Source organism: Marinomonas algicola (genome assembly GCF_014805825.1).
Classification (GTDB): Bacteria; Pseudomonadota; Gammaproteobacteria; order Pseudomonadales; family Marinomonadaceae; genus Marinomonas; species Marinomonas algicola.
Map to the genome: position 1 here is coordinate 807,402 of NZ_CP061941.1, position 461,373 is coordinate 1,268,774.

The 461,373-nt window shown below is 41.3% G+C and carries 414 protein-coding genes, 5 tRNA genes, 4 rRNA genes, 1 other RNA gene and 2 pseudogenes (1 of these 426 cut by a window edge); 273 read left to right on the forward strand and 153 right to left on the reverse strand.

What is annotated here, in order from left to right; all coding sequences use genetic code 11:
- Positions 1-2: 2 nt before the first annotated feature.
- The 7 genes from IEZ33_RS03560 to IEZ33_RS03590 all read left to right on the forward strand — a co-directional run bounded on the left by IEZ33_RS03560 (position 3) and on the right by IEZ33_RS03590 (position 7,014).
- On the forward strand, positions 3-986 hold the full coding sequence (locus IEZ33_RS03560; RefSeq protein ID WP_191602349.1) for a tripartite tricarboxylate transporter substrate binding protein: 984 nt from the start codon (positions 3-5) through the stop codon (positions 984-986).
- A gap of 109 nt (positions 987-1,095) precedes the next feature.
- A complete protein-coding gene (locus tag IEZ33_RS03565; protein WP_191602350.1) occupies positions 1,096-1,569 on the forward strand; it encodes a tripartite tricarboxylate transporter TctB family protein in 474 nt (157 codons plus the stop codon).
- Positions 1,570-1,573: 4 nt separating this feature from the next.
- On the forward strand, positions 1,574-3,115 hold the full coding sequence (locus IEZ33_RS03570) for a tripartite tricarboxylate transporter permease (RefSeq protein WP_191602351.1): 1,542 nt from the start codon (positions 1,574-1,576) through the stop codon (positions 3,113-3,115).
- 312 nt (positions 3,116-3,427) lie between these two features.
- Positions 3,428-4,330 (forward strand): siderophore ABC transporter substrate-binding protein, encoded by a 903-nt coding sequence (locus tag IEZ33_RS03575; protein ID WP_191602352.1) that lies wholly within the window; start codon positions 3,428-3,430, stop codon positions 4,328-4,330.
- Between the two features lie 11 nt (positions 4,331-4,341).
- Positions 4,342-5,271, forward strand: a complete 930-nt coding sequence (locus tag IEZ33_RS03580) for an ABC transporter permease (RefSeq protein WP_191602353.1) — start codon at positions 4,342-4,344, stop codon at positions 5,269-5,271.
- Position 5,272: 1 nt separating this feature from the next.
- The gene (locus IEZ33_RS03585) at positions 5,273-6,259 is read left to right on the forward strand and encodes an iron chelate uptake ABC transporter family permease subunit (RefSeq protein WP_191602354.1); all 987 of its coding nucleotides are present in this window, start codon (positions 5,273-5,275) and stop codon (positions 6,257-6,259) included.
- Positions 6,256-7,014: an iron ABC transporter ATP-binding protein gene (locus IEZ33_RS03590; protein WP_191602355.1), complete on the forward strand. Its 759-nt coding sequence runs from the start codon at positions 6,256-6,258 to the stop codon at positions 7,012-7,014. Before IEZ33_RS03585 ends, IEZ33_RS03590 begins: the two co-directional genes overlap by 4 nt.
- A gap of 218 nt (positions 7,015-7,232) precedes the next feature.
- Here the strand turns inward: IEZ33_RS03590 and IEZ33_RS03595 are convergent, their stop codons facing one another.
- On the reverse strand, positions 7,233-8,621 hold the full coding sequence (locus IEZ33_RS03595) for an aminotransferase-like domain-containing protein (RefSeq protein ID WP_191602356.1): 1,389 nt from the start codon (positions 8,619-8,621) through the stop codon (positions 7,233-7,235).
- Between the two features lie 129 nt (positions 8,622-8,750).
- Between IEZ33_RS03595 and IEZ33_RS03600 the strand changes: the two genes are divergently transcribed.
- Positions 8,751-9,611, forward strand: coding sequence for a DMT family transporter (locus IEZ33_RS03600; protein WP_191602357.1), 861 nt, complete (start codon positions 8,751-8,753; stop codon positions 9,609-9,611).
- A gap of 124 nt (positions 9,612-9,735) precedes the next feature.
- Here IEZ33_RS03600 and IEZ33_RS03605 read toward each other — a convergent pair.
- A tRNA-Arg gene (locus tag IEZ33_RS03605) sits at positions 9,736-9,812 on the reverse strand.
- 343 nt (positions 9,813-10,155) lie between these two features.
- Here IEZ33_RS03605 and IEZ33_RS03610 point away from each other — a divergent pair.
- On the forward strand, positions 10,156-12,639 hold the full coding sequence (locus IEZ33_RS03610; RefSeq protein ID WP_191602358.1) for a response regulator: 2,484 nt from the start codon (positions 10,156-10,158) through the stop codon (positions 12,637-12,639).
- The gene (locus IEZ33_RS03615) at positions 12,630-13,559 is read left to right on the forward strand and encodes a diguanylate cyclase (RefSeq protein WP_191602359.1); all 930 of its coding nucleotides are present in this window, start codon (positions 12,630-12,632) and stop codon (positions 13,557-13,559) included. The genes IEZ33_RS03610 and IEZ33_RS03615 overlap by 10 nt, the downstream gene beginning before the upstream one ends.
- Positions 13,560-13,644: 85 nt before the next feature.
- On the opposite strand, the gene pepQ is transcribed toward IEZ33_RS03615, so the two are convergent.
- The 4 genes from pepQ to IEZ33_RS03635 all read right to left on the reverse strand — a co-directional run bounded on the left by pepQ (position 13,645) and on the right by IEZ33_RS03635 (position 18,271).
- Complete coding sequence (pepQ, locus tag IEZ33_RS03620; RefSeq protein WP_191602360.1) at positions 13,645-14,928, reverse strand: Xaa-Pro dipeptidase; 1,284 nt, start codon at positions 14,926-14,928, stop codon at positions 13,645-13,647.
- Between the two features lie 127 nt (positions 14,929-15,055).
- Positions 15,056-16,990, reverse strand: a complete 1,935-nt coding sequence (locus tag IEZ33_RS03625; protein ID WP_191602361.1) for a putative bifunctional diguanylate cyclase/phosphodiesterase — start codon at positions 16,988-16,990, stop codon at positions 15,056-15,058.
- Positions 16,991-17,033: 43 nt separating this feature from the next.
- Positions 17,034-17,258 carry a YgaP family membrane protein gene (locus IEZ33_RS03630; protein ID WP_191602362.1) on the reverse strand — a complete coding sequence of 75 codons (225 nt, stop codon included), beginning with the start codon at positions 17,256-17,258 and terminating at the stop codon, positions 17,034-17,036.
- Between the two features lie 125 nt (positions 17,259-17,383).
- On the reverse strand, positions 17,384-18,271 hold the full coding sequence (locus tag IEZ33_RS03635; RefSeq protein ID WP_191602363.1) for a DMT family transporter: 888 nt from the start codon (positions 18,269-18,271) through the stop codon (positions 17,384-17,386).
- Positions 18,272-18,437: 166 nt separating this feature from the next.
- On the opposite strand from IEZ33_RS03635, the gene IEZ33_RS03640 reads away from it, so the two are divergent.
- Entirely contained in the window at positions 18,438-19,124 is a 687-nt protein-coding gene (locus IEZ33_RS03640; protein ID WP_191602364.1) for a cytochrome b/b6 domain-containing protein, read from the forward strand.
- A 35-nt stretch (positions 19,125-19,159) separates the two neighbouring features.
- Here the strand turns inward: IEZ33_RS03640 and IEZ33_RS03645 are convergent, their stop codons facing one another.
- Positions 19,160-19,576, reverse strand: coding sequence for a YebG family protein (locus IEZ33_RS03645; protein WP_191602365.1), 417 nt, complete (start codon positions 19,574-19,576; stop codon positions 19,160-19,162).
- A 145-nt stretch (positions 19,577-19,721) separates the two neighbouring features.
- Here IEZ33_RS03645 and IEZ33_RS03650 point away from each other — a divergent pair, with 145 nt between their 5' ends.
- Entirely contained in the window at positions 19,722-20,606 is an 885-nt protein-coding gene (locus IEZ33_RS03650) for a mechanosensitive ion channel family protein (RefSeq protein WP_191602366.1), read from the forward strand.
- Positions 20,607-20,658: 52 nt separating this feature from the next.
- Complete coding sequence (locus IEZ33_RS03655) at positions 20,659-21,237, forward strand: DUF1439 domain-containing protein (protein ID WP_191602367.1); 579 nt, start codon at positions 20,659-20,661, stop codon at positions 21,235-21,237.
- Between the two features lie 100 nt (positions 21,238-21,337).
- On the opposite strand, the gene IEZ33_RS03660 is transcribed toward IEZ33_RS03655, so the two are convergent.
- A complete protein-coding gene (locus IEZ33_RS03660) occupies positions 21,338-21,931 on the reverse strand; it encodes a hypothetical protein (RefSeq protein WP_191602368.1) in 594 nt (197 codons plus the stop codon).
- 181 nt (positions 21,932-22,112) lie between these two features.
- The gene (locus IEZ33_RS20815) at positions 22,113-23,402 is read right to left on the reverse strand and encodes a methyl-accepting chemotaxis protein (RefSeq protein ID WP_191602369.1); all 1,290 of its coding nucleotides are present in this window, start codon (positions 23,400-23,402) and stop codon (positions 22,113-22,115) included.
- Between the two features lie 242 nt (positions 23,403-23,644).
- On the opposite strand from IEZ33_RS20815, the gene IEZ33_RS03670 reads away from it, so the two are divergent.
- Both IEZ33_RS03670 and IEZ33_RS03675 read left to right on the forward strand, forming a co-directional pair.
- Positions 23,645-24,124, forward strand: coding sequence for an FKBP-type peptidyl-prolyl cis-trans isomerase (locus tag IEZ33_RS03670; RefSeq protein WP_191602370.1), 480 nt, complete (start codon positions 23,645-23,647; stop codon positions 24,122-24,124).
- A 154-nt stretch (positions 24,125-24,278) separates the two neighbouring features.
- Positions 24,279-24,539 (forward strand): GNAT family N-acetyltransferase, encoded by a 261-nt coding sequence (locus IEZ33_RS03675; RefSeq protein WP_191602371.1) that lies wholly within the window; start codon positions 24,279-24,281, stop codon positions 24,537-24,539.
- Positions 24,540-24,574: 35 nt separating this feature from the next.
- On the opposite strand, the gene IEZ33_RS03680 is transcribed toward IEZ33_RS03675, so the two are convergent.
- Both IEZ33_RS03680 and IEZ33_RS03685 read right to left on the reverse strand, forming a co-directional pair.
- Complete coding sequence (locus IEZ33_RS03680) at positions 24,575-24,835, reverse strand: DUF3820 family protein (protein ID WP_191602372.1); 261 nt, start codon at positions 24,833-24,835, stop codon at positions 24,575-24,577.
- A 49-nt stretch (positions 24,836-24,884) separates the two neighbouring features.
- Positions 24,885-25,772 carry a LysR family transcriptional regulator gene (locus tag IEZ33_RS03685; protein ID WP_191602373.1) on the reverse strand — a complete coding sequence of 296 codons (888 nt, stop codon included), beginning with the start codon at positions 25,770-25,772 and terminating at the stop codon, positions 24,885-24,887.
- A 269-nt stretch (positions 25,773-26,041) separates the two neighbouring features.
- On the opposite strand from IEZ33_RS03685, the gene IEZ33_RS03690 reads away from it, so the two are divergent.
- Positions 26,042-27,157: an S-(hydroxymethyl)glutathione dehydrogenase/class III alcohol dehydrogenase gene (locus tag IEZ33_RS03690; protein WP_191602374.1), complete on the forward strand. Its 1,116-nt coding sequence runs from the start codon at positions 26,042-26,044 to the stop codon at positions 27,155-27,157.
- 118 nt (positions 27,158-27,275) lie between these two features.
- Entirely contained in the window at positions 27,276-28,118 is an 843-nt protein-coding gene (gene fghA / locus IEZ33_RS03695; protein ID WP_191602375.1) for an S-formylglutathione hydrolase, read from the forward strand.
- Positions 28,119-28,231: 113 nt separating this feature from the next.
- Here fghA and IEZ33_RS03700 read toward each other — a convergent pair whose 3' ends face one another.
- Complete coding sequence (locus IEZ33_RS03700; RefSeq protein ID WP_191602376.1) at positions 28,232-29,254, reverse strand: alpha/beta hydrolase; 1,023 nt, start codon at positions 29,252-29,254, stop codon at positions 28,232-28,234.
- A 29-nt stretch (positions 29,255-29,283) separates the two neighbouring features.
- Positions 29,284-29,571, reverse strand: coding sequence for an HlyU family transcriptional regulator (locus tag IEZ33_RS03705; protein ID WP_191602377.1), 288 nt, complete (start codon positions 29,569-29,571; stop codon positions 29,284-29,286).
- A gap of 300 nt (positions 29,572-29,871) precedes the next feature.
- Between IEZ33_RS03705 and IEZ33_RS03710 the strand changes: the two genes are divergently transcribed.
- The gene (locus IEZ33_RS03710) at positions 29,872-30,471 is read left to right on the forward strand and encodes a YitT family protein (RefSeq protein ID WP_191602378.1); all 600 of its coding nucleotides are present in this window, start codon (positions 29,872-29,874) and stop codon (positions 30,469-30,471) included.
- Between the two features lie 80 nt (positions 30,472-30,551).
- Here the strand turns inward: IEZ33_RS03710 and IEZ33_RS03715 are convergent, their stop codons facing one another.
- A complete protein-coding gene (locus tag IEZ33_RS03715) occupies positions 30,552-31,766 on the reverse strand; it encodes an aspartate aminotransferase family protein (protein WP_191602379.1) in 1,215 nt (404 codons plus the stop codon).
- Between the two features lie 53 nt (positions 31,767-31,819).
- Positions 31,820-36,637: an NAD-glutamate dehydrogenase gene (locus IEZ33_RS03720; protein WP_191602380.1), complete on the reverse strand. Its 4,818-nt coding sequence runs from the start codon at positions 36,635-36,637 to the stop codon at positions 31,820-31,822.
- A gap of 291 nt (positions 36,638-36,928) precedes the next feature.
- Between IEZ33_RS03720 and IEZ33_RS03725 the strand changes: the two genes are divergently transcribed.
- The 5 genes from IEZ33_RS03725 (at position 36,929) to IEZ33_RS03745 (ending at position 41,309) form a co-directional block, all read left to right on the forward strand.
- The gene (locus tag IEZ33_RS03725) at positions 36,929-37,948 is read left to right on the forward strand and encodes a GlxA family transcriptional regulator (RefSeq protein ID WP_191603523.1); all 1,020 of its coding nucleotides are present in this window, start codon (positions 36,929-36,931) and stop codon (positions 37,946-37,948) included.
- Positions 37,949-38,093: 145 nt separating this feature from the next.
- Complete coding sequence (locus IEZ33_RS03730; RefSeq protein ID WP_191602381.1) at positions 38,094-38,861, forward strand: ABC transporter ATP-binding protein; 768 nt, start codon at positions 38,094-38,096, stop codon at positions 38,859-38,861.
- 163 nt (positions 38,862-39,024) lie between these two features.
- Positions 39,025-39,780 (forward strand): transporter substrate-binding domain-containing protein, encoded by a 756-nt coding sequence (locus IEZ33_RS03735; RefSeq protein ID WP_191602382.1) that lies wholly within the window; start codon positions 39,025-39,027, stop codon positions 39,778-39,780.
- Positions 39,781-39,906: 126 nt separating this feature from the next.
- Complete coding sequence (locus IEZ33_RS03740; protein ID WP_206696901.1) at positions 39,907-40,596, forward strand: ABC transporter permease; 690 nt, start codon at positions 39,907-39,909, stop codon at positions 40,594-40,596.
- 2 nt (positions 40,597-40,598) lie between these two features.
- Positions 40,599-41,309: an ABC transporter permease gene (locus IEZ33_RS03745; RefSeq protein ID WP_191602383.1), complete on the forward strand. Its 711-nt coding sequence runs from the start codon at positions 40,599-40,601 to the stop codon at positions 41,307-41,309.
- Positions 41,310-41,387: 78 nt separating this feature from the next.
- Here IEZ33_RS03745 and glnK read toward each other — a convergent pair whose 3' ends face one another.
- From glnK to IEZ33_RS03765, 4 genes are all read right to left on the reverse strand, one after another.
- Positions 41,388-41,726, reverse strand: a complete 339-nt coding sequence (gene glnK / locus IEZ33_RS03750; RefSeq protein WP_191602384.1) for a P-II family nitrogen regulator — start codon at positions 41,724-41,726, stop codon at positions 41,388-41,390.
- An 89-nt stretch (positions 41,727-41,815) separates the two neighbouring features.
- Positions 41,816-42,913: a uroporphyrinogen decarboxylase gene (gene hemE / locus IEZ33_RS03755; protein ID WP_191602385.1), complete on the reverse strand. Its 1,098-nt coding sequence runs from the start codon at positions 42,911-42,913 to the stop codon at positions 41,816-41,818.
- A gap of 147 nt (positions 42,914-43,060) precedes the next feature.
- Entirely contained in the window at positions 43,061-43,864 is an 804-nt protein-coding gene (locus tag IEZ33_RS03760; RefSeq protein WP_191602386.1) for a DUF2927 domain-containing protein, read from the reverse strand.
- Positions 43,821-44,351: an NUDIX hydrolase gene (locus tag IEZ33_RS03765; protein ID WP_191602387.1), complete on the reverse strand. Its 531-nt coding sequence runs from the start codon at positions 44,349-44,351 to the stop codon at positions 43,821-43,823. The genes IEZ33_RS03760 and IEZ33_RS03765 overlap by 44 nt, the downstream gene beginning before the upstream one ends.
- Before the next feature lie 277 nt (positions 44,352-44,628).
- Between IEZ33_RS03765 and astE the strand changes: the two genes are divergently transcribed.
- The 18 genes from astE (at position 44,629) to IEZ33_RS03855 (ending at position 62,287) form a co-directional block, all read left to right on the forward strand.
- Positions 44,629-45,663 (forward strand): succinylglutamate desuccinylase, encoded by a 1,035-nt coding sequence (astE, locus tag IEZ33_RS03770; RefSeq protein WP_191602388.1) that lies wholly within the window; start codon positions 44,629-44,631, stop codon positions 45,661-45,663.
- 136 nt (positions 45,664-45,799) lie between these two features.
- Positions 45,800-46,912: a zinc ABC transporter substrate-binding protein gene (locus tag IEZ33_RS03775; RefSeq protein WP_191602389.1), complete on the forward strand. Its 1,113-nt coding sequence runs from the start codon at positions 45,800-45,802 to the stop codon at positions 46,910-46,912.
- A 136-nt stretch (positions 46,913-47,048) separates the two neighbouring features.
- Positions 47,049-48,038 (forward strand): KpsF/GutQ family sugar-phosphate isomerase, encoded by a 990-nt coding sequence (locus tag IEZ33_RS03780; protein ID WP_191602390.1) that lies wholly within the window; start codon positions 47,049-47,051, stop codon positions 48,036-48,038.
- 96 nt (positions 48,039-48,134) lie between these two features.
- The gene (gene kdsA, locus IEZ33_RS03785; protein ID WP_191602391.1) at positions 48,135-48,992 is read left to right on the forward strand and encodes a 3-deoxy-8-phosphooctulonate synthase; all 858 of its coding nucleotides are present in this window, start codon (positions 48,135-48,137) and stop codon (positions 48,990-48,992) included.
- 60 nt (positions 48,993-49,052) lie between these two features.
- Positions 49,053-49,649, forward strand: coding sequence for a KdsC family phosphatase (locus IEZ33_RS03790; RefSeq protein ID WP_240009622.1), 597 nt, complete (start codon positions 49,053-49,055; stop codon positions 49,647-49,649).
- Positions 49,649-50,476 (forward strand): 3-deoxy-manno-octulosonate cytidylyltransferase, encoded by an 828-nt coding sequence (kdsB, locus tag IEZ33_RS03795; protein ID WP_191602392.1) that lies wholly within the window; start codon positions 49,649-49,651, stop codon positions 50,474-50,476. Before IEZ33_RS03790 ends, kdsB begins: the two co-directional genes overlap by 1 nt.
- Before the next feature lie 56 nt (positions 50,477-50,532).
- Positions 50,533-51,258 (forward strand): hypothetical protein, encoded by a 726-nt coding sequence (locus IEZ33_RS03800; protein ID WP_191602393.1) that lies wholly within the window; start codon positions 50,533-50,535, stop codon positions 51,256-51,258.
- Positions 51,259-51,391: 133 nt separating this feature from the next.
- Complete coding sequence (locus tag IEZ33_RS03805) at positions 51,392-52,327, forward strand: type II secretion system protein N (RefSeq protein WP_191602394.1); 936 nt, start codon at positions 51,392-51,394, stop codon at positions 52,325-52,327.
- Positions 52,328-52,353: 26 nt separating this feature from the next.
- On the forward strand, positions 52,354-54,273 hold the full coding sequence (gene gspD, locus IEZ33_RS03810) for a type II secretion system secretin GspD (protein WP_191602395.1): 1,920 nt from the start codon (positions 52,354-52,356) through the stop codon (positions 54,271-54,273).
- A 66-nt stretch (positions 54,274-54,339) separates the two neighbouring features.
- Entirely contained in the window at positions 54,340-55,809 is a 1,470-nt protein-coding gene (gspE, locus tag IEZ33_RS03815) for a type II secretion system ATPase GspE (RefSeq protein WP_191602396.1), read from the forward strand.
- A gap of 52 nt (positions 55,810-55,861) precedes the next feature.
- A complete protein-coding gene (gspF, locus tag IEZ33_RS03820) occupies positions 55,862-57,064 on the forward strand; it encodes a type II secretion system inner membrane protein GspF (protein ID WP_191602397.1) in 1,203 nt (400 codons plus the stop codon).
- Positions 57,065-57,103: 39 nt separating this feature from the next.
- Entirely contained in the window at positions 57,104-57,565 is a 462-nt protein-coding gene (gene gspG / locus IEZ33_RS03825; protein WP_420844869.1) for a type II secretion system major pseudopilin GspG, read from the forward strand.
- Between the two features lie 87 nt (positions 57,566-57,652).
- Complete coding sequence (locus IEZ33_RS03830) at positions 57,653-58,177, forward strand: prepilin-type N-terminal cleavage/methylation domain-containing protein (protein ID WP_191602398.1); 525 nt, start codon at positions 57,653-57,655, stop codon at positions 58,175-58,177.
- On the forward strand, positions 58,152-58,676 hold the full coding sequence (gspI, locus tag IEZ33_RS03835) for a type II secretion system minor pseudopilin GspI (RefSeq protein WP_191602399.1): 525 nt from the start codon (positions 58,152-58,154) through the stop codon (positions 58,674-58,676). The genes IEZ33_RS03830 and gspI overlap by 26 nt, the downstream gene beginning before the upstream one ends.
- A complete protein-coding gene (gene gspJ / locus IEZ33_RS03840) occupies positions 58,673-59,332 on the forward strand; it encodes a type II secretion system minor pseudopilin GspJ (RefSeq protein WP_191602400.1) in 660 nt (219 codons plus the stop codon). Before gspI ends, gspJ begins: the two co-directional genes overlap by 4 nt.
- Positions 59,329-60,339 carry a type II secretion system minor pseudopilin GspK gene (gspK, locus tag IEZ33_RS03845; protein WP_191602401.1) on the forward strand — a complete coding sequence of 337 codons (1,011 nt, stop codon included), beginning with the start codon at positions 59,329-59,331 and terminating at the stop codon, positions 60,337-60,339. Before gspJ ends, gspK begins: the two co-directional genes overlap by 4 nt.
- Positions 60,340-60,427: 88 nt before the next feature.
- Complete coding sequence (gspL, locus tag IEZ33_RS03850) at positions 60,428-61,732, forward strand: type II secretion system protein GspL (protein WP_191602402.1); 1,305 nt, start codon at positions 60,428-60,430, stop codon at positions 61,730-61,732.
- A gap of 36 nt (positions 61,733-61,768) precedes the next feature.
- Positions 61,769-62,287, forward strand: coding sequence for a type II secretion system protein M (locus IEZ33_RS03855; protein ID WP_191602403.1), 519 nt, complete (start codon positions 61,769-61,771; stop codon positions 62,285-62,287).
- 49 nt (positions 62,288-62,336) lie between these two features.
- On the opposite strand, the gene IEZ33_RS03860 is transcribed toward IEZ33_RS03855, so the two are convergent.
- The 3 genes from IEZ33_RS03860 to IEZ33_RS03870 form a co-directional block, all read right to left on the reverse strand.
- Positions 62,337-62,966: a 5-formyltetrahydrofolate cyclo-ligase gene (locus tag IEZ33_RS03860; RefSeq protein WP_191602404.1), complete on the reverse strand. Its 630-nt coding sequence runs from the start codon at positions 62,964-62,966 to the stop codon at positions 62,337-62,339.
- Between the two features lie 3 nt (positions 62,967-62,969).
- A non-coding RNA gene (ssrS, locus tag IEZ33_RS03865) (6S RNA) lies at positions 62,970-63,147 on the reverse strand.
- A gap of 134 nt (positions 63,148-63,281) precedes the next feature.
- Complete coding sequence (locus IEZ33_RS03870) at positions 63,282-63,575, reverse strand: cell division protein ZapA (RefSeq protein WP_191602405.1); 294 nt, start codon at positions 63,573-63,575, stop codon at positions 63,282-63,284.
- Positions 63,576-63,718: 143 nt separating this feature from the next.
- On the opposite strand from IEZ33_RS03870, the gene prfB reads away from it, so the two are divergent.
- From prfB to IEZ33_RS03925, 11 genes and pseudogenes are all read left to right on the forward strand, one after another.
- Positions 63,719-64,814 (forward strand): peptide chain release factor 2 gene (gene prfB / locus IEZ33_RS03875; protein ID WP_191602406.1). Its coding sequence is split into 2 segments (ribosomal slippage): positions 63,719-63,790 and positions 63,792-64,814, totalling 1,095 coding nucleotides; the frame shifts between segments, so codons are not numbered across the junction.
- A gap of 69 nt (positions 64,815-64,883) precedes the next feature.
- Positions 64,884-66,386: a lysine--tRNA ligase gene (gene lysS / locus IEZ33_RS03880; RefSeq protein WP_191602407.1), complete on the forward strand. Its 1,503-nt coding sequence runs from the start codon at positions 64,884-64,886 to the stop codon at positions 66,384-66,386.
- A gap of 108 nt (positions 66,387-66,494) precedes the next feature.
- A complete protein-coding gene (hisC, locus tag IEZ33_RS03885) occupies positions 66,495-67,556 on the forward strand; it encodes a histidinol-phosphate transaminase (RefSeq protein WP_191602408.1) in 1,062 nt (353 codons plus the stop codon).
- Between the two features lie 263 nt (positions 67,557-67,819).
- Positions 67,820-68,382: pseudogene (locus IEZ33_RS03890) on the forward strand (IS91 family transposase); the annotation flags it as partial.
- 520 nt (positions 68,383-68,902) lie between these two features.
- Positions 68,903-69,109, forward strand: coding sequence for a GNAT family N-acetyltransferase (locus tag IEZ33_RS20590; RefSeq protein WP_275672804.1), 207 nt, complete (start codon positions 68,903-68,905; stop codon positions 69,107-69,109).
- 113 nt (positions 69,110-69,222) lie between these two features.
- Entirely contained in the window at positions 69,223-69,954 is a 732-nt protein-coding gene (locus IEZ33_RS03900) for a hypothetical protein (RefSeq protein WP_191602410.1), read from the forward strand.
- A 164-nt stretch (positions 69,955-70,118) separates the two neighbouring features.
- Positions 70,119-70,313 carry a hypothetical protein gene (locus IEZ33_RS03905; protein ID WP_191602411.1) on the forward strand — a complete coding sequence of 65 codons (195 nt, stop codon included), beginning with the start codon at positions 70,119-70,121 and terminating at the stop codon, positions 70,311-70,313.
- A 49-nt stretch (positions 70,314-70,362) separates the two neighbouring features.
- Positions 70,363-71,331, forward strand: a complete 969-nt coding sequence (locus IEZ33_RS03910) for a transposase (protein ID WP_191602412.1) — start codon at positions 70,363-70,365, stop codon at positions 71,329-71,331.
- Between the two features lie 252 nt (positions 71,332-71,583).
- Positions 71,584-71,844 carry a hypothetical protein gene (locus IEZ33_RS03915; protein ID WP_191602413.1) on the forward strand — a complete coding sequence of 87 codons (261 nt, stop codon included), beginning with the start codon at positions 71,584-71,586 and terminating at the stop codon, positions 71,842-71,844.
- Positions 71,845-71,894: 50 nt separating this feature from the next.
- The gene (locus tag IEZ33_RS03920; RefSeq protein ID WP_191602414.1) at positions 71,895-72,365 is read left to right on the forward strand and encodes a cytochrome b/b6 domain-containing protein; all 471 of its coding nucleotides are present in this window, start codon (positions 71,895-71,897) and stop codon (positions 72,363-72,365) included.
- Positions 72,362-72,646 carry a hypothetical protein gene (locus IEZ33_RS03925; protein ID WP_191602415.1) on the forward strand — a complete coding sequence of 95 codons (285 nt, stop codon included), beginning with the start codon at positions 72,362-72,364 and terminating at the stop codon, positions 72,644-72,646. Before IEZ33_RS03920 ends, IEZ33_RS03925 begins: the two co-directional genes overlap by 4 nt.
- A gap of 231 nt (positions 72,647-72,877) precedes the next feature.
- On the opposite strand, the gene IEZ33_RS03930 is transcribed toward IEZ33_RS03925, so the two are convergent.
- The 4 genes from IEZ33_RS03930 to IEZ33_RS03945 all read right to left on the reverse strand — a co-directional run bounded on the left by IEZ33_RS03930 (position 72,878) and on the right by IEZ33_RS03945 (position 76,097).
- Entirely contained in the window at positions 72,878-73,450 is a 573-nt protein-coding gene (locus IEZ33_RS03930; RefSeq protein WP_191602416.1) for an outer membrane beta-barrel protein, read from the reverse strand.
- Between the two features lie 257 nt (positions 73,451-73,707).
- Complete coding sequence (locus IEZ33_RS03935; protein ID WP_191602417.1) at positions 73,708-74,427, reverse strand: helix-turn-helix domain-containing protein; 720 nt, start codon at positions 74,425-74,427, stop codon at positions 73,708-73,710.
- A gap of 93 nt (positions 74,428-74,520) precedes the next feature.
- Positions 74,521-75,468 carry an IS30 family transposase gene (locus IEZ33_RS03940; RefSeq protein WP_191602418.1) on the reverse strand — a complete coding sequence of 316 codons (948 nt, stop codon included), beginning with the start codon at positions 75,466-75,468 and terminating at the stop codon, positions 74,521-74,523.
- 98 nt (positions 75,469-75,566) lie between these two features.
- Positions 75,567-76,097 carry a hypothetical protein gene (locus tag IEZ33_RS03945; protein WP_191602419.1) on the reverse strand — a complete coding sequence of 177 codons (531 nt, stop codon included), beginning with the start codon at positions 76,095-76,097 and terminating at the stop codon, positions 75,567-75,569.
- Positions 76,098-76,477: 380 nt separating this feature from the next.
- On the opposite strand from IEZ33_RS03945, the gene IEZ33_RS20820 reads away from it, so the two are divergent.
- From IEZ33_RS20820 to IEZ33_RS03955, 3 genes are all read left to right on the forward strand, one after another.
- Positions 76,478-76,600, forward strand: a complete 123-nt coding sequence (locus IEZ33_RS20820) for a hypothetical protein (protein ID WP_275672795.1) — start codon at positions 76,478-76,480, stop codon at positions 76,598-76,600.
- Entirely contained in the window at positions 76,597-77,304 is a 708-nt protein-coding gene (locus tag IEZ33_RS03950) for an HAD family hydrolase (RefSeq protein WP_206696902.1), read from the forward strand. Before IEZ33_RS20820 ends, IEZ33_RS03950 begins: the two co-directional genes overlap by 4 nt.
- A gap of 194 nt (positions 77,305-77,498) precedes the next feature.
- Complete coding sequence (locus IEZ33_RS03955; protein WP_191602420.1) at positions 77,499-78,713, forward strand: winged helix-turn-helix domain-containing protein; 1,215 nt, start codon at positions 77,499-77,501, stop codon at positions 78,711-78,713.
- Positions 78,714-78,738: 25 nt separating this feature from the next.
- Here the strand turns inward: IEZ33_RS03955 and IEZ33_RS03960 are convergent, their stop codons facing one another.
- A complete protein-coding gene (locus IEZ33_RS03960; protein WP_191602421.1) occupies positions 78,739-79,197 on the reverse strand; it encodes an Lrp/AsnC family transcriptional regulator in 459 nt (152 codons plus the stop codon).
- A 146-nt stretch (positions 79,198-79,343) separates the two neighbouring features.
- On the opposite strand from IEZ33_RS03960, the gene IEZ33_RS03965 reads away from it, so the two are divergent.
- On the forward strand, positions 79,344-80,309 hold the full coding sequence (locus IEZ33_RS03965) for a hypothetical protein (protein ID WP_191602422.1): 966 nt from the start codon (positions 79,344-79,346) through the stop codon (positions 80,307-80,309).
- Between the two features lie 21 nt (positions 80,310-80,330).
- On the opposite strand, the gene IEZ33_RS03970 is transcribed toward IEZ33_RS03965, so the two are convergent.
- Complete coding sequence (locus tag IEZ33_RS03970; protein WP_191602423.1) at positions 80,331-81,473, reverse strand: DNA alkylation repair protein; 1,143 nt, start codon at positions 81,471-81,473, stop codon at positions 80,331-80,333.
- Between the two features lie 51 nt (positions 81,474-81,524).
- On the opposite strand from IEZ33_RS03970, the gene IEZ33_RS03975 reads away from it, so the two are divergent.
- The 3 genes from IEZ33_RS03975 (at position 81,525) to IEZ33_RS03985 (ending at position 83,973) form a co-directional block, all read left to right on the forward strand.
- Complete coding sequence (locus IEZ33_RS03975) at positions 81,525-81,788, forward strand: helix-turn-helix transcriptional regulator (RefSeq protein ID WP_191602424.1); 264 nt, start codon at positions 81,525-81,527, stop codon at positions 81,786-81,788.
- A 239-nt stretch (positions 81,789-82,027) separates the two neighbouring features.
- Positions 82,028-83,014: a porin gene (locus tag IEZ33_RS03980; RefSeq protein ID WP_191602425.1), complete on the forward strand. Its 987-nt coding sequence runs from the start codon at positions 82,028-82,030 to the stop codon at positions 83,012-83,014.
- Positions 83,015-83,193: 179 nt separating this feature from the next.
- Positions 83,194-83,973, forward strand: a complete 780-nt coding sequence (locus IEZ33_RS03985) for an IclR family transcriptional regulator domain-containing protein (protein WP_191602426.1) — start codon at positions 83,194-83,196, stop codon at positions 83,971-83,973.
- A gap of 14 nt (positions 83,974-83,987) precedes the next feature.
- Here the strand turns inward: IEZ33_RS03985 and IEZ33_RS03990 are convergent, their stop codons facing one another.
- Positions 83,988-85,169 carry an MFS transporter gene (locus IEZ33_RS03990; protein WP_191602427.1) on the reverse strand — a complete coding sequence of 394 codons (1,182 nt, stop codon included), beginning with the start codon at positions 85,167-85,169 and terminating at the stop codon, positions 83,988-83,990.
- A gap of 115 nt (positions 85,170-85,284) precedes the next feature.
- Here IEZ33_RS03990 and IEZ33_RS03995 point away from each other — a divergent pair, with 115 nt between their 5' ends.
- Positions 85,285-86,166 carry a LysR family transcriptional regulator gene (locus tag IEZ33_RS03995; RefSeq protein ID WP_191602428.1) on the forward strand — a complete coding sequence of 294 codons (882 nt, stop codon included), beginning with the start codon at positions 85,285-85,287 and terminating at the stop codon, positions 86,164-86,166.
- Positions 86,167-86,219: 53 nt separating this feature from the next.
- On the opposite strand, the gene IEZ33_RS04000 is transcribed toward IEZ33_RS03995, so the two are convergent.
- Positions 86,220-87,287: an FUSC family protein gene (locus tag IEZ33_RS04000; RefSeq protein WP_420844870.1), complete on the reverse strand. Its 1,068-nt coding sequence runs from the start codon at positions 87,285-87,287 to the stop codon at positions 86,220-86,222.
- Positions 87,288-87,473: 186 nt separating this feature from the next.
- On the opposite strand from IEZ33_RS04000, the gene IEZ33_RS04005 reads away from it, so the two are divergent.
- Positions 87,474-87,686, forward strand: coding sequence for a hypothetical protein (locus IEZ33_RS04005; RefSeq protein WP_191602430.1), 213 nt, complete (start codon positions 87,474-87,476; stop codon positions 87,684-87,686).
- Between the two features lie 99 nt (positions 87,687-87,785).
- On the opposite strand, the gene IEZ33_RS04010 is transcribed toward IEZ33_RS04005, so the two are convergent.
- The 3 genes from IEZ33_RS04010 to IEZ33_RS04020 form a co-directional block, all read right to left on the reverse strand.
- On the reverse strand, positions 87,786-90,908 hold the full coding sequence (locus tag IEZ33_RS04010) for an efflux RND transporter permease subunit (RefSeq protein ID WP_191602431.1): 3,123 nt from the start codon (positions 90,906-90,908) through the stop codon (positions 87,786-87,788).
- A 3-nt stretch (positions 90,909-90,911) separates the two neighbouring features.
- Positions 90,912-92,102 (reverse strand): efflux RND transporter periplasmic adaptor subunit, encoded by a 1,191-nt coding sequence (locus IEZ33_RS04015; protein ID WP_191602432.1) that lies wholly within the window; start codon positions 92,100-92,102, stop codon positions 90,912-90,914.
- Between the two features lie 381 nt (positions 92,103-92,483).
- Complete coding sequence (locus IEZ33_RS04020; RefSeq protein ID WP_191602433.1) at positions 92,484-92,942, reverse strand: MarR family winged helix-turn-helix transcriptional regulator; 459 nt, start codon at positions 92,940-92,942, stop codon at positions 92,484-92,486.
- A gap of 95 nt (positions 92,943-93,037) precedes the next feature.
- Between IEZ33_RS04020 and IEZ33_RS04025 the strand changes: the two genes are divergently transcribed.
- Entirely contained in the window at positions 93,038-93,232 is a 195-nt protein-coding gene (locus tag IEZ33_RS04025) for a hypothetical protein (protein WP_191602434.1), read from the forward strand.
- Here IEZ33_RS04025 and IEZ33_RS04030 read toward each other — a convergent pair.
- Genes IEZ33_RS04030 through IEZ33_RS04040 form a run of 3 tightly spaced genes read right to left on the reverse strand, consistent with a single transcriptional unit; the run spans position 93,221 to position 96,094 of the window.
- Complete coding sequence (locus IEZ33_RS04030; protein WP_191602435.1) at positions 93,221-94,540, reverse strand: TRAP transporter large permease; 1,320 nt, start codon at positions 94,538-94,540, stop codon at positions 93,221-93,223. The two genes, IEZ33_RS04025 and IEZ33_RS04030, sit on opposite strands and share 12 nt — an antisense overlap.
- On the reverse strand, positions 94,533-95,036 hold the full coding sequence (locus IEZ33_RS04035) for a TRAP transporter small permease (RefSeq protein ID WP_191602436.1): 504 nt from the start codon (positions 95,034-95,036) through the stop codon (positions 94,533-94,535). The genes IEZ33_RS04030 and IEZ33_RS04035 overlap by 8 nt, the downstream gene beginning before the upstream one ends.
- Before the next feature lie 23 nt (positions 95,037-95,059).
- Complete coding sequence (locus tag IEZ33_RS04040) at positions 95,060-96,094, reverse strand: TRAP transporter substrate-binding protein (protein ID WP_191602437.1); 1,035 nt, start codon at positions 96,092-96,094, stop codon at positions 95,060-95,062.
- A gap of 295 nt (positions 96,095-96,389) precedes the next feature.
- Here IEZ33_RS04040 and IEZ33_RS04045 point away from each other — a divergent pair, with 295 nt between their 5' ends.
- The 7 genes from IEZ33_RS04045 (at position 96,390) to IEZ33_RS04075 (ending at position 105,005) form a co-directional block, all read left to right on the forward strand.
- Positions 96,390-97,955 (forward strand): acyl CoA:acetate/3-ketoacid CoA transferase, encoded by a 1,566-nt coding sequence (locus IEZ33_RS04045; protein ID WP_191602438.1) that lies wholly within the window; start codon positions 96,390-96,392, stop codon positions 97,953-97,955.
- 26 nt (positions 97,956-97,981) lie between these two features.
- Entirely contained in the window at positions 97,982-99,184 is a 1,203-nt protein-coding gene (locus tag IEZ33_RS04050; protein WP_191602439.1) for a thiolase family protein, read from the forward strand.
- Between the two features lie 51 nt (positions 99,185-99,235).
- Complete coding sequence (locus tag IEZ33_RS04055) at positions 99,236-99,997, forward strand: crotonase/enoyl-CoA hydratase family protein (RefSeq protein WP_191602440.1); 762 nt, start codon at positions 99,236-99,238, stop codon at positions 99,995-99,997.
- Positions 99,998-100,020: 23 nt separating this feature from the next.
- A complete protein-coding gene (locus tag IEZ33_RS04060; RefSeq protein WP_191602441.1) occupies positions 100,021-100,788 on the forward strand; it encodes an SDR family NAD(P)-dependent oxidoreductase in 768 nt (255 codons plus the stop codon).
- A 9-nt stretch (positions 100,789-100,797) separates the two neighbouring features.
- On the forward strand, positions 100,798-102,552 hold the full coding sequence (locus IEZ33_RS04065) for an acyl-CoA dehydrogenase family protein (RefSeq protein ID WP_191602442.1): 1,755 nt from the start codon (positions 100,798-100,800) through the stop codon (positions 102,550-102,552).
- A gap of 173 nt (positions 102,553-102,725) precedes the next feature.
- Positions 102,726-104,579 (forward strand): feruloyl-CoA synthase, encoded by a 1,854-nt coding sequence (locus IEZ33_RS04070; protein ID WP_191602443.1) that lies wholly within the window; start codon positions 102,726-102,728, stop codon positions 104,577-104,579.
- A gap of 12 nt (positions 104,580-104,591) precedes the next feature.
- A complete protein-coding gene (locus IEZ33_RS04075; RefSeq protein ID WP_191602444.1) occupies positions 104,592-105,005 on the forward strand; it encodes an acyl-CoA thioesterase in 414 nt (137 codons plus the stop codon).
- Between the two features lie 123 nt (positions 105,006-105,128).
- Here IEZ33_RS04075 and IEZ33_RS04080 read toward each other — a convergent pair whose 3' ends face one another.
- Positions 105,129-107,126, reverse strand: a complete 1,998-nt coding sequence (locus IEZ33_RS04080) for a methyl-accepting chemotaxis protein (RefSeq protein WP_191602445.1) — start codon at positions 107,124-107,126, stop codon at positions 105,129-105,131.
- Positions 107,127-107,418: 292 nt separating this feature from the next.
- On the opposite strand from IEZ33_RS04080, the gene IEZ33_RS04085 reads away from it, so the two are divergent.
- The 6 genes from IEZ33_RS04085 to IEZ33_RS04110 all read left to right on the forward strand — a co-directional run bounded on the left by IEZ33_RS04085 (position 107,419) and on the right by IEZ33_RS04110 (position 113,602).
- Positions 107,419-108,306 (forward strand): LysR family transcriptional regulator, encoded by an 888-nt coding sequence (locus IEZ33_RS04085; RefSeq protein ID WP_191602446.1) that lies wholly within the window; start codon positions 107,419-107,421, stop codon positions 108,304-108,306.
- 120 nt (positions 108,307-108,426) lie between these two features.
- Entirely contained in the window at positions 108,427-109,662 is a 1,236-nt protein-coding gene (locus IEZ33_RS04090; protein ID WP_191602447.1) for a CaiB/BaiF CoA transferase family protein, read from the forward strand.
- A 10-nt stretch (positions 109,663-109,672) separates the two neighbouring features.
- Positions 109,673-110,638, forward strand: a complete 966-nt coding sequence (locus tag IEZ33_RS04095) for a hydroxymethylglutaryl-CoA lyase (protein WP_206696903.1) — start codon at positions 109,673-109,675, stop codon at positions 110,636-110,638.
- 71 nt (positions 110,639-110,709) lie between these two features.
- Entirely contained in the window at positions 110,710-111,699 is a 990-nt protein-coding gene (locus IEZ33_RS04100) for a TRAP transporter substrate-binding protein (protein ID WP_191602448.1), read from the forward strand.
- Between the two features lie 68 nt (positions 111,700-111,767).
- The gene (locus IEZ33_RS04105) at positions 111,768-112,331 is read left to right on the forward strand and encodes a TRAP transporter small permease (protein ID WP_191602449.1); all 564 of its coding nucleotides are present in this window, start codon (positions 111,768-111,770) and stop codon (positions 112,329-112,331) included.
- Positions 112,331-113,602 (forward strand): TRAP transporter large permease, encoded by a 1,272-nt coding sequence (locus IEZ33_RS04110; protein ID WP_191602450.1) that lies wholly within the window; start codon positions 112,331-112,333, stop codon positions 113,600-113,602. Before IEZ33_RS04105 ends, IEZ33_RS04110 begins: the two co-directional genes overlap by 1 nt.
- Before the next feature lie 168 nt (positions 113,603-113,770).
- Here the strand turns inward: IEZ33_RS04110 and IEZ33_RS04115 are convergent, their stop codons facing one another.
- Together IEZ33_RS04115 and IEZ33_RS20690 are read right to left on the reverse strand one after the other, a co-directional pair.
- Positions 113,771-115,063 carry an O-acetylhomoserine aminocarboxypropyltransferase/cysteine synthase family protein gene (locus IEZ33_RS04115; RefSeq protein WP_191602451.1) on the reverse strand — a complete coding sequence of 431 codons (1,293 nt, stop codon included), beginning with the start codon at positions 115,061-115,063 and terminating at the stop codon, positions 113,771-113,773.
- 73 nt (positions 115,064-115,136) lie between these two features.
- Positions 115,137-115,565 carry a thermonuclease family protein gene (locus IEZ33_RS20690; RefSeq protein ID WP_191602452.1) on the reverse strand — a complete coding sequence of 143 codons (429 nt, stop codon included), beginning with the start codon at positions 115,563-115,565 and terminating at the stop codon, positions 115,137-115,139.
- Positions 115,566-115,788: 223 nt separating this feature from the next.
- Here IEZ33_RS20690 and IEZ33_RS04125 point away from each other — a divergent pair, with 223 nt between their 5' ends.
- Positions 115,789-116,418, forward strand: a complete 630-nt coding sequence (locus IEZ33_RS04125) for a LysE family translocator (RefSeq protein ID WP_191602453.1) — start codon at positions 115,789-115,791, stop codon at positions 116,416-116,418.
- A gap of 103 nt (positions 116,419-116,521) precedes the next feature.
- Here IEZ33_RS04125 and IEZ33_RS04130 read toward each other — a convergent pair whose 3' ends face one another.
- The gene (locus tag IEZ33_RS04130; protein ID WP_191602454.1) at positions 116,522-117,469 is read right to left on the reverse strand and encodes a DMT family transporter; all 948 of its coding nucleotides are present in this window, start codon (positions 117,467-117,469) and stop codon (positions 116,522-116,524) included.
- Positions 117,470-117,599: 130 nt separating this feature from the next.
- Here IEZ33_RS04130 and IEZ33_RS04135 point away from each other — a divergent pair, with 130 nt between their 5' ends.
- From IEZ33_RS04135 to IEZ33_RS04175, 9 genes are all read left to right on the forward strand, one after another.
- A complete protein-coding gene (locus IEZ33_RS04135) occupies positions 117,600-118,118 on the forward strand; it encodes an Lrp/AsnC family transcriptional regulator (protein ID WP_240009625.1) in 519 nt (172 codons plus the stop codon).
- Positions 118,119-118,964: a helix-turn-helix domain-containing protein gene (locus IEZ33_RS04140; protein ID WP_191602455.1), complete on the forward strand. Its 846-nt coding sequence runs from the start codon at positions 118,119-118,121 to the stop codon at positions 118,962-118,964.
- An 82-nt stretch (positions 118,965-119,046) separates the two neighbouring features.
- Positions 119,047-119,487 carry a GNAT family N-acetyltransferase gene (locus IEZ33_RS04145; RefSeq protein WP_191602456.1) on the forward strand — a complete coding sequence of 147 codons (441 nt, stop codon included), beginning with the start codon at positions 119,047-119,049 and terminating at the stop codon, positions 119,485-119,487.
- A gap of 183 nt (positions 119,488-119,670) precedes the next feature.
- On the forward strand, positions 119,671-120,603 hold the full coding sequence (locus tag IEZ33_RS04150) for a sugar ABC transporter substrate-binding protein (RefSeq protein WP_191602457.1): 933 nt from the start codon (positions 119,671-119,673) through the stop codon (positions 120,601-120,603).
- A gap of 145 nt (positions 120,604-120,748) precedes the next feature.
- Complete coding sequence (locus tag IEZ33_RS04155) at positions 120,749-122,293, forward strand: sugar ABC transporter ATP-binding protein (RefSeq protein WP_191602458.1); 1,545 nt, start codon at positions 120,749-120,751, stop codon at positions 122,291-122,293.
- A 92-nt stretch (positions 122,294-122,385) separates the two neighbouring features.
- Positions 122,386-123,384, forward strand: coding sequence for an ABC transporter permease (locus IEZ33_RS04160; RefSeq protein ID WP_191602459.1), 999 nt, complete (start codon positions 122,386-122,388; stop codon positions 123,382-123,384).
- A 53-nt stretch (positions 123,385-123,437) separates the two neighbouring features.
- Entirely contained in the window at positions 123,438-123,878 is a 441-nt protein-coding gene (locus tag IEZ33_RS04165; RefSeq protein WP_191602460.1) for an RbsD/FucU family protein, read from the forward strand.
- Positions 123,879-124,168: 290 nt separating this feature from the next.
- On the forward strand, positions 124,169-125,182 hold the full coding sequence (locus IEZ33_RS04170) for a substrate-binding domain-containing protein (protein ID WP_240009626.1): 1,014 nt from the start codon (positions 124,169-124,171) through the stop codon (positions 125,180-125,182).
- Positions 125,183-125,308: 126 nt separating this feature from the next.
- Positions 125,309-125,590, forward strand: coding sequence for a hypothetical protein (locus tag IEZ33_RS04175; protein WP_191602462.1), 282 nt, complete (start codon positions 125,309-125,311; stop codon positions 125,588-125,590).
- A gap of 64 nt (positions 125,591-125,654) precedes the next feature.
- Here IEZ33_RS04175 and IEZ33_RS04180 read toward each other — a convergent pair whose 3' ends face one another.
- Complete coding sequence (locus IEZ33_RS04180; RefSeq protein WP_191602463.1) at positions 125,655-126,500, reverse strand: LysR family transcriptional regulator; 846 nt, start codon at positions 126,498-126,500, stop codon at positions 125,655-125,657.
- 144 nt (positions 126,501-126,644) lie between these two features.
- Here IEZ33_RS04180 and IEZ33_RS04185 point away from each other — a divergent pair, with 144 nt between their 5' ends.
- Positions 126,645-127,334, forward strand: coding sequence for an HPP family protein (locus tag IEZ33_RS04185; RefSeq protein ID WP_191602464.1), 690 nt, complete (start codon positions 126,645-126,647; stop codon positions 127,332-127,334).
- An 84-nt stretch (positions 127,335-127,418) separates the two neighbouring features.
- Here IEZ33_RS04185 and IEZ33_RS04190 read toward each other — a convergent pair whose 3' ends face one another.
- The 6 genes from IEZ33_RS04190 to aldA form a co-directional block, all read right to left on the reverse strand.
- Positions 127,419-129,062: a methyl-accepting chemotaxis protein gene (locus IEZ33_RS04190; RefSeq protein ID WP_191602465.1), complete on the reverse strand. Its 1,644-nt coding sequence runs from the start codon at positions 129,060-129,062 to the stop codon at positions 127,419-127,421.
- Positions 129,063-129,321: 259 nt separating this feature from the next.
- On the reverse strand, positions 129,322-130,197 hold the full coding sequence (locus IEZ33_RS04195) for a LysR family transcriptional regulator (RefSeq protein ID WP_191602466.1): 876 nt from the start codon (positions 130,195-130,197) through the stop codon (positions 129,322-129,324).
- A 125-nt stretch (positions 130,198-130,322) separates the two neighbouring features.
- The gene (locus IEZ33_RS04200; RefSeq protein WP_191602467.1) at positions 130,323-131,915 is read right to left on the reverse strand and encodes a BCCT family transporter; all 1,593 of its coding nucleotides are present in this window, start codon (positions 131,913-131,915) and stop codon (positions 130,323-130,325) included.
- A 44-nt stretch (positions 131,916-131,959) separates the two neighbouring features.
- Positions 131,960-133,579 (reverse strand): GMC family oxidoreductase, encoded by a 1,620-nt coding sequence (locus tag IEZ33_RS04205; RefSeq protein WP_191602468.1) that lies wholly within the window; start codon positions 133,577-133,579, stop codon positions 131,960-131,962.
- A gap of 53 nt (positions 133,580-133,632) precedes the next feature.
- Positions 133,633-134,880: a mandelate racemase/muconate lactonizing enzyme family protein gene (locus IEZ33_RS04210; protein ID WP_191602469.1), complete on the reverse strand. Its 1,248-nt coding sequence runs from the start codon at positions 134,878-134,880 to the stop codon at positions 133,633-133,635.
- A gap of 99 nt (positions 134,881-134,979) precedes the next feature.
- Positions 134,980-136,404: an aldehyde dehydrogenase gene (aldA, locus tag IEZ33_RS04215; protein WP_191602470.1), complete on the reverse strand. Its 1,425-nt coding sequence runs from the start codon at positions 136,402-136,404 to the stop codon at positions 134,980-134,982.
- A gap of 444 nt (positions 136,405-136,848) precedes the next feature.
- Here aldA and IEZ33_RS04220 point away from each other — a divergent pair, with 444 nt between their 5' ends.
- The 4 genes from IEZ33_RS04220 to IEZ33_RS04235 all read left to right on the forward strand — a co-directional run bounded on the left by IEZ33_RS04220 (position 136,849) and on the right by IEZ33_RS04235 (position 141,982).
- A complete protein-coding gene (locus tag IEZ33_RS04220) occupies positions 136,849-138,198 on the forward strand; it encodes a lyase family protein (RefSeq protein WP_191602471.1) in 1,350 nt (449 codons plus the stop codon).
- Positions 138,199-138,380: 182 nt separating this feature from the next.
- Positions 138,381-139,886, forward strand: a complete 1,506-nt coding sequence (locus tag IEZ33_RS04225) for an aldehyde dehydrogenase family protein (RefSeq protein ID WP_191602472.1) — start codon at positions 138,381-138,383, stop codon at positions 139,884-139,886.
- A 62-nt stretch (positions 139,887-139,948) separates the two neighbouring features.
- A complete protein-coding gene (locus IEZ33_RS04230) occupies positions 139,949-140,980 on the forward strand; it encodes an aldo/keto reductase (protein ID WP_191602473.1) in 1,032 nt (343 codons plus the stop codon).
- 237 nt (positions 140,981-141,217) lie between these two features.
- Entirely contained in the window at positions 141,218-141,982 is a 765-nt protein-coding gene (locus IEZ33_RS04235; RefSeq protein WP_191602474.1) for an IclR family transcriptional regulator, read from the forward strand.
- 119 nt (positions 141,983-142,101) lie between these two features.
- Here IEZ33_RS04235 and IEZ33_RS04240 read toward each other — a convergent pair whose 3' ends face one another.
- Complete coding sequence (locus IEZ33_RS04240; protein WP_191602475.1) at positions 142,102-143,622, reverse strand: DUF3612 domain-containing protein; 1,521 nt, start codon at positions 143,620-143,622, stop codon at positions 142,102-142,104.
- Between the two features lie 132 nt (positions 143,623-143,754).
- Between IEZ33_RS04240 and IEZ33_RS04245 the strand changes: the two genes are divergently transcribed.
- The 4 genes from IEZ33_RS04245 (at position 143,755) to IEZ33_RS04260 (ending at position 149,836) form a co-directional block, all read left to right on the forward strand.
- Positions 143,755-145,932: a malate synthase G gene (locus IEZ33_RS04245; RefSeq protein WP_191602476.1), complete on the forward strand. Its 2,178-nt coding sequence runs from the start codon at positions 143,755-143,757 to the stop codon at positions 145,930-145,932.
- Between the two features lie 52 nt (positions 145,933-145,984).
- Entirely contained in the window at positions 145,985-147,592 is a 1,608-nt protein-coding gene (locus IEZ33_RS04250; protein WP_191602477.1) for an isocitrate lyase, read from the forward strand.
- Positions 147,593-147,740: 148 nt separating this feature from the next.
- Entirely contained in the window at positions 147,741-147,869 is a 129-nt protein-coding gene (locus IEZ33_RS21095; RefSeq protein WP_275672796.1) for a hypothetical protein, read from the forward strand.
- Positions 147,870-148,201: 332 nt separating this feature from the next.
- Positions 148,202-149,836 (forward strand): Na/Pi cotransporter family protein, encoded by a 1,635-nt coding sequence (locus tag IEZ33_RS04260; RefSeq protein WP_191602479.1) that lies wholly within the window; start codon positions 148,202-148,204, stop codon positions 149,834-149,836.
- A 135-nt stretch (positions 149,837-149,971) separates the two neighbouring features.
- Here IEZ33_RS04260 and dxs read toward each other — a convergent pair whose 3' ends face one another.
- From dxs to IEZ33_RS04275, 3 genes are read right to left on the reverse strand one after another with little or no spacing between them, the layout of a single operon-like run.
- Entirely contained in the window at positions 149,972-151,864 is a 1,893-nt protein-coding gene (gene dxs / locus IEZ33_RS04265; RefSeq protein WP_191603530.1) for a 1-deoxy-D-xylulose-5-phosphate synthase, read from the reverse strand.
- A 48-nt stretch (positions 151,865-151,912) separates the two neighbouring features.
- Positions 151,913-152,794, reverse strand: coding sequence for a polyprenyl synthetase family protein (locus tag IEZ33_RS04270; RefSeq protein ID WP_206696904.1), 882 nt, complete (start codon positions 152,792-152,794; stop codon positions 151,913-151,915).
- Positions 152,794-153,033, reverse strand: a complete 240-nt coding sequence (locus IEZ33_RS04275) for an exodeoxyribonuclease VII small subunit (RefSeq protein ID WP_191602480.1) — start codon at positions 153,031-153,033, stop codon at positions 152,794-152,796. Before IEZ33_RS04275 ends, IEZ33_RS04270 begins: the two co-directional genes overlap by 1 nt.
- A 169-nt stretch (positions 153,034-153,202) precedes the next feature.
- Between IEZ33_RS04275 and pomA the strand changes: the two genes are divergently transcribed.
- The 3 genes from pomA to dapB all read left to right on the forward strand — a co-directional run bounded on the left by pomA (position 153,203) and on the right by dapB (position 155,951).
- Positions 153,203-153,958 (forward strand): flagellar motor protein PomA, encoded by a 756-nt coding sequence (pomA, locus tag IEZ33_RS04280; protein ID WP_191602481.1) that lies wholly within the window; start codon positions 153,203-153,205, stop codon positions 153,956-153,958.
- A gap of 59 nt (positions 153,959-154,017) precedes the next feature.
- Positions 154,018-155,034 carry a flagellar motor protein MotB gene (locus IEZ33_RS04285; RefSeq protein ID WP_191602482.1) on the forward strand — a complete coding sequence of 339 codons (1,017 nt, stop codon included), beginning with the start codon at positions 154,018-154,020 and terminating at the stop codon, positions 155,032-155,034.
- Positions 155,035-155,150: 116 nt separating this feature from the next.
- Positions 155,151-155,951, forward strand: coding sequence for a 4-hydroxy-tetrahydrodipicolinate reductase (gene dapB / locus IEZ33_RS04290; RefSeq protein WP_191602483.1), 801 nt, complete (start codon positions 155,151-155,153; stop codon positions 155,949-155,951).
- Positions 155,952-156,174: 223 nt separating this feature from the next.
- On the opposite strand, the gene IEZ33_RS04295 is transcribed toward dapB, so the two are convergent.
- Positions 156,175-156,705, reverse strand: a complete 531-nt coding sequence (locus tag IEZ33_RS04295) for a response regulator transcription factor (RefSeq protein ID WP_191602484.1) — start codon at positions 156,703-156,705, stop codon at positions 156,175-156,177.
- A gap of 15 nt (positions 156,706-156,720) precedes the next feature.
- Positions 156,721-157,956, reverse strand: coding sequence for an ATP-binding protein (locus IEZ33_RS04300; RefSeq protein WP_191602485.1), 1,236 nt, complete (start codon positions 157,954-157,956; stop codon positions 156,721-156,723).
- A gap of 282 nt (positions 157,957-158,238) precedes the next feature.
- Between IEZ33_RS04300 and IEZ33_RS04305 the strand changes: the two genes are divergently transcribed.
- The 9 genes from IEZ33_RS04305 to IEZ33_RS04345 all read left to right on the forward strand — a co-directional run bounded on the left by IEZ33_RS04305 (position 158,239) and on the right by IEZ33_RS04345 (position 165,342).
- Positions 158,239-158,315 (forward strand) — tRNA-Ile (locus tag IEZ33_RS04305).
- Between the two features lie 558 nt (positions 158,316-158,873).
- Entirely contained in the window at positions 158,874-161,243 is a 2,370-nt protein-coding gene (locus IEZ33_RS04310; protein ID WP_191602486.1) for a hypothetical protein, read from the forward strand.
- 147 nt (positions 161,244-161,390) lie between these two features.
- Positions 161,391-161,549, forward strand: a complete 159-nt coding sequence (locus tag IEZ33_RS04315) for a hypothetical protein (RefSeq protein ID WP_191603723.1) — start codon at positions 161,391-161,393, stop codon at positions 161,547-161,549.
- Between the two features lie 66 nt (positions 161,550-161,615).
- The gene (locus IEZ33_RS04320) at positions 161,616-162,236 is read left to right on the forward strand and encodes a hypothetical protein (RefSeq protein ID WP_191602487.1); all 621 of its coding nucleotides are present in this window, start codon (positions 161,616-161,618) and stop codon (positions 162,234-162,236) included.
- 12 nt (positions 162,237-162,248) lie between these two features.
- Positions 162,249-162,626, forward strand: coding sequence for a hypothetical protein (locus IEZ33_RS04325; protein WP_191602488.1), 378 nt, complete (start codon positions 162,249-162,251; stop codon positions 162,624-162,626).
- A 106-nt stretch (positions 162,627-162,732) separates the two neighbouring features.
- Entirely contained in the window at positions 162,733-163,284 is a 552-nt protein-coding gene (locus tag IEZ33_RS04330; protein ID WP_191602489.1) for a hypothetical protein, read from the forward strand.
- A gap of 105 nt (positions 163,285-163,389) precedes the next feature.
- Entirely contained in the window at positions 163,390-163,950 is a 561-nt protein-coding gene (locus IEZ33_RS04335) for a glycine-rich domain-containing protein (RefSeq protein ID WP_206696905.1), read from the forward strand.
- A gap of 167 nt (positions 163,951-164,117) precedes the next feature.
- Entirely contained in the window at positions 164,118-165,086 is a 969-nt protein-coding gene (locus tag IEZ33_RS04340; RefSeq protein WP_191602490.1) for a viperin family antiviral radical SAM protein, read from the forward strand.
- Between the two features lie 10 nt (positions 165,087-165,096).
- On the forward strand, positions 165,097-165,342 hold the full coding sequence (locus tag IEZ33_RS04345; RefSeq protein ID WP_191602491.1) for a ParE family toxin-like protein: 246 nt from the start codon (positions 165,097-165,099) through the stop codon (positions 165,340-165,342).
- A 10-nt stretch (positions 165,343-165,352) separates the two neighbouring features.
- Here the strand turns inward: IEZ33_RS04345 and IEZ33_RS20830 are convergent, their stop codons facing one another.
- From IEZ33_RS20830 to IEZ33_RS04365, 5 genes are all read right to left on the reverse strand, one after another.
- Positions 165,353-165,484 (reverse strand): hypothetical protein, encoded by a 132-nt coding sequence (locus IEZ33_RS20830; RefSeq protein ID WP_275672797.1) that lies wholly within the window; start codon positions 165,482-165,484, stop codon positions 165,353-165,355.
- A 56-nt stretch (positions 165,485-165,540) separates the two neighbouring features.
- Complete coding sequence (locus tag IEZ33_RS20600) at positions 165,541-165,750, reverse strand: hypothetical protein (protein ID WP_206696906.1); 210 nt, start codon at positions 165,748-165,750, stop codon at positions 165,541-165,543.
- A 27-nt stretch (positions 165,751-165,777) separates the two neighbouring features.
- Positions 165,778-165,999 carry a metallophosphoesterase family protein gene (locus IEZ33_RS20605; RefSeq protein ID WP_206696907.1) on the reverse strand — a complete coding sequence of 74 codons (222 nt, stop codon included), beginning with the start codon at positions 165,997-165,999 and terminating at the stop codon, positions 165,778-165,780.
- 352 nt (positions 166,000-166,351) lie between these two features.
- On the reverse strand, positions 166,352-167,149 hold the full coding sequence (locus IEZ33_RS04360; protein WP_191602492.1) for a DODA-type extradiol aromatic ring-opening family dioxygenase: 798 nt from the start codon (positions 167,147-167,149) through the stop codon (positions 166,352-166,354).
- A 99-nt stretch (positions 167,150-167,248) separates the two neighbouring features.
- The gene (locus tag IEZ33_RS04365) at positions 167,249-167,674 is read right to left on the reverse strand and encodes a DoxX family protein (protein ID WP_191602493.1); all 426 of its coding nucleotides are present in this window, start codon (positions 167,672-167,674) and stop codon (positions 167,249-167,251) included.
- A gap of 129 nt (positions 167,675-167,803) precedes the next feature.
- Here IEZ33_RS04365 and IEZ33_RS04370 point away from each other — a divergent pair, with 129 nt between their 5' ends.
- Positions 167,804-168,724, forward strand: a complete 921-nt coding sequence (locus tag IEZ33_RS04370) for a LysR family transcriptional regulator (RefSeq protein WP_191602494.1) — start codon at positions 167,804-167,806, stop codon at positions 168,722-168,724.
- A gap of 41 nt (positions 168,725-168,765) precedes the next feature.
- Positions 168,766-169,296 carry an RNA methyltransferase gene (locus IEZ33_RS04375; RefSeq protein WP_191602495.1) on the forward strand — a complete coding sequence of 177 codons (531 nt, stop codon included), beginning with the start codon at positions 168,766-168,768 and terminating at the stop codon, positions 169,294-169,296.
- A gap of 191 nt (positions 169,297-169,487) precedes the next feature.
- Here the strand turns inward: IEZ33_RS04375 and IEZ33_RS04380 are convergent, their stop codons facing one another.
- The 4 genes from IEZ33_RS04380 to IEZ33_RS04395 all read right to left on the reverse strand — a co-directional run bounded on the left by IEZ33_RS04380 (position 169,488) and on the right by IEZ33_RS04395 (position 173,298).
- Positions 169,488-170,405: a c-type cytochrome gene (locus IEZ33_RS04380; RefSeq protein WP_240009627.1), complete on the reverse strand. Its 918-nt coding sequence runs from the start codon at positions 170,403-170,405 to the stop codon at positions 169,488-169,490.
- A gap of 85 nt (positions 170,406-170,490) precedes the next feature.
- Positions 170,491-170,955, reverse strand: a complete 465-nt coding sequence (locus IEZ33_RS04385; protein ID WP_191602496.1) for a c-type cytochrome — start codon at positions 170,953-170,955, stop codon at positions 170,491-170,493.
- A 386-nt stretch (positions 170,956-171,341) separates the two neighbouring features.
- Positions 171,342-172,331: a TauD/TfdA family dioxygenase gene (locus IEZ33_RS04390; RefSeq protein ID WP_191602497.1), complete on the reverse strand. Its 990-nt coding sequence runs from the start codon at positions 172,329-172,331 to the stop codon at positions 171,342-171,344.
- A gap of 10 nt (positions 172,332-172,341) precedes the next feature.
- A complete protein-coding gene (locus IEZ33_RS04395) occupies positions 172,342-173,298 on the reverse strand; it encodes an aldo/keto reductase (RefSeq protein ID WP_191602498.1) in 957 nt (318 codons plus the stop codon).
- Positions 173,299-173,505: 207 nt separating this feature from the next.
- On the opposite strand from IEZ33_RS04395, the gene rarD reads away from it, so the two are divergent.
- Entirely contained in the window at positions 173,506-174,411 is a 906-nt protein-coding gene (rarD, locus tag IEZ33_RS04400; RefSeq protein ID WP_191602499.1) for an EamA family transporter RarD, read from the forward strand.
- Between the two features lie 44 nt (positions 174,412-174,455).
- Here rarD and IEZ33_RS04405 read toward each other — a convergent pair whose 3' ends face one another.
- From IEZ33_RS04405 to IEZ33_RS04435, 7 genes are all read right to left on the reverse strand, one after another.
- Positions 174,456-175,364 carry a response regulator transcription factor gene (locus tag IEZ33_RS04405; RefSeq protein ID WP_191602500.1) on the reverse strand — a complete coding sequence of 303 codons (909 nt, stop codon included), beginning with the start codon at positions 175,362-175,364 and terminating at the stop codon, positions 174,456-174,458.
- Positions 175,361-178,858, reverse strand: coding sequence for a hybrid sensor histidine kinase/response regulator (locus tag IEZ33_RS04410; protein ID WP_191602501.1), 3,498 nt, complete (start codon positions 178,856-178,858; stop codon positions 175,361-175,363). The genes IEZ33_RS04405 and IEZ33_RS04410 overlap by 4 nt, the downstream gene beginning before the upstream one ends.
- A 310-nt stretch (positions 178,859-179,168) precedes the next feature.
- Complete coding sequence (locus tag IEZ33_RS04415) at positions 179,169-180,146, reverse strand: nucleoside recognition domain-containing protein (protein WP_191602502.1); 978 nt, start codon at positions 180,144-180,146, stop codon at positions 179,169-179,171.
- A 9-nt stretch (positions 180,147-180,155) separates the two neighbouring features.
- Entirely contained in the window at positions 180,156-181,280 is a 1,125-nt protein-coding gene (gene modC / locus IEZ33_RS04420; protein WP_240009628.1) for a molybdenum ABC transporter ATP-binding protein, read from the reverse strand.
- A complete protein-coding gene (gene modB / locus IEZ33_RS04425; protein ID WP_191602503.1) occupies positions 181,281-181,970 on the reverse strand; it encodes a molybdate ABC transporter permease subunit in 690 nt (229 codons plus the stop codon).
- On the reverse strand, positions 181,951-182,781 hold the full coding sequence (modA, locus tag IEZ33_RS04430; RefSeq protein ID WP_240009629.1) for a molybdate ABC transporter substrate-binding protein: 831 nt from the start codon (positions 182,779-182,781) through the stop codon (positions 181,951-181,953). Before modA ends, modB begins: the two co-directional genes overlap by 20 nt.
- A complete protein-coding gene (locus IEZ33_RS04435) occupies positions 182,768-183,127 on the reverse strand; it encodes a Rieske (2Fe-2S) protein (RefSeq protein WP_191602504.1) in 360 nt (119 codons plus the stop codon). Before IEZ33_RS04435 ends, modA begins: the two co-directional genes overlap by 14 nt.
- Positions 183,128-183,264: 137 nt before the next feature.
- Here IEZ33_RS04435 and IEZ33_RS04440 point away from each other — a divergent pair, with 137 nt between their 5' ends.
- Complete coding sequence (locus tag IEZ33_RS04440; RefSeq protein ID WP_240009630.1) at positions 183,265-185,682, forward strand: transglycosylase domain-containing protein; 2,418 nt, start codon at positions 183,265-183,267, stop codon at positions 185,680-185,682.
- A gap of 8 nt (positions 185,683-185,690) precedes the next feature.
- On the opposite strand, the gene IEZ33_RS04445 is transcribed toward IEZ33_RS04440, so the two are convergent.
- Positions 185,691-186,173, reverse strand: coding sequence for a YHS domain-containing (seleno)protein (locus IEZ33_RS04445; RefSeq protein WP_191602505.1), 483 nt, complete (start codon positions 186,171-186,173; stop codon positions 185,691-185,693).
- Between the two features lie 150 nt (positions 186,174-186,323).
- On the opposite strand from IEZ33_RS04445, the gene IEZ33_RS04450 reads away from it, so the two are divergent.
- Positions 186,324-187,145 (forward strand): substrate-binding periplasmic protein, encoded by an 822-nt coding sequence (locus tag IEZ33_RS04450; RefSeq protein WP_191602506.1) that lies wholly within the window; start codon positions 186,324-186,326, stop codon positions 187,143-187,145.
- A 97-nt stretch (positions 187,146-187,242) separates the two neighbouring features.
- On the opposite strand, the gene IEZ33_RS04455 is transcribed toward IEZ33_RS04450, so the two are convergent.
- Positions 187,243-188,070 (reverse strand): HDOD domain-containing protein, encoded by an 828-nt coding sequence (locus IEZ33_RS04455; protein ID WP_191602507.1) that lies wholly within the window; start codon positions 188,068-188,070, stop codon positions 187,243-187,245.
- Between the two features lie 151 nt (positions 188,071-188,221).
- Positions 188,222-189,658: a glycogen synthase GlgA gene (glgA, locus tag IEZ33_RS04460; RefSeq protein ID WP_240009631.1), complete on the reverse strand. Its 1,437-nt coding sequence runs from the start codon at positions 189,656-189,658 to the stop codon at positions 188,222-188,224.
- Positions 189,659-189,780: 122 nt separating this feature from the next.
- Between glgA and glgC the strand changes: the two genes are divergently transcribed.
- Complete coding sequence (gene glgC / locus IEZ33_RS04465) at positions 189,781-191,040, forward strand: glucose-1-phosphate adenylyltransferase (protein WP_191602508.1); 1,260 nt, start codon at positions 189,781-189,783, stop codon at positions 191,038-191,040.
- A gap of 71 nt (positions 191,041-191,111) precedes the next feature.
- Here glgC and IEZ33_RS04470 read toward each other — a convergent pair whose 3' ends face one another.
- The gene (locus IEZ33_RS04470) at positions 191,112-192,035 is read right to left on the reverse strand and encodes a TraB/GumN family protein (RefSeq protein WP_191602509.1); all 924 of its coding nucleotides are present in this window, start codon (positions 192,033-192,035) and stop codon (positions 191,112-191,114) included.
- A 210-nt stretch (positions 192,036-192,245) separates the two neighbouring features.
- Between IEZ33_RS04470 and IEZ33_RS04475 the strand changes: the two genes are divergently transcribed.
- The 6 genes from IEZ33_RS04475 to IEZ33_RS04495 all read left to right on the forward strand — a co-directional run bounded on the left by IEZ33_RS04475 (position 192,246) and on the right by IEZ33_RS04495 (position 196,611).
- Positions 192,246-192,884 (forward strand): riboflavin synthase subunit alpha, encoded by a 639-nt coding sequence (locus IEZ33_RS04475; protein WP_191602510.1) that lies wholly within the window; start codon positions 192,246-192,248, stop codon positions 192,882-192,884.
- A gap of 251 nt (positions 192,885-193,135) precedes the next feature.
- Positions 193,136-193,585 carry a hypothetical protein gene (locus IEZ33_RS04480; protein ID WP_191602511.1) on the forward strand — a complete coding sequence of 150 codons (450 nt, stop codon included), beginning with the start codon at positions 193,136-193,138 and terminating at the stop codon, positions 193,583-193,585.
- A 492-nt stretch (positions 193,586-194,077) separates the two neighbouring features.
- Positions 194,078-195,250 carry a hypothetical protein gene (locus IEZ33_RS04485; RefSeq protein WP_191602512.1) on the forward strand — a complete coding sequence of 391 codons (1,173 nt, stop codon included), beginning with the start codon at positions 194,078-194,080 and terminating at the stop codon, positions 195,248-195,250.
- A gap of 226 nt (positions 195,251-195,476) precedes the next feature.
- Positions 195,477-195,680, forward strand: coding sequence for an alpha-amylase (locus IEZ33_RS04490; protein WP_206696908.1), 204 nt, complete (start codon positions 195,477-195,479; stop codon positions 195,678-195,680).
- The gene (locus tag IEZ33_RS20835) at positions 195,681-195,815 is read left to right on the forward strand and encodes a hypothetical protein (RefSeq protein WP_275672798.1); all 135 of its coding nucleotides are present in this window, start codon (positions 195,681-195,683) and stop codon (positions 195,813-195,815) included. It abuts the gene before it with no gap.
- A gap of 52 nt (positions 195,816-195,867) precedes the next feature.
- The gene (locus tag IEZ33_RS04495) at positions 195,868-196,611 is read left to right on the forward strand and encodes a hypothetical protein (RefSeq protein WP_191602513.1); all 744 of its coding nucleotides are present in this window, start codon (positions 195,868-195,870) and stop codon (positions 196,609-196,611) included.
- Between the two features lie 2 nt (positions 196,612-196,613).
- Here IEZ33_RS04495 and IEZ33_RS20840 read toward each other — a convergent pair whose 3' ends face one another.
- From IEZ33_RS20840 to IEZ33_RS04500, 3 genes are all read right to left on the reverse strand, one after another.
- Complete coding sequence (locus tag IEZ33_RS20840) at positions 196,614-196,745, reverse strand: hypothetical protein (protein ID WP_275672799.1); 132 nt, start codon at positions 196,743-196,745, stop codon at positions 196,614-196,616.
- A gap of 494 nt (positions 196,746-197,239) precedes the next feature.
- Positions 197,240-197,368, reverse strand: a complete 129-nt coding sequence (locus tag IEZ33_RS20845) for a hypothetical protein (RefSeq protein WP_261599308.1) — start codon at positions 197,366-197,368, stop codon at positions 197,240-197,242.
- Positions 197,349-198,392 (reverse strand): SIR2 family protein, encoded by a 1,044-nt coding sequence (locus tag IEZ33_RS04500; RefSeq protein ID WP_191602514.1) that lies wholly within the window; start codon positions 198,390-198,392, stop codon positions 197,349-197,351. The genes IEZ33_RS20845 and IEZ33_RS04500 overlap by 20 nt, the downstream gene beginning before the upstream one ends.
- Positions 198,393-198,668: 276 nt before the next feature.
- Between IEZ33_RS04500 and IEZ33_RS04505 the strand changes: the two genes are divergently transcribed.
- The 9 genes from IEZ33_RS04505 to acpS all read left to right on the forward strand — a co-directional run bounded on the left by IEZ33_RS04505 (position 198,669) and on the right by acpS (position 205,747).
- On the forward strand, positions 198,669-199,496 hold the full coding sequence (locus IEZ33_RS04505; RefSeq protein ID WP_191602515.1) for an abortive infection family protein: 828 nt from the start codon (positions 198,669-198,671) through the stop codon (positions 199,494-199,496).
- Between the two features lie 33 nt (positions 199,497-199,529).
- Positions 199,530-199,724 carry a restriction endonuclease gene (locus IEZ33_RS04510; protein WP_191602516.1) on the forward strand — a complete coding sequence of 65 codons (195 nt, stop codon included), beginning with the start codon at positions 199,530-199,532 and terminating at the stop codon, positions 199,722-199,724.
- 21 nt (positions 199,725-199,745) lie between these two features.
- Positions 199,746-199,973 carry a hypothetical protein gene (locus IEZ33_RS04515; protein ID WP_191602517.1) on the forward strand — a complete coding sequence of 76 codons (228 nt, stop codon included), beginning with the start codon at positions 199,746-199,748 and terminating at the stop codon, positions 199,971-199,973.
- Between the two features lie 280 nt (positions 199,974-200,253).
- Complete coding sequence (gene lepA / locus IEZ33_RS04520; protein ID WP_191602518.1) at positions 200,254-202,056, forward strand: translation elongation factor 4; 1,803 nt, start codon at positions 200,254-200,256, stop codon at positions 202,054-202,056.
- Positions 202,057-202,118: 62 nt separating this feature from the next.
- Positions 202,119-202,943: a signal peptidase I gene (gene lepB / locus IEZ33_RS04525; RefSeq protein WP_191602519.1), complete on the forward strand. Its 825-nt coding sequence runs from the start codon at positions 202,119-202,121 to the stop codon at positions 202,941-202,943.
- 15 nt (positions 202,944-202,958) lie between these two features.
- The gene (gene rnc, locus IEZ33_RS04530) at positions 202,959-203,645 is read left to right on the forward strand and encodes a ribonuclease III (RefSeq protein ID WP_191602520.1); all 687 of its coding nucleotides are present in this window, start codon (positions 202,959-202,961) and stop codon (positions 203,643-203,645) included.
- 79 nt (positions 203,646-203,724) lie between these two features.
- Positions 203,725-204,612: a GTPase Era gene (gene era / locus IEZ33_RS04535; protein WP_191603539.1), complete on the forward strand. Its 888-nt coding sequence runs from the start codon at positions 203,725-203,727 to the stop codon at positions 204,610-204,612.
- Positions 204,613-204,617: 5 nt separating this feature from the next.
- Positions 204,618-205,367 (forward strand): DNA repair protein RecO, encoded by a 750-nt coding sequence (gene recO / locus IEZ33_RS04540; protein WP_191602521.1) that lies wholly within the window; start codon positions 204,618-204,620, stop codon positions 205,365-205,367.
- Positions 205,364-205,747, forward strand: coding sequence for a holo-ACP synthase (acpS, locus tag IEZ33_RS04545; RefSeq protein WP_191602522.1), 384 nt, complete (start codon positions 205,364-205,366; stop codon positions 205,745-205,747). Before recO ends, acpS begins: the two co-directional genes overlap by 4 nt.
- Here acpS and IEZ33_RS04550 read toward each other — a convergent pair.
- Together IEZ33_RS04550 and IEZ33_RS04555 are read right to left on the reverse strand one after the other, a co-directional pair.
- The gene (locus tag IEZ33_RS04550; RefSeq protein ID WP_191602523.1) at positions 205,728-208,487 is read right to left on the reverse strand and encodes a response regulator; all 2,760 of its coding nucleotides are present in this window, start codon (positions 208,485-208,487) and stop codon (positions 205,728-205,730) included. The two genes, acpS and IEZ33_RS04550, sit on opposite strands and share 20 nt — an antisense overlap.
- 14 nt (positions 208,488-208,501) lie before the next feature.
- Positions 208,502-208,729 carry a hypothetical protein gene (locus IEZ33_RS04555; protein WP_191602524.1) on the reverse strand — a complete coding sequence of 76 codons (228 nt, stop codon included), beginning with the start codon at positions 208,727-208,729 and terminating at the stop codon, positions 208,502-208,504.
- Between the two features lie 138 nt (positions 208,730-208,867).
- Between IEZ33_RS04555 and cysM the strand changes: the two genes are divergently transcribed.
- The 10 genes from cysM to IEZ33_RS04605 all read left to right on the forward strand — a co-directional run bounded on the left by cysM (position 208,868) and on the right by IEZ33_RS04605 (position 220,507).
- Complete coding sequence (gene cysM, locus IEZ33_RS04560) at positions 208,868-209,761, forward strand: cysteine synthase CysM (RefSeq protein WP_191602525.1); 894 nt, start codon at positions 208,868-208,870, stop codon at positions 209,759-209,761.
- An 89-nt stretch (positions 209,762-209,850) separates the two neighbouring features.
- Complete coding sequence (gene rlmD / locus IEZ33_RS04565) at positions 209,851-211,179, forward strand: 23S rRNA (uracil(1939)-C(5))-methyltransferase RlmD (RefSeq protein ID WP_191602526.1); 1,329 nt, start codon at positions 209,851-209,853, stop codon at positions 211,177-211,179.
- Between the two features lie 4 nt (positions 211,180-211,183).
- Positions 211,184-213,430, forward strand: coding sequence for a GTP diphosphokinase (gene relA / locus IEZ33_RS04570; RefSeq protein WP_191602527.1), 2,247 nt, complete (start codon positions 211,184-211,186; stop codon positions 213,428-213,430).
- A complete protein-coding gene (gene mazG, locus IEZ33_RS04575; RefSeq protein ID WP_191602528.1) occupies positions 213,427-214,242 on the forward strand; it encodes a nucleoside triphosphate pyrophosphohydrolase in 816 nt (271 codons plus the stop codon). Before relA ends, mazG begins: the two co-directional genes overlap by 4 nt.
- Before the next feature lie 149 nt (positions 214,243-214,391).
- Positions 214,392-217,022: a phosphoenolpyruvate carboxylase gene (ppc, locus tag IEZ33_RS04580; RefSeq protein ID WP_191602529.1), complete on the forward strand. Its 2,631-nt coding sequence runs from the start codon at positions 214,392-214,394 to the stop codon at positions 217,020-217,022.
- 228 nt (positions 217,023-217,250) lie between these two features.
- The gene (adk, locus tag IEZ33_RS04585; protein WP_191602530.1) at positions 217,251-217,910 is read left to right on the forward strand and encodes an adenylate kinase; all 660 of its coding nucleotides are present in this window, start codon (positions 217,251-217,253) and stop codon (positions 217,908-217,910) included.
- A 4-nt stretch (positions 217,911-217,914) separates the two neighbouring features.
- Positions 217,915-218,622 carry a tRNA (adenosine(37)-N6)-threonylcarbamoyltransferase complex dimerization subunit type 1 TsaB gene (tsaB, locus tag IEZ33_RS04590; protein WP_191602531.1) on the forward strand — a complete coding sequence of 236 codons (708 nt, stop codon included), beginning with the start codon at positions 217,915-217,917 and terminating at the stop codon, positions 218,620-218,622.
- Between the two features lie 3 nt (positions 218,623-218,625).
- Positions 218,626-219,432 (forward strand): undecaprenyl-diphosphate phosphatase, encoded by an 807-nt coding sequence (locus IEZ33_RS04595; RefSeq protein WP_191602532.1) that lies wholly within the window; start codon positions 218,626-218,628, stop codon positions 219,430-219,432.
- A gap of 9 nt (positions 219,433-219,441) precedes the next feature.
- Positions 219,442-219,729 carry a hypothetical protein gene (locus tag IEZ33_RS04600; protein WP_191602533.1) on the forward strand — a complete coding sequence of 96 codons (288 nt, stop codon included), beginning with the start codon at positions 219,442-219,444 and terminating at the stop codon, positions 219,727-219,729.
- Positions 219,716-220,507, forward strand: a complete 792-nt coding sequence (locus tag IEZ33_RS04605; protein WP_191602534.1) for a class I SAM-dependent methyltransferase — start codon at positions 219,716-219,718, stop codon at positions 220,505-220,507. Before IEZ33_RS04600 ends, IEZ33_RS04605 begins: the two co-directional genes overlap by 14 nt.
- A gap of 17 nt (positions 220,508-220,524) precedes the next feature.
- On the opposite strand, the gene IEZ33_RS04610 is transcribed toward IEZ33_RS04605, so the two are convergent.
- Positions 220,525-220,737: a SlyX family protein gene (locus IEZ33_RS04610; protein WP_191602535.1), complete on the reverse strand. Its 213-nt coding sequence runs from the start codon at positions 220,735-220,737 to the stop codon at positions 220,525-220,527.
- A gap of 256 nt (positions 220,738-220,993) precedes the next feature.
- On the opposite strand from IEZ33_RS04610, the gene IEZ33_RS20850 reads away from it, so the two are divergent.
- The 3 genes from IEZ33_RS20850 to IEZ33_RS04625 all read left to right on the forward strand — a co-directional run bounded on the left by IEZ33_RS20850 (position 220,994) and on the right by IEZ33_RS04625 (position 224,541).
- Positions 220,994-221,485, forward strand: coding sequence for a cold-shock protein (locus IEZ33_RS20850; protein ID WP_275672800.1), 492 nt, complete (start codon positions 220,994-220,996; stop codon positions 221,483-221,485).
- A 25-nt stretch (positions 221,486-221,510) separates the two neighbouring features.
- Positions 221,511-222,008, forward strand: a complete 498-nt coding sequence (tpx, locus tag IEZ33_RS04620) for a thiol peroxidase (protein ID WP_191602536.1) — start codon at positions 221,511-221,513, stop codon at positions 222,006-222,008.
- Between the two features lie 187 nt (positions 222,009-222,195).
- The gene (locus tag IEZ33_RS04625; RefSeq protein ID WP_191602537.1) at positions 222,196-224,541 is read left to right on the forward strand and encodes an EAL domain-containing protein; all 2,346 of its coding nucleotides are present in this window, start codon (positions 222,196-222,198) and stop codon (positions 224,539-224,541) included.
- Positions 224,542-224,594: 53 nt separating this feature from the next.
- On the opposite strand, the gene panD is transcribed toward IEZ33_RS04625, so the two are convergent.
- From panD to dapE, 4 genes are read right to left on the reverse strand one after another with little or no spacing between them, the layout of a single operon-like run.
- Positions 224,595-224,975: an aspartate 1-decarboxylase gene (panD, locus tag IEZ33_RS04630; protein WP_191602538.1), complete on the reverse strand. Its 381-nt coding sequence runs from the start codon at positions 224,973-224,975 to the stop codon at positions 224,595-224,597.
- Between the two features lie 52 nt (positions 224,976-225,027).
- Positions 225,028-225,402: a hypothetical protein gene (locus IEZ33_RS04635; protein WP_191602539.1), complete on the reverse strand. Its 375-nt coding sequence runs from the start codon at positions 225,400-225,402 to the stop codon at positions 225,028-225,030.
- Positions 225,403-225,405: 3 nt separating this feature from the next.
- Positions 225,406-225,684, reverse strand: a complete 279-nt coding sequence (locus IEZ33_RS04640; protein ID WP_191602540.1) for a hypothetical protein — start codon at positions 225,682-225,684, stop codon at positions 225,406-225,408.
- Between the two features lie 4 nt (positions 225,685-225,688).
- The gene (gene dapE, locus IEZ33_RS04645) at positions 225,689-226,831 is read right to left on the reverse strand and encodes a succinyl-diaminopimelate desuccinylase (RefSeq protein ID WP_191602541.1); all 1,143 of its coding nucleotides are present in this window, start codon (positions 226,829-226,831) and stop codon (positions 225,689-225,691) included.
- Positions 226,832-226,896: 65 nt separating this feature from the next.
- Here dapE and IEZ33_RS04650 point away from each other — a divergent pair, with 65 nt between their 5' ends.
- Positions 226,897-227,133 carry a hypothetical protein gene (locus tag IEZ33_RS04650; RefSeq protein WP_191602542.1) on the forward strand — a complete coding sequence of 79 codons (237 nt, stop codon included), beginning with the start codon at positions 226,897-226,899 and terminating at the stop codon, positions 227,131-227,133.
- Between the two features lie 6 nt (positions 227,134-227,139).
- On the opposite strand, the gene IEZ33_RS04655 is transcribed toward IEZ33_RS04650, so the two are convergent.
- The 5 genes from IEZ33_RS04655 to map form a co-directional block, all read right to left on the reverse strand.
- Positions 227,140-227,484, reverse strand: coding sequence for an ArsC family reductase (locus tag IEZ33_RS04655; RefSeq protein ID WP_191602543.1), 345 nt, complete (start codon positions 227,482-227,484; stop codon positions 227,140-227,142).
- Between the two features lie 102 nt (positions 227,485-227,586).
- On the reverse strand, positions 227,587-228,621 hold the full coding sequence (gene dapD / locus IEZ33_RS04660) for a 2,3,4,5-tetrahydropyridine-2,6-dicarboxylate N-succinyltransferase (protein ID WP_191602544.1): 1,035 nt from the start codon (positions 228,619-228,621) through the stop codon (positions 227,587-227,589).
- A 28-nt stretch (positions 228,622-228,649) separates the two neighbouring features.
- Positions 228,650-229,852, reverse strand: a complete 1,203-nt coding sequence (gene dapC, locus IEZ33_RS04665) for a succinyldiaminopimelate transaminase (RefSeq protein WP_191602545.1) — start codon at positions 229,850-229,852, stop codon at positions 228,650-228,652.
- 11 nt (positions 229,853-229,863) lie between these two features.
- On the reverse strand, positions 229,864-232,554 hold the full coding sequence (gene glnD, locus IEZ33_RS04670; protein WP_191602546.1) for a [protein-PII] uridylyltransferase: 2,691 nt from the start codon (positions 232,552-232,554) through the stop codon (positions 229,864-229,866).
- A 96-nt stretch (positions 232,555-232,650) separates the two neighbouring features.
- Positions 232,651-233,502 (reverse strand): type I methionyl aminopeptidase, encoded by an 852-nt coding sequence (map, locus tag IEZ33_RS04675; protein ID WP_191602547.1) that lies wholly within the window; start codon positions 233,500-233,502, stop codon positions 232,651-232,653.
- Between the two features lie 319 nt (positions 233,503-233,821).
- Between map and rpsB the strand changes: the two genes are divergently transcribed.
- The 18 genes from rpsB (at position 233,822) to tilS (ending at position 253,896) form a co-directional block, all read left to right on the forward strand.
- On the forward strand, positions 233,822-234,565 hold the full coding sequence (gene rpsB, locus IEZ33_RS04680) for a 30S ribosomal protein S2 (RefSeq protein WP_191602548.1): 744 nt from the start codon (positions 233,822-233,824) through the stop codon (positions 234,563-234,565).
- A gap of 76 nt (positions 234,566-234,641) precedes the next feature.
- The gene (gene tsf, locus IEZ33_RS04685; RefSeq protein WP_191602549.1) at positions 234,642-235,502 is read left to right on the forward strand and encodes a translation elongation factor Ts; all 861 of its coding nucleotides are present in this window, start codon (positions 234,642-234,644) and stop codon (positions 235,500-235,502) included.
- A 119-nt stretch (positions 235,503-235,621) separates the two neighbouring features.
- Entirely contained in the window at positions 235,622-236,344 is a 723-nt protein-coding gene (gene pyrH, locus IEZ33_RS04690) for a UMP kinase (RefSeq protein ID WP_191602550.1), read from the forward strand.
- A 7-nt stretch (positions 236,345-236,351) separates the two neighbouring features.
- Positions 236,352-236,909, forward strand: a complete 558-nt coding sequence (gene frr, locus IEZ33_RS04695) for a ribosome recycling factor (RefSeq protein WP_191602551.1) — start codon at positions 236,352-236,354, stop codon at positions 236,907-236,909.
- Between the two features lie 58 nt (positions 236,910-236,967).
- Positions 236,968-237,699 (forward strand): isoprenyl transferase, encoded by a 732-nt coding sequence (locus IEZ33_RS04700; RefSeq protein ID WP_191602552.1) that lies wholly within the window; start codon positions 236,968-236,970, stop codon positions 237,697-237,699.
- A gap of 2 nt (positions 237,700-237,701) precedes the next feature.
- Positions 237,702-238,505: a phosphatidate cytidylyltransferase gene (locus tag IEZ33_RS04705; RefSeq protein WP_191602553.1), complete on the forward strand. Its 804-nt coding sequence runs from the start codon at positions 237,702-237,704 to the stop codon at positions 238,503-238,505.
- Entirely contained in the window at positions 238,502-239,680 is a 1,179-nt protein-coding gene (gene ispC / locus IEZ33_RS04710) for a 1-deoxy-D-xylulose-5-phosphate reductoisomerase (protein WP_240009632.1), read from the forward strand. The genes IEZ33_RS04705 and ispC overlap by 4 nt, the downstream gene beginning before the upstream one ends.
- Positions 239,677-241,023, forward strand: a complete 1,347-nt coding sequence (rseP, locus tag IEZ33_RS04715; RefSeq protein ID WP_191602555.1) for an RIP metalloprotease RseP — start codon at positions 239,677-239,679, stop codon at positions 241,021-241,023. Before ispC ends, rseP begins: the two co-directional genes overlap by 4 nt.
- Before the next feature lie 11 nt (positions 241,024-241,034).
- On the forward strand, positions 241,035-243,350 hold the full coding sequence (gene bamA, locus IEZ33_RS04720) for an outer membrane protein assembly factor BamA (RefSeq protein WP_191602556.1): 2,316 nt from the start codon (positions 241,035-241,037) through the stop codon (positions 243,348-243,350).
- Between the two features lie 9 nt (positions 243,351-243,359).
- A complete protein-coding gene (locus IEZ33_RS04725) occupies positions 243,360-243,854 on the forward strand; it encodes an OmpH/Skp family outer membrane protein (protein ID WP_240009633.1) in 495 nt (164 codons plus the stop codon).
- A 2-nt stretch (positions 243,855-243,856) separates the two neighbouring features.
- Positions 243,857-244,879: a UDP-3-O-(3-hydroxymyristoyl)glucosamine N-acyltransferase gene (gene lpxD / locus IEZ33_RS04730; RefSeq protein WP_191602557.1), complete on the forward strand. Its 1,023-nt coding sequence runs from the start codon at positions 243,857-243,859 to the stop codon at positions 244,877-244,879.
- Positions 244,880-244,893: 14 nt separating this feature from the next.
- Positions 244,894-245,331 (forward strand): 3-hydroxyacyl-ACP dehydratase FabZ, encoded by a 438-nt coding sequence (gene fabZ, locus IEZ33_RS04735; RefSeq protein WP_191602558.1) that lies wholly within the window; start codon positions 244,894-244,896, stop codon positions 245,329-245,331.
- Positions 245,331-246,119, forward strand: coding sequence for an acyl-ACP--UDP-N-acetylglucosamine O-acyltransferase (gene lpxA / locus IEZ33_RS04740; RefSeq protein ID WP_191602559.1), 789 nt, complete (start codon positions 245,331-245,333; stop codon positions 246,117-246,119). The genes fabZ and lpxA overlap by 1 nt, the downstream gene beginning before the upstream one ends.
- 82 nt (positions 246,120-246,201) lie before the next feature.
- Positions 246,202-247,374: a lipid-A-disaccharide synthase gene (gene lpxB, locus IEZ33_RS04745; RefSeq protein WP_191602560.1), complete on the forward strand. Its 1,173-nt coding sequence runs from the start codon at positions 246,202-246,204 to the stop codon at positions 247,372-247,374.
- On the forward strand, positions 247,374-247,973 hold the full coding sequence (rnhB, locus tag IEZ33_RS04750; RefSeq protein WP_191602561.1) for a ribonuclease HII: 600 nt from the start codon (positions 247,374-247,376) through the stop codon (positions 247,971-247,973). Before lpxB ends, rnhB begins: the two co-directional genes overlap by 1 nt.
- Positions 247,974-247,977: 4 nt before the next feature.
- Positions 247,978-251,451 (forward strand): DNA polymerase III subunit alpha, encoded by a 3,474-nt coding sequence (dnaE, locus tag IEZ33_RS04755; RefSeq protein WP_191602562.1) that lies wholly within the window; start codon positions 247,978-247,980, stop codon positions 251,449-251,451.
- A 115-nt stretch (positions 251,452-251,566) separates the two neighbouring features.
- Complete coding sequence (gene accA, locus IEZ33_RS04760; protein WP_191602563.1) at positions 251,567-252,514, forward strand: acetyl-CoA carboxylase carboxyl transferase subunit alpha; 948 nt, start codon at positions 251,567-251,569, stop codon at positions 252,512-252,514.
- Positions 252,515-252,594: 80 nt separating this feature from the next.
- Positions 252,595-253,896: a tRNA lysidine(34) synthetase TilS gene (gene tilS, locus IEZ33_RS04765; RefSeq protein WP_191602564.1), complete on the forward strand. Its 1,302-nt coding sequence runs from the start codon at positions 252,595-252,597 to the stop codon at positions 253,894-253,896.
- A gap of 70 nt (positions 253,897-253,966) precedes the next feature.
- Here tilS and IEZ33_RS04770 read toward each other — a convergent pair whose 3' ends face one another.
- From IEZ33_RS04770 to IEZ33_RS04785, 5 genes are all read right to left on the reverse strand, one after another.
- Positions 253,967-254,194, reverse strand: a complete 228-nt coding sequence (locus IEZ33_RS04770) for a hypothetical protein (protein ID WP_191602565.1) — start codon at positions 254,192-254,194, stop codon at positions 253,967-253,969.
- A gap of 71 nt (positions 254,195-254,265) precedes the next feature.
- Positions 254,266-254,670: an MFS transporter gene (locus tag IEZ33_RS20700; RefSeq protein WP_240009634.1), complete on the reverse strand. Its 405-nt coding sequence runs from the start codon at positions 254,668-254,670 to the stop codon at positions 254,266-254,268.
- Complete coding sequence (locus IEZ33_RS04775; protein ID WP_240009635.1) at positions 254,615-255,391, reverse strand: MFS transporter; 777 nt, start codon at positions 255,389-255,391, stop codon at positions 254,615-254,617. The genes IEZ33_RS20700 and IEZ33_RS04775 overlap by 56 nt, the downstream gene beginning before the upstream one ends.
- A 243-nt stretch (positions 255,392-255,634) precedes the next feature.
- Positions 255,635-256,507 carry a 4-hydroxy-tetrahydrodipicolinate synthase gene (gene dapA, locus IEZ33_RS04780; protein WP_191602566.1) on the reverse strand — a complete coding sequence of 291 codons (873 nt, stop codon included), beginning with the start codon at positions 256,505-256,507 and terminating at the stop codon, positions 255,635-255,637.
- Between the two features lie 342 nt (positions 256,508-256,849).
- The gene (locus IEZ33_RS04785; RefSeq protein ID WP_191602567.1) at positions 256,850-257,047 is read right to left on the reverse strand and encodes a hypothetical protein; all 198 of its coding nucleotides are present in this window, start codon (positions 257,045-257,047) and stop codon (positions 256,850-256,852) included.
- Positions 257,048-257,323: 276 nt separating this feature from the next.
- On the opposite strand from IEZ33_RS04785, the gene IEZ33_RS04790 reads away from it, so the two are divergent.
- From IEZ33_RS04790 to IEZ33_RS04805, 4 genes are all read left to right on the forward strand, one after another.
- The gene (locus tag IEZ33_RS04790; protein WP_191602568.1) at positions 257,324-257,500 is read left to right on the forward strand and encodes a hypothetical protein; all 177 of its coding nucleotides are present in this window, start codon (positions 257,324-257,326) and stop codon (positions 257,498-257,500) included.
- Between the two features lie 9 nt (positions 257,501-257,509).
- On the forward strand, positions 257,510-257,644 hold the full coding sequence (locus tag IEZ33_RS04795) for a transposase (RefSeq protein ID WP_191602569.1): 135 nt from the start codon (positions 257,510-257,512) through the stop codon (positions 257,642-257,644).
- Between the two features lie 213 nt (positions 257,645-257,857).
- A complete protein-coding gene (locus tag IEZ33_RS04800) occupies positions 257,858-258,826 on the forward strand; it encodes a transposase (protein WP_191602570.1) in 969 nt (322 codons plus the stop codon).
- Positions 258,827-259,146: 320 nt separating this feature from the next.
- Positions 259,147-259,821, forward strand: a complete 675-nt coding sequence (locus IEZ33_RS04805; RefSeq protein ID WP_191602571.1) for an HAD family hydrolase — start codon at positions 259,147-259,149, stop codon at positions 259,819-259,821.
- Between the two features lie 128 nt (positions 259,822-259,949).
- On the opposite strand, the gene IEZ33_RS04810 is transcribed toward IEZ33_RS04805, so the two are convergent.
- Entirely contained in the window at positions 259,950-260,588 is a 639-nt protein-coding gene (locus IEZ33_RS04810) for a TetR/AcrR family transcriptional regulator (RefSeq protein ID WP_191602572.1), read from the reverse strand.
- Between the two features lie 137 nt (positions 260,589-260,725).
- On the opposite strand from IEZ33_RS04810, the gene fabF reads away from it, so the two are divergent.
- The 7 genes from fabF (at position 260,726) to IEZ33_RS04845 (ending at position 268,436) form a co-directional block, all read left to right on the forward strand.
- Positions 260,726-261,994: a beta-ketoacyl-ACP synthase II gene (gene fabF / locus IEZ33_RS04815; protein WP_191602573.1), complete on the forward strand. Its 1,269-nt coding sequence runs from the start codon at positions 260,726-260,728 to the stop codon at positions 261,992-261,994.
- Between the two features lie 220 nt (positions 261,995-262,214).
- Positions 262,215-262,565 carry a hypothetical protein gene (locus tag IEZ33_RS04820; RefSeq protein ID WP_191602574.1) on the forward strand — a complete coding sequence of 117 codons (351 nt, stop codon included), beginning with the start codon at positions 262,215-262,217 and terminating at the stop codon, positions 262,563-262,565.
- A gap of 80 nt (positions 262,566-262,645) precedes the next feature.
- Entirely contained in the window at positions 262,646-263,107 is a 462-nt protein-coding gene (locus tag IEZ33_RS04825) for a GNAT family N-acetyltransferase (RefSeq protein WP_191602575.1), read from the forward strand.
- Between the two features lie 540 nt (positions 263,108-263,647).
- On the forward strand, positions 263,648-264,961 hold the full coding sequence (gene fucP, locus IEZ33_RS04830) for an L-fucose:H+ symporter permease (RefSeq protein WP_191602576.1): 1,314 nt from the start codon (positions 263,648-263,650) through the stop codon (positions 264,959-264,961).
- A gap of 250 nt (positions 264,962-265,211) precedes the next feature.
- On the forward strand, positions 265,212-266,600 hold the full coding sequence (locus tag IEZ33_RS04835; RefSeq protein ID WP_191602577.1) for an FAD-binding oxidoreductase: 1,389 nt from the start codon (positions 265,212-265,214) through the stop codon (positions 266,598-266,600).
- A 108-nt stretch (positions 266,601-266,708) separates the two neighbouring features.
- Entirely contained in the window at positions 266,709-267,059 is a 351-nt protein-coding gene (locus IEZ33_RS04840) for a hypothetical protein (RefSeq protein WP_191602578.1), read from the forward strand.
- Between the two features lie 135 nt (positions 267,060-267,194).
- Positions 267,195-268,436 (forward strand): DEAD/DEAH box helicase, encoded by a 1,242-nt coding sequence (locus IEZ33_RS04845; protein ID WP_191602579.1) that lies wholly within the window; start codon positions 267,195-267,197, stop codon positions 268,434-268,436.
- Positions 268,437-268,523: 87 nt separating this feature from the next.
- Here the strand turns inward: IEZ33_RS04845 and proB are convergent, their stop codons facing one another.
- Positions 268,524-269,639, reverse strand: a complete 1,116-nt coding sequence (proB, locus tag IEZ33_RS04850) for a glutamate 5-kinase (RefSeq protein WP_191602580.1) — start codon at positions 269,637-269,639, stop codon at positions 268,524-268,526.
- A gap of 513 nt (positions 269,640-270,152) precedes the next feature.
- On the opposite strand from proB, the gene IEZ33_RS04855 reads away from it, so the two are divergent.
- The 11 genes from IEZ33_RS04855 (at position 270,153) to rpoS (ending at position 280,189) form a co-directional block, all read left to right on the forward strand.
- Positions 270,153-271,787 carry a CTP synthase gene (locus IEZ33_RS04855; protein WP_191602581.1) on the forward strand — a complete coding sequence of 545 codons (1,635 nt, stop codon included), beginning with the start codon at positions 270,153-270,155 and terminating at the stop codon, positions 271,785-271,787.
- Positions 271,788-271,849: 62 nt separating this feature from the next.
- Positions 271,850-273,145 carry a phosphopyruvate hydratase gene (gene eno, locus IEZ33_RS04860; protein ID WP_191602582.1) on the forward strand — a complete coding sequence of 432 codons (1,296 nt, stop codon included), beginning with the start codon at positions 271,850-271,852 and terminating at the stop codon, positions 273,143-273,145.
- A 115-nt stretch (positions 273,146-273,260) separates the two neighbouring features.
- Positions 273,261-273,536, forward strand: coding sequence for a septum formation initiator family protein (locus IEZ33_RS04865; protein ID WP_191602583.1), 276 nt, complete (start codon positions 273,261-273,263; stop codon positions 273,534-273,536).
- Positions 273,533-274,243, forward strand: coding sequence for a 2-C-methyl-D-erythritol 4-phosphate cytidylyltransferase (gene ispD / locus IEZ33_RS04870; RefSeq protein WP_191602584.1), 711 nt, complete (start codon positions 273,533-273,535; stop codon positions 274,241-274,243). Before IEZ33_RS04865 ends, ispD begins: the two co-directional genes overlap by 4 nt.
- A gap of 85 nt (positions 274,244-274,328) precedes the next feature.
- Positions 274,329-274,811, forward strand: a complete 483-nt coding sequence (gene ispF / locus IEZ33_RS04875; protein WP_191602585.1) for a 2-C-methyl-D-erythritol 2,4-cyclodiphosphate synthase — start codon at positions 274,329-274,331, stop codon at positions 274,809-274,811.
- A 76-nt stretch (positions 274,812-274,887) separates the two neighbouring features.
- Positions 274,888-275,982 (forward strand): tRNA pseudouridine(13) synthase TruD, encoded by a 1,095-nt coding sequence (gene truD / locus IEZ33_RS04880; protein ID WP_191602586.1) that lies wholly within the window; start codon positions 274,888-274,890, stop codon positions 275,980-275,982.
- The gene (gene surE, locus IEZ33_RS04885; protein WP_191603542.1) at positions 275,960-276,706 is read left to right on the forward strand and encodes a 5'/3'-nucleotidase SurE; all 747 of its coding nucleotides are present in this window, start codon (positions 275,960-275,962) and stop codon (positions 276,704-276,706) included. The genes truD and surE overlap by 23 nt, the downstream gene beginning before the upstream one ends.
- Entirely contained in the window at positions 276,703-277,365 is a 663-nt protein-coding gene (locus IEZ33_RS04890) for a protein-L-isoaspartate(D-aspartate) O-methyltransferase (RefSeq protein ID WP_191602587.1), read from the forward strand. The genes surE and IEZ33_RS04890 overlap by 4 nt, the downstream gene beginning before the upstream one ends.
- A complete protein-coding gene (locus tag IEZ33_RS04895) occupies positions 277,358-278,275 on the forward strand; it encodes a DUF368 domain-containing protein (protein ID WP_191602588.1) in 918 nt (305 codons plus the stop codon). The genes IEZ33_RS04890 and IEZ33_RS04895 overlap by 8 nt, the downstream gene beginning before the upstream one ends.
- 43 nt (positions 278,276-278,318) lie before the next feature.
- A complete protein-coding gene (locus IEZ33_RS04900) occupies positions 278,319-279,164 on the forward strand; it encodes a peptidoglycan DD-metalloendopeptidase family protein (RefSeq protein ID WP_240009636.1) in 846 nt (281 codons plus the stop codon).
- A 32-nt stretch (positions 279,165-279,196) separates the two neighbouring features.
- Entirely contained in the window at positions 279,197-280,189 is a 993-nt protein-coding gene (gene rpoS / locus IEZ33_RS04905; RefSeq protein WP_191602589.1) for an RNA polymerase sigma factor RpoS, read from the forward strand.
- A 39-nt stretch (positions 280,190-280,228) separates the two neighbouring features.
- On the opposite strand, the gene IEZ33_RS04910 is transcribed toward rpoS, so the two are convergent.
- Positions 280,229-281,698: a hypothetical protein gene (locus tag IEZ33_RS04910; RefSeq protein ID WP_191602590.1), complete on the reverse strand. Its 1,470-nt coding sequence runs from the start codon at positions 281,696-281,698 to the stop codon at positions 280,229-280,231.
- Positions 281,699-281,842: 144 nt separating this feature from the next.
- On the opposite strand from IEZ33_RS04910, the gene serB reads away from it, so the two are divergent.
- A complete protein-coding gene (gene serB, locus IEZ33_RS04915; protein WP_191602591.1) occupies positions 281,843-282,763 on the forward strand; it encodes a phosphoserine phosphatase SerB in 921 nt (306 codons plus the stop codon).
- Positions 282,764-282,788: 25 nt separating this feature from the next.
- A complete protein-coding gene (locus tag IEZ33_RS04920; RefSeq protein ID WP_191602592.1) occupies positions 282,789-283,697 on the forward strand; it encodes a LysR family transcriptional regulator in 909 nt (302 codons plus the stop codon).
- Between the two features lie 47 nt (positions 283,698-283,744).
- Here the strand turns inward: IEZ33_RS04920 and IEZ33_RS04925 are convergent, their stop codons facing one another.
- Genes IEZ33_RS04925 through moaA form a run of 4 tightly spaced genes read right to left on the reverse strand, consistent with a single transcriptional unit; the run spans position 283,745 to position 287,000 of the window.
- Positions 283,745-284,170, reverse strand: a complete 426-nt coding sequence (locus tag IEZ33_RS04925; RefSeq protein WP_191602593.1) for a hypothetical protein — start codon at positions 284,168-284,170, stop codon at positions 283,745-283,747.
- Positions 284,171-284,220: 50 nt separating this feature from the next.
- Positions 284,221-285,426, reverse strand: coding sequence for a molybdopterin molybdotransferase MoeA (locus IEZ33_RS04930; protein ID WP_191602594.1), 1,206 nt, complete (start codon positions 285,424-285,426; stop codon positions 284,221-284,223).
- A 39-nt stretch (positions 285,427-285,465) separates the two neighbouring features.
- A complete protein-coding gene (gene moaB / locus IEZ33_RS04935; protein ID WP_191602595.1) occupies positions 285,466-285,990 on the reverse strand; it encodes a molybdenum cofactor biosynthesis protein B in 525 nt (174 codons plus the stop codon).
- 14 nt (positions 285,991-286,004) lie between these two features.
- The gene (gene moaA, locus IEZ33_RS04940; RefSeq protein ID WP_240009637.1) at positions 286,005-287,000 is read right to left on the reverse strand and encodes a GTP 3',8-cyclase MoaA; all 996 of its coding nucleotides are present in this window, start codon (positions 286,998-287,000) and stop codon (positions 286,005-286,007) included.
- A gap of 180 nt (positions 287,001-287,180) precedes the next feature.
- On the opposite strand from moaA, the gene IEZ33_RS04945 reads away from it, so the two are divergent.
- Positions 287,181-288,041 carry an acyl-CoA thioesterase gene (locus tag IEZ33_RS04945; RefSeq protein ID WP_191602596.1) on the forward strand — a complete coding sequence of 287 codons (861 nt, stop codon included), beginning with the start codon at positions 287,181-287,183 and terminating at the stop codon, positions 288,039-288,041.
- A 20-nt stretch (positions 288,042-288,061) separates the two neighbouring features.
- On the opposite strand, the gene queG is transcribed toward IEZ33_RS04945, so the two are convergent.
- Positions 288,062-289,153: a tRNA epoxyqueuosine(34) reductase QueG gene (gene queG / locus IEZ33_RS04950; protein WP_191602597.1), complete on the reverse strand. Its 1,092-nt coding sequence runs from the start codon at positions 289,151-289,153 to the stop codon at positions 288,062-288,064.
- 91 nt (positions 289,154-289,244) lie between these two features.
- The gene (locus IEZ33_RS04955; protein WP_191602598.1) at positions 289,245-289,505 is read right to left on the reverse strand and encodes a hypothetical protein; all 261 of its coding nucleotides are present in this window, start codon (positions 289,503-289,505) and stop codon (positions 289,245-289,247) included.
- Between the two features lie 423 nt (positions 289,506-289,928).
- Between IEZ33_RS04955 and IEZ33_RS04960 the strand changes: the two genes are divergently transcribed.
- Together IEZ33_RS04960 and ilvN are read left to right on the forward strand one after the other, a co-directional pair.
- On the forward strand, positions 289,929-291,647 hold the full coding sequence (locus tag IEZ33_RS04960) for an acetolactate synthase 3 large subunit (RefSeq protein ID WP_191602599.1): 1,719 nt from the start codon (positions 289,929-289,931) through the stop codon (positions 291,645-291,647).
- A gap of 1 nt (position 291,648) precedes the next feature.
- Positions 291,649-292,140 (forward strand): acetolactate synthase small subunit, encoded by a 492-nt coding sequence (gene ilvN / locus IEZ33_RS04965; RefSeq protein WP_191602600.1) that lies wholly within the window; start codon positions 291,649-291,651, stop codon positions 292,138-292,140.
- A 128-nt stretch (positions 292,141-292,268) separates the two neighbouring features.
- Here ilvN and ilvY read toward each other — a convergent pair whose 3' ends face one another.
- Both ilvY and IEZ33_RS04975 read right to left on the reverse strand, forming a co-directional pair.
- Positions 292,269-293,156, reverse strand: coding sequence for an HTH-type transcriptional activator IlvY (ilvY, locus tag IEZ33_RS04970; protein ID WP_191602601.1), 888 nt, complete (start codon positions 293,154-293,156; stop codon positions 292,269-292,271).
- Between the two features lie 159 nt (positions 293,157-293,315).
- Positions 293,316-294,512, reverse strand: a complete 1,197-nt coding sequence (locus IEZ33_RS04975) for an amino acid aminotransferase (protein WP_191602602.1) — start codon at positions 294,510-294,512, stop codon at positions 293,316-293,318.
- 358 nt (positions 294,513-294,870) lie between these two features.
- On the opposite strand from IEZ33_RS04975, the gene IEZ33_RS04980 reads away from it, so the two are divergent.
- Entirely contained in the window at positions 294,871-296,820 is a 1,950-nt protein-coding gene (locus tag IEZ33_RS04980) for a putative bifunctional diguanylate cyclase/phosphodiesterase (RefSeq protein ID WP_191602603.1), read from the forward strand.
- A gap of 147 nt (positions 296,821-296,967) precedes the next feature.
- Here the strand turns inward: IEZ33_RS04980 and IEZ33_RS04985 are convergent, their stop codons facing one another.
- Entirely contained in the window at positions 296,968-298,062 is a 1,095-nt protein-coding gene (locus IEZ33_RS04985) for a GGDEF domain-containing protein (RefSeq protein WP_191602604.1), read from the reverse strand.
- A 556-nt stretch (positions 298,063-298,618) separates the two neighbouring features.
- On the opposite strand from IEZ33_RS04985, the gene IEZ33_RS04990 reads away from it, so the two are divergent.
- Positions 298,619-300,556: an EAL domain-containing protein gene (locus IEZ33_RS04990; protein ID WP_191602605.1), complete on the forward strand. Its 1,938-nt coding sequence runs from the start codon at positions 298,619-298,621 to the stop codon at positions 300,554-300,556.
- A gap of 45 nt (positions 300,557-300,601) precedes the next feature.
- Here the strand turns inward: IEZ33_RS04990 and hrpB are convergent, their stop codons facing one another.
- Positions 300,602-303,130: an ATP-dependent helicase HrpB gene (gene hrpB, locus IEZ33_RS04995; RefSeq protein ID WP_191602606.1), complete on the reverse strand. Its 2,529-nt coding sequence runs from the start codon at positions 303,128-303,130 to the stop codon at positions 300,602-300,604.
- Between the two features lie 96 nt (positions 303,131-303,226).
- Positions 303,227-303,511 (reverse strand): 2Fe-2S iron-sulfur cluster-binding protein, encoded by a 285-nt coding sequence (locus IEZ33_RS05000; protein WP_191602607.1) that lies wholly within the window; start codon positions 303,509-303,511, stop codon positions 303,227-303,229.
- Positions 303,512-303,717: 206 nt separating this feature from the next.
- On the opposite strand from IEZ33_RS05000, the gene IEZ33_RS05005 reads away from it, so the two are divergent.
- The 4 genes from IEZ33_RS05005 (at position 303,718) to glsB (ending at position 306,632) form a co-directional block, all read left to right on the forward strand.
- A complete protein-coding gene (locus IEZ33_RS05005; RefSeq protein WP_191602608.1) occupies positions 303,718-304,608 on the forward strand; it encodes an AEC family transporter in 891 nt (296 codons plus the stop codon).
- 24 nt (positions 304,609-304,632) lie between these two features.
- The gene (locus IEZ33_RS05010; protein WP_191602609.1) at positions 304,633-305,184 is read left to right on the forward strand and encodes a mechanosensitive ion channel domain-containing protein; all 552 of its coding nucleotides are present in this window, start codon (positions 304,633-304,635) and stop codon (positions 305,182-305,184) included.
- A gap of 84 nt (positions 305,185-305,268) precedes the next feature.
- Positions 305,269-305,544 (forward strand): hypothetical protein, encoded by a 276-nt coding sequence (locus IEZ33_RS05015; protein ID WP_191602610.1) that lies wholly within the window; start codon positions 305,269-305,271, stop codon positions 305,542-305,544.
- A gap of 179 nt (positions 305,545-305,723) precedes the next feature.
- Entirely contained in the window at positions 305,724-306,632 is a 909-nt protein-coding gene (glsB, locus tag IEZ33_RS05020) for a glutaminase B (RefSeq protein ID WP_191602611.1), read from the forward strand.
- Positions 306,633-306,719: 87 nt separating this feature from the next.
- On the opposite strand, the gene IEZ33_RS05025 is transcribed toward glsB, so the two are convergent.
- From IEZ33_RS05025 to IEZ33_RS05035, 3 genes are read right to left on the reverse strand one after another with little or no spacing between them, the layout of a single operon-like run.
- Positions 306,720-306,878 carry a hypothetical protein gene (locus IEZ33_RS05025; RefSeq protein WP_191602612.1) on the reverse strand — a complete coding sequence of 53 codons (159 nt, stop codon included), beginning with the start codon at positions 306,876-306,878 and terminating at the stop codon, positions 306,720-306,722.
- Positions 306,878-307,873 carry a cytochrome d ubiquinol oxidase subunit II gene (gene cydB, locus IEZ33_RS05030; RefSeq protein WP_191602613.1) on the reverse strand — a complete coding sequence of 332 codons (996 nt, stop codon included), beginning with the start codon at positions 307,871-307,873 and terminating at the stop codon, positions 306,878-306,880. Before cydB ends, IEZ33_RS05025 begins: the two co-directional genes overlap by 1 nt.
- Entirely contained in the window at positions 307,873-309,282 is a 1,410-nt protein-coding gene (locus tag IEZ33_RS05035; RefSeq protein WP_191602614.1) for a cytochrome ubiquinol oxidase subunit I, read from the reverse strand. Before IEZ33_RS05035 ends, cydB begins: the two co-directional genes overlap by 1 nt.
- Positions 309,283-309,636: 354 nt before the next feature.
- Here IEZ33_RS05035 and IEZ33_RS05040 point away from each other — a divergent pair, with 354 nt between their 5' ends.
- A complete protein-coding gene (locus tag IEZ33_RS05040; protein WP_240009638.1) occupies positions 309,637-311,577 on the forward strand; it encodes a sensor histidine kinase in 1,941 nt (646 codons plus the stop codon).
- A gap of 23 nt (positions 311,578-311,600) precedes the next feature.
- Positions 311,601-313,004 carry a sigma-54-dependent transcriptional regulator gene (locus tag IEZ33_RS05045; RefSeq protein ID WP_191602615.1) on the forward strand — a complete coding sequence of 468 codons (1,404 nt, stop codon included), beginning with the start codon at positions 311,601-311,603 and terminating at the stop codon, positions 313,002-313,004.
- Positions 313,005-313,025: 21 nt separating this feature from the next.
- Here IEZ33_RS05045 and xseA read toward each other — a convergent pair whose 3' ends face one another.
- The gene (gene xseA, locus IEZ33_RS05050; RefSeq protein WP_191602616.1) at positions 313,026-314,363 is read right to left on the reverse strand and encodes an exodeoxyribonuclease VII large subunit; all 1,338 of its coding nucleotides are present in this window, start codon (positions 314,361-314,363) and stop codon (positions 313,026-313,028) included.
- Positions 314,364-314,457: 94 nt separating this feature from the next.
- Here xseA and guaB point away from each other — a divergent pair, with 94 nt between their 5' ends.
- The 7 genes from guaB to rrf (IEZ33_RS05085) all read left to right on the forward strand — a co-directional run bounded on the left by guaB (position 314,458) and on the right by rrf (IEZ33_RS05085) (position 324,502).
- Entirely contained in the window at positions 314,458-315,927 is a 1,470-nt protein-coding gene (gene guaB, locus IEZ33_RS05055) for an IMP dehydrogenase (protein WP_191602617.1), read from the forward strand.
- Between the two features lie 92 nt (positions 315,928-316,019).
- On the forward strand, positions 316,020-317,597 hold the full coding sequence (gene guaA / locus IEZ33_RS05060; protein ID WP_191602618.1) for a glutamine-hydrolyzing GMP synthase: 1,578 nt from the start codon (positions 316,020-316,022) through the stop codon (positions 317,595-317,597).
- Between the two features lie 331 nt (positions 317,598-317,928).
- Entirely contained in the window at positions 317,929-318,642 is a 714-nt protein-coding gene (gene sfsA, locus IEZ33_RS05065) for a DNA/RNA nuclease SfsA (RefSeq protein WP_191602619.1), read from the forward strand.
- 369 nt (positions 318,643-319,011) lie between these two features.
- Positions 319,012-320,549, forward strand: a 16S ribosomal RNA gene (locus tag IEZ33_RS05070).
- Positions 320,550-320,941: 392 nt separating this feature from the next.
- A 23S ribosomal RNA gene (locus IEZ33_RS05075) occupies positions 320,942-323,828 on the forward strand.
- 258 nt (positions 323,829-324,086) lie between these two features.
- Positions 324,087-324,201: ribosomal RNA gene (gene rrf / locus IEZ33_RS05080) — 5S ribosomal RNA — on the forward strand.
- A gap of 186 nt (positions 324,202-324,387) precedes the next feature.
- Positions 324,388-324,502: ribosomal RNA gene (gene rrf, locus IEZ33_RS05085) — 5S ribosomal RNA — on the forward strand.
- Together the 16S, 23S and 5S rRNA genes form the textbook arrangement of a ribosomal RNA operon.
- A 182-nt stretch (positions 324,503-324,684) precedes the next feature.
- Here rrf (IEZ33_RS05085) and IEZ33_RS05090 read toward each other — a convergent pair.
- Positions 324,685-325,329 (reverse strand): GntR family transcriptional regulator, encoded by a 645-nt coding sequence (locus IEZ33_RS05090; protein WP_191602620.1) that lies wholly within the window; start codon positions 325,327-325,329, stop codon positions 324,685-324,687.
- Positions 325,330-325,510: 181 nt separating this feature from the next.
- Between IEZ33_RS05090 and dctP the strand changes: the two genes are divergently transcribed.
- The 6 genes from dctP (at position 325,511) to IEZ33_RS05120 (ending at position 332,437) form a co-directional block, all read left to right on the forward strand.
- The gene (dctP, locus tag IEZ33_RS05095) at positions 325,511-326,497 is read left to right on the forward strand and encodes a TRAP transporter substrate-binding protein DctP (protein ID WP_191602621.1); all 987 of its coding nucleotides are present in this window, start codon (positions 325,511-325,513) and stop codon (positions 326,495-326,497) included.
- A 10-nt stretch (positions 326,498-326,507) separates the two neighbouring features.
- Positions 326,508-327,059, forward strand: a complete 552-nt coding sequence (locus IEZ33_RS05100) for a TRAP transporter small permease (protein WP_191602622.1) — start codon at positions 326,508-326,510, stop codon at positions 327,057-327,059.
- Positions 327,059-328,375 (forward strand): TRAP transporter large permease, encoded by a 1,317-nt coding sequence (locus IEZ33_RS05105; protein ID WP_191602623.1) that lies wholly within the window; start codon positions 327,059-327,061, stop codon positions 328,373-328,375. Before IEZ33_RS05100 ends, IEZ33_RS05105 begins: the two co-directional genes overlap by 1 nt.
- On the forward strand, positions 328,372-329,637 hold the full coding sequence (locus IEZ33_RS05110; protein ID WP_191602624.1) for a malonyl-CoA decarboxylase domain-containing protein: 1,266 nt from the start codon (positions 328,372-328,374) through the stop codon (positions 329,635-329,637). Before IEZ33_RS05105 ends, IEZ33_RS05110 begins: the two co-directional genes overlap by 4 nt.
- The gene (locus IEZ33_RS05115; RefSeq protein WP_191602625.1) at positions 329,630-331,147 is read left to right on the forward strand and encodes a malonate--CoA ligase; all 1,518 of its coding nucleotides are present in this window, start codon (positions 329,630-329,632) and stop codon (positions 331,145-331,147) included. The genes IEZ33_RS05110 and IEZ33_RS05115 overlap by 8 nt, the downstream gene beginning before the upstream one ends.
- A 357-nt stretch (positions 331,148-331,504) precedes the next feature.
- Entirely contained in the window at positions 331,505-332,437 is a 933-nt protein-coding gene (locus IEZ33_RS05120) for an AEC family transporter (RefSeq protein WP_191602626.1), read from the forward strand.
- Here IEZ33_RS05120 and IEZ33_RS05125 read toward each other — a convergent pair.
- From IEZ33_RS05125 to IEZ33_RS05140, 4 genes are all read right to left on the reverse strand, one after another.
- Positions 332,434-333,477 carry a Gfo/Idh/MocA family protein gene (locus IEZ33_RS05125; protein WP_191602627.1) on the reverse strand — a complete coding sequence of 348 codons (1,044 nt, stop codon included), beginning with the start codon at positions 333,475-333,477 and terminating at the stop codon, positions 332,434-332,436. The genes IEZ33_RS05120 and IEZ33_RS05125 overlap by 4 nt on opposite strands.
- A gap of 55 nt (positions 333,478-333,532) precedes the next feature.
- Entirely contained in the window at positions 333,533-334,165 is a 633-nt protein-coding gene (locus tag IEZ33_RS05130) for a YceH family protein (RefSeq protein WP_191602628.1), read from the reverse strand.
- 35 nt (positions 334,166-334,200) lie between these two features.
- Positions 334,201-335,007, reverse strand: coding sequence for a sterol desaturase family protein (locus IEZ33_RS05135; protein ID WP_191602629.1), 807 nt, complete (start codon positions 335,005-335,007; stop codon positions 334,201-334,203).
- Positions 335,008-335,181: 174 nt separating this feature from the next.
- Entirely contained in the window at positions 335,182-336,342 is a 1,161-nt protein-coding gene (locus tag IEZ33_RS05140; protein WP_240009639.1) for a MalY/PatB family protein, read from the reverse strand.
- Positions 336,343-336,638: 296 nt separating this feature from the next.
- On the opposite strand from IEZ33_RS05140, the gene betI reads away from it, so the two are divergent.
- The 4 genes from betI (at position 336,639) to choV (ending at position 340,358) form a co-directional block, all read left to right on the forward strand.
- Positions 336,639-337,217, forward strand: a complete 579-nt coding sequence (gene betI, locus IEZ33_RS05145) for a transcriptional regulator BetI (RefSeq protein ID WP_191602630.1) — start codon at positions 336,639-336,641, stop codon at positions 337,215-337,217.
- A 92-nt stretch (positions 337,218-337,309) separates the two neighbouring features.
- The gene (locus IEZ33_RS05150; RefSeq protein ID WP_420844877.1) at positions 337,310-338,239 is read left to right on the forward strand and encodes a choline ABC transporter substrate-binding protein; all 930 of its coding nucleotides are present in this window, start codon (positions 337,310-337,312) and stop codon (positions 338,237-338,239) included.
- Between the two features lie 80 nt (positions 338,240-338,319).
- The gene (choW, locus tag IEZ33_RS05155) at positions 338,320-339,168 is read left to right on the forward strand and encodes a choline ABC transporter permease subunit (RefSeq protein WP_191602632.1); all 849 of its coding nucleotides are present in this window, start codon (positions 338,320-338,322) and stop codon (positions 339,166-339,168) included.
- Complete coding sequence (gene choV / locus IEZ33_RS05160) at positions 339,168-340,358, forward strand: choline ABC transporter ATP-binding protein (protein WP_191602633.1); 1,191 nt, start codon at positions 339,168-339,170, stop codon at positions 340,356-340,358. The genes choW and choV overlap by 1 nt, the downstream gene beginning before the upstream one ends.
- Before the next feature lie 94 nt (positions 340,359-340,452).
- On the opposite strand, the gene IEZ33_RS05165 is transcribed toward choV, so the two are convergent.
- Positions 340,453-341,373, reverse strand: coding sequence for a LysR substrate-binding domain-containing protein (locus IEZ33_RS05165; RefSeq protein ID WP_191602634.1), 921 nt, complete (start codon positions 341,371-341,373; stop codon positions 340,453-340,455).
- Positions 341,374-341,763: 390 nt separating this feature from the next.
- On the opposite strand from IEZ33_RS05165, the gene IEZ33_RS05170 reads away from it, so the two are divergent.
- From IEZ33_RS05170 to IEZ33_RS05185, 4 genes are all read left to right on the forward strand, one after another.
- On the forward strand, positions 341,764-343,047 hold the full coding sequence (locus tag IEZ33_RS05170) for an MFS transporter (RefSeq protein ID WP_191602635.1): 1,284 nt from the start codon (positions 341,764-341,766) through the stop codon (positions 343,045-343,047).
- Between the two features lie 79 nt (positions 343,048-343,126).
- Entirely contained in the window at positions 343,127-343,963 is an 837-nt protein-coding gene (gene galU / locus IEZ33_RS05175) for a UTP--glucose-1-phosphate uridylyltransferase GalU (protein ID WP_191602636.1), read from the forward strand.
- A gap of 523 nt (positions 343,964-344,486) precedes the next feature.
- Positions 344,487-346,007, forward strand: a complete 1,521-nt coding sequence (gene betC, locus IEZ33_RS05180) for a choline-sulfatase (protein WP_191602637.1) — start codon at positions 344,487-344,489, stop codon at positions 346,005-346,007.
- Between the two features lie 28 nt (positions 346,008-346,035).
- Positions 346,036-346,986, forward strand: coding sequence for a choline ABC transporter substrate-binding protein (locus tag IEZ33_RS05185; RefSeq protein ID WP_191602638.1), 951 nt, complete (start codon positions 346,036-346,038; stop codon positions 346,984-346,986).
- Positions 346,987-347,087: 101 nt separating this feature from the next.
- Here IEZ33_RS05185 and IEZ33_RS05190 read toward each other — a convergent pair.
- Positions 347,088-347,173 (reverse strand) — tRNA-Leu (locus IEZ33_RS05190).
- A 169-nt stretch (positions 347,174-347,342) separates the two neighbouring features.
- On the opposite strand from IEZ33_RS05190, the gene IEZ33_RS05195 reads away from it, so the two are divergent.
- Positions 347,343-348,605 carry a TIGR03862 family flavoprotein gene (locus IEZ33_RS05195; RefSeq protein WP_191602639.1) on the forward strand — a complete coding sequence of 421 codons (1,263 nt, stop codon included), beginning with the start codon at positions 347,343-347,345 and terminating at the stop codon, positions 348,603-348,605.
- 13 nt (positions 348,606-348,618) lie between these two features.
- Here the strand turns inward: IEZ33_RS05195 and IEZ33_RS05200 are convergent, their stop codons facing one another.
- Positions 348,619-349,845, reverse strand: coding sequence for an EAL and HDOD domain-containing protein (locus tag IEZ33_RS05200; RefSeq protein WP_240009640.1), 1,227 nt, complete (start codon positions 349,843-349,845; stop codon positions 348,619-348,621).
- A gap of 188 nt (positions 349,846-350,033) precedes the next feature.
- On the opposite strand from IEZ33_RS05200, the gene IEZ33_RS05205 reads away from it, so the two are divergent.
- From IEZ33_RS05205 to IEZ33_RS05235, 7 genes are all read left to right on the forward strand, one after another.
- Positions 350,034-350,109, forward strand: a tRNA-Ala gene (locus IEZ33_RS05205).
- A 143-nt stretch (positions 350,110-350,252) separates the two neighbouring features.
- Positions 350,253-353,657, forward strand: coding sequence for an exodeoxyribonuclease V subunit gamma (recC, locus tag IEZ33_RS05210; RefSeq protein ID WP_191602640.1), 3,405 nt, complete (start codon positions 350,253-350,255; stop codon positions 353,655-353,657).
- Entirely contained in the window at positions 353,654-357,523 is a 3,870-nt protein-coding gene (gene recB / locus IEZ33_RS05215) for an exodeoxyribonuclease V subunit beta (RefSeq protein ID WP_191602641.1), read from the forward strand. Before recC ends, recB begins: the two co-directional genes overlap by 4 nt.
- On the forward strand, positions 357,510-359,528 hold the full coding sequence (gene recD, locus IEZ33_RS05220) for an exodeoxyribonuclease V subunit alpha (RefSeq protein WP_191602642.1): 2,019 nt from the start codon (positions 357,510-357,512) through the stop codon (positions 359,526-359,528). The genes recB and recD overlap by 14 nt, the downstream gene beginning before the upstream one ends.
- Before the next feature lie 133 nt (positions 359,529-359,661).
- Entirely contained in the window at positions 359,662-360,669 is a 1,008-nt protein-coding gene (locus IEZ33_RS05225; protein WP_191602643.1) for a tryptophan--tRNA ligase, read from the forward strand.
- A 12-nt stretch (positions 360,670-360,681) separates the two neighbouring features.
- Complete coding sequence (locus IEZ33_RS05230; RefSeq protein WP_191602644.1) at positions 360,682-361,551, forward strand: Tim44 domain-containing protein; 870 nt, start codon at positions 360,682-360,684, stop codon at positions 361,549-361,551.
- A gap of 115 nt (positions 361,552-361,666) precedes the next feature.
- A complete protein-coding gene (locus tag IEZ33_RS05235; protein ID WP_240009641.1) occupies positions 361,667-362,173 on the forward strand; it encodes a chemotaxis protein CheW in 507 nt (168 codons plus the stop codon).
- Positions 362,174-362,326: 153 nt separating this feature from the next.
- Here the strand turns inward: IEZ33_RS05235 and IEZ33_RS05240 are convergent, their stop codons facing one another.
- On the reverse strand, positions 362,327-363,625 hold the full coding sequence (locus IEZ33_RS05240) for an inosine/guanosine kinase (RefSeq protein ID WP_191602645.1): 1,299 nt from the start codon (positions 363,623-363,625) through the stop codon (positions 362,327-362,329).
- Between the two features lie 92 nt (positions 363,626-363,717).
- On the opposite strand from IEZ33_RS05240, the gene IEZ33_RS05245 reads away from it, so the two are divergent.
- On the forward strand, positions 363,718-364,464 hold the full coding sequence (locus IEZ33_RS05245) for a HesA/MoeB/ThiF family protein (RefSeq protein WP_191602646.1): 747 nt from the start codon (positions 363,718-363,720) through the stop codon (positions 364,462-364,464).
- A gap of 137 nt (positions 364,465-364,601) precedes the next feature.
- Entirely contained in the window at positions 364,602-365,555 is a 954-nt protein-coding gene (trxB, locus tag IEZ33_RS05250) for a thioredoxin-disulfide reductase (RefSeq protein WP_191602647.1), read from the forward strand.
- 103 nt (positions 365,556-365,658) lie between these two features.
- On the opposite strand, the gene ppa is transcribed toward trxB, so the two are convergent.
- On the reverse strand, positions 365,659-366,189 hold the full coding sequence (gene ppa / locus IEZ33_RS05255) for an inorganic diphosphatase (RefSeq protein WP_191602648.1): 531 nt from the start codon (positions 366,187-366,189) through the stop codon (positions 365,659-365,661).
- 210 nt (positions 366,190-366,399) lie between these two features.
- Between ppa and ihfB the strand changes: the two genes are divergently transcribed.
- The 5 genes from ihfB (at position 366,400) to IEZ33_RS05280 (ending at position 369,554) form a co-directional block, all read left to right on the forward strand.
- Complete coding sequence (gene ihfB, locus IEZ33_RS05260; protein WP_191602649.1) at positions 366,400-366,705, forward strand: integration host factor subunit beta; 306 nt, start codon at positions 366,400-366,402, stop codon at positions 366,703-366,705.
- Positions 366,706-366,778: 73 nt separating this feature from the next.
- A complete protein-coding gene (locus IEZ33_RS05265; RefSeq protein ID WP_191602650.1) occupies positions 366,779-367,102 on the forward strand; it encodes a LapA family protein in 324 nt (107 codons plus the stop codon).
- Between the two features lie 5 nt (positions 367,103-367,107).
- Positions 367,108-368,280 carry a lipopolysaccharide assembly protein LapB gene (lapB, locus tag IEZ33_RS05270; protein ID WP_191602651.1) on the forward strand — a complete coding sequence of 391 codons (1,173 nt, stop codon included), beginning with the start codon at positions 367,108-367,110 and terminating at the stop codon, positions 368,278-368,280.
- Between the two features lie 58 nt (positions 368,281-368,338).
- Positions 368,339-369,046, forward strand: coding sequence for an orotidine-5'-phosphate decarboxylase (gene pyrF, locus IEZ33_RS05275; protein ID WP_191602652.1), 708 nt, complete (start codon positions 368,339-368,341; stop codon positions 369,044-369,046).
- 157 nt (positions 369,047-369,203) lie between these two features.
- Complete coding sequence (locus tag IEZ33_RS05280; RefSeq protein ID WP_240009642.1) at positions 369,204-369,554, forward strand: ComEA family DNA-binding protein; 351 nt, start codon at positions 369,204-369,206, stop codon at positions 369,552-369,554.
- Positions 369,555-369,637: 83 nt separating this feature from the next.
- Here the strand turns inward: IEZ33_RS05280 and IEZ33_RS05285 are convergent, their stop codons facing one another.
- Both IEZ33_RS05285 and IEZ33_RS05290 read right to left on the reverse strand, forming a co-directional pair.
- A complete protein-coding gene (locus tag IEZ33_RS05285; protein WP_191602654.1) occupies positions 369,638-371,362 on the reverse strand; it encodes a SulP family inorganic anion transporter in 1,725 nt (574 codons plus the stop codon).
- A gap of 47 nt (positions 371,363-371,409) precedes the next feature.
- A complete protein-coding gene (locus tag IEZ33_RS05290; protein ID WP_420844878.1) occupies positions 371,410-372,276 on the reverse strand; it encodes an MBL fold metallo-hydrolase in 867 nt (288 codons plus the stop codon).
- Positions 372,277-372,528: 252 nt separating this feature from the next.
- Here IEZ33_RS05290 and uvrB point away from each other — a divergent pair, with 252 nt between their 5' ends.
- The 7 genes from uvrB (at position 372,529) to IEZ33_RS05325 (ending at position 381,378) form a co-directional block, all read left to right on the forward strand.
- A complete protein-coding gene (uvrB, locus tag IEZ33_RS05295) occupies positions 372,529-374,559 on the forward strand; it encodes an excinuclease ABC subunit UvrB (protein WP_191602656.1) in 2,031 nt (676 codons plus the stop codon).
- A 64-nt stretch (positions 374,560-374,623) separates the two neighbouring features.
- Complete coding sequence (locus tag IEZ33_RS05300) at positions 374,624-375,052, forward strand: acyl-CoA thioesterase (protein ID WP_191602657.1); 429 nt, start codon at positions 374,624-374,626, stop codon at positions 375,050-375,052.
- A gap of 113 nt (positions 375,053-375,165) precedes the next feature.
- A tRNA-Val gene (locus IEZ33_RS05305) sits at positions 375,166-375,242 on the forward strand.
- A gap of 830 nt (positions 375,243-376,072) precedes the next feature.
- On the forward strand, positions 376,073-377,041 hold the full coding sequence (locus tag IEZ33_RS05310) for a TAXI family TRAP transporter solute-binding subunit (RefSeq protein ID WP_191602658.1): 969 nt from the start codon (positions 376,073-376,075) through the stop codon (positions 377,039-377,041).
- 25 nt (positions 377,042-377,066) lie between these two features.
- The gene (locus tag IEZ33_RS05315; protein WP_191602659.1) at positions 377,067-377,534 is read left to right on the forward strand and encodes a DUF1850 domain-containing protein; all 468 of its coding nucleotides are present in this window, start codon (positions 377,067-377,069) and stop codon (positions 377,532-377,534) included.
- Positions 377,527-379,761, forward strand: coding sequence for a TRAP transporter permease (locus tag IEZ33_RS05320; protein WP_191602660.1), 2,235 nt, complete (start codon positions 377,527-377,529; stop codon positions 379,759-379,761). Before IEZ33_RS05315 ends, IEZ33_RS05320 begins: the two co-directional genes overlap by 8 nt.
- A 234-nt stretch (positions 379,762-379,995) precedes the next feature.
- A complete protein-coding gene (locus IEZ33_RS05325) occupies positions 379,996-381,378 on the forward strand; it encodes a formimidoylglutamate deiminase (protein ID WP_240009643.1) in 1,383 nt (460 codons plus the stop codon).
- A 22-nt stretch (positions 381,379-381,400) separates the two neighbouring features.
- On the opposite strand, the gene IEZ33_RS05330 is transcribed toward IEZ33_RS05325, so the two are convergent.
- Positions 381,401-383,170 carry a sensor domain-containing diguanylate cyclase gene (locus IEZ33_RS05330; RefSeq protein ID WP_191602662.1) on the reverse strand — a complete coding sequence of 590 codons (1,770 nt, stop codon included), beginning with the start codon at positions 383,168-383,170 and terminating at the stop codon, positions 381,401-381,403.
- Between the two features lie 829 nt (positions 383,171-383,999).
- Between IEZ33_RS05330 and IEZ33_RS05335 the strand changes: the two genes are divergently transcribed.
- Positions 384,000-385,946 carry a methyl-accepting chemotaxis protein gene (locus IEZ33_RS05335; RefSeq protein ID WP_191602663.1) on the forward strand — a complete coding sequence of 649 codons (1,947 nt, stop codon included), beginning with the start codon at positions 384,000-384,002 and terminating at the stop codon, positions 385,944-385,946.
- Between the two features lie 211 nt (positions 385,947-386,157).
- Here the strand turns inward: IEZ33_RS05335 and IEZ33_RS05340 are convergent, their stop codons facing one another.
- Complete coding sequence (locus tag IEZ33_RS05340) at positions 386,158-386,913, reverse strand: IclR family transcriptional regulator (protein ID WP_191602664.1); 756 nt, start codon at positions 386,911-386,913, stop codon at positions 386,158-386,160.
- Positions 386,914-387,101: 188 nt separating this feature from the next.
- On the opposite strand from IEZ33_RS05340, the gene purU reads away from it, so the two are divergent.
- The 8 genes from purU to umuC all read left to right on the forward strand — a co-directional run bounded on the left by purU (position 387,102) and on the right by umuC (position 396,154).
- Positions 387,102-387,956, forward strand: a complete 855-nt coding sequence (gene purU, locus IEZ33_RS05345; RefSeq protein ID WP_191602665.1) for a formyltetrahydrofolate deformylase — start codon at positions 387,102-387,104, stop codon at positions 387,954-387,956.
- Between the two features lie 17 nt (positions 387,957-387,973).
- A complete protein-coding gene (gene folD, locus IEZ33_RS05350) occupies positions 387,974-388,834 on the forward strand; it encodes a bifunctional methylenetetrahydrofolate dehydrogenase/methenyltetrahydrofolate cyclohydrolase FolD (RefSeq protein ID WP_191602666.1) in 861 nt (286 codons plus the stop codon).
- Positions 388,835-388,878: 44 nt separating this feature from the next.
- Complete coding sequence (locus tag IEZ33_RS05355; RefSeq protein ID WP_191602667.1) at positions 388,879-390,126, forward strand: FAD-dependent oxidoreductase; 1,248 nt, start codon at positions 388,879-388,881, stop codon at positions 390,124-390,126.
- Positions 390,127-390,135: 9 nt separating this feature from the next.
- Positions 390,136-390,447: a sarcosine oxidase subunit delta gene (locus IEZ33_RS05360; protein ID WP_191602668.1), complete on the forward strand. Its 312-nt coding sequence runs from the start codon at positions 390,136-390,138 to the stop codon at positions 390,445-390,447.
- On the forward strand, positions 390,444-393,362 hold the full coding sequence (locus IEZ33_RS05365) for a 2Fe-2S iron-sulfur cluster-binding protein (RefSeq protein WP_206696909.1): 2,919 nt from the start codon (positions 390,444-390,446) through the stop codon (positions 393,360-393,362). Before IEZ33_RS05360 ends, IEZ33_RS05365 begins: the two co-directional genes overlap by 4 nt.
- On the forward strand, positions 393,362-393,952 hold the full coding sequence (locus tag IEZ33_RS05370) for an aminomethyltransferase family protein (RefSeq protein WP_191602669.1): 591 nt from the start codon (positions 393,362-393,364) through the stop codon (positions 393,950-393,952). Before IEZ33_RS05365 ends, IEZ33_RS05370 begins: the two co-directional genes overlap by 1 nt.
- Positions 393,953-394,424: 472 nt before the next feature.
- Complete coding sequence (umuD, locus tag IEZ33_RS05375; RefSeq protein ID WP_191602670.1) at positions 394,425-394,871, forward strand: translesion error-prone DNA polymerase V autoproteolytic subunit; 447 nt, start codon at positions 394,425-394,427, stop codon at positions 394,869-394,871.
- An 11-nt stretch (positions 394,872-394,882) separates the two neighbouring features.
- Entirely contained in the window at positions 394,883-396,154 is a 1,272-nt protein-coding gene (umuC, locus tag IEZ33_RS05380; RefSeq protein WP_275672801.1) for a translesion error-prone DNA polymerase V subunit UmuC, read from the forward strand.
- A gap of 122 nt (positions 396,155-396,276) precedes the next feature.
- Here the strand turns inward: umuC and IEZ33_RS05385 are convergent, their stop codons facing one another.
- Positions 396,277-397,161 carry a LysR family transcriptional regulator gene (locus tag IEZ33_RS05385; protein ID WP_191602671.1) on the reverse strand — a complete coding sequence of 295 codons (885 nt, stop codon included), beginning with the start codon at positions 397,159-397,161 and terminating at the stop codon, positions 396,277-396,279.
- 105 nt (positions 397,162-397,266) lie between these two features.
- Here IEZ33_RS05385 and IEZ33_RS05390 point away from each other — a divergent pair, with 105 nt between their 5' ends.
- Positions 397,267-397,767 carry a nuclear transport factor 2 family protein gene (locus IEZ33_RS05390; protein ID WP_191602672.1) on the forward strand — a complete coding sequence of 167 codons (501 nt, stop codon included), beginning with the start codon at positions 397,267-397,269 and terminating at the stop codon, positions 397,765-397,767.
- A 258-nt stretch (positions 397,768-398,025) separates the two neighbouring features.
- Here the strand turns inward: IEZ33_RS05390 and IEZ33_RS05395 are convergent, their stop codons facing one another.
- From IEZ33_RS05395 to IEZ33_RS05405, 3 genes are read right to left on the reverse strand one after another with little or no spacing between them, the layout of a single operon-like run.
- Positions 398,026-399,996, reverse strand: coding sequence for a tripartite tricarboxylate transporter permease (locus tag IEZ33_RS05395; RefSeq protein WP_191602673.1), 1,971 nt, complete (start codon positions 399,994-399,996; stop codon positions 398,026-398,028).
- Between the two features lie 23 nt (positions 399,997-400,019).
- Positions 400,020-401,102, reverse strand: coding sequence for a Bug family tripartite tricarboxylate transporter substrate binding protein (locus tag IEZ33_RS05400; RefSeq protein ID WP_191602674.1), 1,083 nt, complete (start codon positions 401,100-401,102; stop codon positions 400,020-400,022).
- A gap of 60 nt (positions 401,103-401,162) precedes the next feature.
- On the reverse strand, positions 401,163-402,224 hold the full coding sequence (locus tag IEZ33_RS05405; RefSeq protein ID WP_191602675.1) for a 4-oxalomesaconate tautomerase: 1,062 nt from the start codon (positions 402,222-402,224) through the stop codon (positions 401,163-401,165).
- A 117-nt stretch (positions 402,225-402,341) separates the two neighbouring features.
- Here IEZ33_RS05405 and IEZ33_RS05410 point away from each other — a divergent pair, with 117 nt between their 5' ends.
- Both IEZ33_RS05410 and rnk read left to right on the forward strand, forming a co-directional pair.
- Positions 402,342-403,238, forward strand: a complete 897-nt coding sequence (locus tag IEZ33_RS05410) for a LysR family transcriptional regulator (RefSeq protein WP_191602676.1) — start codon at positions 402,342-402,344, stop codon at positions 403,236-403,238.
- Positions 403,239-403,570: 332 nt separating this feature from the next.
- A complete protein-coding gene (rnk, locus tag IEZ33_RS05415) occupies positions 403,571-403,984 on the forward strand; it encodes a nucleoside diphosphate kinase regulator (protein ID WP_191602677.1) in 414 nt (137 codons plus the stop codon).
- Positions 403,985-404,251: 267 nt separating this feature from the next.
- On the opposite strand, the gene IEZ33_RS05420 is transcribed toward rnk, so the two are convergent.
- Entirely contained in the window at positions 404,252-406,396 is a 2,145-nt protein-coding gene (locus tag IEZ33_RS05420) for a transporter substrate-binding domain-containing diguanylate cyclase (RefSeq protein ID WP_191602678.1), read from the reverse strand.
- A gap of 196 nt (positions 406,397-406,592) precedes the next feature.
- Entirely contained in the window at positions 406,593-406,766 is a 174-nt protein-coding gene (locus tag IEZ33_RS20980; RefSeq protein WP_191603551.1) for an FCD domain-containing protein, read from the reverse strand.
- Between IEZ33_RS20980 and IEZ33_RS05430 the strand changes: the two are divergent.
- Positions 406,759-407,010: pseudogene (locus IEZ33_RS05430) on the forward strand (aldehyde dehydrogenase (NADP(+))); the annotation flags it as partial. The gene IEZ33_RS20980 and the pseudogene IEZ33_RS05430 overlap by 8 nt on opposite strands.
- Before the next feature lie 132 nt (positions 407,011-407,142).
- Here IEZ33_RS05430 and IEZ33_RS05435 read toward each other — a convergent pair.
- Positions 407,143-407,460, reverse strand: coding sequence for a DMT family transporter (locus IEZ33_RS05435; protein WP_191602679.1), 318 nt, complete (start codon positions 407,458-407,460; stop codon positions 407,143-407,145).
- Positions 407,461-407,565: 105 nt separating this feature from the next.
- Between IEZ33_RS05435 and IEZ33_RS05440 the strand changes: the two genes are divergently transcribed.
- Together IEZ33_RS05440 and IEZ33_RS05445 are read left to right on the forward strand one after the other, a co-directional pair.
- Positions 407,566-408,447, forward strand: a complete 882-nt coding sequence (locus tag IEZ33_RS05440) for a LysR family transcriptional regulator (RefSeq protein WP_191602680.1) — start codon at positions 407,566-407,568, stop codon at positions 408,445-408,447.
- A gap of 85 nt (positions 408,448-408,532) precedes the next feature.
- Entirely contained in the window at positions 408,533-409,465 is a 933-nt protein-coding gene (locus IEZ33_RS05445) for a LysR substrate-binding domain-containing protein (protein ID WP_191602681.1), read from the forward strand.
- 80 nt (positions 409,466-409,545) lie between these two features.
- Here IEZ33_RS05445 and IEZ33_RS05450 read toward each other — a convergent pair whose 3' ends face one another.
- Complete coding sequence (locus IEZ33_RS05450; RefSeq protein ID WP_191602682.1) at positions 409,546-410,148, reverse strand: short chain dehydrogenase; 603 nt, start codon at positions 410,146-410,148, stop codon at positions 409,546-409,548.
- A 285-nt stretch (positions 410,149-410,433) separates the two neighbouring features.
- Between IEZ33_RS05450 and IEZ33_RS05455 the strand changes: the two genes are divergently transcribed.
- The 5 genes from IEZ33_RS05455 (at position 410,434) to xylA (ending at position 417,206) form a co-directional block, all read left to right on the forward strand.
- On the forward strand, positions 410,434-411,345 hold the full coding sequence (locus IEZ33_RS05455) for a LysR family transcriptional regulator (protein WP_191602683.1): 912 nt from the start codon (positions 410,434-410,436) through the stop codon (positions 411,343-411,345).
- Positions 411,346-411,605: 260 nt separating this feature from the next.
- Positions 411,606-412,943: an omega-aminotransferase AptA gene (aptA, locus tag IEZ33_RS05460; RefSeq protein WP_191602684.1), complete on the forward strand. Its 1,338-nt coding sequence runs from the start codon at positions 411,606-411,608 to the stop codon at positions 412,941-412,943.
- 57 nt (positions 412,944-413,000) lie between these two features.
- The gene (locus tag IEZ33_RS05465) at positions 413,001-414,491 is read left to right on the forward strand and encodes a CoA-acylating methylmalonate-semialdehyde dehydrogenase (protein ID WP_191602685.1); all 1,491 of its coding nucleotides are present in this window, start codon (positions 413,001-413,003) and stop codon (positions 414,489-414,491) included.
- Between the two features lie 352 nt (positions 414,492-414,843).
- Positions 414,844-415,716 carry an urea carboxylase-associated family protein gene (locus tag IEZ33_RS05470; RefSeq protein ID WP_191602686.1) on the forward strand — a complete coding sequence of 291 codons (873 nt, stop codon included), beginning with the start codon at positions 414,844-414,846 and terminating at the stop codon, positions 415,714-415,716.
- Between the two features lie 170 nt (positions 415,717-415,886).
- Positions 415,887-417,206, forward strand: a complete 1,320-nt coding sequence (gene xylA / locus IEZ33_RS05475) for a xylose isomerase (RefSeq protein WP_191602687.1) — start codon at positions 415,887-415,889, stop codon at positions 417,204-417,206.
- 61 nt (positions 417,207-417,267) lie between these two features.
- Here the strand turns inward: xylA and IEZ33_RS05480 are convergent, their stop codons facing one another.
- From IEZ33_RS05480 to IEZ33_RS05490, 3 genes are all read right to left on the reverse strand, one after another.
- A complete protein-coding gene (locus tag IEZ33_RS05480; protein WP_191602688.1) occupies positions 417,268-418,461 on the reverse strand; it encodes a XylR family transcriptional regulator in 1,194 nt (397 codons plus the stop codon).
- A gap of 208 nt (positions 418,462-418,669) precedes the next feature.
- Complete coding sequence (gene xylB / locus IEZ33_RS05485; RefSeq protein ID WP_191602689.1) at positions 418,670-420,118, reverse strand: xylulokinase; 1,449 nt, start codon at positions 420,116-420,118, stop codon at positions 418,670-418,672.
- Positions 420,119-420,377: 259 nt separating this feature from the next.
- Positions 420,378-420,752, reverse strand: coding sequence for a hypothetical protein (locus IEZ33_RS05490; RefSeq protein ID WP_191602690.1), 375 nt, complete (start codon positions 420,750-420,752; stop codon positions 420,378-420,380).
- Positions 420,753-420,885: 133 nt separating this feature from the next.
- On the opposite strand from IEZ33_RS05490, the gene IEZ33_RS05495 reads away from it, so the two are divergent.
- The 3 genes from IEZ33_RS05495 to IEZ33_RS05505 all read left to right on the forward strand — a co-directional run bounded on the left by IEZ33_RS05495 (position 420,886) and on the right by IEZ33_RS05505 (position 424,972).
- Positions 420,886-422,292, forward strand: a complete 1,407-nt coding sequence (locus IEZ33_RS05495) for an amidase (protein WP_191602691.1) — start codon at positions 420,886-420,888, stop codon at positions 422,290-422,292.
- Between the two features lie 62 nt (positions 422,293-422,354).
- A complete protein-coding gene (locus IEZ33_RS05500) occupies positions 422,355-423,338 on the forward strand; it encodes a C45 family autoproteolytic acyltransferase/hydrolase (protein WP_191602692.1) in 984 nt (327 codons plus the stop codon).
- A gap of 62 nt (positions 423,339-423,400) precedes the next feature.
- A complete protein-coding gene (locus tag IEZ33_RS05505) occupies positions 423,401-424,972 on the forward strand; it encodes an ATP-binding protein (RefSeq protein WP_240009644.1) in 1,572 nt (523 codons plus the stop codon).
- Between the two features lie 233 nt (positions 424,973-425,205).
- Here the strand turns inward: IEZ33_RS05505 and IEZ33_RS05510 are convergent, their stop codons facing one another.
- The 6 genes from IEZ33_RS05510 to IEZ33_RS05535 form a co-directional block, all read right to left on the reverse strand.
- Entirely contained in the window at positions 425,206-426,234 is a 1,029-nt protein-coding gene (locus tag IEZ33_RS05510; RefSeq protein WP_191602693.1) for a LacI family DNA-binding transcriptional regulator, read from the reverse strand.
- A gap of 234 nt (positions 426,235-426,468) precedes the next feature.
- Positions 426,469-427,437: a substrate-binding domain-containing protein gene (locus IEZ33_RS05515; protein ID WP_191602694.1), complete on the reverse strand. Its 969-nt coding sequence runs from the start codon at positions 427,435-427,437 to the stop codon at positions 426,469-426,471.
- A 149-nt stretch (positions 427,438-427,586) separates the two neighbouring features.
- Positions 427,587-428,525, reverse strand: coding sequence for an ABC transporter permease (locus IEZ33_RS05520; RefSeq protein ID WP_240009645.1), 939 nt, complete (start codon positions 428,523-428,525; stop codon positions 427,587-427,589).
- 93 nt (positions 428,526-428,618) lie between these two features.
- Complete coding sequence (locus IEZ33_RS05525) at positions 428,619-430,118, reverse strand: sugar ABC transporter ATP-binding protein (RefSeq protein WP_191602696.1); 1,500 nt, start codon at positions 430,116-430,118, stop codon at positions 428,619-428,621.
- A gap of 30 nt (positions 430,119-430,148) precedes the next feature.
- Complete coding sequence (locus tag IEZ33_RS05530; protein ID WP_191602697.1) at positions 430,149-431,330, reverse strand: Gfo/Idh/MocA family protein; 1,182 nt, start codon at positions 431,328-431,330, stop codon at positions 430,149-430,151.
- Between the two features lie 32 nt (positions 431,331-431,362).
- Positions 431,363-432,418: a sugar phosphate isomerase/epimerase family protein gene (locus tag IEZ33_RS05535; RefSeq protein ID WP_191602698.1), complete on the reverse strand. Its 1,056-nt coding sequence runs from the start codon at positions 432,416-432,418 to the stop codon at positions 431,363-431,365.
- A 398-nt stretch (positions 432,419-432,816) separates the two neighbouring features.
- Here IEZ33_RS05535 and xylF point away from each other — a divergent pair, with 398 nt between their 5' ends.
- The 4 genes from xylF (at position 432,817) to IEZ33_RS05555 (ending at position 438,012) form a co-directional block, all read left to right on the forward strand.
- Positions 432,817-433,812, forward strand: a complete 996-nt coding sequence (xylF, locus tag IEZ33_RS05540) for a D-xylose ABC transporter substrate-binding protein (protein ID WP_191602699.1) — start codon at positions 432,817-432,819, stop codon at positions 433,810-433,812.
- 57 nt (positions 433,813-433,869) lie between these two features.
- The gene (locus IEZ33_RS05545) at positions 433,870-435,393 is read left to right on the forward strand and encodes a xylose ABC transporter ATP-binding protein (RefSeq protein ID WP_191602700.1); all 1,524 of its coding nucleotides are present in this window, start codon (positions 433,870-433,872) and stop codon (positions 435,391-435,393) included.
- A gap of 1 nt (position 435,394) precedes the next feature.
- The gene (locus tag IEZ33_RS05550; RefSeq protein ID WP_191602701.1) at positions 435,395-436,525 is read left to right on the forward strand and encodes a sugar ABC transporter permease; all 1,131 of its coding nucleotides are present in this window, start codon (positions 435,395-435,397) and stop codon (positions 436,523-436,525) included.
- A 215-nt stretch (positions 436,526-436,740) separates the two neighbouring features.
- Positions 436,741-438,012, forward strand: a complete 1,272-nt coding sequence (locus IEZ33_RS05555) for a hypothetical protein (RefSeq protein ID WP_191602702.1) — start codon at positions 436,741-436,743, stop codon at positions 438,010-438,012.
- Between the two features lie 95 nt (positions 438,013-438,107).
- Here IEZ33_RS05555 and IEZ33_RS05560 read toward each other — a convergent pair whose 3' ends face one another.
- Positions 438,108-438,470 (reverse strand): DoxX family protein, encoded by a 363-nt coding sequence (locus tag IEZ33_RS05560; RefSeq protein WP_191602703.1) that lies wholly within the window; start codon positions 438,468-438,470, stop codon positions 438,108-438,110.
- Between the two features lie 129 nt (positions 438,471-438,599).
- Between IEZ33_RS05560 and IEZ33_RS05565 the strand changes: the two genes are divergently transcribed.
- Positions 438,600-439,511 (forward strand): LysR family transcriptional regulator, encoded by a 912-nt coding sequence (locus tag IEZ33_RS05565; protein ID WP_191602704.1) that lies wholly within the window; start codon positions 438,600-438,602, stop codon positions 439,509-439,511.
- Positions 439,512-439,616: 105 nt separating this feature from the next.
- Here IEZ33_RS05565 and IEZ33_RS05570 read toward each other — a convergent pair whose 3' ends face one another.
- Positions 439,617-440,267 (reverse strand): bifunctional 4-hydroxy-2-oxoglutarate aldolase/2-dehydro-3-deoxy-phosphogluconate aldolase, encoded by a 651-nt coding sequence (locus tag IEZ33_RS05570; protein WP_191602705.1) that lies wholly within the window; start codon positions 440,265-440,267, stop codon positions 439,617-439,619.
- A gap of 35 nt (positions 440,268-440,302) precedes the next feature.
- Positions 440,303-441,091: an IclR family transcriptional regulator gene (locus IEZ33_RS05575; RefSeq protein WP_191602706.1), complete on the reverse strand. Its 789-nt coding sequence runs from the start codon at positions 441,089-441,091 to the stop codon at positions 440,303-440,305.
- Positions 441,092-441,291: 200 nt separating this feature from the next.
- On the opposite strand from IEZ33_RS05575, the gene IEZ33_RS05580 reads away from it, so the two are divergent.
- The 5 genes from IEZ33_RS05580 to IEZ33_RS05600 all read left to right on the forward strand — a co-directional run bounded on the left by IEZ33_RS05580 (position 441,292) and on the right by IEZ33_RS05600 (position 447,249).
- Entirely contained in the window at positions 441,292-441,888 is a 597-nt protein-coding gene (locus IEZ33_RS05580) for a P-loop nucleotide/nucleoside kinase family protein (protein WP_191602707.1), read from the forward strand.
- 15 nt (positions 441,889-441,903) lie between these two features.
- A complete protein-coding gene (locus IEZ33_RS05585) occupies positions 441,904-442,914 on the forward strand; it encodes a sialic acid TRAP transporter substrate-binding protein SiaP (RefSeq protein WP_191602708.1) in 1,011 nt (336 codons plus the stop codon).
- Between the two features lie 12 nt (positions 442,915-442,926).
- Positions 442,927-443,424 carry a TRAP transporter small permease gene (locus IEZ33_RS05590; RefSeq protein ID WP_191602709.1) on the forward strand — a complete coding sequence of 166 codons (498 nt, stop codon included), beginning with the start codon at positions 442,927-442,929 and terminating at the stop codon, positions 443,422-443,424.
- Positions 443,421-444,716, forward strand: a complete 1,296-nt coding sequence (locus IEZ33_RS05595; protein ID WP_191602710.1) for a TRAP transporter large permease — start codon at positions 443,421-443,423, stop codon at positions 444,714-444,716. The genes IEZ33_RS05590 and IEZ33_RS05595 overlap by 4 nt, the downstream gene beginning before the upstream one ends.
- A 391-nt stretch (positions 444,717-445,107) precedes the next feature.
- Positions 445,108-447,249, forward strand: coding sequence for a methyl-accepting chemotaxis protein (locus IEZ33_RS05600; RefSeq protein ID WP_191602711.1), 2,142 nt, complete (start codon positions 445,108-445,110; stop codon positions 447,247-447,249).
- A gap of 36 nt (positions 447,250-447,285) precedes the next feature.
- Here IEZ33_RS05600 and IEZ33_RS05605 read toward each other — a convergent pair whose 3' ends face one another.
- Together IEZ33_RS05605 and lysA are read right to left on the reverse strand one after the other, a co-directional pair.
- On the reverse strand, positions 447,286-448,218 hold the full coding sequence (locus IEZ33_RS05605; protein ID WP_191602712.1) for an AEC family transporter: 933 nt from the start codon (positions 448,216-448,218) through the stop codon (positions 447,286-447,288).
- Positions 448,219-448,671: 453 nt separating this feature from the next.
- A complete protein-coding gene (lysA, locus tag IEZ33_RS05610) occupies positions 448,672-449,958 on the reverse strand; it encodes a diaminopimelate decarboxylase (RefSeq protein WP_191602713.1) in 1,287 nt (428 codons plus the stop codon).
- A 205-nt stretch (positions 449,959-450,163) separates the two neighbouring features.
- Between lysA and IEZ33_RS05615 the strand changes: the two genes are divergently transcribed.
- Complete coding sequence (locus IEZ33_RS05615) at positions 450,164-450,583, forward strand: Lrp/AsnC family transcriptional regulator (protein WP_191602714.1); 420 nt, start codon at positions 450,164-450,166, stop codon at positions 450,581-450,583.
- Positions 450,584-450,637: 54 nt separating this feature from the next.
- Here IEZ33_RS05615 and IEZ33_RS05620 read toward each other — a convergent pair whose 3' ends face one another.
- Positions 450,638-451,843, reverse strand: coding sequence for a hypothetical protein (locus tag IEZ33_RS05620; RefSeq protein WP_191602715.1), 1,206 nt, complete (start codon positions 451,841-451,843; stop codon positions 450,638-450,640).
- A gap of 409 nt (positions 451,844-452,252) precedes the next feature.
- On the opposite strand from IEZ33_RS05620, the gene IEZ33_RS05625 reads away from it, so the two are divergent.
- Entirely contained in the window at positions 452,253-454,244 is a 1,992-nt protein-coding gene (locus IEZ33_RS05625) for a LodA/GoxA family CTQ-dependent oxidase (protein WP_191602716.1), read from the forward strand.
- Between the two features lies 1 nt (position 454,245).
- Positions 454,246-455,370 (forward strand): tryptophan 7-halogenase, encoded by a 1,125-nt coding sequence (locus tag IEZ33_RS05630; RefSeq protein WP_191602717.1) that lies wholly within the window; start codon positions 454,246-454,248, stop codon positions 455,368-455,370.
- 58 nt (positions 455,371-455,428) lie between these two features.
- Here the strand turns inward: IEZ33_RS05630 and IEZ33_RS05635 are convergent, their stop codons facing one another.
- The 5 genes from IEZ33_RS05635 to IEZ33_RS05655 all read right to left on the reverse strand — a co-directional run.
- The gene (locus IEZ33_RS05635) at positions 455,429-456,556 is read right to left on the reverse strand and encodes a TfuA-like protein (protein WP_191602718.1); all 1,128 of its coding nucleotides are present in this window, start codon (positions 456,554-456,556) and stop codon (positions 455,429-455,431) included.
- Positions 456,553-457,833 (reverse strand): YcaO-like family protein, encoded by a 1,281-nt coding sequence (locus tag IEZ33_RS05640; protein WP_191602719.1) that lies wholly within the window; start codon positions 457,831-457,833, stop codon positions 456,553-456,555. The genes IEZ33_RS05635 and IEZ33_RS05640 overlap by 4 nt, the downstream gene beginning before the upstream one ends.
- A gap of 160 nt (positions 457,834-457,993) precedes the next feature.
- Positions 457,994-458,263: a hypothetical protein gene (locus tag IEZ33_RS05645; protein WP_191602720.1), complete on the reverse strand. Its 270-nt coding sequence runs from the start codon at positions 458,261-458,263 to the stop codon at positions 457,994-457,996.
- 432 nt (positions 458,264-458,695) lie between these two features.
- Positions 458,696-459,481, reverse strand: a complete 786-nt coding sequence (locus tag IEZ33_RS05650) for a hypothetical protein (RefSeq protein ID WP_191602721.1) — start codon at positions 459,479-459,481, stop codon at positions 458,696-458,698.
- Positions 459,482-459,500: 19 nt separating this feature from the next.
- Positions 459,501-461,373: the 3' portion of a protein kinase domain-containing protein gene (locus IEZ33_RS05655; RefSeq protein ID WP_191602722.1), read on the reverse strand. It continues 2,342 nt past the right edge of the window; only the last 1,873 of its 4,215 coding nucleotides appear in the window; its start codon lies off the right edge, out of view — the gene reads right to left on this strand; it ends in the stop codon at positions 459,501-459,503.

The window sequence follows — 461,373 nt, forward strand, 5'->3', positions numbered from 1 at the left end:
GCATGTTATCTAAGTTTATCTCTCGTAATAAATCTACGCTATTAGCCGCCGCATTGGTGTCAAGCCTAAGTGCAGGAGTCGCTCATGCTGCCGTGGATGAGATTCATTTTCTAATCCCTGGTGGTGCTGGCGGTGGCTGGGATGGTACCGCTCGTGGCGTCGGTGAAGCATTAACCAAGTCTGGTTTGGTAGGCAGTGCGTCTTACGAAAACCTATCTGGTGGTGGTGGCGGTAAAGCCATTGCAAGTTTGATCGAAAAAGCCGATCAAAGTCATGATACATTAATGGTTAACTCTACTCCTATTGTTATCCGTTCATTAACGAAGGTATTCCCTCAATCTTTCCGTGATTTAACACCTATTGCCGCTGTTATTGGTGATTTCGGTGCTTTTGTTGTTCCAACTGATTCGAAATATCAAACGTTTCAAGAAGTCGTAAGTGATTTTAATGACAATCCTCGCTCAGTAGCAATTGCTGGTGGATCAGCTCGTGGCAGCATGGACCATTTAGTTGCAGCAATGGCGTTTAAAGCAGCTGGTGGTGATGCACGTAAACTAAAATATGTGGCTTATGATGCTGGTGGTAAAGCCATGGCAGGTATTCTATCTGGTGATGCCCATGTACTTTCAACAGGGTTCAGTGAAGCCATTGCTCTAGCGAATGCTGGTGAAGTACGCATTTTGGCGATTACGGGTGAATCACGTTCTGCAACCGCACCGGATGTACCAACACTAAAAGAACTGGGTTATGACGCGACGTTTGTTAACTGGCGTGGATTCTTTGGCGCTCCTGGTTTGCCAGAAGCTGAAGCCGATGAATACGCGGCAACAATTGGTGAAATGTACAAAAAAGATGAGTGGGCAACGGTTCGTGACCGCAACGGCTGGACTGAAATTTTCATCCCTCGCGCTGATTTTGTAACATTCCTAGAGCAACAAGAAGTTGAAGTTGGCAACCTTATGCGCGAGCTTGGTTTCTTAAAATAGTCGCTCCTTCGTAGCGGTATTTCCAAAGCTTCAAACCGACCGTTTGAAGCTTTGTCTTAATTATGCATTTCAAGATAGGCGGGCAGTTGATCCGTCAAAGGTGAACCCTATGATTATTACGAAAGATCATATTGGCGGTTTGGTATTTCTGTGCCTGTCTGCCGCCTATGGTTATTATACAGGCGATATTTCTATGCTGCCGGGAGATGAATATGAGCCCTTTAATGCACAAACTCTACCGAGCATATTGTCTTACATGGGTGGAATTCTTTCGATTGCTTTGCTCTTGACGGCAAGCCGAGATGCGAGCGATCGTTTATCTTTTAAAGGTTACGACTTTCCTCTTGTTATTAAGTTGTTGGTTCTAGTTGTCTTATTTGGTATTGCGCTAGAATGGGTTGGTTTCTTAGTTTCAACGGTGTTCTTTTTGATTTGTGGCTATTGGTTGTTAGGTGAACGTAAGTGGAAAACGCTACTCATCGCCTCTGTTCCTTTTGCGTTATTTATTTGGTTCTCACTATCCCAGCTACTGGATATTTATCTTGCCCCAGGGCGTTTAATCACTATGTTGTTTGGAGGTTAAGACCATGTTAGAAGGTATTTTTACTGGATTAGGCACGGCCCTTATGCCATTCAATATTATGATGGTTGTGGTGGGTTGTTTTGCTGGTACTTTCATTGGAATGTTGCCGGGCCTTGGACCCATTTCGGCGGTTGCACTGATGATTCCAATTACCTATGGGCTTGATCCGGCTTCGGGTATTATCTTGATGGCGGGTGTTTACTACGGTGCCGTATTTGGTGGTTCAACGTCATCTATTTTGATTAATGCTCCAGGTTGTGCAAGTACAGTGGTGACATCATTTGATGGCTATCCGTTGGCTCAACAGGGGCAAGCGGGTAAGGCGCTTGCCTTGGCGGCCTACTGCTCATTTACTGGCGGCACAGTGGGGGCCATTATCCTGTTATTTGCGGCGCCCGCACTTGCCAAGGTGTCTTTAAGTTTTCAATCTGGAGATTATTTCGCGCTGATGGTGTTAGGTCTAACGGCTGTAGCGGCTTTCTCTGGAAAAGGGCAAGTTATTAAAGCCATGATCATGACGGTGTTTGGCTTGATGATTTCCACTGTCGGTATGGATACCATGACTGGTGCGCCACGATTTACTTTTGGGAGTGTGGATTTACTGGATGGCGTTAGCTTTTTGTTATTAGCCATGGCAACTTTTGCCTTAACAGAAGTGGTTATGTCATTAATGAAGCGACAACACCTTGAGGAAGATCAGCCTATTGATATGGCGGCCTTAGGCAGTATGAAGTTAAGCAAAGAAGAAGTGAAAGAAGTGGCTCCAACGGTGGCTCGTTCTTCTGTCTTTGGATTTATCATTGGTGTATTGCCTGGTGCAGGTGCCACTATCGCCTCTTTCTTGGCATATGGTATGGAGCGCAACTTCGCTTCAGCGAAAGAAAAGTTGAAATTTGGCCGCGGTGCCTTACGCGGTTTAGCGGCTCCTGAAACGGCGAATAATGCCGCTTCTACCGGTTCTTTTGTACCACTTTTAACGTTAGGTATTCCTGGGTCAGGTACAACGGCGATCATGTTGGGGGCTTTGATTGCCGCAGGCGTTCAGCCTGGTCCACGTTTGTTTGTTGATAACCCTGATGTGTTCTGGTCAGTCATCATTTCTATGTATTTTGGTAATCTAGTGCTCTTGATACTTAACTTACCATTGATACCCTATATTTCACGTTTGCTGGCTATCCCACGTCAAATATTGATTCCTTTGATTTTGTTCTTCTCTATCACAGGTGTCTATTTGGTGAGCTTTAATACCTTTGATATCCAAATGATGGTATTTATTACTGTTATTGCTCTATTTCTTAAAATGTTGGAATTTCCAATGGCCCCGATGCTACTTGGTTATATTTTAGGCGGTATCATGGAGCAAAACTTGAGCCGATCTTTGGTAATGTCAGACGGAAGTTTGGACTTTATCTGGGAGCGTCCTTTGACACTGACGATAATCACGATTGCTGTTATTCTGCTATTTATGCCGCTTATTAGTAAGTTTTTTGAATCAAGAGCGAAGAAAGGCATTGAATCGTCTGTAAATACAGGTGAGGGCGGTTAGCTTTTTCTAATTTTTTTGTATTGGTCTGATGAGGTGCTTGTGACTGTGAAGGCATCCATCAGACCTGTTTTTATGGCCCCTTCAACCTTCTTTTCTCCTCCTCTTTTAACATCACCTTGCCGTTTTTACTCTTTTCTTTTTTTGATCAATGACAATGACAACTAAGGTAACCTTGTTACATGCTGAGTTTAATTGAGTATCGTGAGAATAAAGTTGTAATCTAAGTAAAAATCGTTATCATTTCTTTTTATTTTTTTGTGTCTCTAAAAGTCACATTTATACGCAAGCTATTCACTGCATAAAAGGTTGATAATGAAAAAACGTACTTTACTTTCCAGCTTCTTGAGCCTCTCTCTCTTTTCAATCAATGTTTTGGCGACAACTCAAATTGAACACCATCAAGGAACGCAGAGTTTTGATGCGGTACCAAAAAAAGTCATCACTTTTGATTTATCAAGTTTGGATACGATGGATTCTCTTGGTTTGGATGTTTTTGGCTTGCCTAAAGAGTTTGCTAATGGCCATTTAGAGAAATTTAAAGATGAAAGGTATACGAATGTTGGTTCTTTGTTTGAACCGGATTACGAAGTTGTTGCGGCAAGTCAGCCAGATTTGGTCATTATTTCAGGTCGTGCATCCAATGCGTACGATGGGCTGTCTGATATTGCGCCTACAATTGATTTAACCATTACGGGTGAGGATTTTTTAAATCAATTTAAAGAATCTAGTCGCAAAGTTGCGGCGATCTTTGATAAAGAATCTGAACTTGAAAGTCAGCTTGATCAGTTGGATCTGAAGGTTAATGAGATTAAATCCTTGGCAAAAACCTCAGGTAATGCGTTATTTATTTTAACGAATGGCGGAAAAATATCGGCATATGGCTCTGGGTCTCGTTTTGGTTGGTTGCATGACGACCTCGGTATAGAGCCTGTTATTAAAGATATTAAAGCGGCAACCCATGGCGATCCAGTCTCTTTTGAGTTTATTTTGGAAACGAACCCTGATTGGATTTTTGTTCTTGATCGAGACTCTGCAATTGGTCGATCTCAAGATGCCGCAAAAACGCTGCTAGATAATGAGTTGATCCATAAGACAAAAGCATCGAAAAACAATCAAATTGTGTATTTAAACGGCTTTAACTGGTACATCCTTGCGGGTGGCATGACGGCGACGATGGAAAGTGTTGAGGAAGTGCTGACGGCTTTAAGAAAATAGATGATTAATACATGAAAAAGATATCTTTTTCCATCGTAATGCTGGTGATAATGCTGTCTATCATCAGCATTTTTGTTGGTGTTCAGCATTTGCATTTTTCAGCTGAATCGTTTGACCTTGTTCTTCTGTCTCGTCTTCCTAGAACGTTAGCGTTGATTCTTGCGGGAGTCTCCTTGTCCGTTGCTGGCGTTATTATGCAGCAGTTAGCTCGTAATAAATTTGTAGAGCCAACCACGACGGGAACGGTTGAATCAGCCACGTTGGGCATGCTTTTAATGCTGATTTTTTACCCTGACGCGAGTGTGATTTATAAGTTAATCGTCGCGTGCATAACGTCTATTATTGGTACGGGTTTTTTTCTGCTATTACTGCGTAAAGTGCCGCTTCGTTCCGATGTTATTGTGCCGTTAATTGGCATTATGTATGCCGGAGTAATTGGAGCCGTTATTACTTTTATTGCCTATAGAATGGATCTATTGCAATCGATATGGGTTTGGACACAAGGCGACTTCTCTATGATTCTAAAAGGTCGCTACGAGCTTTTATGGTTTGCAGGTATCTTGAGTGTCGTGGCTTATTTTACGGCAGATAAGTTCACTTTAGCAGGTCTTGGGAAGCAAGTTAGTACTAACTTAGGGTTGAATTATAATGGTATATTCATTTGGGGTTTGGTGATTGTGTCATTAATTACAGGCGTGACTGTGGTGAACTCCGGCATCATTCCTTTTCTAGGGTTAGTTGTGCCAAACATTGTGAGTATTGTTATGGGTGACAACTTGCGTAGGTCGTTACCTTTTGTGGCGCTTGTCGGTGCGGCTTTAGTTCTTTTTTGTGACATCCTCGCACGTTTGATTAATTTTCCTTATGAAATTCCAATTGGCACTGTCATGGGGGTGATTGGAAGCGGCCTCTTTCTCTATCTATTATTAAGGAGGCAGTAGTATGCGTATTCAATCGGTTACACATTTTTTGCAAACGTGGCTAACACCTCAATATCGACTAATGATTGCGGCTTTGGTTACCTTGGTTACTATCGGGTTATTTATGAGTTATGGCGTAAAAGCCAGTTGGGAATTTACAATTATGTTTCGTGGCAAAAAATTGCTCACGTTTCTAATCGTGGCATTTTGTATTGCTTGCTCCACATTATTTTTTCAAACATTGAGCCATAATCGTATTATTACACCGGCGATTATGGGATTTGATTCGCTGTATATTTTGATTCAGACCTTGTTGGTTTTTTCAATTGGCTCCTTACAATACGCCCAAATGAATGAGTATGTTAAATGGGGATTGGAGGTGTTTGTTTTAGTGTTTGCTTCCAGCTTCTTATTTCAATGGTTGTTTATAAAAAAACAACTGAATTTGTATATTCTTATTCTCATTGGGGTCGTGCTTGGGGTGTTTTTTCAGAGTATTTCTGGCGTGTTTATGCGTATGATCAGCCCAACAGATTTTGCTGTGTTACAAGATTCTGCTTTTGCTAGCTTTGGTGCTGTTGATTTTCATTTATTAATGATTTCAGCTTTAGTGGTGCTGTTTATTTTGATCTTTATTGTGCGTAATCACCATAAGCTTGATGTGTTGGCTCTAGGTAAGTTTACCGCGATTAACCTTGGTGTTGATCAGGCTCAATTAACCCGCCTACTTATTATCGTGATCTCTGTGCTGGTCGGGTTGTCTACTTCCTTAGTCGGTCCGGTAACTTTTTTTGGATTACTGGTGGTGAACCTAGCGTATTTTTTAACCGGTAGTCATTTACATCGTTTTTTGATTCCTATGACAGTGTTCATTGCCATGATTACTTTAATTAGTGGCGAATTCGTGTTGCAGCATGTTTTGCATTACAACACGAGACTCAGCATTATTATTGAATTTGTCGGTGGCCTCTTCTTTTTAAGCTTGGTGATTAGGAAAAAAATTGCATGATAAAAACCCATCAATTATCGCTTAGTTATGGTGATACATCGGTATTAAAGAATATTAATGTCCAATTTCGCACTTCTGGTATGACGAGTATTATTGGACCAAATGGTGCGGGTAAGTCGAGCTTGTTGTCTTTGGTGTGTCGATTGCAACAAGCAAGTAGTGGTTCTGTCACCTTTGATGAACAAGACATCCATGCGATTAAAAGTGCTCAACTCGCGACTAAAATGGCCATTTTGAGGCAAGAAAATCATCTGATGACACGCTTAAGTATTGAAGATTTAGTGTGTTTTGGTCGTTTTCCATACCATCAAGGCCGTCCAACTAAAGACGATTTCGAAAAAATAAATCGAGCTATATCCTTAATGGAATTAGACAATCTTAAAGCCCGCTACATTAATGAGCTGTCTGGCGGGCAACGACAAAGAGCGTATATCGCCATGGTGTTGGCGCAAGATACAGATTATATTTTTTTAGATGAGCCGCTTAACAATCTAGATATGAAGCACAGTGCGAATATCATGAAGGTACTGAGGAAAGTCACTGATGAAATGAATAAAAGCGTCATTTTGGTCATTCACGATATTAATATTGCCGCTTGTTACAGTGATGAAATCATTGCGATGAAAGAAGGCGAAGTCGTTTGCCAAGATACGCCTGAAGTGATCATGAAAAATGAAAGATTAAGTGCGCTTTATGACATGCCACTGACGGTGGAAACCCTTCATGGCAAACCTGTGTGTTTGTATTACCTTTGAAGACATTGTGTGGCTAAACGGTGTTGCTAGGCTGTTCTCTAGGGAGACTGTGTTTCTAAACTAAAGGGAGTCTGCCATTTTTATAGTTAAACGTGGGACGTTCATTTACGGCTACTTGAGTTGGGAGAGGGGGCTGTTAGTTATCTGTGTGCGTTTCATTTTTATTTCATAAAATTCCCATGAGGCGCTTCAGCGTTAGAAGTTTAAATATGAATCCTCTATTCTTGTTGCTTTAAAGCCCATAGTAGTACATCAAAAATCTTTTGTTCGGTGCATTGAGCGACATTAAAACGTAAATAATCATGAGCCTTTTGAGATTGGCTAAAAACATTGCCAGGTGCCAAAATAACGCCTTGAGTTAAGCTGTCTCGAGCTAATTGCGTCGCGTTTTTGCCATTTGGAAGCTGACACCATAGAAACATCCCGTCTTTAGGTTGAACCCAAGGTTGAATGCCCAGTTCACTAAGTTTTTCTGACGTTTGTATACGTTGCTGAATAAGCCAGTTATGAAGCTTTTCCATGTGTTTTCGATAGCCGCTGTCTGTAATGGTTTGCAGTATGATTTCGCTATCTAAGCGATTACCACTAAAGGATGTGGCAATTTTTAAATCGACCAGCGGTTCAATCCATTCTTGTTTAGCCGCAATATAACCACAGCGCACCGAGGCCGATACTGTCTTTGAAAAACTACCGATTTCGATTACCTGCGCCAAACCATCATAGGAGGCTAATCGAGGTGCACGAGTGGTTTCTAAATCCGCAAAAATGTCATCTTCAACAATGATTAGATTTGAAGCCTGTGCCAGAACCAGTAGTTTATGTGCTGTACTGGGTGAAAGGTGCGCACCTGTTGGGTTGTGAATACCTGAATTAGTGATATAGAGCCTTGGTCTGTGTTCACTTAATGACTCGGCAAAAAGTTTAAGGTCAGGGCCATTGGGTGTGAAAGGAACCCCGATTATATTCACTCTGTGCGCTTTTAGTAATGCATGAAAGTTAAAATAACATGGATCATCCACTAAAACAGTATCACCGGGAGATAGGATAAAACGACCGATAAGATCGATCGCTTGGGTTCCCGACTCGGTTAGCATAATCTGCTCACTACTGGCTTCAATATTATGATTCAGTAAGCGGCGTTGTAAAAATTGGCGAAAGGCCAGAGAGCCTTTTGGTGGTGCATATTCGGTAAGGTCGATTGAGTTTTTACGTGCAAGGCGGCGCAGAGCTCGTTTGATGCCGTCTTGATAGAGCCATTCAGAAGGCAGCCAGCCACAACCTGGCATTAGCGTATTTTCTTTGGGTTCAAGAGATTCACGTGATACCCAAAAAGGGTTGATTTCCCGTTCTAATTTTGGCTCAAAATGAGTCAAGTTGAGTGGGGCAACGGGGCCTGCAACAAAAAAACCAGATCCTGGACGAGATACGATGAGGCCTTCCGCAACCAAACGATCGTAAGCTTCGACGACGGTTGAGATAGACACTCCCATCGCTTTCGATTGAGCTCGTACCGATGGTAATCGTGTATTGGGTAAGAAAGCGCGTGACGCAATTTTTGTTTCAATGTTAACCATAACGGATTCAATTAATGTGCCTAACTGAGCCATTGCTAAACCTCAATTTTAAAATTGTATTGCTCATAAAGCCGATACAGTTTTGATAAACTGTATCGGTCTGTATCTCGTTTTAGTATCGGCTTTTTGGTTTTATATTGCTACACATCTAGGGAGATCGATATGAAACATTCAACAAAAGGTTGGCTAAGTGGTTTAGTCGGGGTTATTACATTTTCAGGCTCATTACCCGCAACAAGAGTGGCTTTAGAAGGGTTTGATCCTACCTTTCTGACGGTAGCACGAGCTTCTATTGCAGGATTATTAGGTCTGGTATTTTTAGTGTTATTGCAACAGCCTCGACCAACCTCATCTCAGGTGCCATCTTTATTGTTAAGCGCCTTAGGTGTGGTGGTGGGGTTTCCTTTGCTAACCGCTTTATCTTTGCAATATGTCACGGCGGCTCACTGTGTCGTGTTTGTTGGGCTATTGCCGATTTGCACGGCAATGTTTGCCGTGTTAAGAGGGGGTGAGCGTCCGCGTTGGCCTTTTTGGGTATTCTCTATGATTGGCGCCATGTTCGTTGCTGGATACGCGGCCCTAGGATCTGGAGAGGCTTCTCTATTAGGTGATGGCTTGATGTTAGCTGCCATTCTTGTCTGCGGTATGGGGTACGCTGAAGGTGCTAGCTTGTCACGGGTGTTAGGAGGGTGGCAGGTGATTTGTTGGTCGTTAGTGGTGTCTTTGCCCGTTATGTTACCAATGGTGTTTGTCTTTTGGCCTGAATCGTTTGCGGGAGTGAGTGTCTCTGCTTGGCTTGGATTAGCTTATATCTCACTCTTCAGCATGTTATTTGGTTTTATTTTTTGGTACAGAGGTCTTGCATTAGGAGGGATTGCCGCCGTGGGACAACTGCAATTAATTCAGCCGTTTTTTGGTTTTATGCTTGCAGCATGGTTGTTACAAGAAAGTGTGAGTTTGACCATGGTGTGGGTCACAATAGTGGCTGTGTTATGTGTGGCAGGCGCGAAGAAATTTGCTTAGTGGTTGAGGGGGGATATTAACCTTTTACGACAAGAGAGGTTCGAGACTCCGTTCATTAATAACGCATTATATACCTTAAGTGCGTTGAACATAGTTTGATAAGTCGTTGAAACTTATTGAAGAATGGTACACCCGAGAGGATTTGAACCTCCGGCCTCGCCCTCCGGAGGGGCGCGCTCTATCCAGCTGAGCTACGGGTGCATTATTCGTCTCTTATTCTTACGAAGAGCCTACCTAGCCTAATCACATCCCAGTTAATGGGCAAGGACTAAGAAGCGCGAAGTATACAGAAGACAGCCGCGTCTCTCAATATGATAAAGCAATTTAAGGTGACTAAAATGATGGCGTGTGGTCTACATTGTCCTCTATTTTTTATTAAAGTACCCATATGTTTTTTTATGTAGCTATTTACCTGCAAAGCTGGTTGTTTAAGAAATATTGGACGATACTTAAGCTTCAAATGAAATAACTTGTTATTGGTATCAGATACCCTTTCCAAGTTACTTATTTAGGTGACGGCTATTTATGTTATGGAGTACAAAAAGTGCCGAAAATACGATTCATTATTCCGCTTACTGTTATGGCTCTTGGGATTTGTTTGATGGCCATGGTCTGGCCTTTCTTGTGGCAAAGTTCTGATTCAGTGTTAGTCTACATTGGTGTTTTTATTGTTCTTACCGCGTGTCTTTGTTTTCTTTCTCTTCAACAATTACGAGTCAGCTTAATGACGTTTTATGAGGCTAAGGTACGGGCCTTAGAAGAAAAAAACGCGTCTCTATTGGAAAAATTGAATGATAAAAGTGATATCAATACAAAGAAAACGCTTTTTCTCGCTAAAATGAGTCAGGACTTGTTGATTCCTGTGTCTGCCGTTAGCCGCTTTATGGACTTATTGGAAGTGAGTGAGCTGAATGATACCCAGAAGCGGTATGCTCATGATGCTACTTTTTCTTTAAATCTTATTAAGCGGACATTGGATGATATTGTTGATATAACAGACATTGAGTTGCAAACATTATCGATGACGTCTAGAGATTTTTTCTTGCAAGAGGCAATTAAAAACGTAGGGATGACATGTACGTTAGCGAATCGTGATGCGGCTACCGAAATTTATTATGACTTGAGTTCAAATATACCTTTATATGTTAGAGGTGACGAGGTTCGTTTTAAGCAAATATTAGCTAATTTATTGTCAAATGCCATTAAGTTTACTGATAAAGGCGTTGTAGTCGTAGGCTTCAAATGCATTAATATCGATGAAGATTCTGTTCATTTACGTGTTTCAGTTAAGGATACTGGGTGTGGTATTGATCCGAATCAACTCGATGAAATACAGCAACTTTTTTCTCAAAAAATAGATTCACTGGATAGGATCTATTCAAGTTCCCGCCTTGGTTTAGTTTTGGTCTCTCAGCTGGTAAAAAATATGAGAGGAGAAGTGAGTGTTATTAGTGAAGTGGGTCAAGGTAGTGAGTTTATTTTCGATGTCGTCCTAGAGGCCGCTGAGAAACAAGAGTCTTTGATTGACATGGCGGAGGATATTTCGTCTTTTTCAATTCTTCTAGTGGATGACAACCAAACTTCTTTAAGTATTATAGGTGGGTATATAGAAGAGTTTGGCTGGAACTATGTATCTACAAGTAGCCCGATAGAGGCCGTTTCCTTATTGTCAAACCGACCAGAAGATAAACAGTTTGATTTGGCCATTATTGATTGGAATATGCCTGAAATGAATGGTAAACAGCTGGCGGAAGAAATTAGAGCGCTGTCTTTTTTTAAAAAAATGCCTTTAGTAATGATGATTACGGCCTATTCCAAATCTATGTTAAATACTCTCTATAGCAATCATGAGCCGCTAGTGAATGGCTTTTTAATGAAGCCTATTACGCCACATGAGTTATATGACTCCGTTAGAGATACCTTATTAGTCGTTAAAAATACAATTAAAGAGCCAATTATTGGTAATTTACCTCGTTTTAATAAACGAATTTTATTGGTGGATGATAATCCAACGCATCAGAATATCGCGAAAGGTCTGTTAGAAAGCTTAGGCTGTCAAGTCGTTTCGGCTTACGGCGGCAGAGAAGCATTGACTGTACTTGAGGAGAATCTATTCAGCTTTGATCTGGTCTTTATGGACATTCAAATGCCTGATTTGGATGGATTAGAAACCACTATAGAGATCCGAAAACTGAAAAAATTTGAGACTTTGCCTATCGTTGCGTTAACCGCGAGAACCTTAAGGGTCGATATAGACAAATGTTTTGATGTTGGTATGAATAGCTATATAGCGAAGCCTTATGATGTAAAAGATTTAATTAAAGTACTGATTGCCGTGACGAAAAAAGCCAACCCGGACTCTAATTTTGATACAGAAATTACCATTAAAATGTCTGATCCTGACCGCAAGGCGTTGACGTTATTTGAGCAATATGGAGTCGATTGGGAAGGGGTAATGAATCGATTCAGTCATAATAAGCTGATATACCAGCGTTCCTTAGTTTCTTTTATGGATGAAATTAAGCGCTATCATGATGTGTTAACGGCACATAAGTATGTCGATAATATGGATGAGTTTAAGTCAATAATGCACATGCTTAAGGGTACGTCAGCGTCGTTAGGTTTTAATTCTATGGCTGAAAATGCCAAAATAATAGATGAATTGTTAGTAAGTGATCATCATAAAGAGATTGATAAACATTTAATTATGCTTATTCAAAATATCGCTGAGGCTGAACACGCCATTCCTGAGCTGATTAATTTATTAGATGACAAGCTGGATTCAGGAACGGATGAAAATTGCTCTGTTAAGCCGAATCTTGGGCTTCGTAAGTCATTGCTTTTATTGCAAGAAGAAGTCGCGTCAAATAACATGCATTCGATTGAAACATTTCAGCATATAATGAGTGACTTAGGCATGTTATTCCCTAATGAGACGATCAGTTTATCGGAATCATTAAACAAACTGCGCTTCAAAGAGTCGAATAGTATAATCACAGTATTGTTAGAGGAAGACAAATGCCTTTAAGGTCGTGGCTAAAAAATAGAGAAGTGGATCTATCTAATGCAAAAATCCTTGTAGTAGATGACCAGCCCGTCAACATTCAAGCCGTGTATTCTTTATTAAGTAACGATTATATTGTTTTGGCGGCCACCTCTGGTGAAGAGGCTCTTGATCTTGTTGCGACGTCTTATCCCGATCTGATTTTAATGGATGTTGTCATGCCCGGCCTTTCTGGATTAGAAACTTGCCAGAAACTAAAGGCAATTGAAGAGACCTCGGATATCCCTGTGATTTTTATCACCGCGAATGAAAGCCCTGATGAGGAAAATAAATGTTGGTCTAGTGGAGGAATTGACTTTATTAGTAAGCCGGTTAACCCAACGACACTCAAGAATCGCGTTAAGTCACACTTAATGTTGAAATACCAGAAAGACATGCTTTTAAAGATGGTTTATATCGATGGACTAACGGGTGTGTTTAATAGACGATATTTAGATGAGCATCTTATTAGGCAGATTCATTTAGCGAGGCGTTCAGCAAAAGACAGCAGTGTCTTGCTTATCGACATCGATTTATTTAAGCAATTTAATGACCGATATGGGCATGTAGAAGGTGATGCAATTCTCAAAAAAGTGGCAGAGTCTATCCAGAGTCATGGATTAAAAAGAATGTCCGATTTTGTGGTTCGTTATGGGGGGGAAGAGTTTGTTATTGTGCTACCTGAAACGAACACGGCAGGAGCTGAAAAGGTAGCTGAAAGAATTCGTGAGGAAATTCAGTCACTTAATATAGTTCACTTAGATTCAGAACTTGGTGTGTTAACCATTAGTATTGGTATCTCTGGGTGTTTATTTGAAGGCGCTGATACGGTTAGCGTGCTCGAAGCAGCGGATAAAAAACTGTATGAGGCAAAAATATCGGGTCGTAATAAGGTCTGTGTTTAATACAAACTACAGCTGCAGACTAGCCAAACTCATTAAGTTGAAACATCGTAATGAATTTGGCTAGGTCTTTCTACAGTAAGTAAGCTTAACTGTGTCTTGTTAAGTTCACGCTCATGTTGTCTTTGACTAAGACATTATCTTCAATACGAATTCCTCCAAACGGCAACAAGGATTTAATTAAACTCATGTCACAGCCATGTTGCGGCACAGTAGACAGCATTTTTTCTAAAAGCATAGGGATAAAGTATAAGCCTGGCTCAATAGTAATGACCATATTGGACTCTAATGTTCTGGTTAGCCTTAAATAAGGTGCATTAGATTGTGGTTTAAGTATGTCTCCTTCAGGCGAAACCTGATGTCCTCCAACGTCATGAACTTGCAATCCTAAAAGGTGCCCTAACCCATGAGGGAAAAAGGTTTGAGTGATGCCTTTTGCTATTTGTTCGTCTGCAGGTAATGAACAAATTTGTGACTCTTGTAATAAATTGGCTATTTCAGTTAAACAAGTGAGGTGAAGGTCTCTATAGTCGACTCCATGAATGGCTTTGTTTGCAAGAGTTTGTTGTATTGAATCCATACTAATCAGTAGGTCATTAAAGACATTCTCATCTGTTGTAAAGGTACGAGTGATATCGCTTCCGTAGCCATTTATTTTCGCGCCAGCATCGATTAATAAGGTGTTAAAATGGTCTGGCACCTGGGGACGTTTATGCTCATAATGCAACACGGCCGCATTTTTATTTAGAGCAACAATGCCTGAATAAGGCTCCTGATAACTCGTTTGTTGGCTCGCCTGTAGATAATCTAGGTAAATTTCCAACTCACTTTTGCCATTTAAAAACGCCTGATGTGCTGCGTTGTGGCCGGCTAATGCTCTAATATTGGCTTGTTTGAGTAGGTCAATTTCGTAGTCTGTCTTATACGCTCTATGGTAGTTAAGCCAGTGTAGTATGTCTTCATTCTGGCTACATTTATTGGAGAGCCCCTTTACTTCTTGTCCGATCCAAACACACTTCCCGGTTATCTTTTGCATCCAATCTGTTTGTGCACTGGTCTGTTTAATTGTCCATAAATCAGACCACTCGCCCTGAGGAAGGGTGTGTGGAGCATGCCAAAAATCCTCTTTTAAGGGCCAAATTAAAGTTGGTTTCGATTCATTTGAAATAATGATGAAAGTATCAGGGTCTAGATCAAAAGGAAGCCATTGTTGAGCATAAGCATTTGGCTTAAATGGAAGCGCGTTATCATCTTGGAAATAATAGCTTTTTTTGCCGCTTGCGATAATAATATAATCGAGTTGAAAACGTTCTAATGTTCTTTGGTAAAAAGCGATGAGTGATGTTAAATGTGATGCATATAATGAGTTCATTTTTGTACCTAATAAACGTAAAAGTAGACAGAACTATAGGTAACTAACGTGAACGGCTCAAGAGCATAAGCATTTAATTTTAAGTTCGCTGTCAATTAATTATGACAGAGAACTACGTTTTGTCTTTTTAGATGGAATAGTTTTTCTTCGCTTGCAGTAGAGAGGTTAAGTCATTCACCGATAAAGGGCGGTCAAAGTAATAACCCTGTCCGTGTTGGCATCCCAAATCAGCTAATGTTTTAAGTTGACCCTGTGTTTCTATCCCTTCAGCAACAACCTCCCAGTTTAATCGATGACTTAAACTAATGACGGCTTCGACGATCGCAAGATTATGTGGGTTGGTATTTATATCCATAATAAATGATCGGTCAATTTTAATGACAGATGCATCTAATTGGCTGATGTAGGATAAGGAGCTAAGTCCTGTTCCAAAATCATCAATGGCAATACGAATGCCTAATTTTCTGAGTTTTAATAAACTGCGCTTTGTGGAGGATATATCATTCATCATAGCTGTTTCAGTTAGCTCAATTTCAATAGATGTCACAGGAACATTATAGCTCTGTAAAAGCTGTTCTAGATCTTTTCCAAAATGATCATCTAATAAATTATAAGGGGATATATTGACGGCGATCGTTGTATCTATGCCATTTTCTCGCCATTGACTAACTTGTTTAATGGATTTTTCTAGGATGTAACGAGTAAATTTATGGATATGGACACTTTTTTCAATTAAAGGAATAAAGTGGACCGGAGACACGATTCCTTCAATAGGGTGATCCCACCTTGCTAGTACTTCAACACCTATTAACCTACCTGTGTTAAGTTCAATTTTGGGTTGGTAAAGTAGAAATATTTGCTCTTTTAGAATGGCTTCTGAAACATCGCCTCGAAGTTTTGCATCGTATAAATAGGACTCTCCTAGAGTGTTGTTGTAAACCACTGGTCCTAAGTGGTTTGATTTAGATTGGTACATAGCAAGATCGGCATTGGTGATTAAACTGTCTAAATCTAAACCGTGTTGAAATAAAAGAGAGATACCGATACTGGGATTAATTTCTATACTTATGTCATTAATAACAAGTGCATTGATGCAGGCTAGTCGTAGTTGCTCGGATACCTCTAATGCGCTCGATTCAGTTAAGTTTTTGCCCCATATAATGAATTCGTCGCCGCCCATGCGAACGAGTGTTTCTTCTTTCGTTAAAGTGTTTTGAATTCTTTGGCAAAAGCCATTTAACACCATATCCCCTATATCGTGTCCATAGGCATCATTTATTTCTTTAAAATCGTTTAAATCAATTAATAATATGGCACCGCTTTTTTGATCACTATAGAGGCTTTGTTTTGAGATTAACTCTTGAATTTCTGTATTGCATTTTGAAAAAAGGTACAGCCTATTTGGTAGGCCAGTTAAGGTATCGTGCGTCGCGATATGAGTAAGAGCATCATTTTTTGACTGTACCTTTTTATTCATCCAAGTCGCTAAAAATAAAGCCAGCCACACAGCAATCCAAAAAGTGATAAAAGAGGTAATAATTAAACGTTGTGTTATGTAGTCTAGCGCTAAAGAGAGAGAGCGGGCCTGCTTGATAAAGAGAATGTCATGGCCATGCTTTGTGGTTAAACGAACCCAAGCATAACGGTCATTGTTTATATCAAAAATGCCATGATCATTCTTCTCCATAGCTTTTTTCATTATGTCAGTGGCTTGATGAAAAATGTCTTCGGGTAGGTTGGATGTTGAAAAAATTATGGATGAGTTAAATAATATAAACCCATAGGTTGTGGTTTCTTTTGATGGAGTGGGTAAGTAGTTTTTATTCAGAATTGTTCGTATCCTGAATTTCGCTTCTCCTAAGGCGTGTGTGTTGAGAACATATTCTAAATGCGTGCCTTCTGTTCTTATGGAATCAAATTCCGTTGTTTCACCAATATCAACAGCTATTTTATAAACAACTGTTATGTATATTATGGATACGGCGATAGCAACGCCTAGGCAAACAAGAATCAATCTGAGTTTAAAATAAGGATCTTTTTTAAGAGCCGTTATGGATTGCATTAAGCGTCCTTTTTCGACCTATCGATAAGGTTAATTATGGAAATTAATCTTTTTCTTTATAAGTACTTAGGTTTACTAAATGATAAACAGGGCACCATGAGGAAATAAAGGAGATTAGGTTCAAGACACCAAAGACGAAGAGTAACCCTCGAATTAATGAATCTCCGATAAACTCACCATAAAAAAACGTAAAAAGACAAACGGATAGGCCTATGAATCCACGAACCACTCGATCAATTGAATTTAAATTTCTAGATGGAAACGGCATAGTATGAACCTCATAGAGAACGTGAAAAATAGTTTTAATACACGGATATTATAGTTTATTTTAAGATTGAGGGTCGGTTTTGGATAGGAAAAAAAGGCTTACTTTGTAGCTTATTGTAATGGTCATTAAAAATAGCTTGATAAGGCGACAATCATAACGCTGGATAATATAAATCCTCCGCCGACCCATTCTCTAAAGCTGATTTGTTCAGAGAAGCGATATTTTGAATAGTAGAGTGTGCCTATTACTTCAATTTGCCCTAACGTTTTGACTAAAGCCGGGTTTGCCAATGCAAATGCCGTAAACCAACCGATCGATCCTATGGCGCTAAAAAAACCGACTTTAGTGCTTACGTTTAGATTTTTAGTGAATGGGCTAAAGAGTTTTTTTTCAATATAAGACTGAATAGACCACAGTAAAATAGATTGAATCGCTAAAACTAAAATAAGAGTTAAAGCGGCTCTCGTTGCTAAATGCCCATCTAATTGATGGCTGGCGAAAGTAACCGACAGCGACGTTATTGCAAAACACAGCCCACTGGCTAACCCAAGTAATGCGCCTTTTTGAAAAAATCCAGCAAGACTGATTGAGGTTTTTAGGCTTAATATGACAATGCCAATGACGCCTAAAACGATTCCGACCCAAGCGGAAAAAGATAACGCAGACGCAAAGATGAATAAGCCTAATAGCGCCGTCATTATAGCTTCTGTTTTAGCAAACAAGGTGCCACTCGTATAGCTTTGAGTCTTAAAAAGAGTCAGCATTAAATAGGTTGCTGCAACTTGGGCTATCGCACCAATAAGCGCTGAAAAATAAAATGATAGGGTTGGGGGAAGCGTAATTTCGCCTAAAATTACCCAACAAAAAACACCATAAAGAAACACAAAAGGAAGGCCAAACAGTGATCGTGCTAGCGTTGCATGTAATGTTCCAGACTCTTTAGAGAGAGAGTTCTGATGCGCTGTTCTCATGGATTGAAACCAAGCCGCCATTAACGTTGAGAGAATCCACATAGTAGGAGAGCCTTTTTGAATGTGTATTGAGTTCGTATATGGTTATTATTTTGTAAGCATGGGGTTATATTATTCGGAAGTAAAAGGAATAAAAATTATGTTTTGGATTACTATTTGGAATCTGAAACAATAAGGTGATTTACTGTCGCCCTCTTATAGATTGTGAATGAATACAAACACGGAGAAAGTAATGAAAAGTGAGTTGGTTTGGGATTGGCCGATTAGGGTGTTCCATTGGATAATGGTCATTGTGTTTTCGGCATTAGTAATAACAGGCAAATCTGAAGGAGACTATTTAGAGTTACATGTAGATCTTGGTTATGTACTTTCTGGCGTGCTGGTAGCTCGTATTCTATATGGTTTTTTAGGATCTCATTATGGCCGCTTCTACCAAGCATGTTCCAGTATAAAAAACGTGTTTCATTATACCTCTTCCATGTTTAACAAAAAGACAGTTCCTGAAGTGGGGCATAATCCATTAGGTTGGTTAATGGTAATGGCTTTGATTTTGTTACTCGTACTGCAAGTGGTGAGTGGCCTGTTTTCAACAGATGATATTTTTTGGTATGGCCCGTTTTATGATTATGCGACTGACGAATGGCTCTCTATTTTTTCTTATGTACACCATTATTTACCGAATGCCTTAATTGGACTTTCGGTATTGCATATAGGTGCGGTCATCGTTCATGAAGTTTGTTTTAAAGAAAGGTTAGTAAAAGCCATGATTTTCGGAAAAAAGCAGGTGTTAAAAACGGATGCTTTGCCTACAGTTAAGACTCCTAGAGTAGGAGTAACAATCAGTTTGGGTGTCAGCTTATGCTGGTTGCTTTGGTTATTCAGTTTACCAAGTTAACCAGCATAATGTGTGTTGCAGGTATAGAGCAAATGTTAGGCCGCTTCATCGCTATCATTTAATTCGATAATACCTTCATCGAGGTCACGGTCCATATCGATCATATCATCGGTATTGAGCATGGCCTCTTCATCGGTTTCGATAACAATGTCTTTCAAATTCTTTGTTTCGTTTAAGGCATTGGCTTTTGGCTTATCCTTACTTATTTTCTTAGGCGCTGGCTTTTTTTTGGCTCCTAATGCAATGAGTAAGCTGTCTTTATTTTCAGCTAAATGCATAGACAGCTTTTCGAGCATCTGGACATTATCAATTATCTGACTTTCTTCTAATAGCTGGTAGAGTTCATCAGACACATCCAGCAGTTTGTCATAAGCGTCTGCTTCTGCTTTTGAAGAAAAAGTCATTTTCTCTACCCCATTGCGTTCAACAACATATTTTGTAATAACAGGCATGATCCACCCCTAATAAATTATACTGTATAAATATACAGCTTTATTTCTTTTCTTGTCCAGTTTTTTATAATACTTTGCTGATTTGAATTGTTGATTAGCCTAATGGTTGTTAAAGTGACTCGCTTGAAAATAGGATATAGGTAATATGGTTTTTGATTTAAATCAGATTGATCTCACTTTTTTTAAAGAGCATTCACAAGTTGTATTAACGCTTATTTGGGTTGTTCTTTCATTGGCTATTCGCTCTTATGTAAAGCGTGCAGTTCGTGATGCAAAAAAATTAGAGCACGATTCAAAACGTCAGAAAATTAATACCATTGATAATATTTTTAATATGGTATTAGTTGTTGGATTGATTTTCATTTGGCTTTCAGAGCTGCAAAACTTAGCCTTGTCTATTGCTGCTTTTATGGTGGCTTTGGTCATAGCGACAAAAGAGTTTATTCAATGCATTGTAGGAGCTTTTTATAAAGCCAGTACACGTCCTTTTCGAGTGGGCGACTGGGTAAAAATAGGCCATTTTGAAGGTGAGGTGACAGACAGCGATTGGCTAACAACCACTCTTTTTGAAGTCGATATGTCAGGAGGTAGTTACCAATATACGGGTCGGACTTCTGTAATACCGAATGGTTTACTTATGACTCATACCGTGCAAAATTTAAACTATACTCGGCGTTACGTGACTCATGTGTTTTCAATTACGCGCCAATCTGACGAGGTCAATTTATTTAAGGCGAAAGGTCAAATACTAAAACGCATTAAAGAGTACAGCGAACATTTTAAAGAGGTTGCAATACGTTATAACAGTTTAATTGAAAAACGTTTAGATATTACAATCTCAGGTCCTGAGCCAAGTGTCCGAATTACAACAACAGCCGAAGGCTACAATGTGTTTACCGTGTCCTTATTTTGCCCAACAGAAGAAGCGCTAGAAATAGAGCAGAAAGTGACAGAAGATTTTATGATGTATTGGTTTCAAGAGGCACGTGGACAGCAAGGTGTTTCAGAACCCCAATCAATAGAATCGTAGTGAGCAGAGTCCGAATAAAACCGATTGTGGTGGCTTATTTTGAGAGAAAAGTATGAAGAAAATCTACTGTTTATTTGTGATCGTATTAGCGGTGCTTTTAAGTGGATGTAATAGCTACCGTTTAAGTGAAGTCAAACTAAATGACGAGATAGCTCAGCGTATAAAGGATGAGCCTAAACAGAGTATTCTCGTTGCCATGGGCGAGCAAACAGTCACCCTTGATATGGTTATCGTAGGCGCGACGGTGGATCTGACAGCGCAAGAGGGCGGGATTGCAAAAATTCGTTTGTCGACAGATATGACGGGTACATTAACCATGTTAGGAAGAGACATTTCCATAAACACCGATTTGACGCCCTTCATTCAAGCGGGCGTGAGAATTGACGAGGGAAAAATTTATTTGGTCAATCCTAAGGTATTAGAGATTGCGGTTAATGGCTCAAGCTTTAATGATCAGTTATTGCGTTCCGCTTTAGGGCCCTTACATGATGATTTTGAAGTGGCATTATCCGGTTATTTTTCTGAAAACCCCGTTTACGTGATGAACCATTCGGCTTTAGAGGAATCGGCGGCTTTAGTCGTAAAAAAAATCACTATTAATGAAGATGAGATAGTGATGTCTATGTTCTGAGATCGAGAACAGAGGTTGATCACAAATTAAGTATCAAAGAGTAAAACGCCGTTATCTAGGCTTAGATAACGGCGTTTATTTATGTTTGGAAGAGAACTGTCTACGGTGTTTGAAGTGCATGGATTGCTTTAAATTTGGCAATCAAAGCAACAGGTTTTTTCTTCTTGTTGTCGCTGTTAAGTGCGTAAACGACAGTTTCACCTTTTGGTCCTGAACCAATGTCTGTGTAACGTAAAGGTACTTCGCCGACTAAGCGTGCTTGAGTCATTTCTTCCAAAGAGGAAAAGACGTAAATGCGGCCTTCTTCGGTGTACATTTCACCGTAAAATTCACTGGCTCCTTTCAGCTTTCCATCGTACATGTCGATAGACGCAATGCCGGATGTTTTCTTTTTATCTTCATTGGTTAAGCCAAATACAATGGTTTCGCCTTTTGGACCTTCTCCGATACGTACTTTACGATAAGAGGTTTCACCAAGAGCCAGAAAGTCTTGATAAACAGCAAAGTTATCGAAAATATAGAGGCGACCATCATGATGAGCCTCAAATAAAACTGTATTTTTTAATTCTTGTTTTACCGTCTCTGTTACTTGAGCTTTTGCCTGATTGACTTCGTTGTTCACATTAGTATTGCAAGCCGTTAATAAGACGGCCGCTGAAAGAGTGAAAGCGAGAGTGGCGCGTTGTTTTTTCATAAGAGAGTCTCCTTTAATAGTGCGTAAGACTCTATAAGCGGCTGGTTACCATTTTATTACAATTTAAACCCATGTTTAAAAATAGCGTTATAATTGGAGGTAACTTGTGTGGAAAGGGGATTGATGAGTTTGGAAGTGATTAACAATAAAACCACTTCCTAATCAAGGTGTGACTTCTGGACTAGAGCAGGTCGGATACCGATTTAGAGACGTCTTCGGCTCCTTTACGTATTTCATCAATGATGCCGAACGCTTCATTTACCAACTCTGTGCTTTGATCTGACTGGTTTTTTACCTGCACCATACTTTCTTTTGCTTCACGAGTTAATAGACTATTCTGTTTGACCATATTCTCTATTTCCACTGTTGAAGTACTTGTCCTAGCGGCTAAAGACCTTACTTCATCGGCAACAACAGCAAAGCCTCGACCTTGTTCTCCTGCACGTGCCGCTTCTATAGCGGCATTTAATGCAAGTAAATTAGTTTGATCTGCGATACTGCTAATGGTGGTAACTATTTTTGAAATTTCATCAGACTGTTCGTTTAATTTATCAATTAAAATCGATGAGTTATCGATATCGGTTGAAATTTTCGTGGCGATATCGACGGTTTTTTGTAAAACAAGTGAACCTTTTTCTGAAACTTGAGCCGTTTCTACTGACGTAGAATGAGCGATTTCAGTAACATGTCGAGTGGCGAGCTCTTTATTTACTCTTTCAGTGACGTCGCTGGCAAACTTAATGATTTTGATGACATTATTTTTATTATCAAGGATTGGGTTATAGGTGGCTTCTAGCCATAATGTATTACCGTTTTTGTCCTTGCGTTTGAATTGACCGGATCTGAAAGCGCCTTTTGCTAAGTCTTGCCAAAAGGTTGGGTTTTCGTCATAGAAATCTTGGTAGCAAAACAGTTTATGATGTTTGCCTATTATATCGCTCAATGAATAGCCAATAGTGGCGGTAAAGTTCTCATTGGCATGAAGTATGTCGCCTTCTGGCGTAAATTCAATAACCGCTAAAGATCGGTCAATTGCATTTAAAACAGATTGCTGATTATCTAGATCCGTTTTTGTTTTCGTGACATCGCTGGCTATCTTAAATACGCGAGTGACTTTACCTTCTGCTTCGACAGGGAAGTAAGTGGCTTCTAGCCAGATGGGATTGCCTGCTTTCGTATATTGTTTAAAAGTACCTGATACTTTTTTGCCTTGATTCAGCTCATGCCAAAATGCGTTATATTCGGAATTCTGTGTGTGCTCTTTACTGCAAAAAATTCTATGATGCTGTCCCTGTATGTCTGTTAATGTGTAGCCTATCGCTTCTAGAAAAAGTGCGCTTGCATCGATTACCTTACCATCAGGTGAAAATGAAATTGTCATCATGTTTTTTTGAATAGAATCGATTAAGGCTGTATTTTCTGTAAGATTACTCTCCACAGCGTTAGCCTTCTTTGTTTTGCTGAAAAACATAAAGTACCTCTTTTCAGTATCTGTATTGATGCGATATACAATGTCTTATAAAGCATTATTATAGAAAAGCGTGAAAAAAGTAAGGGATATGGTGTGTTTCTTTGTAAGTGATTTCCTACAAAATTTGCTTTGGAAGGCGTAAGTTCATGATATTTGCTTTTTTACTAAGAAAAATAACAGACATTTTCTGTTTAAAAAAACATAATATCACTACAACATACATTCATAAAATAAGGTATTAAATGTCTATTTCAAAAAATAAAGTGGTGCAGTTCCACTACACATTGCGTAGCGAAGGCGAATTGATTGAAACATCGGCGGGTAAAGACCCTGCGGCTTTTTTGTTTGGTCATGGAAGTGTTATTCCTGGTTTAGAAAAAGCGATGGAAGGCAAAACAACTGGGGACGAGTTTGACGTTGATGTTGACGCAGTTGATGCGTATGGTGAACGTTTTGATGACCGTCAACAGCAGGTGCCAGTAAAACACTTACAAGGTGCTAAGCGTTGGAAACCAGGCATGGTTGCCATGGTGCAAACGGATAAAGGCGCGCGCCAAGTAACGGTTGTAAAGGTTGGTCTAAAACATGCGACAGTAGATTTAAACCATCCACTATCAGGCAAAGCTTTAAGTTTTTCGATTCAAATCGTTGACGTTCGTGATGCCACAGAAGAAGAAATTTCTCATGGCCATGCTCACGGCGTTGGTGGACATAACCATTGATCAATTGATCGCTTTTATACCGAAAGGCTCTATAAATTGAGTAGAGCCTTTTATATGGTTGAGGCCTTTGTGCAAAGGAGGCATTCATTATCTCGAGCAATGGTCTTGATCTGAGCACAGTCGTTACTCAGACTTGGTATTAGAAAGGTCGATTATGTTGAAACATTCTCCAGAGCAACAACTTTTTCAATTTGAACAAGATAATGATATGGCGATACTGAAATATAAGCTCATTGTTGATAATGACCTAGGGCCATCATACGTTGATTTTTACAGCACGTTTGTCCCTGAAACACTCCGAAGCCAGGGTATTGCTGAGAGGTTGGTAAGAGCAGGGTTAAAATGGGCCAACGACAATAATTTTCAAATAACAGCAAGTTGCTGGTATGTGAAAAAATTTCTTAGAAAAAAGTAGACCGTCTCTTATCTATGCAAACAACTTAATACCTTCTAATCAAAGGTAATTCTTTTCTTCACTTTTGTACTCGAGCTAGCAATCGGTTTTTTTAAAGGTTCAACTAAACTTTCTAAACCATTTATTTTGATTTCTAAGACAAGTTGAAGCCAATTTCCCAGTCTACCTTCAGGCCATCCTTTGTGCTGAAACCAAATCAAATAGGGTTCAGGCAAATCAATTAACAATGTTCCTTGGTATTTACCAAACGGCATAGATTGACGTGCAATTTGAATGAGATCTTCTTGTGAAAACATAGGCTCGCTTACTGATTCGTTTTGCCAGTATTTAAACACATGAGTGAGTTTAAGCAAATGTTGAGTTTTTTTGAAAGCGCTGAATAAGGTAATCACAAATGGCTTGTAATTTTGGCGAGGGTTGTCGGGCTTTTGGATACACCAACCAGACGCCGCTATAAGGGTATTGATACTGTGGGAGTAAGGCGATCAACTTTCCATTCGCAATATCTTCGTTTACATAATAGTCCGGTAGTTGAGCGATCCCCAATCCTTTTCGAACCGCATCTAACAAGGCAGGACCTGAATTACTGCGCCATTGACTTGAGACTTTCACCTCTTTACGTTGACCATTTTGTTGGAATAACCAATGATTTTTGGAGCCTATCAAGCAGCGGTGTTTCGTCAACTCGGTTAAGGTATGAGGCATGCCGTATTGGTCAATATAGTGCCGAGAAGCGCACAGATATTCGACTCGATCGCATAAGCGGCGTGATAAATGACTTGAATCCTTCATAGAGCCCATACGAATGGCTAGGTCAAACCCTTCTTCGATTAAATCTACTGCTCGGTTGGTAAGGTGGAAATCTAAATCGATCTTAGGGTGATCTAATAAGAAGTCATTCATTAAAGGCGCAATATAGCGTTCCCCAAAAGTGGTGGCGCAGGTCATTTTAAACGCACCAATTGGTGCTTGGTTCAGAGTTGAAATCATTTCTTCTGCACTGCTGAGTGCTTCGGGTAAATCGCGGCAATGCTGATAATACAGCTCACCAGCTTCACTTAATCGAATGCGTCGAGTGGTTCTAAATAAAAGAGTGGTGCCCAGATCCGCTTCTAATTGAGAGATCAAGCGGCTGATATGAGAAGCGGAAACATCAAGTTTAATGGCGGCGGCTGAAAAGCTACCCTGTCGAACGACTTCTATGAATGCTTCCATAGATTCCCAGTTTTTCATACTTTTCTCTCTAAGCTAATTAAGCCAGCACTCTGCTAGGTTGAGATGTATCTCAACAAGCCGCTATGCAGCATGGAATGTGGTCAGGTAATAGTATGGTTCTAAATATTAATCAAAACGATTTTGTTACATTGTAACTTAAAGATCTCTATTTTAAATAATTGTTGTTATATGGCAACAATCATTTTCTGAAATGGCTATTATCGTTGGAAATATTTAGGTCTACACTTAATGACACTGTTTATTAGACACATAATTTGGAGAACACGATGAAATGTAAAGCTGCTGTTGCTTGGGGCCCAGGTCAACCACTTAAAATAGAAGAAATTGATGTACAAGATCCGCAAGCGGGAGAAGTCCTAGTTCGCATGGTTGCAACGGGAGTGTGTCATACGGATGCGTTTACGTTATCTGGTGAAGATCCAGAAGGTATTTTTCCTGCGATTTTAGGGCATGAAGGTGCGGGCGTTGTAGAGTCTGTTGGCGAAGGTGTAACAACGCTTAAACCAGGCGATCATGTGATTCCTCTTTACACGGCAGAATGTGGTGAGTGTAAATTCTGTAGATCTGGTAAAACTAACTTGTGTCAAGCGGTTCGTGAAACGCAAGGTAAAGGCTTAATGCCCGATGGCACCAGTCGTTTCAGTATAAATGGCGAGCCAATTTTCCATTATATGGGCACTTCTACTTTCTCAGAATACAGTGTGGTTCCTGAGATTGCATTGGCAAAAGTGCATGTTGATGCGCCGTTGGAAAAAGTATGTCTATTGGGTTGCGGTATCACCACAGGCATTGGTGCGGTATTGAATACGGCAAAGGTAGAAGAGGGTGAAACGGTTGCTGTCTTTGGTTTAGGAGGCATTGGTTTGTCTGTTATCCAAGGTGCTCGCATGGCGGGTGCAGGTCGTATTATTGCCATAGACATCAATGAATCTAAATTCGAAATGGCGAAGCAATTTGGCGCGACAGACTGTATTAATCCGAAAAACTTCGATGCACCGATTCAACAAGTGATCGTTGATATGACAGAGGGTGGCGTAGATTATTCGTTTGAATGTATCGGTAACGTACAAATTATGCGTCAAGCGCTGGAGTGCTGCCATAAAGGTTGGGGCGAGTCCATTATCATTGGCGTAGCGGGCGCTGGGCAAGAAATTTCTACCCGTCCATTCCAGCTAGTGACGGGTCGAGTCTGGAAAGGTTCTGCTTTTGGTGGTGTAAAAGGCCGCAGCCAATTACCAGGCTACGTAGAAGATTATATGAATGGAAAAATCGAAATTGATCCATTTGTGACTCACACCATGGGCTTGGAACAAATTAACGACGCCTTTGATCTTATGCACGAAGGTAAGAGTATTCGAACTGTTATTCTTTTTGATCAATAAGCTTTTCGACAAAAAGGTTGAGGCTTGTGCATGACAATGTGGCATTCACAGCATCGTTTACAAGTCTCATCTTCAAAAATAAGTAACGTATTTACCCGATAAAAAAAGGAGTAACAAGATGGAATTACTTTCTAGTACGAAAAGCTTCGGCGGCTGGTTAAAGCGTTATAGTCACGATAGCTTATCGGTAAAAGGCTCGATGACTTTCGCCATTTACCTTCCTCCACAGGCCGAAACGCAAAAAGTACCTGTGTTATATTGGTTATCCGGTCTCACTTGTAATGATGAAAACTTCACGCAAAAAGCGGGGGCGTTTCGCAAAGCCGCTGAATTGGGTTTGGCTATTGTGTGCCCAGATACCAGCCCTCGCGGTACGGATTACCCAAATGAGCATGAAAATTACGATTTTGGCTCCGCGGCCGGTTTTTATTTGAACGCGACGGTTTCGCCTTACTCGAATACTTACCACATGTACGATTATGTTGTGCAGGAACTACCGCATTTGATCGAGGCAAACTTTCCTGTGAACGAGAAGTGTTCGATCTCAGGTCATTCAATGGGCGGCCATGGTGCGTTAATTTGCGCGTTGAAAAATCCAGGTAAATATCAATCTGTTTCAGCTTTTGCGCCGATTGTTAATCCGACGAATTGTCCTTGGGGTGAAAAAGCCTTTACAGGGTATTTAGGGGAAGACAAAACGACATGGGAGGAATGGGATTCCACTTGTTTAGTAGAAAAGCAAGCTGAAAGCGCGAGTGAGCGCTTAACGCTGTTGATTGATCAGGGGGAAGCTGATAATTTCTTAGTAGAGCAGCTTAAACCTGAGGCACTTGAAGCGGCTTGTAATAAAGCAGGACACCCTCTGATACTTCGCCGTCAGCCAGGTTATGATCACAGTTATTTCTTTATTTCCAGTTTTATAGATGATCACTTAGAGCATCATGCGAACGCATTAAAGTAGTCACTTAATTGGCAATCAAAAAGCGAGCTCTGGCTCGTTTTTTTTGTTCTGTAGGACCGATATTTTATAGATATAAGAAAGACTCATTGAAGCGGTTTTTTACTTATTTTTTATTACACTTGCTTTAATGCATTTAACCAGTTTGAAATAGCCGATAAGTAGTCTTGACGTGCTTTTAGAGGAGACAGATAAAGGTCGTGAAAGCCATGAGGGATGGCGTGTGTGGTTAAGTTTTGATAGATCGATTTTGCCGCTAATGTCATGCTGTCCACATCGAGCGCACCATCTCCTTGAGACATCTCAGCTACGGTGGTCGCGTTATAAGTGCTTTTTTGAGAATGGCACAATAAAGTGGGTAAGTTGATAGCGTGTTTGGTTAACTGATCTTGATTTCGAATGATTTCTTGCAACCATTTAAAGGATAAATAAAACCCGCCTGATGGTTTAAAATCGAGACGATAATCCCATTCTCCACCAAATTTCTTATGCAGTGTTTTAGCGTAGAGCTTGTCTTCGTATGTCTGTTTTTTATAAAAGGGAAAAAGACGAGTTAGTAACGATATTAGCCCCGTCATTTGCTTAATTTTATGAGGTGGAAAAGGGAGGCAAAGAAAGGGGCTGTTTAAAATAAGCCCTATTATTTTGGGTGATTTATGAGTCTGCGTATTTGACTTATCTCTCTGTCTATTTGACTTAGATGTGCATTCTTGAAGGAAACGAGATGCAATAAGGCCTCCGGTTGAATGAGCAAGAATGACAACGTCTTCAATGCCATCTTGTTGCATAATGTCTAATGCGATGGCCAGATCATTAAAATACTGATCTAAGGATTCACAGTCGTTTGGTGGGCTATAAGAGCGAATAGAACGGCCATATCCTTGTAAATCTAAAGCATAAAAGCCGTAGCCATTAGATTGCATATCTTTTGCTAAATCCGCTTGGAAAAAATAATCCGTATACCCATGAAGGTATAAAATAGCCTTTGATGTGCTTGGTTTTGGTTTGTGATTGATCAAATGACAGACCACGTCTGTTTTTGGTCCAGAAAATCGAAAACCTCGTGTTCTAAATGTTTCCCCCAAAAAATCGTCTGCATCAGAAAATTGCTGCCATTGAAAAGAAAAATCTATTTTCATGCGCATTCCTTAGGGGAATAAAGAGAGCGTTAGTTAAAGAGTCGGTCACCAAGTTGGTCTATTGTCATTTTTGCTTTATTAATGGTGACGGTAATGCATTCATCTCGGCCTGCAATAAGGTCAGAGCGGATAAATTTATGAATTTGCTGTGAGTCGCCTTCGCCCTTTGTGATCGTGGCGGCCACACGATGTTGTCCGCCTTCATTTATCGGCGCGGGAATAATAATGAAGCCTTTATAATCAATGGGGTCTTCTTCTTTTTCGGGTGCTGCAGGGCCCGCTGTAAATAGCGATTTAAGACCAGATAAAAAGCTCATTTTTCTATTTCCTATGTTATCAATTAATTCTCCACAGGATACACAGTAATGGCGTTCCAAAGAAAGAGTCAAAGCTCTTCTTTTAAAAAAAAATTATTCGTTTAGAATGTCTCAGTCAATTTTCAATGAATGCCCGCATAATAAAAATTCGAATTGGTATGAATCGTGCTGACAATTTACCCATTGTCTCAACGATCTATTAAAATATAGGTTTTGACACCATAAGCGCTTTCAAAAGAAGCATTTTGTTCATTACTCGGTTAATCACAAATTAACTTGGTGCACTGGAATTAATTAACTATGAAAACGACACACATTTGGCTTTCGATTCTGGAAGGGTGCCTTTTGGCCGCTTTAGGTCTGCATATACTGAATTCGGCGGGTTTATTGATAAGTGGCACGGCGGGCGTGAGTTTTCTCCTCTTGCAATTTGTTGACCTCACATTCGGACAACTCTTTTTTCTATTAAACATCCCTTTTTATATTTTAGCTTGGCAGTCCTTAGGTTGGCGTTTTACGTTAAGAACCTTTTTGAGTGTTAGTTTACTGTCTGCCATTTCTGAACTATTGAGGTTGTATGTTCATATTGACATGAATCCAATCTTATCGGCTACATTTGGCGGTATGCTTGTTGGCTTTGGTCTTATTATTTTGTTTAGACACAATGCTTCATTAGGCGGTTTAAATATCTTAGCGGTTTATTTAGAACGAAAGTTCAATATACACGCCAGTAAAACAACATTAGTTGCCGACCTTATGGTTATTGCCGGTGCTTTTTCTGTTTTGGATGGCCGTGGTTTAGCGTTTTCTTTTTTAGCGTTTTTGGTGTTGAGCTCTATTATCGGTCGTTATCACAAACCTGTGGAAAGGGTAGTGAATACAATCCCTCAGGAAGTATAGTCGATAGCACTATTTTCAGGCATAAAAAAACCCAGTGAATACTGGGTTTTTTGGCTCGATAGTCTAAATATTTTTAGTCATTAAGCGTTAGCGACTACTTTGGCCACAGCTCGTTCTAAACGCACTAGACCTTCAGCTATATCGGCTTCAGGAATGATCAATGATGGTGCCATACGCAATACATCAGGACCGGCAACCAACATTAACAACCCTTCTTCAAGTGCCGCATTTATGAACGCCTTAGCATTACCTTTATACGCCTCGGTAACTTCTGCTCCGATAAGTAAGCCCATGCCGCGAATGTCTGAAAATATTGAGTACTTATCATTAATGGCTTTTAAACCGTCAACAAAAAGCGTATGACGCGCTTTAACGCCATCTAACACTTCAGGTGTGTCGATAATATCAACTACGGCCTCGGCAATGATACAGGCCATTGGGTTGCCGCCATAAGTACTGCCATGCGTACCAAAACCTAAACTTTGAGCCGCTGATTCTGTCGCTAACATAGCGCCAACAGGGAAGCCATTGCCCAATGCTTTTGCAGAGGTTAACACATCAGGCGTAACGCCTAATTGCTCATAAGCAAATAAAGTTCCAGTGCGGCCAACGCCGGATTGAACTTCATCGTATACAAGTAAAGCGTTGTATTGATCACACAGTTCACGAACTTTTTTTGCAAACTCGATGTCAGCCGGAATAATGCCGCCTTCACCTTGAATAGGCTCCATTACAACGGCGCAAGTACGATCTGAAATCAACGCTTTTAGTTGTTCGATGTCGTTATAGTCACAGTGACTGATGCCTTGAGGTGTTGGCTCAAAGCCTTCTTTGTATTTTGGTTGTCCACCAACAGAAACGGTAAAAAGTGTGCGTCCGTGGAACGATTTGTTAAAAGCAATAATTTCGTGTTTTTCAGGACCATAGTGTAAATAGGCGTGACGACGAACAAGTTTGAAAGCCGCTTCATTCGCTTCACCACCACTGTTACAAAAGAAAACTTTATCCGCGAACGTTTTCTCTGTTAATTTCTTAGCCAAACGTAACGCAGGTTCATTTGTCATGACATTGGCCACGTGCCAAAACTTACCGGCTTGATCGCGCATTGCTTCAACTAATTTTGGGTGTGAATGGCCTACAGCGGTCACGGCAATACCACCAGCAAAATCAATGTATTCTTTACCATTACTATCCCACATGCGAGAGCCTTCACCACGCACAGGGATAATGTCAGCGGGTGCATAATTTGGAACCATTACTTCATTGAAAGTTGCTCTCGTTACTTGTTCAGTCACTTCTTATCTCCTTAGAGGAAAGTGGGGCTACCAGATATAGGTAGCCCCGCAGGTTAAATTAGATTTCTTAACTCACGAATCGCAACAGAAATCATCGCTAATGTAAGCTCGCTTTCAGCTTTGATTTCGCCAAAAGTGGTTTGATAATGATGAATACTGTCCGCATTTAATTCATTCCAATGGCTCAGTCTCTGACCTACATTATTGATGTCGGTATTCGATTGAATCACTTCTTGAGTTAAAGTACGTAGACTGTTATCAACTTCATCTCCTAAGCCTGCTTTTGCTTTACGTTGCCACATGTCATTTGCGGTAAGCTCGCTGACTGAATGACGTAACCAATGCAGGTCTAGATCCATTTCTAATGCGAAGTAAGTTTGAGAGACGTCCATTACGTCTTTTTCTGTATTGCTTGCCACGCGGATAATATCCAGCCCATAGAACAAGTAATGCAATGCCGCTATTTTATCGGATAACTCACTTGGGATACCGGTATCCGACAATTTTGAAGACAATGCCGATAGATGTTCTTGGCTTGGCGCCGTAAGAATAGATTGAATGTTTTGACCAATTACTTCAACACCAGGCTTGTAGGTTTCAATTAATTTTTGGATCGACAAGACTTCACGGGTATTACGTAATAACCATAAAGTGGCTCTTTCAAGCAGAGACTGTATGCGAATCAATACTTTATTAAGGACGCTATTTTCTACTGTGAAGTCCAGTTCGTTGATCGCGCTCCATAATGAAGGAATACTGAATATCTCTTCTGCAGCCGAATAAGCGCGAACTAGGTTCAAGGCCGAGGCACTGGTTTCTTCTTGTACGTAAGTACTAAAAGTGGGCCCCATGCGGTTACCAATATTATTGGTAACATGACCCGCTACAATTTCTGGAGCAAGGGCGTGCGTTGCCATGTCCTTGGTAAATTTCTTCGCTAATTGAGTCGGGAAGTAATCTTGAATCTGCTTCATTAAATCCGCATCTTCACCAATGCCATCAGCGACAAGTTGTTCTGACAATTTGATTTTTGAATAGGCTAATAGCACTGAAATTTCAGGGCGAGTTAGGCCATTGCCTTTATTCATGCGTTTCTTGATTTGAGCGTCAGTTGGCAAAAATTCAATGTCACGATTTAAGCGACCGTCTCTTACCAATGACAAGATCAAACGCCAATGATCCGCAAGGCGATCGGCCGCTTGAGAGTTAACCAGTGACAGTGCATGGCTTTGGCCAAGGTTATGGTTTAAGACCAACTTACCGACTTCATCTGTCATATCTGCAAGCAATTTGTTGCGTTGTTTTTCTGTCATGTCGCCACTTTCGACCACACTGTTTAGTAGGATCTTAATGTTTACTTCATGGTCAGAGCTGTCGACTCCCGCCGAGTTATCAATGGCATCGGTACTGACTAAACCGCCAGCTTGAGCAAATTCAATACGACCTTTTTGAGTTAAACCAAGATTACCGCCTTCCCCTACCATTTTGCAGCGAAGTTCGTTGCCATTAACTCGCAATGAATTGTTGCCGCTGTCACCAACATCCGCGTGACTTTCAGATTCTGCTTTAACGTAGGTGCCTATGCCACCATTCCATAATAAATCAACCGGCGCTTTAAGAATGGCTGAAATTAAGTCTGTTGGCGCAAGCGACTTGACGTTACCTTCGATTCCTAATGCTTTACGAATATCGGCATTAATCGGAATGGATTTTGCCGAGCGATTAAAGATGCCGCCGCCTTTGGAGATCAGCTCTTTATTGTAATCTTCCCAAGATGAGCGAGGTAGATTAAACATTCTTTGACGCTCTTCGAAAGAGGTCGCTGAATCAGGCGTCGGATCGATAAAGATGTGCATATGGTTAAATGCGGCCACCAGTCGAATGTGTTTCGATAGCAACATACCGTTACCGAACACATCGCCAGCCATATCACCGACACCTACAGCCGTGAAGTCAGTGGTTTGACAGTTGATACCAACTTCTTTGAATTGACGTTTAACAGATTCCCATGCACCACGTGCGGTAATCCCCATTTTTTTATGGTCATAACCATTAGAGCCACCAGAGGCAAAGGCGTCACCCAGCCAGAAACTGTATTTTTCAGAAATGCTGTTCGCAAGGTCTGAGAAGGTTGCGGTTCCTTTATCGGCGGCAACGACTAGATATGGATCATCTTCATCATAACGTTGTACACTGATAGGAGGCACAACTTCGTTTTGTACTAAGTTGTCGGTAATGTCTAATAGGCCGCTGATAAAGGTAGTGTAGCAACGTACGACTTCCGCTTGCACTTCATCACGTGATGCATTTTTCTTCAGTTGCTTAGCAACAAAGCCGCCTTTCGCACCAGCCGGTACAATGACCGCATTTTTGACCATTTGAGCTTTGACAAGACCTAATACTTCAGTACGGAAATCTTCCATACGATCTGACCAACGTAACCCACCACGGGCGACTTTGCCACCACGCATGTGAACGCCTTCTACCCAAGGCGCATAAACGAATATTTCGAATTTAGGGCGAGGTAAAGGAACGGCTGGAATTTGGTTCGGGTCAAGTTTAAAAGAAACGTAGTATTTGATTTGACCATCAGCGTCCGCTTGGTAGAAGTTCGTACGCAACATCGCCTGAATAACAGACAAGTAATGTTTTAAAATACGGTCTTCGTCTAGGTTAGCGACTAGGTCCAATTCTTCTTCTAGTTTGGCTAAAATTTTCGTCACTTTATCATCACGTTTTGTTGACAATGCTGGGTCAAAACGTTGTTCAAAAAGTTGGACTAATAAACGTGCAATTGTCGCATTTTTTTCCAGTGTCTGTTGCATGTAAGACAAAGAGAATGGCACTTGTAATTGCGTTAAGTATTTAGTGACAGCGCGTAGCATAGTCACTTGACGCCAGGTTAAAGAGGCATCTAATACCAAGGCATTGAAGCGATCGTTTTCTACACGACGATTAAATACTTGGTTAAATGCATCTTGGAAGGCTTCACGCTGTGCCTTTTGATCAAGGTTAACACCTTGATCAACCGAGATAGCGAATTCAACGACCCATGTGTTTTGATCTGAATGACTATCCAGTTCATACGGACGAGCTTCAAGAACGCGTAGTCCCATGCATTCCAAGATAGGCAGAACATCCGAGAGAACTAGCGTCGTACCAGAACCGTATACTTTGAAAAAGTAATTGCCTTTTTCTTGGCCTACTTGATGATAAAGGTGGGTGGTAATCTCACCATTGTCCGCTAAGTTATTTAATCTTTCGATATCCAGAACGGCCGTGTTTGGAGAGAAATCTTCACGGTAAGCCGCAGGCAAGAAAGGCGCGAACTTGTTATACAGCGCATTACTCTTTTCTTCACCCATTGATGTATGCAATGCGTTAAGGAGTTTGTCGTCCCAAGAGTTCATGGCTTCTTGCATTTTGCGTTGAATGTCTTCTACGTCGACATGATCTAAACCGTTCTTAGACGATGTTTGAATAGTAAAGTTGACACGCGCTAAAACAAGCTGTGAGAATTGAACGTTAAATTCTGAGCTGGTGCCATCACAAGCATCAATTAGAATTTGCTGCATTTTAATACGTAGTTCGGTGTTGTAACGATCACGAGGTACGTATACCAACGCATTGATGAAACGACCATAAATGTCTTTACGTAGAAATACTCGCAATTGACGGCGTTCTTGGATCGCAAGAATGCTTTGTATGGTATTCAATAATTCATCAACTGGCGCCTGCAGCATTTCATCACGCGGGTAGCTGTTGAGAATGTGTTTAAGGTTTTTACCTTTGTGGCTGTTTGGATCTACTTCACAGCGATCAACAATATGATCAAGCTTTTTACGTAATAATGGAATGTCTTGTAGTCGAGCAACATAAGCGGCTGAAGAATACAAACCAAAGAAGCGCCATTCACCAATGACTTTACCCGTTTTATCGAAACGTTTAATGCCTAAATAATCCAGATGCACAGGGCGGTGCACGCTCGAAATAGCCGTTGATTTTGTTAAGATAATGGCATTGCTGTTGTCTATTGCCAGTTTTGCTAAACGATCACTTAAAATAATGTCGCGCTTAACAGAATTCGCACCTTTGTCTCTAAAGGTTCCTAGCCCAGAATTTTCAACCAGTTTTAAGTGCGCTTCATCACCTTCTTTAATTAGGTCGTAAGCTCTAAAGCCAATAAAGGTAAAGTGGTCATTTGCTACCCAACGGAGAAAGTCTAGGTTTTCTTTATGTTCAGCGTCTTTGTCTAGATGCTTTACTTGCTCTGACTCTTTGATTATGTTGAGCAAGTTTTTTTGCATAGCAGGCCAGTCTTTTACCGTCTGCTTAACATCCTCTAGGGTTTTCACAATTTCCGCTTTAATTTCGTCAAATTTTGATAAATCAGACAAACGGTCAATTTCAAAACGAATAAGCGCTTCGTTGTTACCTGCATTACTATAAGGTTGTAATGTTTCAAGGTCGCCGTTTTTGTGACGGCCAACATGTAGCATAGGGTGGGATGTTAAATGGATTGTTAGTCCTAGGCGCACCAATGCCATATTAAAGGATGACACAAGGAAAGGCATGTCATCCGTAAGGATTTCTATAACGGTATGTGTTGATTGCCAGCTGTGTTCTTCGTAGTTAGGGTTATAAACACGTATTTTGGGTGTGTTAGGTTTACGGTTCTGTACAAAATCCCATAGGCAAAGAATGGTACCATATAAGTTTTCAATGGGTTCATTCACCATGTCTTCCGTTAAGGAGTCTTGGAAGTACAGACGCGTTAGCTGAATTAGGCTCTCAGTGTTTGTTGGAGAGAAGTTGTCTTTTAACTCAACTTCAATGCGTTCAATTAACTCGATTTTTTTGTTGTTAATCATTTAATACCCATCCTCATGAGTGGTGTTCTTGTAAAACCTATTTTAGTTATAAGATCGCGAATACTGTATTTCAGAGCTATTGTATGATTATTATGAAAAACTCCTTCTTGTGATAGGTGATAAGTTTAGTCAATGCGACATTTTCTTTCGCTTTGGGTGTTTTATCTATAATAACGCTTGATCAAAAGGGAAAAACCCTTTGTTATCCATTTTATAGAAAATAATATTCTTTTTTTAAGTTAATTGTAGGATGAAAACTTGTACAAACGCGAATTTGCATCAAGAGAAATTATGAAAGCCAGTGGAAAGCCGCAAAAATACGGTTTTTTATTGCTTCCGCATTATTCTATGTTGGGTTTTTCATCAGCGATTGAAACCTTGCATCTTGCAAATTGGGTGAGTGGAAAAGAACTGTATCGATTCTGTACGATTAGTTACGAAAGTAAAGAGGTACTTTCAAATACTGGGGTAAAAACCATTGTGGATTACCTAACATACGATTCGCCCAATGACCTTGATGCCGTTTTTATTTGTGGAGCATCACCTGTGACACAAAATGATAATCCCGCATTAGAAAGTTGGTTGAAAAGTTTGTCTAATAGACGGATTGCGCTTGGAGGACTTTGTACTGGAAGTTATCTGTTAGCAAAAGCGGGTTTGCTAAATGGTTATAGAGCCACTATTCATTGGTGGAGTATTGCCAACTTACGAGATGAGTTTCCAACCACTATTGTATCGAATCATTTATTCGAGGTGGATAAAGACAGGTTTACTTGTAGCGGTGGTACAGCGGCCATGGACATGATGATGTTTATGATAGGTAAACAACATGGTATGAATCTAGCAAGCAGTATTTCAGAACAGTTTGTTTGTGAGCGGATTCGGTCTCATGAAGATCCTCAGAGAATCCCTCTGCAAGCTCGAATTGGTATTGGCCAGCCGAAATTAATTGAAGCGGTTCAGTTAATGGAGGCTAACATCAATGAACCATTAAGCCCTGATGACATTGCCTATCATGTTGGCTTGTCTCGCCGTCATCTTGAAAGGTTATTTAAGAAAAACTTAGACTCAATGCCATCAAGATATTATTTAGAGTTAAGGTTAAATCATGCTAAGCAATTGCTAACTCAATCAGATAAGGCCATTGTGCAAGTGGGATTTGAGTGCGGTTTTAGTTCAGCGCCCCATTTTAGTACAACGTATAAAAGCTTTTTTGGGGTGACACCAAGAGAAGATAGAAAACTATCGACTCCACGAAATACGATTCCTGAACAAATAGACAGGAAAAAGCGTCAGCTTTGGATAAAATAGTTTAAAATATTGAACAGTTTATCACTTGGCCTGTTTTTTTGTATTTGATCATAGTTCATTTATCAATAAAATAGCGTTCTACAAAACTGGGAAATATGCAGTTAATTACAATAACAAATGTTTAAAATAAAAAGGGTAGCTCGATATGTCAAAAGTCCCAGCTTTAGAGCTGAATGATATTCACAAGACCTTTGGTGATGTAGAAGTCTTAAAGGGCATTTCTTTAAAAGCGTACGATGGTGATGTAATTTCGATTTTGGGCTCTAGTGGTTCGGGGAAAAGTACTTTTTTACGTTGTATTAACTTGCTAGAGAACCCAACTAAAGGGGAGATTATATTTAATGGTGATCCTCTTGCGCTGAAGCCTGGTGACACCGATCTGGTTGCTGCTAATATGAAGCAGCTAACAAAGATGCGTCAGCAAATTGGTTTTGTTTTTCAGAGCTTTAATCTGTGGCCTCACATGACGATTTTAGAAAATGTGATGGAAGGCCCTGCCAATGTTCTAAAACGTCCTAAAAATGAAGTAAGAGAGTATGCGACACACCTTCTTAATAAGGTTGGCATCGCAGAGAAAAAAGATATGTATCCAAGCCAGTTATCTGGTGGACAACAACAGCGTGTTGCGATTGCCAGAACGCTTGCTATGGACCCTCAAGTTATTCTATTTGATGAGCCAACATCGGCACTTGATCCTGAATTAGTGGGTGAAGTACTTGGTGTAATGCGCAATTTAGCGGAGGAAGGCAGGACGATGTTGATCGTAACTCATGAAATGAATTTTGCTAGAGAGGTTTCTAGTGAGGTTGTTTTCTTACATCAAGGTTTGGTTGAAGAAAAAGGAACACCTACTCAAGTGTTCGGAAACCCTCAATCAGAGCGATGTAAGAACTTTTTGTCGAGCACATTTTAGTTAGGCCTTTGCTCGTGACTACGATTAAAGGTGTCTATTTGGATGGAGTGGGTAACACCATATGATGTCCTGAAATTTAATGTATGATGTTATCGACATCATTATTAATACAATAAAACAATGTAATTATAATAAAACTAGCAAAACCATAAAAGGTCCTATTATGAAACTAAAAACGTTAGCCGTTAACTCTCTACTTGTAGCAAGTGCTGCGATGATCTCTGTCTCTGCTCAAGCCGCGGATAAAATCAAAATAGCAACGGAAGGAGCTTGGGCTCCATTCAACTTTATTGATGATGCTGGTGTACCTCAAGGTTTTGATGTTGATATCGCTTGGGCACTTTGTGAGAAAATGAAGGCTGAATGTGATGTTGTGACTCAAGATTGGGATGGTTTAATTCCTGGTCTTAAAGTACGTAAGTTTGATGCCATTATTGCTTCCATGTCCGTTACTGAAGAGCGTTTACGCGTCGTTGATTTCTCCGATAAATATTATTCTGGTGGTTTACGTTTCCTTGGTAAAAAAGGAACGGCGTTTGATCTAGCCAACTTAGAAGGTAAAGTAATTGGTGCTCAACGTGCAACATTAGGCGCTCAATTCTTAGAAGATAACTTTACTGGTAAAGCCGACCTTAAATTCTATGATAACCAAGATAACGTTTATTTAGACTTGCTTGCTGGTCGTTTAGACATCGTATTGTCTGATGAGTTACCCACTTATAACTGGCTGAAATCATCTGAAGACGGTGACAAGTTTGAATTTAAAGGTGATGCGTTCCAGAAAAATGATGAAATTGGGATCGCGGTCCGTAAAGGCGATAAGCTAAAAGCTAAGTTCAATAAAGCGCTTGAAGAAATTCTAGCGGACGGAACCTACGCAGAAATCAATGCTAAGTATTTCCCATTCTCTATTTACTAATCACACCCTTAAAAATAGATTGACGAATTTGTTGATCTCTTTTTAATAAGTGATTGATCTGAGATCCAAATAGGCGGCCGTCTAGCCGCCTATTTTTTCTAGTCCAATCTATTCTGAGAAATTATTATGATTGATCTGCATGGATTCGGTAATCAGCTCCTACAGGGTGCTGTTATTACTGTTGAATTAGCCTTCGCCTCTCTTATTGTTGGTTTAATATTAGGCTTATTAGGTGCATCAGCAAAGCTATCGTCTATAAAGGTTTTGCAATGGATAGCAAATACCTACACAACAATTATTCGAGGTATTCCAGAGTTACTTACCGTACTGATTATTTACTTTGGCGCCACCTCCGTTCTGATGGGTATAGCCAGTTGGTTTGGTTACGAAGAATACATTGAAATTGGTCCATTTGTGGCTGGTGTAACGGCATTAGGGCTTACCTTTGGTGCCTATGCGACAGAAGTGTTTCGTGGTGCTTTACAATCAATCCCTAAAGGTCAGCATGAAGCGGCTACAGCACTAGGTATGGGGAATGTACGTAAATTTTACCGAGTTATTTTGCCGCAAGTATGGCGTGTCGCTTTACCAGGGTTAGGTAACTTGTTCCTTGTTCTTTTGAAAGATACGGCCTTAGTTTCTGTTGTTGGTTTGGATGATATTATGCGAAAAGCCAATATTGCGGTCAGTAGTACAAAAGAACCCTTTCTTTTCTACAGTGCCGCCGCCTGCATGTATTTAGTGCTCACTATTGTTTCAATGGTGGTCGTTCATTACATGGAAAAGAAAGCCAGTCGTGGCATTAAGAGGACGTAATTATGGAACTTTCGGTTGTTATTAGCTATTTTCCTCGACTTCTCGATGGTGCGTGGGTCACTATGCAATTGGTGGTGCTGTCAATTGTGTTAGGTGCTATTTTTGCCTTACCAATTGCGTTAGCGCGTATATCCGCGTCGCCATTTGTTCGTGTTTTTCCTTTTCTGTACATCTTCTTTTTTCGAGGTACGCCTTTATTAGTGCAAATATTCTTAGTGTACTATGGTGCCTCACAGTTTGATGTTGTAAAAGAAAGTATTTTTTGGCCTATTTTAAGAGAGCCTTTTTGGTGTGCCATTATTGCTTTTACTCTTAATACTTCGGCATACACAGCTGAGATTTTCCGTGGCGCGATACAAGCTATCCCCGTTGGAGAAGTAGAGGCTTGTAAAGTGGTTGGTATGACAAGAGTGCAGATGTATCGTCGAGTCTTGTTGCCAAGAGCATTTGGAATAGTGTTACCTGCTTACGGTAATGAAATCATCTTAATGTTAAAGGGCAGTGCATTAGCCAGCACGATAACGCTTCTAGACCTGACGGGAATGGCGCGAACCATTATTGCCAGAACCTATACTCCTATTGAGATATTTATGGCGGCTGGGGTGATATATCTTGCCATCAGCATGATAGTGATTGCTATTTTTAAGCAAGTTGAAAAGCGTCAGAATCGCTATTTAGGGCCTATTAGTATTAAGATACCGGATAAAGGTTAGGTGTGGGTAAACCCAACGCAATAAAAAAGAGGCGATTAAAGCCTCTTTTTTATTGCGTTGGGTTTACCGCTTAATACATTAAATGGCGTCTGCACCCGTTTCACCAGTACGGATACGGATTATCTGTTCTAATGAAGTGACAAAGATTTTGCCGTCACCGATTTTTCCTGTATTAGCGCTAGTTTGAATGGTTTCAATCGCTCGCTCTACTTGGTCATCATCAATTGCGAGCTCCAGTTTTACTTTAGGCAAGAAGTCGACGACGTATTCCGCTCCACGGTAAAGTTCAGTATGACCTCGCTGACGGCCAAAGCCTTTAACTTCTGTAACAGTGATACCGTTAACGCCTATTTCGGATAAAGCTTCACGCACTTCATCCAGCTTAAAAGGTTTTACAATGGCAGTAACAAGTTTCATATAAATGTGCTCCGTTTAAAACAATAACAGTACGATACCCTTAAAAATACCACTCTGTACGATATCCTGCTACAGATATTAACGATGTTTTATTCATTAAGTGCGTCTAAATCGTCGTATCGCGCTTCGTGGTATTTGGCTCCAAGCTCATGAACCGCATCGATTAAAAATTTTGGATGGGCAGGATCGACAAATTGATGGATGCCATGACCTAAGTTAAAGACATGCCCTGTGCCGTGGCCAAATCCAGATAATACGTTTTCTACTTCATGGCGAATAACGTCTTCACCAGCGTATAAAACACAAGGGTCAATGTTGCCCTGTAGTGCGACTCGGTCGCCAACGCGAGCACGCGCTTCGCCTATATCTGTCGTCCAATCAAGACCTAGTGCATCCGGACCGGTTGCGGCCATGTTCTCTAGCCATTGGCCGCCGTTTTTAGTAAACATAATTACTGGGATTTTACGACCTTCGTGCTCTCGAATAAGGCCATCAAGGATTTGTTTCATGTACATTAATGAGAAACGTTGGTACATAGGACCACTTAACGCGCCACCCCAGGTATCGAAAATTTGTACGGCTTGAGCACCGGCTTTGATTTGACCATTCAGATAATCAATCACGGAGAGCGCTAATTTATCAAGTAGCTTGTGTAAGACTTCAGGTGATTTGTACATCATACCTTTAATATGGCGAAAATCTTTACTTGAACCGCCTTCAACCATATAAGTGGCTAAGGTCCATGGACTCCCTGAGAAACCGATCAAAGGCACACGTCCGTTTAGTGCATTACGAATCACAGTAACGGCATTCATTACGTAATCAAGGTCATTTGCTGTGGCAATAGGAAGGGCGTCTACGTCCGCTTCTGTGCGTACTGTTTTTTTGAATTTAGGGCCTTCACCGGTTTCGAAATAAAGTCCTAATCCCATCGCATCTGGGATGGTTAGAATGTCAGAGAAAAGAATGGCCGCATCTAGGTCATAGCGCTCTAATGGCTGTAATGTGACTTCACAGGCAAAATCGGCATTTTTACATAAGCTAAGAAAGTCACCTGCGGTTGCGCGGCTTGCTCGATATTCTGGTAGATAGCGTCCCGCTTGGCGCATCATCCATACGGGTGTGGTATCAACAGGCTGTTTAAGTAAAGCGCGTAGGAAACGGTCATTTTTTAACTCAGGAAACATGTATTTACTCCGATTAAAAAGAAATTCCCTGCATTTTACCTAAGTTCTTTTATAAAAGCAGAGTGAAACCTGAGTATTTACTTAGATCTGGTGAAAAAAATGACTGGTGTTAATAAAAGCTCGACTTTTTCATGGCTTAGCTGCGATTTAATCCCCTATGTATTCTTGCAAGCTGCCCTTTCTCACTCTTCGCGCAGCGTCTCTAAGGTCGCCTGTGTTTAACAGTTCACGGATGGCCAGGGGTAAGGCTCTTTTTGTGTCTTGTACTGTCATCCCTGGCGTAAGGTAGTTTGAGTAGAGCAGTTTTAAGAGAAGGTAATCCAGAGGGCTTAAATAGGAGTCGATACTTTTATCATTAAAAATAGAAGGAAAAACATCGTCTGAATCGTTTGGTAGTCCCATCAATTGAGTAATTTCTTCAATAATGCAATCTAAAAAGCGCGCTTTTTGTCTAGCGTAGTCAACCGGAATAATAATAGTGCCTTTAGTAATTTCTGATCTTTGATTGTAGGAAAAGTTTCCTAAACAGATGGCTTCTCTAATGGCCGCTCTAATTTTTTCTGGATTACCAATGTATTCTTTTACCTTTGGTTCAAGTTGTTTATAAGAGGTAAATATTATAAATATGTTGGCGTCTTGTTTGCTGTTTACATAGCTAATAGGAACACCAGTGATGGAAGAAAGGTGATCTAAGTGAACGGACAGTAATTCTTTTTGTAATCTTGTATCACCATAGTCGCTTTCCAAAAAGACATAAATGGGTCGTTCCCAGCGAACGAGTTTGGTATCGGTTTTTTTGTCGTATTCCCTTTCAAGGGCAATGGTTATAAAGCTCTTTTGTAAGTAACGCGCATCTTGCCATCGTTCAATAGCAAGAGTATTGAGTGAGGCAACAAGAAGGCAAAAACTAAAGAGGGTCTGTAACACGATCGTGTGTGAGTTTGTTAGCATAGTTTATGAGTGCATCCATTGAATCTTTGGTAAAAAGTTGCTTTTCAGTGTTCTCTAAAATGTCGTCAATAGACATTAAGTGTAATGAAGCGACCTCACTGGGTTGGGGGACGAGAGGTCCATGTATGGCTTCATTGTATTGGCAAGAATAGAGTTTCCCCCAGATTTTAAAACCTTCTCCTTCAGTATAAAATACTCCGTGGCAGGTCAGTTCTGCGGAAATTCCAAGTTCTTCAGATAACTCGCGTTGTGCGCATAAAAGGTATGATTCGCCGCTGGCCACCACTCCGCCTGTCGTAATCCCATACCAGCCAGGGCAAAAAGGTTTATTAAGTGCTCTTTTCTGAACGACAAGCTGGCCAGAAGTCGTAAAAACTAAAATATAAGTGGCTCGGTGGAAGTCCTGCCCGAACCGCATAACGTCTCTTTTAACGTCCCCAATCACCCGATTGCGTTCATCGACTACGGTTATGATTTCATCTGGCATACATCACTTCTTATTGTCTGGGCGGGTGAATAAAGCACTGATCAGAAAGTGTTTTGCTTTGTTGAATGCACTCATCTGCTCAATCGCCTGTATTATGTCTTGATTTGTAACATATTCTGTTAGATTTTCCAAAAAACGCAGGGGGTAAAAAAATAAAATTAATAATGAGCGACATTTAGTTTAATTTTACCGATATTTTGTGAAAAAAATCATACATTTTAATACAATACCGATAATATTTACGGTTTGTTTTGTTTGAAAATGGATACTGAACAGTATGTCTTCTCGTTTTGCTTTTCCAAATAATGATTTTCTGGCTTATACATTGGCGAATCCTGTTGAGTGTGCGCCACAAACCTTTAGCATCAAAGAGGGACATGTCTATTTAGAAGATACAGGTATTTTAAGGATTGAGCCGAACGTTAGCTCCGCAACAAGTTTAGTTGTGTCTGTGGGAGTGCATGGTAATGAGACTGGCCCCATCGAATTAATAAACGCTATGTTAAAGGATATTCTATCTAACGAATTGGCGCTAAAGGTGCGTTTATTGGTGCTTATTGGCAATCCTGTGTCTGCGAATGCGGGTAGGCGATTTATGGATGTTAATATGAACCGATTATTTTCAAAGGCATGGGAAAGTTTTGATTGCCCTGAGGCGATTAGAGCACAGCGTTTAGAAAACGCCGTGCAACGCTTTTATGAGCTAGGCGGAAAAAGTGGCTTGCGTTTACATTATGATTTGCATACAGCCATTCGTGAATCAGAATATGAAAAGTTTGCTGTTTATCCATTTGATCACGGCGCTGGTTACAGTCAGGCTCAATTACGCTTTTTAGCCGCATCGGGATTGGATGCTGTGTTGTTATCTCATCAACCGACAACCACTTTTTCATACTACACAAACCGTGTTTTTGGAGCCCATTCTTTTACTGTTGAATTAGGTAAAGTTTACCCATTTGGGGAAAATGACTTAAGCCGTTTCACTGATATCGATTTTAGTTTAAGGAAATTGATATCCACTGCAGGGTTACTTAATGGGGACCTAAATCGAATCAAAATTTTCTCTGTTGAGGCCGCATTAATTAAAGACTCTGAAGATTATGAATTAAACATTGGGGTCAATGTGAAGAACTTTACGGGTTTTGCTAAGGGGTATTGTCTAGCGAGTTCGGCCTTGTCTAGTTACCTTATCAAGGTAGATGGGGACGCCATTATTTTTCCCAATGCAAATGTGCCTATAGGTCAGCGAACGGGTCTTGTTGTTCGACCAACTTTACTGGAAAATTTGTTGTTGCTTGATGAGTTAGGTTAAGTTATTCAGCCATAAAGTGACGTTCTTTGTTGATGTATCTTTAATACTGTTTTTGTAGCTTATGGAACTTGCTCTTGTGAATTCTTCTGTTATGTTATAACATTTTTTGACTTTCTACTAATTGAGAATAAAGTTAATGGATAAATGCGCATTTTTAAATAAAGCTGGCATCGGTTTAAGTCTAGGGTTAACCGTTAGTTGGGGCGTTTTTGCGGAATCAAATACTCAACCTGTGATTGCAACCAGCATTAAGCCAGTTACTATGATTGTTGAGGCGATTGCAGGAGAGCACGCTAAAGTGAATCAAATTGTGTCCAATAATGCATCACCGCACGATTTTGCACTAAGGCCGTCTGATATTCGTAAAATACACCAAGCGGATACGGTCGTTTGGGTTGGTGAATCGTTAGAAACCTTTATGGAAAAAGTATTGGTTAATGGCAATAAATTTGATTCGTCGATTGAATGGTTAACACTTTCAAACATGACATTGAGAGATTTTGCTGAGCACAATCATGGAGAAGAGCACGATCATGAAGAGCACGACCATGAAGAACACGATCATGAAGAACACGATCATGAAGAACACGATCATGAAGAACACGATCATGAAGAGCACGATCATGATGAACATGAACATGAACATGAACATGAACATGAACATGAACATGAAGAACATGAAGAACATGAAGAACAGGACGAGCACGACCAGCATGCCGAAGGAGGTCATCATCATGAAGGTGTAGATCCACACGTTTGGCTGGATCCTGATAACGCCATCGTTTTGGCCAAAGCGGTTACTGAAAAATTATCCGCTCTAAGCCCAGACAATAAAACACATTATGAGCAAAACTTAACCGTTTTTATCGAGTCTGTAGAGTCGGCCGAGTTGAAAATAAATGGTGTTCTAAAACAAAAAGAAGCGCTTAATTATATGGTCTTCCATGATGCTTATGGCTATTTTGAAGATCATTTCAATGTGCATCCTGTAGACGTGATAACCGTTAATCCTGACAGAAAACCTGGGGCGAAAAAAATCACTGAAATTAAAACAATGATTCAGCAAGGTAAAGTAGAGTGTGTGTTTACTGAGCCGCAGTTTAATCCCGCGATTGTGTCGGTACTATTAGAAGGTAGCCAAGCGAAAACGGCCGAACTTGACCCTCTCGCAACTAGCATTAACTTGGGCCCATTGGCCTATCATAATTTTTTACTGAGTTTGGGTGAAAAAATTCAATCCTGCGATTAACTGGGTACTTCGTTAGCGAATCGCTAACAGGGTTTTCAGAACTCCTTCTTTTGCGAGTTGTTTTATCTATTTAAGGTAGGCGCTTAAGAAGGGGATCTGTATAATCACTTGATCTTTTTACGTGTCGAGACAGATCATGGTTAGCCCCACGCAGAACCTTACCTTATTAACACCGCCATCAAATGATCAACTTATAGAGAGTGCTCGCAAGACGCTGTCTACTCAAGCTCAAGCATTACAAAGCCTTTCATCACGTGTCGGGATGGAATTTTCCACCGCTGTAAATTTAATTTTAGCCGGGCAAGGTCGCACTATTATTTGTGGCATGGGAAAGTCGGGTTTAATCGGTAAAAAAATGGCGGCCACCTTGGCTTCAACAGGCACCCCAAGCTTTTTTCTGCATCCTGGAGAAGCGTTCCATGGCGACCTTGGTATGGTGCAGGCAAACGATATCTTGATATTAATTAGCTACTCTGGCGAAACAGAAGAACTTATCCGTTTACTGCCTTCCCTACAAAATTTCGGTAACACCTGTATTGCCATGGTAGGAAATACGGCGTCCACGTTAGCTAAAAACTGTCAGTGTGTATTGGATATTGGTGTTGATAGAGAAGTCTGCCCAAACAATTTAGCACCCACAACATCAACAACTATGACAACAGCGATGGGGGATGCGCTTGCTGTGGCCCTTATGGAAAGTCGCAATTTTCAACCTCAGGACTTTGCTCGTTTTCACCCTGGTGGTAGCCTTGGTCGTAAATTACTGACTCGCGTTAAGGATTTGATGCATAAAGATAATTTACCGATTTGTTCACCATCAACTCCGTTAACGGATGCGATCACCTTAATGACCCAAGGCCGTATGGGAGTGGTGCTCATTAAACAAGATCAGCAGGTTGTGGGTATTTTCACTGATGGTGACTTACGTCGTGCTATGTTAAGTTCTGGTGCCAGTATGATGTCACAGACGATGTCTGAGCTGATGACAAAAAATCCCAAAACTATTAATGAAAATACCCTGATCGTTAACGCAGAAGAGCAAATGCTGCGAGATAAGATCACCTTACTTGTGGTGACGGATGACGCGCAAGATGTCGTGGGTGTATTGGAAATTTATGATCGTTAAGAGTGAGTTTTAAGAGCGAAACGTATTTTATAACTGGAATCCAACTAAAATCACAGCGTGCGCTTTTAGTTGAACTAAATGTAAGTAGGAATGACTATGTCTCAGACCAGTAAAGTAATTAAAATCAATGATAACGTGAGTGTTGCAAACCATTTACCTTTTGTTTTATTTAGTGGTGTCAATGTGTTGGAGTCTCGTGATTTGGTCATGAAAGTGGCTGAAGAGCACGTTAAAGTGACCGATGCACTAGGTATTCCTTATGTTTTTAAAGGCTCGTTTGATAAGGCAAATCGTTCTTCTATTAATTCATTCCGTGGCCCTGGTATGGATGAAGGCCTAAAAATTTTGCAGGAAGTAAAAGAGATGTTTGGCGTGCCAGTCATTACGGATGTGCATGAAATAGAGCAGTGTGCCCCAACGGCTGAAGTAGCGGATGTTATTCAATTACCGGCATTTTTATCTCGTCAGACAGACTTGGTTGTAGCGATGGCGCAAACTGGCGCCGTCATTAATATTAAAAAAGCGCAATTTTTAGCGCCACATGAAATGAAGCACATACTGACGAAATGCGAAGAAGCAGGCAATGACCGGTTAATGTTGTGCGAACGCGGTACTATGTTTGGTTACAATAACTTGGTTGTGGATATGCTCGGCTTTGGCTTAATGAAGCAATACGACTACCCTGTTATGTTTGATGTTACTCATGCTTTGCAACGTCCTGGTGGGCGAGAAAGTTCGGCTGATGGTCGTCGAGCTCAAGTGGCGGAGTTGGCGAAAGCGGGCATGTCTCTTGGTTTGTCTAGTATGTTTTTAGAAACCCACCCAGATCCAAATTCAGCAAAATGCGATGGTCCTTGCGCCTTACCACTGAATAAATTAGCCCCTTTCTTAAAGCAAATTAAACAGCTTGATGACTTGGCTAAATCATTTGAAGAGCTAGACACTGGCGCTTAACCGATTTTCTATGGTTTTCTTGAAAAATTGTTAACAGGGCACTTTGCTGGAGAGTAAGCTGTGGATCAAGATTTTTTAAACGCTTATGTGTTTGCGCATAAGCAGGCTGGATCAAATTACTTAATTGAAAAATTGCAGTCCCTTAAACTGGTTGTGTTTGATGTCGATGGTGTGTTGACGGATGGGAGCTTGCTGTACAGTGAGCAAGGTGAGCAGTTAAAGCGATTTAATGTGAAAGATGGCGTTGCGATAAAGTTGTTGCCAAAGTGGGGTGTTGAGGTGGCCATTATCACCGCTAAAGACTCCCCACCTTTGCGAAAACGCATGCAAGATTTAGGTGTGAAGCATTTCTATCCTGGTTGTCATAATAAAGCTGAAGCATTTAAAGAACTCGCTGAAACCTTAGCGATTGATTTAAAAGACACGGCCTATGTCGGTGATGATGTTATCGATTTGCAGGTTATGCCGTTAGCGGGCGTTTCTTTTTGTCCAGCCGATGCGCATGTCTTACTGACTCGATTTTGTGATATTTCATTAAGCAAATTCGGTGGTAAAGGCGTTGCAAGAGAGGTTGCAGATATTGTATTGGCAAGTCGTATGCCTCTTGAGAGCGCCTATGATGTGGCCATTAAACCCGAATTTGAAAAGGCAAATTAATGACAGTCATCAATACCGAGTTAAGCATAGATTCTTTAAGTGACGACAAAAAAGTAGCGTTACCGAATTTTCATATTGTAATTCCGGCACGCTTCGCTTCTCAGCGTTTCCCCAAAAAACTGTTGGCGATGTTGGGCGATAAACCGGTTATTCAATGGGTATATGAGTTAGCCCTAAAAGCAGGCGCTGAATCGGTTGTAATAGCAACCGATCATGAAGAAATTAAGCGGTTAGCGGCTCGTTTTGGGGCCGATGTCGTGATGACTAGAGACGACCATGAAAATGGCACCGAAAGACTGGCCGAAGTGGCGACGCAAAAAGGATGGTCAGCTAACGAGATCGTGGTCAATGTTCAAGGTGATGAACCTTTCTTGCCAGTGACGTTGATTCATGATGCCGTGCTGGCGCTGCATAACGACCATGCCGCTGATATGGCTACCGCGGCTTGCGGTATTAAAAATAGTGACGATTTTTTCAATCCGAATGTGGTTAAGGTTGTTTGTGATCAAGAGCAAAGAGCACTGTATTTCAGTCGCGCTCCGATACCATGGGATCGCGACGGTTTTGCTAAAGCAAAGCAAACACATCCGGATATGCCTGTTTTTCGTCATATAGGTTTATACGTCTATCGAGCTCGATTATTAGCTCAATATGCCACTATGCCAGTGTCTCCGTTAGAAAAATGGGAAAAATTGGAGCAGTTAAGGCTTTTACATCAAGGTGTGAAGATTCAAGTGGCTTTGGTTTCTGGCCTACCTCCTCATGGCGTCGACACACCGGAAGATTTAGAAAAGTTAAATCGAACCTTATCGGCCGGTTTTTTATAAATCATGAACGGTTCTTGTTATAGCAAGCGTATGTTAGAGGATGTTGATACCGTTTTATGAAAAAGAGTCGTACTGTTTATATTGTCTGGTTTATTGTATTACTTGCCTTGTCTGCGATGGTAAATGCGCCACTGCATTATTGGAAAGGCACCATTCAATCGAAAGTAGCCGAAGGGGTGACCTTACATCAACTTAATGGTCGATTGTGGGCGGGCAACATAAGCGTTTCAGTTCCCAGATTGGAGAAACCAATAGCGGTTCAATGGCGGTTTGCTTTCCCTAATATGCATGTGCAAATGACTCACCCTGCTTTTCAAGGCTGGGGCATGGCTTCTTTCTCCATTGACGGTATCGACATGTGGGTGGATGAAGCACGGTTAGATATGGGGCTGTTTCAGCCAATGGCTAAGTCCAATGGTATTCAATTAAATGGCTCTTCGTTTATAATTGATAGGTTGTTTATTCAGTTAGGTTATGACACATTTGTACCTAGATTGTGGCGTGGGGAAGGGCGGTTGGCATCAATAACGGCGGATTATGCTTTTGGCAATGAACGGAAAAAAATGCAAATGAATGGGCTTACGGCTGAATGGTTAACCCAAGAACAAGCATCAAGTATCTTGATCCGTTCACAAGAAGGGCATCACTTATTAAGCCTTGAACCAACAAGGAAACAAGAATTGGAGATATCGATTATGCCGTCTTTGTTAAATGAAGTTGGACTGTCCTGGAGTGGAAGAGCGGACTACCCGGTGGCTGTATTGGTGGAACCCTTGTTTTAAAGCCAATGAATGAGGGCATAAATTCATTGTTACTCCTGTAATCTGTTAATGGGCGCATCGTTACTAATAACAGTGGCCTTTTAATATCTACTTTTTAACGTGTTGTCTTTAAAGAAATAGGTTGAGTAAAAGTATGACGTTCAGTGTTTATAAGCTAGAAAGTGCGATTCGCAACCTCCTCTTTTTTATCCTAATTAGCTGGGTGTCCATTACAATGGGTTATTTTGTCTGGACTTGGGAGGACCCTGAGACCAAGATTACCTTGCCTCAAGTGACGATGACGTCTACCGCTCATATAAAATCTCGGCCTACCGTATCTGAAAACTTGTTTGGCTTTGCGGCTATTGCTGAGGTGGAAACAGATCAAGCCTTAACGGAAACCCGTCTAAAGCTCTTGTTACGCGGCGTGTTGCCCTCTAATCAACAAGATCAATCCATTGCGTTTATTTCTTCACAAGGTCAACCGGATAAACCCTATAGAGTGGGCGACACCGTATCGTCAGGTGTGACTTTGCACACGGTTTTTGCGGACCGTGTGATTCTAAGTCGAGGTGGGATTAAAGAAGTTTTGTTTTTTTCTAAAAATAAAGAGACGTTGTTAATTCTGCAGGATGATCGCCTGATATCTTCGAATGGTGTCACGTCTCTCAACGAAGGCAATATGATGTCAGAAAATGCCGATCAATTCTCCCGTTCAGGTCGTCTCGTTGAAAATAAAAGCGCGATTCGTCGAATGGCTTCATCGTCTGCTTTCATGCAAGACATGATCAGTTTGACACCTGCTGCTCTTCTGGATCGATATGACGCGGCGTTTCAAAATAACCCTGAAAGCCTGCTTGTTTCTGCAGGATTAATTGCAACCGGGCGCTCTTACAAAGTGGTCAGTGGAAGTCCATTAAATCGCGTTGGCCTTAGAACGGGTGATGAAATCGTTTCTGTTAATGGGCAGGCCGTAGGTAACGTCTCAAATGATAAAGGTTTAGGTGGTTTAATTCGCTCTCAAGCCGTAGCGCGTATTGAAATACGTCGTAATGAGAAGCGTTTTTATGTAAATTATGCCGTGAAATAATGATTTTAATTGAACAAGGATTATTAATGTTACAGCGAGCCATTTCAAAGTGGGTAATGTTTTTGGTATTGACATTGGCCACCCTATCTTTTGCATCAGCAAAAAGTTGGCAGGTCAATCTTCAGCAAGCTGATATTGGGGTTTTTGTTCATCAAGTGGCTGAAATGACAGGGAAAAGCTTTATTGTTGACCCTCGAGTCAAAGGTAAAGTAACGGTCATATCCAGTGCTGAACTTAATGAAGAGGCTATTTTTCGCTTATTCCTATCTGTCTTGACTGTCCATGGCTATGCGGTGATTGATTCTCCTGAAGGTTACAAAGTCTTGCCGCAAAATGTGGCGAAACAAGGCGGGTTGGATTTTGATGTGAGTGGTAACGCTTCCGGAGAGCTTTTAGTTACTCGAGTCATTGCTATAAAAAATGCAGTAGCCGCTGAGTTGGTCCCTATTTTACGTCCACTCATTCCTCAATATGGACACCTTGCGTCAGTCAATGAAGTCAATGCCTTAATTGTCAGTGATCACGCCGATAATATTCGTCAGTTAGAAAATTTAATTTCCCGTTTAGACAGCACGGTTGAAGGTGAAATTTCGGTTGTGTCTTTGCAATATGCCTGGGCAGGGGACATTCTGGATGTATTGCAAAATATCAGTGGTTTGTCATCCAGTGTTGGCAGTGCACCAGGACGGGCTGTCGTGAGCACGCGTATCCTTGCGGATGAAAGAACCAATCGTATTGTGATTAAAGGTAAAGAAGGTGAACTCGCGCAAATTCGAGATTTGATTAAGCAGCTCGATGTACCCGCTCGAAAATCCAGCCGATTGCAGGTGATTCCATTACGTTATGCAGACGCCAAGAAAACCGCTGATTTGATCAAAGGGGTCTTAGGAAATACGCCAACAGACGGTGTTAGTGAAAAACCAACCACTTTTAATATCCAAGCAGATGAAGACTTAAATGCCTTGCTTATTAATGCTGAGCCAGATGTGATGGCCGACATTCAATCGGTATTAGTTGAGCTGGACAGTCCAAGAGCACAAGTGCTGGTTGAAGCCATTATTGTTGAAGTGAAAATGGAAGGTTCAGAAGCATTAGGTTTTCAGTGGTTGTTTGGCGATACTTCGGATGGAACCACCCCACTGGTTGGGACAAACTTTACGAATGCGGGTAACAGTTTAACCAGTTTAGCCACGGGAATAGCAACAGGAACACCAAGCTTATCGAATGGTATTACCGCTGGTGTGGCGTCGTTTAACAGTAAAGGGGACTTGAATTTAGCGGGTATTTTGCAAGCAATAGAGTCTAATACCAACGCGAATTTACTTTCTACACCAAAGATTCTGACTTTAGATAATCAAAAGTCAAAAATTATTGTTGGTGAAACTCGACCTTTTCAGACAGGGGGGTATTCTGACAATGGGGAAAACCCTTTTGTAACCATAAACCGTGAAGACGTTGGTTTAACACTAGAAGTCACACCACATATTAATGCGGGTGATGAAGTTCGTATGGAAGTGCTGCAAATCGTGGAAGCGGCGTCAAAAGAATCCAGTTCATTAGGCACCATTACCACCAAACGAGAAATTCAAACCACGGTCATTGCTGGCAATCGACAAACCATTGTTTTGGGGGGATTGATTGAAGACAATGTTACTGAGGTGACGCAGAAGGTTCCCGGATTAGGGGATATTCCTTATTTAGGTGCACTATTCAGAAGTACCTCTTTTGAAAACATTAAAAAGAATTTATTGGTCTTTATTCGTCCAACCATTTTAAGAAGTAAGCAAGATTTGGATGAGCTGTCTAGAAGTAAGTATCAAACGTTTAAATCCATTGAATTAACTATGCCGATGAATGAGCTAAGAACAAAGACCGTTGATGGGCTATTTGATTCAACTCGATATGTTCCTGAGCTGACGCCTACTGTGTCATCGGAGGCAAACTAGATGCCGTCTTTCTATAAACGTCTTTTGCTGACTTATCGTATACATTAATCCGGTGGAATTCACTCTATGCCCTCACTTCTCTATTCTTTTGTAAAACACTCCGGGGTGCTGTTGCGGCAGGATGGAGATCGTTGGGTTGTGTCTCATAAACTATCGGCCACTGTAAACGCATTATGTGAAGCGGCAAGAGTGTCTCCTACGCCACCACTTTACCAAGCCTTACCTGATGATGAATTTGACGATGTCGTTGTGCGCTTTTATCAACAAGAAGGGGGACAGACACTTGCTCTTGCCCAAGGGCTTGGAGACGAACTGGATTTAGCCAGTGCAGCAGAAGCCGTTCCTGACAGTGAAGACTTATTAGAAAGAGAAGGCGACGCGCCCATTATTCGCTTGATCAATGCGATTATGAGTGAAGCGGTAAAAGAAGATGCTTCTGATATTCATATTGAAACCTTTGATAAACGTTTGGTCGTCCGGTTTCGAGTTGATGGGGTATTAAGAGAGGTGATTCAACCTAAACGTGCCTTGGCTCCTATGTTGGTGTCCCGTATAAAAGTGATGGCCAAATTAGACATTGCTGAAAAACGTATCCCTCAAGATGGGCGGATTGTACTCCGTATTTCTGGTCAAGAAATTGATGTTCGGGTGTCAACAATGCCTTCTTCCCATGGAGAGCGCATTGTGATGCGTTTGTTGAGCAAACACGCTGGACGTATGAATTTACAGCATTTGGGAATGAACCACGTTGACCGAGAAAGAATCACCGCGCTAATCAATCAACCCCACGGTATTTTATTGGTTACTGGGCCTACTGGTTCAGGCAAAACAACCTCCCTTTACGCCGCACTCAGTACCTTGAATAACGGTCGTCGCAACATTATGACGGTGGAAGATCCTGTCGAATATCATATTGAAGGCATTGGTCAAACTCAGGTGAATTTAAAAGCCGACATGACGTTTGCTCGGGGGCTAAGAGCCATTCTACGACAAGATCCCGATGTGGTGATGATAGGGGAAATTCGCGATAAAGAAACCGCCGAAATTGCCGTGCAAGCGTCCTTAACCGGTCACCTCGTACTTTCGACTCTGCATACTAATAGCGCTGTTGGTGCTATTTCTCGCTTGGAAGACATGGGCGTTGAGCCTTTTCTATTGTCGTCTTCTTTGATTGGTGTTTTATCTCAGCGCTTAGTAAGGAAGCTTTGTGATCACTGTAAAACACCTATTGTGGCGGACGATGCGACTAAACGTTTATTAGGTGTGGCTTTTACGTCAGAGGATACCATTCTCTATCAGGCAAAAGGCTGTTCCAAGTGTTTTGATCAAGGTTATAAAGGGCGATTAGGTTTATATGAGTTGGTGATGGTGACGGAATCGGTAAAAAACTTGATTCACAGTAAAGCCAGCGAGCAAGAAATGGCGGCATTAGTTCGGCAAGAAACCCCCAGCTTATTTCAAGATGGCGTACAAAAAGTATTGCAAGGCATCACCACCATTGAAGAAGTGTTGCGGGTATCGAATGAAGGTTCATAGAAAACGATCCATGAATCACTACTGGCCTTTGTTTCTTGAGGAAAAGACCTAGATGGCGGCTTTCGAATATTTAGCATTAGATAGAAAAGGTCGCAAGCGAAAAGGAGTGCTAGAGGCCGATAATGAACGTCATTTACGTCAGTTATTACGTGATAAAGGCATGACGCCTTTAGAGATTAAACAAGGTAAGGAACGTACACGACATACCTTTTTTTCTCCCAGTATTAATGTCAAAGATCGGGCTTTACTTACCCGCCAATTAGCCACCCTAATTGATGCCGGTTTGCCCATTGAAGAGGCGATCACGGGAGTCGCTCAGCAGGCCAGTAAGCAAAAGCTGCGCAGTATGTTGTTAAGTATTCGTTCTAAGGTACTAGAAGGTCACAGTTTAGCTAAGGCGTTAGAATCCTATCCAAAAGCCTTTCCTGTTTTGTTTCGAGCCAGTGTAGAAGCGGGAGAACAATCAGGTCATTTACAGCAAGTGCTAACACGCCTGGCGGATTATACTGAACGTCAAAGAGCGACAGCACAAAAGATTCAAATGGCGATGATGTACCCTATTATACTGACATTAGTCGCCATAGGTATTGTGAGTTTTCTGTTGGGCAGCGTGATGCCGGATATTGTGTCTGTGTTTGATAAACAAGGGGCGGCCTTGCCTCCAATTACAGAATTTATGTTATCACTCAGTTATGGGGTTACCCATTATGGTCAACTTATTTTAGTTGTATTCGTCCTAACGGCCATAGTTTATAAATGGCTGATGACTAAGCAAACGGCCAGTAATCTAAAAGATCGTTTAGTATTAAGAATACTTGGCTTAAGAAAGTGGGTTGTTGTGGCGCAAATTACTCGCTATATCAGCACATTAGCCATGCTTTCAAGCAGCGGTGTCGCTTTAGTCGATGCGATGAAAATCGCCGCTCAAGTGGTTGATAACAGCAAAATGCAACAACAGCTAACAGCGGCTATGATGAAAGTGCAAGAAGGTGGGTCACTTGGAAACGCGCTGGATGAGACGACCTTATTGCCGCCTATGATGCTGCAATTAATCAAAAGTGGTGAACGCAGCGGTGAGTTAGATTCCATGCTTGCACGAGCCGCTCATCAACAAGAAGAAGAAAGCCATGCTTGGATGACTACGCTGGTCGGTTTATTCGAGCCACTTATGCTCTTGGTAATGGGAGGCGTTGTCATGATGATCGTGATGGCGATTTTGTTACCGATTATGAATATGAATCAGTTGCTAAACTGAACACCCTATTAACCCCGTTAAAAAGAGAGTTTTCGAGTTATGTCTATGTTTAAGAATCGCAAACCAACGCCTTCTTTTAAAAAAAATAAAGCGGCCTTTACCCTTTTAGAACTCATGGTTGTATTGGTTATTTTAGGGGCGTTAATAGGTCTTGTTGCGCCTAATATTCTAAGCCGTTCAGATGACGCAAAAGTGTCCGTGGCAAAAACTCAAATTCGTAATCTTATGGCCGCATTGGATCTTTATAAACTGGATAACGGCCAATACCCTTCTACAGCTCAAGGGTTAGAGTCGTTAGTCACTAAGCCGTCAGGATTCCCTGAAGCGAAAAACTGGAAATCAGGGGGGTACATGCAAAAATTACCTCAAGATCCCTGGGGCAATGAATTTTTGTATGTCAGTCCTGGTTCTGATGGCGCTTATGATCTTATTTCTTTAGGTGCCGATGGGCGTGAAGGAGGCGAGGACGATTCTACTGATATCAATAAAGCCGACCTTTAGGTATTTCGTTTTTACAGAGACTTTTTGTAAATCCGTTTTTATCAATAACATCGCAACTAAGAAAGGTTGAAAAGCAAGGCAGGTCGAATGATAAGGAAGAGTACGAATACAAAATTTTCAGCCTTTACTTTGCTTGAATTATTAGTCGTGCTCGCCGTGCTTGGTGGAATGTTAAGTTTGGTGAGTTTTCATTATCAGACGGATGACCTTGAACGAAAAGTAACCGAAGAGTCACAACAAGTACGGTTGTTTCTGCAAAACACCTTAGATAAAGCCTGGCTTGATGGTGTGACCTATGGGGCGAATATCTCATCAAAGGAAATGGCTTTGTTTGAGCTGAAAGACGGTGAATGGGTGTCTTTATCCAAGCGTTATTTGGCGTCGAGCGAAAACATTGAATGGTATTTATTGGAGAAATCAGGGTTCACTAATTTATCGTCTGAAGGCCGAGCTTTGGTAGAAAAAATCGATCTAGTCTTTGCTTCCAGTGGTGAGTATAGCCCGTTTGAATTGCACATTATGATAACAGAGTCCTCGACTCAGCAAACCGTCAAAAAAACACGAGTTTTAACTGGAGATGGCGCCAATGCCTTTGTTTTTGTCGCCGAATAAAGTGCATTCTCATCACGTTGTTCCCATTAGGATGGGTTTAACGCATCGAGCTAGACTGGGCGGTTTTACCTTGATTGAAGTGCTGATCGCATTAGTTATTATTGCTCTTGTTGGTGTGGTGTTGGCGCAAACCAGTTATCAGTCAGTCGATCAAACGGATTATTTAAAACGTAAATTAATGGCTTCTTGGGTCGCTGAGAACCGTATGACCGAACTGCGTTTACAGACTCAGCAAGGTCAAGAGGTGTCTTTAACTGAATCCGAGGTTGAGCAAGCAAGCTGGCGCTTTCGTACAGTAGCCAATTTAGATACCCAAGCGGCCGGTGTGATGAGAATTGAAATACAGGTTTTTCAGCCACCTCAAGCCGACTCGCCCTTATTTACCTTAACTGGGTATTTACCTGCCAGTATTCGAGCCCTTAATAGTAAGGGTGATCTTTCTGTGGGTGACCTTTCTGTGAGTGACCTTTCTGTGAGTGATAACGGAGGTGCTCCATGAAACGCCTTGGTCATCCTGCTCAGAATGGCTTTACTCTGCTTGAACTATTAATTGTCCTAGGTATTTTGTCTTTTCTTGGTGTAGCCAGCTTTAATATGGCGGGCTCAGGCATACGCTTACAAAAAAGCATTGCGGCTCAAAGTGATGCTTTAGAGGGCGCCGTTAGGGTATGGCAATGGCTTGAGAGGGATTTGGAGCAAATGGTAAACCGCCCCGTTCGTGATCATTTAGGCGACGTTCAAGCCGCGCTTGTGTTAGGCAACAAGCAACTGTTATTTAGTAAGTCTGGTTGGCAAAACCCATTAATGTATCTTCGCTCCGATGTGCAACGCGTGGAATATCAGTGGCAAGATGAGCAGCTGATTCGGCGTTTTTGGCCCGTTATGGACAGAGATCAGGACACCAAGGCGGTGGAACAGGTATTTGAAAACATTACCCGTGTCCAGATAGCCTTGCTGGGCGAGCAAGGTTGGACTTCAGTTTGGCCAAAAGTGGAATCGTCTCTGCGTCAAGGTAATGCCAACCAAGACAGTGAGGCAGTCCCTTTACCTCATGCTGTGAAAGTCCGTTTGCATTTGGCTGGAATAGGAGAGGTTGAGCGCTTGTTTATTGTGCCATCAACCCCCGTCCATGATGGTGAAAGTGGGACAATATGAAGCGGATTAACTTAGGCTCATTTCAGTCGCATACGTCATCTCAACGAGGGGTCGCTTTGATTATGGCTTTAATGGTGTTTGCCTTGGTCAGTGCCATGGCCGCTAGCGTAATGAGTTATCTTGCTAAAGAAAGGGAGGTAATCTCGCAGGTTCAAGAGACGATTCAATTAAAGCAACAATTGTTGGGTGGGGAGTCGTGGAGTATCAATGCCTTCGCTCAATTGAAGGAATCCTCTTTGCCGCCTTTTAGTAACCGTAAATGGTTGATTCAACAAAAAACCTTTCCATTAGAAAAGGAAGGGGATGCAATGAAGATCATTTTGCTTGATCGACAGACCTGCTTTAACGTCAATCAATTGGCTAATCCAGAAAAATCTGAACAAGGCTACCAACAGCTTCAACGTTTATTTTCCAGCGTAAATAAAAAGCCAGAATTGGCCGATCAGATAAAGGACTGGGTGGATGCTGACCAAGACATTACGGGGGCAGCCGGCCATGAGGATGCGTTTTATCAAGGCTTTTCACCTAGCTTTCGTACCGCTGATCATAAGATCGCAAGTGAAACCGTCATGCTCTTATGGCAGTGGGAAGCGGCAGACTTAGCCGCTCTCTTACCTTGGTTGTGTATCTGGCCTACTGAAATGGGGGCCAACGTCAATCGTTTACCAGAAAATTTACAAACGGCCTTTTTTGTTGATATGACCGCTGAACAAAAACAAAAATTCAACGCGCGTCTTGATAGTGCTGGTTTTACGAGTGTAGCGGACTTTTTAAAGGAAGGTAGCCTGTCGGATCAAACTCTAAAAGAAGACGACTGGCGTACAAATATGGCTTATGTTGATGCCTTTATAACGGTAACATTAGGAGAGAGAAAAATGTCTCTTCATTCTCGTTTAATAAAATCCAACACAGGTGATGTTACTGTATACGGTCGATCTTATGGCTCTCATAAATGGCTATTGTCGTATTTTGATCTACCTGAAATGGAGTGGCCTGATGAAAAATAGTTTAATGAACAATCGCCTGTTGCTCACTTATCTGATGTTAACTATTCCGATGTTAACTAACCCAATGTTAAATAGAGGACTGGATTAAATGAATCGCCTTATCATACGTTGCTATGAATTATCGACGCTAGGAAATGGCAATGAAAACAATTATTCAAGTGAGAGTGAATCTTTACTTCAGTTTGGCTCTTTGGCTTCTTATGGCGATTGGGCTTTAGTCGATGATAAAGGTGCCTTTCTGGAATATCAAACCAATGCGGACCTGTCTGCATTGGCTGAGTATCTGTCTGAAAAATGGGTTAGTAAAGGCATGAAGTACACGGATGTAATTGTTTGTCCTCCAACCGAACGATTGCATACTCGTTGTTTATCATTGGAAGTAGGGCAACGTAAGCATTTAGAGAAAGTCGCCCCCTTCTTAATGGAAGAAGCGTTGGCTCAATCAATGGATGAGTTGCATTTTACTCTATTCGATAAAAGCCAACAGGATTCAGCTTGGGTGGTAGCGGTTGATAAGTCGTTACTCTCTCTTTGGATAGAGCAACTCGCCAGTTGGCAGTTTCCGACACCGGCTATCTTATCGATGGCTTGCGGCTTTATGGAGCAAGCGAAGCAGAATGAAACCAACACATTATTAGTGAAAACACACCAAACAGGTGATAAAGAAGGTCATACTAATGACCGTTCGGTATCGGCTCCTAACTGGCTTTGGATTAATGAAAGCTCGGTGATCATGCTGCCGGATTCTATCTTACCGCATTTGCCAGAAAACGCCATGGAGTCGGCTATTGTTGACACCGAAGCCGAAAAGACCGTGTTAGAGTGCCTTGCTCAATTTGTTATAAATACTCGAAACTGGCAAGAAAAGAACCTCTGTCATGGTGCGTTTCGCCTAGGAGGTTTATGGTTAGAAAAATTAACGGCTTGGCGTTGGGTGGCAGCCTTTGCCATTGTTGCTTTTTGTTTGGAACTGTTTCTTATGCAGGCATCAACAAAAGCCTTGGCTCTACAAGAGCAAGAGATTAAACAGCAGGCAAACTCACTTTTTTTGGAATTGGCTCCCAATGAAGGACGAGTGGTGAACTTATCTCGGCAATTGAGAGGCTTATTACAGCAAAAGCCAGACCATCAAGCGGTTTCTGATGCCAATACGCCTTACGATGTGTTGGCGAAAATTGATCAGGCCAGAGACGAGGTAGAAGGCGTTCATCGTTTGACCCAACTGGACTTTTTCGATCAAACGTATCGTTTGGATTGGCAAGCTCAGAAACGTGACACTCTGGATGCGATACAATCGGCGTTGGAGAAAAGCGCCTTGTCTGTGCAAATAGAGCAAGTGGTGCGTCAAGACGCCGGTTATCGCGCGGCACTAAAAATTCAATTGACAAAGTAATGTGTGTTTACTCGAATTATTAAGAAGGATAACTCAATGAAATCTTGGTTGATCAACCAGTTTCGTTCTAGCCCATCGTTATATTCAGCATGGTTAGCCTATTTACGCTTAAGTGTGAGAGAGCAAGTGCTGCTGTTTATTTTAGCTGTTTTTGGTTTTTTATTGAGTGTCTATTTTTTGCTATGGAAGCCTATGCAGCAAGAGAATCAAAATGCACAAATTTCTTTTGAACGCAGTCTCAAAGATTATTATAAAATCGTTGAAAATGCGGAGCACTTGATCGCACTCAACGGTGTGCCTCATTCCAGTTTACTTGACCGGTCAGCCAATGAGTTAAGAACCTTAGTAAACAGCACCGCGAGACAATATGGCATTGTAGCCGACAGAGTGGCGGTAGAAGGAGACAGTCGTCTGCAAATTTGGGTAAGTAATACCGCGTTTGCTAAGTTGTCCCCATGGATTGCGGCCCTAGGTAAAGAGAAAGTCTCCATTTATTCCATGCAGTGGAGCAGTCAAGAGGTGGGCAAAGTCAATTTAAAAATCACTTTAGATTGACTAAACGGGCCTATTAGTTATGGCTAACCTGGTTGGTTGAGTGAAACGGTTAGTTACATTGAATTTGCTGACTTTCGGTGACAATGCCATCTAATGGTACGTCCCAATGTTCAATTGGCAGCTTAGTGACCTGCTGGCAATCATGAGCAAGTCCGACCAAAACAGTGTGTTTGGCTTTTTTTGCAAAGGTTTTATCATAAAAGCCACCACCCATTCCCAAACGACCGCCGGTATTATCAAATCCAACCAATGGCAAGCAAACCATATGCAGCTGCTCTGGTGGTAATGGATTTAGGTCAACAGGCTCGTCAATCTCAAATTGGTTTTGTTGCCACTGAGTGTCGGCGTCGTATAAACCAAAGAGTAAGGTTTCCCCATTAATAATCGGTAAATACACCTTGACGCCTAATGACCATAAGTAGTGGCAGAAGACGTCAGGAGAAATTTCACCATCGTTACTGAGGTAAAGCGCAATATTGATACTAGCAGGGGGTGATGAGTCTAGACGTTTTTTGAGCCAAGGAGAAGACTGTAATTTTTTCGCTATTTGTTCTGCAGCGAGCGCTTGCTGAGGTTCAGGCAAGGATCTTCTAACTAATCGTAGGTGTTTTCTAAGTTCATTTCTTGATAGGGATTCTAAGCAAGAGGTTGGATGTGAATTCGATCCATAAGAAGACATAAAAAGTTTCCCAAGTTGCCGTTTCGACTATTGGCCTTGAACCCAGTGGTTCAAGTTGGAATGAACTGAAGCTTTTTAGGCTTTCCGACGCACGGACATGCACACCAAACTCACATATTCTTTCCGGGAGTATACTCATAGGCTCAAGGGCGTTAAGCCGCTCCAAACAACCCAGGAAACAGACTGTAGTATAAGACAAGGATTTAAAAAATCTACCCGTTTTAGGAAGAAAAAAACAAAAAAAGTTCTTCCAAAGCCTTTACTTTACTGGGTTGTCGAATCTTTGAACACTTTTCTACCAGAGTTGATTGTCGTTTAACCAACTTTGTTTGTATGAGTTAAGGCCGAGTCTAATTGCGACGTAAGTTCTCGTAATTGTTGTTCATTTGAGCGGGCATACTTGCGGCTAGAAAGCATGTCATGGGTAATATTTAGCGCCGCAATAATGGCGACTCTTTCTGTACCAATTATCTTGCTATTGGTTCTAATTTCTTGCATTTGACTGTTTAAATAGTCTGCGGCTTCGGTGAGCTCTGTTTCGTGACCTTTTGGGCAATTAATTTTGTATTCTTGCCCTAATATGTTGACAGATACCGTTGGTTTTTCCATGTGGGCTCCAGTTAATCGTTTTGTCGAATAAAATGCTTTATTTTATCAGAATGAAGGGGTCAGACCATTTTATGATGCAGGTAAATTCGTTACAATTAACTATATACCTTAATTCACCTGTTTTATAACAAATTGAAGCCATTATGGAAATCAATCCGATACTTTCTAAGATAAAAGACTTAACTGAGCGTACCCAAACTCTTTGGGGGTATCTTTGACTATGATACAAAGAAAGAGCGCCTTGAAGAAGTTTCTCGTGAACTAGAAGACCCTGATGTCTGGAATGATCCAGATTATGCCCAAAAATTGGGCAAAGAACGTGCGGCTTTAGAAGCCGTTGTTGATGTATTAGACGTTATGAAAACAGGTGTTGCCGACGCAAAAGACCTATTGGATATGGCGGTTGAAGAAGACGATGACGAATCTGTTGAAGCCGTTCAAGCTGAATTGGCTGATTTAGAAGCTCAAATGGCAAAACTTGAGTTCCGTCGTATGTTCTCGAAAGAAATGGATGAAAGCTCAGCCTTCCTTGACATTCAAGCCGGTTCTGGTGGTACAGAAGCGCAAGACTGGGCCAACATGATTTTGCGTATGTATTTACGCTGGGGCGAAGACAAAGGCTTTAAAGTGGAGCTGATGGAAGTGTCCGCTGGCGATGTGGCTGGCATCAAATCCGCGACGATCCGATTTGAAGGCGAATACGCTTTTGGTTGGTTAAGAACTGAAACGGGCGTGCATCGTTTGGTGCGAAAATCGCCTTTTGATTCTGGTAATCGTCGTCATACGTCCTTTGCTTCTGTTTTTGTTTCTCCAGAAATTGACGACAATGTTGATATTGAAATTAATCCGGCTGACATTAGAACCGATACCTATCGTTCATCGGGGGCTGGTGGTCAGCACGTAAACACGACGGATTCGGCGGTGCGTATTACTCATATACCAACAAATATAGTGGTGCAGTGTCAGAACCAGCGTTCACAACACGCTAACCGTGATTTTGCTATGAAGCAATTACGCGCAAAACTGTACGAATTTGAAATGCAAAAGCGTAACGAAGCGGCACAAGCTGTGGAAGACAATAAATCGGATATTGGTTGGGGCAGTCAAATTCGCTCCTATGTATTGGATGCATCGCGTATTAAAGACTTACGAACCGGTGTAGAAAGCTCGAATACAGGTTCAGTGCTAGACGGTAATCTGGATCAGTTTATTGTCGCCAGCTTAAAGCAAGGTCTATAAGCAACAGACATAACCGACAGTTAATAACATCAATTTAAAACGATATTCTAAAAGAGTAGATGGCAAATCATGGCTAACGAGAACACTACAGAAAACACTGGCGTTGCAGAAGACAATCGTTTGGTTGCAGAGCGCCGTGGTAAATTAAACGCTATCCGTGAAGAGCGTAACGCGTACCCAAATGACTTCCGTCCAGACGCTTATGCAGTGGATCTACAAGCGGAATTTGGCGAAATAGAAAAGCCAGAGTTAGAAGAAAAAGACCATAAAGTCAGCATTGCGGGTCGTATCGTCCGTAACCGCGGTGCTTTCATGTTATTGCAAGACATGACAGGCCAAATCCAAGCTTATGTTAACCGTAAAGCCCTGAGTCCTGATCTGTTGGCTGAACAAAAAACATGGGATTTGGGTGATATCATTGGGGTGACTGGTCCTGTTCATAAATCAGGTAAAGGCGACTTGTATGTTGATATGCAATCGGCGCAACTGTTAACCAAGGCTTTACGTCCATTGCCTGATAAGCACAAAGGATTGTCTGACACAGAAATGCGTTACCGTCAGCGTTACGTAGACTTGATCGTAAACGAAGAGTCACGCAATACTTTCCAGGTTCGTTCAAAGATCATTTCTACTATTCGTCGCTTCCTTGAAGATCGTCGCTTTATGGAAGTAGAGACGCCGATGTTGCACATGATCCCAGGTGGCGCCACAGCGCGTCCGTTTGTGACACATCATAATGCGATGGACATGAGCATGTTCTTGCGTATTGCACCTGAGCTTTACTTGAAACGTTTGGTTGTTGGGGGGTTTGAGCGAGTTTTCGAAATTAACCGTAACTTCCGTAATGAAGGGGTATCCACACGCCATAACCCTGAATTTACCATGATCGAATTTTATCAAGCCTATGCGGATTACAAAGACCTAATGGACTTAACGGAAGCCATGTTGCGTGATGTGGCGGAAAAAGTATTGGGCACGACGTCAGTGACCTATCAAGGCTCTGAGTACGATTTCGGTGCGCCATTTGTTCGCATGACCATGCTTGAGTCTATTCTACACTTTAACCCAGAGTTAACAGCGGACGATCTGGATACGTTAGAAAAAGCCACTGAAGTCGCGAAAAAACTGCATATCGATGTGAAGCCAATTTGGGGCTTAGGCAAGTTGTGGACTGAAATTTTTGAAGAAACAGCGGAATCCAAATTGGATCAGCCTACTTTTATTACAGAATACCCTGCGGAAGTTTCGCCATTGGCCCGTCGTAATGATGATAATGATTTTATTACTGATCGTTTTGAATTCTTCGTAGGTGGACGCGAAATCGCCAATGGTTTCTCAGAGTTAAATGACCCTGAAGACCAAGCGGAGCGTTTCCGTAAGCAAGTGGCGGAAAAAGACGCCGGTGATGATGAAGCCATGCATTACGATGCCGACTACATTAATGCCTTGGAATACGGCTTACCACCGACAGCGGGTGAAGGTATCGGTATTGATCGTTTGGTGATGTTATTCACTGATGCGCCATCTATTCGTGATGTCTTGTTATTCCCTCATATGCGCCCTCAGGACTAATCCAGAGGCGGATTATTGTTTGTATTCAAAAGGCCTCTAATTAGAGGTCTTTTTTGTGTATTTCGTTATCAAATTATTTATACCTTTATCGTGATTGGGAGAAAGTAAATGAGTCGTTTTTGGACTAAGAAAATTACCGAGCTGGACCCGTACGTACCGGGTGAGCAACCGCAAGATAAGCAATACATCAAGCTGAACACGAATGAAAGCCCTTACTCCCCGTCTCCAAAATCCCTAGCGGCCATGACAGCGGCGGTTAGCGAGAGCTTGCGTCTTTACCCAGATCCAAATGGCATGACGTTGAAAAAGGCCTTAGCAAAACAATATCAATTAGACACTCAGCAAGTATTTGTCGGTAACGGCTCGGATGAAGTGCTTGCTTTGGCTTTTATGGGGTATTTTGCCGGTGGCAAGCCATTGGCCTTTGCTGACATTACCTACAGCTTTTATAAAGTGTATGCGAACTTATACGATATTCAGCCTCAGCTTATTCCGTTAACAGAAGGCTTTGATATCGATCCGAGCGACTACCAGAACCTAGACGTGTCTGGTGTTGTGGTTACCAATCCAAATGCACCAACGGGTAAAGCCTTGCCTTTGTCAGACATCGAACGTGTTTTGCAAGCCAATCCTGATGTGGTGGTTTTAGTGGACGAAGCTTATGTGGACTTTGGGGCTGAAAGTGCGGCAAGCTTAGTGAATCAATACCCAAATTTATTGGTTGTGCAGACCTTCTCAAAATCCCGCGCGTTAGCGGGCATTCGAGTGGGTTACGCACTAGGACATCCAGACTTGATCGAAGGACTTGAGCGCCTTAAGAACTCATTCAACAGCTACCCAATTGACCGCATCGCTCTGGCTGGTGCCACCGCCGCAGTGGAAGACGCGGAATACTTGAAAGAAATCTGTGACAAAACCATAGCTACTCGCGAATGGACTCACATTCAGTTAACGGATCTAGGTTTTAAGGTCTTACCATCCGCCACCAACTTCGTTTTTGTGACTCACCCAGAAAAAGACGCCGAAAGTGTGTATTTAACGCTGAAAGAGCAGGGGATTCTAGTGCGTTTCTTTGGTCGCAACAAAGCACGCATTGGCAACTACCTCCGCATCACCATCGGTACCGATGATGAAATGCGAGCGCTGATCGACGCACTAAAAGCACTCTAATACACCACATGTAGGTCGGCCTTCAGGCCGACAAAGTGCTTTTGAGTCATCCAAACTCTCTTAGAGCGCATAAACACAAAAAGCCTGCGTCTTTTCGGCTTGCGTCACTGTCGTCGTCAGCGCAGAAAAAACGCAGACTGTTCATGAGTATCACATCACACCTAAAATGAGAATCTTTTGTAGATACTGGCCTTCAGGCCGACAAAGTGATTTAGAGTCATCCAAATGCACTTGGAGTTTACAGAACGTTGGTCTTTAGGCCAGCAAACCGTTTTAGAGGCACGATGGTAAGCGAATTACGTCAAGCGTATGGGCAAGGAGCGTTATCGACGATTGAAAAGGCAACGTTGGATGGCACACTGAGTCATTTAATGAGTCATCCATGGGTTGTTTATTGCAAATCTGCTTTAGAATATCGAGAAACTTTAGTCAGCTATTTAGCGCGTTATACTTATCGAGTTGGTTTAAGTAATCATCGCCTTGAATCATGGAAAGACAATCAAGTGACCTTGTCCTATTTTGATAATAAAACCAAAAAGGCAAGTCGATTGTCACTTAAACCCGCGGAGCTGGTTAGGCGTTTTCTTTTACATGTTTTACCAAAAGGGTTCATGCGTATTCGTCATTATGGTTATCTATCGAATGCGGTAAAAAAGCGATCCTTGGCAAATATTAAACGACAGAGTGGTGAACCAACAAAGAAGGTAGAAAAGTAGAGACAGATACGGCACTAACAGGGTGTCGATGCCCTTCCTGTGGTGAATCAAAGGTAGTTTATCTGGGAGATAACAACCATGATACTCAGTTGAGGTTAAATAGTAGTTAGAAAAGAATGGATTAAGACATGACAAGGGAAAAAATATCAGGTAGTGAGACCTGAGGGCTTTTACTTGCCTAATACTTAGAATTCGAGTAAAAGTATTAGGCAGTAATATGAAAAATCTAAAAACACGAAGGTTTTTTAAAAGTAACCTTCGAAGAGTACAAAAAAACACCGCGATTTAAACAGGGACGTCGCCAATCTTGAAAAAGCAAATTCCCTATAAATAAAGCGGCCGTTCAACAGACGGTTATAGCCATGGCTTCGCCACTGTATAACCGCTTAGTAGTTATATACCTAAACGGAGCTCGTAGCATAAATATGGAATTAACTACTCCTCTCCCACCTCAAGATAATGAATTTGAAGCCCTGAAAACTGGGTTAACGGAATATAACTAATCTCACACAGGGGATGTATTTAGAGAAAAAGTATCTTCATTTGTAAAAGATGAGTCAGGAGTCATTGTTGGTGGGATTTTAGGTGAAATAAATTGGAACTGGTTGCATATTCAAGGTTGATGAAAGTATCCGAAAATGTGGATGGGGAGCTAAGTTGCTATCTAGTATGGAAGAATATGCTTTATCTAAAAACACCACTAATATTCGCCTGGAAACAACTACTTTCCAAGCATTAGGATTTTATGTCAAAGCTGGTTACTCTGTGTTTGGTGAATTGGCTGATATGCCTAAAGGGCACACTAGTTACTTTCTACAGAAACAATTGGGTATATAACAAGTCGCTCAAGTAAAAGGACACGTAACGCTTGGCTCGTGCTCCTTCGTCGCTAATTTTAGCCAAGCATTACTTTGCCTCTTAGCGAGGCGTTAGAATTTTGAGGAAGTATTTTGCATAACCTGAAACTCAAAGTCGAAGACTCGCTTTCCATAGACACAAGGTTGTGGCGATATATCGATTTGGCAAAATTCGTATCATTATTGGATTCGGGTTCTCTGTGGCTTGCTAGGTCTGATACTTTTAGAGATCAAAGTGAAGGTCGGTTTCCAAGCGAGATGAGAGTAGCCATTGAAAGAGCTTACGAAAGCTTTGATGACCAAAATGACTCTCCAATAAATAGTGCTGACGATTTTCAAGAGTATTTATGCAGAAATTCCTATGTGAGTTGTTGGCACAAAAACATCGATGAAAACATGGTCATGTGGGAGCTCTATGGCCGGGACAGCAATGCTGTTGCCGTACAAACAACGGTAGGGAAGCTCGAATCAAACATCTCAAAAATCGATTCCGGAGGCTTGGAGTTTTATTTAAAAAATGTTCAATATTCTAGAGCTGAAGATGTAGAAGGCAAGCTTGATTATAGTGCCCCATTTTTCATAAAACGTCCGCACTTCAACTTCGAGAAAGAAGCTCGAATTTTATTAAGCACATACTCAGCTATCATTCCAAATAAGGATACCCCCCTCGGGGTAACGGTGAAATTAAACGTCGTCGAAGCTATCGAGAAAATATTGGTTCACCCGGATAGCCAAGATTGGTTCGTCAAAGTCGTACAGTCTATTTCGGATAAGTATGGACTAAACGCTCCTGTTGAGAGAGGGGTGTATGGCAACAAAATCTAATCGGGTAGCCGGAGGTTTCTAACCTCCAGCCCCCACACCACCCTGCATGCGGCTCCGCACAGGGCGGTTCATAAACAATATCTAAGACACCCATTACTTTATTGATGTTTTTTTGATCACCGTCTAAACTAGATAAAACCAAACTCAAGGATGAGGAAAAAACGATGCCAAGGGCCAGAAGCCAACAAGTCAGTTTGTCTGATACACCTTACTATCACTGTATTTCTCGATGCGTTCGACGTGCTTTTTTATGTGGTGAAGACTCTGTCACCGGAAAGAGCTTTGAGCACCGTCGTGGGTGGATAGAGGCGCGAATTTGGCAATCTAAGACACCCATTACTTTATTGATGTTTTTTTGATCACCGTCTAAACTAGATAAAACCAAACTCAAGGATGAGGAAAAAAACGATGCCAAGGGCCAGAAGCCAACAAGTCAGTTTGTCTGATACACCTTACTATCACTGTATTTCTCGATGCGTTCGCCGTGCTTTTTTATGTGGTGAAGATTCAGTTACAGGAAAAAGCTTTGAGCACCGTCGCGGTTGGATCGAGGCGCGAATTTTATTTTTAGCTCAACTCTTCTCTATCGATATTTGTGCTTATGCGGTGATGAGCAATCACTTGCATATTGTGTTGCATGTTGATGAAAAACAAGCCAAAAATTGGTCTACTCATGAGGTGTTGAGGCGCTGGCATGCGTTGCATAAAGGCACGTTATTTACTCAACAATACGTTCGTGGCGATACCATGCCGGACTATGCCATAGAATTAGCAGAAAGATCGGCGGAAGCGTATCGAGAAAGGTTGTCTGACATCAGCTGGTTTATGCGGGAGTTAAACGAACCGATTGCTCGGCAAGCGAATGTTGAAGATGGTTGCACGGGACGATTTTGGGAAGGACGCTTTAAGTCTCAGGCGTTGTTAGACGAAGCCTCTGTTTTGGCTTGTATGGCGTATGTTGATCTTAATCCTATTCGAGCCAACATCGCAGCGACACCGGAAACATCAGAATTTACCAGCATCAAGAAACGAGTGAAAGCGGCGGGAGAAGGTGCTCAACCCAACGCTTTGTATCCTTTTATCGGTGATGAGCACAAAGATAAAAACAAAGGGATCTTATTTAAGTTAACGGATTATCTTGAACTGGTTGATATGACAGGTCGTATTGTTCGACAAGACAAGCGAGGCTCGATTGACTTGTCGCTTTCACCCATTTTACAGCGGCTTGGAATATCATCTGACAACTGGCTAACGATCGCTATTAAGTTCGAGCAAAATACTCATAGCGTGGTTGGTCAGGAAAACAGCATAACCCGTTACAAAAACGCCCAACCAAGGTCAAGGCCGAATAAACGGTGTTGTCGATTACTTGCCTAGCGTAACCAACGGTTTTATTTCAAATTCCCCCGAGCCTTACTAAGCGGTAAGCAGATTTACTCGCCTCAAAATCACTATTTTCGTCTAGCCAGATAACAATAAAGACGGTTTCTTAGTGAAAGTTGTATTTTTCAATGCTTCTAGTATTTAAACGAATCAAAATATAATCAGTCTTTTCTGATGTTTTAATATTGGGTGTCGATGGTAAATTTCTATGGTAAATTATTTGTATTTATAGCCGAGGAGGCTAACATGATTGATCAAAAAGAGACTCAAGACATTTCCAATTGTATTAGTGCTGATTTTGATAAAATGGACCAACAAGCCGCCGGTAATTGGTCCATTTGTTACAGTACTCAAAAAAATAGCTTAACTCTATCAGTCAATGTAGTGCATCCGCTTGCTTCAAATGGAGGGACTGAGCTCACCACGGAAATCGATGAAAAAGGTCTGAACGATATGCTGGCTTTTTTGCATCAGGTTAAATATTCCATGGGCAAACCTAGATTGTAATTGGTAAATTATGATGCGTGTCTATGGTAAATTCGATGAGGGGTAAAATTATGTCTGATTGGAAGGAGAATTTGCAGAAAACTCGTTATGTGATGGACGTGATTCTGCTTATTGGCTTTATGATCGTTTCGGCGCCACAGGCAACGGGTGTTCCGGTGCATGAATGGCTTAGTTTGTTATTTATCGTCCCATTCGTTATTCATTTATTGTTGCATTGGGATTGGATAAAGAAAAGTTTGGATATTTTTTTATCGGCGAAGTCGGCAAAAATTCGATTTAATGTTATTTGGAGTTACCTTATATACCTAATGATGCTACTGGTTTTTGTCAGTGGCTTTTTAGTTTCGGTAGCACTATTGCCTGCGATAAGTGTAGGTATTAACATTCAAGATTTTTGGTCAAAAATTCACCACGATTCGGCGACTTTTATTATGCCAATGCTAGGCGTTCACCTCGCATTACAGTGGAGCTGGATTGTGAACATCACAAAGAAAATGTTCCCAAAGGAGGTTAAGCAATGAAGCATTTACAATATCGATGGAAGTCGCGTTTATCTTTTGCTTTGTTCGTTTCTATCGTCCTCAGTATTTTGATGGTGACGCTAGAATTAACTCCTTGGGCAGAGCAGATAAACCATGAAGGGTACTCTCATGGTGACGAAGAAGAGCCAAGTATCCCATCGGTTATGATATACATTTTACCCTTTGTTAAAGAAATAGTATTGATTGGTGTTCCCATGTTATTAACTTTGGTTTGGGTAACTCTCGTTCGTACCATTAAGGTGGATCAATCGAATAAATAATCATGAAAATTTGCATAACAACGGATCATCTAGGTCACGCACATAAGGTAATCAAAGACCCCCATTACTTTGTTGATCGCATTCTGCGGCGGCTGATTTGGGTGTTATGGTACGGCAGTAAAATCCTCTTGTAACTAATTTATCGCTAAATATAAATTAAACAACGTAATGCATTATGTGTATTACGTTGTTTAATATATTTCCTAGACTCCCCCCTTATTAATTACTAGCTTAAAACTGATAACCAACAGTCATCATTGAATATATACCGCCAGTATCTACCTTGGAATTAAATAAAGTCGCTTCAGAATCGCTATAGCGAATTTGTGCGCCCAACATAAAATTATTTTTAAATTTCCAGTTTACTCCTGTAGAAAGCCAATACCCTAAGTCATCATCGTCTTGCTTTTCTGTTATATCGTTTTTGACTACTTTCCTTTCGGCGCCTGAAAGGGTTAACCCAGTACCTAGATACGGTTCAATATTTTCATTAAGTAGCCAATATTTTCGAACCCCTAGATGGAGACCTCCAGTTACTTTTGTGACTTCTCCTTGTTTGTTATCAGTCTTTTTTCCCGCAGCCAAGAGATCGATAGCAATACTTACTGGCCAGCTTTTATTTTGAATATCAGTTGATAAACCAAAAGCAGAATGGGTGTTATCTTCATAGTCATCTTTATCAAGATGCTTTTGCCCAAATAGTAACGAAAACCGATTCGTCCAGTTGTCTTCTGCCATAACGTGAGCGGTTGGTAATAATGTTAATAATGTGAGTGCTATTGGACGTATGCATTTTACTTTCATATAAGGGCCTTTTAAATGAATAGGGGTTAATGATTTTTTTTGTAACAGCGCTTTCGGCTGTTATGACTTGTCTTTAGACATTCAGTACTAATGGACGAGGTGAAGTATGCAAACGTTTTTAGAAGAGTGTGTTCAAGAAAATAGGTAAGGACAGAACAGTGGCATTGGAGAGGCAGGGTTATTTTTATCCTTATGTTTTTAAAGACTTTATTTTAAAATTCTCAATTGTCTTCGCCTACAAGGTAGGACATCTATCTTTAAGAAAGGCTGGACTTTGATGATTTTCTAAATTGAACCGGAGTCATGCCAACATGCTTTTTAAAGGCACTATAGAACGCAGAACGAGAATTAAATGCGGCATCTACTGCAATATCGACGATACTTTTATCTGCTAATGTCGGGTTAACTAATAGCTGCTTTGCATAATCTATTCGCTTTTTATTAATGTAATCAAAAAAAGTTATTTCATAAATGGTATTTATAGTTTGAGATAAGTAATTTGGTGATAAAGATAATTTTTCTGCTAATTGAGGCATGCTTAAATTTGGCTCTAAATAGGCTGTTTCCTTATCCATTAATGCCTCTAATTTTTTAGAAATTCTTAACATGTCGGCTTCAGAAAGGGCTGATTTCAGGTATTTATTAGAATGCTCAGATTGTGTTAATTCTGTATTTTCTTCTTTTTTGATAAAATCACAGTTTCTTATTTCTGATCGGTTTTTATTATCGCTTTCAATCGGGTTATCTATTGCGTTTTCTTTTTTATTTCCAAAATTATTTTTTAATTCTGTTATGTAGAAACGTTCGCTTCGGTTATAAATTCTAGGTTGCATTAACCCCATTACACCAACATAAAAAATTATCGTCATATAGAAATAATCCATGAAGCCCATCAAAGATAATTCTTCTTCTGATTCTTGAAAGAATACCAATGTCACTATTCCTTTAATCAAACCAAATACAAATAATAGCAGCATGTTACTAAGCCATATAAGAGTGATACGTTCTCTGTATGAAAAAATATTCTTAATACGGCCCGAATTCAAGTCCGAAGTGCGACACTTTTCATTTCAAGCAGCCAAACACATCTTTTTAAAAATAACGGCTGGTTGCTTGAACCCTAAACACTTCCTTGGACGATGGTTTATTCGTCTCATCGCGAAATGTATTCTCTCTTCTGTAACACTTCTTAAATCAGTGCCTTTGGGCACATACTGTCTTAGAAGGCCGTTACTATTTTCATTCGCTCCACGCTCCCAAGAGCTATATGGATGAGCAAAATACACTTTCGTATCTAATGCTTTAGCTATCTTAGCGTGATAGGCAAACTCTCGACCATTATCTGCTGTGATCGTGTGCACATGATCTTTAAAAGGCATCAATAACTCTATGGTAGCCTGAGTCACATCTTTGGCTGACTTTGAGTTCACTTTCTTTATCAGGTAAAAGCGCGTCTTTCTTTCCAATAAAGTAACGATGGACCCCGTTCCATTCTTGCCTAAAACAGTGTCTATTTCCCAATCACCAAAACGCTTTTTTGTCTCCACAATGACTGGGCGCTCATCAATAGAGACTTTGTTTTTAATCACTTCTGCTTTCGTTCGCTGTCCTTTCCTGTAGCGTTTTTTTCCTTGCCTCAAATGACGATAAAGCGTCCCTTTGTTTCTTTTGTCATCATGGATATATTGATAAATCCATTCATGACTAACAGGAACTCCGCAGTTTTTAAGTACGTTAGAGACTTGCTCAGGGCTCCAGTCGATTTCAATTAAAATACGAATAAAATCAATGGTCTCTGATGATATTCGATACTTAGCGGATGTCTTTCGCCTTATCAAGCATGCTCTTTGAGCTTTATCAGGACAATATCCTGTTGCTTTTTTATTCCGCTTTAGCTCACGATAAATCGTAGCTCTATGGCAATTAAGTGCACGTGCTATATTTGAAACTGATATTTCTTGCCCTAAAAGAGCTGAAATCTGGTATCTTTTGCCTTCGGTCAACTGCTGATAATTCATGTTGGTACTGCTTAGTTTTGTGGTGAAAAGAAGTGTACCAACTTCAGCAGTTGGCTTCTTCTACACCTGATTTGCAGTGTCGCACTTATTATCTGAATTTAGGGGTTTCTATGTGCAATGAGCAGTTTTATACTGAAAAAAAGGTAAAGAAAAAAACTGGTTATTTTTAAAAAAACTTGAAGGTTAAGACTGTAATAAACAACGCTGGGCCAATCTCTTGAGATTACACCGGTTTCCATCAATGTGAGTTTTGCATCAAAATCCATTAACCAAAAAGGTATAGATAAAATTACGCAAACAAAAAAGAGGGAGTAGTGCTTTAAGATCTTCTGAATATTGTTATTTTTTTCAGGTGATGTGGCTTTTCTAATATACCAATAGAGGGCAATTCCAACACTTGCGTCAAACGGTAGGCTAAGACCAACGAGGTGCGGAAATTGATAGATATAATTCGTGTCTAAGAGGAATTTTTGTAAGATTTCAGCGGTAAATGCAAGCAAAATAATAGACAGATGTATATTGATTGTACGAGTCTTACGGCTTCTAAAATAAAGTAATACCGCAAAAATAATACCTTGTCCTGCCGTTAAAAATAGTACTAACGTATTAAGGCTGATAATCGTTGACATATTACATTTAAAAAATTAGTTGAAGGATAATTTAGTAAAATGGGTATTCTGAGTTTCGCCATGTTTTGCTATGTCTGAGATGCAGTTCCTCGTATTTCCCTAGGTTATTCAATTAAATCTCCCTTCGCCGTTTTTTATATTTAATAGGTGAACACAACGACGCTTTTAGATAGACAAGGTTCAATAATCTTGTAAACAAACTATCAATAACTGATTTTACTGTCAATTCATTTTAGCGACTAGGTAGACAACTTCGTGTTAGCAAGGCGAGATTGCTATGGGCAAGTCTGACTCAATTTTTAACTTTTAGATGCTTTTACAACTTTTACAGCTTGGACTGTTTGAAGACGAAGGGCGCTTATAAGGATTTGAATACGGCAATGAAAGAAATGTCTTCTTTCGGCGATAAGTACCTCCCAGGAAGTGAAGAAGTACGTCATTTGCATAATAAGCGCTATCTTGCTTTTATTAAGCTTCAAACAGTAGCGAGAGAGCTTGAATGATGCAACATAACATAAACACCTCTGGTTCGGACATTAAAAAGACTTTGGGTTTAGTGATTTTTGATTGTGATGGTGTCTTGGTAGACAGTGAGATCTTGTCTATTGATGCGTTACATAAGCTGATTCTTCAGGAAGGAGGAACGCTTTCTAATGAAGAGGTCGTTGAGCAATTTCAAGGTCGCAGTATGAAGTCGGCACGAGAGGATTTATTGGCTTCTCAAGGCGTTACTTTTACCGAAGATGCTTTGAAGGAAATGAATGCGAAGTTATTCGAACGTTTTCGACAGGAGCTTCAACCTGTTCAGGGGGTAGCTGAGTTTATTGACTCATTAAGTCTGCCAATTTGTGTAGCGTCGTCCTCGCACCCTGAAAGAATCGATGTGAGTTTAACTGCGACGAATCTTAAGCATTACTTTGTCGATAAAGTCTTTTCATCAACCATGGTAAAAAATGGCAAGCCGGCACCTGATTTATTTCTATTCGCCGCGGAGAAAATGGGGGTTTCAGCTGATAATGCATTAGTCATCGAAGACAGTCCTGCTGGTGTGCTAGCGGCACGTCGAGCTGGTATGTTGTGTATAGGACTCACCGCAGGTTCTCATGCAAAGCATGCTAGTCAGCGCCAAAAGTTAATGGATGCCGGCGCTAACTGGGTGGTTGATAGTTATCAGGAAGCGATCGATATTATTCATCTATATTCTTAAATTTGCTTAGGCCAAGACGGCATTGTCTCATTCGTATGGAAGAGGCTCTATGATTCAAAAAAGGTTGAATGGAGTGGTCTTGGTTTATTATAGAATTAGGTTTTAGGCTTGATTTTTTGTGAAAAATTAAAAATTATCATTAAAATTCAGAGTGTTATATCCTATTTTATAAAACCAGTAATAAGGCAGACACTGTGATTGAACTGCATTCACACAAAGATTTATCCCGTTTGAAGCGCCTTGCTTTATCGTCTCAGGGGTTGTTGCAAGCAAAGCCGTTTGGTAGCGGATTATCAGGAGCACGAAAGGCGATTGCTCATTTAGGTTATGTGCAGATTGATACTATCTCTGTGGTAGAGAGGGCCCATCATCATGTTTTGCATTCAAGAGTTCCCAGTTTTGATCCGTCTATGGTCAATCAACTGGTTGTGTCGGGGGAGGTGTTTGAATATTGGTCTCATGCGGCGGCTTTTTTACCCATAGACGACTTTCGCTTTTCCCTACCTTATAAAAACGCCATTAAAAGCGGTCAAGTACATTGGTATAAAAATCCAGACCAAAAACTTATGGGGCAATTGCTCGCTCGAATTCGCTCTGAAGGACCGTTGCGTTCTCGAGATGTGGACGCAAAAAATAATAACCGAAAAGGGGGATGGTGGGACTGGAAACCTGCAAAAAAAGCCCTAGAGCAGCTCTATATGCAAGGCGATTTGATGGTTTGTGGTCGTGAGAGTTTTCAAAAAACCTATGACTTGACTGAGCGAGTTTTACCGTCTCATATTGATTCAGCCATACCCAGTATGGAAGAATTTGCCAAACACCTTATTGATCAACAGCTGCGTTGCTATGGTTTGGTCTCTATAAAAAGTGTGACCTATTTGCGCCGTAATATCGAACTGCGTAAAGCGGTAAAGAACCTAGTGGAAGGAGGCGTCGCCCAAGGTACTTTAGAACGGATAAAAATCGCTAATGGTGATGTATTCTTTATGCGTTCCGGTGCGTTAGACCGAACCCCGAGATTGAATAATCGGTTATCGATTTTATCTCCTTTTGATAACAGTGTTATTCAAAGAGATCGATTAAAAAGCCTGTTTGAATTTGATTATCAGATCGAATGTTATGTGCCTGAGCTTAAACGCCAGTATGGGTATTTTTGTTTGCCTTTGCTGTTCCGAGGTGAGTTTATTGGACGAATGGATTGCAAAGCGCATCGCAAAGAAGGTTGTTTAGAGATCAAATCTTTATACATAGAGAAAACGAAAATCGTTGATGAGCTTATGATGTCGGCTTTTGTCGACGCCATTGATACGTTTCGTATTTTCCAGCAGTGTGACTCTGTTGTGCTTTCTAATATTTCCCCGAAACCGCTTATGCAACCCTTTCAAGCGGCACTGAAAACACGCTATTAAATAAGTGAGTTGGCTCGCGAATACCTCATAGCAGAAGTTCTGTTGTTGATTTGACTGTGCGCAGCGATACTGATGTTTGGAATTTTCGAATGTTCGTGTCTGTGTGGAGCACTTGGTCGACAAAGCATTCGAAGGCCTGCATGTCAGGCACCATCACTACCATAAAAAAATCGTAACTTCCTGTTATTTGATAGCAGTGTTTTATTTCTGGAACTTGGCTCACGACTTTTTTAAACGCGTCATACACATCCTTTCGATCTCGTTCCATTTCTACTGAAACCAGTAAAGTCAGTTTATTACCGGTTAATTCTGGATTTAGTATAGAGACGTCGTTAATTATAATGTTCTCGTCTCTGAGACGTTTCACTCTTTTATGACAAGCGGGCGGTGACAAGCCAACTTCCTCTGCTAACTCCACGTTTGCAAGACGGTTATTGCGTTGCAAAATGGTTAAAATTTTTCGGTCGATATTGTCTAATTCCACAGATTTCTCATTTTATGATTTATTACGATATATATTTCCCTAAACTGTAATCTTTTGAAATAAGCATTTAATTTAGTGATTATATTTAACGACATATTTCTTATTATGTACATATACTACTCGAATTATCTTTGTGGAGTAGAGAGATGCATAAATATATTAGCCTTCTATTTAAAGGGCTATGGCAAGAAATTGTCAGTGTTACCTGGACGCTTTTCAAAATAATGATACCGATGATTATCGTCATCAAATTAATAGAAGAGTTTGGTGGGATCGTGTTACTGAGCCAATGGCTGACACCCGTGATGTCCTTGGTGGGATTGCCGAGTGAAATGGGTTTGGTGTGGGCGACAACGCTAATAACGAACATATACGCTGGGTTATTGGTCTTTATGAGTGCAGAGGTGGACTTAACTGTAGCGCAGGTTTCGATTCTAGGAACCCTAATGTTGATTGCTCATGGTCTGCCAATTGAAGTTGCCATTGCGAAAAAAGCGGGTGTTGGTATTGTGATGACACTCGCCATTCGCATCGGGGGAAGCCTGTTAATGGCTTGGATTCTTCATCATATCTATCAAGCTGGAGACTTTCTGAATTATCCAGCTAAATCCGCGTGGTCGAATATGGCGGCAAGTGACCCAAGTTATATGGAGTGGGCCATTGATCAAGTAAAGAGCCTTGTTATGATCTTTGCGATTATCGCTGTACTGATTACCTTCTTGCGTATTTTGAAATTGCTTGGTATTGAAAAGCTGATGGGGATAATACTCAAGCCAGTTCTTGCTTTGCTAGGTATTAGCCGAGACGCGACAAATTTGACCGTAGTGGGTATTACCTTAGGTCTGTCTTTCGGCGGTGGCCTATTGATTAATGAGGCAAAGCAAGGACATATTTCACCAAGAGATATTTTTGTCTCAATTATGCTTTTAAATCTGCTTCATAGCCTAATAGAGGATACCTTACTGATACTGTTAATTGGGGCTGACTTCACCACGATTTTTTGGGGACGGATTGCCTTTTCTATAACGGTTATTAGTCTGTTAGTGTTGGTGGTTAATCGGATAGATGAAGCAACATGTCGTAAGTATTTTTATCAAAAGCTAAGTGATTAATAGGAATTGATACCGCGTGATTTAAAACGATTTCTTAAGAAAAAAATGAAACGCAGAAGTGGCAACTGATACCCCGTTGATGATTATTTCAATGGTGTGTTGACCAGAATAATAGATTCGAGTTGTCACTTTTTTGAAAGGATGTCGTTTAGTAACGTTAAGCGTTTTCCCCGCTTCAAGAGTCATTGTTTTACCTTTAAATACTTTGGGTGACGTGGAACCATTTTTCTTTTGGTGATGAATAATGTAATCGATCATCAAAGACTGATTCTTAGCTGAACTCGATGTAAGGCTTAATTCAAATTCCAAATGTTCATTTAGATACACTTCGGGTGTCCTGATTGTCAGTTTAGTATTTTCTATTTGTGGTGGTAGGTAACCGAAGGCTTGTAACGCTATTGGATGGCTTTGTTTTAGCAGTGTGCGACATGCATGACGAATGAGTTTTCTGCGTTTTTCGTCTGCATCGGCCATCCATTTAATAGCAATGCCCGCTACCAGATCAGGATGATCTTTGGCTATGTCATTAAGGTTGTTGGCAACGGAGCGTCGCACGTATTCTTCCTCGTCGTCTTTTAATGTTTCGAGTAATTCGATGACAGGAGTTGGGTCCATTATGAATTCGGGTAATTGCATGGCCCAAGGGAGGCGAGGACGAAGACCTTCAGATACTAGTCGACGAACATGATGATTTTCATCCCTTGTCCATTGTTTCAAGGTCGCTAAGGTTTTCGCTTTATTGTCTGACAGTAAAAAATAACGAATGCCGAATTCAGATGAAAATCGTTTGGTCATTTCTTTTAATAATGTCATGGATAAATCTGGGTGGCTTTGGCCATATAAACCGACATAATCTGCCATCGGCATAATTGCCCAACCGACAATGCCTTCCTCATTGGGCGTTAACCCATAAATGTCGTCATTGGTGTAAGGGCGTAAACTGGCTAACAGAATATCAGCCGCTAAAACGAAATCATCGGGCAAATTGCGCCACATGGCGTCAGTGATTTGTTTAGACCGCTCTTTTAATTCTAAATGGGCAAGGTCATTCTTTGCATATTCAAGGAAACTAATCTGATCAAAACCCGTCCAAGCCGCGTAAAAATGACTCGCCATAGAGTCGATTACTTGAGGATTGAATTTATCTTTAAAAAGCTCTGACATGAGATCCAGCCTTATGCATTTGAATGTAAGCAAGGATTATAGACAAAGCGAATGACAGATTCTGGCAGTAGGTCGTTTTTATTCATACATTCGCGCTTATCTTATTCGTTTAGTTCAAGAGAAAAAGACGAAAGATGTAAGGTTAAATGGTCTCAAGAAGAGCTTGGCAGATTGCTTGGCGTATCGCGACAAGCGATTAATGCCATAGAGCGGGAGAAACACGATCCATCGTTACAATTGGCCTTTACCATTTCTAAGGTATTTAACTTACCAATAGAAGCCATTTTCATGCCTACCAACTTAGAGCCTAAATAAACGTTATTTCTTTTTTATGTTATTTATTTATCACACAGTTTTTTTTTGATTAATCCTTATCTTTGCGATGTTTAACTTTTCTCTAGTTTTGTCCGGTATTCATAAAATCAATAAAAGGTTTCACTAGGTGAAACCTATTGTTTTAAGTGTAAACAATCTTGTTATTCTACAAACGTTCTAAAAAATAATTATTAAAAAAGGGCGTTTTATTATGATAAAAGCACCGTAATTTACTAGCAATGAGCCTAAGTGCTCCATTTTTATTTGCTCCATTAGCGTCTGCAGCTGACGATTCTGGTGTTGTTGTGAATAAACCTAATGTTACCTTTTTTACTAGCTTAGGTGCATTAAGTGTAGAGGATAAAGACTTTGATCCTGAAGTCTTCGAGAGTGAAGTAGGCTTGAAAGGTGTCGTCAAAAGTGATGACTTTACAATGGTTTACAACCTAACAGCTGATTTTTCTGATGCGATTAACAGCCGGGATACAAATGGTCCAGAAGCGGAAGGTGATATACATGTTAAGGAAGCGAACGTTGTTTTCCCAACCTCCTATGGTGCCTTTGTTATAGCGCCAAGAATCACCAGTGGGCAAAATAGAGAGCTGTATTCCAATGTTGATTTGTTTGAATACAATGAAGCACATTCTGGTTCTGTTGCACCAACTGGTAATACTTTATATGGCCAGCCTGCTGAAGGTGATGACGTACTGGCATGGGCATCACCTAAGTTTATGGGGGTTAAGCTTGTGCTAGCCACAATCTCTTTAGATGAAGATAATGGCGAAGACATGGATGCTCAGGCTTATCGTTTTATCTATGATGATGGTAAGTTGAACTTAGGCGCGGGTCAGGTGATAGTAAATAAAAATACGCCACCAGCGGCTGCAAATCCGGCTGGATTAACCTACACACGTTCGGCTCTTACAGCTGGTTATAAATTTGATAAGTTAGATTTAGGTGTTACTTATGAAATTAATGACGATACATTTGGACCAGCAGGGGATTACGATACATTGGGTATCGCAGCCCGTTACCACCTAAATAATGGCTATTCAATTGCGGCGGCTCATTACAGCAAAGATTCAGAAGTTGATGCTAATGATAACGATGGGACGGTAATGCAAATCAAGAAGCAAGCCGGTAATAATATTGCGTTTTGGATCGAAGCGGCCGATTATGACAAAACACCAGATAATATTGCCGTGGGTGTGAATCTTAGATATTAATTTGTAATAAGATCATGTGATCTAAAGATGGGCCGTTTAAGTATTATTCCCCTTTTACTTGAACGGCTCTTTTGATTATCTAAAAAAATATGAGTACATCCTTTTTTTTGAATGACTCTTCAGGCCATCAAGCGATTAGTATTAACCTTAATAATATTCAGGCATGACTGGTTAGCGATATGGTTAAAGCAATCGATTCTGTTACACGAGCAATGCAAGTGTTGGAAGTACTGCAAAAATCGTCCCCTCTTTCTCTTTCTGAGCTGCAGCGTAGTACAGGGATTAACAAAGCAACCTTACTAAGAATTCTTAAAACACTCAGTTTGAGTGGGTGGGTAATAAGGTCTCTTAGTGAAAATAAATACAGTTTATCCTCTTCCATATTAGAAGACACGCCTCCAAAATCTCAAGAAGCGCGACTGGCTGAAGCGTCTGTTCAGGTGTTAGATGAATTATATCAAATGCTAAGATGTCCTTCTGATATCGCCATTCGGGATGAAGGGACAATGAGATTGATTGAAACCACCCGCAGTAGAACAGATTATATTGATAAGCGTCTATATAATGGATGTAAACCAACCTTTTTGTATTCAGGCGTTGGTCGATGTTATTTAGCTTTTTGCAGTCTTACTGAACAACAAAATATTATTAACCAGTTAAAAAAATCATCTGATAAACAAGGAAAGTTAGCGCATGATACAATTTGGTTGAACCAGATGATAGCGCAAACGCGCGCTTTGGGTTATGGCGTTCGTCAATCATCTTACTATAATACTCGAACAACGACGGGTGAGCTTTTGGAGTCCATTGCCGTACCCATTAAAGACCGAGTTGGAAATATCCTTGGTTGCCTTTCTGTTTCTTGGCCACAAGGTCGAGTTGAAATCTCAAGTCTTGAAAAGAAGGTATTGCCTCATTTACAAAGAGCCGCCTTGCGCATTTCAGAACGTATGCCCTAATTCTAAACGCTAATTTAAACACGTTTTTTTTGTCGTATTAAACTAAAACCAGCAAAAGCAACGGCCACCAAGACTAACCAAGATCCGATTACAACCCCCCTCCAGCCATTTGTTTGCCAAAATGGATCAAGATAAAAACCACCAAGACTCGCGCCCAAATAATAAAACACCAGATACAATGAGGAGGCGCTGGCTTTTGCTTGTTTTGCGTGGCGACTAACATAGCTGCTGGCGGTGGAATGACAGAGAAAAAAGCCAAAACTGTTAATTAATAGACCGATAATAATAGCCATCAAAGAATTCCCTAAGGTCACCAGTGAGCCAAAGATAAAGATACAGGTCCCAAGAACCATAATGTTCTCCTGGTCCCATCGTTTTGCAAGCTTGCCAGATATGGCTGAACCCAGCGTTCCAGATAAGTAAGTTAAAAACAACAAGCCAACGTATTTAGCCGAAAGGTTATAAGGTTCTGCTTCGAGCACAAAGGTAACGTAACTGTATTGATTGATAAAAATAAAGAAACTAAAGCCACCGATCAAGTAGCAGGTTAATAGTCGATGGTTTTTTAGATGGCCTTTCATAGACATTAAAATATGGCCAATTCTTAATGTCTTAGGTGCGAAATGTTGAGACTGAGGTAAGAGGAAATAAAATGCCACTAAGCAAACAAGGCTAATGCTTCCCATCACAGCAAAGGTGGCCGATCGCCCTAACCATTCTCCAACAAAGCCACCAATTAATCGTCCTCCAATACCTCCTAAAGTGTTACCACTGATATAGAGGCCAACGGCTACCATTAACGCTTCAGGCGTATATTCGTCTCCTAAATACGCTACCGCCATAGCGGGTAAGCCAGCTAAGAAAAAGCCTTGTAGGGCACGCCAAGCTAATAAAGATTCATAACTTTGCACCCAGTATAAACACCATGTAGTGACCGTGATTCCCGCCATGGTCATTAGCATAATGCCTTTACGGCCTAGAGCATCTGAAATGGGACCATAAAATAGTAAAGAAAATCCTAAGGTTAGAGTGGTAATAGTAAAGCTAGTACTAGCCTGTAACGGGCTAATGGAAAATTCGTTGGCAATCATGGGGAGTAAAGGTTGGGTGACGTACACATTTGCAAACACCATAAAAGAGCCAATAACCAATGCAATAGTACCACGCCAAAATGCTGAACTGCCTACTTCGATCACGTCACACTCCAGTGGGGTAGAACCCAAAAGTAAAATTGATATTGTGAAGCCACTATACGCTTAGCTTATTTATCAATAAAATATATCTATTTTATACACTTCATAAGGGATATTGATGGATATCAGGCCATTGCGTTACTTTATCGCCATAGCTAAAACGGAAAGTTTTACTAAAGCCGCACAGCGGCTTGGAGTGGCACAACCTGCTGTTAGCATGGCGATTAAAAAGCTCGAAGCCGATTTAGGGTTGACACTTATCCACCGAGGAGATCGCCATATTGGACTGACAGATGAAGGAAAAAAGCTGTTTTTGCATGCCGAAAAAATCATTAAAGCAACCGATGATGCCTTGCTAGAAATGAGTGAATTAAAAGGCCTAAGCCAAGGTGAAGTGCGCGTCGGTATTCCGAGTATGTTAGGTTCATATTATTTCCCACCCATTTTAATGGCGTTCCGTCATCGTTATCCAACGATTATGCTCAAAGTAATTGAGGGGGGAACATGGCAACTACAAAAAATGCTAGAAAGTGGGGAATTGGATCTAAGTGTTATTGTCGCTGAAACCTTGCCAGATAGCTTGCAAACGCAAGCACTGATCCGAGAAGAAATGTTGGTCACAGTAGCAACAGATCATGCTTTTAGTGCTTTAGATCGAGTCACTCCAGACGTGTTTTTTGAAGAAGAGTTGGTGATGTTTAAAGAGGGCTATTTTCACCGTCGTATTGTGGATAAATTAGCGAAAGAGTGTAATAGAATCCCTAAAATAGGGTTTGAAACAAACTTAATACCTCTTATTAAATCCATCACTCAGCAAGGCTTTGGTATTTCTACTTTACTGGCTATGGTTATTGACGACGATGATGAACTCATCACACGTTCCTTTGACCCGCCTATCTGGCTGGATCTTGGTATTGCATGGCGTAAAGACAGTTATCTTTCTAAAGCCAATCGTGCTTTTTTAGACTTTGTTAGTGAGCACGGTCGAGACAAACGATGAGAATGACCGAACAAAATGGTGGTAGCCTAATTTCCTATCACTGAGTTGAATGTTCACGAATGATTACGACCTGATAATGAGCTGCGCGTGTTCATTCTAGATTCAATGTTTTTTAAAAGAGAGGTTCTATGAAAGACGGTACCTCCAATTATACCAATGGCACTCCCAATAGAGATGTCCACTAACCTATGTTGCAATAATACTTCAGTGGTCATATTAGCGCTGGTGAATTCAGCCATAATAACAGTGAGGGGAGTAATAAAAATGACCGCGGCACCATAGTTTTTTACAATTAACAGTTCCACAAGAAATTGAAAGAGAATCATCCAAACAGCCAAGTGCCAATCGTTTGGATTTAAAGAGAAAACGAACCAAGCAACACCCATTCCAATAGCGGTGCCTACGATTCGATGAATATTGCGATGCCAAATCATGCGGAAAGTGGCTCCTTGCAAAATGGCGGCACAGGAAATGGGTACCCAAAGTGCGTTTGGCAAAGACATCATCAAAGCGACTATATAAGAAAAGGTAATGCAGAATGCCACTAAAGCCGCTTCCAGCAGAATGGCGTTTACTCGTGGATCTGTTTCAACGCGAGTTTGAGGTAAGGCATTCTCATGGGTGATCAGGCTGTAAAAGAAAGCCAGTCCGCACGACAACATCGCTCCGAGCGCAACCATGCCAACATTGTTAGCAAATGTACTTAAATCAAAAGGTAAATAAATGGCTAAGGCCGATACTAGAATGAAGAAAAAACTACCGGGGTTAGGCAAGCCATAATAACGGGTAATGACTATTGAGCCGAAAGACAAAAAAGCCAGTGCGAGCGCGGCAAAATAGTGATTAAAGCTCGCAAGGGAGCCAATACTAAAACACACCATAAAACCAAAAGAGCACAAAGCTAGGGTTACCATTCGATGAGATATGCGGGTTTTAGGTAAATACAAAATAACCATGGCCCCTAAGCTGGATAAAGTTGAGAGCGCAAATTGACCTACGGCGGCACCAATTAAAACGGGTATTCCGACACATACTGCAGCCAGCACCGCAATATGCCAAGGGCGTTTAATATCACTCCAAGAGAAAAGGCTTTTAAATTGAGCTAATAGACTAGTAAGCAAGCTCACCTCCTTATAATATTGTTTAGTTGATAAACAGTATAGCATCAATCTCATTCAGTAATGATGGAACAAGCGTGGAGATCGCCTCTATTTGTGATCTAATGCTGGTTGTTTATTCTCGCTTTGCTAACGGATAAACTGAACAAGGAGTCGATTTTCCGAAACCTGAAATGAAAAGTGGAGATTATGGCTAAATTAGATTTTTCGGTGATGAATAAAGAAACAAGCGATTCTTTTCATAGGCAAAAGGCGCAAATAAAAAAAGTCTTGGCGGGTAAAGCTGTTAATTGTGATCGGTGTCAGCAAATGCTGCTTCTCGTACCGAAGAACAGAGAGGGTTTTGCGTATATAACCTGTAAAAAGGGTTGCTCAAATATTGAATTGGAAGTGGAGAATTAGCAACCGACTTACTCTTACTTTGTCAATGGCTCAAAAAAGCACCGGCTAAAAAACAGGTGCTTTTTTGGGTTGTAAAGTCCATTTTTTTAGGGACAGCAGTTACTCTTCTGTTGTCGATAACCCATCTGGGCGTTTTGAGAAAATTCGACGCACAATCACAAAGAATAATGGAACAAAAAAGATGGCCAAAACCGTTGCTGTTAATGTTCCACCCACGATACCTGAACCAATAGAAATCCGGCTGTTGGCGCCAGCACCAGAAGAGAGAACTAATGGCATGGTTCCGACGATAAAGGCCATGGATGTCATGATAATGGGGCGTAACCTTAGGCGAGCCGCTTGTGCCGCGGCGTCCCAGACATTGGCCCCATTTCGATACGCCGCTTCAGCGAACTCGACGATCAGAATGGCATTTTTTGACGAAAGTCCTATGGTCGTTAACAACGCGACCTGGAAGTACACATCATTTTCTAATCCTCTTAAGTGCGCCGCCGCGGCAGCACCAATGACGCCCAGTGGAATGACTAAGATGACGGACAAAGGGACAGTCCAGCTTTCATATAATGCAGCAAGACACAAAAATACCACTAAAATGGAAATGGCATACAGTGTTTGAGTTTGTCCGCTCGATAAGCGCTCTTGATAAGATAACCCACTCCATGCCCCAGTCACCCCACCTGTCAAAGAGTCTGATACACGTTCTAATTCGTCCATTGCCTCTCCAGAACTTACGCCATTGGCGCCAGACCCTTGTATTTCGTAAGACGCAGAACCATTAAAACGGCTCAAGCTTTTAGGACCATTGGTCCACTCGCTTGTGGCAAATGCAGAGAAAGGCGTCATGGTGTTGTCTTTGCTACGAACATACCAGTTCTGTAAGTCTTCAGGAGAAGAGCGATATTTCGCATCACCCTGCATATAGACGGTTTTTACTCTACCACGATCAATGAAATCATTGACATATCGACCCGCCCAAGCACTGCTCAAGGTTGAACTGATATCGGATAATGACAGGCCAAGAGCCGATGCTTTCTCTTGGTCAATATCAATGTGCAGCTGTGGTGCTTCCGAATCAGAACCGAGACGAACGCCAGTTAATAGAGGGCTTGTGTTTGCGTTTTGTAATAAGGCATTACGCATTTCTAAAAGGGTGGCGCGATCAGTATTACCACTGGCTTGAAGCTGGAAGGTAAAACCACTACTTTGGCCCAGGCCTCGAATAGAGGGGGGGATCAAAGAGAAAATTCTAGCGTCCCTTAAGCCTGCAAAACCACCATATGAGCGGCCAACAATTGCACTTGCACTGTCTTCTGGCGCAAGACGTTCGCTCCAATCTTTTAAGGAGACAAAAGCCATACCTGCATTTTGCCCACTGCCCATAAAGTTGAAGCCGGAAATTGTAAAGATGGCGTCCACATTACTTTTTTCTTTTTCAAGGAAATAAGACTCTATTTCTCTCATGACTTTATCTGTACGAGACATGGAGGCACCTTCAGGTAAAGAGACCATTACCATTACGCGTCCTTGGTCTTCTGTAGGGAGGAAGCCAGAAGGTAAAGAATTCATTAATCCGATTAAACCCGCCACAATCATGCCGTAAATAAGCATCCAACGAATCGGTGTTTTAATGATCCGACTTACACCTCCAGAGTACTTATTGGTCGCTCCATCAAATGTGCGGTTAAACCAGCCACCTAAGCCTTTTTGATTACTTTTATGATTTGATTTTAATAATGTGGCACACAACGCAGGGGTCAAGGTCAGTGCAACAATGACTGACAATATCATTGAAGAAACGATTGTGATTGAGAATTGTCGATAAATAACGCCCGTAGAGCCACTGAAGAAAGCCATTGGAAGAAATACGGCCGATAAGACAACCGCAATACCAATTAATGCACTGGTAATTTCTTTCATGGATTTAATGGTCGATTCTTTTGGCGACAGTTTTTCCTCTTCCATGACGCGCTCTACGTTTTCCACGACAACGATCGCATCATCGACCAGAAGTCCGATAGATAAGACGATACCAAACATGGTTAAGGTATTAATAGAATAACCAAACAGTTCCAGTACGCCAAAAGTACCGAGAAGTACAACTGGTACAGCAATGGCCGGGATTAATGTAGCACGCCAGTTCTGTAAGAAAATGAACATGACAATGATAACCAATACAATGGCTTCAAACAGCGTTTTAACCACTTCCTCAATGGAGATTCTTATGAAGCTGGTGTTATCAACAGGATAAGCCAGTTTATAACCATCCGGTAAATTTTTAGAAAAATCATTTAATACGTTTTTAACAGACTCTGAGGTGGATAAAGCGTTTCCTTCTGGTGACAGCATGACCGCTAGGCCTGACGCTGGGTGACCGTTTAAACGTGTGATGTAGGAATACGATTCATTGCCTAATTCGACCTTAGCAACATGGCTGAGGCGCACGGTGGCACCACTGTTGTCGTAGGCGAGAATAATGTCTTTGAACTGCTCCGCTGTTTGTAGTTTAGATTGAGCCGTAACCGTGACATTGAGTTCCTGTCCATCGATGACAGGATAGGCGCCTAAACTACCGGCCGCAACCTGAGTGTTTTGTGCAGAAATCGCGGCCGAAACATCTGAAGGCATCAGTTTATAAGACGCGAGTTTGAGTGGGTCTAACCAAATACGCATTGCGTATTCAGAGCCGAATACCTGAATACTACCAACACCTTCAACACGAGAAACGGGGTCTTGCAGGCTTGCCACTAGGAAGTCTGAAATATCACCGGCAGAGCTCTTATCTGTTTCATCATAAATCGCAGCGATCAACAAAAAATCAGAGTTAGATTTTTTAACTGTGACACCGTTTTGTTGTACAGAAGTGGGCAAACTTGATGTAACTTGTTGGATCTTATTTTGAATTTGGACCTGTGCAATATCCGGATCTGTTCCTTGTTCAAAGGTAACGTTAATGCTTGATCGACCAGTAGAACTACTTGATGATGAAAAGTACAAAAGACCATCTAGCCCTGTAAGTTGTTGCTCAAGGATTTGAGTAACACTGTTCTCAACCGTTTCAGCCGAAGCACCGGAATAGGTGGCTGAAATACTGATTGTTGGAGGTGCTACGTCTGGGTATTGAGCGATTGGTAGGGCATTGATAGAAGCAAGGCCTGCTAGCATTATTGCAATTGAAATTACCCATGCAAAGACAGGGCGATTAATAAAAAAATGAGCAATCATATTTTAATTCCCTTGAGTCGAAGAGGTACTCGCATTGGCTGCGATAATAGCCCCTGTTTGGCTGTCACGTTGCATATTTACAATCGTAACCTCGCTCCCGGTTTTGGCTTTTAATGTGCCTTCCATTATCACTTTATCGCCAGATTGAATACCGGAAAGGACCAACCATTGATTGCCAATCGTTCTATCAACCGTTAAATCCCTTTGTTCAACAATATTGTTTTGATTTACGATATAGGCAATAGGATTGCCTTTTACATCTCTAAACACACCTTGTTGAGGTACTAATATCGCTTCATTGTGGGTTAGCTCATGAATTTTTCCGCGAACAAACATCCCTGGTAGTAATAAGTTGTCAGGGTTAGGAAATTCGGCTCGAAGAGTAACACTGCCTGTTGACTCGTCAACGCTGACTTCTCGTGCTTTTAATACGCCTTCGTATTGGTATTGAGATCCATCCTCTAATGTTAAAGACACTTGGTTTGTGCCTTTCTCAACATTCTTTTGGGATAGAAATGTTCTTTGTTTTAATTGGTCTAAACTGGTTTGAGCTAAATCTACGAAAATAGGGTCTAAAGAGCGAACCGTTGTCATGACCGTTGCTTGGCTGCCCGTTACTAATGCACCCACTGTCACTTGAGAAATACCTATACGGCCATCGATTGGCGATCGAATTTTGGTATAATCTAGATTGATTTTCGCATTTTCTAAGGCGGCTTCTGAGCCTTTTTGCTTAGCTACCGCGGCTAAATAAGCAACATGTGCATCGTCTAAATCTTGTTGAGAAACGTTATTTTGCTTTCTTAACTCTGTGTAGCGTGTGTTTTTAAGTTGGGCTGATTTAAGGCTAGCATTGGCGGATTCTAAATCGGCTTGAGCTTGCTTATAGGAAGAAAGGTAGGTTGAATCATCTAGCTCGTATAATAACGCGCCTTTTTTAACGTTTTGGCCTTCTTCAAAAAAACGTTTTTTCACTATTCCACCGACTTGTGGTCGAATTTCAGCGACCAAACTAGAAGTCGTTCGTCCAGCTAATTCCGTTTTCAAGTCTGTTTTTTGAGCTTCAATTGTGATTACTCCGACTTGCACTTTTGGTTTTGGGGGTGTGGTTGATTTTACTTCCTCCTTTTCTTGACAGCCAGCCAATAACAGAACAAGCAACACACTTGAAGCATATTTTAATTTAGACAACATTGAGAAGACTTCCTTTCGAAACTGTGAGGGTGATCATTTAGGCTACTATAATATAAGCTTATCTATTTAATACACGTTTAAAAGTGCAAAGAATCAGTATTATTTAGCTATATTCAGTCGTAGGATATAGAAAATTTAAGCATGAATTGCGCCAGTTTGAAGATGTGCCGATGTGATTGGGCCAGCTGGGAATTTTTATAGCTTTTGCTACTCTTTAGAGCACTTTTATTTAATGGTAATAGTATTTTATTATCTAATTAATGGTTGCACTAGAAAAGTACTTTAGAAAATTAAAAGCCATTTCTTTATTATATTGAAATGGCTTTTGTACTGAGGTGGCAATAACCAATGTATTGAATAGCTGCTGAAATCCATTTAACGTTATTCTTTTGACAATGTATCCAATGTGTTTAATAACCATTTTAATTCGTCATCCCCTTTTAAGCGTGCAGTCATTATTTTTTCATGCTCGATGACCCTTGCGCTTAATTTTTGGAAAAATTCTGCTCCATATTTTGTCATAAAGAGAGCATAAGAGCGTCGATCATTTTTTGCAGGTCTGCGTTCGATAACATCCATCCCTTCTAGTTTATCTACTGCGGCGACCATGGCCGATCGATCGTTTCCAAGCGCTTGGGCGACAGCCGTTTGAGTCAACCCTGGGTTTTTATCAACAATGGCTATCACGGCAAATAAGCCAGGGCTAATTCCAAGATCGGAGCAGACTTCAGAAAAATTGGTAAAAAAGTTCATCTGAGCGCGACGTAGACGATAACCAACCAGGCTATTTAATATTCCAAAGTCTACTGGATTGTCTATGTACTTCGTGTCATCAGCCATTTCATTCTCATATTTGTCATAAAAGAGGGATTGTAATATAAAATGCGATATTGATGTTATCCAAAACTGTTTAAGTTTGCATATAAAAACCTTTCATGAATCATGATTGTATCTACGCGAATCCTATTGCAGCGATGCATGACGATTACGTTTATAGAAGAGGCAACGCTTTGAATGGCAGAAACGACACATTATTACATTGTATAGACAAAGTAGACTTTTCACTGTCTATTATTGCCATCAAGCAGACAACGCCAGCGTTTGCTGGCGTTATATACTTAACCAATTAAATGAACCAATCCAAGCGTGATCCCTGGGAAGAGTATTAATAAAGCCACTCTTATAAAATCAGAGATTAAAAACGGAATGACACCTTTAAAACATTCTTTTAATTTCAGACTGTCATCGAATGATTTAATAATAAAAACATTCATTCCAACAGGTGGTGTAATGAGACCCACCTCGACAACAATCAGAGCCAATATACCAAACCAAATACCAAGGTCGGCTGGTGGAATACCGAAATCCATGACCATTACAATAGGGAAGTAGATTGGGATGGTCAGTAGAATCATCGCCAAACTGTCTAAGAAACACCCCATTATTAAATAAGTTAATAGCATTAACACTAAGATGGTATACGCTGACAACCCTGAATTTTGAATAAGCTCTACGCCTAAGTCTGGTAATCTAGAAAGAGCTATAAATACACTGAATAAATCGGCACCTAATACGATAAAAAAGATCATTGCAGCGGATACTGCGGTACGCATTAAACAGACCAGAAGACCGTCAAGTTTCATCTTACCATGCGTAAAGGCCAGTATAGCCGTTAGAATGACCCCGACAGAAGCCGCTTCAGTAGGCGTAAAAATCCCCATATAGATGCCACCCAGTACAATTAAGAAAATGCCTGTTATGTGCCAAACGTCTTTCGTTGATTTAATCTTTTCTGCAAGCGTCGTTTTTTCTCCTCGAGGCCCGGATTCAGGGTAAATACGAACATAAATAGCAATAGCAAGAATGTACCCACCGGCCGCTAAAAATCCGGGTATAAACGCCGCGATAAACATTTTAGAAATATTTTGTTCTGTTAGAACCGCGAAAATAATGAGCACCATAGATGGTGGAATTAAAATACCTAACGTGCCTCCTGCCGCCAATGCGCCAGCCGCTAAACTGCCAGAATACTTAAGACGTTTCATTTCTGGTAGGGCGACTTTGCCCATTGTAGACGCTGTCGCAAGTGACGAGCCACAAATGGCACCAAATGCGGCACAGCCAGCAACGGCCGCCATGGCAATACCGCCTCTTTGACGACCTATCCAAGTATTGCAGGTTTTAAAGAGCTCGGCCGTAATACCTGATCGAGTGGCAAGTTCCCCCATTAATAGGAATAGAGGTACAACGGAAAGGTCGTAAGTTGAAAACTTTGAAACAGGTGCGGTACCTAAATATTCTAATAGAGCGGGGAGGCCGCCAATAAAGGAATAGCCAATCGCACCACATACCAGCATTGCCAAAGCAATAGGGATACGAATGCTCATTAAAACCAGTAAGGCTGCCATCATCACAAAAGCTAACTCAATATTACTCATGATCGCCTCCGCGGAATGTCGTAATCAGTTTATACATGCCGCATAATCCGCAAAGTGTCATTGAGATGACGCCGACAATAAACGTCCACCATGTGGGCAGCTCAAGGAGCATGCTTTGTTCTAGGTATTCTTTAGCTTCTAAACCGCTGAGCGACATACGATAGGCCATGGTTAAGACGGCCACGGTGAAAACGAGGTCACCAATTATTTCTAAGGTGTGTATCGTGCTAGGAGTACAGTGAGAAGTAAAAAGGTCAACGATAACATGTCCTTTTCTTATGTAACATTCTGGCAGAAATAGAAATACAGCCATAGCCAATCCCATCTCTGTGATTTCGTAATCCCCTTCGATTGACTGGCCCATTGTTGAGCGGCCAATGATGCTTGCGACAGTAACCGCCGCTATACTAAGCATAATAAAGCCACCAGTCAGTGCGAAGACATTGGATAAGCGACCCAAAAAGGATCGCTGTATATCGGCAGAAAATACTGTCATGTTAAATCATCCAACAACGTGGCTTAATAAGTTGAATATTTTTCGATTAGATCTTTAGTTTTATCTAATAAGCGCTGACCGTCGTATCCGTCATCGTTCATGTCTTCAACCCATTTCGTTGTGACGGGTGACATGGCTTTAACCCAACGAGCGTGTTCATCCCCTTCAATGTAATCAAAGGTATTGCCTTGATCGACGGCAAATTTGCGGGCGAAGACCTCATAGTTATCAAACAGATCCCCAATATGCCCTGCTAGAGGAATGTTGGAATTGTTATCAATAACAGCTTGTAAATCAGGCGGCATGCTGTCGTAGACTTTATTGTTCATCGAGAAGATAAAAGCGTTGGCGTATAAACCTGCCCCTCTAAATTCTGTATGATGTTTGACTAATTCGTAAATTTTCATCGGTAAAACCACTTCATAAGGCAATACCGCAACGTCAATTACCCCTTTTGATAAGGCGCTTGGCATTTCAGTAACCGGTAAAAATACGGTATTCGCATCAACTTCTCTAAAAGCATCAGACATGACTTTGTTTGGCGCTCGTACTTTTACACCCTCTAAATCTTCCAGTGTTTTGATGGCTTTATTGCGAGAGTGAAAGGAGCCCGGTGAATGAGTATGTAAGGCAATAACATGCACATCTTTAAGTTCTTCTTGCAGCTCTTCATTGGCGTATTCTTGTAACGCCATACTGGTTGCTTTTGCTGTTCCAGGTACAAAAGGCAGTTCAAAAGACGTCATTTTTGGGAAGCGCCCAGGCGTATACCCAGCGACAGTCCAAGACATATCAACAATGCCTTTACGAACTTGATCGAATAATTGAGGTGGTTTACCGCCTAATTGCATGGCTGGATACACATCAATCTTGATACGTCCATTTGAATCTTGCTCGATTTTTTTAGCCCAAGGATCAAGGATTTGACTGTGTGCCATAGACATAGGTGGAAGAAAGTGATGTAGCTTCAGTGTGAATTCAGGATCGGCTGCAAAAGCATTAATTGACATGACAGAGCCTGCAACAAGGGCTAAGCCCTGTACTTTAATCTTATTCATTTTATCACCTTATTTTTTTTTGTTATTCAGTGTTTTTTTTAAGTAACTTAACAAGCATAGCCCACAACGCTGAGCAGGGAAGTTAGGCCTGACTTTTTCTTTCAAATCTAAGGACAATCTATTTGTGACACAGATTGTTGTGCTTTGCAACAATACTGGGCATAAGTTTTTTACTTTGATGATTCAAAAAATGCAAGACAATACAAAATGTTTGCAAAATAAATAGTTGTAATGTACAACATATTTTATATATCCCAAGGTAACTCAATAAAAATATAAAATTTGAGGATTCAAGATGAGCAAGGTTATTTCCCTAGAGCAAGCGGCTGAGTTAATAAAGGACGGCGATTCTGTAGCATGGTCTACTGTTGGCATGTCCTATTTCGCCGAAGCCGTCGCCAAAGCGGTTGAGAATCGTTTTGTTACAACAGGTCACCCTAAGCGCCTTACGTTAATTCATGATTGTGGTTGTGGTGATGGCAAAGAGGCAGGTATGTCTCATATGGCTTACCCTAATTTAGTGAAGCGCCTTATCTCTGGTCATACTGGGCAAGCACCCAAAATGGCACAAATGATTTCTGACAATGCGATTGAAGCGTATTTACTTCCTCAAGGTGTTCTCACCACCATGTGGCGTCAAATTGCGGGTAATAAACCTGGTGTAATCACAAAAGTGGGTATGGGAACATACGTTGACCCTCTAGTCAGTGGAGGTAAAGTTACCTCTTTAACAACAGAAGATCTTGTTAAACGAATTGAAATTGAAGAAGAAGAGTGGCTGTTGTACAAAAAATTCCCACTTGATGTCGTCATTATCCGTGCTACAACCGCGGATGAAAATGGTAATTTATCGGTCGAAGAAGAAGCCATGTTAGCGGAAATTTTACCGATGGCTCAAGCTGCGAAAAACAATGGTGGGATTGTTATTGCCCAGGTGAAGTACATTGCAGAGCGCCATTCGATTCATCCTAAAGAGGTAAAAGTTCCAGGTGTTTTGGTGGATTACGTTACTGTGGCACCGGTTGAAGATCATAAGCAAACTATTGGTAGTATTTATAACCCAGGGCTTGCAGGCAATTCTCGTGTGCCATTAGGTGCACTGCCTCCAATGGCATTTGGTGATCGTAAAGTCATTGCCCGCCGAGCGGCGATGGAATTGGAAACCAATGTGATGGTTAACCTTGGAATCGGTATGCCTGATGGTGTAGCGGCTGTGGCTGCGGAAGAAAACGTATCGCATTTATTTACCCTAACAACAGAACTGGGTACGTACGGCGGCATTCCGGCTTCTGGAGCTGATTTTGGTGCGGCATGGAATGCTGACGCTATTATTGAGCATGAAGCGCAATTCGATTTTTACGATGGTGGCGGCTTAGATATTGCCTTTTTGGGATTGGCGCAAGCCGATATCAAAGGCAATTTGAATGTAAGTAAATTTGGTCCAAAAGTCGTAGGTCCCGGTGGCTTTATTAATATATCGCAAAGTGCCAAGAAAGTGGTTTTCTGCGGCACCTTGGTAAATGGGGCGAAATTGTCGTATGAAAATGGCCAAGTGTCTGTTTTGCAAGAAGGCAAGGTACAAAAGTTTGTTGAGTCGGTGGATCACATTACCTTTAGTGGCGACCTTGCTCGTGAAAATAAGAAACCAGTGTTGTTTATTACTGAACGTTGCGTATTAGAATTGCGTCAAGAAGGTATGGTTCTCACGGAAATTGCCCCCGGTTTAAATTTAGAAAAAGACGTTCTGAGCGCCATGTCGTTCCGTCCAATTATTGCCGCTGATTTGAAAACCATGCCGGCTGACATCTTTCAAGATCAATGGGGCGGATTAGCCAGCACCATGACATCCACTTCTAAATAACAAGAACAAAGGAAAGAGGCAACGTTATGTCAATTAAGAATGTAGAAATTCCTTATGGCGCTTATTGGAGTACCCCGTTTACTAAATGGCAAGGGGCGTTACAGCATTTGCACTCCATGAAGTTTGCGGCGCATGTGGCAAAAGGTGAACTGGCTAAAAGAAACATTGATCCTTTGATTTTTGATTCGGGTGTCTTAGGCATGACGATTAATCAGTATCAATCTTTTAATGGTGCGCCTTGGCCTTTATTTGATATTGGTGCGGTGAATACACCCGGACATGCGGTTAATCAAGTGTGTGCAACAGGGGCTCGAGGGTTGTTTGCAGCGGCCTCGGAAATCGTTTGTGGCATGGCAAACGTTTCTTTGCTAATGACGGCTGATCGTTGTTCAAATGGCCCACATATTTATTACCCTAATGCAAAAGGCCCAACCGGCTCGTCCGAAGATCAAGTGACCTACAACATGATGAATGATTGTGTTGGTGGTCACTCTATGATGCAAACCGGTGAAAATGTCGCTCAGCGTTTTGATATTTCCCGCGAAGAGTTAGATGCGGTGACTTACCGCCGTTATGAGCAATATCAAGATGCGTTGAAAGACGATCACGCGTTTCAGAAGCGTTTTATGACATTGCCTTTTTCCGTACCCACGGCGAACTTCAAAAAAGAAGATACGGTTATTACTGGTGATGAAGGTGTTTTCCCGACAACGCCTGAAGGACTGGCAAAATTAAAGCCGATTAAAGAAGGTGGCGTGATTACTTATGGAAATCAAACTCACCCAGCGGATGGCAATGCCTCAGTTATTCTTTGTCGTTCAGAAGAGGCCTCCTCACTAAGCAAAAATGCCGATATCAAAATAGAAGTGTTGGGCTTTGGTCAAGCAAGAGACGATTTAGCGTATATGCCTGCGGCGCCTATTGAAGCGGCGAAACGCGCACTGGCTGTTGCGGGTGTTGGCATTAAGCAAATGAATGCCATAAAAACGCACAATCCTTTTGCTGTGAATGATGTCGCGTTGGCAAAAGCCATGGACCTTGATGTGATGAAAATGAACAACTACGGCTGTTCGCTTATTTGGGGGCATCCTCAAGGGCCAACAGGCTTACGAGCCGTGATTGAACTCATTGAAGAGCTGGCCATGACTGGCGGCGGTTACGGTTTATTTACTGGCTGCGCCGCGGGCGATACAGGCATGGCGATAGTGATCAAAGTTTCTGATCGATAATTTTAATAGTAAAAATTTAAGCCCATAAACATAAGAATAGAGGCGCTCCTTATGAAAACATTTGAATTTATTAATTTTTCAGTAGAGAACGGCATTGCGCATTTGCAATTGAACCGACCAGAGAAAAAAAATGCGATTAACGACAATCTATGTCTTGAAATTGAACAGGTTTTTTTGAACCTGACCGAGGATGTCAATGTGATCGTTCTTTCAGGTAATGGACCTGAATTTTGCTCCGGTTTAGATCTGCGTGAACACAAAGCCCGTGAACCTTTTGAGGTCGTAAAGCACTCTCAGATGTGGCATCGAGTGTTTGGTCATATTCGTGATTCTGGTATTCCTGTTGTCGCGGCCATGCATGGCGCTGTCATTGGTGGTGGTTTAGAGTTGGCGATTTCGGCTCATGTGCGTGTGACGGAAGAAAACACCTTCTACCGCCTACCAGAGGGTAAACATGGTATTTTTGTTGGTGGTGGCGCGTCGGTAAACGTGGCGAATGTTATTGGTGCAAGCCGTATGACAGAAATGATGTTAACGGGCCGGGATGTGGGCGCTGAAGAAGGCTTACGCATTGGCTTAGGGCATTATGTTGTTGGTACCGGGGAAGCCTTAGCCAAAGCATTCGAAATAGCCGAAGGTATCGGTAAAAATTCTAAATACTCCAACTGGGCAATGACAACAGGGTTGAGCCGTATTAGTAATATGTCGGCCCAAGAAGGACTGTACGCTGAATCATTAATTTGTGGTATTACGCAAACCAGTGAAGAAGTCAAAGCCCGTATTGATGCTTTCCTTAACCGTAAAAAATCCTAGTTAACCCTAAAAGGAGTGGCGATATGCAAATTCTAGACAAACATTTTGTGGTAACAGGTTCGGCTTCCGGTATTGGCGAAGCGGTAGCACGCCGTTTACATGGTTTGGGGGCGAAGGTAACGTTAGCGGACGTGAATGAAGCGGGACTTATTCGCGCGCAGACCGAATTAGGTGACCGAGCGTTTGCTTGTGTTACGGATATTGTGAGTGAAGAGTCGGCGCAAAACGCCATTAATCTGGCCGTTGAAAAATTCGGCGCGATTAGCGGCTTAGTCAACTGTGCTGGTATTCCAGGTGCGGAACGGGTCGTTGGTCGTGAAGGTCCACATCGTCTGGCTTCTTTTCAGCGTGCAATCTCGGTAAACCTTGTTGGCACTTTTAACATGATTCGACTCGTGGCGGATCAAATGCAACACAATGAACAGGCGTCAAATCTAGAGCGTGGTGTGATTATTAATACGGCATCGGCCGCGGCGTTCGATGGGCAAATTGGCCAAGCCGGTTATGCTGCTTCTAAAGGCGGTGTATGCGCCATGACCTTGCCTATTGCCCGTGAGTTGGCTCGTTTTGGGATTCGTGTTATGACGATTGCTCCCGGGTTATTTAAAACCCCTATGATGGATGTTCTTCCAGAAGACGTTCAAAAATCGTTAGGTGAGTCGGTACCATTCCCACCTCGTTTGGGTGACCCAGATGAATTTGCGTCTCTTGCACAGCATATTATTGAAAACAGCATGCTAAATGGCGAAGTAATTCGTTTAGATGGTGCTATTAGAATGGCAGCAAAGTAAGAGGAAAGCATGATGTACCAAGCTCCTTATAAAGACATGCAGTTGTTGGTTGAGCAAGCTTACCGTCAACAGGGTCTCGATGAATTAGCGGCACTAGAAGGCTTTGATCTAGAATTGGCTAACGCCGTTATAGAAGAAGCCGCAAAATTTGCCTCTGGTGTTATGGCGCCTTTGAACTCCGTAGGAGACACACAGGGATGTCGTTTCCAAGATGGACGCGTTAGTACCCCAGAGGGATGGCGACAAGCGTACCAACAGTTTGCAGAATCCGGTTGGATTGGCTTAGCGCTTCCTGAGTCATTTGGTGGCCAAGGTTTGCCTAAATACATGGCGCAGCCTGTAAATGAAATTTGGTTATCTGCTAATTTGGCCTTTGTCATGTTTCAGGCGCTTGCTCAAGGTGGGTCAGAAATCCTCTTAAAATTTGCCAATGAATCGTTGAAAAATCGTTATTTATCAAAAATAGTCAGTGGTGAGTGGACGGTTGCGATGGCCCTAACTGAATCGAATGCGGGTTCGGATTTTGGCTTATTATCAACGAAAGCCATACCGCAAGACGACGGCACTTATAAAATCAAGGGCCAAAAAATCTTTATCACTTATGGTGATCATGATTTAACGGACAATATTGCTCATTTAGTATTGGCTAGAACGCCTGACGCCCCCGCTGGAAGCCGAGGTATTTCTTTGTTTCTCGTACCGAAGTACCGAGTTAATTCAAACGGGGAGGTTGGTGATTTCAATGATGTTCGTTGCACTGGCATTGAACATAAAATGGGGTTACATGGCAGCCCAACGTGTTCGATCAGTTATGGCGATCATGATCACTGCGTTGGCGAACTTGTTGGTGAATTGAATCAAGGCTTAATGGCGATGTTTGTTTTAATGAACGAAGCGCGTTTAAGTTGTGGGTTGCAGGGTGTCGCCCTTGGTGAGTTGGGGTATCAATCCGCTTTAGAATACGCCAAAGAAAGAACTCAAGGCACAAACGCTCACGGTGAGAAGGTCAATATTATTGAACACGCCGATGTGAAACGCATGTTGCTGGAAATGCGTTCTGAAACCTTTGCATTACGTGCATTAGGTTATCAAATCGCCGCGCAAATTGATCGCGCTGAATCCACTCATGAGAAAGCCGTTAGCTCACGTATTGCTCTACTTACCCCTATCTTTAAAGCCTTTGCAACGGAAAGAGCCAATTATATGGCTGGGCAAGTTGTTCAGGTGTTTGGTGGTATGGGGTTTGTTGAAGAAACCGGCGTTGCTCAAATTATGCGTGATGTCCGTATTACCACAATTTATGAAGGTACAACGGGGATTCAAGCTCGTGATTTGCTGATGCGTAAAGTGCGTGGTGATCAAGGTGAGGCGCTAAGATCGCTACTGGATGAGATAGATGAATTGGCAAAAACGTTGACCGAAGAGCGTCATCTAGCCGACATGGTGATGCAGACGCGTGACGCTGTGGCAACAATTCGTCAACTTCTTGATCGTGTTTTGCTTGAAAAACGGGAAGATCTCACTTTGTTGCATGGCATTTCCGTACCGTTTTTAGAGGCCATGGGAACACTTTGCTGTGCTTGGCAGTTGCTGAATGTCATTAGCGAGGCGTCTAAGCATGAGGTTACAGATGCCCTCTATCATCAGAACGTCATTTCTACAGCGCAATTCTATGGTGCATTCCGTTTACCGCAAGTTATGGCTTTGTTAAAGACAGTACAGTCGGATGCCTTAGGGTTCACGACCTATGATTTTAATGCGTAATGTCGTATTAAAAACCGTTTAATCGTCGAGCATTAATGCATATAGGGAGTATCAAGTCATACTCTCAAACAGAATAAAAATAATATGGCTAACACATGACAGAATTAAAATGGTTAGCCACCATCAAAACTGTAACCGTATAAGAATAATCACGGTGGTTTTAGGAGCAGAAAATGAACAGTGGATTTCATCCTATTAAGGTCGTTGCCCATCCGATTGATGTTATTAATCATGCTGACGGCGTACGAGTTGTTAACAGTCAAAAGCCGCTAGGTGAATACGCACGTTGTTGGACTGATCAACTTGAATACTGGGCCCAAGAAGCGCCTGAGCGTGTGTTTGTTGCGCAACGTGATGCACAGGGTGAATGGGATAATATTACCTATTCACAAGCGGTGAGACGTGCTCGACAGATCGCGTCTTGGCTGATTACTCAACCGGTTTCTAATGAACGACCTATTGTTTTCTTATGCGGTAACAGCTCAGAACACTTGATGTTAGCACTGGCTGGAATGTATGTGGGTGTTGCTCATGCGCCTCTGTCTCCGGCCTATTCTCTTATTGCAACGGACTATTCAAAACTTCAAGGTATTTTTGATATATTGACGCCTGGCATGATTGTTGTCGATGAGTTGGCACCTTATGAAAAAGCCATCAAAGCCGTTTGTCAGGATGCCTCAACTCCGGTTATGGTTATTAAAGGCGATATCACGCCAAAACAAATCGAAAATCCGACCATGAGCTTTGGTTCCGTTTGGGATTATCCAGAGTCGGGCCAAGTCGATGTTGAGAATGCGAAAGTCAACGGTGATACCATTGCAAAAATCCTCTTTACGTCCGGCACTACAGGTATGCCAAAAGGTGTGATTAATACCCAGAGAATGATTTGTGCAAACCAAGTGATGATTCATCAAGTCATGCAGTTCTTAAAAGATCAGCCGCCGATTATGGTGGATTGGCTTCCTTGGAATCATACATTTGGTGGTAATCATAATGTCGGTATCGCGCTCTATAATGGTGGCAGTCTTTACTTAGACGATGGCAAACCGACTGAAAAACTGTTTCATAAGACCCTAAAAAACCTCGCAGAGCTGTCCCCAACGGTCTATTTTAATGTACCAAAAGGGTTTGAACTTTTGGTTAAAAGCTTACGTGCGGACAGTGACTTAGCCGAAAAGTTTTTCTCTCGTTTGCAGTTTACTTTTTTTGCGGCGGCTGGTTTGGCTCAGCATATCTGGGATGACCTTGACGCATTGGCGATTCAATATACTGGAAAAAAAATCCCGATGTTGACTGGGCTTGGTTGTACCGAAACAGCTCCGTCAGCCACTTTTGCTTCTGTTGAGGAATCTACATCTGGGGTGATTGGCGTACCTGCGCCAGGTGTTTCCATCAAATTGGTGCCAAATGAAGGTAAGCTTGAAGCGCGTGTTAAAGCGGTTACGGTCATGCCAGGGTATTGGCGTCAACCAGAGTTGACGGCGAAAGCGTTCGATGAAGATGGTTATTATTGTTTAGGTGATGCGTTTGCTTTTCTCGATGAAAATGAACCTCAGCGAGGTTTTCGTTTTGACGGTCGGGTATCTGAAGACTTTAAACTAGACAGTGGAACTTGGGTAAGTGCTGGCACATTAAGGGCTAAGTTCATCAGTGCTTTTGCACCTTTTGTTCAAGATGCCGTCTTGTGTGGCACAAACCGCAGTTACATTACGGCCCTTGTATTTCCGGACTGGGTTCACTGTCGTGCGATTCTGCCACGTGATTTGGCTATTACAGATGAAGAGTTGATCAATCACCCAACGATAATTGCAGCCTTTAAAGAAAAACTCGCGGCGTTTACCAAGCAAAGTACGGGTGGATCGACTGTCGTTACTCGAATCGCATTACAATCTGTGCCTCCTAGCATTAATCATCATGAAGTAACCGATAAAGGTTCTTTGAATCAGCGCGCTGTACAAGCTCACCGCCAAGATCAAGTTGAATTGCTTTATAAAGACCCCATTTCTAACAACGTTATCAGTTTATAGCAGGGTTACTTTATGTTTTCGAATGAACGGATTGTACAAATTGAATGGGGTGATTGTGACCCCGCTGACATTGTTTTTTATCCTCGCTATTTTGCTTTTTTTGATGCCTCAACGGCCGCTTTATTTGAAGCAATGGGTTACTCAATGAAGTACGTAAGGGACGAGTTAAAAGACGTTGGTTTTCCCATGGTTGATACGCGCTCTCAATTTATTAAACCCTCTAAGTATGGAGATAAAGTTCTTATAAAAAGCGAAGTAACAGAAATAGGGCGCTCTAGTTTTGGTATTCGTCATCAACTGTTTAATGATGGTAAGTTGGCGGTGGATTGTGTCGAGAAACGTGTGTGGACTCATTACAATGAAGCGGGTCAATTGAAAGCCAAAACGATTCCTAAACAGGTAAAAGAGAAAATGTTAACGCCGTAAAATAGTCAGATACCATTAAAAAAGGTCAGAGTATTATACTCCAACCTTTTCATTCACTGGCTGTCTACTCTCTAAAATCACCACCAACGAATTCACTTTGTTGGTGGTTTTTATTTATTCTCTTTATTTAAGAGAATTTAAGCGTTTCGCAATTTTATCAATCTCCTCACTCATTGCGTTTAGCGTACTGGAGTCATTTACGTTACTACCAGTAAGTTCTTGTAAATTAGAGACAAACTGATTCAGGTCGCTAGAGACTTTTTGCTGGTTATGCGCCGCTTCCGATATTTGCGTTGCTTGGTCTGTAATCTGAGAGAACTGACTCACCACTTGTTTCAGATTTGTGGCTGTTGTCTCAGCGGTGACCACCGCTTTTTCGGTTTCATCATGACCAAGAGCCATGGATTGAACTGACTCTTTTGAGGCCATTTGTAATCGACTTAGGACTTGTTCAATTTCAACCGCTGAGCTCTCACTTTTTGCTGCAAGGTTACGTACTTCATCTGCCACAACGGCAAAACCTCTGCCTGTTTCTCCTGCTCGAGCCGCTTCTATTGCGGCATTTAACGCGAGTAAATTGGTTTGCTCAGCAATATCGCGTATCACACTCAACATGCTATGAGCTTTATTACTGTCTTCATCCAATTTTAGAATACTTGTCTGTGCATTAGACATTGTGGTTGTTAGCTTTTGCATGGTCGTAATCACGGCTGACATTTCTCTTTCACTAGACAGAATATCCGTATGAATGCGCTCTACGGTTGCCTGCGTTTCCTTGGCGTACATAGCCACATCTTGTGATGTCGCACCAAGTTCTTCTGTTGCCGCGGCTAAGGTTAGGTTTTCGTCATTCAAACTGTTGGCCTTATTCAAAGATTCATTACTGAACTCTTTTAAGCGCCCGGCGTCGTTTACAAGATTATTTGACTCGTTGTGAATTTGTGATAACAAGGTTTTTAGCTTCTCTCCGTAAGCATTCACAGCCTGACGGAGTTCACCAATTTCGTTTAATGTGCCGACAGACAGCTCTTGGTTAGAATGAGAGCCTCCGCTAATCAAGTCTTTGATTTGATCTGTGGTTTGTTTGATTTTATTTAATAAGTTACGGAAGAACAAAGCCGTTATGATACCAACGACAATGAGTAAAGCACCAATAGCAAGCATGATAAACAACCCCATGCTTTCGGCTACGGCTGTCATCTGGCCTTTAGGGACAACTAAACCAATAACCCAACCTGTCTGAGGGTGCCTAAATAAATCAACATAGGCTGAATCCCCTAAAATACCATCGTTCTCAACAGAAATTACTTGGCTTTCTTTCAGGTTTTTGGCGACTGGGAGAACATCTTTTAACCATGGAACACTTTGAACTAACTCTTCTGCCGTGACCATAGTGTCATCCGACTTAACAATGGTGGCGGCCGACTTAGGAAAACTGATCATCTGACCAATTGAGTCAATGGCAAAAACGTAGCCATTATTTTCATTTCCATAGCGTTCAAACATTTGATTGATACCACCTAACATCATGTCGACAGTGGCCACGCCAGTAAAGCGATTGTTTTCTTTGGTTGGTATAGTACAGGTTACCATTGGAATTTTTGTGAAAGGGTCAATGTAGGCTTCAGACCAACGACATCTATCGATAGAGCCTTTTTTACCAACTTGATACCAACTTTCATTGTGGTAACCACTTCCTTTAGGGTCGTTATAGTCATCTAAATATTCTATACCGTTGTTTGATCGACCCCAAAAGAAACTACGTAGCTCGGTGCCTGTTTTGAACGCATTGGGCTCTGGCCAGATGCCTCCGCCAGCAATGGCTTCATCTCCGTGGTTATCGATAATGGAAGGAAAGACTTTTTTAAACAGCTCTACGTCTTTTGGCAGGGTGCTTGATAAGAGTGCTAAGTTGCTAGTAAGGGATTGAATCTGCGTTAGTTGAGAAGTGAGGAGGTCTGATAAACCAGATTGGTTAACTGAAATTTGGTGCTGACTTTCTAAAATGAGATCGGGTTTGATTTTTCCTTCAACAACGGCATAAATGCTAAGCAAAGCGAGAACCAAAATAGCCGCAAGTCCAAGGCTAATTTGCTGTTTTATCATTAGCTGTGTTTTCATACTTTCTCCGAATGTTAATTTGGAAACTCAACAATTTTATATAAAGGGAAAAACAAGGTCCTACTTTTTTCATATTAGAGTAGAAGTGGTTGTTTTTGTAAAATAGTAAGGTGTACGTTTTATGGCCATTTTATTTTATCTATAGCGTTATGCTCTACAGTGCCATGCGCTTTAAAGATAGGCAATGATTAGCATGTTGAAAATAAGAAGTCATGTTAATGTTTAGCAACATAGAGAGCGTTCATCTACATAAAATCGAATGGGTATTGATAAAAAATAAGCGAGTTAATGCATGTTAATTGACCCTACATCCTTACGACTATTTGTTTGTGTTATAGAGCAAGGTTCTATTGCACGAGCCGCCGAATTGAATTTTATTGCGGCCTCGGCGATATCAAAGCGTATTAAAGAATTAGAGCAATTACTCCATACACCATTAATGATGCGAACCAACAGAGGCGTGGTGGCGACGCCTGCAGGGAACGCCTTACTGCAAATGTCACGCGGTGTACTTCATCAGTTAGACGATATTTATAATCAGATGAATGAGTTTTCCCATGGTGTTCGCGGTCAAGTTAGGATGGTGGCGAATATTTCAGCGATTAGTCAGTTTCTTCCTAAGCAATTGAGGTCTTTCTTAAATCAAAATCCGCTAGTGCAAATCCACTTAGAAGAAAAAATTAGCAGTGAAATTGTGCGTGCAGTGGCCGAAAAATCAGCGGATATTGGTATTGTCACCATCGCTTCTCGAGAGCATGCAGACTTATCTATTTATCCTTATAAAACGGATAGACTGGTTGTGATTACGCCTGTTGGTCACCCTTTGAGTCAATGTAAAGAAGTAAATTATGTCGATACATTGGATTATGATTATGTTGGCTTGCATACGGGAAGTGCGATTAACAATCAAATGCTAAAGGCATCGGATAAAGCAAATCGGCCGTTTAATATGCGAATACAAGTGACCAGTTATGAAGCCTTGTGCAGCATGGTTGAATCGGGTCTGGGCATTGGGCTTATGCCAATTGATATTGCCCGCCCATATATTAAAGCATCAAGAATTGAGGCCGTGCCTTTATTAGATAGCTGGGCTCATCGAGAACTGAAAATCTGTGTTCGAAGTTCAGATCAACTGTTTGATGCGGCGCACCTTCTTCTCAACCATTTAAGAACAACCTAACTTCTATTTCTTTGCCATCTCTATAAGAGATGGCAGCCTAACGTATCGGTGCTTTTCTCTGATTCTTGTTTGGAAGATGATATTTACATCAAATAACAAAAATAGATAAGGGAAACGAGAATGAGCCAACGTGACTCGTCATCTAACACCGACTCTAGCAATACGACTGAATTGCCATTGAAAGGCGTTCGAGTATTGGAGTTAGGATCACTCATCGCCGGTCCTTATGCGGGCAGCATTTTTGCCCAGTTTGGCGCAGAAGTGATTAAAGTTGAGCCGCCAGGAAGCGGTGATCCATTACGCAAATGGCGTAAAATGTATAAAGATACTTCCCTTTGGTGGTATTCCCAAAGCCGTAATAAAAAATCCATCACTCTGGACCTTAAATCTCCTGATGCACAACGCATTATTCATGATTTGGTGAAAGACGTAGACATTGTGATTGAAAACTTTCGCCCAGGCACATTAGAAAAATGGAACCTTGGTTGGGAGCACTTATCCGCCATTAAACCTGCGCTAATTATGCTACGTGTATCTGGGTACGGTCAGGACGGCCCTTATTCATCTCGTCCAGGTTTTGCCGCTATTGCAGAATCTATTGGCGGCTTACGTCATTTAGTCGGTTACCCAGATCAGCCACCGGTTCGAGTCGGCGTTAGTATCGGAGATACCTTAGCATCACTTTATGGTGTGATTGGCGCTATGATGGCAATGCACCACTTGAAAGTGAATAAGGGAACAGGTCAATTTATTGATGTGGCCTTGTATGAGTCTGTGTTCGGTGTGATGGAAAGTTTGATTCCAGAATACGGCATGTTCGGTTTTATCCGTGAGCGAACAGGAGCGAGCATGCCAGGAATAGCGCCATCAGGCTCTTATATGAGTAAAGATCAACGCTATATTGTGATTGCGGCGAACAGCGACAGCATTTTTAAACGCTTAATGAATGCCATGGGGCGACCTGATTTGGCAAATGATTCCGAGCTATCTCAAAATGATGGACGTGCAAAACGCTCTGATGAATTAGATGAAGCCATTCAAGCTTGGACATCTCAACATACTCTGAAAAGCGCTTTGGCTATTTTGGAAGAAGCGGCCGTTCCATCGAGTGGTATTAACAACGCAGAAGACATCTATAATGATCCTCACTTCCATGCTCGTGAAATGATCGTTGAACACCCATTAGTTGGTGACGATAAAATCTCTTTACCGGGAATTGTTCCAAAACTTAGCTTAACGCCTGGTCAAACGAAATGGTTGGGGCCGAAGTTGGGCGAACATACAGACGAAGTATTAGGGTCTTTAGGTCTTGATGCTGAAAAAATCACCTCTTTACGCGAAAACGGTGTGATTTAGGAGACCGTCTATGTTTATGCAAAACCTGCCTGATACTGTATTAATCAATGAAGTGTCTACACGTGATGGCTTTCAAAGTGAGGCTGTTTTTGTTCCCACTGAAAAAAAGATAGAGATCATTGATCGACTTTCTTTGTTAGGTTTAAACAAGATCGAAGTGACGTCTTTCGTCTCTCCCAAAGCCATTCCTAATTTGCGCGATGCAGAAGAGGTAATGCACCGAATTACACGTAACCCAAAAGTGACTTACGTTACTTTAGTACCAAATGAAAAGGGGGCTGAACGGGCCCTGGCAACCAAGGCCGATGAAGTAAATTTAGTTATGTCTGTGAGCGAATCGCATAACCTGTCCAATATGCGCATGACGTGTGATCAGTCACTTGCTCAATTTAGTCGAATCTGTAGATTAATGGAGGGCAGTGGAGTGCGTATTAACGCGTCATTAGCCACATCATTCGGCTGTCCTTTTGAAGGTATTATTGCACCTGAACGAGTATTGCAAGTGGTTGATCAATATCTTGATATTGGGATCCAGAGTATTTCAATAGCCGACACCACGGGGATGGCATCACCACGTCAAGTACATGAATTATGTTCTTTGGTTCGTAATGCTTACCCCACGCTCGAAGTGACCTTACATCTCCATAATACCCGAGGCATGGGACTTGCGAATGCGCTTGCTGGGTTATCCTCAGGAATCAATCAGTTGGATGCGTCGCTTGGTGGTATTGGTGGTTGCCCCTATGCACCCGGAGCAACGGGTAATGTGTGTACTGAAGACCTAGTTCATATGTTGGAATCCATCGGTTTGCATACCCGTGTGGATTTAATTAATTTGCTTGAACTATCACGTGAACTGCCTGCCGTGTTAGAGCATGAAACGTCAGGACAAGTTGCTAAAGCAGGGTTACGGACTGAAACTAGGCCATTATCACAAGGTGTTATTGACCTTAAAGCTCGTAATGAAAAGCACTAAAACGCTGTAATAAAAAATAAAAAATAAAATGTAAAAACCATAAAACTCAATAATAAAAATAGGACATTATCATGGATTATAAAACGCTTCTAAAAACTGGCTTATTGGCATCTACTTTGATGGCTTCCTTGCCAGCATTAGCTGAAACCACTTTGGGCATTTCTCTGCAGTTACCACTTAAGCATCACCTTGGTCAAAACCTCGTTGACTTTAAGAAAGAAGTGGAAGAAAAAAGTGCCGGTGATATTAAGATTAAAATTTACCCTTCAGCACAGTTGTTTAAAGACAGTGAAGTGCATCAAGCCGTCAGCTCTGGTGCCATTGAAATGGGCGTAATGAGTCTTTCTCAACTAGCGGGAACCATTCCAGCGGTCGATGTGTTTTATGTTCCATTTATGTTCCCTTCTCAAGATAAGGTCGAAGCGGCAACACGACCAGACAGTGCTGTCCGTAAACTGCTTGATGAGGCTATTCTAGAAACAGGAACTCGCCCATTGTGGTGGCAAGCTTATGGTGGCGTTGCACTGCTTTCTAAGAAGAAACCAGTACAGCACCCAGAAGACATGGAAGGTATGAAGGTACGTGTATTTGGTAAAACGTTAGGTGAGTTTGTAAAAGCGGTCGGTGGTGCACCAACCTCTATGGCTGGTTCGGAACAATTTTTAGCGTATCAGCGTGGCACAGTTGACGCGGGCATGACAGGTGTTTCTGCGGTGGGTCCACGTAAATTGCATCAAGTGATGGATTATCTAACGTTAACCAATCATGCTGATATTGAGTTCTTAACGATTATTAACGAAAAGACATGGGCGTCGTTATCAGCCGAGAATCAAAAAGTAATTTCCGATGCGGCTCGTAAAGTAGAAGTTCAACTAAGAAACAAAATTAAGAAAATTGAAAGTGATGCGATTGCGGACGCTGAGAAAAACATGGAAGTGATTCATTTAGACGCTAATGATATTGCCGAATGGCGTAAAGCGACAACGTCTGTTAAGCAGTCTTATTTAGATAATTCGGGTCCTCTCGGTGCTAAAGTTATTCAAGCCGCTGAAAACCTTTAAGCTTAAAAAATATACCGCGGGGTAGTCGTCTACCCCGCGGTATTTCGTTGTTTTTTGGAGTATTATCTATGTCCAACGAGACAAAAAAAGAAAAGGACTTATCCGCTTGGCGCGCAGAGCACCCCTCTCTATGGGTTCGCATAAATTACCGATTAATTACATTATGCGGTCAGTTATCCGCGATTTTATTTGTCTTGGTTGCGGTCATTATCACTTATGAAGTTATTGCCCGATATGTCTTTACCGCACCTACTATTTGGTCAGAAGACATCTCATTACTTTGTCAAATTTGGGCCACTTGTTTGGGAGCAAGCTGGGTATTGCAACACAAGGCACTTATTCGTATCGACTTTTTAACCAGTATGTTGGGTGAACGAGTACGGAAAATGTCTGATTTTGTTGCTTTACTGTCTATTATTTTTTTTGCAGGCTTTGTTGCCTACTACGGCTTTGAATTATTAAGAGAATCCATTGAGATGGGATCGGCTTCCGCCAGCATGCTTGGGCTACCATTATGGGCGACTAAGTCCGCTATTCCTGTTGGTTTTGGTTTACTAACCTTACAAGCCATCTTAGAAATGGTCTTACTGTTCGCCAGTGATTACCAAGAACATGAAGAGGTTTCTCTATAATGACGATTATTCTGTTATTGGTTATTTTAGTTCTGGCTTTATTGATTGGTGTTCCTGTTGCTTTTGCCTTGGGTGGGCTAGGTTTAGGCATGCTATTGCTGGCAGGCTTTTCACCTATGATGGCCCCGCTGGCGCTTTATTCCTCTTTTGATAGTTTCATTCTATTATCCGTACCGCTCTTTTTGTTGATGTCTAATATTTTATTGCAAGGCGGTATTGGTCGAGATTTATTTCGAGCGGTGCAATCTTGGGTGGGGCACTGGCCTGGTGGGTTAGGCATTGCTACCATTGCTTCTTGTACGATTTTTTCGGCCATCTCAGGCTCATCTGTTGCAACGGCGGCAACGATCGGTAATGTTGCCATTAAAGAAATGACAGATCGAGGATACAATAAACCGTTTGTCTATGGGCTTATTGCGGCGGGTGGTACTTTAGGAATACTGATACCACCCTCTATTCCCATGATCGTCTATGGCGTGATTACGGAAGAATCTATTGTTGATTTGTTTTTGGCTGGGATTGTGCCTGGACTTTTGATGGCCAGTGCATTTATTTTGTACTGTTTCTTTTACGCCCGTTTCAGCAAAAACTACACACCCAGTGAAAAGTCGACCGCAGTAGAGCGTAAAACGGCCAGTTTACGTGCATTGCCAACATTGGTGTTGGCAAGCATTATTATCGGTGGTATTTATACTGGCGTCTTTACGCCGACAGAATCGGCAGGAGTGGGTGTCGCGGTTTCTCTTATTATCGTGATGATGATGGGAACCTTTAGTCTTGAAAAATTCAAGGCCGCTGCGATCAGTACCATGAAAAATACGGTTACTATTTTTCTTATTATTGCCGGGGCAAAAGTCTTTGGCAAAGCCATTACTCTCTACCAAATACCTCAAGATATTTCGATGTTAGTCAGTGAAAATATCTCTGAAATAGGTTTATTTATTGCGGCTGTTTGTTTTGTCTTATTGATTATGGGGTTCTTTCTTGAATCGGTATCAATGCTGCTGATTATGATGCCAGTTTTGTATCCTTCTTTAGGAATGCTAGGTATTGATCCAATCTGGTTTGCTATCATTTTTGTGATTATGATTGAGTGTGCCTTGATAACGCCGCCCGTGGGGTTAAACCTCTTTGTCATACAATCTGTATCTGGAGGCAAATCTTCAGAAGTAATCCAAGGCGTATGGCCATTTATTTTAATCATGCTAGCGTGTCTATTAGCGGTCTATTTCTTTCCCGCCATCGCACTTTATATTCCATTCTATCTTTAACTTAAATCAGCGTTATTACTGCTCATAAAACACAATGGGCAGTAATAATGCGCTTTGCTAATAAAAGGGTGGCTTCTTTCTGTTTGTTTTTACTAAAAAGCGAATCCGTTTTACTGATCATCGGATTCGCTTTGTATTAGATGAGTCTGTTATTCAGTACACAATTAGCTAGCTCGTTGCCTTTGCAAGTGCTTGAGTGACATCGGCGATGATGTCATCAATGTGCTCAATACCGACTGAAATACGTATGAGATCTTCGGAAACACCTGCTTTCGCCAATTCTTCAGCGTCCAATTGACGGTGTGTCGTACTGGCTGGGTGACAAGCAAGAGATTTAGCATCGCCAATATTAACCAGTCGAAGAATCATTTCTAATGCGTCAATGAACCGGCCTCCAGCGGCTTTACTGGCTTCTGCAGTATCCGCTTTTATCCCAAAACTGATGATGCCAGAGGCTTTACCCGCTGATATTTTTTGGCAAGTGGCATTGAATGGGCTGTCTGACAGGGCCGCATAGTTTACCCAACTTACATTTGGATGGCTATTAAGGTACTTTGCCAGTGCTTCGGCATTGCTGCAATGGCGCTCCATGCGGAGGCTCAAGGTTTCTAAACCTTGCATGAGTAGAAATGCACTTTGAGGTGACAGTGCCGCACCGGTATTACGTAGCGGAACCACTCGGCAACGACCAATATAAGCGGCAGCGCCCAATGCTTCTGTATAAACGACACCGTGGTAAGATGGGTCAGGTTCATTTAACAGTGCGAAGCGCGTTTTGTCTGCCGTCCAGTCGAATTTTCCAGAATCTATAATGACTCCACCAATAGTCGTCCCGTGACCACCAACGTATTTTGTTAAAGAGTGAACGACAATATCGGCGCCATGCTCAAATGGGCGACATAAAACAGGTGTGGCCACTGTGTTATCGACAATGAGAGGTACGCCGTTTCGGTGAGCTATTTCGGCCAGTTTTTGCAGATCAACAATGTTACCAGCCGGGTTACCTATTGATTCACAAAACACCGCTTTGGTTTTAGGATCAATCAGCGCTTCTAAGCCAGCGTAGTCATCGGCGGCGGCCATTCGAACGTCAACACCTTGACGAGGTAAAGTATGCGCAAATAGGTTATAAGTACCGCCATATAATTGGCTTGTGCTGACGATGTTATCTCCTACTTCAGTTAATGCTTGAATCGAATAGGTAATGGCGGCCATACCTGAAGCGACGGCTAAAGCGGCAATCCCTCCTTCTAAAGCGGCCATTCGTTGCTCTAACACATCGGTCGTCGGGTTCATTATACGAGTATAAATATTGCCCGCGACTTTTAGGTCAAATAAGTCGGCCCCATGTTGAGTGTCGTCAAATGTGTAAGATGTGGTCTGATAAATGGGAACCGCGGCGGCTTTTGTTGTTGCTTCTGATGTATAACCGTGATGTAAGGCAATGGACTCTGGTTTCATGTTGAACTTTCCTTTTATTATTGTTGAAGACTCCAAAAATAATACGCGAAATTGATTCAATAAGTAATGTGAATTAATCACACCAACCGTCTCTATGCCCTCCATCGTAGGGGCGAGCTAACCCACCAACGATGAGTTTTTCTGAGAGCAGAGAGTCATCAATATAGACATCGGCTAAAAAGCGAAAGTATTTGCCTCTTTTTAAATTTCTAAGCTCTACTCTGGCGCCACTTCCTAGTAACGAGCGAGTAAAGTCTCTCGCCACTTTAGCTTGTTCTTTCTCTGATTCGCATTTTCCGCGGATCTCAGGGGCATCGACGCCCTTAACTCGAATTGGCATATTTTTTCCCACAATATCAGGCCAGCCTTCAATATCAACACGAAAGGTATCCGCATCGTAAACAGATACAACACGGCTAACGATGATGTCTTGGGCGAAGATAGATAATGGAAGTATAAGTAAAAAAGTACAGAAGAGGCGTCGTGTTGCATGGTTAAGCATGGTAGTTACCTAATTGAAAGGCGTCCTGCCATTGAATAATGGTCTATCATAACGGTTCTTGAATTTGTTATAAACACACTATGAATACGTTGAGCGGCATTATAACGAGAGTACAAGCGGCTATAAAAAATAGGGTAATGGTTTTAAATTTAAAGATGTATAGGATAGATTTGAAAGTAGGGGTCATATAACAATACAACAAATACTCTAAATAGGAATAATTATGGAAGAAATAAATTATGCGTTGATTATGTTGGCGGCTTTTGTGGCTATTGCCAGCCCAGGGCCATCTACCTTAGCTATTTCCAATATGTCCATGAGCCAAGGCCGAAAACATGGCGTCGCTTTAGCGACAGGGACTTTGACAGGCTCAATGTTTTGGTCTTGTTTAGCGGCTTTTGGTTTTGGCACTTTATTGTATGCCAATGTTTGGCTATTGGACATGTTTCGGTATTTTGGGGCCTGTTATTTACTGTATTTGTCCTATAAATCTATGCGTTCAGTGCTTACTGCGGACACAACGGATACCGTTATTAGCACCAGATCCGGCATTAAAGCGGCTTATTTAAAAGGTTTATTGATCCATTTATCTAATCCTAAGCCCATTTTATTTTTTGGTTCTTTATATTCATTAGGTGTGCCAAATGGTGCGACGAGCCTAGATATTGTGAAAATCATGTTATCGATTGGCTCTCTTAGTTTAACGGTTTGTCTGGGGTATGCGTTGTTATTTTCTATTCCAAAGGTGCGTAATTTCTATTTTCAATCACGTAAGGCCTTTGAATCAATCTTTGCCGTCTTTTTTGCTGGAGCAGGTATGAAAATGTTGATAAGCAAATTGGCTACAGAGTGATAAGTTTAATTAAGAAGGTTACTTTTTGATTATTCGGTGTTTAAGAGCGCCATCCTTGGCGTTCTTTTATGTGCAATCTAATTGAAATGAATCTTATGCCGTCCTACTTGGTCACTTGTTTTGCTTTACTAGCAAATGAGAATGACCAATTAAATTTCACCGCAGAGACCGCGAGCAAAATCAAGACAACCCCGAGCACTTGCAACAGACTTATTTGGGTTGAGAAGGCAAAATAATCCACAAATAGAGCGGTCACTGGGTAAATGAAGGATAACAAAGCAATTAAGCTAGTGGGTAATTTCTGGAAACTGTCATACATAATAATGTACATAAAACCAGTCAGTACAGAGCCAAGAATGACCAGATCCAACCATTGACTGCTTTGTGATGGCAATTTATTGAAATCAGCAAAAGGCAACAACATGCCAATGCCTACAAAAACTTGTATTAAGGCGACAAAAGTGGGAGGCACTTGACTGACTTTCTTCGTCATCATCGTTGTTACCGTATAAAGTAATGCGGCACTTAAGGCCAGCAATAGACCGAATAAGGATCCTGAGTCAGAACGTGTTTCAGTGCTTGAAATCGCCTCATCAGAAAACAACATAGCTATTTCATTGACGTCTAATTCAACAATTAAAAACAATCCTACAAATGCCAGTGCCAGCCACACGATTAGGGTGCCTGATAGTGTCTCTTTGGTCAGTAACGCACCTGCCAGTACAAGAAACAAGGGTTGCATATGGTAGGCGACAGTAGCAATGGAAAAAGGAATGTAATTGAAAGAAGCAAATAGGAAGATCCAATTAGCGACCAAAGTAATACCACCAAAAATAATCACTAATAAGGTACTAGGCTGAAAAAATTCGGCTCGAATGATCCCTGAATAGAAGGCGAATGCACCTAGAGTGATTGCGCCTATAATGCAGCGGAAAAAAACCACATTCCAAAACGATTGCCCTGAACTAATAACAAAGTAGCCAATGGTTCCTGACAAGATCATAGCGAGTGCCAGTTCTATACTACCAACGGTGTGATTTGAATGTTGCATGTATTTACTCCAATAAAAGTATAATGAGGCTCTGCATTTTTTCCAAAATGTTGTTTTCACAAAGTTGTTAATCAGTGTGTTTTAAGAGCAAGTGATTTATGGTGAATAGGATAAAGCTGGAACAGAAATAATGGCAGAGGTAAAAAAAGGCAAATCCAATCAAAAACCGTATTTATTAGAGGCAAAAATGCGTAATGACCTTAAAAAAGAAATTCTTCAGTTAGATGGTATTGATTCTCGATTAGTTGAGCTACTTTACCACAATGCTCGTACTCCTGTTACCGAGCTTAGCCGAGCCGTAGGAATGACGGCGCCGAGTGTTAATGAGCGTCTAAAACGACTTGAGGAAAATGGTATTATTTCGGGCTATCGAGTAGAAGTAAATCCTATGGCTTTAGGCTACAGCCTTACGGCCATTGTTCGGATGCGCCCATTTCCCAATAAATTAAAGGCCGTAGAAGAGAGGATTCTTTCGAGCCCTGAGTTTGTTGAATGCGATAAAGTGACAGGGGAAGATTGCTTTATTTCGCGTGTGTATTTAAAAGACATCAGGGAACTCGATCCGCTGCTTGAACGTTTTTCTGAATTAGCAGACACTAAAACAGCCATTGTAAAATCGTCACTTATTAAAAAGAGAGTGTTGGTGTAAATGAACCATTGGAGACGTCTCCCTAAGTTAGAGCATGTTGCGAAGTACATTGACTGCTATTGGTATTTGGAAAAGGAAGGAGAGGACATCATCCATAATTATCCTAAGTTGAATCCTGACCCGACGACGCATTTGATCATCGCTTCTCCTAATTATGACTATCAATATGTTCAAGGTGACTTTGTTCAGAAAGGCTCTGGCAGTCATTGGATCTTTCCCCATAGACACTCATTTACTATGGATCACTCTTTTCCTTTTCGAATGATTGGTATTAAGTTTCGAACTGGGGCTTTATATTCTGTTAAACACTTACTTCCTGAATCGTCGGCGCTATCATTAGAAAAAATAAAAAGAGCGGACACAAATTTGCTTATGGGGTTGGATTGGTTCTTCTATCAGACACTGTTAAATGAAGGAACAGAAGCCGTCGATAAAGTATGTGATTCGTTAGATGAAAGCCTAAGCCGTTTCTTTTTGAATATTCAAGATGATAAACACAGTGTTTTGGTACGTCAGATTTTACCTTTGTTGAGCAATACCTCTATTGCCAGTATCGGCTCTACAGTACATCGATCCCAGCGCACGATTGAACGCAGTTTTTTAAGAGTAACAGAATTAACCCTGAAGCAATGCCAATCTATGATGCGATTAGAAGACGTTTTAAATTACCTTTACCAATTAGATGAGGCTGAAATAGATTGGGCGGATCTAGTCGATCAATTTGACTTTAGTGATCAACCTCATTTGATTCGCCACTTGAAAAGCGCGATTGGTAAGACGCCAGGTGAATATGCACGTGAACGGGATCTTACCATCGATATTTATGGTGATTTTAAATTAACTTAAAACTGTCGTATTTATTCAATTCATGCCGTACTCAACTCAGTAAAGTAAAGACAACGATAACGAGTAAGGGTGGTGAAGACTAATGCAAGTGATTATTCGACAATATCAACAAACTGATTTAGATGCTGTGCTTAATTCATGGGAAGTGGCGACACGTTTAGCACATGAATTTATGACAGATGAGTTTATTTCTGAGCAACGGATTGAGGTAGAAAAGAGTTACCTGCCCAATACGGATACCTGGGTTGCTGAGGTGAATGGATCTGTACAAGGTTTTATTTCATTAATGGGGAATGAGGTCGGAGCGATATTTTTACAACCCGAATATCATAGGTTGGGTATAGGTAAGGCTCTTATTAATAAGGCAAAATCATTACATGATGAACTGGAGTTAGAGGTGTTTAAAGTAAATCAAACTGGACAAAAATTTTATGAAAACGGCGGGTTTTATCCTATAAGTGAATCTGTGCATGAGATTACAGGAGAGCGTGTTTTACGTCTAAGATATGCCGCAGTAACTTAATTCAAATACCGTATACCCACGGCACTGTTATAAACGCCATTTTGTTTTCTTCTCTATAGATTAAAAACTATTCACTTTCGATTGATTGACTCTTCATGATTGTCATGTATATTGGAAAGCAACCGATTGCGCAACCGATTGCTTTTCGGTTACATCAAATAAAAATAATATGGAGAAGCTATAATGATTTTTCTTAAAAAAGCGTCAATTGCATTACTTACATCAGCGGCACTGATGACGGGGTCGGCGGCTATGGCTGATGATAAGCCTGTCGTTGGTTTAGTTATGAAGTCCTTAGCGAATGAATTTTTTCGTGACATGTTAGAAGGAACAAAAGAGCATGCCGCTCGTCGAGGGGATTACGAATTACGTGCTGTGGGTATGCAAAATGAAACGGATTTCCAGTCTCAAATAAATGCCGTTGAAAATTTTATTACACAAGGCGCGGATATTATTGTTATTGCTCCTGCTGATTCAAGAGCAATGGTTCGACCATTAAAGAAGGCGATGGAAGCCGGTGTTATTGTTATTAACTTTGATGTTGCTTTAGACGCTGAAGCTAAGAAAAAACAAGGTGTTGAACTGGCATTTATTGGACCAGATAATCGTGATGGAGCTCGATTAGCTGGCGAAGCTTTGGCTAAAAAGTTAGGCAAAGGCGCAAAAGTTGTGATTGTTGAAGGGAATCCTGGTGCTGATAATGCACATGAACGTAAATTGGGATTTGAAGACGCCATTAAATCTGGCGAGTTAAACCTTATTGATTCTCGTACTGCCCACTGGGAAACAGAGGAAGCTAATACCGTATTCTCTAACATGTTGACTGCCCATCCAGATATTCAAGGTGTAATGGCTGCGAACGATTCTATGGCGATTGGCGTCATTAAAGCATTAGAGTCAGCGGGCCGTGCGGGTGATATTCAAGTGGTTGCGTTTGATAATATACCGGCTGTTGGTCCTATGATTAAGGATGGTCGCTTACTGGCAACGGTAGATCAATTTGGTCGAGAAATGGCGGCTAACGCTATCGACAAAGGTCTAGACGTTTTAAAAGGTGCCCCAGAGCTTAAAGGCTGGGTTAAAACGCCAATCAAACTGGTTACTTCTGAAAACTAGTTCAAACGAATGTAAGTGCGTTACTTCATTAACGGCTTGTTTATGGAGTAACCGCTTAGGCTTCTGAGTTCCAATTTAGGTTAATTATGAACCATTTAGGAATAATGCATCGAAATAGAATGCGTTTGAATATAGGAATCCATTGATGTCAGTTCATTCAAATACTCAAAGTGTCACCACACATTCTGCTGATGAAATCTTACGAGTTCAGGCTCTACATAAGCATTTTGGCGGTGTTAAAGCGTTACAAGGAGTCAATTTTTCCCTTAAAAGAGGAGAGGTGCATGCACTGGTGGGAGAAAATGGCGCAGGCAAATCGACACTTATAAAAGTGTTAACCGGTGTTCATAAATTTGATAGTGGCGCCATCTTTCTAAACGATGAAGACTATCGCCCAGAAACGCCTAAACAAGCGAAAGCGCAAGGTATTCAAGTTGTCCATCAAGAGTTTAATCTGCTGACTCACATGTCAGTGGCTGAAAATATTTGTTTTGAAGCCTTTCCTAAAACTCGGTTTGGCTTATTAGATCAAAAAGAAATGAACAAACGTGCTCGCATTGCCATGGATGCGATTGGGCTGACGGAGGTGAATGTAAATGAAAGTATTAGTCGGCTCGGCATTGCTTATCGTCAGCAGGTTGAAATAGCGAGAGCACTGCAATCAAAGAGTCAAATTTTGATACTGGACGAACCCACAGCAACCTTAACGGATCGTGAAACAGAGAAGCTTTTTCATATTGTTGATACGGTTAAGAAACAAGGTGTTACCGTTGTTTTTGTGTCTCATCATTTAAATGAGGTTTTCTCTATATGTGATCGAGTAACGGTTTTTCGAAACGGAGAATCGATTATTACTGAGGAAATCAGTCAAACAACACCTGATCGAGTGGTTAGCAATATGGTGGGTAAGCATCTTGAGCAAGAGATGTCCCACGATACTGAAACACATGAGTTTGGAGAAGTAGCTCTTTCGGCAAAACGGTTACGGGTTCCACAATCACCACATGAAGCCGGCGTTTCTTTTGACCTACGTTATGGCGAAATTCTTGGCATTGCGGGGCTAGTTGGGGCGGGGAGAACCGAGTTGCTGCGTAGTTTATTTGGTGCACAAGAAGTCGTCTCAGGAGATATTTTACGCAACAATAAAGTGGTTGAATTTAAAAAACCAGCGGATGCCATTGCCGCAGGAATTGGCTTTGTCACTGAAGATCGAAAGGAAGAAGGTCTTATCTTGGATATGTCGATTGCCATCAATTCTTCTTTAGCGGCGATTGATCAAGTTTCATCGGCAGGATTGATGCAACTGACGCGTGAAAATGAAATGGCGAGTCGTATTGGTAAAACACTGAATCTAAAATGCGGTGACGTAAAGGATAATGTATCGAGTCTATCAGGTGGTAATCAACAAAAAGTGGTGTTAGCAAAGTGGCTAGCCCGTCACCCAGATGTATTTATGCTAGATGAGCCGACTCGCGGTGTTGATGTGGGGGCTAAGGCCGAAATTTATGCCATTTTACGTGATCTTGCTCGAGATGGAATGGCTTTATTAGTGGTGTCTTCTGAAATGCCGGAATTGATGACTTTGTGTGATCGAATTGTTGTGTTAGCCAATCATGAAATTAAAGGTGAGTTAACAAGAGAAAATTTTTCCCAAGAGAGTATTTTGCAGCTCGCCTATAAAAGCGATTAAAGCCGTATAAAACAGTTGGCTCTTTGCCATATTTTACGCAGGCAAAGGCCCCAGAGTATAAATCACACAATAAATATAAGAGGCTGGTGATTATGAACGACACAAGTTTAGGAAAGGATAAAGCCATGGTTGAAAGCCGTTGGTCAGCAAAAGCCATCATTCGTGATGCAGGCATTGGATTAGCGTTAATTAGCTTAATAATAATTTTTTCTTTGGCATCTGAGCACTTTTTATCAGCGAATAATATTACCAATATATTGACCCAAATTACGATCAATTTAATTTTGGCGGTAGGGTTAACTTTCGTTATTTTGGTCGCCGGTATTGATCTTTCAGTCGGTTCTGTTTTGGCCTTTGCGTCTGTGGTGGCCGGTCAAGCCATTACTTATCCTGGCCTTGGACCAACAGAAGCGATTGTGTTTGCTGTTGCTGCGGCGCTTCTGGCTGGAACGCTCTGTGGTTTGATGAATGGTTTGATCAGTGCTTATTGGGGGCTACCTTCGTTTATCATCACATTAGGTATGCTAAATATTGCCCGTGGTGGTGCTTTACATATATCAGAAGCACAAACAATTTATGATTTTCCTGAGCAGTTTAATGATTTTGGTTCTGCTTCTTTTTTAGGCATGCCTGTGGTGTTTATTGCGGCGTTGGTGTTGGTCGGTATCGCATGGTTTGTATTACATAAAACCATTTTTGGCCGGATGATATACGGTATTGGTAATAATGAAGAAGCCGTTCGATTAGCTGGACATCCTGTTTTTTGGTACAAGGTCGCGGCTTTTACTATTTGTGGTTTAGCCGCTGGTGTGGCCGCGATTATTTACATGGCCAGATTGAATATTTCAAGCCCAATTGCCGGAATTGGTTTTGAATTGAATGCCATTGCCGCCGTTATTATTGGCGGTACAAGCCTTATGGGAGGGCGAGGCAGTGTCTTTGGTACCTTATTAGGCGCCTTTATTATAGGGGTGCTAGCTAATGGATTGATTTTACTTGGTTTAAATGACTTTATGCGCCAAATGATTACAGGATTAGTGATCATCATTGCCGTTGTTTTAGATTACTATCGTGAAAAATACACGAAATAATAAATAAGCCATATTGGATTATTTTTAGAGTGGAAATCATTAAGGAGCCCTATATGTTAAAAAATATTGATCCCTTGTTAAATGGTGAATTGTTAAACGTATTAAGGACTATGGGCCATGGCGATGATTTGGTACTGGTTGATCGGAATTTTCCAGCCGCATCCGTTGCTCAAGGGAAGCCGATCATCCGATTAGATGGCATTGGTGTTGTGAGAGCGGCAGACGCTATCTTATCTGTTTTCCCCTTAGACAATTTTGTAGAAAAACCCGTGACTAGAATGGCCGTGCTCGATGGTCCGCAAAGTGAATTACCGACGGTTCAAGAAGAATTCCAGACCTGTCTAAAGCTACATGACCGTGATTTGTCAGAGATGGATGCATTAGAACGCTTTGCGTTTTATGAAAAAGCAAGCGATGCCTTTGCTATAGTGGTAACAGGAGAGGCGCGAGGATACGGTTGCTTTATCTTAAAAAAAGGGGTGATCTTCGCATAGACACATTTCATTACACCAAAAGAGAGGTATTCATATAACATTGTACAAAGGGTCATGAGGTCTCTGGCCCATTTTTTACATTTTTATAGTATAGAAGGCTAAATGACAACATTTCATCTTATAGGGTGTCTGTGGTTGTCGTACTATAAATACTAAGTCCGTGTAGAAAGAAGAGTAGAATTTTTTGATCATGAAACTCAATGGATGAGAATCAAATACACGAATAACAAATTTAAAATGACGAGTATTAGATTGCTGCGTCTACTGATTGTTTAATGGAGCACCTGTCCTTGCCAATTACCATTAAAGATGTCGCATTACGTGCTGGCGTTTCTACTACTACGGTTTCTCATGTCTTGAATAAAACACGTTTTGTGGCCGCAAAAACACAAGAAAAAGTATTTAAAGCCGCCGATGATTTACATTATGCTCCAAGTGCCGTTGCTCGTAGCTTAAAAGTAAAAACCACAAAAAGTCTAGGAATGCTGGTAACAACAACATTGAGTCCTTTTTATGCTGAGTTAATTAATTATGTTGAGAAGCATTGTTACGATGAAGGTTACAATTTAATACTCTGTAATACCGATGGCGATTCCGAAAAAATACTGTCTTATCTGCGAATGCTGTCTCAAAAGCGTGTCGATGGGATTTTGGTAATGTGTACGGAATACAATGATTCGTTATCTACCTCATTAGCCGAAAAACGAGACCTACCAATAACCGTAATGGACTGGGGCCCAACGGATGCGTATTTAGATCGTATTCAAGATAATTCTGCAAAAGGCGCTCATATCGCGACTCAATATTTAATTGATCAGGGGCATACTGAGATCGCTTATATTGGTGGGCCTCTTGAAAAAATACCTTCACAGCATAGGCTTGAAGGGTTTCAAGATGCTATGGCTCAGGCAGGGTTAAACATTCGACCTGAGTGGGTTATTGAATCAGACTTTGAATGTGAAGGAGGTAAAATAGGCATGCGCAAGCTGATGTCTCTTGAAAAACGTCCGAGTGCCGTATTTGTTGGTAATGATATGATGGCAATGGGGGCGATGAGTGAAGCCCAATCGGCAGGCGTAAAAATTCCTGAGCAGCTCTCTATTATTGGTTACGATAATATTTCTAATTCAGCCTACTTTAGCCCACCTTTAACCACAGTCAATCAGCCGAAGGAACGTTTAGCTAAGCTCGCAATCAGCACATTAATTGAAAGGCTTACTAACCCTAGACAAACGGGTAAAACCATGATGCTAGAGCCTAATTTAGTAGTGCGTTCTTCAGTGGCTAAAAATGATCCACAATAAAAATTAGGTTTATCTGGCTTTTTCGCTTCATCTAACTAAATATGGTCTGAATTTGATAATGAATGGTCAATACTCAATCATTTCTCTTAGAGCCGCATTTTCTTTTAATGACATACAAGGTGTTCAATGAATTTAGATAAAGCAAAAAAGCGCATTGCAAAACACGTTAAGAAGGGCTTTAAAGGCTACCCTTCTATTTCTCTAGAATATTTTGGCTCTTCAGTAGAGTGTGCGACAGAGGTTCTCGTCACCTTTACCCTAGAAGAGGGAGCAACGGCTCAAGAGGAGCGTTTTACCAGTCAAACAGATGCAAGGGAAAGTGAGGTTATCCAATCTGCGTTGGTTAAAATTATTGAACGAACTCAAGCGGTTTCTGTCGATGAAGTGGCAGGCGTTAGCGTTAAATAACGACGTGTGAATTGACAAGTTGGGTGGGTCTCCCAACTTGCTATCTGTTTATTCTATTTTTTCTTTAGACTATCCACTGGTTCGCTTGTTTTAGTACCTTCTTTAAACTGATTTTTATGTCCTCAAAATCCGTTGGGAGATGACCTCTATGGGTAATTAAATAAATAGGGTAGCTGAATTCAGGTGCATCAGTCACCCGAATTAAACGGCCTTCTTGTAAATACTTGTCCACAACCCGTGTTCTAAAATACCCATTGCCCCCATTCCTTAACATGACTTTTAATGCCATTGGGCCTAATGAAAAGGTCATTGCTGTGTGTCTGTTAAACGGTAAGCAACGGTCGAATTGCTGTACAAATTCTTCACCCCAGTCAATATACAAATTAGGTGAGGCATTATGAGCACAAGCGACATGAATCAGTTTTTCTTCTGCAATTTGTTCTATAACTAAATCTGGATAATAGCGGGCACTGTGTACAATGGCCGCATCTAATTTATTTCTACGAATGTTATTGTAAATCTCATCCGTTGTAGTGACTCGACTGGTTACCTGTAAATGTTCTAAGCGGGAAAGTTCAATAACCCAATCAACCATAATGGGGTTCCATAAACTGTTTTCAGCACCCAGAGACAAAGGCTGCTTGTTATCGGTTTTCGGTTCAAGACAAGCGTCTTTGGCGGCTTGCCAGATAAAGAGGATTTCTTGAGCGTATTTGGAAAACCTTTCTCCTGCTGGCGTTAAGCGAGCGCCCCCACGATTACGAATAAAGAGCTTTGTGCCCATATCTGCTTCAAGGGAGTGAATTCTTGCGGTTACCGTTGTTTGTGTGATGTGCAATCGTTCCGCCGCTTTTGCAAACGTACCTGATTGCATGATTTCGATAAAGGTTTTAGCTAACTCAATGTCCATAAAAAACTCATTTAAGTGCAATAATATTGAATTAATACTTATTTAATATTCATTATACTGTGAGTTAGCAATTACGTACTATAACTCAGCTTTTTAAGTGGGCTAAATTCACTTTTTTTCTATATCACTCTCCCGGATGCTGCTATGTCATTTATAAAAAACTGCTTTCAATTCATTGGTGTGGAAACCAACCAAACGTCTCACCTTGAACGTCTTATTTCAGGTTTAGCAACGTGCTTTGCGATAAGTGTTGTTGCTTTAGTTACTAAGTGGAGTCTTTCTTCTCCCGTACACGTTTTGTTTTTTGCCTCTGCTGCAGCCAGTGCTTTTCTTGTGTTTGCGTTACCTCATGGCGCTCTATCTCAACCTTGGCCCACATTGGCTGGGCAGACGATTGCGGCATTGGTGGGTGTTGGTTTTGCTGAGTATCTTGATAGCACTATCCTTACGGCAGCGTTAGCGGTGGGCTGTACTGTATTTTTAATGCATTATTTAGGGTGTCTGCATCCTCCGGGAGGCGCGACCGCATTTTATTTTGTTACAGAGTATCCACAAATCAATGCGTATGAATCGGTTACTGTGTTTTTAATCAATATCTGTGTGATTATCTTGCTTGCGATGGTCGTGAACAATCTTTTTTATTGGCGTCGCTATCCTCTATATTGGCTTAAAAAAACGACGGTCAATCCTTCGTTACCTCATCATTTTGAAGTAGAGGATTTACATCATGTGCTGCAGCAGCAAGATGTGTTTGTTGATGTGAGTTTAAGTGAATTACAGAGTATTTATGAAGCGGCAAGCCAAGTAGCCAGTGACAAACGTCGACGCTTATAGCGCGATCATTGAACCTGAATACATGACTTATATACTACGAGAAAAATCCGCCAACTTATTTTTAGAAAGTGAGCGGATCATTATTTATATTTTAAATTTCTCCATATTCTTACTAAGGGTTGTCGAAATTTTGAAGACATTTTCTGAGGCTTTTTGAGAGTCAAGTATGACTTCAAGGTTCTCTGATGATAAGCCATTTAATGTACTTATGTTTTGATTAATGTCGTTCACAGCACCGCTTTGCTCATCTGTTGCGGTTGCGATTTGATAAATAATATCATTTGTTTGGTTGATTGTTGTTTCCACAATATTCAAAGAGTCTTTAATTTTTTGTGACATTTCAACGACTTCTTCGACTTGTCCTGAGCCACTGTTAATGGCTTCAACGGCCTCACTGACGCCACTTTCCAAATCAGAAATCATCGTTTGAATGTTTTCTGTGGATTGTTGTGTTCTACTAGCTAGTGTTCTTACTTCATCGGCCACAACAGCAAAGCCTCTGCCTTGCTCTCCTGCTCGAGCGGCTTCTATTGCCGCGTTCAATGCAAGTAAATTAGTTTGTTCTGCTATGCCTTGGATCACGCCTAATACTTGGGCTATTTTTTCGGATTCTTTAGCAAGTTTGACGATAACAGTACTGGCATGAGAAACAGATTTTGATAGTTCGTTTATATTTTTTACGGACTGATCAACAATGGTAACCGTATTATGGGAGGCTTCTTTTGCTTTATTTGTTTCTGATTGAGCGGTTTGTGAATTGGTCGCCACTTCGTTAATTGAATAATTAAGTTCATTTATAGCCGTTGCAATTTGTTCAAGTCTTGAATTCTGTTCTGTTGAAATTGATTTACTGTGTGTTGATAAATCATTTAAATTGGTAGCGACTTTAAATAATGAACTGGAATCCGACCTTATCATGTCCATTAATTGATGTAACTTGTCCATAAGTTTATTAAAGGTCTTCGCCAAAATTGATAATTCATCATTACCATCGGTATTTAATCTACCTGTTAAATCGCCATTACCGTCACTAATCTCTGCGATCATTGATTCTAGCGCATTAATTCTGGATGTAATGACGCGTGGTAAGAAAATAATGCAGATCAAGCTGGAAAACATAATTAAACAGACAAACACAATAAACAGTGAGTTTTGATTATTCGAGGCGTTCAGTGAGTCTTTTACCGTTGCTGATGACAGGTTGTTAATCTTTTCCCCAACAATGTCATAGTATTCACGTAAAGCATCAAACTTAGCCATTGTCTCGCCAGCGTTAAGTGCAGAGGCCTCGTCCACTTTCCCCGAATCGGCTAAAGTAAAGACATTTGTAGCACTCTTTAACCAAGCATTGTAAGAATTATCAAAACTGGATAGTGAATTTGTTAATTCAGGGTACGCTTTGATAAGAGCCTTGACTTGATTCATTCGATCAAGGGCTTGTTGAGCATTTTCTGTAAAGCTGTCTAGGTCGGCTTGTGTGTTGGGTATGTTCAGCTGTTTTTTAATTAAGTAGCTCTGACTTGCGGCTAAAGCCTGATAAAGGTCGCGATCTGCATTGAGCGTGGTACTGGTACCACTTAAAAAAACATCAGATAACAATGAGAGATCATTGGAAGATACTTTATTATTCTGTATTCCCAGTAAGCTCAAAATGAGTACCAAAATACTAATAAAGATCAGAGGAATCGATATTTTTTTCCTCATTGAAATAGTATTTAATTTAAACATAAATTTTCCTTTATCAAAGCATGACGTTGGTTATAACAATAAGGTTTATTATTAATAGTAGTTATTGCAGTTATGTTATCATTGCTTTCTCGCTTATACAGAGCTAAATAGACTAGATAAATACAGTGTTAAAGATAGCAGATATGGGTTTCTTTTTAAGAAGAAATTACATAAAAAGACATTTTGAGTGTGCAATTAAGCTTAACGTTTAATCAAGGTATTTATGTTTTTGAAAAGCGTACTCGAAAACTCACGTTATCTAATAATGAACCAAGTTTAGAAATTGCGAAAAATGCAGTACTTTAGATAAGCCTTTTTTATCAGGGTGAATATCTAACCAATAGCCATATTCACCTTCGTACTCAAGGCCATGGAACTTCATCAGAGAACCGTCAGACAATTCATTGAAAATCATATTCTTATCGATAATTGCGAACCCTGCGCCATTTTTAGTGGCGGTAATAACCTGATCTAAAGTGTTAAACTCCATGCCTTGGTTTGAATCTTCTTCAATATTGAGGTTAAGTTCGGCTGCGTTTAACCAGTTTTTCCAGGTGGGTAATCGGCGTCCTTTATGAGTGATGTGTAATAAGCTGTCGATTTCATTTTCTAGGTTTTGTGCTCTCATCAGTAAATCGGGTGCGCAGACGGCGATATGATTCTCTAATTGCAAAAGCTCACTGGAATACCTGGGTTTTGGTCCATTTCCAAAACGAATTTCAGCATCATAAAGAAATTCTCTCTCCTGATGGTTATGAATACAGAGTGTAAGTTGAGAAAATTGACTTTTAAAGACGGGAAGTTTTGGCACTAACCAACGGGTAGAAAAGGTTGGAGCACTCAGAATATACAGTTTTTGCCTTTGGTTTGGCGCTTTTAACTCGGCAACAGCGTCTGAAATCAGATTAAAACCGGTATCCAACTTTGTGAGTAATCTTTCTCCTGAACGGGTGAGTTTTAATTGTTGATGTTGGCGTACAAAAAGAGCCAACCCTAGAAAATCTTCAAGGTGTTTTATTTGTCGACTGACAGCCCCTTGAGTAACATTTAATTCTTTTGCGGCTAATGTAAAACTTAGAAAATTACCTGCATACTGAAAAGCACGCAATGCATTTAAAGAGGGGAGAGATTTCATAATAAGGACTCTTTGAAAGCGATACACAAAGGCTTTTTTTTCCGTGTTTTGCACTAAAAAACCATGCCTCGATCATCGTGAGGCATGGTTTTTTAACAACGAATAACTCGTCTTTACACAAGTCATTAATCAAGTTGCATCGGAGTCGTGCTTAATGTCGATGAATTTTTCTGTGTTTTTGGTTTGGTAAAGGTGCCGTTTATCACACAATAGATAAGAGATATATTACAAGCTAATACAATAAAGAGAGCGGGCAGTCCGCCAAGATTAGACATCATTTTTATGCCATCAATACCGGCAAAGCTGGTCATTACCCAAGCGATGAAACCGATGGTCACTCCCCAAACAACCTTAATCATGAGATTGTTATTACTTTCCTCATTTTCATTACCTGCAAGTACGTCTTCACTGTTATCAGCACATAGGTTAGCAATGGCCTCGGTATTTGAATCAGCGGCGGTTACATAGGAAAGAAAAGAGACAAATATGAAGACAACCGCCGTTATGCCAGCCATAGGGAGGTTATCAAACATGGTATAAATAACGGATTCAGCTCCTGTTGCTTGCAGGGCTTTATTTAGCATGCCGTCTCCTGTCATGTCCATATGAAGGGCGGTACCACTAAAAATAGACATCCACACACAGGCAAAGGAAGCGGGCAACACTAGGTTAAAAATCAAGAATTGGCGGACAGTGTAGCCACGTGAAATCTTGCCTAAGAAAAGCGCCGTAATAGGAGCCCAAGCTAACCAGTTCGCCCAGTAAAAAATGGTCCACCATTGAGGCCATTTATCGCCAGATGCGGCTCCGGTAAATAAGCTTTTTTGGAAGAAGTTACCCAAGTAGCTGCCGATACCTTCAACACCCATAGAGAGGATCCAAGAGGTTGGACCAAAGATAAATACAAAACCAGCAATGACGAAAAACACTTTCGTATTTAAGCTTGATAAACGAGCAATACCTTTGTGTAGACCGCTAGCGGCCGAAATAATAAAGCAAGCAACGATGGCTAACGTGACGGCTCCCAAGACAACCGGTCCTGTACCTACCGACAGCATATTATCTAACCCGCCTGCAAGAGTGAGTACCCCTGTTCCTAAGGAAGCCGCCATACCCGCCACTAAGGCATACAGTGCAATAGCGTCAATAACCTGACCGACTTTGCCTTGTACTCGCTTGCCGAAAATAGGATAGAGAGCCGACCCAAGAGAGAAAGGCATTTTTAAATTGTAATAGGCTAATGCAAACATTAAGGCTGGAATGGAATAAATAGCATAAGGTGTGAAAGACCAGTGCAAAAACATAGTCGACATTGCAAACTTGGCCGCATCGGGAGAATTTGCTTCTAAATTCATCGAGGCTGGAGGCGAATGCAAATGAAACATAGGTTCTGCTGTACCCCAGAATAGAATGCCTATCGCGACAGTCGTACATAGGGCAATAGAAAACCAACGCCATTTCGATAGCAAAGGGGTCGCCTGCTCGCCACCAATTTTGACCTTTCCAATTGGTGAGAAATATACCCATGCACAGGTGCCTAATAAGAATAGGGTGCCTATGCTAAATAACCATGAAAACTCACTGAGTATCCAGCTGTTTATCGCCGATGTGATGCCTAAGAAGCCGTCGAGATTAACAAAGCTTAAAATGACGGCGGTCATTAAAAGTAAAAAAGGTGGCCAAAAGACCAAGGGTCTAATTTTATTTATTTTTTTCATTATTAAATCCTGAGTTAGTTTATTTTTTTAATCGTATTTTTAGGTTAGTTATATTCCTGTAAAACCATTGCGGCTCCTTTCTCTGCAACCATCATTACCGGTGCGTTAATATTTCCAGACGTGATATTTGGAAAAATAGAGGCATCGATAACTCGTAAGCTTTTGATTCCATGAACTTTTAATTGGTGGTTCACCACATGCTGTTGAGGATTTGGTCCCATTGAACAGGTGCCACATAAATGATAAATAGAGCCTCCGTTTTCACGGTAATACTGCAACATGCTTTCCTCATCCGTGGCTCTATCGCCGGGTAACACTTCTTCTACAGTGATCTGCTTTAAAGCGGTGGTTTTAATGAACTGTCGGATGAGTTGACTGCCTTGAATCGCTTCGTTTTGATCCTTTGCTGTCGACAAATAATTTGCTTGAATTAACGGCGCATCATTTGGATTTGCTGAAGCGATTTTTACCGACCCTTTGCTTGTTGGTCGACATGAGTTGAATGCCATCAAAAAGCCTGAGTAAGGCTCGGGTTCCAATTTTGCATTTGGATTATTGGGTATCTGATAGGACATCGGATTAAAGTAGAGCTGAATGTTTGGCTTTAACTCTTGTGTCGTACCCTTAAAAAAGCCCCCCGCTTGGTTTACGCTTAAGGAGAGTGGACCCTTACGATTGAATGCGTATTGAAGACCGGCTTTTAACTGACCAAATAATGAGCGAAATTCATCATTGAGTGTTTTGATATTCGATTTGTAGTAATAGCTGACACAATGATGGTCTTGTAAATTTTCACCAACGGCCGGTAAATCGTGCACTGGCTTAATGCCGTGTTGCTGTAATAGGCTTGGGTTGCCAATACCGGATAATTGCAATAATTTCGGCGTGCCAACCGCCCCACCACAGAGTAAGACTTCTTTTGTTGCCTGAAATTGGCGGTTTACTCCTTGAATATCGACGTCTACCGCTATTGCTTTCTGGCTTTGGTCGATGATGACTTTATTTACCTGGGCATCCGTTTTTATGGTTAGATTGGATCTATTTCTAGCGGGTTTCAAATAGGCGCTATTACTGGAGTCTCTTACACCATCGCGGATATTGGCGTCATAGATGCCGGCACCGGAAAACTCTTCCCCATTAAAGTCGTCATTGATGGGCAAACTTAACTCTTTGGCCGCGTCTAAGAAGTGATCGCAAATAGGGTGAGCACCATGCTTCATCTGAGTAATGCCGATTGGACCCTTACTTGAATGGTATCGAGTATCGCCTATCGGGTGAGACTCTAATTTTTTAAAATAAGGAAGCAGGTCGTGATAGCCCCAGCCAGGGTTGCCTGCGGACTCCCAATCATTAAAATCATCGGGGTTGCCGCGGACGTAAATCATGGCATTAATGGAGCCGGAACCACCGATCACCTTCCCCCTAGGTGCATACAAAGAACGGCCATTCATTTCGGCTTCTGGCTGGGTGTAATACATATAATTGTAGGTTGGGTTGTAGTAGGTTTTGGCAAAGCCGACAGGAACCTTTATCCAAGGGGATTTATCTTCCGGACCGGCTTCTAATAACAGTACGGAAAATTGCCCTGACTCGGAAAGTCTATTCGCTAAAATGCATCCAGCAGAACCAGCACCTACAATAATAAAGTCATATGTTGCAGTCATGTTATTGCCTACTCGGGTGGACGACGTTATAGGTAGTTAAGAGAAATAACCTATCAAATATCTTGTTCTGCATTAGGAGACCCTTTTCTTGCCCCAGATGTCTGAGCTTGAGTATCGTAAGGCTCAGGGTCCATTGACAAATGCAAGCGTTTACCGCAATAAGGTGAATTTGCCTTGACCACTTTCATATTGAGTTCAATGCCTAAGCCCGGTTTCGATGATGGAATAATGTAGCCATTTCGCCATTCAATTTTTTCTTCTAATACTTCCGCATGGAATCCATCCCAAGTACCAATACTTTCTTGGATTAAGAAGTTTGGCGTTGCCGTTGCTAATTGAATACTCGCAGCGGCACCAACAGGACCGTTATAAAGATGGGGTGCAATTTGAACATAATGCGCTTCCGCCATAGCGGCGATTTTTTTCGCCTCTAAAATGCCACCCACACGCCCTAAGTTCATTTGCAGAATGGAGGCACCATCATTCATTAATAAATCATGAAATTCGTACTTACTGGTGAGCCGTTCTCCTGTTGCGATTGGAATACTGGTTTGGCGAGCCACTTTTGCCATGGCTTGACTGTTGCCTGGTGGAATAGGCTCTTCAAACCATAATGGGTCATAGGGCTCCAGTTGTTTAGCGAGGCGAATGGCCCCGGCCGGTGTCATTTGTCCATGAGTACCGAATAAGAGATCGCAGCGAGTGCCAACGGCTTGACGAATTTCACGACAAAAAGCGACACTTTTTTCTATATCGGTAAGGGATAACTGATGACCTGAATAGGCGGTATAAGGCCCTGCAGGATCAAATTTTAGAGCCGTAAACCCCATCTCCATATTTTTGACGGCACATTTTATGGCGAGATCTAAATTATCGTAATCGTAGTGGCCATTTTCATCTTCAGGATAAAGGTAGGTATAAGTACGAAGTTTCTCGTTAACTTTACCACCAATTAATTCATACACGGGTTTACCTGCTGCTTTACCAATGATGTCCCAACAAGCCATTTCCAAACCGCTGATAATTCCCATCATGGTAAGGTCTGGCCGCTGCGTAAAACCACTGGAATAAGCCTGACGGAAAAAGCGCTCAATGTGGTGAGGATCATGACCGTCTAAATAGGTATTAAAAACATCTTCAATCGCCGCAACCATCACATTAGGATGAAATGTTGCGGCATATATCTCTCCCACTCCTTCTATTCCACACTGGGTACGCACTTGCACAAAAATCCAATACATTCCTCCGACATGGGGGGGAGGTGTTGCCACAACATGAGTTTCACAAGATACAATCTTCATTATTTTACTCTCTGAAAAGTGATTAATCAGGAAAAATTACACACACTCTCTGTAGCGGAATGGACCACAGGAGACAGAGAGAGGTGTTTCTATAGCGTATTAGTAATTCAGAACGACTAGTCGAGTTTGAGTGAATTCCAACATGCCATGTTTACCGTCATCTCCCCCTAATCCAGAGCGTTTCCAACCTGCGTGATAACCTTGATAAGGGTCGGCTGGAGTGCGGTTAATGTATATTTCACCGGCTTCGATGTTGTTCGCTACTTTCATCGCTGTACGGTAGTTTTCTGTGTAGATGACAGACGCTAATCCAAATTGGTGATCATTCGCGAGCTCAAGGGCTTCATCGCTGGTTTTATAAGGTAATACAGGCAGCACAGGGCCAAAGATTTCTTCTTGGACAATCTCCATATCCTGACGACAGTGAGTCAACAAGGTTGGCGGATAAAAATGCCCTGTTCCATCGGGGATGTAGCCTCCAGTTTCAAGTTTTGCGCCATCATCAATGGCCCGTGCTACCATTTGATGAATGTTGATACGGGCACTTTCATTAATTAAAGGCCCCATCATGTGAGGATTTTGAGATCGATTGCCGAATTCTTTGGCTTTAAATTCTGCTTTTAGTAATGAAATAAATTCGTCATAGACGGACTCTTGGACATAAACCCGTTCTACTGCGGTGCAAAGTTGCCCACAATGAGTCGTTTTGGAGGCCACAATTTCTTTTGCGGCTTTAACCAGATCGGCATCGGCTTCAACGATAGCTGGCGTTTTCCCTCCTAACTCTAGGGATGACTTAGCGATATTGACTTGAGAATATTCTAAGACTTTACGACCTGCCCCAACACTGCCCGTTAGGGTAATCATGCCGACATTTGGATGAGTACAAACCATCTCAGCCGTAGCGTGAGACATGGTTAAAATATTAACGACGCCTTCTGGAAAACCCGCCAATTGTACTGCTTTGGCAATTTCAAATGCTGAGGAAGGGGTGTTATTACTTGGCCGTACGATCACGCTGTTTCCTGTAATTAAGGCCGGCGCTATTTTGCGTAGTAGAGTATAAACAGGAAAGTTAAAAGGGATTAAACAGGCAACGACACCGATGGGTTCTCTTTGCAACAACAGATTTTCAGATGGGGTATCGCTTGGGATGATCTCGCCTTCGATACGTCGAGCCCACTCGGCATGATAACGGGTAATATCGCCAGCATATATCGCTTCGTTGGTTGCATCTTCAAGGCTTTTTCCGGACTCATCCGCCAGCGCTTTACCTATATTCGGGCTCAGAGACGTTAATGCATCGGCTAATTTATGTAAATATTGTGCCCGATCCACACTGGTTAATTTACGCCATTTTTTTTGCGCTGTGGTAGCGCTATTAATTGCTCGTAATACATCATCTTCGGTTGCCGCTTGGGCATTGGCAATAGGCTCTTCTGTTGCTGGATTATATACAGCAATTAATTCGGCTTTCTCAGAATGGAAGAACTGGTTGTTTATAAAGTTTGTGTCACTGCGCATGCTGTTCTCCAAGTATATTTTTTTATAGATAGTAAGGATGAGATGCCAAGAGTGTCAAATTTTATTTCATATACAAAATTAATATTTCATATATAAAAATATTTATATAATATTATGATTTTTAAAGATTTTATTGTTTTGTTTTTGTGTTTTTTTCAGTGGCTATAAAAGTAAATTATTGTTATTACGTGGTTTTTTTCTGATGTAAAACTCAACAAATTTTAATGAATAAATTTATCACTTAAAGTTCCAGTGATTTTATAATAATTATTCTCTGTAATTTTTATATATGGAATGAGTGGTTGAATTGACCTTGTGGAAGTGGCTTTCTACTGGAAGGTGTGAGTTTTCCTACTCTGAGTATGTAAAAAGATCGTTTGTATAATATTACGACTTTGCTTTCTATTCTTTATTCCATCATTGCTTATAAAAATAGAGCTCGATATGCGGATAGAAACAGATTTAATAGGTGACGTGCAAATTCCTTTAACGTCACCGTTTGGCGCACAAACACAAAGAGCCATAGACCTTTACCCATTGACAGGTGGTAAAGCGTTGAGTGCTTATCCTGATTTAGTACTGAGTTTACTGAAAGTGAAGAAAGCGGCGTTGCTCACGAATATGGAGATAGGTGAAATTGAAAGTGAACATGGCCAAGCCATGCTGTCGACAATAGATAACCTGATTATGACGTTACCGAATGTGATAACGCGGTATTTTCCCATTCATGCTTACCATGGTGGTGGGGGAATATCGACGAATATGAACTTAAATGAGGTGATTGCGAATCTTGCGAATCGAGAGCATTATCGCCAAGACTTTGGTTGTTACGAACCTTTGCACCCCAATAATCATGTAAACCTAAATCATTCTACCAGTGATGCGCTCAATACAGCTTGCAATCTAGCGATTCAAGACGCTTGGGGTCGATTACAAGGAGGTATTCAAACGCTGGAGTTGGGGTTTGAGGAGCAGGCAAACCAATGGCGACACATAAAAAAAATATCTCGAACTTGTTTACAAGATGCGGTGGCGATCAGCTTTGGCGATCTATTTGATGGTTATAATACCAGCATAAAACGCAGTCATACTCGCCTTAAGCAGGATGTGGAAAGCTTTTATTTGGTGAATATGGGAGGCAGTATCATTGGTAGACCAGGAGATTGCAGCCGTCGTTTTTTTGATTCGATTATATTTCATTTACGTCAAGTCACAGGTAATAAGTTTATCAATCGAACCGATGACTTGATTGACAGTTCTCAAAATCATGATGATATGGTGCGTTTTGCCAGTAACTTAGATCAGTTTGCTCTTGGTTTAATCAAGATAGCGAAGGATTTAAGGTTAATGGCCTCTGGACCCCAAACGGGTTTTGGGGAAATTAGTTTACCAGCGGTGCAGCAAGGTTCTTCTGCTATGCCAGGAAAAATCAACCCAACGATTCCTGAATACTTAATTCAATCCTGTATGCAGGTTTCCGGTTATTGCCACACAGTGCGTATGACACATTCGCATGGCGAGCTAGATTACACGCCATGGCAATCCGTAGTGATTACAAACTTATTGGACGCAATGGATGCATTAGGGACGGCTATCCAGGTGTTTACTCAGTATTGTGTTGCTGGCATTCAACCGAATGAAGCGCGTAACGCTCAGAATCTAGAGACGATTATTCCAACTATGGTGTCCATTATGCAATCAAAAGGCTACACCTACGCAACATCACTTTACAAGGACTGCCAGGGTGACCTGAACCGGATACGCCAACATATTCAAGATGGCGATGCGCTCTAGAAGGTAAGATACCGTTTCGCACAGCTCGATTGCCTTTTTTCAGCACACGCCATGAGTTTTTGGTCATGGCGTGTGCTTTTATCTCGATTGTCAAATGACAGCCGCATTCCTAATATCCTCATCGAATCGGTTGTACGAATCCTAGTACGGCCACTATTTACTTAAAAATAAGAGAGTTTACGATGATAAAATCGACTGCTGCTCCGTTAGAGTGGGCTAGAAAATGGCTTACCACGCCTAAAAAACAATATATGAATGGTCAATGGATCGACGGTAACTCGAAAGATAAATGGAGTGTAAAAGATCCCTCTAACGGCGATCTTTTATGCCATTTTAATATGGCTGATACAGATCAAGTTGAGCAAATGGCGCAGCAGGCTCACCAAACTCATGATGAACAAGTATGGGCAAAATCAAATCGTGAGAGTCGGGCAAAATTACTGCGTGATATTGCGACATTAATACGAGCGAATGTTGAAAAATTAGCCGTATTGGAAAGTCTTGCAAATGGTAAGTTGTACAGTGAGTCCTTAGAGGGCGATATCCCAACTTGTGCTGATATTTTTGATTATTATGCGGGTTGGGTCGATAAATTTTATGGGGAAACCTGCCCTGTTGAAGAAGGTTACTTAAATTACACAACCAAAGAGCCTGTAGGTGTGTGTGGTTTAATTGCGCCTTGGAATTTTCCGCTTTATCAAGCCAGTTTGAAGATTGCTCCCGCTTTAGCGATGGGCAATACGGTTATTATCAAACCGTCAGAATATACACCCCTGACGGCGATCTATTTAATGGAATTGATTGACCAAGAGTTATCGGTACCAAAAGGCGTCATCAATTTGCTGTTAACCAGTGGTCAAGCCGCCAATCAGTTAACCTTAAGTCACCATGTGCATAAAATTTCTTTTACAGGCAGTACTGGGGTTGGTCAGAAAATTGTTCAAAACTCAGGTATGTCCAATCTGAAATCAGCCACTTTGGAATTAGGCGGAAAATCGCCTTGTCTCTTTTTTGAAGACACTCCGAACTTAGACAGTGCCATTGATCGTGCCTTTGATGTGATGTTTTCCCATAAAGGTGAGAAATGTTCTGAGCCAACCCGTTTTCTAATTCATGAAAGCATATATGACTACGTGTTGAACGCCTTGATTGAAAAAGCCAATGGCGTGAAGTGCGGCAACCCTTTTGAGCCCGATGCACAACAGGGCCCGCAATGTAATGAAATGCAGTTTAACAAGATCATGAACTATATCGAAATTGGTAAACAAGAAGCCGAGTTGGTGGCCGGTGGCTATGCGGATACAGAAGGCGATAACGCCCAAGGATTTTATATTCGCCCAACCATTTTTTCTAATGTGTCTCCCTCTTGTCGTATTGCTCAAGAAGAAATTTTTGGTCCAATTCTTTGCTGTACCCCATTTTCCACAACAGAAGACGCCGTGACCATGGCAAACGATACGGCTTTTGGTTTAGCAGCCGGTATCTATACCAGTGATGTGTCTCGCGCTCATAAAGTGGCAGAGCAAATTGACGCAGGGATGCTGTTTATTAATCGCTACGGTTGTTATGGATTAAGCAGTCCATTTGGTGGTTTTAAACAAAGTGGTTGGGGGAAAGAGATGGCGATTCACTCGTTGTCTTCTTACACAAAAAGTAAATCTATTTGGGTTTACTACGGCGATCAATGATCGATTTTTTAGCTGTGACCTCTGCAGTAGCGGGTCAAAAAAAATAAAAAGTGAGCGTTATTATGCAATATGTTCAATTAGGTCAGTCTGGATTAAAAGTATCGCGTTTGTGTCTCGGCACCATGAATATGGGTTCAAAGGAATGGAAACCTTGGATTTTTGATGAAAAAGAGAGCGAACCTATTATTTGCCATGCGTTAGATAATGGCGTTAATTTTATCGACCTTGCCGACTTCTATTCACAAGGTGCAGGTGAACAGGTGGTGTGTAATGTACTTAATCGAGTCGCGCGTCGTGATGATTTAGTTATTACCACAAAAGTGGGCTATTCGATGGGAGCAGATATTAATGCATCAGGTCACTCTCGAAAGCATATATTTAATTCTATTGATGCGTCTTTGAAACGTATGGGAACCGATTATGTGGATATTTATATGTTGCATTATTTCGATACCCAAACGCCGATTGAAGAGACTATGATGGCGCTGAATGACATAGTGCGTTCTGGCAAAGCCCGTTATATCGGTGTATCCACTATGAACACCTGGCAGTTAGCTAAAATTTTACAAGTATGTGAACGTCATGGCTTGGTTAAACCAATCAATATGCAGTTACAATTGAATTGTGCGTATCGAGAAGAAGAGCGAGAAATGATCCCTTACTGTGTTGATCAAGGTATAGGTGTCTCTGTTTTTAGTCCTCTGGCTCGAGGCGTATTGACGAATGATCTCAACTCAACACGTAATAAAACGGATTTTTTTACGGCTGAGATGTATAGCGATCAAACTTCTATTGATATTGCTCATTCTGTTGCTAAAGTGGCGCAGCTTAGAGGGTGTGCTCCAGCTCAAGTGGCTCAAGCATGGGTTCTTAATCAATCTCATGTATCTTCCATGCTAGTGGGAGCAGACACAAAAGATCAGTTTGATAGTGCCCTTAGTGCTCTTAATATGACCTTAAGTGACAGTGAAATTTATGAAATAGAGCGCAACTACACGCCTTGTGATTTAATTAATGATTACACCGCAGGAAAGCGTATACCTCGAAGTGCAAGACCGACGCAAGAGTTTGGTATGCTGGAAAGCGTGGGCTAGTCTCTTACTGGGTCGTATTGAGTGTGATAAAAATCCTCGCCTTTCGCGGGGTTTTTTTTGTGCCTTGATTCAAAGAGGTTTGTTTTTACGGCTTTAAGAGTCTAATATCCATCAATAAATTCCTTATGTGGAATGATTTTTTCATATAAGGAATTTCGTTCGTATGAATTCTAGTGACTTAAATGTAGTTCAAGATACCAACAATAAAATAATCGAGTGTCCTTAAAAAGTATTGAAATGAGCATTGAAAAAAATAAAACTCAAGCCCCTGCGGTAGATAATGCGGTTGCGATTATCGATTTAATTGCGGCTTCTTCCTTTCCTTTAACCTTGTCGGAAATTTGTAAACAAACCAATATCCCTGCCGCGAGTGCCCATCGGGTTATTAATTCATTGCTTGTGCATCAGATGATTTCAACGGACCCCCGTAGAAAGCGATCTTACAGTGTTGGTTCTCGTATTTTCGAAGTCGCTTCCACCGTTTTCAGTAAGCAGAGTCTGATTCCATTCTTTTATCCGATTGCAGAAATTCTAAAAAATGAGATACATCAACCTATTTTTCTAAGTGTTCCTATTGGTAATCAAATGGTGGTGGTGTCTAAAGTGGAGCCTTCGGTAAGCAATGCTTTTGAAATCTATATAGGACAAACGATAGGTATGCACTTTTCAGCAGCGGGTAAGTCTCTATTATCGATGCATTCAGAAGAGTTTAGGAAAAATTATTTTGCCCTGGATACCGTATCTGAAGTCTTAACCAATGATGGCAAAAAAGAGGTGTTAGAAGAAATTGATAGAGCCGCTCGACTTGGTTATTCAGTCAGTAATGGGGATTTTGATGGGCGCATTAGTACATTGGCTGCGCCGGTGATGAATTTGCGTAATGAACCTGTGGCGACAATCAGCATCGCCATTAAAAGTGCTGAATTTGATCCACCAGAAGCCCGTCAATATTCGAAGAACTTAGTTCAGGCGGCGAGACAGTTGTCTGCGCGCATTATCTAGCAGAGATAGACTAGCAGAGATCGACTAGCAGAGATCAACTAACAGAGCCCGAGCCTGAACGATATGGTTACCTTGCTTCGACTGGAAGTGTGGCGAGTAATCGATAACGTACTCGTATCTTATTGACATTGTTTGTAGCAGCTTGGTGTCCTTGGACAGACAGCCCCACGAGAGCAAATTAAGCGAGCATCGTTTTCTATTCCTCTTTCTACCCAGTTAATATTGAGTATCTTGGCCACACTCATCAGGTCTTTTTTAATGCTCTTAGGGATGGGTGCGGAACCACTGTTGTTGACGCATACTTGTTTGAGTTCGTTGGCAATACTGAGCGCATCTTTTCCTTGTGCCTCAATGGCTGGGTTTAGATCGATTCCAGAGCAGAGTACATGGTGATTGTCTGCTAAATCGTGCGCTTTCACGGATTCACAGGCATAAATACGAGGTTCATTACCAACATTTAGAATGGATATTTGTGATGAGGTTCCCGTTAAAGGTGCGTTAATCATACGAAATACCGCCCAATGATGGCATGGGTCTTCCACTTCGCGCATATTACCCCAAGGTAAAGGAATGCCATTTCCTCGGTAAACAGCCTTTAATTTACCGGGTGCATAGGCATCAAAATAGTGCCAATGAGGATAAGGTGAAACGGCGGTCATACGTCGCATGGCGACGGACTCTGAAACGCCAGCAAGCTTACCGGTGCTAATTTCATAACCATTGCGATCAAGCATTTGTCTAAAAGGGACTTTCGGGCAAAGCAAGGCTCCAGCAAAAAAACTGCACTCAAAGTCTCGCCAAGCATGCAAAATATCTTGTGCTTCCATATCTGAGGTTTGTGTGCGTAAACTTTGGTCTTGTAAGGGGGATATTTCGTTACGCCCTGTGACCAAAATATTCTTCATGCCATCTTTATCGTGTAAAACAGCATGGCCAATATGAACGGCTAAATTGTACTTTAAACGATGGGGTTGAGTTTTCATTCGTTTGTTGATGTAAATCAGATTGGGTGGTTCGAAGAAAGACGTTACAACGCTTTGCGTATTTAATCCAACTCCCTCTAAAGCGGCCGCAGGCGTTTTGTCAAACCACTTAATTTTCAGCCCCATTTGTTTGGTTATAGCGAGAATTTCGTCCAAACTTAAAGGCAGTCTTTTTAGGCCAATTTCTTCAGCGGCACGTTCTAAATCTGGGAAATGATTTTGATGATGTTCTTGGTGAGCGCGGATTAATAAATGCGCAAACTGTCGTCCGCTGGTGCCTGTTTGAGAAAGCATTTCAGGAATGGCTATTTGTAAAATTTCTTTAGAGAATAGGAAGTTAGGCTCTAAAGCCATACCGTTTATTCCCCCCCGTGAGCCTTTTGTTGGGGTGATGTCACCTTCATCAGGCAAATCATCTAAGAACCAATTTACGTCTTTTTGAAAGACGTTGGCAATCACTTCCAATACCTCTTCACTTGGGATGCGTTTGCCTCTCTCTATCATGGATAAATAGGACACCGATGGGGCGGATTCAGCGTCCATTTTAATACAGCGAGCCGACAAATCTTCCATTGTTAAGCGGTTACGTTTTCTTAGGTTGCGGATCTTGGTGCCTAAGAAATGAGTCTTACGGGTGAGGCTATTTTTATGTTTCATTTTGTAAAATTTACACTGTGTAATTCTTATTGTGAAATTTTAGTGTAGTTTCGCTTAGACTAAAAATCAAGCAATCAGTCATTGCTTAATACCAATGTTCTAACGATTAAACTGACTATAAAGGTAGAGAAGATGAATATGACCCTACAAAAATGCAGCTTTATCAATGAGGGTTTTTATAACTTCATCAATGAAGAAGTTTTACCCTTACACACGTTAAACGCGTCGACTTTTTGGCATGACTTTGAAACCTTGGTCGCTGACTTAGCTCCAATGAATCAAGCATTGCTGGTGACAAGGGAGCGCATGCAGGAGCAAATTGATCAGTGGCATATGAATCGCAAAGGCCAACCCTTTGATGCGATAGAATACCAAGGCTTCCTAGAAGAAATTCAATATTTAGTTGAAGAGAAAGAAGATTTTTCCATTACAACAGAAAATGTTGATGAGGAAATTGCCCTTTTAGCAGGTCCTCAACTGGTTGTCCCAGTAAATAATGCCCGTTTTGCGCTTAATGCGGCGAACGCACGTTGGGGGAGTTTATACGATGCACTTTATGGTACGGATGTTATTCCAGTCGCCGATGGATTAGAGAGAGGCCATCAATATAACGAAGCTCGTGGTAAGCGCGTCATTGCGATAGCTAAAGATTTTTTAGATGAGCATTTTCCTCTCGAAATGGGTTCCCATCAAAACGCTTGCAGTTACGTGGTTTACTACAATCACTTGCTGGCTTTTTTCGCCGATGGCAGTTCTTCAGGTTTAAAAGACTCTAGCCAGTTAGTGGCATTGATTGGGCCGCGCAATGAGCCTGAATCGCTATTACTTAAGCACAATGGCTTACATGTAGAGGTGCAATTTGATCCGAATGGAAAAAATGGCATTCACGATATTGCAAACATCAATGACATGATTTTAGAGTCTGCTTTAAGCACAATTATGGACTGTGAGGACTCTGTTGCGGCTGTAGACGCTGAAGACAAAATAGAGGTTTATAGAAACTGGTTAGGCTTGACGCGAGGTACCTTAGAAGTCAGCGTTGAAAAAGAGGGCCAGCAACATATCCGTCGTTTGAACAGAGATAGACGCTATACCGGTATGGATAGACAAGATTATCTTCTACCAGGACGATCACTGTTGTTGATTCGTAATGTGGGGCATTTAATGCAAAGTGATTTAATGCAGGACGCAGAAGGGAATTTTGCTCCAGAAGGAATCATCGATGCGGTGGTGACCTCATTAATTGCGGCGCTTGATTTGCAACAGGATAATCCAATTCAGAATAGTCGTACTGGTAGCATTTATATCGTAAAACCAAAAATGCATGGCCCTGAGGAGGTGGCGTTTACAAGTCTTTTATTTAGTCGTGTCGAGTCTATGTTAGGGCTGCATAAAAACACGATTAAAATGGGCATTATGGATGAAGAGCGCCGTACTTCATTGAACTTAAAAGAATGTATTCGTGCGGCAAAAGACCGGGTTGTCTTTATTAATACTGGTTTCCTAGACCGGACTGGTGATGAAATTCATACCAGCATGCACGCCGGGCCTTTTTTGCCAAAAAATCAAATTAAGGTTCAACCTTGGATTCAAGCTTATGAAAATCGTAATGTTGAAATTGGTTTAAGTTGCGGACTTCAAGGCAAAGCTCAAATCGGCAAAGGAATGTGGGCAATGCCAGATGAAATGGCCAGCATGATGACTGAAAAAGTAGCGCATCCTAAAGCGGGAGCCAATACAGCATGGGTGCCATCACCTACGGCAGCGACCTTGCATGCTATGCATTATCACAAGGTGAGAGTGACGTCGGTGCAAAATCAAATTAAACATCGTGTTCCATCAAAACGTGCTGATTTATTGAAAATACCAACAATGGCCGCTGATTACACATTATCATCCGATGAGATTACCGCTGAAATAGAAAACAATATTCAAGGAATTTTAGGCTACGTTGTTCGTTGGGTTGAGTCGGGCGTTGGTTGTTCAAAAGTACCGAATATCAAGGATGTGGGGTTAATGGAAGACAGGGCAACGTTAAGAATTTCCAGCCAACACATTGCTAATTGGCTATTACATGAGGTGTGCTCAAAAGAGCAGGTTGATCAAATTATGCTACGAATGGCTTGTAGAGTAGATGAGCAGAACCGCATGACACCAGACTATCAAGCTATGTCACCGAATACGCTAAACAGTCCTGCCTTTATCGCAGCGCAGGAATTGATATTTCAAGCACTTGATCAGCCAAATGGCTATACAGAACCATTGCTTCATAAGAACAGAGCTCAGGTAAAGCAAGGTAAAAACCTTTAGTAAGACCCCTTTGAACTTTTAACAAATAAAAATAAATAGTGAGAATAGATTTATGACAACTTATCAAAATGAAATACAACAAGCGGATGCTACCCTTAACCAAAAAGGCCCATCTTGGGGGGCTATTAATCCAGAGTATGTTGCTAGAATGGCATTGCAAAATCGCTTTAAAACGGGGCTGGATATTGCCAAATACACCGCGAAAATAATGCGGGAAGACATGGACAGCTACGATAAAGACGCGGCCAACTACACTCAGTCTTTAGGCTGTTGGCATGGTTTTATTGGTCAGCAAAAAATGATCTCTATTAAAAAGCATTTTGGTACAACTCGCCGTCGTTATTTATACCTTTCTGGTTGGATGGTGGCCGCCATGCGTTCAGAATTTGGGCCTTTACCCGATCAATCAATGCACGAAAAAACCTCAGTGCCGGCACTGATTGAAGAGCTTTACACTTTCTTAAAACAAGCGGATAGCCGTGAATTACAACATTTATTTAAAGACCTTGATGCCGCGAAAGAAGAAGGAAATGATCTTAAAACTCAATTAATACAAGATAAAATCGATTCCTTTGAAACGCATGTGGTACCTATTATTGCTGACATTGATGCTGGGTTTGGTAATGAAGAAGCAACGTATCTTTTAGCAAAGAAAATGATTGAAGCAGGTGCTTGCTGTATTCAAATTGAAAACCAAGTGTCAGATGCGAAGCAGTGCGGCCACCAAGATGGTAAAGTAACCGTACCACACGAAGACTTTTTAGCGAAAATTAACGCTGTTCGGTATGCTTTCATGGAGCTGGGTGTTGAAGAGGGTGTGATTGTAGCCCGTACCGATTCTTTAGGCGCGGGCCTGACTCAAAAAATTCCTGTTTCTCAACACGAAGGCGACTTGGCCGATCAATACAATGCGTATATTGATGGGGAAGAAATTACGTCCCTGGCTCAAATGAAATCGGGTGATATGTTGATGAAACAAGGTGAACGAGTAATAAAACCTATTCGTCTAGCAAATGGGTTAGTGCGTTTTAAAGAAAATACTGGCGCGGATAGGGCGGTATTAGATTGCATAACATCCTTACAAAATGGTGCGGATCTATTATGGATTGAAACAGAGAAGCCTCACATTGGTCAGATAGCGGCCTTAGTGAATAGAATTCGTGAAGCCGTGCCGAATGCTAAGTTGGTTTACAACAACAGCCCTTCTTTTAATTGGACTTTAAACTTCCGCCAGCAAGTGTTTGATGCCTGGTTAGAAGAAGGTCGTGATTTAAGTGAGTATCACAGAGATGGGCTTATGTCGTCCGATTATGATCAGAGCGAACTGTCGGTAGAAGCGGATAATCGCATTCGTGATTTTCAGCGTGACGCGGCGCAACAAGCGGGAATTTTCCATCACTTGATTACTTTGCCAACGTACCATACAGCAGCATTGTCAACGGATAACCTAGCGAAAGATTACTTTGGTGAGCAAGGGATGCTGGGTTATGTCTTAGAAGTGCAAAGAAAAGAAATTAGACAAGGTTTAGCCTGTGTTAAGCACCAAGACATGTCTGGATCAAATGTCGGCGATGATCATAAAGAGTACTTTTCGGGAGCGAATGCGTTAAAAGCGTCCGGTAAAGACAATACGATGAATCAGTTTGCTGTATCGTCATGATAGACTGATTTCTTGCGGCTGTTCTTTTAATAGCAACCTAAAGTAGGCCGTTTAAAAAAGTGTTTTAAGCCAATGGCATTACGTCATTGGCTTTTTTAACGCTGAAAAAGTGATAATTTAAACATTACTGTGCTTTTAAAGAGAACTAATGATTGTGGAAATCTTTGACATGGAGTCCTTAAGGGCATTTTCCAGAGCTGGGTTTGACATGACCGCTGCGACAATCGTTGCGATGCCTACACCAACGATCGCATACTCAATCGCGGTTATTCCCTGATTATTTTCAATAAATGAGGCTAGCTTATTTTTCATTTTTTAACTCGCAGCATTTCCTTGGAATTATAATTAAAACACAAAAACAACAAAATAGAGCATTCTTTTTTAAAACAGCAAAGTAAGTTAGGCTCAATGCTTCTGACAAAAGTCCTTATCTCGTTTTAAATAACACCATGTTTAAAAAAACCGTGTTAAACATGGGTTTTAATGTCGTTAATAGAACCGTTTTTTTCGCTGAAATGTTACAGTAATATTACGAAAATGCTAAAGTCACAAAGAAAGGTACTTTATATTATTCCACTCACTTACTTTACGATATTTTAAATAGGGTATATGTACGAGCTTATTCAATTAGCTGGCGCTATAGCGCTGTTACTTTGGGCCATAAGAATGGTTCGAACTGGTTTTGAGCGGGCGTATAAAAACCGCTTAGAAAATACCATCCGTATGATGACTAAGCATCGTCTACAAGCGACAATGATAGGCGCCCTTGCGGCGGCCGCTTTTCAGTCTGGAACCGCGGTTGTTCTGCTCGCGGCTGGATTTGTGGCAACGGGCGCCTTAGGGTTAATTCCTGCACTTGCGTTATCTGTAGGCGCGGAGATCGGCTCCAGTTTAATGGCTATGCTATTAAGCTTCGACTTATCTTTGCTGTCTCCTATTTTATTGCTCCTTGGCTACATTACTTTCCAACAATCGAGTAAAAGAAAACATAAATACTGGGGACGGATTCTAATGGGTCTAGGGCTATTATTGCTGGCCCTCTCTCTGGTCGCAAACACGACCTCCACTATGCGATCTGGTGAGGGAATGACCTTCCTAACCGACATATTGGCCCATGACCCATTTTTAACCTTATTCTTACTGGCTATTTTTACTTGGCTTGTACACTCCAGTCTTGCGGTTATTTTGATTATTACTCATTTAGTACTCGATGGTGCGATTGCCTTTGATACTTCAATGATCATGGTATTAGGTGCGAATATTGGCGGTGCACTACCCGCTTTAAGTTCAGGCTGGGGCGTTGGTGCAAAAGGTAGACTAGTGATTATTGGTAATCTAATTATCCGTTCGATGGCGGTAATTGTCGGTTTATGTATTTATTTTATTTATCAAGCCGGTTGGTTACCTATTGAGTCCATTGGTTTGGATTCACCAATGGTATTTCATGTCACTATTAATGTTATTAATGGTGCTATCTTTTTATGTATGCTCGCTTTCTGGGCTGAGTTTTTAAAGAAATACATTTCTCCTAATCGATCACATGATGAAGTCGCTCATAAGCCTATGTCTTCCGTTTATCTATCTCAAGACGATATCCATCATCCAGTTAGAGCCATGGCGAATGTGACTAACGAAACATTAAGAATTGCTGACCTGGCTTATCAGATGTTGGAAAACTCACCTAAAACGTTTAGGAATAGCAAGCACATCAATAAAGTGAAAGAGTTAGATGACGATATAGATCATATACACAGAGAAGTGACGTATTATCTATCGGCGATTAAAAACATTAAAACAGCTTCAGATGATCATGCCAAATGGCAAGATGCCTTTAACTTTGTGACCAATTTAGAGCATGTTGGTGACATTATTGGTGCAAGCTTGATGGTATTGGCACGCAAAAAACATAAGGAAAGCATACGCTTTTCTGAGCAGGGAGAAAGCGAGCTTAAAGAATTGTTTATGGAATTGCTGGAAATATTTCGCTTGGCTCAAGCGGTTTATGTATCGAAAAACCCTGACCTTGCGACTGAGTTAATTGACGCCAAACATATTTACCGTAATAAGCTTGCTATGTGTCGTGAACAACATACGGGAAGGATTCGCGAGCAGATACCAGATACCTTGTCATCGATTCAAATTCACATGGATATACTCCGTGATTTACAGCGCATTTGTTCTTTGTTAGTTGCCACGGCTTACCCGATCTTGAAACGGTATAAGCAAGAGCAAAATAACCTATAGCGTTTTACATTCTGATACGCTATTTGCAAATAGGAAATACTTATTTAGTTATGGTGTGAGCGTGCAAGTTAAAGGAAATAACTCGCCGCTAAAAACATCAGCTGTCTTTTAGCTAGCGGCGAGTTTGGCTTTGGCTTAAAGGTGTAAAGCGGTTAACTTTTGTAGGATGGCTTTTTCAATTTCAGCTTGATCAAGGCCAACGCGCTTAAGCATTGCGCTATGACTGGCGTGCTCCTCATATCGATCGGGTAGGCCAAGCTGTAACGTATGAGTATTAATATGGTTAGTTTGTAAAAACTCACTAACCGCTGAGCCTGCGCCACCCATAATGGCATTTTCTTCAATGGTGACAACAAGTTTACCCTGGCCATACTTCAATAGAGCCGCTTCATCGATTGGTTTGACAAAGCGCATATCCAGTAAAGTCGCATCAAACTTATCGGCGGCTTGTTTTGCTGTGTAAGTAGGGCTACCGAATCCACAAATGACAATGCCACTTTGGCCTTCTCTGAGAACACGAGATTTGCCAATTGGGAGGGTGGTTAGTGTTCGATCGATTTCAGCGCCAGGCCCGTTCCCTCTAGGATAACGAACGGCGGCAGGGCCTTTGTATTGATAGCCAGTATTTAACAATAGTCGGCATTCATTTTCATCTGAAGGCGTGGCGACTACCATGTTTGGAATGCAGCGAAGGTAGCTAAGATCATATACTCCTGCGTGAGTTGGACCGTCTTCTCCAACGAGTCCTGACCTGTCTATTGCAAAAAGAACATCTAGGTTTTGCAAGGCGACGTCATGTATTAGCTGATCATAAGCTCTTTGTAAAAAAGTAGAGTAAATCGCAACAACGGGTTTTAAGCCATCGCATGCCATACCCGCTGCGAGTGTTACGGCATGTTGCTCTGCAATAGCAACATCATAATAGCGTTCTGCAAAACGATCGGCGAATTCTATTAAATCAGAGCCTTCTTTCATCGCTGGAGTGATGGCTATGAGGTTGGTGTCTTGTTCGGCGGTATCGCAAATCCAGCGACCAAATACATTACTGTATTTTGGTTTGTTTGCTTTTTTTGCCAATTGAGTAATCGGTTCAGGTTCAGGCTCAATTTTATTGATCGCGTGATAACCAATTGGATCGCCTTCTGCAGGCTCAAACCCTTTGCCTTTTTTAGTGATTACATGCAGGAATTGCGGGCCGCTGCGCTCTTTTAAATTTTCTATTGTGGTCAGCAGTAAATCAAGATCATGCCCGTCAATTGGGCCAATATAATTAAAGCCAAGCTCTTCAAATAAGGTTCCCGGAGCGACCATTCCCTTCATGTGCTCTTCTGTCTTGCGAGCTAATTTGAGTGCTGAAGGCAAACTTTGTAGGACTTTTCGGCCACTTTCGCGGACGGAGTAATAGGTTTTGCTGGCCCAGATTCGAGAAAAATAGTTAGACAGAGCGCCAACAGGTCTGGAAATAGACATATCGTTATCATTCAAAATAACCAACATATCCGCTTTTACATCACCAGCATGGTTTAATGCTTCGAAGGCCATGCCTGCGGACATGGCACCATCGCCGATAATGGCGACAGATTTACGTCCAGTATTGAGCTGCTTTGCCGCCAAAGCCATGCCTAATGCCGCGCCAATTGAGGTACTTGAATGGCCAACGCCAAATGTATCAAATGGACTTTCTTCTCGTTTAGGAAAGCCTGAAATGCCGTTTTCTTGGCGTATGCTCAAAAGCGCTTCACGGCGGCCCGTTAAAATTTTATGGGGATAGGTCTGATGGCCAACATCCCAAACAATACGATCTTCTGGCGTGTTATATAAATAGTGTAGAACAACAGTCAGTTCGGTAACACCGAGGCCCGCACCAAAATGTCCGCCAGTTTGCCCAACGCTGTATAAAAGAAACAACCTTAACTCGTTGACTAACGATGGCAGCTGCTCTTTTGTTAGTTGGCGTAAATCACTTGGCTCATGGATGTTGTCAAGTAAGGGTGTAATTGGTCGTTCAGTTGGAATGGTGTCGAACATTGTCACGAATGAATCATCATATAGTTGAAAAATAAGCCCGTTAGTATATCAGTGGTTGCGGTGAATAATATAGTTAGCAAGCTCAACTAATGACTTTCCTTTTTCACCAAAGGGCAGGATTTTTTCACTTGCTTGCTCGTGAAGGTGAATAACCAGCTTTTTTGATGCGTCCAAACCGAGAAGTTTTGGGTAAGTTGGTTTATTTGAATCCTCATCTGAAAATTGATTTTTGCCCAGTGTTTGAGTGTCACTGGTTATATCAAGAATGTCGTCTTGGACCTGAAAAGCTAAGCCAATCGCGTGGGCATACGCATCAAGGGCCATTAACGCGTCTTGGTCTTGGCAATTTGCACTAACTGCACCCATGCGAACACACGCTTTTATTAATGCACCTGTTTTATGCTGATGCATAAGTTCTAGTGTTTGAGTATTAATCGTTTGGTCTACAGAGGATAAATCGATCATTTGCCCTGTAACCATGCCGTGGCGCCCTGACGCATTTGCCAGTATTTGTACCAATTGTAATTGCAATTCAGGGGATTGAAGTGATGGAGTCGCTAACATTTCAAAGGCAAAAGTTTGCAGCGCATCACCGGCTAAAATCGCCGTCGCTTCATCAAACTGAATATGGCAGGTTGGTTTTCCACGGCGAAGGTCATCGTCGTCCATTGCAGGCAAATCATCATGTATAAGTGAATAAGCGTGAATGGCTTCTATGGCAGCGGCACTGGCATCCGTTAACGGTGTTATTGGTCCAAATAATTGCGCGCTGGCGTACACCAACATAGGGCGTACTCTTTTTCCGCCATTAAACAGACTGTAAAGCATGGCTTTATGAAGTGATTCGGCGGCTGGGTAAGCGGATAAAGAGGAAGTGAGATACGAATCGACACGATCACCTGTTAGGTCTCTAAGTTCTTGAAGGTTCACTAATTTGTTTCCGGGTCAAAAGTTTGTAAGTGTTCGCCATTCTTGTCTTCTAATAGAATTTGTACTTTTTGTTCTGCTTGAGTTAAAACAGACTGACAATCATGGCTTAATTTAATTCCCTTCTCGAAGGCCTTAAGGGCATCTTCAAGTGAAAGTTGGTTGGATTCTAATTCTTTCACTAATGAATCTAACTCAGATAGCTTATCTTCAAAATGTTTAACGTTGGCTTTACGAGTCATGATGGTCTCTTCTTAACAAAAACTATACGTTTGTAACAGAAAAATAGATTTTCTTCGAGTAAGATCTACTGTACCGTAAAAAAAATTCTATCAAACTATGCTCAAAGCCCATCTTTAGTTTAAAATTCAATACAGTTTGGCATTCGGAAGCTTTTATTAGGAGTATGTTGTGGATATCGCAACGTTATTAGGTTTAATTGGTGCGTTTGCCATCGTTATGATGGCTATTTTACTCGGTGGTTCCGCGGGAATGTTCTTAGATCCCGCTTCTGTTCTTATCGTACTTGTCGGTTCAACCTTTGTTGTTTTAATGCAATACCCTCTCAGCCAATTTCTCGGCGCTGGTAAAGTCGTCGCAAAAGCGTTTATGTTTAAAAGTGTGCCAATGGATGCGTTAATTGATGAAATCTATGATTTAGCCGATGAAGCAAGAAAAGGCGGCCTATTGTCTTTGGAAGGAAAGGAAGTCAGTCATCCTTTTTTATCTAAAGGAATTCAGATGTTGGTAGATGGACATGATGCTAGTGTCGTAAGAGTCCAATTGTCCAAAGACATGAAAATGGCGTTTACCCGACACGATGAAGGCGCCAAGATTTTTAAATCGTTAGGGGACACGGGCCCTGCCATGGGAATGATTGGTACCTTGGTTGGTCTTGTACAAATGTTAGCGAACATGGATGACCCAAAATCAATCGGTCCGGCCATGGCGGTGGCGCTTTTGACAACATTATACGGCGCTATGCTTGCCAACATGGTTTGCTTACCTCTTCAAGCAAAGTTAGAAAACCGTGGTAACGAGGAATTAAAGGCCCAATCTTTGATTTTGGATGCATTATTGGCCATTCAAGCCGGTCAAAATCCACGAGTGATAGACGGTATGTTGAAAACCTACATCGCAGAGAAGAAACGAGTTGAAAGAGAGTAGTTGTCTAGTTGGGTTGCGCTATCGCGTTTCAATAAAAAAGTTTTAATGGAAGTAAGTAAATGAGTGACGAAGAAGAAGCGGATTGCCCCGAATGTATTGAGGGTTTACCGGCCTATATGGGGACATTTGCAGACTTGATGTCTCTGCTGATGTGCTTTTTCGTACTGCTTTTATCGTTTGCGGAAATGGATGTCTTAAAATTCAAGCAACTGGCTGGCTCTATGAGAGCCGCCTTCGGTGTCCAAAAGCAAATTGAGGCCGACTCAATTCCAATGGGAACATCGATTATTGCTCAAGAGTTTAGCCCCGGTCGTCCTGAGCCAACGCCTATTAATGAAGTGCGTCAAAAGGCCGATGATACGCCTGAAAACACCCTAGAGGTGCTTTGTAAGCCTGAAACGGCCACCTTAAATGAGCAAGAGGGTGTTGGTGCGGATGGGCAAAGCACAATGGTAGAAAAATCACAGGCCGATTTAAAGCGTGAAGAAGAAATTAAGCAAACAGAAGAAGATGCGCAACAGATTGCATCGGTAATGAGGGAAGAGATATCCAAAGGAACGGTTGAAGTAGAAACGCAAGAGCGGACCATAACCATACGTTTGAAAGAAAAAGGCTCATTTCGATCTGGTTCGGCGGAATTAAACTACGACTTTATTCCAGTAATTGACATGGTGCGTGATGTACTGATTGGGGTTAAAGGCACCATCGCTGTAGAAGGTCACACAGACAATATACCCATTGAAAGTCGCCGTTTTGGTTCAAATTGGCAGTTGTCTTCGGCTCGGGCTATTTCTGTTGCAGAAGAACTGTTCTCATCAGGTTTATTAGTAGAGAGTCGTTTTGCGGTGACGGGTTATGCCGATTCAAGACCACTTGTACCAAACGATTCACCTCAGAATAGAGCGACCAATAGACGAGTGGAAATTGTTATAAAACAGAACGATTTGGCGAGAGCCAATGTGGCTAATCAAGTGTTTGGCTTAGACTCAGTGGGTGGCTCTGAAGACACAAGCGATGAAGAGGAATTATTTGTTCCTGCTCCGGTATTTGAGCTGACACCAAACGAAGTGTTTTAATGAACGTTTTTGAGTAGCCTGCTATTGCTTATTGCGATTCAGCGGGCTTTTTTTATGAATAGTTTACGAATAGTAATAAGGCTAAGTCCTTATATAAGATGTGGAAGGTAGAGTAAATGCGAGTGGCGATTATTGGTGCTTCAGGGCGCATGGGTAAAAATTTAATTACGGCCGTGGTGGAATCTGAAAACTGTTCATTAGGTGCCGCTATTGTCAAAGAAGGCAGCAGTTTGATTGGTGCTGATGCCGGTGAGATGGCGGGCGTAGGGAAATGCAACGTTGCGATGGTGGATACGTTAGCGAAGTGTGTGAATGATTTTGATGTGTTGATCGATTTCACTTCACCAAAATTAACCTTACAGAATGCGGAGTTCTGTGCGGCCCATGGAAAGTTAATCGTGATTGGTACGACGGGCTTAACGGATGAGGAGAAACGTTCACTAACGCACTTTTCAACAAAAATCCCTGTGGTTTTCTCTGCCAATATGAGTGTGGGGGTGAACTTGACCTTGAAACTATTAGCAACGGCGGCATCTATTCTGGGTGATGACTACGACGTAGAAGTAATAGAAGCACATCATAGGCACAAAGTGGATTCCCCTTCAGGTACGGCATTGGCTATGGGAGAAGTGCTTGCGGATGCGTTAAACCGAGATTTGAAAGAATGCGCTGTTTATGGTCGTGAAGGCCAAACTGGAGCAAGAACCCGTAAAGAAATTGGGTTTGAGACGATTCGCGCAGGTGACGTTGTTGGTGAACACAGTGTGTGGTTTGCTACGGAAGGCGAAAGAATTGAAATTGCGCATAAAGCCAGTAGTCGTATGACTTTTGCGAAAGGTGCCGTGCGAGCGGCTGAGTGGCTCGCCGATAAAGAAGCCAGTTTATATGATATGCAAGATGTGCTGGGTTTAAAATAATCTGAAAACGGCTCTGTTTACTGCAAAAAGATGCCTGAAGGGAATCAGTCATCTTTTTTATCTTGAGTATTAAATTGAAGAAGCATGAATTCACCTATTACCACAGAATAATCAGAACCGTCTAAGCCAATTCATATTAATACTGAGGTTTAAATAAACGTATTAGGCTTAGGAACGGGTTTGATAAGGCCAACGCGTGATTATTCAAATGCATCACTCACAACTAAACATTATCTAAAGGGTGTTTTTGGAGTTTTCTTTGGAGTGTTCTTCGGTGCATTCCTAGCGCTCTTGCCGTCGCTGAAATGTTACCATCATTTTCTGACATCACTCTTTGGATATGCTCCCACTCGACTCTGTCTACAGACAATGGCTTTTCAGGAATGTCTGTCGTGGTGACTTTTTTCCCTGTCAAGGCTGCAAAAATATCATCACCAGAGGCAGGTTTGCATAAATAGTCCTGAGCCCCTCTTTTAATGGCTTCAACCGTACTTGGAATGCTTGCATAGCCCGTTAAAATAACAATTTTTAAATCCGCTTGTATGGATAGGATATTCTCTAAAATAGTTAAACCTGATTCTTTTTCAAGTTTTAAGTCAAGCGTAGCGAAGTCGTGGAACTGCTCTTGTAACTGCTTTATCGCTTCTTCGCCATTCATGGCCGTGTTGACTTCTAAACCTCGTCTTTCCATTGCTCTTTTTAAGGTAGAGGTTAAGACGGCGTCATCATCAATGATTAATAATTTTTGTGTCATAGTTACATCGGTATTTTAAATAACGGGTAGAGTGATTTCGGTAATGGTGCCACCTTCTTCTACTGGATACAATGCAACGGTACCACCGCGACGTGAGACCGACGCATTCGATAAAAAAAAGCCGATACCCATACCGTCTTTTGTGGTCGTTAATTGTTGTCCAAGTCTTTCAAGTACATCGTTTGAAATACCCGGTCCATTGTCTTTAATCGTTATCGTTACCGTACTCTTGGACCAGTGGAGAGACAGCTTAATGTTTTTTGGGTTTGCATCAGCGGCATTGTTCAGTAAGTTAAGTAAGGCTTGGTTGAGGGTGGTATCTACTTGAATTTTAGGTGATTGGCTACTCATCACATCAATAGAGAGTTCTATTTCTGGACGTAGTATCCGCCATTTTTCGATGATTTCTTCAATATATTCTTTGGCTTCGATGTTTTCATTATGGAGATCGGCGGTAATGGTGGCTTCTTCACTGAGTTTTCGAAGGATTTTTGAGCATAAGTCAATTTGATTTTTTAGCTGATGAGCGTCTTCGGAAACCTGACTGTTCTCTTCGGCATCGGCTATTAACTCTTCAACAATCAATTTCATACTATTTAATGGCGTGCCAAGTTCATGAGCTGTGCCTGCCGCATGAGTCGCAATGGCTAATACCTGCTCATCCTGAAGTAGTTGCTCTCTATTACTTGAAAGCCAGTTTTGTTGGCGTCGCATGTGATTGACAATGTGATTGAGAAAAGTCGAAATAAATAACGCACTGAGAGCAAAATTAAACCACATTCCCCATTCTGACAGTGTAATGTTCATATGGCTTTCATCAAAAGTTGGTAGAGGTTGAGAAAAGTTCATTAAAACACTGAATGCCGTAGTGCAAATAATCGATAGGGCCAACACGTATTTTAGCGGCAGTACAACGGCCGCAATACTAATCGGCACAAGGTAGTAAAAAATAAACGGGTTAGTGGTTCCGCCACTGAAGTAAAACAGGATAGATAACTCCACAACATCCAATAACAGTTGCAGGAAATAGGAGGTGTTGCCTGGCAAATCGGGATTGCGTAGTTGAATCCAAAGAACGCCATTAATTAATGCATAAACGGCGATAACCGCGCCCATGACGGCCACGTTAGTGTAGTCGTCAAAAAATAAAAAAAGAAAAAGTATCGCGGCCGCTTGCCCCACAATGGTTATGGCGCGAAGCTGTAATAATATTCTCCAGTTATGTCTTGGTTCAAGAGCCGGATTAAGCATAGTTAATTCCTTATTCTATATTGATTAACCTGAGTATAGCGGAAGTCTATATTTGATAAGCTTTATTCAGAAAAAATACTACTATCATGTGACTTTTGTACGCATAAAGCGGTGATACAGATTTCTTTTCATCACGATTGAATAGGATACTTTGAAAACCTTTTCTTGGTAGTGGCTGATAATCGATCCGTTGGGTTTTCCAATTCAATGAATCTAAAGTGAAAAAAAACAAATAACTACTTGGAAATTTGGAAAACAATCGATATAATGCCCACCGTTTCAGGGCCTGTAGCTCAGTTGGTTAGAGCATCCGACTCATAATCGGCAGGTCCCCCGTTCAAGTCGGGGCAGGCCCACCATACATAAAGGCCTAGTGAATTTCATTCATTAGGCCTTTTTTGTTTTCTCAAGTTATCCCCACCATACTACTTCAATTTCTCTATTTCTAGAGTCACCTTTAACCATTTACTTTTGGTTTAACAGGCCATATCACATAGAGAGTGTGCGATGTAATTAATCGTATAAAAAGACGATTGCTTTACATAAAAAATTGCATATAAACCAATATAAGTGTTAAAAAAGAATCGGTGTTATGGGTTTGCTTCTCAGACCTATTTTTTTGTGTTTTATTCTTGCCGAGTCATTTGTAAACAATTGGTTAGAGACTCTGGTAATATTTAGCTTACCAGAGTGTGATACAGTGCTTTTCTACAGTGCATCCGTGAGAAAAGGCAGCCTACTCATATGGTTAAGTTATTTATTCGTATATACATTATTTGATAATAAAGAAAGAAATACATCTGTAAATGCTCCATTATATGGGATACTGCTATGATTAATGTGCTTTTGAATGCTCGTATTTTAAAATGTGTTGTCTTTTAACATACATATCTGATGATTTTGAGGATTAATGTTCTATGTTTTCGTCGATAAAACGTCTGCTGGGTCCGATTGACCTTTTCTTTGGTTATATTGCTTCTATATTAATGCATGTTGCTTTGTATGTTTTTTCGATTGGTTTTTTTGTTCTGATTTTATGGTGTCTTATCCGAGGCGCGTTCGAAAATACGTTTAGCTTTGCTGAATGGGATAACATAGAGCGCTTCATCTTCGCGGCTTTTATTATTGGCACAATACGTTTTATGGTTCGCAGCAAATCGGCTGGTTACTCTGACTGGTGGCGTTTAAAACGTTACTTATCCATATCGACTTTTTCCGGGCTGTTTTTTCTCGCTTTATATGCGTTCTATTTGATTTCTCTAGTCGTCAGTAATGGAGGGATCAATATCAGTGAGCTTGAATCCAATAGAATTGGTTTGAGTAATTTTGTTTTCAATAACATTGATGCAAACACTCTCGGAGTAGACCGAGATTTACCTTATTTAGTTGGTAGTCTTTTCTATGTATTGATGCTCTATGCCTTTACCCCCCTCCGTAAGTCCCGTGAGTTTTTCCATACTTCTGAACATATGGCTTTTTTTGAATCAGAGAAACAAGCAGAAAAAACCGCTGCTGACAGTACGAGTAAAGAAACGTCACTTGAAGAAAATCTCATAACAGAAGACGTTCATTCTGTAGGCCAAGCTAAAGAGTGGCGGCTTGATGAAATTACTGGAAAAGAGATAAAAGACGAAGATAAAAGTGCCCCTTTTAATGGGAATGACCCAGTATTCGAAGAAGAAATTAAAAACGCTTTCGATCAAGAAAATGAAACAGAAAATCAAAAAGAAAAAGAACTGGCTGAGCAGAAAGAAAAAGAACTGGCTCTGCAAAAAGAAAAAGAGTTAGCGGAGCAGAAAGAGAAAGAGTTAGCGGAGCAAAAAGAAAGAGAATTGGCTCTGCAGAAAGAAAGAGAATTGGCTGAACAGAAAGCAAAAGAATTGGCTGAGCAAAAAGAAAAAGAATTGGCTGAGCAAAAAGAAAAAGAATTGGCTGAGCAAAAAGAAAAAGAATTGGCTGAGCAGAAAGCAAAAGAATTGGCTGAGCAAAAAGCAAAAGAATTGGCTGAGCAGAAAGAGAAAGAGTTAGCTGAGCAGAAAGAGAAAGAATTGGCTGAGCAGAAAGCAAAAGAATTGGCTGAGCAAAAAGAAAGAGAATTGGCTGAGCAGAAAGAGAAAGAATTAGCTGAGCAGAAAGAAAGAGAATTGGCTGAGCAGAAAGAGAAAGAATTAGCTGAGCAGAAAGCAAAAGAATTGGCTGAGCAAAAAGAGAAAGAGTTGGCTGAGCAGAAAGAGAAAGAGTTGGCTGAGCAGAAAGAGAAAGAGTTGGCTGAGCAGAAAGCAAAAGAATTGGCTGAGCAAAAAGAGAAAGAGTTGGCTGAGCAGAAAGAGAGAGAACTGGCGCTACAAAAACAAAAAGAGCTGGCACTGCAGAAAGCAGAAGAATTGGCTCTTAAGCAGCAAACAGAAGAAATAGCCCTTAAGAAAGAAAAAGAGTTGGCACTACAGAAAGGAAAAGAGTTAGCACTGCAAAAAGCAGAAGAGTTAGCGCTACAAGAAGAGCGAGAATTAGCCCTTAAAAAAGAAGAAAAATTAGCGCTTCAAAAAGCAAAAGAATTAGCTGAGCAAGAAGAGGAAGCGTTAGCGCGTCAGGAAGCGGAAGAATTAGCACGTCAGGAAGCGGAGGAATTAGCGCGTCAGGAAGCGGAGGAATTAGCGCGTCAGGAAGCGGAAGAATTAGCGCGTCAAGAAGCGGAAGAATTAGCGCGTCAGGAAGAAGCAGAAGAGTTAGCACGTCAGGAAGAAGAGCTCGCTCTGGAAAAAGAGAAAGAACAGGCTCTTCTGAAAACAGAAGAAGAGCTCGCTCGTCAAAGAGAACGTGAGCTAGAGCGAGAAAGAGAGCGTGAGCAGGAACGTGAAAGAGAGCGTGAAAGAGAGCGAGAATTTGCTTATCAAAAAGAGCGTGAAAGAGAACGTGAATTAGAACAAGAGAGAGAGCGTGAATTAGAGCGTGAGAGAGAGCGTGAATTAGAACTTGAGAAAGCCCGAGAGGCGGCATTCCAACGGGAACGAGAGTTTGCCCGTGAAAAAGAGCGTGAAGCCGCTCTTAAAAAAGAACGAGAGCGTGAACGTGAGAGAAATCGAGAGCGTGCTATTCAAAGGGAACGAGAGCAGGAACGTGAAAGAGAGCAAGAGCTCGCGCGCCAAAAAGAAAGGGAGGCAGATAAGAAGCGTAAATGGGCGCTTGAGAGCAAAAATGAGCCTTCTGTAGATGAAGAGAAACAAAGAGAAAGTCAGCTCTCCGCGATGATCTTTGGTATTACAGGCGATGACGATTCAATGAATTAGGATAAAAACTCATGTAAAGCTCATAACGCTTTAAAAAGAGTAACACGGTAGAGGGGCAAAGGTTTTGCCGCTCTATCTTATTTATCACTCATAAAGCCCGTTGTTTGTTTTAGTAATGCATAGCATAGAAGGAATTTCATTAGCTTTATGTCTAACTTTGTCTTTGAAGACACCATTGAGAAACAAGTAAAAAAAGCCCAACAGCGGGTCGATAAGCTCACCCAATCCCTCTTAGGCAAAGTCTTCCGCGGCGAACTCGTCCCACAAGATCTAGCAGACGTACTGCCAAGGCGGCAAAGAAGGTAAGCAAAAAAAGAAGTAAGCGTTTGCTTGCAACTCACTTAAAAAAGTTAACTTTAAAAAGGATAGACAATGTCATTGACGATAAAAAATGTGTTCACTTATCTGGATCTTTTCTTCGGGTATCTCACGTCAGCCCTTATGCGAGTGGCCTTGTATGGGCTGACTGCGTTGTTCACGCTCGCAGCGGTACTCTTTGTGTTGGTGATTCCCTTCGACGAGAGGCTTGACTTAAATGAATTGGATAACTTAGAGCTGCTTGTATTGTCTGCATTCGCTCTAGTGTCTATTCGATTTTTTAAACGTAGCCAGATGGAAGGTATCGCATTGTGGTCTCGCATAAAGTCTTACTGTTTTATCTCGGCTTTCTTAAGCATTTTATGTTTGGCTATCGCTTGCTTAGTGCTAATGGCTGTTATTGCAGATAAGCGTGAAATCAGTATTAGTGATTTAGCTTTATCATTAGAGATAACGTATTTTTTATTTAGTGTCATTTACGTTTTTACCTTGTATGCGTTTGCCCCTTTGCCCAAAATAAGCTGGCTTTCAAGCAGAGGCAATGAAAGCTCTAAGCCCGATACCTCAGAATCATCAAAAAATAAATGGACTGAGGCGCCAAAAGATGACGTTTTTTATACGGACAGTACTGGCAGTACTCATACAGACTTTATGAACACTGGCAATAAACAATAAAAGGATTTTGATATGACTAAAAATAATCGTTTGATATGGGTTTTATTAGCTTTGGTACTGAGTAGTAATGCTTTTTCCCGTAGTGACATTCCTTTAAAGAAAGGCGCTGATTTTTTAGTTAGTGCTTGCCAAGAAGTCGTTGATATTTATGATGCGCATGGCGAAGCTAAGTTTCTAGCATCTCAGCGTACGTCTTTGGCAGAGGGTATTCGTACGGGTTATTGTCTTGGCGTTATTGTGCAATACCGAGAAAGTGCTGGTTATTGTCGTTATTCAGAAAATAATGTTTTAGAAATGGCTCAGGTTATTGCTCGTACCAATCTGATTGAGTCTCAATTAAAGCGAATGGATACTTCTGACATTTTAGAAGAAGCGTATTGTGGACTCTAGGTACTACAGTATCCCAGAGGCGCTGAGGCTTTTATTTGGCTCAGAAATTTTGAGCCAAGCACCCTCACTGCGATATAAAGCTGACTCTTTTCGGCGGAATGGACTATTGAATTCACAAGCAGATTTGATTGTTCATAAAAACAAAAACAGCATTCCAGAGACAGAACTGAATGCCTTGTTTAACGCTATGCTATTGAGTTCATTTTTTTCGGACACACAAGAAGTTAATGCCATTTTCTTTGAGCCTACTAAACGCCAGCAATCCACTGAGGTTATAAAAGCTATATTTACTCGTCAGCATTCGTTGGCGGGTATCGCTCTTTCTAGTAGTAAGGCAACGGCTTTTGTTACTTGCCTTGAAGGGGATTTTGACCTCAGAGCGGAGCGTTTACCTAACCCCTTTAAAACCTTGCCTCAGGCGGCGCTTGGCAATAATAGCTCTTTGCTTCGAGTCTTGTTGGCTCAAGCGGCGGTGCTTGAGCCTATGGACAGTATTCTAATGAAATACTTAGATGGTGAATGGCTGGAGGCGAAAGCCTTGATTGATCAATTGGATACGAATGTAGCGGGTGTTGCCGAGCTAAAGGCGGAGATAGATAAGAAAATCCATGAAGCGGAAGAAGTGGATGATTTGTTAGATTTTATGCGTGGTCTTTAAGGCCACTTATAAAAAATAGTTAGAAAATAGCTTTGTTGTGCAGTGCACAAGTTGAATCTGGTTTTCGTTGGCAACATCCCGTTGACAACAAAACGGAGATTCAATATGAAAACATTAATTTCAGCTACATCTGCTATTCAAAACCAATTTGATCAGCAATCTTACACATTGGCGTCAGATTTAAACGAAACTGATGGCGTTAACAAATCAGTGCATGCGATTGATTTTCAGAAGCTTAAATGGAAACTTACCAAGTCAGCCGAGGCCACTTGGAGTGATGACATGTGTGACTTTGCAGAGTTAGAGTATAAGAAGTTTCTAACACTGAAGCTTCTCTACCCAAGAGTCTCTCTTGTACCAAGTAAGATCGTGGATAAGTTTTGGCACGAGCATATATTAGATACAAAATCTTATGCCGAAGACTGCATGACACTATTTGGTTCGTTTCTGCATCATTATCCGTATTTTGGCATTTATGGTGATGATGATCAGAAAGCTCTTCAGGTTGCTTTTGATGAAACGATTGCAGTGTATGAATCCCACTTTGGCTCATACCCTACGGACGTATTATTTAGCCAACAGAATGTTGAGGCAGCACGCTGCAGCGATCATGCATGCCATGCCCCATCAACTTGCGCATGTCGTGTACCCGGTGCGTGTAAATAATCTCTAAATCATACTACTTGAGACAATATCGGCTGATGACGGCTGATATTGTCTTTTATTAATAGTCCCAGCAGACACTTTCAAGAAAAGTAATCATGAAATAATTACTATGTTGTGCAATGCACAAGTTGAACCTAGATCCCGTTGACAACAAACGGAGGTTCAACATGAAAACATCTATTTCGAATACGGTTTATTCAAACTCACGAGTTTCAAGTGCACAGGGTTTAAACACACAAACGGCAAAGACCGATCTGGTTATCAATTTCCACATGACAGAAAGCTGTAACTATCGGTGCAGCTACTGTTACGCCACTTGGGATGATCTAGAAGCAAAGAACGAGCTTCATCGTTTGTCAGGCCAAGTGGAATCCCTTCTCCAAAACCTCTCTGATTATTTTTTACAACCTAACTCATTACAAGCCGAAATGGGCTATCAGAACGTGCGTCTTAATTTTGCTGGCGGCGAGCCTATGTTGCTCGGACAGCGTTTTTTGGATGCTGTTAAGTTTGCGAATCGGTTAGGTTTTCGAACGTCCTTGATTACCAACGGGCATTATCTTACTCATGATATTTTGGATGAACTAGCACCCTCGTTGGATGTGTTGGGGATGAGTTACGATACGGCGGATCATGCTGTAGCGCAGGGCATTGGTCGTGTTGATCGTAAGCAGCGCTGGGTTTCCGCTGAGCAATTAAAACAGATGTGTGCTCGTTATCGATCGTTGAACCCGACGGGCGTTTTAAAGCTGAATACAGTGGTCAACGCGGTGAACTGCCATGACAGTTTGTTGGATTTAATGGATGAAATTAAGCCTAATAAATGGAAATTATTGCGTGTTTTGCCTGTGCATGAACATCAATTAACGATTACTCAGGCTGAGTATCAAGCTTATGTTCAGCGACATGCTGCGCTATCTAGCATTATTGTGGAAGAAGACAATGATGCCATGACGCATACGTATTTGATGATTAACCCAGAAGGGCGTTTTTATCAAAACTCCGATGCGGGTTGCGGCTACATCGTCAGTGATTCGATTTTGACTGCGGGTGTCGAAAAAGCACTGAGTCAGGTTCCTTTTAATATCTCTGGATTTAAGCAGCGTTACCAGCTTATTCCTTCGGTGATGGTGTGAGGAGGAATGCATGGCTATTAAAGTAAAAGAGCATGATGTAATTCCTGATCATATACAGAAGAAAGCGTGGAAAGAAATATATCGACTTATTGCAAATAAAACGAGGTTACGAAAATGGAAGGTTTTGCGTTGTCAAAGAGGAATGTATCGTTTGAAGTTAAATCGTAGTTACCGTCTTGTTGTTGAAAAAGAAAGTATAGGCGCAGGTACTTATGAGATTATGAAACATTCAACCTTTGATAAGCGCTTTAGGTAACGGGAGAAAGTTAAGATGGGGAAATAACCACCCCAGTTTCTCGAATCTGCTTTAACAGGGCTTGGTTGGTGAGGGTGTTGTCATCCACCAAGCCAAATGACACCGTACTTTTTAATGTTCTTTTAACGTGTTTTAACGCCATCTTTTGCTTTAAAGGTGATAGATAATCGATGAATAGCTTACCGTTTCATTGGCGTGTTATATCCGCCTTCCAGTTGACAAAAAATGAATCCAATCACTACGGTTTCTTTTTTTACTTTCATTGACCGCGCGTTGATAGTCATAAGGAACTTTAATATGTTGAACGACCCATTCAGAATGTATTTTTTCAACCATGGAATAGGACGCATGATGGCTATAGTTTTCCATAGAGTGAACTACGGGCTCTTCGTCTGTGTACGCTTGCAATCCAACACTTCCAGGATTAACGATGAGTTAACCACTACTCACATTGACAGCCCTAGGGGTATGAGTGTGACCACAGCATATTAACTTTGATTTTTGACCGGCAAGTAAATCCATGACTTCACTGTCTGAACGAAGCAAAGCATAACCTTTACTAACATCTTCCAATAAATACATTAAATCGTTTTTTGGCGTACCGTGACAAAAATAAACGTCTTCATTTACTTGTTTATCAAAAGGCAGTGATGTCATCCACTCTAATGGTTTTGGCCCTAAATCGTTTAACAGTGAGTAGGTTCATTAATATGAAGCGCCATATCAATCTGTTTGGAAATAAACATTTTCTGGGTTGTTTTACGGCTTCTTTTCATCGCTCTCATTGCCTCTTTTTTAGGTTTTTTGAAGATTGTCATGTGCTTTTTAGTCGAACATGGCTCTTTTTTCCCGAATCCTGAGTATTGGGCACTACTCGCCCTTTAGACCGAATATAATACATTAAAAGAGCGTCATGCCGAGTGAAACAATGCACCATAAATCGGCCGACCGTGTCGGCCACCCTAGTCATTTAAAACCGGTGTGTAAAAAAGAACTGAGCCCAAAAGGGTCAACCAAATTGATAGTTAGAGACGGTGTTGCCGGTAAACGCGCTGACGTTGTGGTATATCCGTGTGGCGGTGTCGTTTTCGGCGGCGCCCAATGCGGTGAATAAGGGCACGAGGTGGTCTTCATCTTGATGGCAAATGCGGGCGCTCGGTGCGTTTTCCCACTCGATGATACGTTGTGTGCGTGTCGCTGGGTCGGCCATCATGGTGTCGTAAAGCCACTGGTCAAACTCCGCAGAAGGAAGGCGGCCTTGCCCATTTCTCAGGCGTAGGTTGTGCATGCTTAGCCCTGACCCGACAATCATCACGCCTTCTTTCCGCAGCGGCGCTAATGCTCTGCCAATCGCTAAATGCGCGGCGGGGTCGTATGATGTCAACATAGAGACTTGGAACAAAGGCACATCGGCCTCTGGGTACATGACGGCCATCGGCGCGAAGGTACCGTGATCAAAGCCACGAGCTTTGTCGAGTTTAGCTTTTATCCCCGCGTTTTTTAACAAGTTAACAGTGCGTTCGGCCACACTCGGTGCGCCCGGGGCAGCATAGCGAATTTGGTAAGTTTCTGGCGGAAAGCCATAGTAGTCGTACAGCATGGGGGGCTGAGGTGAGCCCATGACATTGACGATGTTTTCTTCCCAGTGACCCGAAATCATGAGAATGGCTTTCGGCTTTTCACCGTGGTTTTTAACCATGTCTTTTAACGCGGTTTCTAAAGGTTGAAAGAGTTCCCGCATTTGTGGCACCCAAGGCCAAGGGCCACCACCATGAGAAATAAAGTAAGTCGGTAAGATAGTAGACATTGTTTCGCCCTCAATAACCTGTTGTTGTGGTTACGCTGTCAATAATTAAGATAGTGGCAGGCTCTTTTTGGCAGAGCCCACCGGAAAGCAGAGCCATTGTTAGCGACGTGGTGTAATCGGTGCTTTACGTTCACGTCCCCACAAGACGATTAACGCAAGAGTGATGTAAACCGCGTTGGTAGGAAGCAGGATAAACTCTCCGCGAGATGCATGAAAACCAATCGCTAAGACTTGTAACACGACACAGCAAACGGCGGCTATCACAGTTAAGCGAGGCGCAATCCGTGTTAGAGATGGCAACAATAGGCCAAGTCCACCGGCCAAGTCAATCACACCGATGAAACGGACAAACTCAATTGAGAATTCCCCCGTCCAAGGCATCATGGCCGCTAGGTCTGTGATAGGCATCATGGTTTTCATCACACCCGACAGGATAAAAGCGGCGGCGCCCAGTACTTGAGCAATCCAAATGCCGACATTGGCGCGAGTCGAAACCGGTTTTGTGTGAGTCAATGTGTTCGTCATAATTTCTTCCAATCATTCAATTTTAGGGATACAAGAGAGCTTGCCTTTAATAGGGTCTATCCTAACCTCGAACAAACAATAAAAATATACGCATTGTTTTTAATAACTTGTTCAGATAATCTGAAGGACATGAACGCCATTACTCTTGATCAATTCATGGTATTTTTAACGGTCATTGATGAAAAAAGCTTTGCGGGCGCGGCTCGCAAGCTTTCTCGAACGCAATCGGCCATTACCTATGCCATTCAAAAGCTGGAAGAACAAAGCGATCTTTTATTGTTTGACCGGAGCACTTACCGCCCCACGCTGACAGACGCTGGGCGCAGTTTGCTGCCACGCATTCGTAGGGTGATGGATGACGTTGGTGATTTTCGATTGCACGTTCAAAGTATGGCTCAGGGCATCGAGGCGGAACTTAATGTGGTGCTGGATAACTTTTTGCCGTTGTCGCTTATTACGCCGGCTTTAGATGCCTTTTATGACGCTTTCCCTATGGTGCCTGTGCGAATCAGTGCTGTGTGGACACAGGAAGCACGTCAATCTTTAGTGGATAAAAGAGCCGATTTGGGGGTGTTTCTTAGAATGCCCGGCATGCCGGCCGAGTTAGAAAATAAAGTGGTCTCGGACATTGATTTGGTCCTGGTGGTCGCCCCTCATCATCCATTGGCTAACGTGTCATCTAACGATCCGTCCAAAGCGCCCTCTAAAGTGTCGCAACATGTTTTACGAGATCATCTGCAAATCGTGGTATCGAATCAAGATTCCTATAACTTTGGTCTGGTCGGCGTAAATCAATGGAAGGTCAGTGAAATGCGCTTGCGTTATGAGTTAATCATGGCGGGACTTGGTTGGGGAAGCATGCCGCGACAAATGATAGAAAAGGAAGTATCAAGGGGGGAGTTGATCATTTTAGAACCCGAGCAATGGGATTCGTCCAATAAAATGCCGAGTATTACCGCTCTTGTTGCAAAACGAAAAGACAAAGCCATGGGCCCTGCGGCCACATTTTTAATGGATGAAATTGCGCGTAAAAGACTTTATCCTCTTTAATTTAACTGTTTTATGATTGGCTGTGCGATAGAAATACGACTATGAAAAATGACTATGTAACGATTGGCTTAACCAACCCTAAGAGTACGTCGAATGTGGGTTCTGTGATGAGAGCGGCGGGCTGTTATTCGGTTGATCGAGTGATTTATACTGGGACGCGTTACGATAGAGCGGCCAAGTTGACAACCGACACTAAAAAAGCGAGAACGGCGATTCCTTTGGTGAATATAAATACTCTTGGTGTGGCCGATTTAATTGATGCGGTGGATAAAGAGACGAAAATTGTTTGTGTGGATTTAATTCAAGGGGCGACGCCTTTACCCGCATTTGAGCACCCAGAAAAGGCCTTGTATATTTTTGGCCCTGAGGATAATACGATTAGCCAACATGTCGTAGATCGAGCGGATTTTGTGGTTTTTGTGCCGACGGTTGGCTGCATGAATTTAGCGGCGTCGGTCAATGTTTTGTTGTATGACCGTCTGGCTAAGTCTTCACGAGCCAATGCAGGGGACGAGTTGATACTTCAAAGTAAAGACATTAATAATAATGTTAAAGTAAAAAAGGGCGCTTAACTCTTTTCTAAATCGAAAAGGTAAGGCCGAAAATTAAGAAAGGTGCGAATACGTCCTCTTGCCTCTGCATAAAAGCCTGCTATTCGAGGCGAGTATCGAACGTGAATAGCAGGCCTATTTTCGAGAGGCTCAACAAAGAATACTGACTTAGTAGACTTATTCGCACTTTCTTTAAGCGCGTTTAGAGCGTTTTATGGTGTATTACCATTGGGTAGGGCTTTTAGGTAAGCGGCTATGGCTTCTCGGTCTGAGGCGGGCAATTTACTGGTATTTTCTATTACCTCTGTCATATCACCGCCTGCCGAGTCAAATTCAGGGGTAAAGCCTGATGCGAGGTATTCGGCGATGTCTGCTTCTGACCAGTCCGATATGCCGGAATCAATCGGAGAAATATTTGGAATGCGGCCTTTGCCATCTGGGCTTGCTGCACCCATTAGCCACTGGTCGTATTGCAGTCCTCCAATCGAAGTTCTTGGGGTATGGCATTCTCCACAGTGTCCCGGCCCTTCTACTAAGTATTGGCCTCTTAAAACGGCGTCACTTGCTTGATCTATGGTGGCAATCGAGTCGTCATTTAGATAAAGCTGTTTCCAAAGGCCCATTCCGCGGCGAATGTTGAAAGGAAAAGACAATTTGTGTTCAGCACTTTGTTGAGAGATGGTCGGGAGAGTATCTAAATACGCTTTTAGATCCACAATATCTTGTAATGTCATTCTGGCGTAAGAGGTATAAGGGAAAGCGGGATAATAGTGTTGATTATCAGGAGAAACACCGTGTTTCATGGCGTTAGCGAATTCTACCGTGCTCCAAGCACCTATCCCTGTTATTTTATCTGGAGAAATATTAGGGGCGTAAAAGGTGCCAAATTCTGTAGGGAACCCTTTACCACCGGCTAGTCTAATTGTCTCTCCTCCGTCTTTTGTTGGCTTAGATGCGTGGCACGATAAGCATCCACCGATATTAAATACGGTTTCACCGTTTTTTACATCGCCATCTAAATTCGCTAGTTGAGCGTGTGTAATGGGAGCGCTGGGGTCGGTGAGAATCCAAAATGCTGTCGCTCCGGTGATAACGGCCGCCGCGCTGATATTAAGCCAAGTAGACATCATAAGTACCTGTAAATAAGGGAGAAACAATCGCTCTTAGAAAAGGGCCATTATTAAATTCAGCCCTTTTCTACGGTTAAATAAGAGACTATTTTTTTGTTCTGAACCCTTGATGGCAGCCACCGCAGCTGCCGCCCATCTCTTTGACTGCGGATCTCAGGTTGCCAAGCCCTTTGTTGGCTAGGCTGACAAGATTATCTGTACGTCTTACAAAGTCAGTGTGTTTCTCAGCAAAGCCCGCCGCGTCTGTCCAAATTTCCATTTTTGAACGAGTGTTACCAAGGTCGCTGTTACTGGAACCTTCTGGCCACATCGATTGATAATTCATTTTTGAAAGCAAGGCTAAGTTTTGCGCGGCATCAAGTGCTATTTGTGCATCGTAGTCGGTTTTTCCTTTTGCCATATTACCGACAACGCCCATATTGAAGGCAATCATTTGCATGTAAGACTGGCGTATTTCTACGGCTTTATCTAAGTCGGCTGCGTTCGCCGAGCCCGCCGCAATAAATAGAGAAGAAAGCATGATAGGTAAAATTTTTATTTTCTTTATCATAATAAATACCGTGGAATTGGGTTATTAAAAAATCAACATACCAGATATTACATTAAGGGTTAAGCCTTATGTCAGTTAATATTGGAGAGGATTTATCTTGTTGGTTTATTTTTAAGACAATTTAAAAATAGAGTATAAGTGATAAAAAGGGCAATTAAATATTACAAATAGGAATGATAATCAAAACCAAAAAATACGCATTGAGAGTGATTTTTAATAGAAGGCTATTTTGAATAAAATAATCGGTATTTTATTAAAGGATATTTTATTAAAGGGTATTTTAATGAAGCGGTTTTTTGAAATATAAAAAGGACTTGGTGAGAGTAATCACCCCGACACCTTGTTTATTTTAAGGTGCCGGGGTGATTGGGTTGAATTATTGTGTATTAGCTCCCTTTACCGAGCGCTACCAATACTTGTCGTTTCGTTTCGCCGCTGTATGGACGACGACCGTGCATCGCCATATGATTATCGACTAAGGCCATGTCGGCGGTTTGCCAATCTACATCAAAGGTAAACTCGCTAGAAAGGCTATTAATTAACTCAAGGTCAGCGGCTTGAATAACGCTGTCATCGCCATAGGTAATGGCGTGGGATGGATTCTCTCGCACCCCTTTCCATCCCATATAGGCCGCAATAAGTTGATTGTAGAAAACCTTTATGCCATTTTCTAATTCAACAACGGCGGGTAACACGGGGGTGGTCGCTTTTAGACTGCCATCGTCTTCCCATTTCCATGAGTAGCCTAACTGACGAAGTTTATCTTCCGCCGTAGCCATATCGGCACAATCTAATGTGCTTTTCCAGCTGCGCCCTTGACCTGAGTTTTCATCATTTTCTCCGGGCATAGTGGTGGTGTATTTCAATCCTTTTTCTTCCATTGCCTTGGCTAACTCAGGCGCAACTTCCTGCATTTTTTTAAATAAACGATCCGAACGGCATACCGGTGTTGCACCGCCTTGGTCCGCTGGAGATAAGCAGAAAAAGAATAATTTATCAGGCGAAATAGGGGTTTGCGCCATTTCATGATGTAAGAAAATTTCGACATCTTTTGGCGCTTCGTTTGCTGTGAAAACGCGCTTAGTGAAATTAAGTCTTACGGCATTCGATAATGACTCTTTGTAGGTGAAGCCCTCGTAACCAAAGGCCGCTGAGAATTTATCAAAGTCTTCTGCACTGTGTAGTGGGAAACCTCGGAAAAGAACCACACCCGATTGAGCCAGCTCTTTTTTTAACTGATCTAAGTGAGTTGATACCCAGTTGCAAGCGACATCAATAGAATCAATGTTGTCTTTATTCGCTATGATACTTGGAAAATCAATGTCATCATATTGATGTTGAGTTTCAACCTGAGCGAAGTGAATCGTACTAGACATACTTTGCTCCTTAATCGTAGATAGGATAAAAAGTGTTGAACGCCGCTTCACAGAAATGACCAGGATCGTTAAAGCGACGATTGCTGTTCAGTGCTGAAATGGCGTCCATTTCATCTTCGTTTAATTCGAAGTCAAACAGGGATAGGTTTTCTATCATACGTTCTGGTTTGCTGGTTTTTGGGATAATGGAAGTCCCTCGTTGCACGCCCCAACGTAAAACCACTTGCGCCGGAGTGCGACCAACACGCTCCGCTGCGGCTTTTACTGCGGTTTGCTCTAACACTGACTCTTGAGCACCAGCCATATCAAGTTCAAGGTATGATAAGGCGCCAAGAGGAGAGAATGCGGTCACGTCAAGGTGGTAGCTTTTTGCTAATCGAATAAGACGTTCTTGAGTTAAATAAGGGTGTGACTCGATTTGCAGCACAGACGGTTTGATCTTTGCGTAATTCATTAGGTCATGTAGCAAGCCTGATGTGTAGTTGCAGACACCAATTTGTTTCGCTAGGCCTTTTTCTACGGTTGCTTCCATTCCCGCCCATGTTTCGCTTAAAGGCACAGGCGCTAATTTAATTTCAGGTTGTTCGGCCTCTGGATCAAAAAACCATGCCGCTGGGTAACGTGTTTCAAAAGGAACAAATGCTTGCGCAATGGGGAAGTGTATTAAAAACAGGTCCACATAATCAAGTTGCAGCTCATTTAAGGAATGCTCGAGTGCCGGCACAACATTTTGTTGATCGTGGTAGGTATTCCATAATTTAGTGGTAATCCACAGTTCTTCACGAGTACAAAGACCGTCTTCAATTGCGCGTCTAATGCCTTCTCCCGTTTCTTTTTCATTGCCGTAATCGCTGGCACTGTCGATATGGCGATAGCCTGTTTTAATGGCTTGATAAACGGTTTCAGCGCAGACTTCGTTAGGCACTTTCCAAAGTCCGAAACCTACGGCAGGGAGAGTAGATGGCATATTGTATTCCTTCTGGAGATGAATTTTACTATGAGTTCTTCTATGTCTTATATAAGACTTAAGATGTGATACGGATAATGAATGCTTATAGTGGCGTTGTCAATGTATTCTATGACTGTTTTTGAGGCGGGCACTGTGAGAGAATCTGCACACTAATTTGTGCCTATGGCAACGTTTGCCGCTGTTTTTTATTTTAAGGTGTTATGGATGATCTCAACCCCTCGTTCCGGTACTTTTCTGGCGTTATCTGCATTCGTATTATGGGGCCTTACCCCTGTCTACTTTAAATGGATGGCCGCAGAGAACCCCTTAGACATTGTGGCGAATAGGGTGCTTTGGTCCGTGATTTTATTGACTATTATTATTAGTCTCATGAAAAAATGGTCAAAGGTGAAAGCCGTTTTTTCGTCAAAAGCCGGTGCGTTGACCTTAGTCGCAACCACTCTTTTAATTGGTCTGAATTGGTCTGTTTTTATTTATGCGGTCAGTGTTGATCGTATGCTGGAGACAAGTTTAGGTTATTATATTAACCCTCTCATGACCGTAGGGTTAGGGATCTTATTTCTAAAAGAAAGGCCGCGTTTTTTGCAATACGTCGCCATGGGATGCGCCATGATAGGGGTGAGCATACAACTTTTCGTGCTGGGTTATCTTCCTTGGATATCGATTGTGTTGGCGCTTTCTTTCAGTGTCTATGGGTTTTTACACAAAAAAACGCCGACAGACAGCTTCTCCTCGTTATTTATAGAAACGGCTATGCTGCTGCCTTTTGCATTGCTGTTTATGGGCTATCTTTTTCAAACGGGAGGAGAGGCAGTAAACAACCCTGTTGGGCCTGCCAATAGAGATTGGATGACTTGGCTAATGCTCATGCTCGCGGGACCTGTAACGACCTTACCTTTATTGCTTTTTTCATCTGCGGCTAAAAAGGTTCCATTGAGTACCTTAGGCTTTTTGCAGTATGTTTCGCCCAGTATGATTTTTCTTTTAGCCATCTTTGTTTATAAGGAACCGTTGCTTTTGGAAACGGGGTTAACCTTTGCTTTTATTTGGCTTGGTTTGGTTATCTTTTCGATTGATTCGCTTAGAAGAAAACCGTCGCTTCGGCCTTAGAAGCCGCTTCTACCCTAGGAACGACTTGGGCTTATTGTGGAAGGTTAATGTGTTGCCATAACTTTTAATGCTATGGCCGCCGCCGCTGTGCGGTTCTCCACCCCAAGTTTAGGGTATATTTGCTCTAGGTGTTTATTTACTGTGCGCGGGCTCATTTCTAAAATGAGCGCAATGTCTCGGTTGCTTTTGCCATTGGCAATCCAGTTCAGCACTTCGGACTCTCTTTCCGTTAGGGATAATTGCTCTTTTAGTAAACTGGCACCTGTTGGTTTGCGCCCATCTTCTAATCTTAATAATGGGTCGCCATTTGTCTGATGGCTAATTAAGGTGACTTTTAATGGGTATTCAATATTGAGTAAACTGAGTTGGTGGCCTGCCTCAGGTCTGTGTTTTAACCACTGTTCGACTTGCTGTTGAAATGCTGAGTGTTGCCAGTTTTTTGAGGCCTTTGCTTTCGCAAATAAAGCGTATGTTTGCGGTGTTGCCCATTGTATCGCACCATTTTCTGAAACGGTGATAAGGTGTTGTCCCGTACTGTCTAAAGCGGACTGCGCACTGTTAGTGAGTCTTGCATTGGTTAGATGCACTTTCATTCTGGCCAGTAATTCATTGGGAGTGATTGGCTTGGTAAGATAATCAACGCCCCCTGATTCTAGGCCTTTTACAATGCTGTCGGTATCGGTTAAGCCCGTCATAAAGATGACAGGAATTGATGCCAATTCAGAATCGTTTTTCAGAGCCTGACAGGTTTCAAAACCATCCATATTAGGCATGATGGCGTCTAATAGGATGATGTCAGGGCGAATTCTTTTGGCGATAGTCAGTGCTTGTTTGCCTTCTAGTGCGACTAAAACATCCATATGGGCCTCTTCAAGAGTGTCATTGATTAGGCTGAGGGCATCGGCTGAATCATCCACAACCAGAACAATATCGCGTCGAGTAATTGGGGTCATTCTGTTTTCGGCTCCGCTGACTTTTTAGGGTGGTTATGTTGCTCACTGTGCTGTTCAATAAAGGCCACTAATGCTTCAAATTCAAACCTTTCATCAAAATGATGGATTTGTTTTAAGGTGGTCGAATTCAACATTGAGCGAGACTCTATTGCGCTTAAGGCCGTTTTTACGCCTCGGCGATAGCCCATTTCTGCATAGGCTTTTAATTCGAGAATAATCGCTTCCTCTGGTAGATAAAATGATTCGTCTGAAGTTTGTTTTGTATTTGCTTTCAATAGCGTTGTGTTTTTTTCTAAAGAGCTGGATTGGTCATCGGCTTGACGGTCGTTACTGTGATTCTGGTCTTCTTGATAGACCCATTCAATGGCAAGAAATTCCGCGACTTTATTGAGTAGTTTGCTATTACTGATGGGTTTCACCAAGTAGTCGTCGTAACTTGATGATTTCTGTTTCAGTGGGTGGTTTTCTTGAGCATCTGCGGACAGCATTATAATGGGTTTGCGAATGTTTTGATGACGTAAAGTATCGGCAAGCACTAAACCAGACATTCCCGGCATGGAAATGTCTAACAAAAATAAGTCCGGTAGCGTGTTCTCTATAATAGTGAGGCACGCTTCTGCGCTGTGGGCCTCTAGTACGATAAAGCCAAGAGGCACGAATACCTCTGCGAGTAAGCCCCTAAGAATGGGGTCGTCGTCGACAATGCATAGGGTTCGTTGATAGCCTTTATAGGCCACAATGCGCTTTTGTTTGTTAGCAGGGATGCTCTCCCTTGCTACCCATGGGAGCATAAGAGTGACTCTGAATTGACTGCCTGAGTCTGGTTGGCTGTCTACATTTAGGTCACCACCCATGATTTCGGTGAGTAATTTCACTATGGTTAAACCAAGACCAGTTCCTGGCAGGTTAGCTGTATTGGCGTCTCTAACACGTTCAAACGGATCAAATATTCGGTCTAAAAGGTGTTGGTGAATGCCTGGGCCAGTATCTTTTATACTGAACTCAGCGACTTGATTTCGATAACTCACGTTGAAATGCACCTGACCTACTTTGGTGTATTTAACGGCGTTCGACAATAGGTTAATGAGGATCTGACGCAAACGTTTTTCATCGGTAATGACAAACTGTGGTAAGGGCGATACGACGTTGTAGTGAAATTGAATGCCTTTGCTGGTGGCTTGAATGGAAAACATATTGGCCAATTGCTCAATCAGTTCCGGTAGATTGACTTGATTTCGGTACAACTCAAGACGACCCGCTTCAATTTTAGAAATGTCTAATAAACCTTCAATCAAATCCGTTAAATACTCACCGCTTCGCTGGATAGTCGCTAATCCATGTTGATGTTGCTTTGGGGTTTCGGTTTTTTGGGCCAATAATTGGGCGTAACCAATAATGGACTGAAGGGGAGTGCGTAACTCATGGCTTATACCGGTAAGATAGCGGCTCTTTGCGGCATTGGCGCTTTCGGCGGTTTCTTTGGCTCTTTGTAGTTCTTTGTCCGTTTGCTCATGGGCTTCAATTTCTTTCATCAACTTCCGAGTTTGTCGGTTGGATTCTTTTTGAGCCACCACTCGACTTTCATGGGCTAATAAAAACAGCCAAGATAATACGCCAGAGACAATTAATAATGTGAAGAACAAGGCCCACATGGTTTCTTGCAAGAGTATCTCTTCGGCCGCTGAAGCGGGTTGCATATGGTGATATATCAAAGACATTAAGGCGGCATTTATTAGGTTCACCGTGGTGAGTAAACTTAAAAACCTCCCCAAACGTGAATTGATTAATTTGACCGCTTTGTAGGGAAGAAAAAGATGCATAAAGTGAATGGCCTGCTGAGACACTCGAGCTTGGGGTTTGCAGTGGTCAAGACAGCGAACGTCTAAAGAGCAACAAAGTGAGCAGATCGGTTGCATATAAGCGGAACAAAAGCTCATGTCTTCTTGCTCGAATTGGTTTTCACAGACGCCACAGGTAACGATTTTAAAAGGGCGATTTTTGCTTTCAAGTTCGATATAAGGCAGCAGTTCTGGCGACTGACGAGCTAGGTAGTATTTGCCTTTGGTTAGCCAAGCAATCAGTGGCACAAAAATAAAACAGCTGAATAAGCTCACAAAATGGCACAGGCTTTTGGCGATTTCACCAAAAACGCCCAGGTAACATATTAATCCTAAGCTGGTGGCGATTAACATCGAGCCCGTTCCAACTGGGTTGATGTCGTATAAGTGAGCACGTTTAAATTCAACATAGGATGGGCTTAGTTTGAGTGGCTTGTTGATCAGTAAGTCCGCGGACAGTGAGGCGAGCCAGCTGATGGCACCAATGGCAAACACACCAAGTACGGCCTCCAACGCTTGATAAATGCCTAACTCCATTAATAGCAGTGCAATGGTGACGTTAAAGACTAACCACACAACACGTCCGGGGTGACTGTGAGTTAAGCGCGAGAAAAAGTTTGACCAAGCAATTGAGCCAGCGTAGGCATTGGTGACGTTTATTTTCATTTGAGAAATAAACACCATGGTCGCGGCCATAATCAAAGACAGCTGAGGGGAATTGGTTAAAAACTGAAACACCCTTTGGTACATATGCGTTGGATCGGATGCTTGGGCAATGGTCATGCCTTGTTGGATGGCCAAATACGCGAGGAAAGACCCAAGTAACATTTTGATCGCACCCACAATAACCCATCCTGGGCCTGCAAGAATCAGCCAAAACCACCATTCTTTTTTGTTCTTTTGGTTTTTGGCTGGCATAAATCGCAAATAATCGACCTGCTCGCCAATTTGAGCCACTAAGGCGAAGAGCACAGAGGCCGCCGCGCCAAAGAGTAAGACATCAAAATGCTGGCTACCCTCGACACCGTTAATCGAATATTGGCTCCAATCATGGATGTTGTCGTACTCATAATAGAGAACAACAAATAATGCGGAACATTGTAGAACGAGCCATAAGCTTTGAGTACCAATTTGAAACCGGCTAATGGCTTTTATGCCGTGTGTCACGATTGGAATCACAAACAGGGCACACATTAAATAGCCGATGGCTAATGGAATCCCAAATAAAACATGCAATGCTGAAGCGAGTATAGCGGCTTCAATTGCAAAGAAAATAAAGGTGAAAGTGGCGTAAATAAGGGAGGTGATGGTCGATCCTAGGTAACCAAATCCAGCGCCTCTGGTCAGTAGATCTATGTCTAGACCGTGTTTAGCGGAATAATAGGCAATAGGGAAACCAGTTATAAAAAAGACCAATAAAACGGTTAAGATGGCTGTGATCGCGTTAATAAAGCCGTAATTCAAGGTGACGGTCGCGGCTAAGCTTTCCAGCGCTAAAAATGCCGTCGCTCCAAGCGCTGTTTTAGCCACTCGATCGATACTCATTTTCCGGCCGGTTTGAGCGGTATAACGCAATGAGTAGTCTTCAAGTGTCTGATCGGCCACCCATCGATTGTAATAGCGTCTGACCTTGAATATTTTTTGCGAAGCTGCCATGACGTTCCGTTTTAATTAGTCAATTAGTAAGGAAGAAAAAGAAATAAGTTGGGGCGTTCTTTTCTTTGGTGCACCATTAGAGAGCTAAAAAAATCACCTTAAGAGAATGTATAGAGGATTTTTGAACCTTTTCGGTGCCGTTAAATTTACTGCATGCACTGTGCCATGTGAGCGTTGTTTCACCCTACTGGGCGGCCGGTGGCAGAGACTATGTTCGCTGTTGGAGAGTCAAAAAATGAAGGCGTTATTCAGTGAGTATTGGCCGACTCGTTTAGATTTTTAAAGGCGGCCAATCTTATTGGTTAGGTGTTTATTTCGTTACACCTTGATTGTTGACTGAAACAACAAAGTGGTGGTGGCTGTGCTCGGGTAAGCGCTTAAAGCATTGAGAAATGAATATCATTAAGACAAAAGAAAACACGACTCGAAAGAGTAGGATGCTGGTTAAATCCGCACCAATTAAAAACATTAAAATGGTGTCTTCTATTAGACTGTGGCATAAACACAATAGTGAAAGGCTTAGGAAGATGTCTTTCTTTTTAAGTACGCCTTTTTTAGCTTCATTAATCAAAAGACCGCCTCCGAATGCTAAGCCCAACGTCATGCCGATTAGTGTAAAGCTGGTGGCGTCTTTATGAATGCCTGTCATTTTTAGAAATGGACTTAACAACATTTTGAGTAAGGCTTCTACGCCAATCAGTTTGAGTATTTTAAGGCCAAAAACCAATCCTGCTATCATAACAAAGATGTAAAATAAGGACTCTAATTGTTGTATTAGCCAACCATACAAGCTGTCATCGGTCTCTGATGGCGTCCATATTAACTGATTAGAATCTTGTAGCATGCCTGTTTTTGAATAGAGGAGGTGCAATATCCAACCGATTAAAAAGCCGGAACCCACTCTTAGCACGACGGCATAAATGACTTTTATGCCGGCTTTTCGAGCGATCGCGCATTCGGTAGGCATATTGTGAGCCATTAACATCATAGAAGCCAATACAGTGGTTTGAGCGACGGTAATGGGTTCGTTTTCAAAAAACTGGAAGAAGAGCACCATGCCCGTGTAATTGGATGTCAACATGGTGGCGGCCCAGATAATAGAAGCTTCTTTAGGTAAACCAACAAAGGACATTAACGGCTCTAAAGCCCAGGCAACATAGGGAACAATGCCCAGCTCAACGAGTATTTTTACAATGATAATGGCTGGAATCATGATTTTAAACAGCGTGAAAGTGATGGTAAATACTTCGCGTGTTAGTTGAGTGGCTTCATGTTTTAAGGTGTGCATCCATTTTCCCTAGCTTTTAAGTGCTACCGATTTTATTTGAGCCCAAACTTGCAGGCCTACAGTGAGTTGTAAATTATCGAAAGAACGTTGTGTGATTTTGGCCAACAGAATAACATCGTCTATTTTAAGCTCAATTAGCCATCTATGATTGGTGTCTTTTTTAATAGCGTGGATAGTGGAACATATAATATTGGTGATACTGCTGTCTAATGGCTTTGATAAGGCAATACTGATGTCTTTGGCTAATATTTGAATGCGTATTGTGTCACCGATCGCTGACTGTGTGTTATTGATCCACAAATGTGGATGCTTTTTCTCTTTCGAAAAAGACACTTTTTGTAATCCATCTGAGGCGTCTTTTTCTTCAACATAGGTGTCTAAAACATAGGTGTCTAAAATCGCTCCGACATCTTGTTGTAAACTGGCTGGTAGGTTGGCTTCAGCCAATACTTGGTTTATGGGCCCGTGAGTATGAATGTGTCCTTTTTCAATAATAACGAGGTAATCCGCTAAGCGTGCGAGCTCCGAAGCAGAGTGACTAACGTAAATGATCGGGATAGCCAGTTCTATTTTGAGTTTTTCCAAATAGCTTAAAATCTCTAATTTACGGGTATAATCAAGAGCAGACAAAGGTTCATCCATCAAGAGTAGGCTTGGGTTGATCATTAACGCTCTGGCAATGGCGACTCGTTGACGCTCCCCTCCGGACAGCTGATTTGGCCACTTATGTAGCAAAGGGTCGATATCCAGTAAACGAAAAATGTCAGTTTGTTTTAGTGATTGGCGTTTGTCTTTTAACGGCCAAGCGCGCTTTTTAGCAAAATCTAGATTTCCCTGAATGGATAAATGGGGGAAGAGGCTGGCTTCTTGAAAGACATATCCTATAGGGCGCTGATGAACTGGAAGGCCTATTTCTTTATCTTGCCAATAGACATTATTAAACAGAAGGGTACCATTGGGTATTTTCTGCAAGCCACTGATCACCCTTAGTAAGGTTGTTTTGCCCGAACCTGACTCACCAAATACACCAATAACCCCTTGATTGGGTAGAGTTAAGTCGACAGAAAAGTGATGTTCCTTGAGAGATAATTCGTATTGAACAATAAAGGATGGTTTATCAAAGGCTTGGGTCACTTAGTTAGCCCCATATTTTAGTGAATGGTTATTAGGACGGCTGTATAAAATAAGCAATACGACAAAGGAAAACAGCAACATAATGCCAGATAAGTAATGCGCTTGAGAATAATTTAGCGTTTCTACATGATCGTATATCTGTAAGGAAATCACTCTGGTCTCTTCTGGAATGTTACCACCTATCATTAATACAATACCAAATTCACCAATTGTATGGGCAAAGCCAAGAACGGCTGCGGTTAAGATACCGGGTTTGGCTAAAGGAAGCGCAATATAGAAAAAGCGTTCCCATGGTGACGCTCTCAGTGTTGCGGCGACTTCAAGGGGCCTGATGCCAATCGATTCAAAGGCGTTTTGGATGGGTTGTACCACAAAAGGTAAAGAGTAAATCAGCGACGCAACGACCAACCCTTCAAAAGTAAAAGGCAATAAGTCCAATCCAAGTTGTTGCATCAGCTTGCCAACTGGGCCGTTTGGGCCTAACAATAACAGCAAGTAAAAACCTATCACGGTGGGAGGGAGTATCAAAGGCAAGGCAACTAATGCACTAATAGGGCCTTTTAAAAATGAGTGAGTTCTAGCCAACCACCAGGCAAGAGGGATTCCTACTAAAAGCAATAGCAAGGTTACGATGCAGGCCAGCCGCAAAGTTAATGCGATGGTTGCCCAGTCAGTTGGCGTTAACGTCATTTAAAATGCCATCAAAAGAGTTAAACAGGGTTAAATTTTGTTCGGTATTATAACCATAACCTTGTATCAGTGTTTGTATCTTTGGTGAGGCTAAATACTGCAGAAAATCATTAATGGCTTGGTTATGTTCTCCTTTATTGAGGACAACAAGGTCTTGCTTTATCGGGGTATATAGGGACTCTGGAACGTGCCAATACGAACCTTCTAGGGTATGTTGATTAAACTGGATTTGTGACAGTGCGATAAACCCAATATCGGCGTTGCCGCTGCGGACAAATTGGTAAGCCTGTCCTATGTTCTCACCTTGGACCCAGCGAGAATATGTGTCTTGAGTTAAGTTAAGGTGATCCAGAACCTCCGTCGCCGCCAGACCGTATGGCGCAAGTTTTGGGTTGGCTAAGGCTAATTTGTTGAAGCGTGCCGAAAATAAAATATCCCCTTGGTTGTCTATGAGCTCTTCTTTAAGAGACCAAAGCACCAGTTTGCCTTCAGCATAGGTCACTTGACTGCCTTCTAGGGCGTTTCCTTCTTCTATTAAGCGTTTTGGAATGGCTTGATCGGCTGACATGAATAGATCAAAAGGGGCCCCGTTTTTGATTTGAGCATAGAGCTTTCCTGAAGCGGCAAAAGACACTCTGAGGTTGTGTTTTGTGTCCTGATGGAAGGCATCAACAATTGACTTCATTGTTGGAGTAAAGTTTGTTGCCACAGCAATCAGAGCACTTTCTGCGTAAGTTTGATAGGACGCAAACATTAGGAAAAAAGCAACGCTTATTCCTTTTAACCAATGTCTATTGCTATGCTTCATCATAGAGAGCCTCTAGGTCACAAAAAATATCATTGTTCTCAACAAAAATAGAAACGCTCTCTAAGGATTGATATTGGCATGGCCCCACTATGCATTCGCCTGTTGTTGGTAAAAAAAGGGCGCCATGTTCAGAACAATGCAAGAAAGCGCCTGATTCATCAAAAAAGTCATCCTTACTCCATTCCAGCTTTAGATCTCGGTGAGGACACTGATTTATATAAGCGTAAACCTTGTCCTGTTGTCTTAGGATAATGAGGTTAATATGACCTTTGTCTTTCAGGTTCACTTCTATACCTCTTGCCTGAGTATCGCTTAATTCTGTAATCGAACCTAGATAGTGTTTGTTCATTATTAAATGATTATATGGTCTTAATGGATAAGCCGTTAATCTAACATAAAGGCGCTTGATCTCTGAAACGCTATTCAGAATACAGGTGAATTTTGCTTCTCTATTTTGTAAATAAACGGTTTACTTATTAAGAGAGATTGCCAAGTATTGTTGTCATCACTATACTCGCAGCCATGACTGATCCAAAACCAAAATCTCAGCGTCGTGCAACGACAAAAAGCTCTGCAAGTTCATCCAAAGCCGCTCCTAAAAAAACGACTCAAAAACGTAAATCAAAAAAGAGAGCGTCACCTTCTAGGCGGTCGAAGACATTTTCGTTAGCGGGTTTTTGTAAACAGCTGATGCTGCGTTTCACCAAGTGGTGTTTTGTTGTCGGACTGATTTTATCTATTCCTTTTGCGTTATGGGTCTGGTGGCTAGATCATGAGGTTGTGGCGTCCTTTTCTGGTCAAAAATGGCACGTCCCATCCGAAGTGTACAGTGCGCCTATTGTGCTTAAATCGGGCGATCCTTGGGTGAAAAAAGATCTAGAAGTGTTGTTGACGCAAGCGGGCTACCGATTTGGTCGTAATAGTCAAGAGGTCGGTTGGGCGGCTCGAAGCCAAACTAAGATCAGCGCTCATCTTCGTCCATATAAAGATCATACAGGGGCTCATAAAAGTGAACGTCGTATTTTCTCATTTAATAATGGACGTTTGATCATTCAAACCGTCAGTGGTCAGTCTGTTGAGAGTGCTATTCTAGAGCCGCAGCTTATTGGCCATTTATATGGTGGTAATACAGAAGGGCGAGAAATCCTTACGTATGAGCAAATTCCACAAGAGTTAATCACCACCTTGTTGGCCGTAGAAGACAGAGCTTTCTTTCATCATTTTGGTATTTCAATAAACGGTATTGCCAGAGCGGTTTGGGTGAATTTTGTTGAAGGGGAGCGCCGACAGGGCGGAAGTACTCTTACGCAGCAGTTAATCAAGAATATGTACCTTTCCTCAGAGAGAACCTACACCCGTAAGCTTAAAGAAGTGATTATGGCGATTCTACTCGAACGCCGTTTTTCTAAGGAAGACATTCTAGCGGCTTATGTTAATGAAATTTATTTGGCCCAGTTTGGGAATAAAGCCATTCATGGATTTGCGGCCGCCAGTAAACATTTCTTTGGCAGGCCAATTAATGAATTAAACATAGCCGAATACGCTTTATTAGTCGGCATGGTGAAAGGGCCTTCTTTGTATAATCCAAATCGTAACCCTGAGAGAGCAAAAGTGCGGCGTGATGTTGTATTGAGTCTGCTGCATGAACAGAATGTATTAAGTTCAAAGCTTTATGAAAGAGCGAAAAAAATCCCTTTAAGGGTCGTTGATGAACAGAAGTCGAGATCACTATTTGGCGATTACTTAGACTTGGTCTCCTTCCAGCTGTCGAAAGATTTTGATAAAGACATGTTAGCGACAGAAAATCTGAAGATTTATACGGGTCTCAATGTCCGAGCTCAAGAAGCCGCCGTGAAAGCCATGCAAAGACAAGTCGCTCTATTGGAGAAACAAGACAGAAAACTCAAAGGGCTTCAGGGTGCGATTGTGGTTACCGATACACAAAATGGTCAAGTGAAAGCAATCGTCGGTTCCAGTAGTTCAGTCTACAGTGGGTTTAATCGGGCTTTGGGTGCTGTGCGACCAATCGGCTCACTGGTCAAACCTCCACTGTATATGATGGCGATATCGACAGGGCGATTTACCTGGCTATCATCATTAAACGATGAGCGAAAACGCTATAAAGTGGGTAAGGATATTTGGCAACCAGAGAATTATGATAAACAAGTTCACGGCACCGTTCCTATGTATCTGGCTCTGGCGAAATCCTATAACTTAGCCACCTTAGATTTGGCTGAAAAATTGGGGTTTGATCGATTAGGTGAAGGCCTAAGGCAACTCGGAGTAGAGCGACCCTTTACGATGAGGCCGGCCGTTGCGTTAGGATCGTTAGAGTTGTCACCTTTTGAAGTGGCCCGTATATATCAGCCTATTGCTTCGATGGGGCAATCATCGCAGCTAGGTATTGTTGCAGGTGTATTAAATGCACAAGGTGACGTCCTCAAAGAATTTAGCTCGAAGAAGGACGTACCTTTTACTGATGCCGTATTAGCCACCGCACTTGATGGCATGACAAAGGTGTCCAGTGTTGGAACGGCAAGGCGAGCACAGTCTCATTTCCCCAATTTACGGTTTGCGGCTAAGACAGGCACAACCAATGAGCAGAGGGACAGTTGGTTTGTTGGTATAACAGGTGATTATTCGACAACAATATGGTTGGGGGACGATGAGAATAAGCCTTTGAGCATTACTGGCGGAACGGGCGCTCAGAAAGTCTGGATTGACTTGATGACCCAACTAAACCCCAAATCACTGTCCTCAAATTTACCTAAAGGTACTCGACGTGTTCAAGTGAGCTTAGATGAACTCGCTATCGCCGCCGACCGTTGTGAGAACAAAGAAACACTTAGCTTTTTAGTGGGCACTGAGCCACAAGCAAAAACCTCATGCTTGTGGCCATTTTAAATCGTATGTTATTTTTGCGTGGCCCATTCTGCATTAGCTGTTTTTACGAGTGATGTTTCCGTTTCTGCAAGGGCTTTTTCATTCCATTTATCGAGCGTGTTTCCCCAGAAACCATTATAAAAGACATAGTTTTTGCCATTGATTATCTTGTAGCTAAGAGGATCAATTTTAACCTTCTCTCCATCAAGCATGGCCCAGGCACACCAACCACCGTAAGCGGGGCTGTATTTTTCAGGTTTTTGGATAAAGGTTTGACGGTTTTCTTCATTTTCAAATTGGTATGTCGCGCCTTTGTAGGTGTATTTTAAGGCTGGGTATCCCTTCATTGGGGCGCTCATAAAATAGCTCACGGGGTCGTAGCCTGAAAGTCCAATGCCTTCTTTATTTACATTGTTCTGAGAGGCGGCGTATGACGGTATTATTGATAGTATTAAGAGCACTATGGCGAGGGTTTTTGTTACTAAGGGAATTTTTGATATGAGTGCATACATTAGAAAAGTCCTTCATATTAAGTTAAGTACTTTGATGTGCGTCGGTAAGAAAAGTTCATTTATTACAAAAAACATTTGTTGCTCACTGTACTTTCTAGAATGTTGAAATATAATGAATTAGGTTAAAAATTAAATTGCTTTGAGATGTCTATGCGCTTTCTTCCCAGTCGTACAGTAAAACTCAGCGCGTTTTTATGCTGTCTTTTACCTATTTCTACAGGTATTAAAGCAGAAACAGGGATGAGCTGCTCTTCAATGGTTGCAACCGGTAATTCTGAATACCCTCCTTTTCTATGGAAAAAAGCGAAGGATTCAGATGAATTATTAGGTGCAAACCGTTTAATTATTGATGAAATTTCAAGGCGCCTAGGTGTGCCAATTAGATTAATTCATACCGGTCCCTGGTCAAGAGCTCAATTAGAGGTGAGATCTGGCCGTGTAGATATTATGGCCGGTGCTTTTTATACGAATGATCGAACCGATTATATGGATTATTTATCTCCAGCGTTTCTATACACCAGTAGCGTTGTTTGGAAGCGTACGGGACAACGCTTGGACTTTAGAAAAAAAGAAGATTTAATTAACAAACACGGTGTAACCGTGATTAACAATAGCTTTGGTCAAACGTTCGACGATTTCTCTAAGAAGCACTTAGATTTGATTTCTGTATCAGGAATTGAACAAGCATTCAAAATGCTAACAGCAAAACGTGTTGATTACGCGCTCTATGAAAAATCCCCAGGTTTAGCGTATTTAGATCTACTAGATATGAATACCGATGTCGTTTCATTGGCTTCTATTAGTAGTGAGGGGCTTTTCTTAACCATCTCTAAAAAGTCTCCTTGTAATTCTCCAAAGATGAAACAAAAGTTAAATGGCGTTTTGAAAACCATGGCCATTGATGGTTTTAATGAAAAAGCCTTGACTCAAAGCTTACTCGATTGGAAGCGCTACACGCATCAAGCTCATTGACGTTAAAGGCACGCGGGCTTCTCTGTTACACCAGGTATCTGATTGAGATATGGGTTAAGGTATTGGTGAATTCAAATACCTTAACCTAAAAGATTATTTAGATAATCAGATCATCCAGTCCAGACTCTAAGCACAGCGCTTCGTCTAACTCATCTATGATCATAGGGTCAATACCAGCAAGTTCTAAAACTTTTTTAGGAACGAATTCTTTGACTATGTCTGGGTCACGATCCTCTCTAATAGAGGCATTTAAATAACAGGCTAAATTGAGTACAGCGCTTAGAGGTGAGGCTGGGTCAAATGCGAGAGGCTTTTTATATTGCTGTACGGCATTTGACAACGCTTGTGGAAACTGCCACATATCTAATAAGGCTTTGCCTGCATCTTGTGTGGTGAAGCCCAATCGCTCAAGTTCCGCTGCAGTCCGGCTTACTTTGGTTTCACTTATTAAGGTTTCTATTGCTTTTGCTTTATTGGGTTCGGCTAAATGCAACAGTAAACGCCCAATGTTATAAATAACGCCCGCGGTGAAAGCAATATCGGCGTCAACTTTAGGTGTTCTTAATGCGAGCCATTTTGCCAGTGAAGCGACCTGAAATGAATCTTTCCAAAACCTTTTAGTATCAAGTCCATCCACATTAGAGGCCGATCCGGAAAAACCAGAGGCAATCACTAAGGTTTTCAGTTTCTCCATCCCCAGCAATACAATGGCTTCGTCGATGGATGAGACTTTTCTTGATAGCCCAAACTGAGCTGAATTAACCAGTCGTAATACTTTTAAGGAGATGGTTTGATCTTTTGCTACTTTTTGAGCTATTTCAGCGTGATTTGCGTGCTCAGAGTTGAGTGTTTGAATTAATTCACGGACAATTTCTGGTATGTTTGGTAGCTTTGAGGTTTGGTTTAATAATGTGTTGATTTCCATGTTTTGCAGCCCTCAGATTATCTTTTTATACTTATTAAGATTAGGTCATAAGGTGAACCTAAGGCAAGCTTATTGCTGGTAAATACTTGTTCTAAATCACGTTTAACAGTATGAATAATAAATGCAATTAAACGTGACTTTGAATGGCGTGTTATTTTTTTAATAGTCTGGAATAGAGATCTAACCAATGGGTGGTTGTTTTCTCCCAGCTAAAGTCGTATTGCATGGCATTTTCTTGTCGTTCTCGCCAGCCACGGTTATCTCGGAAAAAGATCATGCATCGTTCTATAGCCGATGTTAGCGATGTGGTATTGGCTTCTTCAAAGACAAAGCCATTTGCTTCCGGCCCTTCTTCAAAAACCGTATCAGCAAGCCCTCCTGTTTGTCTTACAACGGGTAAGGTGCCGTATTTCAGCGCATACAACTGAGTTAAACCACAAGGTTCAAAGCGAGAGGGAATTAATAAGGCGTCAATACCCGCTTGTAATCTATGGGAGTAGGCTTCATCGTAGCCAATTCTAATGCCTACTTGTTGCGGGAAGCGCTGCTGTAATTCAACAAATGCGTTTTCCAAAGCCTTATCTCCCGAGCCTAAGAGAATGAATTTTGCTCCTTGCTCAAGTGCGGTTGGGATGGCTTCTAGAACAAGATCTAATCCTTTTTGTTCTGTTAAACGGCTGACAACACCGAAAATAGGTTGTTCTAGGTTCTCATCAAGATGGTTCTCTTTTAGTAAGGCTAATTTGTTTTTTTGTTTAAGATTAAGAGAATCAATCGTGTATTTCGTGTTTATATTTGAATCGATATCAGGAGACCATTGATCGTAATCGACACCATTCAGAATGCCCTGAACTTTGTGTTGATGTGCCCTGAGCGTGCCATCTAAACCATCACCATATTCAGCCGTAAGAATTTCTTTGGCGTATGTTGGGCTGACGGTTGTGATGGCATCTGAATAAACGAGAGCCGATTTTAGAGCGGAAAACTGACCATAAAATTCAATTCCATGATGAGTAAGAAGCTCATCAGATAGTCGGGTTTCAGAGAAGAGCGACATTGGAAAACTGCCGTTGTATCTTAGATTATGGACTGTGGTAACGACTGGAATATGCGGCATCTTCCAACTTTTTAAGTAGGCGACACTTAACCCAGCTTGCCAGTCATTAATGTGCAGTAAATCTGGCTGCCACTTCATTAGGCTACCGTAAGAAGATAATACGGCGGCCACCCAAGACAGAGCGGCAAATCTTAAATGGTTATCTTGGTAATCATTTCCTTCTGTATCTAAATATGGACCACCCTCTCTTTCGTATAAACTTTGACATTGTAATAACCAAATTGGCGTGCCATTTTCAAGGATTTGAGTTTCTAGAAGGATTAGGTCCCCAGTATTGAAAGGGTTACCTAAATTTATTTTGTTTTGGATAGGGGCAACTTTATCTAATATGCCAGAGTAAGCTGGCATTAAAAGGCGGACATCGTGGCCCTTTTTTCGTAAAGCAACTGGGAGTGCTCCAGCGACATCAGCAAGGCCTCCCGTCTTAATAAGAGGATAAATCTCGGACGCGACAAAAAGTATGTTCATCATATTGTTATCTTGTTGATTTAGTTTATCTATCGGAGTATACCTAAATATAACCCGTAATCGAGCAAGCAACCCTAAATAATTATTATAATAATAAAAGATTAATTTTCAAAAAAAGGTGAGTTATGGATCTTAATACTGCATGTATGAAAACGTTAGCAATCATCTTGGCAGGTGGGAGAGGATCTAGGTTAAAGCAGCTGACAGATTATCGTTCAAAGCCAGCGGTTCCGATTGCTGGTAAATACAAAATTATCGATTTTCCTTTGTCAAATTGTGTTAATTCTGGAGTGCGCAGGATAGCTGTATTAACCCAGTATCGATCTCATACCCTAAACCAACATGTTCAACGTGGTTGGAATTTTTTACGCTCAGATTTTAATGAGTTCATTGAGCTATGGCCTGCTCAGCAGCAAACAGGGGAAGAGTGGTACCAAGGAACGGCGGACGCTGTATTCCAAAACCTGAAAATGATTGATGAATTAGACAGCGAATATGTCCTAATTTTGGCTGGTGATCATGTTTATAAACAAGATTACAGTTTAATGTTAAAGGAGCACATGGAAACGGGAGCGGATGTATCGGTGGCTTGTATTGAAGTTCCGGTTAATGAAGCGGATCAATTTGGCATCATGCATGTTGATGAAAATGATAATATTATTGCGTTTGAGGAGAAGCCAAAGAGCCCACCGACCATGCCTGGTAACCCTAATGTGTCTTTGGCTAGTATGGGAATTTACATTTTTAGTACCAAGTTTTTAAGTGAGCATCTAAAATCGGATGCGCTTGATGATGATTCAACTCATGATTTTGGTAAAGATCTGATTCCTTTCTTTGTTGGGCGAAGTAATATTAAAGCGCATCATTTTGCGAATAGCTGTGTAAAAAATGAAAGCTACCCTGATGTACCTTATTGGCGTGATGTGGGTACATTAACGGCTTATTGGGAGTCCAATATGGATTTAACTCGTTTATTACCTGAGTTAGATTTGTACGATGATAACTGGCCAATTCGTACTGCCCAATATCAAAGACCAGCCGCAAAATTTAATTATAATTATGAAGAGCGTATAGGCACAGCCCTGAATTCTGTTGTTTCGGCGGGCTGTATTGTCTCAGGTTCTACCGTTGAAAAATCCATTCTATTTAATAATGTACGCGTTAACTCGTATTCGCATGTGAATAAATGTGTGGTTTTACCTAGAGTGGATATCGGACGTCATTGCCGCTTAATGAATGCCGTTATTGATTCTGACTGTCAGATTCCTGAGGGAATGGTTATTGGAGAAGACGCTGAATTAGATGCGCAACGTTTTCATCGTAATGAAGATGGCATCACTCTGGTGACGCAATCTATGATTGAGGCGCTCGTGAAAGCAGAGTAGTTATCTTGACGTAATGACTGATAGAAAAGGCCATAAATTTCAGTTTATGGCCTTTTCTGTTAAAGGGAGATTCAGTTTATGCTCTCTTTTTTAAATAGAGGTTGAACAAAGTAGCCCTTCCTCTCTAATTGCTTTTGGATACTGTTAGGTCCAGTTAAGTGAAGTGCGCCAACGACAACAAAGTAATTATTTCGACGGCTTATCGGTTGGTTTAAGTACAAGGCAATCACGTCGGCCATACTTTTGTTTCTGTCATCCAATAAACTTTTCATCATTGGTCCAAGCTTTGGGTTTTGTACAACATCTTGATAAACAAAGTTATACAACCCTACAGGGTCTGCGCGCTCCCAATAATTTACCATTTTTTCTAGATAGTCTTTGTCGTCTAATTGACTAAGAGACACTTCGAGCGCTGCAATCTGAGAGTGAAACGGGCTGTCTGCAATGGCGGTGATTTGTTGCTCTAAGGTTTCCAGTTCTAAAATTGGCTTGTTGTTTTTTTCGGCCATTTGTAAAAAGTATTGATCTAAGCCAAGATCCGCTTTGAATTGTGTCTGCTTTAGTTGGTAGCCTGTTAACTGTTCGATCACCATCCATGGACGCATTCTTATCAATTTTTCGTATTCACTTTTATTTCTTATATTGAAGTGTTTTAACGCATCTAATGCGTTTTTTGATAGATATTTCTCAAGTGTTTGATTGACAGGTAGCCACATTTTTGACTGAATAAGCGATTGTGAAATATATGGATCTAGCTTGTTCACATTCAGTTCGACAACCAAATTGTCAGATTTTTGATAGGCATCTAAGTAGGCTTGGGGAAGAGGGTAATGCCTTTCATTAAGAGCGTGTATTGAGCCTGCAAGATAGACTGTAATGTGTTTATTTTGCACTTGCCACAAGAAGGCTTGTTCATTTTCTTTAGCATGAGCAATAACATAAAAACTTAGGAATACTACGTTTATAAACTTAAACGACTTAAAAAGAATATTCATCGGTATGCTTCTATTTTGTTGTCTCGTTCGTTGTTTGTTATCCCCGCAAGCTGTGGATAACCCTATTGGTGACCATTTGATAACTGTCTAAATGCCACGTATTACGCGAGTTTCAATGGGTATGTTTAATTCTTCTTCAATCGTACAAAATTTACAGATTAATTATTTGGTTTTTGAAATAATCGAATTCTAATTTAACAGAGGTAATGCATGTTTACAGGTATCGTTCAGGGTATGGCTCAAGTACACGAGTGTCAAACGCTCGGCCGTAATAAAAGGTTAACCATTCAGTTTCCTGAATCTTCTATGCAAGGTCAACAGGAAGGAGCCAGTGTCGCCATTAATGGCGTTTGTTTGACTGTCGTCGCGGTTGAAAAAGACAAAATCAGCTTCGATGTTATTGATACAACGTTGGCATTGACAAATATTGGTTTATTGGAAAAAGAGTCGATTGTGAACTTTGAGCGCGCGGCTCGTATGGGAAGTGAAGTGGGTGGGCATGTTATGTCTGGTCATATAATGACCTGCGTTATGGTGCGTGACATTGTTCAAAAGGGAGAGAGTTTCCATATACGATTCGCTGTTGACGTAGGGGATCAAACAAAGGTTGATGCTCGTCGATATTTGTTTGACAAAGGCTATGTTGGTTTAAATGGAGCCAGCTTAACGATTTGCGATATTGGCGATGATTGGATTGAAGTATCATTAATTCCTGAAACGTTAAAAGTCACTACTTTTGGGCAGTTATCTGTTGGCGATAAAGTTAACTTAGAGATTGATAGTCATACTCAAGCAACGGTGGATACCGTTGAAAGAGTCTTGAAACAGAGGGGGATAATTTTACCTTAATCTTGAAAGTGTGTTGAGCTTTATTCAATTCTTCTCTATTCCTCATGAAAGAGTAAATAATTCACGCGTTATTTGCTCTTTGCTTGCGTTTATCGCGTTAATAAAAATGGAGTACTTACTCTGTTTTCTGTAGAATGCACCTCAAAATTTCATCTTGAGAGCCTGTGAGTAAATCCCTTAACTTATTGTAAGTGTATGGATAGTGGATTTATCAACAGGTGCTTATTAGCAAGCCCGCAGGCAATCACCTTGTGTTCTCAGTACGTGGCAAACTCATCACGTCAGCTAGCAGCCCATTGCCAACTGTCTACTACACCAGAGAACAAACAGCAAACTATTGGTTATTGATCAGCCGAAGAATTAAATCTGGCCGTGTGATCGCACGCTATAGATATATTCTAACGGCCAAGACAATAGAAGTCAGCGTCGGTGCGGGAGAGCCTAAAAAGCGCCTTGCACAAACCTACGCCAACGAAGCGCTAGCACTTGCCAACGCTCAAGCCGAATACAAACGCGCCCAAAGAAACGAGCAACGCCTAGAGCTCAAACTAGTAGGAAACCCACATCTAGTAGCAGGAGGCCCCATTCAGGTAAGCGGTTTTCGAGAAGGTATCAACGGGCAATGGCTCATCAACAGAGTTGAGCATGTTATCTCCAAAAACGGAGTCTACAGTTCAAGACTTAATTGTCAGATGGGATGAAAATCGGCAAGAAGAGTCCAATAAAACCCGCACTCAAGCTTCGGCTAGGGAGTGTTGGGTATCCTGTTAAAGTACTGCCGCAATGCGTTGTTGATCTATTTTTCGGGTGGTGGTTTGGCAATCCATGCGCTAAACACGATGCCAGATACACAATAGGCGGAGGTGTATTCAAGAAGCTCGCCGCCGATTGGTCATTCTTCAAAGACTTGTTGGCATCAGTAAGAATCGTTAAGTGGTGCTACAAACTTCCCACATTGGTCGTAGCCATCGTTTTTTTTATGGCTGTGCTCTTTGCAGGATGGCTTAGGTTCAAGTATCGGTAGGGAAGGGTTGATGAAAGGAGCGAGTGTTATATAGGGTGTATTTGAGCAGCGTCCAGTAAAGTAAGCCTAAATTCAGGTAATTAGCGTAATGGTCTGTAGTTTACATTTTTATATGAAAATCTGACTCTTATTAAGTCTGAGTAAAATTAACGATTAATAGGAATATTTAATGACTAATCAATTAGTTGCAGCGGAAAATTATTTCACCCTTATTCAAATAAAGAATGTTAACCAGAGTATTTCAGTAGTAGAAAAAACGGCGGATTCAATCAAAATACCGGGCGCGAGTCTTTTCTTTAAGTATGTTACTTTTGTATTAAACCAAGATGACCCCAGCGAGGCACAACAAATTCTCAACAAACTAGAGAGGATTGAGAGTAAGCTTGATAACGCTTTCAGCATCACATTGTCCGCTTTAGATATAAACAATCTACGAGTAAATACAACCAATGCAAAGTCTTCCATGGATGAATTGACTCATATTGTAAAAATGGATCAAGATGCGGGTGGGGATTACAGTGCTCGTATTCAAGAAGAAGTGAAAAATTTGCATAAAATAGCAGAAGAGCAAATTCATCTGGGTAAATATGCATTAGTTGATTTTGAAAGCGCTCAAAGCACAGGGAATGGAGAGTTACTGTCGTTGATAGGGAAGTATCTTAAAATTTCCAGTCTTGTTGCTGAAACGATTAGTTGCATGCAGTATTCCTATAATACGATCCTGCAAAGAAACTTAAAAATGGAGGAACTACTTGGAGCAGAGTTCAAAGGGACGGAAGATTACAAAACAGGTAAAGAAATTGAGGACTACAGTAAAACGATTCTTGATCGTTATAACTCTTTTTTATCAGAAGACATGCCAAGAAATGTCCCTAAGTGGTGTAAGAAAATATTTCTTGGGGAGTCCTTCAATTTAAAGAACCGTTGGAATGGTGATTATCTCCGTATCGCAAATGGCAATATGTATTCTAATCTTGATTGTGGGTCGATTAACAGCGCCAGATTAAGGCTATCTCTAGATGAAGACGTATCACTTTGGGATATGTATTCATCAGATCCTGATACAAAAGAAGCTAAAGTGTTCAGTTCGGATGCCTCTGAAATGTACCGCGGAACGGTTCCATTGCTGATGTGGTGTAAAAATTCAAAACAAGAAAAGGATAAAAAAGATAAATACTCAATTCTTTATGATTTTGAAAGCATAATCATAGAATACCCTAGGAAAAATGGTGAGCTGGTTTGTATAAAAAAAATCAGCTACCCGAATAGAAATTCATACCCGCGAGTCGTGCCATCAAAAATAAAAACAACGGATGAAAAAGCGCAATGGCTAGTTGTTTAAATGCTTAATAGAGTTCGGGGTCAGATGAAAAATCGCTTGATTTTCATCTGACCCCAGTAAATTATTCTAATGATCATCTAAATTTAAAAAAATCACCGAGTATCACTAAAAATCACTAAACAATCACTGATTTATCATCGTCTCTTTTTATAGTCAAATGCTACCATGTGGTTGCTTTGGGTGCAGCCTGAAGCATAATTACATTCTAATCAAAAAGAGATGACCGATGAACTGCGATGACTTAAACGATGAAGATATCTTTGGAAGTGCTTGCCACACAGAGCATTTAAACGATCATAAAGCGAACCAAGCTAATAATAACAAAGGAACGAGCGGGACTAATAAAGCATACCAAAAGGTGCTGGATAATCGCTCTAAGCAGCTTAATCCTAACAACAACCTTTACAAAGGCAAGAAAGGAGCAAAGTAAATGAACACAGAAGATTTATCTCAAGACGAACTAGATGTATGGTCTGACATCAACAACCCAAACAATGATGCGGACATGGATACATGGGCCGATGTACACAATCCAAATAACGATGATTATTTGGATGATGACTAAGTGATCGCCGGCGGCTATAATGCCGCCGGTTTTTATTTTATAAGGATTAGCCATGGCAATGGAAAGTAAGTACAAGCAAACTCAAAAACTTTTGAGGATAGCTACTGAAGTAGGTGGTTATTCTAATAAAGAGGTTGCTAAAAAAGCAGGTCTAAAAGAAAGCTCTGTCTCACTTGCATCAAGGTGGCGTAATGGCAAGGCCCTCGCCACGGAACGTCAAATGCAGTACTTCATAAATGAATATGGTGGCCAGCTAAAGCGCAGAAATAGCCATTTATTCTATGGGTTAACTCTCAGTGAAAACAAGAAAAGCATATGTTTTAAATACACTAAATTGGAAGGTGAAGAACTATTTTCACATAAAATTCCATCGAACCTAAAAGTAAATTCAGTTCGAAAAATTGGTGAGAGTAATGAAAAAATTAAGGCTATTAAGCTAGTTGTGCTTGAAAAAGAGCAAGGTTTTGCCTTAGTGAAACTGGTTAGAGCTTGTCTTTTTGAATACAGCATTGAAGAAAATGAACTTATTACTATAAACATAAATCAGGATAAAGAACTCTGGATTCATGGGGATGCAGAAAACAGTAACTGGTTTGCTGAACAGGTAGTTCAGTGCTCTAGTTTTGATGATCTCGTGGTTGAGTTTAATGATTTTATGCTAAGCTTGAGTACAAAAGGTGGCTTTCTTAAATTACACGAAATTTTTTTCTCAATTCTTGATACTGAGCCTGTGAGTTTCTCTTTCTATCATAAATGTTTGAAATTAGGCTTGCATAGCAAGCATTTGCCATTTTAATATCAAGGTTCAAACCCAAATAAAGCAGGGTGGCGCTTTGAGCCACTGTATACAACTGGTTGCCAGTTGTTTCTTGAAATGCTATCGGTTTTGATGCACCACCCTAGCAATCGAGCTGGGGTCGTGTTCAGCATTTTGGTGTCCTTAGTTGCTCGTCACTGACTAGGTAAAAATGCCGAGGCAAGTAGCCGAAAAAGCACTAAGGTATTACGGGATAGGGTGGGTAGAAGCCGAACCATGTAGTCATTAAGCACTACATCGTTCGGCTTTTTTATTTGATCAACAAAACCTAGCCCTTTCCTGCCTCCATATGGTCAACAATTTTTCATCTGACTCCAATAAATTCAGAAAGCGACCCTGTTGTCATCCCATCTAAAGAACTCATCGACCTAATCCAAGCTGTCCGCATGTACCAAGCCCAACTCCACACACCAGACTGGGTAAACGACAACATCACCCGCGTCAAAGATTACACCCAACGTAACTTTGTTGATTTCTAAAAAGGTGGGGCTTTATTCTATTTAGCGTAATTTTCATCTGACCCCAATAAATTTGAGATCAATAGATTCAGGAAAGGGGAATTATAGGCATTAAAAAAGCCGCCATTTGGCAGCTTTAACGAAATCGATTATTTTGCGGAAAGAGGCGTTTTGGGTTTCAATGTGCCTTCTTTTACTGCTTTGGCGTATGCCTCTCCTAAGCGCTTAAGGTTTTTTGCCTTTAATGCAGAAACCTGTTCAATGCGTTTTGATGACATAGTATATCTCCTCGTTGAGATTAATTTCTAACCAGTGGCCGTACTTTAACGTATTACAATATTGATTAGCAAGCTTATTGTAGAAGCGTACTAAGCGTGAGTGCGCCGCCGATGCGGTATAAAACTCGCCGCCATATTGATTCTTATGAATATTTATTAATGAGCATAGCGTATGTCCTAAAATATTCAAATTTAGTAAAGATAATGGAGGCCCTACAGGCGCTTTGAATTGGGTTTCTAAACCACCCTCAATGTTCGGTTCATAGTCAAACTTAACTTCAAATGAGGAGTGAGTCAGTTGATGGCCTATATAGGTTTGTATATCTTCTAAAAGGTTCATTTCATTATAAAAGTGGATTGATGGTGAAAAATACACAATATAATTAAGACCATTGATGTTTATACTGTAGGTGTCAACCTTGTATGCCCCGAGGTCTAGCTCTTGATACACTAGTGGGAGTTTAGAGGCCACCTCGATACTTTTTAACGTATCTGACACGTTGCCGATCACCTGATTACAGAACAGATTACTAATATGCTCAATGTTGTAGTTGATTACCTGACCGCCAGCTTGAAGCACATTGGCCTCAAGTATTCCAATAGGGTAGCCGTTATCACTTACGCCAAGAATGACTAGTATGTCGTCTTTGCACCACACCAAATTATCAAGAACACTGGCTTCTGAAAACCGACTGTTCACCACCGTAACTGGATCATCGACACAGCCATAAATATGATTGACTGAACCATTTGCCTTTTCAATGAGTGAATCTACATTAAGAGTGAAATGCTGGAATTCAACATTCACTGCACGGCAGAATTCTTCAAGTTTTTTGCACTCATTATGGGCATTGTTAGGCGTCGCGCTCTCAAAAATATGTTTATGACTTTGGAGTATTTGTAATGCTTTGTCTTCTGAGGCACTAAAAAAGTCTTTAAACTCTTCTGACATCGTTCTTTCTTGGTACGTTGGAATTCCAGATCCTGCTGATAGCCCCGCGCCAGACAGTAAAACTAATTTCATGTTGCCTCAGTAGTAAAATACAGATACAGCCTAGTGCCATATCATCCTTGATTAACGTTATTAAGGATTCTAACTCAACAACCCCGCTAAGGTCACTTTTAATACACTTGTTCGTTCCGAAAGATCGAAACAGGTCCATCGACAAAGTCACCACCCGAGGCGACAGAAAAGCAGGGTATAGGAGTGTAGTGGTGGCTAGTGAGGTTGTTTGAGGTAGTATGTATGGCATTAGATGTGCGGATTGCATATTAGTAATTTCTTATAGGAACCTACTTCATGAATAAGAAAATTCCAGCACCAATAATATCTGTACTTTCAGATCATTTACCTAATCTGGAGTCTCATCCGAGGATTGATAGCCTTTTTATGCACGCAGATGCTCCAGGAGAGCCGCCGGAGGGCTCTAAGCCTGTTAAAGTTCAAGATTGGGTAAGACGTATAAATAATGAAGCAGAGCAACCGCTCAAAGTACTAGGTCTTATTATTGAGTGCTATATGGAGCTACCCGACTTAGAAGAAGTCGCCCAGTTTATGTTTAGATCGGTGAGAACAGACCCAAAAAAAGAGTTCAAAAATAAACTTGAAGCAGTTTTAACAAGGTGCAATTTAACTTATATCTCTGGTGGGGTAATTTCAGATGGGAGCTCTGCTCCCAGTCGTTCACTTGGTGACTTAATTAAAGGTCGAGACAACCCTGCGATAGATGCTGAGTTTAATAGAGCATTAGCAAATGTTAACTCTGAACCCAGAGAGGCAGTATCTGCTGCTTGTAATATATTAGAGTCTCTTTTTAAAATTTACATTTCAGAAGAAAGTCTTAATATGCCCCAAAAGCAAGATTTGCAAAACTTATGGAAAGTAGTTCGACATCACTTAGGTTTTGACCCAAAGTTACTTCAAGATGATGATTTGAAGAAAATTCTTACTGGCGTTTTATCTGTTGTAGATGGTATTGGAGCTTTTAGAACTCACGCAAGTTCTGCTCATGGAGAAGGGGCTAAAATCTATAATATAAAGCCTCGTCATGCCAGACTCGCAATACACTCTTCTCATACTATCGCTTTATTTGTCTTAGAGACTTGGGATGAACGCAAGAATAAATAAAATTGCTTATATTTTAATTTTACAAGGAATCAAATGTTAGATTTCAATGAGTTATCAACCAATAGGCAGAATTTAGAGCAGCTTACTAGGGAGCTGTTATTTAGTATGGGGTATCAAGTTTATTGGAATGGTCGTGGGCCTGATGGAGGAAGAGATCTTATTTGTATAGACGCGCACAATAGCCGTTTCAGAGATACCTCCAGAAAATGGCTCATACAATGTAAATAAAATGCTGTAAGTGGGGCCAGTGTGGGAACAGGGATCTTAGATGATATCGTTGATAGTTGTGTGCAACATGAATGTGATGGATATATTCTTGTTACGTCCACTCAGCCATCTTCAACCGTCGTAGAGCAGATCAATAACAATCCTAAAAATAGTTTATCAACAGCTTATTGGGATGCTGTCCATTTAGAACGTATGTTATCAACCCCTAAACTGTGGGCCATTGCCCAACGTTTTTTCCCTACAAGATGAAAATATGAAAAATCTCTAATTCAATTGAGAACAAGGTTGGGCACGTTCACGGCGTTGACAGACATTTATTAGGCATTTAAGAGAAGGCGCATAATACGCTCTTTATTTTCTAAATTTGGTCGACTACTACAGACTTTCAAGAAACCTTTTATAGCTATCAACTCCTATTAACTCCCTGTATAATCTCGCTCAATTATTTCAATCAGTTTCATAGCATCGCACTAGCATGAGTACATAATTGAGTACATGTTTTGCTAAAAATGCCTATTAAGAGAGTAAAATGTCTAACGATCTCAAACACATACGCAATTTCTCAATCATAGCGCACATTGACCATGGTAAATCGACACTAGCGGATCGATTTATTCAAAGTTGTGAAGGCCTAACAGCACGTGAAATGAATAATCAAGTGCTTGACTCAATGGACATTGAGCGTGAGCGTGGTATTACCATTAAGGCTCAGAGCGTAACCTTGAACTACACGGCCAAAGATGGAGAAAAGTACCTTCTGAACTTTATCGATACGCCTGGGCATGTGGATTTCTCTTATGAAGTGTCACGCTCACTGGCGGCTTGTGAAGGCGCACTGTTGGTTGTGGATGCCGCTCAAGGTGTTGAAGCCCAATCGGTGGCTAACTGCTACACGGCCTTAGAGCAGGGTCTGCAGGTAATGCCGGTATTGAATAAAATTGATTTGCCTCAAGCTGAACCAGAGCGTGTCTCAAAAGAAATTGAAGACATCATAGGTATTGAAGCCGACGGTGCTGTTACTTGTTCGGCGAAAACAGGCCTTGGCGTTGAGGATGTTTTAGAACGCTTGGTAAAAGAAATTCCACCACCAGAAGGTGATGTGAATGGACCGTTGCAAGCGTTAATTATTGATTCTTGGTTTGATAATTATCTGGGTGTCGTCTCTCTTGTACGTATTATGCAAGGGACGTTAAGTAAGAAAGACAAGATTTTTATTAAGTCCACAAAGCAAACTCACCCTGTCGATATGGTGGGTATTTTTACGCCAAAACGAAAAGAGACAGGTGTTCTACGTGCTGGTGAAGTTGGTTATGTTGTGGCGGGTATTAAAGACATCCATGGTGCTCCAGTAGGTGATACGATAACGCACTTGTCGACAAAAGATGTTGATCAGCTAGAAGGCTTTAAAAAAGTTAAGCCTCAGGTTTATGCTGGTTTGTTCCCTGTAAGCTCCGATGACTATGAAGATTTTCGTGATGCATTAAGTAAGTTGACACTTAATGATGCTTCCTTGTTTTTTGAACCTGAGAGTTCGGATGCCTTGGGATTTGGTTTTCGTTGCGGCTTTTTAGGCATGCTGCATATGGAAATTATTCAAGAGCGTTTAGAGCGTGAGTATGACATGGATTTGATTACCACAGCACCAACTGTGGTATATGAAGTTGAATTGATGGATGGTTCAGTGATCAACGTTGATAGCCCATCGAAGATGCCTGACCCTGGTCGAATCAGAGAAATGCGTGAGCCGTTAGTCGTTGCAAATATTTTGGTTCCTCAAGAATACTTAGGTAATGTAATTACCCTATGTGTTGAAAAACGTGGTATCCAGCAAGATATGCAATTTATTGGTAATCAAGTCGCTATACGCTACGAGTTGCCAATGAATGAAGTGGTATTGGATTTCTTTGACAAATTGAAGTCCTGTAGTCGTGGTTTTGCTTCTTTAGACTACAGTTTTAGTCGTTTCGAAGCCGCTCCTTTGGTTCGTTTAGATATTTTAATTAATGGTGAGCGGGTTGATGCTTTGGCTTTGATTATGCATAAAGATAATGTGCTTTATAAAGGCCGTATCTTATGCGAGAAAATGAAAGAGGTTATTCCTCGCCAAATGTTTGATGTTGCTATTCAAGCGGCAATGGGCGCGAAAGTGATTGCACGAACTACAGTAAAAGCGTTGCGTAAAAATGTTATTGCAAAATGCTATGGTGGTGACGTAAGTCGTAAGAAGAAATTATTGCAAAAGCAAAAAGAAGGTAAAAAACGCATGAAACAAGTGGGTAATGTTGAAGTGCCTCAGTCTGCGTTCCTTGCGATCTTAAAAGTAGACAGTTAAGGCGTTAACGTTAATCTTTTAACCCCTTGGCGGCTTCGTTAAAGCCGCCATTTGGAGATACAATGAATTTTGATTTTGAACTAATTCTCGCCATTGGTTTATTTGTTACAGGCGCAGTATGGGTATACGATAGAGTTGTTTTTTTACCAAAGCGTAAACAAATGTTAGACGACCTGTCTCCAGAGGCTTGCTCTGCTATGCCAAAAGCGGTGAAAGATGGTTTTGGCGATACACCTAAGTGGGTCGTAGAGGTGAAATCATACTTTGTCATTATTGCCGTTATTTTTGGTTTGAGATCCTTTGTTGTTGAGCCCTTTCAGATTCCTTCCGGGTCCATGCTACCAACATTAGAAATCGGTGATTTTATTCTAGTGAATAAATTCGATTACGGTGTTCGCTTACCCGTTTTAAATACAGAACTGATTCCAACGACATCGCCTGCACGTGGTGATGTGGTGGTGTTTAAATACCCTCTTCAGCCAAATTTAAACTATATTAAACGTTTGATTGGTCTTCCTGGTGATGTGGTCAGTTATCATAATAAGCGTTTGATGATTAATGGAAAGCAAGTTGACGAGTCGTTACTGGCGGAGTTAAATACGTCTTTAAACCCGAGTAAAGAACCGGTTAGTCTTCACGAGGAGACGGTAGGCGGTGTTAATCATGAGCTTTATAAAAGCTATCGAAATAACCCTCTAGTTGGTGACTGGGTAGTGCCTGCTGGGCATTATTTTGTTATGGGCGATAATCGTGATAATAGCTCTGACAGTCGTGTTTGGGGTTTTGTGCCTGAAGAAAATTTAAAAGGTCGTGCTTTTTACGTCTGGTTGCACTGGAATGATTTCTTCAGTCTACCTAATTTTAAAAATAATGGTTTGATTGAATAAAGGTTTGGAATTGTTTTGAGTGATTTGTATTTAAAGCTTTGTCGTAAAATTGGGTATTTTTTTGCAGACTTAGGCTTACTTGAATTAGCGCTGACGCACCGTAGTTATGGTGGTAAGAATAATGAGCGTCTTGAGTTTCTTGGTGATTCAATTTTGAATTATGTGATTGCCGAAGATTTATTTCATCGATTTCCCAAGGCGAAAGAGGGAGAGCTTAGCCGGTTAAGAGCGTCATTGGTGAAAGGTGACACATTAGCTGAGCTCGCCAGAGAATTTAAATTGGGTGATTACCTGAAGCTTGGTGCGGGGGAGTTGAAAAGTGGTGGTTTTAGACGGGATTCAATTTTAGCCGATGCCGTAGAAGGCATTATTGGGGGCATGTACCTCGATGCGGGTATGGATGTTTGTCGTGAGCATATTTTAAAATGGTATAAAGACCGTTTAGATGCAACCTCGTTAAAAATTGTCACTAAAGATGCGAAAACACGACTGCAAGAGTATCTTCAAGCAAGGCGGTATGCTTTGCCACAATACGAAGTGGTGCAAATCGTTGGTGAGCCGCACGATCAAACTTTTTTTGTTCATTGTACGATTGAAATCCTCCCTGAAGCGATTGAGGGGAAAGGAAATAGTCGTCGTATTGCTGAGCAGAAGGCGGCCACTAAAGCCCTAACTATTTTGGAGCAAAGTAAGAGTGAATGATTCTAATTCGGACAACCCTGCTGAAGGTTTTGATCTTGAGGCGTCACTCGCCGAGCTAAGATCTGATGCGTCATCTGAGATCACTCATTGTGGTTACGTCGCTATCGTAGGTAGGCCAAACGTTGGAAAGTCTACATTGATGAACCATATTTTGGGGCAGAAGCTGAGTATCACGTCTCGTAAGCCGCAAACGACACGTCAGCAGATATTAGGCGTTAAAACAGAAGGTCATGTGCAAACTATTTACGTAGATACGCCGGGTTTGCATTTAGGTTCTACTAAAGCCATGAACCGTTTTATGAATAAAACAGCGTCTGATGCCATGGTTGATGTTGATGCGGTGTTGTTTTTGATTGACGCTGAGAGATGGGCTGAAGAAGATCAGGCTGTGCTTGAAAAGGTTAAGCACGTTCGCTGTCCTGTTTTCTTGGTGGTGAATAAAGTGGACAAACTGGAAGATAAAGACACTCTGTTGCCTAAGTTAGCTCGTTACTCAGACATGATGAATTTTGCTCAAATTGTTCCAATTTCAGCCCTGAAAGGGAAGAACCTAGAGCGCCTTGAGCGTCTTACTGAAAGCTTGATGCCTGAAGGCGGTCAGTTCTATCCGGAAGATCAGATTACCGACAGAAGTTCTCGCTTTTTGGCTTCTGAAATTGTACGAGAGAAAATTACGCGTCAATTAGGTCAAGAAGTTCCATATGAAGTGGCTGTACAAATTGAAGAGTTTGCATTCGAAGGAGAAACTCTGCATATCAGTGCATTAATTTTAGTCGAGCGTAATGGCCAAAAACGCATCATCATTGGCGACCGAGGCGAGAAGATTAAGCTTATTGGTAAAGAGGCTCGTATTGATATGGAAAGCATGTTCCAGGCAAAAGTGATGTTAAATCTGTGGATTAAAGTGCGTTCTGGCTGGTCAGATGATGAACGAGCATTAGCAAGCTTGGGTTATCAAGAGCAGTAATTTTTATGCGAGTAACCGCGTATGTGATTCATACTCGTCCATTCCAAGAGAGTAAAGTGATGCTTGATCTCTTCTCTCTTGAATTGGGGTTACTGCGAGGCGTATATCGCTTACCCAAAAAAGGGACTCGAGTCATACCGAGTCCCTTTGTTCGTTATGATATCGAACTTAAAGGACGGACTGATCTAAAAACCATCGCTTTGATCGAGCCGTTGCATAAGCCAGTCCGTATTGAAGGCATTCATTTATACGCCAGTCTTTATGTTCATGAGCTCCTGTCTCGATTAATTACCAGTTCTATTCCTGTTGCTGATTTGTTTGTTTTGTACGAATGGTTGTTGCAAAGTATTGAGAATATGGCACCTATTGCGCCTCTGTTGAGACGGTTTGAAGTCGGGTTGTTTCAGGAGTTGGGAATGCCTATCGATATGGCGTATACGGGGTCCGGAGAAGCGTTAGTACCGACGCAATTATACAGATTCGATTTTAAATTTGGCCTGCGCCCCTTTTTAGGTGACAAGCCAAAACAATTGCCAGTCATGTTTGTTGAAGGCGAAGTGGCAATACAGTATATGTCTGGTGCGTGGTCTAATAAAGATGTGCTGCTTATGTCAAAAGAATTGCATCGTAAGTGGTTGGATTATCTTTTAAGTGGAAAAAAGCTCGAAGCTCGAAGGCTCTTACCGAATAAGCCTTATCGTGGTGATCGGCTTTTTGGCGTGCCAAAATTTACAATAAATAAGGTAACTGTATGATTATTGGTATTGGGGCTGATTTGGTTGAAATTGAGCGTATCAAGGAATCAATTGACAAAATAGGGGGGCGTTTTTTGCAGCGGATATTGACTGAAAATGAACTTCATCGTTACCAAGAAATCAAGAATAAGAATAAGGCTTGTGCTTATGTAGCAAAGCGATTTGCGGCTAAAGAGGCGGCTTCTAAAGCCATCGGCACTGGGATTGGCCGTGGTGTGAGTTTTCAGCATTTTGAAATTATGAATTTAGATAATGGTCAGCCTACATTGAAGGTTGACGAAGTGGTTAGTGCTCGTTTGCCTGCAGGCGCAACATGGCATTTAAGTCTGACTGATGAGCAGCATTATGCTCAAGCATTTGTCATTGTTGAGGCCATTTAATATAGATTCTGGCATCGAGTAAATTACCAATAGCGTTCTTAAAGTCATTCAGAACGTCCTCAACCTCATCTAACCCTAGCTCCTTTAAATGTGTTTCAAGGTAATTAGCGTGTTTGGTCAGTTCGGGTGTACCACAATATTTCGAGGCGCCATGGATGCGATGAACAACGTGGATTAATTTATCGAGATCTTGTTCCTGAAAGTGATGAGTGATTAATTTGCTTTCAGATTCAAGTGAGTCAATTAACATGGTTAACATTTCTTTAGCAATGTCGACTTTATTATTGACGATTGAAAGCGAAAGCTCTAAATCAAAAATTTGATGAAAGTTGTTTGGTAATTCTTCTTTTTGATTACCTGTGCACCAGTTATAAATCGTATCTAATAAAATGTCTTCACTTACAGGCTTGGTAAGGTAAGCGTTCATCCCGGCTTCCATTATCTGATGTTTCTCAGATTGGAGAGCATGTGCTGTAAGAGCAATGATGGGTGTGGTTTTATATTCTTCTTTTTGCCTTAGTTGTCTGGTCGTTTCCATACCATCTAACCCAGGCATTTGAATGTCCATCAATATAAGGTCAAACTGTTCATTTGCCGACATTTCTAGAGCCTGCAATCCGCTGTAAGCTAAACTAATTTCTAATCCGTTCGGTTTTAGCCAATGTTCGACTAACTGCAGGTTTGTCGAATTATCATCAACAGCAAGAATTTTAAACCCATCAAATGAGCGAATATTAGTTGGCTCTAGTGAGCGCTCAGAATTCGACAGTTGATTCAGTGCTTGATGCAGCCGTTTGTAACTAATTGGCTTTAGGAGAATATCGTTTGCTAAGTTTTGAAGTTCTGGAAATTGTAAAATTTTACTCGGCGGTTGAGTCATAAGAATGCAAGGAATGCCATAGGTATTTTTAATAAAATACGTAAGTTCATAGGTATCAGATAACTCATTTGCTGCTTGGTCTGTGCTTAGTAAAACGGCATCAATTGTTTCTTGCGCCAAGGGGGATTTTAATCGAGTTAAAATATGTTCGATTGATGAGCCGTAAATGCACTCTGTTCCCATTTCTTTTAATGCGTTTTCTAAGTATTGTCTATAGGTATCAATTGGTTCAAATAAAATAACGCGCTTTTCTAAAGGATGTAATGGCTCTTCTTCTTTTTGAGAGGGTCGTAGGTTAATTGAAAACCGAAAGTTTGAACCGCTTCCAAGCTCGCTGTTGACGTCAATTCTGCCATTCATTTGTTCAACAAGCTTTTTGGTGATAACCAGTCCTAGACCTGTGCCACCAAATTGGCGGGTTGTACTGGTGTCGGCTTGAGAAAATGGTTTAAAGAGTTTGTTTAGTGTTTTTTCTGATATTCCTATGCCGCTATCAATAACTTGGCAAACAAGTGTGATTTTATTTTTCTCAAAAGACGACAGAGTGATTTTTGCTTGAACAAAGCCGTTTTCAGTGAACTTTATGGCATTACCGATTAGATTGGTTAAAATTTGACGAATACGAATGGGGTCTCCTATCATCCACTCAGGAACGTTATCATCAATATCGGGTATCAGTGCGATTTGTTTACTCCCAATGAGTAAGTTTGCGCTTAATATTTGAAAAACATCATCAACTAATTCTCGAATATTAACATCAGTTTGTTCTAAGTTGAGCTTACCGGCCTCAATTTTTGAAAAATCGAGGATATCACCAATGATGGCTAATAAGTTATTGGTGGACTGCTCTATTGTATTGACGTAGGTGCGTTGCTGATTATCAAGCGTATCTTTTTGAAGCATTTTGGTATAGCCAAGAATGGCGTTTAAGGGGGTTCTCACTTCATGACTGATGTTGGCCAGAAATTGTGATTTTAGTCGGTTTGATTCGGTAACTTCTTTATTGGCAATATGAAGCTGAGCACTTTTCTCTTCAATACTGTCCATATTCCGTCGGATGTCTTCTGTTGCCTGTTCAATACTTTGTTGTATTTCTTCTCGGTAATTTTGCAGTTTTTCTGTGATATTGCCTAGGTTGTGTTTGATTGTTCGGAAAGGCGGTGGGAAATCTTGCGTATTGATTTGAGAAAAGCGGCCTGCTGCAAGTTGTTTAATCGCATGTTCAACCCTATAAAAAGGCTGCAAAAATTGTTTGATGAGTTTCAAGAGTATGATTGCATAACATAAATTAAAGAGCAGTAATGAAATAAATAAAAAGGCAATAAGTTGTTGTTTTTTTAAGTCGTTTTTTGATTTTGAGGCTTTAATTTTAACCCAGCCAGAAATTTGGCTCTGCTCTTTTGGGGTAATAAAATCGGGCTTATTGTCTGTGGATGATAAGACTTCAATACTTTCTGAGAAAATGGGCTCTACAATGATGAGATAGTCTTGTTCTTCTCTGAGTTCCTTGTTTATAGGAAATGACGAAAAAGTATCGGATGACGTTTTGTTTCCTAGTTCGGCAATAATTCTTTTTTTTGTATCATATACTTGAATTGATGTTGTTATAGGATTCTCAAGAACGGTTTTCATGAGTCTGGACAAGGTGTCTTTATCTAAAAAAACGATCGAGTATTCACTGGTAGTGGCAAAAGAGGCGCTGATATGCTCTATTTGAGCTTCTAACAAGTTGTCTATATCATCGAGTCTTTGTTTTATATAGATAGATGCAAAGAGGATCGATGCAATAATTACCGGAATAAAGGCCGTGGCGAAAGCTCGAGTCTGATGTGATAACCGACTTATCTGGAAAAGTTTCATTAGCCTTAATCAGTCTAATAGCACACTAGGTTGCCTTTACTTTTTCTTCTATCACACTCTCTTTCATAGTTATCGCAGGCTAGAGCTTTTGTGCGAGATGGATTAGGGTTTGCTTTGCAGTCTTTCCATTTGGTTCTGAGTTCTCTATCAGGAATTTCCGCGGAGGGGCTGCTAAACATATCGCATCCTGTTAGTCCTACAAGTGTAAGGGCTATAATGCTGGGTTTGATTATACGTTTCATAAGCATTCTCTTTATTTAATTTTCTGACTAAGTTTATAACAGATTTGTATTGTATTAATTAACAGAAGTGCATTCTAATATAAGGTCGCAACTATACTTAGTTTCAATCCATTATCCAAAATTGTCAATGAAGTTATTATGAATCAATATCCTACCATCGAATCCTTAATTGGTACTACTCCGTTAGTCCGCTTACAACGACTTAATGAGAACAATACGAATACTATTTTATTGAAACTAGAGGGGCAAAATCCTGCGGGATCAGTGAAAGATAGACCGGCCTTAAACATGATTTTACAAGCTGAACTTAGAGGGGATATCTCTCCGGGAGATAGTTTGATTGAAGCCACAAGTGGTAACACAGGAATCGCTTTGGCCATGGCCGCAGCCATTAAAGGCTATAAAATGCATTTGATTATGCCCGATAATATGAGTCAAGAGCGTAAGTCTGCTATGTCAGCTTATGGGGCTATTTTGCATCTGGTATCGAAAGAAGAGGGTATGGAGGGGGCTCGGGATCGGGCTCTTAAAATGCAATCAGAAGGTGTTGGACGAGTGTTGAATCAGTTTGCTAATCAAGACAATCCAAATGCGCATTATATGTCAACGGGGCCTGAAATTTGGCAGCAAACAAACGGTGAGGTGACTCATTTTGTTAGTTCAATGGGAACCACTGGTACTATTATGGGGGTTTCACATTTCTTAAAAGAGCAAAACCCAAATATTGAAATTGTTGGTTTACAGCCTGAAGATGGATCGAGTATTCCTGGCATTCGTCGCTGGCCAAAAGAGTATATGCCAACAATCTTTGATGCATCTAGAGTAGATACCGTTATGGATGTGTCTCAAACTGATGCTGAAGTGACGATGCGTCTTTTGGCTAAAGAAGAGGGTATTTTTTGCGGGGTTTCTTCAGGGGGCTCCGTTGCCGCCGCATTAAAATTGTCTAAAACAGTTAATAATGCCACCATTGTTGTCATTATTTGCGATAGAGGAGACAGATACCTATCTACAGGTGTTTTTCAGGCGTAATTTACTATGTTCTGCAGGGTTCTCTATGTGTCTTACTTTAGATAGGCTAAAATGCACGTTTAATTTTATTTGAGATCAGAGAGAGCCATTTGAAACACAAGCAAAGCCGCCGTCAAGCACCTAAAAAAATAGCACCCGGTGCAATCACAGATTATTTTGTCGATGGATTAACTCATGAGGCAAAAGGGGTGGCGCGTGTGAACGGTAAAGTGGTTTTTATTGATGGGGCACTTCCTAATGAGCGGGTATCTGCTCAAGTAATTAAACCCGGAAGGCGTTTCGATGAAGCGAAATTGATTTCAATATTAGAACCTGCAATAGATAGAGTGGTGCCAACGTGCTCTCATTATGACAAATGTGGTGGTTGCCGCTTTCAGCACTTATCTTACCCGTCACAAATTGAGTCAAAAAAAACGTGGTTAAATAGTCAGCTAAGAAACATTCCTCCAACATATAGCCTGACGGCTTTACAAGGATCTGAGTTTGGTTATCGCCGACGTGCTAGGCTGTCACTTCGAGTGAAAGGGGCGTCTATCGAATTAGGGTTTAGAGAAAAATCGTCTTCCAGTATTGTTGATATAAAACAATGCCCTGTTTTAACATTTTCATTAGAATCATTAATTGTTCCTTTAAATCGCTTTATTAAATCTTCTGAAGAGGTCGTAAAAATTGGCCATATAGAGCTTTTGGAAGACGATGTTGGCGTCAGTGTTATTATTCGGCTCACGTCAAAGTTAGACCCCATGATAAAAGATCGTTGGCACGCTTTTGCAGATGACTATAATTTATCTTTATACTGGCAAGAACCCGCTGAAAGTAAAGCGGTACTTAATGTTGAAGAACTGAGGCGCTATACTGTTGCAAGTACTGTTATTGAGTTTCATCCTCAGGACTTCATTCAAGTGAATGCTGAAATGAATCAAAAGATGGTTTCCCAAGCCGTGTCTTGGTTAGATCTTTCTGCTCAAGATGTTGTGCTTGACCTATTTTGTGGTACCGGTAATTTTAGTTTTGCCTTGGCAAGAAAGGCAAAAGCCGTTGTCGGTATAGAACTTTTGCCAAGTATGGTTGAAAACGCACAACGTAACCAACATTTAAATAGATTAGATAATGTGAGTTTTATTGCAGCAGACTTAACTAAAGCAGAATCCGCTGCAGATATCCCTAAGGGAATTACGAAAGTATTTTTAGATCCACCGAGAGCCGGAGCGTTTGAGTTTTTACCAAATATAATAAACTTAAAACCCGATAAAATTTTGTATGTTTCTTGCAACGCTTCCACGTTAGCCAGAGATGCAGAATTTTTAGTGGCAAATGGATATCAAGTGGAGAAGGTCTCTTTGATGGAAATGTTTCCTCAAACGGCCCATGTTGAGACCATGATGCTGTTGCAAAAGAGCAGTAAGCAAAAAAGGTAATGAAATGGTTACAGTTCGTAAAGATCATCCAATACTAGAAGATGGGTCTGTTGATATTGATCTTTGGATGGATCAATTCGGTGACAATATTGATGCAAGCTCTCGCATTCCTCTCAGAATGGCGTGCGAGATTGCTCGTCAATCAGAGCAACAATCCAATAAACCTTCCTACTGGGGGGCGCAAGCGAGTACTTTTCGTGCGGGCTTGGAGATGGTCGAGATTCTCTCAGGTTTTCGTGCAGATCAAGACTCCTTGGTGGCGGCCGCGCTGTATCGCGTTGTTAGAGAAGATCAGTTGCCTATTCAAAAGGTTGTTGATGTTTTTGGTCGACGAGTGGCGTCTTTAGTCGAAGGCGTGATTCGCATGGGTGAAGTATCGAAAAACCTATCAGCGGATACCGCGGCTGAAGTACTGGGTAGCCACGAAAATCAGTTGGAATCATTAAGGAAGATGTTGGTTTCCATTATTGATGATGTACGAGTGGTGCTGATTAAATTAGCAGAAAGAGCTTGCGCAATTAAAGAAGCGAAGCACCAAGATGAAGCAAGAAAAGTGACTATTGCACTAGAAGTGCAAAGTGTTTATGCCCCATTAGCACATAGGCTTGGTATTGGCCATATTAAATGGGAGCTTGAAGATCTTTCATTTCGATATTTATACCCTGATGATTATAAACGCATTGCACGCTTATTAGATGAAAAGAGATTAGACAGACAGCATTTTATTGATGATGTGATTGATCTATTAAAAGCGCGCTTAGGGGATATTGATATTAATGCTGACTTGATGGGTAGAGCAAAGCATATCTACAGCATATGGCGCAAAATGCAGCGAAAAAATATTGATTTTGACGAAGTGTATGACGTAAGAGCGGTTAGAATATTAGTTGATGAAACCATGGAATGTTATGGCGTTTTAGGCGTGGTACATAATCTATGGAAGCCGATTCCTCATGAATTTGATGATTACATTAGTAACCCTAAAACAAATGGCTATCAATCACTTCATACGGCTGTGGTTGGACCTCAAGGTCGTATTTTTGAAATTCAAATTCGTACTCACAAAATGCATGAAGATGCGGAATTAGGAGTATGCGCTCATTGGAAATACAAAGGCACAGATTTATCTTCAAACAGCTCTAGCTACGAAGATAAGCTTGCGTGGTTGAGAACCATTTTAGATTTTCATGAAGAGCAAGGGGATAATGAGTCTTTATCGGATCAAATAAACAATGAGATAGAGCAAGATCGCATTTATGTTTTTACTCCAGAAGGGCATGTGGTTGATTTACCTGTAAATTCGACAGCCGTTGATTTTGCTTACCGTGTGCATACTGAGATTGGGCACCGTTGTCGTGGTGCTAAAGTGAATGGTCGAATTATTTCTTTGGTGACTAGCTTAAAAACGGGCGATAAAGTTGAAATTTTGACCGCCAAAGAAGGTCAACCTAGTCGAGATTGGCTGCACCCATCGTTAGGCTATGTTCAAACGTCTAAGGCCAGAGCTAAGATTCAAAATTGGTTTCGTAAAGAATCAAAAGAGCAACATATACCGGCAGGTAAGCAGCTATTAGATAAGCAGCTTAAACGTTTAGGCATGAATGAAACGGCCATTGATTTTGATCGTATTGCTCAAAAATGCAATTATGCCTCGCCGGATGATGTTTTTTCTGCATTGGGTTCAGGAGATATTCAGTTAACCCGAGTTCTGCATGTTCTAGAAGATATTTATGGTTTAGATGGGAAAGAGAAAGAACGTCCGATTCGACTTAAAAAGAGTTCTCATCGGAGCTTCCATAATGATGTTAAAATCCAAGGGGTAGGTCATCTTCTAACCAATATGGCCCGTTGCTGTTCACCTGTACCTGGGGATTTTATTGTTGGTTATATCACGTTAGGTAGAGGGGTCTCAATACACCGTCAAGATTGTTTGAATGCAATCCAGCATAGTTTAGATGAGCCTGAAAGAATTGTAGAAGTGAGTTGGGGTGAAGAGGTAGAAAACCTTTTCCCTGTTAGCATTCAAGTTGAAGCCTACGATAGAACTGGCTTGTTAAATGATATCACCAGTTTATTAGCAAATGAGAAAACTAATTTATTGTCTATGAATACCCTGTCGACGAAAGAGAGCCATTCGGCGCTAATACGTTTTACTATTGAAATTGATCAATTAAGTGCGCTGAGTCGTTTATTACATAGAATTAATCAATTACCTAATGTGAGTAACGTTTTTAGGGAGAGAGAGTATTGAGTTCTTCATTAGATGAGATGTTGTATTTGATGCAATGCTTGAGAGACCCTAATAACGGTTGCCCTTGGGATCAGCAGCAAGTTTTTTCATCAATTGTGCCTCATACCATTGAAGAAACGTATGAAGTGGCTGATGCAATTGCCCGTGATGATATGAAGAATTTAAAAGAAGAACTTGGTGATCTTCTTTTTCAAATTATATTTTACTGTCAAATGGCGAATGAAAAGCGGCTTTTTGACTTTAATGATGTGATTAAAGGTTTGCAGAATAAAATGCTCCGTAGGCATCCTCATGTTTTTCCTGATGGTTCCCTTCAGAGTTTTGGAAAGGCTTCGGGCCTTACTGAAGATGAATTGAAAGGACAGTGGGATGCGATTAAAGCACAAGAAAAAGCACTCTCCTCAGATGCTCAGAGTCAGGGTGTGTTAGACAGTGTATCGAGAGGCCTACCACCGATTATTCAATCGACAAAGATCCAGAAAAAAGCGGCAAAACTCGGGTTTGATTGGAACCATACCGCTCCAGTGTTTAGTAAAATACGCGAAGAGCTGGATGAACTTGAAGAGGCGATTAATACCTTAGATCAAGATCAAATGAGTAGTGAGTTTGGTGATGTCTTGTTCGCCATGACAAACCTTGGGCGTCATTTGAACTTGGATCCCGAAAAATCTCTGTCAAAAACAAATGAAAAGTTTCGTCGGCGTTTTTCTTATATAGAAAAAAGTGTAAGTCGACAGCGCTTAGATATGTCATCTTGTTCATTAGAAACGTTAGATGAGTTTTGGAATGAGGCAAAACGAAAAGGTTTATAGCTTTTCTATATAAAAGCTGAAGTAAGCGAGAATGTTTATCTCTGAGAGTCATCCTGATATATTTTCTTGTTAAAATCATCGGTTGAATGCGTTTTAGGTTATGTGCTTTTTTAGACGCATAACTTTACCTGGAAAAAGGAGAGGATAAATTGAGCGATCGTCAGGCGTCATTGCGAGAAAATGTCAGGTTGTTAGGTGATTGTCTTGGTGAGACAATGAGCAATCATTTAGGTGAAGATTTTCTAGAAAAAGTAGAAAATATTCGCTTATTATCCAAAGACGGTCGTCAATCAGGAGACCCTACTGCGCTGATAGACGCTCTAGAAGCGTTGGATGATGACGATATCGTGCCAGTTGCAAGAGCATTTAATCAATTCCTAAATCTATCAAATATTGCTGAGCAATATCATCGAGTTCATAGAAGACGAACCAACGAGAGTCTAGGTGTTTATCAAAACCCTATTGGAGATTTACTTAAACGATTAAAGGGGAAGTCATTATCCCCAGATAAAATCATGGAGGCGCTGGGGGGACAAACAATAGATTTAGTTTTAACCGCTCACCCAACAGAAGTAGTACGACGTTCTTTAATTCGTAAATATGACAATATTTCCACTGAACTTGAATTACTTGATAAAGACAATATCCTCCCGTTAGAAGAAACAATCCATATTCGTCGATTGAATGAGATTATTACGCAAGCGTGGCATACGGATGAGATTAGAGAACAACGCCCTACACCTGTAGACGAAGCGAAATGGGGTTTTGCGGTTATTGAACAATCTTTATGGCATGCTGTACCTCGTTTTTTTAGGCAGTTGCAAGAGCAATTTGATGATGTGCTCGATATCAATTCTATTCCTTTGGATATGGCCCCCATCCGGTTTTCAACATGGATGGGAGGAGATAGAGATGGTAATCCTAATGTGACTCATAAAGTGACTGAGGAAGTCACTTTGTTGGCCCGCTGGATGGCGGCTGATTTATACATTAAAGATTTAAATGTTTTACGCTCTGAATTTTCTATGACGCAATGTAATCAAGCTTTACGAGACAGGGTGGGGGAAAGTGCTCAGCCTTATAGAGAAATTTTACGCGATCTAGAAAATAAAATGTTAGCGACTCGTTCATGGGCCAAGGCAAAATTAGATGGTCAAAAAGCATCATCGGATAATATTTTACTGGATAGCAAGCAATTAGTAGACGACCTAACGTTATGTTATCAATCCCTTGTTGATTGTGGCATGAAAGTAATTGCTAATGGTTCATTGTTGGATCTGATTCGTTGTGCTGCAACGTTTGGTGTCACCTTGGTTAAACTTGATATAAGACAAGATGCATCACGGCATATAGAGGCGTTATCCGCTATCACGAGATTCTATGGTGTTGGTGATTATGCTGAATGGGACGAAGCGTCTAGGCAAGCTTTTCTATTAACAGAGCTAAACTCCAAACGTCCATTGCTACCGTTAGAGTGGATGCCTTCTGATGAGGTGCATGAGGTAATAGAAACGTTTAAAATGATCGCTCAAGGTCGATCTAATTCATTTGGTTCATATATTATATCTATGGCAAGCTCTCCATCAGATGTATTAGCTGTGGCTTTATTGCTAAAAGAAACGGGTGTCACTCATCCTATGAAAATCGTGCCTTTGTTTGAAACTTTGGCCGATTTAGACAACGCTGAACCGATTATAGAGCAGTTATTCTCAATGCCTTGGTATAAAGCGTATATTGACGGCAAGCAAGAAGTGATGATTGGGTATTCTGACTCGGCCAAAGACGCTGGACAAATTGCCGCAACATGGGGGCAATACAGAGCACAAGAAGCATTAACTAAGTTATGTAAAAAACACGGAGTTCACTTAACCTTGTTTCATGGTCGCGGGGGAACCGTCGGTCGCGGTGGCGGCCCAGCTCATGTTGCGATTTTATCTCAACCTCCTGGGTCAGTTAATGGTAGTATACGCGTTACCGAACAAGGTGAAATGATTCGCTTTAAATTTGGCATACCAGACATTGCTGTTCGCTCCTTAGAGCTTTACTGTTCAGCGGTTATGGAAGCGAGCTTAAGTCCGGCCGCCGCACCGAAAGAAGAGTGGCGCGCTATAATGGATGAAATGGCTGAAATCGGGATGAATCAATATCGTGGTATTGTTCGGGGGCATGAAGATTTTGTTCCGTATTTCCGTGCAATAACACCTGAGCAAGAACTGGCTAAGTTACCCTTGGGGTCAAGGCCTGCTCGAAGAAAAATGGATGGTGGCGTTGAGAGTTTACGTGCTATTCCTTGGATTTTTGCTTGGATGCAAATTCGCTTAATGCTACCAGCTTGGCTGGGAGCTGAAAGCGCGCTGTCTCAGGCTATAGAGTCAGGGCATTTGAAAAATTTACAAGAAATGCACAAAGAGTGGCCATTTTTTGGGGCTTACTTAGATATGCTTGATATGGTCCTAGCAAAAGCCGAGCCTGAAATATCCGAATACTATGAAAAAAGGCTTGTCCCAGAAGAGCTGACTAGCTTAGGCTTGTTGCTTCGAAGAAAGTTAAAGCAAGTAAGCGAGTGTGTAAAACAGCTGAAACAACAAGAGCGCTTGATTGAAGACAACAAAACAATCAGGCAATCAATCGATGTCCGTAATCCTTACATTGATCCATTGCATTATTTGCAGGCCGAACTACTGTATAGAAGTCGAAAAACATCCGATAATCGACAGGTGAATAAGGCTTTGATGATTACTATGGCAGGTATTGCTAGTGGGATGCAAAATACGGGATAAGCTTAATTAGTCAATTTATATACTACTAATGTATTAAGTTTGTAGGAAAATAGTGAATATTCTCCTACAAATTTGCATGTTTGATGGTTGCTTGGTTATTCTAGGCGACCATTATTTTTGTTACGAATGGCTCTTTCTTTTACTGGGTAGCATACCGTGTTTTTTTGGCCTGTAAGATGGAAGAAAGATCTGAACCTGTTTTGATTGAAATTTTATTGGAGAATGTTTATGCGAGTGATTTTACTAGGTGCACCAGGTGCTGGTAAGGGGACACAAGCACAATTTATTACTGAAGAGTTTGGTATTCCTCAAATCTCTACAGGCGATATGTTAAGAGCGGCTGTAAAAGCGGGTACTGAATTAGGGTTAAAAGCAAAAGCGGTAATGGATGCTGGTCAGTTAGTATCGGATGACATTATTATCGGTTTAGTAAAAGAACGTTTGCTAGATCAAGACTGCCAAAATGGCGCTTTATTTGATGGCTTTCCTCGCACGATTCCTCAAGCTGATGCATTAAAAGAAGCGGGTGTAGTGATTGATTACGTTGTTGAAATTGATGTCGCTGATGAAGAAATTGTGAAGCGTTTAAGTGGTCGTCGTGTGCATGAGGCTTCCGGTCGTGTTTACCACACAATCTACAACCCACCTAAAGCGGACGGTAAAGACGATCAAACTGGAGATGATTTAGTTCAACGCGTCGATGATACCGAAGAAACAGTGAGAAGTCGTTTGTCTGTTTATCATGATCAAACGGCGCCTCTAATTGGTTACTATAATGAGTGGGCCGATAATGCACCAGCGGAAGCCCCCAAATACATTAAAGTGAGTGGCGTTGGCGATTTAAATGAAATTAAGCAAGGTCTTTTAAACGCATTGAAGGCGTCTTAATTCGATGAGTGTTATTTTATCAGTAGATACCTCAACGCCAGCGTGTTCTGTGGCGTTGAATATTGATGGTGTTGTACTTGAAGATTTTCGTATGGCTCCACGAATGCACAATGACTTGATTTTGCCCATGGTGGATCAAATTTTGTCGCAGGCAGAGTTAACACTGAGTCAAGTGGATGCTATTGCATTTGGAAGAGGACCAGGCTCATTTACTGGTCTTCGAATTGCCGCAGGTGTTGTACAGGGGTTGGCTTACGGTGCTGATTTGCCTGTGATCCCAGTATCGACACTTGAAGCAATGGCACTTGACGCTTACCGAAAATATAAAACAGCGCTTTGGCTCCCCGCTTTAGACGCGAGGATGGGGGAGATATACGTTGCGGGTTATCGTGTATTTGAAGAAGAGGGTATGACCTCTATTGAGGCTTTGCTTCCAGAAAGTGTTGTTAAGCCAGATGCTCTGGATGATTTGAATGACGCATTCAACGGTGTTGGTTCTGGATGGTGTTACAAAGAGGTGCTTCTTACTAAAATACCAACTACACCGAATACTATTGACATTGATATTGCACCTAGAGCGGCCTGCATTGCGGAATTAGCGGGTAAGCTTTTTGCGAAAAACCGAATGGTTCCTGTTTATGAAGCCATGCCAAGCTATTTAAGAGATGAAATTTCTTGGGAAAAGCAGCCTCTAAAAGTTGGTAAACGTTAATCAATGATTTGGTACCACATTGTTTTTTTATCAATTATTCAGGGGGTCACCGAGTTCCTTCCTATTTCGAGTTCGGCCCATCTTATTTTGCCTTCGCAACTGTTAGGATGGCCAGATCAAGGGTTGGCGTTCGATGTGGCCGTGCATGTGGGTACGCTTATTGCGGTAATGAGCTATTTTAGACAGGACATCTTTCGATTAATGAAGGCGTGGTTTTCGTCTGTTTCATCTGCAAAAAGTAGTGATGATAGTAAGTTATCCTGGTTGATTATCGTTTCTACGATTCCAGCCGTACTGATTGGGTTGCTTTTTAATGACTTTATAGAGAGTCATCTCAGGTCTATAGACGTCATTGCCTATACGACAATTGGATTTGGCGTCTTGCTCTGGCTTTCAGATTACTGCTGTTCACAAGAAAAAACTGAATTCGATCTGACTTTTACAAAGGCTGTGTATATTGGGTTTGCGCAAGCTTTGGCGTTGATTCCAGGAACCTCTAGATCAGGCATTACCATTACCGCCGCAAGATCATTAGGTTTAACCCGTGATGCCTCGGCTCGCTTCTCGTTTTTGCTATCGATACCTTTAATTATCGCGGCGGGTTCGTATAAGCTTGTGGAGTTGCTATTATCAGGTGTTGAAATTCATTGGGGCGTAATTTTCTCAGGCGTGGCGCTTTCGGCTCTAAGTGCCTATATTTGTATCTACTGTTTTTTGAAATGGCTTAATCAAATAGGTTTTACCCCTTTTCTATTTTATAGATTGTTACTTGGTGGTATCTTATTAGCTATAAGTTATTTAACGTTATAGGTTGGGATAATGAACATTGGATCGCAATTACCTGTTATCAGTAGCAAACAAAACCCCAGTGCGAATGTATCCTCTTCTAAATCAATACAAACAACTGTTCAACCTACTTCTCAAGCCGTCTCTCCGAGCAGTCAATTAGAGTTTGAGTCCGTATTTGAATCAAGCGAAGCACATTTTTCTCGTGTAGATGGTCTTGATCGGTCTACTCAATATGCTTTAACTATGTATTCTCAGAATCAGTCTTTATTGTTTGAAAACTCAAAAAGTACGTTAGTTGGTGTTGATGTCTTTGCATAAATTGAGTCTTTTATCTGTTGCATTTTTAGAGGAAGTTGACGCACTTGACGCCCAAAAGTTAGCACATGCGCTCGAACTGCCCTGTTTTTATTTAGATTACCCTTTAAAAAAGCACGCTCAATACGAGTATTTATTGCTAGTGTCTGAAGGTTGCATATCGATTGCGAAAACAGGTAAATCGGCGCCGAACCCAGTGAAGGTCGACTTCGTTGCAGGCTCGTCGGCCCATCGCCGCCTTTATGGTGGAGGTAAAGGCCAAGATATTGCCAAAGCGATAGGGCTCAATAAACGTAATAATTTATCGATACTTGATGCAACCGCCGGATTAGGGCGGGATGCGTTTGTCTTAGCATCATTGGGCTGCCATGTTACTTTACTTGAAAGGTGTGCATTTGTAAGAGCTCTTCTCAAGGACGGTTTGGAGAGAGCGGCTTACTCAGATGAGGTCGCTCCTATTGCTGCGCGAATGGATTTACAGGAAGGAGGCATTGAAGCGCAATTAGCCGCTAGCTATGATGTTGTTTATTTGGATCCTATGTACCCCCATGCTGAAAAATCAGCGGCGGCTAAAAAAGAAATGGCTTTTTTCCGAGATTTAATTGGTCATGATGAAGATGCGGATTATTTACTTCCATTGGCTTTAAAGCGAGCTCACTTTCGAGTCGTGGTGAAACGACCAAAAGGAGCGCCTTTTTTAAATAATGAACCGCCTACTTATCAAATTACAGGTAAGTCAGGTCGTTTCGATGTGTATGTTAATAAATCCTTAGAGGGTTAGTCCATTCTCGAATAAGTTTAATAATGTGGAGGCGGCTCGTTTTCACTAATGTTTGATTGTGAACGGTTTGACTCGATCATTTTTACGACTAAACGTAATTTTTCTTCCAATAACATAATTTCTCTTTGTTGCTTTGAAAGTGCGATATTTAGGGTTTCAATCACATCTTCTTGGTATTGCAATTTAAATTCTATGTCATCAATACGGGGATTGTTTTCTGTGGTATTCATATGTGCCATCTGTGTGTTAATCTTAAATTGTAAACAGTTTATATATGCAAGCTAAATACGTATTTTACAAAATGTATAACGAGCAAGCTGTTTATTATAGTGGATGAATAGTGCTTGTATTTTAATTCTATGTATAGTTATTAAGTGATTTTTTATACTTGTACTTATATTGTTTTTATACTACAACAAACGAGTATCCAGTGATCGGATAAGTTTGTTTTTTATTACTAATACTTTTATATAAAAGAGATTTTTTATGACTGAACACCATGACGTTGATCGTAAACCTAAGAATGTATCGCTATTTTCTGCTCGAGCTTTGATTGCTAGCTTCATTATCGCTCTTGTTGCCCCTCTTTTGATGGCTGCCGTTTTGCAGCAAGAATTAGGAGACAACTTCCTTGTGTACTTCGCTTTTACTTTTGTGTCCGCATATCTAGGATCTTTATTGAGCCAAGATGCTAAAGTTGTTGGATCAAGTGCATCGTCCTACTCAGAAAATGATGATGATGAGGAAGAAGACGATGAGAACGATGATCGAGAAGAAGGAACGGTTAAGTGGTTTAATTCCTCAAAAGGTTTTGGCTTTTTGACAAGAGATAATGGCGAAGACGTTTTTGTACATTATCGTGCTATACGAGGCCGCGGTCGTCGATTTTTAATAGAGGGCCAGTTAGTCCGCTTTTATGTCACCGAGGGTGAAAAAGGCAAACAAGCTGAAAATGTTTCGATTCTAAGAAACGCTTAACATTCTACACTGTAATGAGGTTTTTATGACTACGGTTACGCTTAAAGGAAACGCTTTTGAAACGATTGCCGAATTACCCGCCATCGGCTCCAAAGCACCCGCATTTGATTTAGTTAAAGCTGATTTATCAAGCACAACATTATCAGATTTTTCTGGGAAAAAAATTGTTTTAAACATTTTTCCCTCTATTGATACACCTACTTGCGCGACTTCTGTCCGTAAATTTAATCAACAGGCCGTCTCTCTCGATGGCGTCGGTGTTGTCTGTGTGTCTGCTGATTTACCTTTTGCTATCGGTCGCTTTTGTGGTGCTGAAGGGATTGAAAATGTGGTTGCCGCCTCTTCATTCAGAAGTTCGTTTGGGGTTGATTATGGTATTAACTTTGTAACAGGGCCTTTGACTGGGCTATTGTCTCGTTCGATTGTCGTGATTGACGCGAATGGCATTGTTACCTATACCGAACAGGTAAGCGAAACAGCTGATGAACCAAATTACGATGCGGTTCTTGCGCATCTTGCTTAATAAAGTCTTGATGCACTAGTAAAGTGTATTTCAGTTCTTCACAGTAATAGGGTGCTGCTTATTGTGGTACCCTATTATTTTGCTAAGTTATAAAACGTTTACTATACTTTTTACATTATAGAAAATCTAGGACGAGCTTACTTTTGTATCTTAACAAGCTAGTTACCAAGTGTCGGTATACAACAATATGAAAAAAAAGCTGACTATAAAAGTGGCAGGCAAGCTGGCGATAGTGTTGTTATGTGCTTTAGTTGTCGCTACATTTGGTTCCTATATTTTTGCTGATAAAAGAGCGACGAATGAGTATGAGAGTCGGCTAATTACGTTGGATGAGGAATTATCGGTATATGCCGATTTAATCTCAGGGCCGGTATGGGGCTTTGACTATAAGACGGTAGAGAGCATTTTATCTATTCTTATAAGCCAGCCAGATATTATTAATATTGTTGTTCTTGATCATAATGAGCAACAAATAGTCACATTATTATCTAAGGATAAAGGTGCGACTGTATTAATTAGCCATTCTCTGCCCGTGCTTTTTAGCCGGTCTGGTTTCGAGAAGCAAATTGGTCGATTACTTGTTAGTGTAGGTAATGACTCTTTGCTGTCAAAAAGAAAAGAAACCCTCTATGATCTGGTTTCTTTATCAATCGGTATTTTCTTCTTACTTTCGATCGCGTCCTGGTTATTTGTCAAGTTCGTTGTTTCAAGACCATTAAATGCAATTCTTTTAACCATTAACGAGACTACAAAAGACGATCATTTTAGCCGTGTTGATTGCTCTTGTAATGATGAGTTCGGTATTGTAATTGACGGGTACAATAATCTTCAAAAACGCCTTAAAAGCCAACACGATCACCTTATTGAAAGCGGCCGAAGGATCACCACTCTTTATAATACAACACCATCCGTTTTATTCAGCCTGTCGCTTGAGGGTGATATTATTGATGCGAATGATTACTTTATTGACTATTTTGGGTTGTCACGAGAAAAGGCGATTAATCAGCCTTTTATGAATTTTATAGATTCGGATAGTTTTAATATTCATGATGACTTTTTGTCTCCTTTATTAGTAAATCAAGAAGTTCATGAGATATTTATTATGGTCAACAAGGGGGATGATTGTTGCCCTGTGCTATTGGATGCGAAGCTGCATTTTGAGCATGATTCTCAAATAGTTCTCGCTGTGATGACCGATATATCCGGTCTTGTTGCAACCCAAAAAGAATTAGATCATCAAGCCACTCATGATTTGTTAACTGGATTATTGAATCGATTTGGATTTCAAAATCGAGTTGAAAAACGCTTAGTAGATTGTTCAAGTTCAGACGCGTATGCACTAATAATGATTGATCTTGACCACTTTAAATCAATTAATGATATTTTTGGTCATCAAATGGGTGATTCAATTATCAAGATCTTATCTAAGCGAATAATCGAAAACCTTCCTGACGATGCCGTTATTGCTCGATTGGGGGGAGATGAATTTGCCGTTTTGATTAAAGGGCAGATTGGTGGGAGTACTCAAGGTTTTGATGTCTCTTGCTGTTGTCGTCGTATTCTAGCCTGTCTTTCGCAGTCCATTCTTATTGAAAATAGGACGATGAATTTATCCGGTTCGTTAGGGGTATCTTATTACCCTAAGGATGCCTCTTCCGTTAACGAGTTGCTTAGAAATGCAGATATTGCTATGTATAGAGCAAAGCAAATGGGCAGGGGGACAGAGTATGTTTTTGAGCACGCTTTGCAACATGAAATTACTGAGAAAGCGCGTTATGAAGAAATTCTAAGGCGAGCATTAGAAGAAGACTTAGTTATAGTCTTCTATCAGCCGATTATCGACTTAAGCTCTCAAGCTATTGTCGGCGCTGAGGCGTTGGTCAGGCTTAAAGATCCAGACACCGGAAAAATTGTTTTTCCTGATTCATTTATTTCGATAGCTGAAGAAACGGGACTCATCATTCAGCTTGGTGAGAAGGTGTTGCAACAATCTGTTGAAGATATCCAGAAGTTGAGACGCGAATTTAATAATGACTTTTATGTGAGTGTTAATTTTTCAAATAGACAGTTTCAGCAGGATAATTTGGTGACCACAGTTGTTTCCATCTTAGAGGAAAATAATTTACCCCCTGCGTCTTTATTGGTTGAGTTAACGGAAAGCTTATTAATTCAAAATAATTCTCAAAGCCATGATGTCCTTACCGCTTTACATGATCTAGGGTGTAAACTAGCTATTGATGATTTTGGTACGGGTTATTCAGCACTCAGTTATCTAAATCAATTTCCAATCGATATTTTAAAAATTGACCGCTCTTTTATTGCGAATTGCGAGTCTAATTTAACCGATCAGTCTCTTGTTGCTGCGATACTTAACATGAGTAAAGGATTAGGATTAAAGGTGGTGGCCGAAGGTGTTGAAAATGATTTTCAAAAAGCATTTTTACTTTCGAAAGAGTGTCATTTAGGTCAGGGCTATTTATTTAGCCGCCCCGTCCCTTTTGATGATTTTGTTCGTTACATTAAGAATTACTAATTACACATAAATACACTCGATTAGTCGTTGTACTTATGTGTATTTTATAGAGTTTAATCTACCTGAACAGGAATGCTGTTTGTTGTTCTTTCAACGGAATTATCCTGATTTAAATAGACGAGTGCTGGCTTGAATTCCTCTGCTTCTCTTTCGTCCATCTGTCCATAAGCAGCGATAATAATACGATCACCAACCTGAACTCTTCTTGCTGCGGCTCCATTCATAGAAATGGTGCCGGACCCAGCTTCAGCAAGAATGACATAGGTATGGAATCTCTCTCCATTTGAAACGTTGTAGATATCAATTTTTTCAAACTCTCTTAATCCTGCTCGCTTTACAAGATCGCTGTCGATAGCACATGAACCGTCATACCAGAGTTCAGCTTGAGTTACGCATGCCATATGTAGCTTGCCTTTGAGTAACGTTATTTGCATGGATCTTTTTTCTCTATTTTGTGTTGTTATGGAAAATCTATTAATAAGTCATTTATTTCCAGATAAAGGGGCCTTCTTTGAACTGATTTATGCTCCACCATTGGTCTGGGTCAGAGTCATCTTCTTCTTCCCAGCCATTATAATTGCAGCGAACTTCACAATCTAGGTCATGGAATGCTTGCTTTGCACACTCTATATCGTCTTTCCATGGTGTGTCAGGCGAATCAAACCAAACTGAGGTAAACCTTTTTCCTGCGGCTTCTTCAAGGATAACGACTTTTATAGGGGTATGATTATGCTCCACCGTTAGCGATGTGCTGGTACCTTGAGTTATTGGATCATGCACAATGGTAAACTGCTTATCTAGCCAATCTAAAATGGATCTTGTTTTACAAGATAGAAGATAAATTTCTATGTCTGGTTGCATGGTCTATTTTTTATCCTTGCTGTTGATCATGTGATAGATTCGTAAAACACTCATTGATAAGTAGCCTACAAGTGTCCAAATGACACCAATTGAAGAAATAACAATGCCAAAAAGAGCTAAAATTTCTTGTGAATGGGAAGAGGCTAACACCCTATCTGACATGATGAGTATTAAACTGCCGAAAACGAACAATAGTCCACCTTGTATCAGTCTTGCAAAAGCTTTTCTTGGATTATTACCCAATGTCATGGCTAGAGAATGCAATCGGCGTTTTTTTTTCATTGTCTTATTTTGAGGCAAATAAATTGGTGAGAATGCCTTCGTATACTCTCGAAAGTTGATTTAAGCTCTCGGCATCTACTTGTTCATTGATTTGGTGAATTGTTGCATTGATAGGACCAAGTTCAACTACTTGCGTGCCCATTTTTGCAATAAAGCGACCATCAGAAGTGCCTCCAGTCGTGGATAGCTCTGGGGTAATGCTCAACTCAGTCTGAATTGACTTTACCATAGCATCAACTAATTCACCTGGGCGAGTGAGAAATGGTAGCCCATTATAGGTCCATTTTATATCGTAATTAAGGTTATGTTTATCAAGTATGAAAATAACTTTTTCTTTTAATTTGTCGAAATTAAGCTCCGATGAAAAGCGAAAGTTAAATTGCGCAAGTAAAGAGCCCGGGACGATATTGGTTGCCCCTGTGCCAGAGTTTATATTGGAAATTTGGAAACTTGTTGGTGGGAAGAAATCGTTACCATTATCCCAATGCGCATTAGCCAGCTCATCTAATGCTGGAGCGGCTAAGTGTATAGGGTTTATTGCTAGATGCGGGTAAGCTACGTGCCCTTGTTTGCCATGAATGGTTAAATCGCCGCTAAAAGAGCCTCTACGGCCATTTTTGATGATGTCCCCCAATTGGTTTGTGCTTGACGGCTCTCCAACAATGCACCAGTCGACGGTTTCCTTTCTTTCCATTAGAGTATCCACTACGCGAGTTGTTCCGTCAACAAACGGACCTTCCTCATCACTGGTTATCAGAAATGATATTTGGCCTTCGTGGTTTGGGTGTTTCTCAATAAAGTTTTCAACTGCAATGATCATGGAGGCTAAGCTGCCTTTCATGTCGGCCGCGCCACGACCATATAGAATACCGTCAATGATTTTTGGCTCGAATGGCGGCACCTTCCATTGATCTAAAGGACCTGTGGGAACCACATCAGTATGGCCTGCAAAGCAAAGGTTTGGTCCAGAGGTCCCACGTTTAGCATAAAAGTTTTTTACATCGCCAAAAGGCATTTTTTCGACATGAAAACCAATGGCTTCTAGGCGTTTGATCATAAGTTCTTGGCAGCCTGCGTCTTCTGGTGTTACAGAGGGACGAGACATGAGGTCAATTGCGAGATCTAAAGTGGGTGATATCATGGTCATTCTTTACCTTTTTTGCCTATTTGGTTATCGTATCTATTAATCAACCAATGTATAGGGCAATGAAAATGAAATTTGGATTAGTGAGTATTATTTGTATTGGTCTATACGGTTGTGCGGTTCAACCCCAAGGGCAAATATCTCAAAAAAGTGTGTATTACTTGCCATTAGTGCAATCTGATGCTGGCCCTAAAGATCAGCAAAATATTCAAGTTCAGCATATTTCTGATCAACCCAAATACAGTACACCGGTAAAAAATGGCACGCCAGTCACTCATTCTACCTATTCGCCAGTGATCCAATAGCGGTTGCTAAGAGAATATTTTTTGATATTCTTCAGCTTTAAAGCCAAGGATTATATTCTCTTCTTTTACTATTAATGGGCGCTTAATAATAGACGGAGATTCGAGCAGGACTTTTTTGGCTAAAGCATCAGACATACTGTTTTTTTCTTCCTCGCTCAGTTTTCTCCAAGTGGTGCCTCTTTTGTTTGCGAGCGCTTCCCATCCTAACGTGTTAATCCACTGATCAAGAAGCGCTTCATTTAATGCCCCTTTTTTATAATCATGAAATTCATAGGGAATGTCGGATTCCTCTAGCCACTTAAAGGCTTTTTTCATGGTGTCACAGTTTTTTATGCCATAAACTTGAATCATTTTTTCAGCTCCTAAACTGTCTTGTGTAGAACGAAATGTTTTGCTCAACAAAGCAGGTAGCTTTCAAGCTGACTGAAAAGCTACCCATATTTTAGTGTGTACTTAATTAGCGTGTAGGGCTGAATTTAATGCAATGGCGGATTTGTTTGTTTTGCATTCAATTGTGCCTGTAGCTGAATTACGGCGGAACAATAAGTCAGATTGACCTGAAAGTTCGCGCGCTTTCACAACAGTGACAACCTCATTGTTTTCATCAAGAACGGTTACTTTAGAACCGGCTGTAATGTATAGGCCTGATTCCACTGTACAACGATCGCCAATACCAATACCAATACCAGCATTGGCACCAATTAGACATTCGTTGCCCACCGCTATAACGATGTTACCACCACCTGAAAGTGTTCCCATTGTTGAGCAGCCACCACCAAGGTCAGAACCATTGCCGACAACGACACCTGCCGAGATTCGACCCTCAACCATACTCGTACCTAATGTGCCTGCATTAAAGTTCACAAAACCCTCATGCATAACGGTTGTGCCTTCACCAAGATGAGCGCCCAAGCGAATGCGTGCAGCATCGCCAACACGTATGCCAGTTGGAACAACAAAGTTGACCATTTTGGGGAACTTATCCACACTGAATACTTCAATGGTTTTGCCATCCATTCTTGCGTTTAGCTGTCGGTCAGCTAATTCGCGAACATCAATAGGGCCTTCACTGGTCCAGGCGGTATTAATTAATAGCCCAAACATTCCAGATAGATCCGTGCCATGAGGTTTAACTAAGCGATGAGAAATAAGCTGCAGTTTTAGGTAGGCATCGGCAGGGTTGGTAGGGGCGGAATCTTCTGCTAATACGCATAATACAACGGGTTGTGTGGACGCTTTTAAGCGAGACGCTAGCTCGGCTTGTTGGATGTTACCTGCTTTTAATAGCGCCATATGCAGACGATTTAAATCACTTTCATCAAGAATAAGAGTTTCATTACCACCTTTGTAATTTGTGCTTTCGTTTAAGGCGTTAAATGTGTCTGTTTCAGGGTTAATCACCGGAGTAGGGTAGAATACTTCTAACCATTCGCCTTCTTTGTTTTGCGTACCAATACCTAGACCAAAAGAAAAAATGTGATTTGCCATTGCTGTCTCCATAAAATAAAGGGGGAAGTTAAGGTGTTTTGATGTTATTTAGAATAAAGTTTTTAATTCTGTTTACGGCTTCTATGCAGTTTATTTCATCCGCTACCAGAGCCATTCTTACGTGATGTTTGCCAGGATTCACTCCATTGACTGAGCGAGCCAAGTATTGTCCTGGAAGGACCAGTACAGATTCTTGCTGATAAAGTTCTCGGCAAAAAGTTTCATCATCCATATCCGTTTTAGGCCATAGATAAAAAGCGGCTTCTGGGTGGGAAATTGACATTACTGGTGAAAGAATGTCAATTGCCGCCTTGAATTTTTTACGATAAAGATGACGATTTTCTAAAACGTGCTCTTCATCCTGCCACGCTAAAATTGAAGCCGCTTGATGATGGGGTGGCATGGCGCAGCCCTGGTAAGTACGATACAGTAAAAATGCTTTTAGAATATCGGCGTCTCCAGCAACGAAACCAGAACGTAAACCGGGTAAATTCGACCTTTTTGATAATGAATGAAATACTAAGCAATTTTGATAACCTTCATTCCCAAGCTTTTCACAAGCTTCTAATAGGCCAAGTGGCTTCTTAGATTCATCAAAATAAATTTCTGAATAGCACTCGTCTGCAATTAATGTAAAGTTGTACGTTTTGGCTTTTTCTATTAAAAAACCATACTCTTCCAATGACGTCAGACTTCCTGTTGGGTTATTGGGTGAGCATACGAAAACAATTTTGCAGCGTTCCCAAACTGAGTTCGGGACGTCTTTATAGTTTATTTGGTAATTATTGTTAGCATCACAGTTTAGGAAGTGAAGCTCGGCTCCTGCGAGTATGCCAGCACCTTCATAAATCTGATAAAAAGGATTGGGGCTAATAATGAGATCCTTGCCATTACTGTCGATCAGTGTCTGGGTAATAGCAAATAAGGCTTCTCTTGTCCCTGTTACAGGGATAACTTGAGACTTTGGGTCTAACGATGCTAGAGAGAAGCGTGTTTTGCACCATTGAGCGATGGCTTCACTTAGGGCTGGGTCACCTTTCGTTAAAGGGTATTTACTGATGCCGTTTAGATTTTGAGCTAAACAGTCTTTAACGAATTGAGGTGCGGCATGCTGTGGCTCACCAATGGTGAGCTTGATGAGCTCTTTTTCTGGGTGCGGCTTAATATCGGCAAGCAAGTTCGCTAATTTTTCAAAAGGGTAAGGGTGTAAAGATTGAATATGTGGGTTCATGCTTTTCTCATTTATTTGCTTTGCGAGAATTGATCGATTTTTTCTTTTAACTGGGTGCAGATTTCATCAATTCTATTGGGGTCAATAATGACGTTGCCATCTGGCTCAGTTATGTAAAAGGTGTCTTCTACGCGTTCTCCAAGTGTGGCGATTTTTGCTTTATGAAGCATAATGTTATGTGTCATAAAAAACTGTCCAATCATGGCCAGCAATCCAGGTCTATCAGGCGCGATGACTTCTAGGGCGGACCAGACTTCTTCCGGCTCACTTACTAGTCTAACGCTTGAAGGTGCGTTGAAAATCTTTAAAATTCTTGGTGTATATCGTTGGATTAAACTCTCAAATAATGAAGGGGATTTGAGTTGTTGGATTAAGGTTTCTCTAATAAGAGATATGCGCTCTTTATCAAGATACAAATTGGGGGCTTCATCATTATCATCCATAACAACAAAGGTGTCTAAGCTGTACTTTGTTGTCGATGTACTGATTTTCGCATCAAGAATAGTGAGTCCTAATTGTTCTAGCGTTGCTGCGATTACGGCAAATAGATGGGCCGTGAGCGGAGTATAGACAAAAATCTTGCTTGCGCCGGAAAAATTCCGACCGCCTAAGGGGCTAATTGCAACAAGTGGTTTTTCGCTCGGAGAATGCTTTAATATGGCTTCCGTGTTCCAGGCGATTTCATCACCATTTGAACGAATAAAATATTCTTCTTCAATATTATCCCATATATTTTCTGCATCAATAATATCAACATTACGCTCTATCAAAAGTTCAAGGGCTCGCTGCTTGTGTTCATCACTAAGCATCTCTGCGTCGATCGGTGAATCTAAGCCTCGTCTCAGCGCCCTTTTAGTTTCAAGGTAAAGTTGGCGCATTAGTGACGCGCGCCAGCTGTTCCACATGGTTGGGTTGGTCGCATTAATGTCTGCAACCGTTAAAATAAAGAGGTAATCAAGATGTTCTTGATCTTTAACAAAGCTTGCAAACTCCCATATCACTTCAGGATCTGAGATGTCTTTTCTTTGCGCAATGACCGACATCTTTAAGTGATGTAAAACAAGCCATACCACAAGTTCTGTGTCGTGTTTGTTAAGACCATGGCGAATGCAAAATTCTCTTGCATCTGTGCAACCTAAAATGGAATGATCACCACCACGACCTTTCGCAATATCATGATATAAGCCTGCAATATACAAGAGTTCAACTTTTGATAGATGTCTTATAGCTTGAGAGGAGATGGGAAATTGCTGTCTTGCTTCAGGCTGAAGCATTTTTCTGAGGTTTTCAACTAACTGTAATGTATGAGCGTCTACAGTATATATATGAAATAAGTCGTGTTGCATTTGACCTATTATGGCGCCAAATTCAGGTAAATAACGCCCAAGTAAGCCAATGTGCTTCATGGATCTAAGTAAAGACGTTAGGTTGTAAGGGCTGGCAATAATGTCCATAAATAGAGCAGTATTGACGGGGGCGTTTCTGAATTCATCATCAATCCTATCTAAGTTGTCTCTTAATGCCCGCATGGTGCTGGCACGCATGCCCTTAGTCTCTTCTAATGTGCCTAATATGACGTAAATTTCGAGCATAGAGGACGGCGTTGTTGAGAATGTGTTTGGATCGCGTAGTTCTAATTGACCGTTAAAGGTTTGAAACCGGTCATTGATAATGGTGATGTTGGCGTGTTCATCAAGATCTAAAAAAGACTCTTCAAAATGTTGTAGAAGCATGTCGTTAAGTTGCTGTATTGCGGCCACACTTTGGTAATAGCCTTGCATAAAGCGCTCAACATTGCGTTTTAGGTCATCGCTGTTGAAGCCAAATAATTGCGCTAAGGTTCTTTGGTGGTCGAAAAGTAAACGGTCTTCTTTTCTACCGGTAATGGTATGGAGGGCCCATCTTATGCGCCAAAGGTTGCCAACCGCACCTTTGATTTGCAAATACTCATCTTCTGAAAGAAAGGATTTTTGCACGAGCTCTCTTAGTCTATGTGTTCCTAAAAGGCGTTTTGCCACCCAATCAATTACCTGGATATCCCGAAGGCCTCCAGGGCATTCTTTTAAGTTGGGCTCTAAATTGTAGGCTGTATTTTGATACTTTTCGTGTCGGAGCTTCTGCTCTTCTAGCTTGCTTTGGTAAAAATTGTGGCCGTCCCACATGATTGTGGTATCTATTTTGGGTTTTAGTGTCTCCAGTAGATCAGCAGGATCATAAAGCGGCCTGGCTTCAATTAAATTAGTAATAATGGTTATGTCTTCACTGGCTAAGCTGACACACTCGTCAATGGTTCTAACACTGTGACCTATATCTAAATTGATATCCCAAAGAAACGTGATGAAGGACTCAAGCGAAGCGTTAAGCTGGGAGTCTCTTTCTTTCAAAAGAATAAGTACATCTATATCCGAGTTTGGGTGCAGTTCACTACGACCATAACCACCTACAGCAATAAGGCTGATATTGTCGTTATTGTCTAAGTTGTTTGCTATCCAGATTGCTTTTAAGATTTCATCGATAAGCAGCGCTCGACCTTTAACCAGCTTTTCAATTGGGTATAACGTGTTAAATAGGTCATTATAAATGGCTGTTTTTGATTCGAGTATTTGCTTGTAACGATTTGCGGAGCAAAGAGGATTTGTAAGTTCAATTTGCTCTTCAGGTGTTAAAAGCGGAGGTGTGTCTGGAAAAACGGGGAACTCCATGCAGTAGCCTCTAAGATCGGATGTAAAGTCGCATTGAAAAATGCGCGATGCGTCTCCTAAAATAAGTTCGCACCGCGATCATAACGTATATATGATTTAAAATGGTTCGCCAGGTCGCTTTGTTAATACTTCAACTCCCTCTGCAGTAACCAAAAGAGAGTGTTCGTATTGAGCCGACATGCGGCCGTCTTTTGTTTTGGCGATCCAGTTGTCAGGACCGGTATGTTTTACCTGCTTTTTACCCGCGTTGATCATTGGCTCAATTGTGAAGGTCATGCCTTCCTCTAGAACATAGCCCGTACCAGGTTTCCCATAGTGAGGAACTTGAGGTTCTCCATGGAATGTCGTGCCTAATCCGTGACCACAATATTCTTCAACGACAGAGTAATTATTTTTGTGGGCATGAGCTGAGATGGCTGCACCAATATCGCCTAGGCGAGTGCCAGGTTTTACCATTTTAATGGCTAAGTAGAGGCATTCCTGAGTCACTTTACAGAGTCTCTGCAGATGCACAGGGGCGTCACCAACAAAAAACATTTTACTGGTATCACCATAATAACCATCTTTAATAACAGTAATGTCAATGTTAACGGCATCGCCTTTTTTCAAGGTTTTTTTAGAGGGGATACCATGACAAATTACATCATTAACCGATGTGCAGATTGAGTTGGGAAAGCCGTGATAATTAAGGGGAGCAGGAATACAACCCTGTTCAGTAACCATGTAGTTGTGCGCAATAATATCAAGTTGATCCGTTGTTACGCCAGGTACAACATATTCTTCAATCATTAAAAGAACGTCTGCGGCTAACTTGCCTGCTAAGCGCATACCCTCTAAATCGGCTATATCTGTAAAACGTGTTGCGGCTTTTCTAGGTGTGGCCTTGGGAACTTCTACGCGACCATTTACAGTCAATTCTTCAATTTTTTTTAGTGTTTCGTTGCTCATAGTCTTATATAGATTTTAAAGTGAATATGACAATCATTCTACATCACTTATGGTTGAGAATCCTCCCTATTCTCTATAAAAAAATACCATTTAATGTTTGAAAATGCCCTCTAATGCTTTTGGTTCTGTCTGTTTTATGGTATAAAACGCCCGCTTTGTGAAGAATGACAAAATTCAAACAAAAGCATAATTCATTATATTAACGACCTTGCTGCTGTTGAGTAAGGCTTCTAGGGTGCCAATGGTTGCTTTAAACCTTGTCTGGCTGAAGCCTTTAGTTGGTAAGCGATAATAACCCAAATATTTAAAGGATAGTAAAATGCCTACAGTTTCTATGCGCGACCTGTTATTGGTTGGATCTCACTTTGGTCACCAAACTCGTTACTGGAACCCAAAAATGAAACCTTTCATTTTTGGCGCTCGTAACAAGATTCATATCATCAACTTGGAGCACACTGTTCCAGCTCTTAACGATGCATTGGCATTAGTTAAGAAAATGGCTGAAAACAAAAACAAAGTTTTGTTTGTTGGTACTAAGCGTGCTGCATCGAAGACAATTAAAGAGCAAGCGGCTCGTTCTTCTATGCCATACGTAAATCACCGTTGGTTAGGTGGTATGTTGACTAACTACAAAACCATCCGTGCTTCTATCAAACGTTTGCGTGAACTTGAAGGTCAAATGACTGATGGTACATTCGAAAAACTGACTAAGAAAGAAGCGTTGATGCGTACTCGTGAGCTTGAAAAACTTGAGCTTTCTATGGGTGGTATCAAGGATATGGGCGGCTTGCCAGATATTCTTTTTGTTGTTGATGTTGATCATGAGCGTATTGCGATCAAAGAAGCAAACAAGTTAGGTATCCCTGTTATCGGTATTGTTGATACTAACAGTAATCCAGATGGTATCGATTATATCATCCCTGCAAACGATGATGCGATTCGTGCGGTACAGTTGTACGTTACGGCATTCGCGGATGCTGTTCTAGAAGGTCGCGGTGCGGCAGCTGGTACAGCCGATGAGTTTGTTGAAGTAAACGAAGCTGCTGAAGTTGAAGCTAATTAATAGCTTGCTCTAGTTTCGAAAGGGGGGGCATCGCCCCCCTTTTTTAAATTTGAATTCGTATTTGAGAGGATTGAACATGGCAGCAGTATCTGCAGCATTGGTAAAAGAGCTTCGTGAACGTACTAGTCTTGGCATGATGGAGTGTAAAAAAGCACTTGTTGCTGCTGGTGGCGATATCGAAGCGGCAATTGAAGAGCTTCGTAAAACAAGTGGTATGAAGGCCGCTAAAAAGGCTGGTCGTACTGCCGCTGAAGGTGTTATGGTTTTGCGTCTTGCAGAAGATAACTCTTATGGCGTTTTGGTTGAAGTAAACTCAGAAACAGACTTCGCTAGTCGTGATGCTGGCTTCATTGCTTTTGCAAATAAAGTGGCTGACGTGGCTTTTGAAACAAAAGAAACGGATGTGGCCGCTTTGCTAACGGGTGAAATTGGCCAATTGCGTGAAGCACTGGTTCAAAAAATTGGTGAAAACATCTCCCCTCGTCGCATTGTAGTAATTGAAGGCGGTTTGGTTGGTGGTTATTTACATGGAAACGGTCAGATTGCTGTATTGACACAGCTTGACGGCGGTGACGCTGAATTGGCTAAAGACATTTCTATGCATGTTGCTGCTGTATCTCCGCGCGTTGTACGTGGTGATGATATGCCTGCTGACGTGCTGGCTAAAGAAGAAGAGATTATTCGTGCGCAGCCTGATATGGCAGGCAAACCAGCTGAGATTGTTGACAAAATGATCGTTGGCCGTATGAAGAAATTCTTGGCTGAAAATAGCTTGGTTGAACAGCCTTTCGTTAAAAACCCAGATGTTAAAGTGGGTCAATTAGTGAAAGACGCTGGCGCTACAATTACGTCTTTCATTCGCTTAGAAGTGGGTGAAGGTGTTGAAGTGGCAGAAGTTGATTTTGCGGCTGAAGTTGCTGCACAGCTTAAAGGCTAATTCTTAACGAATTCGTCTATTTAAAAGGGGCAGCTTGACTGCCCCTTTTTATAGCTATCACTTTCATATTTCGTTAAATGTTTAGTTTGCTAAAATTATTCCCAATCAGAGGTGAGAATATGCCTAAAGTTAAAAGCGCACAATACAAAAGAATCCTGTTGAAACTCAGTGGTGAAGCTTTGATGGGGGATGAGAAGTTTGGTATCGATCCTAAGGTCTTGAATCGCATTGCTTTAGAAATCGGTCAACTCCGTGGTATCGGTGTCGAGGTAGGAATTGTAATAGGTGGTGGTAATTTATTTCGTGGTCAGGCATTAAGTGAAGCGGGTATGGACCGGGTGACCGGTGATCATATGGGGATGTTGGCAACAGTAATGAATGCGTTAGCAATGCGTGATGCGCTAGAGCGAGCAAATATCGCGACGCGTGTCATGTCGGCAATTACCATGACAGGTATTGTTGAGCCCTATGATAGACGTCGAGCGATGCGTTTGATGAAAGAAGGTGATGTTTTAATATTTTCAGCGGGTACGGGTAATCCATTTTTCACCACTGACTCTGCCGCCTGCTTACGTGGTATTGAAATTGATGCGGACGTTGTTTTGAAGGCAACAAAGGTGGATGGCGTGTATTCTGCTGACCCAATGAAAGAGCCTGATGCTGTAAAATATGATACTTTAAGTTATGATGAGGTATTAGAAAAACAATTAGGGGTCATGGACTTAACGGCCATTTGTTTGACAAGAGATCATCATATGCCTGTGCGCGTATTTAATATGAATAAACCTGGTGCGTTGATCAACATCATGGTTGGTGGTGATGAAGGTACAGTAATTAAGTGAGGTTATTATGATTAACGAAATTCTTAAAGATGCCGAAAACCGAATGGCAAAAGCGGTATCATCAGTTGAGACGGCATTTAAAAAAATTCGTACAGGGCGAGCTCATCCGAGCATTCTTGATCCAGTAAAAGTGAACTACTATGGTTCAGAAACTCCCTTAAACCAAATTGCAAATATCACAGTAGAAGATGCTCGTACTTTAGGTATTTCTCCATGGGAAAGTAACCTAGTACCAGAGATTGAAAAAGCCATTATGAAATCTGACTTGGGGTTGAATCCGTCAACAACAGGAAACTTGATTCGTATACCTATGCCGGCTTTGACAGAAGAAACGCGTAAAAACTACATCAAGCAAGCTAGAGCTGAAGCTGAAAATGGTCGTATAGCTATTCGTAATATTCGTCGTGATGCGAATGGTAGCTTAAAAGACTTGGTAAAAGAAAAAGAAATTTCTGAAGATGAAGATCGTCGTGGACAAGATCAAGTTCAAAAAATGACGGATAAATATGTCTCAAGTGTTGATGAACGTTTAACGCTAAAAGAAAAAGATCTAATGGAAATCTAACGTGATTGGCGGGGCGGTGTTTTTATGTCCCGCTTTTTGCATTTGATTGGATAATACTATGTCTCAAACTTCCACGAGCGATTATGTCAGCTCTCTTGCTCCAGCTCATATTGCTATTATTATGGATGGTAATAATCGCTGGGCAAAGAAGAAGCTTTTGCCTAGCGTCGCAGGACATAAGGCCGGTGCAGGAGCTGTTCGTCGAACAGTTGAAGCGGCCGCAGAAGCTGGGGTTAAGGTTTTAACCTTATTTGCTTTTTCTAGTGAGAATTGGCAGCGGCCTAAAGTTGAGGTTGAAGGCTTGATGTCGCTCTTTATGCGTTCTCTGAAAAAAGAGGCAAAACGGTTAAAAGAACATAATATTCGATTGAGAGTAATTGGTGATTTATCTCAATTTAGCACCGCGCTACAAGAGCAAATTAGATTGTCTGAATCAGAGACAGCATCAAATGTTGGCATGTCTCTAATCATTGCCGCCAATTATGGCGGGCGTTGGGATATTACACAAGCCGCAAAGCGCTTATGTCAATCTGTTTTGGAAGGAGAAATTTCAATTGATGATATCGATGAAAAAAAAATTGGTGAACACATTCAGTTAGCCGATTTGCCTCCTCCTGACTTACTTATTCGAACGTCGGGTGAAGAGCGTTTGAGTAACTTTTTACTTTGGCAAACGGCTTATTCTGAGTTTGTTTTTTTACCTGTTCTTTGGCCTGATTTTGATAAGACGCATTTTGATGAAGCTCTGTCTGTTTATCATGGTCGTCAACGTCGATATGGTGGACGTTAATTATGTTATTACCAAGAGTATTGAGTGCCATTGCGATGGTATTGGCTTTTCTATTCGGGTTGTTTGTTTTAGATAAAACAGGTTTTATGCTGTCTCTTGGGTGTGTTGTTATGATTGCCGCTTGGGAATGGGCTCGTTTATCCGACCTACTTACTCAGGTCGGTCGCCTCGCGTTTGCGGGCATGACTGGTACCATGCTTTATGGAGTCCATATTTTTTTCTTGGAACCTTATGTTTTGTATGTGGCCCCTTTTTTATGGGGGGCGGCATTGTTTTGGGTATCTCAGTATCCAAAAGAATCATTATGGAAGCATTCAACGGTACGACTTATTTTCGGCATGACCATACTGGTAACAACCTGGTCGGCTTTTGTTGTATTAAAAGATCACACGAATTTCATAACGTGGATTCTGTTATTAATGGGACTTGTTTGGGGGGCTGATACCGGTGCTTATTTTGCTGGAAAACGTTTTGGTAAGACAAAACTAGCTCGTCATGTCAGTCCTGGAAAATCATGGGAAGGCGTATGTGGCGGTATTTTATTAACTCAATTTGGCGTTGTTCTTTTTAGTGTCTTACAAGATTTCTCACTCGTTTCATGGTTGATGTTATCTGTGATTTCTTTGATTACAGTTTTGGTTTCTGTGTTAGGTGATTTAACAGAGAGCTTGTTTAAACGCCACACAGGTGTAAAAGATTCCAGTCAACTTATCCCTGGGCATGGTGGTGTATTAGATCGTGTGGATAGTTTGACATCAGCCTCTCCAATTTTTGTGATACTTCTCGGGGTAGCTGGGTGGTTGTGAAACAGTCAATTTGTTTGCTTGGGGCGACAGGGTCTATTGGGGACAGTACCTTAGATATCATTCGTCAACACCCTGAAAAATTCTCTTTGTTTGCCGTTGCTGCGAATACAAATGTAGGCAAGATGGCCTATATTTGCGACACTTTTCGACCGAAGGTTGCCGTGATGGGGGACTCAGAATCTCGAGATGAATTAGCTCGTCGTTGTAAGGGCCTTGACATTCAGTTTGAATGGGGTGAAGAGGCCATGTGTCGTATCGCTTCTGCTGCAGAAGTTGATCAGGTTATGGCCGCTATTATGGGCTTTGCAGGGTTAAAGCCGACGCTGTCGGCTATTCGTGCGAAAAAGCGTATTTTATTGGCCAACAAGGAATCTCTGGTAACCGCGGGTAAGTTATTTATGGATGAAGTGGCTCGCTACGGAGTGACTTTGATGCCTATTGATAGTGAACACAATGCTATTTTTCAATGCCTCCCTCAGGATGATCATGGTTTCAGTAAATCCCATGTATCAAAACTCTTGTTAACGGCTTCAGGCGGCCCTTTTAAAGATTGGTCTTTAGAGGATATGAAGAAGGTGACGCCGTCTCAGGCTTGTAACCATCCAAATTGGTCCATGGGGCAAAAGATTTCAATTGATTCCGCAAGCTTAATGAATAAAGGGTTGGAGTTAATCGAGGCTTGTTGGTTGTTTGACATGACGCCCAATGATATTGATGTGGTTGTGCATCCCCAAAGTATTATCCACTCTATGGTTTCCTACGAAGACGGATCTGTGATTGCTCAAATGGGAGTGCCAGATATGAAGGTGCCTATTGCTTATGGTATGTCTTGGCCAAATAGAATTACGACAGAAGTGGCTCAATTGAACTTAATGGATGTAGCCACTCTTGATTTTAGTCAACCTGATTTAGTGCGTTTTCCGAATTTAAAATTGGCGGCTGATGCTTGGTTTATGGGTGGAACCGCCATGGCCCATTTAAATGCCGCAAATGAAGTTGCGGTTGACGCGTTTCTAAAAAAACAAATCGGCTTCTTAGATATTGCTACTATAAATGCTCGTGTTTTAAACGAATTGCCAGTCTTTCCGGTTACTGATTTGGCAAAGGTTTTTGAAGGCGATAGAATAGCGCGCAAATTAGCGCAAACCTTCGTTCAATCTGGGAAATATTTGTGATTCAAACCATTTTATCTATTGCCGTTGCTTTGGGTATATTAATTACCTTCCACGAGTTTGGACATTATTATATTGCTCGTCGTTGTGGTGTTAAGGTACTGCGTTTTTCAGTCGGTTTTGGCAAACCTATTTATACTTACGTTAATAAACAAGGCACTGAGTTCACTTTGGCCATGATTCCCCTTGGTGGTTATGTACGCATGCTTGATGAAAGAGAGGGCGATGTTGCGGCTAACGAAAAACACTTAGCATTTAATCAAAAAAGTGTGTCACAACGGTTTTTGATTGTGGCCGCGGGTCCTTTGGCTAACTTTATTCTCGCTATCTTCTTTTATTTTTGTGTTGCTTTAATGGGACTTCAATCTCTTAGTCCAGTGGTGGGTTCCGTCGTTGAGGGATCGCCTGTGTCCGCTTTGCAAATTGGCCCTGGGAATGAGGTTGTTAAGTTAAACAACCAGGAAGTGAGGTCATGGGAAGAGATTAATCTAGTATTAGCTTCTTTAGTCGGTCAGAGTAGCACCGTTTCAGTTGAGTATTTAGGGGTAGACTCTGGTCGTACTTATACTGAAACAGTCGATCTTTCTGAGTGGTTAAAGGGTGGCGAAATATCCAATTTAATCGCGGCTTTTGGTTTATTGCCTAGGCGTCCTGTTATTCCTGCTGCAATCGATAAGGTTATTGAAAATGGTGCAGGGGATCGTGCGGGTATCTTAAAGGGAGATGAAATTGTCTCAGCTAACGGCGAATTTATAGAGAATTGGCTAGATTTTGTAAATGTAGTTCAAATGAACCCTAATATCGATATACAGTTAGATCTTATTAGGCAAGATGAAGTAAAATCGCTTACCTTAAAGCCTTCTGCAAAAGAGACAGATCAGGGGCTTGTTGGTTATGTTGGTCTTGGGGTGAAACCGGTAGAGTTAGGCGAAAATTGGTATAAAACAATCGAATACTCTCCCTGGTCAGCGATGGTTTATGGCGTGCAGCAAACATGGAAGATGATTAAGCTGACTGTTTTCTCGGTGATTAAAATGGTTAAAGGGCTTATATCAATAGATAATTTGTCGGGGCCTATCACCATTGCTAAGGTCGCCAGTTCATCTGCCGATTCTGGAGTGCAGTCGTTTTTGACGTTTTTGGCTTACTTAAGTGTCAGTTTAGGCGTTTTAAATTTATTGCCTATACCTATGCTTGATGGTGGTCATTTATTGTTTTTTAGTATTGAGGCGATTCGGAGAAAACCTGTTTCTGAACGTATTCAAATTTTTGCCTATAAAATAGGTGCATCCCTTTTATTTACATTAATGGCTGTTGCCGTTTTTAATGATATTGCGCGACTTTAGAGAGGTTGTTGGTGAAGTTTTTTATTGCGTTATTCTTAAGCGTATTAAGTGCACATAGCCTGTCCAAAAATATAGAAGATGTTCGAGTAGATGGGTTGGTTAAAATGCTACCCGCTAAGGCATTTGAAGTTATTGGTTTTCAGCAGGGTCAGGCTTATGATTCCGATCAAGTGCATCAAGCGATCAAGCAGCTCTTTGATACGGGCTATTTTAGTAATATCGACGTTTTAGAAGATGATGGCTTGCTGGTTTTTAACGTTGTTGAGCGTCCGTCTATTGGTGATTTGGTTATTGAAGGCAACGACCTCATTCCTCTAGAAGATTTGAAAAGAGGCTTGAAATCTTCTGGCTTAGAAGTCGGTGAAATTTATAAACCCGATTCGTTGAATCAAATAGAGCAAGAGTTACAGCGCCAGTATTATGCTTTGGGTCGTTACAGTGCCAAAGTGGATTTACAAATAAGCCCAATGTCTCGTAACCGAGTAAAGGTGAATGTGAATATTTCTGAAGGCGCGACGGCAAAAATTGTTCATATTAATTTAGTAGGTAATACCGCCTTTACTGACGAAGAGGTGACGCGTTTCTTTGAATCAAGAGAGACGGGCTTTTTTAATCCTTTCAGCAGCGCAGACGAATACGCTAAGCAAAAAATACAAGGTGATTTAGAGAAAGTTAGAAGCTTTTACCTTGATCGAGGCTATTTAGATTTTAATTTGATCTCAAGTCAGGTCAGTCTATCTGTCGATAAAAAGCATGTCTATATCGTGATCAATATTGAAGAGGGTGCGCCTTACATTATTGATGATATAGCATTAAATGGTAGTTTGATTCTTCCTGAAGATAAGGTTTTAGAACAGGTTACTCAGAAAGCGGGAGACCTTTTCTCAAGAAAAGAAGCCACTTCAACCATGGATCGTATTTCTACCCTTTTAGGCGATGAAGGTTACTTGTTTACGAATGTTAATTTGATCCCTGAGAAATTAGGCGATCATAGGTTGAAACTGACTTATCATGTAACACCAGGTCCTCAAGTGTATGTTAGACGCATTAGTTTTAGTGGGAATAATGAAACCACGGATGAAGTGTTAAGACGGGAAATTACCCAGTTTGAAGGCAGCTTAGCAAGTCATTCTAAAATTCAATCTTCGAAACGTCGCTTAGAGCGTTTGGGCTTCTTTGGAAAAGTTGATTTAAGGACAGTGCCAGTAGCTGGGACAACAGACCAAGTTGATTTAAATATTACGGTTGAAGAACAAGCATCTGGCAGCATCCAAGCAAGCGTCGGCTATTCTCAAGAAAGTGGTACGGTTCTGGGCTTCGGTATTTCCAAGCGTAACTTTCTTGGAACGGGTAATAAGTTGTCTTTTAACGCCAATCGTTCCAATCAATCACAAGAATACAATTTATCTTATGATAACCCATACTTTACAGTGGATGGGGTGAGTCGTGGTTTCGATTTATTTTATCAAGTGAGTGATCACGATGATGATGATGTTGAAGACTATGATCTAGATGTTATCGGCGCCAGTGTTCGTTTTGGTTATCCTTTAACGGACACTCAGCGTTTAAGTTTTGGTGTTACGGTAAAAGAAACAACCGTGGCATTAGGTGCGGCACCATCTAATGAAACCTTTTCTTATGTATCAGAGCACGGAAACTCTTATAACGACCTAATCGGTAATTTAACATGGACAGATAATGACTTAATTGGTGGCGTATTACCTACGGATGGTTATTCAACAAAATTAAGTTTTAACCTTGCTTTACCGGCAGGAGATCAGCAGTACGGTAAAATAGACCTTAATACTCAAAAGTATTGGAATCTAAGCGATTCTAATTTATGGCTGTTTCGTTTGAAAGGACGTGCGGGCTATGGGTTTGGGTATGGGGACTCGGAAGAGTTGCCTTTCTTTGAAAACTACTTCGCTGGTGGTAGCTCTACAGTAAGGGGATTTGAAGGATCGTCTTTGGGTCCTAAGAACTCCTATCCTTCAGGCAGCCTTGAATCACCGTCTTCAATCGGTGGTAATATCCTAATGGCGGCAACGGCCGAGTTTATTTTCCCTCTTCCTATGGTCGAAGATCATAAATCAGTGAGAACATCACTCTTTTTGGATGCAGGTAATGTGTTTACAGAAAATTGCTTCGAAGGAAATGATCTATGTAGCGAAGGCGTTAATTTTAATGAAATACGTTATAGTATTGGTTTGAATTGGACTTGGATTACCCCAATTGCACCTTTATCATTTAACTTTGCCAAATCGCTTAACTCTAAGTCCGGTGACTCAACCGACTTCTTTCAATTTCAGTTAGGTACAACGTTTTAGGGAGTAATAATGAATAAAATTCTCGGGTTAGTTTTAGGTATGCTGTTGTCTATGTCTAGTTACGCAACAAACGTTGCTGTCATTGATTTTAGAGCCGCATTATTGCAAAGCGAAAGAGGGCTAGCTGCATCGGTTGAACCAAGAAAGCAAGTGCTTAATATGGAAAATCAATTAAATGGCGCTCGGAAAGAGCTAGATGATTTTGCTCAAGAGCTTAAGCGTGAAGAGCTCACTTTAGCGCCTGAAGAATATAAAAGTCGTGTTCAAGAGCTAAATCAAAGGGATGCGGCCATTCGTAACATGGGGGCGAATATGCAGCGTCAAGCGAAACAAATGGAGCAAAAGTTAATTGATTCCTTGTCCCCTGATGCCGAAGTCGTGTTGAAAAAACTTATAGAAGATAAAAAATTAGACTTGGTGTTAAATAGGCAATTAAGCTTATATGCGAATAAAGGTGTAGATCTAACGGCCGAATTTGTTAAAAGGTTAAATGAGGCCCAATAAAAATGTCTTATACTTTGGGGCAATTGTGTGATTTTGTGGGTGGTGTGCTACACGGTGATGGCTTAATAAAAGTTGATCGCTTGGCCACCATAAAATTAGCTAGGGCAAATGAACTCACTTTTGTTGCTAACCCAAAGTACGTTGCTGAGTTAGATAAGACGAACGCGGGTGGTGTTTTAGTAAAAAATCAAGCTCAAGCAGATAAAGTCTCGAATGCTATTATTGTTGAGAATCCCTATCTAGCGTTTGCTAAATTAACCGCTTTATTTAACACAGTGACCTCAAATTGGACGGGTAAGCATGCAACGGCTACCGTTGCAGAAAGTGCCCATATTGGTCGTAATGTTACAATTGGACCAAATGTCGTTATTGAAGAGAATGCAGTCTTAGAAGATAACGTTGTTGTTTCTGCTGGCTGTGTACTGGGAGCAAATGTATTTATTGGCCGTAATACTAAGCTAAATGCGAATGTGACCATTTATCATAGCGTAATTATTGGCAAGGATTGCATTATTCATAGTGGTGCTGTTATTGGTGCCGATGGTTTCGGTTTTGCTCCAGAAGGCCAAGGGTGGCAAAAAATCCATCAGCTTGGCTCCGTAGAAATTGGTAATAAGGTAGAAATAGGAGCGAACACCACCATAGATCGAGGCGCAATAGAGGATACTCGAATTGGGAATGGTGTTATTATAGATAACCAAGTACAAATTGCTCATAATGTTGAGATCGGTGATAATACAGCGATAGCGGGTTGTGCTGCGATAGCAGGCAGCACGGCAATCGGGCAAAATTGTACTATTTCTGGTGGTGTTGGTGTTATTGGTCACTTAGAGATTGCCGACAATGTCCACATAACCGCAATGAGCTTAGTAAGTAAATCGATTTCTGTTGCTGGTTCATACTCTTCAGGTACCGGGTTAGACAATACCGATAAATGGCGACGCTCTGCGGCACGACTTCGAAGAATTGATGAAATGGCAAAAGCCATTGCTCAGCTGGAAAAACAACTAAACAAGTTATATTAAAAGGTTAATATTAGATGATGGATGTGAATGAAATTCGCCGATACTTGCCGCATAGATATCCTTTTCTATTAGTAGATAGAGTGGTTGAACTGAATTTAGGCGAATCAATAGTGGCGTATAAGAATGTCACTATTAATGAACCTTTTTTTAATGGACACTTTCCTGATCATCCAGTCATGCCAGGCGTTCTCATTATCGAAGCAATGGCTCAAGCCGCCGGTGTTTTAGGTTTTAAAACAATGGATAAAACCCCTGAAGATGGTTCTATCTATTATTTTGTAGGAACCGATAAGGCGCGTTTTAAACGTCCTGTAGTACCTGGTGATCGTTTGCAATTAGAGGCTAAGATTGTCACTGAGAAACGTGGAATTTGGAAGTTTGAGTGTAAAGCAACGGTTGATGGTGAATTGGCTTGTTCAGCAACAATCATGTGTGCAGATAGGAAAATTTAGTGAGTATTCACCCTACAGCTATTGTTGATCCCGGTGCCGAAATTGATGCCAACGTTGAAATAGGTGCCTTCTCTATTATTGGGCCTAACGTGAAAATTGCTTCAGGTACCGTAATCAAATCTCATGCCGTTATTAATGGGCATACAACGATAGGTCGTGATAACGAAATTTTTCAATTTTCATCTGTAGGTGAAGCGAACCAAGACAAAAAGTATAATGGCGAACCTACTCGGTTAATTATCGGTGATTGCAATGTAATTCGTGAAAATGCCACGATACATCGCGGTACGATTCAAGATAATTCCGAAACGGTTATAGGTAATGGTAATCTATTTATGGCCAGTACACATATTGGCCATGATTGTATTGTTGGTAACAATAATATTCTAGCGAATTACGTTGCTTTGGCCGGCCATGTCACGATCGGTGATTCAATATTGCTAGGTGGTTATACGGGGGTCCATCAATTTTGCCAAGTTGGCTCTTTCAGTATGTGCGGAATGGGTTCAATGGTAACAAAAGATGTTCCGGAATATGTCATGGTTTCAGGTAATCCTTCAAATGCTCATGGAATGAATTTTGAAGGGATGAAAAGACGAGGTATGAGTGTTGACGTTATTAAGGCGCTTAGAAATTCGTATAAAATTGTCTATCTTAAAGGCCTGAAATTAGAAGATGCTCTATCTGAATTGGAGCAAACACTTGCGAAAGATTTTCCAGAAGTGGATGCTTTTATTCAATCTTTTAGACGCTCTAAAAGAGGTGTCATTCGGCCGGGTAAAAAATAAATGTAAAAACCCCAGTTTATCTGGGGTTTTTTTATGACAGCACATTGCTATTGGTTTTAAAATTCTCAAATGAGTGTTTTGTATGAGTAATACCCCATCAGTACCACGTTATGTCATTGTCGCTGGTGAAGCGTCAGGTGATATTTTAGGTGCGAATTTAATTGAATCTCTAAAGAAATTTTGTCCAGATGCTATTTTTGAGGGAATTGGTGGTCCATTGATGGCCGCCCAAGGCTTTCAAAGTGTCGTTCCCATGGATAGGCTTTCTGTGATGGGATTGGTTGAAGTGCTCGGTCGATTACCTGAATTATTAAAGATTCGTAAAAGTCTCTACCAAGATTGTGTTGATCGACCATTGACCGCATTCATTGGCATTGATTCACCTGACTTCACCTTGCCTCTAGAAAGGAGGTTAAAAGAAAAAGGTGTGTTAACCATACATTATGTTAGCCCATCTGTTTGGGCTTGGCGAAAAAAACGTATCTTTAAAATTAAAAAATCTGTTGATTTAATGTTAGCCTTATTTCCTTTCGAGTTACCCATTTATCAGCAACATGACATTTCGGTTGAGTGCGTAGGGCATACGCTAGCAGACAATATTCCTCTTAATTGTGACCAAGCCCAATCAAGAGAAAAATTAAATATAGTCAATACAGCTGGACCTGTCTTTGCTGTTTTGCCCGGCTCTAGAAGAGGCGAAGTTGAGCGTTTAGCGCCGCTTTTTATAGAATCGATGTCAAAAGTTCTTAAAGATCAACCCGATGCTCGATTTATCATCCCTGTTGTAAACGATGATAGACGAGAGCAAATAGCCTCATTATTAAAAGGCTCAAATGTCGACGCGATTATTGTAGATGGCCAGTCTAGAGACGTAATGATCGCTTCTGATGCGATATTATTGGCATCAGGTACGGCGGCACTAGAGGCCATGTTGGTGAAAAAACCTATGGTTGTGGCTTATCGTTTTACCAAATTAACCTATGCGATTATGTCACGTATGATCAAGGTACCTTATGTGTCTTTGCCAAATTTACTAGCAAACAAGGCTTTGGTTCCTGAATTAATTCAAGATGATGCAACACCAGATAAATTGGCAAAAACCTTATTAACGACATGGCAAGAGTTTAAGGAAAACCAAGATATCCAACAGACGTATTTGGACCTACATAAGATGTTACGGAAAAATGCCGGTGCAACCGCTGCACAAGCGATTGTTGATTTAGTTGAAAGAAAGCAAGCCGAGAGAAAGCCATAATGGAGCCTTTTGTTAGTGATTTTTATAAGGGTGTTTTATTCGCGGGAGTGGATGAAGCTGGTCGAGGCCCCTTAGCGGGTAATGTGGTTGCCGCGGCCGTCATACTCGATCCTACAAAACCCATTCAAGGTTTGGCTGATTCGAAAAAATTGTCAGAAAAAAAGCGCGACGCCTTGGCTTTAGAGATAAAAGCTAAAGCACTGGCTTACTGTATTGCTTACGCTGACGTGGCTGAAATTGATGAATTGAATATTTTACATGCCAGCATGTTGGCGATGACAAGAGCGGTTAATGGATTAACTACCGTGCCTGAACATGCTTTAATAGATGGTAATCGAGTACCCTCAAATTTGGTTTGCTCGGCCGAAGCTGTCGTAAAGGGGGATGCTAGAGAGGCGTCTATTTCGGCGGCCTCTATTTTAGCGAAAGTTCATCGCGACGCTGAAATTGTCGCTTTAGCGGAAACGTATCCTGGCTACGGTTTTGAAAAGCATAAAGGATACCCAACAGCGCAACATTTATTAGCACTTGAGACATTGGGCGTTACGCCAATTCATCGTAGTAGCTTTTCACCTGTTAAAAAAATTCTACAAAGGTAATTTTGTGAGTCGTTCCTTTATTCATTTACGAGTACATACTGAATTCTCTTTGGTTGATGGTTTAGTAAAAGTCAAAGGTCTTTTGGCGGCCACTGAAAGTTTAAACATGCCCGCCGTTGCCATTTCCGATGAAAATAATTTATGTGGCTTTGTTCGATTTTACAAAGGCGCAATGTCGAGTGGCATTAAGCCTATCTGTGGGGCCGATGTTATGGTAGCGGCTCATGGTGAATTAGAACATAATTCACGATTTACTTTATTAGCCATGAGTAACAAAGGCTATAAAAATATTATAGAAGTCATTTCTAAAGGGTATCAGCTGGGCCAACATCAAGGCAGGCCAATAATTCAGCCAGACTGGTTGGAGCAGCACAGTGAGGATGTTATAGCCATTTCGGGGGCTCAATATGGTGATGTTGGGCAATACCTTGAATCAGGTCAAGTTGAGTTAGCGAAACAACAGTTACAACATTGGATGCGTATTTACCCTAATCGCTTTTATATAGAGTTACAGCGAACCGGCCGAGATGGTGAAGAAGATTATATTCACTCTGTGGTTACGTTAGCTGAAGAATTCGCTTGTCCTGTTGTGGCAACCAACGATGTACGTTTTTTAAAGCGTGAAGATTTTGAAGCGCATGAAGCGCGTGTATGTATTCACGATGGCGTGACACTGGATGACCCCCGAAGACCAAAGCGTTATTCTGAAGAGCAATATTTAAAGTCTCCTGATGAAATGGAGGCGCTGTTTGAAGACATTCCTGAAGCCCTAGAAAATACCGTTGAGATTGCTAAACGCTGTAATGTGGATGTGTTGCTAGGAGAGTATTTCCTACCCGATTTCCCTGTTCCTTCGGGCATGACAATGGATGAGTATTTTCGTCAGTTGTCTCACGATGGTTTGAAAGTGCGTTTTGACTTTTTGGTTAAAAAGTATGGCAAGCGTGTTGAAGATAGAAAACAAGAATACCTTGATCGCTTGGAGTTTGAGTTAAATATCATTCTACAAATGGGGTTCCCTGGCTATTTTCTTATCGTAATGGACTTTATTCAATGGGCCAAAGACAATGATATACCGGTTGGTCCCGGCCGTGGTTCTGGTGCCGGTTCCTTGGTCGCTTACGTTCTCAATATTACCGATTTAGACCCACTAGAATACGATCTGCTGTTCGAACGTTTCTTGAATCCAGAGCGGGTATCCATGCCGGATTTCGATATCGATTTCTGTATGGAAAACCGCGATAAAGTGATTGATTATGTGGCGCAAACCTATGGTCGTGACGCCGTTTCTCAGATCATTACCTTTGGTGCTATGGCGGCGAAAGCGGTGGTGCGAGATGTAGCACGAGTTCAGGGTCGGCCATACAGTTTAGGGGACAAGCTGTCTAAGCTCATTCCGTTCGAAATTGGCATGACTTTAAAAAAAGCGCTAGAAGTGGAACCGGCATTACAAGAATTTATTGATTCAGATGAAGATGCCGCTGAAATTATGGAAATGGCCTTTTCTTTAGAAGGTGTGGTGCGAAATTTTGGTAAGCATGCGGGTGGTGTGGTGATCGCCCCAACAAAACTAACGGACTTCGCCCCCTTGTATTGTGAAGAAGACGGCTCAGGCCTAGTCACCCAATACGATAAAAATGATGTTGAGGAAGCCGGTCTGGTTAAGTTTGACTTCCTAGGTTTGAAAACGCTGACCGTTGTGGATTGGGCGGTGAAAAACATCAACCAAATTAATGCTTTTGACGGTAAGCCAGATCTCGATATCAGCCTGATCGATCTTGAAGAAAAAACCACCTATGACTTGCTACAGAGAGCAGAAACTACCGCGGTATTCCAGCTAGAGTCTCGAGGCATGAAGGAGTTGATTAAAAAACTTCTGCCTTCACGTTTTGAGGATATTATCGCCCTCGTTGCTTTATATCGCCCAGGCCCTCTGGGGTCCGGCATGGTAGATGACTTTATTAACCGTAAGCACGGGCGAGCGGAGTTGGCTTTCCCTCATGTGGATTATCAACATGATGATCTGATTCCGGTACTTGAACCAACGTACGGCATTATCTTGTATCAAGAGCAGGTAATGCAGATTGCTCAGGTTTTAGCACGCTTTAGTCTAGGTGGCGCCGATTTACTTCGTCGAGCAATGGGTAAGAAAAAACCTGAGGTTATGGCAGAGCAGCGTTTAATCTTTATGGAAGGGGCCAGCAAGCACGGTGTCGATAAAGATCTTGCGGGTAATATCTTTGATTTGATGGAGAAATTCGCCGGTTATGGTTTCAACAAATCACACTCGGCCGCTTATGCATTGGTTTCCTATCAAACCGCTTGGCTTAAAAATCACTACCCTGCACCTTTTATGGCCGCGGTACTCTCTGCGGATATGCAAAATACGGATAAGATCGTTATTTTTATTGAAGAATGTCGAGCAATGAAATTAACGCTTCAATTACCGAACGTTAATGAATCTATGTACAAATTTACCGTTAACCCAAGCAACGAAATTGTCTATGGATTAGGTGCGATTAAAGGGGTTGGTGAAGGCCCTATTGAGGCCATAGTTGAAGCGAGACAAGACGGCCCCTTTAAGCATATCTTTGATTTTTGTGAACGTGTTGGCCGCAAAGTAAATAAGCGTGTTATGGAAGCATTAGTGCGTTCAGGCGCATTTGATACCATTGGCCCCAATAGAGCGACCTTGTTTGAAAGTATTTCCGGGGCGTTAAAAAGAGCCGATCAAAGCGCTAAAAGCCAAGACGCTGGCATGATGGATTTATTTGGTATTGCTGTAGAAGAAACCATTGAGTCTGCTTATGACGAAAATGGTGTGCAAATGGAGTGGCCAAGTCGACAACGATTAGACGGTGAGAAGGATACTTTAGGGCTATACGTTACAGGGCATCCAATAGACGATTATGAGAGAGAAATTCGCCGTTTTGCTCGCGCTCGAATTGTGGATTTACAACCAAAACGTGAAGCGCAAATTATAGCCGGTTTAATTGTTGATTTAAGAATTACCAAAAGTAAAAAAGGTGGCAATATTGCTTTTGTTACATTAGACGATCGATCTGCGCGGATTGAAGTGACGGTTTTTCCAGATTCTTATGAAGAGTTCCGTCATGTGATCGTTAAGGATCAAGTCGTCGTGGTTGAAGGTGAAATCAGCGTGGATGAATTCCGCGGTGGGCAAAAAGTGATTGCTCGTAAAGTTCTGGATTTTCCTCAAGCACGCGTGCGATATGTTGAAGCATTACGTATTAACTGGGTGAACAACGACGTTACTGAAAAAGACGTTAATGTGTTGTCTGACTTCATGAAGCCATACATTGGAGATGGTTGTGATGTTGTCATCACTTTTAGTACGGAGAGAGCCCAAGGTGATATTCGCTTAGGGTCAAACTGGAAAATTATGCCTGATGATCAATTAATACACGAACTTCAGAAACATTACGGTAAACAAAATGTTCAGCTCGTGTATAATTGAGGTATTTTAGCGTTATCAAAATTAGAAGGCTACGATAAGGTAGCGATAGGGATAGCAGGAAAAGCCCGTTGCGGTTTTTTTTGTTCTCGATGAACCATACAGCAGTGTGTATACCATGAATTTAAATTACTTACCTTTTGAACAGCCGATTGCTGAACTTGAGCAAAAAATTGAAGAACTTCGCTTAGTTGGCAACGATAACAAACTGAATATTGGCGATGAAATCAGTCGTCTAGAAGAAAAGAAAGTGGCATTGACCCAAAGCTTGTTTAGTAATTTGGGCGCATGGGAAGTTTCTCAGCTTGCTCGTCATCCCAAACGCCCTTATACATTAGACTACATTGAACATGCCTTTACTGACTTCGAAGAAATGCACGGCGATCGTCATTATGCCGATGACAGAGCGATTGTTGGTGGCATTGCACGTTTAGATGGTCGTCCTGTGATGATTATTGGTCATCAAAAAGGTCGTGAAGTTAAAGAAAAAGTATTACGTAATTTTGGTATGCCGCGCCCTGAAGGGTATCGTAAAGCGTTGCGTCTTATGGAAACCGCTGAGCGTTTCAAAATGCCAATTATTACTTTGATTGACACACCAGGAGCTTACCCTGGCATCGGTGCGGAAGAGCGTGGTCAAAGTGAAGCCATTGCCTTTAACCTAGCGGCTATGTCGCGTCTAAAAACCCCAATTATTTCAACGGTAATTGGTGAAGGTGGTTCTGGTGGTGCATTAGCCATTGGAGTGTGTGATGAGCTTATGATGCTGCAATACGGGACGTATTCTGTTATTTCTCCAGAAGGCTGCGCTTCTATTTTGTGGAAAAGTGCCGATCGTGCGTCCGATGCCGCAAAAGCAATGGGCATTACGTCTGACCGCTTAAAAGAATTGGGTATTGTAGATACCATCGTACCTGAACCTATGGGCGGTGCCCATGTTGGGCATGAGCAGATGGCTCTTAGCTTAAAAGAAAACATTCTAGCGGCACTTGAGCGCATGGATGAATACAGTATGGACGAACTTTTAGAACGTCGCTATGAGCGTCTTATGTCTTACGGTCTATAATATTTCTGATTAAAAATGGCCTCCTTAATTGGGGGCTTTTTTGTTTTTAGCCTAGGTGATGTTGTTTGGAGTCTGAGTACATGCTATTTGAACTGCAGAGAGAAGATAGAATTTTTTTGCAATCCGATCACATCAATACCATTGTGGTTGGTTTAAGTGGTGGTGTGGACTCTGTCGTGCTTTTGCATTCGGTTGTGCACTTGGGTTTGCCAAAAAAGATTATCGCTGTGCATGTCCATCATGGGTTGAGTGCTAATGCGGATGATTGGCTGGCTCATTGTAAACGACTTTGCGATACCATGGCTGTGGATTTTTACAGCCATAAGGTGGTGCTGGATTCAGCTAAGGGCTCGTTAGAAGAAAAGGCGAGAGACGCTCGTTATGAAATATTTGAGCGTTATATCGGAGTTAATGATGTACTTCTTCTAGGTCATCATAGAGGCGATCAAGCTGAAACGCTATTGTTCCGTTTATTAAGAGGAACTGGCGGACGGGGTCTCGCGGGCATACCGCATCGAAGACGGTTAGGGAAAGGCTCTTTATTGCGTCCGTTAATGCATCTACCGAAACAAACGCTTTATGAATATGCGGCACAATTTCAGTTAGCCTGGGTTGAAGATGAGTCAAACAGGGATGTGCGTTTCCAGCGGAATAAAATTAGACAAGAATTATTGCCCACTCTAAAAACAATCGCCCCTAAAATAGAAGAGCAGTTATCGAATACGGCCGCCAGGATTCAAGTCGATTACTCCATATTGGACCGGTTAGCTCGTCGAGTTATGTCGGCCAATATCAATGAATGGGGTGGGTTAATTTTGGCCGATTTGCCTAACCAGCCAGTAGCAGAACAAATTTACTGGCTGCAATCTTACTTGCGAGAACACGCCATCAATGCGACCTACGCCCAACTGGAAAACGTGGCGTTCAGCGTATCGAGCGACACCGATCACCAGCCACTAATTGTGCTGTCTGGCAAACGTCTTCAACGCTTAAAAGGCGTTTTATACGTGTTACCAAAAGATGAGCCATCCGTGCCATTGCTTTTAGAGTCTGGCGTGACAGTCAATAGAGCATTTGATCAAGTGATGGTTCAGGGGGAGGGGACGCTTGAATTAAAGCTTAGGCCGAGTCAGCTAAGCTTGCTCATGCCTTCTGGTCAACACCGGTTATTAAAGAAATGGTTTAATGATCAGCAAATACCGGTATGGTGGCGAGATCATTTACCTTATGTTTTTCAAAATGATGTGTTAGTGGCGATTGGGGACCTTTGGCAGAACCCTCAGTACCCAGAGCTTCACATTGAGTGGATAATTAATAAGAATCTTGTTTTACCTAAGCCAAGTAAAGTAAACCCTAATAACCATTCTTGGATCATTGAATAAACAGGGAACAACACGCTCCTTGCCAATAGTCCGTTTTTTATCAGCAAGGAAAGGTCATTCCGTGATTTGGCTAATTTGAATAGCGTGCAGCGTCAATGATGGACCATAAATGGACGATCGCGCCGACAATCCACATAAAAAATAATATGATGGTTGCACTTAGCGCGTAGCAAGTGGCCGTTGTAATAAAGAACAACAGAGCACTAAAGAGGCGTCCTTGAACCAATTGCCCTAAACCAGGGATGAAGATATTACAAATTGCGGCGATAACATTACCGCCTGAGCCTTGCTTTGCCATGTTTCGTTCCGTTATTCGCTTAATGTATAGGGTAACTATTGTACTGACAAATAAACGTAAAGCCAGAGGCGTTATATTGGAAGTGGTTTTCTGGCGCTTAGCCACACACTTGCCATGGCGGCGATAATAAATGGGATCATTAATAGGTTGAGTATTTCCCAGCCAAAAATGTTTTGCCAGTAGCCGGCTAATACACTGCCGATTGTGGCTCCCGTGAAGACTAAAAAATCGTTTAACCCTTGAACTTTGGCTTTGTCGGCTGGTTGGTAGGTTTTAGTTAGCAGGGTCGTTGCACCAATAAAGGTGAAGTTCCAACCGATACCAAGAAAGATCAGCGCGGTCCAGAAGTACCAATAGCCTGAGCCAAACTGATTTAATATAACGCACGTTAATAATAGCAAACAGCCAGATTGTATAATCTTAGTGGTACCGTATTTTTGGATTAGCTTGCCGGTGAAAAAGGAAGGCGCAAACATGCCGAGCACATGCCATTGGATGACGGTGGCGGTATGACCAAAATGAAACCCATGCCCATGCATAGCCAATTACCCCAGAGGTAATGGCCGCCACTAAATTTGGTTGTTTTAAGAGCGTTTTGTAAGATCTTGGTGTGCCTGTTTGTTCTTCTTCTGTGGGTTGCCTAAGAGGCAGGGCAAGGATCAATAGGGTAGTGAAAACATACAACACCAACAATGCAGCGAATGCCCCAAGATATTGAGTGTCCGGTACCATAAATTCAGCCCATATGGCCATATTAGGCCCCAAGATGGCGGCAATCACCCCCGCGCCCATAATTAAGCTAATGGCTTGTGGGGTTTTATCATTTGGCGCATTTTCAATCGCGGCGAATCGATACTGTTGGCCAACACCAATGGCCATACCTAACAGTAAGGTAGCAAAACAGAAAAGGGCAAAGTTGGCTTCTTGTAACGCATAAAAAGCAGTGGAAGCACCGATAATGCCAATCAGGTTACCAATGAAAAAGCCTTTTTTCCGGCCTACGGTTCGCATTAATAGTGCTGCCGGCAGAATAACGCCCATTAACCCTAAAAATTGTGTGGCGATTGGCAGAGTTGCCAGAGATAAACTCGGAGCCAGTTGTTGACCTATTAAAGCGGTCACCGAAACAAGCAGAATGTTTCCGGTTATGAGCAAGGCTTGTCCTAATGCCAAACCCCAAACACTGACTCCTAACATACGTATCTCCTTTTGCTGATGTTTTGCATATATTTATCTGAATATTGAATCGACATGACCAACGAATATAGCAGATTCGTGAACGAATACATCACCTTCAAAAAGATCTTTTTTCATATAAAATAGCAAAAAATGCATTTAGGCACCCAACCAGAGAGGCATTTAGATACCTGACAGATGAATCTGTTTAAATGCATTCATTTCAACCTGGTTGGATTCGACAATGGGTGGACTAAATAGCGGTTAGATTAGGTGTAGTCCTAACATGGCATTTTTAATGGTTGCTTTCCCTTGCTCGCTTAGGGGCATTACAGGTAAACGGCATTCATCAGAGCATAACCCCAATAATGACATACCATATTTAACGCCAGCAGGGCTTGGTTCGCAAAAAAGAGCGTTGTGTAAGGTAAAGAGTTGGTCTTGTAAGGCTTGTGCTTTAACAAATTCACCAGCAAGGCAAAGTTGATGTAATTCAACAACTTTAGCCGGGGCAATATTGGATGTTACTGAAATACAACCATGGCCGCCACCCGCATTATACGCAACAGAGGTTAGATCATCACCACTGAGAAAACTGAACGCTTTTTTGATTAAAGCACGTTCACGAATGGGGCGGGTTAGGTCGCCTGTGGCGTCTTTCACCCCAATAATTCTTGGTAATTCGGCTAGTTTTGCTAACGTGTCTACTTCCAACCCAACAATGGCACGAGGTGGAATGTTGTAAACCACAATCGGTAGCTCTGAATTGTCGTGTACAAAGCGGTAGTGCTCGTACAAGCCTGCTTGATTCGGACGATTGTAGTAACCCGCCACATGTAACGTCGCATCAGCACCGGATTTTAGAGCGTGATCTGAGTATTCTACGGCTTCTACAGGGTTGTTTGATCCCGCACCAGCGATAACAGGAATGCGTTTGTTGGTTTCTTCAGCGGTAATTTCAATAACACGTTTGTGCTCTGCTTCAGACAGAGTAGGGGACTCACCCGTTGTGCCAACAGGCACTAAGCCATTAATACCCTCGGCAATTTGCCAGCGCACGATGCGTCTTAGAGCGTCTTCGTCAAGTTGACCATTAATAAAAGGGGTTGCTAAAGCTGTAATTGCGCCGCGAAACATAAAATTGTCCTATTTATTATGACGCCAGCAGGGGAAGTAAACAAAAAAGGAATGCCTCACAACCTGATGGCTGTCGAGGTTAAAGATACTTACTTTAAACGAGCAGCCGTGATGCAAGGTTTATTCACCTTACATTTTTTTGCTACCTGTTTATAAGAAAATACGTTCATGATGATCTCTTCAAAATTGTGCATTTATCCTGCCTAATCCCTCAGCCCCTGTCAATTAAAACTTCAATATTCTTAAAAACTTATCTAAACACCCCAAACCCTATTGGAACATAAAATGTGGGTCTGGCCTTCAGGCCGACGAAATCATCTAGCCCCGCCAAACCCTCTTGGATCATAAAAGTGTAGGTCGCGTCTTTAGACCGACAAAATCATCTAACCCCGCCAAACCCTCTTGGATCATAAAGGTGTAGGTCGCGTCTTCAGACCGACAAAACCACCTAACTCCGCCAACCCCCCTTGGATTATAAAAAGTAGGTGCGGTCTTCAGACCGACAAAACCACCTAACCCCGCCAAACCTTCTTGGATCATAAAAGTGTAGGTCGCGTCTTTAGACCGACAACGCCATCTAGCCGCTCAAAATACCTTTGGAATACAAAAAAAAGCCTACGCCTTTTCGGCTTGTGTCACTGCCATCGTCAGTACAGAGAAGACGTAAGATTTTTATGCATATCGTTTTAATAGCATCAGCTTAGAGACATGTGGGCAATTTTAAATAATCATTCGTTGCTCGAAATGTAATAGCGGGAATGCGAAAAGTGATTTACTATCAAAGGATAAGAGCCTCCATACAAGAAATAACAGGCCGTGGATAAAGGTGTAAACACGCGCTCTCGTTTTAAATCGATGCAATTACGGTTAACGGATTTAGAAAACTATATTGAAAGCTTAGATGATGAAATTGATCGTGCGAGCCAAGAAAGCAGTGAATGCCAAGCAATTAGAGATATTCTAGGTGTTGGTCGATTAACGTCATCGGCGTGATTAGGTTTAGTGCCAAGCCAACATTCAAGTGGTGGAAAATCGCTTTTATTAGGAATAAGTAAACGTGGTGATTCTTATCTAAGACGTATGTTTACACATGGCGCGAGAGCGGTAATAAGGCATTTGAAACTTGAAACCGAGTAAGCCTTATTATGAATGGGTTATGAATTTGCAGTCAAGAATGCATAACAACAAAGTGATTGTTGCATTAGCGAATAAACTAGTAAGGGTGTTTGGGCGGTGCTTGCACGAGATCAAAAGTACAATAATAATACAGGCCACCCATTACTTTATTGATGTTTTTTTGATCACGGTCTAAACTAGAAAAAAACCAAACTCAAGGATGAGGAAAAAACGATGCCAAGGGCCAGAAGCCAACAAGTCAGTTTGTCTGATACACCTTACTATCACTGTACTTCTCGATGCGTTCGCCGTGCTTTTTTATGTGGTGAAGACTCTGTCACCGGAAAGAGCTTTGAGCACCGTCGTGGGTGGATCGAGGCGCGAATTTTATTTTTAGCTCAACTCTTTTCTATCGATATTTGTGCTTATGCGGTGATGAGCAATCACTTGCATATTGTGCTGCATCTTGATGAAAAACAAGCCAAAAATTGGTCTACTCATGAGGTGTTGAGGCGCTGGCATGCATTGCATAAAGGCACGTTATTCACTCAACAATACGCTCGTGGCGATACCATGCCGGACTATGCCATAGAATTAGCAGAAAGGTCGGCGGAAGCGTATCGAGAAAGATTGTCTGACATCAGCTGGTTTATGCGGGAATTAAATGAACCGATTGCCCGCCAATCCAATGTTGAAGATGGCTGTACGGGACGGTTTTGGGAGGGGCGCTTTAAGTCTCAGGCGTTGTTAGACGAAGCCTCTGTTTTGGCTTGCATGGCGTACGTTGATCTTAATCCTATTCGAGCTGGTGTAGCTGAGAAACCGGAAACATCAGAATTTACCAGCATCAAGAAACGAGTGAAAGCGGCGGGAGAAGGTGCTCAACCCAACGCTTTGTATCCTTTTATTGGTGATGAGCACAAAGATAAAAACAAAGGGATCTTATTTAAGTTAACGGATTATCTTGAACTGGTTGATATGACAGGTCGTATTGTTCGACAAGACAAGATAGGCTCGATTGACTTGTCGCTTTCACCCATTTTACAGCGTCTTGGAATATCATCTGACAACTGGCTAACGATCGCTATTAAGTTCGAGCAAAATACTCATAGCGTGGTTGGTCAGGAAAACAGCATAACCCGTTACAAAAACGCCCAACCAAGGTCAAGGCCGAATAAACGGTGTTGTCGATTACTTGCCTAGTGTAACCAAAGGTTTTATTTCAAATTCCCCCGAGCCTTACTAAGCGGTAAGCAGATTTACTCGCCTCAAAATCACTATTTTCGTCTAGCCAGATAACAATAAAGACGGTTTCTTATTAAAAATTGAGTTTTTTATGTTTCTAATACTTAAACGAATCAAAATATTAAAAGTCTTTTCTGATGTTTTAATATTGGGTGTCTATGGTAAATTAATGTTTTAATATTGGGTGTCTACGGTAAATTACTGTCTATGGTAAATTAATGTTTTAATATTGGGTGTCTACGGTAAATTAACTGTTGAATATATAGATAAGGATAACTATGAATATAAAAGCCATTCTTTTTGATCACGATGGAACCATTGCGGACTCAGAGCAAGCGCATTTTGAAATGTGGAGAGAGGTGCTACATAAGTATAATGTTGATCTGTCTCATGAAGAGTACAAAAGCCAGTATGCAGGAATTCCAACCACAGAAAATGCTAAAACAATTGTAGAGAATCATTCCCTAGACGTTGAGCCAATAACACTTGTATTAGCTAAAACGGAAATCACAAATGCTTATTTGGCTAAACAGGCTTTTCCTCTTATGAGTGGTGCACTTGAATCCGTTCGTTATTTCTATGAACAAGGTTTACAAGTTGGTATTGTCACTGGAGCTGGAAGAGAGGGTGTAAATATCACACTAAAGAATCACGGGTTTGAAAAGTATGTATCTGTGGTCGTTTCCGGTGATGATGTAGAGCACAGTAAGCCTGCTCCTGATTGTTATTTATTGGCTGCAGACAAATTAGGGCGACAGCCATCGGAATGTCTGGCGATTGAAGACACCTATAACGGAAGTCTTGCTGCCATTCGAGCAAACATGAAATGCATTGGCGTTTCATCATCGCATAGTGTGCGTGATGCGTTTTCCAAAACGGTCTACGAATGCAGTGACTTGGGTAAAGCCACAAAATGGATAGCAGAGAATGTTCAGCTGCAATCAAGCCGTTAATACACGATTCCACTGCTGTAAAAGCCGAACGTCATTGAATTACTTTATTGGTGTCATTCTTGATTTTTTCGGCCTTGATCTTTTCTTGTCGATCCTCTTAGAGGAAGCATCGAACAGCCATATCCGGGCTAGCAATGGTAGTCACCGTTACTCGGTGCTGTTGTGTTTATAGATCCCGTAATCTCAGGGCGTTTTAGTTCGCTATTTAATCGAGAAACGATACGTTGTTTTGCTCGCTTTAAAAAGTCTTTTTGTATTGAAGGCGAAAAAGAACGGGCGATGGCGACAGTACCCACTAACGAGACGACCGTTTCTTCAGCTAAGGCCTTTGCTTCTTGGCTACCGCGTTTTTCTAGAATACCTTCTAGACGCTCAACGAGATTATCAAAGCAAGCTTGATAAGCTTTTCGAACCTTTTCTTCCTTATGGGCGGCATCCGTTACTAAAAACTCCAGTGGTGAAGGCTCACTATTTTTATTTCCCCAATTCAGATAGCGAGTTACTAAGGCTTTAATGTGAGTTTCTTTGCTTTCTGTTTGCTTATCGTCACGGGCCCAAAACGCATTGGAGGTCGCAAACTGCATTGCCGCTTCATACAAGCTGCTCTTACCTGAAAAGTGCGCATAAAAAGCGCCGTGCGTCATATTCGCTTGTTTCATTATTTGCGTTAGGGTGACTCGATCAAAACCCTGTGAACAAAATAACTTCGCGGCGGCTTGTAATATCCGCTGGCGTGTTTGTTCTTTATGTTCAGGTGTGTAAGGCATAAATTTCTCCTTCTGGCAGCCGACTCAAAATGGATATAGGAACATGGTAGCAGAGGTTTTTAATATTATCTTGATCATATAAAGACTTTCTCTAGCATGAGGTTTTTCTTTGTGTCGCAACAAAAGAGGGTGAACTTATGTCGCTTAAAGATCGTATTGTAATAACCGGAATGGGGTTAGTATCGCCCCTTGGATTAGGTGTCGGGTCTGTGTGGCAACGTTTGCTTCGTGGCGAGTCCGGAGTCCGCTTATTACCAACCACATTAACAGATGTTCTGAGCACTCATATTGCCGGACAAGTTCCAAGTCACAAAGAGCAAGATAATGGCTTGAACGAAGCTGATTATCTCTCTTCTAAAGAGCGTAAACGGGTCGATTTGTTTACCTTATTTGCTCTTGCGGCGGCGCAGGAGGCGTTAGCACAAGCGGATTGGAAGCCATCAAGCATTGCGGATCAGGAAGCAACAGCAACCATTATTGCAACGGGCATTGGTGGCTTACCGACCATTACTCATGCTCAATCTGTGTTGACAAACCAAGGTGCTCGTAGGTTATCGCCTTTTACGGTTCCAGCCTTCCTTGCGAACTTAGCGGCCGGTAATGTTTCCATCAAATATGGATTCAAAGGGCCGCTCGGTACGCCAGTCACAGCCTGTGCGGCAGGGGTGCAAGCTATTGGTGATGCAATGCGTCTGTTGCGAACAGGCGAAGCAAAAGTGGCTTTAGCTGGTGGAACCGAAGCTTGCATCGATCCTTTGTCTCTTTCTGGTTTTGGTGCTCTAAAAGCGCTTTCCACTCGAAGCGATGATCCAACCAAAGCGTCTCGCCCTTTCGATAAAGATCGTGAAGGCTTTGTTATGGGTGAGGGAGCGGGTTTAGTCGTATTAGAAACCCTTGAACATGCCTTAGCCCGCGGTGCAACGCCTTTAGTTGAAGTGGTTGGATACGGCACAAGTGCCGATGCTTACCATTTAACTTCTGGACCAGAAAGTGGTGAAGGGGCTGCTCGTGCTATTAACACCGCTTTAGCGATGGCAAACATAAACGCTGACAAAATTGGTTATGTAAATGCTCACGCAACCTCGACGCTTATTGGAGATCGTGGCGAGATAAATGCGCTCAGAAAAGTGTTTGGAGACAAGATAAATGCCGTTGCCATTTCATCCACGAAATCGTCGACCGGGCATTTGTTGGGGGCGGCTGGTGGTGTGGAAACTATTTTTAGTGCTCAAGTAATACGCTCTGGTATGTTGCCGCCAACCCTCAATTTAGAGAATGTTGAAGACAGTATGGCTGATCTTGATCTGGTGCCATTGGTTTCGCGTGTAAAAAATGTAAAGTACGTTTTGTGTAATGGTTTCGGTTTTGGCGGCGTGAATGCCGCGTTAGTATTGAAGCGTTATTAAGGTGAATGAGGCAACGAGTAGAAAATTTTCATAGAGTCATCGATGCTCATGCACCCACTACTTTATTAGCATTAGATAATTACTGTCTAAAAAAACGCATACTCAAGGATGAGTTGTTAATTATGATTAGGGTAAGACTCGAATAAAATGAGTTTGCTGCAGTACGTTATTGTTAACTAAGCTATAACTATATATTGAAACACAATAGACGAGATTCAGTATGGGATTGGCCATTAATGGCTGTGATACGAGTGCATTCTCTTCATCACAAAGCCCGCTACAAATAGAAAGACGACAGCAAGAGCGACAAGAACAAGATCGTGTCGGCCCAGATACATTAACGTCAGATGATATTGTCAATAACCTAACCGCGCTGCTTGGAGCAGAGGCGTCTGCTGTTCAAAAGCCAGATGGAAGTATTGATTATCACGTTGTCCAAGCCTTACTAGAGTCTCATCAGACAAAACCGTTACTTGAGCATAATTCACTAGAAAAACAACCCCTTACTTACCAAGAAAAGGTGAAAGAGCCCTCGCAAGCTTTGGGGCAAATTTTAAATGTCACGGCCTAATACGTGTGTCTTTAAAAGCTTCTACCCTTTTCTATTCGGTTTTTGTATTCTTAATCCTTTTTATTTAGATAGATGGTTTTATGAAATTGGATTTTAAATGGTCTCGAATCGAAGACTTGTCCTCTATTGAATTATTTACAATCATTAAGGCAAGAGAAGCGGTTTTTGTTGTGGAACAAGAATGTCCTTATCAAGAAACGGATGAAATGGACTTACAGTCTTGGCACCTAGTTGTATCTATAGAGGATCAATTGGTTGCTTACGTACGTGTTGTTGATCCAGGCATTAAATATGAGCTCCCTTCCATTGGTCGAGTGATGACATGCTTAGAAGTTAGGCATTTAAAGATTGGTCGCCCGTTGATGAAGGAAGCCATTCGTTTCACTGAAGAAAAATACCCGAATACAGGGATAAAAATAGGCGCTCAAGTGTATTTGCAAAAATTTTATGAATCGCTAGGTTTTGCCGCCGTTAATGAGCCTTACGATGAAGATGGAATTTTACATATTGATATGATTAAAGCCGATATCAATGAAGCCTAAAAGGGCCTCTTGGGGGATAGAGTAATATGAATCAAAGGTTTTTTGTAGAGCATGGACGTTTACTGGTTCACCCGTCTTTTAACTGCACAATTGAGTAAAGATGTATTTATCTCATCGATAACTTGCTTTGAGGCAAGCCACAAATGTTCAGTACAGGTTTTGGCCGGTTTCTTGAGGTAAAATCATCCGTATTCCCTTTTTTGTTGGGTTAATGTGTTGTTGCTAATGTTTCATTTTGGTTAATGAACTGTGCAGGAAAAAAATAACATTTCTAAGTGAGCGCTATTTTGAGCTTACCACCTTATTAATCAATGGGTGTAAGGGTCATTTTTAGAAAAAATGGTGATAGGATTCGGCGCCTCGCATCAGGTATTGATCGCACAGAAGGCGCTTCTTGCTGTTTTTATAATATCGGCTGAGCCATCTTCCTTTTGAGAAAATTGCTCAATTTGCGTTTAACCTGGTTTCACTGTCTGACGATAAAGTGCTATTTAAAAAGCATCCTAGTTGGCTCATTTTAAGAAAGATGTTGTTTGTTTTATGAAAAATCAAAATACAGGCTATCAAAAATCGCCTTCCTCCTTGTTTGTTTATCCGCATATGAGATTGGCTTTTATTCTTCTCATTACCTGTTTTGCTGCTTGGGGAGTGGCTGCAAACATGACGGACCCACTGGTAAAAGTGTTCAGTAAAATTTTCACTATGAGCACGTTTGAATCGGCGTTGGTGCAGTTTGCCTATTATGGTGCCTACTTTTGCTTAGCGTTACCTGCGGCTTTTATTAATGCTAGGTATTCATATAAAGCGGGTGTATTAACAGGGCTTGGCTTAGCTATTTTAGGGGCTTTTGCGTTTTATCCTGCAAGCGTGTCTATGACTTATGGTTTTTTCTTACTGGCGTTGTTTATCCTAGCGGCAGGCTTGTCTATTTTAGAGACCTCAGCGAACCCTTTTGTTATGGCAATGGGGCCGGAGGGGAGTGCGACGCGGCGTTTGAATTTGGCGCAAGCTTTTAATCCAGTGGGCACCAATATAGGGGTATTTTTAGCAGCGACCTTGATCTTACCGAACTTAAATCCAGCTACAGCAGAGCAAAGAGCCAATATGACGCCAGAGCTCTTAAGAAGCATTCAGTCGACTGAATTAAATGCCGTCATGATGCCCTATGTTGGTATGGCATTTGTGCTCGTTGTCATTTGGTTGCTGATTTTTTTAATGCGCTTGCCAAAATCTACTTCTGAAGTTGCTGTCGCGAAGGCGGATCATACACCAATGGTGGATTTTTCCGCGACTTTGGGTCGTTTACTGAAAAGACGTCAATATCGTTGGGGTGTCGTGGCTCAGTTCTTTAATGTGGCGGCGCAAACTTGCACTTGGACTTTTACTATTCAATATGTGCAAAAAAGTTTGGGCATGAGCGAAGTGAGTGCTTCCGATTACTTGCAATATAGTTTGATTCTCTTTTTAGTATCGCGATTTGTTATGACTTGGTTGATGGGGTTCTTTCGTCCTGCTGTATTGTTGGCGATATTAGCTTTGTCGGGCTCGTTATTGTGTTTATATGCTGCCTTTTCACCTGGTATTACTGGTATTTGGGCCATTGTTGCGGTTTCAGCATGTTTGTCGTTGATGTTCCCTACCATTTACGGAATTGCTTTAAATGGTTTGGGTAATGATACTAAATTTGGCTCTGCAGGTTTAGTTATGGCGATTCTTGGTGGTGCCATTATGCCGCTTGTACAAGGTGCTGTGATTGATACTTACGGTGCTGTTATTTCTTATGTTGTGCCAGCCGTATGTTTTTTAGTCGTGGCGAGTTATGGCTTATTTACTATAAAGAGGGCTCAAGATTAACGGGTACATTTAGCTCTATAAAGTTAAGACTAATTGGATTGGCCTCGCATATTGCGGGGCTTTTTTTAGTTGGTTGATCTTTTAAATTTGGCTGATCTTTTAATTTAGCTATTTTTCATCATCTTCACAGGGCTACCTATTAAGTAACTATTCATTTTATGAATGGTATTTTCATATTTGTTAATTTCCAATAAAACTTACCTTGGGGTATCTTTGGCTCGAAAATACAATAAATATAGGTGACAACAATATGGCAACATCTGAAAATACTCTGCGTGCGATTGCAGAACTTTCCCAGATTTTTGGGGATCGCTTACTCACCACAAAGGTCGTACGTAGCCATCATGGACAAGATGAATCGTGGCATAAAGAAGCGCTGCCAGATGCTGTTTTAATGGCCCATGAAACAGAAGACGTAGTGAAAGCCGTCAAGGTTTGTGCGAATTACAATATGCCAATAGTCGCTTTTGGAGCGGGCTCATCTGTAGAAGGTCAAGTGATACCTATCCAAGGCGGATTGACCATTAATTTTACGGAAATGAACAAGGTTCTTGATATTAGAACCGAAGATTTTGATGTCAGCGTACAACCTGGCGTTACTCGTAAACAATTGAATATGGAGTTGCGCTCTATGGGGCTGATGTTCCCTGTTGATCCAGGAGCAAATGCGACCATTGGAGGCATGACATCGACGCGTGCTAGTGGGACGACCAGTGTACGCTACGGTACTATGGAAGATAATGTCATCTCACTTACAGTTGTTACTGCGGATGGGCGAGTGATCAAAACGTCTCAACGCGCTCGAAAATCCTCGGCGGGGTATGACTTAACGCACCTTTTTGTAGGATCAGAAGGAACTCTGGGTATTATTACTGAGATCACTTTGCGTCTTCATCCGATACCTGAATCGATTTCATCTGCCGTGGCCTCTTTTCCTGATATTGCCTCCGCGGTGAATGCGGTCATCACTACCTTGATGTATGGTGTGCCGATTGCACGTATCGAATTGCTCGATGGGCTTGCGATTGAAGCGGTCAATACATATTTAAAAAGCTCCCATGACGTGAAACCAACTTTATTTTTAGAGTTTCATGGCAGCGATTCATCCGTTAAAGAGCAAGCTGAAATTGTGGGTGATATCTGCTCAGAGTTTGACAGTGCGAACTTTATTTGGAAAACATTGGAAGAAGATCGAAACGCGCTTTGGGAAGCACGTCATAATGGCGCATTGGCTGTTATGTCTATGAGGCCAGGGGCCGAATTGTTGGCGACAGATGTGTGTGTCCCTATCTCTAGATTGGCTGAAATTATTGAAAAATCACAAAAGTATCTTCAAGAAGATGGTATTTATGGGCCTTTGATGGGCCATGTCGGTGATGGTAATTTCCATTTTGTGATTCCTGTAGATCGATCGAATACAGAAGAATTTGCTAAAATTAAAGCTTTTTGCTCTAGGTTGGCTTCGGATGCGATTTCTATGGACGGTACTTGTACAGGTGAGCACGGTATCGGTTTAGGGAAACAGTCACTACTAAAAGATGAGTTAGGAGAATGTGTGGATTATATGCGATTGATTAAACAATCTTTTGATCCAAACAATATTATGAACCCAGGAAAAATATTTTCTCTTGACGCTTAGTAAGCTTACTAAACGTCGCTGCCGTTACTCTTGACCCTTCTTCCGCTTAGGTTAGTATTGAGTCAACTTCTTACGATTATTCTCTATTTATATGTATAAAAGGGAGGCGTGTCGGTTGAGTTTTTTACTGAAAGGGTCAGTTTCTTTTACCAAACTCAGATCGTCATATTCGACTGTTTTAGGATCGATGTTAATACTTGTATTCTATGGGGTATTTCTGGATTGAGCTCTCTAAGCCGTTATATTCCTAAGATTGAGGTAGCGTCAGGCCGTGAAATAATAACGATCGAATTAGCTGGTAGTACTGTCTTCGGTTTTATGGATAGCCGTTCCAGTGTTGAACAACGTAAGTCTCTTAGAGTGGCTCGTCATGGGGGCGCACTTTCTTGGAATAACGATTATTCAAAACTCCCTGCTCCGATCCTCATTTTTATGTGGTCTATGCGGCTCTCTATTTAGTAGGAGTCGTATTTGTTAAAAAAAGAGTGCAAGTTGGATGATTTTATTGGTTCGGTAGCTGAGATTAAATTCACTTAAGTGTGTAAAAATACGCTAACATAGAAGGTTATTCTCCTAGCTTTGAGCCCTATATAAATGACCACTGTTACCACTCCCACAAACTTTACTGAACTTGGCCTTATTGCCCCTTTATTAGCTCGATTAACTGAGCTAAATTATAAAGTACCAACACCCATTCAGGCGCAGACTATCCCACGTGTTTTAACCGGGTATGACGTAATTGCAGGCGCCAATACTGGGTCTGGTAAAACGGCGGCTTTTGCTTTGCCCCTTTTACAGCATTTACACGTTGAAAAGTCAGCGAGTCATGTTGGCAATGAGAAGGGTAACTATGTAACTCGACTGGTTTTGGTTCCAACTCGTGAGCTTGCTAAACAAGTCGCCGATAATATCAAATCCTATTCTGTGCATTTTAACGGAGCCATTAAAACACTGGCTATTTTTGGTGGTGTTTCCATAAACAGACAAATGCAGACTTTAAGTGGTGGCGCCGATATATTAGTGGCAACACCGGGACGATTACTGGATTTGATTTCAAATAATGCGGTTAAGTTAGATAGGGTAAAAACCTTGGTTCTAGATGAAGCGGATAGGATGCTGAGTTTAGGCTTTGCAGATGAGATAGCGGAACTGCTTGCGTTGATGCCCAAGAAAAAGCAAGTATTGTTATTTTCAGCTACCTTTCCAGATCAAGTGACGTCTTTCACTCAAGGCTTGCTTAATAACCCTATTGAAATACAGCTCCAAAGTGCCGATGCCAGCACCTTAGTACAGCGTGTATTTACAGTGAACAAAGGGCAAAAAACCGCTGTTCTAGAGCACCTGATTAAGCAGTACCAATGGCGACAAGCGTTGATTTTTGTGAATTCTAAAAACAGTTGTAATCACTTGGCCGACAAGCTGTTTAAACGCGGTATTACCGCAGAAGTGTTTCACGGGGATAAGGCTCAAGGCGCTCGAAGCCGTGTTCTTGATGGCTTTAAGAATGGTGAGCTTGATGTTGTTATCGCAACCGATATTGCCGCTCGTGGTCTAGACATAGCAAAACTGCCAGTGGTAATTAATTTTGATTTACCAAGAAGCCCAGCCGATTATATGCATCGTGTTGGTCGTAGTGGTCGGGCTGGTGAAGTAGGCTTAGCTATCTCACTTATTGACCATGAAGATTATCATCACTTTAAAGTAATCGAAAAAAAGAACAAAATCTGGCTTGAACGCGAGCAAATAGAGGGTTTTGAAGCGGATGCCGCTTTAGCTGACTTCGTCGAGAAACCGGTCGCTAGGCCTGCAGGCCATGGTAAGAAAAAAGCAAAATAAAAAGAGACAGCGCTGAGTGTTTTTGCTCAGCTCTGTCTCGTTATTACTGATAGGGTGATAGAAATAGCTTATACAAGGTTTGTTAAGTTATACCCTATCTTCTTGTTCCAAAACGGCAATATTTTTATCGGAAATCAGTGGGCCAGTGTGGTGAATAAATTCGTGGCTGTCATCACTGTATTCGTGGTTTGTTATAAAGTTTAGTAAACAGCTGCTGTAATTTGCCTGTGCTTTTGCTAGATGTTTGCCGTCATCGCTACGAACAAATATGGTATCACCGACAGAAAATTCACCACGAACTTCAACTAAGTCATGACTGGTTAGCTGTGCGCTATTTTCATCAAGTGGGTATTCAAAGTCGCCTTCAATAACCAACTCACCTTGCGCTCTTGCTGTGTGAGTCATCCAGTGCAGGTCGGTTTTCATGGGCATGTCATAAGGTGTGAAAATCGTTCCTGGGTTATTGCCCTGAATTAGCTGTTCAAATGAGCCTTCTTTGAAACCATTAATAATATAGGTGCTTAGTCCGTGAGATGTGGCTTTTTCAGCGGCTTCAATTTTAGTTTTCATGCCTCCAGTGCCAACACTGCTGTGTGCACCACCTGCCATATCATGAATGCTTTGATCAATTTGGGCTACTTGTTTGATCAACTTTGCATCTGTGTGGATATTGGGGTTTTTGTCATATAAACCGTCAACATCTGAGCAAATGATGAGTGAATCAGCATCTGCTGCCGCGGCAACCATAGCGGATAAATTGTCGTTATCTCCAACTTTCAAGGCATCGGTTGTTACCACATCATTTTCGTTGATTATTGGAAGAATGCCATGGTCAAGTAATTCAAAAATAGTGCTGCGAACACTGTCATATCGTTCTTTATCTTGCAGGTCACCATGAGTCAGTAAAATTTGGGCCGCTGGAAAATCAAAGAAGCGGTCCCAGGTTGCCATCATTTCATTTTGTCCTGCTGCGGCCATGGCTTTTTTGGTCGCTAATGAAGGGTTTTCAATATTGCCAAAAAAATGAGCTCCAGCGGCAACAGAGCCTGACGATACAAGAATAACTTGTATGTCCATATCTCGACACTGCAAGATGAATTTTGCAATGTGCAGTAAATAACGGGAGCTGCATCCTTTTTTCTCTGGTGCAATTAATGCGCTTCCTACTTTTAATACAATTCGTTTCCATTGATAGTTTGTCATATGTCCTCTTTTTATGGACAGCTTGTAACCTCAATTATAAAAGAGATTTGCTGTAATTGATGATTATTACAAACAAGTGTTTGTAATACTTACATTTCAAGGGGAGGGGCAGTTCGTTTAAATAATGTCATCACTTAGCCGAGAGCCAATTTAATGCTATCGGAATTGTCTAAGTTTGATTTAAAGACCGCCGCCTAACTCCTTAAGTGAAGGGTGTATCGCGAAAAGAAGTATAACATATTTAGTTTTAGACTTGTATGGCTACTTATTTTGAGGTGTTTTTCTCTAAAATTCGGTCGGTACCGTCTTTGCGAAGTGCCGTAAAGTCTAAATCTTAGTAACAGGATTTGAGAACACTCATTTTTTAAGTTTCATGGTTTGATCTCAGGCTAGATGGATTTTTACATTGAGTGAAAGGCCATCAAATGTTACTATTTTCACCCGTCCTAATACACACATAGTTGTGTTATTCATACTCATACGAACATTCAATTTAAGGCGGGTTTAACACTCATGGCGACACGATATATTTTCGTCACAGGCGGCGTTGTTTCTTCTCTTGGCAAAGGTCTAACGGCTGCCTCTCTTGCTGCAATTCTTGAATCCCGTGGTTTAAAAGTAACCATGCTTAAATTGGATCCTTATATAAACGTTGATCCAGGTACAATGAGCCCGTTTCAACATGGTGAAGTTTTTGTAACGGATGATGGCGCAGAGACCGATCTTGATCTTGGTCATTATGAACGTTTTATTTCTACTAAGATGAGTAAACGTAATAACTTCACGACAGGCCGAGTCTATCAACATGTTTTGAAAAAAGAGCGTCGTGGTGATTACCTTGGTGGTACGGTTCAGGTTATTCCTCATATTACCGATGAAATCAAACGTCGTGTATTGCTTGGTGCGGAAGGTGCAGACGTTGCTTTGGTTGAGATTGGTGGTACGGTGGGTGATATCGAATCACAACCATTTTTAGAAGCCGTTCGTCAGTTAAAAGTAGAGCTAGGTTCCCATAGAGCCATGTTTATGCATTTAACATTGGTGCCTTATATTCGTACGGCGGGTGAAACGAAAACCAAACCAACGCAGCATTCTGTTAAGGAATTGCGTTCTATTGGTATTCAGCCTGACATCTTGATTTGTCGTTCAGAAGTATCGATTGAAGCGCCAGAGCGCAAGAAAATCTCTTTGTTTACCAGTGTGGATGAGCGAGCGGTTATCTCCTTACCTGATGCTGAAACTATTTACAGCATTCCCTCTATCTTGAATGATCAAGGCTTAGACAGCTTGATTGTTGAGCGCTTTAATTTAGACTGTGGTATCCCTGATATTACTATCTGGAATAAAGTAGCCAAAGCCAAGTTGAACCCTGAAAAGCAAGTGAATATTGCTATGGTAGGGAAATACATGGAATTGCTTGATGCGTATAAGTCTCTTATAGAAGCGATGGATCATGCTGGCATTCATGCTCGTACAAAAGTTAAGTTGCATTACATTGATGCCGAAAGTATTGAAACCAATGGTACTGATGTATTAAAAGATATGGATGCTATTTTAGTGCCAGGCGGTTTTGGTGAACGTGGTGTCGAAGGGAAAATTCAAACGGCTCAATATGCCCGTGAAAATAAAATACCGTATTTAGGTATCTGTTTAGGTATGCAAGTAGCGGTAATCGAGTTTGCTCGTAATGTGGCAAAACTTGAGGGTGCTCACAGTACAGAATTCAATTTGAAAGCAGAGAACCCAGTCATTGGTCTAATTACTGAATGGACGAATGCAGAGGGTTCCAAAGAGATCCGGTCAGAGGAATCCGATCTAGGTGGAACGATGCGCCTAGGTGCTCAAAACTGTAATTTGCTAGAAGGGTCGAAAGCTCAACAAGCATACGGTAAGTCAGTTGTGAGTGAACGTCATCGTCATCGTTATGAAGTAAATAACTATTATCTTACAGAATTAGAGACGGCAGGTTTAACGATTTCAGGTCGTTCTGAAGATAATTCTTTGGTTGAAATGGTTGAGATTAAGGATCACCCTTGGTTTGTTGCTTGCCAATTCCACCCTGAATTTACGTCATCGCCTCGTTATGGCCATGGATTGTTCAGTGCATTTGCTCACGCTGCATTAAAGTATGCGGGTAAAGAAAAATAGTTCTAAAAAATAAGCCCGGATAGTATTCATTCTTAAACGTTTAATTTATTAAAAGGTGTGTTATGAGTCAGATTGTTGATATCAAAGCGAGAGAAGTATTAGATTCCCGTGGGAACCCGACTGTAGAAGCCGATGTTATTTTAGCTGATGGTTCTTTTGGTTCAGCGTGTGCTCCTTCAGGTGCGTCTACAGGATCTCGTGAAGCGCTTGAATTACGCGATGGTGATAAAGCTCGTTATCTAGGTAAAGGTGTATTGAAAGCGGTTGCGGCTGTTAATGGTCCTATTCGTGATGCATTGCTTGGCAAAGAGGCAATTGCTCAAGCTGAATTAGATAAAATCATGATTGATTTAGATGGCACTGTAAATAAATCAACTTTTGGTGCGAATGCTATTTTGGCTGTGTCCCTTGCGGCGGCAAAAGCGGCCGCGGTATTTAAGAAAGTGCCTTTATATGCGCACATTGCCGATATCAATGGCACGCCTGGTGTCTATTCTATGCCTGTACCTATGATGAATATCATCAATGGTGGTGAGCACGCAGATAACAACGTTGATATTCAAGAGTTTATGATCCAACCGGTCGGTGCACCTAACTTTCGCGAAGCATTGCGTTACGGCGCTGAAATTTTTCATGCCTTGAAAAAAGTGTTGAGTGATCGTGGTTTAAGCACGGCCGTTGGTGATGAAGGTGGTTTTGCGCCAAATCTTGCATCGAATGCTGAAGCCTTAGCGGTGATTAAAGAAGCCGTAGCGAATGCGGGTTATGAATTAGGTAAAGACATCACTTTAGCGATGGATTGTGCTGCATCTGAGTTCTATGAAGAGGGCCAGTACAACTTAAAAGGTGAAGGAAAGGTCTTTTCTTCTGAAGGGTTCTCTGATTATTTGGCAGATCTTTGCGAACAATACCCAATAGTTTCTATTGAAGACGGTTTAAATGAGTCCGATTGGGAAGGTTTTGCTTATCAAACTAAGATTCTTGGGGATAAAATTCAATTAGTGGGTGACGATCTTTTTGTTACTAATACTAAAATTCTTAAGCGCGGTATTGATGAAGGCATTGCCAACTCAATTTTGATAAAATTCAATCAGATTGGCTCTTTAACAGAAACACTTGAAGCAATTCGAATGGCAAAAGCCGCTGGTTATACGGCCGTTATTTCTCACCGTTCTGGTGAAACTGAAGATGCGACTATTGCTGATTTAGCTGTTGGTACGGCTGCGGGGCAGATTAAAACGGGTTCGTTATGCCGTTCTGATCGAGTATCTAAATACAACCAATTGCTACGTATTGAAGAGCAATTAGGCGCAAACGTGGCTTATAACGGATTGTCTGAGATTAAAGGTCAAGCTTAGTTTATTGAACCTATTTTAAGAAGGGAGAACCTGTGTTCTCCCTTTTTTTGTTAGAGACAATCAATAATTAAGAGTGTTTAAAAAATAACTTGAATGTGATGTGTTTGAGAAGAGTATGTGGCGTCTTGTATTTCTGGTTTTTTTAGTTGTTTTTGGTTATTTGAGCTACCAGTTAGTCTATGGTGAGCAAGGTATTAAACGTCAAGAAGAGCTAGCGAAGCAAGTTCAGTATCAAGAAAACAAAAACCAAAGGCTGTTGCAGAGAAATGACGCTTTACGTGCTCAAGTTGAAAACCTGAAAAAAGGTAAGGATGCTATTGAAGAGCGCGTGAGAACAGAGCTTCAGTACATAAAAGAAGGCGAAGTCTTTTATCGGATAGTGGATCAATGAAATATTCTTCAATATGGGTGATTGTACCAGCGGCTGGAGTGGGTAAGCGCATGCAGTCTACTACCCCCAAACAATATTTAAAACTGGGTGAGCGAACGGTATTAGACCATACATTAATGCAGTTGTTGTCTCATGAAAATATTGCCGGTGTCGTTTTGGGAATAGGTGCAGAAGACGATTATTGGCCTGACTCCTTATGGTATGGTCACGCTAAAGTGATGCCCTTTATTGGAGGGAAAGAACGATCTGATACGGTCCGATTGGGGCTCGAATATTTAATGCAGTCATCCCATCTTAGTAACGAATTTGTATTGGTGCATGATGCAGCGAGACCTTTTATTACGCACGAATCAATTAATGCCTTATTGGCTAATACGTCTTCCCATGGCTGTCTTCTTGCGATTCCTGCTAAAGACACAATCAAGGAAAGCGCTTTTGACAAGGGTGTTCCATCCGTTAAAAGAACGATCGATCGCCGTCTTATCTGGCAAGCCCAAACGCCTCAAAAATTTGTCATTCAAGCGTTAATTCAAGCTCTTAAAAATGCCGAATCTTCAACATCTGAAATTACCGATGAAAGTTCAGCCATGGAGTTATCGGGTTATCAACCTGAACTTGTTGAAGGGGATGCCAGTAACTTTAAAATTACACTTCCAATAGACTTAGTGATTGCTAATGCTCTTTTGTCTTATGATGCATCATGTTAGTTCGTATGATTAAACGCTTGCAAATATGGCCTGTTGATTTATTCAGTTAAAAATAGTTTACAAATCAGTAATAGGAGAAAAAATAATGCAGCCTTTTAGGATTGGTCATGGCTTCGATGTGCATAAGTTTGGAGTGGGAGAAGAGATTGTTATTGGTGGCGTTAGCATTCCATATGAAAAAGGGTTAGAGGCGCATTCTGATGGTGATGTTGCTTTGCACGCATTAACTGATTCTTTATTAGGAGCCGCGGGTTTAGGCGATATTGGCAAGCACTTTCCTGACACTGAAGCGGAGTACAAGGGCGCTGATAGCCGTATTTTATTGCGTCATGTCGTAGAGTTATTGAAAGAAAAACAATATTCAATTGGTAATGTTGATGTCACTATCATTGCTCAGGCGCCAAAAATGTTACCTTATATTGACTCAATGCGCGCCAACATTGCGGCTGACTTAAATGTTGAATTGAATCAGGTTAATGTTAAAGCAACAACCACAGAAAAACTGGGTTTTACAGGCAGGAAAGAAGGCATTGCGGTTGAGGCTGTGGCTCTCATTGTCTCCCAATAAAGCTCGGCTTTATCTATTTTCTTTATGAAACGGTGTTTTTCACGTTACTTTCTATCTGATCTAGGTCTATAAATACATGAATACAGATTGGCATTATGCATGGACAAAACCCACTTTGACAGGGGATTTAAAAACCACCCCACAAGACTTTTATGTTGAAGAAGTTTTAGGCTTTGAACCAGATGGTCAAGGTGAGTTTGTTTTTGTGTTTATCGAAAAGGTGGGGGTAAATACTGATTATTTAGCGAAACGTTTAGCCAGCTATGCTGATATTGACCCTGTAAAAGTGACTTATAGCGGGGTAAAGGATAGACACGCTTGCACTCGGCAATGGTTTTGTTTGCATTTGTTGGGGAGGGACGTGGATTTCGCCGACTTGATGTATGGGTTTAGAGACGATGAACACGTTAGGGTGCTGAAGGTTACACGCCACTCTAAAAAATTAAGAATAGGTTCACACAGAGAAAACCGTTTTATTATTCGAATACGTTCTCTACAAGGGGATCTAATCGAATTAGAAAACAGACTTTCTTTAGTTAAAATGGCTGGTGTGCCAAATTACTATGGTGCCCAGCGATTTGGGATTAATGGAAATAATTTAGAGAATGGTGCGCGCTGGCTTGAACATGGCCGTAAGGGAAAGAAAAGATTAAGTAAAACAGAGTCTTTTTGGCTATCCGCCATGAGATCTTGGTGTTTTAATCAGGCATTAAGCGACCAACTTGCGAATGGCAGTTGGAACCGTGTTTTTATTGGTGATATTGCTCAAGAAACAAATAGCTCGGTTCAATTCCGTATTAAAAGTTTATCGCCTGGGCTGATGCTGCGCCAAATGACGATGAAGGTTCAGCCCGTCTTGCCGTTAATAAGTCAAGGCTGGCAAGATGGAACGAGCGATAAGCGAGCCCTCATGATAACCCAATCACTTGCTTCTAATGAGGATGTTGTTGAAGGGCTATTGAATTTGGGGTTATCAAGAGACAGTCGAGTTTCTCGTTTAAGCCCAAATAATATGGAATGGGAATTGATTCATAAAAACTCAGCGCCTTCTGAGCTCTTGATGCAATTTTCTCTTCCAAAAGGCGCATTTGCTACTAGCGTATTACGTGAAATAGTAGCGGTTAATGATTGTTCAGTAGAGAAACATGATGCGAGTTTTGATTTCAAATGATGATGGTATTGAAGCGTTAGGGGTTCAAACTCGTTACCGAAAATTAACACTTTCATATGAATGTGTCTTAGTGGCCCCTGATCGAAATTGCAGCGGTGCCAGTAACTCACTGACATTGCGGCGTCCTTTACAGGCAAAAGCGATTCGCAATAATGAATACAGTGTTGATGGAACACCTGCGGATTGTGTCAATTTAGCCTTATCAAAGGTGGTCGATGGCCAATTTGATGTGGTTATTGCAGGCATCAATCACGGCCCTAATCTAGGGGACGATGTTATTTATTCTGGTACGGTTGCTGCGGCCACGGAAGCACGCCACTTAGGGAGACCTGCTATTGCCATTTCCTTGGTTGGTGCGGTTCATTTCGAGTCGGCGGCACAAGTGTTGGAAGATATTCTACAAGACAGTCACTCATTAACATTACCAAAAGGTGTATTACTTAATGTGAACGTACCTGATCTACCTTATGATCAAATAAAAGGCATTAAAATTACGCGTTTGGGGTATCGAAAAAGTCCTCAGCCTGCTATCTCAGCACAACATCCAAAAGGGGTTCCCTGTTTTTGGATTGGTGGTTTGTCAGAGCCGCACGATGGGAGTCTTGGGACTGATTTTTGGGCTGTTGATAAGGGTTATGTTTCTATAACACCTCTGCATATTGACATGACCTGTTATCAAGTACTGTCTTCATTGGAGCAGTGGGCTTCTAAGGTGCTGATATGACGATAGAGCATTTGCAATATCTTAAGCACTCTAACTCCAAAGCGTCAAAAATGGTAACAGAGTTACAGCAAAAAGGCATTCATCACGAAGCGTTACTGCAGCTTATGTTAACGATTCCTCGACATGATTTTGTTGAGTCAGCGTTCTCTCATTTGGCGTATTCGGCCACACCGCTACCAATAGGGAAAAGCCAAACCATCAGTCAGCCATTGACCGTTGCTGTTATGACCCAGTGGTTATTGAAATATTCTCGATTGGGGAGAGTATTAGAAGTTGGTACTGGTTCTGGTTATCAAACGTGTATTTTGTCGCATTTTTTTAATAAAGTTCATACGATTGAGCGACAAAAAAGTTTATTTGATACCGCTCATCAGAGGTTGTCTAAAATGGCCATTCGCAATGTTGAGTTTCATCATGGTGATGGTCATTTAGGTTGGCCCACAACCTTAAAGGTGGATGCGGTGATTGTTACTGCGATGGCGAATAAAGTTCCTCTGGCGTTAACCGATTGCTTGAAAGACAAGGGGATTCTCATAATGCCTCTTGATCAGCCAGAACCCATGATAGGGTGTTGGCAAAAATTAAATGATCAATGGAAGCGTCTCGAAGACGGTCCTGCTCAATTTGTTCCAATGTTAGAAGGGTTAGTCTGTGATTAGTTGGGTAAAGGTTTATTTAAGCGGCCTATTGATGGGAATGGCTGATATTGTGCCTGGTGTGTCCGGTGGAACTATGGCGTTTATTTTAGGCATTTATGATCGTTTGATTAATGCATTAAGTGGCGTAAATAAAACCAGCATGAACTTATTGTTGAAATGCGATTTTAAAGGTTTATGGAATCACTTTGACTTGGGTTTTCTATTGGCTTTGGGTGGCGGTATTGTTACCAGTATCGTTTTATTCGCACAAATAATCACCTATTGGTTAGCTACTTATCCCACTTATTTGTGGAGCTTTTTCTTTGGTTTAATACTGGCTTCTTCCGTCTTGCTACTCAAGCAAATAGACGCCTTTAATGTGCGTATTTTGTTGGTTTTATTTCTGGGGGTTGGCGCTGGAAGCGTTGCATCTGTTCTTGTGCCTGCTGAGTTTAATGTGACTTACAGTATGATTTTCTTTTCTGGAGTGGTGGCTATTTGTGCCATGATTCTACCGGGCATTTCGGGGAGTTTCTTACTGTTATTGATGGGGATGTATGAAACGATCATAACGTCAATCAAATCAATGCAGTTAGATGTTATTATGACTTTTGGACTCGGCGCTTTAATTGGTTTAATGAGCTTCTCAAAGCTGCTTAAATGGTTATTGTCTACTTATAAAGCACTGACTTTAGCTTTTTTGACCGGTGTTATGCTAGGTGCATTAACTAAGGTGTGGCCATGGAAAGAAACGCTAGAATGGCGCCATGTGGGGGAGAAAAAAATTCCTATTATTGAGTCATTGGTTTTACCATGGCATCTTGAAAACTATCATTTTGTGGGTGATTTCGTTTTCCCAATGATGTGTGTTTTTGCTGGTTTAATAGGTGTCTTTCTCATTAATTACATATTTTTACCAAAAGTTAAGTAGATAGACAAAAGTCTACTTCTATTAATACTATTTAGGAGAATGCTTGTTACTAATTCGCTTGCGATGTAAAAAAATAATTAAGACGATTCCTATTTTTGTCGCCATTTTGATCGCGCTTCAATTATCCGGTTGTGCGTCTGATAGCTTCCATTATCAAAATGGGAGCTCTCAATCTACGTCTAATAATGCGCAAGTGTCTGCTTTACCTAAAAGTGGTTACTATCGAGTAAAGAAGGGCGATACCTTGTTTGCAATTGCTTTTCGCTATGGAATTGATTATCGAAAACTTGCTCAGGCGAATCGTATACCTTCTCCGTATGTCATTTATCCACAACAAAAAATTCGCTTAAATGTCTCTTCAAGCTCATCGGTTGTGGCTTCTACCGCATCAAATTCAAAAGCTAAAATTGCGATTGCTTCTCCTAAAAAACAAGCCGATGGTGCAAAAAACAGTATTAAGAAAAAAGTGAATGGCTCTACAAAAAACACCAAATCTAGCCCTATTCCTACAAAAAACACTCTAAAATGGCAGTGGCCAATTAAGGGTTTTGTTGTTAGAGGCTTTTCAAATGCTGGTGTTAGTAGTAAAGGTATAGATATTAAAAGCGATATTGGCAAGCCAGTACAAGCAGCAGAGGATGGTATTGTTGTTTATTCAGGGAATGGCTTAATTGGTTATGGGAACTTGGTGATCGTCAAGCATAATGACGAATATTTAAGTGCCTACGCCTACAACAGAAGTATTTTAGTAAAAGAACAGCAAGTGGTAAAAGCAGGTGATTCTCTAGCAATTATCGGAGGGAAGGGTGAAGAAAGGCCATTATTGCATTTCGAGATTCGTCGAGATGGCCAACCGATAGATCCATTAACAGTGCTGCCAAAGCCCTAGATATTTGGTCTTGGTAGTCTAAGGAGGTACTTATGACAACGCTGGACCGAGATAATAAAAATGCACTATTAGGCAATGAAGATGAGAGCGATCTAGAGGTGGGCTCTGACGCCTTGTTGGAAGACGATGCGTTTGATCTAGCGGTTAGCTCGCGCTATTCATCAGAGGAAAGCAGTAAGAATATAGACGTGACGCAACTGTATCTCAATGAAATTGGGTTCTCTCCGTTATTAACTGCAGAAGAAGAAGTCTACTTTTCCCGTAAAGCCTTACAGGGTGACGAACCTTCTCGTAAAAGAATGATCGAGAGTAACTTGCGATTGGTGGTTAAAATCTCTCGTCGTTATTTGAATCGTGGTTTATCTTTATTGGACCTTATAGAAGAAGGTAATTTAGGATTAATTAGAGCCGTTGAAAAGTTTGATCCTGAAAGGGGTTTTAGGTTCTCAACCTATGCTACTTGGTGGATACGTCAAACGATTGAACGCGCTATTATGAATCAAACGAGAACGATTCGTCTGCCTATTCATGTTGTTAAAGAGCTAAACGTATATCTAAGAGCGGCTCGTGAATTAACTCAGAAGCTTGACCATGAGCCTACACCAGAGGAAATTGCAGAGCTGTTAGATTGCCCTGTGGCGGGTGTTCAAAAAATGTTGAAGCTTAATGAAAGGGTGAGTTCTATAGACTCACCAATGGGTGGTATGGACTCTGATAAGAGTCTTGTAGAAATACTGGCAGACACTCAACACATCGGCCCTGAGAGTGATCGTCAGGCAAGTGATGTATTGCATAATATCGATATTTGGCTTGACAGTTTAAATGAAAAGCAAAGAGAAGTTATTGCTCGTCGATTTGGCCTCAGAGGATTTGAGGCAAGTACCTTAGAAGATGTGGGTGCTGAAATTGGGTTAACTCGTGAAAGAGTTAGACAGATTCAGGTTGAGGCGCTTAAAAAGTTAAGGATGATGCTGGATAAACAGGGTTTAACCCTTAGTGATGTTTTGCAAGTTGAAGAAATCTAAGCAAACGCATCAAGGCCAAAGTAAACGCTGTGTGTTTGCTTACGGCCTTGATGCTCTAATGTTAAGGTAATCTTCTTCAGAATCATTTTCATCAAGCGCGTTATTTTCCTTTTGATGTATCGTATTGATGCTTTCTATATTCGGCTTTATTTTGAGGCTTAACTTTTCAGATATTCCTTTTACTGAGTACACCATGACTTCCTCTTCAGCTTCCCCTAGTATTTCCGGAAGACCGGAAAACACTTTATTTTGTATGTCTGGGAGTGTGAAAATTTCTTCGCTGAGTAGTAACGAATCAACACTTTCAGACTCTTTAAGTACCATCATTTGTTGAATTAATGGTTGAATTCTATCTGTATAAAATGCGTTGTCTTGAATGATGTCGTTAACATGTGGTGTACCTTGATGCAGGCTGATATGGAAATGAATTTCTGGTGTATCAGCATACATATCGGTTTCTAATAATGTTTTAACAACACCTAAAAATACTTCAGCTGTGCAGATGGCGTTTGTGTATAAATGGTCGTTAGAGTTTTGTGCGGCGTAAAAAATAATCGCTGAATGGCCTTCATATTGATGTACTTGACCAAGAAAGGACTCGCTTGCCTGGAATAAGGCTCTATAGATGGGGGTCAATAAATTTGCCACTTGCAATGGTTGCATTGTTTCATGCCATTCTTCTAAATTTCGTATTTCAAAAAATAAGGCACAGCTTCTTTGATTTTGTTCTTTGAAAATCTCATCAAAGTCGATTTCATATTGTGGAATATCGGCTTGTGTTTGATCAACTTCTTCTTTCATCCAATCTGTTTTTTGAGCCGCCTCTGTGGCTTGGGCGAGTTGATACGCCTCTACGTAAAAGGTTTGGGGTACTTGTGCATCTTTATGTTTATGGGATAACGCTTCTAATACATCGGTGATTTTATTAATTGGAGAAAATAGGAATCGACTAAGAAAGAAAATAATGCAAATAGCAAATACACAAATAAAAATAGCAAGACTGATAAGAAACTTCCTGATTTCAGCTAATGCTTTTTGTGAAGGGGTGCGATCGAGTGTAATCAGAACATGGCCAACGACTTCGTTACGAAATTTCACGCTTGAACTGTATACAAGTTGAGCCTCATCAGGTCTAATTTCAGTACCTTGAACAAAACTTTTTGCATTGCCACTGTTTGCTTCCGCGAGAAGTTCATCTTGTTTGTTAAAGACACGAGCACTAATGATGTTATCATCAATAACAAGGCGGGTAAGCAGGACGTTTAGGCTTAGTAGGTCATTATTTAAAATAGATTGTGTAGCGTTAAAAGCGGCTTGTGTCGATAAACTACTGCCGAGAACTTCTGTTTGTTGTGCTAGATAGGTCTCAAGAGCGCTGGTTAACGTGTACCAAAATAAGACCACTGTAAAAGTAATTAAAATAACAAAGGACGAAACCATAATGAGCGCCGCACTTAAATTACGACGACAAAAGCTAAAAAAATGTTGTGTCTTTTTGGTGTTTTCCATTTAACAGTATTTCCTGCAACTTGATGTTAAGTGCTCAGTCACTCTTTTATATCGGCTATAAATGAGAATCTTTAATGTAAACGTGCACTTAGATAAAATTAGTATATTTGATATAGTGTACCCAATTTAAGTAAGGGGAATTTTATGTCTGCTAGTATTACGTTAATTGGGTGCATTACTTTACCTTATTTAGAAGGGTTTGAGTCATGGATAAAAAAAGGGAATGCATTCGTTGGTAAGAACCTGTTAACAGATGAATCTGATTCGTATGATGTTGTGCGTTATGACCTTGACCACCCCTTTGTTGAGTCTGAGTTAGTTGCTGTAAGGGAGTATTTGTTATCATTATCTGATAGTACGAATATTGATCATGTATATCAATCAAAGTCTATTGATATCACCCAAGCTGGTGTGGCCGTTTTTGATATGGATTCTACCTTAATTCAAGCTGAAGTCATGGATGAGCTGGCAGTGGAGTTTGGGATAGGTGAAAAAATTTCCAAAGTTACAGCCAGTGCGATGCGAGGTGAAATAGATTTTACGGAGAGTTTTGTTCAGCGATTAGCGTTGCTTGAAGGGTTAAGTAGTGATGTGATGGATGGGGTATACCATCGAATTGTCCATATGGATGGGATTGCGGACCTAATGAAAGTGTTGAATTACTATCATTGGCACACAGCGGTTTTATCGGGTGGCTTTACGTATTTTGCTGATCGTGTTGCAAACGAATATTCTATTTCTGAGGTTCATGCGAATGTGTTAGAAATTGAAAGTGGCAAATTGACAGGGAAACATATTGGTCCAATTGTAGACGCGGCTCGTAAGAAAGTTTTATTAGAAGAAATCGTCTCAAACCGCAATGTAGATTGGTCTCAGACAATTGCTTGTGGTGACGGTGCGAATGATTTATTGATGTTAAATCAAGCGTCTTTAGGTGTGGCTTTGCATGCTAAACCCTTAGTTAGGCGTGAAGCGCCACACCCAATAAATACATTAGGTTTAAATGGGATTTTGTACTTACTCGGTTTGACATCAGCTAAGATTCGGACAATTGTAAATACTTAAATTAGGTTAATAAAGGAGTGTATTCTTGCAGGAAATAAAGTTATCAGAAGTCGATTTGAATTTGCTTTACATATTGCAGGTTCTTATTGAAGAGCTGAATGTCACTAAAGCGGCGCAACGGTTGAACGTTAGTCAGCCTGCGGTAAGTCGATCGCTGTCTCGTTTAAGGGAAGTGTTTGGGGATCCTCTTTTTGTTAGAACATCTCATGGGCTGTCTCTTACCTCGAGAACGGAGAGTTTAGCGCCATTTTTAACGGATATTTTGAAAGGGCTTGAAAATCTTATTCAGCCTCCTGAGTTCACTCCCTTAACGTCTAGTCGTCGATTTTCGCTATCGACAACTGACTTTGGCGTATTGACAGTATTGCCAAAAATTCTGGATAGTTTTAGACAGTCAGCACCTCATGCCGTATTAGAAGTTAAGAATTGGAATGAGGAAACGTCATTTGAATTAGATTCGAACGAAATAGATGTTGCTGTTGCTGTCTTATCAAAAGAGCCTCCAAATAGCGTTCGATCCGTAAAGCTCGATACAGATAAAATGGTATGTATTGCACGCGCTAACCACGATCAATTAGAAGGTAAATTAACATTAGAGTCCTATGTTAACTTACACCATGCTCAAGTCGTTCTTGGTAAAAGAGAGTTAGCGGCTGTTGATCGAATCTTGGCTAAGATGGGCCATCAAAGGCATATCGCCGTCCAGTTACCAAATTTCGTTCCGGCCGTGAGGGTGGTTGAAAGCAGCGACTTATTGCTGACAGTACCTAAGCTATTTGCATCTGATATAATTTCTTTGAATTCCAATCTTGCTGTCTATGACTTGCCATTTGAAACCAAAGAGTTTGACTACTCCATGATCTGGCATGAGCGATATGAATTTGACCCTGGTCACCAATGGTTAAGGGGAATTATACAGCAAGCCTTTATTTAGCCACATTTACCATCTAATGAGAGAGGTTATCGAACTCAGCTCAGCCCTTATTCTGAGTTTGATAACTGTGCTATCCATTCTTTAGCCAGCATTTCGACAAGGCTGTACCGTCTTAGGTCCATAGCATTTTCCAAAAAAGTAAAGTTTTCATCAAGGTAATCGAATAATATTTTTTCCCTTAATTCTATTAATGCTTTTAGCTGCTCACCTTGCTCAAAAGTAACGTCTTTACGTTCTAATAAATGACTTAATACTTCTTTTCTAGATGAAACCTCAATGTCATAATGGTTTTGTAGCACGTATTTGGCTAAATCCAATATAGATGCAACGAGCAGTTGGAATGAGTGTTCAATCACCATTTTTTCATCTTGGCTAATGGGTTGTTTGTTTTTTTGCTTACGAAAGGCATCTAAGCGTTTGATCATGGCGTGCTGGTGTTCTAAGAGTGCTTGTTCCCATTCTGTATTTCTCATACCACTATTCTCATTTTGGGCGAATTCGGTTTAACTAATCATAGTGTAGTTTAGAAACTAGAAAATGGGTAAAAATCGTACGTCTGATCGGTGTCAATGGTTCTGTGTGCTGGTATGTGAAGATAGCCATCGGTTACGCATGAGGCGAACAGAGCCCCTGAACTTTGTTGCGCATGCGGTTGAGCTTGGTTATTGTCCGTTAGGTAAGCTCTAAGGAATTCATCTCGGCCAATTGCTTTGGCTCTTTGTAAGTCGGTCTTTACTTTAAAATGCTTTGGTCTATTAAATGTCTCTCCTGAATGACCTAAAATAGCGGTACGAGCAAACCAATGAAAAGTAACCAATGTTGAACTTGGGTTACCAGGAAGACCGATGAAGTGAGTGTTGAATACGCGCCCAAAGACAATAGGTTTACCAGGCTTTATGGCGACTTTCCAAAGAGAAAGGAAGCCATTTTCCTCAATAACTTGTTTAATATGGTCTTCCTCCCCAACAGATACACCTCCGCTTGATAAAATGAGTTCACAATCACGAGAAAGGTTTTTTAATGCCGTTTCTATGTCGACAGTAGTGTCTTTAGCATGCAGCACTTGTTGGACGGAGTGGCCTAGCTCTTGGACTAAACTGACTAGCATTAGACTGTTGCTATTGTATATTTGCCCCAATTCTAAAGACGATGCTTCAGGTGAAATAAGCTCGTCTCCTGTGGTCAATATGCCAACTTTTAGTGGTTTAAAACAATTGAGTTGATTCACGCCTAAACTGGCTAACATACCAATGTGTTGCGGTTTTAATCTGGTTCCTTTTGCTAACACACATTGTCCTTTTTTAACATCCTGACCGGCCAGCCTGACATTGTCGCCTTTTTGGGGTAGTTGAGTAAAAGTGACTTGACCGTGGTGGTCGATACTTGTGTTTTCTTGCATGATGACAGTGTCAGCGCCTTTAGGAATGATGGCGCCTGTAAAAATTCTAGCACAGGTACCTTCCTGAAGTTCGGTGGGAGAGCTGCCTGCCGGAATCCGCTGACTAACGTTTAATGGCGTATTCTCTTTACGATCTGATAATCGCAGTGCGTACCCATCCATAGCACTGTTGTCTGCAGGTGGTATGTTGATGTTAGCCATAATGTCGACCGCTAATACTCTATTTAAGGCTTGATTTAACGGTATGGTCTCTGGTTGCACTAAGCATGGGCTGGCTTTTTCTAGAGCGGTTAAGGCTTCTTCAAACGCCATCATGGATGGTTGAGGCATGGTATTATCTTCCAAGATTTTTGATAGAGAGTGATGAGTTCAACCTTTGTAAGGCCCCAGTAGCATTTCAACAAAGTTACATGGGCGACAAGTCGCATCTAATTGATCCGCAAGGATCTTAGTCCACGCTGTTTTGCATGCACTGGTTGAGCCGGGTAAACAGAAGACTAATGTTTTATTTGCTAATCCGGCAACGGCACGAGATTGTATGGTTGATGTGCCAATTTCATCGTAAGACACTTGTCTAAAAAGCTCGCCAAACCCTTCAATTTTTTTATCAAACAGTGGCGTCATCGCTTCTGGAGTGCTGTCTCTAGAATAAAAGCCCGTGCCGCCCGTGATGATAATGACATGGACGTTTTTATTTGCTATCCATTGAGAGGTTACCGACCGCATATCATAAATATCATCTTTTACTAACCCACGTTGAGCTAATTGATGACCTGCTTGAGTTAGCATAGAGACCAAAGCATCACCAGATGTATCTTCTGCTAAGCTACGAGTATCTGATACGGTCAGAACGGCGATGTTAAGTGGTCTAAATGGTGCACGTGATTTTGTCATGTTGTTATCCGTTTTTAGCCGCCAGTAGCACTCATAAAGCGCAATATTTGGGGTTCTTCATTTAAGTTAAAGTGGTGTTTTTCAGGTTTTAACGCTAGGGCTTTTACAATAGCGTCTTCTAATGTAAATGGGTGCTTTGCAGGTACGCGTAAGTAAGGTCTTAAATCCATAGAGTGTTCATTGCCGAGGCAAAGTAACAATCGACCTTCTGCTGTTAATCTGACACGGTTGCATGTAGAACAAAAATTATGGCTGTGAGGCGAAATGACCCCAATATGCCCAGTGTGATGTTCAACATCAAAGTAGCGGGTAGGTCCACCGGTTTTTAATGCACTAGGAGTAAGTGTTAAATGTGCGTCTAAAAGACGAATAACCTCGTCGCTGGACATGTAAGCCGCGGCTCTGTCATGATCGGTAATAACACCAAGTGGCATTTCTTCTATAAAGCTTATGTCCATATCTCGGAGTAAGGCAAACTTAGCTAAATCAACAATTTCATCGTCATTTTGGTTTTTTAAAATAACGCTGTTGATTTTATTGCGTCTGAAGGCATAGCGATTCATCTCTTCAATACCGTCTATGACCTGGTGAAATTTATCTCGGCGAGTCATTCGTTCAAATTGTTCTGGTTTTAATGTGTCTAGGCTGACGTTAATACGTGACACACCGGCATTAAATAAATCCTTTGACATTTTTTTTAGTTGAGAGCCATTGGTGGTTAATGTGAGTTCTTCTAACCCTTGTGTATTGCTTATTTGGTCTAAAGCCCACAAGATGTTTTTTCGAACGAGTGGCTCTCCGCCCGTTATTCGTATCTTTTTACTTCCCATCTTAATGAAGGTTTGTGCAACGGTAACAATTTCTTCCAGAGACAGTATGTCTTTACGCGGCAAAAAAGTGACGTCTTCGTCCATGCAGTAAGTACAACGAAAATCACAGCGGTCGGTTACAGAAATGCGGACATAATCAATGTGTCGACCAAACGGGTCTATAAGATTTGCAGTGTTCAAAAACATTACCTCATGAAGAATAGTATTCATAAAAGCAAATTACATTTAAATATGCAAAAATGAACCTCATAATATACATATTGGGTCAGGAACCTTGAATTCAATGTAGCCGTATTTCCTGTGTATAAATTTTTTGCTAAAGACAAATTAATATTGATCCTTAATAGGTAAGGAGTTTCAGTGAGTGACGTTGTTGCAAATCTAATTTCATTATTAAAATTAGAATCAGTAAGTGAAAATGTATTTATCGGCCAAAGTCAGGATTTGGGTTACCCAAAGTTGTTTGGTGGGCAAGTGGTTGGTCAGGCACTGAGTGCGGCACATCAAACCGTCGAGAATAGGGCACCACATTCATTGCATTGTTACTTTTTACGTCCTGGTAATGCCAGCTTGTCTATAGAATATGAAGTCGAAAGAGTGAGAGATGGCGGCAGCTTCAGTGTGCGACATGTGACGGCTAAGCAAGAGGGGAAAAGTATTTTATCAATGACCGCTTCTTTTCACATCGAAGAAGAGGGATTTGAGCATTTTGATCCTATGCCAAGCGTCCCTAGCCCTGATGTGTTCGAGTCGGAATTAAGCCTCTATCAACAGCATGCCGATGAACTGCCAGCTAAATTAAGGTCTCTATTTCTTTCAGAAAGGCCGATTGAGTGTCGAGTTGTAGAAAACCAAAATCCATTTCGCCCTCGACACGGTATGGCAAAATGCCATATGTGGATTAAAAGTATTTCTCCTCTGCCAGATGATGATCTTGTTCATCAATCTATGCTGGCTTACACAACAGACTATGGCTTTTTATCAACAGCGCTTATGCCGCATGGTATCTCTATTGGGAATCCTTATCTAAACATAGCGAGTTTGGATCATTCTATTTGGTTTCATCGCCCATTTCGTTTAGACGAGTGGCTGTTATACGTTGCTGACAGTCCGTCCGCGAGTAATGCAAGAGGTTTTGTAAGGGGGAAAATATACGATAAAGAAGGTCGCTTAGTGGCGTCTACCGCTCAAGAAGGGCTAATACGTTACAGAAGAAAATGAATGTGAATAAGAAAAAAGGCTTATGGTTGGTGTTGTTTTAATGCCCAATTAACATGCTCTTTGACGATGTCAGATTCATGTTGTTGGCGCTGTTTTAACGCGTCAACAATTTCTGTTGAAGTGGCTGCATTACCAAGCGCTATGGCTATGTTTCTGAGCCAATTGATGTAGCCAGTGCGTCGAATAGGTGAGCCTTCTGTTTTCTTTAAAAATTCGGCTTCATTCCACAAAAATAAGGTCGTTAAATCGGCATTATCTAGGTTATGTCTAGGCTGGAAGTCATCTTCTTGTGTGTGTTTTGCGTATTTCGTCCACGGACATACTAGTTGGCAGTCATCACAACCAAAAATTCGATTTCCCATTTTAGGTCTTAAATCTTCCGGAATGCTACCGTCGTATTCAATGGTTAGGTAGGAAATGCATTTTCTTGCGTCTAAAACCCAAGGTTCAACAAAGGCATCGGTGGGACATAAATCTAAGCATGCCGTGCAACTGCCGCAATGCTTTTTGATCTGAGGAGAGTCAATGGGGAGTGGCAGATTAGTAAAAATCTCACCAAGTAAGAACCAACTTCCAGCTTTAGGAGTGAGTAACAGCGTGTTTTTGCCAACCCATCCCATCCCAGCTTCTTCGGCGACTTGTCTTTCGAGGATTGGAGCGCTGTCGACAAACGCTCGATAACCATGATCACCCACATGCTCCTGAATTTTTTTCGCCAGCTGAGTTAACCGTTTTCGAATAAGTTTATGGTAGTCTCTGCCCAAAGCATAACGGGCAATGTAGGCCTTGTCTGTCGTCTTTAAACGCTTTACGGTTTCAACTGACTGAGGTAAATAATGCATTCTTAATGAGATTATTCGGCGGGTTCCGGGGTGCAGTACATCCCCCTTGAAGCGCATGTCGCCATGGTTTTCCAAGTAAGACATGGTGCCTTGATAGCCGTTTTTTACCCACTGATCATAGTTTTCTTGGTGATGAGTATGGTCAATTCCTGTTACTTTTGCTTCAGCGAAACCAAAGTCAGTTGCCCAAAGCTTTATCTTTGATGCAAGTTCGTTAAGGGATTCAGGAGATGTGATAAAAGTGCTTTGCTTTGCAGGCTCTAAAGACATGAATAGACAGCTTGAGTGGTTCTGAGAGAAAGGTCGAGTTTAAAAAGTAATATAAGCGCCTAACGAGATTGTATTCGTTAGGCGCTTAATATCAGTACAGCATTGAATCGCCTTTGACGACGTCGATCAGTGTTTTTATAAACATTTTATCGGCTTCTGTCATTTCTTCAGGAATTTTCAATGTTGTTTGATTGGATACTTCCATCGCGATGGTGTGGAAAGCATCTTTGTCGTTAATGTGCTCTTTAGCGATACGTACTAATTCTGCTGAAAGTTCGGGTTCCATCAAAATTTTTCGAAAACAGCGCAAAAATTCATCAATAATACGTTGTTGGTTTAGTTCACTCGCCATTTTAGACTCCTTATACAGTTATTAGGCGTATATCACCACGAAGGCACGTTAAGAGCAATAGTTGAATGCATGGAAGATAAAAAATGTTGACAACTGACGCCTGATTTTGTGAGAATAAAAACATAATTTTAGCTAACATCATTGCTAAAAACCTACTTTAGGCCAACAGCCTATCATAAAGAAAGCATGCCTTTCTTCATAACATATAACACTAACATTGATTCTCTGTTTGTGTTGTCTCTCGCGAAAAGACGCGTACAGTATAGAAACTTAAATTATTTACCGTTAATTAATCAAATAATGACTTTGTGTCTGCATAACTTGTGCAAACTTTGTCTAATCAACTTTTATCTGCCTAGCTGATGCGGTTACAATACGCACACATAAATGAGCATAAAGATAAAATATAGAGGGTATCAAAAGGTGGAGTTATTATCCGGTGGTGAAATGATCGCCCGCTTCCTCAAAGATGAGGGAGTTGAATTTATATATGGTTATCCAGGTGGCGCAGCATTGCATATTTATGATGCTTTGCACCGTCAGACCGATGTTAAGCATATTTTGGTAAGGCACGAACAAGCGGCGACGCACATGGCTGATGGCTATGCTCGTGCAACAGGTAAGCCTGGTACGGTTCTTGTTACGTCAGGTCCTGGTGCAACGAACACAATCACAGGCATCGCAACGGCTTATATGGACTCGATTCCAATGGTCATTATATGCGGTCAGGTGATGAGCTATTTAATCGGTGAAGATGCGTTCCAAGAAACGGATATGATTGGTGTTTCTCGCCCAATTGTTAAGCATAGCTTTACCATTAAGCATCCTTCAGAAATTCCTAGTGTGCTTAAGAAAGCGTATTACATTGCTTCTTCCGGTCGCCCTGGACCTGTTGTTGTCGACATCCCAAAAGACATGACGATGCCAAATGATAAGCATGAATACTCTTATCCTGAATCGGTTTCGCTTCGTTCTTACACGCCGCCAACAAAAGGTCACAGTGGTCAAATTAAAAAAGCGGTTGATCTGATTTTATCCGCTAAGCGTCCGGTTTTTTATACGGGTGGTGGTGTCATTTTAGGTGGTGCTTCTGAGTTATTGGTTGAATTGGCTCAAACGCTTAATTTCCCAGTGACGAATACGCTTATGGGGCTTGGCGCTTATCCAGCAACGGACAAGCAATTTGTCGGCATGCTTGGTATGCACGGTAGCTATGAAGCAAACATGACAATGCATCATAGTGATTTGATTGTTTGTATCGGTGCTCGCTTTGATGACCGAGTGACCAATGACCCTGATAAATTTTGCCCTGGAGCAAGAATTGTCCATATTGATATTGATCCGGCTTCTATTTCTAAAACCATTCGTGCTGACGTGCCGATTGTTGGACCGGTTGATCAAGTATTAGTTGAAATGCTAGCTCTTATTAAAGAATCTGAGAAAAAGCCAGATGCGGCTAATAATGCGCATTGGTGGAAGCAAATTAATGAGTGGCGTTTAGTGCATGGTGGTCGTTACGATACCAGTAGTGAAAAAATCAAGCCTCAAGCGGCGGTTGAAGCATGCTGGAGAGCAACAAATGGTGATGCTTTTGTTGCCTCTGATGTAGGCCAACATCAAATGTTTACCGCTCAGTATTATAAGTTTGATAAACCGAATCGTTGGATTAACTCTGGTGGCCTTGGCACAATGGGTTTTGGTCTGCCTGCGGCAATGGGTGTTAAACTGAATTTCCCTGAAAGTGATGTTGTGTGTGTAACAGGAGAAGGCAGTATTCAAATGAATATTCAAGAGCTTTCAACCTGTTTGCAGTATGGTTTGCCCGTTAAAATTCTATGTCTTAACAATGGTTATTTAGGTATGGTTCGCCAATGGCAAGACATGAATTATGAAGGTCGCCATTCGAACTCCTTCATGGATTCTTTGCCAGATTTTGCCAAGCTTATGGATGCTTATCAGCATAAATATGTTGAAATTGCGACAAAAGACGAACTTGATGAAAAAATGGCCGAAGCTTTCGCGATGAAAGATCAGCTGGTATTTATTAATTGTTTTGTAGACCCAGAAGAGCATGTTTATCCTATGCAGGTTCCTCGTGGGGCTATGCGTGATATGTTCTTGAGCAAGACGGAGCGAACCTAATATGCGACATATAATCTCAGTTTTAATGGAAAACGAACCGGGTGCTTTGTCGAGAGTCGTAGGTTTGTTTTCACAACGTAACTTTAATATTGAATCGTTAAACGTTGCGACAACGGATGACCCTACTTTATCTCGATTAACTTTGACGACATTTGGTTCTGATCAAGTTGTAGAGCAGATTACTAAACAGCTTAATAAGCTAATTGATGTAATCAAACTGGTCGATTTAACCGAAGGTCAGCACATTGAGCGCGAGCTTATGTTAGTAAAAGTGCGTGCAACTGGTGCGCAACGAGCTGAAATAAAGCGAACTGTTGATATCTTTAGAGGCAATATTGTTGATATGACGCCTTCTATTTATACCGTTCAAATTGTGGGTGAATCTGATAAGTTGGATGGTTTTTTACAGGCTCTTGGCTCGGTTCATTTGCTTGAAGTTGTTCGTACAGGTGTTTCAGGTATTGCACGGGGAGAGAAAGTTCTAAGCGTCTAGTTTGCTTATAACGCTCATCAGTTCTCGTATTACGATCGCCTAAGCCCCATGGTTGTAACTTAGTTGCTGTGGGGCTTTTTTGTTTATTCTAGGTGGTAAACCTTCGCTAAGAAACTTTTATCGAGTTTTTAACGAACGCCAATCTGTTCCCAGAATGCCTTTACAATAGGGTTGACTAGACTTTTCTTGAGAGTGAAAAAGCCAACATCAAATGCTTCTAACTCTGGTTGTATGTCTAAAATCGTAATCTTGCTTGCTAAAGGGCTATTATCTAAAACAATTTTGGGTACAACGCCAACACCAAACCCAAGAGAAACCATACTTACAATGGCTTCATTACCTGACACTTGAGCATATATGTTGGGCTTAATGCCTTTTTGCTTGAACCAATGATCTGATCGAGTTCGAGCAAGGCCCTCTTCTGACAATATCATTGGGATCTCATTCCATAACAACGCTTGTTTATTCGATAAGCCAAGCATGTTGCTTGCCAGTGAATCATTAGGTGCGATGAATACCAATGGTGAGATAGCAATGCGCTTAAATGCTAAATTATTTGGAATGCTTGATGGGCGAGCGGCGATGGCTATGTCTTCATTCTTTTCGACAATTCTAGAAAGTGCCAGTGCCGTATCTCCAGTGTGAAGTTTCATTTCTATCTTAGGGTGGAGCCCTCTGAATTGGCTTAGAATATCGTATAAAAAGCTATAACTTGCCGTCACAGAGCAATAAAGGCTAATTTCCCCTGTTAACTGAGCGCTTTGAATATCTAATGATTGTTTAAAAACTTGCCAATGGGTGAGGCTTTCTCGGCAGTAGGTCTGAAAAACTTGTCCTTCTCTTGTCAAAGAAACTGAACGGTTGTCTCTGGTGAGTAAGCAGTGACCTAAGTTTTCTTCTAGTTGCTTTATATGGCGGCTTAGTGTGGAAGGGCTCATATGAAAGGCATCACTTGTTCGGCTGAAGTGAAGCGACTCAGATAAATGTAAAAAAATTTTGAGTGTTTTAATATCCAAAGAAATAAAACCTGTTATTGGGTTAGCGAAGTAGCATAGTACAAACTTTTGAGGTGCCGCAACAATAAATGTTTTATCGGTTATTTTGTAGGGAGGGTTACTTGAAAAGAAGCGTCAGCTTAATAAGTAAACTGACGCTTTGCTTTTTAATGATAAACGCTAGCCGACGACTGTCGCAATAGCATCACACAAGTAGTCGATATTTTCATCGGTAATGCCGGCAATGTTCATACGGCCAGTATCCGCAATATAGATTGAGTATTCACTTCTTAAGGTGCGTACTTGTTCAAGCGTTAATCCAGAATAGGAAAACATGCCTCGTTGAGCACGGATGAAGCTGAAATCTTTTTTGACATCGGTTGATGCAAGTTTTTCTACCAGTTTACTGCGTAGTGTGTTGATACGGTTGCGCATCGAACTTACTTCATCAGTCCATTCCGCTTTGAGATCTGGGTCGTTCATAATGGTATAAACAACAGCCGCACCGTGAGCAGGTGGCATTGAGTAGTTTGCACGAATGGCCAAGCCGATAATTGAATAAGCATTGCTTGCCTCTTCTGATGTTTCAGCAATGATACTCAATCCACCACAGCGCTCTCGGTAAATGCCAAAGTTTTTAGAAAAAGAGTTGCAAATAAGCATGTTTGGAATAATTGAAGCCATGTGTCTAAGGCCTGCCATGTCTTCGTCTAAACCGTCTCCAAAACCTTGATAAGCGGCATCAACAAGAGGGAGCATGCCTTTTTCTTTAACCAGTGTTGTTATTGCCTCCCATTGTGAGAAGGATAGATCTACACCTGTTGGGTTGTGACAACAAGCGTGAAGTAGAATTGTATCTCCTGCTTTAGCCTGGGCTTTTAGTGTGGCTATCATGTCGTCGAAACGTATTCCATTTGTTTCAGGGTCGTAGTAAGGGTACGTTTCAATGTTCAGTCCCGCGCTGCGGAAAATTGGTAAATGATTACCCCATGTTGGGTCACTTACCCAAATTCTTGGGTTCGGTAGATTTGCTCCAATAAAGTCAGCCGCTACTTTAAGTGCACCTGTTCCACCTGGGGTCTGTGCTGAAAAAATACGCTTATCTTGAATAATTGTGCTTTCTTTGCCCAATAGTAACTCTTGAATGACGGTGGCAAATTCTGGTGCGCCATTTATACCTAGGTAGCTCTTTGAGTCTTCCTGTTGCAACAAAATGGCTTCTGCTTTTTTGACACTGTTTAAAACAGGTGTATTACCGTTATCATCTTTGTAAACACCAACACCTAAATCTATTTTTTTTGGGTTCGGGTCATTCCTATGAGCAATGATTAGAGCAAGTAAAGGATCGCCAGGAACGGCGCTTAGATGTTTAAACATGATAAAAATAGGTCCTAGTGAGTAGTGAAAAAATGGCTTTAACCCTTTGTCGTGATAGAATTGATACAAAGATGATCTATGTAGAAACATGCTTCGTAACCTATAATTCTATATTCAACATTGTAAAGCCATTAAATAGGTTTGTTGCTATAAAATTAATGGTTATATGAACTAATGAATATAGCACCAATTAACTGTTTATTGTGCCCTTTTTTGTACGAAATACAATGCAAAAAAACATATAATTGAGGCTTTTTTTAATGGATTATTCTGACTATATAATTTTTAATTTTATGTTTTCTTACTGACTTTTTTCTTTCTTAGAATAACCGGATCCAAGCTGTGTAATAGGATAATAATGAAAAAAAAATCATCTAGCTATCATGTCCAGTTAAGTCTTTTAGAGTTAGCGTATAAAAATAATTTGTACAGTATCTTGGTTAATTTTACGGCCTTAATCTGTGTTTATTATCAAATTGCGTCTTTGGCTATTCCGTATATAGATCTATGGTTTTATTTTACTGTATTTTTTATGTTCGTTCGTTTAATCATTGACCTATCTTACAAAAAGTTTTTTTCTGCAGAGAAATCATCATTAACACCAAAAAATCTTCATAAATGGTCAGTTTTATACACTTCAGGGGTCATTCTGGGCGGCTTGTCTTGGGCGATCATAGCGGTTATTGCGCTTCCTAATTTGGGGATAGAAGGGAAATTTGTTGTAACAGTGATATCCAGCGCTTTAGCTGGTGGGGCGACTGGTGTGTTGGCTCCAAATAAAGTAGTAGGTAAAATATTTATTGTTTTGACGCTCTTGCCTGCCAGCATAACATTGGTTTTTATTACGCCATCGCTACCTTTGTTGGGTTTTCTTGGGACCTTTTTCTGTTTCGTTATGTTGGTGGGTCATCACCATAACCATAATCAAATATTGGATAATATTGAATTAACCTTCAAAAATGATGATTTATTAAGCAGTTTGCAACGGCAAAATCAAAAAGTGTTAGATTTAAACTATCGTTTGGAAAATCGAGTAAAAGAAAGAACAGCTGATCTAGAAAAAATGGCCCTTACTGATCGCTTAACTCAGTTGAATAATAGAGAGGGCTTTTTAGGTCAATGCCGACAACTTGCTCTTTCATTTCACTCTTTGAAATTTTATTTCTTTGATCTAGACCGATTTAAGCAAATTAATGATAGTAAAGGGCATGAAGTAGGCGATTTGGTGCTTCAGCATATTAGTACGCTTTTGCTTGATGTTTTGCCTGAACAGACGGTAGTTGGCAGGTGGGGAGGTGACGAATTTGTTATTTGTTCACCGAATGATTTAGAAAAATTAGACGCTTTGGATGTTCTTTGTAACGCTTTTTCTGAAGCGGTTTATATTAAAAACAAGCGAGTCGAAGTATGCATGACCATTGGGGCGGCTCATTACCCTGAAGATGTTAATGACATTGAAGAGGCAATACATGCAGCAGACCTGGCGGCAACGTATTTAAAACGAAACGGTAATCGAGGCGCGGTATTGCGCTTCAACCATGAGCTACTGCGTCAGAGTGAATTAACCTCTGGCCTAATTAATATCCTTCATGAAAAAAATTACAGTGAGTATTTTCATTTAGAGTATCAATCGATCGTTGATGAATGGGGAAATGTTTCTTCCATAGAAACCTTGTCTCGTTTAAAACATCCTCAGCTAGGTAATATTCCGCCTCTTGATTTCATTCCTGTTATTGAAAATACAGGTCATATTATGCAGTTTGGGTGTTGGGTATTAGAAAATGCTCTTAACTATGTAAAAGAGCTGCGCAAGTCTAACCCTGAGTTATCTATTGCCGTTAATGTCTCCCCAATTCAATTAAAAGATGACTATTTTTACAAAACAATCCAAAGGTTATTGTTGGGTTCTGGAGTACCAGCTAATGCCTTGACTTTGGAGATTACAGAGTCAGTTCTAGAAGATACGAACCTTGAGGGTATCATTTCTCAGATTGAACTATTAAAAAATATAGGCGTTAATATTCATATTGATGACTTTGGAACAGGTTACTCTTCTTTAACAAGGTTAAGGACGTTGCCCGCTCATACTCTAAAAATTGATCGGAGCTTTGTTGTTGATATGGCGACACAAGGAGATGGTCTGATTAAAGGTATTTTGAGTATTGCTGGTCAGTTTAATTTAGACATTATTGTAGAAGGCGTTGAAACTGAAGAGCAATTTATTCAACTTAAAGCCCTTGGTTGCACAAAATTTCAAGGTTTTTATTTTTCTATGCCAAATAGGGATGCTGACCTCTTTTTACTCTAATTCGCAGGTTCTTAATATGGTGTATTAGGGGGCAAGTGTGGGAAATAGGGCGTTACCTAATAATGAGCACCTCTTTTTTGGTATGACTTGAGTTGTGCTCTTTCACCTTGTGGTTGGTTAAGGTGAGGACATAGAATTAATGGTTATTTAGTCAGAAAAAACACAATTACGCCCATTGTTTTTGGCATCATACAGGTATCTGTCGGCTCGATTTATAGCGTCGTCAATGGTTTCTTTCTGATAGTCAAAGCGTGCTATTCCAAAACTAAGGGTGATATAAAAAGGGTCATCTAGGTTCCCAAAGCGAGTGGCTTCGATACGTCTTCTAAAGCGCTCTACCTCAGGTTGTATAATATCAAATAGGCTGGATGGAATAAAAATCAAAAACTCCTCTCCGCCCCAGCGACTTATATGGGCATCTTTCCCCCATGTTTCTTTAAACTCTTTTGACAGCTTAACGAGAACAGTGTCTCCAATATTATGTCCGTATTTGTCGTTTACTTTTTTAAAAAAATCGACATCACAGATGACAATGGCATTGTCAAAAAATTGTTCTTTTGAGTCATGTTCCTGAATTATTTCTAGCATTCCCCGGCGATTTAGGAGGTTTGTCAATGGGTCTGTTTTTGATGCCTTTTCTAAATCGTGACTTAAATTCTTAAGTAGGCGTATCGACATCATGCGAGAATATTCATAAAACGCGGATAAAAAAATCAGCACTAAAAAAGAGTAAACGATGCGTTGCTTTAATTCGATTGGCCAATCGTATGTTGCACCAATTTCATTTGGAAATAGAAAGAGAGTGACTAAGACTAAAGAAAAACCGCAAACTTCTATCAGGCCCCGCCTTAGACCGTGGAGAAACATCGCAACAGGTGGAACACAGTAAATCCATAGGAAACCGGTCTGTTCAACGCCTCCTGTATAAATTAAAAAAAACATCAATAAAAATAGTGGATATAAAACAAGGTTTGAGGAAACTTCGTAATTATAGGTAAGTCTTAGATAAAGATGATTAAATGTGTATAAAGAGGCAATTGATAAGGTTGCAATAGCAACCAGCATATCGTTTTTGATAAACGCGTCAATACCGAGAGGTAGGGTGACTAAGATACCAACAAGGCAAAATAGGTTAATTAGTAGAATTCGTCTTGATTGCTCAGAGAAGTCATCGCCTGATAAGCCACCGAATGCATAATTATGTATAAGCGCTTTAAAGCGAGAGACTAGAAGCTTGAACATCAATACCTTCTATGTGAAGCAACAAGTATAGTTTCAGTTTCAACTATAGCAACAGACTAAATTTTGTACCATTTTAATCTAATTAACCCGCTATACAATACTGAAACACAATTTTTTTTATAAAGATGTATTTATTTAACATTATTCGTTGATAAATCGGCTGTTTGTGATTGCAGAGACTAATCAAAGAGTAGTAATTGGAATTCCTTGGTAAATTGATAATAAAATCAGGTCAGTCAATAATGTAGAAATGAATGATTTATATAAGTAGGTGTAATGTCATCTGGTGGGTTTTATTTACTTAATCATAAAATAATGTGTTTAAGCACTTATAGTCTCTTAAACGTTCTTTATTTTCTATGGACTGTTTTGTTTTATTTGAAATTTTGCAAGGTCTTAATTCGAAAATTGTTTAGTATTAATGAAATATACATTTTGCTTTTTTGTCTTTATTTTTATTACTATAGAGTTTGGTATATATCAAAAATATTTGAGGGTTATATCATGCTTGGTGATTATTCTAGAATCGTTATGTTGGTTTATAAAGCAGTAGTACATGATAAGTAGAAACTGGATTAGTCGAATTTCGGGAAAAATGACAGATAGGGTGTTTGCCCTAGTTATGTTGGTATTGTATTTTTTAGCGATTACGTTATTTACGTATACGAGTGTTCAAACTCGTGAGGCTGAAATCAAATCTTCAATTAAGACGACACTGTTTACGGCCGCTATATCGGCTGAACATCTGATTGGTGTTGAGTTTGGACAGCATTTTTCTAAAGATACGCCACCGAATGAAACCATATATCGCTATATAGTAAACAAGTTAAATAAATGGGTAGATACGCTTCCAGTAAGCTATGTTTACTTGATGGATATGGTGGATGGCCAGGTCTATTTTGTTATTAGTAACGAAACAGTTGAAGAAAGAAAAAATGGTGTTTTCAGCGAATTTTATCGACCTTATGATTCTGCTCCGGAATCGCTTTTAAGGAGCTTCGTTACGCAAGAAACAATATTTAGTGATGTTTATGAAAATGAATACGGAACCTTTCAGTCTATTTTTGTTCCTGTTGAACGCAAAAATGGCAGTGTTTATGTCCTAGCCGCCGATATTTCTGTTGAAGGGGGCTATTCAATAATTTGGAAAAGTATACATAAATCATTGTGGCTTACATTGTTGTTTTTATTGCCACTAATGCCAATGATGTATTTTTACTTTGAACTACAGAAACAGAAAAGAAACGACCTTTGGGACTCACTCTATAAAGATAAATTAACCGCCTTACCTAATTCCTATCAGTTGCACAACGCCTTAAAAAGTAACCAAACGTTTTTCTCCGGTATATTAATCTCATTTATGGGTATTGATGACATAAGCTTGCAATTTGGCCGATCAATTAGAGACAGTTTATTGGTTCGTTTAACTCAGGAGTTGAATGTATTACCTCCTTCGTACATGACACTTTATCGTATTAAAGGCGGTGAATTTTTTCTTCTATCTGATGCCATTGATGAATCATTATTATATTTAATTGTTGAGGACATTTTGTACGGTATTAATGGCCGTAAAGTCATTGAAGGCAACCGGCTTGATCTAAAAGAGGTAATTATTACGGCAAATGCAGGTGTTGTTGTTAAGGCTCAAGGGCACCAGCTATTCCAACATGCGAAAGATGCCTTAAGCAAAACGTTAGACTTAGGTCAGCCTTTTTTTGTTTTTCGAAATCATAAAGAGCAAAGCAAACAGTTAGCGTCGGATTATTTTTGGCAAAATGAAGTGGCTCAAGCATTAATAGAAAACCGAGTCGTTCCTTTCTTTCAGCCTATTTTTGACAACCAAAAAGGTCGAGTTGAACGTTATGAAATACTGGTTCGTTTAATTAATAAAGAGGGTGATATTGTCACGCCTCATGCCTTTTTAGATCCTATTAGGCATTGTTACCTTTATAAGCATATGACTCATTGTATGATTGAAAAAGGCTGTAAGGCTTTTGCTAATCGTACAGAATCGATTACTTTGAATCTGTGTAAATCGGATTTACTTGATAATGAAACCTTAGACTTTCTGAAGAATTCAATTCAGCAATGTAATTTAGACGGCCGAGTAACGATAGAAGTCGTTGAGTCCGACTGGATAGGCAACCAGCACGAAATATTTGCAGTCCTTAGGTCTTTGAGATCTGTCGGCCTGTCTATTGCTATTGATGATTTTGGCAGTGGTTACTCGAATTTCGATCAATTACTTAAGATGGAAGTGGATTATATTAAAATAGATGGGTCGCTTATAAAGTCAATGTTTAAAAGTGAACGAGCGTTCTCTATGGTTGAAGCTATTATCGCGTTAGCAAAAGGGTTAAATGTGCCTGTGATACCTGAATTTGTTGAAAACCAAACTATGCTCAGTAAACTTCAAGAACTCGGCTGTGAATTTGCTCAAGGCTATGTAACGGGTCGCCCTATACCTGTCGAGGAATTGCCTAAAACGAATTAACCTCTAAATTGAAAATTTATCTCATACTTCTGTGAAGGTTTGACGTTACTTTTGTGTCTGGAGGTTAAGGGCTTTTTTTGTTTTATGAGTTGCTAGGGCTGTTAAAGGGTCATCCGGCCATGGGTGTTTAGGGTATCTACCTCGCATTTCTTTTTTCACCTCTGGGTAGACCTCTTTCCAGAAATATGGCAAATCTTGGGTGATCGCTAAAGGCTTTCTGGCCGGTGAAAGTAAAGAGACTTTAACGGCCATACCTGCAATAGAGGGTGTATTTAGACAGCCAAACATTTCCTGAAGTTTCACCTCCAGGCTTGGGGGATGAGTCGAATAATCTATCTTTATGTTAGAGCCAGACGTGACTTTTATGGTTCTTGGTGCAAGAGTGTCCAGTTCTTTTTGCTGTTGCCAGTGTAATTGGTCTAATAATATCTGTTTTATATTCAGTTTTTTTAAATGGTTTTTGTGTGTCGTATGCTCTAGATAAGGGGCTAACCATTCTTCTAAAGAGTCCAGTAATTGCTGGTCCTGATAGTTTGGCCAAATTACACTGTCTACAGTAGTGTTTAAAAAACAGATTCTTGCTTGTGTGTTTTTGCTTTCTTCATCCCAAGGTAAGCATTGTAGACCAATGGTACGTATATACTGGCAAGCACATCGGCTGATGTCTTGGTTTGACAGCTGTTTTATCGATGATTCGCTGAGTGTAAGCTTGCCTAACACTTTCTTATTTTTGGCGATCAGCGCATCCTCACTCTTTGGCCATATCAGAGACGTTTGCTCAGTGATTAAATGCGTCAATTCTGTTTCAATTAGATGGGAGGGTAAGTTACAGGCTAAGTAAATTTCATCACTCTTCGCGACTGTTGTTCCTCCGATGTCTATAGCAATTATCCACTCCGATTGACTTAAGTCGTCTTCAATAAATAATTCGGCCATCCGGCCGTTTGCTAATTTATAAGAAACTTTACGGCCGTCTGTTACCTTGTTGCGTCTACCTATTCTATCAGGGAAGGCGTTGGCTAGAAGACGTGCTGTTTCTAATGGGAGCGACAGTAGGTTGTCTTTTTCGTGTTTAGAGTACGGTTGAATGTATTTTTTTATTTGTTGAATAAGTTTGTTGTGTTTATGAGTGTTTTTATCTGTAGACGTATTTACCCAAAACAACCTTTTCTCAATATCACTTTGTCGAGTGCTTTGTAACGGATCTTTTTCGCTTAGTAAACTGACCAGTTTAAGCGCAAGAGTCTGGCTGGATGATGAGTTTGCTGAGAAAATTAAACGTGCAAGTCGAGGTTCAAGTGGAAGTGTTGCAATGGGTTTTCCAAGTTTCGTTAAGGTAAAACCGTTTTCTTCTAGTATGCCTAGCTGCGCTAAAAACGCTTGAGCTTGCTGAATATTAGATAATGGAGGTGAGTCTAACCAAGTTAGGTCATCTACAGAGTCCACACCCCAGCGAGATAGTTCGATGACCAGTGATGCCAAATCTGTTTGAAAAATTTCAGGTATTGGTTGAGCCTCTAACCGATTTTGTTGTTCTTGACTCCACCAACGGTATCCTACTCCCGGTGAAGTACGCCCAGCTCGTCCTATGCGTTGAATGCTTTCTGATTGAGTGACTTTTCTTGTATGTAATCTGGTAATGCCAATATTAGGGTCGAAAATTGCTTCTCTGCTAAGCCCACTATCGACCACAATTCGTATGCCTTCTATGGTTAAACTTGTCTGGGCAATGTTCGTGGCGAGCACTACCTTTCGCAGATGGCTTGGGGGAGCTCCAATTGCTTCTTGTTGTGTCGAAAACGCTAAGCTGCCATACAAAGGAACAATATGTAAATTAGTACTTTGATCTAAGTGTTGAAGTTGGTTTTGAACGGATCGGATCTCTTTTTGTCCTGGTAAAAAAACTAAAATATCACCTTGATAATGTTGAATAGCATGGTGTATTTGCTTGATAACCACCGGGAGTATTTGATCTTGTTTTAAGGTTAAATTATCGTATTGGATTTCTACGGGAAAAGATCGGCCTGAGCAATGAATGCTTTTTGTGTTTAACAGCGCTTCTAAGGGTTGTGTATCCAGCGTGGCTGACATGACCAAAAGTTTTAATGGGTGATCGTCTCTAAAAATGTCTCGTCCTTGTAGGCATAGAGCTAAGGCAAGGTCTGAGTGTAAGCTTCGTTCGTGAAATTCATCGAAAATAATCAATCCAATGTGTTCTAAACTTGGGTCGGTCTGCAGCATTCGTGTGAGAATGCCTTCCGTGACGACTTCAATACGAGTCTGATTTGAAATCTTGGTCTCGTGACGGATTCGGTAACCAATAGTGTGACCTAAGGGCTCTCCTAGTAGGTTGGATAATCGTTGAGCGGCCGACTTGGCGGCAAGACGTCTAGGTTCTAAAAGAAGAATTTTTCGCCCCAAAAGCCAGGGTTCATGCAGGAGGGATAATGGTACTATGGTTGTTTTGCCTGCTCCAGGCTCGGCTTCTAAAATAGCATTGTCTTCTTTTTGGAAATGCTTCTTCAATGACGGGATAATGGAATGGATAGGAAGGTCGTTTGTGTTCTGGGTCATAGTTAAATGTCATTAAAGAAAGTAGTTAAATAATACGCATCTAAAGTGTGTTGTCTGCTTTGCTCGTAAGGTAAACTATTTTTTATGCAGCTGGCCTTATTTATTTCTTTGCTCTAGGGTAATGTTGCTTTTGCATTTTGCTATGCATGGCAAGATGTACCCTTGACTTATTTCTTGGTTATTAAGGCCGCGTGGTATACGCCCATCATAATCAATATCGCCACTCGTTAGTTGCATCAAGCAAATTCCACATGCACCATTGATACAGGCTTTTTTAACGTAAAGTTTTCGTTTTATTAGAGCGTCTAGAATGGTGGCGTTTTTATCTACAAAGACTTCGAGGGTGTTTGTATTAATAGAATAAATACATTTGTGTAACATAGCCAAGTCACTTTAAGGAACGAGTCAACAAGCATTACATTATTTGCTAAATGGGTAAAGTAAATGGGGTCAAATTAGCATGGCGAATCTCTATGCCTTAGAAAAAAGTGTCACAAATTGTAGTAAAGTCATGCAATATATTGTGTCCCCAAAGGGCTGTTTACTCTGTTTTAAACGGATCAACCAATTTTAAGTTAGAGGTTTATTTGGACGTTTCATCTGCACTGTATATAAAAATATTTGAGACTGTATTTCCTTTGTTTGCCATTGTATTAATAGGCTTTTTTTACGCTCGAGCAAGACCAACGGATATGACGATTACTAATCGGGTAAACATGAGTGTGTTTACCCCTGCTTTAGTTTTTTCTGTTATGGCGTCAAAAAACTTTCAAATAGCGGATTATCACACGTTAATTATGGCCGGTGCCGTGATTATTGTTGGCTCAGGGATTGTCTTGTTGCCAGTATGCCGCTTGTTCGGTCTGTCTGTTAAGACCTTTTTACCACCGATGATGTTTAATAATAGTGGCAATTTAGGTATTCCACTATTCGTTTTGGCTTTTGGGGAGTCCGCTTTGCCAATTGCGGTTATTTTATTTCTAACTGAAAATATTTTGCATTTTACACTTGGTATATACCTAATGAACCCAAAAGCGAATCCGATCAATATTATTAAAATGCCTATGGTATTGGCCACTATTCTCGGGGTTTTTTGGAGCTTGAATGGCTGGACTTTGCCCGTTGCATTGAGTGTGCCGTTAGAGATGATTGGACAAATAGCCATTCCATTGATGCTGTTCGCTCTAGGTGTTCGTATGACTCTGGTCGATCTAAAAAACTGGCGTATTGGCGTATTGGGTGGAGTGCTTTGTCCTGTTAGTGGACTGATTGTGTTGTTTATTTGGAATATGCTGGTCCCTTTGAGTAGCGATGATTTCATGTATTTATTAATCTTTGCTTGCTTACCTCCTGCCGTCTTAAATTACATGGTTGCGGAGTTGTACCAACAAGAACCTCAAAAGGTAGCATCCATTGTTTTGATTGGTAATGTATTTAGTTTGTTTTTTATCCCATTAATGTTGTTTTTTGTTTTATAGTCGATTTATTAGAGGTTGAGTCAGATGCAATTTATATTAGTTATGTTGCTTATTGCTGGATACTTTTTGGTGTCTCGGATAATGAAGACCAGTGTTCAGTTATTAGGGCAAAAAAAATCGGTTAGTGAAATACGAATTGGGTATGTGAGTAAGATGCTTAATTTGGGATTAACAGGGACTATGGTCATTATTGCCTGCTTAATTCTCGGTGTTGAGTATGGTCAGTTGACGGTATTTTTTTCCTCCGTTTTTGCGGTAATTGGTGTGGCATTATTTGCTCAGTGGTCAATATTAAGTAATATCACAGCCAGTTTGTTGATCTTTTTTGGTTTCCCATATCGTGTTGGAGACTGGGTTAAAATATGTGATAAAGACGATGATATTACTGGTCATATTATCGAGATTTCTACCTTTCATGTGATTTTGCAGCGTTTAAACGGTGATATAGTAACTTACCCAAACAGTTTGATTTTACAAAAAGCCGTGATCAAATTATCTAACGACAACATTGACGCCCTTAAAAAGTCAAAAATGACAAATGATGAAGATAAAGTAGAGGATGTTGTCGTTAAATAAACGTATTTCTGATCAAAAAACAAACAAAAAATGTGTCTAATTATGTAATACTATGAGTACATTCATTGAACAAGTGGTCTTTTGATGATTTCTGACCCCAAAGAATTACTGAAAAAAAATGAAAAATTGATTCATTCTGATGCTGTGAAGGTTTTATCTCATGTTCAGCGTTCAAAGGAGGAGTGGGTTTTGCATACCTTAATGCTTGAAGGGTGCGATGTCCCTTTTCGTTTCAAGCGTCAAACAAAATACATGTCTTTGAAAGGTTGTCGCGTAAATCTAACCTACTATGCGGATATTGAGTTAGTTGCCGGTATGCCTATCGAAGTCATGAAAGTCGTCAGAATTAAGCGCTCTTGATGCGCTTTCATCAATTATTGTCTCGGTTTCTCTGACAAGACTTTTATTTAGCTTTATTGTTATGTGATCACAATAAGAGTGTCTTATTCTTCCGGTCTTTGCTTTATACTTGCGTCGAAAAAAGCGAACAGAGTATTCGTTTAAAAAATGGCATAAATATAATAAAAGTAGGCGCGGTATTGGACACTATTTTAAAAGAAATTATAAAGCAAGTGACACCTCTCATTGGTTCTGGTGAGGTGGCGAGTTACATCCCTGCATTAAAAGAAGTTAATCCTAAGCAATTTGGTATTGCTATCTACAGTAAAAATGGTGAGCTTTTTGAGATAGGCGATTCTCGTGTGGATTTTTCTATTCAGAGTATTTCGAAGGTTTTTAGTCTTACACTTGCCATGAAGCATTATGGCGAGTCTATGTGGGATCGTGTTGGCCGAGAGCCGTCCGGACAACCTTTTAATTCACTTGTGCAGCTTGAATATGAGCATGGCATTCCTCGAAACCCCTTTATTAATGCTGGTGCCTTAGTCATAAGTGACATGAACCAATCTCGTTTTGCTTCGCCGCAACATGCGATGAGAGAATTCGTCCGACGGCTCTCTGGTAATAAAAATATTCAATATGACCGTAACGTAGCTGACTCCGAGTTTGAGTTTCGAGCGCGTAATGCGTCTATGGCGTATTTAATGCAATCGTTTAAAAACTTTGACAATGATGTAGAGAAAGTACTGCGTAATTATTTTAATAATTGTGCGATTAAAATGAATTGTGTCGATTTAGCAAAAGCATTTTCTTTTTTGTCTAATAGAGGGTTGTGTCCTCATAGTGGTGAAAAGGTGTTAACTGGACAAGAAACAAAACAAGTTAATGCCTTAATGGCAACCAGTGGACTTTATGATGAAGCTGGCAATTTTGCTTATCGTGTAGGTTTGCCTGGCAAAAGCGGTGTAGGCGGTGGGATTGTTGCCATTGTGCCGGATCAGTTTTCGGTGTGCGTTTGGTCTCCAGAGCTGAATAAAGCGGGTAACTCTTTAGCAGGAATGGCCGCTTTGGAAGCCTTATCAGAGAGTATAGGTTGGTCTGTTTTTTAAACCATTATTACGGCATCGGTATTAAGTGCTATGGAATCGGTATTAAGCGTTTAGTTAATACCGATTCAGCGTGTTTATATTGATGGTTTATAAAAAGCTCACAATGCCTTTTAGTAAATAGGCAACGCTTGTTAATGTCATAAATCCAAGAGCATACAGTCCTAAAAACCATTTCCATTGCTGCGCTGATTTGGTTTGCTCTGTATCTAGCGGCTGATTTTTATCTATTTCGTTTTTATTGAGCATTAGTAACCCTCCTGATAGTCTTCGATTTTCCCTGAAAAGACTCGGTAACCCCATAATGTGTAGGCGCAAATTAATGGTACAAAAATGCAGATTCCATAAAGCAAAAAGCCTAAACTAGAATCCGGTGCTGCCGCTTCCATAAAGGTCAGTTGTCTTGGGATTAAATACGGGAATAGGCTGACTACGAGTCCAGCAAAACCTAATAAAAATAAACCAGACACACACCAAAAAGGACGACTTTCATGCTCGATGTTTGTTAAGCCTCTCCAGGCAACATAGCCCAATATTATGCTGAAAATGGGGAGTGGGCTGAGCAATAAAAAATTAATACCATCAAACCAGCGGTGACGAATTTCTTCTTGAGAAAGGACGGTCCATAGACTGACTGCCATCATAAATATAAGAATGAGCAGTAGCAGTCTTTTAGCGAAACGAGACGCAAGCAGTTGCATGTCATCACGACTCTTCATATATAAGTAACATGCTGCTAGTAAAGCGTAGCCAGCCATGACTGAAAAACCTGTTAGAATCGAAAAGGGTGTTAGCCAAATCCAGCTTGATAGCTCTATTGCATTGACTGGTACTCCCTGAACAATGGCCCCTAAAATGATACCTTGACAGAATGCGGCAATGGTTGAACCTGCGCTAAAAGCAAAATCCCACCAAGGCTTAGATCTATCTGACTTAAAGCGATACTCAAAGGCCACGCCTCGAAAGATGAGTGCAAACAGCATGATCATAATAGGTAAATAGAAGGTGGACAGTATAGCGCTGTAAGCGGCTGGAAAAGCCGCAAAAAGTATGACGCCGCCAAATACCAGCCACGTTTCGTTACCGTCCCAAACGTGAGATATTGAACGCATTAAATGGTCTCTTTTTTCATGCCCTTCAAACCAAGGGAATAAAATACCAATACCGAGGTCGAAACCATCTAATAGTACATACATGAAGATGGCAAAACCTAGAATAAGGAAGTAGAAAAAGGCTAAGTCCATTATTTATCCCCTCGTTCAGATTTATTAAGATTTTTAACCCAAGCCAAAGCGTAGCCAGGAGTCTTCATTCCAATTACTTTATGTTCTAACGACTCCAGACTTGGAGGGCCTTTTCGAATCAGCTTTCGCATGAAGTAGAGGTACACCGCAAAAAGTAGCGAGTAGATGATGACAAATAAAGTTAATGAAAAGAGTACCCTTTCTGGTGGTAAAGGCGACACAACGTCCATTGTTCGGACCAGTCCCTGAACAAGCCAAGGTTGACGACCAATCTCAACGACATACCAACCAGCCAATACGGCAATGACACCAGTAGGAGTAAATAAGGTTACTAAAAATAAGAATGGCTTATTACGATACAGCGCCTCTTTACGTCTTAGTATTAAAGCGAGTACGGCCATGCCTATCATGCCAAAGCCAATTCCAACCATCACCCTAAACGACCAAAATACTAGAGGGACATTTGGGCGGTCTTCTGGTGGTACTGATTTTAAGCCTTGTACCGCGCCATCCCATGAGTGCGTCAAGATTAAGCTGCCCAATCCAGGTATACCTACTTCTGCATGATTTTTTTCGGCTTCCATGTCCGGCAAAGCAAACAGCAATAATGGAACTCTTTCCTCTTCAGCAGGCCAAATTCCTTCCATTGCGGCCAGTTTGATTGGCTGATGCTCTTTTACATTTAGCCCGTGCATATCACCAATAAAGGCCTGCAGCGGAGTGAGGATCAAAGCAATCCACATACACATTGATAGGCCTTTTTTGGCCATTTGTTGGTGTTGTTTTTTGAGTAAATAATACGCACAGACTCCAGCTACGACAAAGGTGGCGGTGATAAAGCTGGCTGTTAGCATATGAGTGAATCGATAGGGCATAGATGGGTTGAAAATAACATCATACCAACTGGCTACTTCGAACTTTCCATCAACCATAATATGACCGGCAGGCGTATGCATCCAAGAGTTGGCTACTATGATCCAAAAAGCGGATATCCAAGTGCCTATTGCCACGACTATCGTAGAAAAAAAGTGCATTTTAGGACTGACTCGTTGCCAACCAAATAACATCACACCGAGGAAACCCGCTTCTAAGAAGAATGCTGTTAACACTTCGTAGGCCATTAAAGGCCCTAATACAGCGCCTGTAAGTTCAGAGAATACTGAGAAATTTGTACCAAATTCATAAGATAAAACAATGCCTGAAACGACGCCCATACCAAATGTAATAGCAAAGGGCTTTATCCAGAACTTGGCTAACTGAAGGTAAATAGGGTTGTGGGTTTTCAGCCATAACCCTTCCCATATCGCAATTAAAGTGGCTAAGCCAATGGTTATGCTAGGAAAGATAATGTGGAAACTCACAGTAAAAGCAAATTGGATTCGAGATAGAATAGCGACATCAAGTTCCATGGTCCGGCCTGCTGAGTTAAGTTGTGGATAGTATTATGAACGAAGTAGGGTGTATTACACACGCTTCTTGATTGCTGCAACCATACTCGGGATAAGTGCCAAGCAAATAATGCTGCTAATTGTGATGATTTCCATCAATAGAATGTCGTTGTTCATGTGGTTTGGCCTCGCTAATTAAAAAAGTATTGAGTTGGATCAATTTTTGTATGGTTATAAGAGCAAAACTTAGGCCACTTTTTTATTTTAGTTAGTGCATTGAATTTAAAGGCTTTTTAATTTTAACAATGAAATGTTGTAAACTTAATTTACACTTTTTGCGTATTTAGTCATCTTACTGTCAATGAGGTTTACGTTTTGACTTTATCATTTGTTTTTGAAGTGGCTATGTTAAGCACCAGTGTGATTGGTGTTTTGGTTGCTGGTTGGATGCTTTGGCGAGCTCGCTTACAAAGAGATCTGCAAGCCTTGTCAGGCTTCGCCATTATGATGGCTGTGTGGTGTTTAGGTCATAGTGCGCTTTTTCATGGGTTATCGGCTCTGGGGGTTAAATTAATTTTAGCAAACCCTTTGATGCCAACTTTCTTTTTGCATTTTGCTACTGCATTTGTGAAAACAGGTATTTCATCACCTTTATGGTTGCGGGTGTTATACCAAAGACTGCCTTGGATCTACCTTACTAGTATTGGCGTTGTGCTATTAAGTTGGTTTGTTGGCGCAGGAGATGTGCGCTCATCGCACACCATGGACGCCTTTTTTATTTTTACAGAAACGGGCTGGTTTAATTTAGCTTATACGGTTTTTATTGGTGTATTGGCCCATGCTGTTTTGTTGTATGGATGGCGACGTCATACTGGTAATAAGCGCCGCTCTATTCTGGTTATTTTTGGTGTGGCCGCATGGGGGCTGACCTTAGCGACAAGCTTTGTTTTCCCTTACTTTGGTATTGATTGGTTCCCTTATCCAATGCTGCTGTTGCCTTCTTATTTGCTTTTGCTTGTGTACGCCGTTTTAAGGTACAAAATTCTATCGGTTAATGCGTTTGCAAATCGTGCCTTACTTTGGTTGGCTATGATGCTGGTGGTTTTATGCGTTATGGCTTTAGCGAGTGTTATCTCTGGTCAATTTGGCTCGCAAGGGCTGGCGAATGTTCCAGTGTGGCAGTTGTGGTTGTATTCTGTAGTCATTTTGTTAGTGGCTACTTTTACTTATGCTCCTCTAAATAGGTTGGTGGCTCGCTTAGTCTATCCAGGTTCAAGGTTAACAGAATCTATTTTGGAGTCTTGGTCAAATCTATTGAAGAAAGCGATGACGTGGGATGAGTTAATAGAGACAGGTGAGACCATTTTAAGTCATCAATTAGGTCAAAAAGTAGTTGTTTCTATTGTGCTTGATGCGCCTTTGAATCATCCACCTGTTGTGAGTGACATTGAGGATGGGGGTAATGATTATCAAAGAGATTTGTTTCACGCTCAGTCAAAAATGCAGGTTTACAAGGGGAAGCCAGGATGGCAATTTAGTTTACATGGATGGGAGGAGGCGAGTCCGAGCCAGAGGCTAGCCGCTGAGGTATTTGGCTCACTTTTCTCAACTCAGTGTGGTCTTCTTGAACAGTCCTTGGCGCTTGCTGAAGCCGTTAAAGAGCGTTTAAGTGAGCGCCATTTAGTTGAGCTAGGTGGGTTATCGGCGGCAATGGCGCACGAATTACGTAATCCGTTAAATATTATCTCTATGGCGGCTCATGGAGCGGCACCAGAAACAAAACGACATATTCAAACTCAGCTCGTTCGAGCCGATCGATTAATTCAGGACATGTTGATTTATTCAGGTAAATTGACAGTGCAAAAAAAAACCATCACTTTGCTACCGTTAATCTCTTCTATCGTTACTCAAACCGATATGGCAGGTGTCGATTGCGATATTCAGGTGGAACCAAGCTTGAATGTGGAGGCGGATATTCACAGACTTCAACAAGTGGTTGTCAATTTGTTGGAGAACGCGGTTTCCTTTTTACGAAATCAAGATGGCCGTCGTCTATTGATTGAGGCATTAACGTCGTCTGATAGGCAGAATGTGTTAATACGGATACACAATAATGGTCCTGTATTAGATGATAGTTTAACCTCAGAAACCTTGTTTAGACCCTTTGTCTCTAAGCGTGCTGGTGGCAGTGGTCTAGGTTTGGCGATTGTGAAGAGAATTATGGATGCTCATAACGGTACTGTGCAGCATAGAATCGATTTGAATTGGCCTGTCACTTTTGAACTGATGTTTCCGATCCACTCTCGGTCGGCCTAGTTATCTTATTTAAGGAAGTTGTTATGAGTCTTGGGAAAATATTGTTGGTAGATGACGAGCCTGCTTTTTGTGAGTTGGCATCATCTTGGTTGACGAGTAGTGGTTATGATGTTGTCACTGCAGGCCAATCAGATAAAGCCTTCTCTGTTTTAGACACCTTTGATGCTGATTTGGTGTTATTGGATTTGTCATTACCTCCAGAATTTGATCCACAAGTGACGTTGGCAAATATTCAGAAATTTGGTGCTCGTCCAGTTATTATTATTACTGGGCATGCTGAGAGAGAGTTGGCTTTAGAGGCCATTTCTCAAGGTGCTTGGGATTTTATTGCGAAACCAATTGATCCAGACTTATTGGCTGTTGTGGTTAAGCGCGCGGTGAGTAAGCATGTATTAGAAAAAGAGTTGGCACTGGTTAAGCAAACGATCACGCCGAAAAAAGACGCCAGTGATTTTATTGGGTGCTCTGCTAATGCACAACAGGTTCGAGCACTCATTGAAAGGATTGCACCAACCGATGTTCGAGTATTGGTGACTGGGCCTTCTGGGACGGGAAAAGAAGTTATTTCAAGGACAATTCATGAATTAAGTCGACGCTCTGGTGATTCATTTGTGTCGGTGCATTGTGGCGCGATACCAGCTGATTTACTTGAAAGTGAGCTTTTTGGCTATACGAAAGGTGCCTTTACTGGCGCAGAAAAAGACAAGCAAGGGTTGTTGGCTTTAGCGGATAAGGGGACGTTATTTTTGGATGAAATAGGCGAGATGCCTTTGCCTATGCAAGTCAAATTGTTACGAGTTCTTCAAGAGGGTACGTACTTTCCTGTTGGTGGTCGTGACGAAAAGTCGATAGATGTAAGAGTGATTTCTGCTACTAATGCTGATTTAGTGAGTAAAATTGCCGCCGGCGGATTTAGAGAGGATTTATTTTATCGAATCAAAGGCATTAATATAGAAACCAAACCACTTGATGAAAGATTGGAAGATGTCTCTATTTTAGTGCCAAGTTTTCTGCAGCAGCTTTCCCATAGGCATAAGCAAACTTATTCTTTATCTGAAGAGGCGTTAGATTGGTTTCGGCAACAGCGATGGCCTGGTAATGTGAGGGAGTTGAAAAATGCTCTAGATAGTGTGGTCTCTATTGCTCGCGATGGAGAGGTGACCTTATCTGATATTGCGTTGTTGTATCCCGATAAGGTTTCTGAAAATAACAGTGAGCTAATTGAAGCGTCTACATTCAGAGCAAGGCCCACAAGCTCCAGCCATGCCAACTTGGATACCTCTATGGAAGAGCAAGTAAAGCAATTAGAAATACAGTTAATTAGAATGGCTTTAGATTTCCATAAAGGAAACCGTAGCCAGGCCGCTCGTCAGTTAGGTTTGTCTAGGCAAGGTCTCATTAATAAGAGTGAGCGTTATGGCTTATAAAATTAAATCAGTGTTTGATAATTAACCGGTGACTTCGCATTCAAGTGTTCCGTCTTCAACTCTAACTTGAATTGAGTCGCCTTTGTTAACATCATGGATGGAACGAATCACTTGTTTGTTCTTGCTAGGAATGGCATAGCCACGAGATAGAATATTTAAAGGGCTGACAAGGTTGAGTTTTTCAATTAGGTTGCTGAATGTCTGTTGTTTGTTCACCACGTTTTGTTTTAGAGATTGTTCAAGTCTTACTTGATATTGGTTTAATAGTAATTGATGTTGGGCAAGGTTTTTCTCTGGTGAAACTTGCAGCAGTCTTTGACATCTATAATCTGTAGAGGTTTTTTGCTTTTCTAATGTCAATTTAACGGACTGAATTAATCGTTGGGTCAATTGATCCAGCTGCCTTTGTTGTTGCTCTAGTCTGTCTTTTGGGTGACGCATAGACCGAGTTAAATAATCAACACGTTGTTGGTGTTGTTGAATGTTTTGTTCTATTCGATATTTAAGTAGGGCGCTTTGCTGCAAGCATTTATCCATTAGTACTTTTGTGTCTGGGCTGAGCAATTCAGCCGCGGCCGTCGGTGTGGCAGCACGTACATCCGCAACAAAATCACAGATTGTAAAGTCAGTTTCATGTCCCACGGCTGAAACGATAGGCGTATTGCTCTGAAAAATTGTTCTCGCTAAAACCTCATCGTTAAAGCTCCAAAGGTCTTCTAATGAGCCGCCACCACGGCCAATGACAATAGCGTCAAAATACCCATTAGCGTCGGCTCTATGGAGCTGTTTTATGAGGTTTTCAGCACTGCCACTGCCTTGCACTATGGATGGAAAAAGAGTGAGCTCAGTTAACGGAAAGCGTCGCTTAAACGCCGTGATCATGTCTCGGATGACGGCACCTGTTGGTGAGGTAATAAGGGCGACTCGTGCAGGCATGTTTGGTAACGGTTTTTTAGTCTCGGAGTCAAATAATCCCTCAGATTTGAGTGTGTTTTTTAATCGTTCAAAGGCAAGTTGAAGAGCGCCTTCACCAGCTGATTCCATTGATTCAACTGAAAGTTGGCAATCACCTCTAGGCCCATAAAAAGTGACTTTAGCCCTAAGCCTCACCATGTCGCCTTCTTTAGGTTTAAAACGAACTAAATGGTTTTTATTTTTAAACATGGTGCAGCGAATTTGAGACTTGTCGTCTTTCAGGGAAAAATACCAATGTCCTGAACCAGGGCGAGCCAAATTAGAGATTTCTCCTTCCACTAAAATCCACGGTAAACTGGCCTCAAGTAACTGTTGTATTTGTCTATTTAGACTAGATACGGTGAAAGCAGCTTCCTTACTAGGAGAACGGGTAAAATAATTCATTAATCTCTCGTACTTTTGATTTACCGATAGGGACTATTCAGATAGAATTACGTGCCATCTTAAACCCTCTAGTTGGCATTGGAAACACTTTATTATGTTACGAATTGCGCAAGAAGCTTTAACGTTTGATGACGTTTTGCTTATCCCTGGCTATTCCGAAGTCCTTCCTAAGGACGTTAGCCTAAAAACTCGTATTAGCAAAGATATAGAACTGAATTTGCCACTTGCATCAGCAGCAATGGATACGGTTACTGAATACCGTATGGCGATTGCTCTTGCTCAGGAAGGTGGAATTGGTTTTATCCACAAGAATCTTACCGTTGAAGAACAAGCCGCCGAAGTACGTCGCGTAAAAAAGTACGAATCCGGTATTGTTCGTGATCCTGTGACAATTAATCCAACCGCTTCTGTTCGCGAACTGGTTCAATTAACTTCAAGCTACAATATTTCAGGCGTTCCTGTTGTGGAAGGCGATAAGCTTGTTGGTATTGTAACCAGCCGTGATGTTCGTTTTGTTAAAGATTTTGAAAAGTCTGTTGCTGATATTATGACGCCTAAAGAGCGTTTGGTTACAGTGCTTGAAGGTGCTTCATCTGGTTCCGTTCGAAAATTACTTCATGAACACCGTATTGAAAAAGTATTAGTGGTTAATGATCAGTTCGAATTGCGAGGAATGCATACTGTAACAGACATCGATAAAGCAACCGCTTATCCACACGCTTGTAAAGACAGTGAAGGTCGTCTTCGCGTTGGTGCGGCTGTTGGTACGGGTGCCGATACATCAGATCGAGTTAAGGCATTAGTAGACGCTGGCGTTGATGTCATTGTTGTTGATACGGCGCATGGTCACTCTAAAGGTGTTATTGAGCGTGTTCGTTGGGTAAAAGAAAATTTTCCTCACGTTCAGGTGATTGGCGGAAATATTGCTACGGCTGAAGCGGCGATAGCATTAGCAGAAGCGGGTGCAGACGGCGTTAAAGTTGGTATTGGTCCAGGCTCAATTTGTACTACACGTATTATTTCTGGCGTTGGTGTACCTCAGATTACGGCTGTTGGTAATGTGGCTGAAGCAATGGCGAAATACGATATTCCTGTTATTGCTGATGGTGGTATTCGTTTTTCTGGTGATATTGCTAAAGCCATTGCAGCCGGTGCCAGTGCTATCATGGTCGGTGGTCTTATGGCTGGTACTGATGAAGCGCCAGGTGAAGTTGTTTTATATCAAGGTCGTTCATTTAAATCTTATCGTGGTATGGGGTCTTTGGGTGCTATGGCGCAATCTCAAGGGTCAAGTGATCGTTACTTCCAAGATGCGAGCAGTGGCGTTGAAAAACTTGTGCCAGAAGGTATTGAAGGCCGAGTGCCTTGTAAAGGACCTATGGTTGCGGTAGTTCATCAGTTGATGGGCGGTGTACGTTCTTCAATGGGGTATACAGGATCAGCAAGTATTGACGACATGCGTACTAAAACTCAGTTCTCTAGAATCACGGGAGCGGGTATGCGTGAGAGTCATGTACATGATGTGACTATTACTAAAGAAGCACCAAATTACCATGCTGGTTAATTTTAAGTAGTTATATGATTTCAGATGGGGCTTAGTTGCCCCATCTTTTTTATTGATTAGCCCGATAGAAAGGGCAAAGGACAGGCTGAATAATGTCTCAAAATATCCACGCTCATAAAATTTTGATTATTGATTTTGGTTCTCAGTATACCCAACTGATTGCACGACGTGTTCGTGAAATTGGTGTGTATTGCGAAGTTCGTGCTTTTGATATGGACGATCAAGAAGTAAAGGATTTTGATCCTAAAGGTATTATTCTAGCTGGTGGCCCAGAATCTGTTCCAGAACCTGGGTCGCCTCGAGCTCCTGACGCGGTGTTTAATTTAGGTGTTCCTGTTTTAGGTATTTGTTATGGAATGCAGACCATGGCAGAGCAAATGGGTGGCAAGGTTGCGGCTTCTGACATTCGTGAGTTTGGTTATGCGCAAATACGTACCCATGATGAGTCTTCTTTATTGCAGGGAATAGAAGATCATATTGCTAACAATGGTGTGCCTTTGTTGGACGTTTGGATGAGTCATGGTGATAAAGTGACTACCATGCCTGAAGGCTTTGCCTTGATGGCGTCAACAGAAAGTTGCCCTATTGCAGGTATGGTGAATGAGTCTAAAAAATTCTACGGTGTTCAGTTTCACCCGGAAGTGACCCATACTAAGCAAGGCGGTCGAATTTTATCTCGTTTTGTTAAAGATATTTGTGCTTGTGAAACGTTGTGGACACCGGCCAATATTGCTCAAGATGCGATCGAGCGTATGCGTGAACAAATTGGTGACAAGAAAGTCTTGTTGGCACTTTCTGGCGGTGTTGACTCTTCCGTGGTCGCGGCTCTATTGCATAAAGCGGTAGGCACTCAATTAACGTGCGTATTTGTTGATAACGGTTTGTTACGTTTAAACGAAGGCGATCAAGTGATGGCCATGTTTGCTGAAAATATGGGTGTTAAAGTCATTCGCGTTGATGCAGAAGATTTGTTCTTAGGTAAACTTAATGGGGAATCTGACCCCGAGAAGAAACGTAAGATTATTGGTAACACCTTTATTGAAATCTTTGATGACGAATCGTCTAAGTTAAATGAAGTTGAGTTTTTAGCTCAAGGAACCATTTATCCGGATGTGATTGAATCGGCTGCCTCCAAGACAGGTAAAGCTCATGTCATTAAGTCTCACCATAATGTGGGTGGTTTACCTGAAGACATGAAAATGGAATTGGTTGAGCCATTACGTGAATTGTTTAAAGACGAAGTGCGAAAGTTGGGTCTTGAATTGGGTTTACCGTACGACATGGTTTATCGTCACCCTTTCCCTGGACCTGGTCTAGGCGTTCGTATTCTTGGTGAAGTTAAAAAAGAATACGCCGATATTCTGCGCTTAGCGGATGCTATTTTTATTGAGGAATTGCGTCGTTCTGGTTGGTATGAAAAAACAAGCCAAGCATTTGCCGTGTTCTTGCCTGTTAAGTCTGTTGGGGTCGTTGGTGACGGTCGTCGCTATGAATACGTTGTGGCGTTACGTGCCGTTGAAACCATTGATTTCATGACGGCGCGTTGGGCGCATTTGCCATATGAGTTGTTGGAAACGGTTTCTGGTCGAATTATTAATGAAATTGAACACATCTCTCGTGTGACATACGATGTATCTTCTAAACCACCGGCAACAATTGAGTGGGAATAATTCAGCGTTAGGTAACACCTTGCACTGAACAGCAATAAACACTCCGAAGCCCGCTTACTAGCGGGCTTTTTATGTTAATTAGGCCATTTGGTTCTGGCTAGGCAGTATAAAGCTATTATCTGCAGTTATTGCGTGTGTATTTTAAATTGGAAGCTAGCAAAAAATTAGAGTTAAGCTTTGTTTTAAATTCAGAAGAAGACATTCTTGATGTGACCTCATATCCACATTGCTCAAAATATGGAGTTAAAAGGGTATATACGAACTAAATAGTTGTTGTTTATGGTCGCATCATATTGCGGCTTTTTTATAATTGAAATGAGAGTGACATGTTATGCAATTTGCAGCTCCATTGATTGAGGCAAGACTAATTAAGCGCTATAAGCGTTTCCTTACAGATGTCGCTTTACCTGATGGCTCTGAAATCACAGTGCATTGCCCTAATACTGGATCAATGCGGCGTTGTCAGCAAAATAATGCTCGTGTGTGGATTTCAAAAAGTGATAATCCAAAAAGGAAATACGCTTTTACATGGGAATTAGTGGAGGTTGATCAAGTGCATTTAGCCTGTATTAATACCAGCTTGCCAAATAAAATAGTGAAAGAAGCAATTGACTCTGGGGTGATTGTGGAGCTACAGGGCTATGGGTTTCACAAGGCTGAAGTTAAGTATGGTGAAAAGAGTCGTATTGATTGGTTGCTCTCTACTTCGACGGATATGAAAGAAAATCAATGCTTTGTTGAGGTGAAAAATGTCACTTTGTTGGAAGAAGGAACAGAAGGGTATTTTCCAGATGCCGTTACAGAGAGAGGAAGAAAGCACTTGTATGAATTAGCGTCTATGGTGAAGCAAGGTCATAGAGCGGTGCTGTTGTTCTGTGTAAGTCATACAGGTATTGATAGTGTACGACCAGCGTCATATATTGACCCAAAATACGCAGAGGCGTTAAAAGAAGTTGTTAGTGTGGGGGTGGAGGTAATTGCTTATAAAGCATTAATTACAGAAAAAGAGATAAAATTAGAACAAAAAATAAACGTTATCTTATGAATGTTACGTTTTTATGAAAGTTTTGAACTTTTTTTAGTTAAATACCAAAAAAGGGTTGCACTAAATCTGTAGATCCTTAATATACGCCCTCGCTGACACGGACAACCACTCAGAACAACGAGTGACTGCCCAGCAAGAAGAAACAAAACACACTGTGTTCTTTTTGTCTTACTTTGGTCAGCACGCTCTTTAAAATAGTTAATCAGATAATTTGTGTGGGCGCTCGCTGGAGACTTCGAAAAATTTGAAGTCTTACGAGAGTCCAAACACTTTCAATTCGTTCTTGTTTGTTTGATTTATCAAACAAACATTTAAGTTTAGTTAGAGTTAAATTTGAGTAAGCAAGCTGATTTATCAGCACAAGATCTTAAACTGAAGAGTTTGATCATGGCTCAGATTGAACGCTGGCGGCAGGCTTAACACATGCAAGTCGAGCGGAAACGATGTAGCTTGCTACAGGCGTCGAGCGGCGGACGGGTGAGTAACGCGTAGGAATCTGCCTAGTAGTGGGGGACAACATGTGGAAACGCATGCTAATACCGCATAAGCCCTACGGGGGAAAGGAGGGGATCTTCGGACCTTTCGCTATTAGATGAGCCTGCGTGAGATTAGCTTGTTGGTGAGGTAAAGGCTCACCAAGGCGACGATCTCTAGCTGGTCTGAGAGGATGACCAGCCACACTGGGACTGAGACACGGCCCAGACTCCTACGGGAGGCAGCAGTGGGGAATATTGGACAATGGGCGCAAGCCTGATCCAGCCATGCCGCGTGTGTGAAGAAGGCCTTAGGGTTGTAAAGCACTTTCAGAGGGGAGGAAAGGTTATTGATTAATACTCAATAGCTGTGACGTTACCCTCAGAAGAAGCACCGGCTAACTCTGTGCCAGCAGCCGCGGTAATACAGAGGGTGCAAGCGTTAATCGGAATTACTGGGCGTAAAGCGCGCGTAGGTGGTTTGTTAAGTCGGATGTGAAAGCCCAGGGCTCAACCTTGGAATGGCACCCGATACTGGCAGGCTAGAGTACGATAGAGGAGTGTGGAATTTCCTGTGTAGCGGTGAAATGCGTAGATATAGGAAGGAACATCAGTGGCGAAGGCGACACTCTGGATTGATACTGACACTGAGGTGCGAAAGCGTGGGGAGCAAACAGGATTAGATACCCTGGTAGTCCACGCCGTAAACGATGTCTACTAGCCGTTGGGTTGTAATGACTTAGTGGCGAAGCTAACGCAATAAGTAGACCGCCTGGGGAGTACGGCCGCAAGGTTAAAACTCAAATGAATTGACGGGGGCCCGCACAAGCGGTGGAGCATGTGGTTTAATTCGACGCAACGCGAAGAACCTTACCTACTCTTGACATCCAGAGAATTCGCTAGAGATAGCTTAGTGCCTTCGGGAACTCTGAGACAGGTGCTGCATGGCTGTCGTCAGCTCGTGTTGTGAAATGTTGGGTTAAGTCCCGTAACGAGCGCAACCCTTATCCTTATTTGCCAGCACTTCGGGTGGGAACTTTAAGGAGACTGCCGGTGACAAACCGGAGGAAGGTGGGGACGACGTCAAGTCATCATGGCCCTTACGAGTAGGGCTACACACGTGCTACAATGGCGCATACAGAGGGCGGCGAACTTGCGAAAGTAAGCGAATCCCACAAAGTGCGTCGTAGTCCGGATTGGAGTCTGCAACTCGACTCCATGAAGTCGGAATCGCTAGTAATCGTGAATCAGAATGTCACGGTGAATACGTTCCCGGGCCTTGTACACACCGCCCGTCACACCATGGGAGTTGATTGCTCCAGAAGTAGCTAGCTTAACCTTTCGAGGAGGGCGGTTACCACGGAGTGGTCAATGACTGGGGTGAAGTCGTAACAAGGTAGCCCTAGGGGAACCTGGGGCTGGATCACCTCCTTAAACGATACGAAGCTCTGGTGAGCGTTCACACAAATTATCTGATGACTACTTTATAGCGGCAATTGTACTAGGATAGAGTTCTAAGCAAGGTGTTGATGAAAGTGATTGTGATGACCTGTCATCATATTGTTTGTCTTATTCATAAATGTCTGACTTAGTGCTTTGCACTAAACTTGCTCTTTAACAATGTAACTTTTTGAAATAGACGATAATCAAGCGTCAAACCGGTGGAAAGCATCTTTCTCTTTATTGAGAATAACCTGGATGACTTTCTAAAATCGTAAAATCCAGTGATGACACAAAAGCATCGTTGGTATGTGATCTGAGTGTTGTTTTGATACTGGCTCTTCTTTAAGAAGCGTTAGGTATCAAAAAACTACTTTGGGTTATATGGTCAAGTGACCAAGCGTGCACGGTGGATGCCTTGGCAGTCAGAGGCGATGAAGGACGTGGTAATCTGCGATAAGGTTCGGGGAGTTGATAAACAAACTTTGATCCGAACATTTCCGAATGGGGAAACCCACCCGCTTGCGGGTATCATTAACTGAATACATAGGTTAATGAGGCGAACTCGGGGAACTGAAACATCTAAGTACCCGAAGGAAAAGAAATCAACCGAGATTCCCTAAGTAGCGGCGAGCGAAAGGGGATTAGCCCTTAAGTTGATTTGGTGTTAGTAGAACAAGCTGGAAAGCTTGGCCGTAGAGAGTGAAAGCCTCGTATACGAAAACGCCTTATCAATGAAATCGAGTAGGACGGGACACGTGGTATCCTGTCTGAATATGGGGGGACCATCCTCCAAGGCTAAATACTCCTGACTGACCGATAGTGTACCAGTACCGTGAGGGAAAGGCGAAAAGAACCCCGGCGAGGGGAGTGAAATAGAACCTGAAACCGTGTACGTACAAGCAGTGGGAGCGGACTTAGTTCCGTGACTGCGTACCTTTTGTATAATGGGTCAACGACTTATTTTCAGTAGCAAGGTTAACCATTTAGGGGAGCCGTAGGGAAACCGAGTCTTAATAGGGCGTTTAGTTGCTGGGAATAGACCCGAAACCGGGCGATCTATCCATGAGCAGGTTGAAGGTTGGGTAACACTAACTGGAGGACCGAACCCACGTACGTTGAAAAGTCCGGGGATGACTTGTGGATAGGAGTGAAAGGCTAATCAAGCTCGGAGATAGCTGGTTCTCCTCGAAAGCTATTTAGGTAGCGCCTCGTATCTCACCATTGGGGGTAGAGCACTGTTTGGGCTAGGGGGTCATCCCGACTTACCAACCCCATGCAAACTCCGAATACCGATGAGTGCAATTACGGGAGACACACGGCGGGTGCTAACGTCCGTCGTGGAAAGGGAAACAACCCAGACCGTCAGCTAAGGTCCCAAAGTTACAGTTAAGTGGGAAACGATGTGGGAAGGCTTAGACAGCTAGGAGGTTGGCTTAGAAGCAGCCATCCTTTAAAGAAAGCGTAATAGCTCACTAGTCGAGTCGGCCTGCGCGGAAGATATAACGGGGCTAAAACTGTACACCGAAGCTACGGATGCAAGATTTATCTTGCATGGTAGAGGAGCGTTCTGTAAGCCGTTGAAGGTCAAGCTGTAAGGCAGGCTGGAGGTATCAGAAGTGCGAATGTTGACATGAGTAACGATAAGGGGAGTGAAAAACTCCCCGCCGGAAGACCAAGGTTTCCTGTCCCATGCTAATCAGGGCAGGGTGAGTCGGCCCCTAAGGCGAGGCAGAAATGCGTAGTCGATGGGAAACAGGTTAATATTCCTGTACTTATGTATATTGCGATGGAGAGACGGAGAAGGCTAGGCTAGCACGGCGATGGTTGTCCGTGTTTAAGGTAGTAGGTTGAAGGCTTAGGTAAATCCGGGCCTTCTTAAGACCGAGAGCTGATGACGAGTCCTCTTTTGGACGAAGTAGTTGATGCCATGCTTCCAGGAAAAACTTCTAAGCTTCAGATATACATGAACCGTACCCCAAACCGACACAGGTGGTCAGGTAGAGAATACCAAGGCGCTTGAGAGAACTCGGGTGAAGGAACTAGGCAAAATGGCACCGTAACTTCGGGAGAAGGTGCGCCGGTTAGTGTGAAGGATTTACTCCGTAAGCATTGATCGGTCGAAGATACCAGGTGGCTGCGACTGTTTATTAAAAACACAGCACTCTGCAAACACGAAAGTGGACGTATAGGGTGTGACGCCTGCCCGGTGCTGGAAGGTTAATTGATGGGGTTAGCGTAAGCGAAGCTCTTGATCGAAGCCCCAGTAAACGGCGGCCGTAACTATAACGGTCCTAAGGTAGCGAAATTCCTTGTCGGGTAAGTTCCGACCTGCACGAATGGCGTAACGATGGCCACACTGTCTCCACCCGAGACTCAGTGAAATTGAAATCGCAGTGAAGATGCTGTGTATCCGCGGCTAGACGGAAAGACCCCGTGAACCTTTACTATAGCTTCACAGTGAACTTTGAACCTACTTGTGTAGGATAGGTGGGAGGCTTTGAAACTAGGACGCCAGTTCTAGTGGAGCCAAACTTGAAATACCACCCTGGTATGTTTGAGGTTCTAACTCAGGTCCCTTATCGGGATCGAGGACACTGTGTGGTGGGTAGTTTGACTGGGGCGGTCTCCTCCCAAAGAGTAACGGAGGAGCACGAAGGTGTGCTCAGCATGGTCGGAAATCATGCGAAGAGTGTAAAGGCAAAAGCGCGCTTAACTGCGAGACAGACACGTCGAGCAGGTACGAAAGTAGGTCTTAGTGATCCGGTGGTTCTGTATGGAAGGGCCATCGCTCAACGGATAAAAGGTACTCCGGGGATAACAGGCTGATACCGCCCAAGAGTTCACATCGACGGCGGTGTTTGGCACCTCGATGTCGGCTCATCACATCCTGGGGCTGAAGCCGGTCCCAAGGGTATGGCTGTTCGCCATTTAAAGTGGTACGCGAGCTGGGTTTAGAACGTCGTGAGACAGTTCGGTCCCTATCTGCCGTGGACGTTTGAGATTTGAGAGGAGCTGCTCCTAGTACGAGAGGACCGGAGTGGACGAACCTCTGGTGTTCCGGTTGTCACGCCAGTGGCATTGCCGGGTAGCTATGTTCGGACGGGATAACCGCTGAAAGCATCTAAGCGGGAAGCCTCCCTCAAGATGAGATCTCACTGGGACATAAGTCCCCTAAAGAGCCGTTGAAGACTACGACGTTGATAGGTTGGGTGTGTAAGTGCTGTGAGGCATTGAGCTAACCAATACTAATTGCTCGTGAGGCTTGACCATATAACACCAAAGTGGTTTTAAGTGATAAAGAGAGACTGAGAAAACTCGAAAGAGAAGAGTCAAACGCATCATAAAAGATCATAGAGACACAGATTACGACGCGCATCAGCGATGATGTGGCTGGTTTGATACTTGGTTATCGCTATTTCAAAAAAGCATTGTTAAAGATTCAAGCACGTACTGGCGTGTTGTGAGTGAACAAGCTGGGTTAAGCCTAAGGGCTTAACACAGGCACTCAGAACGAACGCAACCGGTTTGCTTGACGATCATAGAGACGTTGAACCACCTGATCCCATCCCGAACTCAGAAGTGAAAAGCGTCATCGCCAATGGTAGTGTGGCATTCGCCATGTGAGAGTAGGTCGTCGTCAAGTTTCAATTAGAAAGCCCTGATGGCTCACGCTGTCAGGGTTTTTTTAATTTATGAGAAGCCATGTAGAGCTATAAAAGCGTTTAGTTAGTTTGGTTGTTTTGTATCGCTATTCAAACGTATCTACTTTATGGCTCAAGCACTTATTAGCGTGTTGTGAATAAGACTCATAACAAACGCAACCAGTTTGCTTGACGATCATAGAGACGTTGAACCACCTGATCCCATCCCGAACTCAGAAGTGAAAAGCGTCATCGCCAATGGTAGTGTGGCATTCGCCATGTGAGAGTAGGTCGTCGTCAAGTTTGAATTATAGAAAGCCCTGATTGCTCACGCAGTCAGGGTTTTTTTTCGTCTGTAGGTCAGCATTTAGGCTGACAATAGGGTACGTGAACATCTTGTGTATATGAAAAAGTCTTGATTATGTATAGGACTTTTTATCGTTTTTCTTTGAAGTATCAGTACGTACCTTAGGTAATTGAGTTATTTACTCTTTCTTAAGTGCTGATAGTAAATGCCTAAATTTTTCTCCTTGTATGGCGACATGGCCACGTAGTAAATCGGCTGCTTTTATTGAATCTCCTTGTGTAAGAGCTTCAACTATTTGTTCGTGCTCTGACATAGATTGTGGCATACGCCCACGAAGTTGAAGTTGTAGACGACGATAAGGTTTTAACCTTTGGTGTAGTTTCTTGGTTTCATGCTCCAAGATACTGTTGCCCGATTCCTTATAAATTATCATATGAAAGACTTCATTGGCGTAATAGTAAGTGTCTGCCTCACCCGCTATCATGGCTTTTTTACATTTACTGTTTGCCAATCTTAGTTTTTCTAGAGCCGAATCGGATATTCGTAGGGCGGCTAGGCGACCGCAAGAAGACTCCAGCTCCGCCATAACTTCAAAAAGTTCCATGAGCTCAACCGGGCCTGGTTGGCGCACAAAAACCCCTTTTCTGTGTATTTGCTCAACAAGCCCAGATTTACTGAGTTTTTGTAGCGCTTCTCTAATCGGGGTTCTGGAAACACCGAACTCTGAAGATAAAGCTATTTCGTTTAGTCGCTCTCCGGTTTTGTAATCACCACGTAAGATGGACTCTTCTAATGCACTCGCAATAATGTCTGAATTTTTCATATTGTGATCATATCATAATAAAGTTTTACAACAATTGTATACAATAATTGCAATATTGTGTATTTTAACTTGAGACGTGAATTATTTAGTTTTGGCTTAGGCCATAAAGGTGCCCTTTTTATAGAAAGTAAATTGAGGTGCGACATTCTCTAAAATAAAAATAAATTCTTAGGAGAAAAAAATGAAGAAAATCATTTCTAAATCACTTATCGCATTGTCTATTTTCAGCGGCAGCGTTGTCGCTGGTGCTGAAGAGCTTAGATTATCCCACCAATGGTCAAATAAAGATATTCGTCACCAAGTGGCACAGATGGTTGCGGATGAAGTCAGTGCAGCTAATGTGGATCTAACCATTAAAATCTTTGGTTCTAAATCACTGTTTAAACCTCGTGAGCAATATCGGCCTGTGAGTAGAGGCCAATTAGATATGACCTTGATCCCTTTAAGTTACGCCGGTGGCCAACAACCAGCTTATAACCTGACTCTCATGCCAGGATTAGTTAAAAATCATGATCATGCGGCTCGTTTGAGTGCTTCGCCTTTTATGGAAGCCATTGAAGAAAAAATGGCAGAAGATGATGTTATGGTTTTAGTTCATGGTTATTTAGCCGGTGGATTTGCAGGCAAAGATAAATGCATTACTAACCCTAAAGATGTAAAGGGCTTGCAAATGCGTGCTGCGGGTAAATCATTTGAGCAGATGTTAGCCGGTGCTGGAGCATCAATCGCATCTATGGCTTCCTCAGAAATTTATAATGCAATGCAAACTGGCGTTCTTAACGGCGCGAATACATCTTCATCTTCTTTTGTTTCATATCGTATTTATGAACAAGCTAAATGTTACACGCCAGCAGCCGATGTTGCTCTTTGGTTTATGTATCAGCCTCTATTGATGAATAAAACGACCTTTGAAAATTTAAATAAAGAACAGCAAAGTGCCTTACTAGCGGCCTCTAAAAAAGCGCAAAATTTTTATTTAAATGAAGCGAAAAAAGAAGATGCGGCCTCTACTGAGGTGTTCCGTCAAGCCGGTGTTGAAATCGCTGAAATGACGCCAGAGGATTTTACTCAATGGAGAGAGCTTGCAAAAGAAACATCTTACAAAGCATTTGTAGAGGACCTTCCTGATGGTCAAACCTTACTTGATTTAGCGTTAGCGGTTGAATAGGGGCCGAATCATGACGTTACCAAATGACTATGCTAATGGTAGCCAAGGGATACAGCATAAATTTATTTATGCTGTATCCTGGCTTTCGACTTTGTCGGGCTGGCTAGCGGCTTTTATGATCGTTGCAGCGGTTATGATTACCTGCCAAATGATCTATGTAAGGTCCGTTCTAAACCTCTCGACTATCTGGCAAACAGAAGCTGTCGTGTATTTTATGATATCAGCGACTTTAATGGGTTTACCCTATGTCCAACTCTTACGTGGGCACGTTAATGTTGATCTGATTCCAATACTGTTGTCGGCTACCTTTCGAAAGTATATGTATTTTTTTACGCTTTTTTTATCAATTATGATTGTCCTCGTCATGGTGTTTTATGCGTTTGAGCATTGGCATTTGGCTTATGAGCGTAATTGGAAGTCAGATACAGTGTGGGGAATTCGTTTATGGATTCCTTATCTCTCATTGCCGGTAGGATTTTTCCTATTATTGCTTCAATTAATAGCCGACTTTCTAGCGGTGATTATTGGAAAAGATACGCCGTTTGGCTTGGAGGAGAAATAATGGATCCTTTAGTATTGGGCGCGATTGTCGCTGTAATGACTATCTTAGTGTTATTTTCTGGGGTATCGGTTGCATTGGGTTTATTAATCGTCTCAGGCGGTTTTTTGCTGGTGTTTGATGGTTTGCGTTCGTTAGAGCTTCTACCTGAAATATTTTTTGGAAAGTTAGATAGCTTTGCTTTGTTATCTATTCCTATGTTTATCATTATGGGGTCTTCCATTGCATCAACTCGAGCAGGCGCTGATTTGTATGAGGCGTTAGAGCGTTGGTTGACTCGTGTCCCTGGTGGCTTAGTGATATCGAACTTGGGGGCTTGCGCCTTGTTTGCTGCGATGTCTGGGTCATCTCCTGCGACTTGTGCTGCAATCGGTAAAATGGGAATTCCCGAAATGCGTAAACGTGGTTATCCTGACGGTGTGGCGGCGGGTTCGATCGCGGCTGGCGGAACGCTTGGTATTCTTATTCCTCCATCCGTCACTATGATTGTTTACGGAATAGCGACAGAGACGTCAATTGGTCGTCTATTTTTGGCTGGTGTCATGCCTGGTTTTCTGTTGGTTGTTTTATTTATGGCGTGGTCTTTATATTCAACTTGGAAATCCGGTAATAAAGAATTATTGGCGACAGGAAGTTATAGTTGGCGAGAGCGTTTTGAAATCCTACCTAGAGTAGTACCATTCTTGGCGATTATTGCCGGTGTGTTATATGCCATGTATGGCGGCGTTGCCACTCCTTCTGAAACGGCGGCTGTTGGTGCTTTACTTTGTCTGATTATTGCGATGATCATATATCGTTTGTGGCATCCAAAGGCTTTGTGGGTTGTGCTAAGAGACAGTACTCGTGAAAGCGTTATGATCTTGTTTATCATTGCGGCGGCGGGTGTCTTTAGTTATATGTTGTCCAGTTTGTTTATTACACAATCTATCGCAGAGTGGATTGGTACTTTGGACGTAAACAGATGGGTATTAATGATTGCGGTGAATGTGTTTTTATTAATCGCAGGTTTTTTTCTTCCTCCTGTGGCCGTCATTCTGATGTCTGCACCGATTTTATTACCCATTATAACGTCGGCTGGTTTTGACCCTATTTGGTTTGCTGTTGTGTTAACGATTAATATGGAAATTGGCCTAATCAGCCCTCCCGTAGGACTGAACTTATATGTAATCAACGGTATTGCGCCAGATATATCGTTGAAAACGATTCTTATGGGCTCTCTTCCTTACGTGGCCTGTATGGTTATTGCGATTGTTCTCTTATGTTTATTTCCAGGTATAGCCACTTGGCTACCTAACCTAATAATGGGACCTAGTATATGAGTATGATGATGGAGTTGTTGTCAAACATCTTTGATCGACGTTATCGACCTTCTGAAAAAAACACATTGCAGAAAGACAGCTCTGTCATTTCTTTGGTGGATAAATTAATCGGTACGGCTGGTGAATCCTCCGGCATTACATTAGCCACACAAATTCTTGATCGATTTGATGAATTAACAGACGAAGATAAGTTAGCCCTGTTTAACCATTTATCGACTAATATGGATATTGATCCTGACCAGGTTGAAGTAGCACTTGAGGATTATCGTAAACAACCATCTAAAACTACCTACCATAATTATATGGAAGCGGTTGAACCCAGACGGCAAGAATTGATTCGACGTTTGAATCAAGTGTCTGGAGCCACTGGAAAACTTGTTAATATGCGGGCGGATTTACTTAGGCTGAAAAAAAATTCTGATACTCTTGCTGCATTGGATTTGGATTTTCGTCATCTTTTTGCCTCATGGTTTAATCGTGGTTTTTTAGTGCTGCGCCCCATTAATTGGGAAACCCCCGCCCATATTCTTGAAAAAATCATTGCTTATGAAGCGGTTCATGCAATTGCTAGTTGGGATGACTTACGCCGTCGTATGCAACCTGAAGATCGCTGCTGTTTTGCTTTTTTTCACTTATCTATGCCGGATGAGCCGCTGATATTTGTGGAAGTAGCGTTAACGAAAGGAATTGCAAATTCTGTTCAGTCAGTACTATCCGATAATCGTGAAGAAATCTCAGTGGAAGAGGCCGATACCGCCGTCTTTTATTCGATTTCTAATTGTCAGCAAGGCTTAAGCAGTATTTCATTCGGGAACTCACTTATTAAGCAGGTAGCAGCGGATTTATCTTCGCGATATAGCAATCTTAAAAACTTCGTGACTTTATCGCCAATTCCTACTTTGATGAAATGGGCAAAAGAAAGAGGAATTGATACATCCTGTCAGCCATTTAATGATACGAAGTTACTAGCCGCTCACTATTTGCTTAATGAGAAAGGGAAAAATGGTCGTCCTTATGATCCTGTTGCACGCTTTCATTTAGGTAATGGTGCAAAAATTTATGCTATTCATAATGATGCAGATCTATCCGGTAAAGGTATCAGGCAGTCTGGAGGTGCAATGGTAAATTATCTTTATGAACTAACGAATGTCTCTGAAAATCATGAAAAATTTGCCGCGACGGGTTATATATCAACTACTCAGGATGTTTTAAAACTGAGTGAATCTTTGTCACCTTTGTTAAGAGAGAAACAACATGTCTAATCCTCTTTATGATGTTCTATTTGCTTCACATAAAGGTAAAAGTACGACCTTTATCATCGATTCGTTGAATAAAAAAGAAGTGTCTTATGATGCTTTTCTTAAGCAAGCTGCGCAATATGCTCATGCAATTACTGAGCAAGGCTTACAGCCAGGAGATTGCCTTGCAGCCCAAGTCGGTAAATCCGTTTCCACACTGGCATTATATGCCGCGTGCGTTCAAGCTGGTGTGGTTTATTTACCTTTAAACACGGCGTACACCTTCTCTGAGGTCGAGTATTTTATTAAAGATTCTGGATCAAAGTTATTGGTTTGTAATTCGTCATCGGCTCAAGTTATGGAGAGCTTATCTAAATCTTATAATACGATTATCATGACGCAATCTGATGATGGGCTACAGGGGAGTTTGCCTGATTTAGCGAAAAAATTGCCAACCACTTTTACTACAGCCGATCGAACCCTTGATGATATTGCGTCATTTTTATACACCTCTGGTACAACTGGGCGCTCAAAAGGTGCTATGTTGACTCAGAATAACTTATTATCCAATTGTGAAACCTTGCAAGAAGTTTGGGAATTTACCAAAGACGATGTGCTTTTACATGCATTGCCTATTTTTCATATTCATGGCTTATTTGTTGCGGTCAATATCGCTCTAAAATCGGGAGCAAAGCTAATTTTTGAACCAAGTTTTGATCTGGATCGGATTATCATGTTGTTGCCTAAGGCGACGGCCTTGATGGGCGTTCCTACTTTTTATACACGGTTATTGAGTGATGAACGGTTCGATCGAGATCTTACTCAGCATATGCGATTATTTATTTCTGGGTCCGCACCGTTACTGTCAGAAACCCATGTGCAATTCGAGCAACGCACAGGTCATCGTATTTTAGAGCGATATGGTATGACAGAAACCAACATGAATGCATCAAACCCATATAAAGGGGAGCGTCGTGCTGGTACTGTCGGTTTTCCATTGCCGAATGTTGAGTTGAAAATTACGGACCCAACAACAGGTGAGGAATTACCTCAAGGTGAAATAGGTCAAATTGAGGTTCGAGGGCCGAATGTTTTTAAAGGGTATTGGAATATGCCTGAAAAAACAGCGGAAGAGTTACGGTCAAATGGCTTCTTTATCACTGGAGACCTAGGCTCAATTGATTCTGACGGTTATGTTAGCATTGTGGGTAGGAATAAAGATCTTATTATTTCTGGAGGGTACAATATTTACCCGAAAGAGATTGAATTGATATTGGACGAACAGCCTGGCGTTATTGAAAGTGCTGTTATCGGTGTACCGCATCCTGATTTTGGCGAAACGGTTGTTGGTGTTCTTGTTGCCGATAAAAATGTTTTGGATATCGACAGCGTTCAGAATGCAGTTAAAGACGCTTTAGCAAGATTCAAGCATCCCCGTAAACTGGTTGTTATTGATGCCTTGCCTAGAAACACAATGGGTAAAGTTCAAAAAAATATTTTACGCGAAGAATATAAAGTCCTTTTTATGAACTGATGTCCTGGTTATTTGAGCAGACATTGGGTAAAAAACCAAAATTCAAATAGGGCTCATAATATTTACGTTTGATTTTTTACATGTTGGCTATGAAGTGAAAATCATAGAAAAATAGATGCTTTTCTATGATTTTTGCCTTGTAGTAGTATGGTAGGCGTGATGAAGTAAAGTAATCGGATTCATTTCAGATTGAGTGTATATATTGATGCAAATGCTCGCGTTTAGGTCTATGATTTTTTTGAAAAAAGGGGATATTAAAAATATAAAATTAGAAGCGTGTGATTTCTTCCTTTAATAATACCCGTAACCTTATATCTGTATTAAAATCGAGCCCTAGACACTACTTGGTTATTCAGAATGATTTCCCTATCGTTGACTATTTTACCTGTTTTTCTCTTATTAATAATGGGCATTATTTTATCTAGATACGATTTCCCATCGGATTCGTTTTGGAGTGGTGTTGATAAATTAGTCTATTGGGTGCTCTTTCCATCGCTACTTTATACCAAAACTTCAGAGGTAGATTTTAGCCATCCGATAGTAGGGCGCTATGCCATTATTTTCCTTTCCACAATTGCGCTTATTTTCTGTCTCTGCTTGCTGGTAAATACGTTCATGCGTGCTTCTCCTCCAACGTGTACGACTATCGTTCAAGCTGGTGTTCGATTTAATACATTTATAGCGCTTGCCGTTGCTGATAAGCTTTATGGTGATGTTGGTCTGCTGTACGCAACGTTAGGGGCTTCTATTCTTATACCAACAATTAACGTGCTAGTTGTTATTTATATGGTAGTTAAACACGGCAAAAAAGGCGTGAGTTTATCTGGACTAATAGTTAAGGAATTATTTAAGAACCCGCTTATTATATCGATTCTATTAGGGGTAAGTGTTAACTTGCTTGGAGCCAGTGACGTTATTCCTTTATATGCAATAACTGAAATACTATCACAAGCGACGTTACCTTTAGTTTTGTTAGCCGTTGGGGCGAGCTTACAATTTAAAGAAATAAATACGGCCTGGAAGTATATCTGGTGCTCCACTATCATCAAGATGACCGTTTTCCCCACCATTATTATTTTACTTTGTATTACTTTTGACATTTCAGGCGTTGTGGCGGCTGTGGCGGTTATTTTTGGAGCCGTTCCTACCGCAACATCAGGCTACGCTCTGGCTCGTCAATTAGGTGGCAATGCTCCACTAATGGCTGTTTTAATTAGTTCTCAAACAGCCATTAGTATGGCTATGTTGCCAATGGTAATGTGGGTTGCCCAGATAATATTTTTAACTTAATGTTTATGGTGATGATGTTCATGGTGGTGTTCATGAATGTCATGCTCAGTGCTTGGCTCTTCTTCACCATCATAATAAAGTCCAATGTCATCTCGAATTTCATCGAGTGTACTAATGAGCTCAAGAGAGTCTTCCCAAGAGAAATTAGGGCTTTGCAGCAGCCCTTCTTCTAAGCAGCGGTTTACTTCATCTATTTCGAATTGATACCCCAGCCCAGGAAAGTCAAATTCAATGGCTCTTTCGTTGTTATTAGCATCAATCAGCCGACACGATTTGGCCATGAACCAGGGGCCGTCTATTTCAATGAATCCTTTACTGCCTGATAAGACGGCTTTATTGGGAGAGTGAGAGATAAGTGATGACTCTAAACTGGCTAAGTGTCCTTTTTCCCAGCCTAAAAGAACTTGATTGAATACATCAACGTCCGTATCTCCTATTACGGCTTGGTTTTGAATAAAATCGGGTTTACCGAAAAACAATTGTGCGAGAAAAATTGGGTAAATTCCTAGATCAAGTAAAGCACCACCAGCAAGTGACTTGTTTAATAATCGATGCTCTGGGTCGGATGGACCAACAAAGCCAAAGCTTGCCTGAATACTGTTTAATTGACCTAACTCTCCATCTTCGATCCAATCATAAACTTGTTCAATCACTGGATTAAAGCGCGTCCACATGGCCTCCATAGCAAAGACATTATTTTGTTCAGCAAGTTCATATAATTCACGTGATTGCTCTTGATTGATAGTAAAAGGTTTCTCACAGAGAATGGATTTTTTAGCCAGAATACAGGCTTTAGCGATTTTGTAGTGCAAATGGTGAGGCACCGCAATGTAAATAATATCCACTTGATCGCTATTAATTAATGAAAAATAGTCTATAAAGGCTAAATCGATATTAAAGTCGGCCGCAAACTGATCCGCCGTTTCTTTATTGCGCGATGCGATCGCCGTTAATTCACCTGTTTTTGCATAGGCAAAGTCATTGGCAAAGCTTCTAGCGACCGCACCGGTTCCGATGATACCCCAACGTATAGTTCTCATAATATTCTCCTGCTGTATTATTGGTCGCTTTTAGAGTGTCTATTGGATAGATTGTCTATTGAATTCTTTCTTGTAAGTCCGAAATTTGTTCTTCGAGTTCTTTGATACGCTGTTTTAAACTTACTATTAGGGTGTCTTTATCTTCCGTCGAATTGTTCATAACCTGCAAAACAGCATTTTCAGCAAACAGATGGATATAGCGTATTTCCCTTTTCCCTGGGACCTTTGGCAGTGCTTGAATGTAAGGACCACCAGTCATCGTAATCAAGGATTGTAAGGTATCTTCTACTTCTGCGAGATCTTTAAATGTGTAAAGTCGAGCCGCTCTTGATCTAAGTTCTCCCGATGTCTGAGGACCTCTTAGCATAAATAAGCAAATAAGGGCGAGTTCAGGCATACTAAACTGAATATCAGAGAATTCAGTATTACAAAAGCGATGTTGGTATTTTGCCGTCTTGCTATTAAAGCTTGATGTATCTATTACAAGATTACTTTGGATTAATTCATCTAAAATAGTTTCTAATTCCATTAAACTAAAATCCGTAATGGGATCTCTACTGGATTTTTGGTTGCATGCATTTTGAAGTGATTTAAGGCTTAAAGGATAGAGGTCTGGAGTGGTAATTGATTTTTCTATTAAGCTACCAATAATGCGGATCTGTTCATTAGTGAGGGACTGCTGGCTCATAGTAAACCCTTATTATAATACTTAAGGATTATATATTACTCCTTGTCTTGCTTGTTTTGGAAGTCGCTTGACGTAAATGATGGCATAAGTAGTAAAGAAAGTAGGCCTTTTGTTTTATAAAAACGCGTTTGCGGCATGCCTATTTGAATGTCTTGGTCACCCAAAGTAGCCTTAGGTGTGTATGTTTGAAAAAGTCTGTCCCAAACACTTAAGAAAAAGCCATAGTTGCTGTTCGTTTCTTTTGTTAGACGAGAGTGGTGAATTCGATGCATTTCTGGTGTAACAATCATTTTTCTTAACTTAGCTTCAAACGCGACAGGAAGTCTAATATTGCTGTGATTAAATAGCGCGGATGCATTTAAGAGGATATCAAAAAATAAAATAGCCGCCGCTGGTATACCAAAAATTAATACGATCGCGCTTTTGTATAGTAAGGAGAGAAGTATTTCAATTGGATGAAATCGAACCGCCGAAGAGACATCCAGTTCGGCATCAGAATGATGCACTCTGTGTAACCTCCAAATCCAATTAATACGATGAGATAAGGTGTGCTGGCAGTAAATGGCTAAATCCAGTAAAACGATACTAAGAAGCACGGTTATCCAGAATGGGAGAGGCCACTGTTGTAACAGACCATAGTTTGAAGCGGATAGGGCGATTATTGATAATAAAATCGGCTGGAAAAAGCGCAAAGTGACGGTATTAATGGCAAGCATCCCGATATTTTCTAGCCAGCGCTGCTTCGAGTAACGTAACGGTTTTTTGGGAAAAAATGTTTGCCAAAAAAAGAGTGCAACAACACAGAACAAAAATACAGTCAGTCTCAATGCGTAATCGGTCATAATGTACGGCCCCATATTTTTGTTTTGTGGTCAATGACAACCCTGCTGAAATGTTAGTCAATACTCTTGCTAAAAAGTTCCTTAAAATTAGGCTCTCTGATTAAAATTGAAAATTCCATTCTCATAATAGACTTTCAGATAAAAGGTCTATCTAAAATGAGAGTGAAAAGTGAATCAAGATAGACGATTGATTGCCTTTACCATTTTATCAAGAGCTTCTTCCAATAAGGGCCGAGGGCAGCCAAAATTGAGCCTTAAAAACTGGGGGTTACCAAAATCTTTGCCATCAGAAAGGCCTACTCCAGCGTCAAGGAAAAAGCGATAGGGATCGTCGAGTTGTAACCCACTGACATCAAGCCATTCTAAATATGTCGCTTCCAAAGAAGAAAATTTTATTGGGGTGTCTTTTAGTTTTAATCGGATAAAATCTCGGTTGCTTTTCAGGTATACCAATAAATTCTTATGCCATTCTTGACCTTTTTCATAGGCAGCTTGAGCCGCTACTAAGCCTAATACATTGGGAGAAGGGATAATACCGCTTTTTTCTTTATTGAACAGGTGCCTTAATTTGGGATTTTCAATCACGGCAAACGCAAACCCAAGACCGGCAATGTTAAAGGTTTTACTGGGTGCCATTAGGGTGATTGTTCGATTTTTTGCGTCCTCATTTAAACTGGCAAAAGGAACATGAGAAACGTCTTCTAAGATAAGGTCACAATGAATTTCGTCAGAAAGCACGATTAGGTTGTTGGCTTGGGCCATTTTATGGATGCGTTCTAATTCGGCTTTAGTATAGACGGTACCACCTGGGTTATGAGGGTTACAGAGTAATAACATGCAACTATTTTTATTTGAACACGCTACTTCTAAAGCCTCAAAATCCGGTATCCATCGCTGACTTTCGTCTTGTTGCATTTCCACATGCAGCAGTTTTCTATCCGCCAGCTCAGCGGCTTTTGTTAAATGGTAATAAACAGGGCCGGGGACAACAATACTGTCTTCTTTATTAGAAAACGTTCTTACCCCTAAGTGCAGGGCGCAGACAAGTCCTGGTAAATAGACAATAGATTGCTCGTTGATAAGCCATGAGTAGCGCGTTTCTAAGTGGTTTTGAATACTGTTGAAAAGCGATTTTGATGCCGATGTATAACCAAAAATACCATGTTCTAAACGTTTTGAAATTGCGTCTCGAATAACATCTGGTGATGTAAAATCCATATCAGCTACCCATAAAGGAATAACGTCTTTTGAATATCTTGACCATTTGTCGCTTTGAGTATCGGTTCGTGGAATTATAGTATCAAATTCATTTTTCATATTGGCTTGTTCCGTCATTATAACCTCTCAAAAATTGAAATAATCATCGATTTTTTATTAATTTATAATAATTTAAAAATATTAATTCCTATATTAATCCGCATAAAAATCTTTGTAAATCAATCATATTAAATGAAATTTTAAGAAAAAGGGAAAAACTTTAAAAAAACTAATAATATAAAAAAATATAATCATATCAATATCTTAACTGCTTATATGATCCTTTTCTTTAATTTGTCAAGGGTTGCCCTTAGTTCTTAAGCATCCTACTATGATTAAAGTTAAACAAGCGTTTAATATAAAGGTTGTGATTTATGCCAAAAGTTGGAATGCCAGAAATTAGAAAGCCACAGTTGATTCAAGCCGCTATAAAGGTAATTGATGAGCGAGGGTTTGCTGGTGCAACAGTCAGTGTTATTGGAAAAAAAGCCGGTGTTTCTCCTGCCATAATAAACCACTATTTTGGCGGTAAAAACGGTTTATTAGAAGAAACAATGAAAAGCTTAATTCGTGAATTCTTTCAGCTATTAAAAAAAGAACTGGCAGAAGAAAAGAAAGAAAGCACGATAGAAAATATCATGATTATTGTGAAAACCAGCCTCAGTCACTCTCAGACTCAGCCAGAAGTCGTTAAAGTATGGATGGGTTTTTGGGCCTTGGCTATGCACGATACTGTTTTTTTTAGACTTCAACGTGTTTATTCCAAACGACTCAATACAGCGCTTGTGGTTGAATTAAAGGGGGTACTTGGTTTGCAGAAATCTCGAGAAGTATCGCAAGTTGTCGCTTCTTTAATTGATGGTATGTGGCTTAGAGGTTCATTAGATGGTGGAATTAACAAGGCTTATGCCACTAAGTTAATTCGCTCTTATTTAGAATTAGAACTTGGTTAGATCTCACCGTTTTAAGAGCGGTTTATGTATAAAAATAGAAATGTCGTATAAAGTTAATTGAATTATTAAAACGAGGGTAAATTATGTTATCAATGCTAAGTAAATCTGTTGTTGCTACAGGTATCGCAACTGTCTCAGGCCTAACGATTGCTGCGAGCTGTTCTACCGTTCGATTTTCAGATGTAGGTTGGACTGATATTACAGCAACAACGGCGGTTGCCTCTGAAGTGTTGCAAGGATTGGGTTACGAAACAAAAACTCAGTTGTTGTCTGTGCCGATCACTTATACATCTCTAGCCAATGGCGATATTGATGTCTTTCTTGGTAATTGGATGCCAACAATGGAAGCAGACATTAAGCCTTACCTTGAAGCCGGTACGGTTGAAGACTTAGGTCCAAATTTAGTGGGTGCTAAATATACCTTGGCGGTTAACAAAACGGCTTATGACGCAGGAGTGAAAACGTTTGCTGATTTGGCTAAATTCAAGAAAGAGTTTTCTAGCCGTGTATACGGTATTGAGCCAGGTAATGATGGCAACCGTATTATTCAAAGTATGATTGATTCCAATGCATTTGATTTAGGTTCGTTTAAATTGGTTGAATCTAGTGAGTCTGGGATGATCTCTCAGGTAAGTCGTAATGCTCGCCGTGATAAATGGATCGCTTTCTTAGGCTGGGCGCCGCATCCAATGAACTCAAATTTCGAGATTGAGTATTTAGATGGTGGTGATGACTTCTTTGGACCAAACTACGGTGGTGCTAATGTCCATACAAACGTTCGTAAATCCTACGTAGCTGAGTGCCCTAATGTCGGTAAGCTTTTGACTAACCTAGAATTTTCCCTTGAGATGGAGAACCAAATCATGGGCGCTATTCTAGACGACGGCAAACAACCTAATGTTGCCGCGCAAGAATGGTTAAAGAGTAACCCTGCTGTCTTAGATTCATGGTTAACGGGCGTGGCAACTGAATCAGGTGACAACGGCAGTGTAGCGGCTGTTAAGGCGCATTTAGGACTGTAATCTAGTTAAGTAAAATAGGGTGGCCGTTTTATGTTTTAGCCACCCTTTCTTTGTAGTCCTAATGTCGTGGAGAGAATATAATGAACTGGTTGACTGACCATAAACTTCCCCTCGGATCTTGGATGGAGCTATTTGTAGATTGGCTTATCGAAGTTGCCGCCGTTTTTTTCGATTTTATTTCAGAAACCTTAGAAACATTAATTGTTTCTTTAGTTGATGCGATTGAATGGATGCCGCCCTTAGCTGTGATTGTCATTGTTATGATCGGAGTGTGGCTCTTGCATAGAAGTACAGGCCTAGTGGTTTTTGTAGCCGCTTCAATGCTGTTGATTATTAATTTAGGTTATTGGGTAGAAACGATTCAAACATTGGTGTTAGTTGTCTCGGCCACCACAATCAGTGTTCTTGTTGGTGTGCCAATTGGCATTGCTGCCGCGCATAGGCCTTGGTTATATACCATACTTCGACCCATTTTAGATCTAATGCAAACGATCCCAACCTTTGTGTATTTGATTCCCACTTTGATTTTATTTGGTTTGGGGTACGTTCCAGGTCTAATATCTACCATCATTTTTGCTATCGCCGCCCCAATTCGACTTACGTATTTAGGGATTAGTAAAGTACCTACTGAATTGGTGGAAGCTGGACTCGCATTTGGTTGCACTAAATCTAAATTACTTTACAAGGTAGAGCTTCCGGCGGCCATGCCAAATATTATGGCTGGCGTTACCCAATGTATTATGTTGTCCTTATCTATGGTGGTGATTGCGGCTCTAGTAGGCGCTGACGGACTTGGTAAGCCTGTGGTAAGAGCGTTAAATACAGTAAACATTTCTCAAGGCTTTGAAGCCGGTATCGTTATTGTACTTGTTGCTATTATGCTTGACCGTATTTGTAAAAGTCCTTCGGCTAGTAAGGAGCAATCATAATGTCTTCTGTTGTAAGTATTCAAAATCTCGATGTTGTCTTTGGTGACAACACCCGTGAAACGCTTTCATTAATGGATCAAGGAAAGTCAAGAAATGAAATTCTAGGTATTACAGGGGATGTTGTTGGTGTACAAAACGCTAATATTGAAGTGAAAGAAGGAGAAATCTGCGTCCTAATGGGACTATCAGGGTCTGGTAAATCAACGTTGTTAAGGACCATTAATGGTCTCAATAAAGTCGCTCGCGGTCAGTGTCTTGTGCGCGATGGTGACACAATGGTCGATATGGCCACTTGTAATGAAACCATGTTAAGACACATTCGAACAAATCGTGTTTCTATGGTATTTCAAAGCTTTGCCTTGATGCCATGGCTCACCGTATTAGAGAACGTTGCTTTTGGTTTAGAAATGCAGGGTCTTGGTAAAACTGAGCGTTTAGAAAAAGCTAGAAAGCAAATTGATATGGTTGGTCTTAATGCATGGGCCGATAAAAAAATTGATGAATTGTCTGGTGGTATGAAGCAGCGCGTAGGGCTAGCAAGAGCGTTCGCGATGGATTCAGACGTGTTGTTAATGGATGAACCGTTTTCGGCTCTTGATCCTCTTATTCGCTCACAACTTCAAGATGAGTTAATTGAGTTACAACAACGTTTGAATAAAACCATTATTTTTGTGAGTCATGATTTAGATGAAGCACTGAAAATAGGGTCAAAAATCGCCATCATGGAATCCGCAAAAATTATTCAAGAAGATAAGCCAGAAGCGATTGTGTTAAACCCTGCAACTGAATACGTCGAAAAATTTGTTGCTCATACAAACCCACTAAACGTTCTTAAAGGAAGCTCTTTAATGTCTCCTAAAGGCGAAATGGAGACCTTCGACTTTGGCTGTGTTGATGGCGGTATTTATTATCATTTAGATGGTCAAGGTAATGTTAATAGAGCGGAGTGTAATGGCCAAGTGTTGAATATAAACGATTGGCAGATAGGCGAAAGTATCGATTCTTTAGCGGTTGATTCTGTCACTAACGTGCCCTTTGATATTTCGATGAGAGACGCCGCCGAAATACGCTATAAAACCGGTCGACCATTAATGCTGATTAAAGACGGCCACTTTGTCGGTATTTTGAACGATAATAACTTCTATCATGCCTTACTTGGTAAGCATTTTGGTCAATCTGACGAATCATAAATTTAATGTTGAGTAATGCATTAAAAAGACCAAATTAGTCGTGCTAATTTGGTCTTTTTTTTGAGTTTATTTTGGACCTGATATTGTGTTGTACTTAAGCGGGTGTAGACAATTCGGTTTTTAACCAATCAGCGAAGGTTTCCATTAGTAGAGTCTTTTCCGTTGAGTGGGTGAAAATCAACTGGTAACCATTAGTTGATGAGTGGCTGAATTGAGGGAAAGAAACCAGTAAGCCTTTTTGAATCAAGTCGTTTAAAAGGGGCGACCAAGCTAAGCAGATGCCTTGTCCTGCTAAAGCGGCCTGTACGAGCAATGTGTAGTTGTCCGATTCAAATTGCGCTTGTAGACTGTTCATAGTCAGTCCGTGTTTAAAGGCGACATCGTCCCAGTTGAGCCAACTTTTGCTTTTGTTTTCATTGAGCTTCAAGATTGGGTAATTGAGTAAATCATCAAATTGCGTGATGGGACGATCTGTTGTTAGGAGTGTTTGACTGCAAACAGGTAAGACGGTTTCTGTAACAAGCTGGTGGCTATCGTAGTGATGATGGTTCGACCCGAATAATATAACAATGTCTGCGTCTGCGCTATTCGCCACATCAGGCGCTTGCGATGTTTGTAATCGAATGTCCATCTCAGGGAAAGTCGACTGATATTTATGCCTAAATTCAGTCAGTTTCGGTATCAAGATATAAGAGGCAAATGCGAAATCTGTTGCCACAGTGATTTGATTGTTAAGAGGACGCTGACGAATATCGTCACACACGAGTTTTAGTTCGTGTAAACTTTTTTGTGTCGCGAGCATCAGCTTATTTCCCGCTTCAGTTAGCTCCACACCACGATAAACTCTATTAAATAATTGGCACTTTAAATTGGCTTCTAAACTTCTGATTTGTTGACTGATAGCCGGTTGAGTTGTTCCCAGTTCCTTGGCTGATCGTGTGAAACTGAGAAGTCTAGCCGCAGATTCAAAAACAACCAAATGTTGTAGTGGTGGCAGTAAGCTTTTCTGAGACATAAGCTCTAATTATCCGAGTTAACTCGTTGCAATGACTTTACAGGGTAAACCTAAAAGACACATAGTGTAAAGAATCGAATGTGAAGAGATGAATAAGATTGTCGGTTTATCTATTTGCGGTCTTTCATGTTCGTGCGTTGTACGCAAGGTAACGCCAAAAAGAGCGATAATGTGTCTATACTGATGTGTCTTGCTGTTGTCTGTGCAATAGAAAAGTGGTTAATTTCATTGTTTGAATCTAATTCGTCTTTTTTGAGTAAATTAGGGTAAATTAATATCTTATATGGGTTTTAATCCTATGAGTTTCTTGTATATTTGCGATTCTTTTTTACCTTAGTAAAATTGCACTAACTTTAATGTCTTTGAGTCTTCTAAAACAAGGAATAATGAATGGTTAAGCAAACTATTTTGCCAATATGGAGTTTACTATTTGGTATTGTCATTATTACCATGGCTGGTGGACTTCAAGGGTCGTTAATAGGCATCAGGGCGTCATTAGAAGAGTTTGATACAACCATGACTGGTTTTATTATGTCAGGTTATTATGTCGGCTTTATTCTTGGGGCAATGCTCGTCCCAAAATGGGTTAAAGAAGTGGGTCACATACGTGTGTTTGCAGCCGTTGCTTCTTTAGCCTCAATTACAATTTTAATGCAATCCATTGTGATTGATCCGTTATTTTGGACTCTTATGAGAACGGGGACAGGCCTCTGTTACGCCGGTCTTTTTATTGTGACAGAGAGTTGGTTGAATGATATCTCTTCAAATGAAACCAGAGGACGATTATTTTCTATCTATATGATTGTTTTATGGGGTGGATCGATATTAGGGCAAATGTTGCTTAATATTGCTTCCCCAAGTGGCTATGACTTGTTTATTTTGACCTCTGTTTTGATATCGTTCGCTTTGGTTCCATTATTATTAGTGCGAACCCCTTCTCCAACAATTGAAGTGCCAGAAAAGCTAGACATGGCGAATCTGATTAAAACAGCACCTCTTGGGGTAACCGGCGTTACTTTAGCCGGTGTAGTTACTGGGGCTGTGTTGGGGTTAGGTGCAGTATACGCCCAGTCAATTGGCATGAATATTGGCGAAATTTCGTTATTCTTGGGAGCCAGTTACATCGGAGGACTATTGCTGCAATGGCCAATCGGGCGCTTATCTGATATTCAGGACCGTCGAGTCACTATTCTGTTGGTTTCTATTATTGCCTCAGTAACCGCTTTTGTAGTGCCTTTGGGAATGTTCATGGAAAATCATTATTTCATGTTACTTGGGATGTTCTTGATTGGCGCGTTTTCCTTTCCATTGTATTCACTATCGGCCTCCCATGTTAATGATCAGCTTCGACCAGAACAAATTCTTTCAGCGAGTAGTGGATTAATATTGTTAAATGGCATTGGGGGCGCTTCTGGGCCAATCATAGGTGCTCTTGCTATGGACTTCTTAGACGTAAATGCGCTGTTCTGGTTTGTGGCCTTAGTGAATATATTAGTGGCTATGGTGGCGGTTTACCGTATTAATTATCAGCCCGCCATGGTTATCGAAGATCAAGGGGATCAAGTTCCAGTTGCGCTTGGTGTGAGCCCTGTTGTAACAGCCGAAATGTTAGTTGAGGCCGATTCAACTATTGACGTCGAAGAGGAAGTGACGGAAGTCGAGATAAAACTTTAAATTTGAAATCAATGGGTTAATTTGATATTTATAACGGACTAACTTTTCAAATTGGCTCTGTTTATAAGGAAGCTCTATTATGATTCGTAAATGTTTATTTCCCGTTGCAGGGTATGGGACACGTTTTTTGCCTGCGACTAAATCTATGCCGAAAGAAATGCTTCCTATTGTGAATAAACCCCTTGTTCAATATGGTGTTGAAGAGGCGGTTGGTGCTGGTTTAAATAATGTTACTTTCGTTACGGGGCGCGGTAAACGCTCTATTGCTGATCATTTCGATATCAGTTATGAGTTAGAACATCAAATTTCAGGTACAGGCAAAGAACAGTATTTAGAAGGTATTCGTTATTTAATTAATAATGTAAATTTTTCTTATACGCGCCAAAATAATATGCTGGGCCTTGGTCATGCTATTTTGACCGGTGAGCCTCTGATTGGTGACGAAGCGTTTGGCGTTGTATTAGCTGATGACCTTTGTGTTGAAGAAGAGGGTTCTGATGGTGTAATGGCGCAAATGGTAAAGCTTTACAATCAATTCCGTTGTTCTATCGTTGCTATTGAAGAAGTGCCAGCAGATGAAGTAAATAAATACGGCATTATCGCCGGTGAAAGTATGGTTGATGGCTTATACCGTGTAACTGATATGGTTGAAAAACCCAATGCTGAAGAGGCACCTTCTAATTTAGCTATAATTGGACGCTATATTTTAACACCAGATATATTTCAAAAAATACGTGACACACCTCCTGGTCGTAATGGAGAAGTACAAATCACCGATGCGCTACTGCAGCAAGCAAAGGAAGGGTGCGTGTTGGCTTATAAATTTAAAGGTCGTCGTTTTGATTGCGGCAGCATAGATGGTTTTGTTGAAGCAACAAACTATTGCTATGAGAATATTTATAAGAAAGGCGGTTAAGGTTCCAATAGTGAGCTTGTAAGTAAAGGGGTGTTAAGCATAAAACTCCCTTACCTATGGGCTCGCTGCCATTTTAAAAAAACCAAACGTGTTTGCCCTTGCTATTCATTTATCTTTATTCAGTTCTGATTGATTGGTTCAAAACAGTACAATTACGTCAGGATTTAAACCGTTTGCGACAAAAAAACGTTATTGCATTTTCCCTTTCCTGCTAGTTTCTCTGAGTTTTTCGTGCCGTCCTGATTTTATAATATGATGGTTATTCTCTAAATAAAATCTATTTAATATCTGCGTATTGCAAGTCTTTCCTCATTATTCGAGCTTATTATCTGAGTTTAATCTTAGGTATGATTAGGTTGTTATCGACTTTATTTTGAAAAGGATGATTTTATGTATTAGAAAAACTTATTCCACCCATAAAAAAATAGCCAGTTTACAAGAAAAACTCAAAGGTTCACTCTATTTGTTATCAAGTTAATGCGTATCAACTCGCGGTATTTAATAACACATAGGTTACTGTTATATGACAAGTAAAAAACCCAACATTCTATTTCTAATGGCTGATCAAATGGCCGCTTCTGCACTCTCATTTTATGGGCATAAATTAGTCAAAACGCCTAACTTAGATGCGTTAGCTGAAGAGTCTGTTATTTTTGACTCTGCCTATTGCAATAGTCCTTTATGCGCTCCTTCTCGCTACGTCTTAATGACTGGTCAGCTACCGGCTAAAATTGGTGCATTTGATAATGCGGCCGATTTTCCTGCGGATATTCCAACATTTGCGCACTATTTGAGAAAACAAAACTATCAAACAGCGCTATCAGGAAAAATGCATTTTTGTGGTCCTGAGCAGTTGCATGGTTTTGAAGATCGATTAACCACTGATATTTACCCTGCTGATTATGGTTGGTTTCCAAACTGGGACGATCCAGATACGCGTCCAACGTGGTATCACAATATGAGCTCTGTTACTCAGGCAGGGCCTTGTGTGCGTACAAACCAATTGGACTTTGATGATGAGGTTACTTTCCAAGCTAAGCGTTATTTGCATGATTATGCGAGAGGCAATCAGGAAAGGCCTTTTTGTTTGACTGTCTCTCTAACTCATCCGCATGACCCTTACGCAATTCCTGAGCAATATTGGAATCTTTATAAGGATGAAGATATTGACCTTCCTGAGATAACCATTCCTAAAGAAGAGCAGGACCCACACTCATTAAGGCTACAAGATGTCTTTGCGTTTGATGAGCAGCCTATTACAGAGCCGCAAATACGGAATGCAAGGCGGGCTTATTATGGCGCTATAAGTTATGTGGATGAAAAAATTGGTGAAGTATTAAAATCATTAAAAGATTGCGGTTTGGATGAGGATACCATCATCGTTTTTTCAGGTGATCATGGAGATATGCTAGGAGAAAGAAATCTTTGGTTCAAAATGTCTTTCTTTGAAAACTCGGTTCGAGTTCCTATGTTAGTTCATTCCCCCAAACGCTTTTCTGCCAAGCGAGTTAAAGAGTCTGTTTCAACAATGGACTTATTACCCACCTTTGTTGATTTCGCAACAAATAGCACGCCTCATGATTACGCTATGCCAATACAAGGACGCAGTCTAGTGCCTCATTTAGAAGGTACAGGTGGGCATGATGAAGTTATCGCGGAGTATTTTGGAGAGGGTACTATTGCGCCTTTATTTATGATTCGTCGTGGTGACTATAAGTATATTCATTGTCCTAAAGATCCTGATCAATTATTCAACCTCAAAGATGATCCGAAAGAGTTGCATAATCTAGCGGGTGATAGTGCCTATAGCGCGGCTCTTGCCGAGTTTAAACAGGAAGCACTAGAGCGATGGGACAGTAACGCACTTACTGAAGATGTTCTGGTTAGTCAACGCCGCAGACGTTTGGTTGTTAGTGCTTTAAACAGAGGTAAGAAAAAACCTTGGGATCATCAGCCTGTTTTTGATAGCGCTGAAATGTATATGAGAAACCATATTGATTTAGATGATTTAGAAGCCAGGTCTAGATTTCCAAAAGTCGATTAAAACCAAATAGAGCAGGAGTAATACCATAATGAGCACCTTACCTTACTTAACGTGTCTTAAAATGGGGAGTCTTACTACCCTTTTAATGGCAAGTAGCTTTAGCTACGCACAAGAGCCTAGTCAATGTCAGACCGTAACCTTTAGTGATCCAGGCTGGACTGATATTGGCGCCACCAATGGTCTCACTACAACGATACTCGATGCGTTAGGCTATCAAACAAATGTGTTGTTATTAGGCGTACCTATTGGGTTTGAAAGCTTAAAGAGCGGTGAAGTTGATCTTTTTATGGGGAATTGGATGCCTGCTCAAACAGGTTTTATTGATAAATATAAAAGTGATATTGATGTTGTTCGAACGAATCTTGAAGGAGTGAAGTTTACCCTTGCTGTCCCAGAGTATGTTTATAACGCTGGGGTTAAGGATTTTGCGGATCTAAATAAATTTTCGAGTGAATTTCGTAAGCGTATTTATGGCATCGAAGCGGGTGCACCAGCCAACCAAAACATACAAAAGATGATTGATACGAATGATTTTGATTTGGCTGGCTGGAAAGTGGTTGAATCGGGTGAACAGGCGATGCTTTCTCAGGTTAATCGTTCCGTTCGTCGAGAGCAATTTATTGTGTTTCTTGGCTGGGAGCCGCATCCAATGAATGTTTCTTTTGATCTAAAATACCTTTCTGGAGGGGATGAGTATTTTGGACCCAATTATGGTGGTGCAACCATTCATACGCTTAGCCGAAAAGGTTATAGCCAAGAATGCCGTAATGTTGGCAGGCTTGTCCAAAACTTACAGTTTTCTTTAGCGATGGAAAATGAAATTATTGATGGCATTTTAAATCAATCTCAAACTGGCGCAGTAGCCGCTAAAGCGTGGTTGCAAGAGAACCCAGATGCATTGGATGAATGGTTAGAAGGCGTAACAACGTTTGATGGTAAACCTGGGCTTGTTGCGGTGCGTAGTGCCTTAAGTTTGTAAGTAATGAAGAAATGGGATGATGGGGTAGGCGAAAAGCGACCTTCTACAAAAAACCATAAAAAAAGCCCGTATCTAGAAAATATAGATACGGGCTTTTTAATTGGTACCAGTGGGCGGACTCGAACCGCCACGCTTATTAGGCAACGGATTTTGAATCCGTCGTGTCTACCAATTCCACCACACTGGCTTTGAAACGTGGTGCATATTCTATGGATTTTTATATCGCTGTCAATGATTTAATTTATAAAAAACGTTTTTAATTACAACACGATATCTTTTTCTTGATTGGGTAGTGGTCATAAACTGTTTTATAATATCGTCCCCAGTTTATGGCTCTCTTTATCTAGGTTATTGGTATGTCAGTTTTAAAAGATCAGAAAGTTTGTTCTCATCCAGTTGTTATTATTGGCGCGGGTCCCGCCGGGTTGATGGCTGCAGAAACATTAGCCGAAGAGGGGTATTCTGTTGAAATTTATGATGCAATGCCATCTGTTGCGCGTAAATTTTTACTGGCTGGAAAGGGGGGAATGAACATTACTCATTCAGAACCTGAAGCGCTTTTTAAGCAACGTTTTTATGAGGCTAATGAATGGGTTTCTGAGTGGTTAACGTCCTTCAGTCCATCCGATCTCAGAGTTTGGTTAGATCGATTGGGCGTGGAAACCTTTATTGGCACGTCTGGCCGTGTTTTTCCTGTAGAAATGAAAGCCGCCCCATTACTACGTAAGTGGGTGCATCGTCTAAAACAGCAAGGAATTGTCTTCCACTCTCGGCATAAGTGGATAGGATGGGAAAAAGAAGCACTGCTTTTTCAGCGTGCTGAAGAGCGTGTTCTTGTCGAGGCCAGTGCTGTTTTGTTTGCTCTTGGTGGCGCAAGCTGGCCTTCTTTAGGTTCTGACGCTCAATGGGTTGACTCACTTATATTCGCTAAGCAATATCGACCGTTTCGTCCTGCAAATTGTGGCTTTATTTGCCAGTGGAGTGAGTACTTTGCAATCCATAACAAGGGAAAACCGATAAAAGGCGTGTCTATTTCCATTGACGGTGATCCTATTGGTAAAAATGGTGTTAAGGGGGAGGTAATGGTTGATGCACTTGGCTTAGAAGGAAGCTTAGTGTATGCGCATTCTGCCGCGATCAGAGAGCGAATTGAGTGTGATGGTTATGCAAAAATTACTCTTGACCTTATGCCGGATTTATCAAAGGAGGAGATTATTATTAGGTTGAATCTCCCTAAAGGAAAATCAACAAGATCAAGCTTTTTAAAGAAAAGACTGAAACTGGATAATGTTAAATTCATGCTATTGAGAGAGAGATTATCGAGTAGCGAACTGCAAAATAATGATGTTCTAGCGACGTATTTAAAACGTTTTCCATTGACCTTAACGGCATGCTTTGACATTAAAAATGCGATTAGTTCAGCTGGAGGTATTAAACGTTCAGCTCTGACAGAAGGTTTGATGCTTATTCACCGAGAAGGCGTATTTTGTGCCGGAGAAATGCTAGATTGGGAAGCGCCCACAGGGGGATACTTGCTCACAGCAAGCTTCGCCAGTGGTCGGCATGCTGGAAAAGGTATGATTAGTTGGTTAAATCGTCGAGAAGTTCACCTGAAATAGTGTTTTAGTGTGTTTAAAGCAGTGTTTTAATTGTCGCATTCGCCCATAAAACACCTTCACCATAGCAACGACTGAGCATAATTTTAGTGTTAACAGGTAACGAAGATATTTCATCCCAATTATTTTTTTCAAGAGAGCGAATGAGCTTTAAGTATTTTCCAATGTCACCTTTATGATCAAGAATGATTTCTTTTAAGGTATGGCTTAACGCTATCTGATTGAGCGCTTCTTTTTTATCCATGCCTAAAATAGCATCAATACCAGACATGATGCCTGCGATAAATCCCATATCTTCACTCTCTTTGCCGCTAAGTCGGCACATCGCTTGGCAACAGTGGGCTCTAGTAAGGATTATGCGGAACGTTTCTATGGGTTGAGTTGATGTTGATGATAACGTGATGAGTAAAGCCCACTTTTTTATTTGATTAAGTCCGGTGAAAATAACGGCTTCTTTTATACTTTCAACATTTTTAGGAATGCCGCAGATAGGGCTGTTTAATACTCGTAATAATTGGTAAGAAAACTTAGGGTTTTTTTCAACCAATTTGACAACTCTGTCAATAGTGATATCCGGATTTTGCAGCTCACTTACCAGTTCTATTGTCATTTGTGTCGCGGAGTCAACTTTCTTACCCTTTACTATTGTTGGTTTTTGCAAGTAGTAACCTTGAAAAAGGCTGAACCCCATGCGTTTGCATATTTCTAGCATCGTCTGGCTTTCTACTTTTTCAGCAACAAGAATTATGCCGCTTTCTATGAGGTTTTGAATCTTCTCTTTATATTCTTCAGGGTGAGTCGCCAGTACGTCAATTTTGATCATTTTCACTAAAGGCAACAATGGGTCATATTCTGTAGTGAATTGGTAATCATCTAAGACAAACTCATAGCCAACGTTTTTCCAATCTTTCACGCTTTGAATAAGGTGGCTTGTAACACTTTGCTCTTCTAGAATTTCGATAAATACTTTTGAGGGGTCAATGGGAAAAAAGGCTTCAGACTGAAGGAGGTCCCCCGTCATATTAATGAAAAAAGGCGTATTAAGTTGAACGTTTAATTCTGTAATGCCAATGCATAAGTTAACCAGAACTTGGCTTGTTGCCGCTTCACCATTCGAAAAATTAGCGAAATCTTCATTGTGTCCTCTAAATAACAATTCATAACCAAACAAATTGTTACTTCTATCAAAAATTGGCTGTTGAGCCATCATTAAGTCATTCAAAGGGTTTTTCGTTTCTTTCAAAATCTGCGCCTTTTGAAGTTAATTGATTTTGTTATAGTTAGGTTCTGGCGGAAATGTTAGTTGATTGCAATAGAACAAAGGTATAAATTTTTAATTGAAAAAACAATAGCAATTCCTGAAAAAGTTTTTTTATACTAATGCTTGACACTGAGCGGAACAGTAATTAATATTTCTCCCGAAATCAAGTTGGGGCCTTAGCTCAGCTGGGAGAGCGCAACGCTGGCAGCGTTGAGGTCAGGAGTTCGATCCTCCTAGGCTCCACCAACTTATTAATAATACCTTCCCCTCTTTACTCTGCAACAGCCATAGCGTTTAATCTTAATTGCTTACTTAAAGTGTACCCTTTTTTTCTCACACTTTGCATCTTCAATATAAAGTAACTTTGACATGCGGCAAAAAGGCAGGCTATGTTTCACTTCTACTCAGGTAATCATCTAGAAGACCTCTCTGTTATTCTAAATAAAATATTGTCTTTATCTCCTCCTTCTAATGCTTTTCAATCTGAGCAGATCTTGGTTCAAAGTCCCGGTATGGCTCAATGGTTAAAGATGACGTTGGCAGAGCATCAAGGTGTGAGTGCTGGAACGGTCTTTCCACTACCTTCTACGTTTGTTTGGCAGTGTTTTCAGAAAAGTATTCCTGATATCCCTGTGCAAAGCGAGTTTAATAAACCCTATATTGTTTGGCGCCTCATGAGAGTGTTGCCGTTAAGATTAAAAGACGATGCGTTCGAGCCTTTGGCGTGGTACTTACAAGAAGACAACAGTCAAATGCGCTTGTATCAACTTTGCGCCAGTATCGCCGATATATATGATCAATATTTAGTGTATCGTCCAAAATGGATTTCCGCTTGGGAAGCGAACGATGAAACGATGGAAGACGTGAATCAAATAACGGCAAAGCAACCGTGGCAGGCTATTTTATGGCGTGATTTGGTGGCCGATGTCTCTTTTCATAACGGTTCACTTTTCCATCGGGCTAACTTGGTAGACGCCTTACAAGAAGCCACAAGAAACATTCAAAAGCCACCGAGCATACCAAATAGAATTTTCGTCTTTGGGGTATCTTCACTGCCTCCCAATACCTTGGACTCACTGCAAATATTAGCGAAATCTGCCTGGATAGAAATCCATCTTTTTATGCTAAACCCAAGCCGTTTTTATTGGGGTGATGTTGTTGATAAAAGCTATTTAAATCGACACCTAAAAAGGCAACCAAATAAGCCTGGCCTAACGATGGAGAAAATGCATTTGGATGCGAATCCATTGCTGTCTTCGTGGGGGCGTTTAGGGCGAGATTATATCTCTCAACTGATGGATTTAGCTGACAGTCAGTTAGATGTGTTTGACGATTACATTGATACAGAGAAGGTGCTCGAAGGTCACGCAGCAAGGTTACTGGGTTATGTTCAACAAGATATCTTAAATCTAGATAATCATGGCGCTCAAGAAGAAAGACAAGGAAGTGCACTAAACTCTTCTTACAAGCACGTCGTCTATGCTGATGATGTCAGCATACAGTTTCATTCTTGTCACAGTGCTTTACGGGAAGTTGAAGTATTGCATGATCAGCTCTTGTCTATGTTTGAACAAGACAGAGAGATAACACCAAAAGACATTATTGTGATGTTGCCCGATGTAAACCAATACAGTCCTTTTATTCAATCTGTTTTTTTATGTCAGCCTGACCACAAGCGCATTCCTTTTGCGCTTGTGGATTTACCTGCAAATCAAGAGACGCCATTAATTGATGCCTATGTAGGATTGCTGTCTTTGATCGACAGTCGATGTACCTTGTCAGAGCTAATAAGCATTTTAGAAGTTCCTGCTGTTTTGTCTTGTTTTGAATTATCGGTTGATGAGCTTGAGCGCATTCGTCAATGGAGTAACGAAGCGGGTATTCGCTGGGGGTTAGATGAGAGTACTGCAGAGCATTGGTCTTTACCTGTAGAAACACAAAATACGTGGCAAAACGGATTAAAACGCATGTTGCTAGGCTACGCCGTTGGCCACGATTCTATTTGGGAAAATCTTTTAAGTTACGGTGAGGTTGAAGGACTAGAGGCAAGTATTGCGGGTAAATTAGCTCAGTTTTTACACGCCGTTGGAGCGTTGGTCAATGCCATGAGGTCGCCAAGGATGCCGAATGATTGGGTGGCATTTTTGTATGACATTATAAATGACTTTTTCCATCTGGAAGACGATGAAACCTTTGAACCATTACTCGTAAAACATATTGATGAGATGTCTACGGAATGGCGAACAGCCTATTTTGATTCCCCTATAGATTTGTCTGTATTAAGGCAAATTTTGGTTCCTCGCTTACAAGAGCCACAGGGTGGTCAGCGCTTTCTTGCAGGACGTGTTAATTTTTGTACCTTAATGCCAATGCGATCGGTACCGTTTAAAGTCGTTTGTCTATTGGGCCTTAACGAAGGGGCGTATCCAAGAACTCGAATTCCGGTTGGTTTTGATCTAATGATAGGCAATTATCAAAAAGGGGATCGTAGCCGTAGAGAAGACGATAAATATCTCTTTTTAGAAGCGACTTTGTCGGCGAGAAAAAGGCTCTATATAAGCTATATTGGACGAAGTATTCGTGATAATAGCGAATTAACCCCATCCATTTTAGTTAGTGAATTAATGGAATACATCGGTCAAAGTTGTGTGCTTGAAGCTGATCTTTGCCTTAGTCCTGAAGAAAGTCAAAAATCGCTATTGAATGCCCTCGTTTTAGATCACCCTCTGCAACCATTTAATGAGCAGTATTATCTTTCTTATCAAACGAATAAGTCATCGAATGGCTTTTTTAGTTATGAAAGCTCTTGGCTAGAAGCGCTTCTGTTACGTTCTAATGAGAAAGAAGTGATGGTACATGATGGAGGGGAGCAACACTTGTTACCAATACTAGAGCAAGACGCGGATGAAGTTGACTTGGCTCAACTGATCCGATTCTTTACTCATACAGCACGTTATTTTTATCAGAAGCGATTAAAAGCGTATTTGTCCATTAGAGAGATACAAGAACAAGAAGATGAGCCCTTTACACTTAACTATTTAGCGGCTCTTGAATTTAGAGAGCAAGCGTTGCAAGCGTATGAAAGCAATGAGGTGGCGCGTTTTAAACGAAAGCTTAAGTTAAGTGGTGAGTTTCCTTACGGGGAATTTGGTGAGATGTCGTTGCAAGAGCTGTTAAATCAATGTGCGGCAATGGCGAAGGCATCCCCCCTTAAAAGCCAAATCGACTGGCCAAAAGTTGATATTCAATTAACCTTTGAGTCCTCATTAGGTAACGCTACAACATTAATTGCTTGGTTAGATCGCTGGGAATGCGATAGACGAGTCGTAAGACACTTAAGCCATCTCAGTGCGAGAGTTCGTATGAAAACATGGCTTGAGCATTTGGCAATTAATGCTCAAGGCGTTCCTATGCAAACAGTGTTGCTGTCCTTTAAAACCGCATCGTCTGCTGAGGTCATCGAAACCTCTTGGCCAATACTCAATCACGATGTCGCGATGGCTTTATTAACGAGTTACTGGCATGCATTTGAGATGGGAGAACAGTCGGTGGTTCCTTTACCTGCAAAGACAGCCGATGTTTGGGCGGCTGAGATGCATAAAACACGAGATGAGTTATCCGCATGGGATAAGGCCTATAAGTGTTATCACGATACGTTTTTGGAGTACTCAGAGGGTAAAGATGTTTATTGGCAAAGAAGTTATACCGAATTAACTCAAATGAAGGCCGTTTTTACTCAATTAAGCGAACGTCTTTGGTTGCCTATTTATGACCATATGGAGGACAAAGAATGACGAACTTAACAGAAAGTCCTTTCATTACTCTGGATGCATTTCATTTTCCTCTACATGGTCGTCGTTTAATTGAGGCCAGTGCTGGTACCGGTAAAACCTATACTATTGCGAATTTGTATTTGCGTTTATTAGTATCAACCGGTAGTGACGCCGATTTTACGCATTCATTAACAGTGGATCAAATACTCGTTGTAACCTTTACTGAAGCGGCAACGGCTGAACTAAAAGCGCGTATCCGACAGCGTATCAGGCAGGCTCGAAAAGCTTTGTTATCAGGTATAAGCCAAGATGTTTTTTTGTCTGGATGGATTGCGCAATTTTCAGAAAGTGAAAGTGACATTGCTGTTGAACGATTACTTAATGCGGAAAAGCAAATGGATGAAGCCGCTATTTTCACCATTCACGGATTTTGTCAGCGTATGCTTAGTCAAAATGCCTTTGAAAGTAGAATGTTATTTCAACAGGAAATTGAAACGGATGAAAGCGTACCGTTAAGCATCGCGGTAAAGGATGTTTGGCGTTCTGAAACTTACCCCATGACGTCTGCATTTGCTTCAATGGTTCGAAAAATTTGGTCTAATCCTCACGCATTACAAAAGGACCTTGCCAGTATTCAAAGTCAGCCTAGTGTTAAAATACGAGGCGCCGAATACGATATTGAAACGTCGCTAGCACAATCCCAAATATTGATAGACGCTGTAAAGTCTCTTTGGTGCGAATGCTCATCGGAGATTATTGACCTGCTTGATAATAGTGGTATCAAAGGAACCTTTTGGTTTAACTCACCAAAAAGCCATACTAAGCGTGAAAAGATTCTAAACAGTCTAACGTTATGGGCAGAAAGTGATTCTACTGAGTTACCAGATGCACTGAAAAAGCTCGATGCATCTGAGTTAGCTGGCCAATTAACAAAAAACGGCTGTTTGCCTGAACATACTCTTTTCGATCAAGTTGCTACATTAAGAGCGTCTTTTCCAGATATCACAAAAGTCAAGCCAGCTTTGCTGTCTCGATATTGGCTGTTGGCTCAAGAAAGGCTTGCTCTGTGGAAACAGCAGACACTGAAACTTACGTTTACGGATTTGTTGACCTCCTTGGATACGGCTTTAGCGTCAGCAGAGGGTGAGCCTTTAGCGAGTCGGATTCGACATTTGTACCCGGTCGCAATGATTGATGAGTTTCAAGATACGGACCCTGTGCAATACCGTATTTTTTCATCTATTTACACTCAATCGGATAATGAAGAGCAAAATAGGTTGCCTTTAGGTCTTATTATGATCGGTGATCCAAAGCAGGCTATTTATGCCTTTCGAGGCGCGGATGTTTATACCTATTTAGCCGCTAAAAGGGAGGTTGAAGCTGTGTATTCCCTTGCCACAAATTATCGCTCCTCTGCTTCTATGATTCAGTCCATTAATGGCTTGTTTATGACCCAAGATAACCCTTTCCGTGTGGAGGGTATTCCTTTTACACCGGTCCAGGACAGAGGCGTTAAAGGTGGTTTTGTACGAAATAAACAGGTGCAATCGGCGTTGAATTTCCTTCGGCCTGAGCAGGGAGAGATTTGGAATGCAGGCACCTATGAAAGCGTTATGGCAGAGATGTCAGCTAGTCACATTCATGAACTCTTATTAGAAGGTCAGCAGGCGTTGGCAACCGTAGAATCGGATGATGAGGTGAGAGGGCTGGCTCCCAAAGACATTGCGATTTTGGTATCAGGCTATCAACAGGCGCAGTTGATGAAACAATGCCTTTCTCAAAAGGGCATTAACAGTGTGTATTTGAGCGATAGAGGGTCTGTATTTGCGACATCAGAAGCTCAGGATTTATGGATTATTCTGCATGCGGTCCATGAACAAGGTAGAGAAACCTCGTTAAGGTCGGCCTTGGCAACAAAATTACTCGGTAAATCTTATGAAGAGTTAGATCTCTTCAATCAGGATGATGTGTATTTTGAACAATGGGCAGAGCGTTTTCGGCACTATCATGATATTTGGCAATCACAGGGATTGATGCCAATGTTAAGGCTCTTTATTCAAGAGTTAAAATTAGCCAGTAACCTATTAAATAGAATAAATGGTGAGCGTTCGTTAACGAATTTATTGCATCTTGGGGAAAAGCTTCAGCAGAAAGCCATGGAAATGGAGTCTCAAGAAAGTTTGTTGAGGTATTTTCTAAGAGTCATTCAATCACCGGATGGCAACAGTGATGAACAAAAAGTACGTTTAGAAAGTGATGCAGAATTAGTACGCATTATTACTATTCATAAAAGTAAAGGCCTTGAATATCCGTTAGTGTATTTGCCCTTTGCACTTAAACCCTTTGCTAATCGAGATGATCATGCTCTTTATCATGAAGAAATGATTGGTCAGAATGAGGCGTTGTTGCCAACATGTTCGCCTAATAGCAACCTTTGGTTTTCAGCGTGCCCTGATGAGTCTCAAAAGAAACAGCATGAATCAGAATTGTACGCTACCGAGATTCGCCTCGCTTATGTGGCGTTGACACGTGCAAAAGAAGCCTGCTTTATTGGCTGTGCCGAAATAGGTAAGGCGGCCACCAAAACATTACCCGATCGAAGTTATGTCCATTTAAGCGGCGTTGGCTCACTGTTATACGCAGGGCAAAGCAAAGATTATGGACAATTAGATACAACGTTAGCGTCCTTAATGGAATCAACTTCAGAGAAGGAGACGGCATTAATGAGTATGGTAACGACAGTACTCAGTTCGCTGCCTCTATATAAACAAGATCGAGCTAAACAAGACCGAGCTAACAAAGCGTTATTGAAACAGAACCTTGATCAAGCGGTTATGTTAGAAAGTCGAGATTTTTCTGGGAGAATTGAGCGAGACTGGTGGGTTGGCAGTTATTCCTCTTTAATTGTTGGTGATGAGAATCATAAAAAAATGCCACTCAATCCTGGTCTGGATGAAGCGACTTTAGTGAACGCAGAGCAAGACCATGCCCTAGAAAATGCACTGATAAAAGAGTTGGCACTAACAGCAGAGGAACAAGGACAGATTGATGAGCCGTTGGACGCCATTGAAAATAAGTTTAGCTTCCCTCGAGGCGCCAACCCTGGAACCTTTCTGCATGATTTACTGGAAGGGACCCCTTTAAATGAATTACAAAGTGAGGTTTCATTTGCCGATTTGTTATTGGCAAAGCATCAACCAAGGTTAATTGATTATTTTGAGCGCCAAGGTTACGGGCAATGGCGTTCTGTGCTGCTAAATTGGTTGCGAGAAATTATTGATACGCCTTTAGCAGAGACTATCCCTGGGTTAACTCTTGCTGCTTTGTCTGTGACACAAGTGTTTAAAGAAATGGAATTTTTCTTACCTGTTTCGGGTTTTAAAGCGTTGCAGTTGGACCATATAGCCAGGCGTTACGATGAGGTTTCAAAAGAGGCCCCGCTTATCCAAGATCGTCCTTTAAAAGGTATGTTAAAAGGATTTATTGATTTATTGTTTGAATGGCAGGGGCGCTATTATGTAGTGGACTATAAGTCTAATCACTTGGGGGACTCGGAAGAGGATTACCAAAATCAGTATTTAAAAGAAAGTATTGCAGACCATCGTTATGACCTTCAGTATCAGCTCTATACCTTAGCATTACATCGATATTTAAAGACTCGAATTGACGATTATGATTATGACACGCACATTGGTGGCGTGTTTTATTTGTTTTTACGAGGTATGGACGGCAAAAGTCAGCAAGGTATTTATCAGACTACATTGCCAAAAAAACAGGTTTTAGAGATGGATGCTTTGTTTAATGGTGATGTTCAAACCAAGAGTAGAGAAGGCGTTACTTCATCGGTATCTGGATTTGCAGCCGAGGATCAGTATGATTTATTCTAAATTTCCGGACAATACTCTAGACACAAACGTGGAAACGTTAACTACCCTTGACGAATTGATATCTCTCTGGCGTGAAGCTGGAGCCATTCGAGCGATAGATGAGCAATGGGTGCGATCGTTAATGCAGCATTCTCACGAAAGCGACTCAGCGGTTTTATTGGCTGGGGTATTATGCAGCGCTTATTTGGGAATGGGGCATGTGTGTTTGTCTTTGGATAAAGTCTTCGAAGCGCCTTTCTTAACAGCGACGAAAGACGACACCATTCTTTGGCAGCAGGTTTTATCTAAAGAGGGCATACGCTCTATTGAAGACTGGGAAAAGAGACTGAGTCTTTCGGCTCTTGTTCGTGTCGATAATAGCCATCTTCATGAAGTGGCGGACGTTCTCACTGAGCCGGAAATAACGCCTTTGATTTTGTCTTCTAACAGGCTGTACCTCACTCGTTATTTTCATTATGAAGAGCGAGTCTATCAATTTTTAAAAACCTCTTCTCAAGTTGATCTATTTACGGTTGATAAAATTTGGCTGGATGAAGTGTTCCCTAATAGCGGCCACGGTTCTGAAGAAATCGATTGGCAAAAAGTGGCTGTGGCGTCGGCCGCCGCACAGCGTTTTTCGGTAATTAGTGGTGGTCCAGGAACAGGTAAAACCACCACGGTTATTAAGCTTCTTGCTTTATTAGTTCAGCAAGCCAGTAGTCATAATAGAAGGTTAACCATTAAATTGACGGCTCCTACAGGAAAAGCGGCGGCTAGGTTAACAGAATCAATCAGTAAGGCGAAAGAAAGCTTGCCTGTGGCGCCATCTATTAAGGGTGCTATACCTGAACGTGCTTCCACTTTACATAGACTTTTAGGTGCAAACTTTGGACGCAGCGAGTTTACGTTCAATGCGAACAATCCATTGCACCTAGATGTGTTACTTGTCGATGAAGTCTCGATGGTGGATTTGCCTATGATGGCGAAACTAATCGATGCCTTACCATCTCATGCCCGATTAATCTTGTTAGGCGATAAAGATCAACTTTCTTCTGTTGAAGCGGGTGGGGTATTAGGCGATTTAACGGCTGGCATTGATCAGTTGTCTTTTACTCGTGAGTGGACGCAATATTTAAGCAAAATGCTTGAGATGGATTTTTCGAGCTATTCTGATGCTTATAGTGAGCGCAAGTGGATTTGCCAGCATCTTACTTTATTAAAAAAGAGCTATCGTTTTGATGGGAACAGTGGCATTGGAAAATTGGCCAGAGCCGTGAATCAGAGTGACGAAAAGCAAGTGATGAGGGTGCTTTATAGCCCTCCAGATAACAGCATAGAATGGAATGCTATTCAAAGTGCTGCCGCTAATGCCGCTAATGGTGAGACAAAAAAAACGTCTGATCAAAAGGTTGATATTGATACGTTAGGGAAAGGCTATACCGCCTATTGGCTAGGTGTGAGATCTGGTGTTTCGATTGATACGCTATTTTCTTTGTTTGCCAGTTATCAAGTTTTGTGCGCGGTGAGGCAGGGTGATTTAGGTGTTGAGACCCTAAATGAGGAATTACGACAGTACTTCTACCAACGGGGTTATCTTAATTTAGACCAAGTATGGGAGCCTGGTAAAGCGGTAATGGTTCGTCGTAATGATGCCAGTCTAGGGCTGTTTAATGGTGATATTGGTATTTGTATGCCTGACGTCATGGATGCAACAAAAATGCGGGTTTGGTTTCAATTAAGTGATGGTTCTATAAAAGGCATTCTTCCCAGTCGATTAAGTGAGTACGAATTGGTTTATGCGATGACTGTACATAAGTCTCAAGGTTCTGAGTTTGATCATGTCGTATTAGTTTTGCCTGAACAGGCAGGCCCGGTGCTGACTAAAGAGTTGCTTTATACTGGAATTACAAGGGCGAAGCAAGGCTTCTCACTCTGGGCGAACGAAGCTGTTTTGCGCTATGCGATCAATAATAAAGTCGTTCGTTTATCTGGTTTGCAAAATAAAATAGGGTCGATTTTAGAATAACCCAGTGTTTTGCTGTGGTATTAATTGAACTTTTTAAGTTAACCCCTATTATTTTGCTAAGAGTCTGATTTTTGAATGAATAAAACTGTGTTAGTGTAGGCATCAAATTTTATCTGTGAGTAAGTAGGAACACATGAGCAAAGAAATTGTTTTAACAGGAATTACAACGACAGGCACGCCGCATTTAGGTAATTATGTAGGTGCAATTCGTCCTGCTATTGAAGCGAGTCGTATTGACAGTAATGATACCTATTTTTTTCTTGCGGACTTTCATGCATTAATTAAATGCCATGATCCTGCTCGTGTACAACAATCTCGATTAGAAATTGCGGCCACTTGGCTTGCTTGTGGGTTAGATCCAGATATTGCGACCTTTTATCGTCAGTCAGATATTCCTGAAATTGCCGAATTAAATTGGCTACTGACTTGTGTAACCGGGAAAGGATTAATGAATCGAGCCCATGCCTACAAAGCGGCTGTTGATGAAAATATTTCATCCAATCAAGATGCGGATTTTGGTGTCACTATGGGGCTGTTTTGTTACCCAGTACTGATGTCGGCTGATATTTTAGCGTTTAATGCGAAAAAAGTACCCGTTGGACGTGATCAGATTCAGCATATTGAAATGGCTCGTGATATAGCGGGTCGTTTTAACCATATTTTTGGAGAGCATTTTGTGTTACCTGAAGCGGTGGTTGGTGAAGATACCGCTTTATTGAAAGGCTTAGACGGCCGGAAAATGAGTAAAAGCTACAACAATACCATTCCGCTTTTTGAAGGTGAGAAAAAACTTAAGAAAGCCATCAATAAAATTGTGACCAATTTATTGGAACCTGGTGAACCTAAAGATCCTGAAGACTCAACTGTTTTTGAAATTTATCAGGCATTTGCGACACCCGAGCAAACAGAAGAAATGAGACAAAAATTTGCTGACGGCATTGCTTGGGGTCAAGCGAAGAAAGAGTTATTTGAATTGGTAAATGGTGAGTTGGCTGAAGCCAGAGAAAAGTATAACGAATTAATGGCAAACCCTGCCAAAGTTGAAGAAATCCTTCAAGCTGGTGCTCTAAAAGCACGCGCTCGAGCGCAAGGTTTGTTAAAAGAGTTAAGAGAATCTGTTGGATTAGTGAATTTTAAATAACTGGAGAGTATTATGAAATCAAGTGTTTATGCGTTAATTGTAGCCTTTGCGCTATCTTTGGGGGTTGGTGGGTACAGTGCCGATGTAGAAGCGAAAAAATTTGGTGGTGGAAAAAGCTTTGGAAAAAGTTTTTCAACACCGAAACAAACAGCAACTCCTAGCACGGCGGGTAGCTCAACAGGTGCTGCGGCCGCTGGAACGAAAAAAGGCGGTTTCTTAGGTGGACTAGGTGGCGGTCTATTGGGCGGACTGTTAATTGGTGGACTGTTTGCATCCTTGTTTGCTGGTGGCGGATTTGAGGGGCTGGCTTTTGGCGACATATTGCTGTTCGCTTTAGTTGGCTTCATTATTTATAAACTTTTTATTGCTCCCAAACGTCGAGCCGCTCAAGCGGCAGCCGGTGCTGGAGCACCTAACCACGCATTTCGTAATATGGACCAAGGGGATGCATCTAATCATCAGTCCACAGGCGGATTTGGTGGTGCGCAATCAGCGGCGTCTGCAATGCAGTTTCCTCCGGGTTTTAATGCTGAGGCATTTGTTGCCGAGGCAACCAATCATTATAAAGCGTTACAAGTCGCATGGGATGATGATAACTTTGATGAAATTCAAGATTATGTCTCACCTGAATTGTATAATTTATTAAAAGAAGAACGTAAGAAATTAGGTTCTGATAAACCAAAAACAGAAGTCGTTTCTGTGATGGCAAATTTAGTACGTGGTGAATACATAGGCTCTACGGCTTCTATCACCCTTGAGTTTTCTGGCTGGGTAAAAGAAGGTGATAACACCACAGATACTAAAGAGCTCTGGCATTTAGAAAAAAGTATGACAGAAGCAAATGCAAACTGGATGATTGTTGGTATCGAACAGCTTAACTAATCGTTACTTAAAAAAATAAGGTAAATTCGCTAACTTTTAGCTAAACTGTCTTTATAGCTTGTTAACACAGTTAGTGAATTTACTATCATAAACAGAATCAAAACGGATGTAAGCCATGTCTGAGATTGCGACAATTAAAGATTCCAACAAAACAGTGGTGGAAAACAAGAAAGGCGAGTTACTGCAATATCTAACGTTTAAATTGATTGATGAAACGTACGGTATTAATGTAATGCAAATCAAAGAAGTGCTGCGTTATAGTGAAATAGCTCCTGTACCAGGAGCACCATCTTATGTGCTGGGTATTGTTAATCTTCGCGGTAATGTTGTTACTGTGGTTGATACTCGCGTCCGTTTTAGTTTGCCTGAATGCACTATTACCGATAATACCCGTATTATCATTATCGAGCATGAAGGTGAGCAAGTTGGTCTTTTAGTTGATGCCGTACAAGAAGTTTTCTATCTATACCAAGGCGAAATTGAACAAAGCCCTAGTGTCGGTAATGATGAAGCTTTGATGTTTATTCAAGGTGTGTATCAAAAAGAAGAAGAGCTTGTTATTTTGCTTGAACTTAATCGTATGTTCGAAAGAAACGATGCATTAGGTATTGAAGCGATGTAATTGGTTTGACAACGTATTTTACCCAAATGAGTTCAGTAAAAAGCCAGCATAATATGAAGTGAGTCCAAGAATTTCGGATTGACTTCATTGGCTGGCTTTTTTATGTTTTCTACTTTCTCGGTTATCTGTATGTCTTTAATTAGACCGTATTCGTTATCTATCCCAGTAGCTCTCTTCAAGACTGTCTTCTTTTTCCGGTAGACCTTTCGAAAGTCTTGACGCATTTTGCGCTAAAATTTCATAACTTACTCTGTTTGAGTATTTACAGATTTGAGCAAACGAAGAGTAGGCAAGGTAATTTGTCTTATGTTTACTGGATTGCGGCATGACTTCTCTATGAAAATTATTGGCTGCAATATCATGTAATAACGCAGAGAGAGCGCCATCGCCTGCACCATTGGTATTCTTTATTTTTTCAGGGCCTCCCATATAAGGGTCAATGTGAGAGAACACTTTAATAGGTGATGTACACGCCTTTTTAGAAAGAGGTCTACTGAATTCAAAACGATTAAAATCGGCTAGAGTCCCAGACTTGATAGGGTTTGTTGTTTCGCGTTTAAACTCATCATCGGTATAGCCGCATAAATACAATCCGTCTGGTCCAGCTGTAAGCAATACCATATCGACAAACTCTAGTGCTGCATCAGCGGCCAATAGTGGGTCTTTGAGTCCTGTTAGTGCTTCGGCCTCCAGTTCATTCATGGCTAAAATATCAACGTACTTGTGAATAATATCCATAAGTTGTTGATGGTTCTCTTCGACTAAGTGTTTGGTACCAAGAGACATAACAACCGGAATAGAGTGTCTTTTTGCGTATTCTAAAGAGAGAATGAGTGCTTTTTGTATCGGTTTTCCATGATGTCTAATTGGGTAAGCACAGGTAACAAATGCTGAGGCGCCAGCAATAATATCTTCAGGTATATGATCTTCGTTTAGTTCATCCATATCACCTGGTGCAATAGCAAAAGTGCGCTCTCCATCCGGAGTGATTAAGGTAATGCCTCGCCCAATATCACCCGCTACCCCTTGTAAATGGTTCATATCGACTTTACTGCTGGTATGGCAAATATAATGGTATGCAGGAGAGCCCAGAGCAATATTGGATGACATAACACCTAACAACACAGATTTATCATCAGCTAATACGGAATAGTTGTGTAATGTATTGCCAATGGTGCCACCGGCAAAATGATCTGAAATACTGCCGCTGTCTATAAGTTGCTGATATATGCTTGTTGCCGTTTTATGATCGACTAAGTTTGATAAACTTTTAGTGACACCATGTTGCTTTAAGAAAGCATCATTTACACTTGCAACAACATCGACGATTGTTTCGTCTAAACCCACAATATAGGTATCTCTATCTGGTCGGACTTCTAAAAAGGGCAAGGTAGGTTTCATTTGAGAAACGGGAAAGTAATGCTTTAATTTTCTGCGGCCAGGAAATTTCATTTATTGATAGAGCCTATAAAAAAAGGGAATACAGTATTTTATCAAACTATTGATTCTTACTCACAGTTAGATTTTATAAAAAAGTGAATTTTATGAACGAAATGCAGCTAGATAGATACAGTCGACATATATTATTAGCAAATTTTGATTATTTAGGCCAACAGCGCTTACTTGATTCCCGTATTTTAATGGTTGGTGTTGGTGGCTTAGGCAACATCGCGGCTTCCTACTTAGCGGCGGCCGGCGTTGGCCAACTTGTTTTAGTGGATGATGACATTATTGAAAACAGCAATTTACAGCGACAAGTGCTTTATAAAGAAGCTGATGTTGGGTTGAAAAAAGTAGTTGCAGCGAAGCAGCAGTTAGAAGCACTGAATTCATCAACCAAGATTGATGTTATTGATGAACGCCTTTCTGAATCTCAACTGTCAGAATGCCTACAAAGTGTTGACCTCGTAATGGACTGCACAGACAATTTTATGATCCGACAGCAAATAAATAAGCTGTGCTATGCCTTTAAAAAACCTCTGGTCAGTGCGGCAGCCATTCGTTGGGAAGGACAAATAATAAGCTTCCGTTTCGATCAAGAAGTTGAGATTTGTTACCAATGCTTATATCCAAACTTATCGGATAATGCATTAAATTGCAGTCAATCTGGCATTATCAGCCCTGTAGTTGGCAGTATTGGCGTGTTGCAGTCTCTTGAAGCGCTTAAAATTATCAGTCAATGTGGCGTCGTTACTCATGGGTTACTCAAGTTATTTGATGGCTTTACTGGACAATGGCGGGAGTTGAAGCTCAGTACCGATCCTGAGTGTAAAATATGCCAATCCCATTGATTCTTTATAGTTAGACTCTATTTATTTGATAGGAATAATTCGTCCTGTTTTAAATGTTTTTTTGATACAATAAGGGACAAAATGATCATCAGTAATGTTTTTATACTGGTCTGTTTTCTATTTTAGGAGTGAGATAAATGAGCGAAGTTAAACACGCTAAATTAATGATTCTGGGTTCTGGTCCTGCTGGATACACGGCCGCCGTTTATGCCGCCCGTGCTAATTTAAAGCCGGTAATGATTACTGGTATGCAAATGGGTGGGCAATTAACCACGACAACCGATGTGGATAATTGGCCTGGTGATGACCAGGGTGTGCAAGGTCCGGAGTTAATGGAGCGTATGCGTAAGCACGCTGAGCGTTTTGAAACTGAGATTGTTTTTGATCACGTTAATAAAGTGGATTTAGAAAATCGTCCTTTCCGACTTGAAGGTGATAGTGGCGTATATACCTGTGATGCTTTAATTATTTCTACCGGCGCCAGCGCTCAATATTTAGGTATGGAAAGTGAAACTAAATTTATGGGGCAGGGTGTATCCGCCTGTGCAACCTGCGATGGTTTCTTTTATAGAAATCAAGATGTTGCTGTTGTTGGTGGTGGTAATACAGCCGTTGAAGAGGCTCTTTACCTAGCGAATATTGCTAAAACAGTTACCGTTATTCATCGTCGTGACAAATTCCGATCCGAGAAAATACTGTCTGATAAATTGTTAGAAAAAGCGGAAAAAGGCAACGTGAAAATTGAGTGGTTCTCTGAATTGGATGAAGTGCTTGGTGATGATGCTGGTGTAACGGGCATTCGTATTAAAAATAATCAAACGGGTGATTTTAAAGACATTGCTGTTTCTGGTTTGTTTATTGCTATTGGCCATAAACCAAATACGGAAATTTTTGAAGGCCAATTAGATATGAAGGATGGTTACATTAAAGTTCAGTCTGGACTGCAAGGTAATGCCACACAAACAAGTATACCAGGCGTTTTCGCGGCAGGTGATGTATGTGATCATATTTATCGTCAAGCCGTTACATCGGCTGGTACTGGCTGTATGGCAGCCTTAGATGCAGAACGTTTCTTGGATTCGACTGAATAAACCAGACGCAGAAGGCTTACGTTTTTGTTTATAAAACTTAAGTAAATGCAAAGCCTAAAAAAACCACGTTTAACGTGGTTTTTTTAGGCTTATTAGAACGCTCTTACTTTGCGTTATAGGCTTCTATACCTTCAATGATAATGGCTTTAGCGGCGGCCGCATCTGCCCATCCTTCAACTTTAACCCATTTGTTCTTTTCAAGGGTCTTATAGTTTTCAAAAAAGTGTTCGATTTGGTTACGCAGCAATTCAGGAACATCATTTACATCTTGGACGTCAGAATAAATTGTAGTGAGTTTGTCATGAGGGACGGCGAGTAGTTTTGCATCAGTACCCGCTTCGTCAGTCATATTTAATACGGCAACTGGGCGACAGCGAATAACGGAACCAGGAACGATTGGGTGTGGCGTTACAACTAATACATCGACGGCATCGCCATCGTCGGCAAGTGTGTTATTGATGTAACCATAGTTTGCAGGGTAAAACATGGGTGCTGCCATGAAACGGTCAACTAGCAGAGCGTCCATATCTTTATCAATTTCGTATTTTACTGGTGAACTTTGTGCAGGAATTTCAATGGTAACGTAGATGTCGTTTGGAACGTCTTTACCGGCAGGAATGTTTGAGTAGCTCATTATTTAGTCTTCCAATAGGTTAAAAATTTCATGCATTATAAAAGCTCATTGAGGCTGATGCTAGGTGCTTGGGTTTATAGTTTATGATTATTCTGCATTTTTTCACCTAAAATAGGATAAAAAAGTGAATAGAAACGACTTAACTTATTGCTTTCTTTCTAAATTTAGCTAGTCTTAGGTTATGATCAAAATTTAGTCGTGAGGATTGAGATGACAAAATCAGAGTTGATCGAACTTCTTATTGACCAACAGTCTCACCTTCCTGTGAAGGATGTGGAGTTAGCGGTTAAAGCAATACTGGAACATATGTCAGAATCTTTGGCAGATGGTGAGCGAATTGAAATACGTGGTTTTGGTAGTTTCTCATTGCATTACCGTGCCCCGAGGATTGGCCGTAATCCTAAGACAGGAGAATCTGTTGAGCTGGAGGCAAAATACGTTCCTCACTTTAAACCGGGTAAAGAGTTAAGAGAACTGGTGAATGATCCTGATGTGGATCTTAGTGAGTTAAACTAAATTTTCCTTTTACCTCGAATTTTCACTCTGATCGCGGCATAATGACCTCATTAATCTTGTGGTGGGTCTGTTCATGTTAAAGTGGTTATACCGTATTATTGGTGCTGTCATTCTTTTTACTTTATTAGTAATTGGGGTGTTTTTCGCCGTTCGTAATCCTCAGTTAATTAGCCTTGATTTTGTCATTTGGCAATCGCCTGAATTTAGTATCGCACTTCATGTGATTTTGGCCTTTGCCGTTGGTGTTATGTTGGCTCTTGTAGCCAGCTCAGCCATTATGATAAGAGCAGAGAGAAGTGTTCGTGTACTGAAAAAACGCTTAGCTAAGAATCAAGCAGAGCTTGATTCTATTCGTCAAAACTCCATTGCTAAAGAGCTTGATGCGAGTCAGGAGTAAATGGATTGATTGATGTAGGTTTATTTGTTGTTCTTTTTGTTGCGTTAGCCTGTGGTTGGTTTTTGGGCAAACGTAAGCCGAAAGAAGCAAAAAAAGTTACTGACAAGGGAATTCCCAAAGATTACTTCAGAGGACTTAATCATTTATTAAATGATCAGCATTCTGAAGCGATTGATGCTTTTGCTGACTCATTACATGTAAATTCTGAAACATTTGAAATACATTTGACGATAGGTAATTTATTTCGCAAAAAAGGCGAAATTCAGAAAGCCATCAATGTTCATCAAAACCTACTCTCTCGACCTGAAATTAGCCCAAAAGAAATGCGTTTAGTTCAGCTTGAATTGGCAAGTGATTTTATGTCTGCGGGATTACTCGATCGTGCAGAGCGATTGTTGATTAATATCGCTGGCACAAACTCAGAGTTTCAACCAATGATTTTAACATTATTAGTTGACCTTTATGAGTTTGAACAAAGCTGGGACAAGGCCATTCAAATTGGTGCTCAGTTAAATGCCATTCAAAATAATGAAAAAATCTCTAAGCGAGTGGCTCATTATCATTGCGAAATAGCGCAATCGATGATGGCTAAAGAGCAACTCCAAACCGCATACCAGCATTACACCTCGGCCTTAGATATGGATGAGAAATGTGTGCGAGCCAGTATTGGCGCCGCCGATATCCTGATGCAACAGGGCCGCTATCGCGATGCGATAAAAGAATTGAAGCAAGTTTCAGTTCAAGATAAAGAATTTGTGCCTGTTATTCTGCCTAAATTAAAAGAGTGTTATGACAAAGTTTGGGCGTCAGGTGGGTATTTGAAGTTTCTAATTGAGCAGAATAAATTAAGTCCTTCAGCGTCACTTATGATGGCAATAGCACAAGATTACGCTCACGAAGACCCTAATTATGCCGAGACGTTTTTAATAGACCAGCTGCGTTTGCATCCGACAATCAAAGGTTTTAAAGAATTGATCAAAATGCAGTTAGAAGCTTCCCAAGGGAAAAACAGTGTACATCTGCATGTCATTTTTGAGTTAATAGAGCACTTAGAACACGCTAAACATAAATTTTTATGCCGACAATGTGGCTTTTCAGGCCATCAATTACACTGGCAATGCCCAAGTTGTAAAAACTGGGGAACCGTAAAGCCTATTCATGGACTAGAAGGCGAATAACCATAGTGTTTATCTTTTAAGGTAAGCTAGATTTATTTATTAATTCAGAGGAAACATAATGTCCTGCCAGTCTCCAATCGTTGTTGCATTAGATTACCCTACACTTGAAGATGCAATGAAAATGGCGCAACGTCTAGATCCTTCACAGTGCCGAGTAAAAGTTGGAAAAGAGCTATTTACTCGTGTTGGTCCAGCAATTTTAGATGATTTACATAAATTAGGGTTTGATATCTTTCTTGATTTAAAATTTCACGATATTCCAAATACAGTAGCAAATGCTGTGGCGGTCGCCGCTCGTGCTGGGGTATGGATGGTTAATGTCCATGCCTCTGGTGGCCGAAAAATGATGGAAGCGTCAGCAAATAGGCTGCAAGCCATACAAGATGCAAATACTTTATTGATTGCTGTTACCGTTCTTACGAGTATGGATCAACAGGATTTATCTGAGATTGGTATTGATGCGTCTCCACAGGAACAGGTGCAACGATTGGCTCGTTTAGCCAAATCCTCTGGTATGGATGGCGTGGTGTGTTCTGCTCAAGAGTCGTCTGTTCTTGCTCAGGAATTAGGTAAGGATTTTTGTTTGGTGACTCCTGGTATCCGGCCTACAGGGAGCGACAAAGGGGATCAGAAGCGTATTATGACACCAGCAGAAGCAATGATAGCAGGAAGCCATTATTTGGTCATGGGGCGTCCGATTACCCAGGCAACAGATCCAGTCTCTGTATTGCGTAAGGTTAATGCTGAGTTGGGGATCTTAGTTTAATTTACCGTTTTGAATAGCATAAAAGGGCTTGTTTCTATTAAAAAACTTCCCTATGATTCCTAGACAGCTTACATGGAGTAGGCTGTTTATTCTTTTTATCCAGCGATGATCTTGTGATTGAAAGAATAACATTATGATAGTTAAAAGGAGTTTATCGATGTTAATGTTAAAAAAACCAACTGTTCAGTTGTCTTTCGTCTTAAAAAAATTTGCTTTGTTTTGTGTGTTTCTTCCTTCGCTTTTTCTTAACGCTTACGCGGTTTCACCGCTTAATATTAATTCTGCAACCGCAGAGCAATTATCAGCGGTGCTATCCGGTGTAGGTGACGCTAAGGCGAAAGCCATTGTGGCCTTCAGGGATCAAAATGGACCTTTTGAATCCATTGAAGAATTGACCAAGGTGAAGGGCATTGGCAACGCATTGTTGCAGAGAAATAAAGGCTTTATTGCTGTTATAGATACTGCGTTAACCTCACATTCAGAAACCTTAGAAGAGGCGGTTCCGTAGTCATATTCATCGTTTGTTGTGGCTCAAAGCTCAATACTGATGGCGCAAGGGCGATTGATTTGTCATCAGTATTGTCTTTCTTATTATGTTGGATGCGTATTGTTTAGAATGGATTGAACCGCCTGATATTGAGTTAAATATACATTACCGCTCAAATGTTTTATTAAATCAGATTCTTTTAGTTTATCCATGACAGGGCCTTTTACCTCTGAAAGATGCAGCTTTATATTGGCTGACTGAAGTCGATCGGAAATGGCCTCTAAACTATCCAATGCGCTGGCATCGATCATATTAATGGCCGTACACATTAATATGACATCCGTTACATTAGGCTTCTCTGCAACAAGGGCGGCCACCTTATCTTCCATGACTCTTGCATTCGCAAAATATAGGTTTTCATCTACTCTCAGTGTCAAGATTGATTCATGTACTTCAACATTAAACCGTTCTACATTTCTAAAGTGCTCGGTTCCAGTCACTTGTCCAACAACCGCTATATGTGGATGGCTGGTATGCCATAAAAACATTAATATCGACAAGCCTACTCCTGTCGTAATACCCACTTCAACACCATAAAAAAGTACAGCCATAATGGTTCCTATCATGGCTACTGAATCGTGCTTTGAATAACCCCAAACGTCTTTTATGGCTTTTAGATCAACCAAAGACAATACCGCTACAATGATTGTGGCCGAGAGCACGGCTTTAGGTAAGAAGTAAAAGAGTGATGTAAAAAAAGTCAACGCCATTAAAATAAGGATGGCTGAAAAGACTCCTGTCATGGGCGTTTTTGCGCCGGCATCAAAGCTCACTACTGAGCGAGAAAAACCGCCAGTTACTGGAAAGCCTGAGCTGAGTGAGGAGGCAATGTTGGCGCAGCCTAACCCGATAAGTTCTTGGTTTGGATTGATGCTCTGACGTTGTTTGGCGGCAAAAGACTGGGCCACCGAAACGGATTCAACGAATCCAACAATACTAATGAGTGCCGCTGAGGGTAGGAGCAACATCACTTGATCGTAACTTAAATCAGGTAATTGCAATGAAGGAAACCCTGTTGGCACAGAGCCAACTACACCAATGCCTATGGTATCCAATGCAAAAAACGAGACGATCAAAGTGGATAAAATGACAACAATAACAGGGCCTGTTTTACTTAGTAGTGATGCCGTCTGCTTAGCGAAACCCAATCGTATTAATACGGTAGCTAAATAGAATCTCAAAAACAGTAATACTGTAATAGACGTTACCCCTAGAGTAAAAGTCGGTAAATGGGCCGTTGTTATCTGCATAAAAAGAGCAGGAATGACCTCCATCAGAGCGTGTCCTTCGATCGAAATACCTAAAATATGTTTCATTTGGCTGATGGCAATGACGATGGCTGATGCGGTTATAAAGCCTGAAATCACTGGGTGGCTGAGTAGATTAGCGAAGAACCCTAATTTTAATCCCCCTAATAAAATTAAAAAAAGACCTGATATCACCGACAGTAAAATAGCGACGGCTACATATTCTTCAGAACCTGGAATAGCAAAGCTCGCAGCGGCGGTGCCTGTCATCATAGACACTACCGCCACTGGGCCAACGGCTAAGGTGCGACTTGATCCAAATACAGCATAAGCGATTAAGGGTAAAATGCTGGCATACAGCCCCATCGATAGCGGTAAGCCTGCCAACATGGCATACGCTAAACTTTGAGGAATGAGCATGATCGTTACAACTAAGCTGGCTAACACATCCGCGCTAACGTCGGTTTTATTATAGGTTCTCAACCAAACCAGAGCGGGTAGCCATTTTTCGACATTCTTCATAGTGCTTCAGCCACCATATTTGTTAAAGTACATTCTCTAAAGTGCGACTAGCCAAGATTGATCGGCGTCTTTAAGTAACTAACGCCGTTTTTTTCTGGTTCAGGCATGTTTCCCGCTCTCATATTAATTTGCACAGAAGGCCAAATTAGTTTGGGCATGGACAGGGTTTTATCCTTCTTTTTTCGCATCTCGCAAAACATGGCTTCATCAATTTTATGATTAATGTGAATGTTGTTACGCTTCTGCTCATCAATCGTTGATTCCCAAGCAAATACGTTTCTATTCTCCGCTTTATAATCATGACAGGTAAACACTCTTGTTGTGGCTGGCAGTGATAGAATTTTTTGGATGGATTGATACAATTCAGAGACGTTACCACCTGGAAAGTCACAACGAGCGGTACCAAAATCTGGCATAAACAAGGTATCTCCTACAAAACATGCGTCTTCAATGACATAGGTTACGCAAGCGGGTGTATGACCAGGGGTATGAAGAATAGAGAAGTGTCTATCTCCTAATGACAGTTGATCACCTTCGGATACTAAAACATCGAACTGAGAGCCATCTCGTAAAAAGCTCGTCTCTACATTAAGCAACTCTCCAAACGTTTGTTGGACGAGTTTGATACGATTACCGATGACAATTTGCCCCCCCAAGTGCTTTTTTAAATAAGGTGCAGCGGATAAATGATCGGCGTGCACATGGGTTTCCATGATCCATTTTAGTGTTAATCCTTGCTTTTTGATGGACTCGATTAATTGATCTGCTAACAGCGTGCTTGTTTGTCCAGAGGCTTGATCAAAATTCAAAACGGAATCGATAACGGCGCACTCGTGAGTCTCTGGATGGCTCACTAAGTAGGTCACTGTGAAGGTAGTTTCGTCAAAAAATGCCTGAATTGAAGGGGTGTGAATCGTTTTCATAAAATCACCTTGGGTTATAAGCTTATTCTTTAATGGTATATTAGTTTTATTTAATATAGAACCCCGATCCTTAGAGCAATTCGTCACAAAAAAATAATTGTAGATGCTTTTTCGTTGTAAGAAGTTTTTAATTGGTGATGTTGTCATGCGTTGCAAGCGTTTTTTTACTGTTCAAAAAGACAGTATTCTACTCAAGTTTTTGTTAAGCTTATTACATCGAAAATTTATTAATAGGAAACGACTGTGTCGAATGAGTTTAGCCTTGTCTCTGATTATTCTCCTGCGGGGGATCAGCCTGCCGCGATTGAAAAACTGGTAAGAGGGGTTGAGTCTGGCTTAGCACATCAGACGTTGTTGGGTGTAACTGGCTCAGGTAAAACATATACAATTGCCAACGTTATTTCACAAATAAAACGTCCGACCATTATTATGGCTCATAACAAAACCTTAGCGGCACAGCTTTATGGGGAGTTTAAAGATTTTTTCCCAAATAATGCCGTCGAGTACTTTGTTTCTTATTATGATTATTATCAGCCAGAAGCCTATGTGGCGGCATCCGACACCTTTATAGAGAAAGACGCGTCCGTTAATGAACACATAGAGCAAATGCGTTTATCGGCGACCAAAGCCCTATTAGAAAGGGAAGACGTTATTATTGTCGCGACGGTGTCCGCCATTTATGGTTTGGGTGACCCTGAGTCCTATCTAAAAATGATGTTGCATCTTGATCGTGGTGAACGTATCGATCAAAGAGACGTATTACGACGATTAGCTGAATTGCAATACACTCGTAATGACATGGTTTTTGAGCGGGGTAATTTTCGCGTTAGAGGAGATGTAATAGAGGTCTTTCCGGCTGATTCGGAAGACACGGCTGTTCGCATAGAGCTGTTTGATGATGAAGTTGAACAGCTGTCTTTTATCGATCCTTTAACCAATAAAACCCTACGTAAAGTGCCTCGTATCACCATCTATCCGAAAACCCATTATGTCACACCGCGAGAAACCATTGTTAGTGCGATTGAACGAATTAAAGTGGAGTTAGACGAGCGTTTGGCGCAGCTAAAATCCCTCGATAAATTGGTTGAGTTACAGCGGTTAGAGCAACGTACACGTTATGACTTAGAAATGATGCAAGAGTTAGGTTACTGTTCTGGGATAGAAAACTACTCTCGCTACCTTTCTGGTCGACCTGAAGGCTCACCGCCCCCGACATTATTTGATTATTTACCTGATAATGCTTTGTTAGTCATCGATGAATCTCATGTTACCGTGCCGCAATTAGGGGCCATGTACAAGGGCGACCGATCTCGTAAAGAAAACCTAGTGGAATACGGATTCCGTCTACCTTCGGCCTTAGATAATCGTCCAATGCGCTTTGAAGAGTGGCAAAAAATGAAACCGCAAACGATTCTCGTATCCGCCACACCAGGTAAATATGAAGCGGAGCACCAAGACTGGGTTGTGGAGCAGATTGCGCGTCCTACAGGTCTAGTCGATCCAGAAATAGAAATTCGTCCCGTGGCGACCCAAGTCGATGATTTGTTGTCTGAAATTAATCTACGATTACCAAAAAAAGAACGCATTTTGGTCACGACCTTAACTAAGCGCATGGCAGAAGATTTAACCGATTATTTGCATGACCACGGCATTCGAGTGCGTTATTTGCATTCGGGCATTGATACCGTCGAACGAGTGGAAATTATTCGAGATTTGCGTCTAGGTGAATTTGATGTGCTTGTCGGTATTAACTTATTAAGAGAAGGTTTGGACATACCTGAAGTAAGTTTAGTCGCCATATTGGATGCTGACAAAGAAGGCTTTTTGCGTTCGGATCGTTCTCTTATTCAGACGATTGGGCGTGCCGCTCGTAACCTTAACGGTCGGGCGATTCTTTATGCAGACCGAATGACAGGATCAATGGAGCGAGCGATCAGTGAAACCAGCCGTCGTCGAGAAAAACAAATGGCTTTTAACCTAGAGCATAATATTACCCCTAAAGGCATTTCTAAATCCGTCGAAGACATTATGGAAGGCTCCTATAACCCAGGAGCAGGTAAAAACCGAAGTCAAAAAGTCAAAAAAGTGGCCGAAATGGAAACGGATTATCAGGTTGAAACCTTAGATGATGTAGCGGATGTACGCAAAGTTATATTGAACTTGGAAAAAGAGATGGTCTTGGCATCAGAGGAACTAAAATTCGAGTTGGCTGCAGGCTATCGAGACCAAATTCGTCAGTTACAGAAAAAGTTGAAAGAGGCTGGTGCTTTATAATATTGTCATTAATAATGCATTTTACACATTTATGTTATTAAATGACTATTTTTAGGGGAAATGTATGTCAGATGAGTCAAGTCAAACAAAAGGACGCTTAACCACACGTACGGTTGCTATGCCATCTGACACCAATCCCGCTGGTGATATTTTTGGTGGTTGGGTTATGTCGCAAATGGACATCGCCGCCGGTATTTGTGCCGGTCAAAGAGCGCAAACAAGAGTGGTTACCGTTGAAATTGACCGCATGAGCTTTCTGCGCCCAGTAAAAGTAGGGGATATTTTAGGGGTTTATACTCATGTTCACTCTATAGGCAGAACTTCCATGCAAATTGCCGTTGAAGCCTGGGTAAGACGTGGTCGTATTGGAACCCGTGAAAAAGTGACGGAAGGTATTTTTAAATTTGTTGCATTAGATGACAATGGTAAATCTACCCCCGTTCCAGCAGAAGAAGACCTACCTGACTATGTCACAGAAACCAATGGCTTTTAAAAATGGCGTTTAAAAAACATAAATAACGTTAATAAATTCAAAAAGTTAAATTTTTTAAAAACAACACTTGCCAACCCCAAAACAATGGGTATAATTTGCGGCACAAAGTTTATAGGACTATAGCTCAGTTGGTTAGAGCGCATCCTTGACATGGATGAGGTCGGCAGTTCGAATCTGCCTAGCCCTACCAAATTATAAAGCCTCGGCCGTTAGTGATTATTCACAACGTCGGGGCTTTTTTGTATCTGAAAATAATTTTCAAATGATAACGCTAATCCATTCCAAGAGGCTATTTTTGCAAAATGGCGAGTTTGTTAATATTCCGCCAAAGGAAGAAAATAATCTCTTATTTAGTCTACTTGAGACCAATCTTAAAAAAATCTTAGTTTATATATGGCGTCTGAGCATTCATTTTTAGAGGCTCCAAACTAAAATTTAGTTAATACCTATGAAAGTTTCGTCGTTTTATGCCTTGGGCACGAGTGATACAACGTACACATAATAGAATATTTAATTGAGATCTAACCTTTTAATATTGAAGCTTGGGTAGCTTTCTTTTTATATAAATAGACTATTTTTATCCCGCTTTTAGAGTCTCTCCTTAATAAGAGCATGATTAAATAAAATCTGGCTCAATATTTGAGTTCCGAATTTTATAACGCTCATGGTTTGCAAAAAATAATGCGTTACCTTGATTTGGAGATACTAAATTGCAACGGCTTGATCTTAGTTTTTTGTCGCACTTATATTCAATTAACTTATAACGACTTATTTCGTATAGGTAGTTTTTTTTCATATTTGTAATATGTTGAATGTATTATGCTTATTTTTGGTTTTAGTGTGTTTTTTATAAAAAAAATCTAATAGATTGATGTTTGTTCATATCGAAATCTAAGTCGATATTTTCCAAAACTCATATATTTCTTATTCTCAAGTGAGAGTATAGAAGTGAATTTTATTTAGCGATTGAAAGCATTCATTTATGCTTTTTCTTTAATCTTTAAAAAAAAGGAATATTAGATGAAAAATAAATTAGGTACTTTGTTAGTGTCTGTAGGGTTAGGGCTAGGTTTAGCTTCTGGCACGGTTATGGCTCAAGAGCGCGTCTTTTTTGGTATTGCAACAGGTGGTACAGGAGGAACATATTATCCTCTTGGCGGAATGTTGGCTCAAGTTATCTCTAATAATTCAGATTTGGGTGATAAAAAAATATCGGCTACCGCAGAGACAGGTAATGCTTCTGTTGCGAATGCTACCTTGTTAGGACGTGGCGCGATTGAGTCGGCTTTTGTTGCAGCCGATGTGTTAGATGCGGCTTATAATGGTAAAAATCAGTTTGATGGGAAAGCAATTAAAAATTTGCGCGCATTAGGTGCCTTGTATCCAGAAACAGTGCAGTTAGTATCACAACCGGATATTAAAAGCTTTTCTGATTTGAAAGGTAAGTCTGTCAGTTCTGGTTCTCCAGGTTCCGGTCAATGGCAGTTATTAGGTGACTTATTGGTTGCTTATGGTATGAACCGTAAAGATATTAAAGAAGATTACTCTTCATTTTCTCAATCTGCAGAAAAAATAAAAGATGGAAATCTTGGCGCATCTTTAATTACAGCAGGTTCTCCCACCTCATCCATTGTTGAACTATCTAACAGTCATGATGTGAATATTATTCCTTTATCTGGTGAGGCTATTGATAAATTACGTCAAAGCCAACCTTATTACGCTAAAACTGTGTTGCCAGCAGGGACTTATAAAGGAATAGACAAAGATATCGAAACGATTGCTGTACGTGCAATTTGGGCATCTCATGCAGATTTGTCCGATGACGTAGCTTATGCTGTAACGAAAGCTTTGTATGAAAATACTGATACTATGGCTAAAGTTCACGTAAAAGGTAAAGAGATTACTCTTCAAACGGCTTTAGAGTCTGTATCTATTCCATTACATCCAGGTGCTGAGCGTTATTACCGTGAAAAAGGCCTTATTAAATAAGATCTTCTCTATTGGAATAGGGGTTGTGATTGCTACAACCCCTTTTTCTTTATTTGGCTCTGCATTAAGTATTAGCCAAACGAGAAGTGACGTTTTTTTAGAGTGTGTTGAGTTAAGTGATGAACGCTTTGACTTAACCTTTATTCACTCTGTCTCTCTTACTCCTGTTGTTGATAAATATAGTGTCGTTACCAGAGGTGATGAACTGTCTATTCTCCAGACAGCGGAACATTTTATTGCTCATGGTCAGGGGTTGCCATCCTTGTTGAATGAGCCCGATGCTTATGATTTTGAGTCTAAGAATGGAGAGTTTATTTTAAAAATGAATCGAGATATACCTAACCTGATTGTTCGAACGGATAGTCGATTCCAGAACAGACTCCATACTAGTGGTATTACGGTGAACCTTAACCAATGGTCTGATATTGGCTTACATATTGTCCCAATACAAGCCTGTGAACAAGACGTGACGATGGTGAAAAATAATGAGTAACATTCATCCAAAAAAAAATGAGAATGAAGCTGTTCTTAGTCAAGAAGAGCTCGATAACTTGGTAAAAAAATACGATAGTGAAAGCAACTTTCGTAACTCAAGAGGCTTATTAAAAATATTTATAACCATAACCTGTGTTGTACTAAGCTTATTTCATGTTTACACATCAGGTTTTGGCTTATTAAATGAAATCTCTCATAGAGCAACCCATCTTACTTTTATAATGGGTCTCTTGTTTCTCGTTTTCCCTCGTAAAGAGCCAAAAAATAAACCGTTAAGCATGGTTCTTGGTTTTGCTTATGGCGTGTTTTATTTATTTATTGGTAATCAGTTGGCTACGGCTCTTTCTGGTCAAATTCCTGATTGGCAAGTTTACAGCATTTACTTATTTACCATCATCATTTCTATTTCTGCTCTGCCTCTTTCTTTTCTGAGAGAGAAAGCCGGTAGAGTGGGTGCATTAGACTGGTTACTCGCCATCATGGGAGCAAGCTTCTCAGGTTATTTAGTGTTCTTTTTTCAGGATATTTTTGTCACTAATATCGGTTTCCCCCAACCTGAAGAATACATAATGGGTGGTATGGCCATTTTATTGGTGCTAGAAGGCGCGAGACGTACTATGGGGGAATCCTTGTCTCTTATTGGTGTTGTGTCGTTGCTCTATGCCATTTTTGGTCCATCCCTTCCTGGTATGATGGCCCATCGTGGCTACGATATTATTCGCCTAGTTGAGCACCTTTATTTAGGGACTGAAGGTATTTATGGCATCGCAATTGGTGTCGTTGCAACCTATGTATTCCATTTTGTTTTATTTGGTGTTTTGGCGCAGGCCTCCGGTCTTGGTAAGTTATTTATTGATCTTGCTTCTGTTTTATCTGGCCGCTATGTTGGTGGACCTGCGAAAGTGTCCGTCGTTTCATCTGGTTTTTTTGGCATGATATCCGGTTCTCCTGTGGCAAATACGGTTACTACAGGTGCGTTTACTATTCCCATGATGAAAAAGTATGGGTTTAGTGGCCGATTTGCCGCTGCAACGGAAGCCGCTTCTTCTTGTGGTGGACAAATTACACCTCCTATCATGGGGGCATCTGCCTTTGTTATGTCGGAAATGCTAGGGGTTCCGTACAACGAATTAATCCTAATTGCTATTATTCCAGCGGCATTTCATTACCTGGCTGCTTTATGTATGGTGCATTTTGAAGCGAGGCGTTTAGGCTTAAAAGGCATGCCAGCTTCAGACATTCCACGCTTGTCGAATGTTCTTGCTCGACACTGGCATCAAATGATTCCACTTATTGTTATGGTGTCTATGTTGCTCATGCAGTTCACGCCATTTTTAGCCGCCTTCTGGGGAATCATTTTAACGGTTGTCTGTTCTTACATTCCATTAATACTAAAACCAATGGGATTTAACCGATTAGATGCCGATAGTGTATTAACGCCTAAAAAGTTAATAGAAGGATTAGAGGAAGGAGCGAAACAATCCATTGCCATTACGGCCGCTTGTGCTTGTGTCGGCTTCTTATTAGGCGTCACGACACTGACTGGTTTAGGCTTTAAATTCTCTGGTGCGATTGTTGGATTGGCGACAGATTTAGGTACATGGTTCAGCGCATTGGTTCCTTTTGGTTTACTCGATCAATCTGGTGTTATCCTATTCTTTGCCCTCGTTTTGGTTGCGATTGCGTGTATATTGATGGGGGCGGGTATCCCAACGACGCCAACGTACATCATTCTTGCATCGATTGTTGCTCCAGCCTTAGATGACTTCGGTATTGCGATTTTAGCGTCACATTTCTTCATCTTCTACTATGGTGTGCTCGCTGACGTGACGCCTCCTGTGGCTCTGGCCGCCTATGCAGGAGCTGGTATTGCAGGGTCTGAACCAATGAGAACAGGTGTGACGGCATTCAGGTTGTCTATGGGTAAAGCTTTAGTTCCCTTTATGTTTGTCTATGCGCCAAGCTTACTGTTCTTGAACTTTGACGCGATTGAGTTTGCTTTAGCTATGTTTAGTGGCATTTTGTGCATTGTGGCTTTGTCTTCAGCTTATATTGGATTTTTTAATGCGGAATTAAGCACGATGCAAAAACGACTACTGACGGTTGCGGGTTTGATTTTGGTGGGTAATAACCCTTGGTTAATCGCTATTGCTTCTGCTGTTGTATTAACCATACTGTATCGTAATCATATTGCTGGAAATAGGTCACTCTCCTTGAGTTCCTAAGTACATCTAATCATCTCTAACTAACACTTTATTGGGATAATCATGGCATTTTCTTATTTATAAATAAGAAAATGCCTGTCTATCGAGAGATCATAAGGGGTTATTTTTTCTATTTTTACCCTTAGTAAAGTGTATCTATTCACTCATATAATCGGTATTTAGAGGTTATATGAGTGGCGTAATGACCTCTTTTTATTTGAAAAAATGATCGATTTATTTAATGAGGATACTGTTGTGACACAGAATATTTGCCAGCAAGCCTATTTTGCCAAACGTGCTTTATTGTCTAATGGCTGGGAGCATAATGTTCGTTTTATTGTTAAAAGTGGGCACATTCACTCAATTGTGACGAATAGTGATAAACAACCTAGCGATATATTTTTATCTGGTCCCGTGTTACCTACGCTTGCGAACTTGCATTCTCATGCTTTTCAGCGAGTGATGGCTGGCGCGGCTGAGGTTAGTTTAAACCCCAATGACAGTTTTTGGAGTTGGCGTGATTTAATGTATAAAATTGTGCGAAGGCTTACACCATATGAGGTGAAAGTGATTGCCACACAGCTTTATATTGATATGTTAAAAGCAGGTTATTCTCAAGTTGGAGAATTCCACTATTTACACCATGATGCCAATGGAAATCGTTATCAGCACCCGGCAGAAATGGCTATGCAATTGCTTCAAGCGGCGGATGATTCAGGGATAGGACTGACCTTATTGCCTGCTCTGTATTCTTATGCGGGATTTGGTCAGCAAGCACCTAATGCCGGTCAAGCACGCTTTATTCATTCTAGCGATACGTATTTATCTCTTCATCAGTCCTGTGAACAAGCTATTTCGAATAATATTCGTAACCAAATAGGCATTTGTTTTCATTCCTTACGAGCGGTAAATAAAGAACAAATAGAGACGGTATTAGCCAGTCTTGATTCAAGGTTGCCCATTCATATTCATATTTCTGAACAGCATAAAGAAGTACAAGACTGTCTTAATTGGAGTGGTCTTCGTCCTGTGCAGTGGCTGCATAATGAAATAGGTCTTAATAAACGCTGGTGTTTAGTGCATGCAACGCACCTAGACCAAATCGAATTAAAAGCCATCGCGAGTAGTCACGCTATTGCTGGATTATGTCCAACGACAGAGGCGAACCTTGGCGATGGTATTTTCCCTGCGGTTGAATATGAAAATGTAAAAGGGCGCTGGGGGATTGGCTCTGACAGTCACGTGAGTTTATCTGTTGTTGAAGAGTTGAGAACGTTAGAATACAGCCAACGTTTGCGAGATCAACAACGTAACCGTTTACATCAGCCGGCGCAAAGCCATATAGGGGATCACTTGTATCAGCAGGCACTATTCGGTGGAAATCAAGCGTGTGATGTGTCACTGGGTTTATCAGTAGGATGCCGAGCTGATTTTATGGTTTTAGATAATCAACACCCTTTTATTGCAGCAAGTGAAAGCAAAGATATACTCAACCGCTGGTTATTCGCCTGTAATGAAAACCTTATAAAAGATGTCTTTGTCGCAGGTGATCAGGTTGTTAATGATTTTCATCATATATGTGAAGAGCGCAGTCGTGAGGCATTCACTCAAGTAATTAAAAAGGTTATCTATTCATAACCTTTTTAATTTTATTTATCCATTAAATAATGATTTTATCTCTACCACTGTTTTTCGCTTGATACAGCTTTTTGTCGGCTTGTTCAATCAGCTCCTCTGCAGAAATAGACCGCGCGTCTTCTGCATAAACAACGCCAAAACTCATGGTGATATGTTGGTCTTTGACTACGGGATTTTTTTTGAATTCTTCTCGTATGCTATTAAGTCGATCTAGCACTTTACGCAGATCGGTATTAATGAACACTAAGGTAAATTCTTCGCCGCCATAGCGGGCCACAATATCTGAAGTAAGACGAGCGTGTTTTTTTAGATTTGCGGCAACTGAAATGAGAGCAAAGTCTCCAACAGTGTGCCCAAATTTGTCATTAATACGCTTGAAATGGTCTATATCACATAAGACAAAAGTGATCTTTTGATGATTTTGCTGCGCGTATTTTAATGTTTGCTTGAATACTTGATTGAACCCTCGTCTGTTATAGAGTGTAGTTAGTTCATCCGTCAACGCATCTTCAAGCAAATGATCCTTTTCTCCTTGCAAGACCGAGGTCCTTTCAGCAACTTTTTTTTCCAAGTGTTGCATAATATCGAACAAGTTATCAGCCATTGAACTGAGTCCTTGACTAAGAGAGTTTATTTCACGAATTTTACTTAAAGGGTCTGGAAGTTGTTGAATGCTCTTAATGTCTTTTGCATTTGCCGCTTGATTTAGAATCTGAATCGGACTTCCAATATACCAAGCGAGTAAGGAACCAATTAGGCCAATACAAATAAACAATACAAGCGTAATAATAACGGTACTTTGAGTGTAACCCGCTAACACCGATTTGTGATAGGCGCTCGGAATCAAAATACCGATCAACCATTTCTTATCGTATTTTAATGTAATGGGTTTGACGTAATATAAATACTCTTGACCCTCGACGTTTATTTTATGGGTACCTGCAACCAGAGAATAGCTAGCTAATTGCAATACGGTATTAGGATGGTTGTTAAGGCCAACTCGTGACGTAACGCCATCGGCGGTTTTAAATAGTTCACTCTGCTCAGAGGATGCAATGAGAGAGCCATTTTCTTCAGCTAAGAAAAGATAGGCACCGTCTACCAGTTCTAAAGACTTAAGATATTTATCCAATTCAACTAAAGCGATACTGGTTGCAGTAACACCTAATAGTTCTCCTTTTTGGCTATAAATAGGTGCGGATAAGCCTATACCGAGAGTTGGATACCCGTAATATGGGTGGATGTTACTCCAAGCGACGGTATTTGCTTTGATGGCATCCTGATAAAAAGGTCTTGTTCTGGGGTCATAGATGAAACTGTCATCCTCTACTATTTTAGAACCAATAAAATGCATAGGATCATAATGATACCCTTCCATTGTTAGCGGTTCATTGATGAAATTGGCTGCGATACTATGTTGACCTCTTTTGATTGGATCTTGTGCAGAAGCGAGGTAGCGCCCGTCAACTGTTGCCATCGAAATAAAGGTCATTTGATTATAAGGGATGGCTTGCTCATAAAATCTGTTCGTAAGAGGAACTAAGTCATCTAATAATTCAGGTCTATGGGAAAAGGCATTAAGGTTGATTTCAACGATGTCGCTTAATGGCCCCATAAAGCCTTGAACACGGTCATAGATACGACCTTCAACCTCTTTTATATATTGAATACCGACACGACTGGCAATATTTGAAATAGTGACCGTTGAAACTAAATACATAGTGATTCCTGCTATCAAGGCAAGTATCACGAATGGAGTAACAATTAGCCAACGCAATGGAATGGACTTCATCTCTTTTTCTCGTTTTGTACTGTGTCGTGTTAACGTCAACCATACTAATAGTGGGTTTTTAGCAATGATAGACACTAATTACTAATAATGCCGTTGTATATTTGTAACCTTGTAAGGTAAAAGTCAGGAAAAAGAGTGGTGGCTATTTGTTAATAATCAACAAGTACCACAGTCATCAGTAAAAATATCATCCTATCATCCTATCATCCTATCATCCTATCATCCTATCATCCTATCATCCTATCATCCCTCATATCTAAACCATTAACCCAGTCAGTTATCATCCACTCGCTACGGCGGCACCAACGGCAGCGGGTTTTGTTGGAGACGCTGTACCTAATAGTAGCTAGTAGCGAAACTGAGTGCTAGACCTGTTTGTTCTAAACGTGTTTCCATCAAAACAAATGGATAGCTGATAAGGTAAGGTTGGATGTAATATGCAGAATTGAGCCGTAGAGTTGTTTATAAAAAAAAAGCGCCATTACTCATGGTTTTTCGATAGTTCATCAGTTATGAAAACGAATTGAAAACCGAATATCTCAAGTAAATTTTTCGATTACTACGAGGTTGAGTGAATCAGGAAAACTGACGGCATTGCACTTAGATGTTAAATCTGATATCAATAAAAGGATGATTCTGTCTGAAAAGTCAGAATTAATTGTGAGTAGAAAAATAGCTCAAGATCCCCAGAAAATTTTTAGCCCTTAGGGCTATTTTTAACGAATGCGGCAGTGAAATCCAGTCTAGAAGTTTTGCTTCTTGTCATTGAGCTCGCGCTAAACTTTTTTGATCACAGCCGTCTTAGGCTTGCAGTGTTAATGGAAAATATATGATTAATTTTAGTAATATGAAACTGAAAACGCTTTTGAGCGGTTCGATGATTTTAGCTTTGTCCCTCGTTATTGGAATCAGTTCTTACGTCAATATAAATGGCTTCTCTGGTATGTTTTATGACGTAACAAAACAAGAGCATCTTCCAAATGTGGTAGAACGGGCCAAAGCAAAAATAGCCTTAAATTTAGCGGCACCTATTGCTTATTCAATTGGTATTGCTCAAAATGAATATGTCCAAAAATGGATTTTAGATGGAGAGAATTCAGCAGGGGTCGACTCTTTAACGAGCTTCGGTAAAGGAATTATAGATCAAGCTGAGGCCAGTGTTATGTTTTGGGTCTCGGCCGAAAGCAACAAATACTATACTCAGGACGGTTATTTTAAAACGGTATCTCCTAGCGAAGAAAGGGACAGTTGGTTTTATAATACTATCAACTCTGGGAAAGAGCTCGCTCTCAATCTAGATGTACCCGAGGGAGACAGTGATACCATGATGGTGTACGTAAATATCCTCTCTAAAACGGCCAGCGGGAAAATACTCGGTGTTGCAGGACTTGGGGTTGATGTATCCAATATCGTCAGCCTTGTGAAAAATACGCAAGTCGGTAAAACCGGCTATATGTTCCTTGTAGACGGCTCAGACAGAATAACAGCTCATGTGAATGAATCTGTCATTAACAAAAAATTGTCGGATGTAAGTAATTATGCTGATGTCTATCAGGAAATTGCATCTAACAAAGGTGAATACCAGCTAATTGAAAGCAATGTAGGCGGTAAAGACGCATATATCGCCGTAACACCACTGGATAATGTCGATTGGAAGTTAGTTGCCGTATTACCGAAAGCTGAAATAACCTCGAAAGTAAACGATGTGGTCCTTCTCTCAGTTACAGCGGCGCTCATTCTTGCTGCCATTTTTATATTATTATCAATCTACATCGCCAACCGTGTAAGTAAAGACGTACTTAGAGTGGGCGATGAGTTGCATAAAATGTCGGCTTCAGGGGGGGATCTTACCGCTCGTTTAAATGAAAACTCTAATAACGAGATAGGCCACTTATCTAAAGGTTTTAATGCCGTTTTGAATAAATTTGCAGAGTTAGTTCGGGAAATAAAAGAGGCTGAATCTGCGATCGGGGTAAGCATGGATAGCTTAAAAAAATTGTCGTCTAGTTCAGTTCAATATGCAGAAGATCAGAGAAAACAAACTGAAATGGTGGCGACAGCCATGACAGAAATGAGTCAAACCATTAATGAAGTGTCTTCCATTGCAAATACTACGGCGTTGGATACTTCTAATGCGGTGAATGATGCTCGCGAAACAAATGGTGTAATGCAGACATTAGCGACAACAATGACTGATATGTCAGACACCATGAAAGTGAGCGAAAGGTCGATTTCAGATCTTGCGATTCAAGCTGAATCGATAAACTCGGTCATTGATGTAATCAATAGTATTTCAGAGCAAACGAACTTACTCGCTCTAAATGCGGCAATTGAAGCGGCACGTGCAGGCGAACAAGGGCGTGGGTTCGCAGTGGTTGCCGACGAAGTTCGAACATTAGCAAGCAAGACTCAAGACTCTACACAGGAAATTCGTGGTCAGGTTGAACAATTACAAGCTACCGCTTCGACCAATCTACACTCTATTCAACAGAGTTCCCGTAAGAGCCAAGAACTTGCTGATCAAGCGCAGCTCGCTTCTCAGTCATTGAACGCAATTCGTGCCCGTTTCGATTCAATAGGAGATGGTAATCATCAGGTTGCAGCGGCGACCGAAGAGCAGTCCTCTACCATTGATCATATTAGCGAATCAGCCCGAAATATTGCCTTAATAGCAAACAACATAAGCAATAGTTCAAAAGAACAATTGCTTGAGATTGAACAATTCAATGAACGAGCCAGTCAAATGCGTTTAATCGTCAGTCAATTTAAAATATAGAACAGTCAGGCACTGGCTATACCATAATATTAAAGCCAGTGTCTTATATCTCGTTCTCGGTATTAGTTGAGGCTGAATTAGTAAATCGTGCAGACATCACCGCTGATATTTTATGTAATAGAAGCGTGATATTTAATTAATATTACTATGTCAGTTATATTTGAGTAAAATGGGCTTCTTTGGTTTTTCAGAGATGCCCATTTTTTGATTTTTAAGGGATTAGCTGTGAAATGGCCCTTGCCGTATTGAGTAGCTCCTCTTTTGCGGCTTCGAATTGTTCATGGTTATTCATAACCTGATCAGCACCAGATATGTTAATTGCCGCTACTATTTTGCCTAGATAATTAGTAATTGGTACAGCAATGGCGGTTGCATTATCAGATCGGTTACTTGAATACCCTTGTTCCCATTCTTTTTTTAACAGTGCCTTTAATTCTGGGAATGATTGGGGGTAGGGTCCTGGGTAAGTGTCCAGTGGCTGGGTTTGATACATGGCATTGAGTTCAATGTCACTGAGTTGCTGCAGTAGCACTCGACCCATTGCGTTGGTATGGCAGGGCAAACGTGAACCTAATGGAATATTTACCGATAAACGTTGGGAGGCTTGCGACCGATAAATATAAACGGTTTCTAATCCGTCGCGTATTCCTAGGTGACAGGAAATGGAGGTTCTATCTCTTAATTCGTTTAGATGAGGTGCGGCGATATCGACTAAATCTTTGCCTGCCAAAAAAGCAAAACCACGAGACACAACTTGTGGCCCTAGTTCGTAAGCATTTCGAGTGACTTTTTTAAGATAACCCATATCTAATAAGGTTTGCACAATACGATAAGTGGAGGATGCACTCACTCCCAAATTGTCAGCAAAATCTTGTGTGTTTAATACTCTTTTTTCTTTATCAAACATCTCAATTATCTGCAATCCTCGAGATAACGCAGGAACGTGGTATTCAGTGTTTTTTGTCATATTTTATTCCATATATGATTAATATTTTCATATGTGTACTGGTTTGGTTTTATTTTAAGATTTTTAACTTTTTTACTTTCAAAAATAATTAAATTTAATATATTTGAATGTAACTTATTTTTAAAGCATAAAAATCAGTTTTTTTAATTTATATATGAATGATTTTTTTATATTTGAGGTTAAGTAAGATGGCTAAAGATTTCGTTTTAAAGGCTTCCTGTGATGCGACGAGTGGCATTGTCGCGGCTGTGTCTTCATATCTTGCTGAGCATGATTGTTACATCTCTGAAATGCATCAATATGATGATGAAGAGAGCAGCCGCTTTTTTATGCGTTCAGAGTGTCGTATAGAAAGCGATGTTCAGACAATAGAGTCAATTCGAGATGGTTTTGATGCGCAAGTTGCTCGCTTCAATATGGAGTGGGAGATTTTAAATAAGAGTCAACCTGTAAAAGTGTTGCTGATGGTCAGTAAGTTTGATCACTGTCTTGATGACCTTTTGTACCGTCATCGTAAAGGAGAGCTGCCCATGGACATTACTGCGGTAGTGTCAAATCATAGAGATCTAAGGCCTATGGTTGAGCGAGAAGGTATTCGTTTCGTACATTTACCAGTTAATAAAGATAACAAAGCCGAACAAGAGTCGGCATTGCTGGATATCATTACTGAAACCAATACGGATTTAGTGGTTTTAGCTCGTTACATGCAGATTTTATCAGACGCGCTTTGTCAAAAGCTACATGGTCGAGCGATTAATATCCATCATTCCTTTTTACCTGGTTTTAAAGGCGCTAAGCCATATCATCAAGCCCATCAGCGCGGCGTGAAGCTTATTGGAGCGACCGCACATTACGTCACCTCGGATCTGGATGAAGGACCAATCATAACTCAGTCAGTTCAACCTGTTGACCATACGTACTCACCTGAGAGATTAGTGGCTGTTGGTCGAGACACTGAAACAGTGGCATTGGCGACAGCTGTCAGAATGCACCTTGAGCATCGTGTGTTTATGTACGGTAACAAAACAGTTGTTTTTAAGTAGGCCATTGGGAGGGTGCTATGACAGTGATAATCGACGGTAAAACGCTGGCTGATGAGATCGTCCAAAATGTAGCTCAAGAAGTATCTGCTTTTAAGCTTAAAAACAAGGTGACACCTGGATTAGCGGTTGTTTTAGTGGGAGGAGACCCCGCGAGTGGTGTATACGTACGTAATAAAATCAAACGTACAGAGCAGGCAGGTTTTCGGTCAATCGCACATTATTTGCCTACAGCAACGACGCAACAGCAGTTGGATGAATTAATTGATCAGCTAAATCAAGATAATTCAATTCATGGTATTTTGGTGCAGCTCCCTTTGCCGGCGCACTTATCTGAAAGTCGAGTGATAGAAGCCATTTCACCCGCGAAAGACGTGGATGGTTTCCATCCTGAGAATGTCGGCAAGCTAGTTACAGGGCAACAAGCTCTTGTGCCCTGTACTCCATTGGGTTGCATGATCATGCTGAAACGACATATCGCTGATTTATCTGGCAAGCATGCAGTGGTGATAGGTCGTTCTAATATTGTAGGAAAACCCATCGCCAATCTGCTTTTACAATCCGATTGTACTGTCACGGTTGTGCACTCTCGTACACAAAATATTGAAGAGATCTGTCGTAGCGCGGACATTCTCGTCGCGGCTGTGGGTCAGCCTCTTATGATCAAAGAAAATTGGATTAAACCTGGCGCCGTTGTCATCGATGTGGGTATCAATCAAACCTCATCAGCGGGCAAAAGAAAGTTGGTTGGTGATGTCGATTATGACGCTGTTTTTTCAAAAGTATCTGCTATTACCCCCGTTCCCGGAGGCGTTGGCCCTATGACTATTGCTTGTCTTATGCAGAACACGTTAACCGCCGCTCAACACCAACTCAACTAGGTGTTTAGTCGAATACGAATTTATATTTTCTAAGGAGCTGATAAATGCCTTTTTCACTACTTAAATACGGTTTAAAAAACGACTACCCATTTGAAAATGATGTTGATTTACCCTCACCAACGGAACTTAAAAAACATTACGATGTTGTCATTATTGGTGGGGGCGGACACGGTGTCGCAACGGCTTATTATCTAGCCAAATACCATGGCATTACTAACGTCGCTATTTTAGAAAAAGGTTATCTTGGTGGTGGCAATACAGCTCGTAATACAGCCGTCATTCGTTCTAATTACTTAACCTCTGAAGGCGTTAAGTTCTATAAAGAATCCGTTGATATGTTTAAAGGGCTTTCAAATGAGTTCGACTTCAACATCATGTATTCTTCTCGTGGACAGCTTACCCTAGCTCATACGGATTCTGCGATTCGTTCCTTTCGACAGCGTACAGAAGTTAATACACATTTTGGTGGTAAAACTGAGCTAATTGACCCTCAACAAATTAAAGAACTTGTGCCAACTTTGAATATGAATCCAGCTGATATGCCTATTCTGGCGGGATTGTGGCACATTGATGGTGCGACAGCGCGTCACGACGCTGTTGCTTGGGGGTATGCAAAAGGGGCCACTCAGAAAGGTGTTGAACTTCATCAATTGACTGAAGTTACAGATGTTATTGTCGAAAATGGCAAGGCGAAAGGCGTGAAAACCAACCGAGGTACCGTTACTTGCGGTTGTATTGTTCAGGCCGTTGCAGGTCATAGCTCGATCGTCGCGGCGATGGCTGGGATCAAAATGCCGATTACTATATACCCTTTGCAAGCCATGGTCACTCAACCCGTCAAACCTTTCTTAGATCCCTTAGTGAGCTCTTCTGCACTGCATTGCTATGTACAGCAAACAGGCCGAGGTGAAATAGTATTTGGTGGTGGATCTGATCCTTATCCGCTCTATAACACACGATCGACTCTTGATTTAAAAGAAAGCTTATTGGCAAGCGCTGTTGAAATGTTTCCGTTTATGGCGAATTTGAAATTGATGCGCCAATGGGCAGGTATTACGGATATGACGTCGGATTACAGCCCTATCATGGGATTGAGTCCGGTAGAGAATTATTACCTAGACGCGGGCTGGGGCACATGGGGGTTCAAATCCACGCCGATTTGCGGCAAGAGCATGGCCGAGCTAGTGGCGAGCGGTGGCAAGGTGCCTGAGCTAATTGCGCCATTTGCTATGGATCGTTTTGACGAATTTCGTCAAGTCAATGAGATGGGCGCCACGGCGGCAAGTCATTAGGAGCAGAGCATGAAAATGATGAATTGCCCATTAAATGGGCCAAGAAACATTAGCGAGTTTGTTTATGGTGGCGAAGTTAAATCGATGCCAGACCATTTGACCTGTTCAGACAAAGAATGGGCCGATTATGTGTTTTATGCGGACAATACGATTCGTGTTATCACTGAGTGGTGGTTTCATTCACCTTCTGGCTACTGGTTTATTGCAGAACGCCATACCGCCAGTGATGAAATTCTTAAAACCTATGATCCATCCGAGCTGTTTAATAAACGAGTAGAGTTTGCAAGCGCACCAGTATTACCTGAGGAGAAAACGGTATGAGCATGAATCGACTACCAGCCCCATTAGGCTTATACATTACACGAGAAAAAACGATCAACTTCATGTTCGAGGGGCAGCGTTATCAAGGCGTTGAGGGTGATACTATTGCTAGTGCCTTGATCGCGAACGGGCAGTGGCTAATGTCTCGATCATTCAAATATCATCGTCCTCGTGGCCCATTAACCATGGCGGGTCAAGATGCTAATACCTTGGTGCAACTTAAAAGTGAGCCGAATGTTTTAGCTGACAAGCATTTTATTCGGGCTGATTTGGAGGTTGTTGGGCAAAACTATAGCGGCTCTCTTGAAAATGATAAGGATGCAAAATTGTCCTATGCAGGACGATTTATGCCAGTAGGCTTTTATTACCGGGCATTTTATAAGCCAATGGGGATATGGGATAAATGGGAACCCTTTATACGTAAAAAGGCCGGTTTAGGCTTTGCTGATCTTACATTCAAGCCTGTTTATCATGATAAAGCCTATCTGTTTCACGATCTTGCTGTGATAGGTGCCGGTCCTGCTGGTCTTGCTGCAGCATTGAAAGCCGCTGATGCGGGTGCAAGCGTGTTATTGGTTGATGAAAATCCTATTTTAGGCGGTGCTCTGACCTACCATCGTTTTGATGTAGAAGCAGTACGTGCTAACGAGTTAAGAACTCAGCTTACAGAAAATGTTTTAAATCACTCAAACATCACGATATTGAATAACGCAACCTGTAATGGTTGGTTTACCGATAATTACTTGCCCATTATTCAGGGCAGTCGCATGTATAAAGCGCGAGCCAAGCAATGCATCGTCGCGTCAGGTGCCTTTGAGCAACATGTGGTGTTTCGTAATAACGATGTACCGGGCGTGGTGATGTCGAGTGCTGCGATGCGACTTATGTCTCAATATGCGATTAAACCCGCCAACAAAGCCGTTGTTCTGACAGGTAATGATGATGGATATTTGTGTGCGCTTGAATTGGTTAGGAATGGTGTTGAAGTACCGGTCATTATCGATATGCGTCCTAGCGGAGCCAATGAGACTTTACAAAAAGCCGTGGCACAACAAGGCATTAATGTACGTTTAAATGCGACTGTATATGAAGCTTTGCCTAGTTCTGATAAGAAGCGTTTGTCTGCTGTGCAAGTGCACGACATCACAGGTAAAGGACAAGTTTCTATTGGTGGCGTAACGGTTCCTTGTGACTTGTTGTGTATGTCAGCAGGTTATATGCCTGTTTACCAATTGCTTTGTCAGGCTGGGGCGAAACTGAGTTATAGTGATGACAGTGCGCGTTTTTCACTGACTAATTTACCGAAAAACCTTTATGTGGCAGGGTCTGCAAATGGCGTTCATGAATTAGATGCTGTGATCAGCGATGGTCAGTTTGCGGCATACCAAAGTTTAACCTCATTGGGTATTCCAAGTAGTGAGCCAGAAAAAGTACTTTGCGCTAAGCAGACGAACTTTCCTTGGCCTATCTTTAAACACCCGAAAGGCAAAGATTTTGTTGACTTTGATGAAGATCTACAAGCGAAAGACATCGTCAATGCAACTCGCCTAGGCTATCGGGATGTTCAGTTAGTCAAAAGGTTTTCGACTGTCGGTATGGGGCCATCTCAAGGTCGCCATTCTGCATTGCCTACGGCTCGATTGGTTGCAGAGGCAACAAACCGCACTGTTACTGAAACGGGCGTAACTACAGCTAGACCGCCATTTGTTCCTGAAAAATTGGCTAATATAACGGGTCGTATATTCAGCCCCCATAAATATACGTCAATGCATAAACGACATTTAGAGCTGGGAGCGCATATGATCCCTGCGGGTATTTGGCGTCGTCCAGCGTATTACGGAGACCCTATAAATCGCGATAAGCTCATTCAAGAAGAAGCGAAGATGGTACGTAATGCGGTTGGTATGATTGATGTCAGTACCTTAGGTGGTTTAGAGGTTCGAGGTCCAGATGCGGCTGAATTTGTTAATCGTATTTATACCTTTGGTTTTTTGAGCCAGCCCATTGGTAAAACACGTTATGCGGTATTAACTAATGAACAGGGAGTGGTAGTAGATGATGGTGTTTCCTGTCGAATCTCTGAAGATCACTACTATATTACCGCCACTACGACTGGTGTGGATGCCGTTTATCGTGAGATGACCAAATGGAATGCTCAGTGGCGATTAAAAGTTGATATTGCAAATGTTACATCGGCTTTTTCTGCGGTTAACGTGGCTGGTCCTCTGGCTAGAAACGTACTTATTAAAGTGTGTTCTGACGTAGACTTTTCCAACGAGTCTTTCCCTTATTTAGCCTATAGAGAAGGCTCTATCGACGGTGTGCCGGTGCGCTTATTGAGAGTCGGATTTGTCGGTGAATTGGGCTATGAAATTCATATGCCTAGCTTGTTTGGCGAGGGTGTTTGGGATCGGTTAATGGATGCTGGGAAAGAGTTTGAAATGAAACCTTTTGGCGTCGAAACCCAGCGGTTACTGCGTTTGGAAAAAGGCCACATTATTGTTAGCCAAGATACAGATGGCATGTCGCATCCCGGTGAGCTTTCTTTAAATTGGGCGGTTAATCGTAAGAAGCCTTTCTTCATTGGTAGTCGATCTGTCGACATTGTCATGGCTAGAAAACAAACTCGTAAGTTAGTTGGTTTTAAATTAGATAGTAAGATAATACGACCGAAAGAAGGTCATTTAGTCTTAGCGAATCCGGATCGCCCTGATTGCGCTATTACGGGAAATGTTACGTCTTCTGAGTATTCCAGTGCGATTGGTGCAAACATCGGTATGGCATTTGTTGGGGTTGATCAACAGGAGGTTGGCTCAACATTCCCTATTCGAGTGGATAACGGTGAAATTGTCATGGCTGAAGTGGTTAAATTGCCTTTTTATGATGCAAACAATATTCGTCAGGAGGTGTTGTAATGAACTCTTTTAATTTATGTGCGGTGCCTCGTTCACGTAAAAGTATGCTGGATTTAAACAACACTGAGTCATCGAACTCCGGTGTTAAACGTCAGGATTGCACTGTCTATTCGAGAGTTGGCTTTAGGGGGATGGGCGCAGAAAACTATTTGATGTCACAAGGCTTGCCTATTCCTAGTGAGTCAAATCGATCCCTGATTTTTGAAGATAGCCTTGTCGTGTTACGCCTTGGTAAATCTGAGTTTTGGTTGGTGGATCTTGACAATACTCATCATGAACTGATTGAAGCGCTAGAGCTGGGCGCGAAAGGTCTTGATGAAGTATACCGTTTATTCTGTCAGCATAGCCATGCCTGCTTCTTGTTTAAGGGAGAGCAAACGACAACCATGTTTTCCAAAGTATGCGGTGTCGATTTAAAGCGATGTGCCTTTCCAATAGGGAGTATTGCTCAAACTTCGGTGGCGCGAGTTAATGCTATAATAACAAAGCAAGAAGAAAAAAGAGGGGAGTACTTTCTTTTGCTTTCTGACTTAGCTAGCTCTCAATATTTATGGGAAGCGTTAGCCGATGCGTCTAAGGAATTTGTCTGATTTAGCTCTGCTGTAGTGTGTTAATCTCAGATTTGATTGCCCTACTAATGAAGTAGAGAGTTCCGTGTTTTTATAAAGCTGTTGGACCTTTAATAAAAACGAAAAAAGGTAACTCTCTATTTCGTATGCGAATCATTCTATCATCCAACTTCGAGTAGGTTTGCTTAACATACAAATTAGCTAGTGTGCCTATCTCAAACTTCATGACCTACTCGTACTCGCAGCAATCATTGACCAATAGCCGAATGTCTCACGCCTTTTTATCGCCATGAGAATGGTATCTACAGCCAGATAACACCAAATACATCAAAGCACATGGTTTGTTTAAATTTTGTTAAACGATATTCATTCCAAAAAAACACATCGTTTTTGTGATAGTCAGCTTAGATATGACGTTTTCACAAAAATTCACTTTGTTTTTTATGTTACTTAAAATTATACTGTTTTTTTATACAGTATTTTGGTGCTCGTTATGCGTGTGACTTATCTTGGTGTGTCTGAGTCGGCGGCGTTTATTGCGGTGAACAGCGTGCGAATCTCTTTGTATATGGATTCGGTGTCGGCGGGATTTCCGTCTCCCGCTCAGGATTTTGTTGAAAAGTCTTTAGATTTAAATGAGTTTTGTGTGGCTCACCCGAATGCCACTTTTTATGTTCGTGCTCAGGGGGATTCAATGATAGAAGCCGGCATCCATTCAGGTGATGTCTTGGTGGTGGATCGCTCGTTAACGGCACGCCATGGGGACATTGTCATTGCCTGCATTCATGGGGAAATGACGGTGAAAACGTTAGAGCTAAAGCCCAACGTGTTACTGCGTCCGAAGAATAAAGCGTATAAGGCGATTCATATTACTGAAGAGTCCGAGCTGGAGATATTTGGTGTGGTCACGGGTGTTGTTCGCAAATATGAACGGGGCTAAGGGTGCGGTATATGAAGACGGTGTTTGCCCTTGTTGATTGCAATAACTTTTACGCCAGTTGCGAGAAGTTATTCCGACCGGATTTAAAAAACACGCCTGTGGTGGTGTTGTCGAATAACGATGGCTGTATTGTCGCACGTTCCAAGGAGGTGAAAACGTTAGGCATTAAAATGGGCGTGCCGATGTTCCAGGTTCAGGACGAGATAAGAAAGCATGGCGTTGTGTGCTTTTCGTCTAACTATGCGCTGTATGCTGACCTGTCGAATCGGGTGATGACTATCCTAGAGGAGGAGGCTCCGCAGCTTGAAGTGTATTCCATTGATGAAGCTTTTATGGACTTAACCGGCGTGGATCATGTGACAGACTTACTTGTCTTCGGGAAACAAGTAAAAGCGAAGGTCGATAAATGGACGGGCATTACCGTTGGAGTGGGAATCGGGCCCACCAAGACTCTGGCGAAGTTGGCGAACCATGCGGCGAAGAAATATCCAGCCACCGGTTCGGTGGTGGATTTGATGGACCCAGACAGGCAAAAGCGTTTGCTTGCCTTGGTTGATGTAAGTGATGTGTGGGGTGTTGGCCGTCGTACCACGGCAAGGTTAAACGCGAGGAAAATTTATACCGCGTTGGATCTAGCGAACGCGAACCCAAAATCCATGCGGGGAGAATTTTCTGTCGTACTGGAGCGAACCATTGAGGAGTTAAATGGGGTGTCGTGTTTGGATTTAGAAACGGTAAAACCAGCAAAACAGCAAATTATTTGCAGTCGGTCATTCGGTCATAAGGTGACAGACAAGCAGGAGCTAGGGGAAGCCATCGCTAAATACACAACCAGAGCCGCAGAGAAGCTACGCGGCGAAAAACGCCTTTGCCGTGTGGTGAGTGTGTTTATTCGAACCAGCCCCTTTATTCCAAACGAACCGCAGTACTCGAAAATTCTGTCTGCCGAACTGCCTAACCCAACACAAGATACGCGGGATTTACTTGAAGTAGCTAAGGCGATTTTTGATTATATCTATCGTTCAGGCTTTCGTTACGCCAAAGGCGGTGTGATTTTATCCGATTTCTATGAATACGGCGCCTTTCAAGAAGACTTGTTCAGGCCATCATCTGGTAAACGCCATTCAAAATCCCTGATGAAGGTTGTGGATCAGATAAACCACAGTGGCCTTGGTAACGTCTTCTTCGCTTCACAAGGCGTGTCACCACAATGGTCAATGAAACGAGAACACCTATCACCAGCCTATACGACTCGGTGGAGAGACTTACCTAAAGTTTGGTGAGGATAGAGCAAGAACGTATCCGTGTCATATCAACGTCCTTTTACCGACCGCGAGTTCAGCAACACAGGTTGTAAAACTCGTAAAAAAAATTTGGACTTATTCGAATCTTCCTGACAGCTGGGTTAATAACTCAGCCCTGCTAGGCGGTTGTGATCTGATTTAATAGCTTCTTCCATAAAGTCAAAGAAAGCTTTCATTTTGGCGGAATTTTCTAAATCGTTGTGAGTCATCATCCAAAGATCTGTACTCTGGTTTATCATATTAACCTCTATTTTCTGAAGAATGTCAGAACTGTCTCCAATAAAACAAGGCAGGTAAGCAAGACCCATCTTATGTTCAGCCGCTGCCATCAACGGCTCAAAAGAGTCTGTTTTCATAACTATTTTTTCTTCCAAAATCAGCTCTGACACTTGTCGAGACGCGTTACCTTGATACATGATTAACCAAGATGCAGATTCAAGAGGATGCTTACCTTGAAGGCTATTGATATAACTTGGTGCCCCGTATACACCAAAGGCTATTTTACATAACTTAGTACCAACGAATGATTCTGGCAACTCAGTGGCAGGACGAATCGCTACATCCGCATCTAAGTTTGAAATATTCAGTCGACGAGACGTTAAGCTGAGTTCCAGCTGAATTTTTGGATAAAGTTGATGAAAAGCCGCCAAATGCGCCCCTAAAACTAAACGAGACAGTGCATCTGTTGTCGTTAACCTCAATACACCTTCCAACTGCATTTCTTGTCCGAAAATTTTACGTTCCAGCTCTTTCACTGTCGATTCCACTGCAAGAGCGGACTCCAGCAGTTTTTTCCCTTCTATCGTTAATTTGTATCCGGTAGGAAGTTTATGAAAGACCCGTAATTTGTGGCGGTGCTCAAAAGTGTCAAGCCGACGCAATACAGTACTGTGATTGACTCCTAGTGATCTGGCGGCAGCAGATAATGACCCTTCATTCGCCACCGTTAGAACATATTGCAGGTCACCCCATCGTATGTTGTGCATTTTTGCATACCAAATATGTTTGATTAGAGAATTTTATAATAATTTAGCACAGGTATAGTTATCACACCAACGCAATAAATAGAATTGAAATTCAGGAGAAAAGTTATGTTTAAGAACACTCTACAAATTGGTCTTGTTAGTCTTGTGGCTTTCTTACAAGCCACTTCGGTCCAGGCAAATGAGGCAAAAGACGTTAATTCAGCCGAGACTCTTGAAACGGCTCAAGCCTTTTTATGGGCGGCCGGATCTGGTGATATGGAAAAACTTCAGACTCTGATGGCTGACGATTTTGTTTGGCACAACGAGGGTGATGCAAGCCTCCCATGGATAGGTAATTGGGACTCAAAAGAAAAAGTGCTTAGTACTTTCCTTCCTCGTTTTGGTGCCGGTTTAAAGGTAACAAGCTGGTCTACAGATTATAGCTTTGCAAACGGTGACCAAGCGGTGTTTATGGGCAGCATGAGTGCAATAGCGAACGAGTCAGGCGTCGATACGGGTAAATTCAGTTGGGCCGTACGTGTTCATGTTGAAGAGGGTAAAGTGGAAAGTTGGAACTGGTTTGAAGACAGCTACGCCGTGTCTAACGCCTATCACGAGAAGAAATAATTACGGCTAACCTGCGACGTTCTGAAAAGCTCGATATGTTCATTGGATATATCGAGCTTTTTTACATGTTTTTTGAATGGGGAGGTGCCTTTAATGCGTTGCATTGACCTATGGTGCTACTCTGAAAGGCTCGAATGGCCCGCTTTAAAAGTCTGTATTCTTTATTGAGTAGCTTAATGAGACTCATAATTCACATTCGTTACTTTTCTTAAATAACAGACTTTTATTCACACGTTAAGGATGACTATTTGCTTCTTCCTAGATAAAGGTTTTTATCGCACTTAAAAGGTAGGGGTCAAAGAAACCTTCTGGAAAGTCCACGTTCATGACTCGGCCGATAGTGACTAAAAATAGGACTAAACCAATCGCAATCGTTGCTGATTTTAGGTAAGACGCTTTTGCTAAGAACTTCAAGAACAAGAGTGAAAATACAAAGGTTGTTGAAATAAAGCCAAATAAGTAATACCCATAAGCAATGACAAAAAAGCCAGCGATATACACCAAATTCATGCTGAGATCTGAGGGGATTCCTATGTGTTTTTCTTTAACGTATTGGCTCACAAGCATAGCGACAGAAAACATAACAATTGCTATGGCAATAATGGGAAAGGCTTTTGTCAGCATTGATGTGTCCCAAACATTTAACAGAGCGTAAGTAGCGCATACGCCCAGAATTGCGATTATTCCCCAATCTGTCCAAGAGACTGTTTTTACATCAGAGCCCTGTTGAGCTTCATGAAGAGGTGATTCGGCCGTCGCATCGTTTTTCTGCTTTCTTTTTTTCAAAATAGGAGGCAGTACGAAGCCGACAACAATGAGTGCGGCAATAGTCATCACTCCAGGACGCAAAAACCAAGAGTAACCGTAAAATTGGATGCTTTGGAAAAAATAATTCTCTGCTCCAGAAGACAATACAAAGCCAATTAAAAAAGCTGGCCTCGGCCAATTTGCCCCTTTCATCATGACACCGAGAGTGGCGACGACACCTAATAAAATAAAATCGCCTAAGCTGCGTGTTGCTTGATAAGCGGCAAACAAAATTAGGGTCAAAATAATAGGGGTAAGTATCGAAAATTTAATGTAAGTGAGTAACGATATGGGACGCGTAAAACAAATACAGAATATTGCGCCTAGAATATTGGCGAGAGCAAGCGACCAAATAATAGTATATGTTAGGTCAAGGTGTGTTGTTATCATTGATACGCCCGGCTGGATGCCAAGTAACAACATACCACCCAGAAAAACGGCCGCCGCGCCAGATCCTGGGACACCGAATAAAATAGTGGGAATCATACTACCTGATGCGCAAGCATTATTGGCCGATTCAGGTGCAATGACTCCACGAACATCACCCTTTCCAAATTGTGACGAATCTTTACTTGAGTTGATGGCAAAGCTGTATGTCATCCAATCGACTACTGATCCACCGAGACCTGGGATCGCGCCAATTAAGCTTCCAAAGATCGATGACTTGCCAACAAGAGGCAGGTTTGAGAACACATCTTTAAAGCCTTGTTTTAGACCGTGCCCCAGTTTATTTGGCGAAGAAGCAATGGCGCTGTTTTTTACGAGTAAACTGATGATTTCTGGCAGAGCAAAGATCCCTAAACCAACCACTACTAATGGAATGCCATCATAGAGATAGTCAATGTCTAGAGTAAAGCGGAACTCACCCGTTGCTGGTGCTCCGCCAATAGTGCCGACCAATAAACCGAAACCACAAGCCGCTAATCCTTTGTAAATATTGCCGCCGGAAAGCGCGGCGACAACACTTAGCCCTAACAAGGTAAGCATAAATAGCTCAGCTGAGGAGAAGGCTAAAACAACAGGACGAGCGACAAGGATAAAGACGCTGAGCACGATCGCACCAACGACACCACCTATCATTGATGATAAAAACGCGGCGGATAATGCGCGAGCAGCTTGTCCTTTCTTCGCAAGAGGAAAGCCATCCATCACGGTTGCTTGCGATGAGCTTGATCCGGGGATGCCCATCAAAACAGAGGTAAATGTATCTCCTGTTGGTATTACGGCGACGAGACCCATCAGCATGCCAAGACCAACGGACGGTTCCATCCCATATAAAAAAGGTAAAAGTAAAGACATACCGGCGATGCCACCAAGTCCGGGAATAATACCAACTACTAACCCCACCAAAACACCTGCAATTAGGTAGGTTAGGTGAGTAATCGATACTATTTGATCTAGGGCGCTGAGGAACTCAATCATTAGTAATAACTCCTAAGGTAAAACTACAGCTTGTAATCAAATTTTGCTTTCAACCAACTAGAAACCCAAGAATACAACTCAGGGGAAACCGTAATGGCCTCGCTTAAGTATTGTGCTGCATCAATACCTACAATGTTTTCATAAGGTCCTACTTGTATCTCAGAGTCTTTGATAAAGAGAGGATCTTGTAGCATCTGTTTTACTGATTTTTGATATGTTTGAATAATGTCATTTGGTGTGTCAGCAGGGATGAAAACCACTTTTTGAAAGGCGAACCCAGCCGCTAAGAATTTTTTATAGGCTGTGTATTCCATGCCAGATGGCTGCTTACCAAACTTATTGAAATACACTTCTTCAAATGTAGGAAGATTGGGGAAAGCGGGATCCCTAACGATTTTTCCTTGATTATTAAGAATGCCTAATGAAAATAATGGCACGGCTTTTTTATTCTCCACAAGGTCAATAACAGAATTGAGATAAGCAGAAGACGTTTGAAAATCGATTTTTGCTTCACCACGTTCAAATGCTAGGCGGCCAGCACCACGGCTTTTCATACCAAAAACAGGTTTTATATCAAGACCTAGCATTTCAAAAGCTAGGAAGACAGGTAGCTCCAACCCTGTTGGGCTCTGAGAACCAAAAGGTAATGTGACATCATTTAGTTGAGCAATATCATCGGCTGAGGTAACGCCAAGATCCGGTTGAACGTAGACTACCCCCCCTGTTGGACTCGCCATCAACGGAATCCATTTCTCAAAATTATAACGAACACGCTTATCCCCTAACATAAATGGATACAGTGTTGAGGCGGAGGTCCCCAGAATATCGGCACCGTTGCTTTTTGCCCTTTGAAAAAATAAATTTGTGCCTGTGATAGAGCCACCGCCAGGTTGATTTTTAATAACCACTGTTGGGTTGCCGGGTAAATTTTTGGTTAGATGTGGTGCAATAAATCGAGCCCAAACATCCGTACCGCCACCTACCCCAAATGGGATAGTCCAGTTAATTGTGGATGGAAGTTCGGTATCTTGTGCTTTTGCAGGTAATGCTAATAAGCAACCAAAAGTTAAGACTGAGACGCCTAAGAGTTTAGATAATTTTTTCATTGAATTTACCTTTCTTGTTTTTATGAATGTTCAATACGATTATTATTTCTGTATTGATGGTTAGTTAAGGTGAACCATACCGGACAATATTTTTTTAGCAGTACGGATTACCGAGACACTGTTTAACGCGGAGAAATTGTCATGTTTGCGTTGAGCGCTTAGCTCGATCTTTCCTGAAGGGTGTTCAAGAATGAAGTAGGATTCAGAATCTTTATCACCGATGAGTTTTGATGCTACGGTTCCGGGAAGACAGCATGCCGTCACAATCGCAATACTGCCTGTAACGGCTAATGATTTATGGCATTTATGTGGGACAAAGTAGCGAGCATTGATGGTTCCATCAAAACGAGCTGGGGAAAGTAAAATAGGCTTAGGTATCACTGAGTTTGAAACATCCCCCATCCCCATTAGCTCACCTGCTTGAAGACGAATAATGTCTAAACGAGTCATGAATTCTAAATCGTTATCGAGCTCTGCAGGTGTTTCATAACCGGTTTTTCCAAGATCACTTGCTTGGATTAAAACAACCGGTGTTGCCGCGTCAATACAAGTAACCTCAACGGAATCAATAGTGTTCAACGCACTACCAGTGGGTAACAACTTACCTGTTTTCGCACCTTCTACATTTAAAAATGTTAATTGAATTGGTGCGCCAGGCGAGTTCGTGCCGCTAATGATAGTGTTGCCTGTGTATTCGATTTTTCCTTGAGGTGTTTGTACTGTTGAATGGATGATCTTCCCCGTGTTTAGGTTATGAATACGAACCGTTGTTGTTCCTTCACTGGCGGGAAATAAGCCAGTTTCTATTGCGTAAGGTGCTACACCAGCAAGCATGTTCCCGCAGTTTGGCGCAAAGTCTACTGCTTTCTCTACAATGCCTACTTGAGCAAATAAATAATCAACATCTGCATCTGGGTGAGTTGAGGCGCCAACCATCGCCACTTTGCTTGTTAAGCTATTTCCCCCACCAATACCGTCAAGTTGAAGTTCATGGCCAGATCCCATGATTTTTAACAAAACATCAGCGCAGGCATTTCGGTCTTGAGGCAGATCTGAAATCTGTAGATAGGGTCCTCTAGAGGTGCCGCCACGCATGATGATGCAAGATATGGTTTGTGACATTGTGATAAACCTTTGTTGTTGTAATAGCTTGTAGCTAAAGTCTCACAATCTATATTCGTGCATCAAATGCAAAGATACGTCATAATTGATGTGTAAAACGAATTAATGGGAGTGACAATGCATCAAATAGAATTTAAAGATTTGGTTATCTTCATACGTATTGCGGAAACGGGGAATTTTCATGATGCCGCAGAATTAACTTTTTTATCTCAACCTGCTTTGAGCCGGAGAATGCAAAAATTAGAGGCCATTTTAGGCGCAAAATTATTTGAACGAACGACCCGAAAAACGTGGTTAACCTCTGTAGGACGTGAGTTTTTACCCAAAGCTCGTCGCATGGTAGAGGAGTTCGAACTGTCTGTTTTAGGTATAAAAGACATGGCTTCTCAGCAGAAAGGTAAGGTCACAATTGCCTGCATTCCCACCGCAGCATTTTATTTTTTGCCGAGTGTTATTAACGTTTTTAATGAACGTTATCCGGGCATTCGGATTCAAATTTTAGATGAAAGTGCTAACCATGGTTTGGAGTCGGTCATTCGTGGAGATGCAGACTTTGGCATAAATATGGCCATAGCTCAGCATCCAGAAGTGTCTTTTACACCGCTTCTTGACGATCCGTTTGTGGTGTGTCTACGCAAAGATCATCCATTATGTGATCTAGAAGAAGTATCATGGACAGACATGGAGCCATACAAATTAATCAGTGTTGGGCGTGCCAGTGGTAACCGCATTTTGTTGGATAAATCCTTAGCAAGAGATCAAGTGCAGCTGAACAGTTTTTACGAAGTTCAACATCTTTCTACATCGCTTGGTTTAGTGGAAATGGGACTTGGTATATCTATTGTGCCTAAATTAGCAATGCCATTAAGTAGCGCGTCTGTACTGACCTCTAGACCTCTCAAGGGACAAAAAATAGATCGTTCAATTGGGCTTGTGAAGCGCAGCTCGACTTCTGTTTCTCCTGCGGCCGATTTATTCATTAATATCCTTTTGGAGCACTGGTCAATAAGTTAACTTTAATTCATTTTTCTGGCTTAAAGAATTTGTTTGACCCAATATGAGCGTTACTATTTTTTGTATTAATTGTGTCTTCATCATGTAGGAAAATATAGTGGGAATACTTGTGTTGAAAATTTCTGATCTGAGGTATATTTTGATGAATAATAAGGATCCTTTTTATTTCGAATGGATAGTCATATGAGCGGGGATACTTTTTAAGGTTGTTAAGGTGGGGTCTAGAGATAGGCATAGCACCAACGCATCAGATGGTTATACAACACTCCAATAATATTCATTAGCCAATTAGATCAAATCTAAATTTTCACTTCATTGTTGAGGGTATTTTTATGTACTTAAGACCAGAGATTACTATTTCATCATTAGATGCAGATAGATTGTATAAACTGATTGAAACACTTCCTGAGAGTCGCTTTGCAGGAAAGTATGAGCTTGAAGCGGAGCTTGATCGTGCCAACATTGTTGATCCGGAGGAAGTGCCTCCAACGTTGGTTACCATGAATTCTACGGTTAAATTTATCACCGAGCCATCTCAAGAAGCATTTACTTTAACCTTGGTTTATCCAAGGGATGCGGATGGTAGTGACGATAAAATATCAATCTGTGCTCCTGTTGGAAGTGCTCTGCTCGGCTTATCCCAAGGCAGTGAAATTGAATGGCCAAAACCAGGTGGCGGGTTACTAAAAGTAAGGATAGAAGAGGTAACCTATCAACCAGAACGAGTAGGTGAATTGCATCGTTAGCCAATTTCCTAGAGCTATCGATAATGGCTAGCTAATCCCGCTTCTTGATAACCAAAACTAAGATAATTTCTTGCTTGGTTTTGGTTTTTCGTTAGTTGCATCTCTTGTATGTGGCTGAATAGTGAATAAAACCAAAAATGCGTTCGATCTGGAATGGATTCCCTTTTAGGCTCTCTTTTCCTTAACTGAAACGGATTTAGCGTCATCAAAGATACTTATCTTTTTAGATTGTGATGACATTTACTGTCAAAAATAAGGTAATAATTTTTATTTAATTATTACCTTATTGCGTCCACTGTTTTTGGCTTCATAAAGTGCGTTATCAGCACGCTTTATGAGGGTCTCAATCGTATCTCCCTTTATTGAACATGTTAAGCCAAAGCTTGCCGTTTTAGGGGGGATGCCATTAAAGTCATGTTTCGAGATGGCTAACCGTAGGGATTCTATTGTGGTTACGACATCGTTAATACTGGATTCGGGGTACAGAACAATAAATTCTTCTCCACCATATCGTCCGACGAACCCTGTATCTTTTAAATTGTTTTGTAGAATATTGGCTATTTCGATTAGGACTTTGTCGCCTTTCTGATGTCCATAGGTGTCATTCACTTCTTTAAAGTGATCGATGTCTAGCATGGATAGGCAAAAATGATGCTCTGTATTATCATGTTTATTAATTTCATCCTGAATCAGTTCTTCCAGTTTTCTTCTATTAAAGAGTTTTGTTAGATTGTCGGTAAGAGCCAGCCGTTTTAATTCTTTGTTTTTTTCTTCAATTTCTTTTTGCGCTTTTATTAAAAGTGTGTTCGCTTTTATTACTTTTCTATTCCAATAGGCCATGAGTACAATAAATACAATAACGCCAACAGCGACTTCCCATAAGGTTTGATAATTAAGGCCTTGTTCATACTTTATGGGAATCCATTTTGTGAATATTTTTCTATGGCGTTCATTGGTTATGTTATTAACGGATTTTTGTAAGATAGTTAATAATGTTGCGTCATCGTTCCTAACGGCAATAGAAAGTTTTAAATTTTCAGAAATTTTCCCTGCTATTTTTAATTCGCCAAAATACTTGCTTTGAAATTCATAGCCAATACTGGCTAAAGTGTCAATAAATGCAAAGAGTTGGCCATTTTTAACTTTATCTAAACCATTATAAATATCATCTACTTCGATTATGGTTAAAGAAGGGTACTTTTGACGTAATATTTTCACAAAAGCATCCCCTTTTATGATGCCGATTTTTTCACCCTCTAAATCCAAAATATGGTTAATAAAGGGGACGTTAACTCGAGTAGCAACGACAAGAGGCACCTCCAAATAATGGCTGGTAAAGTTCAAATAAGCCTTTCGCTCTGGCGTTTCCATACCTAGAGCAAGCATGTCGCATTTTTGTTGTTTTATATAGTCGATTGACTGATGCCAGTTTTTTGTTTTCACTAGCTCAAATTTAGCCGAAAGCATTTGCTCAAATAGATTGTAATAATCTGAACTCATTCCAATATGTTCACCTGTTGAACTCAGACCTTCAAAAGGCAGACCACTAGGATTAATACAATAACGAATACGGTTCGTATTTATATAGGCAAGTTCATCTTTATTTAAATCGATGTGTCCGCCTGGGTATTCTTTTATCGAACCTATCCATTTATCACTCAGCGCATCCATTTCTTTTTTTGAAATTGCGTTAAGGGCTTTTTGTAAAATAGCGCCCAGTATGGGGTTATCAGGTTGAACGCCAAATCGAAGGTCTTCTTTAGTCGTATTGGGTAAGACAAGTTCACTGGCTAACGTTATATTTGTGTAGAGGTTTTTTTTGATAAGGTGATTGATGTTGGTTAGGTTTTGGATCAATGCATCAATTTTTCCAAACACTAAATCTTTCGTCAATTTATCATAACTGTCATAAAGTACGATATTCATAGTACTTAGCTTTTCTAGCTCTTTAATGTAAAAAACGTCTTTCAATACCCCTACTTTTTTGCCTGATAGGCTTTTTAAACCCTTGTATTCGCCAAAATTGTCTTTTACGAAAATCATAATAGGGATGTTGTAATACGCGCTGGTAAAGGTCGTGAAAGGCTCTCGAAATTTTTTGTAAGAAATACTGCTAATTACGTCGACTTCTTTATTTTTAAATGAAGTATAAATATTTGTCCATTTGTCAATTTTTTTTTCAAATGTTAACCCTGTTTTCTGGGAGATTATAGACAATAATTCATGCTCAAAACCGACTATTTGATCGCCCGTATAATATGAGAAAGGGGTGAAATCAGGCATCATGGCGACTTTTACAGCCGGTGTCATTTGAATAAATGCCTTTTCTTCTTTTGATAGCACCAAAGAAGCGGCCATAGACTCAATTGAAAATAAGAAGCTTATACAGAGTAGTATCAGTATTTTTATCATTTATATCTCAGCAAGGTTGGACTGATCCGTGTTCTGGTTAAAGTCTGTAATCTTTCCTCTTATAATGGCATTGTAAGAGAGAATTTCCTAATTGAACGATATTAAATGGATAAGATACTTATTGAAATAACATCCTTTTATTTCTAATTCGAGTGTGTTCAGAAATGAAAAGCACACTCATTGTAAGGAAATACCTTTACCTTGGTGTGCCTTCAAACATCCTTATACGGGCATTGTTTAAGTGATTTTTCATAGCCGTTCTGGCGGCGGCAGAATCTCCTTCTTTTATCGCTATTACAATTAGTAGATGCTCTTCTTGAACCAGTTGCAGGCGTGACTCGGAATGCAGTAACGATAAGCCACGAGTGATGGTAAACGGCTGGCCTACAGGCGTTGAAGTGTGTCATGCCATGGTGCATGGAGGACCATTCCCTGCTACATCGGATGCTCGTTCTAGCTCTGTTGGTAGCTCTGCAATACAGCGCTTTTTAAGGCCAGTCTGTTATCAAAACCTTCCTCAAGCACTATTGCCGAAAGCACTTCATGATACGAATCCAGAGAATATCCCGCGTTTAATGGATGGCAAAAGAGTCTTAAACGATACGTCTGTTTGATGTTAGTTATAGGTCTGTTAATTGGATCTATTTCTACACCATAGGGACGGTAGGCCATAACGGGTCAATGTGCATCTGACTCGTTATGGCCTGTTTACCTAGTTAAATTGAAGCCCTCGGTGTCTCTAGAGGTTAATGAGCAAACTTGAGTACGACGACTCCAAGAATGATCAGAAGCACGCCAAAATAGCGCATTAACGAGGCTGGATCACCATAAAGCCAAATACCTAATAAAAAGGTCCCTGATGCACCTATTCCAGTCCAAACCGCGTATGCGGTACCCATCGGAATTTCCTTTTGCGCTAACCAAAGAAACGTGCCGCTGACAACCATAAATAGAATCGCAATACTGATACCAAGTATTTTAGAGTCACTTGTTTGGGCCATTTTTAACCCAACTGGCCAACCGATTTCAGTAATGCCTGCTAGTAGCAAATATAACCAACTCATGGCGTAAATTCCTTACTGTTAATACTAAGAATGGATAGATTATTTGCAATTGATAGTATCAATAATTATGATAATTAAAAGTTAATAACCATCGATAAAATTCATATGTTAAGTTTAGAGCAAGTTAATATGCTGGTGTTGTCAGCAGAGTTAGGGTCTTTTTCTGCCTGTGCTAGAAAATTAGGCAAAGTTCAATCTGCTGTGAGTCATGGTATAAACAGTTTAGAGTTGGATTTGGGGGTGGAGCTATTTGATAGGCGTTCGCGTAGGCCAACCTTAACGACAGAGGGAGAACGTTTAATTCGTACGGCAAAAGCGCTATTAGCGCAATCGTATGAGTTTGAAAAGATTGCTGAATCCATTATGCGCCATGAAGAAAGCGTGTTAACTATTGCCATTGACGATGCCTTATTAGAGCCAAATATTTCTGAGGTATTGAAACAATTTTCTCTACAGTTTCCCTATGTTGAATTAGATTTAGTGTCGTCTGCATCACCTGATATTATCCATACTGTTGCTAACGGTAATGTGGACATTGGGGTCATGTTTTCAGAAATTGAGGCAAACAAAAAAGTGGATTTTTGTTATGTAGGAGGCATCGATTTTATTGCTGTTTGTCACTCAAATTTCCCATTGGCTGGACAGCGCATTTTTTCTGAATCAGACTTAGCACCATTTCGTCAAATCGCCGTTCGCGGAGCATTGAAAAAAGAATCTCAAGCATTAATTAGTATGACCCCAAGTGTTTGGTGGTGCTCTAGTAACTACAGTGTGTTAGAGCTGGTGAAACAACAAATAGGTTGGGCCTACTTACCACTTTATTTAGTTCAACCACTTATAAAAAGTGGTTGTATTTGTAAAATTGATGCGGCTTTTGATCATAAGCCTTGGTCTATTCCAGTCGATCTAGTGTCAAAAAAAGGCGCCCATCGTGGTCCAGCTTATCAATACTTCTTCGAATCCTGTAAAAATGCGTTCTCGCTCTAATGTGTTATTTCAGAATAGTTCAATCGTTAAGCCATCATTGTAATGATACGAATAAATCACGAGCAAAAATTAGGAATGTAATTGTATGAAAAAATGGGGTGCTCATCAGGGACGTTTACCGACTCTCAATCACTTGATTGCCTTAGAAGCGACGGCAAGGTTGGGAAGTTTCAGTGCCGCCGCGCAAGAAATGCATTTAACTCAAGGGGCCGTTGCGCAGCAAATTAGAGGCTTAGAAAAAGATTTGGGGGGGCCGTTATTTGATCGTTTACCAAGAGGGCTGCAGGCCAACCATAAAGGTAAAGATTACATTAATCGACTTAAGTTGGCCTTAGGTATTATTGAAGAGGCCACAAAAGTGTTGCTGGAGAAGGAGTCTCTAAGTGATCAAAATCAAATTATGCTCAGTACCACACCTTCATTTGCCAGTCGATGGCTTATTCCTCGCTTACCTAAACTGTATGACACTTACCCAAACCTCTCCGTCATGATTGATGCGTCCAATACTATACGGCGTTTTCATGGGGAAAATAAAGTTGATATGGCGGTTCGTTGGGGAACCGCGCCCTTTGCGGATGGTCATGCTCGATTTTTATTGCCAGGTAAAGCGATTCCTGTTTGTTCTCCAGACTTTCTTCAAGGTAAAGAAAGGTTAAACCCAGAAAATCTTGAAGGAATCTCCCTTATTTCCGATAGCCATAACAACTGGCAAAATTGGTATGACTCCTTTGGTGTGACAGGTAGCGAGGTGCATGGGCCTGTCTTTTCTCTATCCAGTCATGCTCTCGAAGCCGCCGAACAAGGTATGGGTATCGCCTTGGTGCCAAAGTTACTTGTGCAGGCGGCTTTAGAATCAGGGCGTCTTGTGGAAGCTATGCCAGAAGAGTATCAGCTGGATACGAAAGCAGGGTATTTTTTGGTAACAAATGAGCAAGTCGCAGATGAATCAGCTTTAGGTAAAGTGATTAACTGGATGCTTGAAGAGGCAAAAATACCTCCCCAAAACAGCCAAGAGTAAGGTAATAGAAGAAACAGTGCAGTAATCACATTGTAGATTATCTGCACTATGGGACATTATTTTTATTTCATCATGAGTTATTACAAAACGATTCGCATTGTCTGACCAGTCTGCAAACCTTCAACGCTTTTCGCATACCCTAGAGCCGCTCGTGCTGCAGGAACAGGGCAGTGTCCGCGAAAGAATGCGCCGTAATTTTCCATGGCTTCTTCAATCACACCAGGGCTGACAACATTGAGACGTTGGCCTCTAGGCATTTCTAAAGAAGCGGCCATAACAAAGCCGCTAATAGCACAAGCGACCATAGAAGCCGAGCTTCCCATAGGGATTGGGTCGTGATCAGTGACACCGGAACTTAGGGTAAAAGAGCCACCATCATTGATGTACTCACTGCCAATCAGCACAAGGTTAACCTGACCCATTAATTTGTCTTTTAAACCGAATTCGTAATCTTCTGTGGTAAATTTAGGGAAAGGCGCCCATTTTACATGGCCCGCACAACTAATAACGGCGTCAAATTTACCGGCTTTTTCAAACGCATTACGTATGGATGTTGTGTCAGTAATGTCCATAATGAGATCACCAGAGGTACGGCCAGCGGTGACAATTTCATGACGTTGGCCTAATTCTTTAGCGACTGCTTTTCCGATTGTGCCCGTGGCACCAATTAAAATAATTCTCATATGTCTTTCCTTTATTGAACGAAGTGATTGATTCACAGTGTGTTTAATATAGTAGGAAAGACCGGCTATTCACTAATCATATAATTTATTGTTAGGCAGTAGATAAATTACAGCCTAACAGGCTATTACCCAATGCAGCGCCAATTTATTGGTGACAAGTGAGTATGCTTCTTCCCACCCTGAAAATATTGTAGTATGAGGTTTGTTTTAAGTGTTTTTGTATGCAACCCATTGTTTTTATTCTGAGTCAACTGATACCTACGATATTGTCCATTGGAAAAATCTATGAAAAAAGAATTTAAAGCCTATACAGGACAGGTCACTGATATTGACCTACGACAGTTTCGGATCTTTAAAACGGTAGTGGATTGTGGCGGTTTTGCGGCGGCAGAAGTGGCTTTAAATATTAGTCGTCCAGCGATTAGTATGGCGGTTTCTGATTTGGAAGCACGTCTTAAAATGACATTGTGTCAAAGAGGGCGGGCCGGCTTTTTTTTAACGGATGAGGGTCGAGGCATATATGAGGCCATTGTTCAGTTATTTGCATCGATGGAAGTCTTTAAATTACAAGTTAATGGTCTTCACTCGTTTCTGAAAGGTGACCTTAATATTGGTATATCGGATAACTTAGTGACCTTGGAACACATGAACATCAGTAAGGCATTAGCCTCGCTGAAAGAAAGAGGACCTGATATTAATATTAATATTCGTATGGCGCCACCTATCGATATAGAGCGCGGTGTGATGGAAGGGCAGTTGCATGTTGGGGTTGTTCCGCATGCGAGATCATTACCTAATATAGAATATTTTAATTTATATGACGAAGATTCTTATCTTTATTGTAGCAATACACACCCTCTTTATAATGTTGAAACGTTGAGTGTCGAGGATGTCACGGTCGCCGATATGGTGGTATCGACCTATGGTAGAACGCCTTCTATTAGCGGTTTTACGCAATCTTTTCATACAACAGCGCAAGCTTCTGATAAAGAAGGTATCGCTTTTTTAGTCTTGACCGGAGCCTATATTGGTTTCTTACCGGCTCACTTCGCGGAGCGATGGTTTGAAAAAGGCGCGTTAAAAACCCTGATGCCTGAGCTTTTTCAGTATTCTACCAGCTACGCGGCGATCACTCGTAAAGGCGCGAAACCCAATCGAATCGTTGACACGTTAATGAAGCTGCTCATTAACGATTAGCGGCGATTCATCTTTATGGGTTGATGTGCCTTTGTTTTTCTTGTGTCGTTTTTCCGTTTGCGTTCCTTGTCTCGTTTGCCTCTTCTAATCAGTGCTCCTTGATGCTATTTAGTCTGTGTTTTGCTCTCTTTACCTTAATTTTGTTAGTTAACCTGTGGCTTAACTAACGGTAAATTTATTTGGATTTAAAAAAACAGAAGGGAGCGCATAATCGAAGGCATTACAAAGTCCTACAACATATTTTAGATTAGGGTGACGCTATGAATGAAAAACAATCTGCACATGGATTATCACAAGCACAGCTTGATTCTTTTTGGATGCCATACACAGGTAACAGACAGTTTAAGCAAGATCCTCGTATCATTGTTTCCGCAGAAGGCAATTATTATACCGATGCAGATGGTCGTAAAATTTTCGACGGCCTTTCAGGTTTATGGACGTGTGGTGCAGGTCACAGTCGACCAGAAATCACGGAAGCGGTAAGTAAGCAAATCAAACAATTAGACTACTCGCCTTCATTTCAATTTGGTCACCCAAAGGCATTCGAATTAGCGCATAAAGTCACTGAATTTATGCCTGAAGGATTAAACCGTGTGTTTTTTACCGGATCGGGCTCTGAATCTGTGGAAACCGCATTAAAGATTGCGAGAGCGTACTGGCGAAAAAAAGGCATGGCCACTAAAACTCGTTTTATAGGACGTGCAAAAGGCTACCATGGTGTTAACTTCGGTGGCTTAAGTGTAGGAGGGATTAGTGCTAACCGAACGCTATATGGACAAGGTATTGATGCGATTCATATGCCTCATACCATGCTTGAAGAAAACGTATTTAGTGTTGGTATGCCGCAAAAAGGGGCTTACATTGCAGACGAATTAGAGTCTTTGATCGCCATTCATGATGCCTCTAATATTGCTGCAGTGATTGTTGAGCCGCTATCTGGTTCGGCTGGGGTAATTCCTCCACCACAAGGTTATTTGAAACGTCTGCGTGAAATATGTGATAAGCATAATATTCTGTTGATTTTTGATGAGGTGATCACCGCGTTTGGTCGTATGGGATCAAAAACAGGTGCAGAGGCATTTGGTGTGACACCTGATTTAATGACAACCGCAAAACAGTTAACGAACGGTACGGTACCAATGGGAGCCGTTATCGCTAAACAAGAGATATACGATACATTCATGGCTGAAGGTGGCCCAGAATACATGATGGAAATTCCTCATGGTTATACGTATTCGGCTCACCCAGTAGCGTGTGCCGCGGCTTTGGCTACGTTAAACCTACTTCAGGAAGATAAGTTAATTGAGCGTGTTAACAGTATTTCACCTCACTTCCAAACGCTGATTCACAGTTTGAAGGGCGCTAAGTATGTATCTGATATTCGAGATTACGGATTAACTGGAGCCTTAACCATCGCATCGGCTCCTGGTGAACCGGCGTTACGTCCCTACCAGATTGCTATGAAATGTTGGGAAAAAGGATTCTATGTGCGTTATGGCGGCGATACGATTCAACTTGGCCTACCGTTTACCACTGAATTGAACGAAATAGACAATGTAATTAATGCTTTAGGCGACTCTATTAATGAATTGAACTGATTCAAATACATATATTAATGAGTCAAAAAGACTGAACAAAAGATTGAGGAAAAACTGATGACAATTGTTGGCCACCTAATTAATGGCGAAATGAACACCGAAGCGAAACGTACACAAGATGTGTTTAATCCATCCACGGGTGCGGTTTCAAAACAAGTTGCCTTAGCGTCTGTTGAGACGGTTGAACAGGCTATTGCGGCGGCACAAAAAGCTTTTCCAGCTTGGCGTAATACACCACCTGCAAAACGTGCACAAGTGATGTACCGATTTAAGCAATTATTGGAAGAAAATGAAGCGAAAATTTGTGAGTTAATCGGTGAAGAGCATGGAAAGATTGTGCACGATGCCGGTGGTGAATTAAAACGTGGCATTGAGAACGTGGAGTATGCTTGTGGTGCTCCAGAACTCTTGAAAGGTGAGCACAGCCGCAATGTTGGACCAAGTATTGATTCTTGGAGTGAGTTTCAGCCATTAGGTGTTGTAGCGGGTATTACGCCATTTAACTTCCCTGCAATGGTGCCATTATGGATGTTCCCTATGGCGATCGTCTGTGGCAATACTTTTGTATTGAAACCATCAGAGCGTGATCCTTCCTCAACGATGTTTATCGCTCAACTCTTAAAAGAGGCGGGCCTACCTGATGGTGTTTTAAACGTGGTTAATGGGGATAAAGAAGCCGTCGATGTATTGTTAACGGATAAACGTGTTAAGGCAGTGAGCTTTGTGGGTTCTACTCCGATTGCTGAATATATTTATAGTACGGCAACGGCGAATGGTAAACGTTGTCAAGCGCTTGGCGGTGCAAAAAATCATGCGATTGTGATGCCTGATGCGGATATGGACAATGCCGTGAATCAACTAGTGGGTGCGGCATTTGGTTCATCCGGTGAGCGTTGCATGGCATTATCCGTTGCGGTTGCTGTAGGAGAAGAAGCCGCTAATGCGCTTGTTTCAAAAATGAAAGCGGCCATGACCTCTCTGAACGTAGGCGCGTTTAGCAACGAAAAAAATGACTTTGGCCCTGTCATTACCCGTCAGCATCAAGAGAAAGTAAATGGTTATATTGCCAGTGCGCAAGCCGATGGTGCGACTATCGTTGTTGACGGTCGTAACCCTGCTGTAGCGGGTTATGAAGGCGGCTTTTTTGTCGGGGCTACTTTAATTGATGGCGTTACGGCCGAGATGAAGAGTTATCAAGAAGAAATTTTTGGTCCAGTTTTGCAAGTGGTTCGAATGGATACTATGGAAGCCGCGATGCAGCTCATCAACGATCATGAATACGGGAATGGTACCTGTATCTTTACTCGTGATGGTGAGGCCGCTCGTTACTTCTCGGACAACATTGAAGTCGGCATGGTGGGCATTAACGTACCCCTGCCGGTACCTGTTTCTTATCACAGTTTTGGTGGTTGGAAGCGTTCTTTATTTGGTGATTTACATGCTTATGGTCCTGATGCGGTGCGTTTTTATACCAAACGTAAGACCATTACCCAGCGTTGGCCTTCAAGTGGTGTACGAGAAGGGGTGTCTTTCTCTTTTCCAAGCTAATTAATTAAAGGCAAACTTTCTAGACTGCATGTCGTACCAGTCTAGTCATACCGCTCTTAACTCTTTGAGTATGCAGAGCAAACGTTCGATATTGATACTACCCTCCTTTACAGGACTTTCTTAACGAAAGTCCTGTTTTTTTTGAGTTGTTACTAATGGAAATTTGTTGATGCATTTTATTAGGTAGGGCTTTTTTTAGGCTCATACTAATTTTTTAGGCTCAAACTAATCTACACTAGTCTCTCTCTACTGATTACCAAGTGGTCAATCTTTTAATTTTAATCATGCTTAACGTTGGCCTAATGCGTAGGCACTTAATGGGCAAGCATAATAAGCAACATGGGATTCGTCTATGACTAAATTAAATGTAATTACAGATACCGTACTTGAACCAGTGGATGCTGAACAACGTCGTTCCGCAAAACCTGTCATATGCTATGAGGTGAATTGCTTACCTGATTATGATGAGGATTTGTATCATAGGGCGAGAGATGGGATGGTAAAATTGTCAGAAGTGATCGTTCCTGCTCGTGATGGTGCAACGTTTAGCGTTCCTGCTGGCCATTTTTTTAGAATTGTGAGTGTGGAAGGACCACAAGTTGGTGATCTAAATTTATGGAATGCAAATGATTTATCTGAACGCTTTTTTAGTGGTAAAACGCGCCAATTGCATGCGAGTCATGTAACGACTGGTGATCGTTTATGGAGTAACCTTCCTGGCTTGCGTCCAATGGCAACCATTACCCATGATACTCTAGGTTGGTATGGCTGGGATGAGGATGGTGCTGGAGTCCACGATGTTATTGGCACTCGATGTGACCCTTACACCAATGCCATGTTAAAAGGGGTCGATTACAATCATTGCTGCCATTCTAATTTGACGAGGGCCTTGGCCAAAGCAACGAATTTGCCAGCGAATCAAGTGGAGCCGCATATCCACGACGTTCTTAATGTTTTTATGTGTACCGGTTTTACTCATGATACTAAGCAATATTTCATGAAAGCCAGTCCGGTAAGACCCGGTGATTTTATTGAGTTTTTTGCTGAAATAGACCTTTTAGGCGCTTTATCTGCTTGTCCTGGGGGGGATTGTGGTAGTCGTCATTCTGATGACAAAACGCCTTGTTACCCATTGCTTGTAGAAATTTATAAGCCGGTTGAAAATGTACTATCAAATTGGCAGTCTCCTGTAAAAAGTGGTTATTCTGGTAAACACGGTCTTTAATTCCTTTCTTATCACAGGCTCAATCACCTATTGAGCCTGTTTTCTAGAACCTTCTTATTCTCAAAATAAATAACCACGTCATTAAATTTCGTAATTGATGTCTGAGCCGAAAAAAACAATGATGAATCATGAGTAAAAACAATAATTAAAACTGTTTCAGAGGTGTTGTTATGAGTGAGTTTTTTAACAAGGTTCCGTTTGTAAAATACGAAGGAGTGGATTCAACTAACCCGTTTGCGTTTAAACATTACGATGCGAAAAAAGTGCTGTTGGGTAAGACGATGGAAGAGCATTTAAGAATGGCCGCTTGTTACTGGCATAACTTCTGTTGGCAAGGCAGCGATGTTTTTGGTGCGAATACGTTTGACAGACCTTGGTATCAAGCCGACTCTGAAATGGCGGCCGCTAAGATGAAAGCCGATGCCGCATTTGAATTTTTTACTAAATTAGGGATTTCTTATTACAGCTTCCATGATGTAGATGTCAGTCCAGAAGGCAAGAGTATAAAAGAGTACATTAGTAATTTTTCGGCTATGGTCGAGGTATTGCAAGCCAAACAAGAAGCGACTGGAATGAAGCTTTTATGGGGGACGGCGAATGCCTTTTCACATCCTAGGTACATGTCCGGAGCGGCGTCGAATCCAAATCCTGAAATTTTTGCGTATGCGGCCACTCAAGTGTTTCATGCCATGAACGCTACCCATGCCTTGAAAGGTGAAAACTACGTTTTGTGGGGCGGTCGAGAGGGCTATGAAACCTTATTAAATACCGATCTAAAGCGTGAGAGAGCGCAACTGGGGCGATTTATGCAAATGGTTGTTGAGCATAAATACAAAATTGGCTTTGAAGGAACCTTGTTAATTGAGCCGAAACCGGCTGAGCCAACGAAACATCAGTACGACTATGACACGGCGACAGTGTATGGTTTTCTAAAAGAGTTTGGTCTTGAAAAAGAGATTAAGGTGAATATTGAAGCGAACCATGCCACGTTAGCGGGTCACAGTTTTCATCATGAAATCGCCACCGCATGCTCTCTTGGCATTTTAGGGTCTGTTGATGCGAATCAAGGCGATGCTCAGTTAGGTTGGGATACGGATCAATACCCAACCAGTGTCGAAGAGTACACCTTAGTGACTTATGAAATTTTAAAGTCTGGCGGATTTCAAAACGGTGGTTATATGTTTGATACTAAACTACGTCGTCAGTCGACCGATCTAGACGATTTATTCCACGGTCATATTGGTGCAATGGATACGCTTGCATTGTCATTAGAGCGAGCGGTTAAGATGATAGAAAGTGAGACCTTAAGCCAATACGTCGATAAGCGTTATGCGAAATGGAATGATGAACTGGGGATGAGCATCTTATCTGGCAAGCAATCTCTTGCGGATTTAGCCGCTCATGTGACGGATAATAATGTCAACCCTAAACCGGTGTCTGGTCAGCAAGAAATGCTCGAAAACATCGTAAATGGCTATATTTATCGATAATAAGTCACCTTGCATACATTGAAAAGGGCCTAATTATAGGCCCTTTTTTTTCTTAGCTTGGTTAGTTTTTTTCTCTGTTTTCAGAATTAAGTCGGGACGAAATACGATATTCTCCCGGTGTCATGCCAATGTTTTTACGCATAACAGTGTACATATATTGCACCGATGGATAACCACAGATACGTGATATTTCATCAAACGCTAGATCAGTCGACGTGACTAACTCGCATGCTCTATAAAACTTGGTCATGTGCAATTGTTCGTGCATCGAACAGCCAACCTCGTCGATAAAACGCGTTTCTAAATTGGTTCTCGATATGCCAACACTATCGACGACTTGAGCCACTTTTATTCCCCGGCAAGCGTTGTGTCGGATAAAATGCATGGCTTGAATAACATAAGGATCGTGTAAGGCACGGTAATCCGTAGATTGCCTTTCTTCGACAGCAATAGGGTCAACGATAACCAGCGAATTTTCTACTGGATAACCAGACAACATCCTGTGCAATATTTTGGCGGCTTCATACCCCATTTGTTTACAGCCTTGAGTGACTGACGATAAAGCCGTTCGGTTCAGGTAGCGAGCCATGCTTTCGTTATCAATACCGATCACAGAGATCTCCTCAGGAACTAGAATATTCAAGTGATCGCAGGCTTGAAGTAAATGGCGTGCGCGGGAATCAGTGACGGCAATAATACCAATGGGTTTTGGTAGGCTTTGCAGCCAAGTTTCTAGGTTGTGCTGCGCCGTGTCCCAAAGTTCTGGCGTGGTGTAAAGCCCTTGGTTTACATGAGGGTGATAACCATCTGAACTAACTTGCTCGATAAAAGCGTGTTCTCTTTCTGTCGCCCAGCGATTATAAGAAGTGTCAGGAATGCCGTAAAAAGCGAATTGCGGCAACCCTTTTCGTTTTAAATGTTCATAGGCAAGTTTAACAAGCGCGGCGTTATCGGTTGCGACATAAGGTAGGCGAGGGTAGTCGTCTTTATGGTGGTAAGATCCGCCAATAGCCACCATCGGAATCTCTGTCTCTTTAAGAATGGCTTCTACTTCTGGGTTATCGAAGTCAGCGATAATACCGTCTCCTTTCCAGCTTTTAAGGCTGTCTAGCCGATAACGAAAATCGTCCTCAAAGTAAATGTCCCAATCGCATTGAGCGGCTTGTAAATATTCCCCTATGCCTTCTACTATTTGCCTGTCATACACTTTATTAGCATTAAAAACTAAGTTAAGTCGATAGCGTTTTTCAAACATACAAATCATCTCTAATTTTTGTTTTTATTGACGTGTTCTAATTATTATAACCTTGAAGCGTGGTTAACAGTGAGATTGTTACTCAAAAGGAACACACGAGTAGCGGTGTCATTTTAGAGTCAATTAGCTAAAGCATGAGATCGAGAAACATGGTTATTAGAGATGGCATGCTCTCGATTCGGCTTATTTCCCTAGGCAAAAAAGGGTTTTAAAGGCCCTTTACTCTTTGATAAAGCGAATGAAAACGCTCCTTCTTATCAAGATAACGCGCCGTTTTTTTCGGATTAGGCTGATACATTTTTATTAATTTGGGTTTACCGCAAATATTTTTTAGGGCATCTGGCCCAAGAATACTTAATGCCGCTAAACGTGCGGCCCCTAAAGAGGGTCCTATTTCTCCACCTTCTCGATAAGCCATTGGCATGTTGCATACATCGGCAAGCAGTTGTAACCAAAAATGGCTTTTGGCTCCGCCACCGATAACATCGATGCTATCACTGACTTTTTGTGCCGATCTGACCGCATCGAGCCCATCTAATAAAGCAAAGCTGACCCCTTCAAGTACAGCAGAGACTAAATCTGCTGGCGAGGTTTCATGAGTCATTCCCCAAAAAACACCTTTTGCATTTGGGTCATTATGAGGCGTCCTTTCACCACTTAAATAAGGTAAAAATAGAACTTGGCTATGACTGTCTTGATTTTTTTCAGCGGCTATCAATGCCGATTCCACTGAAGGAAACTGAGTCAGCTTCGTTACCCAATCTAGGCAGCTGGCCGCACTGAGAATCACTGACATAGTATGCCAAGTGTTAGGGATGGCATGACCAAAGCTGTGCAGAGCGTCGGCTGGGTTAGCGGTAAAGCCTTCGCTAACCGAGAAAATAACACCGGATGTACCGAGTGAGAGCATTGTCTGTTGCTCTTCTATAATACCCATTCCAATTGCCCCAGCGGCATTATCGCCAGCGCCAGCTACAACCGGTACCAGATTCATATTCCAACGTTCAGCAAGACAAGAGTTTACTTGGCCGGTTATTTCTGGTCCTTCATAAACCTTGGGCATGTGTTCTATGTCCAATCCGGTTGCTTGCAACATTCGTTCACTCCAACAACGCTGCTCCATGTCGAGCCATAAGGTGCCAGAAGCATCCGACACATCTGTGGCAAAGTCTCCTGTCATGCGAAAACGCAAATAATCTTTTGGTAATAACACTTTGTTAATTTGTGCAAAAATCTCAGGTTCATTCTGTTTTACCCACAGGATCTTAGGCGCGGTAAAACCAGGCATGACGAGATTACCTGTAATGGATTGAACTTCGGGACAGTGTTGTTGCAGTAAGTGGCACTCTTCAAATGAACGGCCGTCATTCCAGAGGATCGCTGGTCTCAGTATTTGGTTGTCTTTATCGAGTAATGTGGCGCCATGCATCTGACCAGATAAGCCGATCGCTTTAACCTCTTTTAATGAGTGTTCTTTTGCTAACGCTAGTATGACCTTGTCAGTTGCCTGCCACCAACTTTCAGGGTCTTGTTCTGACCATAATGCGTGTGGACGAGAAACAGAAAGAGGAGATGATTGGCTGGCTTTTACTTCCCCTGTCTCTGTTAATAAAATGACTTTTACACCGGATGTTCCAAGATCTATGCCTAAATACATAACAAATCCTATAAAATGATGGATAAAATAACGTATAAATCCCAGTCTGCCTATTGGTCGTTTTTGGCAATAGACGTCTTACTGATTATTTTTATTTAAGAGCGCTGCAATTTCATGGTAAATGAGCGAATGGGCATAAGAAATTATCTTTTTTGATTTACCTGTGGTGTTTTTTCTAAATTTTGTGATGTGGGAAGGCCATGTTCGCCGTTCAGAAGACGTACCGTGATTGAGAGGCTCTTGTTGCGTATTTGTGCCACTAAGCCGTTTTTTCAATATCATTGCGAGTCCACCAATAATGGAAACCATTACTCATGAGCCATTGAGCGGCACTGTCTAGATTGGCCCACTCTCGACGTTCGCCTCGTGCGCTGTGGATACTCAGTAGATAAGAGTCAATATACACCAAGACCGACCAAGCGTAGGGATGTTTAACTTGATCGCCAAACCCCCCGCCTTGCTTCTCTCGATAAACTCTATATACCACCGCATATTCTCCAAGTCTTCCTTGTTCTCGGATGATTGGAAGCTCAGTTTGTGTAATTACACCAGAGACACCTAAATACGTATCTAAACTTTCATTATTTAACATCATGGACCATAGTGTTGCAGTTTGTAAAAAATAAGAATACATTATGATCCATACTGTTACTTTTCTCAACGTCATGGAGCGGCTTTTACTTATCATCATTGACCTGACTCTGCTTTTAGTCTGTCGATGAATTAAGGCCAGACGAATAACTGATAATTGATCGAGTACATGAACAATGAGTATTCTGAATAAAACCGCTGTTGAGCTAGTGGATGAACTGCGTTCCCGCCGTATTAGTGCGATGGAGTTGTTAGATATTACGATAGACCATGCTGAATTGGTGGCAAGAACGGTTAACCCATTTGCGATCACCTTATATGATCGTGCTCGCAGAGCCGCTATGGTCGCGGATCAACTGCTCGATCAAGGCCTCGGTGGTCCTCTTTGCGGTTTGCCCATTACGATTAAGGATTCTCAATGGTTGGCAGGCGTGCCTTGTGCGAATGGTTCCAGAACCCAAACAACCTTCATCCCAGAAGAAACCTGTTCCAGTATTCGTAAGTTGGAAGAGGCAGGCGCTATTATTTTTGCAAAAACAACCTGTCCAGAATTTAGTCTAACTGGCATCACCTCATCCAGTCTTTATGGACTGACCTCTAACCCATGGAATATGGACCGTACTTGTGGCGGCTCTTCGGGTGGTGCGGGTGCGGCGGTATCGGCGGGTGCCGGTGCCTTATCCTTGGGTGGTGATGGCGGTGGTTCTATACGCATACCGGCCGCTTTTTGTGGCATTGTCGGTTTTAAACCAACGATTCATGCTGTGCCAAGAAAGCCCTGTTTTCCATCTTGGAGTACCTTGGTTTCTTATGGTCCAATGACGCGTTCAGTGGCCGATGCGCGTTTGATGTATTCAACAATGGTTGAAAATACCGATGAGTTTGCCTTTAAGGACAATCTAAAAGCTCATGTTGAACACCCTATGCCTTTAACTGGACAAAAAATTATCGTGTCAGAAGACCTCGGTTTTGCGCCAATTGATGATGATGTCCGTCAAACTTTCCGCCATACATTAAGATTGTTAGAAGCAGCCGGTGCTGAGTTGGTATACGACCAACCGAATTTACCGTCTTCTGTTATTGCTTGGGCAACGATTGCACATTATGACTCTTGGCGCTTTCAAAAGCAGAAAGAAAACCCAATAACGGGTCTGGATAAATTTACTATTGAAATGATGAAGTTTGGCGACAGTCTTACCGCTGAGCAATTTGAATCGGCCGAAAATTATCGTCAAGAAATTCAGGCTGCTTATACGGCTATGTTTGAGCGTAATAATACGTCTGTCTTCATAACACCGACGTTAGGGTGTGAAGCGTTTAAAAATGGTTTCCGTCACCCAAAATACATAGGGTCAACAAAAATCACATACCCTTGGCTTGATTGGGCCAGTTTTTTATACGATGGCAATCTGACCGGAATGCCTGCCTGTGCACTACCGATGGGCTTAGGTAATGAAAATATGCCTCTTTCTATTCATGTTACTGCGCCAAAAGGAGCGGATGCTCTGGTTCTTGATATGGCTGAGCAACTTGAAACCTTAATAGGTTGGGACACATCGCCTAAAATACCGACAAAGGTATAACTATTGCTTAACAATAATGTTACGGGTACCTAACGGATCCATATCAACTGAAAGGGGAGTCGATGAAAAGTTTGCATTTTTCGGTAATTAACGAAGCGTATCCGGGAGAAAAGTTTCGTAATTTGTTTGGTAAAAATTGGCCAGCTTATCGAGCGTGGTATTTAGATGAAGGCGAAGCGATTCGCCCCAGTTACCTAGATTGTATCCAAGCCTTTAAACATCATATGCCAGAACTCTATCCCCTTTATAGAGATATAGTGAAATTAGTTGATGGGGACGATTTACAGGCGAGGTTTTTAACTCTGTATTGTCCACCGCCATTTTTCTCAGGTTGCTCTCAACTTACTTCAAATACTCAGACACCGATTCTTATCCGAAATTATGATTTCCCTCCAATATTATGTGAAGGTGTGGTTTCGTGCAGTCAGTGGTTAGGTAAAAAAGTGGTCGCTATGGCCGATTGTGTCTGGGGCGCTTTGGATGGGATGAATGAGTCCGGTTTAGCGGTTTCTATCGCTTATGGAGGACGCCTTGTAAAAGGGGAAGGCTTTGGCGTGACCATCGTCATTCGTTATATCTTGGAAACCTGTGCAACGGTGGAAGAGGCCATTGCGGTTTTCCAACGTATCCCAATTCATCTGGACTATAACATCGCATTGATTGATGCGAGCGGCCATCAGGTGACGGTTTATATTGCACCGGATAGAGAGGTGGTCGTCACACAAGAGCAAGCCTCGACAAACCATCAAGACCCTATTGTTCCTGGGCAAGCTTTATTTTTAGCCGATACCGGTATTCGCTTAGACGCGCTTAATCACCTCGTGCTAATGGATCGTGACCCAACTCAAGATATTAGTTCACGCTTCCTATACCCACCTTTATATCGGCCTCATGCGAACCATAATTCTGGAACACTTTATACGGCGGTTTATTATCCGAGTCAGGGTCAGATACGTTACCTCTGGCCAACGGCACAAATCAATATCAATTTTATGGATTTGTCGGCCGCGACAGAGCAGGAAATCACCATTTTTTATGATAACTAGGTTGTATTAAAAGTGAATAAACCTAGGACTCAAAAACAGGGATCTATTAAGAAGTAAACTATATGTTGAGACGATTGATTACTATTTTAAAAAAACAGTTTGGCTTTTCAGATCATCAAGATAATAACAAGACTGAACTAAATAATGGGGGAACTATAGAGATGCAAGATAAAATAAAACTTAAAGGCTTATCCGATATTTATCGCTTTTTCCGTAAAAACCAGACGCCGATCTACTTTGTCTCACCAACGGCTTACAACGTACTTGGTATCGGTCAATGGGTGCAGAGTTTTCAATATGTGACTTTTTTTGATTCTTTCGATGGAGGCCACTTTCGCATTGTTAATCCTAAACTTAACAGTGAAAGGGAGTTTCAATCAATGGAGGAAATGGTTAACTATTTATTGAGTCATAAAGAAACCGTCGATTTGTTGGAAGAAAATGCCCACAAATGTGAGAACGGCAGCAAAGGGAAACTGCTTACGGTTATGTTTGATGAAAAAACCGAGGAAATTGCCGCTAGCCTTGGCTTAGAAATGGCGTTACCACCGGCCAAATTGCGTCAACATATTGATTCTAAAATTGTCACCACTCAATTGGCTAATGACGCGGGTGTACCAAGTGCACCGAATTTATTTGATGTAAAAGCGTCAAGCTATGAAGAATTATGTGCATTAGCTGAAAAGCATCATTTAGGCCGCAATCTGGTTGTACAAACCCCTTATGGTGATTCTGGTAAGACGACTTTCTTTATTCGCAGTGAAGCTGATTGGGATAAAAATGCCAAGAAAATCGTTGGCGAAACGTTAAAGATAATGAAGTACATCAACCATATCCCAGGAACAGTCGAAGCGGTAGCGACACGATGTGGCACCTTGGTTGGTCCATTACAAACCGATATTACGGGCTATGAAGAACTGACGCCTTACAAAGGTGGTTGGTGTGGTAATGACATCTTCCCGGAACTATTGAAAGGTAAACAGCACGATAAAATCATAGCCATGGTAAAAGCGATGGGAGATAAGCTCTATGAAACTGGCTATCGTGGTGCATTTTGCTTTGATTACCTTGTTGATACGGATGATGGCGAAGTTTATCTAGGCGAAATTAATCCGCGTATCAGTGGCGCTAGCCCATTAACCAACTTGGTAACGTCGAAGTACGGTGGAGCACCGCTTATTTTGTTTCATCTGCTGGAGTTTATGGACGTTGATTTTGAAATTGATATTGAAGAAATCCAGAAACGTTGGTCCGACTACGGCAGCTGGACACAATTGGTTTTGAAACACACGCAAGACAAGGTTCGTATGATCTCCAAAGCACCTCAATCCGGTATTTGGCAAATGAAAGACGATGGAGACATTGAATTTATCCGTCACAGTATTGATTGGAGTAATGTTGGGGATGAAAATAATGCCTTCTACATGAGAGTTTATGGTGAAGGCGAGTACAGCTACTTAGGTGCGGACATGGGGATTTTAGTTTCTTGTGGTCGCATGCAATCGGATGATCGTGAGTTGCTGCCAAGGGCACATTCATGGATTAATGCCATCAACAGACAATTTGAATTCAAGAACTTAGAAGACTTAGAGCAACCGTATATCCCTGATCAGGGTGTCCGTAAAATGCTATAAGTTGTTTTATAAAAACGTTTGTAGAGTGCCATATAAAAACCAACGAAAGCCTCTCTTACGGTCTGCTACTTAGACCTTAACCTAAGAGAGGCTTTGCTCATGTTGTTTATCAATAAGTCGCCTGCGATTCATTGGCGCAAAGCATCACAGTTCGTTTGATAAGATAGTATTGGTTTTTTTGAATTCGTTTATAAGAATACAAAGGCTCTTATTTTTGGCTTTTAACCTACTTTCTAAAGGTCTACCTGCAGCCGTTGTTCGATAGGTGGTGGGCAGGAGCTTTCTCTAACGATGAGTTGAGTTGGAAGAGTCATTTCTGGGTTCGGCTTCTTACCAGATAAAATATCTAATAATAACTTCATCGAGGTTTCCCCGATAAGTTGCCTAGGCTGGTGGATGGTCGTGAGTTCAGGCACGCAGTATTCACTCAAGGCAAGGTTATCAAAGCCAATCACAGACAATTCACTGGGAACGGTCACCTGCATTTCTCTGGCAATTTTAAGAACGCCAATGGCGGCTTCATCGCTATGACAAACAATGGCAGAAGGCGGGTTTTGCAATGACAGTAATTGCTTTCCAAGGTTATAGCCAGCAATAAACGAGAGGTCACTTTCAAGTATATAGTGATCGGTAATCGGTAACTTCCATTTTTTCATGGTTTCTTTATAGCCGTTCGTGCGTGCATCAAACACTGGGTTTTCAACCTTTCCAGTTATACAGGCAATTTTGTGATGCCCCATCATGATTAAGTACTCAACACCTTTTTTCGCGCTGTAATGATTATCTATATGCACGGTTGGTACCGCGATATCGGAAAAGTATTCTCCAGCAATCACGATCGGCAGTCTTATTTCTCCTTGCGCATTAATAATCATGGATTCCGGGATATCAGATGAAAGCGATAACACTCCGTCAACCAGTTTGCTTTCAAATAGTTCAAAGTAGCTTTTTATGCGTGATGACTCATTGCCAGCGTCGCCAATCAGCAGCTTATAACCGTGCTTATGCGCCAGTGCTTCAATGCCATGAACTACGTCAGAGAAAAAGGTGCTGTCTATATTTGGCAGAATCACGACGATGGTTTTGGATTCACTTTTACGTAAGCTACGGGCAAGACCGTTTGGCGAGTAACCTACCTCTAAAGCGGCTTTTTCCACCTTTTCTCTAGTACTAGGAGACACTATTTCTGGGTTCGCTAATGCTCTTGATACCGTTGCGGTGGAAACCCCCGCAAGCCTTGCAACATCCTTAACCGTTGCCATGGAAATCCAGTATCAAAACAAGTGAATGATGAATGCTGCTCAAAAGGACTACCTTAAAATTGGGTTAATTAACAATCGGCGTATCTTAACAAAAAAACCTACACAAACACATTATCAACCAAGCGTGTCTGCGTTTAATACGTCCTGAACATTACTAGAGTCGGTCTTCTAATAATGTTCAGGAGAAGGTTTTTTACAATGACTCGTTATGTGAGCCAGTCACTTAAGTCGCTATTAATAAGCGGCATCTTCAAAGTAATATTCACTGGCATTTTCTTTGGTAACTAAGTCAGCCCCTAAAATGAGACGTGAAGGCGTATGGAATAAATGCCCCATCTTTTCATGCTTGACGCCGTGGACAGCAAGTGCAATCCCGGAGGCAATCATAGATGGACTGTAGGTAACCGTTGCGCGAACTAATTGATGATCATGTTGGATAAGCTCGATAATATCTTTTGAACCTGCCCCACCAAGAACGGTTTTAATATCCGTGCGTCCAGCTTCTTCAATCGCTTTTAAAACACCTTTCAACATATCGTCATCTTGGCACCAGACGGCATCAATTTCAGGGTGTTTTTGTAAGAAGTTTTCCATAACAGAAAGGGCTTTTTGAGTAGACCAATCGCCTGGTTGAGAATCTAATATATTAATGTTTGGGTAGGACGCCATCACATCATTAAAGGCGTCAACACGCTGTTTATTGATCGGGATTTGCAAACCTTCAATAACAACAACATTGCCTTTACCAGACATTTCGTTAGCTAACCATTGAGCGCCAACACGACCTAACCCCGGGTTGTCGCCTGCGATGAATACATCTTGAGACGGTGTGGCTAATTCACGGTCAACAACGACAGTATAAATGCCTTCGCTGTAGGCTTCTTCAATGACTTTTTGTAAGGTAGCTGGGTTATGAGGAAGAATAACTAAGGCATCAATACCTTTGATCATTAAATCTTCCACATCGCCCACTTGTTTAGAGCCTGAGCTTGCGGCTACAACATAAAACTCAACGTCTTTTTCTTCGGTTTTAAGGTCTTTGACGGCTTTATTCGCCCACCATAAAAGGCCTGCTGTCCAGCCGTGATCGGCTGAGGGAACGCTGACACCAATTTTATAGCTTGCGGCATAGCTGCTACTTATGAAAGCAAACAGCATAGTAAATACTGTAAATACTCTCATGATTTTATTCTTATTTTTCATGGAAACACTCCGTTAACGCTGGTATTAATAATGAGTAAAACGTGTGTTTTACCCGCTTTCTTGTTTTTCTTTTTGCTTGGAAAAAGAAAAACGAAGTCGATGGCCGTGATATCTTGCGTCCTATTTGGGCAAACTATTAGGCTCTGTTTTTAGCGATCACCTTTGAACTGCACTAAAACGGCGGTTAAAATAACCAATCCTTTTACCATGCCCTGTAAATAAGGTGAGATACCCATTAGATTGAGCATGTTATTAATAATCCCAAGGATGATGGCGCCTATAACGGTACCCCAAATCGTTCCTTTTCCTCCCGAAAGTGCTGTACCACCAATAACCACAGCCGCAATGGCGTCTAATTCATAAAATAGACCGGCGTCCCCTGGGCTCACTGAGTTCAGTCGTGAGGCCAGTAGAACGGCTGAAATACCCACAGATAATCCAGCGATTAAAAACGTCAAAAAATACACCCAACGTACTTTGATTGCTGAGTAGGAGGCTACTTTTGCATTGGACCCAACCGCGCAGACATGGCGACCAAAAGCACTGTGCTTTAGGAGGATGTGATACGCGATGGCTAATAAAAGAAAAATCCACACAGGGTAGGGAATCGCCCATAAATAACCGCCGCCTATATCAGAGAAATGTTGGTTCTCTGAAACCACTTCTCCGGCATCGCTTATGTATAACGTCATAGAGCGAAAAATAGACATAGTCGCTAGGGTCGCTATGAAGGACGCGACCTTCCCACGGGTAATCACTAATCCATTAATGGCACCAAACACACCGCCTAAGGCTATGGCAGAAGAAACCGCCATGGCGACCGCCCACCAACCATCGCCCACGCCATTGATAATCATAATGGAGAGGACACCGACGAGTGCGACCATTGAGCCAACCGATAAATCAATCCCGCCAGCGATAATGACAAACGTCATACCAAGGGCAATAATGCCGGTATAGGACACTTGTCTCAAAACGTTGGTAATGTTTCTCGGCATTAAAAAGTGCTCACTCGCAATCGAAGAAAAGGCGATGAGCAATACTAATGCGATAAAAGGCGCATAAGTGGCGATATCAAGTCGTTTCATGCGGGTTATCATGGGCGACAACTGGGACATGATCATAATGGAACCTCGTTTGTTCTTATTTATTTTTATGTAGTGTGACGTAAATAGACTTCGTTAAGCGCGCGCCATGGTTTTTAAGCCGGCGGCGTAGTACATAATTTCTTTTTCATTTATGGCGTCTCCTGTCAGTTCTCCCATGATTTCTCCAGAACGCATTACCATGACTCGATTAGATAGCCCCATCACTTCTTCCAGTTCGGAAGAGATAACAATGACCGACACGCCTTGCTCGGTTAGTGAGCGAATGAAATGATAAATTTCTTTTTTAGTATTGACGTCAATACCGCGTGTAGGCTCATCTAGAATGAGTATGTTTGGCTGGGTATCCATCCATTTTGATAAGTAGACTTTTTGTTGGTTGCCACCACTTAAGTTGGCTAAGTTTGAATTGATAGAGGCCGCTTTTATATCAAAACGTTGTACATAATCTCTGGCGACAGCTCGTTCTTTTTTGTGCTGAATCAGTCCTCGAACATAGGCGGCTAATGAAATAAGCGTGATGTTTTTAGGAATATCAAAGTTCATAATTAAGCCCTTACCTTGTCGATCTTCTGATAAGTACGCTAAGTTATGCTGCACAGCATCTGAGATTGATAGAATCTCAACGGTTTGCCCATTGACGTCAATACGCCCACTGTCTTTTTTACGTAACCCCATAATAGCTTCTGCTGTTTCTGTACGGCCAGCGCCTATCAATCCAGCAAAACCCAGAACTTCACCTTTTTTAAGGTCAAAACTGATGTCGTATAACAGCCCTCTTATAGACAAGTTACTGACTTTTAAAACGACTTCTTCGGAATGTTCCGCACGAGCAGGGTAGATTTGATTGAGCTCTCGGCCAACCATCTTGCGAGCCATGTCCTCTTCGTCAATATCACACACATCGTCAACACTGATTAAGTGGCCGTCTCTTAAAATGGCTAAGCGATCACAGAGCTGCTTTACTTCTTTTAGTTTGTGAGAAATAAAAATAATGGTGACACCGCGCTGCTTAAGTTTTTCCACCAATTTGAAAAATATATCCACTTCGTGATCGGTTAGGACGGTAGTGGGTTCGTCCATGATTAAGATGCGTGATTCATTAACTAAGGCTTTAGCAATCTCAACCATTTGCTTTTCTGCCACACTCAGTTTTTCAATCAGAGCGTCAGGGTTGAGATCGGTTTCCAGCTCTTTCAATAGTTGATTCGCTTTACGGCGCATCAAGGTTTTGTTTAATAAAAATCCGCTTTTTAATTCATTTCCAAGAAAGATGTTTTCAAATACATTGAGGCTGCTGATTAAATTAAATTCTTGCGGAATCATGGCGATACCCAAGCGCTTTGCATCAGAAGAGGACTGTATATCAGCGTCTTCGCCATCAATTTTAATCGAGCCAGAGGTTCTTGTGTAAATGCCGCTGATGATTTTCAATAGCGTGGATTTCCCCGCGCCATTTTCACCCAAAACCCCTAAAACCTCACCACTGAAAATATCTAAGGTGATTTTGTGGAGTACTCTTACCCCTGAGAACTCTTTAACTATGCTGCGAATTTGCATGACAGGAAGGTTCATCGGATTTTCCTCGCAAGGTTACGGTTAGCGTTACACATTCGGCTTAGGCTGAGTAAGTGTGCTATTAAGAGAGTGCCATGTACTGTTGCTATTTGACGACGCTAAAACCGCAGTAATAAATTTCATGCCTTCTATGCCATCGTCAATGCTGGGAATGAAACCTTGAACAGATTCAACGGGCTGACCGTCTTCTATGGCGTGAATAGCAAGTGCAATGTCTAAATATAAGTTTGCAAAGCCTTCTAGATAGCCCTCGGGGTGGCCTGCGGGTACTCTAGATAAGCGGTTGGCTTCATCTCCTGCACCATGTCCTGCACGTGTGATTTTTTGTTTTGGTTCACCAAAGACAGATAACCACAGCTCGTTTGGTGATTCTTGCGACCATTCTAGGCCGGCTTTTTCACCATAGACTCGAATTTTCAAGCCATTTTCATTGCCCGGTGCGACCTGGCTTGACCAGAGCATGCCTTTGGCGCCGCCATCAAAACGCAACATGGTGTGCACGTTATCATCCAAGCGGCGGCCGTCAACAAATGCGGTTAAATCGGCTGATACTTCCTGTACTTTTTGTCCTGAAATAAAGCAGGCTAAATTAAAAGCATGAGTGCCTATATCGCCCAAACAACCGGCCATACCCGACTTTTCTGGGTCTGTACGCCATTGTGCTTGCTTGTTATCCGTTTCTTCCGCTTTGTCTGTCAGCCAGTCTTGCGAGTACTCAGCTTGAATGACGCGCAAATCTCCTAAAACACCGGTATTAACAAGGTGCTTTGCATGACGTACTAGTGGATAGCCAGTGTAGTTGTGAGTTAACGCAAAAAAAGCACCGGATTCTGATACGATATTTTTTAGTGTTAGCGCTTCATCAAGATCCTTGGTGACAGGTTTGTCGCAGATGACATGAATCCCTTGTTCCAAAAAAGCTTTAGCTACTGGGAAGTGCATGTGATTTGGCGTCACAATGACAACGGCTTGAATACCGTCAGGGCGCTTTTTCTCGTTAACGGCCATTTGCTGAAAAGATCCGTAAGAGCGATCTTCTTGAATGCCTAAGTCCAATGCAGAGGAAAGCGCTCGTTTAGGGTTAGACGATAAAGCTCCCGCTACCAAATCAAAACCATTATCCATGCGAGTTGCGATACGATGTACAGCTCCAATAAATGCGCCATCACCACCACCAACCATGCCAATTCGAATGCGTTTATGTACCATGATAATACCTCTATTTTTCTTATTATTGAGTGCTAAGACAGACCTAAAATACGGCGGTTTGTTTGATGATCAATGCCGCTCGATGCAAAGTCATCAAACGCTCGTTCGGTAATACGAATAAGGTGATCATTAACAAATTTTACACCCTCTTCAGCGCCAGCTTCAGGGTGTTTCATGCAACACTCCCATTCAATAACAGCCCAGCCATCAAAATTATATTGAGTAAGCTTTGAGAAAATGCCTTTAAAATCAACCTGACCATCACCTAATGAACGAAATCTACCGGCCCGATCAATCCAGTTTTGATAACCGCCATAAACACCTTGTCTGCCTGTTGGGTTGAATTCAGCGTCTTTTACATGGAACATTTTAATTCGTTCATGATAGAGATCGATGAACTGTAAGTAATCGAGTTGTTGTAGTACAAAGTGAGAGGGGTCAAATAGTATATTGGCTCTAGGATGATGGTTTGTTGCGGCTAAAAATAAGTCAAATGTAACGCCATCGTGAAGGTCTTCACCCGGATGGATTTCATAGCAGACATTGACGCCGCAACGATCAAATTCATCGAGAATGGGTAACCAGCGTTTAGCTAATTCTTTAAAGCCTTCTTCAACTAACCCAGCAGGCCTCTGAGGCCAAGGGTACAGGTAAGGCCAAAGCAGCGCACCAGAAAAGGTAACGTGATTTGTTAGCCCAAAATTCTTCGATGCTTGAGCGGCTTTAAATAATTGATCAACGGCCCATTGTTGTCTAGCTTCAGGGTTTCCTTTTACGTGATCTGGAGCAAAACCATCAAAAATAGCATCATAAGCGGGATGAACAGCAACCAGTTGCCCTTGTAAATGTGTCGATAGTTCGGTGACAACCATGTTGTGTTTTGCCAATATATCTTGCAGTGATTGACAGTACGTTACGTCTGTTGCCGCGCGTTCTAGATCAAATAACCTTTGATCCCATGTTGGAATTTGAACGCCCTTAAACCCAATACTTGCCGCCCATTCAATGATATTTTCAAATGAATTGAAGGGCGCTTCGTCGCCAGCAAACTGAGCAAGAAATAACGCAGGACCTTTTAAGGCTTTCATTTTAGTCACCTCATATTTATTTTTATTTGTGGTTTTATTTTTTTGTAATCGATTACATTCATGTTTCAAAAAAAAGACTTTTCAACCTGAGCTTAAAGTCTCTAATCATCAATATGGCCTGAGTATAGGGTGAGTTTTGTGATTAAGTAAATGGTTTATGGCATAAAAAATCAAAAATAATGACTAAATGATTAATGTAACGAAATGAAACGTTTGCAGGTTGACGGCTAAATAGCCGATATACAGTGACTTTTTTACAGTGATCAATAAAAACAGCTGTAAAAAAAACTAATCAAATACAAAAAAAAGATAATTTTACCCACTGCCTATTCGTTTTACATTCAAATCACTCCTGATTTAGGAGAAACGTTCACTTAATAAAAATAAAAGGAATGGATATGAAAAAGTTACTTTCTATTGGTTTGATTGCGGCCACTTGTGCGGTTGGTCCTGCTATGGCGGCGGGTGAAAAAATTGGCTTACTGATGTCTGATCTACGATTAGAGCGCTGGCAGAAAGACAGAGATTTATTTACTGAAGCGGCCGAGGCGCTTGGTGCGAAAGTGTATACTCAGTCAGCTAATGGTGATGTTACGACTCAGATTTCTCAAATTGAAAATATGATCTCTCGTGGCGTTGATGTGTTAGTGATCGTTCCAGAAAATGGAGAGGTTTTAAGCAATGTCTTAGCCGAGGCGAAAGCAGAAGGCATTAAGGTGCTGGCTTATGATCGATTGATTAAGTTTGCTGATATCGATCTTTACGTTTCTTTTGATAATATTCGAGTAGGTGAAATGCAAGCGGAAGCCTTGCTGAAGCGTGTGCCTACAGGGAATTACTTTTTAATGGGCGGCTCACCAACGGACAATAATGCGAAAATGTTCCGTGAAGGGCAAATGAATGTGTTACAACCCGCTATTGATGCGAAGAAAATCAATGTTGTTGGTGATCAATGGGCCATGGGGTGGTCGGCTGAAGCCGCATTAAACATTATGGAAAATGGTCTAACGGCCAATAACAATAAAGTAGATGCGGTCGTCGCGTCTAATGATGCGACTGCGGGTGGCGCTATTCAAGCCTTAGCCGCTCAAGGTTTAGACGGTAAGGTGGTTATCTCAGGACAAGATGCCGATTTAGCGGCGATGCGTCGTATTGTTGCAGGTACGCAAACGATGACAGTTTACAAACCTATTGCCAGCTTAGCGAAAACCAGCGCTGAAATGGCTGTGAAATTGGCAAAAAATGAAGCCATTGACGTTAATGGTCATGTGAATAACAGCACTAAAGACGTCGACGCGGTTTTACTTGATCCTGTTGCGGTTTCTAAAGAGAACTTAGACAGCACCGTAATTGCAGACGGCTTCCATTCTCGAGATGACGTTTATAACCCTTAATACACACCTGGTACAGGTGTTCAAAAGAATGCCTGTATTCTTTTCATAGGGGGAAAAATGACTCAACCACTTATAGAAATGCGTGACATTATAAAGAGCTTCTCAGGTGTGCGTGCATTAAATGGCGTCAGTATAAAGTTAGCACGTGGAGAAGCGTTATCCATATGTGGAGAGAATGGCTCAGGAAAATCCACGTTAATGAAAGTTCTTAGCGGGGTTTGGCCTTACGGTTCTTACGAAGGGGATATTTTTTTCGAAGGGCAAGTGGTTAAAGCCACTGGTATTCGAGATACGGAAGCATTGGGCATCGTCATTATTCACCAAGAATTAGCCTTGGTGAAAGAGCTTTCTGTCTTAGAAAATATTTTCTTAGGGAATGAGCTTGGTGGTTTTTTCAGATTAAATGATGACGACATGTATCGTAAAACCTGTGACCTACTAAAGCGAGTGAAACTGGATGTGTTACCGACTACTTTAGTTCGTGACTTAGGTGTCGGGCAGCAGCAGTTAGTTGAGATTGCCAAGGCTCTGAATAAGAATGTTAAGCTCTTGATACTAGATGAGCCAACGTCCTCGCTCACCCGTAATGAAATTCAAATACTCTTAAATATTGTGCACGAATTGAAGGCGCAAGGGATAGCCTGTATTTACATTTCCCATAAATTAGATGAGGTGTTGGACTTATCTACTTGGGTGGCTGTTATTCGTGATGGCGATCATATCGATACTAGGTCGGCAGCCGAACTGACTCAAAACGACATCATCAGCATGATGGTCGGGCGAGAATTAGAAGAACTTTTCCCAAGGGAAGTTCATGAAATTGGTGAAACGGTTTTACGTGTAAAGAAGGCCCATGCTATGCAAACCGGCGCCTCGATTCCTCAAGTTAATGATGTGAGTTTTGAATTGAAAAAAGGGGAGATATTGGGGATTTCAGGTTTGATTGGATCGGGTCGAACTGAATTAATGCAATGCATTTATGGCTGTTATGACGGACGCTATTCTGCAACCATCGAAATGCAAGGGCAATCTCTCACTATTCGATCTCAAAGAGATGCGCTTACGGCGGGTATCGCTATGGTGCCAGAAGATCGAAAACGCCACGGTATCGTTCCAATTATGGGGGTGGGTCGAAATATTAGCCTTTCTGTTTTAGATGATTATGTGACCTATTTAGGTGCTATTGACGAAAATCGAGAAACTCAGGATAGCGTTGATTATATTGCTCGTTTGAAAGTAAAAACGGCTTCTCCTGAGTTACCCATAAAAAACTTGAGTGGTGGTAATCAGCAAAAAGCCATTATTGCAAAGTGCCTATTAACAAACCCCACTATTCTGATATTGGATGAACCTACTCGTGGTATTGATGTTGGTGCTAAATATGAAATTTATAAACTGATGCACGCCTTAGTGAAAGAAGGTATGTCCATTATCATGGTGTCTTCTGAGTTACCTGAGGTGATTGGCATCAGTGATCGTGTTTTGGTGATGCATGAAGGCCGTTTAAAAGGTGAGTTTGACCATCAAGGGCTCACTCAAGAAATGATTATGAACTGCGCTATAAAAGAAGAAGGTCTATAAAATGTTTAAAACAATAAAAACAAGCCAGTTACAGTTGCTTGCCATGATAGCGGCGATGCTGATTATCGTTGTATTTTTCTCTGTTGCTACTGAAGGCGCTTTTATAACACCCCGTAATATTTCGAATTTGATTCGGCAAACGGCCATTGTTGGTGTATTGGCTATTGGTATGGTATTTGTCATTATCAGTGCCGAAATTGATTTGTCCGTTGGTTCTATGATGGGGTTGTTAGGGGGCGTGGCCGCTATTTTAGACGTATGGCTGCATTTACCAATTGCCTTAACCATTGTGATTACCGTGTTTGCTGGATTGGTTTTAGGGTTATTTAACGGCTGGTGGGTGGCCTATCAAAGAGTACCTTCTTTTATTGTCACCTTGGCTGGCATGTTGGCGTTTCGTGGTATTTTAGTGGGACTAACGGATGGCGCAACGGTAGCACCAACGTCCAGTGATTTATCTATTATTGGGCAAAGTTACATTCCATCTGGGTGGGGAGTGAGTGTAATAGGAGTCTTGTGTCTTGGTCTCATTGCACGGGTTTATTCACGTCGTAAGTCAAGACAGAATCACGGTATTGAAAATACAACGGCAAAATTTGAGTATGCTAAAGCGTTTATTGTTGTTGCGGTATTGCTGGGTTTATTGATTGCATTAGAAAACTATCGTGGTATCCCGACCCCAATTCTAATTATGGGTGGCTTGATATTGCTGGCTACTTATATTGCTAAGCGGACGGCATTTGGCCGTCGTGTGTACTCAATAGGAGGCAATATAGAAGCGGCTCGAATGTCGGGGGTCAATGTTGAATGGAACAAAATGTGGGTCTTTGGCTTCAATGGGATGATGGTTGCCATAGCGGCTTTGATTTTGACATCAAGGCTTGGTGCCGGCTCTCCTGCCGCGGGTAATATGGCAGAACTGGATGCAATCGCCGCTTGTGTGATTGGTGGAACCAGTCTGGCGGGAGGAATAGGAACGGTTTTTGGGGCTATCATGGGGGCCTTGATCATGGCCAGTTTAGATAATGGCATGAGCATGTTAGATGTTCCGACTTTCTGGCAGTTGATTGTTAAAGGAGGGATTCTATTGCTTGCGGTATGGTTGGATGTAAAAACGAAAAAATCTAGCTAAGATGGTTTTCATCTGCTTAAAGCCGTTTAGTTAAGCGGCTTTTTTATTTAAATAGCCATAAGATGCCTTATATGACTTAACTGTTTTATGATGGATAATAGACAGTGACAAGTGGGCTTTACCTGATCACAGCGTGGGGGATAACAGTGTAGTTACATACCTTTCACGTTTAGGCGAGAGCATCTCAAGCTGATAATAAGGACTGTTGATCATAAATGAAATTTATAAAACAGCGTGCTGGCTGGTTGGTTCTTGGAACATTAGTTTTTTATCTTTTGTTTGTCGTCCAATGGGTACCTTTATGGGTACCTACTTTGTCCGCCTGGGTATCGAATATGGCCATGTGGAGAACGCTTCCAAAAGGGGCTCGACGTCAGGTCAGTATTTTAATGGGTATTGGTGTTGTCGCACTTGTTTTTGCTGCGTCTAAAGGAATTTTGATGACATGGCAGCAGATATTGTCCGTAAATATCCCCTTGTTAGCGATGTTTGTCGCTGTCTCTTTTTTGGATTTAACCAGTTCAAAGGATCTAAAACGACCGTTGCCTCAAGGTGTACGAGCGATTTTGAATACGGCGTTTGGTGTTCACTTGTTGGGGGCTGTGATCAACCTGTCTGTGGTCATGGTGTTTGCCGACCGTATAAAAGGAGCGGTTAACCTGACGAACAGCCAACAGTTTATTCTAACGCGTTGTTTTTCTGCTGGGGCTTGGTGGTCGCCTTTTTTTGTTGCGACAGGGGTGGCCATAACCTTTGCGCCAGGTATGGAATGGCAAGAAACCTTGATTCCAGGCGTCGCTATGGGGGTGATGGCAACGCTTATCTCAAGCTTTGATGCGTACCGTAGCGATGACAAAACGTTTCACGGTTACCCTATTCAATTAGAAAGCCTCATCATTCCGGTGTTTTTAGCGGTATCAGTTATTATTTTTCACTTTCTTTTTCCTTCTACCAGCATTTTAGTGCTCATTTGTTTGTTATCGCCTACGGCCGCCATCCTTTTTATGAACGCCAAACCTAGACGAAGGATTCTTTATCATTTTGTTGACCATAAATTGCCTCAAATAGGCAGTCAATTCGCCTTATTTCTAGGGGCTGGCGTCTTCTCTAATGGCATAGCCGCCATCATTTTTTGTTACCCTGAATTCTTTGATTTACATCACTTTCATTTTAATGGGTGGATGTTTTCCTGGGTATTGGCAGGGATGATTCTAGCCAGTTACATTGGTATTCATCCCTTAGTCAGTGTGGCGATTATCAGTCCAATGCTGTTGCCATTAGAACCTAATCCAACACAACTTGGTTTTCTATTTTTAAGTGGTTGGGCTATATCTGCTGGAAGCAGCGCGCTGACTGGACTTGGCTTGTTAATGTCCAGTCGTTATGGGATTTCAGCAAAATCCATAATGGCCAATAGCTGGCATTACGCAGTCATTATGTGGCTCCTGTGTTCACTGACGAATGGTTTGTTTTTAGTCATAGGATAACCTCAACTAATACGATAAAAGACCAAGCCGTTATTTTTTAACGTCACTTTTATCACTATTTTTCGCTCAGATGGCTTAATAAGTGGAGGCCGTGATTATTTATTGAATAATAGGCTGTCATTTTTACGCCCCAAGAAAATAATAACTGAAAAAGTGAAGAGCAGTGCGGCAGGCATAAACCCTTGTGGATCAAACTTTAGGTGGTAATACATTGCACCAATCATAATTAAAGCTAATCCCGCTGCGGCTAATGCGCTTAATTTCTTGATGAAAAGGCCTATTGCGCCCGCTATTTCACAACCGCCAACCAGATAACCCGTAAAGACAGGCAAGCCTAAAACCGCAAAAGACTTATGTACCATTTCAACTCCCATTAATTTGGCCGTTCCAGCGGCTATAAAAGCGATGGTAGAAATAGCAATGACGGCCCAAAGTCCGTACTTTTTAAATTTTGTCATAACTTACTCATTTCATTTTTTAATATTTGTCAGTATAAAATAAGCTGACTTAATTAAAATTGATTGTATTTTATAAAGAGTATAAGTATTAGTTAACTTGTATTGGTGAAAAATCAGCCGGAAAAAATTATGACATTAGAACAACTTAAGATGTTGAAAGCCGTGATACAAGAGGGCTCATTACAGGCTGCGAGTAATCGTCTTTTTAAAACCCAACCTGCGATCAGTAAAGGATTACAGCAATTGGAAAGTACGTTGGGGGTAACTGTACTCGATCGTTCTGGTTACAAGTTGAAACTGACCCAACAAGGGGAGTTAATTTACCAGAAAGCGCTTATGCTATTGGAGCAGAGCGATCAACTCAATCAAATGGCCAATCATTTTAAAACCGGTTACGAAGCAAAAGTTGTAATCGCTGTAGACGCCATGTTTGATTTGGTTAAATTAGTACCGATATTTGAGCATATCCAGCAAGAGTTTCCACATACTCAAATTCTTTTAACGCAAGAGTTTTTAACCGGAGGCATAGATGCCATTGTTAGCAAAAAAGCGGAACTGGCTATTTCAGCTGCTGAAGCGAATTTTTTGAAGACCTTTAAATTAGTGACTCAACCTATTTATACCGAGAGCGTAATCAATGTCGCTGCGCCTAAAATGTTAAAGAGACATCAGAACTTGATGGAATCCTCCCAATTAAAAGAAGAGTATCAAATCATAGTGCAAGATTCTGGGAGCTTTACGAAAGACGTAGAATTGGATGTTCAGTTAGGACAACGAAAATGGTATGTGAATGATTATCATAGTAAGCGAACTTTGTGTTTAAGTGGCATTGGTTGGGGTAGACTGCCGTACTTTATGGTAAAAGACGATATTAGAAATGGGCGCTTAACTCCGCTCCGCTTGTCTGATAGTCAAACAGAAATTAAAATAAAAAGTTATGTTATGAAACGAAAAGGCGAAATTTTAGGACCCGTCGCTACAAGGCTCTGGAATGAAATAAGCCAATTGAATCATGGATTAGGTGAGATTAGAGAAGAGTAGGATAAAAATCTAAAGCCGTTTAAGGTTAAGATGCTGCAGTTTAAACAGGATGTTGTGATTAAACTGCAGCGTGTTTTACCTCTGATTAATGCTCTTTATAGAGAATTAGACTTGGCGTGCTTTAGCAACGGCCGCTAGGAATGTTTTTGCCGCCTCTGTTACTTTCGAATAATCTCCGCTTCCTTTCGCTGCTTTTGTTATAAAGCTGCCAACACCGACAGAAACACAGCCAGCATCAATCCATTCTTTAACGTTTTCAGGAGTGACACCACCGGTTGGTGTTATCGGAGCCTGCTCTAGCGGTGCGCGTATGGTTTTTACATAGGAAGCCCCAAGAACGTCTGCTGGAAACAGTTTGACAATATCCGCTCCAGCATCAAGCGCGGTAACCACTTCGGTTGGCGTATACGCCCCACAAACGCTAACCGCTTGATAACGGTTTGCCATCAGAATCATACTGGTTGTTACATTTGGGCTAACTAACAATTCTGCTCCGGCTAACAAGGCGGCCCTTGCTGTTTCTGCATCCAAAACAGTACCTGCGCCAATTAAAATGCCGTCGTTTCTGTATTTTTTAGACAGTGTGGAAATAATCCCAAGAGCATTAGGAACGCTTAGCGTAATTTCAAGTGCTCTTATTCCGCCAGCAATGGCTGCTTCAGCAACAGCAAGTGCATCCTGTTCATCATCTAATCGTATGATAAGCAAAATGCCTGTTTCTGATATTTTGTTTAGGTTATCGAGCTTTTTCCACATTTTTGTGTCCTTAATAAGGGTTAGTTTTCATCGTCTTAATTTGCATACAACTGGCGGCCCCCATAACCTAATTGTTGTGAAAGTTTTAAAGCGGTATCTTGGACTAAAGTGACGATGGTTTTTTCTCGCTCAGTGTTCATGGTGGAATACATGCTAGCAACGCTAATCGCGGCAATGGGTTGAGACCACTGGTCGTAAATAGCTGAACCAATACAGTAGGTCTCAATATTGTCTTCTCTGTTATCGATGGAATAACCACGAGCACGAGTTTCCTGAATATCTTTCAGCACATCTTGTATTGTTACTTTAGAGTGAATGGTTTTAGAAAGTAGTTCATCGTTCCCAAGAATGTAATGAATTCTTTCGTCATCCAGCGCGGCTAATAACGCTTTACCAAGCCCCGTTGTATGCATAAAACGACGAGAACCGAGCTTCGCTGTCGCTCTGACAACGGAAAAATTTTCTGCTTTATCGAGATAGACAATCTTTCCTTTGTCTTCTACTCCAAGGAAGACAGTACTGCCTGTTTGCCTGTTTAACTCTTGTAAAAGCGGTCTGGCAAGTTGTGAAACACTCATTTTTGATAAATAAGAAATACCTGTTTCAAAGGCCCCTAGGCCTAGGTTATAGGTTTTTAACCGAGCATCTTCTATCTCTAAGAACCCTTTAAACACTAGGGTCTGTAATAACTCAAAAGCACTGCTTTTAGGAAGAGATAGTGCCTTACAAATTTCATTAAGAGTTAGAGCTTTCTCACTTTTAGAGAGCAAAAACAATACATCAACGACTCTTTCTGCTGATTTATTTAGCTTGATATTTTCCATTTTTTACACCGTTTTAAATTCGCATATGAGAACTTGGTTCATGTTTGCGAATATCGAGACTGTTAATTTACTTAATTTTGTTTTGATTAACAACATAATTTACTTTTTTTGTGGTTTGTATGTATACTCACTGAAATAATAAATAAATTCTTGTTCATATATGCGAACGAGGTTCTTATATATGAATTTTTGGTGAAAATGTGAATTACACAATTATCTTCGTGATCGGTTTTCCTGGTTCCGGTAAGTCGACCGTAGCCCGATCAATAGCCAGTGCTTTGGGCGCGGCTTATTTAGACAAAGATATCATTTGTAATGGCTTTACCGGACTTTTGCTAACGCGTAATGAAGAGTCAGCCGATTCCCGTGAAAGCTCCGCTCTTTACAAAGAGCAAATTATGCCACTTGAGTATCAAACCTTGTTTAATGTGGCTAATGATACCTTAACATCCAGTAAATTCGTGGTTATTGATGCCCCTTTTATCAGCTTTTTTCATCAACCAGATTATCTACTGAAAAAATGTGAGCAATATAACTGGACTGATGTTTGTTTGCAGGTGGTTGAAGTAAAAGCAAATCTTGAGGTAACAAAACAGCGTTTAATTCAACGAGGTGAAAAGCGCGACCTTTGGAAATTAGATAACTGGGAGAGCTTTTCTGAGCGTATTACCCGTCAATCTTGTCACTGGACAGGCGTTTCTCGTCTTTCTTTTGATAACAGTTCGCCTTGTGCGGATACCGTTGAGCTTATTAATCAAATAAGACAACACCCCCTTAAGTCAGATAATAAAAATTAAAAATGGAGCCTAAATATGAATAAGCCCAATACAAAAATGAAATCAACAAAATGCTGGATTGCTGGAACGACTATCCTTGCTTCAGCTTTGTTGGCTCAATCTTCTTTTGCTGCCCCAGAAAAGCTACGTCTTTCTGCCGCAACCTCACCAACAGACCAACGGGCTGTTGCTATGACTGAAATTTTTGCAAAAGAGATTCAGGACTTTACTACGTTCGAGCCCCATTGGAATGCGGCCTTGTTCAAGCAAGGAACCGAACTTGAAGCTATGGCTCGTGGTAACTTGGATATGACGATATCTTCAGCACAAAATGTGGCTGAATTTTTCCCTGAGTTTTCTATTTTCACTGCTGGATATGTGATGCAAGACGCAGAACATCAAAAGCGCGTTTTTGATGCTGATTTTATGACACCGCTAAAAGAAAAAGTGGAGGAAGATTTAGGCGTTAAATTACTTTCTGTTATGTATTTAGGACGACGTCAGTTGAACTTACGTACAGAGGGGGAAGTAAGTACCCCTGCTGATTTAAAGGGCATCAAATTACGCATGCCAGGCACAGAAGCTTGGCAATTTCTAGGCAATTCATTGGGTGCTAATGCGACGCCAATGCCTTTTAGTGAAGTGTATACCGGTCTTCAGACGGGCGCGATTGATGGGCAGGACAACCCACTTCCAACCGATAAAGACGCTAAGTTTTATGAAGTTACCAAGCAAATTATTTTGACCAGTCACTTAGTCGATTTTAACTACATTACTATTTCTAAGGCCACTTGGGATGAGTTCTCGCCAAGTGAGCAAGAGCGTCTACAGAAGGCCTCTGATAAAGCCGCTGAAAGTGCACGCCAAAAGCAACTGTCCCTTGAAGCCAGCTTAGAGCAATTTTTTAAAGATAAAGGCCTTAAAGTCTATGAGCCTAATGTTGAAGCCTTCCGTTCATACGTACAAAATGCGTATATGCAGTCTGATTTATCAAAAAGCTGGCCTGAAGGCATGCTTGAGAAAATCAATGCGCTCGGAACTAACTAGAGGCCATTTCCTGTGAAACGAGTATTACGCGTTTTACAAAGTACGGCAGATAACATAGCGGCCGCCATGCTTGCCGCTATGTTTTTTATTTTTATCATCCAGATATTTAGCCGTTACTTTTTAAATTATCCTTTAGCATGGACTCAAGAAGTGTGCATTACTCTATGGCTGTGGTTGGTGTTTTGGGCAAGCGCGTTTTGTCTAAAAGAAAAAGACCATATTCGATTTGATGTATTGTATGCTGGTTCATCCAGAAAGTCTCAGCGGGTTTTTGCTTTGATTGCTGCACTTATTATTGCGGGTGGTATGGCGTACTCCTTCTTGCCAACTTTGGATTACATTACTTTTTATAAAATTAAGAAAAGTGCTAACTTACGCATTCGTCTGAATTATGTCTTTAGTATTTATGCGTTATTTATGGCCGTTATTGTGCTGCGTTACAGTTGGACGGCTTTAGCCCAAATCTATCCCCGATTAAATTCCATTTTTTCTGACGAGAATGCGCCATGAGTTTTGAATTCTCCCTTTGTCTGTTAATTGTTTTCACTCTTGCCGCTTTTGGTGCGCCTGTTGCGTTATCCATGATTATTGGTGCGATTGCCTATTTAGCCGCAAGCGGTCAGGATTTAGCGTTAGCAGGCGAGCAAATTATCCAAGGTATTTATGGTAGCTTTATTCTATTGGCCGTACCTTTGTTTATTGTTGCGGCTAATATAATGAACGCTGGGACTATTTCTGAACGGTTATTAAACTTTTGTGTCGCTATGGTAGGTCATCTACGGGGTGGTCTTGGTCATGTGAATGTGGTGTCTAGTTTGATCTTTTCTGGCATGTCAGGCTCGGCTGTTGCCGATGCGGCTGGTGTTGGTAAAGTGGTTATTGAGATGATGGTGAAAGGCAACCGCTATCCGCCTGGTTATGCGGCCGCTATTACAGCCGCTTCGGCAACGATTGGGCCCATTATCCCACCTTCTATTCCAATGGTAATATATGCTTTAGTATCGGATGTATCGATTGGTTACCTTTTTATTGCAGGGCTAGTTCCAGGTTTATTTATGGGGATAGTACTGATGGCTTTTAATGCTTACCAAGCACGAAGATTAAATATTCCTAAAGAGCCTCGAATTCCCACAAAAGACATACCAAAAGTGACGTGGCAAGCGTTTCCTGCTTTGATGATGCCCGCTATTTTACTGTATGGTATCTATGGTGGTGTGACCACGCCAACTGAGGCCGCAGCGGTAGCGGCCGCGTATGCGTTACTTTTGGCTGCGACTGTCTATCGATCCATTAGCCTAAAAGATTTGATACAGGTATTCCGACAAAGTGCACTTTCTTCCGCGTCTGTTGGTTTAGTAATCAGTGCCGCATTAATTTTTAATTATATTGTGTCTACTGAAAATATTCCGACAGCGGTGGCAAATACCTTGATTGCATGGGAGTTATCGCCACTGCAATTTATGATCACTGTGAATATACTGTTTCTATTGTTGGGGTGTTTACTGGATACGGCGACCGTTGTGTTGGTTATTGTGCCTCTATTAATTCCTGCTTGTCGTGAGCTAGGAGTTGATCTGGTTTACTTTGGCGTGGTGACCTTAGTGAATTTGATGATAGGTATGATCACGCCCCCATATGGCATATTGTTGTTTGTCATTAATGGAACCACTCGTATTCCATTGGCGGATATCATTAAGGGTGTTATTCCTTTCATTGCTGTACTTATGTGTGCTCTACTGGTGATGACTTTGTTCCCTGATTTGATCTTATTTGTTCCGAGGTTGTTTGGTTACGCAGGCTAACTCATCAATCCATTAGACATGTTAAAACAAAAATCACTCAATTAAGGGTGAATTTTTGTTTTAACAATCGCACTCAATAAGATCGTTTCATTGTTTAGTTACCTATTTAAAATACCCCAAGACTTAATACACGCTTGTTTTTGGTACAAAATAAATCAAGCGCACCAAAATAACTCTTTTCTGTGATTGATATTATAATTCCTATTTATAATCCACTAAAAATCTTGAAATATGAAGACGAAAGTTTGTGTCTTCGTCTTCATTGTTAGGGCATCAGACTAAACTTTTTTAATCACTCAATAATGGCAAAAAACTTGCTTTTCTATACACCCCCCCTCTAATAAGTGTCTGCAACGAAGTAACACTTTTATGCAATGGAGCGAGTATAGGTATGAATTTGAAAAGCAGTCAGATGTCTCTTTCTCAAACTGAACGTAGTTGGTTACCTTGGTTTGGAAGCAATGGTAAGTTACCACTTTTTTGGTCATGTTATTTAAATAAACATACGTATCACAATGTAGAAAAAACGTTCGAAGGCATTGCCAATGCAAGGGTAAAGTTACTGAACTCATGGGTTAATAACCAATGGTCCCAGCTCGAAGTATTACTGGAAATCATTACAGGCCGTTTTCCAAATATTGCATTGGATGCCTTAGATGAGCGTTTAGCGATAGTACCGGATGTCTCTGAATACTTTGTTATTGATGCCCAAGGGAAGGTCTTGGTGTCTACTTGTAAAGAACGTATTCATAAAAAAGACCTAAAAGAAGACGCTGTTGCGGCTGGATTGAATGATTGTTTCCTTCATGGCCCCTATATTGACCCTAATACGCTGACCATTGGAGCGAGTAGTTCTAAATTTCATGATGCTGTTACTTTGATGTTTTATCTTCCTATCAAGCAAAATGGGAAGAGCGTTGGGGCTGTTTGTGCTCGTATTCCAAATGATGTGATAGGTGATCTTATTCAAAGAGAAGCCGGTCATATTTACAAAGAATCCGGTGATAATTATCTATTTATGGTGAAGTCCGAATTTGATAACCAAATTCTTCCTGGGGTGGCACTTTCTCGGTCGCGTTTTGAAGATGATACATTCAGTCTTGGAGAGAATTTAAAAGGTGGTGTGCACACGAGTTGGGGAACGGTCAAAGTAAGGCAACATACTGAATTTGAAATTAGATTTACCGATCCAGCAACAAAAGAGTTGCATCCTGGTGTCAGAGAAACCATTAAAAAGGGTCAAAATCTTTTTGTGACTTATCCGGGTTATTCCGATTACCGTCATATTCCCGTTATTGGTAAAGGGTTGACGTTTCAATTGAAGGGAAGCCATGATACCTGGGGGATGATGTGCGAAGGTGATTTGGAAGAAGTGTATCGACGTCGTTCGATTAATTTAACATTGATGAAAACCTATTTAGCGGCAGCAAGTTTTCCTGTTGCCGTCAGCTTGATATTGCAAACGTACAGTGACTTCTCCTCTGGTGTTGTTAGTTTTGTGTCTTTTATTTGTCTTTTATTCGCGGGGATACTTTTTAATAAATTCAGTACTCAAAAAATAAGTCGAAGTATGGATCAAATGACCGAGGTAATTCAAACTATTGCAGAAGGAGGAGGGAATTTAAAACAACGTTTAGAGAGCAATCTCGCTAACGATGAAACAGGAGATATGGGGCGCTGGATGAATAGCTTTATTGATAATTTAGATAATACAATGGGTCAAGTTATTTCAGCCAGTACGAATGTAAAGAACTCAAATGAATTCATGGCACGAACCAATGATGAAGTAAGACAATCGTCGTTGCATTTAGAGTCTACTGTAGTAAGTATGCTAAAGGCATTTCAGCAGCAAGTCGAAGAAGTTCATAGTGCGTCACAAACAGCCGATGCTCTTAAACAAGCTATGGACCAAGTGGTGTCAGAAACAAAATCACGTCTAAAAGAAGCCAAAACAGGTACTCAAGAAATACGAGATGTTGTCAGGACGACCGCTGAATCGGTTAAGTCTCTTGACAAAAAAACAAACGAAATAGCGGGTATTATTACGACGATTTCCGATATTACGAATCAAACAAATCTGCTCGCTTTAAATGCCGCTATTGAAGCGGCTAGAGCAGGTGAGCATGGTCGAGGGTTTTCTGTTGTCGCGGATGAGGTTCGAAGTTTGGCTTCAAAAACGGCTGATGCCGCAACCGAAATTCAAGCCATGTTAGAAGGGATTCAAGAGGAAACACAGCATGCCGTGAGTTTTATGGAAAAGGGGGCTGAAAATGTAGACAAAAATCTCCAAGCAAATGAGCAAACCAATACAGGAGACAATACTTTGTATGAATTGGTCGACTCGATATTTGAAGCCATGATATTGCTAAACAACAGTAATAAAGAAAATACCAATACGGCTACGGAAATGAAGGGGGCAACGGAACAGATGAAGCGCTCCATTGACTCTCTCCAAAGAAGATCATCAAGGGTGGGTTTATCAGCGCTAAAACTTAATTCTTTGGTTGGCCAATTTCAAGTAACCTCAAAATAAGGAATAATCTTATTAACAATGTCATAGAGCTTCTACCTAAATCAGAAAAGGCAGTAGCAAGCTGAGTGTTATAAAGGATAAAGTGGTTGTTGCCAATAAGGTGCTCGCACAAAAGCTTCGAGCACCGTATTCGCCACAAACAATAGGATAGGTGCTAAACATGGGCATGGCCGCAAAAATAATCATGGCGACTTTTAACTCTGGTGGCATGGTTGGAGTGAGCAATAACAGTAAAGCGATTATGGCCGGGAAGATCATTAATTTAGCAAAGGCCACCAAAAAAATGGGTTTTAAATGACCTTTTATAGACACACCGACCAAAGAGCCGCCAATCACAATCAAGGCCGCGGATGCGGCCCCAGCAGCTAAAAGTTCCAATCCGTGGCTAATAAAGGTAGGAGGACTGAGGTTCAAAATTGAAAAAAGCAGTCCACAGATTAGGGCGATTAACAGCGGGTTCGTCGCAATGCGTCTGCCAACGACAATGGCTAGACTCTCTTCTTTGCTTTTATCTTTACCCAGCATGGTTTCAATAAAAATTAAGCAGACAGGCAGTAAAATGAGGTTCTCAACCATTAATGCCATAACAAATGCTTGGGTTAACGGTTGATCAAAAAATTGCAGTAGTACCGGAAAGCCGATAAACGCGCTGTTTGACATGCAGGCACCAACGCCCTGAATGCCAGAAGAAACTAAGTCATTTTTTAGTAGTTTCCAACTTAATACCACAGTGGTAAAAAAGGTGAACAAGCCCCCGCAGGCATAAACGACCAGATAGTCTATATGAATGACTTCATGGATCTTCATGCTGGATAACTTTTCAAAAATTAATGCTGGCAAGGCAAGATAAAGTACAAAGCGACTTAGGCCCATTAATGAAGACTGTGGAATGAAAGAAAATCGAACGGCAATAAAACCCAATAAAATCAAAAAGAAAATTGGGGCTGTAATCGTTAGCACAATAGCCATTTAGTAGATTTCCTAATCCTGAGATAAGTAATAATATCAAACACTAAAGGTGGGTGATTTTAAGTGAATATTTTTGCCGCTGACTCACCAATGCGGTCTTTGTCGCCACGACTAAAGTTTGTGTGGTCGCTATTAAAAACGAAGACTGATGACGCTTTTCCTAAAATGTAAAATGCGCAAACCGTAATGAATGGATAATACGCCAACCTAAAAAGTGCTCTAGCAGAGATTGAGCAAATTATACTAAAAAACCTTTTCTTAAGGTATGCACGCGACGTCTAAGGAAAAATTTATTTTGATCGAACGGGGCTGTTTATAAAATATGAAGGTTGGTTCACAAAATAGGACGTGGCCAGACCTCGTTAACGTTGAGGTTTGGCCATGTCTTTTAGATGGTTAATGCTAGTCTCTACTGTTCAGATTATTATTTGATTTACATCCGCAACAAACTTGTTATAACGGTTTTGCGTTTACCTCATATTGCAGCAGTGCTTCCTGCGTTATTCGTTCTCGTACCAGCGTTGCATTTTGCCCATTTACGAACACTTCAGGCACAATGTCTCGGCTATTGTAGCTGTTACTCATAACCGCGCTATAGGCTCCGGCGCAAAAGAACGTCACCAAGTCACCGGCTTTGATGTTTGTGTCCAGTGGGTACTTGCTGGCAAAAATATCGGTACTTTCACATACAGGCCCCACGATATCATAAGATCGTGTTGCTGATGTTGTGTTTTGTATTACCTCTTTAATTGGGTGGGAGGCTTGATAAAGTGCTGGCCTCATTAAATCGTTCATGGCCGCATCTAATATGAGAAAGGGCGTAGGGTGTGATTCTTTTACGTAGTTAACACGACTGACCAGCAAGCCGATATCGGCCACTAAGGAGCGCCCTGGTTCAACGGCCACTTTTCCTCTAAAGCCTTTGGTTTCTTCCGCAATAACATGGGCAATGGTGGCAAAATCTAATGGTGTATTTTCTCCGTAATTAATACCAAACCCACCGCCAAGGTCCAAAACAGAGACATTTCCTCCTTTTTCCTGAATTTTTGTCGCTAAAAGACGCAATTTTTGGATGGCCTCGCGGTAAGGTGCGACCTCAAAAATTTGCGAGCCAATATGCATAGCAAGGCCAACCAGTTCGATGGAAGGGTGGTTGGCGTAATGCTCGAAAAGGGTTAAAGCAAGGTCCATATCAATACCAAATTTATTGCCTTTCTGACCTGTGGTAATGTTTTTATGGGTATTAACCACAACATTTGGATTTACACGTAAAGCGACTTGAAGTTTGCGAGACGTGTTATCGGAAGTGTCTTCAGCTAGTGTGGCGAGCAATGCCAGTTCCTCGGCGGATTCAACATTAAATTGGCCAATGTGCATGTTAATCGCTTGAATCAGTTCCGATCGGCTTTTACCAACCCCAGAAAAAACCATTTTCTCGGCCTGAACACCGGCTTTAGTGGCTCTGTAAAGCTCGCCACCCGAGACTAAATCAACACCAATCCCTTGGCTGGCGATCAACTGCAAAATGTGCAGATTACAGTTGGCTTTGACGGCATAATGGATCTGTATATTATGAGCGTCAAACGCCGCTTTGCACGCGGTTATATTGTCCAGTAAACGAGCTTGGGAGTAGACGTAAAAAGGGGTGTTTACTTTAAGAGCTAACGCTTCTATTGAACACCCTTCAATAGAGAGCGATTGGTTTTGATAGTGAATGTTTTTAGTAAAGGGAAACGTCATGGCTAGTGTTCCTTACAGAGAGAGTGAATGTCAGAGCTATCTCAATATTCTATAAACAAAGTGAGTATGACGTAGCTGTTAAACTGTCGGTTAATTCAGTGAAAAGGGAATAATTACATTGGATTTGACGGTAAGAAAGACTATCTGTTTATCTAGGGATACTTTAAGCTTTACCCATAAATGATTAAAGTATAAAGAGACGGTTATGGATAAATTCGATAAGGCCATTTTGACGCTGTTGTCACAAAACTCACGCCAACCTGTTGCGGCTATAGGCGATGCAATAGGGCTTTCACGTACGGCGGTGAATGACCGGATACGTAAACTTGAAGAACAAGGTATTATTCACCGTTACACCGTGGAGTTAGGGCGTGAACATCAAGTTGGTATGGTAAATGCGTATTTTGAATTGACGTTTCGACCGTTTGATCTACTCGACATTAAGCCCATATTACAGTCGATTCCGGAGATAAAGCAAGCCCACGCACTCAGTGGCGCAACGGATATTCTATTGTTTGTTGAAGCGAATTCAATGTCTCGTTTAAGTGAAATAAGACAGCTCCTGTCAGGTTTGCCGGCCTTAGAGAAAATAGTCACATCAACAGCATTCGAAAAAATCGTTTGAAACCTTTCCTCGTTATTTTATCCGTTTCATTAATCGGTTCAGTCAATTAACCGGTCAAAATGTATAGAGAACGTTACTGTTCTTTTCAGAATGGTTACTTGTCGTCGAGCTCAATGGCAGGTGGAGTGTCTTTTCAATATGTTGATTCAGCATTCTGAAAGAGTAGTCAAGCGAATTCACAACGGTTTCTAACATGATATCAAAAAGGTTTTCCGCTTTTGCACCACTTCTGAAATCTAGGCAATTGTACCAGCGCGTATTTTTTTGACTTTTGACAACGGCCTTGCCATCTGGAATTAAAGTTATTGTGCTATCGCCATAGGTGCTTGCCAGTTTGAATTGTTTATCAATAGAAAAGTTAAGTTCAGCATTTAGTCCTAACTTTAATTTTCCAGTAATCTCCAAAATAATACCCTCGTTTGTTGGTATTATTTGCACCTTTTCATAGAAAGTGGAATAGATGTTTGAACGTACTTTGATCGGATAACCTATGATAGGTGTTGTGTTTTCTATACTCTCATTTTCTCTTAGGCTTAAATCACTTTCTTGAGCGCTTTGTGACATTAATTTCGGTAAGACTGGTAGAATTAAGGATTCCATTAACCATTTAGTACGGATCAATATTCCTGAGTTTTTTCCTGCACTCATAAAGTGTGATACTTGCTCATTAGGTTGTGTGGTCGAACTATTCATATTCAAGTGTAATTTAGACTGGCTTTGCTCTGAGGTAAAAGTCGAGATCAGCCATTTTAGGTTTGTTTGTAAGTTAAGCCCACCAAGCGCTTGAATACAAAGAGTAATGGCGTGGCTATGTTGTCTAAGAAACGCACAAATAGACATGCTTAAGTAATGCAGGTGTTGATTCAGATTACCTGAAGGATCTTCTACTCGGATCAGGTTGATCAGGTCCATGGCATTTAATGACGTGTAGGTATCAGAAATACCTTCCTTTTCTAGCGGTTGCAAATCAATTTGAATGATAAGGGAGCACTTGCTGATATCAAGCGTTTTTGGCGTATCACCTAGAATAACAATTTCCCCTTCTTTAAAAGGCAGCTTCAAATCGAAAATAGAAGGGTTGTTCGTTCTTATTAGTTCCCAATCAAAGAATGTTCCAGCGCCACAAACGTGCCATAAACCATCTAGCTCGGTAAAGTTTATGCGTTTTGGCAAAGCGCCTTTTCTCATAGACTGTGATAGTTGTGAATTTATGGTCTGTAGATCATATTGGTCATCATTAAATATTTGATTTATAGACATAATAATCTCTCAAAATAAGGTGGATGTTTTTTTATATATCGTCACCATCTCTCAGTGTTGCCAAGTGATATGGTTCCTTGATACATCGACATCCATCTATTTCATTATGCTGAAGCTAGAGGTGCGTCTTCTTCCAGAAGAAAAATGTGCTATCGAACAGTCATACAAAGGGGAAAACTATTCGATTAGCGATAGAGTTGATCTTAAAGAAAAGTAGCAGAAATACGATTACATTAAGTTACACTAAATTGTTATGTTGCCATGCCACAGGGCAATGTACTGCTCTGTAATCGAACTTTATGATCATTGAAGGTAGTTTGCTTTTAAGTGAGGGTGTTTTTAACCTTGTGTTTAGGTCATTTTAAATGAATGAAACGCTCAACTTTTTTCCAACACCAAAGGCGTTATTATGGATAAAACAACAAAATGCAATGAGCAAGACAGTCGTATAGTTCGAGCGGCTATTCACCCCGGCATAGGCGTGTCAAGAGTGGGAAATGCAGAGACTGAGTTCTATATTGGTCCAGAAGTCACGGCTCCACTCAATAAAAGCCATGACTTCTATCGTACTCCTCAAGGTGCATTAAAACGGCAGGCGGCTCGCTTTCGTCTTTATGGCTATAACGCAGCCGGTGAGGTGGTTCGAGAATTAACCCACGAAAACGCAACCCTATCCTGGACGGTACAAGTCGCAAATAGAAAGGCCAATTGGTTTCATTTTATCACGGCAATGGACATCCCAGAGTCGAAAGATTTGGTTGTGAAACGACGTAATCCATTGATGAAGTCGGCCGAAGAACGTGAGCAATTAATCATTGCGCCAGATGCTGTTACTGTTTCTGGCCTGTCTATTCATGGCGCTGAATATCAATTTAACACTGGATCGTTTAAAGGTGAAAGTGTGTATTTGGGCGAATTGCAAACGGATGAAAAAGGGCGTCTTTTGTTTTTAGGTGGGCATGGTGTATCCAAATCGCCCTCGGGGAAACCACCCTATGACCCAGCGGATGGCGACTCATTTAATAACGCTGCCGATTGGTATGATGACATGGCTGATGGGCCGGTTAATGCCGAGGTTATGCTTGATGGAAAAGCCATTCCTGTCCAGGGCTCTTGGGTCATTAGCGCGCCGCCAAACTACGCTCCCGATGCCGTGAGTTGGCGTACAATGTACGATCTAATGATGGATCTGTATGTCAATAATGGCTGGCTTCCTGTTCCAGAAACAACGTCTTTTACCAAAGATGTGTTACCGCAATTACAACGGTTGTCGAACCTTCAATGGGTCAATAAAGGCTTTGCTACTTTGTTTGGCAGCGGTGGCCAGATGAACTTTAATGAGGCGAGCTTTGTGAGCAAGCTTGCGGCGGTTCCTGAAAGTCCAGCTTTAGACCCTTACGATGAATTACGTCGAGTTATCTTAAACAGTTTTCGTCCGCATCAAACCGAGATGAATGATCCTCGTTTATGGCCATGGTTGTATGGAGACGACTTTGGCGGCGATTTATTTCAAGAATCGCCCAATACCATGTTGGCTTTACCTTCATTGCAGCAGTTGCATTTACAACGTTGGGCGCATGGCGAGTTTATTAATGATTGGGAACCTTCTTATAAAGAGCCTGATTATCTCGATGACATTCCATTAACAGAACAACCCGACATGCTGGATAAAGCGGCGATGCATTTTTGTCTAGCGGATGCTTTTCACCCCGGTTGTGAAATGACTTGGCCTATGCGTCACCCAACACTGTATTCCGCGCCGTTTCGTATTCGCCAAAGTCGATCTAATGAAGCACCGTGTCAGTGGGGCGAGAGCCTGTCTCAAAAAAGTGCTTTAGCCATTGATGGGCCTCTGTATGCACAAGTGGCTGGTGGTTTGACTCGCTGGATGGGGCTGCCTTGGCAGGGCGATACGGCGTATTGTCGAGCGGGCTATGATCCAGATTTTGATATGTATCAACCCAGTTTCTGGCCAGCACGAGTGCCGAACACCATTTTATCAGAAGACGATTATAAGGTTGTCATGGATACTAACGCGTCGAGAGCCACACGCATTGCGGCCTTTAATCGGCGCTTAAGTTGGAATCGATTTATTGACCGTCCTTTGGAATCTGATGATGGTAAACCAAGCATCGCGCAAGTCATGGATAGGATGATCGCTGAGTTTGCTCAGCAAGGCATTATTGAAGCGCGTAAAGGCCTTGATGATGACCCTGATTTCCCATCGACAATGTACGTGGAAAAAAATGGCTACACAGAACACGCCGCGGCTCGTATGCTGAAAGCTGTGACGCCAGCGGCACCTAATAGTCGTGAGGAGAGGATTCGCAATTCAGGCTGGGCAAGTGAAGAGCAGCTGAGTGATGCGGTTCGTTTGCGTCAACGTAAGCCAACAACATAATATGTTAAACTCGACGAACTACGATGTTGTCGTAATCGGCGGAGGACCAGCGGGGCTGGTCTGCGCGCTATTAATGGCAAGAGCAGGAGAAAAAGTGGTATTGGTCGATCGGCCTTTCCCCTCTTCTAGTGATTCAGTTGCTAACAAATTAACAGAAAATAACCGTGAAAAGGTCGGTGAATCCATGCCTGCAGCAACCAATCGATTGTTGCAAAAATTGGATCTGCCTTTGTTAACTCACCCCAACCACGACGTTATCGCTGGTAGTGAATCCAATTGGGCAAATTACTATGAACAACAGGACTTTATTCATCATTTGCAAGGGGGTGATTGGCGTTTAGACAGAGTTAAATTTGAAGATGATTTACGGCTTGTAGTACAAGAGCAATCGGTTGATCTTTGCTATGAACGTCTAATAAACATCGATAAGCACGATGGTCAGTGGTGTATTAAGACCGATCAGAATAATGCTTTCTATACGAATTTTGTTATTGATGCCAGCGGTCGTAGTGGTGTTCTGTCCAAGCGGCTATCTTTAACCAAGGAAAAAAGCCCGGCTTTGGTGGCGCTTTGGGCAGCGATGCCGATAGATGACGCTCAGTATCAGAAAATAACCACCAATACCTTAATAGAAAGTCAAGACGATGGCTGGTGGTACGCGGCACGATTGCCCACGAAAAAAGTTTTGGCGATTTATCACACTAGTGCAAGCCGAGCCGCTGATTTAATGAAACAGCCCCATCAATGGTTAGAGTCGCTACAGAAAACCGACATCATGGCCAACAGACTGCCTTTAACACAGTTTGTTGATTTTGTTTTAAAAGCCAATACGGCTCGCAGTAGTCGTTTAATGACACCTTATGGTGACGGTTGGGCGGCTTGTGGTGACGCCGCGATAAGCTTCGACCCTATCTCTTCTCAAGGTATTTATAACGCCATGGCCAGTGCAGGGATGTTGTGTAAAGCCTTGCAGCAAGAAGATCGTCAAAACGCGTTGGAGGAGTATGGCCGTCGCTTAGAGAGTGTGGCGACGATATATCAGCAAAAACGCCAACAATATTATCAACAAGCCTACCGCCATCACCAAACGGATTTTTGGCAAGCTCAACTGAATATAAACGCTTAACAATCGCTCTTTTTCAGTTGAACTTCAGGTTATGAGCTCTGTAAGAGGTTCTCTATTGCTAACCTGGCTGCCTGATCAGTCCTTCATCAAGTACATGCTCCGTTTTCACTTCAATCTGGTTGGCATAAGCTAATAGGGTGGCTTCGCGTTCAATCCATTGATCAAACTGTTGTGTTGTTAATGAAAGGGATAGCAGCTTTTCACTGACCCTGTCGAATGCAACGTCTCCATTGTCATCTAGGCAGCCCCATTGTTGTGCGACTTTTTGAAAGGCTGGTCTTATCCAGGGTGTAAACTCAACGCCTATGGAATCGGCATGTTCTAAGGCGCGGCTTCTGAGTTTTGCGGCAAAGAAATCGGTTTCTGTTATAGGATTGGGTGCAAGAGGTGCTGGCAAATCGACCTGAATTCGCGTTGGCCGAGTGCTGGCCACGTCATTAATCAGTGTTTGCCAAGCGTCATTTTCATGCAGGGCATAGGCAACGTTTTTTGCAGGCAAAGTCGCCAGATCAAGGGTGGACACTTTTTCTAGTAATTCGATAGCGTCGTCGGTTTTTAGCGAGCGACTGTCCGTTTGTAAAAAGTGCGATAACCGATCCACTTGGGCTTTTGAAAAGCCCTCTGTTGCCGGCAAACTGTTTTCAGTTGAGGTGTTTTTAGCGAATTGCAAGAGAGCCTGTTGAGAACGGTTTGGGTACCATAACGCTTTTAATGCCGAGGTGAGGAAACGGGCTTGAGACGAGGTGATGATAGTGTGCTCGCACGCTCGGGTTAGATCATAGCGTAAATCGGCCATGGCGCGTGAGACCGCCATATAACCTAACTCTTTTGGCCCGTGAGTCAGCGCAACTTCGTCATCGTCTTCCCATTGGCCGTTGGCGTAATTTTCAAAAATACGGCCCACACCGACCATGCCAAGAGTATGCAATTCTGAAGCTCTTAACGCGCCCATGCTAGAGCTACCGTATACGTGAATGCCAATAGACATAGCGTATAAAATCTCTTTGTGCCAAACGGCAGGCACACTTTCAAAAAAACCGTCAATCAGAAGAATGACCTGAGGTTTATCTCGGGTAGCAAGATAAAGGTCTCCTTGTTTTGCTGGTGGACGAACGTCCGCATTTGGTAAAAACGCCAATACTTGCTCTTGGCGAATCGAAGGGCCTGCAAACACAATAATACTCATAGGTTAGCCTCCTGTTGTTTGTTTGCCTGTTCCGTCGTATTTGATGTGTCGGTTGGGGTCTGTTGTTTTATTTTTTCAGCAAAATCCCGTGCGCGTTTCCCGAATACGTACCCCGGCACATCATGAATGCCTTCTAAGCCTGGGGCGATGACTCGCACAACGGGGATGTTGAACTCAGGCTTGGTTAAATCAATCATCAAAGGACAGGGAAGGCCTTTACTGTCTAATGCATCAATCAAAACCGCTAAGTCTTCTTCAATCGAATCCTGCTCCCAACTGCAAATGTTATTGAAATCTATGTAGGAAGGTGTATCCATTAACTCAGTACGAATATTTTTTTGATATGTGAGATTTTGTCGAGATTGATACTGTTTAAGGCTGGCGTCATCACGCGAACCTGATATTAAGGTTAAGCGAGTCTGTACCGCTTCGGTAATGGCGCGCATAATGGCGACATGTTTATCCAGATGAGTACCAGAGCCTGACATTGCGTAAAGGGGGCGATGTTGACTTTCATTTTTATTAATAATAGTAGCAACAAATGTGGGTATATTAAGATCAGACGTGATATTCCATACACCGAGCATAACATCTGCGTTTCTTATCGTCTGAATCAAGGACAGAATGGTTGTGTCTTTGATACTTGATAAATCGACTTTCTGTCTGTCCTGACGTTTCTTTGGTGTTAATGACCAAAGTGCCATCGCATCTCGTTCGATTACCTCGCATAAAGCGTGACTGGTGGCTTCCTCTCGTGTATTGCCAGAGGCCAAACCATTGGTGCTGAGTTGAAAGCAACCACTTCCTTGAGGTAGAGGCAGTGTGAAATCGCAATGGACTAAATCATAGGGAACGTACTGTTTTTCGTTTGATTGCAGCACTCTGCTCGCCTCTATCCATAAGCGACGTGCATGAGGGTCAAATGGAATGACATCCATAGTGGGTAAAGGCTCTAACTCAGTTACTGAATGTGTCTGTGATAATTCAACATAATTGATTAGACGTACGGGTAAGTCTATGTGTTCGGCATGATAGGTCTCTATGGCTTCCATCGCGGCGGAAGCTTTAGCGGCCTCTAAAGAGATGCCTTTTCCTTGAGAAACGGCAACCGCTTTGGCGTTTGGCCGACAGGCGGTGATAACAGGAATACCAATGTCGTCAAGCCCGGTGACATTGGCTAAGCGAGTAATGCCCATGGCCGATAAATGGGGCAAAATTCGATCCAGTGTCTCTTGAGGAGATACTGTACGGTGTGTACCAGTACGATAGCTTTTCATGGCATGGTCCCAAAAAATAGAGAGGATATTAAGATCCTCGGTCTGTATGGTTAACGGCTATTTTCCTAAGTAGTTATTTTAATAATGTATCTCTACGTTATTATTTTTTTGATGCTATTATTGAGTGCACGAATACAGTCTTAAAAATAGAAATGCTTATTTAGAAACACGAGAATGATTGCATATCGAGATTGGCTTCATAATTTGCATAAGATTGGAGCGAACTGGGTAAAATTGGTTCTTCACCAACTGTCTTTATAGTAGGTGGGCGTATATTAAATTTTTCACAAAAAAGCGGTAAATCACTCTGGCTAAATTGAGCTCCAAGAGACAGAATTCTTATTGTCTGCCCTTCGCCTACATTATTAGGGAAATTGTATAAACTTGCCAATTCTTTGGGAGAATAACTGTCTTTATCGCATTCCGTCATGAGGTGATCCATTTTGTTAACCTTCCTTAACGTGTTTTTCCATATAAATACAGGTTTTAATATGAGAAGTACTCGATGTCATAACATTTAAATTAAGAAACAAACACACTCTCTCTTATTTAAGTTGTAAATTCAAGAGTGGAAAGGGGTTTATACTTAGTGACCCGTATAAATTAGAATGTTCTTACATGCGGGCGAATTTTGCATGTGATACAAGTAATAAAAAATAGTAATTATCACTAAGTACTCTAAAAAAGAACAGACATCTCAGGAATGGTTTCTTAAAGATATTGTCTGCATGATTCATATAATCTAAATAACAAAACTCAGGGGAGCGATGAAAATTGATTAAGTGTATTGCAATCTCTTGCATTTACATTTTAAAAGTGCTGGTTAAGGCCCCTAAAAGGTTAGAGGCCTTCAAAGAGCGTATTATTTGAATGTTTTAAGGTTTGCTACATAACATGTAACGGGCATTGCCCCCACATTAATTGATGGTTGAAGAGCATTATCTAAATAGTCTGACCCTAGGTCATTTGGATTAATTGAGCCCGCTTGTACTTGAGCTTCTCCGTAATAGTTCTTCAAGTATGTCATAGTGTCAAACTCTATTGACTTATTGTTTTCTTCAGTAAATATATGGTCTGCTAACTCAGACGCAGAAATGTAACTTACACTGTAACTATAGCATTCAGTATTCGAATGTGTTTTATCTGGTTCTTGGAAGAAAGCTATATATAAGTTATCGTCTGCAGGAACCTCACTTAGTTGGTGTTTTTTGTCTTCTGGTATTGGGCGTGAACCGTTCGATACTGGACTAAGGTTAGTAATAGGTGTGTCAGCCTCAGAGTTGTGTGCCCCAGAGACTTTAATCATATTTAATCGGCTCATATCAAGTTGACGCAAGTCAATAAAATAGCCTGTTGCAGGCGTCCCTAACTCTGTGTCACTCTTAAAAGACTTAATTTCTCCATTAGCTTCTTCAAGATTCCATGGCAGTACTTTTGTTACTGCAGGGCCAAGTAAGTTAAGAGGGTAAACTCCGTTCTCGTCAAGAAAAAATCGTTTTACAAACTCACCATCAACCGAAACCGATTCAATGATACGAGATGGCTCTGCGTATAATTTTCTTGGTAAATAAACAATTCTACCATCTGAAAGTAGAACATAAATATCATTCATTGATTCAACTGCTTGCCCAGCATATAAACTTGTCATAGTTTTTCCCTTATTTTCATTAGATATAGTTGTGTTGCAATGATGCTTTAGTGAGTTTTTCTATTAATAAATACACCTCATCAGACGTGTTTTTTTTGGTTAATTTAATTAATAGTTCTTTTATTTTTTCAGGTAAAGGTTCTTGTCTATTATCTAGCAAAATGTTTGATATTTTACATACTTCAGGTGAGTTTTCCTTTGAAAATTCATGGTCTTTATTGCATAAAGAAATTGCATGAAGGTGAGATATCCATAGGAATGGGAACTCAAAGCGAGAAGAAATATTACTCCATGCCAGTAGGGATTTTTTTAAATACTCTCCAGATGATTTATAGTCCCCTTGTGAAAAATAAAACCAAGATATGTTGGCTAGGGAAACGGCAGCATAATCATCCATATTAGTTTCTATAGAAAGCGCCAACGATTGTTCAGAAAATTTCTTTGAAGAATCGAACTCTCTCATTAAGCGATAATTAACAGCAAGATAGGCACAGCATCTCGTTTGTAATACTTTATCATGAAACTGTTCTGCCAGTTTCAATGCTGACAAAATTTTAGAGGGTGCTTCTTTAAATTGTTTGGCTCGGGTTAATGTGAATCCCAAAGCGAAAAGAGAGTGCGCATAAAGACTGGAGTCTTCACATAACGATGAATATTTTACTGCTTTTTTTGCAATGTTAATTTCATTACTATCTAAATTAAATCTTTTTTTCCTGAACTGTATGTGTAATTTATCATCGTAATATTTTGCAATTTGCTTATTATCGCCAATTTTTTCAATAACCGGTTCAACTTCCGATAAAATGGGCTCCATTGATTTTGTATTCCCTAACCAATAATGAACATACAGAACCGCGCTTTGTATGTCTAGCCACACTTTCCACCAAGAAGATTGGGTCGGCGTTTCGGAATGGGGGGATTTTAACAACGAGTCGTTGGCACTTTCATAATGAAACAAAGCATCGTCATGCTGGTGTACGACTTCGTATGTTTTACCAAGCGCAATTTGGTTAATGGCTTGTCGCTCATAGTCTTTGTCGTCTTGAAGCATGCCGATCAGGTCAGGGAAATAACGGCGTGCGTTTTCATGTTGCCCGTCTCTACTTAGGCTAGAGGCCAACCCTTCTAATATGTTTTTCAGTAAGGGGCGATCGTACGTAGCCGATTCATCTGCTTCATAGGATAGCAACGCTTTTTGGTAAAGGTTTATGGCGTCATTCACGGCAAAGGTTAAATTGGCTTCGGTGGCCGCTTTATAGTACCAATGGCTTGCCTGAGCATGTTGCAATGCTTTTTCGTAATGTTGTGCCAATTCACTGGCGATAAAACGGTCATGGGTGTCGGCGGTGGTCACAATGGCCGCGGCAATTTGCTCATGCAGTGCAGGCCTTGACTGGCTGTCAATGCTGTCGTAACTGGCATCTCGAACTAATGCATGCTTAAAAATGTAGCGATCACCGGCCACATGCCGCTGTTGAATAATAAGCTGGTTTTCAATCAGTTCAGATAAATCATTCTGCACTTGCAGTTCACTAAAATGAGAGGCCGTGACCAGTCTGTCGTAGTCAAACTGTCTCCCGATAGTGGCGGCAAGTTGCAGTGTATCTTTTGCGTAAATGAGCCCATCAACTTTTTGTTGGATCGACTCTCGTAAACTTTTCGGTATGCTGTCAATGTGTTCAGGATCAACAAATTCGATGGTTTTGTTGTGCGGGTTGCTGTTATTTGGCCTGCTATTGTCCGTAGCGCTATTTTGGGTAGAAACGTGCACCAGGTTTTGACGTTTTAACATGGATACCAGCTCTTCAATAAAGAGTGGTATGCCATCGGTACGGCTTATTAACGTAGACATGACTTGCGTGGAGACGTCCACCCCGTCAAAGAGTTCAGAA

Bases quoted from the DNA above. Each gene is read 5' to 3' on its own strand.
- IEZ33_RS05100 (WP_191602622.1), top strand. From the start codon at position 326,508: ATGACGTTACCAAATGACTATGCTAATGGTAGCCAAGGGATACAGCAT.
- IEZ33_RS04250 (WP_191602477.1), top strand. From the start codon at position 145,985: ATGACAACTTATCAAAATGAAATACAACAAGCGGATGCTACCCTTAAC.
- IEZ33_RS04095 (WP_206696903.1), top strand. From the start codon at position 109,673: ATGTTTATGCAAAACCTGCCTGATACTGTATTAATCAATGAAGTGTCT.
- IEZ33_RS05570 (WP_191602705.1), bottom strand. From the start codon at position 440,267: ATGTGGAAAAAGCTCGATAACCTAAACAAAATATCAGAAACAGGCATT.
- IEZ33_RS04020 (WP_191602433.1), bottom strand. From the start codon at position 92,942: ATGGCTGATGACACGAAGTACATAGACAATCCAGTAGACTTTGGAATA.
- rnhB (WP_191602561.1), top strand. From the start codon at position 247,374: ATGGAGCCTTTTGTTAGTGATTTTTATAAGGGTGTTTTATTCGCGGGA.
- IEZ33_RS04395 (WP_191602498.1), bottom strand. From the start codon at position 173,298: ATGCCATCTACTCTCCCTGCCGTAGGTTTCGGACTTTGGAAAGTGCCT.
- IEZ33_RS05090 (WP_191602620.1), bottom strand. From the start codon at position 325,329: ATGAAAAATTCAGACATTATTGCGAGTGCATTAGAAGAGTCCATCTTA.
- modA (WP_240009629.1), bottom strand. From the start codon at position 182,781: ATGATGAAGCATAGCAATAGACATTGGTTAAAAGGAATAAGCGTTGCT.
- IEZ33_RS05280 (WP_240009642.1), top strand. From the start codon at position 369,204: ATGTTAATGTTAAAAAAACCAACTGTTCAGTTGTCTTTCGTCTTAAAA.
- IEZ33_RS04605 (WP_191602534.1), top strand. From the start codon at position 219,716: ATGTCTTTGCATAAATTGAGTCTTTTATCTGTTGCATTTTTAGAGGAA.
- IEZ33_RS05635 (WP_191602718.1), bottom strand. From the start codon at position 456,556: ATGAGTATTATTGTGTTTGCAGGCCCTTCGATTCGCCAAGAGCAAGTA.
- IEZ33_RS05440 (WP_191602680.1), top strand. From the start codon at position 407,566: ATGTTAAGTTTAGAGCAAGTTAATATGCTGGTGTTGTCAGCAGAGTTA.
- IEZ33_RS03660 (WP_191602368.1), bottom strand. From the start codon at position 21,931: ATGAAAAAACAACGCGCCACTCTCGCTTTCACTCTTTCAGCGGCCGTC.
- IEZ33_RS03615 (WP_191602359.1), top strand. From the start codon at position 12,630: ATGCCTTTAAGGTCGTGGCTAAAAAATAGAGAAGTGGATCTATCTAAT.
- IEZ33_RS04010 (WP_191602431.1), bottom strand. From the start codon at position 90,908: ATGATTGCTCATTTTTTTATTAATCGCCCTGTCTTTGCATGGGTAATT.
- IEZ33_RS03680 (WP_191602372.1), bottom strand. From the start codon at position 24,835: ATGTTTTCACAAGAAGATCTCATTCAAATTGCACGTCAATCTATGCCG.
- surE (WP_191603542.1), top strand. From the start codon at position 275,960: ATGCGAGTTTTGATTTCAAATGATGATGGTATTGAAGCGTTAGGGGTT.
- IEZ33_RS04595 (WP_191602532.1), top strand. From the start codon at position 218,626: ATGATTTGGTACCACATTGTTTTTTTATCAATTATTCAGGGGGTCACC.
- IEZ33_RS04040 (WP_191602437.1), bottom strand. From the start codon at position 96,094: ATGAATAAGATTAAAGTACAGGGCTTAGCCCTTGTTGCAGGCTCTGTC.
- IEZ33_RS04195 (WP_191602466.1), bottom strand. From the start codon at position 130,197: ATGAAATCTCTCCCCTCTTTAAATGCATTGCGTGCTTTTCAGTATGCA.
- gspI (WP_191602399.1), top strand. From the start codon at position 58,152: ATGCCTTTGTTTTTGTCGCCGAATAAAGTGCATTCTCATCACGTTGTT.
- dapD (WP_191602544.1), bottom strand. From the start codon at position 228,621: ATGGCAAATCACATTTTTTCTTTTGGTCTAGGTATTGGTACGCAAAAC.
- tpx (WP_191602536.1), top strand. From the start codon at position 221,511: ATGACTACGGTTACGCTTAAAGGAAACGCTTTTGAAACGATTGCCGAA.
- IEZ33_RS04260 (WP_191602479.1), top strand. From the start codon at position 148,202: ATGTACGAGCTTATTCAATTAGCTGGCGCTATAGCGCTGTTACTTTGG.
- IEZ33_RS03580 (WP_191602353.1), top strand. From the start codon at position 4,342: ATGAAAAAGATATCTTTTTCCATCGTAATGCTGGTGATAATGCTGTCT.
- IEZ33_RS03940 (WP_191602418.1), bottom strand. From the start codon at position 75,468: ATGAATTATCAGCAGTTGACCGAAGGCAAAAGATACCAGATTTCAGCT.
- kdsB (WP_191602392.1), top strand. From the start codon at position 49,649: ATGACAGTCATCAATACCGAGTTAAGCATAGATTCTTTAAGTGACGAC.
- dapC (WP_191602545.1), bottom strand. From the start codon at position 229,852: ATGAACCCACATATTCAATCTTTACACCCTTACCCTTTTGAAAAATTA.
- IEZ33_RS04705 (WP_191602553.1), top strand. From the start codon at position 237,702: ATGTTATTACCAAGAGTATTGAGTGCCATTGCGATGGTATTGGCTTTT.
- IEZ33_RS03650 (WP_191602366.1), top strand. From the start codon at position 19,722: ATGGTTTTTGATTTAAATCAGATTGATCTCACTTTTTTTAAAGAGCAT.
- IEZ33_RS04495 (WP_191602513.1), top strand. From the start codon at position 195,868: ATGGCAATGGAAAGTAAGTACAAGCAAACTCAAAAACTTTTGAGGATA.
- IEZ33_RS03730 (WP_191602381.1), top strand. From the start codon at position 38,094: ATGTCAAAAGTCCCAGCTTTAGAGCTGAATGATATTCACAAGACCTTT.
- IEZ33_RS05000 (WP_191602607.1), bottom strand. From the start codon at position 303,511: ATGTTACACAAATGTATTTATTCTATTAATACAAACACCCTCGAAGTC.
- IEZ33_RS03630 (WP_191602362.1), bottom strand. From the start codon at position 17,258: ATGCCGTTTCCATCTAGAAATTTAAATTCAATTGATCGAGTGGTTCGT.
- IEZ33_RS04955 (WP_191602598.1), bottom strand. From the start codon at position 289,505: ATGGCGAGTGAACTAAACCAACAACGTATTATTGATGAATTTTTGCGC.
- IEZ33_RS03640 (WP_191602364.1), top strand. From the start codon at position 18,438: ATGAATACAAACACGGAGAAAGTAATGAAAAGTGAGTTGGTTTGGGAT.
- IEZ33_RS04930 (WP_191602594.1), bottom strand. From the start codon at position 285,426: ATGCCTCAACCATCCATGATGGCGTTTGAAGAAGCCTTAACCGCTCTA.
- lysS (WP_191602407.1), top strand. From the start codon at position 64,884: ATGGCTAACGAGAACACTACAGAAAACACTGGCGTTGCAGAAGACAAT.
- IEZ33_RS04805 (WP_191602571.1), top strand. From the start codon at position 259,147: ATGAATATAAAAGCCATTCTTTTTGATCACGATGGAACCATTGCGGAC.
- ppa (WP_191602648.1), bottom strand. From the start codon at position 366,189: ATGAGCTACTCAAACATTCCTGCCGGTAAAGACGTTCCAAACGACATC.
- IEZ33_RS04625 (WP_191602537.1), top strand. From the start codon at position 222,196: ATGAAAAAAAAGCTGACTATAAAAGTGGCAGGCAAGCTGGCGATAGTG.
- IEZ33_RS04125 (WP_191602453.1), top strand. From the start codon at position 115,789: ATGGAAGAAATAAATTATGCGTTGATTATGTTGGCGGCTTTTGTGGCT.
- IEZ33_RS03565 (WP_191602350.1), top strand. From the start codon at position 1,096: ATGATTATTACGAAAGATCATATTGGCGGTTTGGTATTTCTGTGCCTG.
- IEZ33_RS05545 (WP_191602700.1), top strand. From the start codon at position 433,870: ATGACTCAACCACTTATAGAAATGCGTGACATTATAAAGAGCTTCTCA.
- IEZ33_RS03970 (WP_191602423.1), bottom strand. From the start codon at position 81,473: ATGTCAGAGCTTTTTAAAGATAAATTCAATCCTCAAGTAATCGACTCT.
- IEZ33_RS05445 (WP_191602681.1), top strand. From the start codon at position 408,533: ATGAAAAAATGGGGTGCTCATCAGGGACGTTTACCGACTCTCAATCAC.
- xylF (WP_191602699.1), top strand. From the start codon at position 432,817: ATGAAAAAGTTACTTTCTATTGGTTTGATTGCGGCCACTTGTGCGGTT.
- trxB (WP_191602647.1), top strand. From the start codon at position 364,602: ATGAGCGAAGTTAAACACGCTAAATTAATGATTCTGGGTTCTGGTCCT.
- rpsB (WP_191602548.1), top strand. From the start codon at position 233,822: ATGCCTACAGTTTCTATGCGCGACCTGTTATTGGTTGGATCTCACTTT.
- IEZ33_RS20815 (WP_191602369.1), bottom strand. From the start codon at position 23,402: ATGTTTTTCAGCAAAACAAAGAAGGCTAACGCTGTGGAGAGTAATCTT.
- IEZ33_RS04650 (WP_191602542.1), top strand. From the start codon at position 226,897: ATGAAATTTGGATTAGTGAGTATTATTTGTATTGGTCTATACGGTTGT.
- IEZ33_RS05355 (WP_191602667.1), top strand. From the start codon at position 388,879: ATGCCTTTTTCACTACTTAAATACGGTTTAAAAAACGACTACCCATTT.
- IEZ33_RS05520 (WP_240009645.1), bottom strand. From the start codon at position 428,525: ATGAAACGACTTGATATCGCCACTTATGCGCCTTTTATCGCATTAGTA.
- rnk (WP_191602677.1), top strand. From the start codon at position 403,571: ATGTACTTAAGACCAGAGATTACTATTTCATCATTAGATGCAGATAGA.
- IEZ33_RS04235 (WP_191602474.1), top strand. From the start codon at position 141,218: ATGAGCATTGAAAAAAATAAAACTCAAGCCCCTGCGGTAGATAATGCG.
- IEZ33_RS04065 (WP_191602442.1), top strand. From the start codon at position 100,798: ATGATGTACCAAGCTCCTTATAAAGACATGCAGTTGTTGGTTGAGCAA.
- IEZ33_RS04365 (WP_191602493.1), bottom strand. From the start codon at position 167,674: ATGACGAACACATTGACTCACACAAAACCGGTTTCGACTCGCGCCAAT.
- IEZ33_RS04080 (WP_191602445.1), bottom strand. From the start codon at position 107,126: ATGAAAACACAGCTAATGATAAAACAGCAAATTAGCCTTGGACTTGCG.
- IEZ33_RS04275 (WP_191602480.1), bottom strand. From the start codon at position 153,033: ATGACTCGTAAAGCCAACGTTAAACATTTTGAAGATAAGCTATCTGAG.
- aldA (WP_191602470.1), bottom strand. From the start codon at position 136,404: ATGCGCAGTGACACAAACTTTATAAACAACCAGTTCTTCCATTCTGAG.
- IEZ33_RS03765 (WP_191602387.1), bottom strand. From the start codon at position 44,351: ATGCCAGATGAAATCATAACCGTAGTCGATGAACGCAATCGGGTGATT.
- IEZ33_RS05455 (WP_191602683.1), top strand. From the start codon at position 410,434: ATGAAAAAAGAATTTAAAGCCTATACAGGACAGGTCACTGATATTGAC.
- acpS (WP_191602522.1), top strand. From the start codon at position 205,364: ATGATTATTGGTATTGGGGCTGATTTGGTTGAAATTGAGCGTATCAAG.
- IEZ33_RS03720 (WP_191602380.1), bottom strand. From the start codon at position 36,637: ATGATTAACAACAAAAAAATCGAGTTAATTGAACGCATTGAAGTTGAG.
- IEZ33_RS05645 (WP_191602720.1), bottom strand. From the start codon at position 458,263: ATGACGGAATGCGATAAAGACAGTTATTCTCCCAAAGAATTGGCAAGT.
- IEZ33_RS03805 (WP_191602394.1), top strand. From the start codon at position 51,392: ATGACGTTCAGTGTTTATAAGCTAGAAAGTGCGATTCGCAACCTCCTC.
- IEZ33_RS05310 (WP_191602658.1), top strand. From the start codon at position 376,073: ATGAAAAATAAATTAGGTACTTTGTTAGTGTCTGTAGGGTTAGGGCTA.
- IEZ33_RS04155 (WP_191602458.1), top strand. From the start codon at position 120,749: ATGTCAGTTCATTCAAATACTCAAAGTGTCACCACACATTCTGCTGAT.
- IEZ33_RS04160 (WP_191602459.1), top strand. From the start codon at position 122,386: ATGAACGACACAAGTTTAGGAAAGGATAAAGCCATGGTTGAAAGCCGT.
- dapB (WP_191602483.1), top strand. From the start codon at position 155,151: ATGCGAGTGGCGATTATTGGTGCTTCAGGGCGCATGGGTAAAAATTTA.
- IEZ33_RS03700 (WP_191602376.1), bottom strand. From the start codon at position 29,254: ATGAAAATAGATTTTTCTTTTCAATGGCAGCAATTTTCTGATGCAGAC.
- pepQ (WP_191602360.1), bottom strand. From the start codon at position 14,928: ATGAACTCATTATATGCATCACATTTAACATCACTCATCGCTTTTTAC.
- xylA (WP_191602687.1), top strand. From the start codon at position 415,887: ATGAGTGAGTTTTTTAACAAGGTTCCGTTTGTAAAATACGAAGGAGTG.
- IEZ33_RS04240 (WP_191602475.1), bottom strand. From the start codon at position 143,622: ATGAAACATAAAAATAGCCTCACCCGTAAGACTCATTTCTTAGGCACC.
- IEZ33_RS05420 (WP_191602678.1), bottom strand. From the start codon at position 406,396: ATGATAAAAATACTGATACTACTCTGTATAAGCTTCTTATTTTCAATT.
- IEZ33_RS20845 (WP_261599308.1), bottom strand. From the start codon at position 197,368: ATGTCATCAAAACGCATTGAACAGGTTTCTGCATTAAAGGCAAAAAAC.
- IEZ33_RS04145 (WP_191602456.1), top strand. From the start codon at position 119,047: ATGCAAGTGATTATTCGACAATATCAACAAACTGATTTAGATGCTGTG.
- gspD (WP_191602395.1), top strand. From the start codon at position 52,354: ATGTTACAGCGAGCCATTTCAAAGTGGGTAATGTTTTTGGTATTGACA.
- IEZ33_RS03775 (WP_191602389.1), top strand. From the start codon at position 45,800: ATGGATAAATGCGCATTTTTAAATAAAGCTGGCATCGGTTTAAGTCTA.
- IEZ33_RS03570 (WP_191602351.1), top strand. From the start codon at position 1,574: ATGTTAGAAGGTATTTTTACTGGATTAGGCACGGCCCTTATGCCATTC.
- IEZ33_RS20830 (WP_275672797.1), bottom strand. From the start codon at position 165,484: ATGGCGTTAAAACACGTTAAAAGAACATTAAAAAGTACGGTGTCATTT.
- IEZ33_RS04925 (WP_191602593.1), bottom strand. From the start codon at position 284,170: ATGAGAAATACAGAATGGGAACAAGCACTCTTAGAACACCAGCACGCC.
- gspL (WP_191602402.1), top strand. From the start codon at position 60,428: ATGAATCGCCTTATCATACGTTGCTATGAATTATCGACGCTAGGAAAT.
- xylB (WP_191602689.1), bottom strand. From the start codon at position 420,118: ATGTATTTAGGCATAGATCTTGGAACATCCGGTGTAAAAGTCATTTTA.
- IEZ33_RS03625 (WP_191602361.1), bottom strand. From the start codon at position 16,990: ATGCAATCCATAACGGCTCTTAAAAAAGATCCTTATTTTAAACTCAGA.
- IEZ33_RS03560 (WP_191602349.1), top strand. From the start codon at position 3: ATGTTATCTAAGTTTATCTCTCGTAATAAATCTACGCTATTAGCCGCC.
- fabZ (WP_191602558.1), top strand. From the start codon at position 244,894: ATGATGGATGTGAATGAAATTCGCCGATACTTGCCGCATAGATATCCT.
- hrpB (WP_191602606.1), bottom strand. From the start codon at position 303,130: ATGACCCAGAACACAAACGACCTTCCTATCCATTCCATTATCCCGTCA.
- adk (WP_191602530.1), top strand. From the start codon at position 217,251: ATGCGAGTGATTTTACTAGGTGCACCAGGTGCTGGTAAGGGGACACAA.
- IEZ33_RS05360 (WP_191602668.1), top strand. From the start codon at position 390,136: ATGAAAATGATGAATTGCCCATTAAATGGGCCAAGAAACATTAGCGAG.
- IEZ33_RS05560 (WP_191602703.1), bottom strand. From the start codon at position 438,470: ATGACAAAATTTAAAAAGTACGGACTTTGGGCCGTCATTGCTATTTCT.
- proB (WP_191602580.1), bottom strand. From the start codon at position 269,639: ATGACAAACTATCAATGGAAACGAATTGTATTAAAAGTAGGAAGCGCA.
- IEZ33_RS05010 (WP_191602609.1), top strand. From the start codon at position 304,633: ATGCAATTTATATTAGTTATGTTGCTTATTGCTGGATACTTTTTGGTG.
- IEZ33_RS03585 (WP_191602354.1), top strand. From the start codon at position 5,273: ATGCGTATTCAATCGGTTACACATTTTTTGCAAACGTGGCTAACACCT.
- glgA (WP_240009631.1), bottom strand. From the start codon at position 189,658: ATGATGAACATACTTTTTGTCGCGTCCGAGATTTATCCTCTTATTAAG.
- IEZ33_RS05130 (WP_191602628.1), bottom strand. From the start codon at position 334,165: ATGAGCCAGCAGTCCCTCACTAATGAACAGATCCGCATTATTGGTAGC.
- IEZ33_RS04245 (WP_191602476.1), top strand. From the start codon at position 143,755: ATGAATATGACCCTACAAAAATGCAGCTTTATCAATGAGGGTTTTTAT.
- IEZ33_RS03645 (WP_191602365.1), bottom strand. From the start codon at position 19,576: ATGCCTGTTATTACAAAATATGTTGTTGAACGCAATGGGGTAGAGAAA.
- IEZ33_RS05335 (WP_191602663.1), top strand. From the start codon at position 384,000: ATGATTAATTTTAGTAATATGAAACTGAAAACGCTTTTGAGCGGTTCG.
- IEZ33_RS21095 (WP_275672796.1), top strand. From the start codon at position 147,741: ATGATTGTGGAAATCTTTGACATGGAGTCCTTAAGGGCATTTTCCAGA.
- ispD (WP_191602584.1), top strand. From the start codon at position 273,533: ATGAAATATTCTTCAATATGGGTGATTGTACCAGCGGCTGGAGTGGGT.
- xseA (WP_191602616.1), bottom strand. From the start codon at position 314,363: ATGAATTATTTTACCCGTTCTCCTAGTAAGGAAGCTGCTTTCACCGTA.
- eno (WP_191602582.1), top strand. From the start codon at position 271,850: ATGAGTCAGATTGTTGATATCAAAGCGAGAGAAGTATTAGATTCCCGT.
- IEZ33_RS05620 (WP_191602715.1), bottom strand. From the start codon at position 451,843: ATGTCTATAAATCAAATATTTAATGATGACCAATATGATCTACAGACC.
- IEZ33_RS04510 (WP_191602516.1), top strand. From the start codon at position 199,530: ATGTTAGATTTCAATGAGTTATCAACCAATAGGCAGAATTTAGAGCAG.
- IEZ33_RS03635 (WP_191602363.1), bottom strand. From the start codon at position 18,271: ATGTGGATTCTCTCAACGTTAATGGCGGCTTGGTTTCAATCCATGAGA.
- IEZ33_RS03910 (WP_191602412.1), top strand. From the start codon at position 70,363: ATGCCAAGGGCCAGAAGCCAACAAGTCAGTTTGTCTGATACACCTTAC.
- IEZ33_RS05105 (WP_191602623.1), top strand. From the start codon at position 327,059: ATGGATCCTTTAGTATTGGGCGCGATTGTCGCTGTAATGACTATCTTA.
- IEZ33_RS05115 (WP_191602625.1), top strand. From the start codon at position 329,630: ATGTCTAATCCTCTTTATGATGTTCTATTTGCTTCACATAAAGGTAAA.
- fabF (WP_191602573.1), top strand. From the start codon at position 260,726: ATGTCGCTTAAAGATCGTATTGTAATAACCGGAATGGGGTTAGTATCG.
- IEZ33_RS04035 (WP_191602436.1), bottom strand. From the start codon at position 95,036: ATGACAGTATTTTCTGCCGATATACAGCGATCCTTTTTGGGTCGCTTA.
- IEZ33_RS05385 (WP_191602671.1), bottom strand. From the start codon at position 397,161: ATGCACAACATACGATGGGGTGACCTGCAATATGTTCTAACGGTGGCG.
- IEZ33_RS03985 (WP_191602426.1), top strand. From the start codon at position 83,194: ATGGTTAAAGCAATCGATTCTGTTACACGAGCAATGCAAGTGTTGGAA.
- IEZ33_RS04640 (WP_191602540.1), bottom strand. From the start codon at position 225,684: ATGAAAAAAAAACGCCGATTGCATTCTCTAGCCATGACATTGGGTAAT.
- IEZ33_RS04810 (WP_191602572.1), bottom strand. From the start codon at position 260,588: ATGCCTTACACACCTGAACATAAAGAACAAACACGCCAGCGGATATTA.
- IEZ33_RS04550 (WP_191602523.1), bottom strand. From the start codon at position 208,487: ATGAAACTTTTCCAGATAAGTCGGTTATCACATCAGACTCGAGCTTTC.
- IEZ33_RS03945 (WP_191602419.1), bottom strand. From the start codon at position 76,097: ATGTCAACGATTATCAGCCTTAATACGTTAGTACTATTTTTAACGGCA.
- IEZ33_RS04320 (WP_191602487.1), top strand. From the start codon at position 161,616: ATGTCATTGACGATAAAAAATGTGTTCACTTATCTGGATCTTTTCTTC.
- IEZ33_RS04340 (WP_191602490.1), top strand. From the start codon at position 164,118: ATGAAAACATCTATTTCGAATACGGTTTATTCAAACTCACGAGTTTCA.
- gspF (WP_191602397.1), top strand. From the start codon at position 55,862: ATGGCGGCTTTCGAATATTTAGCATTAGATAGAAAAGGTCGCAAGCGA.
- IEZ33_RS03860 (WP_191602404.1), bottom strand. From the start codon at position 62,966: ATGTCTTCTTATGGATCGAATTCACATCCAACCTCTTGCTTAGAATCC.
- IEZ33_RS04150 (WP_191602457.1), top strand. From the start codon at position 119,671: ATGATTTTTCTTAAAAAAGCGTCAATTGCATTACTTACATCAGCGGCA.
- aptA (WP_191602684.1), top strand. From the start codon at position 411,606: ATGAATGAAAAACAATCTGCACATGGATTATCACAAGCACAGCTTGAT.
- IEZ33_RS04855 (WP_191602581.1), top strand. From the start codon at position 270,153: ATGGCGACACGATATATTTTCGTCACAGGCGGCGTTGTTTCTTCTCTT.
- IEZ33_RS04410 (WP_191602501.1), bottom strand. From the start codon at position 178,858: ATGGCAGCTTCGCAAAAAATATTCAAGGTCAGACGCTATTACAATCGA.
- IEZ33_RS04820 (WP_191602574.1), top strand. From the start codon at position 262,215: ATGGGATTGGCCATTAATGGCTGTGATACGAGTGCATTCTCTTCATCA.
- IEZ33_RS03980 (WP_191602425.1), top strand. From the start codon at position 82,028: ATGAGCCTAAGTGCTCCATTTTTATTTGCTCCATTAGCGTCTGCAGCT.
- IEZ33_RS04090 (WP_191602447.1), top strand. From the start codon at position 108,427: ATGAGCCAACGTGACTCGTCATCTAACACCGACTCTAGCAATACGACT.
- IEZ33_RS04865 (WP_191602583.1), top strand. From the start codon at position 273,261: ATGTGGCGTCTTGTATTTCTGGTTTTTTTAGTTGTTTTTGGTTATTTG.
- dctP (WP_191602621.1), top strand. From the start codon at position 325,511: ATGAAGAAAATCATTTCTAAATCACTTATCGCATTGTCTATTTTCAGC.
- tsaB (WP_191602531.1), top strand. From the start codon at position 217,915: ATGAGTGTTATTTTATCAGTAGATACCTCAACGCCAGCGTGTTCTGTG.
- IEZ33_RS04725 (WP_240009633.1), top strand. From the start codon at position 243,360: ATGAATAAAATTCTCGGGTTAGTTTTAGGTATGCTGTTGTCTATGTCT.
- IEZ33_RS05470 (WP_191602686.1), top strand. From the start codon at position 414,844: ATGACTAAATTAAATGTAATTACAGATACCGTACTTGAACCAGTGGAT.
- IEZ33_RS04230 (WP_191602473.1), top strand. From the start codon at position 139,949: ATGCAATATGTTCAATTAGGTCAGTCTGGATTAAAAGTATCGCGTTTG.
- pyrH (WP_191602550.1), top strand. From the start codon at position 235,622: ATGCCTAAAGTTAAAAGCGCACAATACAAAAGAATCCTGTTGAAACTC.
- dxs (WP_191603530.1), bottom strand. From the start codon at position 151,864: ATGTTCGACACCATTCCAACTGAACGACCAATTACACCCTTACTTGAC.
- IEZ33_RS04975 (WP_191602602.1), bottom strand. From the start codon at position 294,512: ATGTTTAAACATCTAAGCGCCGTTCCTGGCGATCCTTTACTTGCTCTA.
- IEZ33_RS04225 (WP_191602472.1), top strand. From the start codon at position 138,381: ATGATAAAATCGACTGCTGCTCCGTTAGAGTGGGCTAGAAAATGGCTT.
- IEZ33_RS04140 (WP_191602455.1), top strand. From the start codon at position 118,119: ATGAACCATTGGAGACGTCTCCCTAAGTTAGAGCATGTTGCGAAGTAC.
- purU (WP_191602665.1), top strand. From the start codon at position 387,102: ATGGCTAAAGATTTCGTTTTAAAGGCTTCCTGTGATGCGACGAGTGGC.
- IEZ33_RS03675 (WP_191602371.1), top strand. From the start codon at position 24,279: ATGTTGAAACATTCTCCAGAGCAACAACTTTTTCAATTTGAACAAGAT.
- IEZ33_RS04655 (WP_191602543.1), bottom strand. From the start codon at position 227,484: ATGATTCAAGTTTATGGCATAAAAAACTGTGACACCATGAAAAAAGCC.
- rpoS (WP_191602589.1), top strand. From the start codon at position 279,197: ATGACAACGCTGGACCGAGATAATAAAAATGCACTATTAGGCAATGAA.
- IEZ33_RS04135 (WP_240009625.1), top strand. From the start codon at position 117,600: ATGGCAGAGGTAAAAAAAGGCAAATCCAATCAAAAACCGTATTTATTA.
- IEZ33_RS04345 (WP_191602491.1), top strand. From the start codon at position 165,097: ATGGCTATTAAAGTAAAAGAGCATGATGTAATTCCTGATCATATACAG.
- hemE (WP_191602385.1), bottom strand. From the start codon at position 42,913: ATGTTTCCTGAGTTAAAAAATGACCGTTTCCTACGCGCTTTACTTAAA.
- kdsA (WP_191602391.1), top strand. From the start codon at position 48,135: ATGTCTCAGACCAGTAAAGTAATTAAAATCAATGATAACGTGAGTGTT.
- IEZ33_RS04500 (WP_191602514.1), bottom strand. From the start codon at position 198,392: ATGAAATTAGTTTTACTGTCTGGCGCGGGGCTATCAGCAGGATCTGGA.
- IEZ33_RS05150 (WP_420844877.1), top strand. From the start codon at position 337,310: ATGCTAAGTAAATCTGTTGTTGCTACAGGTATCGCAACTGTCTCAGGC.
- IEZ33_RS04185 (WP_191602464.1), top strand. From the start codon at position 126,645: ATGTCATTTATAAAAAACTGCTTTCAATTCATTGGTGTGGAAACCAAC.
- gspJ (WP_191602400.1), top strand. From the start codon at position 58,673: ATGAAACGCCTTGGTCATCCTGCTCAGAATGGCTTTACTCTGCTTGAA.
- IEZ33_RS04105 (WP_191602449.1), top strand. From the start codon at position 111,768: ATGTCCAACGAGACAAAAAAAGAAAAGGACTTATCCGCTTGGCGCGCA.
- IEZ33_RS04785 (WP_191602567.1), bottom strand. From the start codon at position 257,047: ATGATCCAAGAAGGTTTGGCGGGGTTAGGTGGTTTTGTCGGTCTGAAG.
- IEZ33_RS05600 (WP_191602711.1), top strand. From the start codon at position 445,108: ATGAATTTGAAAAGCAGTCAGATGTCTCTTTCTCAAACTGAACGTAGT.
- IEZ33_RS04390 (WP_191602497.1), bottom strand. From the start codon at position 172,331: ATGTCTAGTACGATTCACTTCGCTCAGGTTGAAACTCAACATCAATAT.
- IEZ33_RS04800 (WP_191602570.1), top strand. From the start codon at position 257,858: ATGCCAAGGGCCAGAAGCCAACAAGTCAGTTTGTCTGATACACCTTAC.
- IEZ33_RS04600 (WP_191602533.1), top strand. From the start codon at position 219,442: ATGAACATTGGATCGCAATTACCTGTTATCAGTAGCAAACAAAACCCC.
- IEZ33_RS04385 (WP_191602496.1), bottom strand. From the start codon at position 170,955: ATGATAAAGAAAATAAAAATTTTACCTATCATGCTTTCTTCTCTATTT.
- IEZ33_RS05505 (WP_240009644.1), top strand. From the start codon at position 423,401: ATGTTGAGACGATTGATTACTATTTTAAAAAAACAGTTTGGCTTTTCA.
- IEZ33_RS05230 (WP_191602644.1), top strand. From the start codon at position 360,682: ATGAAATCAAGTGTTTATGCGTTAATTGTAGCCTTTGCGCTATCTTTG.
- IEZ33_RS04835 (WP_191602577.1), top strand. From the start codon at position 265,212: ATGGCAACATCTGAAAATACTCTGCGTGCGATTGCAGAACTTTCCCAG.
- IEZ33_RS05625 (WP_191602716.1), top strand. From the start codon at position 452,253: ATGGATAAAACAACAAAATGCAATGAGCAAGACAGTCGTATAGTTCGA.
- recO (WP_191602521.1), top strand. From the start codon at position 204,618: ATGCGAGTAACCGCGTATGTGATTCATACTCGTCCATTCCAAGAGAGT.
- IEZ33_RS05045 (WP_191602615.1), top strand. From the start codon at position 311,601: ATGAGTCTTGGGAAAATATTGTTGGTAGATGACGAGCCTGCTTTTTGT.
- IEZ33_RS03915 (WP_191602413.1), top strand. From the start codon at position 71,584: ATGATTGATCAAAAAGAGACTCAAGACATTTCCAATTGTATTAGTGCT.
- IEZ33_RS05300 (WP_191602657.1), top strand. From the start codon at position 374,624: ATGTCAGATGAGTCAAGTCAAACAAAAGGACGCTTAACCACACGTACG.
- IEZ33_RS04205 (WP_191602468.1), bottom strand. From the start codon at position 133,579: ATGACTGCAACATATGACTTTATTATTGTAGGTGCTGGTTCTGCTGGA.
- IEZ33_RS04055 (WP_191602440.1), top strand. From the start codon at position 99,236: ATGAAAACATTTGAATTTATTAATTTTTCAGTAGAGAACGGCATTGCG.
- IEZ33_RS05235 (WP_240009641.1), top strand. From the start codon at position 361,667: ATGTCTGAGATTGCGACAATTAAAGATTCCAACAAAACAGTGGTGGAA.
- IEZ33_RS03590 (WP_191602355.1), top strand. From the start codon at position 6,256: ATGATAAAAACCCATCAATTATCGCTTAGTTATGGTGATACATCGGTA.
- sfsA (WP_191602619.1), top strand. From the start codon at position 317,929: ATGCAATTTGCAGCTCCATTGATTGAGGCAAGACTAATTAAGCGCTAT.
- betC (WP_191602637.1), top strand. From the start codon at position 344,487: ATGACAAGTAAAAAACCCAACATTCTATTTCTAATGGCTGATCAAATG.
- IEZ33_RS04610 (WP_191602535.1), bottom strand. From the start codon at position 220,737: ATGAATACCACAGAAAACAATCCCCGTATTGATGACATAGAATTTAAA.
- lpxB (WP_191602560.1), top strand. From the start codon at position 246,202: ATGAGTAATACCCCATCAGTACCACGTTATGTCATTGTCGCTGGTGAA.
- IEZ33_RS03830 (WP_191602398.1), top strand. From the start codon at position 57,653: ATGATAAGGAAGAGTACGAATACAAAATTTTCAGCCTTTACTTTGCTT.
- truD (WP_191602586.1), top strand. From the start codon at position 274,888: ATGAATACAGATTGGCATTATGCATGGACAAAACCCACTTTGACAGGG.
- IEZ33_RS05330 (WP_191602662.1), bottom strand. From the start codon at position 383,170: ATGAAGTCCATTCCATTGCGTTGGCTAATTGTTACTCCATTCGTGATA.
- cydB (WP_191602613.1), bottom strand. From the start codon at position 307,873: ATGGACTTAGCCTTTTTCTACTTCCTTATTCTAGGTTTTGCCATCTTC.
- IEZ33_RS20835 (WP_275672798.1), top strand. From the start codon at position 195,681: ATGAACACAGAAGATTTATCTCAAGACGAACTAGATGTATGGTCTGAC.
- tilS (WP_191602564.1), top strand. From the start codon at position 252,595: ATGCTATTTGAACTGCAGAGAGAAGATAGAATTTTTTTGCAATCCGAT.
- IEZ33_RS05465 (WP_191602685.1), top strand. From the start codon at position 413,001: ATGACAATTGTTGGCCACCTAATTAATGGCGAAATGAACACCGAAGCG.
- IEZ33_RS04890 (WP_191602587.1), top strand. From the start codon at position 276,703: ATGACGATAGAGCATTTGCAATATCTTAAGCACTCTAACTCCAAAGCG.
- IEZ33_RS04310 (WP_191602486.1), top strand. From the start codon at position 158,874: ATGTTTTCGTCGATAAAACGTCTGCTGGGTCCGATTGACCTTTTCTTT.
- IEZ33_RS05555 (WP_191602702.1), top strand. From the start codon at position 436,741: ATGAAATTTATAAAACAGCGTGCTGGCTGGTTGGTTCTTGGAACATTA.
- IEZ33_RS05525 (WP_191602696.1), bottom strand. From the start codon at position 430,118: ATGAACCTTCCTGTCATGCAAATTCGCAGCATAGTTAAAGAGTTCTCA.
- IEZ33_RS04060 (WP_191602441.1), top strand. From the start codon at position 100,021: ATGCAAATTCTAGACAAACATTTTGTGGTAACAGGTTCGGCTTCCGGT.
- IEZ33_RS05320 (WP_191602660.1), top strand. From the start codon at position 377,527: ATGAGTAACATTCATCCAAAAAAAAATGAGAATGAAGCTGTTCTTAGT.
- IEZ33_RS05195 (WP_191602639.1), top strand. From the start codon at position 347,343: ATGTCAGTTTTAAAAGATCAGAAAGTTTGTTCTCATCCAGTTGTTATT.
- IEZ33_RS05225 (WP_191602643.1), top strand. From the start codon at position 359,662: ATGAGCAAAGAAATTGTTTTAACAGGAATTACAACGACAGGCACGCCG.
- IEZ33_RS05015 (WP_191602610.1), top strand. From the start codon at position 305,269: ATGATTTCTGACCCCAAAGAATTACTGAAAAAAAATGAAAAATTGATT.
- fghA (WP_191602375.1), top strand. From the start codon at position 27,276: ATGGAATTACTTTCTAGTACGAAAAGCTTCGGCGGCTGGTTAAAGCGT.
- dapE (WP_191602541.1), bottom strand. From the start codon at position 226,831: ATGACCATGATATCACCCACTTTAGATCTCGCAATTGACCTCATGTCT.
- IEZ33_RS05135 (WP_191602629.1), bottom strand. From the start codon at position 335,007: ATGACCGATTACGCATTGAGACTGACTGTATTTTTGTTCTGTGTTGTT.
- IEZ33_RS03690 (WP_191602374.1), top strand. From the start codon at position 26,042: ATGAAATGTAAAGCTGCTGTTGCTTGGGGCCCAGGTCAACCACTTAAA.
- IEZ33_RS03935 (WP_191602417.1), bottom strand. From the start codon at position 74,427: ATGCTGCTATTATTTGTATTTGGTTTGATTAAAGGAATAGTGACATTG.
- IEZ33_RS04375 (WP_191602495.1), top strand. From the start codon at position 168,766: ATGAAAAATGACTATGTAACGATTGGCTTAACCAACCCTAAGAGTACG.
- IEZ33_RS03930 (WP_191602416.1), bottom strand. From the start codon at position 73,450: ATGAAAGTAAAATGCATACGTCCAATAGCACTCACATTATTAACATTA.
- IEZ33_RS04485 (WP_191602512.1), top strand. From the start codon at position 194,078: ATGACTAATCAATTAGTTGCAGCGGAAAATTATTTCACCCTTATTCAA.
- IEZ33_RS05530 (WP_191602697.1), bottom strand. From the start codon at position 431,330: ATGGTACATAAACGCATTCGAATTGGCATGGTTGGTGGTGGTGATGGC.
- rarD (WP_191602499.1), top strand. From the start codon at position 173,506: ATGATCTCAACCCCTCGTTCCGGTACTTTTCTGGCGTTATCTGCATTC.
- umuC (WP_275672801.1), top strand. From the start codon at position 394,883: ATGAAGACGGTGTTTGCCCTTGTTGATTGCAATAACTTTTACGCCAGT.
- IEZ33_RS04300 (WP_191602485.1), bottom strand. From the start codon at position 157,956: ATGCTTAATCCGGCTCTTGAACCAAGACATAACTGGAGAATATTATTA.
- IEZ33_RS03870 (WP_191602405.1), bottom strand. From the start codon at position 63,575: ATGGAAAAACCAACGGTATCTGTCAACATATTAGGGCAAGAATACAAA.
- gspG (WP_420844869.1), top strand. From the start codon at position 57,104: ATGTCTATGTTTAAGAATCGCAAACCAACGCCTTCTTTTAAAAAAAAT.
- IEZ33_RS04370 (WP_191602494.1), top strand. From the start codon at position 167,804: ATGAACGCCATTACTCTTGATCAATTCATGGTATTTTTAACGGTCATT.
- folD (WP_191602666.1), top strand. From the start codon at position 387,974: ATGACAGTGATAATCGACGGTAAAACGCTGGCTGATGAGATCGTCCAA.
- IEZ33_RS04490 (WP_206696908.1), top strand. From the start codon at position 195,477: ATGAACTGCGATGACTTAAACGATGAAGATATCTTTGGAAGTGCTTGC.
- IEZ33_RS04775 (WP_240009635.1), bottom strand. From the start codon at position 255,391: ATGTTAGGAGTCAGTGTTTGGGGTTTGGCATTAGGACAAGCCTTGCTC.
- IEZ33_RS05490 (WP_191602690.1), bottom strand. From the start codon at position 420,752: ATGTATTCTTATTTTTTACAAACTGCAACACTATGGTCCATGATGTTA.
- IEZ33_RS05140 (WP_240009639.1), bottom strand. From the start codon at position 336,342: ATGACGGAACAAGCCAATATGAAAAATGAATTTGATACTATAATTCCA.
- recD (WP_191602642.1), top strand. From the start codon at position 357,510: ATGATTTATTCTAAATTTCCGGACAATACTCTAGACACAAACGTGGAA.
- ispF (WP_191602585.1), top strand. From the start codon at position 274,329: ATGCAGCCTTTTAGGATTGGTCATGGCTTCGATGTGCATAAGTTTGGA.
- IEZ33_RS04115 (WP_191602451.1), bottom strand. From the start codon at position 115,063: ATGAAACCAGAGTCCATTGCCTTACATCACGGTTATACATCAGAAGCA.
- IEZ33_RS04475 (WP_191602510.1), top strand. From the start codon at position 192,246: ATGTTTACAGGTATCGTTCAGGGTATGGCTCAAGTACACGAGTGTCAA.
- IEZ33_RS03920 (WP_191602414.1), top strand. From the start codon at position 71,895: ATGTCTGATTGGAAGGAGAATTTGCAGAAAACTCGTTATGTGATGGAC.
- lpxD (WP_191602557.1), top strand. From the start codon at position 243,857: ATGTCTTATACTTTGGGGCAATTGTGTGATTTTGTGGGTGGTGTGCTA.
- IEZ33_RS04175 (WP_191602462.1), top strand. From the start codon at position 125,309: ATGAATTTAGATAAAGCAAAAAAGCGCATTGCAAAACACGTTAAGAAG.
- IEZ33_RS05265 (WP_191602650.1), top strand. From the start codon at position 366,779: ATGTTAAAGTGGTTATACCGTATTATTGGTGCTGTCATTCTTTTTACT.
- tsf (WP_191602549.1), top strand. From the start codon at position 234,642: ATGGCAGCAGTATCTGCAGCATTGGTAAAAGAGCTTCGTGAACGTACT.
- moaB (WP_191602595.1), bottom strand. From the start codon at position 285,990: ATGACAAAATCACGTGCACCATTTAGACCACTTAACATCGCCGTTCTG.
- IEZ33_RS04990 (WP_191602605.1), top strand. From the start codon at position 298,619: ATGATAAGTAGAAACTGGATTAGTCGAATTTCGGGAAAAATGACAGAT.
- lepA (WP_191602518.1), top strand. From the start codon at position 200,254: ATGTCTAACGATCTCAAACACATACGCAATTTCTCAATCATAGCGCAC.
- IEZ33_RS03710 (WP_191602378.1), top strand. From the start codon at position 29,872: ATGAAAACGACACACATTTGGCTTTCGATTCTGGAAGGGTGCCTTTTG.
- IEZ33_RS03975 (WP_191602424.1), top strand. From the start codon at position 81,525: ATGACAGATTCTGGCAGTAGGTCGTTTTTATTCATACATTCGCGCTTA.
- IEZ33_RS04325 (WP_191602488.1), top strand. From the start codon at position 162,249: ATGACTAAAAATAATCGTTTGATATGGGTTTTATTAGCTTTGGTACTG.
- IEZ33_RS03905 (WP_191602411.1), top strand. From the start codon at position 70,119: ATGCCAAGGGCCAGAAGCCAACAAGTCAGTTTGTCTGATACACCTTAC.
- IEZ33_RS04360 (WP_191602492.1), bottom strand. From the start codon at position 167,149: ATGTCTACTATCTTACCGACTTACTTTATTTCTCATGGTGGTGGCCCT.
- dapA (WP_191602566.1), bottom strand. From the start codon at position 256,507: ATGTTTCGCGGCGCAATTACAGCTTTAGCAACCCCTTTTATTAATGGT.
- IEZ33_RS04030 (WP_191602435.1), bottom strand. From the start codon at position 94,540: ATGAGTAATATTGAGTTAGCTTTTGTGATGATGGCAGCCTTACTGGTT.
- IEZ33_RS04210 (WP_191602469.1), bottom strand. From the start codon at position 134,880: ATGAAGATTGTATCTTGTGAAACTCATGTTGTGGCAACACCTCCCCCC.
- relA (WP_191602527.1), top strand. From the start codon at position 211,184: ATGGTTACAGTTCGTAAAGATCATCCAATACTAGAAGATGGGTCTGTT.
- IEZ33_RS04770 (WP_191602565.1), bottom strand. From the start codon at position 254,194: ATGGCAAAGCAAGGCTCAGGCGGTAATGTTATCGCCGCAATTTGTAAT.
- IEZ33_RS05435 (WP_191602679.1), bottom strand. From the start codon at position 407,460: ATGAGTTGGTTATATTTGCTACTAGCAGGCATTACTGAAATCGGTTGG.
- IEZ33_RS03595 (WP_191602356.1), bottom strand. From the start codon at position 8,621: ATGGCTCAGTTAGGCACATTAATTGAATCCGTTATGGTTAACATTGAA.
- IEZ33_RS03740 (WP_206696901.1), top strand. From the start codon at position 39,907: ATGATTGATCTGCATGGATTCGGTAATCAGCTCCTACAGGGTGCTGTT.
- IEZ33_RS04025 (WP_191602434.1), top strand. From the start codon at position 93,038: ATGAATCATGATTGTATCTACGCGAATCCTATTGCAGCGATGCATGAC.
- IEZ33_RS04180 (WP_191602463.1), bottom strand. From the start codon at position 126,500: ATGGACATTGAGTTAGCTAAAACCTTTATCGAAATCATGCAATCAGGT.
- IEZ33_RS04075 (WP_191602444.1), top strand. From the start codon at position 104,592: ATGTTTTCGAATGAACGGATTGTACAAATTGAATGGGGTGATTGTGAC.
- astE (WP_191602388.1), top strand. From the start codon at position 44,629: ATGTCTTCTCGTTTTGCTTTTCCAAATAATGATTTTCTGGCTTATACA.
- IEZ33_RS03735 (WP_191602382.1), top strand. From the start codon at position 39,025: ATGAAACTAAAAACGTTAGCCGTTAACTCTCTACTTGTAGCAAGTGCT.
- IEZ33_RS04415 (WP_191602502.1), bottom strand. From the start codon at position 180,146: ATGCACACCTTAAAACATGAAGCCACTCAACTAACACGCGAAGTATTT.
- IEZ33_RS20700 (WP_240009634.1), bottom strand. From the start codon at position 254,670: ATGTTTGCGCCTTCCTTTTTCACCGGCAAGCTAATCCAAAAATACGGT.
- IEZ33_RS20850 (WP_275672800.1), top strand. From the start codon at position 220,994: ATGACTGAACACCATGACGTTGATCGTAAACCTAAGAATGTATCGCTA.
- glnK (WP_191602384.1), bottom strand. From the start codon at position 41,726: ATGAAACTTGTTACTGCCATTGTAAAACCTTTTAAGCTGGATGAAGTG.
- IEZ33_RS04985 (WP_191602604.1), bottom strand. From the start codon at position 298,062: ATGTTCAAGCTTCTAGTCTCTCGCTTTAAAGCGCTTATACATAATTAT.
- IEZ33_RS03685 (WP_191602373.1), bottom strand. From the start codon at position 25,772: ATGAAAAACTGGGAATCTATGGAAGCATTCATAGAAGTCGTTCGACAG.
- IEZ33_RS04445 (WP_191602505.1), bottom strand. From the start codon at position 186,173: ATGTATGCACTCATATCAAAAATTCCCTTAGTAACAAAAACCCTCGCC.
- IEZ33_RS05390 (WP_191602672.1), top strand. From the start codon at position 397,267: ATGTTTAAGAACACTCTACAAATTGGTCTTGTTAGTCTTGTGGCTTTC.
- IEZ33_RS05595 (WP_191602710.1), top strand. From the start codon at position 443,421: ATGAGTTTTGAATTCTCCCTTTGTCTGTTAATTGTTTTCACTCTTGCC.
- IEZ33_RS04845 (WP_191602579.1), top strand. From the start codon at position 267,195: ATGACCACTGTTACCACTCCCACAAACTTTACTGAACTTGGCCTTATT.
- choW (WP_191602632.1), top strand. From the start codon at position 338,320: ATGAACTGGTTGACTGACCATAAACTTCCCCTCGGATCTTGGATGGAG.
- IEZ33_RS04455 (WP_191602507.1), bottom strand. From the start codon at position 188,070: ATGGAAATCAACACATTATTAAACCAAACCTCAAAGCTACCAAACATA.
- gspK (WP_191602401.1), top strand. From the start codon at position 59,329: ATGAAGCGGATTAACTTAGGCTCATTTCAGTCGCATACGTCATCTCAA.
- IEZ33_RS03600 (WP_191602357.1), top strand. From the start codon at position 8,751: ATGAAACATTCAACAAAAGGTTGGCTAAGTGGTTTAGTCGGGGTTATT.
- map (WP_191602547.1), bottom strand. From the start codon at position 233,502: ATGAGCAACGAAACACTAAAAAAAATTGAAGAATTGACTGTAAATGGT.
- IEZ33_RS05285 (WP_191602654.1), bottom strand. From the start codon at position 371,362: ATGAAGAATGTCGAAAAATGGCTACCCGCTCTGGTTTGGTTGAGAACC.
- IEZ33_RS05615 (WP_191602714.1), top strand. From the start codon at position 450,164: ATGGATAAATTCGATAAGGCCATTTTGACGCTGTTGTCACAAAACTCA.
- recC (WP_191602640.1), top strand. From the start codon at position 350,253: ATGTTTCACTTCTACTCAGGTAATCATCTAGAAGACCTCTCTGTTATT.
- IEZ33_RS03725 (WP_191603523.1), top strand. From the start codon at position 36,929: ATGAAAGCCAGTGGAAAGCCGCAAAAATACGGTTTTTTATTGCTTCCG.
- IEZ33_RS05410 (WP_191602676.1), top strand. From the start codon at position 402,342: ATGCATCAAATAGAATTTAAAGATTTGGTTATCTTCATACGTATTGCG.
- IEZ33_RS04335 (WP_206696905.1), top strand. From the start codon at position 163,390: ATGAAAACATTAATTTCAGCTACATCTGCTATTCAAAACCAATTTGAT.
- IEZ33_RS04295 (WP_191602484.1), bottom strand. From the start codon at position 156,705: ATGACACAAAAATTATTAATCATTGATGATGACGCCGTCTTAACCTCT.
- IEZ33_RS05650 (WP_191602721.1), bottom strand. From the start codon at position 459,481: ATGACAAGTTTATATGCTGGGCAAGCAGTTGAATCAATGAATGATATT.
- ihfB (WP_191602649.1), top strand. From the start codon at position 366,400: ATGACAAAATCAGAGTTGATCGAACTTCTTATTGACCAACAGTCTCAC.
- IEZ33_RS20605 (WP_206696907.1), bottom strand. From the start codon at position 165,999: ATGACATCACTGCCTTTTGATAAACAAGTAAATGAAGACGTTTATTTT.
- IEZ33_RS04130 (WP_191602454.1), bottom strand. From the start codon at position 117,469: ATGCAACATTCAAATCACACCGTTGGTAGTATAGAACTGGCACTCGCT.
- glnD (WP_191602546.1), bottom strand. From the start codon at position 232,554: ATGGAGTTCCCCGTTTTTCCAGACACACCTCCGCTTTTAACACCTGAA.
- IEZ33_RS05500 (WP_191602692.1), top strand. From the start codon at position 422,355: ATGAAAAGTTTGCATTTTTCGGTAATTAACGAAGCGTATCCGGGAGAA.
- IEZ33_RS05550 (WP_191602701.1), top strand. From the start codon at position 435,395: ATGTTTAAAACAATAAAAACAAGCCAGTTACAGTTGCTTGCCATGATA.
- IEZ33_RS04045 (WP_191602438.1), top strand. From the start codon at position 96,390: ATGAGCAAGGTTATTTCCCTAGAGCAAGCGGCTGAGTTAATAAAGGAC.
- IEZ33_RS04220 (WP_191602471.1), top strand. From the start codon at position 136,849: ATGCGGATAGAAACAGATTTAATAGGTGACGTGCAAATTCCTTTAACG.
- IEZ33_RS04505 (WP_191602515.1), top strand. From the start codon at position 198,669: ATGAATAAGAAAATTCCAGCACCAATAATATCTGTACTTTCAGATCAT.
- serB (WP_191602591.1), top strand. From the start codon at position 281,843: ATGTCTGCTAGTATTACGTTAATTGGGTGCATTACTTTACCTTATTTA.
- IEZ33_RS03670 (WP_191602370.1), top strand. From the start codon at position 23,645: ATGTCTATTTCAAAAAATAAAGTGGTGCAGTTCCACTACACATTGCGT.
- IEZ33_RS04110 (WP_191602450.1), top strand. From the start codon at position 112,331: ATGACGATTATTCTGTTATTGGTTATTTTAGTTCTGGCTTTATTGATT.
- IEZ33_RS05340 (WP_191602664.1), bottom strand. From the start codon at position 386,913: ATGACAAAAAACACTGAATACCACGTTCCTGCGTTATCTCGAGGATTG.
- panD (WP_191602538.1), bottom strand. From the start codon at position 224,975: ATGCAAATAACGTTACTCAAAGGCAAGCTACATATGGCATGCGTAACT.
- IEZ33_RS04165 (WP_191602460.1), top strand. From the start codon at position 123,438: ATGTTAAAAAATATTGATCCCTTGTTAAATGGTGAATTGTTAAACGTA.
- IEZ33_RS05165 (WP_191602634.1), bottom strand. From the start codon at position 341,373: ATGTCTCAGAAAAGCTTACTGCCACCACTACAACATTTGGTTGTTTTT.
- IEZ33_RS03745 (WP_191602383.1), top strand. From the start codon at position 40,599: ATGGAACTTTCGGTTGTTATTAGCTATTTTCCTCGACTTCTCGATGGT.
- IEZ33_RS03575 (WP_191602352.1), top strand. From the start codon at position 3,428: ATGAAAAAACGTACTTTACTTTCCAGCTTCTTGAGCCTCTCTCTCTTT.
- IEZ33_RS05585 (WP_191602708.1), top strand. From the start codon at position 441,904: ATGAATAAGCCCAATACAAAAATGAAATCAACAAAATGCTGGATTGCT.
- glgC (WP_191602508.1), top strand. From the start codon at position 189,781: ATGGATCTTAATACTGCATGTATGAAAACGTTAGCAATCATCTTGGCA.
- IEZ33_RS03925 (WP_191602415.1), top strand. From the start codon at position 72,362: ATGAAGCATTTACAATATCGATGGAAGTCGCGTTTATCTTTTGCTTTG.
- IEZ33_RS04285 (WP_191602482.1), top strand. From the start codon at position 154,018: ATGAGTGACGAAGAAGAAGCGGATTGCCCCGAATGTATTGAGGGTTTA.
- IEZ33_RS04405 (WP_191602500.1), bottom strand. From the start codon at position 175,364: ATGACCCCAATTACTCGACGCGATATTGTTCTGGTTGTGGATGATTCA.
- IEZ33_RS04200 (WP_191602467.1), bottom strand. From the start codon at position 131,915: ATGAAAAAAATAAATAAAATTAGACCCTTGGTCTTTTGGCCACCTTTT.
- IEZ33_RS20840 (WP_275672799.1), bottom strand. From the start codon at position 196,745: ATGCTGAACACGACCCCAGCTCGATTGCTAGGGTGGTGCATCAAAACC.
- cysM (WP_191602525.1), top strand. From the start codon at position 208,868: ATGAATCAATATCCTACCATCGAATCCTTAATTGGTACTACTCCGTTA.
- IEZ33_RS05480 (WP_191602688.1), bottom strand. From the start codon at position 418,461: ATGTTTGAAAAACGCTATCGACTTAACTTAGTTTTTAATGCTAATAAA.
- IEZ33_RS05535 (WP_191602698.1), bottom strand. From the start codon at position 432,418: ATGAAAGCCTTAAAAGGTCCTGCGTTATTTCTTGCTCAGTTTGCTGGC.
- IEZ33_RS05035 (WP_191602614.1), bottom strand. From the start codon at position 309,282: ATGGAACTTGATGTCGCTATTCTATCTCGAATCCAATTTGCTTTTACT.
- IEZ33_RS04470 (WP_191602509.1), bottom strand. From the start codon at position 192,035: ATGAATATTCTTTTTAAGTCGTTTAAGTTTATAAACGTAGTATTCCTA.
- IEZ33_RS04050 (WP_191602439.1), top strand. From the start codon at position 97,982: ATGTCAATTAAGAATGTAGAAATTCCTTATGGCGCTTATTGGAGTACC.
- IEZ33_RS04015 (WP_191602432.1), bottom strand. From the start codon at position 92,102: ATGTTGTCTAAATTAAAATATGCTTCAAGTGTGTTGCTTGTTCTGTTA.
- frr (WP_191602551.1), top strand. From the start codon at position 236,352: ATGATTAACGAAATTCTTAAAGATGCCGAAAACCGAATGGCAAAAGCG.
- IEZ33_RS03780 (WP_191602390.1), top strand. From the start codon at position 47,049: ATGGTTAGCCCCACGCAGAACCTTACCTTATTAACACCGCCATCAAAT.
- hisC (WP_191602408.1), top strand. From the start codon at position 66,495: ATGAGTCGTTTTTGGACTAAGAAAATTACCGAGCTGGACCCGTACGTA.
- IEZ33_RS05185 (WP_191602638.1), top strand. From the start codon at position 346,036: ATGAGCACCTTACCTTACTTAACGTGTCTTAAAATGGGGAGTCTTACT.
- IEZ33_RS05395 (WP_191602673.1), bottom strand. From the start codon at position 399,996: ATGATTGAGTTCCTCAGCGCCCTAGATCAAATAGTATCGATTACTCAC.
- IEZ33_RS04085 (WP_191602446.1), top strand. From the start codon at position 107,419: ATGTTAATTGACCCTACATCCTTACGACTATTTGTTTGTGTTATAGAG.
- IEZ33_RS05640 (WP_191602719.1), bottom strand. From the start codon at position 457,833: ATGAAAAGCTATCGTACTGGTACACACCGTACAGTATCTCCTCAAGAG.
- IEZ33_RS04910 (WP_191602590.1), bottom strand. From the start codon at position 281,698: ATGGAAAACACCAAAAAGACACAACATTTTTTTAGCTTTTGTCGTCGT.
- IEZ33_RS04005 (WP_191602430.1), top strand. From the start codon at position 87,474: ATGGCTAAATTAGATTTTTCGGTGATGAATAAAGAAACAAGCGATTCT.
- IEZ33_RS04070 (WP_191602443.1), top strand. From the start codon at position 102,726: ATGAACAGTGGATTTCATCCTATTAAGGTCGTTGCCCATCCGATTGAT.
- IEZ33_RS03965 (WP_191602422.1), top strand. From the start codon at position 79,344: ATGCATAAATATATTAGCCTTCTATTTAAAGGGCTATGGCAAGAAATT.
- betI (WP_191602630.1), top strand. From the start codon at position 336,639: ATGCCAAAAGTTGGAATGCCAGAAATTAGAAAGCCACAGTTGATTCAA.
- guaB (WP_191602617.1), top strand. From the start codon at position 314,458: ATGTTACGAATTGCGCAAGAAGCTTTAACGTTTGATGACGTTTTGCTT.
- IEZ33_RS05400 (WP_191602674.1), bottom strand. From the start codon at position 401,102: ATGAAAAAATTATCTAAACTCTTAGGCGTCTCAGTCTTAACTTTTGGT.
- choV (WP_191602633.1), top strand. From the start codon at position 339,168: ATGTCTTCTGTTGTAAGTATTCAAAATCTCGATGTTGTCTTTGGTGAC.
- IEZ33_RS05450 (WP_191602682.1), bottom strand. From the start codon at position 410,148: ATGAGAATTATTTTAATTGGTGCCACGGGCACAATCGGAAAAGCAGTC.
- guaA (WP_191602618.1), top strand. From the start codon at position 316,020: ATGTCTCAAAATATCCACGCTCATAAAATTTTGATTATTGATTTTGGT.
- IEZ33_RS03800 (WP_191602393.1), top strand. From the start codon at position 50,533: ATGAAAAAGAGTCGTACTGTTTATATTGTCTGGTTTATTGTATTACTT.
- gspE (WP_191602396.1), top strand. From the start codon at position 54,340: ATGCCCTCACTTCTCTATTCTTTTGTAAAACACTCCGGGGTGCTGTTG.
- IEZ33_RS03950 (WP_206696902.1), top strand. From the start codon at position 76,597: ATGATGCAACATAACATAAACACCTCTGGTTCGGACATTAAAAAGACT.
- IEZ33_RS03995 (WP_191602428.1), top strand. From the start codon at position 85,285: ATGGATATCAGGCCATTGCGTTACTTTATCGCCATAGCTAAAACGGAA.
- IEZ33_RS04380 (WP_240009627.1), bottom strand. From the start codon at position 170,405: ATGATGTCTACTTGGCTTAATATCAGCGCGGCGGCCGTTATCACCGGA.
- queG (WP_191602597.1), bottom strand. From the start codon at position 289,153: ATGTCTTTAGAGCCTGCAAAGCAAAGCACTTTTATCACATCTCCTGAA.
- IEZ33_RS20690 (WP_191602452.1), bottom strand. From the start codon at position 115,565: ATGCTTAACCATGCAACACGACGCCTCTTCTGTACTTTTTTACTTATA.
- IEZ33_RS04190 (WP_191602465.1), bottom strand. From the start codon at position 129,062: ATGTTTAAATTAAATACTATTTCAATGAGGAAAAAAATATCGATTCCT.
- IEZ33_RS03655 (WP_191602367.1), top strand. From the start codon at position 20,659: ATGAAGAAAATCTACTGTTTATTTGTGATCGTATTAGCGGTGCTTTTA.
- IEZ33_RS04980 (WP_191602603.1), top strand. From the start codon at position 294,871: ATGAAAAAAAAATCATCTAGCTATCATGTCCAGTTAAGTCTTTTAGAG.
- IEZ33_RS05515 (WP_191602694.1), bottom strand. From the start codon at position 427,437: ATGAAAAATAAGAATAAAATCATGAGAGTATTTACAGTATTTACTATG.
- ilvN (WP_191602600.1), top strand. From the start codon at position 291,649: ATGCGACATATAATCTCAGTTTTAATGGAAAACGAACCGGGTGCTTTG.
- IEZ33_RS04450 (WP_191602506.1), top strand. From the start codon at position 186,324: ATGCGCTTTCTTCCCAGTCGTACAGTAAAACTCAGCGCGTTTTTATGC.
- lepB (WP_191602519.1), top strand. From the start codon at position 202,119: ATGAATTTTGATTTTGAACTAATTCTCGCCATTGGTTTATTTGTTACA.
- IEZ33_RS05510 (WP_191602693.1), bottom strand. From the start codon at position 426,234: ATGGCAACGGTTAAGGATGTTGCAAGGCTTGCGGGGGTTTCCACCGCA.
- IEZ33_RS05370 (WP_191602669.1), top strand. From the start codon at position 393,362: ATGAACTCTTTTAATTTATGTGCGGTGCCTCGTTCACGTAAAAGTATG.
- IEZ33_RS05025 (WP_191602612.1), bottom strand. From the start codon at position 306,878: ATGCTCAATAAAAACGAAATAGATAAAAATCAGCCGCTAGATACAGAG.
- IEZ33_RS05125 (WP_191602627.1), bottom strand. From the start codon at position 333,477: ATGAGAACTATACGTTGGGGTATCATCGGAACCGGTGCGGTCGCTAGA.
- IEZ33_RS05240 (WP_191602645.1), bottom strand. From the start codon at position 363,625: ATGAAATTTCCTGGCCGCAGAAAATTAAAGCATTACTTTCCCGTTTCT.
- accA (WP_191602563.1), top strand. From the start codon at position 251,567: ATGAATTTAAATTACTTACCTTTTGAACAGCCGATTGCTGAACTTGAG.
- recB (WP_191602641.1), top strand. From the start codon at position 353,654: ATGACGAACTTAACAGAAAGTCCTTTCATTACTCTGGATGCATTTCAT.
- IEZ33_RS04555 (WP_191602524.1), bottom strand. From the start codon at position 208,729: ATGAAACGTATAATCAAACCCAGCATTATAGCCCTTACACTTGTAGGA.
- IEZ33_RS05495 (WP_191602691.1), top strand. From the start codon at position 420,886: ATGAGTATTCTGAATAAAACCGCTGTTGAGCTAGTGGATGAACTGCGT.
- lysA (WP_191602713.1), bottom strand. From the start codon at position 449,958: ATGACGTTTCCCTTTACTAAAAACATTCACTATCAAAACCAATCGCTC.
- fucP (WP_191602576.1), top strand. From the start codon at position 263,648: ATGAAAAATCAAAATACAGGCTATCAAAAATCGCCTTCCTCCTTGTTT.
- IEZ33_RS03855 (WP_191602403.1), top strand. From the start codon at position 61,769: ATGAAATCTTGGTTGATCAACCAGTTTCGTTCTAGCCCATCGTTATAT.
- galU (WP_191602636.1), top strand. From the start codon at position 343,127: ATGATTCGTAAATGTTTATTTCCCGTTGCAGGGTATGGGACACGTTTT.
- IEZ33_RS05565 (WP_191602704.1), top strand. From the start codon at position 438,600: ATGACATTAGAACAACTTAAGATGTTGAAAGCCGTGATACAAGAGGGC.
- IEZ33_RS05605 (WP_191602712.1), bottom strand. From the start codon at position 448,218: ATGGCTATTGTGCTAACGATTACAGCCCCAATTTTCTTTTTGATTTTA.
- IEZ33_RS04100 (WP_191602448.1), top strand. From the start codon at position 110,710: ATGGATTATAAAACGCTTCTAAAAACTGGCTTATTGGCATCTACTTTG.
- IEZ33_RS05365 (WP_206696909.1), top strand. From the start codon at position 390,444: ATGAGCATGAATCGACTACCAGCCCCATTAGGCTTATACATTACACGA.
- IEZ33_RS04435 (WP_191602504.1), bottom strand. From the start codon at position 183,127: ATGAACAAACACTATCTAGGTTCGATTACAGAATTAAGCGATACTCAG.
- IEZ33_RS05245 (WP_191602646.1), top strand. From the start codon at position 363,718: ATGAACGAAATGCAGCTAGATAGATACAGTCGACATATATTATTAGCA.
- modB (WP_191602503.1), bottom strand. From the start codon at position 181,970: ATGACGTTAACGCCAACTGACTGGGCAACCATCGCATTAACTTTGCGG.
- IEZ33_RS04700 (WP_191602552.1), top strand. From the start codon at position 236,968: ATGTCTCAAACTTCCACGAGCGATTATGTCAGCTCTCTTGCTCCAGCT.
- umuD (WP_191602670.1), top strand. From the start codon at position 394,425: ATGCGTGTGACTTATCTTGGTGTGTCTGAGTCGGCGGCGTTTATTGCG.
- IEZ33_RS04635 (WP_191602539.1), bottom strand. From the start codon at position 225,402: ATGCAACCAGACATAGAAATTTATCTTCTATCTTGTAAAACAAGATCC.
- IEZ33_RS20820 (WP_275672795.1), top strand. From the start codon at position 76,478: ATGAAAGAAATGTCTTCTTTCGGCGATAAGTACCTCCCAGGAAGTGAA.
- IEZ33_RS05405 (WP_191602675.1), bottom strand. From the start codon at position 402,224: ATGTCACAAACCATATCTTGCATCATCATGCGTGGCGGCACCTCTAGA.
- IEZ33_RS05575 (WP_191602706.1), bottom strand. From the start codon at position 441,091: ATGGAAAATATCAAGCTAAATAAATCAGCAGAAAGAGTCGTTGATGTA.
- IEZ33_RS05110 (WP_191602624.1), top strand. From the start codon at position 328,372: ATGAGTATGATGATGGAGTTGTTGTCAAACATCTTTGATCGACGTTAT.
- IEZ33_RS05170 (WP_191602635.1), top strand. From the start codon at position 341,764: ATGGTTAAGCAAACTATTTTGCCAATATGGAGTTTACTATTTGGTATT.
- IEZ33_RS03760 (WP_191602386.1), bottom strand. From the start codon at position 43,864: ATGCTAACAAACTCACACACGATCGTGTTACAGACCCTCTTTAGTTTT.
- IEZ33_RS05120 (WP_191602626.1), top strand. From the start codon at position 331,505: ATGATTTCCCTATCGTTGACTATTTTACCTGTTTTTCTCTTATTAATA.
- pyrF (WP_191602652.1), top strand. From the start codon at position 368,339: ATGTCCTGCCAGTCTCCAATCGTTGTTGCATTAGATTACCCTACACTT.
- IEZ33_RS03705 (WP_191602377.1), bottom strand. From the start codon at position 29,571: ATGAGCTTTTTATCTGGTCTTAAATCGCTATTTACAGCGGGCCCTGCA.
- IEZ33_RS04825 (WP_191602575.1), top strand. From the start codon at position 262,646: ATGAAATTGGATTTTAAATGGTCTCGAATCGAAGACTTGTCCTCTATT.
- IEZ33_RS05630 (WP_191602717.1), top strand. From the start codon at position 454,246: ATGTTAAACTCGACGAACTACGATGTTGTCGTAATCGGCGGAGGACCA.
- IEZ33_RS04315 (WP_191603723.1), top strand. From the start codon at position 161,391: ATGTCTAACTTTGTCTTTGAAGACACCATTGAGAAACAAGTAAAAAAA.